This is a genomic window from Arthrobacter sp. ATA002, assembly GCF_026898095.1.
Classification (GTDB): domain Bacteria; phylum Actinomycetota; class Actinomycetes; order Actinomycetales; family Micrococcaceae; genus Arthrobacter_B.
Genome location: NZ_CP114015.1, coordinates 737011 through 1198383 on the forward strand (window position 1 = coordinate 737011; position 461373 = coordinate 1198383).

General features: G+C 65.9%; 399 protein-coding genes, 5 tRNA genes, 66 pseudogenes and 1 riboswitch (2 of these 471 cut by a window edge). Of the genes and pseudogenes, 326 read left to right on the top strand and 144 right to left on the bottom strand.

The genetic code is table 11. The features are described from left to right. The 5 genes from narI to OL239_RS03775 all read left to right on the top strand — a co-directional run. Nucleotides 1-783: the 3' portion of a respiratory nitrate reductase subunit gamma gene (narI, locus tag OL239_RS03755; RefSeq protein WP_268910798.1), read on the top strand. 27 nt of this gene lie to the left of the window's left edge; only the last 783 of its 810 coding nucleotides appear in the window; the start codon falls outside the window, past its left edge; it ends in the stop codon at nucleotides 781-783. A gap of 58 nt (nucleotides 784-841) precedes the next feature. Next, nucleotides 842-2074 carry an MFS transporter gene (locus OL239_RS03760; RefSeq protein ID WP_268910799.1) on the top strand — a complete coding sequence of 411 codons (1233 nt, stop codon included), beginning with the start codon at nucleotides 842-844 and terminating at the stop codon, nucleotides 2072-2074. A gap of 809 nt (nucleotides 2075-2883) precedes the next feature. Further along, complete coding sequence (locus tag OL239_RS03765) at nucleotides 2884-3630, top strand: histidine phosphatase family protein (RefSeq protein ID WP_268910800.1); 747 nt, start codon at nucleotides 2884-2886, stop codon at nucleotides 3628-3630. After that, a complete protein-coding gene (locus OL239_RS03770; protein WP_268910801.1) occupies nucleotides 3614-4489 on the top strand; it encodes an NAD(P)H-hydrate dehydratase in 876 nt (291 codons plus the stop codon). The genes OL239_RS03765 and OL239_RS03770 overlap by 17 nt, the downstream gene beginning before the upstream one ends. After that, entirely contained in the window at nucleotides 4490-5224 is a 735-nt protein-coding gene (locus tag OL239_RS03775) for a CPBP family intramembrane glutamic endopeptidase (RefSeq protein WP_268910802.1), read from the top strand. Here OL239_RS03775 and OL239_RS03780 read toward each other — a convergent pair. Beyond that, nucleotides 5194-5340, bottom strand: coding sequence for a hypothetical protein (locus OL239_RS03780; RefSeq protein ID WP_329609339.1), 147 nt, complete (start codon nucleotides 5338-5340; stop codon nucleotides 5194-5196). The two genes, OL239_RS03775 and OL239_RS03780, sit on opposite strands and share 31 nt — an antisense overlap. Before the next feature lie 58 nt (nucleotides 5341-5398). Further along, nucleotides 5399-5599 (bottom strand): VOC family protein, encoded by a 201-nt coding sequence (locus OL239_RS03785; protein ID WP_268910804.1) that lies wholly within the window; start codon nucleotides 5597-5599, stop codon nucleotides 5399-5401. A 231-nt stretch (nucleotides 5600-5830) separates the two neighbouring features. Between OL239_RS03785 and OL239_RS03790 the strand changes: the two are divergent. From OL239_RS03790 to OL239_RS03810, 5 genes and pseudogenes are all read left to right on the top strand, one after another. Then, a pseudogene (locus tag OL239_RS03790) lies at nucleotides 5831-7037 on the top strand (thiolase family protein); the annotation flags it as partial. After that, nucleotides 7020-7796: an enoyl-CoA hydratase/isomerase family protein gene (locus OL239_RS03795; protein ID WP_268911652.1), complete on the top strand. Its 777-nt coding sequence runs from the start codon at nucleotides 7020-7022 to the stop codon at nucleotides 7794-7796. The pseudogene OL239_RS03790 and the gene OL239_RS03795, both read left to right, overlap by 18 nt. Beyond that, nucleotides 7796-8644 (top strand): 3-hydroxyacyl-CoA dehydrogenase family protein, encoded by an 849-nt coding sequence (locus tag OL239_RS03800; protein WP_268910805.1) that lies wholly within the window; start codon nucleotides 7796-7798, stop codon nucleotides 8642-8644. Before OL239_RS03795 ends, OL239_RS03800 begins: the two co-directional genes overlap by 1 nt. A gap of 23 nt (nucleotides 8645-8667) precedes the next feature. Then, nucleotides 8668-9375, top strand: a complete 708-nt coding sequence (locus OL239_RS03805; protein WP_268910806.1) for a tyrosine-protein phosphatase — start codon at nucleotides 8668-8670, stop codon at nucleotides 9373-9375. Nucleotides 9376-9728: 353 nt separating this feature from the next. Next, nucleotides 9729-9867: riboswitch (SAM riboswitch) on the bottom strand. A gap of 138 nt (nucleotides 9868-10005) precedes the next feature. Then, nucleotides 10006-11052, top strand: a complete 1047-nt coding sequence (locus OL239_RS03810; RefSeq protein ID WP_268910807.1) for an NAD(P)-dependent alcohol dehydrogenase — start codon at nucleotides 10006-10008, stop codon at nucleotides 11050-11052. A 98-nt stretch (nucleotides 11053-11150) separates the two neighbouring features. On the opposite strand, the pseudogene OL239_RS03815 reads toward OL239_RS03810, so the two are convergent. Beyond that, nucleotides 11151-12169 (bottom strand): annotated as a pseudogene (locus OL239_RS03815) (LLM class flavin-dependent oxidoreductase). Nucleotides 12170-12247: 78 nt separating this feature from the next. Here OL239_RS03815 and OL239_RS03820 point away from each other — a divergent pair. Both OL239_RS03820 and OL239_RS03825 read left to right on the top strand, forming a co-directional pair. Beyond that, the gene (locus OL239_RS03820) at nucleotides 12248-12811 is read left to right on the top strand and encodes an RBBP9/YdeN family alpha/beta hydrolase (RefSeq protein WP_268910808.1); all 564 of its coding nucleotides are present in this window, start codon (nucleotides 12248-12250) and stop codon (nucleotides 12809-12811) included. A gap of 10 nt (nucleotides 12812-12821) precedes the next feature. Next, on the top strand, nucleotides 12822-13901 hold the full coding sequence (locus OL239_RS03825) for an ATP-dependent DNA ligase (RefSeq protein WP_268910809.1): 1080 nt from the start codon (nucleotides 12822-12824) through the stop codon (nucleotides 13899-13901). A gap of 81 nt (nucleotides 13902-13982) precedes the next feature. Here OL239_RS03825 and OL239_RS03830 read toward each other — a convergent pair whose 3' ends face one another. Together OL239_RS03830 and OL239_RS03835 are read right to left on the bottom strand one after the other, a co-directional pair. After that, the gene (locus OL239_RS03830) at nucleotides 13983-14312 is read right to left on the bottom strand and encodes a hypothetical protein (RefSeq protein ID WP_268910810.1); all 330 of its coding nucleotides are present in this window, start codon (nucleotides 14310-14312) and stop codon (nucleotides 13983-13985) included. After that, nucleotides 14261-14758 (bottom strand): GDSL-type esterase/lipase family protein, encoded by a 498-nt coding sequence (locus OL239_RS03835; protein WP_268910811.1) that lies wholly within the window; start codon nucleotides 14756-14758, stop codon nucleotides 14261-14263. Before OL239_RS03835 ends, OL239_RS03830 begins: the two co-directional genes overlap by 52 nt. A 563-nt stretch (nucleotides 14759-15321) precedes the next feature. Between OL239_RS03835 and paaZ the strand changes: the two genes are divergently transcribed. Together paaZ and OL239_RS03845 are read left to right on the top strand one after the other, a co-directional pair. Next, the gene (gene paaZ / locus OL239_RS03840; protein WP_268910812.1) at nucleotides 15322-17415 is read left to right on the top strand and encodes a phenylacetic acid degradation bifunctional protein PaaZ; all 2094 of its coding nucleotides are present in this window, start codon (nucleotides 15322-15324) and stop codon (nucleotides 17413-17415) included. A gap of 490 nt (nucleotides 17416-17905) precedes the next feature. Continuing rightward, complete coding sequence (locus OL239_RS03845; protein WP_268910813.1) at nucleotides 17906-19507, top strand: HNH endonuclease signature motif containing protein; 1602 nt, start codon at nucleotides 17906-17908, stop codon at nucleotides 19505-19507. A 116-nt stretch (nucleotides 19508-19623) separates the two neighbouring features. Here OL239_RS03845 and OL239_RS03850 read toward each other — a convergent pair whose 3' ends face one another. The 3 genes and pseudogenes from OL239_RS03850 to OL239_RS03860 all read right to left on the bottom strand — a co-directional run bounded on the left by OL239_RS03850 (nucleotide 19624) and on the right by OL239_RS03860 (nucleotide 22191). After that, nucleotides 19624-20250 (bottom strand): TetR/AcrR family transcriptional regulator, encoded by a 627-nt coding sequence (locus OL239_RS03850; RefSeq protein ID WP_268910814.1) that lies wholly within the window; start codon nucleotides 20248-20250, stop codon nucleotides 19624-19626. Between the two features lie 35 nt (nucleotides 20251-20285). Next, nucleotides 20286-21568, bottom strand: a pseudogene (gene paaK, locus OL239_RS03855) (phenylacetate--CoA ligase PaaK). Nucleotides 21569-21714: 146 nt separating this feature from the next. Further along, nucleotides 21715-22191, bottom strand: coding sequence for a hotdog fold thioesterase (locus OL239_RS03860; RefSeq protein WP_268910815.1), 477 nt, complete (start codon nucleotides 22189-22191; stop codon nucleotides 21715-21717). Between the two features lie 325 nt (nucleotides 22192-22516). On the opposite strand from OL239_RS03860, the gene OL239_RS03865 reads away from it, so the two are divergent. Beyond that, entirely contained in the window at nucleotides 22517-23293 is a 777-nt protein-coding gene (locus OL239_RS03865) for a DedA family protein (RefSeq protein WP_268910816.1), read from the top strand. Nucleotides 23294-23315: 22 nt separating this feature from the next. On the opposite strand, the gene OL239_RS03870 is transcribed toward OL239_RS03865, so the two are convergent. Both OL239_RS03870 and OL239_RS03875 read right to left on the bottom strand, forming a co-directional pair. Continuing rightward, nucleotides 23316-25490: a S9 family peptidase gene (locus OL239_RS03870; protein WP_268910817.1), complete on the bottom strand. Its 2175-nt coding sequence runs from the start codon at nucleotides 25488-25490 to the stop codon at nucleotides 23316-23318. Between the two features lie 174 nt (nucleotides 25491-25664). Next, the gene (locus tag OL239_RS03875) at nucleotides 25665-26054 is read right to left on the bottom strand and encodes a PadR family transcriptional regulator (RefSeq protein WP_268910818.1); all 390 of its coding nucleotides are present in this window, start codon (nucleotides 26052-26054) and stop codon (nucleotides 25665-25667) included. 148 nt (nucleotides 26055-26202) lie between these two features. Between OL239_RS03875 and paaA the strand changes: the two genes are divergently transcribed. The 12 genes and pseudogenes from paaA (at nucleotide 26203) to OL239_RS03935 (ending at nucleotide 36249) form a co-directional block, all read left to right on the top strand. Further along, nucleotides 26203-27216 (top strand): 1,2-phenylacetyl-CoA epoxidase subunit PaaA, encoded by a 1014-nt coding sequence (gene paaA, locus OL239_RS03880; RefSeq protein ID WP_268910819.1) that lies wholly within the window; start codon nucleotides 26203-26205, stop codon nucleotides 27214-27216. A 2-nt stretch (nucleotides 27217-27218) separates the two neighbouring features. Continuing rightward, nucleotides 27219-27596 carry a 1,2-phenylacetyl-CoA epoxidase subunit PaaB gene (gene paaB, locus OL239_RS03885; protein ID WP_268910820.1) on the top strand — a complete coding sequence of 126 codons (378 nt, stop codon included), beginning with the start codon at nucleotides 27219-27221 and terminating at the stop codon, nucleotides 27594-27596. Then, nucleotides 27593-28416: pseudogene (gene paaC / locus OL239_RS03890) on the top strand (1,2-phenylacetyl-CoA epoxidase subunit PaaC). The gene paaB and the pseudogene paaC overlap by 4 nt, the downstream one beginning before the upstream one ends. A gap of 5 nt (nucleotides 28417-28421) precedes the next feature. Beyond that, on the top strand, nucleotides 28422-28946 hold the full coding sequence (gene paaD, locus OL239_RS03895) for a 1,2-phenylacetyl-CoA epoxidase subunit PaaD (RefSeq protein ID WP_268910821.1): 525 nt from the start codon (nucleotides 28422-28424) through the stop codon (nucleotides 28944-28946). A gap of 3 nt (nucleotides 28947-28949) precedes the next feature. After that, entirely contained in the window at nucleotides 28950-30113 is a 1164-nt protein-coding gene (gene paaE / locus OL239_RS03900) for a 1,2-phenylacetyl-CoA epoxidase subunit PaaE (protein WP_268910822.1), read from the top strand. A 22-nt stretch (nucleotides 30114-30135) separates the two neighbouring features. Continuing rightward, nucleotides 30136-30902, top strand: a pseudogene (locus OL239_RS03905) (enoyl-CoA hydratase/isomerase family protein). A 106-nt stretch (nucleotides 30903-31008) separates the two neighbouring features. After that, nucleotides 31009-32457 carry a cryptochrome/photolyase family protein gene (locus OL239_RS03910; protein WP_268910823.1) on the top strand — a complete coding sequence of 483 codons (1449 nt, stop codon included), beginning with the start codon at nucleotides 31009-31011 and terminating at the stop codon, nucleotides 32455-32457. A 163-nt stretch (nucleotides 32458-32620) separates the two neighbouring features. Next, nucleotides 32621-33304 (top strand): hypothetical protein, encoded by a 684-nt coding sequence (locus OL239_RS03915; RefSeq protein ID WP_268910824.1) that lies wholly within the window; start codon nucleotides 32621-32623, stop codon nucleotides 33302-33304. 69 nt (nucleotides 33305-33373) lie between these two features. Further along, nucleotides 33374-33625: a hypothetical protein gene (locus OL239_RS03920; protein WP_268910825.1), complete on the top strand. Its 252-nt coding sequence runs from the start codon at nucleotides 33374-33376 to the stop codon at nucleotides 33623-33625. Next, nucleotides 33604-34047, top strand: coding sequence for a copper resistance CopC family protein (locus OL239_RS19305; RefSeq protein WP_329609394.1), 444 nt, complete (start codon nucleotides 33604-33606; stop codon nucleotides 34045-34047). Before OL239_RS03920 ends, OL239_RS19305 begins: the two co-directional genes overlap by 22 nt. A gap of 295 nt (nucleotides 34048-34342) precedes the next feature. After that, complete coding sequence (locus tag OL239_RS03930; RefSeq protein WP_442864214.1) at nucleotides 34343-34849, top strand: copper chaperone PCu(A)C; 507 nt, start codon at nucleotides 34343-34345, stop codon at nucleotides 34847-34849. Beyond that, a complete protein-coding gene (locus OL239_RS03935; RefSeq protein WP_268910827.1) occupies nucleotides 34846-36249 on the top strand; it encodes a Dyp-type peroxidase in 1404 nt (467 codons plus the stop codon). Before OL239_RS03930 ends, OL239_RS03935 begins: the two co-directional genes overlap by 4 nt. 84 nt (nucleotides 36250-36333) lie before the next feature. Here OL239_RS03935 and OL239_RS20000 read toward each other — a convergent pair whose 3' ends face one another. Continuing rightward, nucleotides 36334-36504 (bottom strand): hypothetical protein, encoded by a 171-nt coding sequence (locus OL239_RS20000; protein ID WP_442864326.1) that lies wholly within the window; start codon nucleotides 36502-36504, stop codon nucleotides 36334-36336. Between OL239_RS20000 and OL239_RS03940 the strand changes: the two are divergent. After that, nucleotides 36442-36625: pseudogene (locus OL239_RS03940) on the top strand (DUF6480 family protein). The gene OL239_RS20000 and the pseudogene OL239_RS03940 sit on opposite strands and share 63 nt — an antisense overlap. 90 nt (nucleotides 36626-36715) lie before the next feature. Here OL239_RS03940 and OL239_RS03945 read toward each other — a convergent pair. Continuing rightward, on the bottom strand, nucleotides 36716-37183 hold the full coding sequence (locus tag OL239_RS03945) for an Lrp/AsnC family transcriptional regulator (RefSeq protein WP_268910828.1): 468 nt from the start codon (nucleotides 37181-37183) through the stop codon (nucleotides 36716-36718). Nucleotides 37184-37366: 183 nt separating this feature from the next. On the opposite strand from OL239_RS03945, the gene pdhA reads away from it, so the two are divergent. The 5 genes and pseudogenes from pdhA to OL239_RS03970 form a co-directional block, all read left to right on the top strand. Beyond that, nucleotides 37367-38527, top strand: coding sequence for a pyruvate dehydrogenase (acetyl-transferring) E1 component subunit alpha (gene pdhA, locus OL239_RS03950; RefSeq protein ID WP_442864215.1), 1161 nt, complete (start codon nucleotides 37367-37369; stop codon nucleotides 38525-38527). Nucleotides 38528-38617: 90 nt separating this feature from the next. Beyond that, a complete protein-coding gene (locus tag OL239_RS03955; RefSeq protein WP_268911654.1) occupies nucleotides 38618-39658 on the top strand; it encodes an alpha-ketoacid dehydrogenase subunit beta in 1041 nt (346 codons plus the stop codon). Further along, nucleotides 39655-41089 (top strand): annotated as a pseudogene (locus OL239_RS03960) (dihydrolipoamide acetyltransferase family protein). The gene OL239_RS03955 and the pseudogene OL239_RS03960 overlap by 4 nt, the downstream one beginning before the upstream one ends. A 118-nt stretch (nucleotides 41090-41207) precedes the next feature. Continuing rightward, nucleotides 41208-42059 (top strand): MBL fold metallo-hydrolase, encoded by an 852-nt coding sequence (locus OL239_RS03965; RefSeq protein ID WP_268910829.1) that lies wholly within the window; start codon nucleotides 41208-41210, stop codon nucleotides 42057-42059. A gap of 18 nt (nucleotides 42060-42077) precedes the next feature. Further along, nucleotides 42078-43301 (top strand): annotated as a pseudogene (locus OL239_RS03970) (MFS transporter); the annotation flags it as partial. 51 nt (nucleotides 43302-43352) lie between these two features. On the opposite strand, the gene OL239_RS03975 reads toward OL239_RS03970, so the two are convergent. After that, on the bottom strand, nucleotides 43353-44261 hold the full coding sequence (locus OL239_RS03975) for a phosphatase PAP2 family protein (RefSeq protein ID WP_268910830.1): 909 nt from the start codon (nucleotides 44259-44261) through the stop codon (nucleotides 43353-43355). Between the two features lie 184 nt (nucleotides 44262-44445). Here OL239_RS03975 and OL239_RS03980 point away from each other — a divergent pair. The 12 genes and pseudogenes from OL239_RS03980 (at nucleotide 44446) to OL239_RS04030 (ending at nucleotide 52837) form a co-directional block, all read left to right on the top strand. Further along, nucleotides 44446-45389: pseudogene (locus OL239_RS03980) on the top strand (o-succinylbenzoate synthase). Between the two features lie 75 nt (nucleotides 45390-45464). Beyond that, nucleotides 45465-45806, top strand: coding sequence for a hypothetical protein (locus tag OL239_RS03985; protein WP_268910831.1), 342 nt, complete (start codon nucleotides 45465-45467; stop codon nucleotides 45804-45806). Nucleotides 45807-45851: 45 nt separating this feature from the next. Further along, nucleotides 45852-46099: pseudogene (locus tag OL239_RS03990) on the top strand (helix-turn-helix domain-containing protein). Next, a complete protein-coding gene (locus OL239_RS03995; protein WP_268910832.1) occupies nucleotides 46096-46707 on the top strand; it encodes a Clp protease N-terminal domain-containing protein in 612 nt (203 codons plus the stop codon). The pseudogene OL239_RS03990 and the gene OL239_RS03995 overlap by 4 nt, the downstream one beginning before the upstream one ends. Further along, nucleotides 46652-46930: a hypothetical protein gene (locus OL239_RS20005; RefSeq protein ID WP_442864216.1), complete on the top strand. Its 279-nt coding sequence runs from the start codon at nucleotides 46652-46654 to the stop codon at nucleotides 46928-46930. The genes OL239_RS03995 and OL239_RS20005 overlap by 56 nt, the downstream gene beginning before the upstream one ends. Next, entirely contained in the window at nucleotides 46840-47058 is a 219-nt protein-coding gene (locus tag OL239_RS04000) for a hypothetical protein (RefSeq protein ID WP_268910833.1), read from the top strand. Before OL239_RS20005 ends, OL239_RS04000 begins: the two co-directional genes overlap by 91 nt. Nucleotides 47059-47283: 225 nt before the next feature. Beyond that, nucleotides 47284-49349: pseudogene (locus OL239_RS04005) on the top strand (PhoX family protein). Between the two features lie 472 nt (nucleotides 49350-49821). Continuing rightward, nucleotides 49822-50034 carry a hypothetical protein gene (locus OL239_RS04010; RefSeq protein ID WP_268910834.1) on the top strand — a complete coding sequence of 71 codons (213 nt, stop codon included), beginning with the start codon at nucleotides 49822-49824 and terminating at the stop codon, nucleotides 50032-50034. A gap of 54 nt (nucleotides 50035-50088) precedes the next feature. Beyond that, nucleotides 50089-50349, top strand: coding sequence for a hypothetical protein (locus OL239_RS04015; RefSeq protein ID WP_268910835.1), 261 nt, complete (start codon nucleotides 50089-50091; stop codon nucleotides 50347-50349). 82 nt (nucleotides 50350-50431) lie between these two features. Further along, a complete protein-coding gene (locus tag OL239_RS04020) occupies nucleotides 50432-51100 on the top strand; it encodes an HAD family hydrolase (RefSeq protein ID WP_268910836.1) in 669 nt (222 codons plus the stop codon). A gap of 2 nt (nucleotides 51101-51102) precedes the next feature. Beyond that, nucleotides 51103-51708 (top strand): class I SAM-dependent methyltransferase, encoded by a 606-nt coding sequence (locus OL239_RS04025; RefSeq protein WP_268910837.1) that lies wholly within the window; start codon nucleotides 51103-51105, stop codon nucleotides 51706-51708. Between the two features lie 208 nt (nucleotides 51709-51916). Then, nucleotides 51917-52837, top strand: a complete 921-nt coding sequence (locus OL239_RS04030) for an LLM class flavin-dependent oxidoreductase (protein ID WP_268910838.1) — start codon at nucleotides 51917-51919, stop codon at nucleotides 52835-52837. 36 nt (nucleotides 52838-52873) lie between these two features. Here OL239_RS04030 and OL239_RS04035 read toward each other — a convergent pair whose 3' ends face one another. The 4 genes and pseudogenes from OL239_RS04035 to OL239_RS04050 form a co-directional block, all read right to left on the bottom strand. Beyond that, nucleotides 52874-53776 carry a sulfite exporter TauE/SafE family protein gene (locus OL239_RS04035; protein ID WP_268910839.1) on the bottom strand — a complete coding sequence of 301 codons (903 nt, stop codon included), beginning with the start codon at nucleotides 53774-53776 and terminating at the stop codon, nucleotides 52874-52876. A gap of 3 nt (nucleotides 53777-53779) precedes the next feature. Further along, nucleotides 53780-54363: pseudogene (locus OL239_RS04040) on the bottom strand (rhodanese-like domain-containing protein). Between the two features lie 98 nt (nucleotides 54364-54461). Beyond that, nucleotides 54462-55857, bottom strand: a pseudogene (locus OL239_RS04045) (MBL fold metallo-hydrolase). Nucleotides 55858-55945: 88 nt separating this feature from the next. Continuing rightward, entirely contained in the window at nucleotides 55946-56083 is a 138-nt protein-coding gene (locus tag OL239_RS04050) for a hypothetical protein (protein ID WP_268911831.1), read from the bottom strand. Nucleotides 56084-56292: 209 nt separating this feature from the next. On the opposite strand from OL239_RS04050, the gene OL239_RS04055 reads away from it, so the two are divergent. The 4 genes from OL239_RS04055 to OL239_RS04070 all read left to right on the top strand — a co-directional run bounded on the left by OL239_RS04055 (nucleotide 56293) and on the right by OL239_RS04070 (nucleotide 59882). Then, nucleotides 56293-56529, top strand: coding sequence for a metal-sensitive transcriptional regulator (locus OL239_RS04055; protein WP_442864279.1), 237 nt, complete (start codon nucleotides 56293-56295; stop codon nucleotides 56527-56529). A gap of 279 nt (nucleotides 56530-56808) precedes the next feature. Continuing rightward, nucleotides 56809-58272 (top strand): MAB_1171c family putative transporter, encoded by a 1464-nt coding sequence (locus OL239_RS04060; RefSeq protein ID WP_268910841.1) that lies wholly within the window; start codon nucleotides 56809-56811, stop codon nucleotides 58270-58272. A 204-nt stretch (nucleotides 58273-58476) separates the two neighbouring features. Next, nucleotides 58477-59448 (top strand): alpha/beta hydrolase, encoded by a 972-nt coding sequence (locus tag OL239_RS04065; protein ID WP_268910842.1) that lies wholly within the window; start codon nucleotides 58477-58479, stop codon nucleotides 59446-59448. Nucleotides 59449-59450: 2 nt separating this feature from the next. Next, nucleotides 59451-59882: a hypothetical protein gene (locus tag OL239_RS04070; RefSeq protein ID WP_268910843.1), complete on the top strand. Its 432-nt coding sequence runs from the start codon at nucleotides 59451-59453 to the stop codon at nucleotides 59880-59882. Nucleotides 59883-59895: 13 nt separating this feature from the next. On the opposite strand, the gene map (OL239_RS04075) is transcribed toward OL239_RS04070, so the two are convergent. Beyond that, nucleotides 59896-60663 (bottom strand): type I methionyl aminopeptidase, encoded by a 768-nt coding sequence (map, locus tag OL239_RS04075; protein ID WP_268910844.1) that lies wholly within the window; start codon nucleotides 60661-60663, stop codon nucleotides 59896-59898. Between the two features lie 65 nt (nucleotides 60664-60728). On the opposite strand from map (OL239_RS04075), the gene OL239_RS04080 reads away from it, so the two are divergent. After that, nucleotides 60729-61031 carry a helix-turn-helix domain-containing protein gene (locus tag OL239_RS04080; RefSeq protein ID WP_268910845.1) on the top strand — a complete coding sequence of 101 codons (303 nt, stop codon included), beginning with the start codon at nucleotides 60729-60731 and terminating at the stop codon, nucleotides 61029-61031. Between the two features lie 12 nt (nucleotides 61032-61043). On the opposite strand, the gene OL239_RS04085 is transcribed toward OL239_RS04080, so the two are convergent. Further along, a complete protein-coding gene (locus OL239_RS04085) occupies nucleotides 61044-62219 on the bottom strand; it encodes an MFS transporter (RefSeq protein WP_268910846.1) in 1176 nt (391 codons plus the stop codon). A 26-nt stretch (nucleotides 62220-62245) separates the two neighbouring features. On the opposite strand from OL239_RS04085, the gene OL239_RS04090 reads away from it, so the two are divergent. The 4 genes and pseudogenes from OL239_RS04090 (at nucleotide 62246) to OL239_RS04105 (ending at nucleotide 67416) form a co-directional block, all read left to right on the top strand. Then, on the top strand, nucleotides 62246-62842 hold the full coding sequence (locus OL239_RS04090) for a TetR/AcrR family transcriptional regulator (RefSeq protein ID WP_268910847.1): 597 nt from the start codon (nucleotides 62246-62248) through the stop codon (nucleotides 62840-62842). A gap of 55 nt (nucleotides 62843-62897) precedes the next feature. Continuing rightward, on the top strand, nucleotides 62898-65756 hold the full coding sequence (locus OL239_RS04095) for an FAD-binding and (Fe-S)-binding domain-containing protein (protein ID WP_268910848.1): 2859 nt from the start codon (nucleotides 62898-62900) through the stop codon (nucleotides 65754-65756). 102 nt (nucleotides 65757-65858) lie between these two features. Further along, nucleotides 65859-67156: pseudogene (locus OL239_RS04100) on the top strand (TRAP transporter large permease subunit). Nucleotides 67157-67167: 11 nt separating this feature from the next. Then, on the top strand, nucleotides 67168-67416 hold the full coding sequence (locus OL239_RS04105) for a hypothetical protein (RefSeq protein WP_268910849.1): 249 nt from the start codon (nucleotides 67168-67170) through the stop codon (nucleotides 67414-67416). Nucleotides 67417-67423: 7 nt separating this feature from the next. Here OL239_RS04105 and OL239_RS04110 read toward each other — a convergent pair whose 3' ends face one another. Continuing rightward, a complete protein-coding gene (locus OL239_RS04110; RefSeq protein ID WP_268910850.1) occupies nucleotides 67424-68167 on the bottom strand; it encodes a GntR family transcriptional regulator in 744 nt (247 codons plus the stop codon). A 462-nt stretch (nucleotides 68168-68629) separates the two neighbouring features. On the opposite strand from OL239_RS04110, the gene OL239_RS04115 reads away from it, so the two are divergent. Together OL239_RS04115 and OL239_RS04120 are read left to right on the top strand one after the other, a co-directional pair. Next, a complete protein-coding gene (locus tag OL239_RS04115) occupies nucleotides 68630-70339 on the top strand; it encodes a BCCT family transporter (protein WP_268910851.1) in 1710 nt (569 codons plus the stop codon). Between the two features lie 175 nt (nucleotides 70340-70514). Then, nucleotides 70515-71312, top strand: a complete 798-nt coding sequence (locus tag OL239_RS04120) for an SDR family NAD(P)-dependent oxidoreductase (RefSeq protein WP_268910852.1) — start codon at nucleotides 70515-70517, stop codon at nucleotides 71310-71312. 42 nt (nucleotides 71313-71354) lie between these two features. Here the strand turns inward: OL239_RS04120 and OL239_RS04125 are convergent, their stop codons facing one another. Beyond that, the gene (locus tag OL239_RS04125) at nucleotides 71355-72239 is read right to left on the bottom strand and encodes an NAD-dependent epimerase/dehydratase family protein (RefSeq protein WP_268910853.1); all 885 of its coding nucleotides are present in this window, start codon (nucleotides 72237-72239) and stop codon (nucleotides 71355-71357) included. A 252-nt stretch (nucleotides 72240-72491) separates the two neighbouring features. On the opposite strand from OL239_RS04125, the gene OL239_RS04130 reads away from it, so the two are divergent. From OL239_RS04130 to menD, 6 genes and pseudogenes are all read left to right on the top strand, one after another. Continuing rightward, on the top strand, nucleotides 72492-72752 hold the full coding sequence (locus OL239_RS04130; protein WP_268910854.1) for a hypothetical protein: 261 nt from the start codon (nucleotides 72492-72494) through the stop codon (nucleotides 72750-72752). Next, nucleotides 72695-74035 carry a sulfatase-like hydrolase/transferase gene (locus OL239_RS04135; RefSeq protein WP_268910855.1) on the top strand — a complete coding sequence of 447 codons (1341 nt, stop codon included), beginning with the start codon at nucleotides 72695-72697 and terminating at the stop codon, nucleotides 74033-74035. Before OL239_RS04130 ends, OL239_RS04135 begins: the two co-directional genes overlap by 58 nt. A 578-nt stretch (nucleotides 74036-74613) precedes the next feature. Next, nucleotides 74614-75471, top strand: coding sequence for a histidinol-phosphate transaminase (locus tag OL239_RS04140; RefSeq protein WP_268910856.1), 858 nt, complete (start codon nucleotides 74614-74616; stop codon nucleotides 75469-75471). Between the two features lie 18 nt (nucleotides 75472-75489). Then, the gene (locus OL239_RS04145; protein ID WP_268910857.1) at nucleotides 75490-77163 is read left to right on the top strand and encodes a thiamine pyrophosphate-binding protein; all 1674 of its coding nucleotides are present in this window, start codon (nucleotides 75490-75492) and stop codon (nucleotides 77161-77163) included. A gap of 148 nt (nucleotides 77164-77311) precedes the next feature. Further along, nucleotides 77312-79023, top strand: a pseudogene (locus OL239_RS04150) (thiamine pyrophosphate-dependent enzyme). Nucleotides 79024-79140: 117 nt separating this feature from the next. Then, complete coding sequence (gene menD, locus OL239_RS04155; RefSeq protein ID WP_329609340.1) at nucleotides 79141-80772, top strand: 2-succinyl-5-enolpyruvyl-6-hydroxy-3-cyclohexene-1-carboxylic-acid synthase; 1632 nt, start codon at nucleotides 79141-79143, stop codon at nucleotides 80770-80772. 360 nt (nucleotides 80773-81132) lie between these two features. Here menD and OL239_RS04160 read toward each other — a convergent pair whose 3' ends face one another. The 5 genes from OL239_RS04160 to OL239_RS04180 all read right to left on the bottom strand — a co-directional run bounded on the left by OL239_RS04160 (nucleotide 81133) and on the right by OL239_RS04180 (nucleotide 85991). Continuing rightward, the gene (locus tag OL239_RS04160) at nucleotides 81133-81903 is read right to left on the bottom strand and encodes an amino acid ABC transporter ATP-binding protein (RefSeq protein WP_268910858.1); all 771 of its coding nucleotides are present in this window, start codon (nucleotides 81901-81903) and stop codon (nucleotides 81133-81135) included. Between the two features lie 5 nt (nucleotides 81904-81908). Next, the gene (locus OL239_RS04165) at nucleotides 81909-82694 is read right to left on the bottom strand and encodes an amino acid ABC transporter permease (RefSeq protein WP_268910859.1); all 786 of its coding nucleotides are present in this window, start codon (nucleotides 82692-82694) and stop codon (nucleotides 81909-81911) included. A gap of 99 nt (nucleotides 82695-82793) precedes the next feature. Continuing rightward, nucleotides 82794-83582 carry a transporter substrate-binding domain-containing protein gene (locus tag OL239_RS04170; protein ID WP_268910860.1) on the bottom strand — a complete coding sequence of 263 codons (789 nt, stop codon included), beginning with the start codon at nucleotides 83580-83582 and terminating at the stop codon, nucleotides 82794-82796. Between the two features lie 143 nt (nucleotides 83583-83725). Further along, nucleotides 83726-84514: a basic amino acid ABC transporter substrate-binding protein gene (locus OL239_RS04175; RefSeq protein WP_268910861.1), complete on the bottom strand. Its 789-nt coding sequence runs from the start codon at nucleotides 84512-84514 to the stop codon at nucleotides 83726-83728. Between the two features lie 157 nt (nucleotides 84515-84671). Further along, nucleotides 84672-85991: an isochorismate synthase gene (locus OL239_RS04180; protein WP_442864217.1), complete on the bottom strand. Its 1320-nt coding sequence runs from the start codon at nucleotides 85989-85991 to the stop codon at nucleotides 84672-84674. A 164-nt stretch (nucleotides 85992-86155) separates the two neighbouring features. On the opposite strand from OL239_RS04180, the gene OL239_RS04185 reads away from it, so the two are divergent. The 4 genes and pseudogenes from OL239_RS04185 to OL239_RS04195 all read left to right on the top strand — a co-directional run bounded on the left by OL239_RS04185 (nucleotide 86156) and on the right by OL239_RS04195 (nucleotide 89266). Beyond that, nucleotides 86156-86863, top strand: a complete 708-nt coding sequence (locus OL239_RS04185) for a demethylmenaquinone methyltransferase (protein WP_268910862.1) — start codon at nucleotides 86156-86158, stop codon at nucleotides 86861-86863. After that, nucleotides 86864-86929, top strand: a pseudogene (locus tag OL239_RS20010) (NAD(P)-binding protein); the annotation flags it as partial. Further along, nucleotides 86919-88208, top strand: a complete 1290-nt coding sequence (locus OL239_RS04190; RefSeq protein ID WP_442864218.1) for a geranylgeranyl reductase family protein — start codon at nucleotides 86919-86921, stop codon at nucleotides 88206-88208. The pseudogene OL239_RS20010 and the gene OL239_RS04190, both read left to right, overlap by 11 nt. Further along, a complete protein-coding gene (locus tag OL239_RS04195; RefSeq protein WP_268910863.1) occupies nucleotides 88205-89266 on the top strand; it encodes a polyprenyl synthetase family protein in 1062 nt (353 codons plus the stop codon). The genes OL239_RS04190 and OL239_RS04195 overlap by 4 nt, the downstream gene beginning before the upstream one ends. Nucleotides 89267-89299: 33 nt before the next feature. On the opposite strand, the gene OL239_RS04200 is transcribed toward OL239_RS04195, so the two are convergent. The 4 genes from OL239_RS04200 to OL239_RS04215 all read right to left on the bottom strand — a co-directional run bounded on the left by OL239_RS04200 (nucleotide 89300) and on the right by OL239_RS04215 (nucleotide 92686). Next, on the bottom strand, nucleotides 89300-89827 hold the full coding sequence (locus OL239_RS04200) for an HIT family protein (RefSeq protein ID WP_268910864.1): 528 nt from the start codon (nucleotides 89825-89827) through the stop codon (nucleotides 89300-89302). A 9-nt stretch (nucleotides 89828-89836) separates the two neighbouring features. Next, nucleotides 89837-90262, bottom strand: a complete 426-nt coding sequence (locus tag OL239_RS04205) for a hypothetical protein (protein ID WP_268910865.1) — start codon at nucleotides 90260-90262, stop codon at nucleotides 89837-89839. Between the two features lie 57 nt (nucleotides 90263-90319). Further along, nucleotides 90320-90952 (bottom strand): putative glycolipid-binding domain-containing protein, encoded by a 633-nt coding sequence (locus OL239_RS04210; protein ID WP_268910866.1) that lies wholly within the window; start codon nucleotides 90950-90952, stop codon nucleotides 90320-90322. A 327-nt stretch (nucleotides 90953-91279) separates the two neighbouring features. Then, nucleotides 91280-92686, bottom strand: coding sequence for a PucR family transcriptional regulator (locus tag OL239_RS04215; protein WP_329609341.1), 1407 nt, complete (start codon nucleotides 92684-92686; stop codon nucleotides 91280-91282). A 254-nt stretch (nucleotides 92687-92940) separates the two neighbouring features. Here OL239_RS04215 and OL239_RS04220 point away from each other — a divergent pair, with 254 nt between their 5' ends. Together OL239_RS04220 and gabT are read left to right on the top strand one after the other, a co-directional pair. Then, nucleotides 92941-94371 (top strand): gamma-aminobutyraldehyde dehydrogenase, encoded by a 1431-nt coding sequence (locus tag OL239_RS04220; RefSeq protein WP_268910867.1) that lies wholly within the window; start codon nucleotides 92941-92943, stop codon nucleotides 94369-94371. A 68-nt stretch (nucleotides 94372-94439) separates the two neighbouring features. Then, nucleotides 94440-95795: a 4-aminobutyrate--2-oxoglutarate transaminase gene (gene gabT, locus OL239_RS04225; protein WP_268910868.1), complete on the top strand. Its 1356-nt coding sequence runs from the start codon at nucleotides 94440-94442 to the stop codon at nucleotides 95793-95795. Between the two features lie 7 nt (nucleotides 95796-95802). On the opposite strand, the gene OL239_RS04230 is transcribed toward gabT, so the two are convergent. Continuing rightward, entirely contained in the window at nucleotides 95803-96432 is a 630-nt protein-coding gene (locus OL239_RS04230; protein WP_268910869.1) for a TetR/AcrR family transcriptional regulator, read from the bottom strand. 217 nt (nucleotides 96433-96649) lie between these two features. On the opposite strand from OL239_RS04230, the pseudogene OL239_RS04235 reads away from it, so the two are divergent. The 4 genes and pseudogenes from OL239_RS04235 to OL239_RS04250 all read left to right on the top strand — a co-directional run bounded on the left by OL239_RS04235 (nucleotide 96650) and on the right by OL239_RS04250 (nucleotide 102392). Beyond that, nucleotides 96650-98073, top strand: a pseudogene (locus OL239_RS04235) (flavin monoamine oxidase family protein). A gap of 12 nt (nucleotides 98074-98085) precedes the next feature. Then, a complete protein-coding gene (locus OL239_RS04240; protein ID WP_268910870.1) occupies nucleotides 98086-98982 on the top strand; it encodes a universal stress protein in 897 nt (298 codons plus the stop codon). After that, nucleotides 98979-100513: pseudogene (locus OL239_RS04245) on the top strand (APC family permease). Before OL239_RS04240 ends, OL239_RS04245 begins: the two are co-directional and overlap by 4 nt. 214 nt (nucleotides 100514-100727) lie before the next feature. Next, a complete protein-coding gene (locus OL239_RS04250; protein ID WP_268910871.1) occupies nucleotides 100728-102392 on the top strand; it encodes a CAP domain-containing protein in 1665 nt (554 codons plus the stop codon). A gap of 113 nt (nucleotides 102393-102505) precedes the next feature. On the opposite strand, the gene rarD is transcribed toward OL239_RS04250, so the two are convergent. Further along, nucleotides 102506-103579 carry an EamA family transporter RarD gene (gene rarD, locus OL239_RS04255; protein WP_268910872.1) on the bottom strand — a complete coding sequence of 358 codons (1074 nt, stop codon included), beginning with the start codon at nucleotides 103577-103579 and terminating at the stop codon, nucleotides 102506-102508. Between the two features lie 174 nt (nucleotides 103580-103753). Here rarD and OL239_RS04260 point away from each other — a divergent pair, with 174 nt between their 5' ends. Continuing rightward, nucleotides 103754-105175, top strand: a complete 1422-nt coding sequence (locus OL239_RS04260) for an FAD-dependent oxidoreductase (RefSeq protein ID WP_268910873.1) — start codon at nucleotides 103754-103756, stop codon at nucleotides 105173-105175. Between the two features lie 157 nt (nucleotides 105176-105332). Here OL239_RS04260 and OL239_RS19310 read toward each other — a convergent pair whose 3' ends face one another. After that, complete coding sequence (locus OL239_RS19310) at nucleotides 105333-105812, bottom strand: hypothetical protein (protein ID WP_329609430.1); 480 nt, start codon at nucleotides 105810-105812, stop codon at nucleotides 105333-105335. On the opposite strand from OL239_RS19310, the gene OL239_RS04265 reads away from it, so the two are divergent. The 7 genes and pseudogenes from OL239_RS04265 (at nucleotide 105726) to OL239_RS04295 (ending at nucleotide 112493) form a co-directional block, all read left to right on the top strand. Then, the gene (locus OL239_RS04265) at nucleotides 105726-106850 is read left to right on the top strand and encodes a GAF domain-containing protein (protein WP_329609395.1); all 1125 of its coding nucleotides are present in this window, start codon (nucleotides 105726-105728) and stop codon (nucleotides 106848-106850) included. The two genes, OL239_RS19310 and OL239_RS04265, sit on opposite strands and share 87 nt — an antisense overlap. Next, nucleotides 106847-108370: an acetaldehyde dehydrogenase ExaC gene (gene exaC, locus OL239_RS04270; protein WP_268910874.1), complete on the top strand. Its 1524-nt coding sequence runs from the start codon at nucleotides 106847-106849 to the stop codon at nucleotides 108368-108370. The genes OL239_RS04265 and exaC overlap by 4 nt, the downstream gene beginning before the upstream one ends. 61 nt (nucleotides 108371-108431) lie before the next feature. Continuing rightward, nucleotides 108432-109451, top strand: coding sequence for an alcohol dehydrogenase AdhP (gene adhP, locus OL239_RS04275; RefSeq protein ID WP_268910875.1), 1020 nt, complete (start codon nucleotides 108432-108434; stop codon nucleotides 109449-109451). Next, entirely contained in the window at nucleotides 109451-109870 is a 420-nt protein-coding gene (locus OL239_RS04280; protein ID WP_268910876.1) for a DUF779 domain-containing protein, read from the top strand. The genes adhP and OL239_RS04280 overlap by 1 nt, the downstream gene beginning before the upstream one ends. 169 nt (nucleotides 109871-110039) lie before the next feature. Next, the gene (locus OL239_RS04285; protein WP_268910877.1) at nucleotides 110040-110414 is read left to right on the top strand and encodes a YtxH domain-containing protein; all 375 of its coding nucleotides are present in this window, start codon (nucleotides 110040-110042) and stop codon (nucleotides 110412-110414) included. Between the two features lie 303 nt (nucleotides 110415-110717). Continuing rightward, on the top strand, nucleotides 110718-111023 hold the full coding sequence (locus OL239_RS04290; RefSeq protein ID WP_268910878.1) for a DUF4193 domain-containing protein: 306 nt from the start codon (nucleotides 110718-110720) through the stop codon (nucleotides 111021-111023). 256 nt (nucleotides 111024-111279) lie between these two features. After that, nucleotides 111280-112493 (top strand): annotated as a pseudogene (locus OL239_RS04295) (TerC family protein). Between the two features lie 97 nt (nucleotides 112494-112590). Here the strand turns inward: OL239_RS04295 and OL239_RS04300 are convergent. After that, nucleotides 112591-113268: a hypothetical protein gene (locus OL239_RS04300; protein ID WP_268910879.1), complete on the bottom strand. Its 678-nt coding sequence runs from the start codon at nucleotides 113266-113268 to the stop codon at nucleotides 112591-112593. A 78-nt stretch (nucleotides 113269-113346) separates the two neighbouring features. Here OL239_RS04300 and OL239_RS04305 point away from each other — a divergent pair, with 78 nt between their 5' ends. Then, nucleotides 113347-114105, top strand: a complete 759-nt coding sequence (locus OL239_RS04305; protein WP_268910880.1) for a glycosyltransferase family A protein — start codon at nucleotides 113347-113349, stop codon at nucleotides 114103-114105. Here the strand turns inward: OL239_RS04305 and idi are convergent. Continuing rightward, nucleotides 114102-114671: an isopentenyl-diphosphate Delta-isomerase gene (gene idi / locus OL239_RS04310; protein ID WP_268910881.1), complete on the bottom strand. Its 570-nt coding sequence runs from the start codon at nucleotides 114669-114671 to the stop codon at nucleotides 114102-114104. The genes OL239_RS04305 and idi overlap by 4 nt on opposite strands. Before the next feature lie 214 nt (nucleotides 114672-114885). Between idi and OL239_RS04315 the strand changes: the two genes are divergently transcribed. From OL239_RS04315 to OL239_RS04340, 6 genes and pseudogenes are all read left to right on the top strand, one after another. Then, complete coding sequence (locus OL239_RS04315; RefSeq protein WP_268910882.1) at nucleotides 114886-115773, top strand: polyprenyl synthetase family protein; 888 nt, start codon at nucleotides 114886-114888, stop codon at nucleotides 115771-115773. A 3-nt stretch (nucleotides 115774-115776) separates the two neighbouring features. After that, the gene (locus OL239_RS04320) at nucleotides 115777-116685 is read left to right on the top strand and encodes a phytoene/squalene synthase family protein (RefSeq protein ID WP_268910883.1); all 909 of its coding nucleotides are present in this window, start codon (nucleotides 115777-115779) and stop codon (nucleotides 116683-116685) included. Then, nucleotides 116682-118301 (top strand): annotated as a pseudogene (crtI, locus tag OL239_RS04325) (phytoene desaturase family protein); the annotation flags it as partial. The gene OL239_RS04320 and the pseudogene crtI, both read left to right, overlap by 4 nt. A gap of 76 nt (nucleotides 118302-118377) precedes the next feature. Beyond that, nucleotides 118378-118683 (top strand): lycopene cyclase domain-containing protein, encoded by a 306-nt coding sequence (locus tag OL239_RS04330; protein ID WP_329609396.1) that lies wholly within the window; start codon nucleotides 118378-118380, stop codon nucleotides 118681-118683. After that, entirely contained in the window at nucleotides 118680-119057 is a 378-nt protein-coding gene (locus OL239_RS04335; RefSeq protein ID WP_268911657.1) for a lycopene cyclase domain-containing protein, read from the top strand. The genes OL239_RS04330 and OL239_RS04335 overlap by 4 nt, the downstream gene beginning before the upstream one ends. Nucleotides 119058-119092: 35 nt before the next feature. Next, a pseudogene (locus OL239_RS04340) lies at nucleotides 119093-119940 on the top strand (prenyltransferase). A 208-nt stretch (nucleotides 119941-120148) separates the two neighbouring features. Here OL239_RS04340 and OL239_RS04345 read toward each other — a convergent pair. Then, a complete protein-coding gene (locus OL239_RS04345) occupies nucleotides 120149-121639 on the bottom strand; it encodes a catalase (protein ID WP_268910884.1) in 1491 nt (496 codons plus the stop codon). A 34-nt stretch (nucleotides 121640-121673) separates the two neighbouring features. Further along, complete coding sequence (locus tag OL239_RS04350) at nucleotides 121674-122123, bottom strand: Fur family transcriptional regulator (protein WP_268910885.1); 450 nt, start codon at nucleotides 122121-122123, stop codon at nucleotides 121674-121676. A 90-nt stretch (nucleotides 122124-122213) separates the two neighbouring features. On the opposite strand from OL239_RS04350, the gene OL239_RS04355 reads away from it, so the two are divergent. After that, nucleotides 122214-122972 carry an alpha/beta fold hydrolase gene (locus tag OL239_RS04355; protein ID WP_268910886.1) on the top strand — a complete coding sequence of 253 codons (759 nt, stop codon included), beginning with the start codon at nucleotides 122214-122216 and terminating at the stop codon, nucleotides 122970-122972. Further along, nucleotides 122969-123703: an esterase/lipase family protein gene (locus OL239_RS04360; RefSeq protein ID WP_268910887.1), complete on the top strand. Its 735-nt coding sequence runs from the start codon at nucleotides 122969-122971 to the stop codon at nucleotides 123701-123703. The genes OL239_RS04355 and OL239_RS04360 overlap by 4 nt, the downstream gene beginning before the upstream one ends. On the opposite strand, the gene OL239_RS04365 is transcribed toward OL239_RS04360, so the two are convergent. Next, nucleotides 123700-124443: an MBL fold metallo-hydrolase gene (locus OL239_RS04365; RefSeq protein ID WP_268910888.1), complete on the bottom strand. Its 744-nt coding sequence runs from the start codon at nucleotides 124441-124443 to the stop codon at nucleotides 123700-123702. The genes OL239_RS04360 and OL239_RS04365 overlap by 4 nt on opposite strands. 121 nt (nucleotides 124444-124564) lie before the next feature. On the opposite strand from OL239_RS04365, the pseudogene OL239_RS04370 reads away from it, so the two are divergent. The 3 genes and pseudogenes from OL239_RS04370 (at nucleotide 124565) to OL239_RS04380 (ending at nucleotide 127645) form a co-directional block, all read left to right on the top strand. Further along, a pseudogene (locus OL239_RS04370) lies at nucleotides 124565-125834 on the top strand (MFS transporter). 192 nt (nucleotides 125835-126026) lie between these two features. Continuing rightward, the gene (gene htpX / locus OL239_RS04375) at nucleotides 126027-126899 is read left to right on the top strand and encodes a zinc metalloprotease HtpX (protein WP_268910889.1); all 873 of its coding nucleotides are present in this window, start codon (nucleotides 126027-126029) and stop codon (nucleotides 126897-126899) included. A 65-nt stretch (nucleotides 126900-126964) separates the two neighbouring features. Continuing rightward, on the top strand, nucleotides 126965-127645 hold the full coding sequence (locus OL239_RS04380) for a histidine phosphatase family protein (protein WP_268910890.1): 681 nt from the start codon (nucleotides 126965-126967) through the stop codon (nucleotides 127643-127645). A 17-nt stretch (nucleotides 127646-127662) separates the two neighbouring features. Here OL239_RS04380 and OL239_RS04385 read toward each other — a convergent pair whose 3' ends face one another. Beyond that, on the bottom strand, nucleotides 127663-128067 hold the full coding sequence (locus tag OL239_RS04385; protein ID WP_268910891.1) for a hypothetical protein: 405 nt from the start codon (nucleotides 128065-128067) through the stop codon (nucleotides 127663-127665). A gap of 353 nt (nucleotides 128068-128420) precedes the next feature. Next, the gene (locus OL239_RS04390) at nucleotides 128421-128912 is read right to left on the bottom strand and encodes a YajQ family cyclic di-GMP-binding protein (RefSeq protein WP_268910892.1); all 492 of its coding nucleotides are present in this window, start codon (nucleotides 128910-128912) and stop codon (nucleotides 128421-128423) included. Nucleotides 128913-129060: 148 nt separating this feature from the next. Between OL239_RS04390 and OL239_RS04395 the strand changes: the two genes are divergently transcribed. The 5 genes and pseudogenes from OL239_RS04395 to OL239_RS04415 all read left to right on the top strand — a co-directional run bounded on the left by OL239_RS04395 (nucleotide 129061) and on the right by OL239_RS04415 (nucleotide 133492). Further along, a complete protein-coding gene (locus tag OL239_RS04395) occupies nucleotides 129061-129333 on the top strand; it encodes a hypothetical protein (RefSeq protein WP_268910893.1) in 273 nt (90 codons plus the stop codon). Between the two features lie 186 nt (nucleotides 129334-129519). Beyond that, nucleotides 129520-129601 (top strand) — tRNA-Tyr (locus OL239_RS04400). Between the two features lie 136 nt (nucleotides 129602-129737). Continuing rightward, nucleotides 129738-130136 carry a thioredoxin gene (gene trxA, locus OL239_RS04405; RefSeq protein WP_152219900.1) on the top strand — a complete coding sequence of 133 codons (399 nt, stop codon included), beginning with the start codon at nucleotides 129738-129740 and terminating at the stop codon, nucleotides 130134-130136. Nucleotides 130137-130368: 232 nt separating this feature from the next. Continuing rightward, nucleotides 130369-131585, top strand: a pseudogene (fdhA, locus tag OL239_RS04410) (formaldehyde dehydrogenase, glutathione-independent). 305 nt (nucleotides 131586-131890) lie between these two features. Beyond that, nucleotides 131891-133492 carry an ammonium transporter gene (locus OL239_RS04415; protein WP_268910894.1) on the top strand — a complete coding sequence of 534 codons (1602 nt, stop codon included), beginning with the start codon at nucleotides 131891-131893 and terminating at the stop codon, nucleotides 133490-133492. Between the two features lie 18 nt (nucleotides 133493-133510). Here the strand turns inward: OL239_RS04415 and OL239_RS04420 are convergent, their stop codons facing one another. The 3 genes from OL239_RS04420 to OL239_RS04430 all read right to left on the bottom strand — a co-directional run bounded on the left by OL239_RS04420 (nucleotide 133511) and on the right by OL239_RS04430 (nucleotide 136479). Beyond that, on the bottom strand, nucleotides 133511-134260 hold the full coding sequence (locus tag OL239_RS04420) for a ThuA domain-containing protein (protein WP_268910895.1): 750 nt from the start codon (nucleotides 134258-134260) through the stop codon (nucleotides 133511-133513). Further along, the gene (locus OL239_RS04425) at nucleotides 134260-135360 is read right to left on the bottom strand and encodes a Gfo/Idh/MocA family protein (protein WP_268910896.1); all 1101 of its coding nucleotides are present in this window, start codon (nucleotides 135358-135360) and stop codon (nucleotides 134260-134262) included. The genes OL239_RS04420 and OL239_RS04425 overlap by 1 nt, the downstream gene beginning before the upstream one ends. A 90-nt stretch (nucleotides 135361-135450) precedes the next feature. Beyond that, nucleotides 135451-136479, bottom strand: coding sequence for a DNA-3-methyladenine glycosylase family protein (locus OL239_RS04430; RefSeq protein ID WP_268910897.1), 1029 nt, complete (start codon nucleotides 136477-136479; stop codon nucleotides 135451-135453). 122 nt (nucleotides 136480-136601) lie between these two features. On the opposite strand from OL239_RS04430, the gene OL239_RS04435 reads away from it, so the two are divergent. Continuing rightward, nucleotides 136602-137981, top strand: coding sequence for a cystathionine beta-synthase (locus tag OL239_RS04435; protein WP_268910898.1), 1380 nt, complete (start codon nucleotides 136602-136604; stop codon nucleotides 137979-137981). A 26-nt stretch (nucleotides 137982-138007) separates the two neighbouring features. Then, nucleotides 138008-139156, top strand: coding sequence for a cystathionine gamma-synthase (locus OL239_RS04440; protein ID WP_268910899.1), 1149 nt, complete (start codon nucleotides 138008-138010; stop codon nucleotides 139154-139156). Between the two features lie 450 nt (nucleotides 139157-139606). On the opposite strand, the gene OL239_RS04445 is transcribed toward OL239_RS04440, so the two are convergent. Then, nucleotides 139607-140788 (bottom strand): amidohydrolase, encoded by a 1182-nt coding sequence (locus tag OL239_RS04445; protein ID WP_268910900.1) that lies wholly within the window; start codon nucleotides 140786-140788, stop codon nucleotides 139607-139609. A gap of 128 nt (nucleotides 140789-140916) precedes the next feature. Between OL239_RS04445 and OL239_RS04450 the strand changes: the two genes are divergently transcribed. Together OL239_RS04450 and OL239_RS04455 are read left to right on the top strand one after the other, a co-directional pair. Then, entirely contained in the window at nucleotides 140917-141048 is a 132-nt protein-coding gene (locus OL239_RS04450; protein WP_268910901.1) for a hypothetical protein, read from the top strand. A gap of 14 nt (nucleotides 141049-141062) precedes the next feature. Continuing rightward, nucleotides 141063-142214 (top strand): glycosyltransferase 87 family protein, encoded by a 1152-nt coding sequence (locus OL239_RS04455; RefSeq protein ID WP_268910902.1) that lies wholly within the window; start codon nucleotides 141063-141065, stop codon nucleotides 142212-142214. Nucleotides 142215-142374: 160 nt separating this feature from the next. Here OL239_RS04455 and OL239_RS04460 read toward each other — a convergent pair whose 3' ends face one another. Then, nucleotides 142375-143229 carry a hypothetical protein gene (locus tag OL239_RS04460; protein ID WP_268910903.1) on the bottom strand — a complete coding sequence of 285 codons (855 nt, stop codon included), beginning with the start codon at nucleotides 143227-143229 and terminating at the stop codon, nucleotides 142375-142377. 620 nt (nucleotides 143230-143849) lie between these two features. Between OL239_RS04460 and OL239_RS04465 the strand changes: the two genes are divergently transcribed. Beyond that, nucleotides 143850-144512: an MOSC domain-containing protein gene (locus tag OL239_RS04465; protein ID WP_268910904.1), complete on the top strand. Its 663-nt coding sequence runs from the start codon at nucleotides 143850-143852 to the stop codon at nucleotides 144510-144512. Nucleotides 144513-144903: 391 nt separating this feature from the next. Then, a pseudogene (locus tag OL239_RS04470) lies at nucleotides 144904-146766 on the top strand (DEAD/DEAH box helicase); the annotation flags it as partial. A gap of 135 nt (nucleotides 146767-146901) precedes the next feature. Here OL239_RS04470 and OL239_RS04475 read toward each other — a convergent pair. Both OL239_RS04475 and OL239_RS04480 read right to left on the bottom strand, forming a co-directional pair. Beyond that, on the bottom strand, nucleotides 146902-147285 hold the full coding sequence (locus OL239_RS04475) for a GAF domain-containing protein (RefSeq protein WP_268910906.1): 384 nt from the start codon (nucleotides 147283-147285) through the stop codon (nucleotides 146902-146904). After that, nucleotides 147267-148298: a serine/threonine-protein kinase gene (locus OL239_RS04480; protein ID WP_268910907.1), complete on the bottom strand. Its 1032-nt coding sequence runs from the start codon at nucleotides 148296-148298 to the stop codon at nucleotides 147267-147269. The genes OL239_RS04475 and OL239_RS04480 overlap by 19 nt, the downstream gene beginning before the upstream one ends. A 198-nt stretch (nucleotides 148299-148496) precedes the next feature. Between OL239_RS04480 and OL239_RS04485 the strand changes: the two genes are divergently transcribed. The 9 genes from OL239_RS04485 (at nucleotide 148497) to OL239_RS04525 (ending at nucleotide 154493) form a co-directional block, all read left to right on the top strand. Beyond that, nucleotides 148497-148568: transfer RNA gene (locus OL239_RS04485), tRNA-Thr, on the top strand. A 79-nt stretch (nucleotides 148569-148647) separates the two neighbouring features. Then, nucleotides 148648-148721, top strand: a tRNA-Met gene (locus OL239_RS04490). A 231-nt stretch (nucleotides 148722-148952) separates the two neighbouring features. After that, entirely contained in the window at nucleotides 148953-150494 is a 1542-nt protein-coding gene (locus OL239_RS04495; protein ID WP_268910908.1) for a MinD/ParA family ATP-binding protein, read from the top strand. 112 nt (nucleotides 150495-150606) lie between these two features. Next, a complete protein-coding gene (locus OL239_RS04500; protein WP_268910909.1) occupies nucleotides 150607-151173 on the top strand; it encodes a type 1 glutamine amidotransferase domain-containing protein in 567 nt (188 codons plus the stop codon). A gap of 117 nt (nucleotides 151174-151290) precedes the next feature. Next, nucleotides 151291-152214 carry a DUF2797 domain-containing protein gene (locus OL239_RS04505; protein WP_268910910.1) on the top strand — a complete coding sequence of 308 codons (924 nt, stop codon included), beginning with the start codon at nucleotides 151291-151293 and terminating at the stop codon, nucleotides 152212-152214. Nucleotides 152215-152298: 84 nt separating this feature from the next. Beyond that, the gene (locus OL239_RS04510) at nucleotides 152299-152529 is read left to right on the top strand and encodes a hypothetical protein (protein ID WP_268910911.1); all 231 of its coding nucleotides are present in this window, start codon (nucleotides 152299-152301) and stop codon (nucleotides 152527-152529) included. Then, on the top strand, nucleotides 152526-152975 hold the full coding sequence (locus OL239_RS04515; protein ID WP_268910912.1) for an FAS1-like dehydratase domain-containing protein: 450 nt from the start codon (nucleotides 152526-152528) through the stop codon (nucleotides 152973-152975). The genes OL239_RS04510 and OL239_RS04515 overlap by 4 nt, the downstream gene beginning before the upstream one ends. A gap of 4 nt (nucleotides 152976-152979) precedes the next feature. After that, nucleotides 152980-153411: a MaoC family dehydratase gene (locus OL239_RS04520; RefSeq protein WP_268910913.1), complete on the top strand. Its 432-nt coding sequence runs from the start codon at nucleotides 152980-152982 to the stop codon at nucleotides 153409-153411. Nucleotides 153412-153416: 5 nt separating this feature from the next. Beyond that, nucleotides 153417-154493 carry a UDP-N-acetylmuramate dehydrogenase gene (locus OL239_RS04525; RefSeq protein WP_268911658.1) on the top strand — a complete coding sequence of 359 codons (1077 nt, stop codon included), beginning with the start codon at nucleotides 153417-153419 and terminating at the stop codon, nucleotides 154491-154493. A gap of 82 nt (nucleotides 154494-154575) precedes the next feature. On the opposite strand, the gene OL239_RS04530 is transcribed toward OL239_RS04525, so the two are convergent. Beyond that, entirely contained in the window at nucleotides 154576-155046 is a 471-nt protein-coding gene (locus OL239_RS04530) for a hypothetical protein (RefSeq protein WP_268910914.1), read from the bottom strand. Between the two features lie 96 nt (nucleotides 155047-155142). Between OL239_RS04530 and OL239_RS04535 the strand changes: the two genes are divergently transcribed. Then, nucleotides 155143-155337: a hypothetical protein gene (locus OL239_RS04535; protein ID WP_268910915.1), complete on the top strand. Its 195-nt coding sequence runs from the start codon at nucleotides 155143-155145 to the stop codon at nucleotides 155335-155337. A gap of 28 nt (nucleotides 155338-155365) precedes the next feature. On the opposite strand, the gene asd is transcribed toward OL239_RS04535, so the two are convergent. The 4 genes from asd to OL239_RS04555 form a co-directional block, all read right to left on the bottom strand. After that, complete coding sequence (asd, locus tag OL239_RS04540) at nucleotides 155366-156505, bottom strand: aspartate-semialdehyde dehydrogenase (RefSeq protein WP_268910916.1); 1140 nt, start codon at nucleotides 156503-156505, stop codon at nucleotides 155366-155368. A 92-nt stretch (nucleotides 156506-156597) separates the two neighbouring features. Then, on the bottom strand, nucleotides 156598-157071 hold the full coding sequence (locus tag OL239_RS04545) for a dihydrofolate reductase (RefSeq protein WP_329609342.1): 474 nt from the start codon (nucleotides 157069-157071) through the stop codon (nucleotides 156598-156600). A gap of 143 nt (nucleotides 157072-157214) precedes the next feature. Next, entirely contained in the window at nucleotides 157215-158018 is an 804-nt protein-coding gene (locus tag OL239_RS04550; protein ID WP_268910917.1) for a thymidylate synthase, read from the bottom strand. 49 nt (nucleotides 158019-158067) lie between these two features. Then, the gene (locus OL239_RS04555; protein WP_268910918.1) at nucleotides 158068-158595 is read right to left on the bottom strand and encodes a ferritin; all 528 of its coding nucleotides are present in this window, start codon (nucleotides 158593-158595) and stop codon (nucleotides 158068-158070) included. A gap of 203 nt (nucleotides 158596-158798) precedes the next feature. On the opposite strand from OL239_RS04555, the gene OL239_RS04560 reads away from it, so the two are divergent. After that, complete coding sequence (locus tag OL239_RS04560) at nucleotides 158799-160010, top strand: IS30 family transposase (RefSeq protein ID WP_268910919.1); 1212 nt, start codon at nucleotides 158799-158801, stop codon at nucleotides 160008-160010. A 246-nt stretch (nucleotides 160011-160256) separates the two neighbouring features. Here OL239_RS04560 and OL239_RS04565 read toward each other — a convergent pair whose 3' ends face one another. The 5 genes and pseudogenes from OL239_RS04565 to OL239_RS20020 form a co-directional block, all read right to left on the bottom strand. Further along, nucleotides 160257-161261 carry an NUDIX hydrolase gene (locus OL239_RS04565; RefSeq protein WP_268910920.1) on the bottom strand — a complete coding sequence of 335 codons (1005 nt, stop codon included), beginning with the start codon at nucleotides 161259-161261 and terminating at the stop codon, nucleotides 160257-160259. 11 nt (nucleotides 161262-161272) lie between these two features. After that, the gene (locus tag OL239_RS04570; protein ID WP_442864280.1) at nucleotides 161273-163492 is read right to left on the bottom strand and encodes an RNA degradosome polyphosphate kinase; all 2220 of its coding nucleotides are present in this window, start codon (nucleotides 163490-163492) and stop codon (nucleotides 161273-161275) included. 99 nt (nucleotides 163493-163591) lie between these two features. Further along, nucleotides 163592-164566 carry a mycothiol synthase gene (mshD, locus tag OL239_RS04575; RefSeq protein ID WP_268910922.1) on the bottom strand — a complete coding sequence of 325 codons (975 nt, stop codon included), beginning with the start codon at nucleotides 164564-164566 and terminating at the stop codon, nucleotides 163592-163594. Nucleotides 164567-164646: 80 nt separating this feature from the next. Continuing rightward, nucleotides 164647-165024, bottom strand: a complete 378-nt coding sequence (locus OL239_RS20015) for a winged helix-turn-helix domain-containing protein (protein WP_442864281.1) — start codon at nucleotides 165022-165024, stop codon at nucleotides 164647-164649. 9 nt (nucleotides 165025-165033) lie between these two features. Next, nucleotides 165034-165354, bottom strand: a pseudogene (locus OL239_RS20020) (DNA-binding response regulator); the annotation flags it as partial. 143 nt (nucleotides 165355-165497) lie between these two features. Here OL239_RS20020 and OL239_RS04590 point away from each other — a divergent pair. From OL239_RS04590 to OL239_RS04605, 4 genes and pseudogenes are all read left to right on the top strand, one after another. Further along, the gene (locus OL239_RS04590; protein ID WP_268910924.1) at nucleotides 165498-166244 is read left to right on the top strand and encodes a hypothetical protein; all 747 of its coding nucleotides are present in this window, start codon (nucleotides 165498-165500) and stop codon (nucleotides 166242-166244) included. Between the two features lie 208 nt (nucleotides 166245-166452). Beyond that, nucleotides 166453-167052 (top strand): FABP family protein, encoded by a 600-nt coding sequence (locus OL239_RS04595; RefSeq protein ID WP_268910925.1) that lies wholly within the window; start codon nucleotides 166453-166455, stop codon nucleotides 167050-167052. A gap of 61 nt (nucleotides 167053-167113) precedes the next feature. After that, nucleotides 167114-168204: pseudogene (ygfZ, locus tag OL239_RS04600) on the top strand (CAF17-like 4Fe-4S cluster assembly/insertion protein YgfZ). Nucleotides 168205-168252: 48 nt separating this feature from the next. Then, nucleotides 168253-168654: an ankyrin repeat domain-containing protein gene (locus OL239_RS04605; RefSeq protein ID WP_268910926.1), complete on the top strand. Its 402-nt coding sequence runs from the start codon at nucleotides 168253-168255 to the stop codon at nucleotides 168652-168654. A 39-nt stretch (nucleotides 168655-168693) separates the two neighbouring features. Here OL239_RS04605 and OL239_RS04610 read toward each other — a convergent pair whose 3' ends face one another. The 5 genes from OL239_RS04610 to OL239_RS04630 all read right to left on the bottom strand — a co-directional run bounded on the left by OL239_RS04610 (nucleotide 168694) and on the right by OL239_RS04630 (nucleotide 172694). Beyond that, nucleotides 168694-169404 carry a GNAT family N-acetyltransferase gene (locus OL239_RS04610; protein WP_268910927.1) on the bottom strand — a complete coding sequence of 237 codons (711 nt, stop codon included), beginning with the start codon at nucleotides 169402-169404 and terminating at the stop codon, nucleotides 168694-168696. A gap of 62 nt (nucleotides 169405-169466) precedes the next feature. After that, entirely contained in the window at nucleotides 169467-170495 is a 1029-nt protein-coding gene (locus OL239_RS04615) for a 6-phosphofructokinase (RefSeq protein WP_268910928.1), read from the bottom strand. 156 nt (nucleotides 170496-170651) lie between these two features. Beyond that, nucleotides 170652-170891: a PspC domain-containing protein gene (locus OL239_RS04620; RefSeq protein ID WP_268910929.1), complete on the bottom strand. Its 240-nt coding sequence runs from the start codon at nucleotides 170889-170891 to the stop codon at nucleotides 170652-170654. A gap of 82 nt (nucleotides 170892-170973) precedes the next feature. After that, nucleotides 170974-171225, bottom strand: a complete 252-nt coding sequence (locus tag OL239_RS04625; RefSeq protein WP_268910930.1) for a hypothetical protein — start codon at nucleotides 171223-171225, stop codon at nucleotides 170974-170976. Then, complete coding sequence (locus OL239_RS04630) at nucleotides 171222-172694, bottom strand: PspC domain-containing protein (RefSeq protein ID WP_268910931.1); 1473 nt, start codon at nucleotides 172692-172694, stop codon at nucleotides 171222-171224. Before OL239_RS04630 ends, OL239_RS04625 begins: the two co-directional genes overlap by 4 nt. Before the next feature lie 133 nt (nucleotides 172695-172827). Here OL239_RS04630 and OL239_RS04635 point away from each other — a divergent pair, with 133 nt between their 5' ends. The 3 genes and pseudogenes from OL239_RS04635 to OL239_RS04640 all read left to right on the top strand — a co-directional run bounded on the left by OL239_RS04635 (nucleotide 172828) and on the right by OL239_RS04640 (nucleotide 174819). Next, nucleotides 172828-173850, top strand: a complete 1023-nt coding sequence (locus OL239_RS04635; RefSeq protein ID WP_329609343.1) for a PspC domain-containing protein — start codon at nucleotides 172828-172830, stop codon at nucleotides 173848-173850. Next, a complete protein-coding gene (locus OL239_RS19320) occupies nucleotides 173847-174134 on the top strand; it encodes a sensor histidine kinase (protein ID WP_329609344.1) in 288 nt (95 codons plus the stop codon). The genes OL239_RS04635 and OL239_RS19320 overlap by 4 nt, the downstream gene beginning before the upstream one ends. Then, nucleotides 174131-174819: pseudogene (locus tag OL239_RS04640) on the top strand (LuxR C-terminal-related transcriptional regulator). The gene OL239_RS19320 and the pseudogene OL239_RS04640 overlap by 4 nt, the downstream one beginning before the upstream one ends. A gap of 21 nt (nucleotides 174820-174840) precedes the next feature. Here the strand turns inward: OL239_RS04640 and OL239_RS04645 are convergent. Continuing rightward, a complete protein-coding gene (locus tag OL239_RS04645; protein ID WP_268910932.1) occupies nucleotides 174841-176061 on the bottom strand; it encodes a pyridoxal phosphate-dependent aminotransferase in 1221 nt (406 codons plus the stop codon). A gap of 312 nt (nucleotides 176062-176373) precedes the next feature. Between OL239_RS04645 and OL239_RS04650 the strand changes: the two genes are divergently transcribed. The 16 genes and pseudogenes from OL239_RS04650 to rplL all read left to right on the top strand — a co-directional run bounded on the left by OL239_RS04650 (nucleotide 176374) and on the right by rplL (nucleotide 187288). Beyond that, nucleotides 176374-176446: transfer RNA gene (locus tag OL239_RS04650), tRNA-Trp, on the top strand. An 81-nt stretch (nucleotides 176447-176527) separates the two neighbouring features. After that, nucleotides 176528-176808, top strand: a pseudogene (gene secE, locus OL239_RS04655) (preprotein translocase subunit SecE). Nucleotides 176809-176910: 102 nt separating this feature from the next. After that, the gene (gene nusG / locus OL239_RS04660) at nucleotides 176911-177702 is read left to right on the top strand and encodes a transcription termination/antitermination protein NusG (RefSeq protein ID WP_268910933.1); all 792 of its coding nucleotides are present in this window, start codon (nucleotides 176911-176913) and stop codon (nucleotides 177700-177702) included. Nucleotides 177703-177832: 130 nt separating this feature from the next. Further along, a complete protein-coding gene (gene rplK, locus OL239_RS04665) occupies nucleotides 177833-178264 on the top strand; it encodes a 50S ribosomal protein L11 (protein WP_268910934.1) in 432 nt (143 codons plus the stop codon). A 141-nt stretch (nucleotides 178265-178405) separates the two neighbouring features. Continuing rightward, nucleotides 178406-179113 (top strand): 50S ribosomal protein L1, encoded by a 708-nt coding sequence (gene rplA, locus OL239_RS04670; protein ID WP_268910935.1) that lies wholly within the window; start codon nucleotides 178406-178408, stop codon nucleotides 179111-179113. A 124-nt stretch (nucleotides 179114-179237) separates the two neighbouring features. Beyond that, nucleotides 179238-180329 carry a GNAT family N-acetyltransferase gene (locus OL239_RS04675; protein ID WP_268910936.1) on the top strand — a complete coding sequence of 364 codons (1092 nt, stop codon included), beginning with the start codon at nucleotides 179238-179240 and terminating at the stop codon, nucleotides 180327-180329. Between the two features lie 100 nt (nucleotides 180330-180429). Then, the gene (locus OL239_RS19325; protein WP_329609345.1) at nucleotides 180430-180741 is read left to right on the top strand and encodes a FadR/GntR family transcriptional regulator; all 312 of its coding nucleotides are present in this window, start codon (nucleotides 180430-180432) and stop codon (nucleotides 180739-180741) included. Further along, on the top strand, nucleotides 180738-181133 hold the full coding sequence (locus OL239_RS19330) for a FadR/GntR family transcriptional regulator (RefSeq protein ID WP_329609346.1): 396 nt from the start codon (nucleotides 180738-180740) through the stop codon (nucleotides 181131-181133). Before OL239_RS19325 ends, OL239_RS19330 begins: the two co-directional genes overlap by 4 nt. 122 nt (nucleotides 181134-181255) lie before the next feature. After that, complete coding sequence (locus OL239_RS19335) at nucleotides 181256-182152, top strand: four-carbon acid sugar kinase family protein (RefSeq protein ID WP_329609347.1); 897 nt, start codon at nucleotides 181256-181258, stop codon at nucleotides 182150-182152. Nucleotides 182153-182154: 2 nt separating this feature from the next. After that, nucleotides 182155-182676: a nucleotide-binding domain containing protein gene (locus OL239_RS19340; RefSeq protein WP_329609348.1), complete on the top strand. Its 522-nt coding sequence runs from the start codon at nucleotides 182155-182157 to the stop codon at nucleotides 182674-182676. An 8-nt stretch (nucleotides 182677-182684) separates the two neighbouring features. After that, the gene (locus OL239_RS04690; RefSeq protein ID WP_268910937.1) at nucleotides 182685-183599 is read left to right on the top strand and encodes an NAD(P)-dependent oxidoreductase; all 915 of its coding nucleotides are present in this window, start codon (nucleotides 182685-182687) and stop codon (nucleotides 183597-183599) included. Nucleotides 183600-183654: 55 nt separating this feature from the next. After that, nucleotides 183655-185067 (top strand): GntP family transporter, encoded by a 1413-nt coding sequence (locus OL239_RS04695; RefSeq protein ID WP_268910938.1) that lies wholly within the window; start codon nucleotides 183655-183657, stop codon nucleotides 185065-185067. A 1-nt stretch (nucleotide 185068) separates the two neighbouring features. Continuing rightward, nucleotides 185069-185173: pseudogene (locus tag OL239_RS19345) on the top strand (class II fructose-bisphosphate aldolase); the annotation flags it as partial. Nucleotides 185174-185292: 119 nt separating this feature from the next. Beyond that, a complete protein-coding gene (locus OL239_RS04700) occupies nucleotides 185293-185952 on the top strand; it encodes a class II fructose-bisphosphate aldolase (protein WP_329609349.1) in 660 nt (219 codons plus the stop codon). Between the two features lie 319 nt (nucleotides 185953-186271). After that, on the top strand, nucleotides 186272-186835 hold the full coding sequence (gene rplJ, locus OL239_RS04705) for a 50S ribosomal protein L10 (RefSeq protein WP_268910939.1): 564 nt from the start codon (nucleotides 186272-186274) through the stop codon (nucleotides 186833-186835). A gap of 78 nt (nucleotides 186836-186913) precedes the next feature. Continuing rightward, nucleotides 186914-187288: a 50S ribosomal protein L7/L12 gene (gene rplL / locus OL239_RS04710; RefSeq protein ID WP_104052754.1), complete on the top strand. Its 375-nt coding sequence runs from the start codon at nucleotides 186914-186916 to the stop codon at nucleotides 187286-187288. Nucleotides 187289-187379: 91 nt separating this feature from the next. On the opposite strand, the gene OL239_RS04715 is transcribed toward rplL, so the two are convergent. Then, on the bottom strand, nucleotides 187380-188558 hold the full coding sequence (locus OL239_RS04715; RefSeq protein ID WP_268910940.1) for an acetyl-CoA C-acetyltransferase: 1179 nt from the start codon (nucleotides 188556-188558) through the stop codon (nucleotides 187380-187382). A 588-nt stretch (nucleotides 188559-189146) separates the two neighbouring features. Between OL239_RS04715 and rpoB the strand changes: the two genes are divergently transcribed. From rpoB to glmM, 50 genes and pseudogenes are all read left to right on the top strand, one after another. Next, complete coding sequence (gene rpoB / locus OL239_RS04720; protein ID WP_268910941.1) at nucleotides 189147-192647, top strand: DNA-directed RNA polymerase subunit beta; 3501 nt, start codon at nucleotides 189147-189149, stop codon at nucleotides 192645-192647. 190 nt (nucleotides 192648-192837) lie between these two features. Then, nucleotides 192838-196728, top strand: coding sequence for a DNA-directed RNA polymerase subunit beta' (locus OL239_RS04725; RefSeq protein WP_268910942.1), 3891 nt, complete (start codon nucleotides 192838-192840; stop codon nucleotides 196726-196728). Between the two features lie 232 nt (nucleotides 196729-196960). Further along, entirely contained in the window at nucleotides 196961-197785 is an 825-nt protein-coding gene (gene pcaH, locus OL239_RS04730; RefSeq protein WP_268910943.1) for a protocatechuate 3,4-dioxygenase subunit beta, read from the top strand. Then, complete coding sequence (gene pcaG / locus OL239_RS04735; protein WP_268910944.1) at nucleotides 197785-198351, top strand: protocatechuate 3,4-dioxygenase subunit alpha; 567 nt, start codon at nucleotides 197785-197787, stop codon at nucleotides 198349-198351. Before pcaH ends, pcaG begins: the two co-directional genes overlap by 1 nt. Nucleotides 198352-198353: 2 nt before the next feature. Further along, entirely contained in the window at nucleotides 198354-199760 is a 1407-nt protein-coding gene (locus tag OL239_RS04740) for a lyase family protein (RefSeq protein WP_268910945.1), read from the top strand. Further along, nucleotides 199757-200569 (top strand): alpha/beta fold hydrolase, encoded by an 813-nt coding sequence (locus tag OL239_RS04745; RefSeq protein WP_268910946.1) that lies wholly within the window; start codon nucleotides 199757-199759, stop codon nucleotides 200567-200569. Before OL239_RS04740 ends, OL239_RS04745 begins: the two co-directional genes overlap by 4 nt. A gap of 4 nt (nucleotides 200570-200573) precedes the next feature. Beyond that, nucleotides 200574-200978, top strand: coding sequence for a 4-carboxymuconolactone decarboxylase (gene pcaC / locus OL239_RS04750; protein ID WP_268910947.1), 405 nt, complete (start codon nucleotides 200574-200576; stop codon nucleotides 200976-200978). A 57-nt stretch (nucleotides 200979-201035) separates the two neighbouring features. Then, on the top strand, nucleotides 201036-202235 hold the full coding sequence (locus OL239_RS04755; protein ID WP_268910948.1) for a thiolase family protein: 1200 nt from the start codon (nucleotides 201036-201038) through the stop codon (nucleotides 202233-202235). Between the two features lie 31 nt (nucleotides 202236-202266). After that, nucleotides 202267-202950, top strand: a complete 684-nt coding sequence (locus tag OL239_RS04760) for a 3-oxoacid CoA-transferase subunit A (protein WP_268910949.1) — start codon at nucleotides 202267-202269, stop codon at nucleotides 202948-202950. Then, nucleotides 202947-203615 carry a 3-oxoacid CoA-transferase subunit B gene (locus tag OL239_RS04765; protein WP_268910950.1) on the top strand — a complete coding sequence of 223 codons (669 nt, stop codon included), beginning with the start codon at nucleotides 202947-202949 and terminating at the stop codon, nucleotides 203613-203615. Before OL239_RS04760 ends, OL239_RS04765 begins: the two co-directional genes overlap by 4 nt. Nucleotides 203616-203625: 10 nt before the next feature. Continuing rightward, complete coding sequence (locus OL239_RS04770) at nucleotides 203626-204417, top strand: IclR family transcriptional regulator domain-containing protein (RefSeq protein ID WP_268910951.1); 792 nt, start codon at nucleotides 203626-203628, stop codon at nucleotides 204415-204417. A gap of 339 nt (nucleotides 204418-204756) precedes the next feature. Next, nucleotides 204757-205131: a 30S ribosomal protein S12 gene (gene rpsL / locus OL239_RS04775; protein WP_104052742.1), complete on the top strand. Its 375-nt coding sequence runs from the start codon at nucleotides 204757-204759 to the stop codon at nucleotides 205129-205131. Between the two features lies 1 nt (nucleotide 205132). Beyond that, the gene (gene rpsG, locus OL239_RS04780; protein ID WP_104052741.1) at nucleotides 205133-205603 is read left to right on the top strand and encodes a 30S ribosomal protein S7; all 471 of its coding nucleotides are present in this window, start codon (nucleotides 205133-205135) and stop codon (nucleotides 205601-205603) included. Nucleotides 205604-205717: 114 nt separating this feature from the next. Continuing rightward, a complete protein-coding gene (fusA, locus tag OL239_RS04785) occupies nucleotides 205718-207832 on the top strand; it encodes an elongation factor G (RefSeq protein ID WP_268910952.1) in 2115 nt (704 codons plus the stop codon). Nucleotides 207833-208058: 226 nt separating this feature from the next. Next, nucleotides 208059-209249 carry an elongation factor Tu gene (tuf, locus tag OL239_RS04790; RefSeq protein WP_268910953.1) on the top strand — a complete coding sequence of 397 codons (1191 nt, stop codon included), beginning with the start codon at nucleotides 208059-208061 and terminating at the stop codon, nucleotides 209247-209249. Between the two features lie 211 nt (nucleotides 209250-209460). Further along, nucleotides 209461-213906, top strand: a complete 4446-nt coding sequence (locus OL239_RS04795) for a hypothetical protein (RefSeq protein WP_268910954.1) — start codon at nucleotides 209461-209463, stop codon at nucleotides 213904-213906. Between the two features lie 32 nt (nucleotides 213907-213938). Further along, nucleotides 213939-214070 carry a hypothetical protein gene (locus OL239_RS04800; RefSeq protein WP_268910955.1) on the top strand — a complete coding sequence of 44 codons (132 nt, stop codon included), beginning with the start codon at nucleotides 213939-213941 and terminating at the stop codon, nucleotides 214068-214070. Nucleotides 214071-214577: 507 nt separating this feature from the next. After that, on the top strand, nucleotides 214578-214886 hold the full coding sequence (gene rpsJ, locus OL239_RS04805; protein ID WP_003803825.1) for a 30S ribosomal protein S10: 309 nt from the start codon (nucleotides 214578-214580) through the stop codon (nucleotides 214884-214886). A gap of 15 nt (nucleotides 214887-214901) precedes the next feature. Then, nucleotides 214902-215549 (top strand): annotated as a pseudogene (gene rplC / locus OL239_RS04810) (50S ribosomal protein L3); the annotation flags it as partial. Nucleotides 215550-215561: 12 nt separating this feature from the next. After that, nucleotides 215562-216176, top strand: coding sequence for a 50S ribosomal protein L4 (rplD, locus tag OL239_RS04815; RefSeq protein WP_268911659.1), 615 nt, complete (start codon nucleotides 215562-215564; stop codon nucleotides 216174-216176). Beyond that, the gene (gene rplW / locus OL239_RS04820) at nucleotides 216154-216477 is read left to right on the top strand and encodes a 50S ribosomal protein L23 (protein ID WP_268911660.1); all 324 of its coding nucleotides are present in this window, start codon (nucleotides 216154-216156) and stop codon (nucleotides 216475-216477) included. The genes rplD and rplW overlap by 23 nt, the downstream gene beginning before the upstream one ends. Before the next feature lie 30 nt (nucleotides 216478-216507). After that, entirely contained in the window at nucleotides 216508-217347 is an 840-nt protein-coding gene (gene rplB, locus OL239_RS04825) for a 50S ribosomal protein L2 (RefSeq protein ID WP_268910956.1), read from the top strand. A 12-nt stretch (nucleotides 217348-217359) separates the two neighbouring features. Further along, nucleotides 217360-217641 carry a 30S ribosomal protein S19 gene (rpsS, locus tag OL239_RS04830; RefSeq protein WP_104052734.1) on the top strand — a complete coding sequence of 94 codons (282 nt, stop codon included), beginning with the start codon at nucleotides 217360-217362 and terminating at the stop codon, nucleotides 217639-217641. Between the two features lie 38 nt (nucleotides 217642-217679). Next, nucleotides 217680-218045, top strand: coding sequence for a 50S ribosomal protein L22 (gene rplV, locus OL239_RS04835; RefSeq protein ID WP_268910957.1), 366 nt, complete (start codon nucleotides 217680-217682; stop codon nucleotides 218043-218045). Next, on the top strand, nucleotides 218046-218876 hold the full coding sequence (gene rpsC / locus OL239_RS04840) for a 30S ribosomal protein S3 (protein WP_268910958.1): 831 nt from the start codon (nucleotides 218046-218048) through the stop codon (nucleotides 218874-218876). Continuing rightward, nucleotides 218877-219293: a 50S ribosomal protein L16 gene (gene rplP, locus OL239_RS04845; protein ID WP_104052731.1), complete on the top strand. Its 417-nt coding sequence runs from the start codon at nucleotides 218877-218879 to the stop codon at nucleotides 219291-219293. It abuts the gene before it with no gap. A gap of 2 nt (nucleotides 219294-219295) precedes the next feature. Continuing rightward, entirely contained in the window at nucleotides 219296-219628 is a 333-nt protein-coding gene (gene rpmC, locus OL239_RS04850; RefSeq protein WP_268910959.1) for a 50S ribosomal protein L29, read from the top strand. Next, entirely contained in the window at nucleotides 219625-219930 is a 306-nt protein-coding gene (gene rpsQ / locus OL239_RS04855; RefSeq protein ID WP_152219775.1) for a 30S ribosomal protein S17, read from the top strand. Before rpmC ends, rpsQ begins: the two co-directional genes overlap by 4 nt. Nucleotides 219931-220287: 357 nt before the next feature. Then, complete coding sequence (gene rplN, locus OL239_RS04860) at nucleotides 220288-220656, top strand: 50S ribosomal protein L14 (protein ID WP_055239356.1); 369 nt, start codon at nucleotides 220288-220290, stop codon at nucleotides 220654-220656. Between the two features lie 3 nt (nucleotides 220657-220659). Continuing rightward, a pseudogene (gene rplX, locus OL239_RS04865) lies at nucleotides 220660-221018 on the top strand (50S ribosomal protein L24). Further along, nucleotides 221018-221587, top strand: a complete 570-nt coding sequence (gene rplE, locus OL239_RS04870) for a 50S ribosomal protein L5 (RefSeq protein WP_268910960.1) — start codon at nucleotides 221018-221020, stop codon at nucleotides 221585-221587. The pseudogene rplX and the gene rplE overlap by 1 nt, the downstream one beginning before the upstream one ends. Nucleotides 221588-221677: 90 nt before the next feature. After that, nucleotides 221678-222076 (top strand): 30S ribosomal protein S8, encoded by a 399-nt coding sequence (rpsH, locus tag OL239_RS04875; RefSeq protein ID WP_152219769.1) that lies wholly within the window; start codon nucleotides 221678-221680, stop codon nucleotides 222074-222076. 18 nt (nucleotides 222077-222094) lie between these two features. Next, nucleotides 222095-222631, top strand: coding sequence for a 50S ribosomal protein L6 (rplF, locus tag OL239_RS04880; RefSeq protein WP_268910961.1), 537 nt, complete (start codon nucleotides 222095-222097; stop codon nucleotides 222629-222631). Nucleotides 222632-222633: 2 nt separating this feature from the next. Continuing rightward, a complete protein-coding gene (gene rplR / locus OL239_RS04885; RefSeq protein ID WP_104101589.1) occupies nucleotides 222634-223017 on the top strand; it encodes a 50S ribosomal protein L18 in 384 nt (127 codons plus the stop codon). Nucleotides 223018-223046: 29 nt separating this feature from the next. Then, on the top strand, nucleotides 223047-223724 hold the full coding sequence (rpsE, locus tag OL239_RS04890) for a 30S ribosomal protein S5 (protein WP_268910962.1): 678 nt from the start codon (nucleotides 223047-223049) through the stop codon (nucleotides 223722-223724). After that, nucleotides 223724-223936 (top strand): 50S ribosomal protein L30, encoded by a 213-nt coding sequence (gene rpmD / locus OL239_RS04895; RefSeq protein WP_104052721.1) that lies wholly within the window; start codon nucleotides 223724-223726, stop codon nucleotides 223934-223936. The genes rpsE and rpmD overlap by 1 nt, the downstream gene beginning before the upstream one ends. Before the next feature lies 1 nt (nucleotide 223937). Continuing rightward, nucleotides 223938-224402: a 50S ribosomal protein L15 gene (rplO, locus tag OL239_RS04900; RefSeq protein WP_268910963.1), complete on the top strand. Its 465-nt coding sequence runs from the start codon at nucleotides 223938-223940 to the stop codon at nucleotides 224400-224402. A gap of 251 nt (nucleotides 224403-224653) precedes the next feature. Further along, on the top strand, nucleotides 224654-225964 hold the full coding sequence (gene secY / locus OL239_RS04905; protein ID WP_268910964.1) for a preprotein translocase subunit SecY: 1311 nt from the start codon (nucleotides 224654-224656) through the stop codon (nucleotides 225962-225964). Further along, a complete protein-coding gene (locus OL239_RS04910; protein ID WP_268910965.1) occupies nucleotides 225961-226533 on the top strand; it encodes an adenylate kinase in 573 nt (190 codons plus the stop codon). Before secY ends, OL239_RS04910 begins: the two co-directional genes overlap by 4 nt. Nucleotides 226534-226548: 15 nt before the next feature. Continuing rightward, entirely contained in the window at nucleotides 226549-227379 is an 831-nt protein-coding gene (gene map, locus OL239_RS04915; RefSeq protein WP_268910966.1) for a type I methionyl aminopeptidase, read from the top strand. 254 nt (nucleotides 227380-227633) lie between these two features. Continuing rightward, nucleotides 227634-227855 (top strand): translation initiation factor IF-1, encoded by a 222-nt coding sequence (infA, locus tag OL239_RS04920; RefSeq protein WP_055239372.1) that lies wholly within the window; start codon nucleotides 227634-227636, stop codon nucleotides 227853-227855. An 86-nt stretch (nucleotides 227856-227941) separates the two neighbouring features. Next, nucleotides 227942-228055 (top strand): 50S ribosomal protein L36, encoded by a 114-nt coding sequence (gene rpmJ / locus OL239_RS04925; protein WP_012397712.1) that lies wholly within the window; start codon nucleotides 227942-227944, stop codon nucleotides 228053-228055. Nucleotides 228056-228215: 160 nt separating this feature from the next. Continuing rightward, the gene (gene rpsM / locus OL239_RS04930; protein ID WP_104052716.1) at nucleotides 228216-228593 is read left to right on the top strand and encodes a 30S ribosomal protein S13; all 378 of its coding nucleotides are present in this window, start codon (nucleotides 228216-228218) and stop codon (nucleotides 228591-228593) included. 65 nt (nucleotides 228594-228658) lie between these two features. Then, complete coding sequence (gene rpsK / locus OL239_RS04935; protein WP_104052715.1) at nucleotides 228659-229060, top strand: 30S ribosomal protein S11; 402 nt, start codon at nucleotides 228659-228661, stop codon at nucleotides 229058-229060. A 187-nt stretch (nucleotides 229061-229247) separates the two neighbouring features. Beyond that, nucleotides 229248-230257, top strand: a pseudogene (locus OL239_RS04940) (DNA-directed RNA polymerase subunit alpha). A gap of 65 nt (nucleotides 230258-230322) precedes the next feature. Continuing rightward, a complete protein-coding gene (gene rplQ, locus OL239_RS04945) occupies nucleotides 230323-230865 on the top strand; it encodes a 50S ribosomal protein L17 (RefSeq protein ID WP_268910967.1) in 543 nt (180 codons plus the stop codon). A gap of 38 nt (nucleotides 230866-230903) precedes the next feature. Further along, nucleotides 230904-231845, top strand: coding sequence for a tRNA pseudouridine synthase A (locus tag OL239_RS04950; RefSeq protein ID WP_268910968.1), 942 nt, complete (start codon nucleotides 230904-230906; stop codon nucleotides 231843-231845). A 242-nt stretch (nucleotides 231846-232087) separates the two neighbouring features. Continuing rightward, nucleotides 232088-232531, top strand: a complete 444-nt coding sequence (gene rplM / locus OL239_RS04955) for a 50S ribosomal protein L13 (protein ID WP_104052711.1) — start codon at nucleotides 232088-232090, stop codon at nucleotides 232529-232531. A gap of 39 nt (nucleotides 232532-232570) precedes the next feature. After that, on the top strand, nucleotides 232571-233068 hold the full coding sequence (rpsI, locus tag OL239_RS04960) for a 30S ribosomal protein S9 (RefSeq protein ID WP_152219749.1): 498 nt from the start codon (nucleotides 232571-232573) through the stop codon (nucleotides 233066-233068). Between the two features lie 383 nt (nucleotides 233069-233451). Next, nucleotides 233452-234813: a phosphoglucosamine mutase gene (glmM, locus tag OL239_RS04965; protein ID WP_268910969.1), complete on the top strand. Its 1362-nt coding sequence runs from the start codon at nucleotides 233452-233454 to the stop codon at nucleotides 234811-234813. A 48-nt stretch (nucleotides 234814-234861) separates the two neighbouring features. On the opposite strand, the gene coaA is transcribed toward glmM, so the two are convergent. Then, a complete protein-coding gene (gene coaA, locus OL239_RS04970) occupies nucleotides 234862-235779 on the bottom strand; it encodes a type I pantothenate kinase (protein WP_268911661.1) in 918 nt (305 codons plus the stop codon). A gap of 208 nt (nucleotides 235780-235987) precedes the next feature. Between coaA and glmS the strand changes: the two genes are divergently transcribed. The 12 genes and pseudogenes from glmS to tsaD all read left to right on the top strand — a co-directional run bounded on the left by glmS (nucleotide 235988) and on the right by tsaD (nucleotide 251364). Then, nucleotides 235988-237883 carry a glutamine--fructose-6-phosphate transaminase (isomerizing) gene (gene glmS / locus OL239_RS04975; RefSeq protein WP_268910970.1) on the top strand — a complete coding sequence of 632 codons (1896 nt, stop codon included), beginning with the start codon at nucleotides 235988-235990 and terminating at the stop codon, nucleotides 237881-237883. Nucleotides 237884-237886: 3 nt separating this feature from the next. Continuing rightward, a pseudogene (locus OL239_RS04980) lies at nucleotides 237887-238234 on the top strand (holo-ACP synthase); the annotation flags it as partial. A gap of 90 nt (nucleotides 238235-238324) precedes the next feature. Further along, nucleotides 238325-239797, top strand: a complete 1473-nt coding sequence (locus tag OL239_RS04985) for an NAD(P)H-hydrate epimerase (RefSeq protein ID WP_268911662.1) — start codon at nucleotides 238325-238327, stop codon at nucleotides 239795-239797. Nucleotides 239798-239889: 92 nt separating this feature from the next. Continuing rightward, nucleotides 239890-242078, top strand: a pseudogene (gene glgX / locus OL239_RS04990) (glycogen debranching protein GlgX). Continuing rightward, a pseudogene (treY, locus tag OL239_RS04995) lies at nucleotides 242075-244408 on the top strand (malto-oligosyltrehalose synthase). Before glgX ends, treY begins: the two co-directional pseudogenes overlap by 4 nt. Next, nucleotides 244405-246152, top strand: a pseudogene (treZ, locus tag OL239_RS05000) (malto-oligosyltrehalose trehalohydrolase). Before treY ends, treZ begins: the two co-directional pseudogenes overlap by 4 nt. A gap of 37 nt (nucleotides 246153-246189) precedes the next feature. Beyond that, entirely contained in the window at nucleotides 246190-247236 is a 1047-nt protein-coding gene (gene mgrA, locus OL239_RS05005) for an L-glyceraldehyde 3-phosphate reductase (RefSeq protein WP_268910971.1), read from the top strand. A gap of 81 nt (nucleotides 247237-247317) precedes the next feature. Beyond that, complete coding sequence (alr, locus tag OL239_RS05010; RefSeq protein WP_442864220.1) at nucleotides 247318-248520, top strand: alanine racemase; 1203 nt, start codon at nucleotides 247318-247320, stop codon at nucleotides 248518-248520. Next, a pseudogene (tsaE, locus tag OL239_RS05015) lies at nucleotides 248517-249109 on the top strand (tRNA (adenosine(37)-N6)-threonylcarbamoyltransferase complex ATPase subunit type 1 TsaE). The gene alr and the pseudogene tsaE overlap by 4 nt, the downstream one beginning before the upstream one ends. Nucleotides 249110-249119: 10 nt before the next feature. Further along, nucleotides 249120-249788, top strand: a complete 669-nt coding sequence (tsaB, locus tag OL239_RS05020; RefSeq protein ID WP_268911663.1) for a tRNA (adenosine(37)-N6)-threonylcarbamoyltransferase complex dimerization subunit type 1 TsaB — start codon at nucleotides 249120-249122, stop codon at nucleotides 249786-249788. Between the two features lie 41 nt (nucleotides 249789-249829). Continuing rightward, nucleotides 249830-250300, top strand: a complete 471-nt coding sequence (rimI, locus tag OL239_RS05025) for a ribosomal protein S18-alanine N-acetyltransferase (RefSeq protein ID WP_268911664.1) — start codon at nucleotides 249830-249832, stop codon at nucleotides 250298-250300. Beyond that, nucleotides 250297-251364, top strand: coding sequence for a tRNA (adenosine(37)-N6)-threonylcarbamoyltransferase complex transferase subunit TsaD (gene tsaD / locus OL239_RS05030; protein WP_268910973.1), 1068 nt, complete (start codon nucleotides 250297-250299; stop codon nucleotides 251362-251364). Before rimI ends, tsaD begins: the two co-directional genes overlap by 4 nt. Here the strand turns inward: tsaD and OL239_RS05035 are convergent. From OL239_RS05035 to OL239_RS05075, 7 genes and pseudogenes are all read right to left on the bottom strand, one after another. Next, a complete protein-coding gene (locus tag OL239_RS05035) occupies nucleotides 251345-253096 on the bottom strand; it encodes an HNH endonuclease (RefSeq protein ID WP_268910974.1) in 1752 nt (583 codons plus the stop codon). The two genes, tsaD and OL239_RS05035, sit on opposite strands and share 20 nt — an antisense overlap. A gap of 123 nt (nucleotides 253097-253219) precedes the next feature. Beyond that, on the bottom strand, nucleotides 253220-254368 hold the full coding sequence (locus OL239_RS05040; RefSeq protein WP_268910975.1) for a glutamate--cysteine ligase: 1149 nt from the start codon (nucleotides 254366-254368) through the stop codon (nucleotides 253220-253222). Nucleotides 254369-254445: 77 nt separating this feature from the next. Further along, nucleotides 254446-254973 carry a M20/M25/M40 family metallo-hydrolase gene (locus tag OL239_RS05045; protein WP_268911665.1) on the bottom strand — a complete coding sequence of 176 codons (528 nt, stop codon included), beginning with the start codon at nucleotides 254971-254973 and terminating at the stop codon, nucleotides 254446-254448. Beyond that, nucleotides 254949-255617, bottom strand: coding sequence for a M20/M25/M40 family metallo-hydrolase (locus tag OL239_RS05050; RefSeq protein WP_268910976.1), 669 nt, complete (start codon nucleotides 255615-255617; stop codon nucleotides 254949-254951). The genes OL239_RS05045 and OL239_RS05050 overlap by 25 nt, the downstream gene beginning before the upstream one ends. A 76-nt stretch (nucleotides 255618-255693) precedes the next feature. After that, nucleotides 255694-256289, bottom strand: a pseudogene (locus tag OL239_RS20025) (AbgT family transporter). Nucleotides 256290-256309: 20 nt separating this feature from the next. Continuing rightward, nucleotides 256310-257016 (bottom strand): annotated as a pseudogene (locus OL239_RS20030) (AbgT family transporter). After that, nucleotides 257001-257219, bottom strand: coding sequence for an AbgT family transporter (locus OL239_RS05075; RefSeq protein WP_268910979.1), 219 nt, complete (start codon nucleotides 257217-257219; stop codon nucleotides 257001-257003). Before OL239_RS05075 ends, OL239_RS20030 begins: the two are co-directional and overlap by 16 nt. A gap of 208 nt (nucleotides 257220-257427) precedes the next feature. On the opposite strand from OL239_RS05075, the gene OL239_RS05080 reads away from it, so the two are divergent. Next, entirely contained in the window at nucleotides 257428-258240 is an 813-nt protein-coding gene (locus OL239_RS05080; RefSeq protein WP_268910980.1) for a shikimate 5-dehydrogenase, read from the top strand. Nucleotides 258241-258246: 6 nt separating this feature from the next. Here OL239_RS05080 and OL239_RS05085 read toward each other — a convergent pair. Further along, a pseudogene (locus OL239_RS05085) lies at nucleotides 258247-259466 on the bottom strand (class I SAM-dependent methyltransferase). A gap of 54 nt (nucleotides 259467-259520) precedes the next feature. On the opposite strand from OL239_RS05085, the gene OL239_RS05090 reads away from it, so the two are divergent. After that, nucleotides 259521-260669, top strand: coding sequence for a MalY/PatB family protein (locus OL239_RS05090; RefSeq protein ID WP_268910981.1), 1149 nt, complete (start codon nucleotides 259521-259523; stop codon nucleotides 260667-260669). 375 nt (nucleotides 260670-261044) lie between these two features. Beyond that, nucleotides 261045-261641 carry a hypothetical protein gene (locus tag OL239_RS05095; protein WP_268910982.1) on the top strand — a complete coding sequence of 199 codons (597 nt, stop codon included), beginning with the start codon at nucleotides 261045-261047 and terminating at the stop codon, nucleotides 261639-261641. A 71-nt stretch (nucleotides 261642-261712) separates the two neighbouring features. Here the strand turns inward: OL239_RS05095 and OL239_RS05100 are convergent, their stop codons facing one another. The 5 genes and pseudogenes from OL239_RS05100 to OL239_RS05115 all read right to left on the bottom strand — a co-directional run bounded on the left by OL239_RS05100 (nucleotide 261713) and on the right by OL239_RS05115 (nucleotide 265609). Then, nucleotides 261713-262471, bottom strand: coding sequence for an iron ABC transporter ATP-binding protein (locus tag OL239_RS05100; RefSeq protein WP_268910983.1), 759 nt, complete (start codon nucleotides 262469-262471; stop codon nucleotides 261713-261715). Then, a complete protein-coding gene (locus OL239_RS19350; protein WP_329609350.1) occupies nucleotides 262468-262899 on the bottom strand; it encodes an iron chelate uptake ABC transporter family permease subunit in 432 nt (143 codons plus the stop codon). The genes OL239_RS05100 and OL239_RS19350 overlap by 4 nt, the downstream gene beginning before the upstream one ends. Nucleotides 262900-263003: 104 nt before the next feature. Next, nucleotides 263004-263351 (bottom strand): annotated as a pseudogene (locus OL239_RS19355) (iron chelate uptake ABC transporter family permease subunit); the annotation flags it as partial. A gap of 178 nt (nucleotides 263352-263529) precedes the next feature. Next, on the bottom strand, nucleotides 263530-264594 hold the full coding sequence (locus OL239_RS05110; protein ID WP_268910984.1) for an ABC transporter permease: 1065 nt from the start codon (nucleotides 264592-264594) through the stop codon (nucleotides 263530-263532). Nucleotides 264595-264658: 64 nt separating this feature from the next. Next, nucleotides 264659-265609 carry a siderophore ABC transporter substrate-binding protein gene (locus OL239_RS05115; RefSeq protein ID WP_268910985.1) on the bottom strand — a complete coding sequence of 317 codons (951 nt, stop codon included), beginning with the start codon at nucleotides 265607-265609 and terminating at the stop codon, nucleotides 264659-264661. Between the two features lie 357 nt (nucleotides 265610-265966). Between OL239_RS05115 and groES the strand changes: the two are divergent. From groES to OL239_RS05165, 10 genes and pseudogenes are all read left to right on the top strand, one after another. Next, nucleotides 265967-266262 (top strand): annotated as a pseudogene (groES, locus tag OL239_RS05120) (co-chaperone GroES). An 80-nt stretch (nucleotides 266263-266342) separates the two neighbouring features. Next, nucleotides 266343-267953, top strand: a complete 1611-nt coding sequence (gene groL, locus OL239_RS05125; RefSeq protein ID WP_268910986.1) for a chaperonin GroEL — start codon at nucleotides 266343-266345, stop codon at nucleotides 267951-267953. 193 nt (nucleotides 267954-268146) lie between these two features. Beyond that, nucleotides 268147-269664, top strand: coding sequence for an IMP dehydrogenase (guaB, locus tag OL239_RS05130; protein WP_268910987.1), 1518 nt, complete (start codon nucleotides 268147-268149; stop codon nucleotides 269662-269664). Between the two features lie 101 nt (nucleotides 269665-269765). Next, a pseudogene (locus tag OL239_RS05135) lies at nucleotides 269766-270904 on the top strand (GuaB3 family IMP dehydrogenase-related protein). A 70-nt stretch (nucleotides 270905-270974) separates the two neighbouring features. After that, nucleotides 270975-272699 carry a glycerol-3-phosphate dehydrogenase/oxidase gene (locus OL239_RS05140; protein ID WP_442864221.1) on the top strand — a complete coding sequence of 575 codons (1725 nt, stop codon included), beginning with the start codon at nucleotides 270975-270977 and terminating at the stop codon, nucleotides 272697-272699. A 55-nt stretch (nucleotides 272700-272754) separates the two neighbouring features. Beyond that, entirely contained in the window at nucleotides 272755-273195 is a 441-nt protein-coding gene (locus OL239_RS05145; protein ID WP_268911669.1) for a PTS sugar transporter subunit IIA, read from the top strand. A 69-nt stretch (nucleotides 273196-273264) separates the two neighbouring features. Continuing rightward, complete coding sequence (locus OL239_RS05150) at nucleotides 273265-274113, top strand: SURF1 family protein (protein ID WP_268910989.1); 849 nt, start codon at nucleotides 273265-273267, stop codon at nucleotides 274111-274113. Continuing rightward, nucleotides 274110-274547, top strand: coding sequence for a DUF3817 domain-containing protein (locus tag OL239_RS05155; protein WP_268910990.1), 438 nt, complete (start codon nucleotides 274110-274112; stop codon nucleotides 274545-274547). The genes OL239_RS05150 and OL239_RS05155 overlap by 4 nt, the downstream gene beginning before the upstream one ends. A 124-nt stretch (nucleotides 274548-274671) precedes the next feature. Further along, complete coding sequence (gene guaA, locus OL239_RS05160; protein WP_268910991.1) at nucleotides 274672-276261, top strand: glutamine-hydrolyzing GMP synthase; 1590 nt, start codon at nucleotides 274672-274674, stop codon at nucleotides 276259-276261. A 135-nt stretch (nucleotides 276262-276396) separates the two neighbouring features. Then, nucleotides 276397-280302: a DUF4011 domain-containing protein gene (locus OL239_RS05165; protein WP_329609351.1), complete on the top strand. Its 3906-nt coding sequence runs from the start codon at nucleotides 276397-276399 to the stop codon at nucleotides 280300-280302. Between the two features lie 211 nt (nucleotides 280303-280513). Here OL239_RS05165 and OL239_RS05170 read toward each other — a convergent pair whose 3' ends face one another. From OL239_RS05170 to OL239_RS05185, 4 genes are all read right to left on the bottom strand, one after another. Then, nucleotides 280514-280795: an RcpC/CpaB family pilus assembly protein gene (locus OL239_RS05170; protein WP_268910993.1), complete on the bottom strand. Its 282-nt coding sequence runs from the start codon at nucleotides 280793-280795 to the stop codon at nucleotides 280514-280516. After that, nucleotides 280762-281028, bottom strand: a complete 267-nt coding sequence (locus tag OL239_RS05175) for an SAF domain-containing protein (RefSeq protein WP_268910994.1) — start codon at nucleotides 281026-281028, stop codon at nucleotides 280762-280764. The genes OL239_RS05170 and OL239_RS05175 overlap by 34 nt, the downstream gene beginning before the upstream one ends. Nucleotides 281029-281289: 261 nt before the next feature. After that, the gene (locus OL239_RS05180; protein ID WP_268910995.1) at nucleotides 281290-281640 is read right to left on the bottom strand and encodes an FmdB family zinc ribbon protein; all 351 of its coding nucleotides are present in this window, start codon (nucleotides 281638-281640) and stop codon (nucleotides 281290-281292) included. Between the two features lie 92 nt (nucleotides 281641-281732). After that, nucleotides 281733-282362: a 5-formyltetrahydrofolate cyclo-ligase gene (locus OL239_RS05185; RefSeq protein WP_268910996.1), complete on the bottom strand. Its 630-nt coding sequence runs from the start codon at nucleotides 282360-282362 to the stop codon at nucleotides 281733-281735. A 103-nt stretch (nucleotides 282363-282465) separates the two neighbouring features. Between OL239_RS05185 and galU the strand changes: the two genes are divergently transcribed. The 4 genes from galU to OL239_RS05205 all read left to right on the top strand — a co-directional run bounded on the left by galU (nucleotide 282466) and on the right by OL239_RS05205 (nucleotide 286370). Next, nucleotides 282466-283371, top strand: coding sequence for a UTP--glucose-1-phosphate uridylyltransferase GalU (gene galU / locus OL239_RS05190; protein WP_268910997.1), 906 nt, complete (start codon nucleotides 282466-282468; stop codon nucleotides 283369-283371). A 4-nt stretch (nucleotides 283372-283375) separates the two neighbouring features. Beyond that, on the top strand, nucleotides 283376-283993 hold the full coding sequence (locus tag OL239_RS05195) for a GNAT family N-acetyltransferase (protein ID WP_268910998.1): 618 nt from the start codon (nucleotides 283376-283378) through the stop codon (nucleotides 283991-283993). An 89-nt stretch (nucleotides 283994-284082) separates the two neighbouring features. Continuing rightward, nucleotides 284083-285093, top strand: coding sequence for a hypothetical protein (locus tag OL239_RS05200; RefSeq protein WP_268910999.1), 1011 nt, complete (start codon nucleotides 284083-284085; stop codon nucleotides 285091-285093). 257 nt (nucleotides 285094-285350) lie between these two features. Continuing rightward, nucleotides 285351-286370, top strand: a complete 1020-nt coding sequence (locus tag OL239_RS05205) for an aminoglycoside phosphotransferase family protein (RefSeq protein ID WP_268911000.1) — start codon at nucleotides 285351-285353, stop codon at nucleotides 286368-286370. Between the two features lie 8 nt (nucleotides 286371-286378). Here OL239_RS05205 and OL239_RS05210 read toward each other — a convergent pair whose 3' ends face one another. Next, nucleotides 286379-286852 carry an Lrp/AsnC family transcriptional regulator gene (locus tag OL239_RS05210; protein ID WP_268911001.1) on the bottom strand — a complete coding sequence of 158 codons (474 nt, stop codon included), beginning with the start codon at nucleotides 286850-286852 and terminating at the stop codon, nucleotides 286379-286381. A gap of 223 nt (nucleotides 286853-287075) precedes the next feature. Between OL239_RS05210 and OL239_RS05215 the strand changes: the two genes are divergently transcribed. The 9 genes from OL239_RS05215 (at nucleotide 287076) to OL239_RS05255 (ending at nucleotide 294850) form a co-directional block, all read left to right on the top strand. Further along, nucleotides 287076-288320 carry an MFS transporter gene (locus tag OL239_RS05215; protein ID WP_268911002.1) on the top strand — a complete coding sequence of 415 codons (1245 nt, stop codon included), beginning with the start codon at nucleotides 287076-287078 and terminating at the stop codon, nucleotides 288318-288320. 91 nt (nucleotides 288321-288411) lie between these two features. Then, a complete protein-coding gene (locus OL239_RS05220) occupies nucleotides 288412-288870 on the top strand; it encodes a hypothetical protein (RefSeq protein WP_268911003.1) in 459 nt (152 codons plus the stop codon). Then, a complete protein-coding gene (locus tag OL239_RS05225) occupies nucleotides 288779-289336 on the top strand; it encodes an N-acetylglucosamine kinase (protein ID WP_268911004.1) in 558 nt (185 codons plus the stop codon). The genes OL239_RS05220 and OL239_RS05225 overlap by 92 nt, the downstream gene beginning before the upstream one ends. Further along, nucleotides 289329-289742 carry an NUDIX domain-containing protein gene (locus tag OL239_RS05230; protein ID WP_268911005.1) on the top strand — a complete coding sequence of 138 codons (414 nt, stop codon included), beginning with the start codon at nucleotides 289329-289331 and terminating at the stop codon, nucleotides 289740-289742. The genes OL239_RS05225 and OL239_RS05230 overlap by 8 nt, the downstream gene beginning before the upstream one ends. A gap of 170 nt (nucleotides 289743-289912) precedes the next feature. Beyond that, a complete protein-coding gene (locus OL239_RS05235) occupies nucleotides 289913-291016 on the top strand; it encodes an ABC transporter ATP-binding protein (RefSeq protein ID WP_268911670.1) in 1104 nt (367 codons plus the stop codon). Nucleotide 291017: 1 nt separating this feature from the next. Beyond that, nucleotides 291018-291791 carry an ABC transporter permease gene (locus tag OL239_RS05240; protein ID WP_268911006.1) on the top strand — a complete coding sequence of 258 codons (774 nt, stop codon included), beginning with the start codon at nucleotides 291018-291020 and terminating at the stop codon, nucleotides 291789-291791. A gap of 3 nt (nucleotides 291792-291794) precedes the next feature. Then, nucleotides 291795-292586 carry an ABC transporter permease gene (locus OL239_RS05245; RefSeq protein ID WP_268911007.1) on the top strand — a complete coding sequence of 264 codons (792 nt, stop codon included), beginning with the start codon at nucleotides 291795-291797 and terminating at the stop codon, nucleotides 292584-292586. Further along, nucleotides 292583-293557, top strand: a complete 975-nt coding sequence (locus OL239_RS05250) for an ABC transporter substrate-binding protein (RefSeq protein WP_442864222.1) — start codon at nucleotides 292583-292585, stop codon at nucleotides 293555-293557. Before OL239_RS05245 ends, OL239_RS05250 begins: the two co-directional genes overlap by 4 nt. A 75-nt stretch (nucleotides 293558-293632) precedes the next feature. After that, nucleotides 293633-294850 carry a pyridoxal phosphate-dependent aminotransferase gene (locus OL239_RS05255; RefSeq protein WP_268911008.1) on the top strand — a complete coding sequence of 406 codons (1218 nt, stop codon included), beginning with the start codon at nucleotides 293633-293635 and terminating at the stop codon, nucleotides 294848-294850. A gap of 10 nt (nucleotides 294851-294860) precedes the next feature. Here OL239_RS05255 and OL239_RS05260 read toward each other — a convergent pair whose 3' ends face one another. Together OL239_RS05260 and xseA are read right to left on the bottom strand one after the other, a co-directional pair. Then, a complete protein-coding gene (locus OL239_RS05260) occupies nucleotides 294861-295100 on the bottom strand; it encodes an exodeoxyribonuclease VII small subunit (RefSeq protein ID WP_268911009.1) in 240 nt (79 codons plus the stop codon). Nucleotides 295101-295176: 76 nt separating this feature from the next. Beyond that, nucleotides 295177-296463, bottom strand: coding sequence for an exodeoxyribonuclease VII large subunit (gene xseA, locus OL239_RS05265; RefSeq protein ID WP_268911010.1), 1287 nt, complete (start codon nucleotides 296461-296463; stop codon nucleotides 295177-295179). Nucleotides 296464-296579: 116 nt separating this feature from the next. Here xseA and OL239_RS05270 point away from each other — a divergent pair, with 116 nt between their 5' ends. The 4 genes from OL239_RS05270 to OL239_RS05285 all read left to right on the top strand — a co-directional run bounded on the left by OL239_RS05270 (nucleotide 296580) and on the right by OL239_RS05285 (nucleotide 300876). Continuing rightward, nucleotides 296580-297404: a hypothetical protein gene (locus OL239_RS05270; protein ID WP_268911011.1), complete on the top strand. Its 825-nt coding sequence runs from the start codon at nucleotides 296580-296582 to the stop codon at nucleotides 297402-297404. A 120-nt stretch (nucleotides 297405-297524) separates the two neighbouring features. After that, nucleotides 297525-298604 (top strand): 4-hydroxy-3-methylbut-2-enyl diphosphate reductase, encoded by a 1080-nt coding sequence (locus tag OL239_RS05275; RefSeq protein WP_268911012.1) that lies wholly within the window; start codon nucleotides 297525-297527, stop codon nucleotides 298602-298604. Between the two features lie 24 nt (nucleotides 298605-298628). Next, nucleotides 298629-299714 carry a redox-regulated ATPase YchF gene (gene ychF, locus OL239_RS05280; RefSeq protein WP_268911013.1) on the top strand — a complete coding sequence of 362 codons (1086 nt, stop codon included), beginning with the start codon at nucleotides 298629-298631 and terminating at the stop codon, nucleotides 299712-299714. 310 nt (nucleotides 299715-300024) lie between these two features. Continuing rightward, nucleotides 300025-300876: a hypothetical protein gene (locus OL239_RS05285; RefSeq protein ID WP_268911014.1), complete on the top strand. Its 852-nt coding sequence runs from the start codon at nucleotides 300025-300027 to the stop codon at nucleotides 300874-300876. A 462-nt stretch (nucleotides 300877-301338) separates the two neighbouring features. Here the strand turns inward: OL239_RS05285 and OL239_RS05290 are convergent, their stop codons facing one another. Continuing rightward, entirely contained in the window at nucleotides 301339-302991 is a 1653-nt protein-coding gene (locus tag OL239_RS05290; RefSeq protein WP_268911015.1) for a hypothetical protein, read from the bottom strand. Between the two features lie 791 nt (nucleotides 302992-303782). Here OL239_RS05290 and OL239_RS05295 point away from each other — a divergent pair. The 3 genes from OL239_RS05295 to OL239_RS05305 all read left to right on the top strand — a co-directional run bounded on the left by OL239_RS05295 (nucleotide 303783) and on the right by OL239_RS05305 (nucleotide 304816). Next, complete coding sequence (locus OL239_RS05295; protein WP_268911016.1) at nucleotides 303783-304067, top strand: hypothetical protein; 285 nt, start codon at nucleotides 303783-303785, stop codon at nucleotides 304065-304067. A 279-nt stretch (nucleotides 304068-304346) separates the two neighbouring features. After that, a complete protein-coding gene (locus tag OL239_RS05300) occupies nucleotides 304347-304532 on the top strand; it encodes a hypothetical protein (protein WP_268911017.1) in 186 nt (61 codons plus the stop codon). A 152-nt stretch (nucleotides 304533-304684) separates the two neighbouring features. Beyond that, the gene (locus tag OL239_RS05305) at nucleotides 304685-304816 is read left to right on the top strand and encodes a GNAT family N-acetyltransferase (protein ID WP_268911018.1); all 132 of its coding nucleotides are present in this window, start codon (nucleotides 304685-304687) and stop codon (nucleotides 304814-304816) included. A gap of 52 nt (nucleotides 304817-304868) precedes the next feature. Here OL239_RS05305 and OL239_RS05310 read toward each other — a convergent pair whose 3' ends face one another. Both OL239_RS05310 and OL239_RS05315 read right to left on the bottom strand, forming a co-directional pair. Then, entirely contained in the window at nucleotides 304869-305156 is a 288-nt protein-coding gene (locus OL239_RS05310) for a transcriptional regulator (RefSeq protein WP_268911019.1), read from the bottom strand. Between the two features lie 7 nt (nucleotides 305157-305163). Continuing rightward, on the bottom strand, nucleotides 305164-305604 hold the full coding sequence (locus OL239_RS05315) for a hypothetical protein (protein ID WP_268911020.1): 441 nt from the start codon (nucleotides 305602-305604) through the stop codon (nucleotides 305164-305166). Between the two features lie 240 nt (nucleotides 305605-305844). On the opposite strand from OL239_RS05315, the gene OL239_RS05320 reads away from it, so the two are divergent. Further along, nucleotides 305845-306708 carry an SDR family NAD(P)-dependent oxidoreductase gene (locus OL239_RS05320; protein WP_268911672.1) on the top strand — a complete coding sequence of 288 codons (864 nt, stop codon included), beginning with the start codon at nucleotides 305845-305847 and terminating at the stop codon, nucleotides 306706-306708. 246 nt (nucleotides 306709-306954) lie between these two features. Here OL239_RS05320 and OL239_RS19360 read toward each other — a convergent pair whose 3' ends face one another. After that, nucleotides 306955-307410: a GIY-YIG nuclease family protein gene (locus OL239_RS19360; protein ID WP_442864223.1), complete on the bottom strand. Its 456-nt coding sequence runs from the start codon at nucleotides 307408-307410 to the stop codon at nucleotides 306955-306957. A gap of 258 nt (nucleotides 307411-307668) precedes the next feature. Here OL239_RS19360 and OL239_RS05330 point away from each other — a divergent pair, with 258 nt between their 5' ends. After that, the gene (locus OL239_RS05330) at nucleotides 307669-308568 is read left to right on the top strand and encodes a macrolide 2'-phosphotransferase (protein ID WP_268911022.1); all 900 of its coding nucleotides are present in this window, start codon (nucleotides 307669-307671) and stop codon (nucleotides 308566-308568) included. 110 nt (nucleotides 308569-308678) lie between these two features. Continuing rightward, nucleotides 308679-308843: a hypothetical protein gene (locus tag OL239_RS05335; protein ID WP_442864224.1), complete on the top strand. Its 165-nt coding sequence runs from the start codon at nucleotides 308679-308681 to the stop codon at nucleotides 308841-308843. A 558-nt stretch (nucleotides 308844-309401) separates the two neighbouring features. Here OL239_RS05335 and OL239_RS05340 read toward each other — a convergent pair. Beyond that, nucleotides 309402-311285, bottom strand: a complete 1884-nt coding sequence (locus OL239_RS05340; protein WP_268911023.1) for an MFS transporter — start codon at nucleotides 311283-311285, stop codon at nucleotides 309402-309404. 297 nt (nucleotides 311286-311582) lie between these two features. Between OL239_RS05340 and OL239_RS05345 the strand changes: the two genes are divergently transcribed. The 5 genes and pseudogenes from OL239_RS05345 to OL239_RS05365 all read left to right on the top strand — a co-directional run. Then, nucleotides 311583-312149: a GNAT family N-acetyltransferase gene (locus tag OL239_RS05345; protein ID WP_268911024.1), complete on the top strand. Its 567-nt coding sequence runs from the start codon at nucleotides 311583-311585 to the stop codon at nucleotides 312147-312149. Between the two features lie 24 nt (nucleotides 312150-312173). Then, nucleotides 312174-312731, top strand: a complete 558-nt coding sequence (locus tag OL239_RS05350) for a dihydrofolate reductase family protein (protein ID WP_268911025.1) — start codon at nucleotides 312174-312176, stop codon at nucleotides 312729-312731. 440 nt (nucleotides 312732-313171) lie between these two features. Further along, nucleotides 313172-313525 (top strand): DUF1801 domain-containing protein, encoded by a 354-nt coding sequence (locus OL239_RS05355; RefSeq protein ID WP_268911026.1) that lies wholly within the window; start codon nucleotides 313172-313174, stop codon nucleotides 313523-313525. Nucleotides 313526-313693: 168 nt separating this feature from the next. Further along, on the top strand, nucleotides 313694-314218 hold the full coding sequence (locus OL239_RS05360) for a hypothetical protein (protein WP_268911027.1): 525 nt from the start codon (nucleotides 313694-313696) through the stop codon (nucleotides 314216-314218). A gap of 27 nt (nucleotides 314219-314245) precedes the next feature. Next, nucleotides 314246-314401, top strand: a pseudogene (locus OL239_RS05365) (type II toxin-antitoxin system YoeB family toxin); the annotation flags it as partial. 87 nt (nucleotides 314402-314488) lie between these two features. Here the strand turns inward: OL239_RS05365 and OL239_RS05370 are convergent. Both OL239_RS05370 and OL239_RS05375 read right to left on the bottom strand, forming a co-directional pair. Continuing rightward, on the bottom strand, nucleotides 314489-315100 hold the full coding sequence (locus OL239_RS05370) for an NAD(P)-dependent oxidoreductase (RefSeq protein ID WP_268911028.1): 612 nt from the start codon (nucleotides 315098-315100) through the stop codon (nucleotides 314489-314491). Nucleotides 315101-315184: 84 nt separating this feature from the next. Then, the gene (locus OL239_RS05375) at nucleotides 315185-315892 is read right to left on the bottom strand and encodes a TetR/AcrR family transcriptional regulator (RefSeq protein WP_329609399.1); all 708 of its coding nucleotides are present in this window, start codon (nucleotides 315890-315892) and stop codon (nucleotides 315185-315187) included. Nucleotides 315893-315991: 99 nt separating this feature from the next. Here OL239_RS05375 and OL239_RS05380 point away from each other — a divergent pair, with 99 nt between their 5' ends. The 13 genes and pseudogenes from OL239_RS05380 to OL239_RS05440 all read left to right on the top strand — a co-directional run bounded on the left by OL239_RS05380 (nucleotide 315992) and on the right by OL239_RS05440 (nucleotide 334058). After that, nucleotides 315992-317647 carry an ABC transporter substrate-binding protein gene (locus OL239_RS05380; protein WP_268911029.1) on the top strand — a complete coding sequence of 552 codons (1656 nt, stop codon included), beginning with the start codon at nucleotides 315992-315994 and terminating at the stop codon, nucleotides 317645-317647. A 72-nt stretch (nucleotides 317648-317719) separates the two neighbouring features. Next, a complete protein-coding gene (locus tag OL239_RS05385; RefSeq protein ID WP_268911030.1) occupies nucleotides 317720-318544 on the top strand; it encodes an ABC transporter ATP-binding protein in 825 nt (274 codons plus the stop codon). Further along, on the top strand, nucleotides 318541-319353 hold the full coding sequence (locus OL239_RS05390) for an ABC transporter ATP-binding protein (protein WP_268911031.1): 813 nt from the start codon (nucleotides 318541-318543) through the stop codon (nucleotides 319351-319353). The genes OL239_RS05385 and OL239_RS05390 overlap by 4 nt, the downstream gene beginning before the upstream one ends. A gap of 119 nt (nucleotides 319354-319472) precedes the next feature. Then, nucleotides 319473-320261: pseudogene (locus OL239_RS05395) on the top strand (ABC transporter permease); the annotation flags it as partial. Between the two features lie 84 nt (nucleotides 320262-320345). After that, nucleotides 320346-321398, top strand: a complete 1053-nt coding sequence (locus tag OL239_RS05400) for an ABC transporter permease (protein WP_442864282.1) — start codon at nucleotides 320346-320348, stop codon at nucleotides 321396-321398. Further along, nucleotides 321395-323653, top strand: coding sequence for a glycoside hydrolase family 3 N-terminal domain-containing protein (locus OL239_RS05405; protein ID WP_268911032.1), 2259 nt, complete (start codon nucleotides 321395-321397; stop codon nucleotides 323651-323653). Before OL239_RS05400 ends, OL239_RS05405 begins: the two co-directional genes overlap by 4 nt. 134 nt (nucleotides 323654-323787) lie before the next feature. Beyond that, complete coding sequence (locus tag OL239_RS05410) at nucleotides 323788-325596, top strand: ABC transporter family substrate-binding protein (protein ID WP_268911033.1); 1809 nt, start codon at nucleotides 323788-323790, stop codon at nucleotides 325594-325596. A 317-nt stretch (nucleotides 325597-325913) separates the two neighbouring features. Beyond that, nucleotides 325914-327557: a peptide ABC transporter substrate-binding protein gene (locus tag OL239_RS05415; RefSeq protein WP_268911034.1), complete on the top strand. Its 1644-nt coding sequence runs from the start codon at nucleotides 325914-325916 to the stop codon at nucleotides 327555-327557. Between the two features lie 128 nt (nucleotides 327558-327685). After that, complete coding sequence (locus tag OL239_RS05420; protein WP_268911035.1) at nucleotides 327686-328612, top strand: ABC transporter permease; 927 nt, start codon at nucleotides 327686-327688, stop codon at nucleotides 328610-328612. Then, the gene (locus OL239_RS05425; protein WP_268911036.1) at nucleotides 328605-329597 is read left to right on the top strand and encodes an ABC transporter permease; all 993 of its coding nucleotides are present in this window, start codon (nucleotides 328605-328607) and stop codon (nucleotides 329595-329597) included. Before OL239_RS05420 ends, OL239_RS05425 begins: the two co-directional genes overlap by 8 nt. Before the next feature lie 82 nt (nucleotides 329598-329679). Next, nucleotides 329680-331335: an ABC transporter ATP-binding protein gene (locus OL239_RS05430; RefSeq protein WP_268911675.1), complete on the top strand. Its 1656-nt coding sequence runs from the start codon at nucleotides 329680-329682 to the stop codon at nucleotides 331333-331335. Nucleotides 331336-331652: 317 nt separating this feature from the next. Beyond that, entirely contained in the window at nucleotides 331653-333575 is a 1923-nt protein-coding gene (gene typA, locus OL239_RS05435; RefSeq protein ID WP_268911037.1) for a translational GTPase TypA, read from the top strand. Nucleotides 333576-333638: 63 nt separating this feature from the next. Then, a complete protein-coding gene (locus OL239_RS05440; RefSeq protein ID WP_268911038.1) occupies nucleotides 333639-334058 on the top strand; it encodes a hypothetical protein in 420 nt (139 codons plus the stop codon). A gap of 9 nt (nucleotides 334059-334067) precedes the next feature. On the opposite strand, the gene OL239_RS05445 is transcribed toward OL239_RS05440, so the two are convergent. Beyond that, nucleotides 334068-334301: a putative acetyltransferase gene (locus OL239_RS05445; RefSeq protein ID WP_268911039.1), complete on the bottom strand. Its 234-nt coding sequence runs from the start codon at nucleotides 334299-334301 to the stop codon at nucleotides 334068-334070. Nucleotides 334302-334421: 120 nt separating this feature from the next. On the opposite strand from OL239_RS05445, the pseudogene fdxA reads away from it, so the two are divergent. From fdxA to OL239_RS05460, 3 genes and pseudogenes are all read left to right on the top strand, one after another. Then, a pseudogene (fdxA, locus tag OL239_RS05450) lies at nucleotides 334422-334747 on the top strand (ferredoxin). Next, nucleotides 334744-335898, top strand: coding sequence for a succinyldiaminopimelate transaminase (gene dapC / locus OL239_RS05455; RefSeq protein ID WP_268911040.1), 1155 nt, complete (start codon nucleotides 334744-334746; stop codon nucleotides 335896-335898). The pseudogene fdxA and the gene dapC overlap by 4 nt, the downstream one beginning before the upstream one ends. Nucleotides 335899-336243: 345 nt before the next feature. After that, a pseudogene (locus OL239_RS05460) lies at nucleotides 336244-337382 on the top strand (citrate synthase). 79 nt (nucleotides 337383-337461) lie between these two features. Here OL239_RS05460 and galE read toward each other — a convergent pair. From galE to dapD, 3 genes are all read right to left on the bottom strand, one after another. Continuing rightward, the gene (gene galE / locus OL239_RS05465; RefSeq protein WP_268911041.1) at nucleotides 337462-338478 is read right to left on the bottom strand and encodes a UDP-glucose 4-epimerase GalE; all 1017 of its coding nucleotides are present in this window, start codon (nucleotides 338476-338478) and stop codon (nucleotides 337462-337464) included. A 35-nt stretch (nucleotides 338479-338513) separates the two neighbouring features. Next, nucleotides 338514-339152 (bottom strand): hypothetical protein, encoded by a 639-nt coding sequence (locus OL239_RS05470; RefSeq protein WP_268911042.1) that lies wholly within the window; start codon nucleotides 339150-339152, stop codon nucleotides 338514-338516. 252 nt (nucleotides 339153-339404) lie between these two features. Further along, on the bottom strand, nucleotides 339405-340385 hold the full coding sequence (gene dapD, locus OL239_RS05475) for a 2,3,4,5-tetrahydropyridine-2,6-dicarboxylate N-succinyltransferase (RefSeq protein ID WP_268911043.1): 981 nt from the start codon (nucleotides 340383-340385) through the stop codon (nucleotides 339405-339407). 85 nt (nucleotides 340386-340470) lie between these two features. Between dapD and dapE the strand changes: the two genes are divergently transcribed. Continuing rightward, a complete protein-coding gene (dapE, locus tag OL239_RS05480; protein WP_268911044.1) occupies nucleotides 340471-341562 on the top strand; it encodes a succinyl-diaminopimelate desuccinylase in 1092 nt (363 codons plus the stop codon). Between the two features lie 98 nt (nucleotides 341563-341660). Here dapE and OL239_RS05485 read toward each other — a convergent pair whose 3' ends face one another. From OL239_RS05485 to OL239_RS05500, 4 genes are all read right to left on the bottom strand, one after another. Beyond that, a complete protein-coding gene (locus OL239_RS05485; RefSeq protein WP_268911045.1) occupies nucleotides 341661-342536 on the bottom strand; it encodes an amino acid ABC transporter permease in 876 nt (291 codons plus the stop codon). Further along, on the bottom strand, nucleotides 342533-343207 hold the full coding sequence (locus OL239_RS05490; RefSeq protein WP_268911046.1) for an amino acid ABC transporter permease: 675 nt from the start codon (nucleotides 343205-343207) through the stop codon (nucleotides 342533-342535). Before OL239_RS05490 ends, OL239_RS05485 begins: the two co-directional genes overlap by 4 nt. A gap of 105 nt (nucleotides 343208-343312) precedes the next feature. Continuing rightward, nucleotides 343313-344155, bottom strand: a complete 843-nt coding sequence (locus tag OL239_RS05495) for a glutamate ABC transporter substrate-binding protein (protein ID WP_268911047.1) — start codon at nucleotides 344153-344155, stop codon at nucleotides 343313-343315. Between the two features lie 115 nt (nucleotides 344156-344270). Continuing rightward, the gene (locus tag OL239_RS05500) at nucleotides 344271-345020 is read right to left on the bottom strand and encodes an amino acid ABC transporter ATP-binding protein (protein ID WP_268911048.1); all 750 of its coding nucleotides are present in this window, start codon (nucleotides 345018-345020) and stop codon (nucleotides 344271-344273) included. Between the two features lie 163 nt (nucleotides 345021-345183). Between OL239_RS05500 and OL239_RS05505 the strand changes: the two genes are divergently transcribed. From OL239_RS05505 to OL239_RS05535, 7 genes and pseudogenes are all read left to right on the top strand, one after another. Beyond that, entirely contained in the window at nucleotides 345184-345954 is a 771-nt protein-coding gene (locus tag OL239_RS05505) for a TIGR00730 family Rossman fold protein (RefSeq protein ID WP_268911049.1), read from the top strand. A gap of 36 nt (nucleotides 345955-345990) precedes the next feature. Next, nucleotides 345991-346398 carry a DivIVA domain-containing protein gene (locus OL239_RS05510; protein WP_268911050.1) on the top strand — a complete coding sequence of 136 codons (408 nt, stop codon included), beginning with the start codon at nucleotides 345991-345993 and terminating at the stop codon, nucleotides 346396-346398. Further along, nucleotides 346395-346972 (top strand): annotated as a pseudogene (locus OL239_RS05515) (DNA-3-methyladenine glycosylase I). Before OL239_RS05510 ends, OL239_RS05515 begins: the two are co-directional and overlap by 4 nt. Beyond that, nucleotides 346962-348218: a hypothetical protein gene (locus tag OL239_RS05520; RefSeq protein ID WP_268911051.1), complete on the top strand. Its 1257-nt coding sequence runs from the start codon at nucleotides 346962-346964 to the stop codon at nucleotides 348216-348218. Before OL239_RS05515 ends, OL239_RS05520 begins: the two are co-directional and overlap by 11 nt. Before the next feature lie 155 nt (nucleotides 348219-348373). Next, nucleotides 348374-348541 carry a DUF3117 domain-containing protein gene (locus OL239_RS05525; protein ID WP_152219550.1) on the top strand — a complete coding sequence of 56 codons (168 nt, stop codon included), beginning with the start codon at nucleotides 348374-348376 and terminating at the stop codon, nucleotides 348539-348541. 304 nt (nucleotides 348542-348845) lie between these two features. Then, nucleotides 348846-349523 (top strand): M17 family peptidase N-terminal domain-containing protein, encoded by a 678-nt coding sequence (locus OL239_RS05530; protein ID WP_268911052.1) that lies wholly within the window; start codon nucleotides 348846-348848, stop codon nucleotides 349521-349523. Between the two features lie 4 nt (nucleotides 349524-349527). After that, the gene (locus tag OL239_RS05535) at nucleotides 349528-350199 is read left to right on the top strand and encodes a leucyl aminopeptidase family protein (protein WP_268911053.1); all 672 of its coding nucleotides are present in this window, start codon (nucleotides 349528-349530) and stop codon (nucleotides 350197-350199) included. A gap of 4 nt (nucleotides 350200-350203) precedes the next feature. Here OL239_RS05535 and OL239_RS05540 read toward each other — a convergent pair whose 3' ends face one another. Beyond that, nucleotides 350204-350842 (bottom strand): O-methyltransferase, encoded by a 639-nt coding sequence (locus OL239_RS05540; protein ID WP_268911054.1) that lies wholly within the window; start codon nucleotides 350840-350842, stop codon nucleotides 350204-350206. 244 nt (nucleotides 350843-351086) lie between these two features. Here OL239_RS05540 and sigE point away from each other — a divergent pair, with 244 nt between their 5' ends. From sigE to OL239_RS05555, 3 genes are all read left to right on the top strand, one after another. Continuing rightward, complete coding sequence (gene sigE / locus OL239_RS05545) at nucleotides 351087-351698, top strand: RNA polymerase sigma factor SigE (protein ID WP_268911055.1); 612 nt, start codon at nucleotides 351087-351089, stop codon at nucleotides 351696-351698. A 4-nt stretch (nucleotides 351699-351702) separates the two neighbouring features. Next, nucleotides 351703-352635 carry a zf-HC2 domain-containing protein gene (locus OL239_RS05550; protein WP_268911056.1) on the top strand — a complete coding sequence of 311 codons (933 nt, stop codon included), beginning with the start codon at nucleotides 351703-351705 and terminating at the stop codon, nucleotides 352633-352635. A gap of 73 nt (nucleotides 352636-352708) precedes the next feature. Then, nucleotides 352709-353134 (top strand): sec-independent translocase, encoded by a 426-nt coding sequence (locus tag OL239_RS05555; protein ID WP_268911057.1) that lies wholly within the window; start codon nucleotides 352709-352711, stop codon nucleotides 353132-353134. Nucleotides 353135-353145: 11 nt separating this feature from the next. On the opposite strand, the gene OL239_RS05560 is transcribed toward OL239_RS05555, so the two are convergent. From OL239_RS05560 to OL239_RS05570, 3 genes are read right to left on the bottom strand one after another with little or no spacing between them, the layout of a single operon-like run. Continuing rightward, a complete protein-coding gene (locus OL239_RS05560; protein WP_268911058.1) occupies nucleotides 353146-354285 on the bottom strand; it encodes an Mrp/NBP35 family ATP-binding protein in 1140 nt (379 codons plus the stop codon). A gap of 2 nt (nucleotides 354286-354287) precedes the next feature. Next, on the bottom strand, nucleotides 354288-354890 hold the full coding sequence (locus tag OL239_RS05565; protein WP_268911059.1) for a DUF1003 domain-containing protein: 603 nt from the start codon (nucleotides 354888-354890) through the stop codon (nucleotides 354288-354290). Next, on the bottom strand, nucleotides 354883-356166 hold the full coding sequence (locus OL239_RS05570) for a magnesium transporter (protein WP_268911060.1): 1284 nt from the start codon (nucleotides 356164-356166) through the stop codon (nucleotides 354883-354885). Before OL239_RS05570 ends, OL239_RS05565 begins: the two co-directional genes overlap by 8 nt. Before the next feature lie 153 nt (nucleotides 356167-356319). Between OL239_RS05570 and OL239_RS05575 the strand changes: the two genes are divergently transcribed. Next, complete coding sequence (locus OL239_RS05575; protein WP_268911061.1) at nucleotides 356320-357246, top strand: general stress protein; 927 nt, start codon at nucleotides 356320-356322, stop codon at nucleotides 357244-357246. Between the two features lie 81 nt (nucleotides 357247-357327). Here OL239_RS05575 and OL239_RS05580 read toward each other — a convergent pair. After that, nucleotides 357328-358904, bottom strand: a pseudogene (locus OL239_RS05580) (aminopeptidase P family protein). Between the two features lie 128 nt (nucleotides 358905-359032). On the opposite strand from OL239_RS05580, the gene OL239_RS05585 reads away from it, so the two are divergent. The 3 genes and pseudogenes from OL239_RS05585 to OL239_RS05595 all read left to right on the top strand — a co-directional run bounded on the left by OL239_RS05585 (nucleotide 359033) and on the right by OL239_RS05595 (nucleotide 362064). Next, entirely contained in the window at nucleotides 359033-359881 is an 849-nt protein-coding gene (locus OL239_RS05585) for a PHP domain-containing protein (RefSeq protein WP_268911062.1), read from the top strand. A 359-nt stretch (nucleotides 359882-360240) separates the two neighbouring features. Next, nucleotides 360241-361901 (top strand): annotated as a pseudogene (locus OL239_RS05590) (sodium:solute symporter family protein). Nucleotides 361902-361932: 31 nt separating this feature from the next. Further along, entirely contained in the window at nucleotides 361933-362064 is a 132-nt protein-coding gene (locus tag OL239_RS05595) for a putative transporter small subunit (protein WP_268911063.1), read from the top strand. A 149-nt stretch (nucleotides 362065-362213) separates the two neighbouring features. On the opposite strand, the pseudogene OL239_RS19365 reads toward OL239_RS05595, so the two are convergent. The 3 genes and pseudogenes from OL239_RS19365 to OL239_RS20040 form a co-directional block, all read right to left on the bottom strand. Beyond that, a pseudogene (locus OL239_RS19365) lies at nucleotides 362214-363141 on the bottom strand (DNA-methyltransferase). 19 nt (nucleotides 363142-363160) lie between these two features. After that, nucleotides 363161-364186, bottom strand: a complete 1026-nt coding sequence (locus OL239_RS20035; RefSeq protein WP_442864283.1) for a helicase-related protein — start codon at nucleotides 364184-364186, stop codon at nucleotides 363161-363163. Further along, nucleotides 364184-364629: pseudogene (locus OL239_RS20040) on the bottom strand (DEAD/DEAH box helicase); the annotation flags it as partial. The gene OL239_RS20035 and the pseudogene OL239_RS20040, both read right to left, overlap by 3 nt. A 648-nt stretch (nucleotides 364630-365277) precedes the next feature. Between OL239_RS20040 and OL239_RS05615 the strand changes: the two are divergent. Beyond that, nucleotides 365278-365889 (top strand): ferritin-like fold-containing protein, encoded by a 612-nt coding sequence (locus tag OL239_RS05615; protein ID WP_442864225.1) that lies wholly within the window; start codon nucleotides 365278-365280, stop codon nucleotides 365887-365889. Nucleotides 365890-365929: 40 nt separating this feature from the next. Here the strand turns inward: OL239_RS05615 and OL239_RS05620 are convergent, their stop codons facing one another. From OL239_RS05620 to OL239_RS05630, 3 genes are read right to left on the bottom strand one after another with little or no spacing between them, the layout of a single operon-like run. Next, a complete protein-coding gene (locus OL239_RS05620) occupies nucleotides 365930-366232 on the bottom strand; it encodes a hypothetical protein (protein ID WP_268911065.1) in 303 nt (100 codons plus the stop codon). A 25-nt stretch (nucleotides 366233-366257) separates the two neighbouring features. Continuing rightward, entirely contained in the window at nucleotides 366258-366482 is a 225-nt protein-coding gene (locus OL239_RS05625; protein ID WP_268911066.1) for a DUF3107 domain-containing protein, read from the bottom strand. 46 nt (nucleotides 366483-366528) lie between these two features. Next, the gene (locus OL239_RS05630; protein ID WP_268911677.1) at nucleotides 366529-367083 is read right to left on the bottom strand and encodes a TetR/AcrR family transcriptional regulator; all 555 of its coding nucleotides are present in this window, start codon (nucleotides 367081-367083) and stop codon (nucleotides 366529-366531) included. Between the two features lie 176 nt (nucleotides 367084-367259). Between OL239_RS05630 and moeB the strand changes: the two genes are divergently transcribed. Then, a complete protein-coding gene (gene moeB / locus OL239_RS05635; protein WP_268911067.1) occupies nucleotides 367260-368444 on the top strand; it encodes a molybdopterin-synthase adenylyltransferase MoeB in 1185 nt (394 codons plus the stop codon). Between the two features lie 44 nt (nucleotides 368445-368488). Here the strand turns inward: moeB and OL239_RS05640 are convergent, their stop codons facing one another. Then, nucleotides 368489-369832 carry a glutamyl-tRNA reductase gene (locus OL239_RS05640; RefSeq protein WP_268911068.1) on the bottom strand — a complete coding sequence of 448 codons (1344 nt, stop codon included), beginning with the start codon at nucleotides 369830-369832 and terminating at the stop codon, nucleotides 368489-368491. A gap of 157 nt (nucleotides 369833-369989) precedes the next feature. On the opposite strand from OL239_RS05640, the pseudogene hemE reads away from it, so the two are divergent. The 9 genes and pseudogenes from hemE (at nucleotide 369990) to hemL (ending at nucleotide 378768) form a co-directional block, all read left to right on the top strand. After that, nucleotides 369990-371048 (top strand): annotated as a pseudogene (gene hemE, locus OL239_RS05645) (uroporphyrinogen decarboxylase). A gap of 103 nt (nucleotides 371049-371151) precedes the next feature. Further along, a pseudogene (locus OL239_RS19370) lies at nucleotides 371152-371427 on the top strand (FAD-dependent oxidoreductase); the annotation flags it as partial. A 214-nt stretch (nucleotides 371428-371641) separates the two neighbouring features. Further along, nucleotides 371642-372574, top strand: a complete 933-nt coding sequence (locus OL239_RS19375; RefSeq protein WP_329609431.1) for a protoporphyrinogen/coproporphyrinogen oxidase — start codon at nucleotides 371642-371644, stop codon at nucleotides 372572-372574. 74 nt (nucleotides 372575-372648) lie between these two features. Then, on the top strand, nucleotides 372649-373368 hold the full coding sequence (gene hemQ, locus OL239_RS05655) for a hydrogen peroxide-dependent heme synthase (protein ID WP_268911069.1): 720 nt from the start codon (nucleotides 372649-372651) through the stop codon (nucleotides 373366-373368). Further along, nucleotides 373365-374561 carry a ferrochelatase gene (locus OL239_RS05660; RefSeq protein ID WP_268911070.1) on the top strand — a complete coding sequence of 399 codons (1197 nt, stop codon included), beginning with the start codon at nucleotides 373365-373367 and terminating at the stop codon, nucleotides 374559-374561. Before hemQ ends, OL239_RS05660 begins: the two co-directional genes overlap by 4 nt. Further along, a complete protein-coding gene (gene hemC, locus OL239_RS05665; protein ID WP_268911071.1) occupies nucleotides 374561-375517 on the top strand; it encodes a hydroxymethylbilane synthase in 957 nt (318 codons plus the stop codon). Before OL239_RS05660 ends, hemC begins: the two co-directional genes overlap by 1 nt. 24 nt (nucleotides 375518-375541) lie before the next feature. After that, nucleotides 375542-376420 carry a uroporphyrinogen-III synthase gene (locus tag OL239_RS05670; RefSeq protein WP_268911072.1) on the top strand — a complete coding sequence of 293 codons (879 nt, stop codon included), beginning with the start codon at nucleotides 375542-375544 and terminating at the stop codon, nucleotides 376418-376420. A 29-nt stretch (nucleotides 376421-376449) separates the two neighbouring features. Further along, nucleotides 376450-377433 (top strand): porphobilinogen synthase, encoded by a 984-nt coding sequence (gene hemB, locus OL239_RS05675; RefSeq protein WP_268911073.1) that lies wholly within the window; start codon nucleotides 376450-376452, stop codon nucleotides 377431-377433. Next, nucleotides 377433-378768, top strand: a pseudogene (hemL, locus tag OL239_RS05680) (glutamate-1-semialdehyde 2,1-aminomutase). The gene hemB and the pseudogene hemL overlap by 1 nt, the downstream one beginning before the upstream one ends. A 91-nt stretch (nucleotides 378769-378859) precedes the next feature. Here the strand turns inward: hemL and OL239_RS05685 are convergent. The 5 genes and pseudogenes from OL239_RS05685 to OL239_RS05700 form a co-directional block, all read right to left on the bottom strand. After that, entirely contained in the window at nucleotides 378860-379699 is an 840-nt protein-coding gene (locus OL239_RS05685; RefSeq protein WP_268911074.1) for a MetQ/NlpA family ABC transporter substrate-binding protein, read from the bottom strand. Nucleotides 379700-379984: 285 nt separating this feature from the next. Further along, nucleotides 379985-380662: pseudogene (locus tag OL239_RS05690) on the bottom strand (methionine ABC transporter permease); the annotation flags it as partial. Next, complete coding sequence (locus OL239_RS19380; protein ID WP_329609355.1) at nucleotides 380659-381204, bottom strand: NIL domain-containing protein; 546 nt, start codon at nucleotides 381202-381204, stop codon at nucleotides 380659-380661. The gene OL239_RS19380 and the pseudogene OL239_RS05690, both read right to left, overlap by 4 nt. After that, entirely contained in the window at nucleotides 381102-381647 is a 546-nt protein-coding gene (locus OL239_RS19385; RefSeq protein WP_329609356.1) for an ATP-binding cassette domain-containing protein, read from the bottom strand. Before OL239_RS19385 ends, OL239_RS19380 begins: the two co-directional genes overlap by 103 nt. 325 nt (nucleotides 381648-381972) lie before the next feature. Then, nucleotides 381973-382656: a 3'-5' exonuclease gene (locus OL239_RS05700; protein WP_268911075.1), complete on the bottom strand. Its 684-nt coding sequence runs from the start codon at nucleotides 382654-382656 to the stop codon at nucleotides 381973-381975. 94 nt (nucleotides 382657-382750) lie between these two features. On the opposite strand from OL239_RS05700, the gene OL239_RS05705 reads away from it, so the two are divergent. The 5 genes and pseudogenes from OL239_RS05705 (at nucleotide 382751) to OL239_RS05725 (ending at nucleotide 390000) form a co-directional block, all read left to right on the top strand. Next, nucleotides 382751-383146 (top strand): MGMT family protein, encoded by a 396-nt coding sequence (locus tag OL239_RS05705; RefSeq protein WP_268911076.1) that lies wholly within the window; start codon nucleotides 382751-382753, stop codon nucleotides 383144-383146. A 4-nt stretch (nucleotides 383147-383150) separates the two neighbouring features. After that, nucleotides 383151-386467: pseudogene (locus tag OL239_RS05710) on the top strand (ATP-dependent helicase). After that, nucleotides 386464-388374 (top strand): ATP-dependent helicase, encoded by a 1911-nt coding sequence (locus tag OL239_RS05715; RefSeq protein WP_268911077.1) that lies wholly within the window; start codon nucleotides 386464-386466, stop codon nucleotides 388372-388374. Before OL239_RS05710 ends, OL239_RS05715 begins: the two are co-directional and overlap by 4 nt. Then, the gene (locus OL239_RS05720) at nucleotides 388323-389204 is read left to right on the top strand and encodes a 3'-5' exonuclease (protein ID WP_268911078.1); all 882 of its coding nucleotides are present in this window, start codon (nucleotides 388323-388325) and stop codon (nucleotides 389202-389204) included. Before OL239_RS05715 ends, OL239_RS05720 begins: the two co-directional genes overlap by 52 nt. A gap of 289 nt (nucleotides 389205-389493) precedes the next feature. Further along, nucleotides 389494-390000: a RecB family exonuclease gene (locus OL239_RS05725; RefSeq protein ID WP_268911079.1), complete on the top strand. Its 507-nt coding sequence runs from the start codon at nucleotides 389494-389496 to the stop codon at nucleotides 389998-390000. A 76-nt stretch (nucleotides 390001-390076) separates the two neighbouring features. On the opposite strand, the gene OL239_RS05730 is transcribed toward OL239_RS05725, so the two are convergent. From OL239_RS05730 to OL239_RS05745, 4 genes and pseudogenes are all read right to left on the bottom strand, one after another. After that, the gene (locus OL239_RS05730) at nucleotides 390077-390766 is read right to left on the bottom strand and encodes a hypothetical protein (protein ID WP_268911080.1); all 690 of its coding nucleotides are present in this window, start codon (nucleotides 390764-390766) and stop codon (nucleotides 390077-390079) included. Next, nucleotides 390763-391691, bottom strand: a pseudogene (locus OL239_RS05735) (ABC transporter ATP-binding protein). Before OL239_RS05735 ends, OL239_RS05730 begins: the two are co-directional and overlap by 4 nt. Further along, nucleotides 391688-392074: a GntR family transcriptional regulator gene (locus OL239_RS05740; RefSeq protein WP_268911081.1), complete on the bottom strand. Its 387-nt coding sequence runs from the start codon at nucleotides 392072-392074 to the stop codon at nucleotides 391688-391690. The pseudogene OL239_RS05735 and the gene OL239_RS05740 overlap by 4 nt, the downstream one beginning before the upstream one ends. Nucleotides 392075-392847: 773 nt before the next feature. Beyond that, nucleotides 392848-393846 carry a macrolide 2'-phosphotransferase gene (locus OL239_RS05745; protein WP_329609357.1) on the bottom strand — a complete coding sequence of 333 codons (999 nt, stop codon included), beginning with the start codon at nucleotides 393844-393846 and terminating at the stop codon, nucleotides 392848-392850. Between the two features lie 230 nt (nucleotides 393847-394076). Between OL239_RS05745 and nudC the strand changes: the two genes are divergently transcribed. Next, nucleotides 394077-394895, top strand: a complete 819-nt coding sequence (gene nudC / locus OL239_RS05750) for an NAD(+) diphosphatase (RefSeq protein ID WP_329609358.1) — start codon at nucleotides 394077-394079, stop codon at nucleotides 394893-394895. A 52-nt stretch (nucleotides 394896-394947) separates the two neighbouring features. Continuing rightward, entirely contained in the window at nucleotides 394948-397065 is a 2118-nt protein-coding gene (locus tag OL239_RS05755) for an ATP-dependent DNA helicase UvrD2 (RefSeq protein WP_268911082.1), read from the top strand. A gap of 9 nt (nucleotides 397066-397074) precedes the next feature. Here OL239_RS05755 and OL239_RS05760 read toward each other — a convergent pair whose 3' ends face one another. After that, nucleotides 397075-397818, bottom strand: a complete 744-nt coding sequence (locus OL239_RS05760; RefSeq protein WP_268911083.1) for a ThiF family adenylyltransferase — start codon at nucleotides 397816-397818, stop codon at nucleotides 397075-397077. Continuing rightward, nucleotides 397815-398147 carry a hypothetical protein gene (locus OL239_RS05765; RefSeq protein WP_268911084.1) on the bottom strand — a complete coding sequence of 111 codons (333 nt, stop codon included), beginning with the start codon at nucleotides 398145-398147 and terminating at the stop codon, nucleotides 397815-397817. Before OL239_RS05765 ends, OL239_RS05760 begins: the two co-directional genes overlap by 4 nt. A gap of 117 nt (nucleotides 398148-398264) precedes the next feature. Here OL239_RS05765 and OL239_RS05770 point away from each other — a divergent pair, with 117 nt between their 5' ends. After that, nucleotides 398265-398960, top strand: coding sequence for a M48 metallopeptidase family protein (locus OL239_RS05770; RefSeq protein ID WP_268911085.1), 696 nt, complete (start codon nucleotides 398265-398267; stop codon nucleotides 398958-398960). Nucleotides 398961-399027: 67 nt separating this feature from the next. On the opposite strand, the gene OL239_RS05775 is transcribed toward OL239_RS05770, so the two are convergent. Then, nucleotides 399028-400518, bottom strand: coding sequence for a zinc-dependent metalloprotease (locus OL239_RS05775; protein ID WP_268911086.1), 1491 nt, complete (start codon nucleotides 400516-400518; stop codon nucleotides 399028-399030). Between the two features lie 294 nt (nucleotides 400519-400812). On the opposite strand from OL239_RS05775, the gene OL239_RS05780 reads away from it, so the two are divergent. From OL239_RS05780 to OL239_RS05795, 4 genes and pseudogenes are all read left to right on the top strand, one after another. Further along, a complete protein-coding gene (locus tag OL239_RS05780; protein ID WP_268911087.1) occupies nucleotides 400813-401997 on the top strand; it encodes a YlbL family protein in 1185 nt (394 codons plus the stop codon). 325 nt (nucleotides 401998-402322) lie between these two features. Beyond that, nucleotides 402323-405251 (top strand): annotated as a pseudogene (locus OL239_RS05785) (UPF0182 family membrane protein). A gap of 64 nt (nucleotides 405252-405315) precedes the next feature. After that, a tRNA-Met gene (locus OL239_RS05790) sits at nucleotides 405316-405392 on the top strand. Between the two features lie 224 nt (nucleotides 405393-405616). After that, nucleotides 405617-406183 (top strand): DUF6328 family protein, encoded by a 567-nt coding sequence (locus OL239_RS05795; protein ID WP_268911678.1) that lies wholly within the window; start codon nucleotides 405617-405619, stop codon nucleotides 406181-406183. Nucleotides 406184-406260: 77 nt separating this feature from the next. Here OL239_RS05795 and OL239_RS05800 read toward each other — a convergent pair whose 3' ends face one another. From OL239_RS05800 to OL239_RS05805, 3 genes are all read right to left on the bottom strand, one after another. Then, nucleotides 406261-407001 carry a PspA/IM30 family protein gene (locus tag OL239_RS05800; protein WP_268911088.1) on the bottom strand — a complete coding sequence of 247 codons (741 nt, stop codon included), beginning with the start codon at nucleotides 406999-407001 and terminating at the stop codon, nucleotides 406261-406263. A gap of 69 nt (nucleotides 407002-407070) precedes the next feature. Continuing rightward, on the bottom strand, nucleotides 407071-407508 hold the full coding sequence (locus OL239_RS19390; RefSeq protein ID WP_329609359.1) for a hypothetical protein: 438 nt from the start codon (nucleotides 407506-407508) through the stop codon (nucleotides 407071-407073). Between the two features lie 104 nt (nucleotides 407509-407612). Next, nucleotides 407613-409109 (bottom strand): TPM domain-containing protein, encoded by a 1497-nt coding sequence (locus OL239_RS05805; protein ID WP_329609360.1) that lies wholly within the window; start codon nucleotides 409107-409109, stop codon nucleotides 407613-407615. A gap of 407 nt (nucleotides 409110-409516) precedes the next feature. Between OL239_RS05805 and OL239_RS05810 the strand changes: the two genes are divergently transcribed. From OL239_RS05810 to OL239_RS05825, 4 genes and pseudogenes are all read left to right on the top strand, one after another. After that, nucleotides 409517-410977 (top strand): S1C family serine protease, encoded by a 1461-nt coding sequence (locus OL239_RS05810; RefSeq protein WP_268911089.1) that lies wholly within the window; start codon nucleotides 409517-409519, stop codon nucleotides 410975-410977. Between the two features lie 189 nt (nucleotides 410978-411166). Continuing rightward, complete coding sequence (locus OL239_RS05815) at nucleotides 411167-412009, top strand: electron transfer flavoprotein subunit beta/FixA family protein (protein WP_268911090.1); 843 nt, start codon at nucleotides 411167-411169, stop codon at nucleotides 412007-412009. Between the two features lie 57 nt (nucleotides 412010-412066). Then, nucleotides 412067-413010, top strand: a pseudogene (locus OL239_RS05820) (electron transfer flavoprotein subunit alpha/FixB family protein). A 4-nt stretch (nucleotides 413011-413014) separates the two neighbouring features. Then, a complete protein-coding gene (locus OL239_RS05825; RefSeq protein ID WP_268911091.1) occupies nucleotides 413015-413761 on the top strand; it encodes a PIG-L deacetylase family protein in 747 nt (248 codons plus the stop codon). Nucleotides 413762-414127: 366 nt separating this feature from the next. On the opposite strand, the gene OL239_RS05830 is transcribed toward OL239_RS05825, so the two are convergent. From OL239_RS05830 to OL239_RS05860, 7 genes and pseudogenes are all read right to left on the bottom strand, one after another. After that, the gene (locus tag OL239_RS05830) at nucleotides 414128-414958 is read right to left on the bottom strand and encodes an anti-sigma factor (RefSeq protein ID WP_268911092.1); all 831 of its coding nucleotides are present in this window, start codon (nucleotides 414956-414958) and stop codon (nucleotides 414128-414130) included. Beyond that, on the bottom strand, nucleotides 414948-415601 hold the full coding sequence (gene sigK, locus OL239_RS05835; protein ID WP_268911093.1) for an ECF RNA polymerase sigma factor SigK: 654 nt from the start codon (nucleotides 415599-415601) through the stop codon (nucleotides 414948-414950). Before sigK ends, OL239_RS05830 begins: the two co-directional genes overlap by 11 nt. 149 nt (nucleotides 415602-415750) lie before the next feature. Then, nucleotides 415751-416596: a class I SAM-dependent methyltransferase gene (locus OL239_RS05840; protein WP_268911094.1), complete on the bottom strand. Its 846-nt coding sequence runs from the start codon at nucleotides 416594-416596 to the stop codon at nucleotides 415751-415753. A 10-nt stretch (nucleotides 416597-416606) separates the two neighbouring features. Then, a pseudogene (locus tag OL239_RS05845) lies at nucleotides 416607-417073 on the bottom strand (tRNA (cytidine(34)-2'-O)-methyltransferase). Between the two features lie 22 nt (nucleotides 417074-417095). Then, entirely contained in the window at nucleotides 417096-417734 is a 639-nt protein-coding gene (locus tag OL239_RS05850; protein ID WP_268911095.1) for a hypothetical protein, read from the bottom strand. Beyond that, complete coding sequence (locus tag OL239_RS05855) at nucleotides 417692-418057, bottom strand: J domain-containing protein (RefSeq protein WP_268911096.1); 366 nt, start codon at nucleotides 418055-418057, stop codon at nucleotides 417692-417694. Before OL239_RS05855 ends, OL239_RS05850 begins: the two co-directional genes overlap by 43 nt. A 152-nt stretch (nucleotides 418058-418209) precedes the next feature. Next, nucleotides 418210-418848, bottom strand: a complete 639-nt coding sequence (locus OL239_RS05860; RefSeq protein ID WP_268911097.1) for a uridine kinase — start codon at nucleotides 418846-418848, stop codon at nucleotides 418210-418212. A 169-nt stretch (nucleotides 418849-419017) separates the two neighbouring features. Here OL239_RS05860 and OL239_RS05865 point away from each other — a divergent pair, with 169 nt between their 5' ends. Genes OL239_RS05865 through OL239_RS05880 form a run of 4 tightly spaced genes read left to right on the top strand, consistent with a single transcriptional unit; the run spans nucleotide 419018 to nucleotide 422955 of the window. Further along, nucleotides 419018-420265 (top strand): cysteine desulfurase family protein, encoded by a 1248-nt coding sequence (locus OL239_RS05865; RefSeq protein ID WP_268911098.1) that lies wholly within the window; start codon nucleotides 419018-419020, stop codon nucleotides 420263-420265. Continuing rightward, nucleotides 420262-421413, top strand: a complete 1152-nt coding sequence (gene mnmA / locus OL239_RS05870) for a tRNA 2-thiouridine(34) synthase MnmA (RefSeq protein ID WP_268911099.1) — start codon at nucleotides 420262-420264, stop codon at nucleotides 421411-421413. Before OL239_RS05865 ends, mnmA begins: the two co-directional genes overlap by 4 nt. Nucleotides 421414-421473: 60 nt before the next feature. Continuing rightward, nucleotides 421474-421854 carry a chorismate mutase gene (locus OL239_RS05875; RefSeq protein WP_268911100.1) on the top strand — a complete coding sequence of 127 codons (381 nt, stop codon included), beginning with the start codon at nucleotides 421474-421476 and terminating at the stop codon, nucleotides 421852-421854. 57 nt (nucleotides 421855-421911) lie between these two features. Next, nucleotides 421912-422955, top strand: coding sequence for a hypothetical protein (locus OL239_RS05880; RefSeq protein WP_329609361.1), 1044 nt, complete (start codon nucleotides 421912-421914; stop codon nucleotides 422953-422955). 14 nt (nucleotides 422956-422969) lie between these two features. Here the strand turns inward: OL239_RS05880 and OL239_RS20045 are convergent. The 6 genes and pseudogenes from OL239_RS20045 to OL239_RS05910 form a co-directional block, all read right to left on the bottom strand. Next, a pseudogene (locus OL239_RS20045) lies at nucleotides 422970-423682 on the bottom strand (DUF4166 domain-containing protein). 6 nt (nucleotides 423683-423688) lie between these two features. Then, a complete protein-coding gene (locus OL239_RS05890; protein ID WP_329609363.1) occupies nucleotides 423689-424981 on the bottom strand; it encodes a DUF58 domain-containing protein in 1293 nt (430 codons plus the stop codon). A gap of 19 nt (nucleotides 424982-425000) precedes the next feature. After that, nucleotides 425001-426086, bottom strand: a pseudogene (locus OL239_RS05895) (AAA family ATPase); the annotation flags it as partial. After that, nucleotides 426083-427267 (bottom strand): DUF4350 domain-containing protein, encoded by a 1185-nt coding sequence (locus OL239_RS05900; RefSeq protein WP_268911103.1) that lies wholly within the window; start codon nucleotides 427265-427267, stop codon nucleotides 426083-426085. The pseudogene OL239_RS05895 and the gene OL239_RS05900, both read right to left, overlap by 4 nt. Continuing rightward, complete coding sequence (locus OL239_RS05905; protein WP_268911104.1) at nucleotides 427264-427944, bottom strand: DUF4129 domain-containing protein; 681 nt, start codon at nucleotides 427942-427944, stop codon at nucleotides 427264-427266. Before OL239_RS05905 ends, OL239_RS05900 begins: the two co-directional genes overlap by 4 nt. After that, nucleotides 427941-429182: a proline-rich domain-containing protein gene (locus tag OL239_RS05910; protein ID WP_268911105.1), complete on the bottom strand. Its 1242-nt coding sequence runs from the start codon at nucleotides 429180-429182 to the stop codon at nucleotides 427941-427943. The genes OL239_RS05905 and OL239_RS05910 overlap by 4 nt, the downstream gene beginning before the upstream one ends. Nucleotides 429183-429439: 257 nt before the next feature. On the opposite strand from OL239_RS05910, the gene mtrA reads away from it, so the two are divergent. From mtrA to secA, 9 genes and pseudogenes are all read left to right on the top strand, one after another. After that, nucleotides 429440-430117 carry an MtrAB system response regulator MtrA gene (mtrA, locus tag OL239_RS05915; protein ID WP_268911106.1) on the top strand — a complete coding sequence of 226 codons (678 nt, stop codon included), beginning with the start codon at nucleotides 429440-429442 and terminating at the stop codon, nucleotides 430115-430117. 46 nt (nucleotides 430118-430163) lie between these two features. Continuing rightward, the gene (gene mtrB / locus OL239_RS05920; RefSeq protein WP_268911107.1) at nucleotides 430164-431825 is read left to right on the top strand and encodes an MtrAB system histidine kinase MtrB; all 1662 of its coding nucleotides are present in this window, start codon (nucleotides 430164-430166) and stop codon (nucleotides 431823-431825) included. Beyond that, nucleotides 431815-431949: a hypothetical protein gene (locus OL239_RS05925; RefSeq protein ID WP_268911108.1), complete on the top strand. Its 135-nt coding sequence runs from the start codon at nucleotides 431815-431817 to the stop codon at nucleotides 431947-431949. Before mtrB ends, OL239_RS05925 begins: the two co-directional genes overlap by 11 nt. Beyond that, nucleotides 431924-433573, top strand: a complete 1650-nt coding sequence (locus OL239_RS05930) for an LpqB family beta-propeller domain-containing protein (protein WP_268911109.1) — start codon at nucleotides 431924-431926, stop codon at nucleotides 433571-433573. The genes OL239_RS05925 and OL239_RS05930 overlap by 26 nt, the downstream gene beginning before the upstream one ends. 119 nt (nucleotides 433574-433692) lie before the next feature. Then, a complete protein-coding gene (locus OL239_RS05935; protein WP_268911110.1) occupies nucleotides 433693-434397 on the top strand; it encodes a ComF family protein in 705 nt (234 codons plus the stop codon). Then, on the top strand, nucleotides 434394-434594 hold the full coding sequence (locus OL239_RS05940) for a phosphoribosyltransferase family protein (protein WP_268911111.1): 201 nt from the start codon (nucleotides 434394-434396) through the stop codon (nucleotides 434592-434594). The genes OL239_RS05935 and OL239_RS05940 overlap by 4 nt, the downstream gene beginning before the upstream one ends. A 163-nt stretch (nucleotides 434595-434757) precedes the next feature. After that, nucleotides 434758-435486 carry a ribosome hibernation-promoting factor, HPF/YfiA family gene (gene hpf, locus OL239_RS05945; RefSeq protein WP_268911112.1) on the top strand — a complete coding sequence of 243 codons (729 nt, stop codon included), beginning with the start codon at nucleotides 434758-434760 and terminating at the stop codon, nucleotides 435484-435486. 163 nt (nucleotides 435487-435649) lie between these two features. After that, nucleotides 435650-436858 carry a winged helix-turn-helix domain-containing protein gene (locus tag OL239_RS05950; RefSeq protein ID WP_268911113.1) on the top strand — a complete coding sequence of 403 codons (1209 nt, stop codon included), beginning with the start codon at nucleotides 435650-435652 and terminating at the stop codon, nucleotides 436856-436858. A 91-nt stretch (nucleotides 436859-436949) separates the two neighbouring features. Continuing rightward, nucleotides 436950-439734: pseudogene (secA, locus tag OL239_RS05955) on the top strand (preprotein translocase subunit SecA). Nucleotides 439735-439758: 24 nt separating this feature from the next. Here secA and OL239_RS05960 read toward each other — a convergent pair. Then, nucleotides 439759-440337, bottom strand: coding sequence for an Rv3235 family protein (locus OL239_RS05960; RefSeq protein WP_268911114.1), 579 nt, complete (start codon nucleotides 440335-440337; stop codon nucleotides 439759-439761). A 227-nt stretch (nucleotides 440338-440564) separates the two neighbouring features. Next, the gene (locus OL239_RS05965) at nucleotides 440565-441218 is read right to left on the bottom strand and encodes a hypothetical protein (protein WP_268911115.1); all 654 of its coding nucleotides are present in this window, start codon (nucleotides 441216-441218) and stop codon (nucleotides 440565-440567) included. 250 nt (nucleotides 441219-441468) lie between these two features. Here OL239_RS05965 and OL239_RS05970 point away from each other — a divergent pair, with 250 nt between their 5' ends. Beyond that, the gene (locus OL239_RS05970) at nucleotides 441469-441978 is read left to right on the top strand and encodes a hypothetical protein (RefSeq protein WP_268911116.1); all 510 of its coding nucleotides are present in this window, start codon (nucleotides 441469-441471) and stop codon (nucleotides 441976-441978) included. Between the two features lie 18 nt (nucleotides 441979-441996). On the opposite strand, the gene OL239_RS05975 is transcribed toward OL239_RS05970, so the two are convergent. Beyond that, nucleotides 441997-442230, bottom strand: coding sequence for a helix-turn-helix domain-containing protein (locus OL239_RS05975; RefSeq protein WP_268911680.1), 234 nt, complete (start codon nucleotides 442228-442230; stop codon nucleotides 441997-441999). A gap of 204 nt (nucleotides 442231-442434) precedes the next feature. Here OL239_RS05975 and OL239_RS05980 point away from each other — a divergent pair, with 204 nt between their 5' ends. From OL239_RS05980 to OL239_RS05995, 5 genes and pseudogenes are all read left to right on the top strand, one after another. After that, nucleotides 442435-443082, top strand: a complete 648-nt coding sequence (locus tag OL239_RS05980; protein WP_268911117.1) for an SAF domain-containing protein — start codon at nucleotides 442435-442437, stop codon at nucleotides 443080-443082. Then, entirely contained in the window at nucleotides 443079-443699 is a 621-nt protein-coding gene (locus OL239_RS19405) for a hypothetical protein (RefSeq protein ID WP_329609364.1), read from the top strand. The genes OL239_RS05980 and OL239_RS19405 overlap by 4 nt, the downstream gene beginning before the upstream one ends. Further along, on the top strand, nucleotides 443612-444433 hold the full coding sequence (locus tag OL239_RS19410) for an AAA family ATPase (protein ID WP_329609365.1): 822 nt from the start codon (nucleotides 443612-443614) through the stop codon (nucleotides 444431-444433). Before OL239_RS19405 ends, OL239_RS19410 begins: the two co-directional genes overlap by 88 nt. 84 nt (nucleotides 444434-444517) lie before the next feature. Further along, a pseudogene (locus OL239_RS05990) lies at nucleotides 444518-449360 on the top strand (NAD-glutamate dehydrogenase). A 22-nt stretch (nucleotides 449361-449382) separates the two neighbouring features. Continuing rightward, nucleotides 449383-450864 (top strand): sensor histidine kinase, encoded by a 1482-nt coding sequence (locus OL239_RS05995; protein ID WP_268911118.1) that lies wholly within the window; start codon nucleotides 449383-449385, stop codon nucleotides 450862-450864. A 109-nt stretch (nucleotides 450865-450973) separates the two neighbouring features. On the opposite strand, the gene OL239_RS06000 is transcribed toward OL239_RS05995, so the two are convergent. Continuing rightward, a complete protein-coding gene (locus OL239_RS06000) occupies nucleotides 450974-451222 on the bottom strand; it encodes a WhiB family transcriptional regulator (protein WP_104052537.1) in 249 nt (82 codons plus the stop codon). Between the two features lie 247 nt (nucleotides 451223-451469). Between OL239_RS06000 and OL239_RS06005 the strand changes: the two genes are divergently transcribed. The 9 genes and pseudogenes from OL239_RS06005 to OL239_RS06045 all read left to right on the top strand — a co-directional run. Next, nucleotides 451470-451907, top strand: coding sequence for a hypothetical protein (locus OL239_RS06005; RefSeq protein WP_268911119.1), 438 nt, complete (start codon nucleotides 451470-451472; stop codon nucleotides 451905-451907). A gap of 298 nt (nucleotides 451908-452205) precedes the next feature. Beyond that, nucleotides 452206-454263, top strand: a complete 2058-nt coding sequence (locus OL239_RS06010; RefSeq protein WP_268911120.1) for an acyltransferase family protein — start codon at nucleotides 452206-452208, stop codon at nucleotides 454261-454263. 98 nt (nucleotides 454264-454361) lie between these two features. Continuing rightward, entirely contained in the window at nucleotides 454362-455549 is a 1188-nt protein-coding gene (glf, locus tag OL239_RS06015) for a UDP-galactopyranose mutase (RefSeq protein WP_268911121.1), read from the top strand. A 167-nt stretch (nucleotides 455550-455716) separates the two neighbouring features. Next, nucleotides 455717-457557: pseudogene (locus OL239_RS06020) on the top strand (glycosyltransferase). A gap of 2 nt (nucleotides 457558-457559) precedes the next feature. Continuing rightward, nucleotides 457560-458429 (top strand): ABC transporter permease, encoded by an 870-nt coding sequence (locus tag OL239_RS06025; RefSeq protein ID WP_268911122.1) that lies wholly within the window; start codon nucleotides 457560-457562, stop codon nucleotides 458427-458429. Nucleotides 458430-458431: 2 nt separating this feature from the next. Then, complete coding sequence (locus OL239_RS06030; RefSeq protein WP_268911123.1) at nucleotides 458432-459157, top strand: ABC transporter ATP-binding protein; 726 nt, start codon at nucleotides 458432-458434, stop codon at nucleotides 459155-459157. A gap of 127 nt (nucleotides 459158-459284) precedes the next feature. Then, nucleotides 459285-459884 (top strand): acyltransferase, encoded by a 600-nt coding sequence (locus tag OL239_RS06035; RefSeq protein WP_268911124.1) that lies wholly within the window; start codon nucleotides 459285-459287, stop codon nucleotides 459882-459884. Further along, nucleotides 459881-460972 (top strand): DegT/DnrJ/EryC1/StrS family aminotransferase, encoded by a 1092-nt coding sequence (locus OL239_RS06040; RefSeq protein ID WP_268911125.1) that lies wholly within the window; start codon nucleotides 459881-459883, stop codon nucleotides 460970-460972. The genes OL239_RS06035 and OL239_RS06040 overlap by 4 nt, the downstream gene beginning before the upstream one ends. Next, a protein-coding gene (locus tag OL239_RS06045; protein WP_268911126.1) for a Gfo/Idh/MocA family protein crosses the window boundary here: on the top strand, nucleotides 460972-461373 show its beginning. 585 nt of this gene lie beyond the right edge of the window; only the first 402 of its 987 coding nucleotides appear in the window; the start codon lies at nucleotides 460972-460974; its stop codon lies off the right edge, out of view. Before OL239_RS06040 ends, OL239_RS06045 begins: the two co-directional genes overlap by 1 nt.

Below are 461373 nucleotides of genomic sequence, written 5' to 3' on the forward strand. Positions count from 1 at the left end.
GCCAACGTGCAGGTGGGACTGGATGACGTGATGCTCTGGGGTGTGCTGCCCTACGTGGTGCTGGCGGTGCTGATCCTCGGCTCCGTGTGGCGGTACCGTTACGACCAGTTCGGCTGGACCACCCGTTCCTCGCAGCTGTACGAGTCGCGGCTGCTGCGCATTGCGTCCCCGCTGTTCCACTTCGGGATTTTGGCGGTGATCGTGGGCCACTTTGTGGGCCTGGTGATCCCGAAAACCTGGATGGACGACGTTGGGATCAATGAGGACCGGTACCATTTCTTCGCCCTGTCGGTGGGATCCATCGCCGGATTCGCCACGCTCGTGGGCATCGTGCTCCTGATCTACCGGCGGCGGACCACCGGGCCGGTGTTCATGGCCACCACCCGCAATGACAAAGTGATGTACCTTTTCCTGCTCGCCGCCATCCTCGCGGGCCTGGCCACCACCGTCTTTTCGGTCTTCGACGCAGGGATCGTGAACTACCGCGACACGGTGTCCCCGTGGTTCCGGTCCATCTTCATCTTTCAGCCGGACATTACCGCGATGACCGCCGCCTCCCTGTCTTTCAAGATCCACACCCTGTGGGGGCTGGCGCTCTTTGCCCTGTGGCCTTTTACCCGGCTGGTCCACGCCTTTACCGCACCGCTGCAGTACCTCTTCCGGCCGTACATCGTGTACCGGTCACGGGGAAAACGCCCAGCCCCGGGGTCAGCAACGCCGCGCGGCAGCTGGGCGCCGGTGGGTACACCGGACCGCGACCGCAAAGGAACACCCCGCACCTGACCCGGCACCTGTGCCGGTACCCGTCCGGGGAGCCAGCCCGCGAGTAAGGATCGACGCCATGCCAGCATCAGCGCAAACCCCGGCATCCGCTGTGAACCTGGAATCCGGCCAGCTGCGGAACCTCATTGTCGCAACCATCGCGTCCACCGTGGGGTTCTGGGCCTGGACCATCATCGGCCCGCTCTCCAGCCGGTATGCGGCGGGCATGGACCTGGGGGCAGGCCAAACCTCGATCCTGGTGGCCATGCCCATCCTGGTGGGTTCGGTGGCCCGCATCCCGGTGGGAGCACTGACGGACCGGTACGGCGGCCGCATCATGTTCACCATCATCCTGGGTGTCACCGCGCCGCTGGTGCTGCTGACCGGCATCGTGGGACAACTGGAGAACTTTCCCTTCCTGGTGGTGATCGCGTTCTTCCTCGGTATTGCCGGCACCGTGTTCGCGATCGGCATTCCGTTCTGCTCGGCCTGGTACGACCGGACCCGCAAGGGCTTCGCCACCGGAGTTTTCGGGGCCGGCATGGTGGGCACCGCGGTGTCGGCGTTCTTCACGCCGCGGCTGGTCGAAGCGGCCGGGTACATGGGCGCCCACATCATCATCGCCGCCGTCGTGGCGGTAATGGCGCTGCTGAGCTGGCTGATCCTGCGCGAGTCCCCGGCGTGGAGCGCCCCCACAGAGCCGGTGCTGCCCAAGATCACGCATGCCTTCACGCTGCGGGCCACCTGGCAGCTGTGCTTCCTCTACGGGGTGGTGTTCGGAGCGTTCGTGGCGTTCTCCAACTACCTGCCCACGTATCTGGGCAACGTCTACGACTACGACGCCACAGCGGCCGGCACCCGGACCGCAGGATTCGCCGTCGCCGCCGTCATCGCCCGGCCGATCGGCGGAACCATCGCGGATAAGGTGGGGCCGAAGCTGGTCACCCTGGCCTCCCTCGCCGGCACAGTGGTGCTGGCCGTGATCGTGGCGCTCCGCCCGGAGGAGGAACGGGTGTACGGCACCGCGTTTATCCTGATGGCGCTCTTCCTGGGGCTGGGCACCGGCGGTGTCTTTGCCTGGGTGGGACGCGCCGCGCAGGCCCAGGACGTGGGAACAATCGGCGGGATTATTGCCGCTGCGGGCGGGCTTGGCGGGTACTTTCCACCGCTTGTCATGGGTGCCACCTACGATCCGGCCAACCGCAGCTATTTTGTGGGGCTGATGCTGCTGGCCGCCTTTGCCGCCGTCGCCTTCCTGCTGACTTTTACCGTACGCAACGGCGGCAAAGTGGATGAGCGCACCCACACGTGATTCTCTGCAATGAGGTTCTACTGCTGCGCGTCGTGCACCCATGCCGCGAGCCAGTAGGGGAGCCGTTGGCTGTTCTTACACTGACTTTCACGTCTGCCACGGCCTCGCTGGCCGGAGCATTGAAAGAATATGAACTGGCGGGGCTGGAACAGGGAACGGTATAACTTCCCATGCCCTGACTGATGGACACCGAATCTCCGGGGGTGCAGGACGCAGAGAAGCTAAGGACCTGCCCCGCTTCCAACACTCCGTTGAATTCATGGGCGCCGGTGCCTGTGCCTCGCTCGGAAAGAACCCTCTCGCCGGACGGAGACACACTGTCCAATTCAATGTGCGGCGCAAGGGGTTCCAGCAAATCGGAAACCTGAACATTAACCGAAGCGGAAGGGCTTGCGGCCTGTGGCGTGGTTTCCGGTGTTCCTGCCCTCTCTGCATCCTCTGCCGAGCAGGAGGAGAGCACGGCGGCTGCGGCGCAGGCCGCGGCAGCAACGCCGAGACGGGACCCCCACTTGCTGCGCCGGGGCAGCTGGGAAAAACGCGCGGTTACATTCTTTCGTGAATTCGCCCCAGCAGAAGTTTCCATAGTCGACCCTAATCACGGCAGGTACGCGCAAATCAAGTCTTTGAAAAACCCGGTTGTACGGTGCGCGGCTGAAAGTACGGAAGCATTTCCGTATTTTCAGCCGTTTCGGCCCGGTTTTGGTGGCATAGGCTCCCCGGGGTGCACTGCACCGGAGGACGCCGCCACCGAACCCGGTGTTCCGGACCGGATCCCTGCAACGGAATATACCGCGGAGTAGAGTCGGGGAATGGGTGCAATCGAACTGATCCTCATTCGGCACGGTGAAAGCGCGGGCAATGTTGCCGCCACGGAAGCCCAGCGCTCGGGCGCCGAAGTAATAGACATTGGCCTGCGGGACCCCGATGTTCCGCTCAGCGACGCGGGCATGGAACAGGCCCGGGCGCTGGGCCGTTGGCTTTCCGGCCTCCCGCAGGAAGAACGCCCGGACTCCGTGTGGTGTTCGCCCTACCTGAGGGCGCGCCAGACCGCCGAACTGGCGACCACGCAGGATTCCGGCACGCTGCAGGAGGCGCGCATTGATGAGCGGCTGCGCGACCGCGAGCTGGGCATCCTGGATTTGCTGACTTCGGCCGGAGTAGATGCCCGATACCCGGACGAGGCCCGGCGCCGCAACTGGCTGGGAAAATTCTCCTACCGGCCGCCGGGAGGGGAGTCGTGGGCCGACGTCGCCCTGCGGCTGCGCTCAGTCCTCCGGGACCTCGACGACGAGAATGACGGCAAGCGTGTCGCCGTGGTGTGCCACGATGCCGTGATCATGCTGATCCGCTACATTTGCGAACGCCTGAGCGAACAGGAACTGCTGGACATCGCCTCGAGTACGAGCGTCCGCAATGCCTCGGTGACGCGGCTGGTGCGGCCCTCCGGGCAGGGCCGCTGGACGCTGGAGAGTTTCAATGCCGTGAACCATCTGGAGTCCGGCGGTGCGCCGGTTACCGAACATGCAGGAGATGAAAACCATGTCCACCCCCGCTGAAATCGTCACCCCCTCCCTGCTGAAGGGCTGGCAGGTCAACCGGGAGGCCTCGGACAAGTCGGACCGCGGCACTGTCCTGGTGGTGGGCGGGGCGCGGCGTTCGCCCGGAGCCGCGCTCCTTGCCGGGCGTGCTGCGCTGCGGGTGGGTGCGGGACGGCTGACTCTGGCCGTCTCGGAATCGGCTGCGGTCGCGGTATCGGTGGCAGTGCCGGAATCCGGCTCCGTTCCCCTGCCGGAGGACGACGGCGTGATCTCCGGCCGGCGTGCCGCGAAGGTGTTGGCCGGCGAGCTGGAAACCGCCGATGTGCTGCTGCTCGGACCGGGCCTGGACGACGCCGGGCAAACCGGGGAAATGCTGCGCGCCATCGGTCCGCTGCTAAACGACTCCGCCGCCGTCGTTTTGGATGCCTACGCGCTGGGGGTGCTGTCCGGGCTGCCGGACATTTATCAGCGCTGGGCCGGGCGCATGGTCCTGACGCCGAACCGAAAAGAAGCCGCCCGCCTGCTGGATGCGGACCCGGAAGCGGACCTGGATTCGGAACAGGCCGCGGCCGCCATTGCCGCCAAGTACCGGGCAGTGGTGGCGCTGCACGGGGTGATTGCTGCTCCCGACGGCCGCCGCTGGGAAATTCCGGCCGGCAACGCCGGGCTGGGCACCTCCGGCTCCGGCGACGTGCTGGCGGGAGCCATCAGCGGTTTCCTCGCCCGCAGGGCGGCGCCGGAGCAGGCCGCATGCTGGGGCACCTACCTGCACTCCACTGCCGGTGACCGGCTCTCGGCCGCCCAGGGGCCGCTCAGTTTCCTGGCCGGGGAACTGCTGGAGGCCATGCCCCGGGTCATGGCGGAACTGACGGTCTAGATGGTTAACCAGCACCGGCCGGCCATTGCGCCGCTGCCCTACAGCCTCACGCCCCGGGACGGCATTGCCGCCGGATTCTACGTCCTGTTCGTCCTGATTTTCAGTTATGCCCCCGGTCTGGTCCTCCCCGGACTGACCCGGCTGATTCCCGATCCCGTGCTGGCGGGCTACCTGGTGAACCTGACGTTCTACCTGTCCGCCGGCGCGTTGGCGGCCTGGGCGTCCTGGCGGTACGCCGTCCGTGAAACCAGAATCCTGGCCACCCGCCCGTGGCTGACCCTGGCGGTCATTCCCGGCGGGGTGTTCGCGATGCTGCTGCTCACCGCCGTCGCCGTGCTAATCACCGGACCGCCGGAAACCGCGGTTAACCAGGAAGCCGTCGAGGGGCTGGTCGTTTCCCTGCCGCCGCTGCTGATCATCCCCCTGCTGGTGGTCATTGCCCCGTTTGTCGAGGAGTACATCTTCCGCCACCTGCTGATCGGGAAGCTCAGCAAACACCTCAACATCTGGATCTGCTGCCTCATCTCCATTGTGCTGTTCGCCGGCATCCATCTGGCGGGCAAGGAAGCCCTGGCGCTGCCCGTGCTGCTGCCGTACCTGGTGATGGGGGCAGTGCTGGTGGGCATTTACGTGTGGGCCGGCAATAACTTCATCCTGGCCTATGCGGTTCACGCGGCGAAGAACTTGTTGGCGGTCCTGTTGACCTACGCGATTCCGGCCGAGCTGCTGCAATGACACTGCTGGAACAGCTCCCCTGCCAGGGCGGCACCGCCCCTGGCCTCCAGGGCCGGGCGGGCCTCGTCCTTGTCCCGGCCGTCCAGCCGAACGTCCACGTGAATGCGGTCCTTCACCGTCTTCGGCTCGGGTACCGGCTGGAACAGGATCCGCAGGCGGTCCGGCAGCCCTTCCTCACCCGGACGGCAGATGGCTGCCCCGTCCTTTCAGACCGTGCTCCATCAGCTGTTCCGGCGTGGCGTAGCCCTGCTGCAGCAGGGAATCAATGAAGTCCTGGTCGGTGGGCTCCAGTACCCAGCCCAGGGTTTCCGCCCACCAGTCGGCCTGATCGTGGGCGTTTGCGCAGTCAATACATACCTGAATAGTCGATGTCATGCCGCGAGCCTAGCCAGCCGCCCATCGGCTTCCCTCCGGCATGCGGACGCTTCTGTCCGCAGAGGCCGTCCGTCCTGCAGGCCCTCCCGCATTGACCGCACCCGGCCGTCGTGCAATTCTTTACAGAACGAATGGTCAGTAAATGGCGCTGGAGCCGTTCCGGCTCAACGCACACGATGTCCGGAAGCATGGCGGGCGGACCAAACAGGCAAGACAATTCTGGGAGCAGACATGGCTGAGGCTTTTCTCGTTGGCGGAGTGCGGACTCCGGTGGGCCGCTACGGGGGTGCGCTCTCCGGCGTCCGTCCCGATGACCTGGCAGCGTTGACGCTGCGCGAACTGGTGGCCCGTGAAGGCTTGGATCCCGCCGTCGTTGACGAGGTCATCCTCGGCAACGCCAACGGTGCCGGCGAGGAGAACCGGAACGTTGCCCGCATGGCCGCGCTGCTGGCCGGGTTCCCGCCGGACATCCCGGGCATCACCGTCAACCGGCTGTGCGCCTCGGGCCTGTCCGCCATCATCATGGCCTCGCACATGATCAAAGCCGGGGCGGCGGACATCGTGATCGCCGGCGGCACCGAATCCATGAGCCGGGCCCCCTGGGTCACTGAAAAGCCGACGAAGGCCTTCGCCAAGCCGGGTGACACCTTCGACACCTCGATCGGGTGGCGCTTCGTCAACGAGCGCTTCACCTCGGGCGACCTTTCCCGCGGCGGCAAAATGACGTATTCCATGCCGGAAACCGCGGAGGAACTGGCCGCCGTCGACAACATCTCCCGGGAAGACGCAGATGCGTTTGCGGTGCGTTCGCATGAAAACGCACTTGCCGCCGTCGCCGCCGGGCGGTTCAAGGATGAAATCGTTCCGGTGACGATCCGCGGCCGCAGGAGACACGGTGGTGGATGCCGATGAGGGGCCGCGCGAGGGCACCACTGCCGAGGTCCTGGCCAAGCTGCGCCCGGTCGTGAAGGCGGACGGCATTGTCACCGCGGGGAATTCCAGTTCCCTGAACGACGGCGCTTCCGCCATCATCATCGCCTCCGAACGCGCCCTCAGCGAATACGGGCTCACCGCCCGCGCCCGGATCGTCGACGGCGCCTCGGCCGGGGTTCCGCCGGAAATCATGGGCATCGGCCCGGTCCCGGCCACGCAGAAAGTGCTCGCCCGCAGCGGCGTGAAGCTCGCCGACGTCGGGGCCTTCGAGCTGAACGAAGCCTTCGCCACCCAGTCCCTGGCCTGCATCCGCCGCCTGGGCGTGAACGAGGACATCGTGAACAACGACGGCGGCGCCATCGCCCTGGGCCATCCGCTGGGTTCCTCGGGGTCGCGGATCGCCATCACGCTGCTGAACCGGATGGAGCGCGAGGGCGCAGCCCACGGCATCGCCACCATGTGCGTTGGCGTCGGTCAGGGTACGGCCATGCTGATCGAGGCTGTCCAAGTGGGCGCCGATTACAGTTCGTTCACCACGCTGCAGGTTGCCGGAGGCGGGGACCGGGTCACCGTCGTCCTGAACCGGCCCGAGGTCCGCAACGCCATCGACGCGGCCATGGCCGAGGAACTGCACCAGCTGTGCGCCGAGCTGGAGGAGAACCCGCGGATCCTGATCCTGGCCGGCAGCGGCGGAGTCTTTGCTTCCGGCGCGGACATTGCCCAGCTGCGCGAACGCCGCCGTGACGACGCCCTGCGCGGCATCAACTCCAGTGTCTTTGCCCGGATCGCCAAACTGCCGATGCCCGTCATTGCCGCCCTGGACGGGTATGCGCTGGGCGGGGGAGCGGAGCTGGCTTTCGCCGCCGACTTCCGGATCGGCACGCCACGGCTGAAGCTCGGCAACCCGGAAACCTCGCTGGGCATCCTGGCTGCGGCCGGTGCCGCCTGGCGGTTGAAGGAACTGGTGGGCGAGCCGCTGGCCAAGGAAATCCTGCTTGCCGGGCGCGTGCTGACGGGGAATGAGGCACTGGCGGCGCGGCTGGTCACTGAACTGGCCGAGCCTGAGGAGCTGCTGGACGCCGCGCACGCTCTGGCTGACCGCATAGCCCGCCAGGACCCCCTGGCCGTCCGGCTCACTAAAACAGTGTTCGCTGCCCCGGCGGAGGCCCACCCCGCCATCGACACGCTGGCCCAGGGGATTCTGTTCGAGTCGCAGGCCAAGTTCGACCGCATGTCGGCGTTTCTTGAGAGGAAGAAAAAGTAATGGCAGTTCCCTCCACAGTAGGAGTGCTCGGCGGCGGCCGGATGGGCGCGGGGATTGCCCACGCGTTCTGCACCGCGGGAGCATCGGTGGTGGTGGTGGAGCGCGACGGCGACGCCGCCTCCGCTGCCCGTGACCGCGTCGCCTCGGCGCTGGCCAAGAGCGTTGAGCGCGGCACCGTCACCGAGCCGCTGGAAGACCTGACCGCGCGGCTGTCCGTGTCCACCGACTATGCGGCTTTCTCCGGAGCCGGTCTGGTGGTGGAAGCGGTGCCTGAAGATTTTGGCCTGAAGGCAGCGGCCCTGGTTGCGGTCGAGGAACAGCTGGGATCCGAGGCATGGCTGGCCTCGAACACCTCCTCATTGTCCGTGTCCGAGCTGGCGGAAAAACTGCAGCGGCCCGAACGGTTCTGCGGCCTGCACTTCTTCAACCCGGTGCCCGCCTCCACCCTGATCGAAGTGGTGCTTGGGGCTAAGACCTCCGGCGAGCTGGCCGAAACCGCCGCTGCCTGGGCGCAGGATTTGGGCAAGACTCCGGTCGTCGTGAATAATGCTCCCGGCTTCGCCAGTTCGCGGCTGGGTGTGGCCATTGCCCTGGAAGCCATGCGCATGGTGGAAGAGGGTGTGGCCTCGGCGGAGGATATCGACGCCGCCATGGTGCTCGGTTACAAGCACCCCACCGGTCCGCTGCGGACCACCGACATTGTGGGCTTGGATGTTCGGCTGGGCATCGCCGAGTATTTGGCGTCCACGCTCGGCCCGCGGTTCGACCCGCCGCAGATCCTGCGGGACAAGGTGGCGCGCGGGGAGCTCGGCCGCAAATCCGGCAAGGGCTTCTTCGACTGGTCCTGACGCGTGAGCAGCCGTGGCGTGCAGTGGGAGGGTGCCGCCAATGCCCGGGACCTCGGCGGCATTGCGGTCGGCGGCGGGGTACCGTCGTACCGGGCCGGATTTTCCGGATGGGGCGCTCGGAGTGGCTGACGGAGGACGGCTGGCGGCAGGCGTACGACGACGGCGTCCGCACCGTCGTCGACCTGCGCAACGACACGGAAATCGGCCGCCGGGACACGGACCCGGACGTGCCGCCGTCGGCTGTTCGGGAGATAGCGTTCCTGAACCGGCCCACCCAGGAAGCGAAGGACCCGGAGTTCAGCGCGCTGACCGGTCCCTACATGGATTCGCCGCGCTTCTACCGGGAGAACCTGCGGCGCTGGCCGGAGAAGATTGCCGCCGCGGTGACGGCAGTTGCACAGGCCCGTGACGGCGCCGTCGTCATTCACTGCTCCGCCGGGAGGGACCGCACCGGCCTGATCGCGATGCTGCTGCTGCAGCTGGCCGGGGCACCGCCGGAGGCCATTGCCGCTGACTATGAAGAAGCGGTCCGCGGGATTAACGCCTTCCATGCCACGCAGGTCCAGCCGCGGGAAAAACCTCTGGCCGTGGAACAGCTCGACGCGCGGGTGGTGAACGGGCGGCGTGAGCTGCTCCGCGCTCTGGACAGCCTGGACGCGGAGCAGTATCTGCGCGGCGCGGGGGTCAGCCCTGCTGTGATTGAGCGGCTTCGGCGCCGGATGCTGCGCTGACCGGGCTACACGGCCGGAGCTTTTCCGGCGCCGCCAAGTAGAAAAAGACCGCCGGGCCGGACTGTTGAAGCCGCCGGGAACCAGGAGCGAGGAATATCGGGCGCACCACTGCGCCGCTCCGCCGGAGGCTTCCAGCGCCAGGGCCAGGGTGGGAAGGTCATGGAACCACATCAGCTGCTGCCGGCCGTCCACCACCAGCTGGATGACGCCGAGCTCGGCATCGATGTAGGCCCGGGCATCCACCCAGTCATCGAAGCCGACGAGCTGCTTGGCGTGAATCTGGTGGATGTTGTGGCCGGGGAAGAAGCTGACGCATCGCGTGTCACTGGAAGTGCCCACAGTGTTTCCTTTATCTGTTGTCCTTGCCTGAGCCGGGCGGCGTCAGGCCACTTCGTCATCCGAACCACCCGCCGAACAATGGGGTTGGTGTGGGGCCAGTCGGAGCTTTTACGGCCCGGAGTCCTCCGGGTACGTTGGCCGCCTCTCGTGAAGCTGACACAACATTAGCGCACGCCGGTGACACTGGGAACCGTCCGCTGCGCCCATCGGTGAGTGACCCCTGCCACTACATGCAAACACATAGACTTGAAGCGGGGGGCCCAACCGCAGATTAAAAGAGGATTGAACAGAATGCGTGCTGTTGTTTTTGAGAAGTGGCAGACTTTCCCCGAGATCAAGGACGTGCCGCGGCCGACGCCGGGCCCGGGGGAAGTGTTGCTGAAGGTGGCCGGCGCCGGAGCCTGCCACTCCGACGTCGCGCTGTACAAGGACTTCGCCGAAGGCGCTCCGGGCTCCATCCCGCCGGCATTCATTCTGGGACACGAGAATTCGGGCTGGGTGGAGGAGCTGGGCGAAGGTGTCTCCGGCGTCGACGTCGGGGCCGCCTACCTGGTCTACGGCCCCGTCGGCTGTGGCCGCTGCAAGGCCTGCTCCCGCGGTCAGGACACCTACTGCGAGAATGCAGCCGAGATGCCGTACCTGGGCATGGGTCTGGGCCGCGACGGCGGCATGGCGGAATACATGGTGGTTCCGGTCCGCAACCTGGTGCCGCTGGGTGACGCCGATCCGGTGGCCGCAGCTCCGCTGTCCGACGCCGCACTGACGCCGTACCACGCCATCAAGAACGCCCTGCCGCACCTGAACGGCGGCGGCAAGTTTGCCCTCGTAATCGGCCTCGGCGGGCTGGGGCAGATGGCGGTGCAGATCCTCAAGGCGCTGACCGGCGCCACTGTGATTGCCACCGATATGAAGGAAGAGGCCATGGCGAAGGCCGAAGCCAACGGCGCCATCGTGGTGCCCGGCGGCGAAGGCCAGCTGGAGCGGATCCGGGAAATCACCGGTGGGCGCGGCGTGGACGCGGCCTTCGACTTTGTGGGCATTGCCCCGACCGTAGCCACTGCGGCCGGTTCGATGGCCGTGCAGTCCAAGCTGACCGTGGTCGGCATTGCCGGCGGTGGATACGAGTGGAACTTCTTCAAAACCCCGTACGAGTCCACCCTGACCAACACCTACTGGGGCACCATCGAGGACCTCCACGAAGTGGTGGACATGTACCGCGCCGGGCAGATCACGCCCGATGTTGAGCTCTACACCATGGATGAGGCGCTGGATGCCTACCGGAAGCTCGAGGCGGGGCAGCTTTCCGGCCGTGCCGTTGTGGTTCCGCACGCCAAGTAAGTAACTGATAGGGCCGACGGCGGTGCCCCCACGCGGGAAGGGGACACCGCCGTCGTCGGTTGCCGACTGAACCAGATCCGTCACCGCAGTCACTGCAGTCAGCGCCAGCCGGCTGCCGGAGCCACATGCTTCACGATGTTCTCCAGCAGCTGGGCGTTGTAGTCCACGCCCAGCTGGTTGGGCACGGTGATCAGGACTGTGTCGGCGTCCTGGACCGCGGCGTCGGCGGCCAACTGCTCGGCGATTACGTCCGGTTCGCCGATGTAGCTCTTGCCGAAGCGGGCCAGACCGCCGTCCAGCGTGCCCACCTGGTCCCGGGTGTCAGCCAGCGCGCGCAGCCCAAAGTACCGCCGGTCGTCCTCGGTCACCAGCGGAATGACGCTGCGGCTGACGGAAACGCGGGGCGTGCCTTCGTGTCCGGACTCCGCCCAAGCGGAGCGGAACACTGCGATTTGCTCCGCCTGCAGCTGGTCGAACGGTACGCCGGTGTCTTCGGTCAGCAGCGTTGAACTCATGAGGTTCATGCCCTGCTGCCCGGTCCATTTGGCCGTGGCCCGGGTGCCGGACCCCACCAGATCCGGTCGCCCAGCCCGGGGGACTGCGGTTCCACCGAAAGCGCTCCGGAGCTTCCGGTCATGACCGGATCGGCGGCCGCCAGCCCGGCTCCGGCGATCGCGGCCCGGAACACGAGGGTGTGCTTGCGCGCCTCGTCGGCGTCCGTGCTGCCGTCGGCGGGGACGTAGCCAAAGGCTTCGTAGCCGCGCAGGGCAGGCTCGGGTGATCCCCGGCTCAGGCCCAGCTGCAGCCGTCCGCCGCTGATCAGGTCCGCGGCGGCCGCCTCTTCGGCCATGTAGAGGGGATTTTCGTATCTCATGTCAATCACTGCGGTGCCCAGTTCCAGCCGGTGGGTCCGTGCGGCCATGGCGGAGAGCAGTGGAAACGGCGCCGCGAACTGCGGCGCGAAATGGTGCACCCGGAGATAGGCTCCATCGACACCGATTTCTTCCGCAGCCACGGCCAGGTCAACGGTCTGGAGCAGGGCGTCGCGGGCGGTGCGGACGAAGGATCCCTGCACATCCCGGTAATGTCCAAAGGACAGGAAACCGATGTTCTTCATGTTGAGGCACAGCGCCGGTCTCCGGGGAGATATTCCCTGGTCCGGAAGACCCGGCGCGTTGAGTGAAAGGCGGCAAACATGCATCTGACCCTGGTTCCCGGTATTGGCGGTTCCAATGACGAGCACTGGCAGAGCCGGTGGCAGGACGGTGCGCCGGACGTGTCCCGCATAGCGCCGTCGTCGTGGGATGACCCCAACCTGGAAAACTGGATGGACGCACTCGACGCCGCCGCCGGCAGCCGCGGCGGCGACACCATCCTGGTGGCCCACAGCCTGGGCTGCCTGGCGTCCGCCGAATGGCTGCTGCGCAACCCCGGGGGTGCCCGCGGAGTGTTCCTCGTGGCACCGCCGGATCCGGCCGAACCCGCGTTTCCCGACACTGCCGGTTCATTCCGGGACCCGCGGCTGCAGCCGCTGCCGGTGCCCGGGCTGCTGGTCGCCAGTGAAAACGATCCGTACTGCACCCTGCCCGGAGCACGGCTGCTGGCCGGCGCGTGGGGCGTTCCGCTGATTGACGCCGGCGCGCTGACGCACATCAACGATGAAAGCGGCATTGGGAACTGGCAGCAGGGCCGGGACCTGCTGACCGCCTTCGCGGCCGGGCTCGGCGTGCACGTTCCCTCCGGGCCGGCACTCGGGTAAGAATGGGCCCATGAAACTTCCGGTAATGCCGCCCGTGGCCCCCATGCTGGCCAAAGCCGTTTCCGTCCTGCCCGAAGGCGGGTACTCCTACGAGCCCAAGTGGGACGGCTTCCGCTCCATCATCTTCCGTGACGGGGACGACCTGGAGATCGGCAGCCGCAATGAAAAGCCGATGACCCGGTACTTTCCGGAACTGGTGCAGGCGCTCAAGGACAACCTGCCGGAGCGCTGTGTCGTCGACGGCGAAATCATCCTGATCAGCGGATCCGGGGAGCGGCTGGACTTCGAAGTGCTGCAGCAGCGCATCCATCCGGCGGCCAGCCGGGTGAAGCTTCTCGCGGAGCAGACCCCGGCGGCCTTCGCCGCCTTCGACCTCCTGGCCCTGGGGGACACCGATTATCTGGACCGGCCGTACGCCGAGCGCCGCGCGGCGCTGGAAGAGGCGCTGGCGGACGCACAGGCGCCGGTGTATTTGACGGCAACCACCACCGATCCGGAAACGGCGCAGCGCTGGTTCGGCGAGTTCGAGGGTGCCGGACTCGACGGCATCGTGGCCAAGCCGCTGGACGGTCCCTACCAGCCCGGCAAGCGGACCATGGCCAAGTTCAAGCACGAACGGACCGCGGACTGCGTGCTGGCCGGCTACCGGGTGCACAAAAGCGGGCCGGATGCGGTGGGATCGCTGCTGCTGGGCCTTTATAACGACGACGGCGAACTCACCAACGTGGGCGTTGCCGGGGCCTTCACCATGGCCCGGCGGCGGGAGCTGTTCCGGGAACTGCAGCCGCTGGTCTCGGACTCCGCCGACCATCCCTGGACCACGGACAAGCAGGACGCCGGAACCCGCACTCCGCGGAACTCGGAGGGAAGCCGCTGGAGCGGAGGCAAGGACCTGTCCTTCGTGCCGCTGCGTCCCGAGCGGGTGCTGGAGGTCAAGTACGACCATATGGAGGGCGAGCGCTTCCGGCATACCGCCCAGTTCCTGCGCTGGCGGACGGACCGGTCACCGGAGTCCTGCACCTACGGCCAGCTGGAGGAGCCGGTGAAGTTCGACCTCGCCGAAGTCCTGACGGTTCCCGCCGAAAGCTAGGCTGCCCGTTCTCCGCCGCCGGTACCTGGCTGTACAGCCTTGGCCCTCCATCCCAGGCTGGCCGGCGGGTGCCTAACCTGCTTAACCGCGGCCGCCGCGGCACCCTCCCCGGCCGTGCCGGTCCGGATCCAGCAGCTCCACGGCGTCCGTAATCGCCGCGAAGTAACCCTCGCTGTAGCCGGCGGCCGTGGGATGCAGAGCGGCAGGGCCTGCGGCAAGAATCCAGGGGTCCGGCGAGCCAATTCCGTGTCCGGCAAAGGCTTCGGTGACATCCACGAACGTGCCGTCGCCCACCTGCTCTGCCACGAGTGCGTTGAGCGCATCGGTGCCGGCGTTGAACAGGCTTTGTGCTTCGACGCTCAGGATGCCGGGGGCGGTGCCCTCGAACAGATGCGGATAACCGGCAACCACGAGTTCGGCCCGGGCGCCGCCTGCCGGACAGCCGCGAAGCTGTCCTGCAGCTGGGGCACGACGGCGGTTGCCGCGAAGGCCTGCGCCGCGGCTAGCGCGGGAGCGCAGGTATCCGGCAGCACTGTGCCCGCGCACGCAGCCACGATGGACCCGAACTGCACATCATTGCCGCTGATCGTGACGGTCACCAGATCGGTCTGCCGGTTCAGCTGACCGGCGGTGACCGCCGCGTTGATCTGCTCCGGCAGGTCCACTGGTCCCGCGGGCGGAGCCGGATCGGTCGTCAGTGCCGTAGCTCCGGAGCAGGCCTGGAAACCGTCCAACTCCACCCGCGGAAGTGCGTCCAGCAGGGCCGGGTATCCCTCCGCCGTGCGGCCGCAGGCGTCCAGGACAGGTCCGCCGCCGATACCCGAGGCATAGGAATCGCCGAAGGCAACGTAGTCCACCGTCCTGCCGTGGCCCTTCCCGTGGCCGTGACCATTCCCCTGGCCCTCGCCGTGGCCTCCACCCTTCCCTGCCCGCCGCTGCCGTAGCCGCCGTCGGGCTGGGCGGCGTAACTGCCGTCGGGCCGGATTTCCTGGGCGGACGCGGAGCCGGTGTCGGCTGCTGCGGCCGGGCCGGTAGCCGCTGTTCCGGACAGCGCCGTCAGGCCCAGGACCACGGCAGCGACAGCCCCCACGCGCCGCACGTGAAACGGAACGGGGCGGCCCGTTCCGGGGGTGGAGCCGGTAGGCGGGGCAATAAGTTCGCGCATGGTCGCTCCTTTGCGGTGGGGTGCCACCAAACTAGTCCCGCTCCCGGCCCGCAGACAGCGGCAGCGGCTTTCGGGGCTACGGAAACGGGTACTTTTCCCGTGATCCGCTGTGTTCCACGGCACAACATCCTGTACGCTGATCTGTATTACCGACCGTCCGGTCAGTTTATCGAGCAGGCCTTCCGCCGCTTGGTGCTGCGGCGACGGAGCCGCCCGCCGCGGGCCGGGATCAATGTTTGAAAGGGCCAGTCGAAGATGACCTCCACAGCCATAGACGTCCGGATCGTTCCCAGTTACGTCCGCGATTCCTGGTGGACTCCGGACCGCTCCGAGCTGGCCGCTGCCGGGCCTGCGGAAGTTCGCGACGCCAGCACCGGGGAGCCGCTGGCGCTGGTCAGCACGGCTGGACTGGACCTGGCCGCCGCCGTCGAGCACGGACGCACCGTCGGCCAGCGCAGCCTGCAGCAGCTCACGTTCCATCAGCGCGCCCTGAAGCTCAAGGAACTCGCAACCTACCTCAACGCACACCGCGATGAGCTGTACGAGGTCTCCGCCCGCAGCGGTGCCACCCGCAAAGATTCCCTCGTCGATATTGACGGCGGCATCGGCGTCCTGTTCACGTTCGGCTCGAAGGGCCGCCGGGAACTGCCCAATTCCACCGTGCTGGTCGACGGACCCCCCGAGGTTCTCTCCAAGGACGGATCATTCCTGGGCGAACACATTTTCACGTCGCTGCCCGGTGTCGCGGTGCAGATCAACGCCTTCAATTTCCCGGTCTGGGGCATGCTGGAAAAGCTCGCACCGGCCTTCATTGCCGGCGTGCCCAGCATCGTCAAGCCGGCCACCCCCACCGGGTACCTGACCGCCGAGGCGGTAAAACTGATCGTGGATTCCGGCATCCTGCCCGCCGGATCCCTCCAGCTGATCTCCGGTTCCGCCCGCGACCTGCTTGATCACCTGGATTACCGCGACTACGTGTCCTTCACCGGCTCCGCTTCCACCTCGAAGCTGTTGAAAGCGCACCCTAACGTGGCCGAAGGCGGCGTCCGGTTCACCTGCGAAACCGACTCCCTGAATGCCGCCATCCTGGGACCGGATGCCGTCCCCGGCACGCCGGAGTTTGATGCCTTCGTGAAATCCCTGGTCACCGAAATCACCGTCAAGGCGGGCCAAAAATGCACCAGCATCCGGCGGGCCATCGTGCCCGCGGCGCTGGTAACCGACGTCGTGGAAGCGGCGGGGCAGCGCATCGGCGAGCGCGTGGTCCTGGGCGATCCCCGGGCTGAAGGCGTCACCATGGGCGCCCTGGCCTCCACTGAGCAGCTCGAGGGCGTGCGTTCCTCCGTGCGGACCCTGCTCGACGCCGGGGCGGACATTGCGTATGGATCGCTGGAGGTTCCGGAAGTTGTGTTCGCGGACGGAAGCCGCGGCGTTGCCGGTGACGGCGCGTTTCTGGCTCCGCTGCTGCTGACCTGGGCGGATAACAGTGCCGAAGCGCTGCACTCGGTGGAGGCCTTTGGTCCGGTGGCGTCGGTGATCGGATACGACGACGCCGCCGACGCAGTGCGGCTGGCCGCCCTGGGCAGCGGATCGCTGGTGGCCACCGTGTGCACCAACGATCCGGCCACGGCACGGGAGTTGACCCTGGGCATTGCTGCCCACCACGGCCGCGTGCTCATCCTGAACCGGGAAGACGCCCGGACTTCCACCGGCCATGGTTCTCCCGTTCCGCACCTGGTCCACGGCGGGCCCGGCCGTGCCGGCGGCGGCGAGGAGCTTGGCGGCATGCGCTCCGTGCTGCATCACATGCAGCGCACCGCGGTTCAGGGCTCTCCGAATATGCTCACCGCGCTGACCGGGATCTGGCACGCCGGTGCGGACCGGAACTTCGACGGCACACACCCGTTCCGCAAGGACCTCTCAACCCTGCGGATTGGCGACGCCGTCCGGTCGGATCTGCGCGAGGTGACGCTGGAGGACATCGCGGCCTTCGCCAACAGCACCGGCGACACCTTCTACGCCCACACCAACCAGGAAGCCGCCCAAGCAAACCCGTTCTTCCCCGGCATTGTGGCGCACGGATACCTGCTGCTGTCCTGGGCGGCCGGACTGTTTGTGGAGCCGGCGCCGGGACCGGTGCTGGCCAACTACGGCCTGGAAAACCTGCGCTTCATCACGCCGGTGGCGGCAGGGGATTCAATCCGCGTGACACTCACCGCCAAGAAGATCACTCCCCGCGAGACGGACGAGTACGGTGAGGTGGCCTGGGATGCGCTGCTCACCAACCAGAACGACGACGTCGTCGCCACCTACGACGTGCTGACCCTGGTGGAGAAGAACCGGAGCTAGCGCAGCCTGTTCCTGTCGGGCCACGTTTCCGCACGGCCAAGTTGCCGCACGGTCAAGGGTCTCCACAGCCGAGTGTCCGTTTCGTCAGGCGTCCTTCGGATTTCAGCTCACAATTCATGCAGGTAGTCGGCCAGAAAAGACGGGTATCTGCGGGGCCGAAAAAGGGCCCATTGTGGGCTGATTGAGGCTCTTTTCGGGGCGGAAATGTCAGAGGCAGGTGAAAGCCTGAAGACATGGATCAGCACAGGACTTTTCCGGGATTCGATCGGGTCGGTGAGCAGGTTACCGAGGACGATGTCGCCTCTTCTTCCGGGGAGCGTGCTGCCGGGATTGACGTGGTGGGCTGGCCGCCGGGGGTGCCCCCTGCGGGCCGGGCGTTGAGACTGGCTCCGGCGGGCCGGCGGTTGAGACTGGGCCCGGGCGGCCGGGCGTTGAGACTGGCTCCGGCGGGCCGGATGCCGGGACCCTCGGCCGCTCGGTCTACCAAGCAGTGCCATCTACTGGTGATCCCTCCTTTGCCGCTGTTTCTGTCCATTCCAGTCCGGCTTCCGGCCCCGGTAACCCAGCCGGGACCTTCCGCCCCGACGGGTTCGCAGGTGCCCTGGTCCTCCAGGGTGCAGACGCCCTGGACGAAGCGACCGCCGGTGCCGTGCTTTCCCGGCTGGATCATTTGATCCGGTGGGCGCAGGCACAACAAGCTAAGGTTCTGCACCGGATGGAGGTCATTTACCGGAATGAGCTGCACTTCCCATCCGGAAAACCTGATCCGGGACTGGCGTTCAGCCTCGCGGCATCGGAAGCAGCAGCGATCCTTTCCGTTCCCCAAACAACCGGGCAGCGGTTGATGGTTGAAGCAGAGGGCCTCTGCCGGGACCATGCCGCGACTCTGGGCCGGCTGGAACAGGGCGGAATCAGCTACCACCACGCTCAAACAGTGCTGGATCAATCCCAGGACATCGAGCCGGAGGAGCTCCCAGCCTTCGAAGCGAAGCTGCTGGACGCCGCAGCCGGCCAGACCCAGTCGCAGTTCCGGGTACGGGCACGGCGGCTGCGGGAAAACCAGTATCCACAGACCATCGTCAAGCGCCAGCTGACCGCCTTTGAAAAGCGCAAGGTTTGCCTGGAACAGGCGGAGGACGGAATGTCATGGCTGTCGGCCCTCCTGCCGGCGGAGAATGCGCAGGCGATTTTCACGCAGCTGAGCAAAGCCGCGCGGGGAGAGCAGGCCGCCGGGGATCCGCGGACCGTGGACGGGCTGAGGGCTGACATACTCCAGGAGCTGCTCATCCGGCCTGCCGACGGTGAGGAATTGGGTGGCGACGGTGCATCCCCCGCTGGAACCTCGGGTAGCAACGGCGCCAATTCCCGGAGCAATTTACGGGGCAGGTCCAGGGGCAGCACGTCCAGGAGCAATGCCGGGGCTAAGGCCCGGGCCGAGATCCTGGTGCTGATCAGCGCCGAAACCCTTTTTGGCGCGGACGACCAGCCCGCCGAGCTCCACGGATACGGACCGATCAGCCCTCAAACCGCCCGCCGAATGGCCCGCGATGCTGCGAAGTGGACACCGGTGGAGCGGGATCCTGACACTGAGGAAATTCTGCGGATCGGCCGCCGACGGAAAATTCCAGCGGGACTGCAACGCTGGCTCAGAGCACGGGACGGGACCTGCAGATTTCCGGGGTGCCGGTACAACGCGGTCATTTCCGAGATCGATCACACCAAGCCCTGGGCACAGGGTGGCGTTACGGATCATGACAACCTTGAGCACCTCTGCCGGAGGCATCACATGTTCAAGACGCAGGGATTCTGGAAGGCCTGCCAGCCGGCAGCCGGGATCATCGAGTGGACCTCGCCGGGAGGACGGACTTACCGCACCGAACCGCATCTTGCCCTTGCTCCGGTCATGCAGAGGAAGGGCCCGGACCTGAGTGGAGCTGCTCCGGTTGTGGATGCACCCGATCCGGACCTGAGTGGCACTCGTCCGGACCGCGTCACAAGCCGGCTCAGTACCGACGTCCCCACCGAAACCTCCATCGATACTCTGCCGGACAGCAGTGAGGCTGATTATGGTGCACATCCGCCACCGTTCTAGTACATCCGCCGCAGTTCCGGAGCAGTGGGATCCGGTGGGGGAGGTGGCAACCGCGGCCGCAGCGGCAGCCGGGGCAGGTGTCCGTGACGCAGCTACCAGGATTCGGGCGGGTGCAGTTAGCTGCGGTGCAGACCATGGAAGACCATGGAGATGATGTCATCGGCCAGCTGGTCCGGCGAAATTGGCCCGCCGGGTTTGTACCACTCGACAATCGAGTTGATGGTGCCGAACAGCAGTCTGGTGGTGGTGCGCGGATCGATGTCGCTGCGCAGTGATCCCTCGCTGCGGGCGGCGTCCACCAGTTTCGCGACACGGTGGTCAAACTCCCGGCGGCGGGCGAGAGCATCGCGCTCAATCTCCGTATTGCCCCGCAGGCGCAGCAACAGAGTCACAAACGGCAGCCGCTCGGTAAGGACCTGTATGGTGCCGCGCAGCACGAATTCCAGCTGCTCGTCCGCGGGACCGCTGGAGGCGCGGGCATCATCGAGCACGGCCTCCAGCCCTCCCAGCGCATTGTCCAGGGCCAGCCGCAGCAGATCGCCCTTGGACGGAACGTGGTGGTAAATCGCGGATTTCGTAATACCCAGGTTCTCCGCGAGGATCCCCATGGAGGTGGCCTCGTAACCGTGCTTGTTGAACACGTTGACGGCAATGGTGAGGACCGACTGCTGATCGTATCCGGGACGGCCGCGGCGGGTTCCGGCGGAAGCCGGGCCGGAAGCGGCGGCTGGAGTGGAAGACATGGGTCCTATTTTCCCACGAACGTTCGGAAGGGCCGTCAGCCCGTGACCAGGCCCGCATCCTTGCCGCGCAGGTCGTAAATCCGGCGCAGCTTTCCGCTGGACCGCGCCAGCGTGCCGGGCTCGGCCACCTGAATGGTGCAGGAGGAGCCAATGTGGATTTTGATCTGGGACTTGAGTTCGGCGGCGGCGCTGCGGCAGTCGTCGGAGCTGGAGTCTTCGCGGCGTTCTATCTTTACCGTTAATTCATCCATGCGGTTGGGCCGGGTGATCTCCAGCTGGAAGTGCGGGCTCAGAGCCGGAATGCGCAGGGCAATCTCTTCGATCTGGCTGGGAAAGAGGTTCACGCCGCGCAGGATGATCATGTCGTCGCTGCGTCCGGTGATCCGGCCCATGCGGCGCATGCCGGGGCGGGCACTGCCGGGCAGCAGCCGGGTCAGGTCATGCGTGCGGTAGCGGATGATGGGGAGGGCTTCCTTGGTCAGGGAGGTGAAGACAAGTTCGCCGGGTTCACCGTCGTCGAGCACCCGCGTCTCATCGAACGGGTCGATAATTTCGGGCCGGAAATGGTCCTCCCAAATGTGCGTGCCGTCCTTGGTTTCCACGCATTCCCCGCAACGCCCGGACCCATCACCTCGGACAATCCGTAAATGTCGCAGGCGTCGAGGTCCAGGGCCGTCTCGAGTTCGTGACGCATTTCCTCGGTCCAGGGTTCGGCCCCCAGCACGGCGTTTCTCAGGGACGTGGAACGCGGATCGATCCCGGCGGTGCGCATGGCATCGGCAATTGTCAGCAGATAGGTGGGGGTGCACAGGATGGTGTCCGGCTCAAAGTCGCGGATCAACTGGATCTGGCGCTCGGTTTGTCCGCCGGACATCGGAATGACCGTGCAGCCCAGCTTCTCCGCACCGGCGTGGGCCCCCAGGCCTCCGGTGAATAAGCCGTAACCGTAGGCGTTGTGCACTTTATAGCCGGGTTTGACGCCGGAGGCACGCAGGGAACGCGCGACCAGGGAAGCCCAGCGGTCCAGGTCGCCCGCGGTATAGCCGACAACGGTGGGCCGCCCCGTGGTGCCGGACGAGGCATGGATTCTGGCCACTTGGTGCTGGGGAACCGCGAACATGCCAAACGGATAGGTTTGGCGCAGGTCTTCCTTGGTGGTGTACGGAAACTTGGCCAGGTCCGCCAGGTCCTTTAGATCCGCAGGGTGCACCCCGGCGTCGTCGAACTTTTGCGTGTAGAGCGGCACGCGCTCATAGGCGTAACTCAGGGTGTGCTGCAGGCGGGTGAGCTGAAGGGCCTCGACCTCGTCGCGGCTCATCCGCTCTTCCGGGTCGAGTGCTGCCGGGTCCGCGGGGATGGATTTGACGGGTGCGGCGGTGGATTTCAAGGCGTGCCTTTGGGGTAACGGACCGGATCAGCGGACCGGATCTGACGGGAGATGACGGCAAGCGGACCTGGGGAAACTCAGGTCCGGGAGTGGTGGCGGGGATTGGGGATGGAGCGGGAGCGGCCGCGGAATTCGGCAACCACACGGCTGCCGTCTTCGGTTCCGGACGCGGTGATTTCGATATCGTAAAGTCCGCTGCGGCCGGCGGAGGTCCGGTGTGCCGCGACAGCCCGAAGGGTTTCGCCAGGCAGGGCCGTGGAAATGAAATTTATGTCGGCGCCGGAAGCCACGGTAATCAGGTCCATGTCAGCCAGGCTGGCAGCATTGGCAGGGTTGCAGGCCAGCGCGAAGGCAGTGTCGGCAAAGGCAAAGATCATCCCGCCGTGGGCGATACTGAAGCCGTTGAGCATGTCAGCGCGGAGTTCCATGCTGATGGTTGCCTTCCCCGGGGCCAAGTGTTCTACGACGAGTCCGAGCCAGCGGGCCACGGCGTCGTCTTCCAAGATGGGGTGGAGCATCGCGCCCTGCACCGCGGTGACATCGATGTCAGCCATGGGACCCTCTCGTTTATTTACCGAATGTTCATTAGGTAATCCTGTGAGCGCAGTCACTGTCAAGCCGGGCGGTGAGGAATCCGGCAGGCAGCGGTGGATCCATTGCAGCTGCGGCCGGGCCGGGACCGCGCGGCGGCGGAGCGCCCCTTGTCCCGGAGAGCAGGGCACGGCCCGGCGCGGCGCGGCACCCCTTGTGGAAGGTGCGGCCGGCACCCGCTTTTTCCGGAGGCCGGGACACGGCACAGTGCGGTGCCTTAGGTTGAGAAAGTGATAGTTTTCGACGCCGCAGCGGCGGGCAGAGCGCCCTGCCGGGCCGCGGCGGGCTGTGCTCCCTGAGTGGCTGGATCCGCAGGTCTTCCTGGCGGATCCGGCGTTGGGGCCCTGGGTGGTGCTGGTGGTCTGCGGCATTGTTTTTGCCGAAACGGGACTACTGGTGGGGTTCTTCCTGCCCGGGGACACACTGCTTTTTACCGCGGGCCTTCTGGTTGCCACCGGAACGGTGCACGTCAATGTTTGGCTGCTGGGACTGCTGATTTCCCTGTCGGCATTTATCGGGGACCAGCTGGGGTACTGGATCGGGCGGCGGGCCGGGCCCGCCGTGTTCTCCCGTCCCGAATCACGGATTTTCCGGCGCGAGAACGTGGACCGCGCCGAAGAGTTTTTTGCCCGGCACGGCGGAAAAGCGATCACCCTGGCCCGGTTCGTGGGCATCGTGCGCACCTTTACCCCGGTGGTGGCCGGAGTGGCAAGGATGCGTTATTCGGCTTACGTTGCGTTCGACGCTGCCGGCGCTCTGCTCTGGGGGATGGGACTGACGCTGCTCGGATACGTCCTGGGAAACAGGTTCCCCTTTATCCGCGACCATCTCGACCTGATCGTCGTGAGCGTTGTCCTGCTGACCGCGGCGACTATTTCACTCACGCTGCTGCGGCAGAAGAAGCGCGCACCCAAACCTCGTCAGCCAAACAATCCGGGTCAGCCAAACAAACAGTCTCCGCTGACTAAACCGCGTCAGCCAACCGAGCAGCGTCCGCTAACCAAGCCGGCACCGCTAAACAGACAGCCACCGCTCAACAAGCCGGCGCCGGAGCCGGGCGAGTGAACGCCCGGGCTCCGGCCGGCATTCACTTGCCGGCAGTGTCCGCAGTAATTGGCTCCTGCGCGCCGAGCGCGTCCAGCACGAACGCGTAGTCCCAGGCCCGGTCCTTCCACGCCTCATAGCGTCCGGAAGCGCCGCCGTGTCCGCCGTCCATCTCGATCTTCATGACGATGGGCTCGGACCCGGTGGTGACCTCGCGCAGCTTGGCCACCCACTTGGCGGGCTCCACATACAGCACGCGGGTGTCATTGAAGGAGGTCACCGCGGCAATGCGCGGGTAGTCCACGGGACGGACGTTTTCGTACGGGCTGTATTCCTTCATGTACCGGTAGACGTCCGGGTCGGTAATCGGGTTGCCCCATTCCTCCCACTCCAGCGCGGAGAGCGGCAGTTCCGGATCCAGGATGGTGGTCAGCGCGTCCACGAAGGGAACCTGGGCCACGATCGCCTTGTACTTCTCCGGGGCCAGGTTGGCCACGGCGCCCATCAGCAGTCCGCCGGCCGATCCGCCCATGGCTGCGATCCGGGCCGGGTCCACCCAGCCGGAGGACGCCATGTAATCGGTGGCGTCCACGAAGTCGGTGAAAGTGTTTTTCTTGTTCAGCTTCTTGCCCTGGTCGTACCAGGTCCGGCCCATTTCGCCGCCACCGCGGATGTGCGCGACGACGAAGATGACGCCGCGGTCCAGCAGGGACAGCCGGGCCACGCTGAAAGCAGGGTCCATGCTGATTTCGTAGCTGCCGTAGGCATAGACCAGCGCCGGGTTGGTGCCGTCCTGCTGAACCTCGGCGCGGCGCAGCACCGACAGCGGAATCTGTGCGCCGTCCGCGGCGGGAGCCCAGGCCCGCTCGGCAACGTACTCGGCCGGGTTGTAGCCGCCCTTGACCGGGGTTTCCTTGCGCAGTTCCAGCTCTCCGGTAGCCAGCACGTAATCGTAGACACGGGGCGGGGTCAGGTAGGAGGTATAGCTGAGACGGATGATTGGGGAATCGAACTCGGCATTGGCCAAGTTGGCCGTGTACAGCTCCTCGTCGAAGGCCGGCTCCACCGGATCGCCCTGCACCTCGGTGCCGAGTCCTTCCAGCGGCAGGACCTGCACGCGCTCGGTGGTGTCCTTGCGGACCGACACAATGACGTGCGTTTTGGTGACGGCCGCCCCGTTGACCCGGACGGCGTCGTCATGCGCCACCACTGTGTTCCAGTGCTGCTCGGCCAGCGGCAGTGCGAAATCCGTCTCCGCCACCAGGGAGAGCATGGAGTTCAGCGCATCCTTGTTGTGCGTAATCAGGTAGTGGCGCTCGCCGGCCAGGGTGACGGGTTCAGCTTCGTAGAGGATGCGCTCGCTGCGCGGGATCAGGGTGCGGACCTCGCCGGCGGGATCCTCGAAATCCAGCACCCGGTACTCGGAGTATTCGGAGTTGCTGATGCCGATCAGCAGCTGCTTCCGGTCAGCGGAAAGATCGAAGCCGGTCCACATGGCCACGTCGTCCTCCTGGTAGATGACGACGTCGTCCTCCACCGGGGTGCCGAGGGTGTGGGCCTTGATCTGGTACGGACGCCAGGAATCATCCACGACAGTGTAGAAGACCCGGGCGCCGTCGGGGGAGAAGGCGAGCGAGTAAAAGACGTTGGTGACGGTGTCCGGGAGCAGGCCGCCGGTGCGCAGGTCCTTGATGCGCAGGGTGAAGCGCTCATCCCCGGCGTTGTCCTCGGAGTAGGCCAGCAGGTTGCCGTCCTCGGTCACGGCCAGCCCGCCGAGGGCGAAGAACGGCTTGCCCTCGGCCTCGGCGTTGCCGTCAATCAGAATCTGTTCACCGGGCACCGGAAATCCGGGCTCGACGACGGGCGGTGTCCAGTCGGCGTCCAGGTCCCCGGTGTCCTGCGCGGCGGTGCGGCAGTGGATGGAGTACTGCTTGCCCTCTTCGGTGCGGGAGTAGTACCACCAGCCCTTCTTGCGGGCAGGCACCGACAGGTCGGTTTCCTCCGTGCGGTTTTTGATCTCATCAAAGATCTCCTGCCGCAGCTTTTCCTGGTGCGCCGTGACCTCTTCCATGTAGGCGTTTTCCGCCTTCAGGTGCGCCACGACGTCGGGATTGTCCTTCTCCCGCAGCCACTCGTAGCTGTCAACGAACGTGTCTCCGTGGTGGACGCGCTCGGTGGGAACCTTTGGAGCAACGGGAGGGATGGGAGAAGTAGTCATGTCCCGAATATATCGAGACCGCCCGGGCGGGCGAAGAAGCCCGCGGTGTTTATGCTGGCGGCTTACCGGTCAGGAGCGCAGCAGGTACCAGACTCCAGCGTGAAGTCGTCGAACCATCGATCGCAGGCCTTGCCTTTTTGGGCGGCCTTTGCCGGCTCCGGTGTGTTCTGGCTGTCACGGGTTTCCATGGGTGTCCCCTCCGAAGGTTTCTTCATCGCTGTCATCAGCAGGTTCCGGTTGACCGAGGAATGTGTTTACCGTGCCGGCAAACCGGGCCCACAGCACGCTCTGCTCGGCTAGCTCCCGGCGTCCTGCGGCGGTGAGGGAGAAGTACTTCCGGCCGGGTCCGCCGTCGCCGGCGCGCCACTCGGCTGCGACTAAGCCGGCGGTTTCGAAGCGGGTCAGCAGCGGATACAGCGTTCCGCCTTTGATAGCACCGGAGCCCTGGTCCTTCAACCGGGCGGCGATGGCATACCCGTAGGCGGCGCCGTCGTCGAGCGCCTTCAGGACGCATAGGCCGAGCGATGCCCGTATCCAGTCGCTGGGCCAGGAAGTCGTCTGCACAGCTGGATACTCACACAAACTAGTATGTCTGTCTACCTAGCGGGCACCTTGACGTGCGCTCACTCACACGCATATCCTGAACGAACGGTCGGTAAATACCAAGGCGCATTCGCATCCGGCTTCATCCCGCACAGTGAGGTGACATCCAATGTCGTTGCAGACCGATCCTTCCCCCAGCCTGCAGGCAGCGCCGTCCGAAGCTTCCGGCTCCGCGGCGGACAGTCCCGAGGCGCACTTTGAGCAGCTGCTGGCCGATGACTCCCGTATTGAGCCGCGGGACTGGATGCCTGAGGCCTACCGCAAAACCCTGGTCCGCCAGATCTCCCAGCACGCACACTCCGAAATCATCGGCATGCAGCCGGAGGCCAACTGGATCACGCGAGCTCCATCGCTCAAGCGCAAATCCATCCTCATGGCGAAAGTGCAGGACGAGGCCGGCCACGGGCTCTACCTCTACTCGGCCGCCGAGACGCTGGGAACTCCGCGCGGCAAGATGACCGAGGACCTGATCGCCGGCAAGGCCCGCTACTCGTCGATTTTCAATTACCCCACGCTCAGCTGGGCGGACATGGGCGCCATCGGCTGGCTGGTCGACGGCGCCGCCATCTGCAACCAGGTGCCGCTCTGCCGCGCATCGTACGGTCCATACGGCCGGGCCATGGTGCGGGTCTGCAAGGAAGAATCCTTTCACCAGCGGCAGGGGTTCGAAATCCTGCTGGAGCTGGCCAACGGCACCGAGGCGCAGCGGGACATGGCTCAGGATGCCATCAACCGCTGGTACGCGCCGTCGCTGATGATGTTCGGCCCGCCCGACGACGACTCACCCAACTCCAAGCAGTCCATGGCCTGGAACATCAAACGCTTCTCCAACGACGAACTGCGCTCCCGCTTTGTCGGCATGATCGTGGAGCAGGTCAAGGTCCTCGGGCTGACCCTGCCGGATGATTCCATCCGCTACAACGAGGACACCAAGCAGTGGGAACACGGCCCGCTGGACTGGGACGAGTTCAAGGAAGTCCTCGCCGGCCGCGGCCCCTGCAACGCACAGCGCCTGGCACGCCGCCGCGAGGCACATGAAAACGGCGCCTGGGTGCGCGAAGCAGCAACCGCCTATGCCGCAAAGCAGGCAGCGGCGCAGGCACGAAAGACCGAGGTGGCATAGGCATGGTTTCCGGTTCAACAACGGGCGACGACGGCGCCAAGCCGGTGGGCACGCAGACTTCCGCCAAGCCGGGTACGGCGGCCGGTGCGGCAGCGGCCAGCACGGCCTGGCCGCTGTGGGAGGTTTTCGTCCGCTCCTCACGAGGGCTTTCCCACGTCCACGCCGGTTCGCTGCACGCCCCGGACGCGGACATGGCGGTCCGCAACGCCCGCGACCTGTACACCCGCCGCAACGAGGGCGTCTCGCTCTGGGTGGTGCCGGCGTCGGCCGTTATCGCCTCGGACCCCGACTCCAAGGGCCAGTTCTTCGAATCTCCGCAGGGCAAGGACTACCGGCACGCCACCTACTACACCAAGTCCGAAGGGGTGAAGCACCTGTGAGTTCGGACAGCGCCACCCGCATCACGCCGGGCAACGCCCTGCGCCCGGAGGACATTGCCGCGGCGGGCACCAGGGCTCCCGCGGACGTCGCCGAGTACGCGCTGCGGCTCGGTGACGACTCGCTGATCCTGGCCCAGCGCCTGGGCTGGTGGATTTCCCGTGCCCCTGAGCTCGAGGAGGACGTGGCCCTGGGCAACATCGCCCTGGACCTGCTCGGCCATGCCCGCTCCTTCCTCACCTACGCCGGCTCGGCGACCGGGCGGACCGAAGACGACCTGGCCTACTGGCGCCGGGAACATGAGTTCCGCTCGGCGCACCTGTTTGAGCAGCCCAACGGCGACTTCGGGCTGACCATCGCGCGCCAGCTGGTGGTCTCTTTTATTCCTTCGAGCTTTACACAGCGCTGTTGTCCTCCACCGACGCCACCCTGGCGGCCATCAGCGCCAAGGCGGTCAAGGAAGTCGACTACCACCGCGACCACAGTGCCCAGTGGATCCTGCGCCTCGCCGGCGGCACTGAGGAATCACGCCGCCGCATCACCCGCGCGCTGGAACTGACCTGGCCTTATGTCGGCGAACTGTTTGAGGACGACGACGACGTCCGGGCCCTCGCCGGAAGCGGTGCAGCGGTGCTGCCGTCCTCGCTCCGCGGAAACTTCGATGCCGGCATCGGAGCCGTCCTGCGGGAAGCGGAGCTGGAGGCGCCGCAGGTTCCGGCTGCTCCCGGCGGCGGACGCCGCGGACAGCACAGCGAGCACCTGGGCTACCTGCTGGCCGAGATGCAGGTGCTGGCCCGCGAACATCCCGGCGCCAGCTGGTAACAGCCATGACGGATCGAAACAGCTCTGTCACGGATCTTCGCCCCGCCGATCCCGCCGCCGGCCGGGTATGGGACATTGCGGCCACGGTCTGCGATCCCGAGATTCCGGTGCTGACCATCGAGGATCTCGGCGTTCTCCGCGGCGTCGAGCTGACCGGGCCGGATGCCGTCACGGTGGCGGTCACGCCCACCTATTCCGGCTGTCCGGCCATGGATGCCATCCGGCAGGATGTCACCGCGGCGCTGAACACCGCCGGCTACGGCCGGGTCCGGGTGGATCTGGTCCTGGCTCCGGCATGGACGACCGACTGGATGAGCGAAGCGGGAAAGGCCAAGCTGAACGCCTACGGCATCGCCCCGCCGACCGGCCGGGCAGCCGCCGGTCCGGTGCGGCTGGGCCTAAGCGTAAAGTGCCCGCAGTGCTCCTCCCTGAATACCCGCGAACTCACCCGCTTCGGCTCCACGTCCTGCAAGGCCCTGTATGTCTGCAGTGACTGCAGCGAACCCTTCGACTACTTCAAGGTGCTCTAACCCATGACAACCCCCGTTCCAGCCGCGGTCCCGGCTCCGGCGCCGCCGCGCCGCACCGCGTTCCATCCCCTGACGGTCTCCGAAGTCAGGCGTCTCACCGACGACGCCGTCGAGGTCACCTTTGCCGTGCCCGAGGAGCTCGAGGGTTCCTATGACTACCTGCCGGGGCAGTACGTTGCGCTGCGCACCACCCTCGACGGCACAGAAATCCGGCGCAGCTACTCGATCTGCGCCGAGCCGCGGCCGGGCGAAATCCGGGTAGCGGTCAAGCGTGATTTGGGCGGCAGGTTCTCCACGTGGGCGAACGACTTCCTCAAGGCCGGCGACGTGCTGGATGTCATGAGCCCCTCCGGCGGCTTCATTTCCAAGCACCCCATGAACGAACTGAACCATCCCGGGGACCTGGACCTCAGCGGCGAGGACGTGTTTGTGGCTGTGGCTGCGGGATCGGGCATCACGCCGGTGATCTCCATTGCCCGCACGGTGCTGGCCGCCTCCGAGACCGTCCGCTTTGACCTGGTCTATGCGAACAAGGCCGCCATGGACGTGATGTTCCTTGAAGAGCTGGCGGACCTGAAGGACAGGTATCCGTCCCGGTTTGCCCTGCACCACGTTCTGTCCCGTGAGCAGCGCATTTCGCCCCTGTTGTCCGGTCGGATCGACGCCGAGAAGCTGGCGACGCTGATCGATTCCGTGCTGCCCACCCGCAACGTGGATGAGTGGTTCCTGTGCGGTCCCTTCGAGCTGGTGCAGATGTGCCGCGACACCCTGGCCAGCCGCGGGGTCGCGGCCGAGAAAATCCGGTTCGAGTTGTTCACCACCGGCCAGCCCAACCGGCCCGAGGGCCAGGCCGGACGGCCCGTCGCCGCCGACCCGGACGCCGACAACTACAGCATCACGTTCCGGCTGGATGGGCTGCAGGGCAAGGTTGCCAGCCCCACCCACGCCTGTGAAACCCTCCTCAACGCGGCGCTGCGGGTCCGCCCCGACGTGCCGTTTGCCTGCGCCGGCGGCGTATGCGGCACCTGCCGGGCCAGGGTGGTCACCGGCACGGTCGAGATGGAGGAGAACTACGCACTGGAACCGGATGAAGTGGAAAAGGGCTACATCCTGACCTGCCAGAGCCGTCCCACCAGCCCCGCCGTCACCGTCGATTACGACGCCTAGTCGCTGAAGGAACGGAGCGACCATGATTGACCTGAGCATCGACAGCGGCATCGCCGAGATCGTCCTGAACGCGCCGCGGAAGCTGAACGCCCTGAACGAGGATGAGCTGGCGGAGCTGTCGCAGGCGTATGACGACGCCGCCGTCCCCGGGGTGCGTGCCCTCCTGCTGCGCGGGGAAGGGCGGGCTTTCTGCGCCGGACGCGACATATCCGCCGTCGACCCCGCCAACGATGATGCATATGCGTATCTGGGCGAACTGGTGGCGCCGCTGCTGCAGAAGATGGCAGCGTTTCCGGCGCCGACGTTCGCTGCCGTCCAGGGTGCCTGCCTCGGTGTGGGGCTCGGGCTGCTGGTGGCCACCGACGTCGTCTACGTAGCCGAGGATGCTCGGATCGGCTCTCCGTTCGCAGCCCTGGGTGCTGCCCTTGACTCCGGCGGACACTGGCTTTTACCGAACGCCTCGGCACCCACCGGGCCCTGGACCTGATCTACACCGGTGACCTCATGAGCGGAACCGAAGCCGTCGCCGCCGGCCTGTTCAGCCGTACCTTCCCGGCCGGCCAGCTCCTGGAAAACACCCGCGAAATCGTGGCGCGTGTGGCCGCAGGTTCTGGTGGAGCCTACCGGATTTCGAAGGCGCTGGTAGCCGAAATTCGGGATTCGCGGGTTGGATTGTGGACCGCGATGGAGGCAGAAAATAAGGCCCAGGGCGTCCTCAGCGGCACCAGGGACTATGCCGAAGGTTTCTCCGCCTTCATTGAAAAGCGGAAACCGGTCTTCCGGGACTAGCCCGAAGCTGTACGGAGAGCCGCCGCAGATTCCGCCGTCCGTGCCGGGTCAGCTCGCCGCAGCACTGGCACAGGTAGGGTCGTGGTACCCAAGGAAAGGACCAGCCGTGGTCTCCATCGCCTGGCTCCGCGACGACCTGCGCACAGCGGACAATCCGGCCCTCCTGGCCGCGGCCTCCGACGGCGGCGCGGTAGCCCTGTATGTCCTGGACGGGGAATCACCGGGCATCCGGCCGCTGGGCGCCGCCGCGAAGTGGTGGCTGCACCATGCACTGAAGACCCTGCGCGAAGACCTTATGGCCCTGGGCATTCCGCTGGTGCTGCTGCGGGGCCCGGCGGGCGACGTCGTCCCTGCGTTCGCGCAGGAAGCGGGCGCGGAGCGGATCTTCTGGAATCGGCGCTACGGCGGGCCGGAGCGGGAGGTGGACACCGCGGTCAAGGCATGGGCCGCTGGCGCGGACGTGCAGGCGGAGAGCTTCCAGGCTTCCCTGCTGCACGAACCCTGGACGGTACGTACGGGCGGCGGCGGACCGTACCGCGCCTTCACTCCTTTCTGGCGCACGGTGTCCGCACTGGATTTCCGGGCGCCCCTGCCGGCTCCGGACAAGATGTCGAAGGCGCACAGGGCCGCCTCCCCGCCGGACGGCATCCCCGGCGGGGAGGACCTGGCGGACTGGAACCTGCTGCCGCGGCATCCGGACTGGTCCGCAGGGTTGGCGGAAGCCTGGACCCCGGGCGAGGAAGCCGGGCTGGCCGCCCTCGACGATTTCCTGGCCGGACCGGTGCAGAATTACGACGACGGCCGCGACCGCCCGGCGAAGCCTGGAACCAGCCGGCTCTCCCCGTACCTGCGGTGGGGGCACGTGAGTCCGTTCCAGGTGTGGCACGCACTGTGCCGCGTCCGCGGGAACGGGCCCGGGCCGGACGTGTTCGGCACCGAAATCGGGTGGCGCGAGTTCTGCTGGCACCAGCTCTTTCACAACCCGGACCTGGCCACCAGGAATCTGCGGCCTGCCTTCGATGCGTTCCCCTGGGACTATCCGGAGGGGTCCGGACCACAGACCCCGGCGGTCCTGCGCGGGAAGGGTGCGCACGCACCGGATCAGCTGGCGTCGGCATCACGGCCGGATGACCTGGACGCCCTCGATGCGTGGAAGGCCGGAAGGACAGGGATTCCACTGGTCGACGCCGGCCAGCGGCAGCTTTGGAGCATGGGCTGGATGCACAACCGGGTGCGGATGGTCACCGCCAGCTTCCTGATCAAGAACCTGGGCATCCACTGGCGGGTGGGCGAGGAATGGTTCTGGGAGACCCTGGTGGACGCAGATCCCGCGAGCAATCCCGCGAACTGGCAGTGGGTCGCCGGCTCCGGCGCGGACGCAGCACCGTTCTTCCGAATCTTCAATCCACAGACGCAGGCGAAACGGTTTGATCCCGACGGCGCATACATCGCCCGCTGGGTGCCGGACGCCCTGACCCCCGCCTATCCCGAACCGCTCGTGGACCTCAAGGAGTCCCGCCGGCACGCGCTTGAGGCGTACGAGAGCATTCGCTGAACTGGCGGCGTACCGAAGGTACACGCGGGCGTCGTCTTCCGCCCGCGCCATCCCCATCGGCGCCCCGCAACGTATTCGACAACCTGTAGAAATCCGGAGACAATAACAGCAGCCGGACGGAGCAACCCGCCCACCCGGTCCGAGCCGTCCCGGGGAGGGGAACATGAGCACGCGCGCCGCACGCCTGGTGCGCGGCTGGGCCGCAGCTTTGTCGGCCACGGCCGTTGCCGCAGCCTCCCACGTTCTTGCCGGCGGCGTCATTCCCCATCCGTCCATCCTGCTGTTCTGCCTTGCGCTGTCCGCCATGGTCTCCTGTGCGCTGGCCGGCCGGGCCATGTCCCTTCCGGGAACCGCCGGAGCAGTGCTGGCGAGCCAGGGAATTTTCCATCTGCTTTTCACCGTCGGCGGTGCTGGAATTCCGTCCGCGGCTTCCGGTGCAGCTGCCGCCGGCGCCGGTTCCGCCGCCCATGCGGGCCATGCGGGCCATGCCGCCAACGCTGACCCCGCAGCTTTCGCCCAGATTGCCGGCGCACAGCTGGCCGGCGGCCAGGGCGGTGAGGGGATGGGCGCGGCGGAGCACGCCTCGCCGCTGATGTGGCTTGGGCACCTTCTGGCTGCCGCGGCCACCGTGGCGCTGATCAGGAACGGTGAGGCCGCCCTGCTGCGCCTCCTGCGGGCCATGCGGCTGCGCATCACCGCGGTCCTGCCGCTGATTCTCCCGCTGCCGCTCGGTCCGCGGGTCCCGAAGCTCTCGGCGCTGGTGCCGGTTGCACCGCTTCGGAACATTGGCGTACCGCTGCTGGCCATGAGGCACCGGGGCCCGCCGGCCGCTGCTGTGTCCTTCTAGGCCCGCCCCGTCCGGGCGAAGCCTTTCTTCCAGCAGCCGCCGGTACTGAGCCGGCGCAGAAAGCAGCCCATGCCTCCGCTCTCCTCCTCCATCGTTCCCCGCCGGGTTCCCTCCGGTCTTCCCTCCCGCACTCCTGCACGCCGGCCGCTGGCCGTGCGCATCCTCCTGCTCGGCGCCCTGCTGCTTGCAGCGCTTGCTGCCGCACTGTCCACCGCCCCGGCGGCACTCGCCCATGACGAGCTGGTGGGCAGCACCCCGGCAGCCGGCGACCGCTACGAAACCTCACCCCCGAGCTGGAACTGGTCTTCAGCAACGCCCTGATGGACCTGGGCAACCAGATCCTGGTGCTGGACGCCGACGGCCGGAACTGGGCCGAAGCTGCCCCCGTGCTGACCCGCGAAACCCTGGTACAGCCGTTGCCCGCGGATATGCCGGAAGGGGAATACTCCGTGCGCTGGCGCGCCGTTTCCTCCGACGGACACCCGATCACGGGCCAGTTCGAATTCCTGGTGGGCGCGGACGCCGTTGCCGGTTCCGCTGCCACCGCCGCGCCGGCCGAGAACGGCGCCGGGGACGCCGCTGCGGAAAGCACCGACGGTGCAGAGAATCCGAAGAGCAGCAACGACTCCAACGACGGCGGGAACACTCCGTGGCTGTCCATGGCCATCGGCGGCGCAGTGGGCCTGGCCGTCTACGCGGTGTACGCATTCCTGGCCCGCCGCAAGCGCAACCGGACCTCATAAAGCGCAGGCAACTACATAAAGCGCAGGCGGCCACGGCCAACCGCCCGGTTCCGCCCGCACTTCCCACCCAAACGTTTCCCATACTTTAGGGCGCGCTGCCCTGCCCGGCGCCACGCTGACCGGCCGGCTCCGCGCTGAGCCGGCGCCACGCTGAGCCGGCGCGCGCCCAAGCCCTGAGGAGCTTTAGCATGCCCATTTTCCTGTCCCACTCTGCCTTCGCACGGTCATCCGCCCGGCCCGCAAAGACCCTTTCCCTGATCTCCGCAGCTGCCCTGAGCGCGCTGCTGCTGGGCGGGTGTGCCGGGAAACCCCGGGTGCATCCGCGGAGCAAACCACAACACCGTCGTCACCGCCGTCCGCCTCCGCGCCTTCTGCCGCTGCCGCCTCCCCGCATAACCAATCCGGGCTGAGCGTTTCCGGACCCTGGGTGAAGGCTGCTGAGACGGGCATGACCGGCGCCTTTGGGGTGCTGGCCAACAACGGCACGGAGGACATCCGGGTGACCGGAGCATCCTCACCAGCAGCAGCCTCCGTTGAGCTGCACGAGACCGCAGCCGGCCCGGACGGAACCTTCGCCATGGCGGAAACCGCGGACGGCTTCACAGTTCCGGCCGGCGGGGAATTCGTCCTGGAACCGGGTGCCAACCACCTGATGCTCATGGGGCTCAGCGGCCCGGTCCTGCCCGGTGATGAGATCTCCTTCAGCCTGGAGCTTGGGGACGGAACGGTCGTTGACTTCACTGCCACCGCCAAGGACTTCTCCGGCGCCAACGAGAGCTACCACGGAGAACACGGACAATGAGTGCTGACCGGGCTCCGGATGCCGGGGAAGGTCGCCGGGGAGAGCACGCCGCCGGCAACGCCGCAGGAAGTCCCGCCACCGGTGGTTCCCCGGCCGGCTCCGGCCCAGGCAATCCCGGCGCAGAGACATCCGGCCCGGACAGCGCCCGCCGCGGCGTGAAACGCCGGCACCTGCTGTTCGGCGGGGCAGCAGCCGGGCTGGGTGCCCTGGCGGCGGCAGGGGCTGCCCTGTCGGGCGGTTCCGCTCCGGCCCCGGACACCGGGGCGGAGACTGCAGGAGCCAGCGCGGCCGGAACGGCGGACCGGGCCGGAATTACCGGAGCCGCCGTCGTGCCCTTTTACGGACCGCGGCAGGCCGGAATCGAAACTCCGGCACAGGCCCACGCGGTGTTCCTGGCACTGGACCTGAAGCCGGGCCTGACCCGGCAGCGGCTGGCCGCGCTGCTTCGCCTGCTGTCCGACGACGCCGCCGCCCTGACCCGGGGACGGCCAGCGCTGGCGGACACCGAACCGGAGCTGGCGGTGCATCCTGCCCGGCTCACGGTCACCTTCGGTTTCGGGCCTGAACTGCTGGCTCTGGCCGCGCCGGGCCTTGCACCGGCCTGGCTGCGGCCGCTGCCCGCATTCGGTATCGACCGGCTCTCACCGGATTACACCGGCGGAGACCTGCTGCTGCAGCTGTGTGCCGATGATCCGCTCACCCTGGCGCATGCGCGGCGGATGCTGCTGAAGGACAGCCGCGCCTTCACGACGCTGCGCTGGGCCCAGTCCGGTTTCCTGAACGCCGCCGGTTCGGGTCCGGCCGGCGCCACACCGCGCAACCTGTTCGGCCAGCTGGACGGCACCGGCAACCCCCGGAAGGCGGAAGAGCTGGACCGGGTCGTGTGGGGCGGGCCGGACATCAGGCCGTGGCTGGAAAACGGCACCTCCGTGGTGATCCGCCGCATCGCCATGAACCTTGACACCTGGGATGAGCTGGACCGGCGGGGCCGCGAAGAGAGCGTGGGCCGTACGCTGGACACGGGCGCTCCGCTCACCGGCACCGCCGAGCATGACGAACCGGACTTCGGAGCGCGGAACAGCCTCGGGTTCCCGGTGATCGCCGAATCCTCGCATCTGCGGCGGGCACGTTCCGACGATGAACAACAGCGCATTTTCCGGCGGTCGTACAACTATGACGACGCTCCCGGTGCTGCGGGAAGCAGTGGCGGGATCTCGAACTCAGGCCAGATCTTCGTGTCCTACCAGGCGGATGTCGACCGGCAGTTCGTGCCGATTCAGCAGCGCCTCGACCAGCTGGACATCCTCAATGAGTGGACGGTCCCGGTGGGATCCGCGGTGTTCGCCGTGCCGCCCGGTGCTCCTGAGGGAGGGTTTGTCGGCGAACAGCTGTTCTCCTGAGGAAGGCTTCCGGGTTGATTCACCGTCCGGTGGCGGCTAGGTTGGAGATAATAGTCAGCATGCTGATGATCAGCCGCTAAAAGTTCACGTGCGGCGGTCGTCGTCGAAGAGATGGAGGCACTGATGGCGGGCAGCTACGATCCGAATAATGACCCGGCGAACCCCGATAAGCCCAAGGATGCCGGCAAGGACCTGCAGGATGGTGCCCGGGAAGGCGGCGGCAACGCGGCCCCCAGCACCGAGAAGGGCGAGCATGCCAATCCGGACCCGGCTGAGGGTAATGTCACCGGCCTGGAACCCGGCGGTGGAGTTCCCCGGGGAAACCCCTCCGGCCGAGGATCAGATGAGCATGGACCAGGGGCACGACGAAGACTGAGTTACCGGCTCCTGCGCCGCGGCCCCGCATCCGGCATGTCCGGGTGCGGGGCTGCCGCTGTGTCCGCCCGTAGAATTTTGAGTCAGGGTTCTACCGCGCGTCCAGGTCCTCGAAGACCAGGAACGTCTGCGTGTCCAGAACTCCCGGCATGGACTGAAGTTGGTCGAAGATGACCTGCCGCAGATGAACGTTGTCCTCCGCCCGCACCAGCAGGATGACGTCGAAGGACCCGCCCACCAGCGCAATGTGATGGATTTCCGGAACGGCCCGCAGTTGCTCCTTCAGTTCCCGCCAGGAATGCTGGCGGACCTTCAGGGTCACGTACGCCGAGGACCGCAGGCCGGCCCTGACCGGATCGACGACGGCGGTGAACCGGCTGAGCACGCCGGTCTCGGTTAGGCGTGCAATCCGTGAATAGGCATGGGCCCGGGAGATGTGCACGGCCTCGGCCACTGCGGTCACGGAGGCCCGGCCGTTTCCGGTGAGTTCAGCCAGGATGTTCCGGTCAATTTCATCCAGGCGGGGAGTGGTGGACTGTTCGGTGGTGTCCCGCGGCATAATGTCTACACACCCTCCTGTAATCCAGTTCACATTTACAATCTGTCCACCACTGTAACGGGATCGGTGGGAAACATCTGCCATTTCGGCATCCTGTGGATACGAATACGGGCCCGTCAGCATACTGGGATAACAGAACATCCACGGCAAAGAAGCCCGGGGATGGCCGCTGACGGAGGCACAATGACTATTTCCACGGGCAATCCATCCCCTCAGGCCATGGCAGATTCCCGCCGGGACGCAGCGCATTCCGATGCCGGGGCCACCGCGTCGCACCTGCTGCCCTCGAATGTTCCGGTACAGCTGGTGGACCCGGACGGCCACCACCGGCACGACGACCGGTATCCTCTGCCCGACGGCGGGGCCCTCCTGGATGCCTACGCCCGGCTGGTCACCGGAAGGCGCATCAATGACCAGGCCAACGCGCTCGTGCGCCAGGGCCGCCTCGCCGTCTATCCGTCCTCCCATGGCCAGGAGGCCTGCCAGGTGGCTGCCGCCGTGGTCCTGGAGACGACCGACTGGCTTTTTCCCACCTACCGCGACACCGTGGCCGTGATTGCCCGCGGCGTGGAGCCGCTGGAGGTCCTGACGCTGCTGCGCGGCGACTGGCATTCGGGCTATGACCCCTGCGAACACCACACTGCCCCGCAGGCCACCCCGCTGGCGACACAGCTGCTCCACGCCGTCGGGGTGGCACACGCGTCCAAGCTCCGCGGCGAAGAGACCGTGGTCCTGGCGATGTGCGGCGACGGCGCCACCAGCGAGGGGGACTTCCACGAGGCCCTGAACTTCGCCGCCGTGTTCCACGTCCCGGTGGTGTTCTTCGTGCAGAACAACGAATACGCCATCTCCGTTCCGCTGAAAAACCAGTCGGTTGCGCCGTCGCTGGCGCACAAGGCCATCGGATACGGCATGCCCGGGGAACGCGTGGACGGCAATGACCTGGCCGCGCTGCTCGCCGTGCTCGGCGCCGCCGTGGAGCGGGCACGCGAAGGTGCCGGTCCATCCCTCGTCGAGGCGCACACCTACCGGATGCAGGCCCACACCAACGCCGACGACGCCACCCGCTACCGCACGCAGGAGGACGTGGAGAAGTGGGTTCCCCGGGATCCGCTGACCCGGATGCGTACGTACTTGCACGGACTGAACCTGCTGGATGACGACGCCGAAGCCCGCTTTGCCGCCGACGCAGAAGTTATCGCTGCGTACATGCGCGACGGATTGAATGCAGAGGTTCAGCCGGACCCCCAGGAGCTGTTTGCCCATGTCTACGCCCGTCGCACCCCGCAGCTTGAGGAACAGGCCGCCCAGCTGCGCGACGAACTCTCGCGCCAGGACGGCTGAAAGGTGAGCACAGTGAGTACTGCCGAAGCAGAGATTACCGATGTGACTGCGTCCGACACAGCTGCGGCAACGGCGGCCGCAGCCGCCGGAATGCCCCAGTCCCTGACCTTTGCCAAGGCCCTGAACACGGCACTGGCCGACGAAATGGCCGCCGACCCCGCCGTCCTGATGTTCGGTGAGGACGTAGGCCCGCTGGGCGGCGTTTTCCGCATCACCGACGGGCTGACCGCCCGTTTCGGCGAGGAGCGGTGCTTTGATACTCCGCTGGCCGAGTCCGGCATCATGGGCATGGCTGTGGGCATGGCGATGAACGGCATGCGCCCGGTGGTCGAGATGCAGTTTGACGCCTTTGCCTATCCGGCCTTCGAGCAGGTGGTCAGCCATGCCGCAAAGATGGCCAACCGTACCCGCGGGAAGGTCCGGCTGCCGCTGGTTATCCGGATCCCCTATGCCGGCGGGATCGGGGGAGTGGAGCACCACTGCGACTCCTCCGAGTCCTATTACGCGCACACCCCGGGCCTGACCGTCGTCGCGCCGGCCACGGTTGCCGACGCGTACACGCTGCTGCGGGAAGCGATCCGGCTGAACGATCCGGTGGTGTTCCTGGAGCCCAAGAAGCTGTACTGGACGAAGGAAGACGTGGATCTGGCCGCCCTGCGCAGCCGCTTCGATGCTGTCGATTCGGATGGTGCACCCCGCGGCGGCAGCCCGCGGCCCGGGGCCATCGGGACCGCTGCGGTGGCACGGCCGGGCACCGACGCAACACTGATCGCCTACGGCCCGTCCGTCTCGACCGCCCTCGCGGCAGCTGATGCCGCTGCCGCCGAAGGCAGGTCGCTGGAAGTGGTCGATCTGCGGTCCATCGTGCCCTTCGACGACGAAACCGTTACTGCTTCGGTGCGCCGGACCGGGCGTGCGGTAGTTATTTCCGAAGCTCCCGGCTTTGCCTCCGTCGCCTCCGAAATCGTGGCCCGGGTGCAGGAACGCTGCTTCCATTCGCTGGCCGCACCGGTGCTGCGCGTGACCGGATTCGACATTCCGTACCCGTCGCCCAAGCTGGAGCACTGGTTCCTGCCGAGCGTGGACCGCATCCTGGACGCCGTGGATGAGCTTCAGTGGGAGGACCAATGAGCGTGCGCACCTTCCTGCTGCCCGATTTGGGCGAAGGCCTGACGGAAGCCGAGCTGGTCACCTGGCTGGTGGCCGTGGGCGACGAGATCCTCGTGGACCAGCCGGTCGCCGAGGTCGAGACCGCGAAATCGCTGGTCGAGGTGCCCTCGCCCTTTGCCGGCACCGTTGCGCAGCTGCACGGGAAGCGGGGCAGACGCTCGACGTCGGGCGCCCCCTCATTTCAGTGTCACCGTCGGCGGCCGCCGCCGGGGAGGAACCTGCTCCCGGGCACAGCGATCCCGACGGCGAAGCGTACCGGCAGGAGGAAAAAGCAGGTTCGGGCAATGTGCTGATCGGCTACGGAACTCCGGGCGGACACACCGTGGCACGCCGGACCCGGCGGTCACGGACAGCGGCGGCGGCACCGGCGGTAACGGCGGCGTCCACGGCCCGGACAGCTGCTGCGCCGGCCGCTGCCTCCACCCCCATGCGGCCCGCAGCGGCACCGCGGTGCATCTCCCCGCTGGTGCGGAAGCTGGCCCGTGACGGAGGCCTGCGGCTGGCCGACGTGACCGGATCGGGTCCGGATCAGTTGATCCTGCGCAGCGATGTGGAAGCAGCCCTGGCCGCTGCGGCCGGCAGGGTGCCGGGTTCCGCCGACGCTGCACTGTCGTCCGCGGGGCCAGCGCTGTCTACCGAGGGCGCCGCCGGCCCCGAACCGCAGTCGACCCGCGCACCGGCCTGAACACCGCACGCACTCCGGTCACCGGGCTGCGAAAGACCGTCGCGGCGAACCTGACTGCCAGCCGCAGCCGCATTCCCGAAGCCACGGTATGGGTGGACGTGGACGCGACCGCACTGCTTGAGTTGCGCGCGGACCTCAAGCGGCGCAACCCCGGCACCACCCCGGGCCTGTTGGCCTTCTTCGCCCGGTTCGTGGTGGCCGGTTTGGCGAAGTTCCCCGCGCTCAACACCCGGTTCGATCCGGCGGCGACCTCTTTGGACACTGCGCAGCTCACCTCCTACGACGGCGTAAACCTGGGTTTCGCGGCGCAGACCGACCGCGGACTCGTGGTGCCCTCGGTCCGGCGCGCGGACACGATGAACGCCAGGCAGCTGGACGCCGAGATCCGCCGCCTCACGGCCACGGCGCGGGAGGGCCGGGCCACACCGGCGGAACTCACTTCGGGCACCTTCACACTGAACAATTACGGCGTGTTCGGGGTGGACGGCAGCGCCGCAATTATCAACTATCCGGAGTCGGCGATCCTGGGCATAGGACGCATCATCGACAAGCCGTGGGTGGTGGACGGCGCACTGGCAGTGCGCAAACTGACCGAACTGACCCTGGTGTTCGACCACCGGGTCTGCGACGGCGGCACCGCCGGCGGTTTCCTGCGCTACGTCGCGGACGCCATCGAGAACCCGGGCAGCGTACTCGCGGACCTGTGACCCGGGCTGTGTGACGGGACGGGGCGGGCACGCAACATTCGGCACCCCGCACGGCCCCGGAGCACCGCCGCGGTAGGTTGGAGGCGACACCCAGCTCACGGACCAAAAGGACGGACCCATGACCGACGCAGCCGGACAGGACACCGCAATGTGGCGGGAGGTGGCTCCGCGGGTGCTGGTGCGCACCAACCCCGGATTCGGCATGAACACGGGCCTGGTGATCGGCGACGAGCGGGTGCTGATCATCGACACCGGCGCCGGACCCCGGCAGGGTGCGGCCATCCTGGCGGCCGTTCGGGAGCTCACCGACCTGCCGCTGACCGCCGTCAACACACACGCCCACTATGACCACTACTTCGGCAATGCCGTTATGGCGGCCCACGGGGTGGCGGACATCTGGGCCACCAGCAGGTGTGCTGCGGCCATCACCGAACGCGGCGACTCCCAGCGTCCCGCCGTCGCGGCGCTGGAAGCGGAAATGGCCGCGGGGACCGGCGGCCACACGGAGATCCTGGCGCCCACCCGGCTGGTCGACGGCGCTCCGGTGGACTTGGATCTGGGCGGCATCTCGGTCACCCTGTTCCATCTGGGCCGTGGGCACACTGACCACGACCTGCTGGTTGGCGCCGGGGACGTGTTGTTCACCGGGGACCTGGTCGAGCAGGGAGCCGATCCGTCGTTTGAGGACTCGTTCCCGAAGGAATGGATCCGCACTCTGGGCAAAATGACGGCCCTTGAAGACCTTTACAGCGTGTTCGTGCCCGGCCACGGGGAGCCGGTTTCCATGGATTTCGTGGCCACGCAGATGAACAAAATGCGCACCGCCGTCGCCGTCACGCGCAGTGCCATGGATCAGGCCTCCGTGGACATGACCAAGGCCATTCCCATCCTGCCGTATGGACCGGAACAGTCGCGCGCCCTGCTGATGCGGCTGCGCACCCTGGCCCGGTGGAAATGGCTCAAGCAGTAGGGGCGGTACCCTAAACCGGTGCCTGCCGATTCCTTCAGCCTCAAAACGATAGCCGTTCCGGCCTTCGGACCAACACTGCTCTACGGGCTCGCCACCGGGGCCATTCTGCCGGTGATCGCGCTGACGGCGCGGGACCTTGGGGCCACCGTGGCGCTGGCAGCGCTGGTCATCACGCTGACCGGGGTCGGCTCGCTGCTGACCAACGTTCCGGCTACGGTGCTCACCACCCGCTACGGCGAAAAATGGGCGCTGGTCATCGCCTCCCTGTGGTGTGCGGCTGCCATGGTAACCGCAGCCCTGGCCCCGGTGCTGTGGCTCTTTGCCCTGGCCGTGTTCATGGTGGGTATGGCCGGATCGGTGTTTGGGCTGGCGCGGCAAAGCTACCTGACCGAAGCGGTGCCGGTCCATTTCCGGGCCCGGGCCCTATCCACGCTGGGCGGAGTGAACCGCATCGGAGTGTTCGCCGGTCCGTTTGCCGCTGCCGGTGCCATTCACTTTGCCGGCACACCCGGTGCCTACTGGGTGGGTGCCGGCGGTGCTTTGCTGGCGGGCATCATCAGCCTTAAGGTCCCTGAACTTCGCGCGCCGGGGGACAGGGTCCGCCGCTCCTCGGCAGGGTCTGGTGGCAAGGGCACCGGCGGCCCCGGAGCAGAGCCGGCGGTTCCGGCTCCCACCGTCCGCTCGGTCCTGCGCAGCCACGGCCGCGTGTTCCGGACCCTGGGTTTGGGTATCCTGCTGATCGCCGCGGTGCGGGCCTCCCGGCAGGCGGTCATTCCGCTCTGGGCCCAGAACATTGGCCTGGACCCCACCCGGACCGCACTGATCTACGGGATTTCCGGGGCCATCGACATGCTGATCTTCTATCCCGCGGGCAGGGTCATGGACCTGAAAGGCCGGCGCTGGGTCGCTGTGCCGTGCATGCTCACCATGGCTGCCGGTTTAGCGTTGATTCCGCTGACCGCCGGCAGCACCGGCCTGCTGCTGGCGTCCCTGGTCCTGGGATTCGGCAACGGCATTGGATCCGGAATTGTCATGACGCTGGGCGCTGATTTCTCGCCTTCGCCGGGACGTCCGCAGTTTCTGGGAATCTGGCGGCTGCTTGCTGACAGCGGCACCATGGCCGGGCCGGCGCTGCTGTCGGCGGTCACCGCGCTGGCGTCCCTGTCGGCCGGGATAGGTGCCACTGCTGTGCTGGGCCTGCTGGGAGCTGCGGCCATGTGGCGGTGGGTACCCAAGGGAAAGCCCGGCTACGGGCAGCCCGCGGGCAACCTTCGGGACCACCGGCCGGGCCCGTCAGCGGGCCGGGTCGCCCGCCTGCATAGAGAACAACCAGCAGGCCATACCGCTGAGGACGTACCCCACTCCGACGATCAGGCTCAGCCCGGACCAGAAGTACAGCAGCATGGAGTCGCTGTTGCCCAGCAGCGTGGCCCCGCTGGCGGCGTACAGGTAAGCGCCGACGGCGAACAGCAGTGCGAGCCCGCCCGGAATGGTGCACAGGGCGGTGAACACCGCTGAGCCGCCGCGGCTTCGTCCGCCGGGCGGCCAGTAATTCCAGTCCGGTGTTGTCCGCATCATCACCAGCCCGCCGATCAGCGTCCAGGTGGCCACCACCAGAAAGGAGGCAACGACGTCGGCCGGGCGGTGCCACAGATTAATGAAGGTGGCAGCCCCGGCGAGCACCGCATAGCTGCCGCCGGCCGCAGCCACCACCGGCGCCAGCGGGGACGCGAGCAGGAAAACCACGGCGGCGGCGGAGGCAGCCAGCGTGGTGTGGCCCGAGGGCAGGGAATTAAAATCCAGGGTAATGACCCCGCGGTCCGGCCGGTCGAAAAAGAGCCGCTTCAGCAGTTGACTGCTGATGTTGGCCGCAGCGAAGGTGCTCAGCGCAATCACTGCCGGGGCCAGGCGCCGCCGTCGCACCGTTACCGCGAGCATCACCGCACCGGCGATAAACACCGACAGCAGCGGCAGGTTGTCCAGGAATTCCAGGACCGGCAGCGGTGAAGCGGGCATGGCCACCTCGGCTTCGCGCCAGGCGGTTTCGTCTGCCAGCTGGCCGGTGGTGGTACGGACGAACGCCCAATATGTCACAGCCACCGCGGCCGCGCACAGCAGCGCCCCGAAGAGGAACACGGCGGCGTTGTGGGCTGGCCGGCGCCGGATCGGAGTGCGGCTGTTGAGGAGATTGCGGGTATTCATTGCCTCCTAGTCTGCCATTGGAACGTGGCACTTGGCTGAACGCCGGCCGTGACCGCGGTTATGCGGTCCCGGACCGGCGCCGGGGCTAGGCTGGCTGGGTGGCTACCCCTGATCTTCCCCGGTGACCGGCTTCCGCCCGGAACTCTCCGCGCTGCTCGCCGACGCCCGCGTTGTGTCGGTGCCGATGCGGGTTCGATTCCGCGGAATCCTGCACCGCGAAGCGCTGCTGCTGCCCGGGCCGGCCGGGTGGGGTGAGTTTTCCCCGTTCCCGGAGTACGACGACGCGGAGGCCGCGCCGTGGCTCGCCGCCGCCCTGGAAGCGGCGGGCGAGGGTACCCCGAACCGGTCCGGACCGCCGTGCCGGTCAACGGCACCGTGCCCGCCGTCGGCGTAGACCAGGTTGAAACGGTCCTCGCCCGGTTCGGGGCTGTGCCGGCCGTCAAGGTGAAGGTGGCCGAACGGGGCCAAACCGTTGCCGAGGACCTGGCCCGGGTGGCCGAGGTCCGCCGGCTGCTGCCCGGCGCCGGCATCCGTGTGGACGCCAACGGCGGCTGGGACGTCCCCACCGCCGTCGCCGCCCTGGAGGCTCTGGCCGGGGCAGGGCTGGAATACGCCGAGCAGCCCGTCCCGGACATCGCCGGACTGCGGGCGGTGCGGGAGGAACTGGCCCGCCGCGGGATTCCGGTGCTGATCGCCGCCGATGAAAGCGTGCGCAAGGAAACTGATCCGCTGCGGGTGGCCCGGGAAGACGCTGCGGATTTGATTGTGGTCAAGGTGGCTCCGCTGGGCGGGGTGCGCCGGGCCCTGTCCATCGTAGCTGCGGCCGGGCTGCCCGCCGTCGTCAGTTCTGCCTTGGATACCTCTGTGGGGATCCGCGCCGGCGTCGCACTGGCGGCTTCGCTGCCGGAGCTGCCGTACGCCTGCGGGCTGGGGACGCTGTCGCTGATGGACGGCGATGTGACGGATGAGCCGCTGCTGCCCGACGGCGGGGCGCTGGCGGTGCGTGGCGTCCCCGTGTCGGAGGAGCTGCTGGAGCGCTATGCCGCGGATCCGGACGTGGCCCGGTGGTGGCTGGACCGGCTGGCCCGGGTGTATGCGCAGCTTCCGGTTCCGGACACCGGACACTAACGGGGGTTTGGTAGTCTCGCACCTACGAACACGGGTTCACGGGAAGCTCCAGCCGATCCGGATGGAGACGGAACCATGCAGGTGTGGCAGTTGATCGTCATTGTCCTTATCGGGTTGAGCCTGGGGGTCGTGGGCGGCCTGGCCCGCGTGCCAACCGTGAAGTGGCTTCCATTCCTGAGCTCAGTGGTTCTGGTGGGCATGGGCTACACGGCGTTTCTGGTCGTGTGGGAGCTGTCCCTTGTTGACGCGCTGCTTTTTGTTCTCGCGGTGTCGGCGGGCAACGTGCTCTACGGAGCGAGGCTGTGGCAGCAGCTTGCCCTGGAACCGGGGCTCTCGTACTGGACATGGGTGCAGCGGGACTTCCTTCACACCGCATACCTGCGCCGCCTCTACCGCAGTTCCTCGCCCATCCGTTAGCAATGATGATTGACAGTGCAGCGTTAGCAACATAGGTTGCTATTCATGCAGTTCGAAAATCCGGCTCTGGCCGCCGGTGACACCACCCACCCCCGGAAGGGCTCCAGGCCGTGGCGTCACTGCGTCTGCTCGCGGAAACACTGGAATTCCGGCAGGTGGAGGCCGCTCTGCGGGCAGGGATGTCCTGGAGCGACATTGCGGAGGCACTGGGTGTGTCGAGACAGGCAGTGCACAAGAAGTACGCGAAACGGATCGACCCGTCGATCCAGGTCCCCAGGAGAAAACAGGCATGAGCACCTTCAGCACGCTGTGGCGGCGTTCCCAAGCTATTTCGGTTGCCGCCAAGGAAGAACAGGAACGCCTGGGCCATCCGGAGATCGACGTCGCGCACCTCTTTCTGGCATTGCTCGTCGTTGGCGGCGCCGGAGGCCGGGCGCTGAGCTCCCTGGGCGTGACCCTGGGCAGTGCCCGGGAGGCCAGCAACCAGGTTCATGCGGCACAGATTGCCCTGTTGGGAGTAACCCCTCCCCGGCCCGAAGCTGCGGCCTCGATTCCCGATCCCTCCATCGGCGGATTCCGCTGGTCAGCCCGCGGGGCGGACATCATGCGCACGGTGGACCTGCAGCACGGCGACGTCGATCTGCTTGTTGCCCTGCTCAAGGAGCCCTCCGGCCACATCGCGCAGGTTCTGCGGCAGCTCGGCCTGACCGAAGGCATGGTTCGCAGCGCCGCGGCGGGCGGCCGGGGAACCGATGCCGCCGGGGGAACCTCCGCGAAGCGGTGGGACACACGCTGTCAGTTTTACCGGATATGTGGCGGCGCCGCCGTCGTCAGTCTGGGACCTGGTGTCCGATCCGCGCCGGCGGCTGGAATGGGACGGCTACTTCCATGGCTCCATTGAGGAGCGCAGCGACGGCGTACTGGTTGCTAAGGCCCGGAAGGTCCGTCCGGACGGCAAACCGGTGAAGGTCCGCCCGCAGTTCCGCGTCACTGAATTTGTTGTTTCCCGATACCTGCCCGGACAGTGCATTGAATGGGAAAGCAGCTGGCCAGCAAAACCGGGGGCCGTTACCGCCAGCGGCTTGCGGTCCACCTTCGGCCCGACGGCGCCGGCACGCAGGTAACACTCACACAGTCCCGCCTCGCGTCTCCGGGCCTCCGCGCCCGCCTGCTCGCACCGCTGCTGCGCTTCTCCATCCGGCAGGGACACTTCGCCCGCATTGACGCCATGTCACGGGCACTGCGGCAGTAACGCGGAAGGACCCCTGGACGAGGCGGCCGGCATGCCCCAGCGGACCGCCGCGTCGGCCTTTCTCGGGCTTTGTTCACCCGGCGTTAAGCCGGCATCCTCCAACGCGTCGCTTCGCGCTGTCAGCGTGGGCTGCGACATGCACCCCCGAGGAAGGTCCCATCCGTGACGAACCAGCTAAATGAAACTGTGCCGACGCACCCCGCCCCGCGAAAAAAGCTGCTGCCGATGCTCGGACACACTCGGGGCAAGCGCAGCGCCGTCACCTGCGCCCTCAAATGCGACAATGCCTGCAGCAAAGCGGTGTGCAACACGTCCGCCAACAGTTACTTCAGGGACATTGTCTCCGCGGAGTTCTCCCGTCGGACAGCGCTCGGCGCCGGAGCTGCCGGAGTGCTGGGCGCCGCAGTGCTGGCACTGGGCGGCCCGGTGCCGGCGGCGGCGGCACCTCCCGGCCCTGGGCCCAAGGGTGCACGCCTGGCGTTCACGCCCATTGCGCCGGTGGACGCCGCGGTGGACAGTTTCGATGTTCCCGCCGGTTACGACTGGGAGCCGCTGCTGCGCTGGGGAGACCCGCTGTTTGCCGACTCTCCCGACTTCTCGTTCGCGGAGCAGAACGCGGCCGCGCAGGCCCGCCAGTTCGGGTACAACAATGACTACTTGGAAATCCTCCGCCAGCCGAACGGCAAAAAGGGCCTGCTCGTCTGCAACCACGAGTATGTGAACCCGGAGATCATGTTTCCGGCGGCCCCGGCCTCCGCCGCAGAGGAACGGGAGCGGCGCAACATCTTCCGCAACGCCGTCGGCATGTCAGTGGTGGAACTGGAACGCAGCTCCCGCGGGAAGCCGTGGTCCTACGTCCGCGGCGCCCGGCTGAACCGGCGCATCACCCTGGACACCGTTTTCGAGCTCACCGGTCCCGCAGCCGGCTCCGACCTGCTGAAAACCGCGGCCGACCCGCAGGGCCGATACGTATCCGGGACGCTGGGCAACTGTGCCGGCGGCAGCACCCCGTGGGGGACCGTGCTCTCCGGGGAAGAGAATTTCAACGGGTTCTTCCGCGCCGGCGGCACCAGCCCCGAGGACAAGCGGTACGGGCTGGACAGCGAAGCCACGGCGATGGGCTGGGAACAGGAGGATCCGCGGTTCGACGCCCGCACTCCCGGAACCCGGAACGAGCCGAACCGCTTCGGCTACATCGTGGAGCTGGACCCCGAGGACCCGGATTCAATGCCGCTCAAACACACCAGCCTGGGCCGGTTCAAGCACGAAGGCGCCAACGTCATCATTTCCCGCAGCGGCAAGGCCGTGGCGTACTCCGGCGACGACGAGCGGTTCGACTACCTGTACAAGTTCGTCTCGAAGAACAAGTACCGGAAGAACGACAAACGGCACAACATGACCCTGCTCGGCGAGGGGGACCTGTACGTGGCGCGGTTCGCGGGTAATTCCCCCGAGTCCGAAATCGACGGCACCGGGGCCGTTCCCGCTGACGGCGGATTCGATGGGCGGGGCACCTGGCTTCCGCTGGTGGTGCGCGGCAAATCAGCGGTTGCCGGGATGAGCGTGGCGGAGGTGCTGGTCTACACCCGGATAGCGGCGGACAAGGCCGGCGCCACCAAGATGGACCGCTGCGAGGACGTGGAGCCCAACCCCGCCACCGGCCGCGTCTACGTGGCATGCACCAACAACTCCAACCGCGGCGTCGACGGCAAGGCGCCCGCAGACGAGGCGAACCCGCGGCGCGAAAACCGCGATGGCCACATTGTCGAAATCATTGAGGCCCGCGACGACGCCACGGCAACCGACTTCCGCTGGAACCTGCTGATGCTGTGCGGTGATCCGGCCCAAGGCGACGTCACCTATTTCAGCGGCTACCCCCGGGAGAAGGTCAGCCCGATTTCCTGCCCCGACAACCTGGCCTTCGATTCGGCCGGCAACCTGTGGATTTCCACCGACGGGGCGCCGTCGGGCATCGGCTACAACGACGGACTGTTCAAGGTCGGGCTCGCCGGGACGGAGCGCGGCAGCGTGGAACAGTTCCTGTCCGTGCCGCGCGACGGCGAAACCTGCGGACCGGTGATCCACGACGAGGAATCAATGGTGTTCGTGGCAGTGCAGCACCCGGGGAGGACGGTACCTACGGCGCTCACACCTCCTACTTTCCGGACTACGTGGCCGACGGCGAAACGCCGGGCAGCGGTGAAGTCCGGGCTCCTCGTCCCTCGGTGGTGCAGGTCTTCCGCCGGGACACCAATCCCGGCCGGCCGGGCACAAGGAACGGCACTGAATAAAAGATGCATTTACATTTACCATTCCGTGATAGTGCGCCCTCTCCTCATTCCTGTTTGACATCCGTATGTGAGGCCGCAAGTATGGAAATGTAATAAGCAATAGCAAGTTGCTAATTCATGCACAATGGGGATAGTGAAAAGTTGAATAACAACAAGCTTAAAACAACACTGTTGAGTGCTGCGGTTACGGTTGGTCTCGTGATGGGCGGGGCCTCGGCGGCAGCGGCACAGCCAGCCGCGCCGGAGAAATCCGGCTCACCTGCGGCCGGATCAGTGAATGCCGCCACCGCTAATGTCTCCACTGCCGATTTGGAGGACGGGCTGAACGTCCTCATGTCCATTCCGGATGCCGTGCTGATGCAGGGTGACGCGGCCACTCAGCAGTGGCTGCAGCAGAACCCGGCAGTTTCCGGTTCCAGCAACGGCGTCGCAACAATGGCCGCCGACTTCTGGGGGATGCTCAGGTTCCATCTTGCTGGCGCTGGGCGGAGTGGCCCTTCCCGCCGCGAAAATCCTCAAAATCAAGAAACTCATGAACGAGCTCGGCGGCGTGACCGAAGCGGTCAAGACAATGTGGGGCGCCAGCTTCAGCTACGAGAAGATGCAGGCGGCAGGTGGTGCCCTGGGTGCTCTGGGTGCGGAGCTGCTGGGAATCGCGGGAATTAAAGAAAAGTGCTTCAACTAGCTTCGGCTGATTTTATGCAATAGGTTTGACTATTTTCCTCAGGAGGAAATTGTCGTGAAGTATATTATTCCGTCTCTCATTCTCGTCCTGGCCGTTGCCGGCATATCCGTCTGGCTGTTCGCGGACAACCTGATGCTGGGTCTTGGCATGACGGCTGCGGCTCTTGTCCTGTGGGCAATCTCCCCCAGCACTCTGGGCCAGCCCGGAGGTTCCAGCGGAGCATCCGGCAAGGTCGACCCGCAGCGGGTCAAGGATTACCGTGCCCAGAACCCTGGTGCCACGATTTCTGACGGGATCCGCGCCACGCGGCCCTAGACACATGAATCACACAACTGCAGGGTGCCCATGAGGAAGACGGGCACCCTGCAGTTGTGTGGTCTTCGGATAGGTTGTCCCCATGACCGCCTTCGCCGCAGTGATCTTCGACTGGAGCGGCACCCTGGTGCACGATCCACCGCTCCGCGACCGGGTGGCCGCCGCCGCAGCAAGGCTGGGGCGGCCGGATTCCCCGGAAACGGAGCGGATCTGCACTGTGCTGAGGCGGCATGAAAACGATCCGGATATTGCAGCTGCCCAGCGTGATGCCGACACCGGCGCCGCGAAGTATTACGCCGCCGAGACCCTGCACTTTCGCCGTGCGGGCCTTGACGGCGAGCTCGCCGAAAGCCTGCTCCACGTGGATGAGGACCCGGCATTCCGCCCGCTGTATCCGGATACGCTCCCAACATTGCGGCGGCTGAAGGAGCTCGGGTGCCGCACCGCGGTACTGAGCGACATCCACTTCGATATCCGCCCGCTGCTGAAGGCGCAGGGCGCCGGTGACCTCATTGACGACTACATGCTCTCCTTCGAGCACGGTGTCCAGAAACCGGATCGCCGGATCTTCGAACTGGCACTGGAACGTCTGGAGCTTCCGCCGCACCGGGTGCTCATGGTGGGAGACCGCTCAACGCACGACGGCGCCGCCGCTGAGTGCGGCATGGTGACCCTGTTGCTGCCCCGGCTTGCGGCGTTTGGCCGGCGCGGACTGTTCCAGGTCCAGAACCTGGTCCGGGGACAGGGATAGGAATGGAACCGGAGAACTATTACGCCACTCCCGAACTCGCGGCTGCCTACGACACCGACAGCGAGGGCCGCCGGGATCTGGATTTCTACCTGAGCCTGGCCGCACGGCTGAACACCGTCCGGGTGGCCGACATCGGCGCCGGAACCGGTTTGCTGTGCAGTCTGCTGGCCGGAGCCGGGCATGAAGTGACCGGTGTTGAACCCCAACACACGATGCTGGACATCGCCCGGCGGCAGGAACACGCCGCCTCCGTTTGGTGGCTGCACGGAACGGCCGAAAAGCTTCCGGCAGGGTGGGCTGACCTGGTTCTGATGACGGGGCACGTTGCCCAGTACTTCCTGGATGATGCAGCGTGGGCAGAAGCGGTTGGGCACGCCAAGCGGTCCCTGAGGTCCGGCGGCCGGCTGGCCTTTGAAGTGCGCAATCCGGCGGCGGCAGCCTGGCGGAGCTGGACAACGCAGGGAAGGCAATGGGCGACAGACCGGGGAGCAGGGACCGTCAGCATTGAGGTGAGCCGCGACGGGGACCTCGTAACGCACGTTGATACCTGGACCCGGGAGAACATCTCCCGGACCACCTCGGAAACCCTGGAGATTCCCCTCGCGTGAAGCGATCCTGAAAGGGCTGAACGCGGCCGGCTTGAGGGTGGACCGGATCTGGGGGGATTGGGACCGCAGCCCCGTAACCCCGGAGTCGCCGGAATGGATCTTCCTCACCCACCCGGTCTAAGGACGGGCATCAGCGCCTACACTGGGCTGTTCCTGCCCCCCCTCGCCACCTGCACCGCCGCCACCGCTGACTGCCCAGGAGGATCCCATGCCCGACTACGGCCGTAATCTGCTGTTCGGCTCCTTCATTACGCCCGCAGCCTCGCCGCCGCAGCACGCCGTGGAGCTGACCGTCGCCGCAGAGTCTTTGGGGCTGGATCTGGCCACCTTCCAGGATCATCCGTATCAACCGCGCTTCCTGGACACCTGGACCCTGCTCTCCTACGCAGCGGCGCGCACGGAGCGGATCACCCTGGCCACCAACGTGCTGAACCTGCCACTGCGCCAGCCCGTGATCGTGGCCCGCAGTGCCGCCAGCCTGGACCTGCTCAGCGGCGGCCGCTTCGAGCTCGGACTTGGTGCCGGAGCGTTCTGGGACGCAATCGTGGCTGTCGGGGGAGAGCGGCTGGAACCGGGAGACGCCGTCACCGGGCTGGCCGAGGCGATTGACATCATCCGGGGCGTCTGGGCCGCCGACGAGCGCACCCCGCTGCGGGTGGACGGAAAGATTCACCGGGTGAACGGGGCTAAGCGCGGTCCGGCTCCGGCGCACGACGCCGGTATCTGGCTGGGCGCCTACAAGCCCCGCATGCTCCGGCTCACCGGTGCAACGGCGGACGGCTGGGTGCCCACGCTGGGCTACCTGCCGGGCGGCCCGGCCGAGTTGGCGGCAATGAACGGGATGATCGACGAGGCCGCGTCAGCGGCCGGCCGGGATCCCGCCGTCGTGCGCCGGATGTTGAACATCAGCGGCACCTTCTCGGCCACGGGCAGCGGACTGCTGAATGGACCGCCGGACCAATGGGCGCGGGAACTGGCCGAGATGACTCTGGAATACGGCATTTCCGGGTTCCTCCTGGCCACCGACAGCGGAGAGGACCTTGCCCGTTTCGGCCGGGACGTGGCGCCGCAGGTGCGTGAGCTGGTGGCCGCTGCCCGGGCAGGAACACCGGAGGCCGGCCCTGCATAGCAGAACCGGCCTCCGGGGCTGCGGCTGGAACGGGCGTTAGGAAGTGACGCTGCCTTCGGCAGGGTCGGCCTGCGGCTTTGCTGCCAACACCCTGCGCAGCGGGCAGGACGGGACAAAGAACCAGCACAGCACTGCGGCAGCGGCGGTCACTGCGGCACCGATGCCAACCACTGCGTTTGCGGGGGAGGGCAGTTCCTGGACCAGGACAAACACGCCCATGAGCAGCACAAAGATGCCGAAGCCCTTGCGCAGGGCTGCCTCGGGGATGCGCCCGGCAAGGCGTGCTCCAAGGAACGAACCGAGGACTGCCGCAACGGTGACGCCGCCAACCAGGGCCCAGTCGAGGCTGACGCTGGTGAGGTAACCGCCGAGTCCGGCGAAGGACTTCATGGCGATGACCACCAGCGAGGTGCCCACTGCAACGGGCATGGACAGGCCGCCGAGCAGCGCCAGGGCGGGGACCACGAGGAAGCCGCCGCCGGCGCCGACCAGCCCGGTAACGAGGCCGACGACGAGGCCTTCGATGATGACCTTGCCCACCGGAAGATCATTGTTGTGGGCTGCCGCTGAAACGTCCCTGCGGCCGCGGATCATGGCCATGGAGGTGGCCACCATCATGAGGGCGAAGGCGATCATCAGGATGGTTCCGGGAATCCGTCCGCCCAGGAGGCCGCCGCCAAACGCCCCGGCCATGCCGGCGGCACCGAAGATGAGCCCGGTGCGCCACTTCACGCGGCCCTTGCGGGCGTGGGTGACGGCACTGACCGCTGAGGTGACCCCGACGACGAAGAGTGAGGCGGCAATGGCCTCCTTGGGATTCATCCCCGCGACGTAGGTCAGGATCGGAACGGTGAGGATGGACCCGCCGCCGCCGAGCAGACCGAGCGAGAGGCCGATCAGCACCGACAGCAGGAGGGTCGCAACGAGGGTGACGGTCATGGGCTAGCTCTTCGCTCCGGGCAGCGAGGCGATAACCGACTCACGCGTCGGCTCATTGGAGGTCTTATTCCACGGCATAACAGCCAGCGCCTTACCCATGGCGCAGGTGTTGCTGGCCGCGGAAAACGTCAGTCCGGCAGCGACAAATCCGGCTACCGTGCGCATCTTGGGGGACAGGAATTTTCCGCCGGCCAGGCCTGCGATCACCAAGGAGCCGGCCGCCATGCGGACCTGGCGCTCCATGTCCCAGCGTTTGGTTCCTTCAACGGTGTCGCCGCCGGCCAACTGGTAAGCGGGTACGCCGCCCACCAGGACATGGGCGTCATTGAAGCCGACGCCGGCGAGGTTTTCTTTGCCTCGGAGGCGCGGACACCTGACTGGCATACCAGCACAACTTTGGTGTCCAGCTTGGCAGCGAACTCATTGGTGTGTTCGGACAGCAGAGGGAGCGGCACGTTGTACGAGCCCTTGATATGCAAGGTTTCGAATTCGGCTGCCGAACGCACGTCCAGCACCACAACCTCGTTGCCGGAGGAAATCCAGCCCTTGAGGTCTTCGGGGCTGACGGTCTGCGGGGTGTTGCTCATGGGGCTTGTGCCCTTTCTGCCCGGCGTGTGCCGGGCCGCTCCGCATGCCGCCGGCGGCGGCATGCGGGATGGATCGAACGAAAGTGGGAGTTGTGTGGTTAGGCGTTCCGGCCCTGGGTCCATGCATTCCAGCCCGCGTAGCTGCCTTCGAGTTCGACGACGTCGAACCCGGCCCGGCGCAGGGCGGAAGCTGCCACTGAATTCCTGACACCGGACTGGCAGTAGGTGACGATGGTTCCGTCCGCCGGAAGCTGGTCGGTGTTCCACAGCACGCGCCCGGCGCTGAGCTGTGCGGAACCGGGCACATGGCCGGCGGAGTGCTCGGTCTTGTTGCGGACGTCCAGCACCAGTGCGGCGTCGAAGCTCTCCAACTCCGCGGGGAAACGGTGCGGGGCTTGGTGGCAGGCAGGCCCTCGAAGGTGGTCAGGTATCCCGCAACCGCATCGATGCCCACACGGACCAGGTGGTCCCACATATCCATTGCGGTTTCCTGGTCCTCAGCCAGCAGGACGAGCGGACGGCTGTCCTTTTCGGGGTCTACAGCCCAGGCACCGAAGCTGGCGAACTTGGTTCCGGCCGGGATATTCAGTGCCCCCTGTGCTGTGCCCTGATGGACCACGCTGTGGGAGCGGGTGTCCACCACTGAGATTTCGTCGGCAGCCAGGCGGGCGGCAACCGTCTCCACTGGGATTTCGGCGAGCGGTGCACGTTCTCCCATTACTGCCGGGCCCTGGCGGTTCTGGCGCTTCATGCGGGCGAAGTACGCATGGGCGTCGGGCTGTCCATCGAGCAGTGCGTCGATGAATCCGGCCTCGTCGTCGGCTTCAAGGAACGGTCCCCACCAAGCGAAGCTGCGTTCGTAGCCCACGGTGGAGGAGGGAGGGCGCCCAGTGCCTTGCCGCAGGCGCTGCCCGAGCCGTGGCCCGGGAAGACCTGAACGTAGTCAGGCAGGGTAAGGAACTTCTCCTTCAGGGAGACAAACAGGTCATGTGCTCCGGCGAAGCGGGTGTCGACACCGCCTGCGGCCTCGTCCAGCAGATCGGGGCGGCCCAGATCGCCGGAGAACACAAAGTCTCCGGAGAGGAGGTAGCCGGGGCTGTTGCTGAAGGCGCCGTCGGTGATCAGGAAAGAGAGGTGCTCCGGGGTGTGCCCCGGGGTGTGCAGCGCCTTGACGGTGATGTTGCCCAGCGAAATGGTGGACTGGTCGAAGAGGCGCCCGCCGTCGAACCCGTACTGCCAGTCTTCGCCGCCCTCGCCCGAAACATAGATCTGTGCGCCGGTGGCGGCGGCAAGCTCGCGGGTTCCGGAGAGGTAATCGGCGTGGATATGCGTTTCGGTGACCGCAACAATCTTCATGCCGTTGGCGGCAGCCAGCCGGCGGTATACCTCGATGTCACGGCGGGCGTCCACCACCAGGGCTTCGCCCTTGGCCTGGCAGCCGATGAGGTAGCTGGCCTGGGCGAGATCCTCGTCATAGATGCGTTCGAGAAGCATTTGTCTCCTTGGAATTCGAGAGTTTATACCCGGAGGGGTATGGGAATGCCTTCACCGCCGCGCCTCCGGGGCATGGCGGCTACTTCGGCTAGCGGCCGAGAAGGCGCGTCAGCCAACCCTTGGACGGGGAGGCCTTGGGGGCGCTCTTGTCGCAGGCGCAGCGCTCGGTGCGGGGAATGTGGGCCATGACCTGCTGGACATGCTGTCCGCATCCAGCCCACGTCATCTTCTGGCACTTGCGGCAGGTAACTGCGCGGCACATGTGTTTCTCCTCTGGTGCAGGCGGTTGGCGGGTTCTTCCGCCGTTTCGAGTCTGGCACATACCCCCGGGGGTATCCAAATCTACCTCTGGGTGCGTTTCGAGAAACCCCCAGGGGTATAGGATGAGGGGACATTAAACCGAGGAGGGGTACCGTGCAACTGGAGTCAGATGACATGAAACCAGCCATCAACAGGCTCAAGCGCGCCAGCGGACAGCTCAATGCCGTCGTCCGCATGCTGGAAGAAGGCGCCGACTGCAAGGATGTGGTGACGCAGCTCGCGGCAGCCTCCAAGGCCATTGACCGCGCGGGGTTCTCCATCATTGCCACCGGGCTTGAAAAGTGCCTTGCAGGCGAGGACCCCACGGCCGACCGCGCGGATATGGAGAAACTCTTCCTGACCCTGGCTTAGTTTCGACCGGGCGGTTGGGTGGCCGGGTGGGACTTTGGCAGCCAGAGTTCGCGCGGAATTGCCGTCAATGGTGGCCACCAATGGCCCGGAAGGCATTTCCGCGGGTCATTAATCACCGCGGAGAAATAAAACCGGCCCGCGCCGGGCATGGCTGCGAAAACTCTCGCAAGTCCCCCAACTTTCGCAATGCCCGGGTGCGGGCCGGTATTTCCATAATACATGATCGGAACATGTTCCGATCATGAACGCCGCGGAACATCAGGTACATTGATGGTTCCCATGGATGAACAGCTGCGCCAAACCGCCAGAGACGCCTTTTACCGTCTCCGATTGCCGGAGCGCATAACCCTGGAATCCCTGATCCGGCATCTGGAGGACCTTCGCGGCCGCAGGATCGTGATTGTCGAAACCGAAAAGCTCACCGGAAAGAAAATCTGCGGTCTCTGGATTCCGCGGGAGCACGTGGATGTGGTGTACCACTCGGCCACCAAGGGAACACTGCACCGCCAGCAACTGATTCTCCATGAGCTCTCCCATATGATCCTTCGGCACGATGAAGCTGAAGGGGCCACCTGGCAGGGCATCGCCATCTTCGGGGAACTCTCCGGGGAAACGGTCACCAAGGCGCTGGCCCGGGGGATTTCCGCTCCGATCTGGAAGCAACCGCCGAATATCTGGCTGACCTTCTCGCGGCGGCGCTGCGGGAGTCCACTCAGGAGATCTTCAGATATGAGGCGTATTTCGAATGATGAATCTGCTCGTCTCGGCGTTTATGTGGCTGCTGGTACTCACCTTGTCCCTGCGCGCCCGCGCCGCCCGGACAACTCAATGCTGAAGGCGGCAGTGGTCATCGCAGCGTCCCTGACCACCAACATCAATGAGGTTTACCTGTGGGCCGGAGCGCTTCTGCCAGGGGCCAACGCACTGGACCTGGTTTCCAACATCCTGCTGATTATCGGCGTCTTTTATCTTTCCCGGGCCATAACCCGCGGTGCGGCCGCGGGGAACGTACGGGGCAGGGGAGCGGTGTGGGGACGGGCCGGCGCCGTGGTCACCATTGTGGTGATGATTGTCAGCTTCGCGGGAATTGATAATCCGGCGCCATCCACAAGATTCATGCTCGACTACGGTGACCAGCCGGCAGCGGCCCTGTACTCAGCGATTCAGTATGTTTATATCTTCGCCGTGATGGCGGCCACGCTCGGAACCTGTGTACGGAATGTTCCTCAGATGCGGCGCCGCCGGTTCCGGGCCGGATTCAGCATTATTGGTGCGGGATGCGGTGCCGCCCTGCTGTTGTGCGTGTCAGTCATCGTCATGGACGTCACGCACGTGACCGGGGAGGAAGACCTGATGAGGTCCGTTGGTGGGGTGTACGACGTGCTGTATCCCCTGGCGGTTGTCCTGCTGGCCGTGGGCCTGGCTGTTCCGCCGCTGGGAAAGATCATCAACGACATCAGGATCAAGCGCAGGATCGTGCAGCTCGAACCGCAGCTCACAGCACTATGGGCCAAAACGGTCGCGCAGACCCCCGACGTCAGCCTGACCGGGAGCGCCGCCGGCGCCGGCTCCGCGCGCCGGAAGACCCCGCGGGATGCCACCGATGCGATTCACCGGCTGGTGATAGAAATCCACGACTGGCTCGCGGTGAGGGGAAACCCTGATCCTGAGCTGTCCGTGGCGGACACTGCTGCCCTGCGCGAAGCCGAGGCACTGTGCCTTCAGCAGGGACGCATGCTTTGATGCGCCGGGCCACAGTGCCGGCGAGGCGCCGCCGCGGTGCTGGGAGCCCTTGCCGCACTATGCGGAAGGCTCGTGCGGACCAGAGTCACGGATGCGCGCAGGAGCCAACGGCTGGTGCCGGTTCTCGGAAGCGGTCAATCGGGGGACCATGAGTATCTGGAATTCGCGCCTGGAGGTTTTGCCGCCCACCCCGGGCGGCTAAGCATGCATGCGCCATCCGGGGGCGACCTCGTGGTGCTCGCTCCTCCCCGCATATCCGGGAACCTGCTGCGGCGGACCGTGGAACGGGGCAGCGCCGCCGGCATTGTGCGCGACGGCGGGGGACAGCTAAGCGGCTATCTGGGCGAAAGTCCGGCGGACTTCGGCCACCCCGGCGAGGACGTCTGGATTAAAGGCCTGCCGGCATGGGTGATTCCACCGGCCGCGCCGGCCGAAGCCGATGCGGCCAAAGCCAGCGGCGTGTGGGTCATCCATGTTCATGGTTTGGGCAGCTCGCGCAGCCGGTGCCTGCGGGGAGTCGAAGCGTTTGCAGGCCTCGGTTTCACCTCCTTAATTCCGTCGTACCGGACGTCGCTGGACGTCGCTCCGGAACCGGAGCCCAGCCACCTGGGGGCCAGCGAATGGAGGGACATCGAAGCCGCGAGGCACTACGCCATGGACCGGGGCGCGCGGCGCATTCTCTTTGTTGGCTGGTCCCTTGGCGCCTCCATCGCGCTCCGCACCATCGCCCAGGCAGGGGACAGCAGCACGGCGGGAGCCGTCCTGGTGTCTCCGGCATTGGACTGGCCGGCCATCATTTCGGCACAGCTCCGGGGCATGGGCTTCCCGCGGATCATCGCCCAGGGACTGCCGCACACGCTCAACCTGATGCGGTTCAGGGGTGAGCCGGTAATCCGCTGGAAGGAGATGCCCGGCACATACATGCAAAAACATTTAACATTGCCCACTATGATTTTGCATGGGTCGGACGATCAATCCGTGCCGGTGGAGCTCTCCAGATCATTCGCGGCCAGTCAAAAGCAGCCTGTCGAATTCGTCGAGTTTGCAGGCGCCCACCACACCTTGGAGTGGAATTCCGCTCCGCAGTTGTGGAATCAATCTGTTCAGGCCTGGTGCCGTTCCCTGGGCCTGAACACCGGAGAAGACTCTATCGATCACCTGTCGGAGGCAAAATAATCATGGCCGCTGAAAGCGTTGCCCAGCGCAACCTGAGGGAATCGCAGATCCTCGCACGCAAAATCGACCTGCTGCTCGACGTGATGGTGTCAGCCGACGGAAAGCCCTACGAGTTTCAGGATATTCAGACCGCGCTGGCGGAAAAGGGCGTAAAACTCTCCCGCACCCGCTGGCATCACATAAAGACCGGTGATGCCACGGTCCGGCAACCGCCTGAGGTGATTGGTGCATTGGCCGAATTCTTCCAGGTCAACCCGGAATATCTGCTGGATGCCGACGGTGCGGTGCCGGAGCGCATCCAGCACGAACTGGAACTGCTCGCCGCCATGCGCCGGGCCAGGGTCAAGGAATTTGCCACCCGTACGCTGGCTGACGTGGACAATGAAACCCTCGATGCCATAGCGGCGCTTCTGGATGATTCACAGAAGTACTAGGAAAACCCTTCCGTCAGCGGGGCAGCGTCATGATGTCGGCGCCTTCGTCGGTGATGGCAATCGTGTGTTCGCTGTGGGCCGTCCGGCACCCGGTGGCGCTGCGGAGCGTCCACCCGTCCGCGTCCGTTGTGAGTTCGGCCGTGTCAGCCATGATCCACGGCTCCAACGCCAGCAGCAGTCCGGGGCGCAGTTTGTAGCCGCGGCCGGGGCGGCCGGTGTTGGTGATGTGCGGGTCCTGGTGCATCGTCGATCCGACGCCGTGGCCGCCGAACTCGGTGTTGACCGGGTAGCCCGCCGCGCTGAGCACGGTGCCGATGGCATGGGAGATGTCACCGATCCTGGCGCCGGGCCTGGCTGCGGCAATCCCTGCCTTCAAGGCACGTTCCGTCACGGCGATCATGGCGGCGTCCTGCTCCGACTGCGAGCCCACCGTGAAGCTGATGGCCGAGTCCGCCACGACTCCGCCCAGGGACACAGCCAGGTCAAGCGACACCAGATCGCCGTCCGCCAGCGCGTAGTCGTGCGGCAGTCCGTGCAGGACGGCGTCGTTCACCGAGGTGCAGATGTAATGGCCAAACGGACCGCGTCCAAAGGACGGGGCATAGTCGACGTAGCAGGATACGGCTCCCGCCTCGAGAATCATGGCCTTCGCCCACTGGTCGATGTCCAGCAGGTTGGTCCCCACCGTGGCGCGGCTCTTGAGTGTCTGCAGGATGTTCGCAACCAGCGCGCCGGTTTCCCGGGCCCGGACGAGCTCGGCGGGACTCATGATCTCGATCATGCGGGACCTTTCTGTTTTCCAATAACTATCCCGGCAATAGTATCCCCGGTATTAGTATTGGAGCCATGGTTAGACTGCCGCACACTCCCGCCGAGGTGGAACGGGGACAACGCCTCGGCGTTTTGCTGCGCCGGGCCAGGGGGGAACGGCCTCTGATGACGACGGCGCTCGATGCCTGCGTCTCGCCGGAGACGCTTCGCAAGATCGAGTCCGGCCGGGTGGCCACGCCGGCGTTTTCGACCATCGCCGCGATCGCCGGCGTGCTGGGGTTGTCCCTCGACCAGGTGTGGGCGGAAATCAACCGGGCCGATCCGTCGGCGGCGTCCACTGCATCCGTTTCCGCTCCGGGGGAGCGCCTGGCCTCCTAGCGCGGCTTTTCCCTAGCGCGGCTCTCCGCGGCGGGGCGCGAAACCCAGCGCGCCGGCGGTGCAGACGACGGCGGCGGTCAGGAACGCCGGCCCGAAACCTGCCGCATCGATCAGGACACCGGTCAGGGCTGAACCGGCGGACTGTCCCAGAACGAGGCTGATGAACAGCACTGACGTTCCGGCGGCGCTGCTGGCCGAGACCTGCGCCGCCCAGATGATGAGCACGGAGGTTGCGCTGGTATAGGCCAGCCCAAAGAGTGCGGAGGCGGCGAAGCCGAGGACGGCGGCGTGCGGCGCCGCGGCAAAGGCGCCGGTGGCGGCGGCAACGGCCAGTACGGTGATCCGCCACGTTGTTCCCGCCGGGCGGCGGGCGAGCCAGGGTGCCGTCAGGACCGCGGCGGCGCCGCCCAACCCCAGTGCAATCCATGCTGCGGCAGTGGCCGCAGCCGGCATGCCGCCCTCTTCTTCGAGGAGAAGCCGGCCATGCACCCACACTGCTGCGGATCCAGCACCGAAAATGAAAGCTGCCGCGATGGGACGCCGAAGCCTCCGCATGCTCACTGTGCCGACCGGTCGGTCCGTGATGCCGGAGCCCCCGCCGTCCCCGGCCGAAGCGGGGGAGGCGTCCGCCCGCAGCACCCCGATCATGGCCGCGAGCGCGATCACGGCTATCAGCCCCCAGGCCAGCCGCCAGGAAGTTCCAAAAGCCAGGGCCAGTGATCCGGCCGCAACCACCCCAAATCCGGTGCCGGAGTTCACCACCGACTGGAACTTCTTCTGCTGCCCGGGGGCGATGTTGCGTTGGACCAGTTCCACCAGGGCCGGCGATGCGAAGCCCGCCCCCAGTCCGGCGAGCAGGACGGCACCGGTAAAAAACGGCGTGCTGGGAGCGGCGGCAATCCCTGCGCTGCCAAGAGCCGCCGTCGTTCCTGCCAGCCAAGTCATCAGCCGCGGCCGGATGGGGGCATAGCGGAAGCCAGCCAGCGCTGCGGCGCAGTACAGCACCGATGTTCCCGACGCCAGCAACCCGCCCACCGTTGGGCTGAGCGTGAAGGCGGCTGAAAAGGCAGGCAGGAAAAGGCCGTAACCGAGCCGTGCCAAGCCGTAGGTGGCGGCGATCAGGGCGACGGCGCCCACCGCGAACAGGGGGCCGGCCGGTGCGTCAATGGACTGTAACGTGCGTTTCATTGAAACGGACGTTATAGCCTTGGGGCATGACTGTGCAACCCAGTGCCCGCGAACGCCTGCTGGACGCCGCCGATGACCTTGCCTTTACGCAGGGGGTGGCGGCAACGCCGGTGGATGAAATCCTTCGCCGGGCCAACGTCGCTCCGGCCACCCTCTATGCGCACTTTGGCAACAAGGAAGGGCTCATCGTTTCCGCGCTGCAGCGCCGGCTCGCGCGCTGGGACGAGGTGTGGCAGCGGGAGATTGAAGCCGCGCCGACGCCGGAGGGCAAGCTGCTGGCGGTACTGCCGGCCATCGGGCGCTTCCGGGAGGGTGCCAGTGCGGCGCGGTGGTGCGCGTTCCTCGGCGTCGCGGCAGAGTCGCCGCACCCGGGGCAACCCCTCCAAGAGGCGCTGGCCAGTGACACGCACCTTTTGACCACTCGTCTGCGGTCGCTTGCAGTCCCGGTTGCCGGGTCCGAACCCGCCGGGTTCCTGGCCTCACAACTGTCGTTGATCTTTACCGGGGTGCTGGGCATGATTCTTCGCGGAATGGACACGGATGAGGCCGTAACCCTGGGGGTCCGCACGGCGGAGGCGGCAGTCGATGCGGCCCGCAGGCAGACTTTCCGCCACGATGCCTAGGCAAGGAGGCAGGTGCGAGTAACATGTTACCGAGATCACCGACGAGGGAGACCCCATGCAGTTGAGCACCGACGTCAGAAGCCGCCTGCGCACGGACGGGGCAACCCTTGGCGCCTACGTGTCCGACGCGTCCATTTTCCGGCGGGTTCCCAAGGCCGTCTTCGAACCCCGGACGGTGGCGGACATCCGCAGTGCCCTGCAGGTGGCACGGGAGGAAAAATGGCCGGTCACCGTCCGCGGCGGCGGCACCTCGGTTGCAGGCAACGCCATCGGTGAAGGTCTGGTCATTGACACCTCGCGCCACTTCAACCGCATCCTGGAAATTGATCCGGCGGCCCGCACCGCACGGGTGGAGCCGGGCGTGATCTGCGACCAGCTGCGCGACGCGGCAGCGGAGCATGGGCTGACGTACGGGCCCGATCCCTCCACCCATAACCGGTGCACCATCGGCGGCATGCTCGGCAACAACGCCTGCGGATCCCACTCGCTGCAGTGGGGAACGGCGGCGGACAACGTGGTGGAACTGACCGTCATGCGGCCCGACGGCGAATTGGTTCAGCTCTCCCGTGGGGGAACGGATGACGCCGCGCTGAACGAGGCACTCACCGCGCTCCGGGACGCCGAACTGGCGCTGCTGCGGACCGAACTCGGCCGCTTTCCCCGCCAGGTTTCCGGGTACGGGCTGCACTACCTCAGTCCGGAAAAGGGTTTCGACGTCGCCAAGGCCTTCGTGGGAACCGAAGGCACCTGCGGCATCATCGTCGAAGCCGTGGTCAAACTGGTCGAAAAACCGGCGGCAACAGCACTGGCCGTGCTGGCCTTCGCCACCGTGTTCGACGCAGCGGCGGCAGCCCCGCAGGTCCGCCGGGAGGGGGTTTCCACCGCCGAGGGAATGGGCGGAGACCTGCTCGATGCCCTCCATATCAGCCAAGGGGATACGGGTGCGGAAGCCCTTCTGCCCGGCGCCGTCGGCATCCCCCGCCCGGCCGGCGGATGGCTGTTCTGCGAAACCACCGGCGCCACTCCCGAGCAGGCCCGGCAGCGGGCCGCGGCACTGGCCGCGGAATTTGCGGCACATCCCACCCGGCCCACCATTGATTCCCTCGTGGTCAACGAGCCGGCCGAAATGCGGCAGCTGTGGCGCATCAGGGAATCCGCCGCCGGACTCGTGACCAGGCTCCCGGACGGCCGGGAAGCCTGGCCGTCCTGGGAGGACTCGGCAGTCCCGCCGGAGAACCTGGCGGCGTACCTCCGCGACCTTTACGCACTGCTCGAGCGGCACGGCCTGGAGGGGATACCGTTTGGCCATTTCGGTGAGGGATGCGTTCATCTGCGCATCTCCTTCACGCTGGGCACGGAGGAAGGGGCGGCCGTTTTCCGCGCCTTCATGCTGGACGCCGCCGCCACAGTGGCCAGTCACGGCGGCTCCCTCTCCGGGGAGCACGGCGACGGCCGGGCCCGCTCCGAACTGTTGCCGCTGATGTACACGCCCGCGGCGCTGGCCGCCTTCGAGAAGTTCAAGGACATCTTTGATCCGGAGCACGTCCTCAACCCCGGAGTCCTGGTCCGCCCGGAACCCCTCGACCAGGGCCTGCGTCCCGGGCCCGGACAGCGGACCCGGGAATTCATTCCGCTGCACGCCCTCACCCGCGACAGCGGTTCGATGGTCAACGCCGTGAACCGGTGCGTGGGAGTGGGGCTGTGCCGGTCCGAATCGGAAGCCATGTGCCCCTCGTTCCAAATCACCGGAGACGAGGTGCACAGCACCAGGGGCCGGGCCCGCGTGCTGTCCGAAATGTTCCGCGGCGAAACCTACCCGGAGGGAACGGATTCCGAGGACGTCAAGGATGCGCTTGACCTGTGCCTGAGCTGTCATGCCTGTGCCTCCGAATGTCCGGTCAACGTGGACATGTCCACTTACAAGTCCGAGTTCCTCAACCAGCACTACACCTCCCGCCGCCGCCCCATGGCGCACTACTCCATGGGATGGCTGCCCCTCTCGGCCCACCTGCTGCACCGGATTCCGGGCGCCGCCCGGATTGCGGACCGTTTGCTGCGCCTGCGGCCGGTCGAAAAGCTCGTGATGCGCCTGGGCGGCATCGACTCCAGCCGCGGCATGATCCGCTTCGCGCCGCGCAGTTTCCAGGCGCTGGCCCGGCGCCGCAAGCCGATCACCCGGGGCAGCGCCGGCAAGGTGGTGCTCTGGCCCGACAGCTTCTCCAACCACCTGGACACCGAGGTTCCGGTTGCGGCGGCGGAAGTCCTCGAAACCCTGGGCTATGAGGTGATTGTGCCCCAGGGATTCCTGTGCTGCGGACTGACCTGGCACTCCACCGGTCAGTTGGAGACCGCAAAGGTCATCAGGGGCACCCTGGACCGGATCGAGGAACACCTGGACGGTTCAACCCCCGTCATCTGCCTGGAGCCGTCCTGCACCTCCATGCTCATGGAGGAGGCACCCCAGCTGCTTCATGACGATCCCCGGGTTCATTCCCTGGCCAAGCAGGTGGTGTCGCTCGGTGAGTTCGTCGCCGCCAGGTCCACGGCAACAGCGGGGCAGCCCTGGCCCTTCGGAGAAGTGCGCGCCGAGGCGCTCAGCCAGGTCCACTGCCACGAGCGGTCCCGCAAAGGCCACGGCGGAACGTCCGAGGTGCTGGAGCAGCTCGGCGTCAATGAATCGACGATCGAAACCGGGTGCTGCGGGCTGGCGGGCAACTGGGGGTTCGAGCCCGGGCACGGCCAGATGTCGCGCGATCTGGGGGAGCGGGAGTTGTTCCCGCGCATCCGCGGACTCGAGGAGGACGCCCTGGTCCTCGCCGACGGATTCTCCTGCCGGACTCAAATCCGGGAAGGCACCGGGGCGGAGGGCAAGCATCTGGCACAGGTTCTGAGGGATGCAATAAAAGGGGAGTAGAACAAGTAACATGTTACTGTGATCCAGGTCGCAATAACATCTACCTGGAGCCGCCTCATGGGCATCGTCGCCCTCCTCATCTTCATCGTCGTCACGGTGGTCATGAACGTCATCGTGAAGCGCCCGATTTCGGAATCACTGCTGGTGGCCCTGGTGGGAGCATCACTCGCCGGTGGCACCCAGGCCCTGCCCCTGCTGTGGCGGAGCGCAACGGGCGCGGTGGCCAATGACGTCACTTTCGCCGGCATGGCCTTCGTCTTTATGGGCGTTGTCGTCGCTGCAACGGGCCTCATCGAGAGGCTGATCGAGATTTTCAACTCGGTCTTCGGGCGGCTCCGCGGCGGGGCGGCCTACGTTTCCACTGTCGGATCCGCCGCCGTCGGCCTGGTGGCAGGTTCCACCGCCGGAAACGCAGCCACCGTTGGATCGGTAACCATCCCGTGGATGAAATCCACCGGATGGTCCGGCCCCGGGCGGCCACCCTGGTGGCCGGCAACTCGGGTCTGGGCGTATCCCTGCCGCCCAACTCGACCATGTTCATCCTGCTGGCCACCCCCGCAGCCGTTGGCGTTTCCTCCGGCGACGTCTACGTGGCCCTCGCTGTGGCCGGCACGTACTGCGTGCTGTACCGCCTGGCCCTGGTCTGGTTCTGGACGCGCAAGGACGGAGTTCCCGCCACCCCGTCCGAACTGGTGGTCCGGTTCGGCGTCGCCCTGCGCCGGGGCTGGTCCTCCACGCTCATCTTCATCGGCATTCTGATTCCGGTGCTGCTGACCTTCGGGCCGCTGTCCCAGTTCCTCTCGAGCCCGGACCGCGTGGGCGAAGACGCCGTCGCATCCATCTCCATCATCGTGTGGGTTCCCATCCTGATTTCCGTCATTGCCCTGATCGAGGGCCGCAAGCGGCTCCGGGCAAGGTGGCCGGAATTCGTGAAGTCGATGCGCAGGGAAATCCCGCAGTTTTCCACCGTCGGCGTTTCACTCTTTGCCGCACTGGCAGCATCCGGGGTCATGGAAGAACTCGGGGTTGGACCGCAGCTGAGCGGGATGCTCGATGGACTTGCCCTCCCCAAGGCCCTGATGGTCGCCGTGGTGTGCGTGCTCTGCGTCATCGTCGCTACGCCGCTGTCGTCCACTGCCACAGCCGCCGCCATCGGGGCGCCCGCCGTACTCGGGCTGATCAGCGTCGGCGTTCCGCCGGTAGTGGCCATCTGCACGGTGCTGGTCTGCACCTCCACGGAAGGCGCATCGCCGCCCGTCGGTGCCCCGATCTATCTCGCCTCCGGCCTGGCGGAAGTCAATCCATCAACAACGTTCCTGCCGCTGGTGACCTACTTCGTTATCCCCATCATCTTCATTGGCTGGTTGCTCGGAATGGGCTTCCTCCCGATTCCCGGTTAGGACCCGTAACCATGAAACGCCTTCTCGAGATCCTCTTCTGGATAACGCTCGCCGCATTCCTGGTCTCCGGTGCCATTGTTGTCTTTGGGCAGATGGCAGGGGTCCTGCTGCTCAACGGGAACATTGTCGCCGGAGTGGACGCTGCCTTCGCGGACCTGACGTTCTCCCTCGCCACGGCATGTGCCCTGATCGCCTTCATCCTCCAGTACTTCAAGCGGACGGCAGACGACGACGCCGGCGAAGGCCGGGACGAAGGCTAGCAGACAGCTACGTGAGGTAACCGGCAGTCAGCCGGTCCCACAATTCGTCAGCGTCCTCGGAGCCACCCGTGCGCTGCAGCGCCTGGTCCACCAGGAGGCGGCCGGTGGACATCAAATGCTCCCGCATCGCCAAACCGGCTGCCTCCGCGTCTCCGCGTCCAATGGCCTCAAGAATCGGATCATGCTCCCGGGTAATGTCCTCATACCCGCGGTGGGATACAGCAGTGGAGGCACCCAGCAGCCGGGTGGCTGAACGGAGCCGGTCAATGACGTCCCGCGCCCGCCTGGCTCCGCCGGCCACGAGGATCGCGTCGTGCAGGTCACGGTCCAGCTGAAAAAACAGCTCCCCGTCATCGTCCGCGGCGGCCACGTCCATGGCTGCACGCAACTCCGACAGGCAGTCCGCGCCGCCTGCCCGGGCCGCGCGGCGTGCCGCCGGAACCTCCAGGGCAATCCGGATGGAGAAGATTTCAGCGACATCGGCCGGCGTCGTCGGGATAACGCGGAATCCGCGGTTCTTGACGAACTGGATGAGCCCGGCTTCCTCCAGCCGAAGCAGGCCGTCCCGGACCGGCGACCGGGAAAAACTGAGCTGTTCGGCCAGCTGATACACGCTGTACCACTCGCCGGGAACCATGGCCCCGGAGATCACTGAGGACCGCACATGCTCCATGACCTGTTCGGTGAGGCTCAGTTTCCGCTGTTCGGCGCGGGCGGCGGGATTGGACTGCATCATTTCATTCTGCCCCACAGCCCCTGCTGCAGCCCTCCGGCAACGCGGACGGCTGGCGGGCCGGTCCGGCGCGCCGGGACCGGGTATTACCCGGAGTTTATGAATTATCCGCCGCGAACCATCTCATGATAAGGGCGACTTTTGATGGAATATGACGCAAGTTTACGAATAGGAATGCCCCGGAATTCTGCTACAGGGCGGTTTTCCGCTTTCCCATAAATCGGAGTTGTCATAACTCCTGCGATAGTGTCGTTGGTTATGAATTCCGACTCTCCACCCCCAGAGAACGTCTCAAACAGTACTGAGCGCTCAGGCGCGCCCGGTTTAGCGGAGCGCAAATCAGCCGGTTCACGGCCGGTCGACCGCGTTAGAAAGGCACTGCGGCACGCTGCCTCAGAACCGAGTTTCGGCATTCACCCCGGCCTTGTGCCGGGTATCAGTGTCGAGGACACGGGGGCCAGCTTTCCGACCCGGCGCAGCGTGTTCGTTGTCGCACTGGCCGTTTCACTCGCGGTCCTGGCCTGGGCTACTTTTGCCCCGGGAAACCTCAACCTGGTGGGCACCACCATGCAGGGATGGGTTGTCACGCACTTCGGATGGCTGTTCAACGCCACCGTGGTTGCAACCGTGGCGTTCATGCTGTTCGTGGGGTTCGGTCCCACCGGCAAGATCCGTCTCGGCGCCGATGACAGCACGCCGGAGTACTCCACCCTTTCGTGGATCTCGATGCTGTTTGCCGCCGGCCTGGGCATCGGGCTGATCTTCTACGGGCCGATGGAACCGCTGAGCCATTTTCTGAGTCCGCCGCCGTCCACGGATGCCGAAGCCGGCAGCTCCGATGCCATTCTGCCGGCGATGACGGACGCCTTCCTGCACCAGGCGACCATCGCCTGGTGCATCTATGCGCTGGTCGGCGGCGCTCTTGCCTACGCGTCATACCGGCGCGGGCGCCTGCCGCTGATTTCCTCGCTGTTTGAACCTGTCTTCCCGGACGGCAACAACCGTGTCCTCGGCAAAGCCATCGACGTGTTTGCCGTGCTGGTCACCCTCTTTGGCACTGCGACATCGCTGGGCATCGGCGCGCTTCAAATCCGCACCGGAGTTTCGATCATCACCGGGCAGGAACTGGGCAACGGTTTTGTTGTCGCGGCCATCAGCCTCCTGACGGTTGTCTTCACCATTTCCGCCGTGGCGGGCATCAAAAAGGGTATCCGGCTCCTGTCCAATGCCAACATGGGCCTGGTCATCCTGCTGGCCGCGTTCGCCCTGCTGGCGGGGCCAACATTCTTCGTACTCGATCTGCTGCCGGTCTCCCTTATTGCGTTCTTCGGGAACCTGCCGGACATGCTCACCGTTTTCGCCGGCGAAGGCGCCGGGGAAGAGGCGTATCTCACGGCCTGGACCACGCTCTACTGGGCCTGGTGGATTTCCTGGTCCCCGTTCGTCGGCATGTTCATTGCCAAGATTTCCAAGGGCCGGACCCTGCGCCAGTTCGTTACCGTCGTTGTGTTCGTACCCTCGGCGATCTCCGTCGTTTGGTTCACCGTCTTCGGCGGAAACGCCATCTGGATGAACCGCAACGGCATGGACATGACAGTCGAGGGTGCAGGAGAGAACGTCATGTTCGATCTGCTGGGCAACCTTCCCTTCAGCGCCGTGACGTCGGTCATCTGTCTGATTGCCATCCTGGTCTTCTTCGTCACCGCCGCGGACTCGGCAGCGAACGTCATGGGTTCCATGTCCCAGTCGGGGCGGCCGGTGCCGTCGAAACCGGTGACCATTGTGTGGGCGGCGGCACTGGGGCTGATCTCCATGGCCCTGCTGCTGGCCGGTGGCCGAAACGCTCTTTCCGGCCTCCAATCAATCATGGTGACGTGTGCCCTGCCGTTCACCATTGTCTTGATTGGCGTGATGGTCTCGTGGGGCAAGGACCTCCGCAATGATCCCTACATGATTCGGCGCCGGTATGCCCTGGAAGCCATCAGCGGAGGCGTCCGCCGCGGAATCGACGAGCACGGCGACGATTTCGTCTTCGGCGCCGCTCACGTGCCGGAGTCCGAGGGCGCCGGCGCCGACTTCGCGAGCGACGATCCGGCCCTCACCGAGTGGTACACCGAGAACGCGGTGCAGGGTTCGGAGGCAGACCCCGGCGCGGAGCCGGACAAGGCCAAGGCAGCCGCCGTCGACTAGCGGAGACAGCCGCTGAGGGGAGCGGGAACCGGAAGGGTTCCCGCTCCCCGGCGGTTAGAGGCCGGTTGGGGGCCTGCTCTGCACGCCATCCGGGCGGGTGGTGGTCTTGGCCCGGAGCCGCTACCCTCTGGACGAACACCGCACTTCCAGCATTCGGCCAACGAGGGGACTGAACGTGCAGCTGGCAGGAAACACAGCCATCATTACCGGCGGATCGAAAGGCATCGGCTATGCCGTGGCCGGGTACCTCATGTCCCACGGTGCCGACGTCGTCATCACTTCGCGCACTGTAGCCGAGGTGCAGGAAGCCGCGGCGAAGCTCAGCGCGGCTCATCCCGGACGCAGGGCCCTTCCGGTGGTTGCCGACACGGCTGTCGCCGCGGACGTGGAGCGGATGTACGCCACGGCGGAGGAGAAGCTCGGGCCGGTTGCCGTCGCCGCCAATGTTGCCGGGAACTACAGCCTGGGTGAGATCGCCGACCTGTCCGAAGCCGACTGGAACGCCGTCCTGGCCACGCACCTGACCGGCACGTTCCTGAGTACCCGCGAGGCCATCCGGCGCATGCGGACCAGCGGCACCGCCGGGGCAATCGTTAACATTGGCGCCGTGGACGTGTACGGCACCACCCGGGGCAATGCGCACTACGCCGCCGCCAAGGCCGGCATCCTGAAGTTCACTGAAGCGGCGGCCCTGGAGGCCGGGCGTTACGGCATCCGGGTCAACTCCGTCTCGCCCGGCGTGGTGCCCCCGGCCCCGGGTGACGGCGTCCTCCCGGACACGCTCACGAAAGCGTTTCACCGCACCTTCGCGGTGGACCGGATGGGGGAGCCGTCCGACATTGGCAAGGCGGTGGTCTTCCTCGCCTCCGACTACGCCAGTTGGATCACCGGCGTCGACCTGCTGGTCGACGGGGGCACCCACCTGCGGGGGCTGCCGGACTACGCCGACCACCTCCTCGGCGGGAGCAGCTAAGCGCAGCCACGCCGCCGGAGCCTGTTCCGGCCGGCGGGGCCGTTATTTCCGGAGCGCCGTGCCTTCGGTGTCCAGATAGTCGCGCCAGGAACGCTTCGGCTGCCAGCCCAGCATCTTGTGGGCCTTGGCACTGGAAATCCCGGAGGCATCGGTCCGGTCCAGGGCGCGCAGCTCAATGCGGTCGCCGTAGTGCCTGGACAGGACCTCGGCAAAGTCGTGGCCGCCGACGTTGTCCGGGGACGCAATATAGAACACCTCGTGGCCGGGCAGGTCCGACTGGGTGGCGAGGACGATGGCGTCCGCCAGATCGTACACGTCGACGTAGCTCCACAGATTGGCGCTCAGCTCGGAGCTGTCCCGGATCTGGGGTCCGAGGTTCAGCTCGTAGTTGCCTTCGAACTGCACCCAGCTGGGCCGGATGGAGATGCACCGGATGTCGGATCGGTCCACCGCCGCGTCCATTAACTGTTCGCCGAAATACTTGGAGAGTGCGTAGGGGTCCTGCGGATGCACCGGATGGGATTCGTCCACGGGCGCGTAGCCGGGGAGGAAACCGCGCTCGGGAAAGAAGAATCCGGGCACGGTTTCGCTGGAGATGTTGACGAAGCGCTTCACTCCGAACCGGACGGCTGCCTCCAGGATATTGAAGGTGGACATGAGGTTGTTTTGGAACACCACGTGGGGAGGGTTGCCGGTGGGTTCCGGAATCGCAGCCACATGCACCACGGCCTCGGCTCCGCGGATGACGGCGTAGGCGGAGCCCGCGTCGGTGAGGTCGGCCTTCATGTAGGCGGGGGTTCCCGGCAGCTTGCGCTCGAACCCCGGCTGGGAAAGGTCAGTGGTCATGACCTCGTGTCCGGCATCCATCATGGCCTGGGTTACGGCGCGCCCGACTTTTCCGTGGGCGCCGGTGATGAGGACTTTCATGGTTCTCCTTGGATTGATGGATGCACAACGGGGGCAGGGGAAGCATAGTGGCGGTATGCTGCCGTGGCCAGTACCGCCTTGCCATACCGCTTCAGTGGGGCTTTTCACCACCCCGTACCACGCGTGACCGGCGGGTGAACTCTGGTTGAACAGGTAGCATGACGGGTACTAGTCTTCTGTCCCGCCCAAGAAACAGGGCTGGATGTCAAGGGTGTTCGGCGAAAAAGCGGCATCCGGAACGTGAGGTATGCCATGTCAGGCCGGATTCTGCACGTGACCCGACGGGTCGGCGGCATCATGGGACGTCTCCTTTTGTATGTCCTGATCTGGGCCGGGCTGGCGCTGCTGATCGCCGCCGTCGGCATCCGTTTCTACTGGGGCGAGATCTCCGTTAACCAGATGCTCCTCAACCTCGTCTCCGTGGAGACCGACGGCGGGGAGGATCCATTGTGTGGATGGGCATTCTGGGGATCGGTGTCGTGCCCCTGGTCATCACCGTTGCGCTGGCCATAGGACACTACTTCCTCCGCAGGCGCCGCAGCAGCGGCGGCAGCCGGCCGCGCCGTTCGCCGTGGATCATGCGGACCGTCTCAACCCTCCTGGTTGGCGCGCTGGTTATCGGCGGCACCACGGCCTTTGCCACCACGGTGGGCGTGGGCGACTACATCAAGGCAGCGAACTCTCCGTACAACATCGGCGAATACCATGTGGAGCCGGCTGTCACCGGTGACGGGGAGAAGCGCAACTTGGTGCTGATCTACCTTGAATCCGGCGAAGAAACCCTCGCGAATGACGAGCTTTTCGAGAAGGACGCCTTCCTTCCCCTGAAAGAGGCCACCCCTGCCGCCGAGGGCTGGCAGAGTGTGCAGGACTTTCAGCAGTACGACGGCGGCGGCTGGACCATGGCCGGCTTCGTTTCGACACAGTGTGGGGTGCCGCTGAAAGGTGTGGGGTCCAGCAGCAGCAGCAATTCGCGGGAACTCGACGACGACGGCGAAACATACCTGGGAGGGACAACCTGCCTGGGCGATGTGCTGGAGGAACACGGCTATCAGAACGTTTTCCTGGGCGGCGCCAATTCCTCCTTCGCCGCGAAGGACACCTTCCTGCGCACCCACGGGTACACGGAGCAGATGGGCCTGTCCGACTGGCGTGCCGCCGGTGAACCGGAGTCGGGTTTCCGCAGCGACTGGGGGCTGAGCGATGAACGCCTGATGGCCAACGCCAGGGACAAGATCGACGAACTGCACGCGGAGGCGGAGCAGACCGGCCAGCCCTTCAACCTTTCGCTGCTGACGCTGGACACCCATGAGCCCGTCCACGTCTATGACTACTGTGACGTGGACACGGAGAACAACGTGACGTCCGTGTTTTCCTGTTCCATGACCGAGGTGGCGGGCTTCGTGGAGTACATGAAGGAAAGGGGATACCTCGAGGACACCGCAGTGGTGATCATGGGGGACCATCTCAAGCACATGAGTGCCGGTGACGCCTTCCACGAGCAGCTGGACCACCACGGCAACCGCACCATCTTCAACCGGATCTGGATTCCGGGGCAGGGGCCGGACACCACGCTGCGCCACGGCATGGACCAGCTGAGCATGTACCCGACGATCCTGGAAGCGGCGGGTTTCACCCTGGAGAACAGCGAAGCCGGGCTGGGAGTGTCCGCCTTCGCATCGGAGGTCCCCGGAGATTCAGCGCAGGCCCTGGAACCCGAAGCCTACAACGAGCTGCTGGGCTCGCTTTCTCCGCGGTTCTACGGCGAAGCCTGGATCGGTTCCCGCGGGGAATAGCGGGGACTGGCAGGGAACAGCGGAGAGGGAAAGGCCGGGGCTGCGTCCGTTCATGGACGCAGCCCCGGCCTTTCTGACGTTCCGGTCCCAGGGTGCCGGCCGCACAGCCCGTCCGTGGACAGGACCAGTACCGGGCACCTCGCCGTGACGCTGGCCGCAAGTATCCGGCGGGCGAATTGAGCGACAAGAACTAGGCATCCTGTATAGGGCGGACCCCGGAATCTCGCAGAGAGTGCGCAATATGTTACCTGTTTGCTGTGCAGCTTGTTTATATGAGACATCTTACTTAGCGTCATTCCGAAGCGTGCCGACGTTGTAACTTTCCTTCAGTTTCCGGCCCCCGGGAGAACCCATGACCATTCCGCACCGTGCCGGACTCGAAAATTTTCCGCCTTACCGCCAGGAAAGAGCCCGGCAGGCATCGATGGCCTTGAAGCCTTCAAACTCTCATCGAATGAGAATCCCTACCCGCCGCTGCCCTCCGTCACGGCGGCCGTGACCGGCGCTGTGTCCAGCATCAACCGCTATCCGGACATGGCCGCGGGGAGCTCGCCCGGGCTGTCGCCGACCGCTGGCAGGTGGCACCGGAGAACATTGTGTTCGGCGCAGGATCCGTGGAGGTCGCCAGCCGGATCATTCTTGCCGTGACCAACCCGGGCGATCGGGTGATGTTTGCCTGGCGCTCCTTTGAGGCCTACCCGCTCCTGGTCACCACGGCAGGGGCGGTGCCGCAGCCCGTCCCGCTCGCCGCCGACGGCGGCCACGACCTGCCCGCGATGGCTGCTGCCGTCGGTTCGAACACCCGGGTGGTGTTCCTCTGCAATCCGAACAATCCCACCGGCGCCGTCCTCAGCTCCGCAGCGGTGGACAGCTTTATCCGGTCCGTCCCGGCGGACGTCCTTATTGTGCTGGACGAGGCGTACGTGCACTTCAACCGGGACGCGGACACCGCGGTCGGGATCGACATGTTCCGCAGGTATCCCAACGTTGCCGTTCTGCACACGTTCTCCAAGGCCTACGGACTGGCCGGACTGCGCCTTGGTTATGCCATCGCTGCGCCGGAGCTGGCCACCGCGCTCCGGAAGGTGGCAGTGCCGTTTGGTGTGACCTCGCTGGCCCAGCAGGCCGGGCTGGCCTCCCTGCGGGCCGAAGACGAGCTGCAGGAGCGGATCCACGTCCTCGTCGCGGAGCGGCGGCGCGTCCACACCGCCATGCTGGAGGCCGGCCTGCCGGTGCTGCCCTCCGAAGCGAACTTCCTGTGGCTGGACAGCGGGGAGCGAACCGCAGCCCTCGCTGAACTGTTTGAGAAAAATGCCCTCTCCGTGCGCGTTTTCCCCGGTGAAGGCATCCGCGTCACCATCGGGAGTCCTGAGGCGAACAACAGGATCCTGGCCGTAGCCCGGCATGCCGCAGCACTGCTGGCACCCCAGCACTAGAATCCAAGGAACACAGACATGACAGAACACCTGAACGTTTCCGACGTCGTCGCGGACGTGTGTGCCCGGCACGCCGAGGCCGTGTTCGGCCTGATGGGCAACGGCAACGCTTTTTTCACTGCCAACCTCACCGCCCGCGGCCTGCCCTATGTCAGTGCCCGGCACGAGGCCGGGACCGTGGCCATGGCCGACGCCTACTACCGGGCGTCGGGGAAGGCTGCCGTCGCCACCGTGACGTACGGCGCAGGTTTCACCAACTCGCTGACGGCCCTGACCGAGGCTGCCAAAGCCCGGATCCCGATGGTGCTGGTCGTTGGCGAGGCTCCGTCCACCGGCCCCCGGCCGTGGGACATCGACCAGCTGACGGTGGCCCGGGGCCTGGGAGTTGCCACCCTCACGGTTGCCGCCGGCAACGCCGAACGCCTCACCGAAGAGGCTTGGTCAACGGCCCGGAGCGAACGCCGCCCCGTCATCGTCTCCATTCCCTACGACCTCTCCAACGAGGCTGCCGGACCGCAGGAACCTGCGGTCCTGCAGCAGCCGGTGAAGCGGATGGAACCGGAGCCCGCCGCCGTCGGCCGCGTGGCGGACCTGCTGAACCGGGCCAAACGGCCCCTGATCCTGGCCGGCAACGGCGCCGTCATCTCGGGTGCGGCGCCGGCACTGGTGGAACTGGGCGATAAAATCGGTGCCCTGTTTGCCACCTCCGTCATGGCCCGCAAGTCCCTCGATACGCCCTGGGACCTGGGCATCGCCGGCGGCTTTGCGCGGACGGCGCCGCTGCACCTGATGCGGTCCGCGGACCTCGTCCTCGTTGCGGGCGCCAGCCTCAATGCCTTCCAGACCCGGTACGGTTCGCTCTTCGCGGACGACGCCGAAGTCATCCAGATCGACGAGCTCGACGACGCCACCAACCCCCGGGTTTCGTGCTTCGTCCGGGCGGACGCCAGGGAAACGGCACTGCGCCTCACCGCGGCTGTCGCCGCCGTCGACGGCGGATGGCGTTCCCTGCAGCCGGAAATCACCGCCCCCTCGTTTGGCGCTGACCGGCCCGGCAACGAATTTGCGGCTGACGGGCGGCTGAACCCGCGCGCCGTCGCGCAGCAGCTCGACGAAATCCTGCCGGCGGAGCGAACCATCGTCCAGGACGGCGGGCACTTCTGCGGCTGGATTCCGATGTACTGCCAGGCGCCGGATCCGCAGGGCCTGATGATGGTGGGCACGGCCTTCCAGTCGATCGGCCTGGGCATCCCGGCGGCGGTCGGTGCTGCCGTGGGGCGGCCGGACCGGATGACCGTGCTCATTGCCGGGGACGGCGGTGCCCTGATGGCGCTGGCCGACCTCGAATCCGCCGTGCGCACCATCCGCAGCGGCGTGATGGTGGTGTTCAACGACGCCGCCTACGGTGCCGAAATCCACCAGTACGCGGCACGGGGACTCGACGACACGGCCATGCAAATTCCTGAAGTCGACTTCAGTGCCGTGGGCATGGCACTGGGTGCGCAGGGTGTGAAGGCGCGCTGCCTCAACGACCTGCAGGCACTGAAGGACTGGGTTGCTGCCGGCGCCGACGGACTCTTCGTGCTGGATGTGGCTGTCACCCAGAGCGAGGTCGCCGACTACATGCGCGAAAGCATGGCGCCCATCCTCGCGGCGGATGCCTCGGCCGCCGCCCGCATGGAGAGGGGCTAGGTGCCGCCGTCACACTTCGCCGCATAACAGTCCGGTGCGGTTACTATAATCCCACCTCAGAGACCAAGCAGATGCTTCGCTGAGGATATCGAACGGTCGTTGACAGTCTGACGGCGCATTGATGTATCCGAGCAACGAAAGTGAATTGATGACAACGACGTCAGGGCTGCCTCAGGCATCCTCCATTTCCCCCGTGCCAGCTCCCTCCCGTGCAGCATCAGGCACCCCCGCAACCAAGTCGGCAGGCCACGTGATTGTTGATTCGCTGGCTGCTCACGGGGTGGAACGCACCTACGTGGTCCCGGGCGAGAGCTTTTGGATGTGCTGGACGGGTTGCACCAGTCAACAATCGAGACCGTTGTATGCCGGCACGAGGGCGGGGCAGCCTACATGGCTGAAGCTGCAGGCAAGATGCAGCAGCTGCCGGGCATTGCCATGGTCACCCGCGGGCCGGGCGCGGCCAACGCACACGTTGGCCTGCACACCGCCTGGCAGGACTCCACGCCCATGGTGCTCTTTGTGGGTCTGATCCCGTTCGAGCACCGGGACCGTGAGGCGTTTCAGGAATTCGACATCAAAGCCTGGTTCGATACCGGGGCCAAACGCGTGATGGTTCTGGACCACCCGGAGCGGGCTTCGGAAATTGTGGCCGAAGCGATCTTTGCCGCCATGAGCGGCCGGCCGGGCCCTGTTGTGGTCGGCCTTCCCGAGGACATCATCCGCCAGGAAATCAGCGCCGCCCTGCATCCGCCGATTCCCGTTGCCCCGGGCGGCATGACCGTGACGGACTGGAAGGCGTTAAAGGCTGCGTTGAAGGAAGCTGAGAAACCGCTCTTCGTCACCGGCGGCAATGACTGGACCCAGGAAGGCGCAGATACCCTGACGAGGTGGCTGGAGGAGCATCACCTTCCCGCCGCCGCGGAGTGGCGCTGCGAGGGCACCGTTCCCTTCGACTCGCCCTCTTATGTAGGGCCGATCGGGTACGGACGGCCGAAGCCGACCTATGACCTGCTCGAAGAGACCGACCTGCTGGTCTTTGTCGGCACCGTGCCCGGCGACGTGATCACCGACGGGTTCCTGGTCCGTCAGGACTGGACCAATAAGAACTTCCTTGTCACGATCGACCCGTCGATGCGCGGCCGCTCCGGACCTGTTTCCTATCAAATTGTTGCCAAGCCGGACGTGTTTGTCCGTGACCTGGTCTTGATGGATCTTCCGGTCAAGGACGAATGGAGAGCCTGGACCTCTCGCATGCGCCGCGAACAGGAGATTTTCTCCACCCTGCCGCCGGCCGCTCCGGGGGACGGGCAGGCGCGGATGGACACGCTGATGGCGCACCTGGTGCCGACCCTGCCGGACGACGCCATGATTACCCTGGGCGCAGGTGAGCATACCAACTGGGCCCACCGCTATTTCCCCACCAAGCGGTACGCCTCCATGGTCAGTGCCCGCAACGGTTCGATGGGTTACTCCGTTCCGTCTGCGGTAGCTGCGTCGCTGACCTACCCGGGCCGGCGCGTAGTGACCATTGCCGGTGACGGCGAGTTCCTGATGAACGGCCAGGAGCTGGCCACCGCGGCCCAATACGGGGCCACCCCGCTGGTGATTGTGATGGACAACCAGGAGTACGGAACCATCCGCACCCATCAGGAACGCCACTATCCGGACCGGGTCTCCGGTACCCAGCTGAAGAACCCCGAGTTTGCGCTCATGGCCCACGCCTTTGGCGGCTTCGGCGTCAAAGTGGAGCACGACGCCGACGTCCCGGCCGCCGTCGAGGCTGCGCTCCGGGCCATCGACGAGGACAAGACGTTCGCGCTCATCCACCTGGTTGTGGAGCAGCGGGTGAAGGCGTACTAAGCGGTTTGGATAAACGGCGGGCCCGGTACCCTGGACCGCCCCCGTGAAGTGCCCACGGGTCAGAAGAATGCCGCTTCGGTACGAAACACTCCTGAACCTGAACCATAGGATGGAGGGGTGACCGGATCCCAGCATGACTCCAGCCTGTCCTCGTCCGCCCACTCTGCCCACTCTGCCGGCTCTCCGGAGCCGGAAGCAGGAAACAACCTCAGCTCCCTGCAGGCCGCACGCTCCGCCGTCTCTGCGCTGACCGCGGCAGGGGTGACCGACGTCGTGATCTCCCCGGGATCGCGCAGCGCCCCGCTGGCCTACGCACTGGCGGAAGCCGAAGCGCAGGGCCGGGTGACGGTGCACGTGCGGATCGATGAACGGGTTGCCGGCTTCACCGCCCTGGGCCTGGCCCGCGGCGGACACCGCCCGGCCGCCGTCGTCACCACCTCCGGCACCGCCGTCGGCGAGCTGATGCCGGCGGTAATGGAAGCCCACCACGCCGGCGTGCCGCTGGTGGTGCTCTCCGCCGACCGGCCCGCGGAACTGCACGGCACCGGCGCGAACCAGGCCACCGTGCAGCCCGGCATCTTCGCCGGATTTCCGGCTGCCACCGCCGACGTCCGTGCCGGGGACGATCCCGCCGGAGCCATCAGCGCCGCCTTCGACGAGGTCAGCACCGGCAACCCGGTGGGACCGATCCACATCAACCTGCAGTTCCGCGACCCGCTGATCCCGCAGGACACCGATGAGGCGGAACTGCCCGCATCGGAGCCGGCCGCCGTGGATAGTACGGAGCTGCCGGCTGAACCCGTTGCTGCCGGCGACGAAGCCGCAGTGCTCGCCAAGCACTCCGGCACCCGCCGTGCCGTCGTCATTGCGGGCGACGGGGCCGGTGAGATTGCCGCACTGTTTGCCCGCCGCGCGGGACTGCCGCTGCTGGCCGAACCGTCCTCGAACGCCCGCTTCGGCCCGAATGCGATCGGCGCCTACCGGCTGCTGCTGGAGGAACTGGGTTCCGAGATCGAGCGCGTTGTGGTTTTCGGCCGGCCCACCCTGTCCCGGCCGGTCGCCGGACTGCTCGCCCGCGGGGACGTGGAAAAGGCAATCTATGTGCCGCGCCCGGTCAACTGGTTCACCGCCGGACGCCGCCCCGAAACCATCATCACCGACCTGGCCGGGTTGTTTGACTTTGCCGGCGAAGGCACCCCGGGCTGGCTCGAGCGCTGGCAAACCGCCTCCGCCGCGGCACTGGCAGCAGTGTCCTCCCTGATCGACGGCCAGAGCGAACTGAACGGGCTGCACGTCGCGGAGCTGGTCTGGGACCACACCGACGGAAACCTGGTGCTCGGCTCCTCCAACCCGATCCGCGACCTGGACCTGGTGGCCGCCCCGGACTGGCATCCGCTGGACGTTTACGCCAACCGCGGACTGGCCGGCATTGACGGAACCATTGCCACCGCCGCCGGCATAGCCCTGGCCAACGGCATCCCCACCCGCGTGCTGCTGGGCGACCTCACCTTCCTGCACGACGCCGGCGCCCTCCTTGGGCCCCGGCGAACCGGAGCCCGACCTGCAGCTTGTGGTGCTGAACGACGGCGGCGGCGGCATCTTCTCCACCCTCGAGCACGGAGCGCTGGGGGAGCGGACGGAATACACCGCCGTCGTCGAGCGCTTTTTCGGCACCCCGCACACGGTGGACGTGTCGGCGCTGGCCGCAGCCTACGGAGTGCCGCACCGGCTGGTCCGCACGGCGGATGAGCTCGACGCCGCACTGGACGCCCCGGTGGCCGGCCGTTCCATTATTGAGGCTCGGGTGCACAGGGCATCGTTGCGGGAACTGCACGCCCGGGTGCGGGACGCGGTGCGGGGCGTGTTGTCCGCTCGTTGAGTGATCGAGTGGCGTCGAGTGGGCGAACGGAATGGTGGGCGGACTTCGAGTGTCGGGATCATCCCCGAACGCCACGTCGATTGTCGGAGTCGTGTTGTTTCGGGGCGAAGATTGCCGCAGGAGCTCCACACTCGATGCGCTGAAAGACACCACGCCGGACCAAAACAGAAGCAGCCCTTCCGCACGGCACGTGCGGAAGGGCTGCTTCTATGCTGTGAAGGTAAAACCGCCTAGAGCACCTTGGACAGGAACTCGCGGGTGCGCGGGTGCTGCGGATTGTCCAGCACATCCCTCGGCCGGCCCTGCTCGACGACGACGCCGCCGTCCATGAACACCACGCGGTCACCCACTTCACGGGCAAAGCCGATTTCGTGGGTCACCACCATCATGGTCATGCCTTCTTCGGCCAGGTTGCGCATGACGGCGAGGACATCGCCCACCAGCTCGGGGTCCAGGGCCGACGTGGGCTCGTCGAAGAGCATCATGTCCGGATCCATGGACAGCGCCCGGGCAATGGCCACGCGCTGCTGCTGGCCGCCGGAAAGCTGGGCGGGGAACGCGCCGCCGCGGTCGGCCAGGCCAACCTTGGCCAGGTTCTTCTTGGCAATTTCCTCGGCCTCCGCCTTGCCTCGCTTCTTGGCGCGGCGCTGGGCCAGGGTGAGGTTCTTCAACACGTTCAGGTGCGGGAAGAGGTTGAACTGCTGGAACACGATGCCAATCCGGGTGCGGACCTTGTCCAGATCCGTCTCGGGATCGGTGATGTCCACGCCCTCCACCAGGATGGTGCCGCTGGTGGGCTCCTCCAGGCGGTTGACGCAGCGCAGCAGGGTGGACTTTCCGGAACCGGACGGGCCGATGACGCAGACCACTTCACCCTGGTCCACATGGAAGTCGATGCCCTTGAGGACCTCGTTGGACCCGAAACTCTTATGCAGGTTCCGCACCTGGATGGCGGGTACGGCGGTGTTGGCGGCGGCGGAGCTGGATGCTGCAGTGCTCATGGCAGTCACCGGCCTCTCTGGTTGTGGCGTTCAAGCTTGGCCACCAGCTGCGTCAGCGGCAGCGTGATGATGAGGTACATCAGAGCCGCCAGCACCAGCGGGGTGGAATTGGCGTTTTGGGACACGGCGTCGCGGGCGAACGTGGTGAGTTCGCGGTCTGCCAGCGCCATGCCGGCGATGAAAAGCAGCGAGGTGTCCTTGATCAGAATCACCAGTTCGTTGGTCAGCGGCGGGGTGATGATGCGGAAGGCCTGGGGCAGCGTTACGGACACCAAGGTCCAGGCCGGACCCATGCCCAGGGAACGGGCCGCTTCGATCTGGCCAGCGGGTACCGCTTGGATGCCGGCGCGGATGGTCTCGGCAATGTAGGCGGCCGACACCACGATCAAGGCGATGAGGCCACCCCCGGCGTTCCCTCCGGGCCATTGCCAGGAGAAAGCGATCGGCACGGCGAAGGCGAAGGCGAAGATCACCAGCAGGGCCGGGAGCCCGCGGAAGGTCTCAATGTAGGCGGTGGCGGCCCAGCGGTACGGGGCCACCGGGGAAAGCTTCATCAGGGCCAGGATGAGGCCCAGCGCCAGGCCGCCGGCAAAGGCAATGGCGGTGTAGATGATCGTATTCTTCGCGGCCACCGTAATGATGGTGGGGAAGGCTTCCCTCGCCACTTCCGGATCGAAGAAGTTCACCCCGATGGCTTTCCAGTCCGCGAGAAGGACTATGGCCACGACGGCCAGGATGAAGATGGCATACAGGGCGCCCCGGAAGAGGCGTCTGCGGGTGGAGGGTTTCAAGGTGGAGCCTTCCGCGGAAGATATGTGTGGCGCCGTCCCGGATTGGGTCACAACCCGGGACGGCGGAACGTTCAGTGCTTTGTCGGTGCTGCTCAGTGCCTATTCGGCAAAGTACTTGTCGTAAATCTCGGTGTATTTGCCGTTGTCCCGAAGTTCGGACAACTGGGTGTTGACCTCTTCGATCAGGGCAGTGTTTTCCTTCTTGGTGACGAAGCCGTAGGACTCGTCAGTCTGGTATTCCTCGACAATGTCGAAGGCGCCGTCCTTGGTGTGGTTCGTGTTCACGGCGATGTCCTGCAGGATGGCGTCGATGTTGCCGGCCTGGATGGACTGGAACAGCTCACCGTCGCCGGGGTATTCAATGATCTCGGCGCCCTCGACGTTCTCCTGCGCATAGGCGGCACCGGTGGTGGACTGCTGCACGCCAAGCCGCTTGCCAGCCAGATCATCAATGTTTTGGATATCCGATCCCTCAGGAACCATCAGGGTCTGCAGGGAGTCGTAGTACGGGTCGCTGAAGAGCAGCCGTTCGGAGCGTTCCGGGGTGATGGTGACGGCGCTGGCGCTGAGGTCGCACATATTCGCGCCTACGGCTGTGCCGCCCTGGATGGCTTCAAAGCCCTGCTGCTGGATTTCCGTTTCCAGGCCCATCCCGGTGGCGATTTCCCGGATCAGATCGATGTCGAAACCGGTATATTCTCCATCTTCCACATACTCGAACGGTACGTAAGGGATTTCGGAGCAAACCGTCAAGGTTCCTTCCGAGACCAGGCCGAGGCCGGAATCGGCAGCGCCGTCGGCGGATGAATCGTCGCCGCCGCAGGCGGTCAGCGCCAGGGCGCCCAGGGTCACCGCGGCCAGGGCGGTTCTGCGTGCTTTGTTCAGCATGGATTTACAACCTTTTCGTGGACGGAGCCAGTGGCGATTGCCCCTTCATAAACAGATGAAAGCACTCTAGATTCTACGCATGCCGCATTTTCATCGGGGTATCGGCAACGAGGGGCCGTCCACGGATTGGCTCAGTGGACGTGCTATTCGGTGAAATACCGGTCATAGATCTCCTGGTACTTGCCGTTGCTGCGCATCTCGGCAAGCCGGGTGTTGATCTCCTTAACCAGTTCCTCGCTGCCGTCCTTCTTCATGGCCAGTCCGTACGACTCGCCGGTGGGGAAAGTAGCAGCGATCGTGAAGGAACCGCCGTCGGTGTGGGCCAGGTTCACGGGCAGGTCCTGCATGACGCCGTCAATGTTGCCTGCGTTCAGTGCCTGGAAAAGTTCGGCGTCGGTCTGGTAGGCGATGACCTCCGTGTCGGACGGCGCGTTGTCGCGGGCGTAGGTTTCACCCGTGGTGCCCTGCTGGATGCCGATTCTCTTGCCGGCCATGTCCTCCAGGGACTTAGCTGCGGAATCGGCCGGGACCAGCAGCGACTGCAGGGAATCGTAGTACGGGTCGGAGAACGCCAGGTTCTTTTCTCGTTCCGGGGTGATGGTCATGGCTGCGGCGATCACGTCACAATGGTTGGCGGCCAGGACCGTTCCGCTCTGCAGGCCGTCAAAGCTGGCGTTCTGTACTTCCAGCTCCAAGCCCATGCCTGAGGCAATCTCACGGCTGAGGTCCATGTCGAACCCGGTGTATTCGCCGTCGTCACCCACGTATTCAAACGGCATGAAGGGAACATTGGAGCAAACGGTCAGGGCGCCCTCGTTGACCAGGGGGATTCCGGACTCCGTTTCCGCAGTTTCGCCGCCGCTGCAGGCAGTGGCGGTCAGGGCGCCGACGGCCAGGACGGCTGCAAGTGCGGTGCGTGCTTTATTCAGCATGGAAAACAACCTCAGATCGAAAAAGACGGGACCGGTTCCGGCGAACCGGAGCACATCAGGCCTGCATAATTATGCATGCTCTCTCAATTATACGCGCTTTCCGGGAGGTGCTCTTACACGGTTTGGGTCACACCGTCAAGAGTTTGCAGGAGAGTTTTCAGGATCCCTGGACCGCGACTGCCGCCCGGTCAAGTTCCAGTGCCTCGAGCATGGGGCGGAACTTGCTCCACGTCTCCGCCAGCTCAGCTGCGGGATTGGAACCGGCAACAATGCCGCAGCCGGCAAACAGCCGGACGGTGCGGGGATCCTCGACGACGGCGCCGCGCAGCGCGATGCCCCATTCCCCGTTGCCGTCGGCGTCCATCCAGCCGACCGGGCCGGCATACGGCCCGCGGTCCATGTGTTCAAGCTCGCTGATGAGTTCGCCGGCCACGCTGGTGGGGAAACCGCACACCGCGGCGGTGGGATGCAGTGCCTCCACCAGCGCCAGGGAGGTGGGGATCCCGCCGTCGTCCCCGGGTGCCAGATCGGCGGCAACATCGGAGGCCAGATGCCACACGTTGGGCAGCTCCAGCACGAAAGGCTCAGTGTGCGAAGTCATCGAGGAGGTGAACGGCTCCAGCTGACGGGTGAGGGAGTCGATCGCTATCTGGTGCTCGTGGCGCTGTTTGTCGGAACCGGCGAGCACCCGCTGCGCATAGTCCGGGTCATCCGCCGGTGCGCTGGCGCGGTCCAGGGTTCCGGCCAGCACACGGGCGCGGGCTACGCCGTGTTCCACCTTGATCAGCATTTCCGGCGTGGATCCGATCAGTCCGTCCACCGAATAGGTCCAGCAGCTGCGGTAGCGCAGGGCCAGCTCCCGCAGCACCTGCGCTGCGGAGACCGGCGATCCGAGCGACGCGACAATATCGCGGGCCAGCACGATCTTGCTCAGGTCCCCGGCATTGATGTGCGCCACGGACCGGGCGACGGCGTTCTTCCATTCCGCCTCGCTGAGGTTGCCCGGAAGGATGCGGTCTTCGGGATCCGGCTCCCGGGCGACGGGAACCTCGTCGAGATAGTGGGCCAGGGCCGTCTGCGCCGCGGCCAGGCTCAGCTCGGCGTTGGGGTCCGCGGTGGTCTGCGTGATCCAGGCGACACCGCCGCGGCAGCCCACAACAATCTCCGGAACGATCAGCCGGGATTCAAAGGGTGAGCGCTTGGAGAAGCCGAAGGAGCCGAACGCGGCCAGCCCGCTGCCGGGAACCGCCAGGGGATTCTCAATCTCGGCGCCGGCGGCAAGCTTCAGCCACCACTGCTGTGCATCGGCAAACCGTTCCGGCCCGGTCGCGGTGAACCGTGCACTTTCGCCAAAGCCCACCAAGCCCTCACCGCTGCGGATCCAGGCAAGCTGATCGTTGAGAACCAGGTACTCGAGCAGACCGATTGTGGCGGACAGCTCACCAATGGGCACGGTCAGGGAACGCAGGGTGGTCATAATGACTCCAGCCTACTCCCAGTGCTGATGTGCCGGAGGCTACCTGCACCGCACCTGCCCCGTACCTGCGCTCCGGTGCGGCCCTGCCCGGTCCGGGCAGGTGAGGGACTAGACACAGGCGGCGCGGGTTCGGTCCCCTGCACATTCTTTGAGACAATGATCGAGTGAATCGCGCATCGTTGGATAAACGCCCGGATGAAGTCGCTGCCATGTTTGACGACGTGGCACCGAAATACGACGTCGTGAACGACGTGCTGTCCCTCGGGCAGACACGCCGCTGGCGCCGGATCGTGGTGGACGCCGTCGGCGCCTCGCCCGGCCAGCGGGTCCTGGACCTGGCTGCCGGCACCGGAACCTCCAGCGAGCCCTACGCTGACGCCGGCATCAACGTGGTGGCCTGCGATTTCTCCCTGGGCATGCTCAAGGTGGGCAAGCGCCGCCGCCCCGACATCGACTTCGTGGCCGGTGACGCCACCAACCTGCCGTTCGAGGACAACTCCTTTGACGCGTCCACCATCTCCTTCGGGCTGCGCAACGTGAATGAGCCGAAAAAGGCCCTCGCCGAAATGCTGCGCGTGACCAAGCCCGGCGGCCGCCTGGTCATCGCCGAGTTCTCCGCGCCGACCGTGCCGGTGTGGCGCACTATGTACACCGAGTACCTGATGCGTGCCCTGCCGCCGATCGCCCGCAGGGTCGCGTCCAACCCCGACGCCTACGTTTACCTGGCCGAGTCCATCCGCGCCTGGCCCAACCAGGACGAACTGGCTGCCTGGGTCGCCGAATCCGGCTGGGACAACGTGGCCTACCGTAACCTCACCGGCGGCATCGTGGCTGTCCACCGAGCTGTGAAGCCGGGGAGGACAGCCATCTAAGTGAGTGTCCTCATTGTCGGAGCCGGCCCCGCCGGTTCCACCGCGGCCTACCACCTTGCCCGGGCCGGAGTGGAAGTCACCGTCCTGGAAAACCTCGTTTCCGCGGGAAAAGGTCTGCGGCGACGGGCTCACTCCGCGTGCCGTCCGTGAAGTCCAGCTTCTGGACCTGCCCCATGACGAAGCCGACGGCTGGCGCCGGAACAAGGGCCTGCGCCTGATTGCCGCCGGGCGCACCCTGGAGCTGCCCTGGCCGGTGCTTTCCGACTTCCCCGGCTACGGCCTGATCCGCACCCGGCTGGGCTTCGATGAAGCCCTGGCCCGCCATGCGCAGGCCGCAGGCGCGCGGATCCTGGAACGCCACGCGGTTACTTCCGCGGTGCGCGACGACACCGGCCGGGTCACCGGTGTGGTGGCCAACGTGCTCGACGACGCCGGCAAACGCACCGGCGAAACGCGGGAGTTCTCCGCCGACGTCGTCCTGGCCGCCGACGGCAACTCCAGCCGCACCGCGCTGAGCCTGGGCATCGAAAAGCGCGACGACCGGCCGCTGGGCGTGGCGGTTCGCACCTACTTCGAGAGCCCGCGCACCAACGATGACTGGATGGAAGGCTGGCTGGAACTTCCCGACGCGTCCGGAAACCCGCTGCCCGGCTACGGCTGGGTCTTCGGCGTGGGGGACGGCACCTCCAACGTGGGCCTGGGCATCCTGAACTCCTCGAAGGAATTCGGCAAGCTGGACTACCGGAAGGTGCTGCGCGAGTGGACCGCGGGCATGCCCGCGGAATGGGGCTTCAGCCCGGAGAACCAAGTGGGTGAAATCCGCGGTGCCGCGCTGCCGATGGGCTTCAACCGCACCCCGCACTACTCCCCGGGACTGCTGCTGCTCGGCGACGCCGGCGGGATGGTGTCCCCGTTCAACGGTGAGGGCATTTCCTACGCCATGGAGTCCGCCCGGTATGCCGCGGACTTCATCGTGGCCGCGCAAAGCGAAGCCCGCACACCGGGACTGCTGTCCGCAGCGGCGGCCTTTGACCGGCGTCTCGCCGGCTACTCCGACCACATCCGCGGCGAATGGGGCAGCCACTTCACCCTCGGCAGGATTTTCGCCGGGCTGATCGGCAAGCCCACCATCATGAAGCTCGCGCTGCGCACCGGCATGCCGATTCCGGTGCTGATGCGTTTCGTCGTGCGGATGCTGGCCAACCTCACGGACCACAGCAGCCGTGGTCTGGAGGATAGAGTTATTGCCGTGCTGGAAGCCCTGGTTCCGGCCGCCTCGAACCAAGATGCAGGACCCAGCCAGCCGTCCAACCCGCTCCGACGAAAAGTTAGTCTAAAACCGTGACTGAATCCTCGAACACCAGCCCGGATAGTGCCGCTGACGAGGCCGCGCCTGTGCTGCCGGCCGGGTTCGCGCTGATCGCCGAGGACCCGCAGCTGGGTCCGTCGATTGCTGCCTCCCTGGAGCAGGTTGAAGCCGAACTCCTGGACGCGATTTCCAACTCCGACCCCTTTGCCAACGCCACCTCGCGCCATTTGGCCGAGGCCGGCGGCAAGCGGATCCGTCCGCTGCTGACGCTGCTGGCCTCGCACCTGGGCCCGGAGGCGACCAATGCCAAGGTGATCCAGTCCGCCGTCGTCGTCGAGCTGACCCACCTGGCCACCCTGTACCACGACGACGTCATGGACTCCGCGCCGCTGCGCCGCGGCGCCCCGACTGCGCATGAGGTCTGGGGAAACTCGGTGGCAGTGCTGACCGGGGATCTGATTTTCGCCCGTGCCTCCTCCCTGGTGTCCGAACTGGGCGGGGAAGCCCTGGGCATCCAGGCACGCACCTTCGAACGGCTCTGCATGGGCCAGCTGCATGAGACGGTCGGCCCCAACGACGGCCAGGACCCGCTGGAACACTACCTCTCGGTGATCTCCGGCAAGACGGCGTCCCTCATCGCGGCCTCGGGCCAGCTGGGGGCGCTTTTCTCCGGAGCTCCCCGGCAGGCCATCGACATCATGGTGGAGTACGGCGAGAAGGTTGGCACCGCCTTCCAGCTGGCCGACGACGTCATTGACGTCACCGGCTTCGAAGCGAAGTCCGGCAAGACGCCGGGCACCGACCTGCGGGAAGGCGTTCCCACCCTGCCGGTGCTGCTGCTGCGGCGCAATGCCGCTGCCGGTGACGACGACGCCGCCGCCGTGCTGGAGCTGGTGGACGGAGACCTGAGTTCCGACGCCGCACTGGCGGCCGCCGTCGAAGCGCTGCGGGAAAACCGGGCCACGGCCGAAGCATGGGCTGTGGCCCGGCAGTGGGCGGACGAGGCCGTTGCGGTGCTGGAGCCGCTGCCCGACTCCGTGGTGAAGCAGGCCCTGGCCAGCTTCGCCCGCGCCGTGGTGGAGCGGGAAGTCTAGGAACTTTCCCCGCAGCCCGCCGGCCGGGACAGTTTACAAACCGAAGCTGGAAACGCTGAGCACGGCCCGCAGCTCCCCGGCTTTCCGCGCCCGGACAGCCGGATCCACGATCGGGCGCTTGGGCGTGAAGTAGAGTCCGTCGTCGTTCCAGCGGGGAAGGACATGCTGGTGGTAATGCCAGACATGCTGGCTGCCGGCCGGCTCGTTGTGCTGGCGCGTGGTGACGCCGTCGGGCCGCCAGGCCTTCTTGATGGCCACCGCTATGTCGCGGGTGACAATCATAAGGCGGGCGGCGACGTCGTCGGGCAGCTCATAGAGCAGCTCGAAATGCCCGCGCGGAGTCACCAGCACGTGGCCGGGCTCCGGATCGAAACCGTGCGATGCGATGAACGCCAGGACCAGCTCATCCGAGTAGACCAGGTCCGTCGGCTCACACAGGTTGCCCGGAGCCTTGAACTCCCCGGAGGCCATGTCGCAAAACGGGCACTGGTAATTCTCCGGTGCATGGCTGGGCCAGGCATCCTTCCGCGGCGCACCGCCAAGCGTGCCGGGCTGCTGCATGGGGGCTCCTTAGTTCGGGTCTTCCTCGAAGACCCACTCAAACATGTCGAAGACGTACTCGCTGAAAGTTCCCTCTTCGCTCTGCCAGCCGCCGCGGACGTTGTTGCGCCGCCATACGATCGGATCGGGAACGTCGAGCTGATCCACCCGGAAACCCCAGGCGTATTTCTCGTCCTCGTCTTCGAGGAAGAGCAGGTAGCCGTCTTCAACTTCGAGCTCGTCCGGGTCCCAGAAGAAGTGGAAGGCCTCCATCAGGTCTTCGCAGTTACCCAGGGCCAGGTAGAACTCCCGCAGCACCAGGGGAATGGTGAAGTCGTGGGCATCCAGCATTTCATTCAGGACGTCCGCCGGGATGCCGTCTTCCTCTTCGCGCCATTCATCCTCAAGATACTTGGGGACCAGGGCTTTGAATTTGTCCAGGAACATTTGACTCAATGGGGTCTCCAAAATTGCGGGTGGTGTACTTCAATCCTAGCGGGGTACGAAGGGCGCTCAGCGCACGCGCACGGCCAGCCGGGGATAGTTAAGCACCGCGCCGTCAGCATCCACGGTCAGTTCCGCGGTGAAGTCGCGGGTAGCCGAACTGTAGAGCACCACAGCGTAGCCGCGGTCGTCGTCGTACGCCGATACCTGTGAGTAGACCTGGTGGCTGGGGATCACCCGCAGACTGGGCATCTCCACCCAGGCCATGGTCAGCGGTGTATCGTCAACCGGCGCCGCGGAGTTCAGCAGGTCCAGCCTCAGGACGGGCATCGTGTTGGTCAGCGGGCACAGGGCCAGATCCACATCCTGCGCATTGTCCAGGAGGCGGGGGTCGCTCAGCCCGGGGTTGGGCAACCCGGCATCGCCGGTCACTTCGGTTTCCGCACTCCACTTTCCGTCGTCGGAGCGGGTGAGGTCGAGGGACCGCGACCAACCCGAAGCCTCGACCTGGATGCTGAACCGGCGGGTGACCCAGCCGGGGGACGTGGAGAGGGTCCAGGTGGCCGTGTAATCTTCCGTGGCGGAGGTGCCGCCGGCGGCAAGTTCGCGTTCCCGGAAGGACACAGCCGCAGTATCGCGGCGCGCGGGGTTGTCCACACCCTGCCAGCGGAATATCCGGGCGGGCCGCACGCTGTTGTCCATCCCTACACCCTATGGTTCACGGGCTGCGGGCGGCAACGAGGAGTTTGCCCGGCCGGGTGTCGGGATAATGCGGTTCCGGCCGCCCGAGCGTCGAGATGGCCCGGCTTCGGCTGATCGAGTGTCGGGGTAATGCGGCTCCGGCTGATCGAGTGTCGAGATGGCCCGGCTTCGGCTGATCGAGTGTCGGAGAAATGACTCTCTCAGAGACAGAGAACGCCATTGTCCCGACAGTCGACGGAGGGAAGGGGCATTTATCCGACATTGGGTATTGGGTGCTGGGAGCTGGGTGCCGGGGGGCTGAAGGATCCGGCCGGCCGGGCCACCGGATCAGGCTTGCCCGAGACCCAGCCGGCGGACGTGCAGCGCCAGGAACAGGTGCACACGGTCGGCGGTGACGGCCGGATCGTATCCGGTCAGATCAGCAATTTGCCCCAGCCGGTACCGGACGGTGTTCCGGTGCAGACCAAGGGCATCGGCCACGGCCGCCACCGATCCGTTCAGGGCCAGGTACTGCTCCAGCGTGTCCAGCAGGCGGGCATCGTGGAGGGCGTCGAAATCAGTCAGCGGGTCGAGCGCCTCCGCCGCCAAGTCCGCCAGCGGAACATCGGCGCCGGACATCAGCAGCGAGGTCAGGCTGAGCCGTTCGGGTGCGTTGATGCCCTGACCCCGCTGCAGCGATTCCTTGGCCTCGAAATAGCTCCAGCGCAGTCCCGCGGGTTCGGCGTAGGAACCGCCGAACCCGATCCTCGCGGTCAGGCCGGCGCCGTAGAGGTAGTCGCCGAGAATCCGGGCGAGCCCGGCGCCCTCGCCATCGGCCACCACCACGGCGAGCCGGCCGTCGACGACGGCGGTTGCGGCGCCGTCGAACGCCGCCGGAAGCGGCAGGGTGGGCAGCGCGCGGACCTGCCCGGAGGCAACCTCCACCAGGAACGTCAGCTGCCGCCGGGCAGTGGAAATCCCCGCACCCTGCAGCCGCAGAGCCGCTTCATTGCCGGTAAGTTGTCCGGCCACCACATCGGACAGCAGCTGTCCGGTGACTGCCCGGTCGCGGGCCCGCCGCCGGGCCTGGTTGCTCAGTTCCACACTGATGAGACTTTGCGCGTAAGCGACAATATCGGGGCGCCGGTACGGCTCGGTGATGGCCAGCGTGCAGCGGTCCCTCAGCCCGGTCGCGATCGGAATGCGGTGCCGGGAAACTGCCGCGCAACCGCCGGACTCCGAACCGCCGGAGTCCGAACCGCCGGAGGCCGGACGGTCAGCCTCCGAACCGCCGGAACCCTCCTCCGCAGCTGTCGTCAGGACGCATGCCCCGTACTGGTACAGCGCCACGTTGCTGCCCAGCAGTCCGGCAAGTTCCTCCAGCAATCCGGGCAGGCCGCTGCCGCCCAGCAGTGCGCCGGCCAAAGACTGGTGGGCAGCCAGCAGCTCCCGGAGCTGGGTGACGTGGTCAGCGGCCAGGGCGTCGGCAACCATCTTGCCCAGGGCGACGAACGGAGTGTCGTACGGCACCTCGAACACCGGCAGGCCGTGCAGGTCGGCGGCTTCAACCAGCGCCGCCGGGACCCTGGTGTGGCTTAGCCCGGTGCCGAAGCCGACGGCCACCGCGCCGGCGCGGTGCACGCTGCCCACAAAGCTGCGCTGCACGGCGCCCGTGCGCTGCCGCAGCCCGGTGGTCAGGACCACCTCACCGCCGCCCAGGAATGGAAACGGGTCCTCGAGCTCGGTAACCGCCACCCACTGCAGCGGTGCGGGGGAGCCGGAGCGGTTCCGTGCCGGCGCAGGTCCAGCTGCGGGGCAGCCAGCAGATCGGAAAGGTAAATCGGCATGGAGCAACTATAGGGGGACCGGGATTGTTCGCCTGCACAATTACGGACCGTGACTCTTGTTTGGTCGCCCCTTTGGATCAGGGGTCTTACAGCCTAAGTTGAGAGAAAGTCCCGGTCGACGGCGTCGGGCCTACACATCCTGAATCCTGAAAGGACACTGCGATGGCACAGACACTGCAGAACTTTATTAACGGAGAGTTTGTCCCGGCCCGGGGAACGGAACAGCTGGAGATCGTCAACCCGGTCAACGGCGAAGTGGTTGCCTCCTCCCCGGTGTCCGTTCAGGCCGACGTCGACGCCGCCATGGACGCTGCCCACACCGCGTTCAGGACCTGGAAACGCACGACACCGTCCGAGCGCCAGCGCATGCTGCTGCGCCTTGCCGACGCCTTGGAAGCCAACTCCGATGAGCTGGTTCAAGCCCAGCACCGCAACACCGGACAGGTGCCCTCGGTCATTGCCGCCGAAGAAGTGGCAGTGGGCGCGGACCAGCTGCGCTTCTTCGCCGGCGCGGCCCGCCTGCTCGAAGGGAAGGCCGCCGGGGAGTACATGGAAGGCCACACCTCCTTCGTCCGCCGCGAGCCGATCGGCGTCGTCGCGCAGGTGGCTCCGTGGAACTATCCGCTGCTGATGGCCGTCTGGAAAATCGGCCCCGCGCTCGCCGCCGGCAACACCGTGGTACTCAAGCCCTCCGACACCACGCCCGAATCCACCCTCGTGCTGGCGCGCCTGGCCGGGGAGATCTTTCCGGCCGGCGTCCTGAACGTCGTCCTGGGCACCGGTGAAACCGGATCCGCCATGGTGGACCATCCGACCCCGGGCCTGGTGTCCATTACCGGCTCCGTCCGGGCCGGCATCGCCGTGGCGTCCGGTGCAGCCAAGACGCTCAAGCGCGCGCACCTGGAACTGGGCGGCAAGGCACCTGCCGTAGTCTTCGCCGATGCAGACCTGCAGAAAACGGCCCAGGCCATCGCCGAGTTCTCCTTCTTTAACGCCGGGCAGGACTGCACCGCCATCACCCGCGTCCTGGTCGAGGAAGCCGCGCAGGAGGACTTCGTGGCCGCCCTGGTGGAACACACCAGGACCCTGCAGACCGGGCACGAGGATTCCGAGGAGAACTACTTTGGCCCGCTGAACAACATCAACCACTTCAACGCGGTCAATGCCGTCATCGACTCCCTGCCGGAGCACTGCCGCATCGCCACCGGCGGCAAGCGCGCCGGTTCCAAAGGCTTCTTCTTCGAGCCCACGGTGATCACCGGTGCCCGCCAGAATGATGACGTTGTGCAGAAGGAAACCTTTGGCCCGGTCATCACGGTGCAGTCCTTCAGCACCGAGGAGGAAGCCGTGGACATGGCCAACGATGTCGAATACGCCCTGGCCTCCAGCGTATGGACCACCAACCACGGCCGGGCCATGCGCCTGGCCCGCGACCTGGACTTCGGCGCCGTATGGATCAACACGCACATCCTGCTCACGGCCGAAATGCCGCACGGCGGGTTCAAGAGCTCCGGCTACGGCAAGGACCTCTCGATGTACGGCGTGGAGGACTACACCCGGATCAAGCACGTCATGACCGCCCTCGACGCCTGACCGGCACCGCAGCACTCACCACCGAGCAGCACTTACCACCATGCAGCACCGCTTGAAAGGCACACCCCATGAGCACCCACGCCGTCCAGCCCGCATACCGGCTCGAGCAGAAGCGCAGCATCAACGGATCCTTCCCGGGGCCCAAATCAGCCGAGCTCAATGCCCGCCGGGCGGCTGTGGTGGCCAGGGGAGTGGCCTCCTCCGTGCCGGTGTACGCCGCTGACGCCGACGGCGGAATCCTCCGGGACGTCGACGGCAACTCCTTCATTGACCTGGGCTCCGGCATTGCCGTGACCAGTGTCGGTGCCTCGGATCCCGCCGTCGCCGGCGCCGTGAAGGACCAAGTGGAGCACTTCACGCACACCTGCTTCATGGTGACCCCTTACGAGGGGTACATCGCGCTGGCCGAAAAGCTGCACGAGGTGACACCCGGGGACCATGACAAGCGCACGGTGTTGTTCAACTCCGGCGCCGAAGCCGTGGAAAACGCAATCAAGATCGCCCGCTCCGCCACCGGCCGCGACGCCGTCGTTGCCTTTGACCACGCCTACCACGGCCGCACCAACCTCACCATGGGCCTGACCGCCAAGGCCATGCCGTACAAGACCGGATTCGGGCCGTTTGCCTCCGAGATCTACCGGATGCCCATGAGCTATCCGTTCCGCGAGGAAAATCCGGAGATCACCGGCCCTGAGGCGGCCGACCGGGTGATTCTGGCCATTGAAAAACAAATTGGCGCCGACCGGACAGCCGCCATCCTGATTGAGCCGATCCAGGGCGAGGGCGGCTTCATCGTTCCGGCCGAGGGTTTCCTGCCGCGCCTGGCCGAGTGGGCCAAAGCCAACGGCATCGTCTTCATCGCGGACGAGGTGCAGTCGGGTTTCTGCCGCACCGGCGAGTGGTTCGCCGTGCAGCACGAAGGGGTTGTTCCGGACCTCATCACCATGGCCAAGGGTATTGCCGGCGGCATGCCGCTCTCAGCGGTCACCGGGCGCGCGGAACTGCTCGACGCCGTCCACGCGGGCGGTCTGGGCGGCACCTACGGCGGCAACCCCGTGGCGTGCGCTGCGGCACTGGCTGCGATCGAGACGATGGAAACGCAGGACCTGGCCGGCCGTGCCCGCCGCATCGAAGAGATCTGCGTACCGCGCCTGCAGAAGCTGGCCGACGACACCGGCGTGATCGGCGAGGTCCGGGGACGCGGAGCAATGCTGGCACTGGAGTTTGTGGTGCCCGGCACCAAGACGCCCGACGCCGCCGTCACCAAGGCTGTCGCGGCGGCCTGCCTGGCGGAGGGCGTCATCATCCTGACCTGCGGAACCTACGGCAACGTGGTGCGCCTGCTGCCGCCGCTGGTGATCGGTGACGATCTGCTGTCCGATGCCCTGGATGTGCTCGAAGCCGCCGTCCGCGCCCAGGCCTGAGCCGGGCCTAAGCGGGTCCGGACTCCAGCCTGAGTCCGGCCCGCCGGGCCAATCCGGTGATCAGGGCATCCAGTCCGGCCTCGAAGGCAATTTCCGCCGCCCGGCCCTCGGCCCGTCCGGACTGTTCCTGGACCGCCGCGGTGAAATGCGGGCTCTGCCCCGCCAAGGCGCCCGTGTCGAAGATGTCGTGCGGCGCCACGGCGTCGTACGCCGATCCGTAGATGAAGGATTCCAGTGCCACGATCGCCGGCACAATCTCCGCCGGCGGCCAGCCCGCGCGCACCAGCCCCTCCGTGACCGCCTCGTACATGGCCAGCGTGCGGGGCGCCCCGCTGACCTGAAGCACGGCAATGACTGGAATCAGCGGCGTGTGCCGCGCAAAAACACTCCGGTACGAACGTGCCCAGCCGCGCACTGCCTGATCCCACGGCAGCTCCGGGAAACCGGACGTGTCCACCGATGACATGACATGGTCCTGCAGCCAGCGGAGCACTTCCTGCTTGGAATCAACGTGGTTGTACAGCGCCGACGGAGCCACCCCCAGCCGCTTGGCCAGGGCCGACATGGTCAGGGCGCCGTAACCGCCCGCCCGGATGACCGCCAGTGCCGCCGCGGTGATCCGTTCCTGCGAAAGCACTTCCTTTACCGGCCGCCCGGCGCTCCTGCGGTGTGGTTCGTCCCTTGTCATGTGCCCAGTTCCCTCCCACGGGTCGGTCTTCATGGTTTCACAGCGCCGTCATTTCCCGTTCCTCGCTTCCCATGGGACGTGACCCACGCTACAGTCTTCTTCTAATAAATGAATAGCATTCATTTATTTACTGCTGGCGGCTCTTCCGGCCGCAGGAAAGGACGCTGTGAACACGCTGGAACGCGACGTTGTCATCATTGGAGGCGGCCCCTCGGGCCTGAGCGCGGCCCGCAGGCTGAAGGCCGCGGGGCTGTCGGTCGCCGTGCTGGAGGCCCGGGACCGGGTGGGCGGCCGCACCTGGACCGACACCATCGACGGAGCCCTGCTGGAGATTGGGGGCCAGTGGATTTCCCCGGACCAGACGGTGCTGGCCGCCCTTGTGGCGGAACTGGGCCTGGAAACCTTCGAACGGTACCGCGCCGGTGAGTCCGTCTACATCTCGCCGGACGGCACCCGGCGCACCTACACCGGCGACATGTTCCCGGCGGGGGAGCGGACCGAGAAGGAAATGCTCCGGCTGATCGGCCTCCTGGATGAGCTGGCCGCGGAAACCGACCCGGCCGCCCCCTGGAAGCATCCGCGCGCCCGGGAACTGGACACTATTTCCTTCTCCAGCTGGCTGCGTGGGCAGTCCGGCGACGAAGAGGCCTGCAACAACATCGGCCTGTTCGTGGCCGGCGGCATGCTGACCAAGCCCGCCCATGCCTTCTCGGTGCTCCAAGCGGTGCTGATGGCGGCGTCGGCCGGGTCCTTCTCCAATCTGGTGAACGAGGACTTCATCCTGGACCGGCGCGTTGCCGGCGGCATGCAGCAGGTCTCCGAGCGCATGGCCGCGGACCTGGGTGACGACGTCGTGCTTTCCAACCCCGTGCGCTTCCTGCGCTGGCCGGGGAGGACGGCACAGCGCACGACGGCGTGACCGCCGTTGCTGACAATGTCACCGTCCACGCCCGCTATGCCGTCATGGCCGTGCCGCCAAACCTCTATTCGCGGGTGTCCTTCGTTCCTCCGCTGCCGCGCCGCCAGCACCAGATGCACCAGCACCAGTCGCTCGGTCTGGTCATCAAGGTCCATGCCGTGTACGCCACACCGTTCTGGCGGGACAAGGGCCTCTCCGGCACCTGCTTTGGCGCCGGGGAACTGGTCCAGGAGGTCTACGACAACACCAACCACCAAGACCCCCGCGGCACACTGGTGGGGTTTGTCTCGGATGAAAAGGCCGACGCCATGTTCGAGCTTTCCGCTGAGGACCGCCGCCGGGCCATCCTGTCCTCCATTGCCGCCTTCCTCGGCGAAGAAGCGCTGACCCCGGAGGTCTACTACGAGTCCGACTGGGGCTCCGAGGAATGGACCCGCGGTGCCTATGCCGCCAGCTACGACCTCGGCGGCCTGCACCGCTTCGGCCCGGACCAGTTGGCGCCGGTGGGCCCGATCCACTGGTCCTGCTCCGACCTTGCCGCCGAGGGCTACCAGCATGTGGACGGTGCGGTCCGGATGGGCCTGCTCACCGCCGACCGGATCCTCGCCGCTGAGACAGCCGAAAAAACCACCGCAAATCCCGGAGCCGCCACAGCACCCGGACAGGGCTGACAAGGAGTCCGCATGCGCTATGTCGTCGGATACACCGCTAATGAGAGGGGCCGGGACGCCCTGAACCTGGCCGCCGTCCTGGCCCGAAGCCAGGACGCGGAGCTGGACCTGGTCATGATCGACCCGGTGCATTCTCCCTACACCGCCGTCTATCCGCCCGAAAGCGGCTACCGGGACCTGCTTGAGGAACAGCTCCAGATATGGCTGTCCGATGCCCTGGCCGCGGTTCCCGCCGACGTGCGGGCCGCCGGACACATCCGCAACGCCGACTCCGACGCCACCGGGCTGATAGCGGCAGCCGATGAACTGCACGCGGCGCTGATTGTGGTGGGCGCCGCCAGCAACGGACTGTTTAAGAGGTTCACCGTCGGCAGCGTCGCCAATGCGCTGCTGCACGCCGCCCAGGTGCCGGTGGCACTGGCGCCGCGGGGCTACAGCAGGACCGGGACGCTGACCCGGATCACCTGCGCGGTGGGCAACCGGCGGGGTTCCGAGGACGTGCTGGAAACAGCGGTGGCGACGGCGGCCCGCAGCGGACTTCCGCTGCGGCTGGTGTCGCTGGTCGCCCTGGATGCCTCCAGCCGGGACGCAAACGCCGTGCTGGAGGCGGACCTGCATGCTGCCGGCCGGCTGACCCGGGCACAGGAACTGGCGGCCGGCCGCTGTCCGGTAACCGCCGTCGTCGCGCAGGGCAGGACGATTGAAAACGCTATTGACGACCTCGAGTTCGATGACGGCGAAATCATGCTCATCGGGTCCAGCCGCCTGGCGGACAACAACCGCCTTTTCCTGGGGCCCACAGCCAGCAAGGTGCTGCGCAGCCTCCCCGTACCCATGGTCGTGGTGCCCCGGGATTTCCGGTCCCGTCCCGCCGGCGGCACGTCCCGTCCGACAGAGGTGACCGAATGAGCTCAAGCAGAATTGTCCCGCCCACGCAGGACCAGCCCGGCGGACTCAGCCGAAAGGGCCTGAAATCCGGAACCGTCGGGCTTCTCGGGGCCGTGGTGATTGGGGTGTCCTGCATTGCGCCGGCCTACACCCTGACCGCGGGCCTGGGCCCCACCGTCTCCGAGGTGGGGGTGCAGCTGCCGGCAATCTTCCTGGTGGGCTTCATTCCCATGATCCTGGTGGCACTGGGTTACCGGGAGCTAAACAACGCCATGCCGGATTCCGGCACGTCGTTCACCTGGGCCACGCGGGCCTTTGGACCGTGGGTGGGGTGGATGGGCGGCTGGGGCCTGATTGCGGCCACCATTATTGTGCTGTCCAACCTCGCGGCGGTGGCCGTCGATTTTTTCTATCTGATGCTCGCGCAGGTGACCGGCAACGACTCGCTGGCGGAGCTGACCACCAACCTGCCGCTGAACATCCTGACCACTGGCGTCTTCATTGCCGTGGCCTGCTGGATCTCCTACCGCGGGCTGGAAACCACCAAGGTGTTCCAGTACGTCCTGGTGGGCTTCCAGCTGCTGGTCCTGGGCTGGTTCTCAGTGGCGGCCTTTGTCCATGTTGGGGCGGGAACGGCCTTTGACGCCACCCCGGTCACCGCGGAATGGTTCAATCCCTTTGCGGTGGACTCCTTTTCGAGCTTCGCCGCCGGCGTCTCGCTCTCCATCTTTGTGTACTGGGGCTGGGACGTGACGCTGACCATGAACGAGGAAACGAAGGATCCCGGAAGACACCGGGGCGTGCCGCAACAGCGACGGTATTCGTGATCGTCGTGATCTACATGATGGTCTCCCTTGCAGTGCTGTCCTACGCCGGTGTGGGCGAAGGGGAACTGGGCGCCGGGAACCCCGAGAACCAGGAGAGCATCTTCGCGGTCCTGGCCGGTCCGGTCATGGGACCGTTTGCCATCCTGATGTCCCTGTCCATCCTCAGCAGTTCGGCCGCCTCGCTGCAGTCGACCTTCGTGTCGCCGGCACGCACACTGCTGGCCATGGGACATTACCGGGCCCTGCCCCGGCGCTTCGGCGGCATCAGCCCGGTGCACAAGTCGCCGGGGTACGCCACGATCGCCTCCGCGGTGGCCGCGGCCGGTTTCTACGCCGTCACCCGACTGCTCTCGGAAAACGCCCTGTGGGACACCATCACAGCCCTGGGCCTGATGATCTGCTTTTACTACGGGATCACCGCTCTGGCCTGCGTCTGGTATTTCCGGGCCGAGGCGTTCAGCGGGCTGCGCGATTTCCTGCTCAAGTTCCTGGCACCGCTGCTGGGCGCCGTCATTCTGTTCGTGATGTTCCTGAAGACCGCGGTCGACTCCATGGACCCGGACTACGGCTCCGGCTCCTCAGTAGGGGGAGTGGGGCTGGTCTTTGTGCTGGGCACCGGCGTCATAGCCCTGGGAGCCGTGCTGATGCTGCTGATGTATTACCGGAATCCCGGCTACTTCCGCGGGGAAACCCTGCGGCGGGGAACCTCCGCACATCAGGAGTAGTCCGCCGGCACAGTCTCCTGCGTGTCCCATTTGTTATGGGTGTTACTGGTGATAATGGAGGGGTTGTTGTCTATTGCAGAGGCCTACGGTATGTTCACATCGTTGCCCCGTGACGTTTTTACCGGGCACCGCAGCTCTCTGGGGAGGCTGTGCACGGTCTGGCTTTGATGTTTCGCTTCGGTGGTCATCGGGTCTCGAGGCATAAGGAAAGCCATTGCGCGTTAAGAAACTTGTGGGCGTTTTCACGGCGCTCGCCATAGCACTTTTGACGGCGGTGATCTCGATTCCGTCCGCCGCTGCCAGTTCCGCGGACGCGCAATTCGCCAACCGCCTGCATGTACTGATCAATGATTACCGGGCCCAGCACGCGCTGGCGCCGCTGGCCCTGGACGCACGGATGACCGCCGACTCCCAGTGGTGGACGCAGCAGTCCGCCGACCAGGCCAACATCCACGGCGCCGGCGTCTTCCAGCACAGCCCCGGGTCCTACGCCTTCCACGAAAACATCGTCTGGAACATGAGCGCCGAGCAGGCCTTCTCCTGGTGGGTAAACTCGCCAGCGCACCGCGCCAACATGCTTCGGGCCGCCGACACCCACATTGGAATCGGCGCCGTCCAGCTGACCGCAGGTCCCAACAAGGGGGTCTTCCTCGCCACAGCCCAGTTTGGCCGGTCTGCTGTGACGCCTCAGGATGAAGCAGCAGCCAGGGAAGCCGCTGAGCGCGCAGCAGCCGAAGCTGCGGCGGCGAAGGCTGCAGAAGAAGCAGCGGCGAAGGCTGCGGAAGAAGCAGCGGCGAAGGCTGCGGCAGACGCGGCAGCGGCGGAATCCGCAGCAAAGGCCGCCGCTGAAAAAGCGGCCGCCGACGCCGCGGCCAAGGCTGCCGCTGATAAGGCAGCAGCGGACGCCGCGGCCAAGGCAGCCGCTGAGAAGGCCGCCGAGGAGGCTGCAGCGCAGACACCGGCGCCTGGCGCCCCCGTGCCCGCACCGGACAACACCGAGCCTGCCAAGGACACAGCGGCAGAAGACAAGGCAGCCGAGGAGGCCGCGGCAGCTAAGGCAGCCGAGGAGGCCGCGGCAGCTAAGGCAGCCGAGGAGAAGGCAGCCGAGACCGCCGCAGCCAAGGCCGCAGAAGAGGCAGCAGCCCGGAAGACGGCCGAAGAGGCCGCGGCAGCCGCAGCGGCGGAAGCCGCGCAGCAGGCAGCCGATGAATTGGCAGCAGCCCGTGAAGCGGAAATCGCCGCGGAGCAGAACGCTGCAGCGTCCGAAGCGGCGCAGGCCGCCGAAGCTGACGCTGCGGAGCAGGCAGCCGCTGAAGAAGCGGCGGCCGCACAGGCAGCGGCGGAGAATGCAGCTGCCGAAGCAGCAGCGGTCCAGGCAGCTGAGAAGAAGGCCCGGGCGGCCGCCGCGGCCGCCATGGACCAGGTGGCGCTCGGAAACGACGCCATCCTGACCGACTCGGCACGCGGAACAGCCACGGCTACTGCTTCGGGCAGCCAGCTGCGCATTTCCGGCCTGGAAGCGGCAGCCTCCTATGAAGTGGTGCTTCCGTCCGCCGGCGTCAATCTGGGAATGACTGCTGCTGATGCCACCGGCTCCCTGGCCGTGGCCGTACCGGCCGTACTGGCGGCCGGCGAGCACAAGGTGGCACTGTTCCGCAACGGCGTCCTGTCCGGCTGGACCACGTTCACCGTGGAGCAGGCCGTCACGGTCCTGTCAGCCCAGCCGGCTCCGGCCGCTGCCGACGGCACGACCGAGCTGGCCGCGACCGGACTGAACGCCGCACAGCTGTCCATCGGCGGAATCGGCGCTCTGATGGCACTGACCGGGGGCGCGGCCCTGGTTGCCCTGCAGCGCCAGCGCAGCGCCTCGGCGCGGTAGCCGCAAACCGCACGGACCCCGGCACCGGGATTCGCGAAAGCCCCGCCCGCCGTCGCCGGCAGGCGGGGCTTTTCGTCGCCGCAGACAGCGCCGGCCTCAGGGCAGCGCCGGCCTCAGGCGGCAGCGCGGAGAATACGGTTCCGGCGGGGTCCGCCCATCATGTCGACGGTTAGGATGACCAGCGCCAGCCAGACCAGGCCGAATCCGGCCCAGCGTTCGGGCGGCATGACTTCCTTGAACACCGCCAGGGCGATGATGAACTGCAGGGTCGGCGCCAGATACTGCAGCATTCCCACCGTTGACAGGGGAAGGCGCCGGGCAGCGGCGCCAAAGAAGATCAGCGGAACAGCGGTCAGGACGCCGCTCGCCGCCAACAGCCAGAAATGTGCGGATCCGTTGGACAGAATGGTGGCGGTGCCGTTGACGGACATCCACACCAGGACAGCCGCCGCGACAGGGGTCAGGACGGCGGTTTCAATGGTCAGGCTCGAGATGGCGTCCACCTTGCCGCCCACTCCCTTCTTGACCAGCCCATAGGAGCCGAAGCTGAACGCCAGTATCAGGGCGATCCATGGGACAGCGCCGTATGCCAGTGCCAGGACCAGGACGGCAACAAAACCCACTCCCATGGCCACCCACTGCAGCGGCCGCAGCTTCTCGCGGAACACAAGGACACCCAGGAGCACCGAGACCAGCGGATTGATGAAGTAGCCCAGCGCTGCTTCCACGGCATGTTCATTCAGCACGGCCCAAGCGTAGGTCAGCCAGTTAACGGCGATGAGGGCGGCGGCTCCGCCCAGGGTGCCGACCAGGCGCAGGTTCCGCGCGGCGGCAGCCAACGTCTTCCACGACCGCATGAAAGTCAGCAGCGCGGCGCAGAACACCAGGGAGAAAACGATGCGCGATGCGACGATTTCCACGGCCCCGGCCGGAACCAGCACCATGAAGTACAGGGGGAGCAGGCCCCACAGCACGTATGCTCCGACGCCGAACAGGAGCCCCTGTTTGTTCTCGCCCGGCCCGGGACCCCGCGTGGCTGCCGGCGTACCGCCCGCGGTGCCGGCCGTCGTCGGGCCGGAAGCACCGGAAGCACCGGCGGATCCGCCGGTTGCCGCTGGTGTTGGTAAGCGGATGGACTCAGGTGAGGGTGCGGAGCGCCGGGCGCCTATTCCGTCGGATGCAGACACGTGATTCTCAACCCATTACGCGTGGAGAGTATTCCCGGGCACGCACTCCCAGTGTTGACGCCCATCCGTGGCGGCTGCGGCACCGAACCGTTTAGACGCCGCGGTGCCTGCGCATTTAGAATAGGAAACTGTGCGCTATTCCGCACAAGGTTTCCCCGAGACGAAGGACTATCAGTGTCTAATTCAGCCGCGGACCGGTCGCAGCGCCCCATGCGAGTCGCCATCATCGGCGCTGGCCCCGCCGGTGTTTACGCCGCAGATATCCTCACCAAAGCTGAACGGGACTTCGAGGTCAGCATCGACCTGTTCGACAAGTACCCGGCGCCCTACGGCCTCATCCGCTACGGCGTGGCGCCGGACCACCCGCGGATCAAGGGCATCGTTAATGCCCTGCACAAGGTCATGGACCGCGGCGACATCCGCTTCCTGGGAAATGTGCACTACGGCAAGGACCTGACCCTCACGGACTTCCGGCACTTCTACGACGCCATCATCTTTGCCACCGGCGCCATCAGGGACGCGGATATGAGCATCCCCGGCGTGGAGCTGGAAGGGTCCTTCGGCGGCGCCGACTTCGTCTCGTGGTACGACGGCCATCCCGATGTGTCCCGCGACTGGCCGCTGGACGCCAAGGAAGTTGCCGTGATCGGCAACGGCAACGTGGCCCTCGACGTCGCACGCATTCTCTCCAAGCACGCCGACGACCTGCTGACCACCGAGATTCCGGACAACGTCTACGAGGGCCTGAAAAAATCGCCCGTCACCGACGTGCACATCTTCGGCCGCCGCGGTCCGGCCCAGGTGAAGTTCACCCCGCTGGAGCTGCGTGAACTGTCCCATTCCCGCGACGTCGACATTGTGCTCTACCCGGAGGACTTCGAATTCGACGAAGGCTCCGACCAGCAGATCCGCACGAACAACCAGACCAAGACCATGGTCAACACGCTGACCAACTGGCTGGTCGAGGAGCAGGATACGGGGGCCTCCCGCCGCCTCCACCTGCACTTCCTGCACAGCCCGGTGGAGATTTACGAGGATCCCGCCAACCCGGGCAAGGTGGGCGGCATGAAGTTCGAGCGCAACGAACTCGACGGCACCGGCAACGCCCGCGGCACGGGGGAGATTGTCGACTACCCCGTGCAGGCCGTGTACCGGGCCATTGGATACTTCGGCTCGGAACTGCCGGAAGTCGGCTTCGACACCCGGCGGGGCGTCATTCCCAACGAGGGTGGCCGCGTGATCGACGAATCCGGCGCACCGGTGCCGGGGATCTACACCACCGGCTGGATTAAGCGCGGACCGGTGGGCCTGATCGGCCACACCAAGGGCGATGCCCTGGAGACTATTGGTTTTCTGCTCGAGGACCGGCTGAACCTGCCGGCGGCGCAGGAGCCGGAGGAAGATTCCATCATCAAGCTGCTCGAAGAGCGCGGCGTCGAGTACGTCACCTGGGAAGGCTGGCTGAAGCTGGACGCCTACGAACGGAGCCTGGGTGCCTCCTACGTCCACCCCGATCCGGCCACCGGCGAACTGATCCGTGAACGGGTGAAGGTTGTGGACCGCGAGGAAATGATCCGGGTCGCGCGGGGAGAATAACCCCGTTTCCCCGCCTGCCGCCCGGGCCCCCGCTTCCCCGTGGAAGCGGGGGCGGGGCATGGGTAGACTGTCACGCACACCACGGATTGGAATGCGGTGACGGCGGTCTCCTTATCAGCGCGGATAGGTCGGGGCAGTGCACAATTCGGAACATCTTCTACCTCCGCAGTGTTCCGCGGACGGACTCCAGCGCGCCGCCCGCCGGGCGCATGAAGGCCTGGGCACCGCTGATGGGTTCCAGCGCTGGCTGAGGGCTCCGGTCCGGGATTCCTGGCAGCGGTCGCTGCGCCACCACACGGATCCGGACAAGGCGGTGCCGAAACTCGTCTTCACTGGTTCGGAGCTCGAGGACTACCGGCGGGCACATCCCCTTTCGGCCGTCATGCCCGTCATTCGGCAGCTGCTGGTGCGCCCGGTTGCGGACAGCGGCCTGCTGGTGGCCGTGGGCGATGAGCTGGGCAGGCTGCTCTGGGTGGAGGGCGACGGCGAACTCAGCCGCCGGGCCGAGGGCATGCTCTTTATCCCCGGAACGGACTGGTCCGAGCAATCCATCGGCACGAGCGCCCCCGGCACGGCGCTGGCCTCCGGGAACAGCATCCAGATCGCCGGGGCGGAACATTTCAGCAGGCAGGTCCATTCCTGGAGCTGCACCGCGGTTCCGCTGCGCGATCCGGAGACCGGGTCAGTCCTGGGCGTGGTCGATATCACCGGCCGGGACCACGCGGTGGCTGAACACGCGCTGGCGCTGGTCGAGGCCACGGTCGCGGCCGCGCAAGCGCAGCTGCGGGTGGAACGGCTTCAGCAAGCGGACAGCGCCGGGCGGCGGCCGGCCGGAATACCACCCCTGCGTCCTGCGCGCCGCCGGCGCGCCCTGCCCGCAGAAACACCGGACAGCCTGCAGATCCTGGGCCGGGATTCAGCCGTGGTGACGGTGGGCGGCCGGTCCGCTGCCCTGAGCATCCGGCATTCCGAGTTGCTCACCCTCCTCGCACTGCAGAGTTGCTCACCCTCCTCGCACTGCACCCTGAAGGGCTCACCGCCGACGAACTCTCCGTCATGGTGTATCCCGAAAGCGCGTCGGTCAGCACCGTCCGCGCCGAGATGCTCCGGCTGCGGAACATGCTCGCCAAGCACAGCGAGGGCAGGCCGGAGCCGGCCCTGGTGCCGCAGTCCCGCCCCTACCGGCTGCCGCACGGACTGGCCGTCGATGCCCGGCAGGTGCTCGGCTACCTGGAGTGCGGGGCATACCGGCCGGCCCTGGACCTGTACCGCGGAGCCGTGCTGCCCCGCTCCGAAGCCCCGGCCATCGCCGCCCTGCGCAACGAAGTCAGCACCGTGCTGCGGGAAGCGGTGCTGTCGGACGCCGGCTCCGCCGTCCTGCTGGCGTACCTGTCCCTGGCGGAGGCCCGGAACGACGTCGAGGCCTGGTCCCTGGCCCTGCGGCTGCTGCCGCTGCGCTCACCCCGGCGGGCGGCCGTGGTGGCCCGGCTGGAGCGGTTGGAGAAGGAGCTGGGCTAGGCTCCGTCCGGGATGCGGCCGGCCGGTGGATGGACCCGGTGCCGGGGGTCTGCGTCGGGCCGGAGCACGGGAGCCAATGCAACCTTGGTGCAACGTGCGGTTCCGTAACCTCGGTACGTCAGACACCGACGTCGTCACCGCCAAGGAGCAGATATGACCGTATATGCGCAGCCCGGCACCGAGGGATCCAAGCTGTCCTTCAAGCCCCGTTACGAAAACTGGATCGGCGGGGAATGGGTGCCGCCGGTCAAGGGCGGCTACTTCGAAAACGTATCCCCGGTGACCGGAAAGGTATTCTGTGAGGTAGCCCGCGGCACCTCCGAGGACATCGATCTGGCGCTGGACGCAGCCCACAAGGCAGCGCCGGCCTGGGGCAAGACCTCCGTGGCGGAGCGGGCGCAGGTCCTGAACCGGATTGCCGACCGGATCGAGGAAAACCTGGAGCTGCTGGCCGTCGCCGAAACCTGGGACAACGGCAAGCCGGTCCGCGAGTCCCTGGCCGCCGACATGCCACTGGCCGTGGACCACTTCCGGTACTTCGCCGGGGCCGTCCGTGCCCAGGAAGGCTCCCTGTCCCAGATCGACGACGACACCACCGCCTATCACTTCCACGAGCCACTGGGCGTTGTGGGCCAGATCATTCCCTGGAACTTTCCCATCCTCATGGCCGTATGGAAGCTCGCCCCGGCGCTTGCGGCCGGCAACGCCATTGTCCTGAAGCCGGCCGAGCAGACCCCGGCCTCGATCATGGTGCTGATGGAACTCATCGCCGACATCCTGCCCGCCGGGGTGCTGAACGTGGTCAACGGATTCGGCGTGGAAGCCGGAAAGCCGCTGGCCTCATCCCCGCGGATCCGCAAGATCGCCTTCACCGGTGAAACCACCACCGGGCGGCTGATTATGCAGTACGCCTCCCAGAACCTGATCCCGGTCACCCTGGAGCTGGGCGGCAAGAGCCCGAACATCTTCTTCGCCGACGTCGCGCAGGAAAACGACGCGTTCTACGACAAGGCGCTGGAAGGCTTCAATATGTTCGCCCTGAACCAGGGCGAAGTGTGCACCTGCCCCTCGCGTGCGCTCATCCAGGACTCCTTCTACGACAGCTTCATGGCGGACGCGCTGGCCCGCACCGCGCAGATGGTCCAGGGCAACCCGCTGGACACCAACACCATGGTGGGTGCCCAGGCCTCCAACGACCAGCTGGAAAAGATCCTGTCCTACATGGACATTGCCCACCAGGAAGGCGCCAAGGTGCTCACCGGCGGCGAGCGGCTGATGCTCGACGGCGACCTCGCCGGCGGCTTCTATGTGAAGCCCACCGTCTTTGAAGGCACCAACAACATGCGCATCTTCCAGGAGGAGATCTTCGGCCCGGTGGTTTCCGTGACCCGCTTCTCGGACTACGGTGAAGCCCTGGCCATCGCCAACGACACCCTCTACGGACTCGGTGCCGGGGTATGGTCCCGCAACGGCAACACCGCCTACCGTGCCGGCAGGGACATCCAAGCCGGCCGGGTCTGGGTGAACAATTACCACGCCTACCCCGCGCATGCAGCGTTCGGCGGCTACAAGTCCTCCGGGATCGGCCGGGAAAACCACGCCATGATGCTGGACCACTACCAGCAGACCAAGAACCTGCTGGTCAGCTACGCCGAAAACAAGCAGGGCTTCTTCTAACCCCGGCGGGCCAAACCTACGCTGGACACCACCCCCGTGTGTACCAACGAAAGAGGATGCAATGGCGAGCATGCAAGCAGCAGTAGTGAACCACCTCGGTGAAGGCCTCTCCGTAGAGGACGTGGCGGTGCTGGAACCCGGGCCGGGGCAGGTGCTCGTCAAACTGGTCGCCACCGGCGTGTGCCATACGGACCTGCATGCCGCGGACGGCGACTGGCCGGTCAAGCCGACTCCGCCGTTCATCCCCGGCCACGAGGGGGTTGGCGAGGTAGTGCAGGCCGGTGACGGCGTCACCGACCTGCAACCCGGCGACATGGTGGGCAATGCCTGGCTCGCCTACGCGTGCGGCGTCTGCGAGTACTGCCGGACCGGTTGGGAAACCCTGTGCGAGGACCAGAAGAACAGCGGCTACTCGGTGGACGGATCCTTCGGCCAGTACATGCTGGTGGATGCCCGCTTCGCGGCCCGCATCCCCGAAGGCGCCGATCCGCAGGAGATCGCCCCGGTCCTTTGCGCCGGTGTCACGGTCTACAAGGGGCTGAAGGTGAGCGGGGCCCGTCCCGGGCAGTGGGTGGTCATCTCCGGTATCGGCGGACTGGGGCACGTGGCCGTGCAGTACGCCAAGGCCATGGGTCTGCGGGTGGCGGCAGTGGACATCGCTGACGACAAGCTGGAACTGGCGAAGAAGTACGGGGCCGAACTGCTGGTCAACGCCCGCAGCGAGGACCCGGCCCAAGCGATCCAGGACAAGGTGGGCGGCGCACATGCGGTTCTGGTAACCGCCGTCCACCCGGAGGCCTTCGGCCAGGCGATCGGGATGGCCCGGCGCGGCGGAACCATCGTCTTCGTCGGATTGCCGCCGGGTGATTTCCCAGCACCGATTTTCGATATCGTCCTGAAGGGCCTCACCATCAGGGGTTCGATTGTGGGGACCCGGCAGGATCTGGCGGAAGCGATCGATTTCTATGACCGCGGACTGATACATCCCAACATCACGACCCGAAACCTGGAGGAGATCAACGACATCATGAACGAGCTCAGGGAGGGCCGCGTGGACGGCCGGGTGGTGATCGGATACTGATGGGTACGCCGCCTGAGTTAAGTGCCGCCGGGGCATCAGGACTGGATGCCGCTGTCACGCTGCCAGGGGAGAACTACTCCCGGGTGGCGCTGACGCCCGCAGCGCAGGAACTGCTTCTGCAGCTGCGCGAACAGCACGGTCCGCTGATGTTCCACCAGTCGGGGGGATGCTGTGACGGTTCTTCGCCCATGTGCTATCCGGCCGGCGATTTCATCACCTCCGACGCCGACGTGCTGCTGGGAACCTTCGAGCTGGCGCCGGGGGAGGCCCTGGACTTCTGGATGTCCGCGGAACAGTTCGAATACTGGAAGCACACGCATTTGACGGTGGATGTGGTCCCGGGGCGGGGCAGCGGATTCTCGGTGGAGGCGCCGGAAGGCAAACGCTTCCTGATCCGTTCCCGGCTGATGGCCGGCTGACGCTGCCGGATGCGGGCGGTTCGCCGGCGAGAAGCGGAGGAAAGGCGCAACGGCCTCCGGGCATAGTAAGGTTGCTGTTTATTCTTCCGCTTCCCGCGGTAGTGTGCTTATGGACAGTATCTGACGGTATTCGCGATGCCCCTGCAAAGGGGTGGAAAAGAGGACAACCATGGTTAAGAAGTTCGTGTTTCTCGCCGGAATGGGCGTTGGCTACCTGGTCGGCTCGAAGGGCGGCCGTGAAAAGCTGATGGAACTCTGGAAGGACCCCAAGGTCCAGGAAACCGTGTCCCACGGCACCGAGTGGGCTAAAGAGAAGGCTCCTGGCCTGCAGGAAAAGGTGACGGAAGTTGCCTCTACGGCCAAGGACAAGGTCTCGCACTCGTCCACATCGGGCAAGCCGGCCTCCGGATCGGGGTCATCGGATTCCACGCCGGCCGAGGCAAGCGGCACCGGCTCGACCGGATCCACCGCCAACGGCAGCTTCACCTCCGGCGGCCAGCACACCATGACGCCGGCCGAAGTGCAGCCTGAACCGAAGCAGTAACCCCGGCGCACAAAGAACAGCAGTCCCGAAGGGAGCGTTCCACGGAACGCTCCCTTCGGCGCGTCCGAAGCGGGTTCTAAGCCGTGGGCGAAGAACCTGCGGCAGGGAAATTCTTTTGACCCTCCGTTCGTTCTCCCGGGCAGGGACGTTAGGCGGAGTAAGTACCGATCAAGTACCGGCGATTCGGCCCGCGGCGAATATGTCCCGAATGTTGCTGCGGGAAGCGGGGGGCGTGCAGTCCATCCGTTACGATCGAGGCCGGATCCCAAGAACTAGCTGAAAATGGAGTGTGAGTTAAGGCAGATGGCAACAGACTACGACGCACCGCGCAAGACCGAGGACGACGGAGCATCGACCGCCTCGCTGGAGGAACTGCAGGCACAGCGCAGTGTGACCCCGTCGGCGACGGCGGTGGATGTCGATGAAACCGATGCCGCCGAGAACTTTGAGCTTCCCGGTGCCGACCTCTCGGGCGAGGAACTGCTGGTCCGGGTAGTGCCTGCGCAGGACGACGAATTCACCTGCGCCTCCTGTTTCCTGGTCCGCCACCGTTCCCAGGTGGCCCTGGAAAAGAACGGCCAGAAGTACTGCGTGGACTGCGAAGGCTAAGGGCCGGGGTCTCCCCGGCTGCCGCCGTCGTGCGGCACCGGCTGCCGCCGTCGTGCGGCACCGGCGGGGCGCCGGCCCGCACGACGGCGGCGCCCGGGTACCCCCGGGTGGCAGCCCGGGTTTAAATGCCGTTAGACTGGTGCATTCGTAGGGGAGTATCCACCACACTGTTATCCGTCAACACGTTCGGCACCGAAGCCGCAGCCGGAAACAGCGGGCACCCGTTCACAGGGCCGCCGGAGAGACCTATGGTTCTTTGACGTACCCTACGAAAGCGGAGTTCCATGACTGTTTCCCCTTAATTTGGGGAGTGACGATTGTCGTCATTCTGGGCCTACTGGCCTTTGATTACTTCTTCCACATCCGCAAGGCACACATTCCCACGCTGAAGGAAGCTGCCATCTGGTCCAGCATCTACGTGGGGCTGGCCGTCATTTTCGGCGTCCTGGTGCTGGTCTTCGGCGGTGCCACCGCCGGTGCGGAGTATTTTGCCGGCTACATCACGGAAAAGGCCCTTTCCGTTGACAACCTGTTTGTCTTCCTGATCATCATGGCGAGCTTCCGGGTTCCCCGCGAGGACCAGCAGAAGGTGCTGCTCTTCGGCATCGTGTTTGCCCTGATCGCCCGCACCGGGTTCATTTTCCTGGGTGCGGCACTGATCAACTCCTTCTCCTGGATCTTCTACCTCTTCGGCCTGATCCTGCTGATCACTGCCGGCAACCTGCTGAAGCCCGAGAACAGCGAGAAGGACGAAGCGAACAACTTCATCATCCGCTTCGCCAAGCGCGTGCTGCCCACCACCGACCACTACGACGGCGACAAGCTGATCACGGTGGAGAACGGCAAAAAGTCCTCACGCCCATGCTGCTGGTCATGGTGGCCATTGGCGGAACCGACATCCTCTTTGCCCTGGACTCCATCCCGGCCATCTTCGGCCTGACCCAGAGCACCTTTATTGTCTTCACCGCCACGGCGTTCTCCCTGATGGGCCTGCGCCAGCTCTACTTCCTGATCGATGGGCTGCTGGACCGCCTGATCTACCTCTCGTACGGCCTGGCCACCATTCTCGCCTTCATCGGCGTGAAACTGGTGCTGCACGCCCTGCATGAAAACACACTGCCGTTCATCAACAACGGTGAGCACGTGCTGGTCGTCGAAATCGGTACCGGCCTGTCCCTGAGCGTGATCATCGGCATCCTGGCGGTCACCATCATCGCTTCGCTGGTCAGCCCCGCAGGCAAGGCGCAGACGGCCGTCAACAATGCCCGCCGCCACGCCAACGCCTATCTCGACCTGACCTACACCTCGGACGAGGGCGAGCGCGAGCGCATCTACACGGCTCTGTGCGAGGAAGAGCAGCAGATCGGCACCATGGACAAGAAGTACCGTGACAAGGTCAAGGACATCGAGGACATCCGCGCCGAGGTGGCCCGCGCCCACGAAGCACACGCGAAGTACATCAGGTCCTAGCAGCGGCGTACGCGCCCGGCAGTCCCCGGACGGCCGGGCGCGTGCCTACCGGTACTACGGGCGCGCGCACCTACCGGTACTACGGGTACCGCGGTCCTTACGAGGCACCGCCGGCAGAAGCAGTACGGCCGGCGGTGCCTTTTTGCATGCCCGGGCGGTCCGCGGTTTGGCTCGGCCGGACCGGCGCGCGGCTTGCCAGCCCCAGCCCCAGACCGGCCAGCAGCGCACCCAGGCCGCCGGCGGCCAGATCGCCCATGGTGTCCTGGTATCCCACGTTGATGCTCTCATCCACGAACGCGTTGCCCCACCACTCGCCCAGCTCCCAGAGCACGCTGACGGCCAGCCCCAGGGCAAGGACCAGGATGGGCACGGTGATCCGCTGGACGGCACCCGGCACGGAAACCGGCGACGGAACGGCGTTGAGCCGGGCCAGCAGGAGATAAGCCATGACGGCAATGACACCGGTGGCAGCGAAATGCACGGGGAGGTCCCACCAGCCCACGCGTGCATACAGATCCAGGACGCTGCTCCAGGCAGCCGTCAGCAGGGTGAGGCCGTAGATACCGTCAAACCGCCGGGAAATTTCCAGGCTTCGGGAGATCAGTGTGCCCATCAGGACCAGCAGGAAAAGGGCAACGTCCACCGGGCCGTACCAAAGAAAAGCTGCCGCAAGGCTGAACAGGCAAAGAAGCCTCACTGCATCTGCGAAGAACTCTCCGGCACCGGCCGGGCGGCGGAGGAGGGCGTCGATCATGGATTCACGGTAGCGCAGCACTCCATCCTGTGGGAGGGCGGCGGTTCCTGCGGCACCGGCCGGGAGAGCGGGCCGCGGCCGTGCGGCTAGACTTCCTCCATGTCCGCCGCCCTGCCCACAGTCAGCGTTGTCATCCCCTGCCTGAACGACGCAGCGGCCCTCGAAGCGTGCCTGTCCTCCCTGACCCGGCAGTCGTTGCAGCCCGCGGAAATCGTGGTGGTGGATAACAACAGCACCGATTCCAGTGCTGCCGTTGCCCGCCGGTTCGGTGCCCGTGTCATCACCGAGCCGGTGCCCGGCATTCCGGCCGCAGCGGCCGCGGGGTACGACGCCGCGGGAGGGGACATCATCGCCCGGTGCGACGCCGACTGTATTCTGCCGGCGGAATGGATTCAGCGCATAGCGGAAAGCTTCGCCGCGGATCCCGCACTCGGAGCCCTCTCCGGGCCGGGGTCATTTTACGGGTTCCCCCGGCCATGGGGTGCCGTGCTCAGCGTGTTCTACCTCGGGTCCTACTATCTTGCGATGGGGCTGGCACTGGGGCACCTGCCGCTGTTCGGCTCAAACCTGGCGATGCGGGCCCCGGTGTGGCGCGAGATCCGCCCCCAGGTGCACCGGGCGGATAAGGAAATGCACGACGACGTGTGCCTGAGCCTGCATCTGGGCCAGCAGTACGTGTGCCGGTTCGAGCGCACGCTCGTAGTGGGCATGGCTCCGCGGGCCGTCATCGGCGCGGCCAACCTTGCCCGCCGTTTCCGCCGCGCTTTCCATACGCTGCTGGCACACTGGCCGGCCGAGGCCCCCTGGGTCCGCTGGCCGCGCCGGTACGCTCCGGCAGCTAAAGCCGGCCGCGGCTAGGCGGACTCCCCGGCGGCGGGAGCGCCTGCCGTGAAAATTTCCGGGTACAGCAGCGGCAGCTGCAGCACCAGCCAGGGGCTGAAGGCCCACGGGGACAGGCGAACGGATTCGGCCAGGGCCAGCGGATCCACCCACTGCCAGTCCATCACTTCGTCGGCTGCCGGCACCGGGTCGGTATCAGTGACTGCGGTGTAGACCGGGCATATTTCATGCTCCACGATTCCCGAGGCATCCACTGCCCGGTAGCGAAAATCGGGCAGCTTCAGGGTCAGCTGGTCCGGCCGCAGGGTAAGCCCCAGCTCCCGGTCCGCGCGGCGGAGCACCGCGTTTTCGGTGGCTTCCCCGGGACCGGGATGCCCGCAGAACGAGTTGGTCCAAACGCCGGGCCAGGTCAGTTTTTCCAGGGCCCGCCGCGTCACCAGCAGTTCGCCGGACCGGTTATAGACGTGAGTGGAGAACGCCAAATGCAGAGGCGTGTCAACCGTATGGACAGTGGCTTTTTCCTGCGTTCCGACGGGGGCGCCGTCCGGATCCACGAGAACGACCAGTTCCGGGCGTTGCGTCATTTCTCCTCCGTATCTTCTCCGTGTTTACTTTACCTATGGAGACTGAACCCCTGCTCGACCCAGCCATCGGCCAAGAGCAGGTGGAGGGTGTCCTGACGAGCTTTTTGAGCGGGGCAAGTTTCGTGCCGCCAAGCTCAGCCCCAGCTACCTTAGCCTTTGGGAGACGCTCGAATCGTCCACGGCCGGAGGTAAGCGGGTCCGTCCGGGTATTTTGATGACGGCCTACCAGCACCTGGGCGGCACCAATATTGCCGCAGCGGCGCGGGTCGGCGCCGCCTTTGAGCTGCTGCACACAGCCCTGATCATCCACGACGATGTCATTGACCTGGATTTTGTCCGGCGCGGCCATGACAACGTGTCCGGAACCTACCGCTCCCTGGCGGAGAGGGCGGGGCAGACGGCAGAAGCGGCACGCCACCGCGGCATGTCGGCCGGGATCATCGCCGGTGACCTGGCGCTGACGGGCGCCTTCCGCATGCTGGACACGGTGGATACCGATTCCGCTACCCGGCAGCGCCTGGCCGCGATCCTCGACGACGCGGTGTTTGCCTCCGCCGCCGGCGAGCTGATCGACGTCGACTTCTCCTTCTCGCCCGGAGCCCCGCCGGTGCCGGAAATCCTGGAGATGGAACGGTTGAAAACCGCCGTGTACTCCTTCGAAGCCCCGCTGCAGGCAGGGGCCGTCCTCGCCGGGGCGAACGACGACGTCGTCGCCGCCCTGGGCGACTTTGGCCGGGACACGGGCATCGCCTACCAGCTGGTGGACGACCTCCTGGGAGTTTTCGGCAAGGAAAGCGCCACCGGCAAATCGAACCTCAGCGACCTCCGCGAGGGCAAGCGGACCGTGCTGATCTCGCACGCAGCACAGAAGCCGTGCTGGGCAGAGCTCTCGCACCTGATCGGCTGCCCGGACCTCACCCCGGAGGAAGCGGACCGGGCCCGGGAGCTGCTGATCCGCTGCGGCGCCCGCGATTATGCCCGGGCCCTCGCCGAGGACCATGCCGCACGGGCCCGCACCCGGCTGGACTGCCCGGCCGTCCCGCCGTCGCTGCGCCTGGTGCTGGAACGCATCGTGGCCGGCGCCGTGAACCGGGGCCGGTAGGGAATGGCCCGCGAAACAGGGTTGGAACTCTATAACAGGGTGGCGGTGGAAACGGCGTCGGGAGTCATCCGTTCCTACTCCACTTCCTTTGGACTCGCATCCCGGCTGCTGCCGCCCCGCACGCGGCTGCAAATCGGCACCATTTATGCGCTGGTGCGGCTCGCCGACGAAATCGTCGACGGAGTAGCCGCGGCCGCAGGCCTCCCGCCGGCCGACATCGGCGGAATGCTGGATGCGCTGGAAACCGACACCCGGCAGGCCCTGCGCACCGGCTACAGCGTGAACCTGGTGGTCCATGCCTTCGCCCTGACCGCCCGGGCCACGGGCATCACCGAGGACCTGACGACGCCGTTTTTCCGTTCCATGCGCGCCGACCTGAAGCGCACGGAACACACCCAGACTACTTTTGACGACTACGTCTACGGGTCCGCCGAGGTCATTGGACTCATGTGCCTGCTGTGTTTCCTGGACGGGGTGTCCGTCAGCACGGACCGGGCGAAGCGGCTTCGGGAAGGCGCCCAGCGGCTCGGGGCCGCGTTTCAAAAGGTCAATTTCCTGCGGGATCTGGCCGACGACTTCGACACCCTGGGCCGCAGCTACTTTCCCGGCGTGACCGTGGGCGCGTTTTCCGAGGCGGACAAACACCGGCTGCTCGATGACGTCGACGCCGACCTGCTGGTGTCCGGCTCCGCCATCGCCGAACTTCCGCCCGCAGCCCGCCCCGCCGTCGCACTGGCCCAGGAGCTGTTCGCCGAGCTGTCCCGCCGCCTGCGGGCCACTCCGGCGGTGGAGCTGCGCAGTACCCGGGTCCGGGTGCCCAATCCCATCAAGCTGCGCATCGCCGGGCAGATCCTTGCCACCCGGGGCCTTCGCCGGGCGCCGCACAGTACCTACGCCGGAAGGCAGCCATGACCCGCAGGATAGAACCGGCCCCGCGCACCGCCGTCGTCATCGGCGGCGGAATCACCGGCCTGGCCACCGCAGCCCTGCTGGCCCGGGAAGGCCTGGAAGTCACCGTGCTGGAGAAGCAGCCGGTCACCGGGGGCCGCGCCGGGACCTGGCAAAGCGCCGGCTTCAGTTTCGACACCGGACCCTCCTGGTACCTGATGCCCGAAGTCTTTGACCATTTCTTCCGGCTGCTGGGCACCTCCGCCGCCGAACAGCTGGACCTGGTCCGGCTGGATCCGGGCTACCGGGTCATTTTCGAAGGAAACGCCGGGCCGGTGGATATCGCCGCCACCCGTGACGGGAACGTGAAACTCTTTGAAAGCCTCGAGGCCGGCGCCGGAGCGAAGCTGGAGAAGTACCTGGATTCCGCCGTCGAGGTCTACGACATGGCCAAGAAGCGCTTCCTCTACTCCACCTTCGCGTCCTTCCTGCCCCTGCTGCGGCCCGATGTGCTGCGGCGCGGACCCCGGCTGGCCCAGCTGCTGCTGCAGCCGCTGAGCTCATTCGTGGCGCAGCGGTTCACTGATCCCCGCATCCGGCAGATCCTGGGTTATCCGGCGGTCTTCCTCGGCTCCTCGCCGTTCACCACCCCGAGCATGTACCACCTGATGAGCCGGCTGGATCTGGCCGACGGCGTGCTCTATCCCATGGGCGGCTTCACCAGGCTGATTTCCGTCATTGCTGACCTGGCCGCCGCGGAGGGCGTCACGATCCGCACCGGCGCCACCGTCACCCGGATCCGCACCACGGAACCGGATCCGGGGCAGCGCCGCCGGAAACTGCCCCGCGGCAGGCGCCGGGTGCGCGCCACCGGCGTCGAGTACACCGATGCCGCCGGCCAGCTGCTGAGCCTGGACGCCGACCTGGTCGTTTCCGCGGCCGACCTGCACCACACCGAAACCACGCTGCTCCCGCGGGAGCTGCAGACATATCCGGACAGCTACTGGAAGCACCGCGTTCCCGGCCCCGGCGGACTGCTGCTGCATCTGGGTGTTCGGGGTGAACTGCCGTCCCTGGCGCATCACACACTGCTTTTCACCTCGGATTGGAAAGAGAACTTCAGCAAAATCTTCGGCCGGGAAACATCGGTTCCGGATCCGGCGTCGCTGTACGTGTGCCGTCCCAGCGCGACCGACCCCGGGGCTGCCCCCGAGGGCTGCGAGAACCTGTTTGTCCTGGTGCCGGTGCCCTCGGACCCGTCGCTGGGTTCCGGCGGCATGGACGGCGCCGGGGATCCCGGGATCGAGGCGATGGCTGACGCCGTGATAGCGCAGATTTCGGCCTGGGCCGGGATCCCCGACCTCGCCGACCGGATCACCGTCCGCAAAACCGTCGGCCCGCAGGATTTCGTGCAGGACCTGAACTCCTGGCGCGGTACGCTGCTCGGCCCCGCGCACGTCCTGAAACAGAGTGCCTTTTTCCGCGGTACCAACGCCAGCCGCCGGGTGGACGGCCTGCTCTATGCCGGCGGCTCCACCCTGCCCGGCATTGGGCTGCCCATGTGCCTGATCAGCGCCGAACTGGTACTCAAAAGGCTCCGCGGAGACACGAGCACCGAGGAGCTTCCGGTACCGGGTCCGAAGGCCGGGCACCCCGTGGGGGCCGGGCCTGATGGGCGCTGTCTATCTGCTGCTGCTGCTGGCGTCGATCGGATGCATGGCGCTGCTGGATCACCGGTTCAAGCTGTTCTTTTTCGCCGACGCCCGGCGGGCGGCGCTGGTCACGGGGATCGGCCTGGTGTTTTTCCTGCTCTGGGATCTGGGCGGCATCGGCCTGGACATCTTTTACCGCGGGGAAACCCCGATCATGCTCGGCATTGTCCTGGCCCCGCACCTGCCCCTCGAAGAGGTCTTTTTCCTGGCCTTCCTGTGCTACCTGACCATGGTGCTGTTCGGCCTGGTATCAATGGTGCTGCGCCGGTCCGCGCGGCGCCGTCCCGGACGGCAGCAGGTGAAGCGGTGACGTACTGGGCGCTGAACGCCGTGTTCCTGCTTCCGGCCGCGGCTGTGCTGGTCTTTGCGCTGCTGCGCGGACGCCGCGCGGACGGAGGATCCGGATCGGCGGGTACCGGAAAAGGTGTCCCGGCCGCACTGGGAATCACCGCCGTCGTCCTGCTGCTCCTCACCGCCGTTTTTGACAACCTGATGATCGCTGCCGGGTTGTTCGGCTACAACCCGGAGCGGATCTCCGGGGCCTTCATCGGCCGGGCCCCGCTCGAGGACTTTGCCTATGCCCTGGCCGCAGTGCTGCTGCTGCCGGCGCTCTGGATGCTGCTGGGAAAGAAACCGGACACTCCAGCGGCGCCGTCCGCCGCCGACCCTGGGGAGAACCAGTGAGCACATCCACCCGGACTCCGGGCTCCACGCTGCGGATGCTGCTGGTCTCGTCCCGGCCGCTGTCCTGGGTCAACACCGCCTATCCGTTTGCAGCGGCTTACCTGATCACCACCGGCGGGATCGACCTGGCCTGGGTGCTGGGAACGCTGTACTTCCTGATTCCCTACAACCTGGCGATGTACGGCATCAACGACGTTTTCGACTATGAGTCGGATCTGCACAATCCCCGCAAGGGAGGCGTGGAGGGCGCCGTCCTGGACCGCGGGTTCCACCGCATCACGCTCTGGGCGGCACTGGCCACCAACGTACCGTTCCTGATCGCGCTGGTGTTTTTGGGCAGCCCGCTGTCCTGGCTGGTACTCGCGGTCAGCGTGTTCGCCGTGGTGGCCTACAGTGCTCCGGGGCTCCGCTTAAGGAACGCCCGTTCCTGGACTCCCTGACCTCCAGCACGCACTTTGTATCCCCGGCCGTTTACGGACTGGTCCTGGCCGGGGCAGTCTTCACCCCGGGGCTGTGGGCAGTCCTGGGGGCGTTCTTCCTCTGGGGCGTGGCCAGCCAGGCCTTCGGCGCCGTGCAGGATGTGGTGCCGGACCGGGAGGGCGGCATTTCCTCGATTGCCACCGTGCTGGGGGCCCGGGCCGTGGTCCGGTTCGCCGCCGGAGCGTACCTTGCGGGCGGGCTGCTGATGCTGCTGACGCCGTGGCCGGCCGTGCTGGGCGGGCTGCTGGCCGTGCCGTACATTCTCAACCTGCTGCCGTTTTGGTGGATTACCGATGCTGACTCGGACCAGGCCAACGCCGGCTGGAAACGGTTCCTGAAGCTGAACTTCCTCACCGGATTCCTCGTGACCATGCTCATCATTTGGTACTGGCCCAACCGCTAGCGGAGCACCGGCCCTGACGGCCGAACGCCGTCGTCCTTGGAGCCGGCGCGGCTGACCGCCCTCATTTCCCTCCGCAGAATGTAGGATCCAACGCGGCAGAACCTCCCATTGAAGACACAAAAGCGGCCGGCCCCCGAAGGGACCGGCCGCTGCTGCTTTTACCGGTTAGCCGAACTGCCGGAGACCGGTGTCGGCTGAGGCGCCGAAGTTACTCGGCAACGCCTACGAACTCAGCCTTTTCGATCGGCGTGGTGTCGCCGGCCGCAAGGTTCAGGCGCAGCTTCTCGCCCAGGGTCGCGTCGACGTTGGTCCAGTACTGGATCGCGGCTTCGCGGATGTGCGGGCGCTGCACGCCGGAGACGGCGCCGGTGATCGTTTCGAGGAAACGCTCCTTGGCTGCGTCGTCAAACACCTCGCGGTACAGCGTTCCGGCCTGGCCGAAGTCGCTGTCCTCGGAGTGCAGGGTGGCGGCGGCGCGCACCAGCATGCCGTCGCTCTCCCAGGAACCCTCGCCCGCACGTGCGGCGTCGGCTACGGGGCCGCCCAGGGTGTTGGGCGCGTAGACCGGGGTCTCGGGGGAGTTGAAGAAGTGACGCTGCGCGCCGTCCTGCGAGTAGTTGTTGACCGGAGCCTTCGGTGCGTTCACCGGCAGCTGGTTGTAGTTGGCGCCGATGCGGTACCGCTGTGCATCCGGGTAGGAGAAGATGCGGGCCATCAGCATCTTGTCCGGGCTGGCGTCAATGCCGGGGACCAGGTTCGCGGGGGACAGGGCCACCTGCTCGATCTGGGCGAAGAAGTTCTCCGGGTTGCGGTTCAGGGTGTGGGTGCCCACCTTGATCAGCGGGTAGTCCGCGTGCGGCCAGACCTTGGTCAGGTCGAACGGGTTGAACCGGTAGGTCTTGGCGTCTTCGTACGGCATGACCTGCACGTGCAGGTCCCAGGACGGGAAGTTGCCTTCGGCGATGGCCTCGTACAGGTCGCGGCGGTAGTAGTCGGCGTCAGCGCCGGCAATCTTCTCGGCCTCGGCACCGTTGATCTCGGAGTTGCCCTGGTTGGACGTGAAGTGGTACTTCACCCAGAAACGCTCGCCGGCGGCGTTGATCCACTGGTAGGTGTGCGAGCCGAAGCCGGGCATTTCACGCCACGACGTCGGGATGCCGCGGTCACCCATCAGGTACGTGACCTGGTGTGCGGACTCGGGGGAGTTGGTCCAGAAATCCCACTGCATGTCGGCGTCGCGCAGGCCGGAGCCCGGGAGGCGCTTCTGCGAGTGGATGAAGTCCGGGAACTTGATGCCGTCGCGGATGAAGAACACCGGGGTGTTGTTGCCGACGATGTCGTAGTTGCCCTCGGAGGTGTAGAAACGCAGCGCGAAGCCGCGAACGTCGCGCCAGGTGTCGGGAGAGCCCTGCTCGCCGGCCACCGAGGAGAAGCGCTGGACGGTTTCCGTCACGGTGCCCGGCTGGAAGACAGCGGCGCGCGTGTACTTGGAAACGTCTTCCGTGACGACGAACTCACCGAATGCTCCGCCGCCCTTGGCGTGCACGATGCGCTCCGGGATGCGCTCCCGGTTGAACTGGGCCAGCTTCTCGACCAGGTAACGGTCGTGCAGGGCAATTGCCCCGTTGGCGCCGGCGCTCAGTGACTGGTCGTCACTGCCGACCGGGGTGCCGGTCTGGGTGGTGGTGAAGTTCGACATGCTCTCTCTTTCAATAAGGGGTGGTGCGGTGACGTCAGGAAGCTTGTGCGGCGCAGTCGGCGCAGAGCCCGCGGTACAGCACATCCGCGATTTGGATGGTCATACCGTGGGTGTTCTCCGGCGTCAGACAGGGCGCATGCCCCACGGCGCAGTCAACGTCCTCGATCCGTCCGCATCCGGTGCAGATCGCGTGGTGATGGTTGTCATCCACGCGCGTCTCGTATCTGGCCGGGGAATGCGGCGGCTCGATCTTCCGCAGCAGGCCAATGTCGGTCAGGTCTGTGAGGACCACATAGACCGACTGCAGGCTGATGCCGGGAAGCTCGCTGCGTACTGCGGCGGCGACGTCGTCGGCCACAGCATGCGGCAGGTGCTCGACGGCCGTGAGGACCGCCAGCCGCTGCTTCGTGACCCGACGGCCGTTGGCACGCAGCGCTCCGGTCCACCTTTCGGTGGCCGCGGTGGGGGCTGCTGTCGATGTCATGCACACCAGCTAACCACTAATTATGAATAATTCATAATAAGACCCGGATGGCACACTGGAGGGAGACGGACAACATGACGGGGAGATCCAGTGGCAGGCATCAAGACCCAGGCGCACCAGCAGCGCGTGAGGGTTCGCGAATACGACGTCGATATCCGCACCTACGGCTCCGGGGCCGCCCGGGTGGTGCTGGTGCACGGCATCGGGGCGTCGGGACGCTACTACTCCCGCCTGGTGGAGGAGCTGGCAAAGACGTCCACCGTGCATACGGTGGAAATGCCGGGTTTCGGGTCGACCCCAACGCCGGACAGCGGCCTGGATATGGCCGACTTTGCAGCTGTCACCTGTGATGCCCTGCGTGCTGCAGGCATCGGTCCCGCCCAGTGGGTGGGGCACTCGATGGGCTGCCAGGTGGTGACGGAAATGGCGCTGATGGCTCCGGAACTGGTCACCTCCGTGGTGCTGCTGGGGCCCACCATCAACCGCGGCGAGCGCAATGCCGTGCTGCAGGGCTTCCGGCTGGCGCAGGACTGCCTGCGCGAGCCCCCGGCGATCAACTGGATCCTGCTCACCGACTACCTGCGGGCCGGTCCGCGCTGGTACCTGCGCACCATGCCCAAGATGGTGCGGCACCGGCTCGAGGAGCGCATCGGCAAGGTTCAGGCTCCGGTGACTCTGGTCCGCGGCGAACGGGATCCGATTGTGCCCGCCGGCTGGCTGCAGGAGCTGGCAGCCGCGCGGCCCGGTTCCGCCGCGGTGGAGCTTCCCGGGCAGCCGCATGTGTGCATGTTCACCGAGCCCGCGCAGACCGCTGCGCTGCTGCGGGAAGCGGCGACTTCCCGGCCGTGACATTCGCGCATTTGACATTCGCGCATCTGCGCCGCCGGCTGACCCAGGCCCGTGCCTGGGCGGCCGACTACGCCTACGTGGGCTACTGGCAGGTGCACGGGTTCCTCTTCCGCAGGGATCCCTCCGCCTATTTGGCGCCCTCCAACGCTCCGGACGCTCCGGACGTCCCGCGCCGGCCTGTTGTGCTGGTGCCCGGTGTCTATGAGACCTGGCAGTTCCTGCGGCCGCTGGCAGAGGCGCTTTCCGCCCGGGGGTATCCGGTGCACACGGTGGCGCCGCTGGGCTACAACCGCGGCCGGGTCGACCGCATGGCACTGCTGGTCCAGCAGTATCTGGTGGAAAAGGACCTCAGCGGAGCCGTGGTGGTGGCGCACAGCAAGGGCGGGCTGATCGGCAAGCAGCTGATGCTGCTGCCCGAAGGCGGCCGGCGCGTGGAGCACATGATTGCCGTCAATACTCCGTTTTCCGGCTCCGTTTACGCGAACTTCTTCATCCTGCCGTCCGTCCGGGCCTTCGCGCCCCGCAACAAGTTCCTGCGCCGGCTGCAGGAAAGCCGGGACGTGAATGCGCGCATCACCTCGGTGTACAGCAGCTTCGATCCGCACATCCCCGGCGGTAGTAATCTGCCCGGTGCCCGCAATATCCAGCTCGAGACGATGGGGCATTTCCGTCCCATCGGTGATCCGCGGCTGCTGGCCGTGCTGGAGCAGGAACTCGAGCGGGAGCCTTAGGAAGCCCCGCGGGCCAGCGCCTGTTCGACGGCGGCCTCCGCTCCGCCGGTCCACGGCTCCCCGTGGCCGGTCAGCAGGACGGGCGCGTTGGTCTTTGCGAGCAGGTCCAGGGACTGCAGGGCCTCCGGGCTGTCCGCGGTGGCGGCGCCGGAGACGATCTGCGGTCCCTTGGTCCCGGTATAGGGATTGAGCGTTACCAGCGAATCGCCGCAGATCAGCACGTCCCGGTCCGGATAATGCAGGGCCACGTGGCCCGCGGTGTGCCCCGGCGTGTGGATAATCTGCGGGCTGCCGGGAAGGGCTGCGCCGGACTCGCGGCCGAGGCTGTGCACATCGGTCACGCCGCGGACATTCAGCGCGCCGGCCAGGGTCATCGCGCCCAGATAGGGGATCGCTTTGGGGTAGCGGACCGGATACAGGAACCGGTTGTTTTCATGTTCATACCGGTAGGGATGGGCGGCGATGTAGCGGTCGTCGTCGTGCACCAGGATCGGGGTGCGGAACTCCTGCCGGATTCGGGCGGCACTGCCCACATGGTCAAAGTGGGCATGCGTCAGGACCAGTGCGGTGACCGAACCGGGGCCGTAGCCCAGCTCCCGGACGGCCCGGGACAGCTCCGGCCACATACCGGGCAGGCCGGCATCGATGATAGCCAGGCCGTTGTCATCCTCCACCAGATAAGTATTGACGTAGGCATGTTCAATGCGGTGGATTCCGTCTGCGACGTTCCGGATAAACACGGTGACCTCCTCGGCAGCTGGGACAGTACTGCCTCCATCCTAAGCATGCTGTCTATCTGCGTGCCGGGCGCGGGCCGGGCCGGCGGACGGAAGCTCCGCCGCTCCGGCTTAGACTTCTCGGGTGCCCAGACTCCTCGCCGACCTCACACCCTGCGCGAAAGCCCGGAATTCCGCCGGCTGTGGACCGGAACCGCGCTCTCCGCCGTCGGGACCCAGCTGACGCTGCTGGCCGTGAGCCTGGAGGTGTATTCGCTGACCGAATCCACCTTCTACGTGGGCCTGCTGGGATTGGTGGGGCTGGTGCCGCTGGTGGTGGCGGGCCTCTACGGCGGCTCCATCGTGGACGCCTATGACCGCCGCAAGGTGGCCCTTTCTCGTCGATCCTCCTGTGGCTGTCCACGATCGGCATTGCCGCCCAGGCGTGGGCTGGCCTGGGCAACATTTGGGTGCTCTACGCTCTGGTTGCGGTGAACGCCGGTGCCAGCGGCCTGAACCACCCGGCCCGCAGCGCCATTATTCCGCGCCTGGTCCGTCCCGAGCTGCTGCCGGCGGCTAACGCCCTGAGCATGATCACCTTTGGGCTGGCCATGACCGCCGGTCCATTGCTGGCCGGTGTCCTGGTGGCTCAGGTGGGCTACGGATGGACGTATACGATCGACGTCGTCACCTTCACCGCTGCGATGTGGGCGGTGTACCGGCTGCCTCCGATGCCGCCCGAGGGGGAGGTGCAGAAGGCCGGCCTGAAATCCGTTCTCGAAGGATTCCGTTTCCTCGCCACCCGTCCGAACATCCGCATGACCTTCCTCGTGGACCTCGCGGCGATGGTGATGGCCCAGCCGCGGGCCCTGCTTCCCGCCGTCGGCGCCCTGCTGCTGGGCGGGGGAGCCACCACTGTGGGAGTACTGCTGGCAGCCACCGCCGTGGGCGCCTTTCTCGCCGGACTCTTTTCCGGACCACTGGGCACCGTGCGCCGGCAGGGGCTGGCCGTGTTGTGGTCAGTGACTGCCTGGGGCCTCTCGGTGTCCGCCTTCGGTGTGGTGGTGGTGATGGCCGGGCAGAACGACGGCGCTGAGCCCACGGTCTGGCTGATCCCGGCCGCCGTCGCCATGGCATGTGCGGGCATTGCCGATTCGGTCAGCGGAGTCTTTCGCTCCACTATCCTGCAGTCCGCGACGCCGGACGCCATGCGCGGGCGGCTGCAGGGCGTGTTCGTGGTGGTGGTCGCCGGCGGGCCGCGCCTCGGGGACCTGGTGGCCGGCGTCGACGCCTCCTTCCTCGGCGAAGGCTGGGCCGCGGTTATCGGCGGCGTGGTATGCATTGCGCTGGTGGGAGTCCTGGCCCGCCGGCAGCCGCAGTTCGCCCGCTATGACGCCCGCCATCCCGAGCCGTAGGATCTGGTTGCAGGGGCGTCCACCGCCGCGGTTTCCGGCGCCGGAGACCGCTTTCAGGCCCCGAACCGTGCGGAACAAGCCGGTCGGGTAAAGCGTTGAAATCGGTGGATAGACTGACGTTTCGCGGATCCGGTCATCTCCGGGATGCCACTTCCGGGCTCCGGTGCAGATCCGCTCAGGAAGGAACCCCACGTGCATCAACACTTCAACGGTTTGAAGACCGCCGCGCTGTTCGGAGTCCTCTTCGCCGTACTGCTGGGCATCGGCGCCCTGCTCTCCAGCGGAACCGGAAGCTCCGCCTTCATCTGGATCTTCCTGTTCATCGGACTGGCCACCACGGCGTACAGCTACTGGAACAGCGACAAGCTGGCGATCCGCGCCATGCGCGCGGTACCGGTCACCGAACAGCAGGCTCCGGAGATGTACCGCATCGTCCGGGAGCTCTCCGCCCGTGCCAATCAGCCCATGCCGCGGCTTTACATTTCGCCCACCATGGCTCCCAATGCCTTCGCCACCGGCCGCAACCCGCAGAACGCTGCCGTGTGCTGCACGCAGGGAATCCTGGCCCTGTTGAATGAGCGAGAACTGCGCGGGGTTCTCGGGCACGAACTCATGCACGTCTACAACCGGGACATCCTCACTTCTTCGGTGGCGGCCGCCATCGCCGGCGTGATTACCTCGCTGGGCCAGTTCCTGCTCTTCTTCGGCGGCGGCGACCGCCGCAACGCCAACCCGCTGGCCACGATCGCCATGGCCATCCTGGCGCCGTTTGCCGCATCGCTGATCCAGATGGCGATTGGCCGGACCCGGGAATACGACGCTGACGAAGACGGCGCCAAGCTCACCGACGATCCGCTGGCGCTCGCCTCCGCCTTGCGGAAGCTGGAGACCGGTACCCAGCGCGCACCGCTGCCCGACACCGACCAGAAGCTGGCGAACGCAGCGCACCTGATGATCGCGAACCCGTTCCGCAACGGCGTCCGCGGCCTGCTGGCGACCCATCCGCCGATGGCCGACCGCATCCGCCGGCTGGAAAACATGGCCGGGCGTCCGCTCGGATCCTGACACCGGTGCTTCCGTCCCCGGCCGGTACCGCCGCCGGCTGGCGGACGGAAGGTAGGCTCGGAGCCATGCGCCTCATCCTCATCCGCCACGGACAGACTCCCTCCAACGAGCACCATTTCCTCGACACCGATGTCCCCGGCCCGGGGTTGACGGAGCTGGGCCTTGCCCAGGCCGCTGCCCTGCCGGACGCCCTGGGGCATGAGCCCATTGACGGCATCTTTGCCTCCAACCTGGTCCGCACCCAGCTCACCGCCGCACCCTTGGCCGCTGCGCTGGAGCTCCCGGTCAGCATCCGCGACGGGCTGCGGGAAATCTCCGCGGGCGAGCTGGAAATGCGCAACGACCGCGACGCCGTCACCGCCTACCTCAAGACCGTCTACAGCTGGGTCAAGGGAGACCTGGGCGTGTACATGCCCGGTGGGCCGGACGGCCACGAAACGTTTGCGCGGTTTGATGCCGTTATCGATGAATTACACGCAGCCGGGTTGAAAAGCCCGGTGGTGGTCAGCCACGGTGCGATGATCCGCGCGTGGTGCACGGCACGGGCCGAAAACGTGGAACCGGACTTCATTGTGGAGAATGCGCTGAGCAACACCGGTATGGCGGTCATGGAATCAGTGCCCGCGGGCGACGGCGGCACACCCGGCTCCTGGAACCTTCTCACCTGGATGGGCGAGGCGGTGGGCGGCCGGGCGCTGCGTGACTATGGCGAGGACGGCCCCGCCGGCGAGGACGTGAAGCTCTGAAGGTCCCGCGTCCTGTCCTACCGGGGATTTGCCCGCTGGTAGCTGGTGCAGGTCTGAGAGAATTCGCGGAGTGTCGACGAGTCTCCGAGCTTGGCCGGCTGAATGACCGAAGCCACGACAACTTCGGGGGACTGGTGGTGGGCGATTATGGCAGGAAGGGTCGGATATTTCTCCAGTTCGGTGACCGCGTCGGCGGTCCGCTGCCGGTCTCCGGTGTCCTCGGCGTTAATGAACTCGCCCATCCAGGCGCACAGCCAGTATTCCGAGACTGCAACGTCATGGACCCCCTCCTCAATCATGGCGTCCCGGGGAAGGGAATCGGTGGCGAAGTTTTCATCGGACCAGACAACGCCGTCCGGCAATTCTTCCGGGAACCGTTCCCGGGCCGCCAGGACCGCTGCCGGGATTTCGTCCACCCCCATGAAAGAAGACGTTGGTACCGGTAGGGAGCCTGTGGCCGGCACCCCGGCGGTTTCGGTGCCCTCGATGACGGCGAAATCCGTTGCCCCAGCACCCGGTTCTGCCCGCCCCTGCTGAGCCGGCGGTGCGGCGCACCCCGCCGCGGCAGCTGCGGCGGCGGTAAGGAGGCCTACCGCTGAAACACGGCTGCGAGCTTTCATGGTTCTCCATTCCCGGTGCAGGCCCGGTGGCCGCCCTTAGCTGAAGTGTAACCACGGGCACAACATCGCAACGACGACGGCGCCGCACCCCGCCAGGGGGAGCGGCGCCGTCGTCGTTCTGCTGCTGCCCGAAGGCAGCTCAAGTCGCAGAAACCCTAGCGGTAGTTGATGAACTGCAGGTCCACGTCCAGGTCGGCGCCCTTGAGCAGGGCCATGGTGGCCTGCAGGTCGTCGCGGGATTTGGAGGTTACGCGCAGCTCGTCGCCCTGGATCCGGGAGTTCACGCCCTTGGGGCCTTCGTCGCGGATGATCTTGTTGATCTTCTTCGCCTGGTCCTGGGCGATGCCTTCCTTCATGGAGGCCTCGATCCGGTATTCCTTGCCGGAGGCGAACGGCTCGCCGGCGTCGAGGGACTTCAGCGAAATGCCGCGCTTGACCAGCTTGGACTGCAGGACGTCGAGGACAGCCTTGACGCGTTCCTCGGAGTTGGCCTTCATGAGGATGTTCTCTCCGCTGAAGTCCACTTCGGCGCCGACACCCTTGAAGTCGTAGCGCTGGGCCAGCTCCTTCTGCGCCTGGTTCAGGGCGTTGGCGACTTCCTGTTTGTCGATCTTGCTCACAACATCAAATGATGACTCGCTGGCCATGTGTGCTCCTTGCAGTAGTTTTTTCTCCTGCGTCCAGCCTAGTAGCTCTGGGCATCCGTGGCAGCCTTCACAGGCTGCACTCAGGGTATGCCGGGACTTGTCCCATTTTTCCGGCCACAGTAGCGGGGTGAGCAACACAGAAAAGCCCTTGGCAGTATCCCGCCACCGGCGCACCCATCTCGGCAAACTGCGCATAGCTGCGGCAGGATCGGTCCTGGCCGCGGTCTCCATCACGGGAGTGGGGGCCGCGGCAGCTCCGGCCTCCGCCGCGGACCTGCGGTCCTTTCTGGCACCGCTGGACCGGCCGGGCGAAGCTGCCGGCAGCCTCGCGGGCACGGGGAGGACACCGAAGCCTCCGGCGAAGGACGGCTGCTGGGAATCCGTGAAGATTTGGCGAACGCCGTCGCCTGGGGATCCGTGACCCAGCAGCAGGCCGACCGGTTCTACGCCCAGATGCAGTCCCGGATTGCCCGCGGACTGTAGCCCGGGCCGGCATCGGCGGCCCGGGAACGCCGGTTCCCGCAGCCGATTCGTATCTTGGGCAAAAGTTCTGTAAAGTTGTTTAGGCCGCAGTCGCTTGCGGCAGTCTTCCTCACCGAAGATGTTCGGCAGATTACCCGAGCGGCCAAAGGGGGCTGACTGTAAATCAGCTGGCAACGCCTTCACTGGTTCGAATCCAGTATCTGCCACCGAACGGGGAAAACCCGCTCCGCCAGAAAATTGGCCGGGGCGGGTTTTTTCTTGCCCGCGGACGTCTTGACCGGGGCCTTCACCGCTGAGCGAACATATAGAGACATCTCCACCGGCGCCGGATAGCGTGGAGGGATGGCAACTATCGACATCACCGAGGCAACGTTCCCCGAGACCATTGAGGAAAACGACATTGTGTTCGTGGACTTCTGGGCGGACTGGTGCGGCCCGTGCAAGCAGTTCGCGCCGGTGTACGACGCCGTTTCCCAGCAGCACGAGGACATCACCTTCGCGAAGGTGGACACCGAAGCAGAGCAGGGACTGGCAGCTGCCGCGGGCATCACCTCCATCCCCACGCTGATGGCTTTCCGCGAGAAGGTCCTGGTCTTTTCCCAGCCCGGCGCGCTCAACGCCTCCCAGTTCAGCGAACTGGTGGAAGCGGTCAAGGGCTTGGACATGAAGGGCGTCCACGAGCAGATCGCCGCCCAGGAAAACGGACAGGCCGCTGCCGGTTCAGACGGACAGGCAAGCTAAGTCAACCTTCCGCCCATGGATGTTCGTCCGCTCCTGCGGACGTGAAAGCCGTGCAGAGCCCCACCGGGCCTGCACGGCTTTTTTATGTTCTCCTGCACCCTGTTCCCGGCTCCCCCGGCAGCGGTAGTGTCGTACCCACCTTGGACGGAGCCGGTGCCCGCCGGCCATACCGGCGGGCACCGGCCGCCCGTGAGGCTCACAGTCAAAGACGATTAGAGCGAGGCGAAAACCCATGAGCGGAAACCGCGGAGTTGCCTACATCGAGCCCGGTGTGGTGGAAGTGCAGGACATCGACTATCCCACGTTTGAACTGCGGGACGGGCCCGGGGTCAATCCGGCCAACATAGGCCGCAAAGTACCCCACGGCGCCATCCTGAAAGTTGTCACCACCAACATCTGCGGGTCGGACCAGCACATGGTCCGAGGCCGCACCACGGCCCGCCCAACCTGATCCTCGGACACGAGATCACCGGGGAAATCGTGGAAACTGGTCCGGACGTCGAGTTCCTCTCGGTTGGAGACCTGGTTTCGGTGCCCTTCAATATTTCCTGCGGGCGCTGCCGGAACTGCAAGGAGCGGAAAACCGGAATCTGTTTGAACGTCAACCCGGACCGTCCCGGAAGCGCATACGGGTACGTTGACATGGGTGGCTGGGTAGGCGGGCAGGCCGAGTACGTCCTGGTTCCGTATGCGGACTGGAACCTGCTGCGGTTCCCGGATAAAGACCAGGCGATGGAGAAAATCCTGGACCTGACGATGCTCTCGGATATCTTCCCCACCGGCTACCACGGCGCCGTCACGGCAGGAACACGCGTGGGGTCCACGGTCTACATTGCCGGTGCCGGCCCGGTAGGGCTGGCCGCCGCCGCCAGCGCCCAGCTGCTGGGCGCCGCCGTCGTTATCGTGGGTGACCTCAACGGGGAGCGGCTGGCCCAGGCGCGCAGCTTTGGCTGCGAAACGGTGGACGTGTCCAAGGGGGATCCCAGGGATCAGATCGAACAGCTCCTGGGCGTGCCCGAGGTGGACTGCGCAGTGGACGCCGTCGGCTTCGAAGCGCGGGGACACGGGGACGGATCTGCGACGGAAGCACCCGCGACAGTGCTCAACTCCCTCATGGACATTACCGCGGCCGGCGGTGCGCTCGGCATCCCGGGCCTGTACGTCACCGGTGATCCCGGCGGCATTGACGAGGCAGCCAAGGTGGGCTCGCTGTCCCTGAACCTCGGGGCGGGCTGGGCGAAGTCGCTCGCCTTCACCACCGGACAGTGTCCGGTCATGAAGTACAACCGGGACCTGATGATGGCCATCCTGCATGACAGGGTGCAGATCGCCAAGGCCGTGAACGCGACGACCATCAGCCTGGACCAGGCACCGGAGTCCTACCGCGAGTTCGATTCCGGGGTGGCCCGGAAGTACGTCATTGACCCGCACGGGATGGTGCGCGCGTAGGGGAGGGCCGGCACGGCTGGACCGGGCCGGTTAATCAACTGAAGCACACGCTGGCCAACTGCAGCACAGCCCAAGGGCCGGAACCGTACGGTTTCGGCCCTTGGCGTGCGCCCCGCGACGTGGTGTCTTCCGCTGCTTCCGGGCCGGGACGTACAGTCGAATGGCCGGGATTTCCCGCCGTATCCGGGCCCCGGCGGCCGTCCATCCACTCACCACTGCAGCGTTGGAAACGGGGATGTCATGTCCGCTCGCGTGCCTGCCGATTACCTTTCTCCCAAACAGTCCGCAACCTGCGGGGTTCGGCCATGAACGGGGCGGATACCGCCTGGGTTCTGGTCTGCGCCGGCCTGGTCCTGTTCATGACTCCGGGGCTGGCGCTCTTTTACGGCGGGATGGTTCCGGTCCGGAATGTCCTGACCATGATGATGCAGAACATCATTCCGCTGGGAATCATCACCGTCACGTGGGTGCTCGTGGGGTACACGCTGGCTTTCAGCAACAGGGGAAATTCACTGGTTGGCGAGTTTGATGCTTTTGCCCTGATTGGTGTCGACACCCCCCAGTTCCACACGGTGGCGGCGGGAGTGACCATTCCCGCGCTCGCCTTTGTCGCCTATCAGATGATGTTTGCCATCATTACCCCGGCGCTGCTGACCGGAGCCACCGCCGGCCGGCTCAAGTTCGCCGGCTGGACGGTGTTCCTTGCGGCCTGGTCCATCCTGGTTTATCCGCAGGTGGCCCGCTGGCTGTGGCATCCGAAGGGGTGGCTCGCGGAGCTGGGCGCGCAGGACTGGGCCGGTGGAATGGTGGTGCACGCCTCCGCGGGAGGTGCAGCCATCGCGGTCCTGCTGGTGGTGGGGCGGCGCCACGGCTGGCCAAACCTGAAAACCTCGCCGAACAACCTGCCGCTCATGCTGGTGGGCACCGGCATCCTGTGGTTCGGCTGGTTCGGGTTCAACGCCGGAGACGGCCTGCAGGCCAATGACATTGCCGCACAGGCCCTGATCAACACGCATATTGCCGGCGGCGCGGCGATGCTGACCTGGCTGCTGGTGGAACGGCTCAGCAGCGGACACTCCACGCTGGTGGGCGCCGCCTCGGGCGCCATCGCCGGGCTGGCGACCATTACCCCGTGCGCCGGGTTCGTCAGCACCGGAGCGGCCCTGCTGATTGGGTTGATCGCCGGCTGCGTATGCTGCTTCGCCGTGCGGCTCAAACATGTCTTCAAGTACGACGACGCCCTGGACGTCATTGCCGTCCACTTTGTCGGCGGGGTGCTCGGGTCGCTGCTGCTGGGGTTCTTCGCGGACAGCACCGTCAACGCGGTGGGCGAGGACGGCCTATTCACCGGCGGCGGGGGAGTGCTTCTCTGGCACCAGATCGTCGCAGTGGTCTGCGTGGTCCTGTTCTCCTTTGTCCTGAGCTGGATTATCGCGGTGGTGATCAGCCGCACCATGGGGCTGCGGGAGCCCGGCCCGGAGCAGGAGGACCTGGACCATGTCCAGCAGGGTGCCTCCGGCTACGCGCTCAGCGGCATCATTGCGCACCCGACGGCCAGCGGGCGGGCTGCGGAAGACGGTTTGTACTCCGACCGGAACACCGACAACCGCGTTGGCCCGCCGCAGCTCCTGCTCAGCGCCGTGGTCAACACCAGCCGCGTTGACGGCCTGCGCGACGCGCTGCTGATGGCCGGGGCCCGGTCCCTGGAACTGGCCGACACCGCGGTCTACACCGGGACAGTCCGGACTGAGAACTTCCGCGGAGGGAAACGGAAGCTGGACTTCGATGACCGGCTCCGCGTGTTCGCCTCCGTTGACGCCGACCATGAGGAAGCCGTGACGGCGGTGCTTAAGCGCTTCGGCGCGGAGCCGGAATCCATTTACCGGCTGCCGGTCGCCTCGTCCTGAGCAAATCCGTCCGCCGCCTTATTTCAGGAACCAGTCCCGCTCCGGGTTGCCGACGGCCGGCACCGTCCGCACGGTGTCCGGCCGGGCCGCCCACCGGACGCCGTTGGCGAGAACGCGCTGAATCTGCGGATGGTGGTACACCGGATACTCCTGGTCGCCGGGGCTGAAGTAGAAAATCCTGCCCAAACCGCGCGAGAAGGTCACTCCGGAACGGAAGACTTCGCCGCCCTCGAAGGAGCTGATGAAGATCAGGTCATCCGGTTCCGGGATGTCGAACAGCTCACCGTACATTTCCTGCTGCGGAATGACGATGGGACTTTCGACCCCCGCGGCGATTGGATGGGACGGCTTGACCGTCCACACCAGTTCCCGTTCGCCGTCGTTGCGCCACTGCAGGGAGCAGCTGGTGCCCAGCAGCTTGGTGAAGATCTTGGCGAAGTGCCCCGAATGCAGGACGAGCAGTCCCATGCCGCCCAGGACATGCCGGTGCACACGTTCCACCACGGCATCGCTGACGTCGGCGTGGGCCCGGTGCCCCCACCACAGCAGGACGTCGGTCTCGGCCAGCCGCTCCTCCGAGAGCCCGTGCTCGGCGTCGGCGAGGACAGCCGTGCCAATCTCCGCCGCCGGAAAAAACCCGGCGAGCCCGTCCCGGATTGCCCCGTGGATCCCGTGCGGATACATCTGCGCCATGGCCGGCGGCTCATTCTGTTCCTCGTGGACGCCCTCGTTCCACACGAGAATCCGGAGCTTGTCATCGAACGTCATTACAGCACCACCTCGCGGTATTCGGCGGCTGACCGGTAACAGGCATCAATTACCCGGGCCCGGGTCAGCGCAAGTGAACCATCGTGTTGCCCCCATACTGCCGCACCGGCACGGATCGTGCCGACAAAGCTGTCGACGACGCCCTGATGGGCCAGGCCCGGTGACGCCGCCGGGACATAGTCGGCGTTCACGCCGTCCTTGTCGGTGAAGACCCTGAGATCGCCCACCGGGGTGTTCGATGCTCCGACGGAACGCAGCTCCGCGCCGCCGTCGGTACCGTAAACGGTGAAGTCCATCAGATCTTCGGTTTCGCGGTAACTTGCCCAGCCGGCCTCGAGCACCAGCGTGCCTCCTCCTTCAAGGCGGATGAACGCGGAGGCGAAGTCCTCGACGTCGAAGGCCAAACTGGTGTCCATGGCGGTGTACCGGGCGTTTCCGCCCCGGCCCCGCGGACCCAGTTCGGAATGGACGGAGGCCGAGACTGACAGGACCTTCGGCTCTCCCAGCAGGTGGAGGGCGTAGTCCAGCACGTGTACGCCGATATCAGCCAGCGGCCCGCCGCCGGCCAGGTCCCTGCTGGTGAACCAGCTGCCCAGCATGGGAATCCCCTCCCGGCGCAGCCAGGAGGCCTTCGCATAGTAGGGCCGGCCCAGGTCCCCCGCTTCGATAACCCGCTTCAGCGTCTGGATGTCGCCGCGCAGCCGGTGGTTGAAAGCCACGTCAAGGACCCGGCCCGCCCGGCGGGCGGCATCGACCATCTGCTGGCCTTCGGTGCCGTTGCGGGCAATCGGTTTTTCGCTGAGCACGTGCAGGCCGCGGTTGAGGGCGGCGACGGCGATCGGGGCATGGAGGAAAGTGGGAACCGCCACGCTGACGGCGTCGAGGTCTTCCAGCTCAAGCAGCTCTTCCCAGCCGGCGAAGCAATCCCGGATTCCATACCGGCCCTGCAGCTCGGCCAGGAGGCCGGCTTCCATGCCGGCCAGGGCCACGACCTCCACCCCGTCAATGTTCCGGTACGCCTCAATGTGCTGTTGTCCGGCCCAGCCGATTCCGATAACTCCAACCCGGAGGACCTGCCGGTCAGTGTGCTGCTCATTCACAGTAAAAGTTTCCTTTGCCGCTTGCCTCGATGTGCTGCCGAGACTAACGGAAACGTGAGGGGAACACTACGACGCCGCCCCCGGCGGCCCTTAGCGGCGCCGGTGGTCCTCGGGGGACAGGCGCGGCCCGTAGGACTGCTTGCGGAAACCGCTCATGACCAGCAGACGGACCACGCGCTGGCGGTGGCCGAGCCACGGTTGCAGCAGGGCCAGCATGCCGGCGTCGTCGGTCCGGCGTCCGGTGAGCGCCTCGCCAACGAACGCGGCCAAATGGTAGTCGCCCACGGACACCGAGTCCGGGGCGCCGTGAGTGCGCTGGGTAATCTCGGCGGCACTCCACGGGCCGATCCCGGGGACTGAGCACAGCCGGGCGGTCAGGTCAGCGCCCAACGGAACCGCGGCGAGCCGCTCCAGCCCCGTGGCGACGGCGCAGGCCCGCAGGATGGTGCCGGAACGGTGCGCGTCCACGCCTGCGCGGTGCCACTCCCAGCTCGGGATCCGCCGCCACTGGGCTGCGGTGGGCGGAACCTTCAGTCCGGCGGGAGCAGGGCCGGGCGCATCCGTCCCGTACTTGGTGACCAGGTAGCGCCAGGAGTAATACGCCTCCATGGCCGTCACCTTCTGCTCCAGAACGACAGGGACAATGCTGTCCAGCATCCTGCCGGTGCTGGGCAGGCGCAGCCCGGGGTTGCGGCGGCGCACTTCAGCCAAAGCCGGGGGCAGGGTGGCGGTGAAACCGGGATCGTCGAATCCGGTCCAGTCATCGCCCTCACCAAGCAGGGCGGGGACCCGGGCCAGGGCACAGTCAGCGCCCGGGCCCCAGGCCCGGGCCAGGATCCGGGCGCCCGGGACTGGCGCGGGCTGCTCGGAAAGGGCGAGGGAGGCGTTGCCCTCCGGTGTGGAGAAAGCGAGCCATACGACGCCGGGGCCGCGGCGCACGGACGGGTCCTTGGCACCGTGGGCCAGAATTCCCAGCGAACCGGCCAGTGAAAACGGGCGCCCGGATTCCCAGAGCAGGGACCGGAAACCTGACGCGGCGGACACCCCAGCGGCGGTGTTTCCGGAGGTACCAGTGTTTCCTGAGATACCCGGGGAGGAGACCGGCACGGACATCGACATGCTTCCATCGTCGCACGCACCGCCGACGCTCCCGGGAAGGGGGAAACCGGCTGCGCGGCTTTTGCTACGCCGGGTTCCGGGGAAAGCTGGACGGCGCGGGCCGAACAAGTAACGTGTTGCACATGAAGTTTGCAGAGACTGTCCTGGACCTGATCGGCAAGACCCCGCTGGTGAAGCTGAACAACGTCACCGACGGCCTCGCGGCCACCGTGCTGGTGAAGCTGGAGTACCTGAATCCGGGGGGATCGATCAAGGACCGGATTGCGGTTCGGATGGTCGAGGCGGCCGAACGCGAGGGCAAATTGAAGCCCGGCGGCACCATCATCGAACCCACCAGCGGCAACACCGGCGTCGGCCTCGCCCTCGTAGCCCAGCAAAAGGGCTACCGGTGCATCTTCGTCACCCCGGACAAGGTGGGCGTGGAGAAGCGCGACGTGCTGCGCGCCTACGGGGCGGAAGTAGTGGTCACGCCCACCGCCGTCGCGCCCGAATCTCCGGACTCCTACTACGGGGTCTCCGACCGCCTGGTCCGTGAAATTCCGGGCGCCTACAAGCCGGACCAGTTCTCCAACCCCGCCGCCCCGGCCAGCCACTACGAAACCACGGGACCGGAGGTCTGGCAGGACACCGACGGCCGCGTGACCCACTTCGTGGCCTGCGCCGGCACCGGCGGCACGATCACCGGAGCGGGCCGGTACCTGAAGGAAGTCTCGGCCGGCCGCCAGCCGGGACCGGTCCGCATCATTGCCGCCGATCCGGAGGGATCGGTCTACTCCGGCGGCACCGGACGCCCCTACTTCGTGGAGGGCGTCGGCGAGGACATGTGGCCGGACAACTACGACCCCTCCGTTCCGGACGAGGTCATTGCCGTCGACGACGCCGAATCGTTCGCGATGACGCGCCGGCTGGCCCGCGAGGAGGGCCTGCTGGTCGGCGGCTCCTCCGGCATGGCCGTGGTGGCAGCGCTCCGGGCGGCCCGCGACCTGGGGCCCGACGACGTCGTCGTGGTCCTGCTCCCGGACAGCGGACGCGGGTACATGGGCAAGATCTTCAACGACGAGTGGATGCGTTCCTACGGCTTCCTGCAGGGGCCGGAACAGGAAGCCGCCGTGCGCGACGTCCTGGCCACCAAGGACGGCTCGCTGCCGGCCCTGGTGCACACCCATCCCAACGAGACAGTCCTGGACGCCATCGGCATCCTCAACGAATACGGCGTCTCCTGCATCCCCGTGCTGTCCCAGGAACCGCCGGTGCGGATCGGCGAGGTCCTCGGCTCCGTGGACGAGCGCTCGCTGACGGAGAAGCTGTTCCGCGGGGAAGCCAAGCCCACTGACAGCATCAGCAAGCACATGGGGCCCCAGCCGGCCATGGTCGGTGCCGGGGACTCGGTGGCGGCGGCGAAGGAGAAACTGCAGGAGAACGACGCCGTCATGGTCACCTCCGGAGGAGCTCCCGTGGGAATACTTACCCGCCATGACCTGCTGTCCTACATGAGCATCTAGCCGCCACCTGAAGCTAAGGAGCAACCATGACTGAAGGTTTTAACACCAGTGCCATCCACGCCGGCCAGGCCCCGGATCCGTCCACTGGCGCGGTCATTCCGCCGCTGTACCAAAGCACCACCTATGCACAGGACGGCATCGGAAACCTGCGCAACGGCTATGAGTACGGCCGCGGCACCAATCCCACCCGGGATGCGCTGCAGGTCCAGCTGGGTGCGCTTGAAGGCGGCGCCCACGCGTACTCCTTCAGCTCAGGGCTCGCCGCCGAGGACGCGCTGATCCGCGCCCTGCTGGCCCCCGGCGACCACATCGTGCTGGGCAATGACGCGTACGGCGGCACCTACCGGCTCATCAACAAGGTGCTTTCCGGCTGGGGCATCACCAACGCCGCGGTGGACATGTCCGACGTCGGCGCCCTCACCCGCGCGATTGCGGCCGGCAATACCAAAATGGTGTGGCTGGAAACGCCGTCCAACCCGATGATGAAAATTTCCGACATTGCCGCCGTGGCGCAGGCCGCGCACGACGCGGGGGCCTGGCTGGTGGTGGACAACACCTTCGCCTCGCCGTATCTGCAGCAGCCGCTGGCCCTGGGCGCGGACATCGTGGTGCACTCCACCACCAAGTACATCGGCGGGCACTCCGACGCGGTGGGCGGCGCGGTGATCCTGAACGACGACGCCGCGGCCGAGAAGATCGGCTTCATCCAGTTCGCCGTCGGCGCGGTTTCGGCGCCGATGGAAGCCTGGCTGACCACCCGCGGGCTCAAGACCCTGGGGGTGCGGATGGACCGGCATTCCTCCAACGCCATGGCCGTGGCCCGATGGCTGCAGGACCAGCCGGCCGTGGAAAACGTGCTGTATCCGGGTCTGGAAGATCACCCCGGGCATGACCTGGCCAAGGCGCAGATGAAGGACTTCGGCGGGATGGTCTCCGTGTCCTTCAGGGGCGGGGAGACCGCGGCCCGGACGGTGGCGGAATCCACCCGCGTGTTCACCCTGGCCGAGTCCCTGGGCGGAGTGGAGTCCCTGATGAACTACCCGTCCGAGATGACGCACGCCTCCGTCAAGGGCACCGAACTGGCGGTGCCGGAGAACCTGCTGCGGCTCTCCGTAGGCATCGAGGATCTCGAGGACCTGATCGCGGACCTGGACCAGGCACTGGCCCGGCTGTAAGCGGGAACCGGATCCGGGGACTACCGCCGGCGCAGGAAGCGCCGGCGGGCCCTCGATCCCGCTCCTGGAAGAAGCGGCTGCTCTGCGGAAGCCACAGCAGCAGGACACAGACCAGCAGCACAGCGCCGACCGCAATCAGGGCCGGGCCGCGGAAGAGCAACGGTATCCCCACGATCATTCCCACCGTGGTGAGGGACTCCCGTGCGCTGCGTTTCCCGGCCCGCAGCCGGAGCACGCAAAATCCGATCACTGCCGCCACGCCCAGGACCAGGACCCCCAGGGCCGTCAGGGCGGCACCGTCACGGTGCTGGGTGCCGGCCGAAACGATGAACGAGGCCCCGGCCACCGCCACCATGGCGGCTGCGGCGAGCCAGGCGGCCGCGGCGCCGCGGATAATTCCGGGCAGCGGTGCGCGCGGCTGCGGCCCGGGCCCGCGGGATGCCGGCCGGATCACCGGTGCCCGGCCACGACGGGGGTGCGGGTTTCGGTGTCGTAGCGGTACACCTCCCGGCCCCCGATCCATACCGTCAATGCCCGCTGCATAACATCCAGCGGATCGCCGCTCCACAGCACGACGTCGGCATCCTTGCCGGCCTCCAGGGACCCGATGCGGTCGGCCAGTCCCAGGACCCTGGCCGGATTGATGGTGACGGACCGAAGCGCCGTATCCCGGTCCAGCCCCTCCTTCATGGCCAGCGCCGCCTGGTAGATCAGGAAGTTGATCGGCACCACGGGGTGGTCGGTGATGATGGAAATTTCCACTCCCGCGGCGGCCAGCCTGCCGGGGTTTTCCATGCTGCGCTGACGCAGTTCCACTTTGGAGCGGGTGGTGAACAGCGGCCCGATCAGCACCGGCACGCCGCGCTCGGCCAGCACGTCCGCCAGCAGATGGGCTTCGGTGCCGTGGTCCAGGACCAGGTCATAACCGAACTCGTCGGCGAGGCGCAGGGCGGTGCCGATGTCGTCGGCGCGGTGGGCATGCTGGCGCCACGGGATTTCCCGGCGCAGCACCATGGCCAGGGCTTCGAGCTGGGGGTCGCGGTCGTCGTCGCCGTTTTTTCCCATGTAGTTCAGGGCGTCCATGAACGCCTTGCGGATCACCAGCGCCGTCCCCAGCCGGGTGGAGGGGGTCTGCTTCTTTTCGCTGTACACCCGCTTGGGGTTCTCTCCGAGGGCGGACTTCAGGCCGCTCGGGGAGCGCAGGACCATTTCCTCCACGTACCGTCCGTGCGTGTGCAGGGCCACGGCGAGCCCGCCAATGGGATTGCCGGAGCCGGGGTTGATGTTTACGGCGGTGACCCCGCCGGCCAGCGCGTCGTCGAAGCCGACGTCGTGCGGGTTCACGCCGTCGATGGCCCGGACGCCGGCCATAACCGGATCCGTCATCTCGTTGGTGTCGTTCCCGGCCCAGCCTTCGCCCTCTTCATGCACGCCAAGGTGGGTGTGCGCATCCACCAGGCCCGGCAGCAGCCACCGGCCGCCGGCATCAATCACCTGGGCATCTCCGGGCACGCGGACCTCCGGACCCAGCTCACGGATCTTCCCGTCCTCCAGCAGCACGGTGCCGTGGAACTCCGGGGCCGTGACGGGAACAACGCGGGCGTTGGTGATGGCCAAAACAGGTGCGGGCATGAGCAACCTTCCAGGAGCGGATCAACTTTCGCCCAGCCTATCCTGCGCCCCTGACGGTCCGTGGAAGGACGGCCCGCCGGTAGACTTGCGTCTGTTGATGTTGGGCAGTGTGTAGTGCAGGGAGAATCATGGGCCTGAAAACCCGATCCGGGATGGCCCGGCTGGGACTGACTCTGGCGGGACTCCTGGCAGCGGCCGCCATGATCGTTGCAGCCTTTGTGATTTCCCCCGGCACGGCCTCGATTTCAGTGTCTACCTGAGCGGCGGTCAGAGCGTGCTCGACGCCGCGGGGGAGCTGTACACGAAGGAACTGCAGTACCGCGAGGGCAGCAGCCTGCTCTTCACCTATCCGCCGTTTTCGGCGCTGGTGTTTGCCGTCCTGGCCCCCTTCGGCCAGAGCCTGGGTCTGAACATCTTTACCGGCATTTCACTGCTCATTGCCGCGGCCACCGCTGTTGTGGGCGTCGCTTACGCCTTCCGGCAGCCGGGCGTCCGCGCGGTGCTGAAACACCCCTGGTTGCGCCCGTTAGCCCTGGCGGCCATCGGATTCGTCATCCTCCTGGGACCGTGGCGGGAAACAACCGCTTTCGGGCAGATCAACATCCTGCTGTTCGGGCTGATCATGGCGGATTTCCTGATCAAGCGCGACACCTGGCCAACCGGCCTGCTGACCGGCGTCGCCGCCGGTCTGAAACTGACGCCGCTGGTCTTTGGCCTGTACTTCCTGGCCCGCGGCGACTGGCGCGGTCTGCGCAACATGACCTTCGGCTTCCTGGCCACCTTTGGGCTGGGCTTCCTGATCCTCCCGCGGGAGTCGCGCACCTACTGGGCGGAACTGCTGCCGGACACCTCCCGAATCGGCGGCGCCGGCTATGTCGACAACCTGGGCATCAAGGGCGCCATCCTGCATTTCACCGGTCCGGAGTTCCCGGTGGACCCGCCCTGGCTGCTGCTTTCGCTGTTGGCAGTGGCTGCTGCCACCATCATCATCCGGCTCGCCGGCAACCGCGGAGACCGGTTCACCGCGCTGTCCGCCACAGCGCTGCTGATGCTGCTCATCTCACCGGTGTCCTGGTCCCACCACTGGGTCTGGGTTGCCCTCTTCATCCCCGTGCTGGCACGGAACATCGCGGACTTCACCCGGAAGGGCAGCGGGGTGCGCCGCTGGGGCGTGGCCCTGCTGGCCTCGGCTTTCGTGGTTTTCCTGCTTTCCCCCAAGTCCATCGGGTGGCTCATGGGTGCTGCCAACCTCGACTCCCAGGTGCCAAGTGCATGGCTGATGGCCTCCAGCGTCGGCGTGTTCTGGGGCCTGGGCCTCATGGTTTGGTGGCTGGTGGCGCTGTGGAAGGCGCGGCCCCGGCACTGGTGGAAGCAGCCCGTTTCGGCGCAGCTTCCGGCAGCGCCGGTGAAGAACATCCAGCCGTAGCGGCCTCTTCGCTCCGCCTTTCTGAGGGGTGGCCGGCGGGGTAACGCTCACGGGCTGGCCCCGGCGGGATAACGCTCACGGGCTGGCCCCGAGTCCTCCGTCCCGTCCGTCGAGTGTCGGGGTGGTGCTGCTTCCGCCGTGGCATTCGGTCATCAGTCCGTCACTGGATGTGCCTAACCAGCAGAAGCCCTGCACTCGAGGCGAAGAATCCCGATATCGGCGAGCTGCGAGAGTTGCGAGGGCTAAGCCCATCCGCGGCCCAAGTCGCCCGGTTCGAAGGTCCCCTACCTTCGCCAGCCGTTATCCACCAGTGCCCTGCGGATAGGCGCAAGCACGGACTCCCGGGCTGGCGCAGCTGCAGCCGGTTTATCTTGATTTGGCGCCATCCTGCTAAAGCAGTGAGTGCATCGCGTTCATTGTCCAGTGCCTGCTGCTCGGGGGTGAGATGGTGCAGCCCGTCATATTCGACGCAGACACGGTATTTCCGGGCACCCAGGTCGGCCCAGACCGCCCGGTGGATTCGAGGCGAATCAATGCGGCAGTTGACTGCAAACTCCGGGAGCTGCCCACGGAGCATCATTAGCCGGAGACGTGTTTCAGGCGGCGAGTCCACCCCAACCCTCGTGAGTTCCAGGGCCTCTTCGGCTCGACGCAGGAAGCGGTTGCCGCGAAGAGCCGCCACATAGGAGTGGAGTTCAGCAAGAGGAACTTTGGGCACCCGCCGCTCACCGAAGTCACGTTGATATTCGCTCACCATCCAGTCCGCAGCGGCGACCAGATCGTCGAGATCCATGCGGCCGGCCATGTCCATCCACGCACGGACGACGCTGGTGAGACGTATGCTGCCGACCTGCACAATTTCCGACGGCAGCAGCCGGCGGCGGTGGCCACAGACTCCCTTTCGGTCTATTGCTGCACTTCCGGCGGGCCTGGTGAGGTGCAGGACATCATCGGTCTCCATGTGCGGAGGCAACGGTATTCCGTGCAGCCGTGCTGCCGTTTCATCGCTGACCACTGCGTCCGGGAGCAGAACAAGATGCGGGCGAATCCGTTGAACGAGGGATTGCTCCACGCCCGCGGGAACGCGGACTGCCCGGCTGACCGTTTTGAGGTCCCGGGCCCGGGTTCTGCTGCGGGGCACGCCATACGCGTCTGACTCCGGGAGCGCGAACGAGCGCCGGCCCAAAGAGGGAGGAAGGTCAGGGGCGTTGCGCATGCGGTCATGGTTCAACACCGACGCTGCCCGTCAGACGGTATGCGCTAAGTCTGTGGACGCGACACTCCGGGCGGAGCGAATCCTTGAGCTGTGCAGGAGCAGGAGCAGGTGAGACCTACCTGGTGGGGCAACCGGAAAGAGCCGCAGGCACCGAACCGAGTGTCGACGTCGTGTCGCTTTGGCGGATCGAGAGTAGGGCACATGCCGCGTCCACTCGTTGGGAAAGGCATTATTCCGACACTCGGCGGTTGGGTGGGCATTATTCCGACACTCGGCGGTGGTGAAGGGATGACGGCGCCGGCGTCCCGGCGGCGCGGCATAAGAGCCCGGGCGCCGCGGCACAAGAGAGGACCCGGCGCCGCGCCCAGCGGAAACCGGAAGCCGTGCCAAAGGGAAAGCGGCCTCGTAGGATGATCGGCATGAGCTCCGGAACCCTGCTCGCGGTATGCCGCGTCCACCAGCTGCTGCCCACCTCTGACTCCACCGGGGTTACCGCGATAGACAAGCGCCCGGTCGAGGGTCCCGTCAAGGTGCACGGGCTTGGCCTGAGCGGAGACCTCCAGGCCAGCCGCAAACACCACGGCGGGGAGTCCAAGGCCGTCTATGCATATTCGCAGGAGGACGCCGACTACTGGGCCGCGGAACTGGGAACGGAAATCCCGCCCGGTCTCTTTGGTGAAAATCTGCGCATCGCGGGCATGCCGGTCTCGGAAGCGGTGATCGGGGAACGCTGGCGGATCGGCGGGAACACCGTGCTGGAAGTGACCTGCCCGCGGACGCCCTGCCGGAACTTCGCCGTTCGGATGGACCAGCCGCGCTGGGTTAAGCGGTTTACCGAAGCCGGCCGGGTCGGGACCTATCTGCGGGTGCTCCGCAACGGAGTGATTTCCGCCGGCGACACCGTGTCCGTCATTCACCGCCCGGAACATGGTGTGACGTCCGGTGACGTTTTCCGCGGGCTGTCCGCGGATCAGGTGCACCTGCTGGCGCAGGCCGGGGCGGCGGGGCACATCAAACTATCCCCGGAAATGCTGAAGGTCCTGCGGACGCTGCAGTCCCGCGAACCTGCCGTCGGCGGCTGAAGCGAAAACACTCATTTTGCCCGCTGTGCCCAAGCTCACCGCCGGCTATGGGCGGGCAGGTCCCGGCATGCCGTACACTTGAAACATCCCCCACTCCGGTATTCCCTTATTTTCCTGCGGTTTCCAATCGCCAGGTACGTTGTGTTGGGGCCCGCATTTTCGAATGCGGGCAGATTCATCTTTTGGGAGCGCCGGCAAAGAAATCGTCACACCGGCCCACGTCACAATCCAGTGAAATCGGTCTACAGCTGTGACGGAAAGTCCTGCCATGGGATTGCAACAGCGCCGGACTTACGTCCTGCGGCCGTCCCTGGCCGCGCGGTCCCAATGAATGAGGATTATTTCTTTTGCTTGACTCTGTAGAAAACACCGAAACCGCCGCTCCGCAGCAGCTGAAGAGAACCAGGTTCTCTTCAGTGACTTGGGTCTGGACCCGCGCGTTCTGCAGGCCCTGGTGGACGTAGGCTACGAAAAGCCGTCCCCCATCCAGGCAGCCACCATCCCCCTCCTGCTTGAAGGCCGCGACGTCGTCGGCCTGGCGCAGACCGGAACCGGTAAGACCGCCGCCTTCGCGGTCCCCGCCCTGTCCCTGATGGCCGGCCTGCCCGCCACCAAGGACACCCAGATCCTCGTGCTGGCCCCGACCCGCGAACTGGCCCTCCAGTCCGCTGAAGCCTTCGCTTCCTACGCCAAGCACATGGACAACTTCACCGTCCTGCCCGTCTACGGCGGATCCGCCTACGGCCCCCAGCTCGCCGGCCTGCGCCGCGGCGCCCAGGTTGTCGTCGGTACCCCGGGCCGCGTCATCGACCACATCTCCAAGGGTTCCCTGGACCTGTCCAACCTCCAGTACCTGGTGCTGGACGAAGCCGACGAAATGCTCCGCATGGGCTTCGCCGAAGACGTTGAGCAGATTCTGGCGACCACGCCCGCCGACAAGCAGGTGGCTTTGTTTTCCGCCACCATGCCCGGCGCAATCCGCAAGATCGCCAAGAAGTACCTGAATAACCCGGCCGAAATTACGGTCAAGTCCAAGACGACCACCGGTGCGAACACCCGCCAGCGCTACGTGCAGGTCATGGGCCCGCACAAGCTGGACGCGATGACCCGCATCCTGGAAAGCGAAGACTACGACGGCGTTATCGCCTTCGTCCGCACCAAGATGGCAACCGAGGACCTGGCTGACAAGCTCAAGGCCCGCGGCTACCAGGCCGCCGCAATCAACGGTGACATCCCGCAGCAGCAGCGCGAGCGCACCGTCGAGGCCCTGCGCAGCGGCAAGATCGACATCCTGGTTGCCACCGACGTCGCCGCCCGCGGCCTCGACGTTGAGCGCATCAGCCACGTCATCAACTACGACATCCCGCACGACACCGAGTCCTACGTCCACCGCATCGGCCGTACGGGCCGCGCAGGACGCACCGGCGACGCCATCCTCTTCATGACCCCGCGTGAGAAGTACCTGCTGCGGGCCATCGAAAAGGCCACCCGCCAGCCGGTTGAGCACATGCAGCTTCCGAGCATCGACATCGTGAACAACAAGCGCCTCGCGAAGTTCTCCGAGCAGATCACCGAAACCCTGGCGTCCGAGGACGTCTCGGTCTTCCGCGACCTGGTCACGAACTACCTCGCCGAGCACGACGTCACCGCCGAGGAAGTTGCCGCAGCCCTGGCCGTCATGGCCCAGGGCGGCCGCCCGCTGCTGATGGAAGAAATTCCGCAGGCTCCGGCCCGCCAGCGCGAGCGCTCCGAAGGCCGCAGCGACGGCAACGGCTCCCGCGGCCCGACACGCCCGCTGACCGAAGGCAATGCGACGTACCGCATCGCCGTCGGCCGCCGCCAGCGCGTCATGCCCGGCTCCATTGTCGGCGCCATTGCCAACGAAGGCGGACTCTCCTCGGCACAGATCGGCGGCATCGACATCCGCGCCGACCACACGCTCGTCGAGCTCCCGGCTGACCTCAGCCAGGACCAGCTGCGCGCCCTGTCCCGCACCCGGATCGGCGGCGAGCTGATCCATCTCGAGCTGGACAACGGCCGCAGGCCGAACCGCGAACGCGAAAGCGGCGGCTTCAATGACCGCGGTGACCGCGGCGGTTTCAAGAAGGATTTCAAGAGGCGCGACAGCGAGCGTTCCTTCGGTGACCGCAGCGCGAGCGACCGCGGCAGCGACCGCGGCGGCTTCAAGAAGCGCGACGGCGACCGCGGCGGCTTCAAGCCGGCCGGTACCCGGGCACCGCGTTTCCGCGACTAAGCACCGGGTTTCGGAAGGCGGCGCCGCATGGCGCGGCCGCTCTGACCTAGGAACCTGACAGGAAAGGCACCTCCGATTTTTTTCGGAGGTGCCTTTCTTGTGCAAGTGTCCGGCGTCCGGCTCCCTGGCAGCGGGTCAGGAAGCGAGGGCGCGCTGGCCCTCCAGCCTCAGCTCCAGATCATTCATGACGATGGCGGCCAAATCCTCCAGGGTTCGGAGGTCACTGTCGGTAAAGTCGCGGGGCTCCCGGTCCAGGATGCACAGTGTGCCCAGGTTGAAGCCGTCGCGGGTCTGCAACGGCACACCGGCGTAAAACTGCAGACCGAACTCACCGGCGACCAGGGGGTTGGCCAGCGTCCGCGGGTCTGCCCGTGCATCGGAGACCACCCAGGCGTCGTCCTGCAGGATGGCGGAAGCACAGAGGCCGGGGTCCCTGCCGATCTGCTGCACGTCGGTTCCATGATGGGACTTGAACCAGATCCGGTCCGTGTCCACCACGCTCACAATCGCCACGGGCACGGAGAACAGCCGCGCCGCCAGGGCCGTGATGCGGTCAAAGGCGCCGTCCGGGGTGTGTCCAGCAGATCGTAGCGGCGTACGGCGGCCAGCCGCTCGGCCTCGTCGGCCGGAATCAGGGGCAGGGCCATGCGGTGGCGGGCGCGGGGAGCCACTGCCAGTTCGTACAGGGCCAGGGACACCTCGTGGGCGGACGGCCGGTCCCGGGGCTCGAGCGCCGTCATGGCCTGAAGGAGGACCCGGAACCCCTCTTCCACGTCGTCGGGGATCGCGGGGGGCCGCAGGAGGCGCGCCACGGCACTCTCCAGGGCGGGCCCTGGGTACGCAGGTACGCCGGTAAGGCACTGCAGCAGCACCAGACCCAGCGAATAAATGTCGCATTCCGGCCCCACGGAGTCGCCGCGCGCCTGTTCCGGGCTCATGTAGGCAGCGGTCCCGGTGAAGGTTCCGCTGTGGGGCTGCGGATCCCGGGCGATCAGCGCCACCCCAAAGTCTGTAAGCTTGGCACGCAGCCGGGCATCGTCGCCGCGGTAGTCGAAGAGCATGATGTTCGCCGGTTTGACGTCCCGGTGCACGACGCCGGCGTCGTGCATGTAATCCAGGCCCACCGCAAGGTCGTAACCCAGATGGGCCACCTGCCGCGGATGCAGCGGGCCGTCCTTCAGCCGGCGGCGCAGGTCGGCGCCCTCCACCAGTTCCATGACCAGGTACAGCTGCTGCCCGCTGCCGCCGGCGGCTGAAGCTGACCCTTCCGGCAGCTGCGTTCCCGCATCCAGCAGGGTGACCAGGCTGTGATGGTTCAGCCGGGCAAGGATTTTGGCCTCGGCATCCGCATGGCGCTGTTCCTCGGCGGTTGAAGCACTTGTGCCTACGACTTTGACCGCGACGTCCCGGCCCAGAAATTCGTCGCGGGCGCGGTAGACGGTCCCCATGGATCCGGCCCCGATGATGTCCGCCAGGCGGTATCGCCCACCCAGCAGGGGGCCGCCGTCGGTGTGTTGCGGTGAATCTGTCACCTATGCCTGCTTTCTCGTATCCTAAGCATACTGACAATCGGGGCCTTCGCTTACCGCCACGACCCGCGCCGGGCCCACCGGAGATGGCTGCGGGGCGGCCGGTCAACACCACGTTCCACGTGGCCTGGATCACTTTAGTGGCGCGGTTTTTGGGCGATTTCATGTTCTCCAAAAGTGCTGGTAGAGTATTTACTCGTTGCCCCGATAGCTCAGTGGTAGAGCGCCATCTTGGTAAGATGGAGGTCCCGGGATCGATTCCCGGTCGGGGCTCTCAATGGGAGGGCCCGTGTTGCTAAGGCTGTTTGTTATGCAGAGGCCAATTTAGGGACGCGGGCTTCACTCATTTTTTGGCGGTGTAGCTCAGTTGGTTAGAGCGCACGACTCATAATCGTGAGGTCGGGAGATCGAGCCTCCCCACCGCTACAGCCGGACCCCCGGAATCGCTAAGATTCCGGGGGTTTTTCTGTATCAGGACGGTGGCGGCACGCACGCCGCGCGCCGTCCGGCGGGACCAGTGTGTGAAATGCGTGAAACCGGCGGGGGCCGGCGAGCAGTGACGATCGCTACGCGGGTGCCCGAAGCAGCCGGCGAAGTACCATCCATGAACAAACGTCCAGATCAATCGCCCCTTCCGGAACGAAAGACGCAGACCCCATGACTGAGAACACGCCTGATCCCGATTACCCTGAAAATTGGCCTACCCGGCGGGGGCTGCGCGCCACCACTGCGCACCGCAGCGCGGAACACGGCGGGACGGTGACGGAACCGTCTACGTTTGCCGACCGGATTTTCAGTGCACCGGACGACGGAGGCAGTTTCGCGGGAGATCTTTCTCCGGACGGCGGGTTCGCCCCGTATCGGGCGGACGCCGGTCTTGGCCAGGAGTACCGGACCTCCGGTTCCGTTCCTCCGCTGCCGCCCGTTCCGGTGTTCGAGCCAGCCCCATCCGAGTTTGCCGATGCCCCGGCAGCGGAGGATGGCCTGCCGGCTGAAACCTCAGCTGATTATTCCGGTTCACGGTCCGCACCGCTGCCGGCGCCCGACCGCGCACCCGCCGTCGCCCCCGACCGCGCACCCGCCGTCGCCCCCGGCCCCGCACCCGAACCCGGGCCCACGCCCGAGTCTGCCACTGCTCCGGGGCCATCCCGCGGTTACCCAGCGGAGCCGGTTCAGCACCCGTCCGGCCAGGCTCCGGCCAACGGAACTGCTGCCGGGGCTGCCTCCTCCCGCGCCGACTTGCGCGAGCGGGCCCCTGCCCGCCGCCGCGCCTCGTTCCCGGACACCCAGACCGCCCGCATTCCCGCCACCCGCGGCTTCCGCGGCGTGCTGGCGGGACTGGGCCTTCGGATGTCCCCGTCCGAGTCCGAGCTGGCGGAACGCCGCGACATCCGTGCCGTCAGCCAGCACTGGCCCGGCCCCCGGACCATCTCGGTGGTCAACGGCAAGGGCGGCGCCAATAAGACGCCCACTACGGTGATGCTGGCAGCCGTCTTCGCCCGCAACGGCGGCGGTCCCGTCCTGGCCTGGGACAACAATGAAACCCGGGGAACGCTCGGCTGGCGCACCGAACAGGGCCCGCATGACGCCACGGTCATGGACCTATTGCCCAATACCGGAAACCTGCTGTCGCCGTCGGCCCAGTCAGCGCTGCTGGCCCGTTTCGTGCACCACCAGACCGAGGATAAATTCGATGTCCTGCGGTCCAAACCGGATGTGCTGGCCTCCGAGCAGAAGATCACCATGGCGGACTTTGATGCGCTGCACGAAGTGGCCTCGAAGTATTTCCGGCTGAACCTCGTGGATTCCGGTAACGATGAAAGTGCCGAACGCTGGCTGCGGATGATCCATCACACGGATCAGCTGGTTATTGCCACCACCACGGTCGAAGAGCATGCCGAGGCCGGTGCGCTGCTGCTTGAGGCGCTGCAGGAGCGCGGCGGGGCCTTTGCCCAGCTTGCTGCCAACGCCGTCGTGATCGTCAGCCAGTCCGACCGGAACGGCACCGACGCCCAGGTCCGGTCGGTGGCGCAGGGGTTTGAACCGCTGGCCCGCGCCACTGTCACCATTCCCTACGACGCCGCCCTGCGCAAGGGGCAGATTCGGTTTGGGTCGCTGCGTCCGGCCACGCAGCGGGCCTGGCTGGCAGCCGCGGCAGCGGTGGCGGAAGGGCTTTCGGAGCCCGCTCCGGTCCTTTGATCAGCTTGCTTATTGTCTTGGAGATTTCCTAGGGTAGGGAGCAGAGGAACCGACAGGTTCCGGGACGGTTTCTATCCAGCCGCCCAAGCATCGAGCGAATATCGGAGGCACCATGGCTGAACATGACATTTCCGGCAAGAAGGTCGCTTTTCTCCTGACCGACGGCGTGGAACAGGTGGAGCTCACCAGCCCCTGGGAGACGGTAAAGGATGCCGGCGGCGAGCCCTCGCTGGTCTCGCTGTCCACGGGCACTGTTCAGGGTTTTGACGGTGTCGACAAGGGTGAAACCTTCACCGTGGACGTAGCCGTTGCCGATGCCAATGCCGGGGACTTTGACGCCCTCGTGCTGCCCGGGGGAGTGGTCAACGCTGATTTCCTGCGGGTCGACAAAGATGCCCAGAACTTTGCCCGCGCCTTCTTCGAGGCCCACAAGCCGGTGGCCTCCATCTGCCACGCGCCGTGGCTGCTGATCGAGGCGGGAGTGGTGAAGGGGCGGGACATGACGTCCTATCCGTCACTGGCTACGGACCTGGTGAACGCAGGCGCCAACTGGAGTGACGAGGAAGTGGTGGTGGACCAGGGTCTGGTCACCAGCCGCAACCCCGGCGATCTCCCGGCTTTCAACGCCAAGCTGGTGGAAGAAATCGCCGAAGGCGAGCACGAGGGCCAACACGCCTGAATCAGCGCCGTATCCGGCTGACGCCGCCGGATAATGGGGTGGGGGAGAAATTCCCCGCCCCATTTTTCTGCCCGCCCTGGCCGGCCCGCCCATCCATTACCGCTAGGAGATCCGCACATGACTGAGGGCCGGTATCTGTGCGCCGGAGTCTCGTGGGACGACGCCGGACCGCGGCTGTCACTGAGCGGGCCCGGCGGAGATCAGCAGCACCTGAGGCTGGATCCCGGCACCCTCCTGTCCTACCGGGTGCTCCCCGGGGACAGCGGGGCATTGAAGTTCTGCCTGGGGCCGGTGAAAGTGCTGGACCGCCGTACCCGGACCCATGAGCCGTGCCCGGGCCACTCGGCAGCGGAGCGCGGCTATCAGTGCGGACCGTGTTTCGCCCGCGACGACTGGCGGATGGTGCATAACAGCCACCGGTCCGGGATAGCGTCGCCCGGTTTGAAGCTGTATCTGGCCCAGCCGCACTGGCTCTACGTGGCCACCTTTGCCGACGGAACCACCAAAGTGGGCACGGCCGCGGACGGTCACAAGCGCCTGCGCCTGACGGAACAGGGCGCCGTGGCGGCGCAGTACATTGCCCGGGCCGCGAACGGCATAGCCGTCAGGGTCCTGGAAGACCTGGTGAGCGCCGACGCGGGGCTGGTCCAAACCGTGCGTTCCGAAGCGAAGGCCGCCGCCCTGGTCCACCCGCTGGATACGAAAGCGGTGGACCGCATCAATGCAGGCCACGCCGCGAACGCACGGCTGCTGCTGGAGAGGTCGGGCGAGGAAGGCTTCAGCGTGGTGGAGGAGACCTGGCGGCGGCCTGGCCAGGCGCAAACCGTGCTGGGGGCCGCTGGAGCAGTACCGTATCCGCTGGACCCCGGAAGCGGCGAGCACGGCATGGCTATCGAGGCGGTGCTGGGCGGTGCGGCGCTGGTGCGGGTGGCTGGAGCCGAGATTCCGTTCATAGCCAACCTGGCCCGGCTCAAGGGCAGGCGCCTGCACACCGGCTCCTACCAGACCCGGCTGCCCGCCCTGCAGACGGCGCTCTTCTAGCCGAAGACCGGACACGCTTCCGCCGCACGCTTCCGTCCGGCCGCCGTTTCGCGGCCGGCGGCGCACCGCCTGTATTCTGGGACCATGCTAAACACTCCCTGGGAGACCGGTTCCGCCCTCTACCGCAAACTGGTTGTCTCCGCGCTGGTGATCTCGGGGGCCGGGGTGCTGATGGTCGTCATCGGCGCCGTCAGCGAATCTCCGCTGCTGATGTACATTGCCGCCCCGGTGATTGCTGTGGGCATGTGCCTGCACCTCACCGGTATGGTGGTTCGAGCCCGGGACGCCCGGCGCCGGATGAAGGGAACCAAATGAGCATCAACCCCGACCTGCAGGGCCGCAGCTACCCCGCCAGCGAGCCATACCAGGTGGGCCGCGAGAAAATCCGCGAGTTCTCCCGCGCCGTCAAGGCCACCCACGCGGCGCACTATGACGTTGCCGAAGCCGAACGCCTCGGCTATTCGGACCTGCTGGCTCCGCCCACGTTCGCCGTCATCGTTGCCCAGCGCGCCGACGCGCAGCTCATCGGCGATCCGGAGGCCGGAATCGACTTCACCCGGGTGGTCCACGCTGACCAGCGCTTCACGCACCACCGGCCCATAGTGGCCGGCGACGAACTCATCGCGGAACTTTCGGTGGACACGGTCCGGGCCATGGGCGACGGCGCCCTGCTCACCACCCGCTCCGAGATCTCCACCACGGAGGGCGAAAAGGTCGCCACCGCCGTGTCATCCATCCTCGTTCGGGGAGAAGGGCAGTAACGCTGTGTCGATTGCATTGAGCGAACTCGCCGCCGGACAGGAAATCGGTTCGGCAACGCTGGAAATATCCCGCGCCGACCTCGTCCGCTATGCCGGAGCGTCCGGAGACTTCAACCCCATCCACTGGAACGAGCGCTTTGCCCGAAGCGTGGACCTGCCCGGCGTCATAGCCCACGGGATGTTCACCATGGGTGCCGCCGTGCAGCTGGTGACGGATTGGATCGGCGATCCCGGCGCTGTGATCGACTACCAGACGCGTTTTACCCGCCCGGTCCCGGTGGCGGACCTGGATGATGCGCCCGGCGCCGTCGTCGAGGTTACCGGCGTTATCGGCGCCCTCGACACCGACAATTCCACCGCCCGCGTGGACCTCACGGTAACCTTCAACGGCCAGAAGGTCCTGGTCAAGGCACAGGCGGTTGTACGGATCTGGTGAGCGCACTGACTTCCGTATCCCTGTCAGCACTGACCACCTCGCGTGTTGGCGGCCCGGCGCGCCGCTACCTGAACGCGGAAACCGAAGATGAACTGATCAGTGCGGTGCGCGCCGCAGACGAGGCGAAGGAACCGCTGCTCATCGTGGGCGGCGGCTCCAACCTGCTGATTGCGGACGCGGGTTTCGACGGCGCTGTGGTCCATGTCGCCACGCTCGGCCTGGAGATGAGCGACAATGCCGGCGGAACGGTGACGGTCCGCGCGCAGGCCGGACACCCCTGGGACGACGTCGTCGCGCAGACCCTGCGCGGCGGCTGCTCCGGGTTGGAGGCCCTTTCCGGTATTCCGGGTCTGGCCGGCGCTACACCGGTGCAGAACGTGGGTGCCTACGGAGCGGATGTCTCGCACAGCATCACCGCAGTGCGTGCCTGGGACCGGCAGGACCGGACCATAGTGACCTTTTCCAACGGGGACCTTGAATTCGGTTACCGCGACTCGGTGCTCAAGCGGACCACCGTCAACGGCTCGCCCCGCTACGTTGTCCTCACCGTGGACTTTGGCCTGACCCGCGGCATGGACAGTGCCCCGGTCCGCTACGCCGAGCTCGCGCGGGCGCTGGGCGTGGAGGCGGGGGAGCGGGCCGCCGCCGGCGACGTGCGCCGGGAGGTGCTGCGCCTGCGCGCCGGCAAGGGCATGGTGCTCGATCCGGCGGACCCCGATACCTACAGCACCGGGTCCTTCTTCACCAACCCCGTGGTTTCCGAAACAGCGGCCGCGCATCTGCCGCCGGAAGCTCCGCGCTATCCCGTGGCAGAGCCGGGGATGGTCAAGCTCAGCGCTGCCTGGCTCATCGACCGCTCCGGCTTCCCCAAGGGCTTCGGCCTGCCGTCCACCGGCCAGGGGGCCGAACTGGCGGGCGGACGCGCCTCGCTGTCCACCAAGCACACACTGGCCGTAACGAACCGCGGCAACGCCACTGCAGCCGACCTGCTGGCCGTGGCGCGGGCCGTGGCCGACGGCGTGGAGGACACGTTCGGCATTCGGCTGCACCCCGAGCCGCTGCTGATCAACTGCAGCCTCTGACGCCCCGGCCGGCCCCTAAAGGCTGACTGCCGCGTCCCTGGCACCTCCGGCTCTGACCTGCTGGCCGGAGGGGGGCGCAGTCTCAGGCTCCGTCGCGGCGGCCACGGGCCGGTCCGCGCCGTGCCCAGGCTGCCGCCGCCCGGGTGCCGTGGATGGCAGCGCGGTCCCGGCGCGGGTCCAGCAGGTGGTTGTTGCACAGCCACTGAATCAGGCGCGGCGTCAGGCTTACCTGGGTCCTTCGGTCCTGCAGGTCCGGCAGCAGCCACTCCGGTTCCAGGAAGCCGCGGAGAGTGTAGGCCAGCACTTCGGCGCCGAACAGCCGTGCAAAGGCCAAATCCGGATCCAGGGAGCGCTCCAGGTCCAGCAGCGCGGCGTCGTCCGGGCAAAGGATCCGGTGGCCTTCCGTTTCCAGGTACGCCCGAAGCTGCGCGGCCACCCGCAGGTACCGCACGCATGTCGGTATCTGTTTGCCGATGCAGCTGGACGCGAAAAAGCTGTCAAGGATGGAATCGATGGATTCCAGGGGTTGCTGGCCTGCCGGTGTCTGCTCCATGGGAACACCCTCCCACCTGCCACTGACACTCCGCCGGAGGGTATCCTCGGACCGGGCGTCCGGCTAGAGCCGGCGGAACCGGCGGAGAGGAATTCCATGGAACGGCGGCTGTGGTCCCTGGCCGGGACCCTGGGGGGAATGCTCCTGGCACTGGGAGCCTTCCGGATGTTCGACGGCGGAGCCCCGTGGCCGCTGGCAGCGCTGGCTGCGGGAGCCGGCCTTATTGTCCTGGTGCTGGGTTTCCGGCAGCGGTGGAACCGGAAAGAGCGCCGGCCGGAGCACAAACGATGACCCGGGACAAGCCGAAGGCCGCGCTTCCCTAGAGGTTGCCGGTGGCGATCTTCAGCATGCGGCGCAGCGGCTCGGCGGCGCCCCACAGCAGCTGATCGCCGATGGTGAAGGCGCTGATGTACTCCGGTCCCATTTCGAGCTTGCGGATCCGGCCCACCGGGATGTCCAGGGTTCCGCTGACGGCCACCGGGGTCAGTTCAGCCATCGACGCTTCCTTGGTGTTCGGAACCACCTTGGCCCATTCGTTGTCAGCGTCGACGATGCGCTCAATCTCGGCAACGGAAAGGTCCTCGGTCAGCTTGAGGGTCAGGGCCTGCGAATGGGAGCGCATGGCACCAATGCGGACGCACAGGCCGTCAAACGGTATCCGTCCGGCTGCGTCGCGGCCGAGGATCTTGTTGGTCTCGGCACCGGCCTTCCACTCTTCCTTGGACTGGCCGTTGCCCAGGTCCGCATCGATCCAGGGGATCACGGAACCGGCCAGCGGCACGCCGAACTGGGAGGAATCCATGGCCGGGTTCTTTTGCTGGGCCAGGACGGCGCGGTCGATGTCCAGGATGGCGGAGGAAGGATCGGCAAGGTTGCCGGCAACGGCTGCGTTCAGCGATCCGAACTGGTTCAGCAGCTCCCGCATGTGGCGGGCGCCGCCGCCGGATGCCGCCTGGTAGGTCATGGAGGTGCCCCATTCGACCAGTCCGTTGCGGAACAGCCCGCCCAGGCCCATGAGCATGCAGGACACGGTGCAGTTGCCGCCCACAAAGTCCTTCACTCCGCGCGCCAGTCCGGCGTCGATGACGTCGCGGTTTACCGGGTCCAGGACGATGATCGAGTCCTGTTCCATCCGCAGCGTCGAAGCCGCGTCAATCCACAGGCCGTCCCAGCCGGCGTCGCGCAGTTTGGGATAGACCTCGGAGGTGTAGCCGCCGCCCTGTGCGGTGACAATGATCGGCAGCTTGGCCAGCGTCTCGATGTCGTAGGCGTTCTCGAGTGCACCGGCTCCGTCGGCAAACGACGGCGCTGCGCCCCCCGCGTTGGAGGTGGAGAAGAACACGGGGTTGATGCGGGCAAAGTCGCCCTCGTCCTGCATGCGCTGCATGAGGACGGAACCGACCATGCCCCGCCAGCCGATGAAGCCCGCGGTGGGTACAGAGGTAGCTGCGAAAGTCATGCTTTCCAGTTTAGGGCAGTTCCGGCTGCCCGTCCTGATTGGTGACGCCGTGCTGTGCAGTCTGTGTGCGGACCCACAGCGCGATCCGGTATTCAGTTCCGTTGGCCGCAGTGAGCCAGTCCCGGGAGGGGCTGACGGCGGTGAACGTCCAGTCGGAGCTGCTGCGGGGCGTAGGTATCGCCCTCGATGGTGGAGTTGATAACGGTCACTACGGCCGCGTCGGCCAGCGGCACGGCCGTTTCCCAGAGCCGCGCACCTCCAATGAACCAGATCTGGTCCCCGCCCGGGCTGTGCCGGGCCGTGTCCAGCGCATGCTCCAGGGAAGGGACAACGACGGCGCCGGACGGCGAAAGCTCGTCGGCAAGCGTTTCGCTCGAGCTCACCACGATGTTGGTGCGGCCGGGCAGCGGACGGTAGGCGGGCGGGAAAGACTCCCAGGTCCTCCGTCCCATGATCACCGGATGGCCCGCGGTGGTGGCCTTGAAATGCGCCAGGTCTTCAGGCAGGTGCCACGGCATCCCGCCGTCACGCCCGATCACTCCGTCAAGCGTTTGAGCCCAGATCATCCCGACCAGCGGGTCGGCAGACCCCAATGGGCGGGCCGAAGCCAGCGCGGAGGATAGATCCAGGCCTTCGGGGAGCGGGAGCCTTCCCCGGCGACGGGAAAATAGCGGTTGCGTTCCACGGGTGAACTCAAGGGTTGCGCCTCTCACACTGCAATCGGAGCTTTGATGCCCGGATGGTGGCGGTACTCGAGGACCTCGAAGTCCTCCAGGACGTAATCGAAAATCGAGTCCGGCTTCCGGGCCAGGCGCAGCTGCGGGTAGGGGTAGGGGTCGCGGCTCAGCTGCTCGCGGACCTGGTCCACGTGATTGTCATACACGTGCACATCCCCGCCGGTCCAGACAAACTCACCCGGTTCCAGGCCGGTTTGCTGCGCCACCATCAGGGTCAGCAGCGCGTAGGAGGCGATGTTGAACGGAGCTCCCAGGAACAGGTCCGCGGAACGCTGGTAGAGCTGGCAGGACAACTTGCCGTCGGCCACATAGAACTGGAACATGGCGTGGCACGGCGGCAGGGCCATATTGTCCACCTCGGCCGGGTTCCAGGCCGTGACGATGTGGCGGCGGGAATCCGGGTTGGTTCGGATGCTCTCGACCACCTTCGCGATCTGGTCGATGGAACCGCCGTCCGGAGCCGGCCAGGAGCGCCACTGGACGCCGTAGACCGGGCCGAGCTCGCCGTCGTCGTCCGCCCATTCGTTCCATATGCGCACGCCGCGCTCCTGCAGCCAGCGCACGTTGGAATCGCCGCGCAGGAACCAGAGCAGTTCCAGGGCCACCGATTTGAAGTGCACCCGCTTGGTGGTGATCAGCGGAAACGAGTCGCGCAGGTCAAAACGCATTTGGCGGCCGAACACGCTGCGCGTTCCGGTGCCGGTGCGGTCGGATTTGTGCGTCCCGTGGGCCATGACGTCGCGGAGCAGGTCTTCATACGGGGTAGGAATAGTCACTGCTCCAGTCTAGTAGCCCAGCTCTGCAGGCATTTTTCAGCGGACCGCATCAGAGAGCGCCGCCGGCTGCCTCGGGGGCGCCGGCGTCGTGTTCCCCGCCGTCGCCGACGCGTTCGCGGGCCATGAAATTCTCCAGGTCGAAGAGGTTCTCCGCGCGCTTGGCTACGGTGAGCAGCGTGGACATGGAGGCCACTTCCTCGACCTGTTCCTTCAGGAACCAGAGCATGAACTGCTCGCCGAGCGCATCACCCTCGGTGCGGGCCGCCGCGAAGAGGGCCTCGATCTGCCGGGTGACCTGCTGCTCCTGCTCCAGGGCCAGCGCGATCGGCTCCACGACGGAGGTGAAGTCGTTCCGTACGGCGGCCACACCTGGGATGCGTACGGGAAGATCACGGTCCAGCATGTACTGCACGAGCATCATGGCGTGGTTGCGCTCTTCGACGGACTGCGCGTAGAAGTGCCGGGCCAGCTGCGGAAGGTCTTCGCCGTCGAAGAAGACGGCCATCGCGGCATACTGCTGCGAGGCGTTGAATTCGTGGCCGATTTGGGCTTCAAGGAGTTCTGTGAAAGTGGTCATGCGCCTACCCTAGGCTCCTGGCGGGGCCGGAAAAAGCACGGATAGGCTTAGCTGTCCTGTCACCGGCGAGGGACCGGGCAGGGCCGACGGCGAAACCAAGGGCGGGGCCACAGGTTTCCGGCCCGGGTGTCGGGATAGTGCGGTTTCGCCGGCGGCAGAGTCATATGGTCAGTGCAACGCTCTGAAAATACAGGAGCGATGCGATGCCCAGCGGTTACCCCTTCAGCCAAGATTTCAAGGACCGGTTTTACGACCTGATCTGTTCCGGCGTCTCCCTGACCAGAGCGTGCGAGCTCATGGGCGTGTCAGCGATGGGAGCAAGGAACTGGTGGCGTGATGCTGGTGCAATGAAACTAGTTCAAAGACCCGGTGGTGGCGGACTGGCAAGACCTGGCCCGTCGAATAGACCCGGCGGCCCGGGACGCCGGCTAAACCTGGACGAACGGATCGAGATCATGTGCGGACTGCGGGCCGGTAAAAGCCAAGCCGAGATCGGGCGCATGATTGGCCGGGACAAATCCGTGATCTGCCGGGAAATCAGACGCAACCTCAACGCCAACGGGATCTACCACGCAGGGATGGCGCACTCCCGCGCCCATATCCGCGCCGACCGGCCCAAACCGTTCAAACTCATAGACAACCCGGGACTCTGCACCCAGATCACGCAATGGATGGATCAGGGCTGGAGCCCAAAACTCATTTCGTTGGTCCTGGCCAAGGACTTCCCCGATGATAAGAGCATGCAGGTCAGCCACGAAACGATCTACCAGTGCCTTTACGTTCAAACCCGGGGCCAGCTCCGCAAGGACCTTTACCGCACCCTGAGCCTAAAGCGGGCCCGCCGCAAACCGTTGACCACCGATCACACCACCGGGCGCGGCAAGCTCTTCTCTGACGCGTTCACGATCAGCCAGCGCCCGGCCGAGGCCGAAGACCGGGCAGTGCCGGGGCATTGGGAAGGGGACCTGATCGTCGGAACCGGCTCCCGCTCAGCGATCGGCACGCTGGTGGAACGCTCGACCAGATTCACGATCCTGCTGCACCTTCCCGAACGGCATACCTCCGAAGCGGTCGCGGAGGCCATGATCGCGGCGATGAAGCACCTGCCGGCGGACCTGCTGCGCACGGTGACCTGGGACCGGGGCTCGGAAATGGTCAAGCACAGGCAGATCACTGCAGAGCTCGGGGCGCCGGTCTATTTCTGTGATCCGCATTCGCCTTGGCAACGCGGAACGAACGAGAACACGAACCGATTACTGCGGCACTGGTTCGAGAAGGGTACGGATTTGAGCGTGTATACCAAAGCCGATCTGCGCAAGGTCCAGGACTCCTTGAACCGGCGGCCCTGCCCGACCCTCGGGCTGGCGACACCGGCTCAGAAACTTGCTGAGCTGCTGCAACCTGCAGCAGCCTAAACCCGCGTTGCACTAACCGGTTGACTTAGCCGGCCCGAGTGTCGGGATGATGCCACTCTGAGGGACGCTTTGCCGCATCATTGCGGCAATGGATGAGCATAGCCGGCACTCGGCGGGCAGGTTCGCCCGGGCAGGTTCGACACTCGGCACCCGGCACCCGGCACGCCAGTTCGTCCGGCCGGGGCGCTGGAAGCAAGGCTTCTTCGAGCCTGACCCAGTCGCCCAGTCGCCCAGTCGCCTAGTCGTCTAGTCGTCGAAGGCCCGGAACCGTTCCAGCGACACGATTCTCCCCTCATCCGCCGCGCTGACCTGGCAAATGACGGCTTCGCCGGGCGCGAGGTAGGGGTCCTTGGACGGCAGCCCGATCGCGAGGCCCGCCGGCATATGCCGGGCCAGGACTTCAAAGACCACCGGGAGCACCGGCCGGTGGGTGCACAGCACCGCCGGCCTGCCCTTGTCGAACTGCGCCTCCACCGCACTGCGCGCCTTGCCCGGTTTGCGCTTGGCGCTGCGTTCGGTGATGGCATCGACGGTCTTGAACTTCACCGGCCGGGACTTTACATAGGGACGCACCGTCTGCACGCACCGCACCCAGGGACTGGACACGACGCGGTCCGGCTGCCACGCCGACAGCAGCCGTGACACGGCCTGCGCCTGGCGCAGGCCGGTCGCGGCCAGCGGCCGGTCACCCTCTGCGCGGGTCCAGGAAGACCGGGGTTTGGCTTTGGCATGGCGGACTATGATCAGCGGCCAGGTCCGGAGCCTGCCCTCAGTGTGGGCCTCTTCGAGTGCCCGCAGAGGCAGCCGGTCGGAGGGGTTGGTAAGCTCCGCGTGGGCTTCGGCGGGACTGCACCAGCGGACTCCGTCCACTTCCTTGCCGTCCGGCACCGGCTTGCCCTCCTGAATCCGTGCGGCCCAGTAGTGGACGATCTTCATGCCCGAGGACACCGGGTACACAGTTGCCGGCAACGGTATTCCCAGGCGGATGCCTACGCCGGCTTCCTCCAGAACCTCCCGGACGGCGCATTCCGGCGTGGTTTCCCCGTCGTCGAGCTTGCCTTTGGGCCAGGACCAGTCCTTATACCGGGGCCGGTGAATCATGAGCACCTCAAGCTGGCCGTTGCGGGTACGCCAGCACAGCGCGCCGGCGGCAACCACCTTGATGGCCTCCGGGGGATGCTCTCCGGCCTCCGCCGGTTCCGCGGGAAGGCGGGTCCGCCCGTCCGTCGAAGTATCGGGTGTGGAAGGCATGGACATGGCTGTCAACGGCGGGTGACGGCACGCTGGCGGGACCGGGAAGCCAGCAGCCAGGACTGGACGTCCTGGAGCGGTTCGCCCTCCTCGTTTTTGTGGTGCCGGGTCCAGATACCGTCTTTTTCAAGGTGCCAGCTCGCCGTCCCGGGATCCAAGTAGCGGTCCATGAGGGAGATGAGGTCGGCGACGTCGTCCCGCGACGCCAGCTGTACCAGGGCTTCCACCCGGCGGTCCAAGTTGCGGTGCATCATGTCGGCCGAACCGATGAACACCACCGGGTCGCCCGCATTGGCAAAGGCAAAGACCCGCGAATGTTCCAGGAAGCGCCCCAGGACGGAGCGTACCGTGATGTTCTCGCTCAGGCCGGGAACGCCCGGCCGCACGGAGCAGATGCCCCGCACGATCACGTCCACCCGAACTCCGGCCTGGGAAGCACGGTAGAGCGAATCGATGATCGCCTCGTCCACCATGGAGTTGACCTTGATGATGACGCGTGCGTTCAGTCCGGCCTTTTTATTGGCAATTTCCCGCTCAATCCGGTCGATCAACCCGGAGCGGACCGACCGGGGAGCCACGAGCAGGCGTTTGAAGGTGGACTTCGGGGCATAGCCGGAGAGCTGGTTGAACAGCTTCGTCAGGTCCTCACCCACCTGCTCATTGGACGTGAGCAGGCCAAGATCCTCGTAGTACCGGGCGGTGCGCGGATGGTAGTTTCCGGTACCGATGTGGCAGTAGCGCCGCAGGCCGTCCACTTCCTGGCGGACCACCAGGGACAGCTTGCAGTGGGTTTTCAACCCCACAATGCCGTAGACCACATGGACGCCGGCCTGCTCGAGCTTGCGGGCCCAGGAGATGTTGGCCTGCTCGTCAAAGCGGGCCTTGATCTCCACCAGGGCCAGCACCTGCTTGCCGGATTCGGCGGCGTCAATCAGTGCATCAACGATGGGGGAGTCGCCGGAGGTGCGGTACAGGGTCTGTTTGATCGCCTGCACGCGCGGGTCGGCCGCGGCCTGCTCGAGGAAGGCCTGGACGGACGTGGAGAAGGAATCGTAGGGGTGGTGCAGCAGAATGTCACGCCGGCGCATCGCCGCAAACACGTCGGCGGGCTTGGACGTTTCGGATTCCTTCAGGTGCAGGCTGGTGTGCGGCACCTGCTTGGGATAGTGGAGGTCAGCGCGGTCGATGCGGCTGATGGGCGCCAGCCCGCGCAGGTCCAGGGGCGCGGGCAGCGCGTACACCTCGTCCTCTTCGACGCCCAGTTCGCGCACCAGCAGCTCGCGGATGCTCGGATTGATGTCGGTCGTGACCTCAAGCCGGACGGGCGGGCCGAACCGGCGGCGCAGGAGCTCCTTTTCCAGCGCCTGCAGGAGGTTCTCGGCGTCGTCTTCCTCCACTTCCAGGTCCTCGTTGCGGGTGACCCGGAAGGTGTGGTGCTCCATAACGTCCATCCCCGGAAACAGCTGGTCCAGGTGCTCGGCAATGACGTCTTCCAGCGGAATGAAACGGGCTACCCGGCCCGCTACGTTCCCGGCCCGGGGACCGTCCACCGAGATCAGCCGGGGCAGCTGGTCCGGCACCTTGACGCGGGCGAAGAACTCCTTGCCGCTGACGGGGTTGCGCACCACTACCGCCAGGTTCAGGGACAGGCCGGAGATATAAGGGAACGGGTGCGCCGGGTCCACGGCCAGCGGGGTGAGGATCGGAAAGACCTTGGACGCGAACTGGCGGTGGAGATAGGCCTTGGCGGCGTCGTCGAGCTCGTTCCAGCGGAGGAGGTGGATCTGTTCCCCGGCCAGGGCAGGCCGGATCTGCCGCGCGAAGACCTCGGCGTGGCGCTGCTGGAGGCGGTAGCCGGCCTCCACGATCTGTTCCAGCTGTTCGATCGGGCTCAGCCCGGCAGCGGAGGGCACCGCCAGTCCGGTTGCGATCCGGCGCTTGAGGCCGGCGACCCGCACCATAAAGAACTCGTCGAGATTGGAGGCAAAGATGGACAGGAAGCTGACCCGTTCCAGCAGGTAAAGGTCAGGATCCTCGGCCAGCTCCAGGACCCGGGCGTTGAAGTGCAGCCAGCTGATTTCCCGGTCCAGGAACCGTTCCGGGCTGATTTCCCCTTCAGGCACCAGTGCAGGGCCGAAGTCCGGAATATCAATCCGGTCCTCGGTGGCCCGGGCGCCGACATGGACTCCGCCGACCCGAAGGTGTAATGCGGTTCGGCGGCGGTATCGGATCCCATGGTCTCTCCCTGCAGTGCTGGCGGTGGTCCGGGCTGCGTCCCGGGGGAGCCCCCGTGGTGCAGCCGTCGAATCAACATTACAAGCTGTTGGGGCTCAGCCGGCCGCGTACATCACATCCGTATCCCAGCGGACGAAACCCAGCCTCTTATAGAGCGCCATGGCGGCCTCATTGTCGGCATCAACGTAGAGCATGATGGCTTGGAGCCCGGCCGCCTGCAGGTGACGGATCCCGGCAACGGTCAGTGTCTTGCCCAGTCCCATCCCCTGCGCTTCCGGAACGACGCCGACGACGTACACCTCGCCGATCGGCGGATGTCCGCCGGCACCGGGATGGACCTTGGTCCAGTGGAAGCCGAGGATCGCGCCGTCCCCGTCGCGGACGGCCAGCAGGAAGCCCTCCGGATCGAACCAGTCCTCGGCCATGCGGGCGTCCAGGTCGGCCCGCGTCATGCCGCCCTGTTCCGGATGGTGCGCAAATGCGGCTGCGTTTGCGGCAAGCCAGGCGTCCTCGTCCGCTCCGGGCCGGAAGGACCGCAGCGACACGCCCTCCGGCAGCGCGGCAGCCGGCAGCTCCCCGGCGTCGCCGCTGCGGGTCAGGCGCAGGCGCAGGAGTTCGCGCACGGGACGGTAGCCAAACCGCTGCGCCAGGTGGACGGCGGCCTCATGATTCCCGTGCGACCAGGCCTGCGGCGGCGCAGTGGAACCGCCCCCGGCCTGATCACTAACGGCGGACGCCAGGGCGGTGCCGACACCTTTGCCGCGGTACGCCGGATGGACCACCAGCTCCAGCACGCCCGGCTCACCGGTGTGGCCGCGGGTCAGCACTCCAACGCCGGCCAGGGCATCGGGAGTGGAAGAATCCTCTGCGGCGCAGGTGGTGAACACCAGCAGCGAGTCCGGATCCGCACCGGCGGACCGGAGGTCCACAAGCGTCTGTTCCGAGAGCGGGGGATTGCCGTCGGCTTCACCGGCCGCCGCTGCCAGCTGGCGGATTTGGACCAGCAGCTCCGGTTCCGGCGTTCCTTTGGTGAGGCTCACGGGCCATGGGTTTACGCGTTCGTCTCTCATTGAAGAAGCCTAACCCCCGGAGGCCAGGAGCAGCCCGGACCGGGCACGGCGGGACGGTAGAATGCAGGCGGTTCGCTGCGTCAGGCATCCCGGGCCGCGGCGGACGCCGGTTCATCGGCCAGCCGGGAGCGGGTAAACCGGTAGCCCACGTTACGAACCGTGCCAATGAGGTTTTCATGGTCCGCACCCAGTTTGGCGCGCAGCCGCCGGACGTGGACGTCAACCGTCCGGGTGCCGCCGTAATAGTCATATCCCCAGACTTCATGGAGCAGCTGGTCGCGGGTGAAGACCCGGCCCGGATGCTGCGCCAGGTATTTCAGGAGTTCAAATTCCTTGAACGTCAGGTTCAGTGCCGTGCCGTTTACGCGCGCCGTGTAGCTGGCCTCATCAATGACGACGCCGGACGCGCGGATTTCGGTGGTGGCCGCCTCGGAAGCGGAGTTGACGCGCGCCGACATCAGGCGCAGCCGGGCCTCGAGCTCCGCAGGACCGGCCGAATCGAGGATGACATCGTCGGCCAGCCAGTTTGCGGCGACGGCGGCCATGCCCCTCGGTCAGAACGAGGATCAGGGCGTGTCCAGTCCGGTGGCCTTCAGCAGCTGGGTCAGGGAGCGGGCGCCCACCAGGTCCTTGCGGGCGTCGACGAGGACGACGTCGCTGGGCTCTGTCTCCAGGAGGGCCGTAGGCTCGGCTGGCACCACCTGAACCTTGTGGTTCAGCAGGCCGAGGGCAGGCAGGATGTCCACCGACAGTCCCGGACTGTTAGTCAGGAGCAGAATGTGCGACATGGTTCCTCCGAAAGTTGGGCGCACATCATTGGGCACAAGCTAGACCGCATCCGCAGGAGGCGAGGGTGTTGAAAGTATAACCATTGGGCCCTGCCCGGCCTGTAGCTTTCATCTGCACTGCGTAATAAGGCAGGATGGATCGGGTGAAACTTTGGAGCGTAGCGGTGCTTGCGGCAGCAGCCCTTCTTGGCATCGTTGGTGCTTCGTATGTCTCAGTGGCAGCGGTTGCCGTTTACACCGCACTGTTAACGGTGGCGGTGGGCATCGGCTGGCCGCACCTGCTGGATGTCCCGGCCAAGAAAACCCAGGGCGCGATCCTCGCCGGAGCCGGCGCAGGTGCCTGTGCCGCGGCTTGGTTCGCCCCCGCGTCAGCACTGCTGACCTGGCTGCCCGGCATCGCCGCGGCCGGAGTCGGCGCGATCTTCCTGGTTCAGCTGCTGCGTGGAACCGGTCAGGCACACCGGCTCGAATCCACCATCGGCAACATCGCCGGGGTTCTGCTGGCAGTGATGGGGTCCGGATGGGTGGCGGCGGACCGGCTGGCCAACGCCGACGGCAGCCCCGCCGGCATCACCATCGGTGCGGCGGGCATCCTCGTTGCCCTGGGCGTGGCCCTCATTCCCCTGCCCGACCGGATCGTTGCGCCGCTGGGCGTCGCGGCCGGTGCCCTGGCGGGCGCTTTGGCCGGACTTCTGCAGCCCGCGGCGGATGTTTCGGCGGCCTCCGCAGCCCTGATGGGTGCCGTGGGAGCGGCAGTGATCATGGCGGTGCGCCGGCTGGTGCTCTCCCGCGACATCACCACCCGCCGCGGCCGTGCCGCACTCGCAGCGGCGCCAATCGCTGCGCTGGGCTCGGTCGTTTACTTCATGGCGCAGCTGCTTGTTCCCTGAGGAGTCCCGCGATGTCATGTGAGGAAACGCGCCTGGGTGCGGGTTAGGATGTAGCTATGGATTCGCTCTTAGCCCTTGAAATCTTCTTTATCGTTCTGCTCGGCATCACCGGTGTGGGCATAGCAGCCTTCGCCGGCCTGGTCATTAGCCGCCTGTATAAAGGGCAGAAGTAACTCACCTCAGCAACCCGAAGGAACAGGTCAGCGCCATGCCCATGGAGATCCCCACCGATCTGACCCCCGAACTCGTACCGCTGTCCTGGCTGCTTGGCACCTGGGAAGGCTCCGGCCGGCTCGGGGAGGGCGAAGCCGACTCCGAGTACTTCTCACAGCGGGTGACCTTCACCCAGAACGGCCTGCCGTACCTTAAGTATGAGGCCGAAAGCTGGCTCACCGACGAGGAAGGCGCTGTGCTGCGGCCGCTCGCCGTCGAGACCGGCTTTTGGGCGCTTGACCGCCCGCTGAACGACGCCGACGGCGGCCCCGGCCTGACGCCCGCGGACATTGTTCCCGCTCTGCGCAGCGCCGACGAGGTGGAAAAGCTCCGCAACGACAGCGGCGGCTTTGACATAACGGCCACCATTGTCCATCCCGGGGGCATAGCAGAGCTGTACTACGGACAAATCAAGGGACCGCAGATCTCGCTGACGACTGATTTGGTCATGCGCGGCGTCAATTCCAAGGAATACACCGCGGCTACGCGAATCTTCGGCCTGGTCAACGGCGACCTTTACTGGCGCTGGGACGTGGCCGAAGGCGGCAACGCCCTGAAAGCCCACGCCTCCGCGATCCTCAAGAAAAACGCCTAGCCTGCTCCCCGGTGCGGGAGCACAGCGGAATACCCGCCCCCGCAAGGATGTTGCACTGATTATGACTTACCTGAGCCCCCTCCTGTCCCGGCACGGCGCGGTCGAAGCCGGCGGCCCCGATACCGGCGTCGCCGCACACTACGGTGATCCGCTGCGTGAACAGCGCGAACTGGCACGCGGCAACGCCGTCGTGGATCTCTCGCACCGCGGCGTCGTCACCGTCAGCGGCCCGGACCGGCTGAGCTGGCTGAACACTCTTTCCTCTCAAAGTGTCAGCGATCTGCAGCCCGGAATGAGCTCGGAACTGCTGCTGCTCAGCGTCCAGGGACGCATTGAACATGACGCACGGATCATTGACGACGGCGCTGCCGCCTGGCTGATCGTGGAAGCGGCGGAAGCCCCGCCCTCGCCCAGTGGCTCGATCGGATGAAGTTCATGCTCCGGGTGGAAGTGGCCGATGTCAGCGCAGACTGGGCCGTCGCCGCAGCGGCCGCGCCGGTTCCGGCCTGGGAACAGTACCGGTCCTGGACGGATCCGTGGCCGAATATCGGCCCCGGAGGCTATGCCTACACCGGCGTGCCGGAAGACTCCCACCCCGGCCGTGACCGGCCGTGGCACGAGTATCTGATTCCGGCACCCGAGCTCGAGCAGGCCGTTGAGGCCTCCGGCCGCACCCTCGCCGGCACGATGGCGTCCGAGGCCCTGCGGATCGCCGCGTGGCGCCCGCGGCTCGGGGCGGAGACCGACGACAAGACCCTTCCGCACGAGCTGGACCTGATTCGCACTGCGGTGCACCTGGCCAAGGGATGCTACAAGGGCCAGGAAACTGTGGCACGGGTGCATAACCTCGGCCATCCGCCGCGCCGGCTCGTTTTCCTGCAGCTGGATGGATCCCAGCACACGCTTCCCGCTCCGGGCAGTGCCGTCATGCTCGGGGACCGAAAAGTCGGCACGGTGACGTCGGTGGCCCAGCACTACGAAATGGGTGCCGTTGCCCTGGCCGTCATCAAACGCTCCGCCGACCCTGCCGCACAGCTGGTGGTGGACGACGACGGCGAGCCATACGCGGCTGCCCAGGAGATTATCGTCGCACCCGACGCCGGCCAGGTTGTTGGACGGGCCGGAGGCTTCCTGCGCCCGCCGCGGACCTAGCCGCACCAAGCGGGACCCTAACCCCACATCCACCTGTAAAGGAGAACCATGACTGCCCCCGAACCCCGTCCCGAGATTGACGAAGGCATCATTGAACTGGCCGGTTTGGTGTTTGACGCAGCACGGGCCGGCGACACGGAGGGGATCCGGAGCTTTCTGGATGCCGGCGTGCCGGTGAACCTGACCAACGGCTCCGGCGACACGCTGGTGATGCTGGCGTCCTACCACGGACACGAGGACCTGACCGCCCTGCTGGTGGGGCGCGGTGCGGATGTAAATACGCAGAATGACCGGGGCCAGACGCCGCTGGCCGGCGCCGTTTTCAAGGGCTACACCGGCATATTCCGCATCCTGGTTGAAGGGGGAGCGGACCCCGACGCGGGCTCACCGAGTGCACGGGATACGGCAGGATTCTTCCAGCGGCAGGAAATGCTGGAGCTGCTGCAATAACTGCAGTACTAACTCCCGCCGGGGCCGGCGTCCGGAAAGCTAGGCCGACAGCTGGACTTCGGAACGGACACCGACGGCGACGAACCCCGCACCGGCCGCGGTGCGGGCCGCTCCGAGGTTGTCCAGCGGGGTCCGGAACTGGGGAATGAGCCCCGCGGCCATGGCTTCTTCGACCGCAACCGACGTGATGTAGCGTCCGAGTCCGCGGCGGCGGGCAACGGGCGCCGTGAGGGTGCTGATGTCTGCAAGGATTCCGTCCCGGATGGAGTAACCGGCCCCGGCCAGCGCCACCGGATCTTCACCGCTGTCATCCACTGCGATAAAAAGCTGCTCCTTCTCCGCCAGACCGGCTTCAGCGACGTCGTCGGGAGGGCAGCGGCGCTCCAGCTTCACCGCGAACTCCTGCTCTTCGGCAACCGCCACTTCGTCTGCGGGCTCCACCGGGCCCGGAAACGAATCGGCAAAGCAGAGCCGCTCGGATCCCACCGTCCGGCCGCCGTACTCCACGGAAAGACTGGCCAGGGCCGTGCTGCGGGTCAGCTCGTCGGCGCTCCTGCCGCGGACGCGGTCCGCAGCCCACCCGGGCCCGCTGAACACCTCCCGGCCAAACAGGCGCACGAACGAAACCCGGGACTGGTCCCGGACGTTGTAGATGCGGCTCCCGTCCGCCGTTCCGGCGAGGGCATCATCGGCCAGCCCCAGGCGTCGGGACCAGGCGAGCTGGATGATCGCAATTGTTCCCGGATCCAATTTCATAGTCCTCAAACTACACCGTGGCCCCAGCCGGAGCGGGAATTAGACCCCGCCTGTGGCTATCCGAACAGGATCGAGGCTTCGTCGTAACGGCGCTGCGGGACAGTCTTCAGGTTGTCCAGCGCCTTCTCAAAACCGACATGGACAATCTCGGTGCCGTGCAGGGCAACCATGGTGCCCCACAGGCCGTCGATCACGGAATCGATCGCCGCCATGCCCAGCCGGGTGGCCAGCACCCGGTCGTAGGCCGTGGGAACGCCGCCGCGCTGAATGTGCCCCAGCACCGTGGCACGGGTTTCGATTCCGGTTCGGGCTTCAATTTCGGGAGCAAGAAGTTCGCCGATTCCTCCCAGCCGCGGCCGGCCAAAGGCGTCGAGTCCGCGTTCGGAGTGGGGGGACTCCATATCCGTGGTGACAAACCCTTCAGCGACGACCACAAGCGGGGCGCGGCCGCGGTCCCGGGCCTGGGTGACCCATTCGGCAATTTGGTCCAGGCTCTGCGGGTTCTCCGGAATCAGGATGGCGTGGGCGCCGGCGGCCATGCCCGAGTGCAGCGCGATCCAGCCAACGTGGCGCCCCATGACCTCGGCCACCATGCAGCGGTGATGGGATTCGCCGGTGGTCCGCAGCCGGTCGATCGCTTCGGTGGCAATCTGGACGGCGGTATCGAACCCGAAAGTGTAGTCGGTGGCATCGAGATCGTTGTCCACGGTCTTGGGCACTCCGACAATATTCAGGCCGGCATCAGTAAGCCGCTGGGCCGCTGCCAGGGTGCCCTCGCCGCCGATGGCGATAACCGCGTCGACGCCGAGCCGGTCCATCGTGGCCTTGATTTTTTCGGGGCCGCCGTTGGGGCCCTCGAAGGGATTGGTCCGGGACGTTCCCAGGATGGTTCCGCCCTGCTTCGAAATACCGCGGACGCTAGTTCGGGGCAGGTCGATGATGTCACCGTCAACGACTCCGCGCCAGCCGTCCAGGAACCCGACAAACTCCTGATCATGAACCTTGATCCCCTTCAGGACAGCGCCGCGGATCACTGCGTTGAGTCCGGGGCAGTCGCCCCCGCTGGTTAGGATGCCGATCTTCATGATTGAAACCTCTGGTTCTTTTGCCGGGGTGGTGGATCCTCAGCCTCGATTCTAGCCACCGCTGTGCTCCGGGCCACTGCCGCAGGCGCGCCGCAGGGCTGCGGGACCGGGATTGGCGGCAGGCGTGTCTTTGCAGGGACGGAGGGCGGGATGCCGCTAGCGGTTGCCGATCCACCGTTCCAGGACAATGCTTCCGTCCGTTTTGGGAAGCAGCAGCCAGGCCGCGAGGTAGGTCCACACGCCCACGAACGGCAGGAGGAAACTCAGCAGGACGGCGATCCGGACCACTGAAACGTCCCAGCCGAACCGCTGCGCGACGCCGGCACATACGCCTCCAGCCCAGCCCTTGGTCCTGCGGATGGGGGAGGAACGCAACGTGCTGAAAAATCGATTCATGGTTTTAGCTTGCCTCTTTGGGTTGGAGTTGGAGGGCGGTTCCGCCCGGGGTGAAAATATCGTCAGCTGCTGCCGTGCGGGCTCAGCTGTGTTTGCGGTCCCGCCCGCCCAGGGCGGCAACCGCACCTCCGACAAGCAGGGCGGCACCGGCACCGAGCGTCAGGCCCAGGAGGACCACCAGCGGGTCGAAGGCAATGTCAGTCAGCAGCCAGGCGAGGAGCAGGACCCCGGCGGCGACGAGGAGCAGGCCCCACACGATGGTTCCGGTCCGGGCCGGCCTCCGTCCGCCGGCGGCGTCTGCGGGGCGGTCAGTGGATGAGGGTGAGGTGTTCATCGTTCGAGGTCGCTTTCATTCACGGTCACCAGCACGTTGCTGGCAAATCCCTTCACATGGACGATCAGGGGGTCCCCGCCGGTGCCGTTCAGTTTCCGGTCCGACGAACGCCAGATACTGCCGGTTTCAGTGACGGTGTCTCCGTCGTCTACCACCACGTTGCCGGCCAGCATGTCGGTGCGGACCAGGACCGGGATGTCGTCGGGCACCAGAATGGTGAGGTCACTGGCCGCCACGCTCACCGGTACCTCCGCAAAAGGTCGGTCTGCATCCGAGAAGTAGCGGAGGTCAAGCTCGCCGTCGGCGGCAGCGAGTGCGTAGCCGCCGGTCGCGGCCGGGGAGCTGTTCGGGGCCCAGTCCGCCTGGTTGGCGACGGTGACGTTGGTGTAGGCACCAATGCCGGTGCCCGTTGCTGCGGCCGACACGAGAAAGGCTGCAGCGGTCAGCCCCAGGATGCCCGAAGATCGGCCAAGGGCGCCAAGCACCACGATGGCCAGCCCATTGACCACTCCCGCTGCGGCCAGCGCCACGGCTGCCGGGGCTTCCAGGGTGATCAGGGAGAGGTAGTCAAGCGCCAAAACCGTTCCCAGGGTCATGAGGACGGCACCGAGGACGAGGGCAGCCTCGGGGCCGGCGGGGCTTGTCCGCCGGGGTTCCGGAACCGCAGGCCTGACCGGTCTGGAAGGCGTTCCGTAAGCAGGCGGAACAGAATCTGCAGCAGGCGGAACATACGCGTAGGGGGCAGCCTGCGCCGGCCGGGTCTGGGGCGGCCGGGCGGAGGGGGAACGGGGAGCGTCCGGCGGGGCGGGAGCTCCGGAGGGGCGCCCGGACCCGCCCGCAGTGCCCGCATCATTCCTTCCATCCGTGCCGCCCGCGGTGCCCGCGGATCCGGAACGGGCGGTCAGCCAGTAAACGAGCAGGCCCGCGCCCACAACCCAGAAGAGGGTCCAGAACAACCTGCCGAGCGCGCCGTCGCCGGCCCAGAAGATACTCGGGCTGCCCGCACCCAGGAAGCAGGCCACCAGGGCGCCCGTGGTGCCCGAGGACCACTGCCCGTGCACGGCTTCCTCCGCATGGATGCGGCCGTCCGGCTCCGGCAGGAGGGCCCAGGCCAGCCCGTAGAGAAACAGCCCGACGCCGAAGAGGCCCAGCACCACAAATAGGCCGCGGGCCAGGACGGGGTCAAGACCCAGGCGAGCAGCAACGCCGGACGCAACACCTCCCACCCAGCGGTCATCACCGCGGACAACACGCAGCGACCGGAGCCAGGTAAAGAAGCCGCCGGTGCCGGGTTCCGGCTCCTGCCCGGCAGGCGGTATCCGGTGGGAGCCGGCGGCCCCAGCAGGCGGGGGCAGCGGACGGGTAGGGGCAGCATTTTCCGGCAGCGGTGCCGTCTCTGCGCCGGCGGAGCCGGCCGAGGGCGTCCGGCTTTCCGGAGCCGGGCCGGAATCTGATGGGTGCGGGGTCATGAATCCATTCTGTCGGCGAAACCGCGGAAAAGGATCGGGGACCACCCTGAGGCAACCCTGAGTGAGCCCTGAAAGGAAGCCGGGAAGCCGCTCCTGGCCGCCGGATGCCGCCGCAGCATGCTTGGATTAGGGCATGAAGGCACCACTGCTCCGGCCTGACGACCATCTCGTTGCGGGCGTCTGTTCCGGCCTGGCCGGGCACCTGGGCTGGTCCGTCAACCTTATCCGCGCCGCGATGGTGCTGCTGGCCCTGTCCGGCGGTGCCGGCCTGGTGCTCTATGCCTGGCTGTGGGTCCTGGTGCCGACGGCAGCCGAGGCCGCGAACGGCGCCGACGCCGGCCGCAGCCCCCGCAGCGCAGCGCGGAGCTTTGCCGGCCAGTTCTCCGCCACTCCCGCCGGTTCCGGGCGCGGCGGATCAGCACCGGCCTGGACCAAAGCCGCTGCGGGCCGGGACATTCTGGCGGGACTGGCGCTGCTCGCCGTCGCCGCCGTGGTCATCGCCCAGCGGTTCGGGGCTGACGTGAACTGGCGGGTCCTGTTCCCGCTGGGGGCGATTGTTGCCGGCGCCGTCCTGGCCTGGTCGCAGCTGGACGAGGCGCGGCGGGCGGGTCTCATCACCCGTGCGGGTGCGGACCGCCGGACCGGGGTCCTGCGGCTCGCGGCAGGATTGCTGCTGGTCATTGTCGGAGTGCTGCTCATGGTCTCCGGGGCCTTCAGCGGAGAAGTCCTCATCGCGGGACTGCTGGCTGCAGCGGCCGTGCTGGGCGGGGTTGCACTGGTCTTTGCACCCTGGGCCGTCAAGTACTGGCGGGAGCTGGAAACGGAGCGGGCCGGACGGATCCGGGAACGGGAGCGCGCCGAAATTGCCGCCCATCTGCACGACTCAGTCCTGCAGACCCTGGCCCTGATCCAGAACCGCGCAGGTTCCGAGCAGGACGTCGTCCGCCTGGCCCGGGCCCAGGAACGTGAACTGCGCCGCTGGCTGTACGCCGACGCCGACCCCAGGATGCCGGGGCGGCTCTCCGATTCCATCACCGCCGTGGCCGCGCAGGTGGAGGACGAATACGGGTATCCCGTGGAGGTGGTGACCGTGGGGAACGCGCCCTCGATGCGGCCACCGAAGCCCTGGTCCAGGCCGCGCGCGCCGCGCTCGTGAACGCTGCCCGGCACGCCGGCGGGCCGGTGGCGGTCTACGTCGAGTGCACTGCCGGCTCCGCCGAGATCTTTATCCGCGACCGCGGCACGGGGTTCGACCCGCAGGCGGTACCGCCGGACCGGCTCGGAGTCCGGGAGTCCATCGTCGGCCGCATGCGGCGCAACGGCGGCAGCGCCGTCATCCGCAGCGGACCGGACGGAACCGAAGTGCGGCTGGCCCTGCCGCTGTCCCGGCCGGAAACGGAAACGCCCGCCGCCACCAACCATGTACCGGAGATCCAATGACCAGCAGCACCATCACCAGCAGCAATTCCGCCAACAGCAGCAGCGCCATCAACGTCGTGGTGGTTGACGACCACGCGATCTTCCGGTCCGGGCTGAAAGCGGACCTCGACGGCAGGCTGCGGGTGGTCGCCGAGGCCGACACCGTGGAATCGGCCGTCACCGCCATCCGTGCCCACCGCCCCGCCGTCGTGCTCCTGGACGTACACCTGCCCGGCGGGGTGGGCGGCGGCGGAGCCGAGGTCATTGCCGGCTGCCGGGACCTGCTGGGCGGCACCCGCTTCCTGGCCCTCAGCGTTTCGGACTCGGCGGAAGACGTGGTGACCGTGATCCGGGCCGGTGCCCGCGGATATGTCACCAAGACCATTTCCGAGCAGAAATTTCCGACGCCGTGGTGCGGGTTGCCGGCGGAGACGCTGTATTCTCCCCGCGGCTGGCGGGGTTTGTGCTCGATGCCTTCGGCACGGGCGCCGTGGCCGCCGTTGACGACGAGCTGGACAGGCTGTCGGCCCGCGAACTCGAAGTCATGCGGCTGATCGCCCGCGGCTACAGCTACAAGGAAGTGGCCGGGGAGCTCTTCATCTCCGTCAAAACGGTGGAAACCCACGTCTCCGCCGTCCTGCGCAAATTGCAGCTGTCCAGCCGGCACGAGCTCACCCGGTGGGCCGCTGCCCGCCGGCTGCTCTAGCTGCGGAACCGGGGCACGGGACTACTGCGCGCGGCCGAGGAAGCCGGTCAGGCGGGCCATGCCCGCGGCAAGGTCGTCGTCACCCAGTGCATAGGAGAGCCGGAGGTAGCCGGACGGGCCAAAAGCTTCACCGGGAACCACGGCAACCTCAACGGTCTCCAGGATCACGGCGGCAAGCTCGGCCGACGTCTGCGGACGGACCGGCCCGTTGGCACCGGGAAATTCCCGGCCGAGCAGCCCGCGCACGTCGGCATAGGCGTAAAAGGCACCCTCGGGCGTGGGGCACTCGACGCCGTCGATGGAGTTCAGGGCTGCGACCATGGCCCTGCGGCGGCGGTCAAAGGCCGTCTTCATGTCCTCGACGGCGGTCAGCGGCCCGGAAACGGCGGCAAGGGCAGCCATCTGGGAAACGTTGGCAACGTTGGAGGACAGGTGTGACTGCAGGTTGGTGGCGGCCTTGATGACGTCGGGGGCGGCAATCATCCATCCCACCCGCCAGCCGGTCATCGCGTAGGTCTTGGCCACACCGTTGAGCACAACCACCTTGTCGCCGAGCTCCGGTGCGGCCGTGGCAATGGAAGTGAACTCCACGCCGTCGTACGTCAGGTGCTCATAGATTTCGTCAGTGACCACCCACAACCCCCGGTCTGCAGCCCAGCGGCCAATTTCGGCGACCTGCGCAGCCGGATAGACGGCCCCGGTGGGATTGGAGGGGGAGCAGAAGAGCAGCAGCTTGGTCTTGTCGGTGCTGGCGGCTTCAAGCTGCTCCACGGTCACCATGTAGCCCTGTTCGGGGCCGGCGAAGACCTCCACGGGGACGCCGCCGGCCAGGCGGATGGCCTCCGGATACGTGGTCCAGTAGGGGGCGGGCAGCAGGACCTCGTCGCCCGGATTAAGGAGCGTGGCAAAAGCTTCGTAGACGGCCTGCTTGCCGCCGTTGGTGACCAGGACCTGCGCCGGATCCACGGTGTAACCGGAGTCGCGCAGGGTCTTTTCAGCGATGGCCTTCTTCAGCTCCGGCAGGCCGCCGGCGGGGGAGTAGCGGTGGAAGCGCGGATCGCGCGCGGCCTGAACGGCTGCGTCAACAATGTAGCCGGGGGTGGGGAAGTCCGGTTCTCCCGCGCCGAAACCGATGACCGGCCGGCCGGCGGCCTTGAGTGCCTTCGCCTTGGCATCTACTGCAAGGGTCGCGGATTCTGCGATGGCTGCGATGCGCGCTGAGATTCGGCCGGTGGAAGGCATGGCGTTCCCGTCTGTGGTTGCTGTTTGATTCCCGAAAGGGGCAGGTGGCTTGCGCGGCCGCCGGCGTCCCGGCAGCCGTTCCCAGTTTAGGTGCAGGTGGCCCCCTGCGCCGTTTCTTACGCCGGCGGGGGCGGCGGCGCAGGAAGCGGCGGATGCTCCCGAAGGATGCCGTTCATCCCGCCGCCCGGCGCCGGTTCGACGGAATCGGAAACATTGAGTAGACTGGATCTTCGTGTTGAAGTCCCAACACTGGTCTGTGCCTTTCGCCGGTTCGCTGACGAGGGGTATTGCCGGTAGAGTGGTTTCCTCCATAGGGTAGTGGCGCAATTGGTAGCGCAGCGGTCTCCAAAACCGCAGGTTGCAGGTTCGAGTCCTGTCTGCCCTGCGCACGGCTGTCATCACGGCAGCTCAGCAGTCCTTCATGAAGCAGCAGTCCCAGCACCTGCTGCGGCTGTGAACCGAACAGATGAGTGAGGCGATGGTGACCGAGACAGCTGCCGGCAGCTCCAAGGGACACCCTCCAGCGGGCCCAAGAAGCGCGGCTTCTTCGCGGCCATTGCGCTCTTCCTGCGTCAGGTTATTGCGGAACTGAAAAAGGTGGTCACCCCCACCCGCAAGGAACTGCTGAGATACACCCTCGTGGTTCTGGCCTTCGTGGTCGTGATGATAATTATCGTGACAGTTCTGGATTTTGTCTTTGGTGCGGGAGCACTGTGGATCTTCGGTGAGGGCGGCGGCGAGAGCTAGCGCCTTCCTTGAGTTTCCGCCCCAAGGGCAGGAACCTCAGGCCTTTGAGCTGGAGCTAGTGACAAACCCTATAGAGCTCTGAAGAAGAAAGCAGGAATCTACGTGTCCGAGCAAGAACTCGAATCACAGATCAATGACAAAGCCGCTGATCTGGATGCCGAGGATGAAGCGACCGCAGCAGACGCCGCCGAGGCGCCCGCCGGGGCCGACGTTCCGGCGGAGGACGCCGACGCCGCCGACGAGGCCGTGAACTCTGATTCCGAAGAATCCGAAGACTCCGAAGAAGAGCCCGAGGAAGATCCCGCCGAAGCCTTCAAGGCAAAGCTGCGCCGCCAGGAAGGTGACTGGTACGTCATCCACTCCTACGCAGGTTACGAAAACCGCGTGAAGGCCAACCTCGAGACCCGCATCCAGACCCTGGACATGGAAGAGAACATCTTCGAAATCCAGGTTCCGATGGAGGAAGTCGTCGAGATCAAGAACACCACGCGCAAGATCGTCAACCGGGTCCGCATCCCCGGTTACGTCCTGGTCCGCATGGAACTGACCGACGCGTCCTGGGGTGTGGTTCGGCATACTCCCGGCGTCACGGGCTTCGTGGGCAACGCCCACAACCCGGTGCCGCTGAGCCTCAAAGAGGTTTACTCCATGCTCGAGCACACCGTGGTTTCCCCGAAGGTCGAAACCGGCAAGCCTGCGCAGGAGTCCCCGAACTACGCCGTGGACTTCGAAGTGGGCGAGCCCGTCACGGTGAACGAAGGACCGTTCGAAACGCTCCAGGCCACGATCTCCGAGATCAAGCCCGAGTCCCAGCAGCTGGTGGTCCTCGTGACGATCTTCGAGCGCGAGACTCCGGTCACCCTTGGCTTCGGCCAGGTCACCAAGCTGGCGTAGCACAAAAGACTTCGTTGTCTGCAGGTCCGCTTTACCCTGCCGGCAGCGTCCGGCCGCCACGCCATGGCGGCCACCAACCCGGACGGACGCTCCTGTTCCCCGGGAACATAATTTAGAGAAGGACCCTTTCATGGCCCCCAAGAAAAAGGTCACCGGCCTCATCAAGCTGCAGATCAACGCAGGTGCCGCCAACCCGGCTCCTCCGATCGGTCCGGCACTTGGCCAGCACGGTGTCAACATCATGGAATTCTGCAAGGCGTACAACGCTGCAACGGAATCCCAGCGCGGCAACGTCATCCCCGTGGAGATCACGGTCTACGAAGACCGTTCCTTCACCTTCATCACCAAGACTCCTCCGGCTGCCCAGCTGATCAAGAAGGCTGCCGGCGTCGCCAAGGGTTCCGCAACCCCGCACACCTCAAAGGTTGCCAACCTGACGCAGGCCCAGGTCGAAGAGATCGCCACCATGAAGATGGAAGACCTCAACGCCAACGATGTCCAGGCTGCCGCCAAGATCATCGCCGGCACTGCCCGTTCCATGGGTATCACCGTAGAAGGCTAATTAGCCTCCTCACCGGGAAGCGGGTTCGCCCGCCGAACAAACACTTACACTCATAAAAGCCGTTCGTGCCGTGGTGCACGACGGCGTGTGGCAGGCCGAGCGCGGTCCGACAGACCACAACTGCACAAGGAGAAAAAGCAGATGGCAAAGCGCAGCAAAGCATATGAAGCAGCTGTAGCCAAGATCGATGCGGACAAGCTGTACGCACCGGTTGAGGCTGTAGGGCTGGCTAAGGAAACCAACCCGTCCAAGTTCGATGCAACCGTAGAGGTCGCATTCCGCCTGGGCGTCGATCCCCGCAAGGCCGACCAGATGGTCCGCGGCACGGTCAACCTGCCCCACGGTACGGGTAAGACCGCCCGCGTCCTGGTTTTCGCAACGGGCGAGAAGGCGGAGCAGGCTATTGCAGCCGGCGCTGACTTCGTTGGTTCCGATGACATGATCGAAAAGGTTGCAGCAGGCTGGACCGACTTCGACGCCGCCGTCGCCACCCCCGACATGATGGGCAAGGTCGGCCGCCTGGGCCGCGTCCTGGGCCCGCGTAACCTCATGCCGAACCCGAAGACCGGCACGGTTACCCCGAACGTGGCCAAGGCCGTCACGGATATCAAGGGTGGAAAGATCGACTTCCGCGTCGACAAGCACTCCAACCTGCACTTCATCATCGGCAAGGTGTCCTTCGATCAGCAGAAGCTGGCCGAGAACTACGCTGCAGCCCTGGAGGAAGTCCTGCGCCTGAAGCCGTCCGCTTCGAAGGGCCGCTACATCCAGAAGGCAACGGTCACCACCACCTTCGGCCCGGGCATCTCCGTTGACCCGGCCGTTACCAAGGTTCTCACCGAGGCGTAATTGGCTATAGGGTCCGACCAGGCCCCCGGGAGCGCATGCCGTTCCTGATCCGGCTCAAGGCGGCCGCAGCTCTTGCTGCGGCCGCCTTTTGCTGTCTCCGGCCGCTTCGGGCAGGATGTGATCCATGACCCAGACATCTGCCGTGATCGCTCCGCTGGCCATCCCGGCAAGCCTGGACGCCTCGGACCCCGCCGCTGCTGACTTTATCGCCGCCGTCGAGCTCATGAATGCGAGCCTTCGGGAGACATGGGGCAATGACGATTTCAGGGATGCGCCGCATACGCAGCTGGCGGGTTTCCACCCTTCACCGACGCGGCGGCGGATCCTGCTCGGTGCCCGGATCGGTGATGAGCTCGTGGGCGTGGCCACGCTGAAGCTGCCGTTGATGGACAACACGCACTCGGCACTGGTGCATGTGGCAGTGGCGCCGGAGGTCCGGCGCAGCGGCTTGGGCAACCGACTGTACGCGGCGGCTGAACAGGCGGCGGCAGCGGACGGGCGCCGCACCCTCCTGGGCGAAACCGACCATCCGGTGCGCCCCGAAACCGCGCCAGGTCCCGTGCTGGCACCAAGAAGCGGGATCGGCGCCATTCCCGCGGACAGCGCCGCACGCTTTGCTGCTGACCGGAAGTTCGACTTGGAACAGGTGGAGCGTGTCAGCCTCCTGAACCTGGCGGACGCCGCCGTCGGGCCGGACGCGCTCAAGGACGCTGCTGCCGCTGCCGGCGGCGACTACGCCCTGGAGTACTGGCGGGGCGCATGCCCGGAGGAACTCGTGGATGCCTATGCGGCGCTCCGGCGGAAAATGAGCACCGACGCGCCCATGGCCGGGCTGGACCTCGAAGAGGAACACTGGGACGCGGCCCGGGTCCGGGAAACCGAGCGGAAGGCCCGGGACATGGACGCCGAGGTCCTCGTCAGCGCGGTACGGCACCTTCCCACCGGGGAGCTGGCCGGTCACACGGTGCTGATGGTCTTCAACAGCAACCCCGCCGTCGCGTTCCAGGATGACACGCTGGTGCTCAGGGAGCACCGCGGCCACCGGCTGGGCATGCTGCTCAAGACGGCAAACCTGGTCCGGCTGCGGGAGGAACTGCCCCGGGCCGCCCGTGTCTGGACGTGGAACGCCGCCGAGAACGGCTACATGCTGTCCATCAATGACACGCTGGGCTTTGCGCCCGCCGGATATTCCGGGGAATGGCAAAAGACGCTGTAACCAAGAGACGCTGTGACGCCGGGCGTCCGGCGGCCGCGGCGGCCACCGGGTAAAGTTGCTGGTCTGACATCCGGACGGATGGCTGCACATCAGGGGGAGCATGGAACGCAAGACACTGGTTGATACGGTGGCGGACCAGCTTCTGGACCGGATTATTGCCGGCGTGATCGAGGTGGGGTCCGTGCTGCCCTCGGAAGCGGACATCGCTGCGGATGCCAACGTCAGCCGGCTCACTGTCCGGGAAGCCCTCAAAGCCCTGCGGGCCAAGAACGTGGTTAATGTCCAGCGCGGCCGGGGCACCTACATCAATCCGCCCGAGGTATGGACGTCGCTAGACGCCATGATGCGGGCCACGGCGAGGGGAGTCGGGGAGGGCAGTGCCTCCTGCAGCTGCTGGAAGTGCGGCGCATGATCGAAACCGGCGCCGCCTTCCTCGCGGCAGGACGCCGCACCGCCGCCGATGTCGAGCTTCTGGCCAAACACCTGGCAGGCATGGAAGCCGCCTCCGCGGCGGCTGATGTGGATGCCTTCGTCCGGGAGGACATTGCCTTCCACGATGTGGTGCTCCGGGCCTCGGGCAACGTCCTGGTGCCGGCGATGTATGAACCCCTGAACCGGCTCCTGGCGAACGGCCGCCGGGAGACTTCCGCCGTACCGGTGATCCAGGAGCATGCCATTGCCATGCACCGGCAGGTTCTGGACGCCATAGCGGCCGGAAGCGGCGAGGAAGCCCGCCTGGCCATGGACCGCCACATGGACCAGACCCAGGACGACCTCGTCCGGCACGTCCTGGCGCGGCCGTAAGCCCCAGCCCGGCCCGGTGCCGTCCGCTGCCGGCGGCTCCGGCTCATCGGATTCACCACCCGTGTTCCACGTCTCCTTTTCGCCATGTAAGATATCTGACATCTGACTACAAAGGAGTGTTCATGGAAGACCTTCCCGGCCTGCTGGCCGGATATCCCGCGCCGGTTCCCACCGCCGCCGCAGACGTGGCAGCCGGTGCCGGCAGCGCCGTCTTCGTGGTCCTCGACGACGATCCGACGGGCACCCAGTCCGTTGCCGGCCTTCCCGTCCTCACCTCCTGGACGGAAGACGACTTTGACTGGGCGTTCGGGACCGGCAGCCCGGCCGTCTACGTGCTGACCAATTCGCGCAGCCTGGCCGGACAGGACGCAGCCCGGATCAACCGGGAAGTAGTTGCGGGGGCCCACGCGGCCGCGGTCCGCCGGGGAGTGCAGCTGGCCTTCGTATCGCGCAGCGACTCCACCCTGCGCGGCCACTATCCGCTGGAGACAGACGTCCTGGCTGAAGCCATGGCGGAGGCGGGAATGCCGTCGCCGGATGCCGTCGTCATGGTCCCCGCCTTTCCGGACGCGAACCGCGTGACCATCGGCTCGGTGCATTACCTGCGCAGCGGCGACAGCCTGCAGCCCATCGCCGAAACGGAGTTCGCCCGGGATGCCACCTTCGGATACTCCAGCTCCAGCCTGCCCGGTTACGTCGAGGAAAAGACCGCCGGCCGGATCAGTGCCGGCGAGGTGCTTTCCCTGACGCTGGACATCATTCGCGGCGGGCCCGAAAAGACCGCGGCCGCGCTTTCCAGTGCCCGGAACTCACAGCCGGTCGCCGTCGACGCCGTATCCGAAGACGACCTTCGCCTGTTGGCGCTGGGCCTGCAACGGGCTGAGGCCGCCGGCAAGACCTTCCTCTACCGGGTTGGACCGCCCTTCGTCCGCGCCGCCATTGGCCAGGAACAGCACGCGCCGCTCACGGCCCGCGAGGTCTACGGCGCCGGGCACCGGACCGCAGCCGCGGCGGCCTGATCGTGGTTGGCTCGCATGTTGGTGTCACCACCCGCCAGCTGAACCATCTGCAGGAGGTCCGGCCGCCCTCCCTCACGGTGGAGATCGAAGTCGACTCCGTTATTGATCCGGCAGCCCGCGCCGGACACCTCGAAGCGATCGTGGACCGCACCGTCCGGGGCCTTGCCTCCGGCGACGTGGTGCTGCACACCAGCCGCACACTGGTGACCGCAGCAACGGGGGATGAATCCCTGGACATTTCCCGGCGGGTCTCAGCCGCCGTCGTTGAGGTGGTCCAGCGCGTCCTGGCTGCAGCTCCGCCGCGCTTCGTGATCGCCAAGGGCGGTATCACGTCCTCGGACGTCGCGTCCAAGGGCCTGCACATTGGACGTGCCATGGTGCGCGGGCCCATGCTGCCCGGCATCGTCTCGCTGTGGGAGCCGATCGACGGCCCTGCCGCAGGCATCCCGTACATCGTCTTCGCCGGCAACGTGGGGGACGACACGTCTCTGGCCGCCGTCGTCGACACTCTTTCGGAAAACTAAGGAACGCCATGAATCCCACTGCAGAAAACCGCGCCTACACCGTTGCCGTCCTGGGCCTGGGAGCCATGGGGCTGCCGATGGCAACCCGGCTCGCGTCCGGCCTCACGGTTCACGGCTTCGACATTGCCGCGGCGCGGCTGGAACTGGCCGAAGCCGCCGGAATCCGGACGTTCGGTTCCGGAGCGGAAGCCGCCGCCGGTGCCGATGCCGTGCTGCTGGCAGTACGCAACGGTGCCCAGCTGAACGAGGTCCTTTTCGGCGAATCCGGCATTGCCTCCGCGCTCAAGCCTGGCGCAGTCGTGATCATGACCAGCACTGTGGGCGTCGCGGCCGTCACCGAGGTTGCCGCCGCACTGGCGCAGCTGCAGGTTGACCTGGTGGATGCACCGCTGTCCGGCGGACCGGTCCGCGCCGGCGCCGGCGACCTCCTGATTGTCGTGGGTGCCACGGAAACAGCGCGGGCAGCTGCCGCCCCCGTGCTTGGACTGCTCGCGTCCACGCTGACCGTCGTCGGAGACAACCCCGGCGACGGGCAGGCCCTCAAGACAGTCAACCAGCTGCTCTGCGGCGTGCACATCGCTGCCGCTGCCGAAGCCATGGCGCTGGCGGATGCACTGGGGCTGGACCGGGAAAAGACCCTCGAAGCGCTGCAGTCGGGCGCCGCCGCGTCCTTCATGCTGGGCAACCGCGGCCCGCGGATGCTCCAGGCCTATGAGGAGGACGGCGCGGAGGTGCTTTCCCGCCTGGACATCTTCGTCAAGGACATGGGAATCGTTACCAAGGCCGCACGCGAGGTTGCGCTGCCCACCCCGGTCGCCACGGCGGCCGAACAACTTTACCTGCTGGGGCAGGCAGCGGGCCTCGGTGCCGCAGATGATTCCGCCGTCGTCAAGGTCGTTGCTCCCCGCCGTCCCGGCGCCTAGCCACCGCACCACCCCCTGTAAAAGACACACCCCACCCCTGTCAAAGGAGACAACCATGAGCGCACTGTCGCTCCTGATCATTGCGGTGGCCGGCGTCGCCGTCCTGCTGCTGGCCGTGATCAAATTCAAGATTCCGGCCTTCCTGGCCCTGCTGACCGTCAGCGTCCTGGTCGCGGTTGCAGCGGGCATCCCGCTCAACGAAGTCGTCACAACCGTCCAGGCGGGCATGGGAGGCACCCTGGGATCCGTCGCCATCCTCGTGGGCCTGGGCGCCATGCTGGGCAAGATGATTGAACTCTCCGGCGGTGCCGAGGCCCTGGCCGGAAAATTCACCAAAATCCTGGGACCCAAGCGGGTCACCGCCGCATTGACCGCCGCAGCGTTCCTGCTGGCCATTCCGGTGTTCTTCGACGTCGGATTCATCATCCTGGTGCCGATCGTCTACGGCTTCGCCAAAGCGGCCGGTGTAAACCCGCTCAAGGTGGGACTCCCGGTGGCAGCCATTATGCTGGCGATCCACGTGGTGGTTCCGCCGCATCCGGGCATTGTCGGCGGCGCCGGCGTGACCGGTGCGGACATCGGCTGGATCACCATCCTGGCCCTGGGCATCTGCGCCGTCCTCGGTTTTGCCGCGTACTTCCTGGCGAAGCGGATCAACCGCCGCGACTACCCGATGCTCCCGGCCACCGCCGAGCAGTTCCGGCTCTTCGGCTCCGGCAAATCCGAGGTAGAGCAGGAATCCGGCGCAGGCGGCACGGCCATCAAGACCGCCGTGCAGGCACCGCCCAGCCCCGCCATGATCATTGCCCTGATCGTGCTGCCGATCCTGATGATCATGCTCGGCACCGTCAGCGCAGTGGTTCTGCCCGAGGAGTCGCCTGCGCTCCCCGCCCTGACCCTGATCGGCTCGCCGGTCATCGCCCTGCTGGTCACCGTCTTCCTGGCCTTCTTCTTCCTCGGCATCCGCCGCGGCTGGAGCTCGGCCACCACCGGAGAGGTCATGGACGCCGCCCTGGCCCCGACCGCCATCGTGATCCTGGTGACGGGTGCCGGCGGCGCCTTCGGCAAGGTCCTGACCGAATCCGGGATCGGGACCGCGCTGGCCGATTCGTTGTCCTCGGCAGGACTGCCGATCCTGCTGATGGGCTTTGTGCTGGCCGCGGTCCTGCGCGCCGCCCAGGGCTCCGCCACCGTCGCGATCGTGACCACCGCAGGCCTGCTCGCGGGCTCCATCACCGCGGGCGACTTCTCGGCCCTGCAGGTCGCGCTGATCACCATCGCCATCGGTTTTGGCGCCTTCGGCCTGTCGCACGTCAACGATTCCGGCTTCTGGATTGTCACGCGCTATCTCGGCCTGTCCGTGGCGGACGGCCTCCGGACCTGGACCGTGCTCACCACGGCCCTGGGCGTTCTCGGCTTCCTCCTGACGAGCCTGCTCTGGGTCGTCCTGAGCCCGCTGGGAGGCTGACGTGCGGGCGAACCTGAGGGAGACTGTCGCGCATCAACTGGCACGGGGCGCCGCCGTACCGGCGTTCACCTGCTACGACTTCACCACCGCCATGGCCGTGACGGCGGTGGCGGAGGCGGCCGGCCGGCCCGTGATCCTCCTCGTCGCGCCAAAGACCGCGGGGGAGCGGAAGGGCCGAGGTTCATCACGGCCCTCCGCGGCCTGGCCGATGCGGCGGAGGTGCCGGTGCTCGTGCAGCTGGACCACGCCGCCGACGGCGGGCTCATCCTGGCTGCCGTCGCCGCAGGTGCCGATTCGGTCCTGGCCGACGGTTCCGCGCTGGAACCGAACGCCAACGCGGACTTTGTGGCCGGCGTCGTACGCTCGCTGGCCGGCACCGGCGTCACCGTGGAAGCGGAACTGGGTGCGCTGCCCGGAGACGAGGACGACGCCGGGGCGGCGGCAGGGGCCGACGCGGCTGCGGGCATGACGGATCCGCTGCGCGTGCCGGAGTTCTTGGCCGCATCCGGTGCGGATCTGCTGGCTGTGGCCGTGGGCAACGTTCACGGCAATTACCGGGGCGAACCGAAGCTGGACTGGAAACGCGTAGCTGACGTGCGGGCCGGCGCCGCCGGTGTGCCCCTGGTGCTGCACGGGGCGTCCGGCCTGCCGGAGACGGACCTGCGCGCCGCCGCGGCCGCCGGCATCGGCAAGGTGAACATCAACACTGAGCTGCGCACCTCCACCCTGGCCGCTGTCGAGCGCGCGCTGCCGGGGCTGCGGGCTGCCGGGGAGAACATGCTTGGACTGCAGCAGGCGTGGACCTCATCAGCGGGCGCCACGGCAGGGTGGGCGCTGAGCCTGTTGGACGCCGCGCCGGCCGGCACTGGAAGCAGCTCCTCCTAACCCCGCCGCCGGAGAATCCCGGGCAGGCCGGCCGATCCGATTTGGCCTGCCCGGGATTCTCCCGTACGCTTGTAGATACCAAAGACCGTCGGTCGATGTGCTTTCAATCCCACTCTCATCCTGGATCTCCGGGACCGCGGGTGGACTCCGGTTGATCGGACATCCGAAAGTCCCTTCAGAGGGCGGCCTGCGCAGGTGAACGAACTCAGCCCCACGGCGCGCCTCAGTGCGTGCCTGCTGCTCAGCCCCGTGCATCTGCCCGGGGCGTTTTTTATGTTCGGGACCCGATCCACCGGCACTATTCCCCGGAAGGAGGGTTATGGCAACGCCAACAAAGGTAACGGCAGTTGAAGAAATCACCACCGATTTCAAGGAATCAACCGCTGCTGTCCTAACCGAATACCGCGGGCTCACCGTTGCACAGCTCAAGGAGCTGCGTCGTTCGCTCGGCCAGGACACCAAGTACTCGGTCGTCAAGAACACCCTGACTGGCATTGCAGCCAAGGAAGCCGGCATCGACGCGTTCGACGGCCAGCTTGCCGGCCCCACTGCAATCGCCTTCATCAAGGGTGACGCAGTTGCAGCTGCAAAGAGCCTGACGGATTTTGCCAAGACCAACCCGCAGCTGATCATCAAGACCGGTGTTTTCGAGGGCAATGCCCTGGATGCATCCGGTGTTGCAGCCCTGGCTGCCCTTGAATCCCGTGAGCTCCAGCTTGCACGTGTGGCCGGTGTCCTCAAGGCACCGATGTCCATGCTGGCACGCTCGGTCGACGCCCTGCGCGTAAAGCTTGAAGAGGGAAGCGATTCTGCTCCCGCCGCGGAAGAGGCTCCGGCCGCCGCAGAAGAAGCTCCGGCCGCAGAAGCAGCCACCGAAGAGTAATCGCTCTTCCAATCCACACTCCGGTGCCGACGCACCACTAAGGTGCCCGCGCACCACTTATAGGAAGGACGCCACCCCATGGCGAAGCTGACCAACGAAGAGCTCATTGAAGCCTTCAAGGAACTGTCCATCATCGAGCTCTCCGACTTCGTGAAGCTCTTCGAAGAGACCTTCGACGTTACCGCTGCTGCTGTTGCAGTTGCCGGTCCCGCTGCAGGTGCCGCTGAAGCTGAAGACGAGAAGACTGAATTCGACGTCATCCTCGAAGCTGCCGGCGACAAGAAGATCGCAGTCATCAAGGAAGTTCGTGCCCTGACTTCCCTGGGCCTGAAGGAAGCCAAGGACGTTGTGGACAGCGCCCCGAAGGCTGTCCTGGAAGGCGCTACGAAGGAAGCCGCAGAGAAGGCAAAGGAAGCCCTCGAGGCTGCCGGCGCCACGGTTACCGTCAAGTAGTAGTTTTTCCTTCGCGGCTCCGGCCGCGGATTCGGAAAGACCCCGTCCGTTATGGACGGGGTCTTTCTGTATCCGGAGGTGTTCCGGGGATTTAGGACGCCTCGCGCCAGAGCAGCAGGGCCTCACCCTGGCCCCCGCCACCGCAGAGGGCGACGGCTGCCCGGCCGGATCCGCGGCGCATCAGTTCGTGGGCAGCCGTCAGGGCCAGCCTGGCACCGGAAGCACCGATCGGGTGGCCAAGCGCGATGGCGCCGCCGTTCAGGTTGCACTGGTCAAGATCCATGCCCAGCTCGTTCAGTGACTGGACGGCAACGGCCCCGAATGCCTCGTTGATTTCAATAAAGTCCAGGTCCGAGGCACTCCAGCCGGCACGGTCCAGGGCGGCGAAGACGGCATTGGACGGCTGGGAATGCAGCGTGTTGTCCGGTCCTGCCACCTGGCCTGGAACACCGACTACGGCGAGCACGTCGAGGGCATTCTCCTCGGCGTAGGCGCGGGTGGTGAGGATCAGGGCAGCGGCGCCGTCGGACAGCGGAGACGAATTCCCTGCCGTGATGGTGCCTTCGGGATCGAAGGCCGGGCGCAGGCCGGACAGCGTCTCGGGGGTGGTGTTCGGTCGAACACCCTCGTCTGTGGTGAGGATGAGCGGTTCGCCGCGGCGCTGGGGAACGGTGACCGGGACAATCTCCGCATCGAAGGTTCCGGCCGCCATCGCAGCTGCGGCCCTGCGGTGCGAGGCGGCGGCCACTTCATCCTGCTCGAGGCGCTTGATGGCCAGCTTGGTGTTGCCCCGCTCGGTGGAGATGCCCATGGAATCGTTGTCGAAGGCGTCCGTGAGCCCGTCGTGGGCCACCGAATCGAGCGCCGAGATGTTCCCGTAGTTCCAGCCATGGCGCGAACCCGGCAGCAGGTGCGGCCCGCGGGTCATGGACTCCTGGCCGCCGGCCACCACCACGGTGGCTTCGCCGCCGCGGATCAGGCGGGCCGCGTCAATGACGGCCGCAAGGCCCGACAGGCACACCTTGTTGATGGTGACGGCCGGAACGTTCCAGCCGATCCCGGCCTTGATGGAGGCCTGGCGGGCCGGGTTCTGGCCGCACCCGGCCTGGACCACGTGCCCCATGATGACGGCATTCACGTCCGCTGCACGAACGCGCGATTTTTCCAGGGCTCCGGCAATCGCGAAGGCACCGAGCTCCACCGCGGCAAGGGGGGCAAGCTGGCCGTTCAGCCGGCCCTGCGGAGTGCGGGCACCTCCAACGATGACCACATCGGTCGCGGCGGCTTGGCCTGTTGCGGCTTGGTCTGGGGGTTGCTCATGGCCGAAATTCCACTTTCGTCGTTGGCTGCCGGGTCAGGGCCGGCGGCATTCGGTGCGTGCCCGGCGGTGAGCACGGTTGCGGCGCTGGAACAAGGGTACGCCAACGTGCCGGGCCCGGGGAGAGCCGCGTCACGCCGCCTGGAGTCCTGTGCACCTCCGGCACCTCCAAACCGGGGATCGTACGGTACGATGTTTGTATCCGATGCGTCAGCGGTGCGCCGGTGTTGCCTGCAGCTCCCCGTTCCACGGTGGTCCGGTGGTCGAATTCGAAGCGAATTCCAGCCCACTCCGACCGGAACCGGCGGGTCGAGCTCTGTAGGGGTTGCCGGACCGGGTAGACTTGTATGCCCACAATGCCCTATAGTTAATATTTGCTTCCCTCTCTTAACCTTCAGCCTTCATATAGCGGTGGGCTTTGTCCTGTGCCTGGCAGCGTTTCGCGCGCCCGGCGGGATGCAAGGACGCACGCGGACCAGGTCCGTTCTGTGCAGAGAAGGAGGCGCGAAACACGCCTGAAGGTCTGTGGAAGGATCCCTCTTGGTCGCCTCGAGCACCTCTAATAATGCAACCGCTAACATCCCGGAGAACATCGCTCCCCGGATTTCATTCGCAAAGATTCACGAACCGCTTGACGTTCCCAATCTTCTTGCCCTGCAGACCGACAGCTTTGACTGGCTGGTCGGCAACGAGCGCTGGAAGGCGCGCGTGGAACAGGCCAAGCAGACCGGGGAACAGGGCATTGCCACCACCTCCGGACTGGCTGACATCTTCGAGGAAATCTCCCCGATTGAAGACTTCCAGGGCACCATGTCCCTGAGCTTCACCGAGCCGGAATTTGCCGACCCGAAGTACACCATGGCCGAGTGCAAGGACCGGGACGCAACGTACTCGGCTCCGCTGTACGTTAAAGCCGAATTCATGAACAACAACACGGGCGAAATCAAGCAGCAGACCGTGTTCATGGGCGACTTCCCGCTGATGACAGACAAGGGAACGTTCGTCATCAACGGCACCGAGCGTGTCGTTGTTTCCCAGCTGGTCCGTTCGCCGGGTGCCTACTTCGAGCGCACCGCGGACAAGACCAGCGACAAGGACATCTACACCGCGAAGATCATTCCTTCCCGCGGTGCCTGGTTCGAACTCGAAATTGACAAGCGCGACCAGGTCGGCGTCCGCCTCGACCGCAAGCGCAAGCAGTCCGTCACCGTCCTGCTCAAGGCCCTGGGCTGGACCGAAGGCCAGATCCTCGAGACCTTCGGCGAATACGACTCCATCCGCGCCACGCTGGAGAAGGACCCCACGGAAACCCGTGAGGATGCCCTGCTGGACATCTACCGCAAGCTCCGTCCGGGCGAGCCGCCCACGGTCGAGGCTGCCCAGACCCTGCTGGACAACCTGTACTTCAACCCGAAGCGCTACGACCTGGCCAAGGTTGGCCGCTACAAGATCAACCGCAAGCTCGGCATCGACAAGCCGCTGACGGACTCCGACGCTTCGGTCCTGAACAACGATGACATCGTTGCCATGATCAAGTTCCTGGTTGCCCTGCACGCCGGCGAGAAGACCGTCCCTGGCAAGCGCAACGGCGAGGACGTCGACATCCGCGTCGAGGTTGACGACATCGACCACTTCGGCAACCGCCGCATCCGCGCCGTCGGCGAACTCATCGAGAACCAGATCCGCACGGGCCTGTCCCGTATGGAGCGCGTTGTCCGTGAGCGCATGACCACCCAGGACGTCGAAGCGATCACGCCGCAGACGCTGATCAACATCCGTCCGGTCGTGGCCGCGATCAAGGAGTTCTTCGGAACCTCCCAGCTTTCGCAGTTCATGGACCAGAACAACCCGCTCGCCGGACTGACGCACAAGCGCCGCCTGTCCGCGCTGGGCCCGGGTGGTCTGTCCCGTGACCGCGCAGGCATGGAAGTCCGGGACGTCCACCCCTCGCACTACGGCCGCATGTGCCCCATCGAAACCCCTGAAGGCCCGAACATTGGCCTGATCGGTTCGCTGGCCTCCTACGCCCGGATCAACGCCTTCGGTTTCATTGAAACCCCGTACCGCAAGGTCATCAACGGTGTCGTCACCGACCAGGTTGACTACCTGACGGCCGATGACGAAGTGGAGCGGACCATTGCCCAGGCAAACGCCCCGCTGCGCGAAGACCAGCACTTCGCCGAGGACCTCGTCCTCGTCCGTGCCCGCGGCGGTTCCGGCGAGCCCGTCCTCGTTGAGCCCGAAGGCGTCGAGTACATGGACGTCTCCCCGCGCCAGATGGTGTCGGTGGCCACGGCCCTGATTCCGTTCCTGGAACACGATGACGCCAACCGCGCCCTGATGGGTGCGAACATGCAGCGCCAGGCCGTGCCGCTGCTCCGTTCCGAGCGCCCTGTGGTGGGTACCGGCATGGAGAAGTACGCCGCCGTCGACGCCGGGGACTCCGTCACCGCCGTCAAGCCCGGTGTCGTCACCGAGGTCTCCGCCGAGCTCGTTACCGTCATGAACGACGACGGCACCGAGTCCAACTACCCGATCATGAAGTTCGCGCGCTCCAACCAGGGCAACGCGTACAACCAGCGGGTACTGGTCGCCGAAGGCGCACGCGTCGAGGTAAACAGCATCATCGCCGACGGCCCCTCCACGGACCAGGGCGAACTGGCACTGGGTAAGAACCTGCTCGTGGCATTCATGTCATGGGAAGGCCACAACTACGAGGATGCGATCATCCTCTCCCAGCGCATGGTCTCGGACGACGTCCTGACCTCCATCCACATCGAGGAGCACGAAGTCGATGCCCGCGACACCAAGCTTGGTGCCGAGGAAATCACCCGCGACATCCCCAATGTGTCGGAGGAAGTGCTCTCCCAGCTGGACGAGCGCGGCATCATCCACATCGGTGCCGAGGTGGAAGCCGGCGACATCCTGGTTGGCCGCGTCACCCCCAAGGGCGAAACGGAACTGACCCCGGAAGAGCGGCTGCTGCGCGCCATCTTCGGCGAGAAGAGCCGCGAAGTCCGCGACACGTCCCTGAAGGTACCCCACGGGGAGTCCGGCACGGTCATCGGTGTCCGCATCTTCGACCGTGACAACGACGACGAGCTGCCCCCGGGCGTGAACCAGCTGGTGCGCGTCTACGTGGCGCACAAGCGCAAGATCACGGACGGCGACAAGCTGGCCGGCCGCCACGGCAACAAGGGTGTTATCTCCAAGATCCTTCCGGTCGAGGACATGCCCTTCATGGAAGACGGAACCCCCGTCGACATCGTCCTGAACCCGCTGGGTGTTCCGGGTCGAATGAACGTCGGCCAGGTCCTGGAAATCCACCTGGGCTGGGCTGCCAAGCAGGGCTGGAAGATCGACGGCAATCCGGAGTGGGTCCAGAACCTGCCGGAACTGCCGCGTGAAACCGGTCCGACGACGGTTGCCACCCCGGTGTTCGACGGTGCCAGTGAAGATGAAATCACCGGTCTGCTCGATTCCACCAACGTGACCCGCGACGGCAACCGCCTGATCGGCGCTTCCGGCAAGGCACGGATGTTCGACGGCCGCTCCGGCCAGCCGTTCCCGGAGCCCATTTCCGTGGGCTACATGTACATCCTGAAGCTGCACCACCTTGTGGACGACAAGATCCACGCACGCTCCACCGGTCCGTACTCCATGATCACGCAGCAGCCGCTGGGTGGTAAGGCGCAGTTCGGTGGCCAGCGCTTCGGTGAAATGGAAGTCTGGGCCCTGGAAGCGTACGGCGCCGCCTACACGCTGCAGGAACTGCTCACGATCAAGTCCGATGACATCCACGGCCGTGTGAAGGTCTACGAAGCCATCGTCAAGGGCGAGAACATCCCGGAGCCGGGTGTTCCGGAGTCCTTCAAGGTGCTCATCAAGGAAATGCAGTCGCTCTGCCTGAATGTGGAAGTACTCTCCACCGAGGGCAACACGATTGAAATGCGTGACTCGGATGAAGAAGTCTTCCGGGCCGCGGAGGAACTGGGTATCGATCTGTCCCGCGCAGAGCCCAGCTCCGTCGAAGAGGTTTAGCCATATCACCGTCCCGGCCGGCGCCGGGACGGTCCGGAACGGCGGCAACGAAATTCCGCGGCTCGCAAGCTCGCAACGGAATATTAAAGCCGCCTAACCCGGACCGCCTGGCGCCGGTGGGATGGTCACCTAGAGCTCTTTCCGTACCCCGAGACATTCAGATTTAGAGAACAAGAGAGAACAGGGACCCATGTCCAACGATTCCACGTTCGGCCTCATGCGTATCGGCCTTGCCACTGCGGATGAAATCCGCGGCTGGTCTTACGGCGAAGTCAAGAAGCCGGAAACCATCAACTACCGAACCCTGAAGCCGGAGAAGGACGGTCTTTTCTGCGAAAAGATCTTCGGTCCGTCCCGTGACTGGGAGTGCTACTGCGGTAAGTACAAGCGCGTGCGCTTCAAGGGCATCATCTGTGAGCGCTGCGGCGTCGAGGTTACCCGCGCCAAGGTTCGCCGCGAGCGCATGGGCCACATTGAGCTCGCCGCCCCCGTAACCCACATCTGGTACTTCAAGGGTGTTCCGTCCCGCCTGGGCTACCTGCTGGACCTGGCGCCGAAGGACCTGGAGAAGGTCATTTACTTCGCCGCTTACATGATCACCTCGGTTGACGAAGAAAACCGCCACGCGGAACTTCCGAACCTGCAGGCTGAACACGACCTGGAGCGCAAGCACCTCGTCGACCAGCGCGACTCCGATATTGCTGCCATTGCCAAGGACCTCGAAGGCGAGATTGCCCGCCTCGAGGGCGAAGGCGCCAAGGCTGCCGACAAGAAGAAGGCCCGCGACTCCGCCGACCGCCAGATGGCCAAGGTCCGCCGCGACGCCGACAACAACATCGAGCGCCTCGAGCAGGTTTGGGAACGCTTCAAGAACCTCAAGGTCGGCGACCTCGAGGGCGATGAGGGCCTGTACCGCGAACTGCGTGACCGCTACGGCCTGTACTTCGAAGGCTCCATGGGTGCCGAAGCCATCAAGCAGCGCCTTGAGGACTTCGACATGCAGGCTGAGTCCGAGCTGCTGCGCGACATCATCCAGAACGGCAAGGGCCAGCGCAAGACGCGTGCCCTGAAGCGCCTGAAGGTTGTCAACGCCTTCCTGACCACGACCAACAGCCCGCTCGGCATGGTCCTGGACGCAGTTCCGGTGATCCCGCCGGAACTGCGCCCGATGGTTCAGCTCGACGGCGGACGTTTCGCGACGTCCGACCTCAACGACCTGTACCGCCGCGTGATCAACCGCAACAACCGCCTGAAGCGCCTGCTGGACCTCGGTGCCCCCGAGATCATCGTGAACAACGAAAAGCGCATGCTCCAGGAAGCTGTTGACTCCCTGTTCGACAACGGCCGCCGCGGCCGTCCGGTCACCGGTCCGGGCAACCGTCCGCTGAAGTCGCTCTCCGACATGCTCAAGGGCAAGCAGGGACGTTTCCGCCAGAACCTGCTGGGTAAGCGTGTTGACTACTCCGGCCGTTCCGTCATCGTTGTTGGCCCGCAGCTGAAGCTGCACCAGTGCGGTCTGCCCAAGCAGATGGCCCTGGAGCTCTTCAAGCCGTTCGTGATGAAGCGCCTGGTTGACCTCAACCACGCACAGAACATCAAGAGCGCCAAGCGCATGGTCGAGCGTTTCCGCCCGCAGGTCTGGGACGTGCTGGAAGAGATCATCACCGAACACCCGGTGCTGCTCAACCGTGCACCCACCCTGCACCGCCTCGGTATCCAGGCCTTCGAGCCGCAGCTCGTTGAGGGCAAGGCCCTTCAGCTGCACCCGCTGGTCTGCGGCGCGTTCAATGCTGACTTCGACGGTGACCAGATGGCAGTGCACCTGCCGCTGAGCCCCGAAGCCCAGGCTGAAGCACGCATCCTGATGCTGTCCTCGAACAACATCCTGAAGCCGTCCGACGGCCGCCCGGTGACCCTGCCGTCGCAGGATATGATCATCGGCCTGCACCACCTCACCACCAAGAAGGAAGGCGCAGCAGGCGAGGGCCGGTTCTTCACGACGCCGTCCGAAGCCCTGATGGCGTACGACCTTGGTGAGCTGGACCTGAACGCCCAGATCAGCATGCGCCTGGAAGGCTTCGTGCCCTCCGCCGACCGTCCGGCCCCGGAAGGCTGGGAAGAAGGCACTCCCGCCCTCATCCAGACCTCCCTCGGCCAGGTCATCTTCAACCAGGCACTGCCCTCGGATTACCCGTGGGTCGAGAAGGTTGCCGATAAGGGCCAGCTGTCAGCGATCGTGAACGACCTGGCTGAGCGCTACCCGAAGGTCATTACGGCGGCAACGCTGGATAACCTGAAGGACGCCGGTTTCTACTGGGCCACCCGCTCGGGCGTTACCGTTGCCATCTCGGACATCTCCGCGCCGATCGACAAGCCTGCCATCATGGAGGTTTACGAAACGCAGGCTGCCAAGGTTGAAAGCCAGTACGGCAAGGGCCTGATCGCCGAAGACGAGCGCCGCCAGGAACTCATCGACATCTGGAACAAGGCTACGAACGAAGTTGCCGCGGCCATGCGTTCGAACATGCCCAAGGAAAACAACATCAACCGCATGGTGTCTTCCGGTGCCCGTGGTAACTGGCTGCAGGTTCGCCAGATTGCCGGTATCCGCGGCCTGGTGGCAAACCCCAAGGGTGAGATCATCCCGCGCCCGATCAAGTCGTCGTACCGTGAGGGCCTGTCGGTGCTGGAGTACTTCATCGCCACCCACGGTGCCCGAAAGGGTCTTGCCGACACCGCTCTGCGTACCGCCAACTCGGGTTACCTGACCCGCCGTCTGGTGGACGTTTCCCAGGACGTCATTGTCCGCGAGGAAGACTGCGGCACCGAGCGCGGCCTGAACGTGACCATTGCGGTTCCGGACTCCAACGGTGAACTGCAGCTGCACGAAGAGGTCGAGAACTCGGCGTACGCCCGTACGCTGGCCACCGACGTCGCCGACGCCCAGGGCAACGTCCTGGCCAAGGGCGGCGACGATGTTGGCGACGTCCTCATCGCCAAGCTGTTCGAAGCCGGCGTCACCGATATCAAGGTCCGCTCCGTACTCACCTGTGAGTCCGCCGTCGGCACCTGTGCCCTGTGCTACGGACGCTCCCTGGCCACGGGTAAGACCGTGGACATCGGCGAGGCTGTCGGCATTATCGCTGCTCAGTCCATTGGCGAGCCGGGCACTCAGCTGACCATGCGTACCTTCCACACCGGTGGTGTTGCTTCCGCGGAAGATATCACCCAGGGTCTGCCCCGTATCCAGGAGCTCTTCGAAGCACGCACCCCCAAGGGCGTTGCTCCGATCTCCGAGACTGCGGGCCGGGTCACCATCGAAGAGTCCGACCGCCAGATGCGTCTGGTTGTCACTCCCGATGACGGCTCCGAGGAAATCGCGTACCCGGTCCTGCGCCGTGCCCGCCTGCTGGTTGCCGACGGCGACCACGTCGAGGTTGGCCAGCAGCTGGTCTTCGGTGCGGTGGATCCCAAGCAGATCCTCCGTATCCTCGGCCCGCGCAAGGCACAGGAATTCCTGGTGGACGAAGTCCAGCGCGTGTACCGCAGCCAGGGCGTAGGCATCCACGACAAGCACGTGGAAGTCATCGTCCGGCAGATGCTGCGCCGCGTGACCGTGATTGAGTCCGGCGACTCCGAGCTGCTTCCGGGCGAGCTCGCCGAGCGCCGCCGCTTCGAAAGCGAGAACCGCCGCGTTGTCTCCGAGGGCAAGAAGCCGGCTTCAGGCCGTCCCGAGCTCATGGGTATCACCAAGGCGTCGCTGGCAACCGAGTCCTGGCTGTCCGCTGCTTCCTTCCAGGAAACCACCCGCGTCCTGACGCAGGCGGCCATGGAAGGCAAGAGCGATCCGCTGCTCGGCCTCAAGGAGAACGTCATCATCGGTAAGCTGATCCCGGCCGGAACGGGCCTGCCCCGTTACACCGAGGTCACTGTCGAGCCGACCGAAGAAGCAAAGGCCAATCTGTTCACCGGCCCGAGCGCCTTCAGCGACTTCGACTACGCCGGAGTAGACGGCGGCCTGAGCCCCGAGTTCCACGCCATCCCGCTGGATGACTACGACATGGGCAGCGACTTCCGCTAAGGAGGCCGCCCGCAGCGGCAGGTCCCGCACCCTTTGGGTGCGGGACCTGCCGCATCTAACCGGCCATCCGCTCTCTGCGGGACGGGAAGGGCCGGCCGGTGGAGCCTTCTCCTGTTCGTATAGTGAACCACTGTGCACTAAATGAACACGCCGTGTAGTGTGGTCTTGACCACGCTAATGCTTGTTGGAGAGCCGGAGCGCGAAGATGCGCTCGAAGCCGAAAGGAAGAACCATGGGATTGGAAAAGGATCTTTTCTCGAACAGCCATGTCATCGAGAAGCTGGATGCGGCGCAGGCGCCGCAGGACCAGATCTCGGCGGAGATTGCCTCGGTCCACGCGGCGTATGACAAGTCCGTACACGACGGCGCCGAACCGGAAAGCCAGCCCCGGATCGACTTCTCTCCCTACCGCAGCTCCATCCTGCGCCACCCCACCAAGGATCCGCACCACGTGGACCCCGAGACGATCGAGCTGTGGTCACCGGCGTTCGGACACCAGGACGTGCACGCCCTGGAGAGCGATCTGACCATCCAGCACAACGGCGAGCCGCTGGGGGAGCGCATCATTGTCCGCGGCCGGATCCTCGACGGCGGCGGACGGCCCGTGCGCAACCAGCTGGTGGAAATCTGGCAGGCCAACTCCGCCGGCCGCTACATCCACAAGCGCGATCAGCATCCGGCTCCGCTGGACCCGAACTTCACCGGCGTCGGCCGCTGCATCACCACCGATGACGGCTTCTACGAGTTCACCACCATCAAGCCCGGACCCTACCCCTGGAAGAACCACTTCAACGCCTGGCGTCCGGCCCACATCCACTTCTCCCTGTTCGGCACCGACTTCACCCAGCGCATGATCACCCAGATGTACTTCCCCGGTGATCCGCTTTTTGCGCTGGACCCGATTTACCAGTCGATTACCGATCAGAAGGCGCGTGACCGCCTCGTGGCCACGTATGACCACAACCTGACATCGCACGAGTGGGCCACCGGCTACAACTGGGACATTGTGCTCACCGGCAGCAACCGCACGTGGATGGAAGACGAGGACGCAGAGTAATGAGCGAGCAGAAGCTAACCGCCACGCCCGGCCAGACCATCGGCCCGTTCTACGGCTACGCCCTTCCCTTCGAGAAGGACAACCAGCTCCTTGCACCGGGGCTGCCCGGCAGCATCCGGCTGCAGGGAACGGTCACGGACGGAGCCGGAGACACCATTCCGGACGCCCTGCTGGAAATCTGGCAGGCTGATGCCGAAGGCAACGTCCCGCAGCAGACAGGCTCCCTGGTCCGGGACGGCTACACCTTCACGGGCTGGGGCCGCACGGCCGTGGACAATACCGGAAACTACACGTTCACCACGGTGAACCCCGGGCCCACCGAAGCAGGCTCGGCGCCCTTCATCTCCTTCGTGATCTTCGCCCGCGGCCTGTTGAACAAGCTGCATACCCGCATGTACCTGCCCGATGACGAGGAAGCGCTGGCACGCGACGCCCTGCTCTCCTCACTCCCCGAGGACCGGCGGCGCACGCTCATTGCCACGCGCGAGGCCGACGGCGGACTGCGCTGGGACATCTCGCTGCAGGGGGAGAACGAAACCGCTTTCCTCACCTACCCGGGAGCCTAGGCATGGGTGCAGCGGAGAGTGCCGACTACGGCCTGCTCGCACCGGCGTGGGCCGGCACACGGGTGGCCGCACTGACGGGGGACACGGCCCTGCTGCAGGCCCTCTTGGACGTGGAACTGGCCTGGGTGCGGGTGCTGGACGACGCCGGGCTGGCCGACCCCGAAGCGGCTGCTGCCGTGGCGGCCGTCAGCGACGCCTCCCTATATGACGCCGCATCCCTGGCCGAGCGGGCACAGGGCGGCGGCAACCCGGTGATCCCCCTCCTCGCGGACCTGAGGAAGCTGGCACAGGCGGAATCCCCGGCTGCCGCCGCCGCAATCCACCGCGGCGCCACCAGCCAGGACATCATGGACACCGCTCTGATGCTTCTGGCCCGCCGGGCACTGGAGGCCATCCTGGCCGACGCAGACCGGGCCGTCACGGCACTGGGAGACCTTGCCGGCCGCCATGCCCGAACCCTGTGTGTTGCCCGGACCCTGGCCCGGCACTCCCTGCCTTCCACTTTCGGACTCCGCGCCGCGCAGTGGCTGAACGGCGTCGGACAGGCTGTTGACGGGCTGCGCACTGCCGCCTCCCGGTTGCCCCTGCAGTGGGGCGGGGCATCCGGAACCATGGCCGCCCTGACCACCGCGACTTCGGCGGACGGTGGCCCTGACGGGCCCTTTGACCTGACCTCACGCCTTGCCGGTGCCCTGGGGCTCGCGGACCCGGTAGCGCCGTGGCAGACCAACCGGCTGCCCGTCACCGGCCTTGGAGCAGCACTGCAGGATTTCACTGCAGCGGCAGGCAAAATGGCCAACGACGTGCTGCTGCTGAGCCGGCCGGAGATCGGCGAGGTCTCCGAACCCCGCGCCGCCGGCCGCGGCGGCTCCTCCGCCATGCCGCAGAAGCAGAACCCGGTGCTGTCCGTGCTGATCCGCAGCGCGGCGCTTGCCGCCCCCGGGCACGGCGTGCAGTTGCAGGCTGCCGCCGCCGCGGCGGATGACGAGCGTCCCAGCGGTTCCTGGCACGTTGAGTGGCAGGCCCTGCGCTCCCTGCTCCGCCTCGCCGGGGGAGCAGCCGCCAAACTCGCGGAGCTGGCCGGGGGCCTGCAGGTCCACACCGAGGCACTGGAACGGAATCTGGCAGCCGCCGGCCCGCTGGTGGTCAGCGAGAAGATTATGGCCGTCGTCGCTCCGCTGCTCGACAACGGCGTGGCCGGCCGTGGAAAGAAGCTGGTGTCCGAGGCCGTTGCCCGGTCACTCTCCACCGGTGAGCCGTTCGCAGCGGTGCTGCGCAGCACCGTTCCGGAAGAAATCCTCTCCGACGCACAGCTCGCGGACATCCTCGACCCCGCCAACTACGTAGGGGAGGCCGCCTTGCTCGTAGAGCGCATCACGGTTGCCTACTCCGGAAAGCCCTCAGCATGAGCGTTCCCGCCATTAAAGCCACCCGCCTCTCCGACGCCGGCCCCGCGGCGCCTGTCCTGATTGCCGGCCCGTCGCTGGGAACAGCCGTCACACCGCTGTGGAGCCGGGCGGCAGCTGCCCTGGACACCTTCACCGTCATCGGCTGGGACCTGCCCGGCCACGGTGCCAGCCCCGCCGCAACCGGGGGCTTCAGCGTGGCAGACCTGGCCGCCGGCGTCGCCAACCTGGTCAGCGGGGCCCGGACCGCCGGTGATATTGCCCCCGAAGCACCGGTCTTCTACGCCGGTGTTTCGCTGGGCGGTGCCGTGGGACTGCAGCTGGCGCTGGACCACGGCGAACTCTTCCAGGCCCTGGCCGTGCTGTGTTCCGGCGCAAAAATCGGCGAAGCCGACGGCTGGGAAGAGCGCGCCGAAACCGTCAGGGTCCAGGGCACCCCCACCCAGGTGGCCGGTTCCGGACAGCGCTGGTTCGCCCCCGGATTCATGGAACGCGAACCCTCTGCGGCGTCCTCACTGCTGCACTCCCTGCAGAACGCCGACCGATTCTCCTACGCCTTCTGCTGTTCCGCGCTGGCCGGCTTCGATGTCCGCGGCCGGCTCGCCGGCATCACCGTCCCCGTGCTTGCCGTGGCCGGCGCCGAAGACGTGGTCACCCCGCCGTCGTTCGCGGAACTCATCGCGGACCGGGTGGCCAACGGAACAGCCGCCGTCGTTGAGGACGCCGCCCACCTGGTCCCGGTCGAGCAGCCGGGACGGACCGCCGACCTGCTGAAGGAATTCTTCGGCACCCAGTATCCGGAAGGGAAATAACACCGTGATCGCAGACGGACACAAGAACCGGCAGGACGTGTACAACGAGGGCATGGCCGTTCGCCGGGAAGTCCTGGGCTCGGAGCATGTGGACCGTGCCAACGCAGCCAAGGACGAGTTCACCACCGACTTCCAGGATCTAATCACCCAGTACGCCTGGGGAACCATCTGGACCCGCCCCGGCCTGCCCCGCACCATGCGGAGCGCCGTGACGCTCACCGCGCTGATTGCGCACGGGCATCTGGAGGAATTCGCCATGCATGTGCGGGCGGCGCTGCGCAACGGCCTGAGCCGGGACGAGATCAAGGAAATTGTCCTGCAGTCGGCCATCTATTGCGGGGTTCCGGCCGCGAACTCCGCCTTCAAGGTGGCGCAGGGCGTCTTCGCCGAGATCGACGCCGCGGCCTAGCGGCCGCAAACCTTCCCAGCCATTCGAGTTTCAGTTTCTGAGTTTCAAGGAGCACCGGTGAACCAGGCCTATATCTACGACGCAGTCCGTACGCCCTTCGGCAGGTTCGGCGGAGCCCTCGCCGGCGTTCGCCCGGATGACCTCGCCGCCCAGGTCATCAAGGCCTCCGTCTCCCGTGCACCGGGCCTGGACCCGGCACGCATCGACGAAGTGATCTTCGGCAACGCCAACGGCGCCGGCGAGGAAAACCGCAACGTGGCCAGGATGGCCACCCTGCTGGCCGGCCTGCCCACCTCCATCCCGGGCACCACGGTGAACCGCCTCTGCGGGTCCTCACTGGACGCGGCCCTCATCGCCTCCCGGCAGATCAACACCGGGGAAGCGGACCTGATGCTCATCGGCGGCGCCGAGTCCATGAGCCGCGCCCCCTGGGTACTGCCGAAAAACGAAAAGCCCTACCCGGCCGGAGACCAGACCCTGGCCTCCACCACCCTGGGCTGGCGCCTGGTCAACCCGGCCATGCCTCAGGAATGGACCGTCTCCCTGGGTGAAGCCACCGAGCAGCTGCGCGAGAAGTACGGCATCAGCCGTGAACGCCAGGACGAGTTCGCCGCCGCCTCCCACGCCCTGGCCGCCAAGGCCTGGGACGAGGGCAAGTATGCGGATCACACCGTCGCCGTGGACGGCGTGGAGCTGGACCGCGACGAGAGCATCCGGGCAGGTTCCACCGTGGAAAAGCTGGCCACCCTTCGCACCGTCTTCCGCCCCGCCTCGGATGATGCCTCCGGCGGCACCGTGACCGCAGGCAACGCCTCACCGCTGAACGACGGCGCTTCGGCAGCCTGGCTGGGCAGCGAAAACGCCGCCGGCATCCTGGGCCTGGCACCGCTGGCCCGGATTGCCGGACGCGGCGCCGCCGCCAACGATCCGCAGTTCTTCGGCTACGCGCCCGTGGAGGCGGCCAACCTCGCCCTGAAGCGTGCCGGCATCAGCTGGAGCGACGTCGGAGCGGTGGAACTAAACGAGGCCTTTGCCGCCCAGTCACTGGCGTGCCTGGACGCCTGGGACGTGGACCCGGCCATCGTCAACGCATGGGGCGGGGCGGTAGCCATCGGCCACCCGCTGGGTGCCTCCGGTACCCGCATCCTGGGCACGCTGGCCCGCCGCCTGCAGGATTCGGGAGAGCGCTGGGGCGTGGCAGCCATCTGCATCGGCGTCGGCCAGGGCCTCGCCGTCGTCCTCGAAAACGCCAACTGATACCCAGACACCGCACACGTTAGGAAAAACCGTGCTCAACATAGTGCAGGACGTGGATGAGGCCGTAGCACCCATCCACGACGGGTCCACCGTCATGATCGGCGGATTCGGCCGCGCCGGCCAGCCCGTGGAACTGATCGAGGCGCTGCTGCGCCGGGGCGCCACGGACCTGACCGTGGTCAACAACAACGCAGGCAACGGGGAACAGGGCCTGGCGGCCCTGATCGGTGCCGGCCGGGTGAAGAAAATCATCTGCTCCTTCCCGCGGCAGTCCGATTCGCAGATCTTCGACGCCCGCTACCGGGCCGGGGAAATCGAACTGGAACTGGTGCCCCAGGGCAACCTCGCCGAACGCATCCGTGCCGCCGGTGCCGGCATCGGCGGCTTCTTCACGCCCACCGCCTACGGAACCCCGCTGGCCGAGGGAAAGGAAACCCGGGTCATTGACGGCCGCGGCTACGTCTTCGAAACACCCCTGCACGCGGACTTTGCCCTGGTGAAGGCGCTGCGGGCTGACACGGCCGGCAACCTGGTCTACCGCAGGACGGCCCGGAACTTCGGACCCATCATGGCCGCCGCCGCCGGGCACGCCATCGTGCAGGTACGCGAGATCGTGGACGTTGGGGGACTGGACCCCGAAAACATTGTCACCCCCGGGATCTACGTCAACAGCCTGGTCCGCGTGGACCGGGAGAAAGCACCGGCCGCAGCATGAGCACCGACAAGAAGCTGGATAAGAACGAACTCGCGGCTTTGGTCGCCTCCGACATTGCCCCCGGGTCCTTCGTGAACCTGGGCATCGGGCAGCCCACCCTGGTCTCGAACTATCTGGTGCCCGAGCAGAAAGTCACCCTGCACACCGAGAACGGCATGCTCGGCATGGGTCCGGAAGCGCACGGCGACGAGGTGGATCCGGACCTGATCAACGCCGGAAAGATCCCGGTAACGGAGCTGCCGGGCGCAGCCTACTTCCACCATGCCGACTCCTTTGCCATCATGCGGGGCGGACACCTGGATGTCTGCGTGCTGGGCGCCTTCCAGGTCTCCGCCACCGGCGACCTGGCCAACTGGCACACCGGCGCCCCCGACGCCATCCCCGCCGTTGGCGGTGCGATGGACCTGGCCACCGGAGCCAAGGACGTCTACGTGATGATGTCCCTGTTCACGCGCGACGGCGTGAGCAAGCTGGTTCAGGAGTGCAGCTATCCCCTGACCGGGCTGGGATGCGTGACCCGCGTCTACACTGGTGAAGCAGTCTTTTTGCTGAAGGACGACGGCGTACACGTACGCGAGACCTTCGGCATTACCTTCGATGAGCTGGCGGCGAAGATGGACATTGACCTGATCCGCGCCGCGGACGGAAGCCAGCACGACAGATGATGGGTGACAGATGAGCGGGACGATGCCGGCCAGCGGCCAATATGTGCAGTCGCTGGCCCGCGGCCTGCTGGTGATCCGTGCTTTCGACGCCGACCACGTGCAGATGACGCTCAGTGAGGTCTCCCGGCGCACCGGCCTGACCCGGGCCACCGCCCGGCGTTTTCTGCTCACTCTGGTGGAACTGGGCTACATCCGCACGGACGGGCGGACCTTCGAGCTCACCGCACTGGTGCTGCAGCTGGGGTATTCGTACCTGTCCGGGCAGACCCTGCCCCAGCTGGCCCAGCCGGTGCTGGAAGACCTGTCCCGGGAAATGTCCGAATCAACGTCCGCGTCCGTGCTGGACGGAAACGACATTGTCTACATTGCCCGCATCCACACCCGCCGGCTGATGACCGTCGGAATCGCCGTGGGCACGCGCTTCCCGGCCTACGCAACCTCCATGGGCCGCGTACTGCTTGCCGGGCTGCCGGAAGAGCGGTTCGAGGAATATCTTTCCACCGTCCGGCTGCTACCCCTGACGGACCGGACCGTGACGGACCCCGTGCGGCTGCGCGAGGTGGTCACCGGCGTACGGGAGCAGGGCTGGGCCGTCGTGGACCAGGAACTGGAACAGGGGCTGCGCTCCGTCGCCGTCCCCGTGTACGACCCGCAGGGCCGGGTCGCCGCGGCCCTGAACACGTCCATGCAGGCCACCATGGGGCTGGCCGGGCCTACACTGGAAGATGCGGCGGCCCGCGTGCTGCCGCACCTCCGGCAGGCTTCAGCCACCATCACCGCCGCCCTGGCCGCCCGCAGCTAGTGATCCTGCACTCATATCGGCGCGGCAGGCGTTAAGTCTGCTAGACTGAAAACCAATTGTTTGTGTGGCAGTGGATGAAGGCCGCTCGCGTGCCCTCCGTGGTGAGATACTCGGGGGAATGCATTCCGAAAGGAATGGGCGGGCCTGTTTCCGGGTTGCGGGCTTCTTGCGCAACGAATGCCACACTTTTGCACGCCTACGGTCGCTTTCGGCGAGAATACGGAACTTCTCGGGGCATTGCGGCAACGACTTTAAGCGCGTCGCCCCTGAGCCGGTCCCAAGCCGGCGGCGGGGCGGGGCAACCAGAGAATTATCTCGAGAAAAACGGAGAACACGAAAGTGCCTACGATTCAGCAGCTGGTCCGCAAGGGCCGCTCACCCAAGGTCTCCAAGACCAAGGCTCCTGCCCTTCAGGGCAGCCCGATGCGCCGTGGTGTTTGCACCCGCGTTTACACGACCACCCCGAAGAAGCCGAACTCGGCTCTGCGCAAGGTTGCGCGTGTCCGCCTCAACGGCGGCATCGAAGTAACCGCCTACATCCCCGGTGTGGGTCACAACCTTCAGGAACACTCCATCGTGCTCGTGCGCGGCGGCCGTGTGAAGGACCTTCCCGGTGTCCGCTACAAGATTGTCCGCGGTGCCCTCGATACCCAGGGTGTCAAGAACCGCAAGCAGGCTCGCAGCCGCTACGGCGCGAAGATGGAGAAGAAGTAATATGCCCCGCAAGGGTCCGGCCCCCAAGCGGCCGCTAGTACTGGATCCCGTCTACGGCTCCCCGCTGGTCACGCAGCTGATCAACAAGGTTCTCGTGGACGGCAAGAAGTCCACCGCCGAGCGCATCGTGTACGGTGCGCTGGCAGGCGCTCAGGAAAAGACCGGGGGAGACCCCGTTGCAGCCCTGAAGAAGGCCATGGACAACATCAAGCCCAGCCTTGAGGTCAAGTCCCGCCGTGTTGGTGGCGCGACCTACCAGGTTCCCGTTGAGGTCAAGCCGGGCCGTGCAACCGCACTGGCCCTGCGCTGGCTGGTTGGCTACTCCAAGGCCCGCCGCGAGAAGACCATGACCGAGCGTCTGCGCAACGAGATCCTGGATGCTTCCAACGGTCTCGGTGCTGCAGTGAAGCGCCGCGAAGACACCCATAAGATGGCCGAATCCAACAAGGCCTTCGCCCACTACCGCTGGTAAAAAGCCTGGCCGACGGCGGCCGCTTCGAAGGCCCTGCATCCCGCCTTGGCGGGGTGCAGGGCCCGAAGCAGATAAACGCAGTCGAACCGGCGAACACCAAATAAGGGAGAAACCGTGGCACTTGACGTGCTTACCGACCTGAATAAGGTCCGCAACATCGGCATCATGGCCCACATTGATGCCGGCAAGACCACCACCACCGAGCGCATCCTGTTCTACACGGGCGTCAACCACAAGATCGGCGAGACCCACGACGGTGCGTCCACGATGGACTGGATGGCGCAGGAGCAGGAGCGGGGTATCACCATCACCTCCGCAGCTACCACGTGCTACTGGGACAACAACCAGATCAACATCATCGACACGCCGGGTCACGTTGACTTCACTGTCGAGGTTGAGCGGTCGCTGCGCGTGCTCGACGGCGCCGTAGCCGTTTTCGACGGCAAGGAAGGCGTGGAGCCGCAGTCCGAGACTGTGTGGCGCCAGGCTGACAAGTACAACGTGCCGCGCATCTGCTTCGTCAACAAGATGGACAAGCTCGGCGCCGACTTCTACTTCACCGTAGACACGATCATCAACCGCCTTGGCGCCAAGCCGCTGGTTATTCAGCTGCCCATCGGTGCCGAGAGCGAGTTCGAAGGCGTTGTCGACCTCGTTGAAATGCGTGCCCTGACCTGGCGCGGCGATTCCAAGGGTGATGTCACCATGGGCGCCAAGTACGAGATCGAGCCCATCCCGGCCGATCTTCAGGAAAAGGCAGAGGAATACCGCGCTGCGCTGCTTGAGGCTGTTGCCGAAGCCAGCGACGAGCTGATGGACAAGTACCTCGAAGGCGAAGAATTCACCACCGAGGAAATCAAGGCCGGCATCCGCCACCTGACCATCAACTCGCTGGTGTACCCGGTGCTCTGCGGCTCGGCGTTCAAGAACCGCGGCGTACAGCCGATGCTGGACGCCGTCGTTGCCTACCTTCCGAACCCGCTGGACGTGCCCAACATCAAGGGCCACGACATCCGCGACGAAGAGATCGTCCTCGAGCGTGCCGCTGACGCCAATGCACCGTTCTCGGCGCTGGCGTTCAAGGTTGTGACGCACCCGTTCTTCGGCCGTCTGACCTATATCCGCGTGTACTCCGGTTCCGCTGCTTCCGGCGCCCAGGTCATGAATGCGACCAAGCAGAAGAAGGAGCGCATCGGAAAGCTCTTCCAGATGCACGCCAACAAGGAAAACCCGGTCGAGGAAATCACGACGGGCCACATCTACGCTGCAATCGGACTGAAGGACACCACCACGGGCGACACCCTGTGCGACCTTCAGAACCCGATCGTGCTGGAATCCATGAGCTTCCCGGAGCCCGTGATTTCCGTGGCCATCGAACCGAAGACCAAGGGTGACCAGGAGAAGCTCTCCACGGCCATCCAGAAGCTCTCCGAAGAGGATCCGACCTTCCAGGTCTCCCTCGACGAGGACACGGGCCAGACCATCATCGCCGGTATGGGCGAGCTGCACCTGGACATCCTGGTTGACCGTATGCGCCGTGAATTCCGCGTCGAGGCAAACGTGGGCAAGCCCCAGGTTGCCTACCGCGAAACCATCAAGCGCGCTGTGGCCAAGCACGACTACACGCACAAGAAGCAGACCGGTGGTTCGGGCCAGTTCGCAAAGGTCCAGATCGCAATCGAGCCGCTGGATACTTCCGACGGCACGTTCTACGAGTTCGACAATAAGGTCACCGGTGGCCGTATTCCGCGCGAATACATCCCCAGCGTTGACCAGGGTATCCAGAGCGCCCTCACTGACGGTGTGCTCGCCGGGTACCCCGTGGTTGGCATCAAGGCGATCCTGCTTGACGGCGCCTACCACGACGTCGACTCCTCGGAAATGGCGTTCAAGATCGCCGGACGGCAGGCTTTCAAGGAAGCCGCCCGTATGGCGAACCCTGTGCTGCTCGAACCGCTGATGGATGTTGAAGTCCGCACCCCTGAGGAATACATGGGTGAAGTTATCGGTGACATCAACTCCCGCCGCGGCCAGATGCAGTCCATGGAAGACGCCGCAGGCGTGAAGGTCATCCGTGCTCACGTACCGCTGTCCGGCATGTTCGGCTACATCGGTGACCTGCGTTCCAAGACGCAGGGACGCGCTGTGTACTCCATGTCGTTCAACAGCTACGCGGAGGTCCCGAAGGCAGTTGCCGACGAGATCATCCAGAAGACGCGCGGCGAATAAAAACCCTGGTCGGTGTTCCGGGGGAAACCGCGGAACACCGCACCGGTGCAGCGGGCCAAGGGCCCCGGCCTGAGGTCCGCTGCATAGCCAGACTGGGCGGCCTCGCCAGGCTGCTGCGGAAATACGGCAATTTCATCAAATAATCAGCCCCCAGTAGACTTACATCAGTTTCATCAGCGAGAAGCGCTGGTGAAGATTGAGTCTTCTAACTCTCTAGGAGGAACCCGTGGCGAAGGCAAAGTTCGAGCGGACTAAGCCGCACGTCAACATCGGCACCATTGGTCACGTTGACCATGGCAAGACCACGTTGACCGCTGCCATTTCGAAGGTGCTTGCTGACAAGTACCCTGATCTGAACGAAAAGCGCGATTTCGCTGCTATCGACTCTGCACCTGAAGAGCGCCAGCGCGGTATCACCATCAACATCTCGCACATCGAGTACCAGACCGAGAAGCGCCACTACGCACACGTAGACGCCCCCGGTCACGCTGACTACATCAAGAACATGATCACCGGTGCAGCTCAGATGGACGGCGCAATCCTCGTGGTTGCCGCTACTGACGGTCCGATGGCCCAGACCCGCGAGCACGTTCTGCTCGCCCGCCAGGTTGGCGTTCCCTACCTGCTGGTCGCACTGAACAAGTCCGACATGGTTGAGGACGAGGAACTGCTGGACCTCGTTGAAATGGAAGTTCGCGAACTGCTGAGCTCCCAGGAATTCGACGGCGACAACGCTCCCGTCGTGCGCGTCTCCGGCCTCAAGGCTCTGGAAGGCGACCCCAAGTGGGTTGCATCCGTCGAAGAGCTGATGGAAGCCGTTGACAACAACGTGCCGGACCCGATCCGCGACAAGGACAAGCCGTTCCTGATGCCGATCGAGGACGTCTTCACGATCACCGGTCGTGGAACCGTTGTCACGGGCCGCGCCGAGCGCGGTACCCTCGCCATCAACTCCGAGGTCGAGATCGTCGGCATCCGTCCGGTCCAGAAGACCACGGTTACCGGTATCGAGATGTTCCACAAGCAGCTTGACGAAGCATGGGCCGGCGAGAACTGTGGCCTCCTGCTCCGCGGCATCAAGCGCGAAGACGTAGAGCGCGGCCAGGTCATCGTGAAGCCGGGTTCCATCACCCCGCACACCGACTTCGAGGCTAACGTCTACATCCTGTCCAAGGATGAAGGCGGACGCCACAACCCGTTCTACTCGAACTACCGCCCGCAGTTCTACTTCCGCACCACGGACGTAACCGGTGTCATCACCCTCCCCGAGGGCACTGAAATGGTTATGCCCGGCGACAACACTGAGATGACCGTTGAGCTCATCCAGCCGATCGCCATGGAAGAGGGCCTCGGCTTCGCTATCCGCGAAGGCGGCCGCACCGTTGGTTCAGGCCGTGTCACCAAGATCATCAAGTAATTTCCTTACTTGCTGAATCTCCGGTGAGTTGCCGGCCCTAACAGGCCGGTCACGAACTGACAAGGAAGTCCCCGCTGCCCCAGGCAGCGGGGACTTCCTGCGTTTCACCCTCCCCGGAACTTGTCCACAGCGTGGGGCCCCGGCCGGAAAATTCTCCGGCCGCGCCTAGGATGTGGAACAGGCCAAAGTTACAACCGGGGGGTTTCACGCTATGGGCACACTGCTAACGGTGCTGGTGCTGATCTTGACGGGGATCGGTTTTGCCCTCGGCTGGACCTCCCATCGGGCCGCTTCATCCCGGCGGGCCGCGGCCGCTGAAGACACGCTTGCCGCATCCGCTTCCGGGGTTGTGTCCCGGGCATACAACGACGGGTTCCGGGCCGGCTACCGCAGTGCCCTGGCGGCGGCAGGCGCGTCAGTTTCCGGGGAACAAGCCCCGGCGCGGCAGGCCGGTTCCGCGCAGGCAACGGCGGAGCGCAGCCCTGGCCCGCCGTCCCCATCTCCGGCACCTGCGGCGTTCAGCCCTCCGGTGGCGTTCGGCGTTTCGGCTCCGTCTAGTTCTCCTTCCGCTTTTGGCACGCCTGCAGCGGCGGCGCGCCCGGTGCCGCCGCCGTCCACGCCGCTGCTCCCGGGTCCCCCGCCCGGGCCTCCGGCACCGGATGAGGACCGGTTCCGGGGTAGCCCGGAAGCAGCGCCGCCCAAGCCCCTGCCCTGGGTCCAGCCTGATACTGACCCGGTTCCGTCCCCCGAGCAGCTGGCCGGCCAGGCGGCAGCGCAGGAGGCCCGCAAGCTGAGCCGGGACCTGCGCAACATCAACATCACGCTGTATGCCGCATGCCTGCTCCTTGTCGCCGCGGCATCCCTGTTCATCGGCCTGGCGATACCGGAGGGCGCCAGATTTGCGGGTGTCACGCTGGTAGCCGGCCTGTTCTACGCCGGCGGGCTGGTCATCCACGCCCGCAGCGGGCGGTTGCGTCCGGCCGCAGTGGCCTTCACCGGAACCGGACTTGCCCTCATTCCCGTAGTTGGGCTGGCACTGCACAATCTCGTACTGCACGACGCGCCCCTGGCGTGGCTGGGGACGTCGGCCACGGGGACTGCGGCTTTTGCTTATGCGGCTGCCCGGTTGGACAGCCGGGTGGTGGCGTATCTGTCGATGACGTTTCTGCTGTCCACCGCGCTTGCCTCGGGAGCATCGATGCGGTCCGGGATCATCTGGTATTTCCTGTTCACGGTCCTCCTGGCTACTGCCGTGTCGCTTGTGGCGATGCGCCGCCCCGCGTGGCTGGGAAACATCTACCTGGACGCCTTCGTGCGGGCGCACCGCTATCTGGTCCCGGCGGCGGCAGCGGTGGCCCTGCTGACAGCGGGAGAACTGGGAGGATGGCAGTTTTCCTTCCTGTTCCTGGGCTTCTCCTGCTATTACGCGGTCGTTTATTTACAGTCCGCGCTCCGGGAACGGCTGTACAGCAGCTACGGTTGCAGGGCGGCAGCCACAGTCGGCCTGACTGCGCTGACCTACATGATCACCGAGGACACAGCCGCGGCGGTGCTGGCGCTGGCGCTGCTGCTGCTCGTGCAGGCCGCCGGCCTGCTGGCCCTCCGGCGCCGGTATTCCGAACTGGCCGGCGAACAGTACTTTGATTCCGACTACGTATTCCTGATCGTGCTGCAGATCCTGGCCGGACTGGCCGCCGGGCAGTCCGCGGCGGGGTGGCTGCCCGGAGGCAGCACGGGCCAGGTCCTGTTCACCGCCACGGCTGCAGCTGTACTGCTCACGTGCATGGCAGGTGCGTGGGCAGTCGCCGGCGTCCCCGAGGCACTTCCGGCCGGTGCGGCGCTTCTCGGTTTCCTTGGGCGGCTGAACGGGGAAACGGGAACGTTCTGGCCGGCGGTTGTCCTGGGCGCTCTGCTCACCGGTTATTACAGCGTGCGGGCTGTGCGCAGTTCCGAACCGGCGCAGCAGCGCCTGTGGCTGTGGGCGCGGGGAGCGGCCGCCGTACTGGCTGCGGTGGTGCCGCTGGCAGTGCTGGAGGGGGCAGGGGCGGATGACCGCGAAACCTGGACCTGGGCCCTGGCCGCCGGCGGAGCTGCCCTGATTTTGAACCAGCTGGGCTCGGTGCTCTTTCTGGCCCGTGGTCGGTCCGGTAAGCGGGTGAGGGCGGGCCTGGAGACGGTGCGCCGGGAGACCCCGGTCCTTGCCGCCACGGCCGGAGGAGCGGCACTGTTGGCGCTCTGGCTGCGGTATACCGAGCATCCGGAGGCGGCCGTAACGCTGTGGGTGATGTTCTCGGCGTTGTCGGTCAACGTGCTGACTTCCCTGGTGCTGCGCCCGTTCTTCCGGCGATGGACCTGGTTCGAATGGATCGGTCCTGCCGGTTTTGCCGGTGCTGCTCTCCTGGGCGCCGACCTGCTGGGGATGCGCGGATATGAAGTCCTCGCCGCCGGTGCGCTGGCCTACAGCATGTTCATGGCGGTGCGCGGCGCCAGGGTTGGCTGCCGCGGCGGTTACCTGCTGGCCGGGCAGGGACTGCTGTCGGTGCTGGTGGGCCTGACGGCGGCCGACCTGGATTACTCCGTGCATGAACAGTTCATGGCCGTAGCGCTCTCCGTGGTTCTACAACAGGTGCTGCGCGCCCTGCTGCAGGACCGGATTGCCGGAGCCGGCATGGACCAGTTTGGTACTACGGCCCAGTGGGGGAGTGTCGGCATACTCGTGCTCCTGGCGGTGGCCTACGGGGCATTCGCGGCAGATCCCCTGACATGGGTGCAGCCCGTGCTCCTGCTCATGGCAGCCGGCAGTGCAATGTTTATCCAGCTGGCGGTGGCCGGACGGAGGGCCGGCGGCAGGCCCGTGCCGTTCGCCGGCGTCTCGCTGGCGGCCGCCGCGGCGCTGGTCACGGTGCTGACGGCTGGGCTGCGGCTGGCGGAGGATCCGCAGACCATTTTGACGCTGTGGGTCCTGTTCGCGGCCCTGGCCGTCAATGTGCTGGTTTCGCTGGTGCTGTTCCAGCTTTTCGCCGAGCGGTACTGGCTGGAGCGGGTTACCCCGGCAGCGTTTGCGGCAGCGGGAGTGCTTGGCGCCGGCCTGCTCGGGATCCGGGGCTATGAGACGCTCACCGTGGCCGCGCTGGGGTACTGCGCGTTCATGGTGGTGCGCGGAGCCCGGCCCGGCCTCCGCGGCGGCTACCTGCTGGCGGGTCAGGTGCTGCTGGCAGTGCTGACCGCCCTGGTGGCGGCGGATCTGGACCTGACCGTACACGGCACATTCATTGCGGTGGCACTCGTGGTGGCCGGACAGCAGGCAGCGCGGACCCTGTTGCAGGGGCGGTATGGCGCTGCGGGGCTGGGCTGGCTGGGAGCGGTGGCGCTCTGGGGAAGCGCCGGTGTGCTGATCCTCCTGCCCCTGGTTTACGCAGTTGTCTCCTACGACGATACCCAGCGCCACGTGGTCGTGATCTGCCTGTCCCTGCTCCTTGCCATGGCGGCAGCAGTTAGCGTCCTGGACCGGAACGCCGAAGTCCTGTACCCCGCGGTGTATGCGGTGGGAATGCTGCCGCTGGTACTCACCGACGTGTTTGCCTTCGGCGGCGCGGCACCGCTGAGCCTTGCCTCCGCAGGCGTCGTCCTGCTGGTTCTCGCTGCGGCTGCCCTGGCAGGGGAAACCCGCAGTAACGTCAGCGCCGCCGTGCGGAACCCGGCGCTTGCCGGTCTCGCGCTGTTCTGCGCGCTGGCATTTACCCTGGGCGAACTGGACGGGCAGGGACTGCTCACCGGGATGGCCGTCCTGCTGCCGGCTGCGGCCTTCCTGGCGGTTTCCTTTACCCGCGGCCTTCCACTGCTGACCGCCGCGACCGTGGCCCTGGTCCCGGCCGCGGCCTTCCTCATCCAGTCGTGGTTCGTCCGGGACGTGCTGATGATCATTCCGCACCCCGCCGCGGCCCGGCTGGGCTCCGGCTTCACGGCCGCACTGCTGCTGTACGCGGCGGGCTACGTGCTGTCGATCCTGGCGCCGACCGCAGGCACGGTGCTGCGCCGGCGCATCCTTGCTTCCGGAGCCGCAGTCATTGCTGCCGGCGCGGGCGTCTCTGCCATGCCGTACGACCACATTTCAGCCGTGTACGGATCCGTGGTGCTTGCCGCTGCCGTGGCAGCTGCCGTGCTTGAATTCCCGCCGGCCCGGCGGGAACTTGCCGGAGAAGCCGCCGCACTGGTTGCCGCCCTGGCTGTCCAGCGGATCATCTGGTACGTGATTGACGGAGCAGACTGGTTCTGGTTCCTGCAGTACTGGGTGGTCATCCTGGCGGCACTTGCCGCCTATGAATACAGCCGGGGCCGGGCACCGCGCGGCACGGCTGTGCTGTCGGCATCGGCGGCGCTGCTTTCCTGCACGGGGCTAACCAGTATCCTCAGTGCAGACACCGGTGAGCAGGTGTGGGCGCTGCTGGCACACGCCGGACTCCTGGCATTCGGCGTGACAACAGACAGGCGCCTCTTCACTGTGTGGGGAGCGGCGGGCGTTGCCCTGGCCGTTCTTTGGTACCTGCGCGGGTACACTTTCCTGCTCCTGGCTCTGCTCGCTGCCGCATTGATTGCACTGGCAGTGTGGCGCCTAACCCGCGTGCGTTCCAACGCTGCGGCTGACGGCGGGAACTAGGGTGCGGCGCCGGGCTGGTCTATCATCGACAGATGGAATTACTGATTATTCTCGCCGTGGTGCTGGCAGTGGCAGGCTCCGTGGCCTGGGGCAGGCGGAAATTCCGGCGTGAGATCGACCGGGCCAAGCGCATCCGGCGGGCCAACCGGGACCCCCGGTCCTAGGGGACGGTAACCGGACAGACCCGCGCGCCGCCGGCGGCCCGGTTTTCGGACGAGCGTCGGCTGCGTTAGACTGGCACCTGTCGACTTGCCGGTGACCGCTGCTTCCCCTGGAACCACGCACCGGAGAAGATACAGTCGGATTGGCGGAATCTCCGCGAATCTGGCAGACTAGAGAAGTTGTTCAAGCGCTTTGGTGCCCGCATGTGCTCGGCCGGCCGGTTTCTGCCGGCAACCGGTGCATGGTGAGATATCGTCCCGGTCAGGATAATGCCTGACGCAGGGTCGGATCCTTCAGGGTAAAAGCCCATATATAACCCGCCCCCAATCTTGCCCGGGTATCGCAGATCCAGAATCCGCGACACGCCCGAGCGCGGGGGTCGGAGCCTCGGCAGGGTGAGGAACCCGGATTTATCCGGATTCAGTCTGTTGGAGGAGTGCCAGGCCGTAAAGGCAGCTAGGTGCAAAAACTGTACAGAGAGCAATACTCGAAGAAAGAGGCACGACGCCATGGCGGGACAAAAAATCCGCATCCGGCTGAAGTCGTATGACCACGAGGTCATCGACGTATCAGCGCGGAAGATCGTTGAGACGGTCACGCGTGCAGGCGCAACGGTAGTAGGCCCCGTGCCGCTGCCCACGGAAAAGAACGTGTACTGCGTTATCCGTTCGCCGCACAAGTACAAGGACAGCCGCGAGCACTTTGAAATGCGCACGCACAAGCGTCTGATCGACATCATTGACCCCACGCCTAAGGCCGTTGACTCGCTGATGCGTCTCGACCTGCCTGCAGACGTGAACATCGAAATCAAGCTGTAGGGGGAGCGGATACTTATGTCTACTTCACTTACACGCCAGGTCAAGGGCCTTCTGGGCACCAAGCTGGGCATGACCCAGGTCTGGGACGAGAACAACAAGCTCATCCCCGTCACCGTCGTTCAGGCTGACTCAAACGTTGTTACGCAGCTGCGCAACGCGGAGAAGGACGGCTACACCGCCGTGCAGATCGGCTACGGCCAGATCGACCCGCGCAAGGTGACCAAGCCGCTGGCCGGCCACTTTGAAAAGGCAGGCGTCACGCCTCGCCGCCACGTTGTTGAACTGCGCACCGCAGATGCCGACACCTACGAACTGGGCCAGGAACTCTCCGTTGAGATTTTCGAAGCCGGCCAGAAGGTCGACATCACCGGAACCTCCAAGGGCAAGGGCTTTGCCGGTGTCATGAAGCGTCACGGCTTCCACGGCGTCGGTGCCTCCCACGGTGCACACAAGAACCACCGTAAGCCCGGTTCCATCGGTGGCGCATCCACCCCGGGCCGCGTCTTCAAGGGCGTTCGGATGGCTGGCCGTATGGGCGCCGTCCGCCACACCACCATGAACCTCACGGTTCACGGTGTGGATGCCGAGAAGTCGCTCCTGCTGATCAAGGGTGCCGTTCCCGGCGCCCGCGGCCAGGTCGTCCTCGTACGCACCGCCGTGAAGGAGCTTAGTCTCATGGCTAACGAAACCACTGTTGAATTCCCCGCAGCGCTCTTCGACGTTCAGACGAACGTTCCGCTTCTGCACCAGGTAGTAGTTGCTCAGCTTGCAGCTGCCCGCCAGGGTACGCACAAGACGAAGACCCGCGCAGAGGTCTCCGGTGCCGGCCGCAAGCCGTTCAAGCAGAAGGGTACCGGCCGCGCCCGTCAGGGTTCCATCCGTGCTCCTCACATGACCGGTGGTGGCGTCGTCCACGGGCCGACGCCCCGCGACTACAGCCAGCGCACCCCCAAGAAGATGATTGCCGCCGCGCTTCGCGGTGCACTCTCCGACCGGGCACGCAACGGCCGCATTCACGTGCTGGAAACCCTGGTAGCCGGCGATACGCCGTCGACCAAGGCCGCACGCGAGTCCCTGCGTTCACTGACCGACCGCAAGAACATGCTCGTTGTCATCGAGCGCGCCAACGATGTTGCTGCACTGTCCGTGCGCAACCTCACCGCTGTTCACGTGATCTACGTAGATCAGCTGAACACGTACGACGTGCTGGTTGCTGACGACGTGGTCTTCACCAAGGCTGCCTACGACGAGTTCGTCGGCAAGAACACTGTCAAGGAGGACGCCAAGTGAGCGCGACCACCGCAAGGACCCCCGCGACGTGGTGCTGGCACCCGTCGTTTCGGAAAAGAGCTACGGCCTGATCGACGAAGGTAAGTACACCTTCCTGGTCGACCCCCGCTCCAACAAGACCGAGATCAAGCTGGCCGTGGAGAAAATCTTCTCCGTCAAGGTCGACTCGATCAACACCATCAACCGTGCCGGTAAGCGCAAGCGGACCAAGTTCGGATGGGGACAGCGCAAGAACACCAAGCGCGCCATTGTCACCCTGAAGGACGGCACAATCGACATCTTCGGCGGTCCGCTCAGCTAGGGCGGAGACCACTTTAACGAGGAATAAATAATGGGAATCCGTAAATACAAGCCGACTACACCGGGCCGCCGCGGCTCGAGCGTAGCCGACTTCACCGAAATCACGCGGTCGACGCCGGAAAAGTCGTTGGTACGCCCGCTGCCCAAAAAGGGCGGCCGTAACAACACCGGTAAGATCACGACCAGGCACAAGGGTGGTGGGCACAAGCGTCAGTACCGTCTGATCGACTTCCGCCGCCACGACAAGGACGGCGTCGACGCTCGCGTTGCCGAGATCGAATACGATCCGAACCGTACCGCCCGCATTGCGCTGCTGCACTACGTTGATGGCACCAAGCGTTACATCATTGCCCCGAACAAGCTCAAGCAGGGCGACCACGTAGAGGCCGGAGCCGGGGCTGACATCAAGCCCGGCAACAACCTGCCGCTGCGCAACATCCCCGTGGGTACCACCATCCACGCAGTTGAGCTGCGTCCGGGCGGCGGTGCCAAGATGGCCCGCTCCGCCGGCGCCTCCGTTCAGCTTGTTGCCCGTGAAGGCCGCTTCGCCCAGCTGCGTCTGCCTTCCGGCGAAATCCGCAACGTCGACGCACGCTGCCGCGCCACCATCGGCGAGGTCGGCAACGCCGAGCAGTCGAACATCAACTGGGGCAAGGCCGGCCGTATGCGCTGGAAGGGTGTACGCCCGACCGTCCGCGGTGTCGCCATGAACCCGGTCGACCACCCGCACGGTGGTGGTGAAGGTAAGACCTCCGGTGGACGCCACCCGGTCAACCCGAACGGTAAGCGCGAAGGCCGCACACGCCGCCCCAATAAAGAGAGCGACAACCTCATTGTGCGTCGCCGTCGTTCCGGCAAGAACAAGCGATAGGAGCCTGGAAACATGCCACGCAGCCTGAAGAAAGGCCCCTTCGTCGACCAGCACCTGTTCCTTAAGGTAGCGGCCGAAAACGAAAAGGGCACCAAGAACGTCATCAAGACGTGGTCCCGCCGTTCGATGATCATCCCCGACATGCTCGGGCACACGATCGCCGTACACGATGGACGTAAGCACATTCCGGTGTTTGTCACGGAGTCGATGGTCGGGCACAAGCTCGGCGAATTCGCCCTGACGCGGACATTCCGCGGCCATGTGAAGGACGACCGCAAGGGCAAGCGCCGCTAGGCGCTGCTCTTTCGGCAGAAGACGAGAGAAGGAAAGCAATGGAAGCCAAGGCAATTGCGCGTCATATCCGCGTAACGCCTATGAAGGCCCGGCGCGTCGTCAACCTTGTTCGTGGCAAGCAAGCGAATGAGGCAATGGCAATTCTGAAGTTTGCCCCCCAGGCAGCATCGGAGCCGGTACTTAAGGTAGTTCAGTCGGCCATGGCCAACGCACGTGTCCTCGCGGACCGTGACGGCCTGGCCTTCAACGAGGGTGACCTCTTCATCAGCGAAGCATTCGTTGATGAAGGGCCCACCATGAAGCGGTTCCAGCCCCGTGCCCAGGGCCGCGCGTACCGCATCAACAAGCGGACCAGCCACGTCACCGTGGTTGTCGCAACCCCCAAAATCGAGGAGGAACGCTAAGTGGGACAGAAGGTTAACCCGCACGGGTTCCGACTCGGCATCACCACTGACCATGTGTCGCACTGGTTTGCTGACAGCAACAAGCCGGGCCAGCGCTACAAGGACTTCGTCCGCGAGGACATCAAGATCCGTCAGCTGATGTCCACCGGCATGGACCGTGCCGGCATCGCCAAGGTTGAGATCGAGCGCACCCGTGACCGTGTCCGCGTGGATATCCACACGGCCCGCCCGGGTATCGTCATCGGACGCCGCGGCGCAGAGGCAGACCGCATCCGCGGCGAGCTGGAGAAGCTCACCGGCAAGCAGGTTCAGCTGAACATCCTCGAGGTCAAGAATCCCGAGATGGAAGCCCAGCTTGTTGCCCAGGGCGTTGCTGAGCAGCTCTCTTCCCGCGTGGCTTTCCGCCGTGCGATGAAGAAGGCCATCCAGTCCGCACAGCGTGCCGGCGCCAAGGGTATCCGTATCCAGTGCTCCGGCCGTCTGGGCGGCGCTGAAATGAGCCGTTCGGAGTTCTACCGCGAAGGCCGTGTGCCCCTGCACACCCTCCGCGCGCAGATCGACTACGGCTTCTTTGAAGCCAAGACCACCTTCGGCCGCATCGGCGTGAAGGTTTGGATCTACAAGGGTGACGTTACCGCCAAGGAACTGGCTGCACAGCAGGCTGCTGCACCGTCCCGCGGACGTTCCAGCGACCGTCCGGGCCGTGGCCCGGCCGACCGCGGAGACCGCCGTCGTCGTCCCGAGCGTGCCGACAAGGCCGCCGCGCCTGCTGCTGCAGAGGCTCCGGCCGCTGAGGCAGCCGCTCCCGCAGCAGAAGGAGGACAGGCTTAAATGCTTATCCCACGTCGAGTCAAGTTCCGCAAGCAGCACCACCCGGGTCGTTCCGGCGCTGCTACCGGCGGCACCGCAGTCAGCTTTGGCGAGTGGGGTATTCAGGCTCTGACGCCTGCATACGTCACCAACCGCCAGATCGAAGCTGCACGTATTGCCATGACGCGCCACATCAAGCGCGGCGGTAAGGTCTGGATCAACATCTACCCTGACCGTCCGTTGACGAAGAAGCCGGCCGAAACCCGCATGGGTTCCGGTAAGGGTTCCCCGGAGTGGTGGGTTGCAAACGTCAAGCCGGGCCGCGTTCTCTTTGAGATCTCCGGTGTTAATGAAGAGGTAGCTCGTGAGGCCCTGCGCCTGGCGATCCATAAGCTGCCGTTGAAGGCACGCATTGTGCGTCGCGAGGGTGGTGAATAGAAATGGCAATTGGTTCAAAGGAACTGGCACCGAAGCAGCTGGACGGCTTCGATAAGGACCGTCTCGTCGAGGAACTTCGCAAGGCCAAGGAAGAGCTGTTCAACCTCCGCTTCCAGTCCGCAACCGGCCAGCTGGAAAGCCACGGCCGCCTGCGCGTCGTAAAGCGCGACATCGCTCGCATTTACACCGTGCTGCGTGAGCGCGAGCTGGGGATTCGTCCCGAGGTTGTTGCTCCCGTTGAGGAAGCAGCTCCCGAAAAGGCAGCGAAGAAGTCCAAGAAGAAGGCTACTGAGTCTGAAGCTGAAGCCAAGGTCGCTGAGGATGATGCCAAATGAGTGAAAACAAGAATGAGGCAGCAGTGACAACTGACGCAAACGGAGCCGATGCCCGCGGGTACCGGAAGACCGCACGCGGCTACGTGGTTTCGGACAAGATGGACAAGACCGTTGTTGTCCAGGTTGAAGACCGCGTCAAGCACGCCCTGTACGGCAAGGTGCTTCGCCGCACCTCGAAGCTCAAGGCCCACGACGAGCAGAATGCTGCCGGCGTTGGAGACCTCGTGCTGATCGCCGAAACCCGGCCGCTTTCCGCTACCAAGCGGTGGCGCCTGGTCGAGATCCTCGAGAAGGCCAAGTAACTAAAGCAGTACATCCGGCCGGCCGCCGGCGGGCCGCTCCCTGAGGGAGGAGCCCGCCGGTAACCGCCAACCGGCGACAGGGCCCCGGCCGCGTTATCATCCGATTTCGCATCCGGGGCCCTTTCGCGGTAAACTTGAAATCTTGTCTGTGCGGTGCGGAAGTGTGTCCAGTTTTGGACCAGGCATCCTCACCGCCGTATGAGACAAAAGCCCGATAATCTTGTTCGGCACTGCACCGCGGCCACGCTGCGGCGCCGCCCCTGCGGGGGAGTGCTGAGTACCAGTATTACGGGGTCCACCCATATCCGTTCCGCAAGGCTCAATAGATGAGAACCGGCGCGACGACAGGAGTTATAAGTGATTCAGCAGGAGTCGCGGCTTAAGGTCGCCGACAACACTGGTGCCAAGGAAATCTTGACCATCCGTGTTCTCGGTGGATCCGGACGCCGCTACGCAGGCATTGGCGACACCATCGTTGCCACCGTCAAGGATGCAATTCCCGGCGGCAACGTCAAGAAGGGCGATGTGGTCAAGGCCGTCATCGTTCGCACCAAGAAGGAACGCCGTCGCCAGGACGGTTCCTACATCAAGTTCGATGAGAACGCTGCAGTGATCTTGAAGAATGACGGAGACCCCCGCGGTACCCGCATCTTCGGCCCGGTCGGCCGCGAGCTTCGCGACAAGAAGTTCATGAAGATCATTTCGCTGGCTCCGGAGGTGCTGTAGTCCATGGCAAAAATCAAGAAGGGTGACCTGGTACAGGTCATCAGCGGAGCAACTGCTGCCCGCGGCGGAGACCGCGGCAAGCAGGGCAAGGTCCTGAAGGTTTACACCGACACGAACCGCGTCCTGGTTGAAGGCATCAACACGGTTAAGAAGCACACCAAGGTTGGACAGTCCTCCAAGGGCTCCAAGACCGGTGGCATTGAAACCGTCGAAGCCCCCTCCACGTTTCCAACGTCGCAATCGTTGACCCGGAAACGAAGAAGCCGACCCGTGTTGGCTACCGCCAGGAAATCGTCGAAAAAGACGGCCGTGAGCGCACTGTGCGTATCCGCGTCGCCAAGGGCTCTGGGAAGGACCTCTAATGACTGAGACTGTCACCAAGACCGTCCCCCGTCTGAAGACCCGCTACGCAGCGGAGATCAAGCAGACCCTGCAGGACGAATTCAACTACGCGAACGTCAACCAGGTTCCCCGCCTTGTCAAGGTTGTTGTGAACATGGGTGTTGGAGACGCCGCCAAGGACTCCAAGCTCATTGACGGCGCCGTCAAGGACCTGACCCAGATCACGGGCCAGAAGCCGCAGGTCACGAAGGCCCGCAAGTCGATCGCTCAGTTCAAGCTGCGCGAAGGCATGCCCATCGGCTGCCACGCAACTCTGCGCGGAGACCGCATGTGGGAATTCGTCGACCGCCTGGTCACTCTGGCGCTGCCGCGTATCCGCGACTTCCGCGGCCTCAACGGCAAGCAGTTCGACGGCAACGGCAACTACACGTTCGGTCTGACCGAGCAGTCGATGTTCCACGAAATCGATCAGGACAAGATCGACCGCGTTCGCGGCATGGACATCACCGTGGTTACCACCGCAAAGACCGATGACGAGGGACGCGCGCTGCTGAAGGCGCTCGGCTTCCCGTTTACATCCGAAGATTAATTACTACGTAACAGGTCCGACGGACTTCCGTTCAGGTGCGCCCGGACGCGGACTCCGCAGGAAACCGTTACGAGGGAGGGCAAGAGCCCAATGACAATGACAGATCCTGTCGCAGACATGCTTACGCGTCTGCGCAATGCAAACTCGGCATATCACGACACCGTGTCCATGCCTTACAGCAAGCTCAAGGCACGTGTTGCTGACATCCTGAAGGCCGAGGGCTACATTGCCGGCTGGAAGGAAGAAGAGGCCGTCGTCGGCAAGAAGCTGACCCTTGATCTCAAATTCGGTCCGAACCGCGAGCGTTCCATCGCCGGCGTGCGTCGTATCTCCAAGCCCGGTCTGCGCGTTTACGCAAAGTCCACGAACCTGCCGCGTGTTCTCGGCGGTTTGGGCATCGCAATCCTGTCGACGTCGTCAGGTCTCCTGACCGACCGCCAGGCCGCCAAGAAGGGTGTAGGTGGGGAAGTCCTCGCCTACGTCTGGTAGCAGGGAAGGGAAAGAAAAATGTCACGTATTGGACGTCTGCCCATCCCGGTTCCTGCCGGAGTAGATATCACCGTCAACGGTGACCTCGTATCCGTCAAGGGTGCCAAGGGCGAGCTGAGCCACACTGTGCCCAGCCCGATCACTGTCACGCTTGAGGACGGCACCATCACGGTCGCCCGCCCGAATGACGAGCGCGAATCCCGTTCCCTCCACGGCCTGACCCGCACCCTGATCAGCAACATGATCACCGGTGTGACCGAAGGCTACAAGAAGGACCTGGAAATCGTCGGCACCGGTTACCGCGTGCAGGCCAAGGGCGCGGACCTCGAGTTCGCCCTGGGCTACAGCCACCCGGTTCCGGTCACGGCACCCGAAGGCATCACGCTTACCGTCGTGGGTCCCACGAAGGTCACAGTGTCCGGCATCGACAAGCAGCAGGTGGGCGAGGTTTCGGCCAACATCCGCAAGCTGCGCAAGCCCGATCCTTACAAGGGCAAGGGTATTCGTTATGCCGGCGAGATTGTCCGCCGCAAGGTCGGAAAGGCTGGTAAGTAACCATGGCCATCAGCATTAATAAGAAGCGCAATTCCAAGAGCAAGTCGGCTGCCCGCAGCCGCCGCCAGCTTCGCATCCGCAAGCGGATCTCCGGTACCGCGGCTCGTCCGCGCCTGGTGGTCAACCGCTCGGCCCGCCACGTATTCGTCCAGGTTGTCGATGACACCCGCGGCGTTACCGTTGCCTCGGCTTCCACCATGGAAGCAGACCTGCGCGCACTGGAAGGCGACAAAACCGCCAAGTCCAAGCGTGTAGGCGAGCTCGTTGCAGAACGTGCCAAGGCTGCCGGCGTCGAAGCCGTTGTCTTTGACCGAGGCGGCAACCGTTACCACGGCCGCATCGCGGCCGTTGCCGACGGCGCACGTGAAGGTGGGCTGTCACTGTGACCGAGGTTAACAAGGAAAAGGAAAACCAGGTGACTGAAGCTACAGCTGCGCAGGCAACTGAGACCAAGGACGCCGCAGCTCCCGCCACTGACGACCGCCGCGGCGGCCGCAAGGGCGAGCAGCGCTCCGACCGTGGAGGCCGCGGCGAACGCGGCGGCCGCGGTGGCCGCGACGGCGGACGCAACGATGAGAAGGACAAGTTCATTGAACGCGTCGTGACCATCAACCGCGTTGCCAAGGTAGTCAAGGGTGGTCGTCGCTTCAGCTTCACCGCCCTGGTGGTTGTCGGAGACGGCAACGGCATGGTTGGTGTCGGTTACGGCAAGGCCAAGGAAGTTCCCTCCGCTATCGCCAAGGCCGTTGAAGAAGCCAAGAAGACTTTCTTCCGCGTCCCGCGCATCGGTGGAACCGTTCCCCACCTGGTCCAGGGCGAAGCTGCTGCAGGCGTTGTCCTGCTGCGTCCGGCTTCCCCGGGTACCGGTGTTATCGCTGGTGGTCCGGTCCGCGCCATTCTCGAATGCGCCGGAATCCACGACGTGCTGTCCAAGTCGCTCGGGTCCTCCAACGCCATCAACATCGTGCACGCCACGGTTGATGCGCTGAAGCGCCTCGAAGAGCCGCAGGCAGTGGCTGCACGCCGCGGCCTGCCGCTGGACGAGGTTGTGCCTGCCGCGATGCTCCGCAACATGCAGAAGGCAGGTGCCTGATGACTACTCCGAAGAACGTTGCCGTCAGCACGGCAACACTGAAGATCACCCAGATTAAGTCCACCATCGGTGGTAAGCAGAATCAGAAGGACACGCTGCGCTCACTGGGCCTGCGGCACATCGGTGCTACCACCGTTCGTACCGCCGACGCCGTGACTGTTGGCATGATCAACACGGTTCCGCACCTCGTGAAGGTTGAGGAGGCGAATTAACATGGCCGAAGATAACAACAACGAACACGCGCTGAAGGTTCACCACCTGCGTCCGGCACCCGGTGCCAAGACGGCCAAGACCCGTGTTGGCCGTGGTGAAGGTTCCAAGGGTAAGACGGCCGGCCGCGGTATGAAGGGCACCAAGGCCCGCTACCAGGTCAAGGCCGGATTCGCAGGCGGGCAGCTGCCGCTGCACATGCGCCTGCCGAAGCTTCGCGGCTTCAAGAACCCGTTCCGCGTCGAGTTCCAGGTAGTAAACCTGGACCGCATCTCGGAGCTGTTCCCCGAAGGCGGCGACATCACTGTTGCCGACCTGGTGGCCAAGGGTGCTGTTCGCAAGAACCAGCCCGTCAAGGTCCTGGGCACCGGCGACATCACCGTCAAGGTGAACGTCACGGCCGATGCCTTCTCCGCCAGTGCGGCAGAGAAGATTGCCGCAGCAGGCGGAACGACCACGGCGCTCTAAGCACCGTGTCCGTTTTGTGCAACGACGGCGGGCGGCCGGGAAACCGGCCCCCGGCGGTCGTCTGCGCAGCGATCAGGACAGGCACTAAACTCCAGGCGGGCCGCACTGCGGTCCGCCCGGAGTTTAGTTTTGTTTAAGGCACTACAACGCCGCGGGCTTCGTTAACGTTCTACGGGGCTTGAGCGGATAGACTCTGTTTTTGTTACCAGTCCAATCGGACCACCTACTTCAGATCTCATTCAGGAGGACGCTTGCTTAGCGCTATTGGCCGGGCTTTCCGGACGCCAGACCTGCGACGCAAGCTGTTGTTTACGCTGGGAATCATCACTATCTTCCGCATGGGTGCTTTTATCCCGGCCCCGGGTGTTGACTACGGCAATGTGCAGCAGTGCTTGGCTCTGGGTGCCACTTCGGGTGGCCTCTACGAATTCGTTAACCTTTTTAGCGGCGGCGCCCTGCTGCAGGTCTCCATCTTTGCCCTGGGCATCATGCCGTACATCACTGCCAGCATCATCGTTCAGCTGCTGCGCGTCGTGATTCCCCACTTCCAGGCACTCTACGAGGAAGGCGCACAGGGCCAGTCCAAGCTGACGCAGTACACGCGGTACCTGACGATCGCGCTCGGCCTCCTCAATGCCACCACCGTCGTGTCCCTGGCCCGCACCGGAGCCCTCTTCAACAACACCTGCTCCGTGCCGATCATCCCCGACGACAACATCATCACCGTCCTGCTGCTGATCATCACGCTGACCGCCGGTACCGGCCTCATTATGTGGATGGGCGAACTGGTCACTGAAAAGGGTGTCGGCAACGGTATGTCCCTGCTGATCTTTACCTCCATCGCCGCAGGATTCCCCAGCTCGCTCGGGGCCATCCTCAGCGCCCAGGGCTGGACGGTTTTCCTCGCCGTCATCGGCGTCGGCGTCCTGGTGGTCGCCCTCGTGATCTTCGTCGAGCAGTCGCAGCGGCGCATCCCGGTGCAGTACGCCAAGCGCATGGTCGGGCGGCGGACCGTCGGCGGCACCAACACCTACATCCCGATCAAGGTGAACATGGCCGGGGTTATCCCCGTCATCTTCGCGTCGTCGATGCTGTACCTGCCGTCGCTGGTTGCCCAGTTCAACACCCCCGCCACCGGAACTCCGCCGGAATGGGTGGTCTGGATCAACAACTACCTCACCAGCGGAGACCATCCCTTCTACATGGCGGTCTACTTCCTGCTGATCGTGTTCTTTACGTACTTCTACGTGTCGATCACGTTCAACCCGGAGGAAGTCTCCGAGAACATGAAGAAATACGGCGGCTTCATCCCCGGCATCCGGGCCGGCCGCCCCACCGCCGAGTACCTGCAGTACGTGCTCTCGCGCATTACCCTGCCCGGCGCCCTCTACCTGGGCTTTGTAGCCCTGATTCCGTTGATTGCTCTGGTGCTGGTCGGAGCGAACGCGAACTTCCCGTTCGGCGGAACCTCGATCCTCATCATGGTTGGTGTGGGACTCGAAACAGTCAAACAGATCGACGCGCAACTGCAGCAACGTCACTACGAAGGGTTATTGCGATGACAAGAATGCTCATTATCGGGCCGCCCGGCGCCGGTAAAGGTACCCAGGCCGCCCGAATCTCGGACCGGCTTGGAGTCACTGCAATCTCCACGGGGGACATCTTCCGCGCCAACGTCAAGAACGAGACCCCGCTGGGCCTTGAGGCCAAGAAGTACATCGACGCCGGTAACTTCGTTCCCGACAGCGTCACCAATGACATGGTGCGCGCCCGCCTGATGGAAGAGGACGCGGCCGACGGCTTCCTCCTGGACGGTTATCCGCGCACAGCAGCACAGGTGCGGGAACTGGATGACATCCTGGCCAGCAAGGGCCAGAAGCTCGACGTCGTACTCCAGCTGACCGCTGACGACGAAGAACTCGTCGAACGCCTGCTCAAGCGCTCCGAAATCGAAGGCCGTGCCGATGACAACGAGGACGTTATCCGGCACCGTCTGGACCTCTATAAGGCCCAGACCGCCGACGTCGTCGCGAGCTATGACAACCGCGGGATCGTCGCGCGGGTGGACGGGCTGGGCGGCATCGACGATGTCACCGAACGCGTCATGGAAGTCCTCAAGGATATTAGCTAAAGAGTTAGAAGAGATATGTTCGGCCAGCCTCGAATCCAGTACAAAACCAACGCGCAGATGCGCACCATGCGTGAAGCCGGCCTTGTGCTGATTCGTGCGCTGGACGCGGCCGCAGCGTCCGCGGTGGCGGGCGCAACCACCGCGGACCTTGACGCGGCCTTCGCGGGCGTGCTCAAGGAAGCCGGGGCCACCTCGAACTTCCTCGGCTATCACGGCTACCCGGCCACGGTCTGCGTGTCCGTGAATGAGGAAGTCGTCCACGGCATCCCGGGGGAGAGGGTCCTCAAAGACGGGGACATCCTCTCCATCGACGGTGGCGCGGTAGTTGACGGATGGCACTCGGACTCAGCTCGCACCGTGATTGTCGGAACCGCGGATCCGGCGGACCAGCGGCTCTCCGACGTGACGGAACAGGCCATGTGGCACGGCATCGCTGCCGCAGCCAAAGGACGTTTCGTTGGTGACATCGGTGCTGCCATCGATGACTACGTCTCCGGCGTGCCGGGCAAACCGCTGGGAATCCTGGAGGACTACGTGGGTCACGGCATCGGCACCGAAATGCACCAGGCACCGGACGTGCTGAACTACCGGACCTCGCATAACGGACCCAAGCTCCGGCCGGGGCTGTGCCTGGCCATCGAGCCGATGCTGGTGCGCGGCGGGATCGATACGGTCACCCTGGAGGACGATTGGACGGTCATTACCACCGACGGTTCCCGGGCGTCCCAGTGGGAACATTCGGTCGCGATCCACGACAAGGGCGTTTGGGTCCTCACCTCGCCCGACGGCGGAGCGTCACGGCTTGCGCCGCTGGGCGTTACCCCGGCCCCCATTCCCGGGGACTAGCCTTCGGAAAGGCAGGCATGCCGCGCTGCGCCCCTCCGGCTCAGAGGATTTAACTTATTGGGCACTGTCGAGTACAGTTATCTGTTGGTTGTCTCTACATTCGTGCCCTTTTCCAAGGACGCCGGCCGTCTCAAAACGGCCTGCCGCGCGGTTGCCGCGCAGAAACACTGCGGAAACCCACAGGGCGTGCCGGGAGAGCCAAAGACATAAACCGTCCTTCGTGCATACGGAGGACACAGACGTTAGCGGAGGATATGGCCAAGAAAGACGGCGTCATTGAGATTGAGGGCTCGGTCAACGAAGCCCTGCCCAACGCGATGTTCCGCGTTGAGCTGGCCAACGGCCACATTGTGCTCGCACACATCTCGGGAAAGATGCGTCAACACTACATTCGCATCCTCCCCGGAGACCGCGTTGTGGTGGAACTTAGCCCGTACGACCTCACCCGGGGCCGTATCGTCTACCGCTACAAGTAAGAACCGCTGCACCTGCAGGCAGCGTCCCGAACAAAGGGGGCGCCGGCTGCGTGCGGCCCAACCCTGCAACCACGCAAAGGATAACCATGAAGGTCCAGCCGAGCGTCAAGCAGATCTGCGATAAGTGCAAGGTGATTCGCCGTAACGGTCGAGTCATGGTGATCTGCGAGAACCCGCGCCACAAGCAGCGCCAGGGCTAATTTCCTGCTTTCAGGGACAGCCCACGCGTAGTAGTAGTAAATGAATATGGCAGTGCAGCGTTGATACGCGTAGCGCATACCCCCGGCCCGGAGGCCGGGGACCTGGCAACAGGGATGCACTGCTTCAGACCTCCGGTGACACAAAAGGAGAACCGCCGATATGGCACGTCTCGCTGGCGTTGACATTCCCCGCGAAAAGCGGGTTGTGATTGCGCTTACTTATATCTACGGCGTGGGTAAGACCCGTGCAGACCAGACCCTGGCAGAGACCGGCATCAGCCCGGACACTCGCGTCAAGGACCTCACGGATGCTGAGCTCGTTCAGCTGCGTGACTACATCGAGGGCAACTTCAAGGTTGAGGGTGACCTCCGCCGCGAGGTAGCCGCCGACATTCGCCGCAAGGTTGAAATCGGCAGCTACCAGGGTATCCGCCACCGTCGCGGCATGCCCGTTCACGGCCAGCGCACGAAGACCAACGCTCGTACCCGCAAGGGCCCGAAGCGTACGGTTGCCGGTAAGAAGAAGGCCGCCCGCTAAACACAGCGGTGTGAGGCCACGGCCCTAAACGGGCCACCTAAACCAAACTCTTTGTAGGAGAAGTAATGCCCCCCAAGACTCGTGGAGCGGTCCGCAAACCGCGTCGCAAGGATAAGAAGAATATTGCGCTTGGCCAGGCGCATATCAAGAGCACCTTTAACAACACCATCGTGTCCATCACGGACCCCTCCGGTGCTGTTATCTCATGGGCTTCCGCCGGTGAGGTTGGCTTCAAGGGCTCGCGTAAGTCCACCCCGTTCGCCGCGCAGATGGCTGCTGAAGCCGCTGCAAAGCGCGCCCAGGAGCACGGCGTCCGCAAGGTCGACGTCTTCGTGAAGGGCCCGGGTTCCGGCCGCGAAACCGCGATCCGTTCGCTTCAGGCCACCGGCCTGGAGGTTGGCTCCATTTCGGACGTCACCCCGAGCGCGCACAACGGCTGCCGTCCCCCGAAGCGCCGCCGCGTCTAAGCAGCACTTGCGGTTCCGGTAATATCCGGCGGGCGGTCCACCCTTTGGGGCGGGCCGCCCATCGGACGCCTCCGGCTCCGGGCACGTGGCTGTTAAGCCGTCCAAGACGCCCGCGGAAGACCCGTCGTCGTCGTTTCCACCATTTGTGTTGCGTCATATAGCGGACGCTCGCTGAAAGGAAATGCAAGTGCTCATTGCACAGCGCCCCACCCTCACTGAAGAAGTCGTAGCCGACAACCGTTCACGGTTCATCATCGAGCCGCTGGAACCCGGTTTCGGCTACACCCTGGGTAACTCCCTCCGCCGTACGCTCCTGTCCTCGATCCCCGGTGCTGCAGTAACCAGCATTCGGATCGACGGCGTGCTGCACGAGTTCACCACGGTTCCGGGCGTGAAGGAAGATGTCACCGAGATCATCCTGAACGTGAAGAACCTGTCGGTCTCCTCCGAGCACGACGAACCCGTTGTCGCCTACCTGCGCAAGCAGGGTCCCGGCGTCGTGACGGCTGCGGACATTGCTCCGCCGGCCGGCGTGGAGTTCCACAACCCGGATCTGCACATTGCCACGCTCAATTCGAAGGGCAAGTTCGAGCTCGAACTGACCATCGAACGCGGCCGCGGCTACGTTTCCGCTAGCCAGAACAAGTCCGGTGACCAGGAGATCGGCCGTATTCCGGTTGACTCCATCTACTCGCCGGTCCTGAAGGTCACCTTCCGCGTGGAGGCTACCCGTGTTGAACAGCGCACCGACTTCGATCGCCTGATCGTTGACGTTGAAACCAAGGATGCCATTGCACCGCGCGACGCCGTCGCCTCTGCCGGCACCACCCTGGTTGAGCTGTTTGGCCTGGCCCGTGAACTGAACAGCGCCGCTGAAGGTATCGAAATCGGTCCGAGCCCCACGGATGCCGCACTGGCAGCCGACATGGCCCTGCCGATCGAAGACCTCGAGCTGACTGTGCGTTCCTACAACTGCCTCAAGCGTGAAGGCATCCACACTGTGGGTGAACTCGTTGCCCGCTCCGAGGCTGACCTGATGGACATTCGCAACTTCGGTGCAAAGTCCATTGATGAGGTAAAGGCAAAGCTGGTCGAGCTCGGTCTGTCCCTGAAGGATTCCCCTCCGGGTTTGATCTGGCCGCCCGTGCCGCAGCTATTGAAGAGGACGAGTCCGAATACTCGGACGACGAGCTCTAACACACGCAAAATTTTGCTGTCCGGACCTGTTGGCTCCGTACGGCACCGTTTGAGGAGAAAATGTAATGCCTACACCCACCAAGGGTAAGCGCCTCGGAGGCAGCCCGGCCCACCAGCGCCTGATGCTGGCGAACCTGGCCGCCCAGCTGTTCGAGCACAAGCAGATCACCACCACGGTGACGAAGGCCAAGCGTCTGCGTCCCTACGCCGAGCGCCTGATCACGTTCGCAAAGCGCGGAGACCTGTCTTCCCGCCGCCGCGTCCTGGGTCTGATCTCGGACAAGGGTATTGTCCACGAGCTCTTCACTGACATTGCTCCGGCAGTCGAGAAGCGCGACGGCGGCTACACCCGCATCACCAAGATCGGCAACCGCAAGGGCGACAACGCTCCCATGGCTGTCATCGAACTGGTTCTCGAGCCCGTCTCTGCCAAGCAGGCTGTCGTGGCCGAGGCCGAAACCGCAGCAGCCGTGGCTGCTCCGGCACCGGTCGAGGAATCCGCTGAGTCCGCCGACTCGGCTGAATCCGCCGATTCTGCTGAGTCCGCCGATTCCGCTGAGTCTGCTGATTCCGCTGACGAAGCAGTGGAGGCCGAAGAGAAGAAGTAATTCTTCGCTTCGCTCCCGTGTCCCTTAATATTGAGGACATGAGTATCGAAAGGCCCGCCGCACCCTCACGGGACGGCGGGCTTTTTCGTATCCGGATGGACCTGTCCTACGACGGCGCCGCTTTTTACGGCTGGGCTGCGCAGGACGGCCTTCCCACAATCCAGGGCAGTCTTGAGGCGGCCCTGGAGGTGCTGATCCGCCGTCCTGTGCGTTTGACCGTCGCCGGCCGGACTGATTCGGGAGTGCACGCCCGGGGCCAGGTTGTGCACTTCGACCTCACCGAATCCGAGTGGGCGGGGCTTTCGCGAGGCGCGGCACTTACCCCCGCAGAAGCCCTGGTCCGCCGTATGCGCGGAATCCTGAACAAGGACCTCACCATGGCTCTGCGCAGGGCGAAGGCACCCAAGCGGGCTATTCATGCCATGGAAGGGGCGATCACGGTCCGGTCGGCCTCTGTGGCACCCGAGGGCTTCGATGCGAGGTTTTCAGCCCTGTGGCGCCGCTACAGCTACCGGATCGCCGACCGGGATGCCAGCCGTGATCCCCTGACCCGCAATACAACGCTGTGGCATGACTTTGCACTGGACGTGGTCCGGATGAACGCAGCGGCCGAAGCCGTCCTTGGGGTGCGGGACTTCCTCTCGTACTGCAAGCCCCGCACCGGTGCCACCACCGTTCGGGAACTGCAGGAGTTCTCCTTCCTGCGGCGCCCCGACGGCGTCATCGAGGCCCATGTGCAGGCTGACGCCTTCTGTCACAACATGGTCCGGTCCCTCGTCGGAGGGGCCATACTCGTGGGGGCGGGGGAGCGGACTCCTGAGTGGCTGGAGCGCAGACTGCTGGCACGGATCCGTGATTCGAAGTCCCTCCTGGCCGCACCACATCCGCTGATCCTCGAAGAGGTAAGGTATCCGGCTGATGCGGAACTGCACCGGCGGGCAGAGAGCACTCGGGCCAAACGTCCGGTGTCCGGCTTTTGACCTCCACCCGCAAGCAGGCTATTGTTTATAGTCGTTGTGCGTGTCCTACCTCGATAGGTCTATGCCCACGGGAGCGGCTCGGTTGCAGAGCCACCTGGCCCCGGGGAAATAGCCGAGTACATCAGGACCACTGGTTACATCAGTCCTCACCTGACCATCCGGTAAACGCATAGAGAAGCTGCGGACCATGTGGCATCCATATGAGCCGCGCCACCTAAGAAGAAGAAACGAAGGCAAAAACCGTGCGTACGTACACCCCGAAGCCCGGCGACATCAACCGCCAGTGGCACGTCATTGACGCCACCGACGTTGTCCTAGGCCGTCTTGCCAGCCAGACCGCAACACTGCTGCGCGGAAAGCACAAGCCGACCTTCGCTCCCCACATGGACATGGGCGATTTCGTCATCATCATCAACGCTGAGAAGGTTGCCCTCACCGGCGCCAAGCTCGAACAGAAGCGTGCCTACCGCCACTCGGGTTACCCGGGCGGTCTGTCCTCCGTCAACTACGCAGAGCTGCTGGAGTCGAATCCGGTACGTGCAGTTGAGAAGGCCATCCGCGGCATGCTGCCCAAGAACTCCCTGGCTGCACAGCAGATCAGCAAGCTCAAGGTCTACCGCGGTGCAGAGCACCCGCATGGTGCCCAGCAGCCCAAGACCTTCGAAATCACCCAGGTCGCCCAGTAGTTCTGGCCCGCCAACTAAAGAATTAATTCAAGGAGAATCGTGGCTCAGAACACTGAAGAGCTCAATGAAACGACCGAGGAGCTTTCGAGCTACACCTCGGAAACCCCTGACGCAGCCGAGGCTGCCGTCAAGGAACGCCCGGCACTGACCGTTTCCGGTTCGGCTGTTGGCCGCCGCAAGCAGGCTATCGCCCGCGTGCGCGTTGTTCCCGGCACCGGCAAGTGGCTGGTCAACGGCCGCGATCTGGCTGCCTACTTCCCGAACAAGCTGCACCAGCAGGACGTCAACGAGCCGTTCAAGGTCCTTGATCTCGACGGCGCCTACGACGTCATTGCCCGCATCCACGGCGGTGGCCCCTCCGGCCAGGCCGGTGCGCTGCGCCTGGGTGTTGCCCGCTCGCTGAACGAAATCGACCGCGAGAACAACCGCCCGACCCTGAAGAAGGCCGGCTACCTGACCCGTGACGCCCGCGTCATCGAGCGCAAGAAGGCCGGTCTCAAGAAGGCCCGCAAGGCTCCGCAGTACTCCAAGCGCTAAAGCGCCTACCCTGGCTGCTGCCGCTGCGCGTCAGCAGCCAGGGCCCTCGGCGCTTTTCGGCGCTTGGCTCCACAAACGCTAATTCAGGCGCTTGGCTCCACAAGCGCTAATTCAGCGACTGGCTCCCCAAGCGCTGGTTCGGGGCTTGGCTCCGTAAGCGCTACAGCAAAAGGTGCGTCTTCCAGTATTTGGAAGGCGCACTTTCTGCGTTTGGAGGGATAACAATCTCCCCAAGCGGCCACCCCAATGTGTGTTCTTCATCACTGAAACTACCTGCCGCCCGGTCCGCACTTAGTCGGCCGCGGCATGGGAGTGGCACAATAGCCCAGTGGGTTGCCAATGAGCGCCTGCAGCCCTGCCCCCCTGTTTGAGGATTATGTGCGATGACGAGACTGTTTGGAACCGATGGCGTCCGAGGATTGGCCAACGGCCTGATCACTGCCGAAGTGGCAATGGGCCTGGCGCAGGCGGCCGCCGTCGTTCTGGGCCATCGGCGCGTCGAGGGCGGGCGCCGGCCCGTCGCCGTCGTGGCACGCGATCCCCGCATCAGCGGGCACTTCATTTCCGCGGCAGTGGAAGCAGGGCTCGCGAGCTCCGGCGTTGACGTTTTCGACGCCGGTGTCCTGCCGACCCCCGCGGCAGCGTTCCTGGTTGCGGACCTCGACGCCGACTTCGGCGTGATGATTTCCGCCTCGCACAACGCGGCACCTGACAACGGCATCAAGTTCCTGGCCCGCGGCGGTCAGAAGCTCGACGACGCCGCCGAGGACGACATCGAACGCGAAATGCTCAAGCCCAGCCTGCGTCCCACCGGTGCCAACGTTGGTCGTATCCACCGGTTCGCGGACGCCGAAGACCGCTATGTCATCCACCTGCTCCAAACCCTGCCCAACCGGCTCGACGGGCTGAAGGTTGTCCTGGACTGCGCCCACGGTGCTGCCAGCGGCTGCTCACCCCAGGTCTTCGCCGACGCGGGCGCTGAGGTGGTGGTGATCGGAGCGGATCCCGACGGCGTCAACATCAACGACGGATACGGATCCACGCATCTGGAGAAGCTGCAGGCCGCTGTGATCGAGCACGGAGCGGACCTCGGTGTGGCGCACGACGGCGACGCCGACCGCTGCCTGGCCGTGGACCATGAGGGAACCGTCGTGGACGGCGACCAGATCATGGCGATCATGGCCGTGGCACTGAAGTCCGCCGGCAAACTCAAGGATGACACCCTTGTGGCCACCGTCATGAGCAATCTGGGGCTGAAGCTCGCACTGCGCGAGGCCGGCATCAGCCTCCGCGAGACCGGGGTGGGGGACCGTTACGTGCTCGAAGGAATGCGCGAAGGCGGCTACAGCCTGGGCGGTGAGCAGTCCGGGCACGTCATTTTCTCCGAATACGCGACGACCGGTGACGGCGTCCTGACCGGTCTCCAGCTTGCCGCACAGGTGAAGCGCACCGGTCGGACGCTCAAGGAACTGGCCCAGGTCATGAACAAGCTTCCCCAGGTCCTGATTAACGTCAAGGGCGTCGACAAGGGGGCAGTCGGCAGCAACGAAGCCGTCCTCCGGTCCGTGACGGACGCCCGGATGCTTCTCGGCGAAACAGGCCGGGTGCTGCTGCGTCCCTCGGGCACGGAAGCCCTCGTCCGGGTCATGGTCGAAGCAGAGGACATGGAAACAGCTGCCTCGGTGGCCGCGGATCTGGCGGCAACAGTGGAGAACAACCTGGCGCTGGAGCCCACTGAGGCCTGAGGCCCGGGCCTGCGTCGTGCGGCCCCGGGTGCCCGGGGCCAGGCGCGGCTACGTTTTGCGCAGCAGCATCCGGGTCACCGAGTGGCCGGCATCCTTGCTGAGGACCAGCTGGGCGCGCCCGCGCGTCGGCAGGACGTTGGTCACCAGATTCGGTTCATTGATGCGCTTCCAAATATCCAGGGCCGTGGCGCGCGCCTCGCTGTCGGTGAGGCCCGCGTAGCGGTGAAAGTAGGATTCCGGATCGGCGAACGCTCCGCCGCGCAGTGACATGAAACGCTGGACGTACCATTCCTCAATGTAGGAGGTCCGGGCGTCCACATAAATGGAGAAGTCGAAGAAATCGCTCAGTGCGAGGCCCGCCCGGCCGTCGGCCCGGGTGCGGGCAGGTGCGAGGACGTTGAGGCCTTCAACGATCAGCACGTCGGGGCGGCGGACGACAATCTCCTCGTTTGGCACGATGTCGTAGGTCAGATGCGAGTAGCGCGGAGCCCGCACTTCTTCGGCGCCGCTCTTGACGGCGCTGACAAAGCGCAGCAGGGCACGGCGGTCGTAGGACTCCGGGAACCCCTTGCGATCCATCAGCCCCCGCCGCTTAAGTTCAGCGTTCGGATAAAGGAACCCGTCCGTGGTCACCAGCTCGACATTCGGCGTTTCCGGCCAGCGGCGCAGCATCTCCCGCAGCACGCGTGCCGTCGTCGACTTGCCGACCGCCACCGATCCGGCCACACCGATCACGAACGGTGTCCGCGTGGTCTTCTCGCCCAGGAATGTGGTGGTGGCGCTGTGCAGCCGCCCGGCCGCGGCGACGTAGAGATTCAGCAGGCGGGAGAGCGGCAGGTAGACCTCCCGGACCTCATCCAGGTTCAGTTTCTCGCCCAGGCCGCGAAGCCTCAGGATGTCGTCCTGGTTCAGCGGCGACCGAATTTCATTGGAAAGACGGGACCAGGTCTGCCGGTCCAGTTCCACGAACGGCGAAAAACCGCTGTCGGCTGCATTCCCGGCGGAGGCCTTGGCCGGATGGGGGACTGCCTTGGATGTATGGTCTGTCACTTTACGATTCTGCCCTGCCTTGCAGCCATTCCAAAACGGCCGTGCCGCGGCGCGGAGACCGTGTGTTTGGCGGCCGATACGGTCCTTTCGCGATGTAGCTGCTCCTGCCGGTAGTCTTAGCCCTATGTGTGGAATCGTAGGATATGCCGGTCGCCGCCCCAGTGCCGCCGCCGCAGGGGAGCTTAAGAGTCACGCGCATGGCGCGCTCGACGTCGTCATGGAAGGCCTGCGCAGGCTGGAGTACCGGGGGTACGATTCGGCGGGCGTAGCGGTGCTGACCGAAGCCGGAATTGACTCACGTAAGAAATCGGGCAAGCTGGCCAACCTGACTGCCGAGCTGGCTGCGGCCCCGCTGCCGGAGGCAACCACAGGCATCGGGCATACCCGCTGGGCGACCCACGGCGGACCCACCGACGAAAACGCCCACCCACACCTGGCTGATGGCGGGCGCCTGGCCCTGATCCACAACGGGATCATCGAGAACTTTGCCGAGCTCAAAGCGGAGCTGCTGGCCGCCGGCGCCGAGTTTATTTCCGAGACGGACACCGAGGTGGCCGCCGCCCTGCTGGCTTCGGTCTACCGCGGTGAGGGCGGGGGAGACCTGGCCCTGTCCATGCAGCTGGCCTGCCGCCGGCTCGAAGGTGCCTTCACCCTGCTGGCCATCCACGCCGATTCACCCGACGTCGTTGTCGCCGCCCGCCGCAATTCCCCGCTTGTCGTGGGGCTGGGCGACGGCGAGAACTTCCTGGGGTCGGATGTCTCGGGGTTTATCGACTTCACCCGCCGGGCCGTTGAACTGGGCCAGGACCAGATTGTCACCATCACTCCCGAATCGGTGGAAATCACCGACTTCTACGGCAATCCTGCCTCCGGCACCGAGTTCGAGGTGAATTGGGACGCCGCCGCTGCGGAAAAGGGCGGATACCCCTCCTTCATGGAGAAGGAAATCAATGACCAGCCCCAGGCCGTGGGCGACACCCTGCTGGGGCGGTCCGATCTGGAGGGCCGCCTGACCCTGGACGAGCTGCGCGTTGACCCCGAGGACCTGAAGGCCGTCAACAAGATCATGGTCCTGGCCTGCGGAACCTCCGCCTACGCCGGCCAGGTCGCCAAGTACGCCATTGAGCACTGGTGCCGGATTCCGGTGGAGGTCGAGCTCAGCCACGAGTTCCGGTACCGCGATCCAATCGTGGACGGCAACACGCTGATCGTCGCCATTTCCCAGTCCGGCGAGACCATGGACACGCTTATGGCGGTCCGCTACGCCAAGGAACAGGGCGCCAAGGTGCTGGCGATCTGCAACACCAACGGCTCCACTATTCCGCGTGAATCCGACGCCGTGCTCTACACCCACGCCGGCCCTGAAATCGCCGTCGCCTCCACGAAGGCCTTCCTGGCCCAGATCACGGCCGCCTACCTGCTCGGCCTCTACCTGGCCCAGCTGCGCGGCGACAAGTTCCAGGGCGAGATTAAGGACATGTTGACGGACCTCGCCAAGGTTCCCGCCAAGATCCAGCAGGTGCTGGACAACTCCGGGCAGATCAAGGAACTGGCCGGGCTGATGGCGGACGCCAAGTCCGTCCTCTTCCTCGGCCGCCACGTCGGATTCCCGGTGGCGATGGAAGGTGCCCTGAAGCTGAAGGAACTGGCCTACATCCACGCCGAGGGTTTCGCTGCGGGCGAGCTCAAGCACGGCCCGATAGCACTCATCGAAGAGGGGCAGCCCGTCTTCGTTGTGGTCCCCTCTCCGCGCGGCCGCGATTCGCTGCACGCCAAGGTGGTTTCCAACATCCAGGAGATCCGGGCCCGCGGTGCCAAGACCATTGTCATTGCCGAAGAAGGCGACGACGCCGTGAAGGCCTATGCCGAGCACGTCTTCTACGTGCCGGAAACACCCACCCTGCTGGCGCCGCTGCTGACCACCGTTCCGCTGCAGATTTTCGCCTGTGCCCTGGCCACGGCCAAGGGATATGACGTGGACCAGCCGCGCAACCTGGCCAAGTCCGTCACGGTCGAGTAGCCGGTGATTATCGGCATCGGGGTGGACGTGGTCGACGTGCCGCGGTTCGGGCGCCAGCTGGAACGGACGCCCGGCCTGCGCGCCCGGCTGTTCGTTCCGGCCGAACGTGAGCTGAACCTGCGGTCCCTTGCCGCGCGCTTCGCCGCGAAGGAAGCGGTTGCCAAGGCGCTGGGCGCACCGGCGGGGATGAACTGGCAGGACTGCCAAGTGGACCTCGACGCCGCCGGCGCTCCCAGCGTCAGCGTGCAGGGCACAGTTGCAGCGGCTGCCGACGCCAAGGGCGTGCGCACCTGGCACCTCTCGCTCAGCCATGACGGCGGCGTCGCCACTGCCATGGTGGTGGCCGAGGGCTGGTCTGGACCCATGATCAGTGCGTACTCCGGCACCGCTGTGCGGGCCGCGGAAAAGCCGTTGCTCGACGCCGGAGACGGTCCTGCACTGATGCAGCGGGCGGCGTACGGACTCTATGCCGCATGCGTGCGTGAACTGCTCGCCGTCCGGGGTTCGGTGTACGGGGCCCGGGTGGCGGTACTGGCCGGGGCCGGCAACAACGGCGGCGACGCCCTGTACGCTGCCGCCCGGCTGGCGCGGCGCGGGGCCGGCACCACGGCGGTCCTGACGTCCGGTAGAGCGCACCCGGAAGCCCTCGCCGAATTCCGCCGGCAGGGCGGCCGGGTGGTGCGGCTCTCTGCCGGCTCGGCCTCCGCGGCAGCCCTCTGCGCGGACGCCGACCTGCTTCTTGACGGAATCCTCGGGACCGGAGGCAGGGGCGGCCTGCGCGGGGAGGCAGCAGCACTGGCACGGCAGCTGCCCGCGGACGCCGGGCCGCTGATTATTGCCTGCGACCTGCCCAGCGGTGTGGACGCCGACACCGGGGAAACCGGCGGCGTCCATCTGGCCGCCGATCTCACCGTCACTTTCGGGGCCGTGAAGACCGGACTGCTGGCCGGCCCGGGAGCAGTCGCGGCGGGACGCATTGAGGCCGTGGACATCGGACTGCCGCTGCCGGCGTCTCCGGACGTGCGCCGGCTCGAGCCGGCGGATCTGGCCGGGCTGCTGTCCGTTCCCGCCAAGACAGACCATAAATACACCCGTGGAGTGCTCGGCATAGCCGCCGGGTCCGCCGCCTACCCCGGTGCCGCCGTTCTGGCCACCGGCGCGGCGCTGGCCGCCGGCGTCGGCATGGTCCGCTACCTGGGGCCCGAAGCAGTATGCCGCCTGGTCAACGCCGCACACCCCGAAGCCGTCTGCGCCACCGCAGCGGTTCCGCACACGCATGTCCAGGCGTGGCTTGCCGGTCCGGGAGCCGGTGCGGACGAAGACCAGCGCCGGCGCGCCCTGGACGCCATGGCGTCAGGGCTTCCCGCCGTCGTCGACGCCGATGCCGTGGGCTACGCACAGCCCGGCCTCGGGCAGCAGGTAGTTCTTACCCCGCATGCCGGTGAGCTGACGGCTCTCCTGACCAGGCTCGGCGAGACCGTCACCCGGGACCGCGTCGAAGCGGATCCGCTTCGGTACGCCCGCCTGGCGGCAGGCCTGACGGGAGCAACAGTCCTGCTCAAGGGGTGGGCCACCGTTACCGCTGCACCCACCGGCGAAACCTTCAGCCAGGCGGACGCAACGCCGTGGCTGGCCGCAGCCGGCAGCGGCGATACGCTGTCCGGCATCCTCGGATCCCTGCTCGCTACGGACCGGCACGGCCGGGACGGGTATCCCGAGCCCCCGCCCGGACACTATGCGGCCCTGGCCGCTGCTGCGGCCGCCATCCACGGCCGGGCCGGCGCCCTTGCCGCAGCCTCCGGCCCGGTGGAGCCGTCCGGGCTGCCGGCCGCCGTACGCGCCGTCGTCGGGGATCTCGCCTCCGATCCGTCCCGCGCGGCCGCCGGCGGGGCAGATGCCGGGCGGGGCTGGTAATGTCCGCCGTTTAATGCTGGGCCGAGTCTGCGGTAGAAAGTAAGTCGACATACTATTTAATTGTTGTCATCTGGACTAGTCAGGAGCTCTAAATGGAAGTTTGGCCGGGAGATGCCTATCCGCTGGGCGCGACCTATGACGGAAACGGCACCAACTTTGCCCTGTACAGCGAGGTGGCTGATTCGGTCACGCTGTGCCTGTTCGACGATGACGGCGGCGAAGAATGCGTTCGCCTTACCGAGGTGGACGGCTACGTATGGCACTGCTATCTGCCCCATGTCCAGCCCGGGCAGAAGTACGGTTACCGGGTGGACGGCCCGAACGACCCGGAAAACGGCAACCGGTGCAATCCGAACAAACTTCTCCTGGACCCCTACGCCAAGGCCGTCACCGGCGAAATCGACTGGGACCAGGCTCTGTTTGGCTACAACTTCGGCGACGAAAACTCGCGCAATGACGAAGACTCCGCGCCGCACATGATGATGGGCGTTGTCATCAACCCGTTCTTTGACTGGGACGGCGACCGCAAGCCCAGGATTCCGTACCACCAGTCGGTGATTTATGAAGCCCACGTCAAGGGACTGACCGAACGGCATCCGGACGTCCCCGAGGAGCAGCGCGGCACCTACGCCGGAGTGGCCCATCCCTCGGTCATCGCGCACCTGCAGAAGCTGGGCATCACCGCAATCGAGCTGATGCCGGTACATCAGTTCGTGAACGATTCCACGCTGCAGGACAAAGGCCTGTCCAACTACTGGGGCTACAACACCATCGGGTTCTTCGCGCCGCAGAACACCTACAGCGCCACCGGCGACAGGGGCCAGCAGGTACAGGAGTTCAAAGCCATGGTGCGCGCGCTGCATCTGGCCGGCATTGAAGTGATCCTTGACGTGGTGTACAACCACACAGCCGAGGGCAACCACCTGGGCCCCACGCTTTCCTTCCGCGGTATCGACAACCAGGCGTACTACCGGCTGATGGATGACGACAAGCGGTACTACATGGACTACACCGGCACGGGCAACTCGCTGAACGTGGGCAACCCGCACTCGCTGCAGCTGCTCATGGACTCGCTGCGTTACTGGGTGACGGAGATGCATGTGGACGGCTTCCGGTTTGACCTCGCGTCCACCCTGGCCCGCGAGTTCTACGACGTCGACAAGCTCTCCACCTTCTTCGAACTGGTGCAGCAGGACCCCGTGGTTTCCCAGGTGAAGCTGATCGCCGAGCCCTGGGACATCGGTCCGGGCGGTTACCAGGTGGGCAACTTCCCGCCGCAGTGGACGGAATGGAACGGCAAGTACCGCGACACCGTCCGTGACTTCTGGCGCGGTGAACCGTCGACGCTGGGCGAGTTCGCTTCGCGGATCACCGGTTCCGCCGATCTCTACGAGTCCTCGGCCCGCCGCCCGGTGGCCTCGATCAACTTCGTGACCGCCCACGACGGCTTTACACTGCATGACTTGGTCTCGTACAACGAGAAACACAACGAAGCCAACGGCGAAGACAACAACGACGGCGAATCCCACAACCGCTCCTGGAACTGCGGCGTGGAGGGGCCCACCGACGACCCCGCGGTGCTCTCGCTCCGTGCCCGGCAGCAGCGGAACTTCCTGGCGACCCTGCTGCTCTCGCAGGGTGTGCCGATGATCGCGCACGGCGACGAACTCGGACGCACCCAGCAGGGCAACAACAACACCTACGCGCAGGACTCCGAACTCAGCTGGATCAACTGGGACGCCATGGACGCACCGCTGATGGAATTCACGGCGGCGGTGAACACCCTGCGGGCCGAGCACCCGACATTCCGGCGCCGCCGGTTCTTCGACGGCGCCCGGTGCGCCGCGGCGAGGGCGAGGCGCTGCCGGACATCGTATGGCTGACGGAGGACGGCACGCCGATGACCCAGGATGACTGGGACACCCCGGTCAGCCGCTCGCTCGGCGTGTTCCTCAACGGCCAGGGAATCTCCGGCAAGGACGCCCGCGGGCAGCGCATCACCGACCTGAACTTCCTGCTGTACTTCAACGCCCACGACGAGGCCGTCAAGGTCACCATTCCGTCGCAGGAATACGCCCCCATGTGGGACCAGGTCATTGACACTGCGGGGGAGTACGCGGACTCGGCACCCATTCCCGCCGACGGCCAGATCACCGTCGCGGCCAAATCCATGGTGGTGCTGCGCGCCCACGAGGAGGAAGAGGAACACGACCACTCAGTGGCGGCATCCCTCGCCGTGCTGGCCGGCTCCAAGGCACAGAACCCGGCGGCCGCGGTATGAGGACCCCGCTGTCCACCTACCGTCTCCAGATCCGCCCCTCCTTCACGCTCCACGATGCCGCCGAACTCGTGCCGTACCTCTCGGACCTGGGCGTGGACTGGGTATATCTCTCGCCCATCCTCACGGCCGAGGAGGGATCGGACCACGGGTACGACGTCGTCGACCCCTCCGCCGTGGACCCGGCGCGCGGCGGGCCGGAGGGGCTGAAGGCCCTTTCCGGCGCCGCCCACGCCGCGGGTATGGGAGTGCTGGTGGATATCGTGCCCAACCACATGGGCATCGCGACGCCGCCCACCAATCCGTGGTGGTGGTCGGTGCTGGCGCAGGGCCGGCAATCACGGTATGCGGAAGCGTTCGACATCGACTGGGACGCCGGCAACGGGAAGCTTCGCCTGCCCGTGCTGGGGGACGGAGACAACGAGCTGGCCGAGCTGAAGCTGGCCGGCGGTGAACTGCACTACTACGGACACCGCTTCCCGGTAGCCGAAGGCACCGCCGGAGACAGCGACTCCGCGCAGGACGTCCATGCCCGCCAGCACTATGAACTGGTGAACTGGCGCCGCGCGGACAGCGAGCTGAACTATCGGCGTTTCTTCGGCGTCAACACCCTCGCCGGTATCCGGGTGGAGGAACCCTGGGTCTTTGAGGAGTCCCATGCCGAAATCAAGCGCTGGTTTGATGAAGGGCTTGTGGACGGACTGCGGATCGACCACCCGGACGGCCTGGCAGACCCCAAGGGCTACCTGGCCCGGCTCCGTGAACTGACCGGCGGGGCATACATCCTGGTCGAGAAAATTCTGGAGCCGGGGGAGGCCCTGCCCGGGACTGGGAAACCGAAGGCACCACCGGATATGACGCGCTCGCCGACATCGACCGGCTCTTTGTCGATCCGGAGGGCATGAAGCCGCTCACCGATCTCGTGCCCACGGAAGCCTTTGGCCACATGATCCACGGCACCAAACGGACCATCGCCGACCAGCTGCTGAACTCGGAAGTGCAGCGGCTGGTCCGCCTGCTGCCCGGCGACAGCGGACTGGATGCCGGGACAGCTGCGGACGCAGTGGCTGAGCTGCTCGCGTGCTTCCCCGTGTACCGCAGTTACCTGCCCGAGGGAGCGCAGTATCTTGCCGACGCGGTAACCGCTGCCAAGGTCCAGCGCCCCGACCTGGCCGGTGCGCTGGACAAGCTGCATCCGCTCCTCAACCCGCTGTCCGCCGCCGGGGCTGATGTGCCCGGCGGAGCAGACCTGGGTGAGCTGGCCACAAGGTTCCAGCAAACGTCGGGCATGGTGATGGCCAAAGGCGTGGAAGATACCGCGTTCTACCGGTATGCCCGGCTGACGTCGCTCAATGAAGTCGGGGCCGACCCGGCGCACTTTGCCGTGGAACCCTACGAGCTGCACAACCGGCTTCTCCGCCGGCAGCAGGAGCAGCCTGCCGCAATGACCGCCCTGAGCACTCACGACACGAAGCGCAGCGAAGACACACGGGCCCGGATTTCTGTGCTGGCCGAAATTCCGGACGAGTGGCGGGAAGCCTTCACGGCGTTGTCCTCGCTGGCGCCGATGGGCGATCCAGCCATGGAAAACCTGCTGTGGCAGGCGATTGTCGGGGCCTGGCCGCTGAGCCGGGAACGGGCTCATGCCTACGCTGAGAAAGCATCACGGGAGGCCTCCGCCAGCACCACCTGGACAGCGCCGAACCCCGAGTTCGAAGACCGGATGCACGCGGCGGTCGACGCGGCATTCGATAACGCGGAGGTGAACGCCGTCGTCGAGTCCCTGGTCGAACGCACACGTTCCGCGGGCTATTCCAACTCGCTCTCCGCGAAGCTGCTTCAGCTGACCATGCCCGGCGTACCCGACGTTTATCAGGGAACGGAGTTTTGGGACCGTTCCCTCGTGGATCCGGACAACCGCAGGGAAGTTGACTTCAACCTCCGGCGCGGGGTGCTGGCGTCCCTCACGGACACGGCCGAAGCCCCCGTCATCGACGAGGAAGCCGCCGCCAAGCTGCTGCTGGTGTCGCGCGCCCTGGGGCTCAAGCGCTCCCGTCCCGACCTGTTCACGGACTACCTGCCGGTTTCGGCAACGGGACCCGCAGCGGAACATGTGTTCGCTTTGACCGGGGCGGTGCCGTGGGCCTGGTGACCCGGCTGCCGCTGGGACTGGAACGCTCCGGCGGCTGGCGGGACACCGCCGTCGTCCTGCCGGCGGGGACCTACTCGGACGTCCTGACCGGCAGGGCCCACGAAGCAGCGGCGCCGTGCGGGCTGCGGATTTGTTTGGCATTTATCCGGTGGTGCTGCTGGTACGGAAGGACAGCGAATGAAGACCGATTTCGATGTGTGGGCGCCCAAAGCCAACACCGTGACGCTCGTAGCGGACGACCGGAAGCTGTCGATGAGCCGGGGGAGAACGGCTGGTGGCATGTCCAGCACGCGGAGCTTCCCGGAGACATCGACTACGGCTACCTTATCGACGACGCCGAAACGCCGGTGCCGGATCCCCGGTCCCGCCGGCAGCCGGAAGGGGTCCATGCGCTCTCGCGCACCTTCGACCCCGACCGGTATGAATGGCACGACGGGGACTGGTCCTCGCCGGGCCTCGACGGCGGTGCGGTCTACGAGCTGCACATCGGCACGTTTACGCCCGAGGGAACATTCGATGCTGCTGCCGGCAAGCTGGACTACCTCGTGGACCTCGGCGTGCGGTACGTGGAACTGCTTCCGGTGAACGCATTCAACGGAACACACAACTGGGGATACGACGGCGTGCTCTGGTATGCCGTACAGGAAACCTACGGGGGACCGGAAGGCTATCAGCGGTTCGTGGACGCCGCCCACGAAGCCGGACTGGGCGTCATTCAGGACGTGGTCTACAACCATCTCGGACCCAGCGGAAATTACCTTCCCATGTTCGGCCCCTACCTTTCCGACGGAAAGGGCAACACCTGGGGTGACTCGGTAAACCTCGACGGGCCGCTGTCCGACGTGGTCCGCCGCTACATCCTGGACAACATTCAGATGTGGTTCCGGGACTTTCACGTGGACGGGCTGCGGCTGGACGCGGTCCATGCCCTGCACGACGAACGGGCCGTGCACATCCTGGAGGAAATGGCCGCTGAAACCGAGAACTGTGCCCGGGAACTGGGCAAGCCGCTGTTCCTCATAGCGGAGTCCGACCTCAACGACCCGCGCCTTATCACTCCCCGGGAGCTGAACGGCTACGGCCTCACCGGACAGTGGTCGGATGACTTCCACCATGCTGCCCATACCAACCTCACAGGGGAGAACGGCGGCTACTACGAAGACTTCGATTCGCTGGCGGCCCTGGCGAAGGTGCTGCAGGACGGCTTCTTCCATGACGGTTCCTTCTCATCCTTCCGGGGCCGCACCCACGGCCGTCCGCTGAACAAGGAGGTCGTGGGCGCCCGTCAAATGGTGACCTGCATCCAAAACCACGACCAGATCGGCAACCGTGCCGCCGGGGACCGGCTCAGCGGTTCGCTGGACTACTCCCGGCTGGCCCTGGGAGCGGTGCTGAACCTGACGTCCCCGTTCACACCCATGATCTTCATGGGCGAAGAATTTGGTGCCTCCACACCGTGGCAGTTCTTCACCTCCCATCCTGAGCCCGAGCTGGGTAAAGCCACGGCGGAAGGCCGGCTGCGGGAGTTTGAGCGCATGGGTTGGGACCCCGCCACGGTACCCAACCCCCAGGATCCGGCGACGTTCGCCAACTCCAAGCTGGATTGGTCGGAGGTGGACCGGGACGGGCACGCCAGGCTGCATGACCTGTACCGCCGCCTCCTGCAGCTGCGGGCCGACCGCCCGGATTTGACGGACCCCGACCTGCGCAGCGTGCACGTGGAGTTTGACGAGGTGGGGCGCTGGCTGCTCATGCGGCGCGGAGAGACTGCCGTGGCGCTCAATTTCGCCGACGCTCCCCGGGAAATACCGGTTCCGTTCGGGAGCAGGACGAAGGTGCTGCTTGAGACGGGCGCGCCGGCCGAAGTGTACGGGGATGCCCTCCAGCTGCCGCCCTACGGGGCCGCGGTCCTGGCCGCCGGATAAGCACCGCGTTGTCCGCGGCAGTGGCAAGATGTAACCCATGACATACACTGCCGCGGACAACCGCTACGATTCCATGCCCTACCGCCGTGTCGGCCGCAGCGGGCTGCACCTGCCTGCAGTCTCGCTCGGCCTGTGGCACAACTTCGGCGACGACAAGAGCTTCGAGACCCAGCGCGCCATCCTCCGCCGGGCTTTCGACCTGGGCGTCACCCACTTCGACCTCGCCAACAATTACGGTCCGCCGTACGGATCGGCTGAAACGAACTTTGGCCGCCATTTCAAGGACGATTTCCGCCCGTACCGGGACGAACTGGTCATCTCGTCCAAAGCCGGCTACGACATGTGGCCCGGACCGTACGGCAACTGGGGATCACGCAAGTACCTGCTCGCCAGCCTGGACCAGTCGCTGGAGCGCATGGGCCTGGACTACGTGGATATTTTCTACAGCCACCGTCCCGATCCCGAGACGCCGCTGGAGGAAACGATGGGCGCCCTGGACACCGCGGTGCGGTCCGGCCGGGCCCTTTACGCCGGCATTTCCTCCTACTCACCGGATAAGACGCTCGAAGCCGCCCGTATCCTGCGTGAAATGGGCACTCCGCTGCTGATTCACCAGCCCTCCTATTCCATGCTGAACCGCTGGGTCGAGCAGGGGGACCCAAACCTGTTTGCGGCGCTGGACGAGGCCGGAGCCGGATCCATTGCCTTCTCACCGCTGGCCCAGGGCCTGCTCACAAACAAGTACCTCAACGGAATTCCGGAAGATTCACGCGCCGCAGCGGGCAAGTCCCTGGAACAGTCGCAGTTGTCGGAGGACAACCTCCGGCGCGTGCGTGGCCTGAATGACCTGGCCCAGTCCCGGGGGCAGAGCCTGGCGCAGATGGCGATTGCCTGGGTCCTGCGCCCGCAGTCCGGCGGCCCAGCCATCACCTCGGCACTCGTTGGCGCCTCGAGTGTAAAGCAGCTCGAGGACAGCCTGGCGGCGGTGACCAACCTGGACTTCACCGCCGAGGAACTGTCCGCCATCGACGCCTATGCCGTCGACTCCGACATCAACCTGTGGGCCTCGGCGCTCAAAGCCTGACCGGCACGGCCGCAGCCGGTTCACCCCGGCTGCGGCCGCCCTGTGCGCCCGAATCACGGGGCCGCTGCCGTGAGTGAAAGAATGGTTCATGTGAATGACCAACAAGCTCCTCCCGCCGCCGAACGCCAAGCCCTCATCGATTTGGCCGCCGTGCGGCACAATGTCCGCCACCTTGTTCGGCTGGCGAGCCCGGCGCGCGTAATGGCAGTCGTGAAGGCCGACGCCTACGGCCACGGTGCCGAAACGATTGCGCGCACCGCCCTGGAGGCAGGTGCATCGTGGCTCGGCGTTGCCCACATTTCGGAAGCGCTGGCCCTGCGAGACGCCGGTATTTCCGCTCCGCTCCTGGCCTGGCTGCACACCGTGGACAGTTCTTTCACTGCTGCGGTCGCAGCCGATATTGATCTTGGCCTGTCCGGCTGGGAACTGGAAAACGTAGTGGCGGCCGCCCGGGAACTCCAAATCCCGGCCCGGGTGCACCTGAAGATCGACACCGGCCTTGGCCGCAACGGTTGTCCGCCGGATCAATGGGAAGCCTTTGTCGGCCGTGCGCTGGCTTATCAGGAAGAGGGACTTCTGCGCGTCGTCGGAATCTTCTCCCATTTCTCCGTCGCCGACGAACCCGAGCGTCCCGAGACCGACGAGCAGCTCGACAGGTTCCGTACAGCCGTTGCCGTAGCTGAGGACGCCGGCGTGGACCACGAGGTGCGGCACATCGCCAACACCCCGGCGGCACTCTCGCGCCCGGACACCCACTTCGACATGGTGCGCGTGGGCCTGGGCTTGTACGGGCTTTCGCCCTTCCCCGGGCAGTCTCCGGCCGAACTGGGGCTGCGTCCGGCCATGACCCTCAAGACCACCATCGCCAACTGCAAGGAGGTCCGTGCCGGCCAGGGGGTGTCCTACGGCCTGCAGTACTCCACATCCGAGCCCACGACTCTGGCTCTGGTGCCCCTGGGCTACGCCGACGGCGTTCCCCGCGCGGGCACCGGCGGTCCCGTGTGGGTCGACGGCACCGTGTACCCCGTGGTTGGCCGCATCGCCATGGACCAGATGGTCATCGACCTCAAAGCCTCCGGCATTGCGGGCACCGGCAAGGATCTCGTGGGACGGGAAGCCGTGCTGTTTGGTGGTGTCGGGATGCCCTCGGTCGATGAATGGGCCGATGCCTGCGGCAGTATCAACTACGAGCTCATCACCCGCATCGGCTCCAGGGTGGAGCGCAAATACACGGACTCGGAAGCTGCCGAGGCCACCGGCCTGAACGGGACGGCAGAGGCATGAGCGGGCAGAACGGCGGCAACGGCGTGCCCGTGTGGGAAGAAGAGATCCGCACTGCCAATCCGGACGAAACCCAGGCGGCAGCAGAGCGGATCGGCCGCAGGCTGGAGGCCGGTGACCTGATCCTGCTGACCGGCGAGCTTGGGGCCGGAAAAACGACCTTCACCCAGGGCCTGGGCCGGGGGCTGGGGGTGCGGCCGGGCATCATTTCCCCCACCTTCGTGCTGGTGCGCATCCATCCCAGCCTCGGAGACGGGCCGAACCTGGTGCACGTGGATGCCTACCGGCTCGGCTCCAGCGGAGAGATTGACGACATCGACCTGGAGAACACCATGGACAGCTCCGTCACCGTGGTGGAGTGGGGCCGCGGATTGGTGGAGCACCTTCGGACAGCCGGCTCGAGATCACCCTGGTGCGGCCGACCGGGGCTGACACCGCCCCCAACCGGGATACCGACGGGTGGAGCTTCGACTTCGACGATGATCCTGATGAAGAGCGGAGAATTCGAATCGCCGCCTACGGTCCCCGATGGCAGGAAACTCCCCTGCGGCCCGCCGGGCCCGCGGATGGTGCCGCGCCGGCGGAGACGTAAAATGGACACCGTGCTTATTCTCTCCATTGACACCTCCGCCATCGCCAGTGCGGCACTGTTGACCGGGGAAGGGGAGATCCTGGCCGCCTTTGCCACGGAAGACACCCGTTCCCACGCCGAAGTGCTGGCTCCCGGTATCTCCAGCCTGATGGTCACCGCGGGCGTCACCTCCGCTGACCTCAACGCCGTCGTGGTGGGAACAGGGCCGGGCCCCTTCACGGGCCTGCGCTCCGGCATTGCCACCGCCCGCACCCTCGGATTCGCCTGGAACAAGCCGGTGCACGGGGTCATGAGTCTGGACGCCATCGCCGTCGATGCCGCACTGGACGCCTGGCGGCTCGGTATCGACGAGTTTGCCGTGGCTACCGATGCCAGGCGCAAGGAAGTGTACTGGGCCCATTACCGCAGTACCGGAGGCACAGCAGAACTCCTGGCCGGCCCGTTTGTCAGCGCTCCTGCCGACGTTCCGGCACTGCCTGTCTACGGCGCTGGGGCAGGCCTCTATCCGGAAATCCTGCACGGCGTTAACGGGTTCACGGATCTGCAGCCCACGGCATCCGCACTGGGACGCACCGCCGCCGTGCGTCTGGTCCGCGGGCTGCCGCTGCTGGATACCACTCCGCTCTACCTGCGTGAATCCGATGCCAAGATTCCCGGCCCCCGAAAGCGCGCGCTGTGACTGGCCCGTCCCGTCCGGACAGCTTCACCGCCATCCGGCCGATGACCTTTGACGACATTGCCGCCGTCAACGGGCTCGAGCAGGCACTGTTCCCGGTGGATGCCTGGCCGCTGCAAATGTTCTACGACGAGCTGAACCAGGCGGACACCCGTTCCTATTACGTTGCCGAGGATCCCGACGGAGATGTTGTTGGCTACGCGGGGCTGATGTGCGTGCTGCCCATTGCCGACGTGCAGACGATCGCCGTCGCGCCGGGGGCCGAGGGCGCCGGCATCGGTTCGGCGCTGCTGGAAACCCTCATTAACGAGGCGAAGCAGCGGGGAGCCGACGACGTGCTGTTGGAAGTTCGCGCCGATAATCCCCGGGCGCAGCGGCTCTACCGCTGGTTCGGGTTCGAGCAGATCCACGTCCGGCCGCGCTATTACCGCGACGGCGCTGACGCACTCATTATGCGGCTGCCCCTTTCCGCCTGGAACGGGTCTCCGCGAGCCACAACGAAGGACACTGAATGAACCGCACCGACCCCCTGGTGCTTGGCATCGAATCATCCTGTGACGAAACCGGCGTCGGCATTGTCCGCGGCGCCAAGCTGCTGACCAATACGGTGTCCTCCTCCATGGAGGAGCACGTTCGCTTTGGCGGAGTCATTCCGGAAATTGCCTCCCGCGCCCATCTGGATGCGTTTGTGCCGACGCTCAGGCAGGCCCTGGACGACGCCGGAGTGACGCTTGAAGAGGTTGACGCGATCGCAGTGACGTCCGGGCCGGGGCTGGCCGGCGCCCTGATGGTCGGTGTCTGCGCCGCGAAGGCGCTCGCCGCCGCCACCGGAAAGCCGTTGTATGCCATCAACCACCTGGTGGCGCACGTGGGGGTGGGCGTGCTCGACGGCGGTGACCTGCCGGAGAACCTTGGAGCCCTGCTGGTTTCCGGAGGCCACACCGAGATCCTCCGGGTGAAGTCGCTGACGGGGGATGTTCAGTTGCTGGGGTCGACGATCGACGACGCCGCCGGCGAGGCCTATGACAAGGTGGCCCGGATTCTCGGGCTGGGGTATCCCGGCGGTCCCGCCATCGACAAGCTCGCCCGGAGCGGCAACCCGAAGGCGGTCCGCTTTCCCCGCGGCCTGACCCAGCCCAAATACATGGGCACCGCCGAGGAACCCGGGCCCCACCGCTACGACTGGTCCTTCTCCGGGCTCAAGACGGCCGTGGCCCGGTGCGTGGAACAGTATGAGGCCGCCGGGGAAGAGCTTCCCGTGGCCGACATCGCAGCGTCCTTCCAGGAAGCCGTGGTGGACGTCATCACGACCAAGGCGGTTCTGGCCTGCACTGAACACGGCATCACAAACCTGCTGCTCGGCGGGGGAGTAGCCGCCAACTCCCGGCTCCGGGAGCTGACGGCGCAGCGCTGTGCGGCCAAAGGCATCACGCTGCGCGTGCCGCCAATATCCCTGTGCACGGACAACGGTGCCATGGTTGCAGCGTTGGGTGCACAGGTGGTGATGGCGGGCGCCGAGCCTTCGGGTCTTGGCTTTGCTCCGGACCCGTCCATGCCGGTCACCAGCATCCATCTTTAGCGGTTCTCCGAGGGTCTGGTGGCTCTTGGGCCCGGCTGGCCCTGAAGGCCCTGCTGGTTAGGGAGGCCTTGGAACCGGGAGGCCCCGGTGCCGCAGAGGTGTAGCAGTGTCCGGTGGGAGTCACCGTTTCGACGGTGTGCCTGCTGCTGGCCGGTGTCGCTGCCGAATCTGTGCCGGCGGCGGTGGCGGAAAGGGCGTGCGTCGTCCAGCCGGGTGCTTCCTTGGCCTGGTTACAGGCCTGGCAGAGTCCCTGGATGTTCACCACGGTGGTAGGTCCGCCTTCGCGGGCGGGCTGGATGTGGTCGTAGTGGCGGATCGGGGCACCGCACCACGGGGTCCGGCAGATTTGGTCCCGGGCCGCGATCAGCCGGGCCAGCCCGTGGGGCACCAGCCGGGCACGGGAATCCATCGCCGTGAGCGCCCCCGTATCCGGGGCCACGTAGAGCCGGCGGAGCCAGGTCTCAGTCTGCGGGTCCGGCCGGCGCGGCGGGGCTGCACCCCAGGCTGGCCCGACACGTCCGGTTCCGGCCCAGCCGGAAGGACCTTGTGAATGGTCGGGACGTCCTGCCTGATCACCGGACCTGCCCTGAGCATCGAACCGGTCGTCGGGGTGAGAATCCGGGTAAGTGCCGCTTGAAGGAGGATCATCTGGTTGTGGGTCATCCGGTTCCGAGTTTGGTTCTAGGTCCGATTCCGGGTTAGGTCCGCGGATCAGGTCCCGAGCCCACTGCGCGGGAACCATTCCATAACCAGCCAGAACCGCCGGCTCCGCCCCGTCAGGCACGAAGGACTCGGCTACGTCTGTTGGGATCCGGTCCTGCCCCTGCTCCTGGCTCTTATCTGTGTCTCTAACCTTGTCCTGGCCCTGGCCCTGGCCCTGGCCCTGGCCCTGGCCGTGGCCGTGGCCGTGGCCCTGTCGCTGGGGCAGGATGCCGTGGAGTAGGGCCTGGTCCGTCATGATCAGTTGCACCTCGATCCGGGCGTCTTCGGCCCGGGCCTGACCGGTAGCCCGCTCCACGAACGTGTCCGCCATGATCTGGCCCTTCGTCCGGGGATCCCCGGCAGCCCGCAACCGGTCCGCTTCCCGGGTCAACGCCGCATACACGCCCACCCCCTGCGCCACCGGCAGCAGAGCCGTCAGATACGTCATGGTGTCCGGAGCCGGACGGCAGGACACAAACCGCTCCGACACCGCATGCGCGGCCCGCTTGACCACCGCATGCGGATCCAACCCGTACGACAACGACTTGATCCTCGCGATGAGTTTCCGGTCCCCGAGCTGCTCCAGCTCGGCCAGGTTCCCCGCGACCACCTCGTCGACTTTTTGCCGGTCCGCCAGGGTCAGGCACGCTGTTTCCCGGACCAGGAGCATCGCCCGCCACTCACTAATCACCCCCAGGGTCAGGGCGTGCAGGGTGTGGGGCATTTCCGTGGTCAGGATCCGCGCCAACCCCAGCAACCGGGTCCCGTGATGCGGGGATTCCCGGCGGGCCAGCGCGATCTGCGCCGCGACGCCGCGGCCCAGCTGTTCCTTCTTCACCCCGGCAGCGGCCTGCGCGCGGCGGGTCGCGGCGTCGAAGATGGCGGCGGCCTGGGCCTGGGCCGCGGACGCGGCGGCTTTCAGCTCCTCCAGAGCACGGATTTGGTCAATCAACCCGGCGAGAAGTTCGGCTTCTGCTGGGACAGGCGCAGTAGGGCTGACGGCTCGGTGACTCTGCAGCGATTCGTACATGTGTTCTATGTTAGTAACGCATGTCACAGAATGGACGGTTTGTCGCTACGGGACAAATACTCGACTGCCGCGAACTGCCACCGGTCCGCACGGCAGAAACCCGCCGCCGTCGTCCCCGCGGTCTTAGCCTTCGCCGCGCAGCTGGCGGATGCCGTCCTGGACCACTGCGCGCAGGTCGCCGCCGTTTTCAGCAGCTATGCGGCGCTGCCGCTGGTAGCCCGCTCCACGTTCGATGATGGTGCGCACATCGGCCAGCTCGGCGGTGCAGCCGAGCTTCTCGGCTACCGGTGCCAGGCGCGGCAGGACGTCTTCGAGGAGGTGGTCGGTCACCAGCTTCTCGTTGCCCGCAGCGTCGAGGATGATGATGGCGTCCAGTCCATACCGGGCCGCGCGCCATTTGTTTTCCTGTACGTGCCACGGAGGCATGGTGGGAATGGTGCCGCCGTTGTCGAGGATGGTCGAGAACTCGTCCACCAGACACTGGGTCAGGGCGGCAAGGGCGCCAACGTCCTGAATAGTGGCCATTCCGTCACAGATGCGCATTTCAATAGTTCCCAGACCGGGAACCGGACGTACGTCCCAGCGGATCTCGCTGATCGAGTCGATGACTCCGGTGGTGAACATGTCCTGCACGTAGGACTCATACTCTGCCCAGGAACCGAACTGGAAAGGCAGCCCCGCCGTCGGCAGCTGCTGGAACATCAGCGCACGCTGCGACGCGTAACCGGTGTCCTCGCCCGACCAGTACGGGGAGGAAGCGGACAGAGCCTGGAAATGCGGGAAGTAATTGACCAGCCCGTCAAGGACCGGCAGCGCCTTGTCCCTGGAATCCAGGCCTACGTGCACATGTACGCCGTAAATGAGCATCTGCTGGCCCCACCACTGCGTACGGTCGATCAGCTTGGCGTAGCGTTCCTTGTCCGTGACCGGCTGTGACCGCGGGGCGCTGAACGGATGCGAACCGGAACAGAACAGTTCCACGCCCATGGGGTCGGTGACCCGGCGCAGGGCGTCGAGGGAGCGGGTCAGGTCTGCCTTGGCCTCGGCGACGGTGTTGCACACGCCGGTAACCAGCTCGACAGTATTCTCGAGGAGCTCCTGCTTAATGTGCGGATGCTCGTCATCTTCGCTGATGCCCGGATGCGCTGCGCTGACGCCGCGCAGGACTTCGTCCGCCACGGACACCAGATCTCCCGTGGTCCGGTCGACAAGTGCCAGCTCCCATTCAACGCCGAGCGTGGACTGAGCTGATTGGGCGAAACCGATTTCCAAACTGTCTCCTGCTGTAATGCATATTCTTCGGAGGAACCCCGACCCGCATCATCGCGCTTGAGAACCCGGGTTCAATCCTAGCCGTGCAGGGGAGGCAAACCGTCCACCAGCCGGGACAGGGCATCTGCGGTGAGCGCCGTGTACAGCGGGACGGCATCCGGATAGATGAATTCGCCGCGGGCATGCGCTCCGCCGCCGACGGCGCCCATGCCGCACAGCACCGGCACGCCCAGCGCGGCAACAAAGTTGGCGTCGCTGGCGCCGCCCACGGACGTATCCTGCAAGTCGAGGCCCATTGAATGGGCGGCTTCGCGGACAAGTGCCAGCAGCGGGTCGCCGGGCTGCGCCGTCATCGGCGGGCGGTTCCAGTAATGGTCGATTTCCAGGCGCACCCGGGGGTCACTGACCCCGACGGCGTCCAGCTCCCGGTCCACGCGCTCCATTTCGGCTGCCGTTTCCACCCGGATATCGATCGTGGCGCTGGCCCGCCCTGCGGAAACGTTGCTTCCTGAACCGCCCTCAATGAGCCCCACGTTGACTGAGGTACCGCGGCTGAGATCGGCGACGCCGACGGCGGCCGTCACGAATTCCGCCAGCGCATGGATGGCGCTGGCGCCGCTGCCGGATCCAGCCCGGCATGGGCCTCCACCCCGGTGGAGGTTACGGTGAAGATGCCCACGCCCTTGCGGCCCGTCTTGACCGCTCCGCCGGCGGTGGCCTCCAGCACCAGGACGGCGTCGGCGTCGTGGGCGGCCTTTTCGATCGCTGCACGAGAGCCGTCTGAGCCGATTTCCTCATCGCCGTTGAAGAGGAAAGTTATCGTCGGACGAGGCTTTCCACTGTCCTGCAGGAGCTTCAACGCCCAGATTCCCTGGACCAGCCCGGTTTTCATGTCGAAGATGCCCGGGCCGGATAATGTCGTCCGGGCAGTGTCGTCGGTTCCTTCGGTGAGCGGCCATCCGGCCAGAGTGCCCGCCGGCCACACTGTGTCGTAGTGGGCCAGGATGAGCACGTGACCCGGCCCGGAACCCGGATAGGTGACTTTCAGCGTGGCGCCGAGAACACCGTCGTCCTCCAGCTGTTCAGCCGCCGGTGCGCCCAGCCGCAGCTGGATCAGGGAGCGCACCTGATTCAATCCGGCATCGAGCCCGGCGCGGTCCCTGCTGTAGGTTTCAATCTCCACCAGGGAAGCGATGTCGGCGATGATCTCGGGAAGGCTGGAGCGGGCGGTGTCGAGCAGGTTGTTCATGGTTCTCCTGGTAGGGCAGTAACAGCACCGGGTGCAACGGAAACGGCGTGGAATGGGAACGACGTGGAACGGGAACTTAGATCCCGAACGGAATGCCGAGCGCGTACCACAGCATGAAGAAGGCCATCCATACCACCCAGATGACCATGGCCAGCGGGATAGTGAAGGAAGCCAGGGTGCCGATACCTGCGGACTGGCGGTACTTTTGGACGAATCCCAGGGCCATCACGAAATAGGGGCTCATCGGAGTGACGCAGTTGGTGACGGAATCCGCGATCCGGTACATCGCCTGCGTCGTCGCCGGCTCTATGTCCAGGAGCATGAGCATTGGCACGAAAATCGGAGCGGCCAGCGACCACATGGCGGATCCAGACGTGATGATGAAGTTCATGACCGAAATCAGGACGGCGATTCCGAGGAGGATGGCCCAGCCGGGTGCATTGATGCTGTCCAGGGTCCGTGCCCGCTGATGGCGAGGACTTCACCCATGCCCGTCCATTTGAAGTAGGCCAGGAACTGTGAAATGGCGAAAAACAGGACCAGGATCGGTGCCATCGACTTGATGCCCTCGATCATGGCCCCCGTGACGTCGGAGCCACTCGTGAACGTTCCGGCCGAGCGCCCGTAGACGACGCCGATCACGGCGAAAAAGAGCCCGATGACAAAGGCCATGCCGCCGATGACCGGCGAGTTCAGCACTCCGCCCGCTTCTCCGCGGAAGGGGAGCCGGCGGGAATCAGCGATGCGGCCATTGCGGCCAGGAACAGCAGCGCGGTGATGCCGGCGAGGCGCAGTGCGCGGCGTTCGCGGGTGGAGATGCGCAGGTCGGCCACCGAGCCGGCTGGCTCGTCGCTGGCATCGGCTTCCAGATCCGGGCGTTTGGAAAGGACTTTCTCAACGACCACCGTGATGGTCAGGGAGATCAGGACGGAGGACGCCAGGCTGAAAAAGTAGTTGGCCAGCGGCGTGACGACGACGGAGGAATCGATGGTGCCCGCAGCGGCCGTGGTGATGGAGGAAAGCAGGACGTCGGTGGTGGTGAGCGAGGGGGACGCGTCGTATCCGGCGGAAATGGAGACGAAGGCGACAATGGCGCCTAGGACCGGGCTCTTGCCGACGGCCCGGAAAACCAGGGCTCCGAGGGGATCAGCGTTACGTAGGCAGCGTCTCCGGCCACATGGCCCAGCATGGCTGCCATGGCCAGGGCGAAGGTCACGTACTTGGCCGGGACCTTCGTGACGGTGTTCCGCAGCAGCGTGTCGATCAGGCCGCTCTTCTCCGCAATCGCGATGCCGAGCATGGTGGTCAGGATGGTTGCCAGCGGAGGAAACGACGCGAAGTTTGCGACGGCGTCACCGATCATGGTCTGGATGCCGGCGGCGCTCAGGAGACTGCGCACTTCGACGGCGTCGCCCGTGCTGGGGCTGACCGCGGAAACCCTGCTGCTTCCAGGGCCGCGCTGAGGACGATAACGACTCCGGACAGGATGCAGAACAGCCAGAACGGATGCGGCAGAAGGTTGCCGATCCGCTCAATCGCTGAAAAGACGCGGAACGCTGCACGCATTCCCCGTGACTGCTCGACGGCGGCGGTTTGTGCCACTGTTCCCCCTGCTGCGTGGTGATGGATTCGCTGCCGGTTTGGCACCGAAAGCAGGCACCGGCCCGCGGGAACGGGTATGCCCACAGGAGAACCTAGTGCAGGAAGTGTCCTGAGAAAAGGATGACTATTTGTTACTCTCCGGCTTGGGCAGGGGCCGGGGGAACATACTTTCCTCGCCGCCGGGGAAGCGGACCGACATAATGGGACTGTGCCCATCCTGAATAAAGACATGACCCTGTGCATATCCCTGGCGGCGCGGCCGTCCAATATTGGAACACGCTTCCATAATTACCTGTATGACCTGCTGGACCTGAACTTCGTCTACAAGGCCTTCGCTCCGACGGACCTTGCCCAGGCAGTGGCCGGTGTGCGGGGCCTGCCGGTCCGCGGCTGCGCCGTGTCCATGCCGTACAAGGAAGACGTTATTGCCCTGGTGGACAAGATGGATGTGTCGGCCCGGGCCATCAACTCGGTCAACACGATAGTGAACGACGACGGCGTCCTCACCGCCTACAACACTGACTACCTCGCGGTCGCCCGGCTGCTGGCCGACCACCACGTCCCGGCCGCCTCGTCCGTGCTGCTGCAGGGCTCCGGCGGGATGGCCAAAGCCGTTGCTGCTGCGCTGCACGATGCCGGGTTCTCGGATGTCACCATCGTGGCCCGGAACGAGGGCACGGGACGGGCGCTGGCCGATTCCTACGACTTCAATTGGCTGTCCGCGGCGGCAGGGGCCACCGCGGACCTGCTCATCAACGCCACCCCGCTCGGTATGGCGGGCGGACACGAAGCGGTCCAGTCCTTCGATGACGCGGCGGTCGCCGGCGCCCGCACCGTGTTCGACGTCGTCGCCCTGCCCGCGGAAACGCCGCTGGTCAGCGCCGCCCGCGCCGCCGGCAAGAGCGTGATCACGGGTGCCGAGGTCATCGCGATCCAGGCGGAAGAGCAGTTCGTGCTCTATACCGGGGTCCGGCCCACACCGGAGCAGGTCCGGGCGGCCAGCGAATTCTCCCGCGCCTGAACGGCCCTACGCCGCGGAACCCACCGGTTCCACGACGATCGCGACCCGGTCCTCCCCGAGCCGGGTCAGGACGAGCGTGGCCTTGTTCGGCCCTTTGCCGGAGCCGGTCAGCAGCTGCCTGCGCAGCTCCTCGGGCGTCACCGACATGCCGCGCTTCTTGATGTCCAGCACGCCGATCCCGCTGGCCTTCACCCAGGCCTTGAGCGCCCTGACGTTGTACGGACGCACTTCCAGCACCCGGTACGCCCGGGCAAACGGCGTTTCCATCAGTTCCGGTGCCCCGATGTAAGCAATGTGCTCATCCAGCAGATGCCCGCCCAGGGAGCGTGCGACGTCGGCCACGAGGCCCGCGCGGATGACCGCGCCGTCGGGCTCGTAAAGGTAGGCGTCCACGGGGCCGACGGCGACGTCCTCGCTTCCGGGGGCATAGTCCAGCGGCGAGGTGAGTTCCGCGGCGCCGTTGGGCCCGATCACCAGGGCCGCGCGGCGGACACCGCCACGGCGCAGGGCGTTGAACCACAGCGTCGCCTCCGTGACGTCACCGTCCACGGAAACCCACTGGGCTTCGCAGTTTTCCGGCAGCGCTTCGTGCGGGATGCCGGGACCCATCTTCACGCCCACGGGCAGTCCTGCGTCAGCCAGGGACTCCACGAACGAGAGCGGCGGGGAAAAGGCCTCCGGGTCGAAAATGCGGGTGGTGCCTGAGGTCGAGGTGGTCCGGCGGGCCGGATCCAGCCACACGCCGTCGAACCCGGTCAGGTCGAACTCCTCGGCAGCGCCCTGGACGACCGTGGCATTGGGCCAGGGCATGAGGTTGATGGTGGCAGCAGCCGCGGTGATCTCATCGAGCTCGACGGCGGTCACCTGCCGGTCCAGGGTGGCCAGGGCCAGGGAATCGGCGCCGATTCCGCAGCCCAGATCCGCAATTTTCTCCAGCCCGGCCTGGACATACCGCTGGGCGTGCAGCGCTGCGACGTTCAGGCGCGTAGCCTGCTCCAGCCCCGGCGCGGTGAAGAGCATGTGTTCGGCGAAGGGCCCGAATTTGCCCCGGGCCTTCATCCGCAGCTTTGCCTGGGTCAGGACGGCGGCCACCACCTCGGGGAGTGGCCCGCTTTGCGCAGGTCGGTGTTCAGTTTGAAGGACTCCGACTCCAGATACGGGCCCAGGGAGTTCAGCAGCTCCCAGCCTTCGGACGTCAGGACATGGGCAAGGGAGGTATCCGGCATGCCTACCAGCCTAGTTCTTCTGCCCCCGGGCACGTTAGCTGTAGGTTGGGCGGCATGACGAAGATCGCGGCCGAGCCGCTGTCCGCGCTGCGTGCGCGCACCAGCTACAAATGGCAGACCTACCCGGCTGATGTCCTGCCGTTGTTCGTGGCGGAAATGGACTATCCGCTGGCCGAACCGGTGCAGCAGGCCATCATCGGCAGGGTGCTTGCCTCGGACACCGGATACATCGCCGGTCCGGAGCCGGTGGCAGCCGCGTTTTCCGGGTATGCCGGCCGGGCCTGGGGCTGGGATGTAGCCGCGGGGGACGTGCGGACCACCACGGACGTCAGCGTCGCCATTGTTGAATGCCTGCGCCAGGCCGTTCCCGTGGACGGCAGTGTGGTGATCACCCCGCCGGTGTATCCGCCCTTCTTCGAACTTCCGCCCGAGGCCGACGCCTCGGTGGTGGAAGTGCCGCTGCTGCTCACCGGCACGGGCTGGAAACTGGACCTGCCCCAGCTTGAACGCGCCTTCGCCCGCGGCGCCGAAGCCCTGCTGCTGTGCAGTCCGCACAACCCGCTGGGACTGGTCCACTCGGCTGAGTCCCTGCGGGCGGTGGCGGACCTCTCCGTGAAATACGGCGTAGCCGTGATCAGTGATGAGATCCACGCCCCGCTGACCTATGAGGCAGGTGCCTTTACGCCGTACCTTTCCGTGTCCGAAAATGCCCGGGAATTCGGCATCTGCGTCACTGCCGCCAGCAAGGCCTGGAACATTGCCGGCACCAAATGTGCCCTGATGGTGGCGCAAAGCGACCGCATGCGGCTGCAGCTGGATTCCATGCCGGCGGAAGTGCCGGCCCGCACCTCCATCCTGGGCCTGCACGGAACTGCGGCCGCCTACAACGACGGCGGGCCCTGGCTCGGGGACGTCCTTGAAGCGCTGGCAGCGAACCGCAGCCTGCTGGGGGAACTGCTTGCGGCGGAGCTGCCCGGAGTCATCTACCGTCCGCCGTCGGCCGGGTATCTGGCCTGGCTGGATTTTCGCGGCCTCGGCTGGGCAGACCCTGCAGCGGTGGCGATGGAGCGCGCCAGGGTGGCGCTGGAACCGGGGCAGCGGTTCGGCAGGCAGGGCACCGGCTTCGCCCGGCTTAACTTCGCCTGCTCACCGGAGGTCCTGGCGGAGGCAGTCGCCCGGCTGGCAGCTGCGGCGGTCCTGTAACGGTCCGGTGTTTCTCCCGGGCCCGCCTGCCCGTCCGCACTTCCTGGTCCCGCCCGGAAAAATGGTCAGGCAACTGACTATTAAATGGTGTTGTGCGGGTGTCAAAACTACCCACAGATCACCCGCAATTATGGTGTATGGTTACCCTCGACTGGTTCTGTCGTAGACATTATTTCTCAATTGCTTTTTGCGCAGCCGGTGACGTCGTAGTCACCTGATTCTTCTCAATAAAGCTATGAAGTATGACGTCCGCTATGTTCCTGCCAGCGCCTCTCGTGCTGACGGCAGCCCTGAAAAATCCTTGAATTATCCGAAGCTGGGGGGCTTTGGCGCGATAGGCCCTGCCCTCCCAGCTGTTAGAGAGGTTGGAACGTAATGAGTGGTATTGTCTTCGCACCCGGAGAAACGGGAGTCAGCAGCTCCAAGTTTAGTCCGTCAGTAATTCTGTTTTGGTTGAAAACGGAGATTGCCGTCACCAATATGAGAGTGGTGGCGAAAAGCCCGAACACGCTCTTCGGTGTAATTCCGCTGGGATACAAGGACGAGGCCTACCCTCTGAGCGGGACCGCCAGTGTGGGCGTAGAGGTCAAGTTCTCCTTCGCACGTGCTCTCTTCGGCCTCATTTTCCTGATCATTGGGCTGAACCTGCTCGACAACTTCTTCGGCTACATATTGCTTCTTTTGGCAATCTCGATGATCCTCAACGCGATGAGCGCCGCACTGCAAATCAAAAACCACGGCGGCGGATCAAGCACAATCCGCGTCTCGATTCTGGAAAAGTCGAAGCTGGAAAGCATGCGCGATGAGATCAATGCGCGGCTTTTTGCCGACCATGCACGGGTCCGTCACGAGGAGTCCATGGGTATGCAGACGCAAAGCCTGCTCAACCAGCAGGCCCAAATTAATTTGCAGCAGCAAATGCACCAGCAGACGCCCCAGGGCACCGGTTACGGAATGCCTCCGGCTCCCTAACGCTTTTTGCACCGATGAATCAAAGGTCTGCCCCGCCACGGAAATGTGCCGGGGCGGGCCTCTCAATTAGGCTAGGCGAAGTAGACGCCGATCCGGTTGCCGTCGATCTCTTCGATGCGGATGTCGATGTCGTAGATGTCGCGGAGCACTTCGGGCTGCATGATCTTCGCCGGGGGGCCCTGATGGATCAGCCGCCCGTCGCGCATGGCAATGATGTCGTCCGAGTAGCAGGAGGCAAAGTTGATGTCGTGGATGACCAGCACCACCGTCTTGCCGAAATCATCGGTGAGCCGGCGCAGCAGCCGCATCATCTCCACCGAGTGCTTCATGTCCAGGTTGTTCAGCGGCTCGTCCAGCAGCAGGTAATCGGTGCCCTGCGCCAGGACCATCGCGATGAAGGCGCGCTGGCGCTGCCCGCCCGACAGCTCGTCCACGAAGCGGTCCGCCAGTGCCGTCAGGTCCAGATAGGCCATGGCCTCGTTGATGTGCGCCTTGTCCTCGATAGTTGGGCGGCCGCCGTTGTGCGGATAGCGCCCAAAACCGACCAGGTCGCGGACGGTAAGGCGCACCGTTAGCTGGTTGTCCTGGCGGAGGATGGCCATTTTGCGGGCCAGCTCCTTGCCGGGAGTGGCGTGGACGTCCAGCCCGTCCAAGCTGACGCTGCCGGCGTCCATGCGCAGCAGCCGCGAAATGATGGAAAGCAGGGTGGACTTGCCAGCGCCGTTGGGCCCAATGATCGAGGTGATGCCGCCCTCTTTGATGTCGGCGCTGACGCCGTCGACGACGAGCTGGTTGGTGTAGGACTTGGATACGCCGGTTATGGAGATCATTTGACGTTGCCTCTCAGCAGCAGGATAAGGAAGACGATGCCGCCGACGAATTCGATGACGATGCTCAGCGCGGTGTCGAACGCGAAGATTCGTTCCAGGACCAGCTGGCCGCCCACCAGGGCAATAATGCCGAGCAGGACGGCAATGGGCAGCACTGCGGTGTGCCGGAAATGCGAGCACAGCTGGTAGGCCAGCGAGGCGACCAGCAGGCCGAAGAACGTCACGGGTCCCACAAGCGCCGTGGATACGGCAACCAGGACGGAGCAGATGATCAGGGTGGCCGTCACCGCCCTGCGGTGGTCAACGCCCAGGTTGACAGCCGTGTCCCGGCCCAGGGCCAGGACATCGAAGGAACGGCGCATCCGCCAGGCCAGGACGCTGACGGCGGCGACGGCGGCGGCGGAGTAGCCGAGCAGTGCGCCGTCCACGTTGTTGAACGAGGCAAAAAGAGGTCCTGCAGGATGATGAACTCGCTGGGATCGATCAGGCGCTGGAGCAGGGACGAGAATCCCCGGAACATGGTGCCGAAAACGATTCCCACCAGCAGCATCAGGTGAAGGGACTTGCCGCCGCCGGTAAACAGCCAGCGGTAGAGGAGGAACGAGAAGCCCACCATAAGCACGAGTTCGGTGATGAACAGCACCGGTTCGGACATCGTGAGGACGGCCTGCCCGCCGATCGCGAAGACCAGTGCCGTCTGCAGCAGCACGTAGAGGGCGTCAAAACCCATAATTGACGGGGTGAGGATGCGGTTGCCGGTTACGGTCTGGAACAGCACGGTGGAGACGCCGACGGCGTAAGCCACCAGGATCATCGACGTGACCTTGATGGCGCGGCGGGGGAGGATGTAGCCGATGTTGCCCCGCAGCTCAATGGTCATGAAGACGGCGACAAGGGCGGTGGCCACGATGCCCAGCGTGATGATCCAGAATTTCGGCGGCAGGGAACGGACCGGATGCCGGCGGTGGGACACGAGCGCTTTGGGCAGCGGATTGGCTGGCGCTTCGAGCCCCTGGGCGGGGCCGGAGGAAGCGGGGCCGGTCTTAGCGAGGCCGGATTCAGGCACGGGCAGCACGCTTTCGCAGGAGCAGATACAGGAACAGGACGCTTCCGATGGCGGAGACGATGACGCCCACCGGAATTTCGTACGGATAACGGATGGTGCGGCCGATGATGTCGCAGGCCAGAACGAAGCCGGCGCCGAAGACGGCGACCCAGGGAACGGCCCGCCGGACGTTGTCTCCAATCATCAGGGACACCAGGTTCGGCACGATGAGGCCCAGGAAGGGAATGGACCCCACGCTGACGACAACTACCGCGCTGATCAGCGAGACAATGATCAGGCCCAGGGTCATGACGCGGTTGTAGTTCAGGCCCAGGTTGGTGGTGAAGTCGGAGCCCATGCCCGCCACCGTGAAGCGGTCGGCGGCCAGATAGCCGATAACGGTGAGGATGCCGACGATCCACAGGAGCTCGTACCGGCCCCGCAGTACGCCGGAGAAATCACCGACCATCCAGCTGTTCAGGGTCTGCAGGAGGTCCGTGCGGTAGGCGAAGAAAGTGGTGACGGCGGATATGACGCCGCCGAGCATAATTCCCACCAGGGGAACGAGCAGCGTGTTCCGCAGCGGCAGGCGGCGCAGGATCAGCAGGAACAGGGCGGTTCCGGCAGCCGCGAAGACGGTGGCCGTGGACATTTTCATCATCATGGACGCCCCCGGAAGCAGGACGGTGATCACCAGGATGCCCAGCGACGCCGACTCCACGGTGCCGATGGTGCCCGGCTCCACGAACTTGTTGCGCGCCATCAACTGCATGATCAGGCCGGCCACGCTGACGGCCATGCCGGCGAGGATGATGCTCAGGGTGCGGGGCACCCGGCTGACCCAGAAGACCTGCCATGCCGCGGGGTCTCCGGCCAGCAGCAGGGGCAGCGAAACGTCGCTGACGCCGATGAACATGCTCGCCGCGGCCAGCGCGAGGACCAGCGCGGCACCCAGGGCAAGGCTGATCCCGGTACGCGGAAACCGCCGCCGCCGGGCAGAAGCGGCAGCGGCGGAGGGCGGCGGGGGCGCTCCGGGCGGGGAAGCGTGGCCCGGTGCACGGGCAGCGGTGGTGCTCATAGAGGAAATCGGTCTCGCCCTGGGTTCCGGCGCACGTGCCGGAACCCAGGGCGGTGAGGGGTGGTTAGGAGATGCCGTTCTGGACTTCGGTCACCATGCTGTCCACGTTGCTCAGGCCGTAGCCCACGAGGTACCAGCTGGAGGCGTCAAGGGCGGTGACGCGGTCGTTCTGAGCCGCATTGGTGCCGTTGACCAGTTCGTTGTCCATGACCGTCAGGGCCGCCTCGCCGCTCTCGCCGACGGCGGTGTCGCGGTCGATCACGAACAGATTGTCGGGGTTCTTGTCAGCGATGTACTCGGCGGTGATGGATTCGCCGTGCTTGCCGTCAGCCTTGATGTCGGCGACCGGTGACACTCCGAGGACGTCGTGGATGATGCCGAAGCGGGAGCCGGCACCATACGCGGTCATCTCGCCGCCGCTGGTCATGACGATCAGCCCGGTGCCGGCGTCGGCGGCAGCGGTCTTGGTCTCTTCGATCCGCTTGTCGATGGCGGCAAGCTTATCTTCGACGGCCTCTTCCTTGTCGAAGATGCGGCCCAGGGTGCCGGTCACTTCCTTGAAGGAATCCATGGAATCCGCGGCATCAACACTGAGGTCGATGGTGGGGGCAATCTTGCTCAGTTCCTCGTAGGAGGCGGCAACGCGGCCGGAAATGATGATCAGGTCCGGGGCGCCCTCGCTGATGGCTTCGAAGTCGGGTTCCTTCATGGAGCCGATTTTCGCGTAGTCATCGCCGCCGTACTGGGACAGGCTCTCCGGGAAGTTGGCCGCAGGAACGCCGTCGACGTCGATGTCGAGGGCATCCATGGTGTCGAGGGCGCCAAGGTCAAAGGTGTAAACCGTTTCGGGGTTAACCGGAACCTCGGTGCTGCCCTGGGCGTGCTCCACCGTGATGTTGGTCTGGTCGGGTGCTGAATCGGCAGAGGCGGACGTCTCTGTGCCGCATGCGCTCAGCGCGAGAAGGGAAGCCAGGGCGGTGCCGGCGGCGAAACGGGACTTCACGATATTTTTCACTATGGGGAGCTCCAGTTGCTTGGATCCGGTCCGGCGGATAATCCGCCATTCGGACGCAGAAAAACCAATAGGTCACAGAAATGTTTGCTAATTGAACGCTTCTGAAAACTATCGGTTAGGTAAGCCTAAGGCAAGTTTGTAGCCAGGGTTACGCACGATGAAGGACTCCCTCCGGGCTCCGGGACGGGCAATATTGGCACTCGCCTTGACCGAGTGCTAACCGTTGCATAAAGTCGGAGCTAGCACTCTCCCAGTGAGGGTGCTAATTCCTGAGGGAAGCGCCAACCGGCACCGCGACGACGGCCAGCGCCCACCGACGGTCCACATCCGTTAGTAACTACGCAAAGGAGAGCCCGAGTGTCGGTCTCGATTAAGCCCTTGAGGATCGTATTGTTGTCCGCCCGCTGGAAGCCGAGCAGACCACTGCTTCCGGCCTCGTTATCCCGGACACCGCCAAGGAAAAGCCCCAGGAGGGCGAAGTTGTCGCAGTAGGCCCCGGCCGCGTTGACGACAACGGCAACCGCGTTCCCGTGGACGTGTCCGAGGGTGACGTTGTCATCTACTCCAAGTACGGCGGAACCGAAGTCAAGCACGGCGGCCAGGAGTACCTGGTGCTGTCCGCCCGCGACGTACTGGCCATCGTCGTTAAGTAGTTGAAAAAGGAAGACCCCGGCCAATCTGGCCGGGGTTTTCTGATGCAGGTGCAGATGTAGCTGTCGGAAAGGACACACACATGGCAAAGCAATTGGAGTTCAACGACTCCGCCCGCCGCTCGCTGGAGGCCGGCGTCGACAAGCTGGCCAACGCCGTCAAGGTGACGCTCGGCCCGCGCGGCCGCAACGTAGTGCTCGCCAAGACCTGGGGCGCTCCCACCATCACGAACGACGGCGTGACGATCGCCCGTGAGGTTGAGCTGGACGACCCGTACGAAAACCTTGGCGCACAGCTGGCCAAGGAAGTCGCCACCAAGACCAACGATGTTGCCGGCGACGGCACCACCACGGCAACGGTCCTGGCGCAGGCGCTGGTTAAGGAAGGCCTGCGCAACGTTGCTGCCGGCGCAGCTCCGGGTCAGCTCAAGCGCGGCATGGAAACTGCCGTGGAGGCAGTGGCTGCACGGCTGCTGGAAAACGCCAAGGAAGTTGAGGGCAACCAGGTTGCGCATGTCGCTGCCATCTCCGCGCAGAGCATGGAGATCGGCGAACTGCTGGCCAAGGCCTTCGACACCGTCGGCAAGGACGGCGTCATCACCATCGAGGAATCCTCCTCCACGCAGACCGAACTGGTCATCACCGAGGGCATGCAGTTCGACAAGGGCTACCTGTCCCCGTACTTCGTGACCGACCCGGAACGCCAGGAAGCCGTCCTCGAAGACGCACTGATCCTGATCAACTCCGGCAAGATCTCCTCCGTTGCCGAGTTCCTGCCGCTGCTGGAAAAGGCGCTGCAGGCTTCCAAGCCGCTGTTCATCATCGCCGAAGACATCGAAGGCGAAGCGCTCTCCACCCTGGTGGTCAACAAGATCCGCGGCACCCTGAACGTGGTTGCCGTCAAGGCTCCCGGGTTCGGCGACCGCCGCAAGGCCATGATGCAGGACATCGCCACCCTCACGGGTGCGCAGGTTGTCTCTCCGGACCTGGGCCTGAAGCTGGACCAGGTGGGCCTTGAGGTGCTGGGCTCCGCCCGCCGCATCACGGTCACCAAGGACAGCACCACCATTGTTGACGGTTCGGGCTCCGAGGCCGACGTTGCAGACCGTGTGGCCCAGATCCGTGCAGAGATCGAACGCACGGACTCCGACTGGGACCGCGAGAAGCTGCAGGAACGCCTGGCCAAGCTCTCCGGCGGCATCGGTGTCATCAAGGTTGGCGCCGCCACCGAGGTGGAGCTCAAGGAAAAGAAGCACCGCATCGAAGACGCAGTGTCCTCAACGCGCGCGGCCCTGGAAGAGGGCATCGTGGCCGGCGGCGGTTCCGCCCTGGTCCACGCTGCCAAGGCTCTGGATACCGATCCCGAGGTTCTCAAGCTTGAAGGCGACGCCGCCACTGCCGTGGGCCTGGTCCGCCGCGCCCTGGCGCAGCCGCTGCGCTGGATCGCTGAGAACGCCGGTGCCGAAGGCATGGTTGTCGTCGCCAAGGTCACCGACCTCGAGGTTAACAACGGCTTCAACGCCGCAACCGGCGAGTACGAAAACCTGATCGAGGCGGGCATCATCGATCCCGTCAAGGTCACGCGTTCTGCTCTGCGCAACGCTGCGTCGATCGCCGCGCTGGTCCTCACCACTGAAGCTCTTGTGGTTGAGAAGCCGGCCGACGACGAGGAAGACCACGGTCACCAGCACTAAGTACGGCTCAAGCCCCGGTGCGCCAGCGGATTTCCGCCGGCGCACCGGGGCTTTTCCGATGTTGTGACCGGTACCACCCGCCGGGTTTCGGAATAGGGCCCGGGAGGCTTTCGTTTTAGAATGTAAGGAAGTCCGCCGGTCCTGTCCCGGCTTTTCCTTCATCCCTCCGGTCCCCCGCGAAAGAGGCGCAGTTTTGAGCCAGCAGTCCCCAGAGCATGACCCGTTCGGCTTCTTTGGCCTGACGTACGACGACGTCCTGCTGCTGCCCGGCCCCACGGACGTCATTCCCTCCGAGGCGGATACGTCTTCCCGCCTGTCCAAACGGATCACCGTTCACACGCCGCTGCTCTCCGCAGCCATGGACACGGTCACCGAGTCCCGCATGGCGATCGCCATGGCCCGTCAGGGCGGCCTGGGCGTCATTCACCGCAACCTCTCGATTCCCGACCAGGCCGAGCACGTGGACCGGGTCAAGCGCAGCGAATCCGGCATGATCACCAACCCGGTGACCATTTCCCCGGACGCCACCCTGCAGGAACTCGATGACCTGTGCGCCCACTTCCGCGTCTCCGGCCTGCCGGTGGTGGATGCGGACAACAAACTGCTGGGCATTGTCACCAACCGCGACACCCGATTCATCCCACGGGCCGACTACCCCCGCCGCAAGGTCAATGAAGTGATGACCCGCATGCCGCTGATTACCGGCCGGGTGGGCATCAGTGCCGAAGAAACCGTTGAGCTGCTGGGCAGGCACCGCATCGAGAAGCTTCCCCTGGTTGACGCGGACGGCCGCCTGCAGGGCCTGATCACGGTCAAGGACTTCGACAAGGCAGAGCAGTACCCCCTGGCTACGAAGGACGACGAGGGCCGGCTGCGCGTCGGTGCCGCCATCGGTTTCTTTGGCGACGGCTACGAGCGCGCCATGACCCTGGTCGAGGCCGGCGTCGACATCCTGGTCGTGGACACCGCCAACGGCCACAGCGCCGGGGTGCTGGACATGATCGCCCGCCTGAAAAATGACCCGGCCGCCGCGCACGTGGATATCGGCGGCCAGGCCGCCACCCGTGAAGGTGCCCAGGCCCTGATCGACGCCGGCGCTGACGCGATCAAGGTGGGTGTGGGTCCCGGCTCCATCTGCACCACGCGCGTAGTGGCAGGCGTCGGAGTGCCCCAGGTGACCGCTATCTATGAGGCCGCCAAGGCTGCGATACCGGCCGGTGTGCCGCTGATCGCCGACGGCGGACTGCAGTACTCCGGCGACATCGGCAAGGCCATCGTGGCCGGCGCCGACACTGTGATGCTCGGCAGCCTGCTGGCGGGTTCCGCCGAAAGCCCCGGGGACCTGGTCTTCGTGAACGGCAAACAGTTCAAGTCCTACCGCGGCATGGGATCTCTTGGCGCAATGCAGAGCCGCGGCAAGAACACGTCCTATTCCAAGGACCGCTACTTCCAGGCCGACGTTCCCTCCGACGAAAAGCTGATTCCGGAAGGCATCGAGGGACAGGTGCCCTACCGCGGTCCGCTGTCCGCCGTCGCCCACCAGCTCGTGGGCGGGCTGCGGCAGACCATGTTCTACACCGGCGCCCGCACCATCGCCGAGCTGAAAGCCAAGGGAAAGTTTGTCCGGATCACTCCGGCCGGGCTGAAGGAATCCCATCCGCACGACATCATGATGACGGCCGAGGCACCGAATTACGGTACCCGCCGCTAATCAGCAGCAAAAGCAGCAGCAGCCGCAGTCTTCCGTCCAGCCGCGCGGAAGACCGGGGCTGCTGCTGCTGCCGCGGGCACGTGGCTGGGATAACCTAGGGAGTGAGTAACGAGATTGAAATTGGCCGTGGCAAGCGTGGGCGCAGAGCCTACTCCCTCGATGATGTGGCGATCGTGCCGTCCCGGCGTACCCGGGACCCGCAGGACGTTTCGATCAACTGGCAGATAGACGCCTACCAGTTCGAAATGCCGGTGATGGCCGCTCCGATGGACTCGGTGATGTCTCCTGCCACCGCTATCGCCATGGGCCGCCTGGGCGGCCTCGGCGTACTGGACCTGGAAGGGCTGTGGACGCGCTACGAGGATCCGCAGCCGCTGCTGGATGAAATCGCCGTCCTCAGCGAAGATAACTTCAACCCGGCGGCCACCCGCCGGCTGCAGGAAATCTATCAGGCTCCGATCCAGGCGGAACTGATCACCTCGCGCCTGGCCGAGGTCCGTGAAGCCGGTGTAACCGTCGCCGGCTCGCTCACCCCCCAGCGCACGCAGGAGTTCTATAAAACAGTGCTCGCCGCCGGGGTCGACATTTTCGTTATCCGCGGCACCACGGTCTCGGCCGAGCACGTCTCCAAGACGGTCGAGCCGCTGAACCTGAAGCAGTTCATTTATGAACTGGACGTTCCCGTCATCGTCGGCGGCGCCGCCGGCTACACCCCGGCGCTGCACCTGATGCGCACCGGCGCGGCAGGCGTCCTGGTGGGCTTCGGCGGGGAGCGACCACCACCACGCGGCGTGCGCTGGGTATCCACGCTCCGATGGCCACCGCCATCGCCGACATTGCCGAGGCCCGCCGCGACTACATGGATGAATCCGGTGGCCGGTACGTCCACGTCATTGCCGACGGCGGCATGGGCACCAGCGGCGACATCATCAAGGCGATTGCGATGGGAGCCGATGCCGTGATGCTCGGGTCCGCGCTGGCCCGTGCCGAGGAATCCCCGGGCCAGGGCTGGCACTGGGGCCAGGAAGCCCACCACAGTGAACTTCCCCGCGGCGACCGGGTCCGGCTGGATACCGTGGGACCGCTGCAGGAGGTCCTCTGGGGCCCCTCGCACCACACCAACGGAACCTCTAACCTGATGGGTGCCCTGCGCCGTGCGATGGCCACCACGGGATACTCGGACGTGAAGGCGTTCCAGCGCATCGAGGTGCTGGTATCGCCCTACCTATCCACCATGTAGTTCCCTAGAGTTACAGGGAGCGGCTGCAGGGACCGCAGCACCGGCAGGATCGCAGAGAGGAATGTCGACGATGAGCAAAGACGCACTCAGTCCGCAATACCGGGAGGATGCCCTGGCCGCTTTGCGTTCCACGGCCGAACCGGGCGAAGAGCTGGACATCCTGATCGTAGGCGGCGGTGTGGTGGGGGCCGGTGCTGCGCTCGACGCCGTCACCCGCGGACTGAAGGTGGGCATGGTGGAGGCCCGGGACTGGGCCTCGGGCACATCCTCGCGGTCCTCGAAACTCATCCACGGCGGGCTGCGTTACCTGGAAATGCTGGACTTCGCCCTCGTGGCCGAAGCGCTCAAGGAACGCGGCCTGCTGATCCAGCGCATCGCACCGCATCTGGTGAAGCCCGTTCCGTTCCTGTACCCGCTGACGCACCGCTTTTACGAACGTCCCTACGTGGGCGCCGGAATCATGCTCTATGACACCATGGGGCTGACCTCCGGTAATTCCCGCGGCGTTCCCATGCACAAGCACCTGAGCCGGAAGGCCACCCTGCGGGCCGCGCCCAGCCTCAAGGATGACGCCATGATCGGCTCCATCCGCTATTACGACGCGCAGGTGGACGACGCCAGGTACGTGGCCACCATGGCCCGCACGGCCGCCCACTACGGCGCGGCCGTGGCCAACCGGGTGTCAGTGGTGGACTTCCTCCGCGAGGGGGAGCGGGTGGTGGGCGCCCGGGTGCGTGACTCCGAAACCGGCAACGAATTCGACATCGCCGCCAGCCAGGTGGTCAACGCCACCGGTGTCTGGACCGATGAAACCCAGGCCATGGTCACCGACCGCGGCCAGCTGAAGGTCCGGGCCTCCAAGGGCGTGCACCTGGTGGTCCCGAAGGACAGGATCCAGTCCACCGTGGGTATGATCCTGCGGACCGAAAAGTCGGTGCTGTTCGTCATCCCGTGGGGCAGGCACTGGATCATCGGCACCACGGACACCGACTGGAACCTGGACAAGGCGCATCCGGCGGCCACCTCCGCCGACATCGACTACATCCTGGAGCACGTAAACCTGGTGCTGAAGACACCATTGACCCGGGAAGACGTTGAAGGCGTCTATGCCGGCCTGCGGCCGCTCCTCGCCGGGGAAAACGACTCCACGGCCAAGCTGTCCCGCGAACACGTGGTGGCCCACCCGGTGCCGGGACTGGTGGTCGTTGCCGGCGGCAAATGGACCACCTACCGCGTGATGGCCAAGGATGCAGTGGACGAAGCGGCCCGGGCCCTGGACGAAAAGGTACCGGAAAGCTGCACTTCCACCATCCCGCTGCTGGGCGCCGTGGGCTATAAGGCCGACTGGAACCGCCGGCACCGCACCGCCGAAGAGTACGGGGTGCATGTTGCCCGGGTCGAGCACCTGCTGAACCGCTACGGTTCACTGGCCGGCGAGGTGCTGGAGCTGATCCGCGCCAATCCGGCGCTGGGGGAGCCGCTGCCCGGAGCGGACGACTACCTGCGCGCCGAAGTCGTTTACGCAACCACCGCCGAAGGCGCCCGCCACGTGGAGGACGTGCTGGCCCGGCGCACGCGCATCTCCATTGAATCCTGGGACCGCGGGGTGTCCGCGGCTCCGGCGGCGGCGGAATTGATGGCACCCATCCTGAACTGGGATCTGGACCGGGTGGAAAAGGAAGTCGCCCACTACCTGGCGCGGGTGGAGGCCGAGCGCCTCAGCCAGGAACAGCCCGACGACGTCTCGGCGGACGCGGCCCGGCTGAAGGCGCACGACATTGCGCCCCTTGGCTGACGTGGCACCAGAACTCTCGCTGAATGAGAAGGGCGCCGTGCTGACGGAGCCCGGCATGGTCATTCTCGAGATGGAAGCCGCTGACCGCACCGATGCCGCTGCCCAGCTCGCGGAGCGGATGTACCGGCACGGACGGCTCAGCAACCTTGAGGCATTTCTGGAGCAGGTCAACGCCCGGGAACACCAGATGGCCACCGGCCTGCCCGGCGGAATCGGGATGCCCCATGCCCGCAGCGAGTACGTTGCCCAAACCTCGATCGCAGTGGGCGTCACACGCTATGGACACAGCATCGATTTTGGCGCCTCCGACGGTCCGGCCACAGTGATTCTTCTCATTGCCACGCCCGCCGGAGCGTTCTCGGAGCATCTGGAGGTCCTGGCCACCCTGGCGCGGTCCCTGTTCCGTCCGGCCTTCCGGGAGTCGCTCCGCCGGGCCAACGATACGGAAGTAATTGCCGAGCTGATCAATTCCTCGCTGGTATTCTTTGACCACTGACCGGGCCTGTTTCCTGCCCGGCCGGGCAGACATTGGGTTTTCTACACGGGTACGAAGTACGGTTAAGGCGTGCTGAAAACTGCCCTGCAACCCCGCTGGATCGCCGCGCTGCTCCTTGCCCTCGCGATCTCCACGGTCTTTGTCGTCCTGAGCCAGTGGCAGTTTTCCACTGCGGAAAGCGATCTTCCGCCGTCGACGGACCGCACCGAAACCGTGCGGCCGCTCACCGAGGTCTTTACCCCCGGCATCGAACTGCTTGGAACAACCGCAGACCAGATGGTCTCGATGACCGGGTCCTTCCGCACCGAGGACACTGTGCTGGTCGAAAACCGGCTCTACGACGGTGAGCAGGGTTACTGGGTCGTCACTGCCTTCGCCGTCGACGGAGCCCCCGACGACGCCGTGATGCCCGTCGTCCGCGGCTGGGTCGCCGAGACCGAAGACGCGGTTCCCGCGCCCGCGGGAGAGTCCGCCGTCGTCGGCCGCCTGCTGCCTCCGGAAGCGCCCATTGCGCAGCCGGTCGAGGACGGCATCCTGCCCAGCCTGGCCAGTTCGGAGCTGATTAATGTCTGGGACACCCCGGGCTATTCCGCCTTCGTTACCGCCGATGAGATCACCGTGAACGGTGAAGCCGCCGACACCGGGAACATGCGGGTCGTGGACATCCAGGCCCAGCCGCAGGAAACGTCGGTGAACTGGATGAACGTTTTCTACGCCATCGAGTGGGTTGTTTTCGCCGGGTTCTCCGTGTTCCTGTGGTGGCGTCTGGTCGCCGACGCACACGCCCGTTCCCTCGAAGACGAGGACGACGACGAGTACTACTACGACGACGATTACGACGACGACGATGACACCAACAACGGCAGCGACGGCCCGCAGGCCGGCCGGCCGGTCCCCAACAGTGAGGTACAGCAGTGAGCGATAGAGCACAGGCTCCAACCGAGGCCCCCGCAGCAACAAAGAAGCCCCGCCGGAAGAAGCGGCGGTTCGGCGGTACCCACGCCCAGATCCGTTCGGCACTGAAGTTCTACAAGGTCCTGTCCTACTTCACCGGTACGCTCCTGCTCGCCCTCGTGGTGCAGATGATCGTGAAGTACGGTTTCGGGACTGAAATCTACATCGGGGACTTCAACGTGTCGGTCATGGTGCTGATTGTGCATGGATGGGTCTACGTGGCGTACCTGTTGTCGGACTTCCAGCTGTGGCGGCTGATGCGCTGGCCGTTCTCGAAATTTCTCCTGATCGCGCTTGGCGGCTGTGTGCCCTTCCTCTCGTTCATTGTCGAAGGCCGGACGCACAAGCAGGTCGTGGCTGAACTCGCCGCCCATCCGGAGGCGGTTAAGCGGTACTAGGCGTACTGCCGCCGCTGCCCCGGGGTTCAGGAGCGGCCCTGAACCCGGGGCGGAACCGTGCCGGGGCTGGCCGTTCCGAAATACCGATGTGCGGCACGGATGCTCCGGCGACTATCCTTGAACCGTGACTAATTCCGCGACCCCTCCCATTGAAGAGCGCCCTGTCCTCGTTGTGGACTTCGGCGCCCAATACGCCCAGCTCATTGCCCGCCGGGTGCGCGATGCAGATGTTTATTCCGAGGTGGTTCCCCACACCTACAGCACGGAACAGATCATGGCGAAGAACCCGGCAGCCATCATTCTTTCCGGCGGACCCTCCAGTGTGTACGCGGAAGGCGCCCCCGCCGTCAGCGAGGGCCTGTTCGAAGCAGGCGTTCCGGTCCTGGGCATCTGCTACGGATTCCAGGCAATGGCCAACGCCCTGGGCGGCACGGTCGCCAAGACCGGCCTGCGTGAATACGGGTCGACCGACGCCACCGTTGTGGGCGGCGCCCGCTCCATCCTCGAAGGCACCCCGGAACAGCAGAACACCTGGATGAGCCACGGCGACAGTGTCCAGGAGGCGCCTCCCGGATTCGATGTCCTGGCCACGACCGCAGGCGCTCCCGTTGCCGCGTTCGCGAATGAAGAAAAGCGTCTGTACGGCGTCCAGTGGCACCCTGAGGTCAAGCACTCGGCCCACGGCCAGTCGGTGCTGGAGAACTTCCTCTTCAAGGGCGCGCGGCTTGACCGCAGCTGGACCACCGGCAACATTGTCGAGGAACAGGTGGAGCGCATCCGCGCCCAGGTCGGCAAATCCCGCGTGATCTGCGGCCTGTCCGGCGGCGTCGATTCCGCCGTCGCCGCTGCCCTGGTGCAGCGCGCCGTCGGCGACCAGCTGACCTGCGTTTTCGTGGACCACGGACTGCTGCGCGAGGGCGAAGCAGAACAGGTGGAGCGCGACTTCGTGGCGTCCACCGGCGTCAACCTTTACGTTGCGAACGAGCAGAAGCGCTTCCTTGACGCCCTGGCCGGGGTTACCGACCCCGAAACGAAACGCAAGATCATCGGCCGCGAATTCATCCGCGCCTTCGAAGAGGCCGAGCGCGCCATCATGGCGGAAGCTGCCGCAGCCGGCGAGCCCATCCGCTTCCTGGTCCAGGGCACCCTGTACCCGGACGTCGTCGAGTCCGGCGGCGGCGAAGGGGCAGCCAACATCAAAAGCCACCACAACGTGGGCGGGCTCCCCGAGGACCTGAAGTTTGAGCTCGTCGAACCGCTGCGGGCCCTGTTCAAGGACGAAGTCCGTGCCGTGGGCGCCGAGCTGGGTCTCCCGGCCGAAATCGTCGGACGCCAGCCGTTCCCCGGCCCCGGCCTGGGCATCCGCATCATCGGTGAAGTCACCCAGGAACGCCTGGACCTGCTGCGCCGGGCCGACGCCATCGCCCGCGCCGAGCTGACCGCAGCCGGCCTGGACAACGACGTGTGGCAGATGCCGGTGGTCCTGCTGGCCGATGTCCGCAGTGTTGGTGTCCAGGGTGACGGCCGGACCTACGGGCATCCGATCGTGCTGCGTCCGGTTTCAAGCGAGGACGCCATGACCGCTGACTGGTCACGCCTGCCGTATGACCTGCTGGCGCGCATTTCCAACCGCATCACCAACGAAGTCGACGGAATCAACCGAGTGGTCCTGGACGTTACGTCCAAGCCGCCGGGAACCATCGAGTGGGAGTAGATTAACCGCGGGGGACAGCCTAACCAGGCTGTCCCCCGCGTTGCTTGCCGGGCAAACCCGGCAGGAAGCGATAGTTTGGAAGGTATGCCAATTTGGTCAAGAACGCCGCGCGGAAGTGCAGAAAAGAGGGCATCAGTGTCTGAGCAGAATCCCGGGGACAACGCCTCGGACTTCCTGCTGCCCTGGCTGGGACAACTGGGACAGCATGCCGGATCGGACACGCTGCTGCATTTCACCGCGTCCGCCTCCAACAGCATCGATTTGACCCATGCGCATCCCTCCGGCCTCGCCCAGCTGCTCGCCGGCCGCCGAACCCGGCTGTCCACGCTGCTGCGCGACTCGGAGCAGTACGGGGCAGCCATGAAGGCCGGACGCCTCCTTCGCGCCAAGATCTATGAACTGGGCACCGACCGCGGGATCGACGTCGGCTATCTCGCCGCCGGGACCGCCGCATGGCGCTACGCGGACGACGACGCCGTCCGCCCGGAATCGCTGACTGCGCCGGTCCTGCTGACGCCGGTGTCGCTGACCGTCCATCCTTCCCAGGATGACTACGAACTCCAGCTGACCGACAAGGCCGCCCTCAACCCGGCCTTCGTGCGGCACCTGCAGCACGAACAGGGGCTGGACCTCGATGTGGAGTCCCTGGCCCGGCTGGCATACGGGACTGCACGCTTTGACCCCCATCCGGTGCTGGAAAAACTGCGGGCCATCACTGAAGGGGTCCGCGGGATCAACATCGAGCACCGGCTCCTGGTCTCCACCTTCGCCGACCTGTCCGATCTTTCCGAAGACAGTGCCCTGGATCCGGCGCATCCGATCCTGCAGGGACTGATGGACGCGGCACGGGGCAAGGGCACCGCCGCTCCCGCCGCCAAGGATCCGGGCCTTCCGGCGCTTGACGACCGCGCACCGGCCGACGAGCTCCTGGTGCTGGACGCCGACCGTGAGCAGCAGGACGTCCTGGACCTGATCCTGGACGGGCAGTCACTGGTGGTTTCTTCGCCGCCCGGCACGGGACAAACGCAAACCGCGCTCAACGCCGCCGCCGCACTGGTCCACGCCGGGAAATCGGTCCTCGTGGTTGCCGAGCGCCGCGGCACCCTCAACCAGTTTGTTTCCGAGCTGGACGCGCTGCACCTGGGTTCCGCCGTGCTCCAGCTCAATGCCGGGATCACGGAACAGCAGTTAAAGGACCAGCTGGTCCGGGCCATCGTCCGGAATGAGAAGGCTGCCGCACCGGATCTCGAGAGCCTGCATAAGGTCCTCGTCGCCAACCGGCACCAGCTGCGGGACCATGTTAAGTCGCTGCACAACGTTCGCCGCCGCTGGGGTTGCTCGCCGTACCAGGCCATGCAGTCCCTTGCCGAGCTCACGTCCATGACGCCTGCACCGGCGACAACCGTCCGGCTCAAGCGCAGCGTCCTTGACAGCATTACAGACCGCACCGAACTGACCGGCCGGCTGCGCCGCGCCGCGGAGCTGGGCAGCTTCAGCCGGGCGGCCACCACCAGCCCCTGGTTCGGGGCCAAACTGCTCAACCGCAAGGAAACCGAAGAGGCCTACGAGCTGACCCAAAGCCTGGCCCGGGACCTGCCGGAGCTGCGGGCCAAGGTCCAGGCCGTTGCCGAGCACTCCCAAATCCGTTTGGGGGAGACCTTTGCGCAGTGGGGCGAGCAGCTGGAACTGCTGGTCGCCGTGCGCGAAAGCCTCGATAAGTTCACTCCGGACATCTTTGACCGCCCGGTCAGCGACCTGATTTCCGCTACGGCGTCCTCCTCCTGGCGCCGGGAGCGTGCCGTGGACATGAGTTCGATGACCCGTTCCCGGCTCCGCCGCGTAGCCAAGGAGTACATCCGGCCCGGCGTGCATATTTCGGACCTGCATTCCTCGCTCGTCGAGGTGCAGCGGCAGCGCGCCACCTGGGCCCGCTACGCCACCACTCAGCGTCACCCGTCGGTGGCCACGGGCCTGGCGGACATCAACCGGTCCTACATCACCGTCAAGGAGCAGCTGGATACCCTCACCTCGATCCTTGACGGCACGCCCGCCAAGCCGAACCTCGCGGAACTGACGCTCGATGAGCTGGAAAAACAGCTCGATGCACTCGCAGGGGACCGGGAAACCCTGGAGACCCTGCCCGAGCGCACCCTGCTGCTCGACGAAATGCGCGGCCAGGGACTGGGTGAGCTGCTGGATGACCTGGAAGCCAGGGAAGTCCAGCCCCGGCAGGTGGGGTATGAGCTGGAGCTGGCCTGGTGGCAGTCCGCCCTCGAAGCGATGATCAGCGGCGACGACTACCTGGCGATGAGCGACGGCGACAGCCTGCGCCGGCTGGAGGCCGAATACCGGCTGGCTGATAACGCCCACATTGCCTCCGGCAGCTCGCGGGTGCGGTTTGCCCTGGCGGACCGCTGGCGGCGGGGAGTGAAGGCTTCGGCCCCGGACGCCGCGACGCTGCGGGACGCCATCAAGAATGGGCCGCTGACCCTGCACAGTTTGTGCAGCCAGCCGAAGGAACTGGTTTCCGCGCTGCTGCCGGTGTGGACCGCGAGCCCCCTGGTCCTGCCCATGGTGCTGCCCGGAGACCGGAGTTTTGACACCGTCATTGTGCTGGACGCCGAGTCGACCTCCCTGCAGTCCGCGGTACCGGCGCTGGCCCGGGCCGCGCAGGTGGTTGCCTTCGGCGACGGCCAGCTGGGTGGACCCCGGCCCTTCACCATTGGGGTCGAGCCCGCGCGGCCGGCGGGGGAGCAGCATGACCTCGTCAGCGCATTCGAGGCCCTTTCCCAGGTCCTGCCGACACGCACCCTCTCCACGGTCTACCGCGGAACCGACCGCGGCCTGCTGCAGCAACTGAGCCGGAGCTTCTACGAGGACCGGCTCACGTCGGTGCCGCGCGGCACCGACGTGTCGTCGGAGGAGCGGCCGCTGGTCGTTGAGTACCTCGCGGACGGAACGGGTATGCCCAGCGCCGATCATGAGGGCGTGGAAAGCGTGGCAGCCGAGGTCAACCGGGTGGTGGACCTGGTCTTCGAACACATCCGCCGCCGGCCGCATCAGTCGCTGGCAGTTCTCACCGCCAGCCCGCGGCACGCCGTCCGCGTCGCTGAAGCCATCCGGGTGCAGATGGCCAACTTCCCCTGGGCATCGGACTTCTTCACGCCGGGCAAGGAGTCCTTCCGCGTGGTGCCGGTGGACCGGGCCGCCGGACTGGTGCGGGACTGCGTGATTTTCTCGCTCGGCTTTGGCCGAACCCCGCACGGACGGGCCCTGCATACCTTCGGCTCCCTCTCCGCCCCGGACGGCCGGGGCAAGTTCCTGACCGCCATGACCCGCGCCCGCAGCAGGCTGCATGTCCTGACCTGCTTCCGGCCGGAGGACCTGGACAAGTCGCGGCTCGGTTACGGTGCCCTCGACTTCTACGACCTCATAAGCCGGGAACTGGCTCCGACAGCCGCCGGCGCCGTCCGGCGCATCGATGAGGGGATTACCTTCAGCAGTTCCGCAGGTACCGACGGCACCGCCGGCGGAATCATGGACGAGGATCCGCTGGTCGCTGACCTGGTGAACCGGCTGCGGGCCCGCGGAGCGAAGGTCTGGGACCACTACCAGGGCGCAATCGACATTGTGGCCACGGTGGAGCGCAGCAGCACCGAGAGTGAGCCGGCGGTGCCCATGGCGATCGAATCCGACGGCACGGAGCGGTACCGCACCATGAGCGTCCGGGAGCGCAGCCGGCTGCGGCCGCAGCTTCTGGAGCGGCTGGGCTGGCGGTACATGCCGCTGTGGACCATCGAAGTGTTCAGCGACCCCTCCGCCTGTGCTGATCTGGTGGGACGTTACCTGAACCTGCCGGCGGCGAAGGACGGCGAGGAGCAGGCCGCCCGCTCCGCCGCTGCAGTCCGGGGTTCGATGGCCCGAAGGGGCAGCCGGAGCGTCGTTCCCCATGGCAGCAGCCGAATTCGGGAACGCGGAACCGTAACTGCCGACCGGGAAGCCGGACCGCAGGCCCCCGACGCTGAGACGCGCCGCCCGTGAGCGTCCGTCAACCGCACCGCAGGGCCAGCGGCGGGAGCGCCACCCCGGTCCCGGCGAAGAATTCGCCGGCCGGGACGCCCGCGGAGCCCCCGGTGTTGAAGGTTAGGGCTCCGGAGGACGATCCACGGGTGTGGGGTGGCGGGCCCGACGAGGAGGACCGCGATTCCTGGCTGCTCGAACAGCGTCCGCCGCACTGGGACTGAAAGCGGTCCTAGCCTCCGGTGAGGACGAGATGAATTCGTCCGGACCCGGAGGCTTCGGCCAGCGCAGCCGCTTCCCCGGCAGCGGCTGCCAGCACCACCACAGCGCTGTTTTCGTCGGCGCCGGGCCAGGAATCGCCGCCGTCGCCGGCGGTCCACAGGATCGGCGCATCAGAAGCGAGTACTGCGGCGGGGCCGCCGGTTCCCTGGTCTGCCCCGGCGCTACCCAGGAAGACGTCCACGAGCTGGCCGGGTGACATCAGCGCGACGATGGCAGGATCAGCAGGCCGCACGGAAACGGCAACGGAACCCGGCGGAGCTCGGTGAGAAGCCCGGTCCCAACCAGCGAGGTCTGCATCAGCGGGCTGCCCTCCCGCAGCGGAGTAGCCAACCGCCGCCCCGGGAGCTGGGCAGGATGAGAAAATGAGCCGGGCGGAACGGCGGCCGCAGCCAGCGCAACGGTGCGCAGGTCTCCGGCACTGAGCAGTGCACCCGCCGGCAGATCACCTGCCGCGACTACCAGCATGACCGTGCCCGGGTCCGGTGGAAGCAGCGCCTGGACGGCGGTTCCGGCGGCGGCGCAGCACAGCAGGGCTGCGATCAGGCGCCGCCGGCGCAGGATGAAACGCCGCAGCCGCGTACCCGGAGCACCGCCGCGGCCGTTGCGCGGGGTTGAAAGAAAAGCATGCTCCCGAGGCTAGGTGCCCGGGAACACCGGCGCCGCCTCCATCCGCAGCCGGTGGATAGGCGCCGGTTCGGAGCGGTACGGTCCGCCGCTGGGGAGGAACTATCCGGCTGAAGAGCCTGACCCCGCCGTCGACCCGCCGGATGCCGAGCCGGCGGACGCAGAGGTGCCGGAGGACTGCGCCCCGCTGGCGGCAGCGGCGGGGGACTTGGCTGCTGCAGCAGCGCCGGATGAGGTCTCGGACTTGGCCGGCGCCGCGGGCACGGTGCTCTTGGCCTCGCGGGAATCGGTGCGGTAGAACCCGGATCCCTTGAACACCACGCCTACGCTGTTGAACTTCTTGCGCAGGTTTCCACTGCACGACGGGCATACGGTGAGGGTGTCATCGGTGAAGGACTGCTGGATGTCGAAAGCGGAACCGCAGTCTTTGCAGGCATAGGCATACGTAGGCACTGTTACTTACTCCTCCTGAAAACCAAGATGTCAGGTCCCTGGCCCCGCTGGCCCGTCGAAAAACGGCAGCTGGCACTCGGTGGCCTTGAGTGCTAACTATACACCGGGTGCTGCGGCAGTCCGGTCCAGGCGGAAGGGGTCAGGACTGCGTCCATCGGCTGGTCGAAGACGTCGGCCTGCCACCGGCCGGCAGGGGCGAATTCGTGGTCGTAAACGACGCCCACGGCGGGAGCAGCATTTCCCGACGCCCGGAGTTCGGAGAGGAACCGGTCATAGTAGCCACCGCCCTTGCCCATCCGCACCCCGGCCCGGTCCACGGCCAGCGCCGGCACCAGGACGAGGCTGAGCCCGGGAAGGTCCGCGGCCGTTACCCGCGGGCCGGCGGGCTCGGGCACCGACGGGAACATCCCGGGCACCAGCGGGATGCCGGGACTCCACCGGCACCACAGAAGGGTCCGGTCCGGTTGGCAGACTGGAACAACGACGTCGTATCGCCGCAGGTGCAGGCCCGCCAGCAGCGGGGCAGTGCCGGGTTCGGCGCCGGCGGACAAATACGCTGCCACGGTGCTGCCGGGCGGAACCAGATCTGGCATGGCGGCCAGCGCGTGTGCGGCCAGGGATACGCCGGCGGCCAGCGGGGCACCGGGCGGCAGCTCCCGGCGCAGCCGGCGGTACTGCTTCCGGAGCAGTTCCTTCGATGCGGGGCCCGCTGAGTCCGTCATATATCCATTGTCGCAAAGAGTGTGCCGGCAATTGATCCAAATGCCGTGTGGCAATAGGCGGATATTTGGTGCAAACGGGCTGCGCCTATGTACTCTTACGGACATGACTTCACGCGCCACCGTAACCAAAGCCGTTATTCCCGCCGCCGGACTGGGGACGCGTTTCCTGCCGGCCACCAAGGCCATGCCCAAGGAAATGCTGCCTGTGGTGGATAAGCCCGCCATCCAATATGTGGTGGAAGAAGCCGTTAACTCCGGTATGTCCGACATTTTGATGATTACGGGCCGCAACAAGCGTTCGCTCGAAGACCACTTCGACCGCGTGCCGTTTATTGAAAAGACACTGGAAGACAAGGGCGACCTGGAACGGCTCGCCATGGTGCGGGCCGCCTCAGAGCTGGGTGAAATCCACTACCTGCGCCAGGGCGACCCCAAGGGGCTTGGGCATGCGGTGCTGCGCGCCAAGCTCCACGTGGGGGACGAGCCCTTCGCCGTCCTGCTGGGCGATGACCTGATCGATGCCCGGGATGAACTGCTCAAGCAAATGGTCGAGGTCCAGGCCAAGACCGGCGGTTCGGTGATCGCCCTGATCGAGGTGGAGCCCGGGCAGATTAGCTCCTACGGCTGCGCCGACATCTCCGTTATCGAGGGCGAGGACTACGTCCGCGTCAACAAGCTGGTGGAAAAGCCGTCAGTGGACGAGGCACCGTCCAACCTGGCCGTGATCGGCCGCTACGTGCTGCACCCGGCAGTGTTCGGCGTGCTGGAGGAAACCGGTCCCGGCCGCGGCGGCGAAATCCAGCTCACCGATGCGCTGCAGACACTGGCCGCGCAGGAGGAGGGCGAAGGTGCCGGCGTGTACGGTGTCGTCTTCCGCGGCCGCCGCTACGACACCGGTGACAAGCTCAGCTACCTGAAGGCCGTGGTGACCCTGGCGTCCGAGCGCGAGGACCTGGGCCCGGACCTGCGCGAATGGCTCAAGGACTTCACCGGAACCCTCGAGAGCTAGTGCCGTGTGGGGGTCGGCCATTTGGCCGGTAACGCTGGAATGCGGCGACCTGGGCCTGCGGCCCATCCGTCACGGCGACCGGCGCGAATGGACCGCCCTCCGCATGCGCAATGCCAACTGGATGGCCCCGTGGGAAGCTAGCAACCCCCTGCCCGGCGCCGAACTGCCGTCGTTCGCCGCCATGGTGCGCAGCCTCAACCAGCAGGCGCGGCAGGACACGGCGCTGCCGTTCGTCATCACCGAACGCCGCGGCGGGCTGCGCACTCCGCCGGCTCTTACCGGACAGCTGACCGTCTCCACGATTGTGTGGGGGTCCGCCCGCATGGCGACGCTCGGATACTGGGTGGATGAGGCGCGGGCCGGCCGCGGGATAGCGCCGACGGCGGTGGCTCTGGCCACCGACCACTGCTTCCGTGTCCTGGGGCTGCACCGGATGGAAATCAACATCCGGCCGGAGAATGCTGCGAGCCTGCGGGTGGTCGAGAAGCTGGGGTTCCGCGATGAGGGCCTCCGGGAGCGCTACCTGCACATTGGCGGCCGGTGGACGGACCACCGGAGCTTTGCCCTGACCACGGAGGACGTTCCCGAAGGCCTGCTGAACCGCTGGCTGTCACGGCAGTAACGCGCCGTGCCAGGAATTTTTGGCCCGGATGCCGACACGCCCTGCGGTAATGCGCGCCGCCGTGTGTATTAGCTCATAACGTCGTAGATGTGGACTTCCCTCTCAACAGCTCCCTGATCCTGGCCGTCACTGTCGGTCTGTGGCTGCTGTGGGTTGCTCCTTACGTCTTCCGCCGTTCAGGCCTGTCTCCGGCGACGGCCGCCGGTGTGCCAGCTTCCCCGTCAACAGTCATCCGTTCATCCATCTCCGCCGATGGTCTGTCCTCACAGGGAAACACTATGTACACCACCTCCGCTTCCTCCAACGGCTCCACGGGAACTTCGGCACCGGACACCGGTGCAGCGGGACCGGTCCGGGGCCGCCGGCCGGAGTTCCGGATTCACTATGGCCGCACCGCGCTGGCCCTCGCGGGAGCGCTGGCTCTTGCCGCCGCCGTCATCGGTTTGCCGCTGGCAGTCTTCGGTGCTGCGTCCTGGTGGGTCCCGGCAGGGTCGCTCGCAGCAGTGGCCGCTGCAACAGCGTCGCTGCGCGCCCTCGCCGTCCGGGACCGCCGGCGCCGGGTGGATGCAGCCTTCCGGGCAGCCATGGGCGCTCCCCGGTCAGCTGAGTTCCGGGCTGCTGAGCTCCGGCCTGCCGGGCTGGCCCTGCAGGCGCCCGCCCCGGAACCCGCGCGGGCCGTCCGGGAAACCGTCCTGTTTGACGCCCAGAGTACTGCCGATTCCGGAAGCTCCGCAGTGCCGGCGGCAGCTGAGACCGTTCCCGCCACCGTCACCACGGCACCCGGAGCGGCCGACCGCAGGCTCACGGCAGCGGAGCTGCGCACCGCCGCCCTGGAAGTTGCCGCCAAGGCAGTGCCGGCCGGGCCGCCGAAAACCTCCACCACTCCGTGGGAGCCGGTGGAGGTTCCGAAACCTGTGTACGTTGAGGCCCCGGTGGCCCAGCGGCCCGCACCGGAGCCGCTGGTGCTTCCGGAGCCGCCCAAACCGGCGGCACGGACCCCGCTGCGTGCGCCGGCCGCCGACAGCGCCGAGGCCGGTGCCGCTGCTCCGCGGACGGGCAAGATTAATCTGGACGACGTCCTGCAGCGCCGCCGCGCCTAGCGGCCCGCCGGGATGGAGCACGTCAGTCCGCCCGGTGTGCGCGGCACCGCTGAAGCAGCGGCCAGGGCGCAGCTTGAGGGGCCCGGCATGGCGGAGCCGCTGGCAGCCGCAGTCCGGCCCTGGGCCTCACCCCGCTCTCCTGGATCCATGTGCGGTCCCACCACCGGCCCGGTGCCGGAATTAGCGCCCTGTACCGGGTGGAAGCAGTTCCCCGGGCAGACACCTCACGGTCCGCGCCGCGGACCATACGCCTTCACGTGGGTGCCACAACCGCGCGGCTGCCCGGCGCCGGGAGCGGGACGGTCAAGTCCGAAGTGGGCGGCATTCCCGTCAGGCTCTGGGTGCATCCGCGCGACCCGGTCCTGACCGGCCTTCCCTGGGCGACGGACCCCGGGGCCGTAGCCCGCGGAGTATTCGGCGCAGGATCCGCCGATGCCCGCGCGGCATTGACACTGGTGGCTTACCGGCCCCTGCGGCGCGCCGTCGTCCGCGCCACTTATCAGGGCGAATCCGCCTACCTCAAGGTGCCGCAGCCCCGGCTGGCCGCCGGACTGCGGAGGCGGCTGCAGCTGGCGGGCGGCGCCGGACTGCCGGTTCCGCCGCTGCTGGAAACGGTGTCCGCTGCAGGGCCAGCGGCAGACGGGGTGCTGGTTCTGGGTTCCCTGCCGGGGCAGTCCCTGCACCGCGGGCTGCTGCAGGCCGGTACGGACTGGGACCCCGGTGCTCTGACTGCGCTCCTGGACCGGCTGCCGCCCGCGGCTCTGGCGCTGCCGCGCAAAGCCGCCTGGTCCGAACGCATTCTCGACTACGGCGCCGGCGCAGCAGTCGCCCTGCCGGCCGGTGCGGAACGCATTCTCCACTGTGCGCAGGGCGTTGCCGGCATGGTCCGCTCCACCGACCCGGGACCGCTGGTGCCCGCGCACGGTGACTTCCACGGCGGCAACCTGCTGGCCGGCAACAGCCCTGAACTGCGGCTCACCGGACTGCTGGACGTGGACGCGCTGGGGCCGGGACACCGGGTGGATGATCTGGCCTGCTTCCTGGGGCATCTGAGCGTTCTTGCGGCGCAGGCACCCGGGAACGGGGCACTGCAGGCCGCTGCCATCCGCTGCGCCCGTGTCTTCACCCGCAGTACCGGCGCGGCGGCGCTGTACTGCCGTGCCGCCGGGGTAGCCCTCACCCTGGTGGCCGGAACTTCGGGCCGCGGCCCGGACGCTGCGCTGCGGACGCTGAGCGTTGCGGAGGAACTCCTGGCTGCGGCCCGCGGCCGCAGCTGAACGGGCGGCTACGCGGGCGGCACCAGTTTCTCCAGCAGCGGCTCGCTGCGGTAAGGAATGTGCTCATGCAGGGCCAGCACCGTTTCGGTGCGGATTACGCCCTTGATGCGGAGCACCGAGCGCAGGGCATGCTGCAGCTGCTGCGTGTCGGTGGCAGCCAGCCGGCACCAGACATCTCCATGTCCGGAGATTTCATGAACCTCCAGGATCTGGGCGATCGTGCGCAGGCCGGCAATAACCGTGTCCAATTCGCGGTGCGACACCTCGATGGTGACGAACGCCAGGACGTCATACCCCAAGCGCGCCAAATCCACGTCCCTCCCGCCCGGACGCATGAGGCCGGCCCGGTCCAGATGCTTTAAGTGGCTCTGGGTGGTGTTTCGGGCGATGCCCAGCTTCTCGCTCAGGTCGCCGATCTGTGCCCGCGGGTCCCGTACCAGTTCCAGCAGCAGCTTCAGATCGAGGGCATCCAGATTGCCCATTGCGCGCAGCTCCTCTCAGGGAAAACGGAGAATATTGATCGAAACCGTCAATTTCCGGAGATTTTGTGCTCGATAAAACCCGGCAGGCCCCATTCTATAGGGGATATAGCGAAGAATCTCGATACTGCCGCCCTGCCGACGCCCCAGCTCTGAGCGGGTCCGGCAGCGGGGTCCCGCAGACAGGGATGACCTGAGGTGAACCGAGAAGGGTAATAGACACGCAGTGACAGTCCTGAACGAACTGCGGATGCGGCCGGCGCCGGCCGGACGCCGCGAATGGGACGCTGCCCGCCGGCCGCGCCTGCTGTTGACCCTGGCGGTCATGACCACTCTGCTGGTCGGCGCAAACCTTGCCACTCCGCTCTATCCGCTGCTCGGGGTGCGGCTGGAACTGACCCACTTCGGTGTCACCGTAGCCTTTGCCGCGTATGTCATGGTTCTGGTCGCGGGACTGCTGCTGGTGGGGCACTGGTCCGACTTCATTGGCCGCCGCGCTGCCCTGGTGCTGGCCGGCGTCGTCAGTCTCCTTGGCGGCGTGCTGTTCGGGACCGCCACCAGCATGGGTGCGCTCATCGCGGGCCGTGCGCTGCAGGGGGCGTCGGTGGCCCTGGCCACCGGTGCCAGTTCAGCGGCGCTGCGCGAACTGCTGCCGCACCGGCCGGAATGGGCCACCCGCTTCACCCTGATGGTCTCCGCCGGCGGCGTTGCCGCCGGTCCGGTTATCGGCGGTTTGCTGTCCCTCCTGCCGGCCCCCACCCTGACGCCGTTCCTCATCCACTCCGTGGTGCTTGCCGGGCTGCTGGTGCCGCTGTGCATGCTTAAGGCACGTCCGGCCATCGCGGTGCCGCCCCTGGGCAGGGCCTTCGCCGCACTGCGGCCGCGCCGTCTGGCTGTCTCGCACCAGGCCCGGTCACAGTTCTGGATGGCCTCGGTTACCGGCTTCCTCAGCTTCGCCGTCTTCGGCTTCTACTTGTCGCTGGCCCCCACCTACTTTGCCGGCATTGCCGGCACGGCATCCCGCCCGGTCGTCGGCCTGCTTGCGGCGCTGGCGCTCGCGGCGTCGGCCGTCAGCCAGCTCACCGGAATCCGCGGCCGGCTGGTCGTCCCAGCGGGGCTGGCCCTGATGGGCGCCGGCGTCGCCCTAATTCCGGCCGCGGGCGCCCAGGAGAGCGTTCCCCTCCTGGTGGCCGCTTCGCTGGCAGCCGGTTTCGGCCAGGGAATGGCCTTCCGTGCCGTCTTCAACGACGTGGCCGCGAAGGTGGAAGCGGCGCAGCACGCCCAAATCATCAGCACGGTGTACGTGATCACCTACCTGGGCAGCGCCATTCCGGTGCTGGGGCTGGACGCCGCGGGCGCTGCCTGGGGCCTGCCCACGGCGGTGGCGTGGTTCTCCGCGGCCATTGCCTGCTGCTGTGCCGCGCTGTGTATCTATGCACTGGTGCGGGCCCTCCGCGCCGGGCGCGCCTGACGGCACGGACGCGCCTGACGGCACGGACGCGCCTGACGGCACGGGGACGCCGGGCGTACCCAGCGGCCGCCGCGGAAAGTAGGCTGGTGCAATGGACATTCCCCGCGAAGCGACTTCCGCCGGCTCCGGCAGCAGCGTCATCGGGCTCGACATCGGCGGCACCAAGACCCACGGGCTGCTCCTGCGCGGCGGTGTTCCCGCCGGCGAAGCGGTGTCCGGCAGCGCCAACGTCCAAAATGTTGCCGTCGAGACGGCCGCGGCAAACCTCGCCGAGATCTTCACGGCATTGAACGCCGGCCCGGTGGACCGCGTGATTGCCGGATCCGGCGGCATCGACACCGCCGAAGACGCCGCCGCCCTCCGCGCGCTGATCGCCCCCTGTACCGGGCGCGGCAGTGGACGTCATCCACGACACCCGCCTGATCCTGGCCGCGGGAGAAAGCCCGCACGGAATTGCCGTGATTGCCGGCACCGGATCGGTGGCCTGGGGGCTGGGCCCGGACGGCCGGGAAGCCCGCTGCGGGGGATGGGGGCACCTGCTGGGCGATGAGGGCAGCGGCTACTGGATGGCGCGGGAAGGGGTCCGCCACACCCTGCGGAACTTCAACCTGGGCAGGGACCCGGATGCCCTGGCCGAGTCCCTAATGCGGGCGTGTTCCGTAACCGGACCGGTCCAGTTCATCTCCCTCTTCCATTCCCCCGAAGCCGGACGGCGCTACTGGGCGTCCAAAGCCGGCGTCGTGTTCGATGCCGCCCTGCAGGGGAGCAGTGCCGCCGCCGAAATTATCGCAGCGGCCTCACGCCACCTGGCCGGCCTCGCCGCCGACACTGCCCGCCTCCTCGGCATCCCGGGCCCCGTGGTGGTCGGCGGGGGCCTCGCCATGCACCAGCCGCTGCTGCAGGACCGGCTGAAACAGGACCTGGAGCGGGCCGGGTTGACGGATATCCGTTTCCTGCGCCGGGACCCGGTCCACGGTGCCGGCTACCTGGCGGCGGGAGACGGACTGCGTGGCTGAAGACTTCGACGTCCGAGTGGGTGCCTATGCGGTGATCATCCGGGACGGCAGCATCCTGCTCGCGCACTGGAACGACCACGGCTACTCCAGCTGGACCCTGCCCGGGGGAGGCCTGGAAGCGCGCGAAGATGCTCCGGCCGCCGTCGTGCGCGAAGTGCGGGAGGAAACCGGCTTTACCGTCGAAGCCGGGGAACTGCTGGGCGTGGACAGCATCTTCATTCCGCCCGAACACCGGTTTCCCGGCGGGGAACGCCGGCTCCTGCACGCACTGCGGATCATTTACCGTGCCCGGGTCACCTCGGGGTGCTGGCCCATGAACTCGGCGGCAGCACTGACCGCGCGGAGTGGGTGGCCCTGGACCGGATCGCCGAACTCGGCCCCGCACCGCTGGTGCAGGTGGGGCTGAAGCTGGCCATCCGGAACGCCGCCGTTCCGAATGAACAACTGGACTAGCACCAGCCGGTGTCCTACCGTTTGAACTCACGGCAGGACACCAGCTCCGCAGGACCCCCCATGACTCCAACGGAAGGCATCTCCATGACCCCGCCGGAACCCGCCCAGCCGACCGCCGAGCCGATGATCAGTTTCCGCGGCGTCACCAAGTCCTTCGCCGGGTCCGCGGCTCCGGCCGTGGACGGACTGAGCATGGATATCGCCCGCGGTGAAGTCACCGTTTTTGTGGGCCCGTCCGGCTGCGGAAAGACCACGTCGCTGCGCATGATCAACCGCATGGTCGAGCCCACCTCCGGATCCATCACCGTCGACGGCACGGATGTGGGCAAGGTCCGGGCGCCGGAGCTGCGGCGGTCCATGGGATACGTGATGCAGTCCTCGGGCCTCATGCCGCACCGCACGGTGCTGGACAACGTGGCCACTGTTCCCCGGCTGCTTGGCCAGTCCAGGGCCAGGGCACGGGCCCGGGCGGCGGAACTGCTCGACGTCGTCGGCCTGGCTTCCGCGCTGGGCGGTCGTTACCCGGCCCAGCTGTCCGGCGGCCAGCAGCAGCGTGTGGGCGTGGCCCGCGCGCTCGCCGCCGATCCGCCGGTGCTGCTCATGGACGAACCTTTCAGCGCGGTTGACCCGGTGGTCCGCACCGAGCTGCAGGACGAGCTGCTGCGCCTGCAGCGGGACCTGGCCAAGACCATCGTCTTCGTGACCCACGACATTGACGAAGCGACGGTCCTGGGTGACAAAGTCGCAGTATTCGCCGTGGGCGGACGGCTGGCGCAGTATGCCGCCCCCGAGGAAATCCTGCGCGCTCCCGTCGATGACTTCGTTGCCGGCTTCGTGGGCCGGGACCGGGGTTTCCGGCACCTGTCCTTCCAGGCGGGCCAAGACGTTCCGGTGCATCCGGTCCAGCTGCTGGATCCGGAGCGGCTGGCGGATCCCTCGGTCGCCGTGGCCGGGAACTGGGCCCTGGCAGTGGACGACGGCGGCCGGCCGCTGGGATGGGTGCCGGCAGGGGACAGGGCAGCCATTACGTCCGCGGACCGGCTGGTGCCCGGCGGATCGCTGTACCGCGAGGGCGGGAACCTGCGCAAGGCGCTCGATGCCGCCCTGTCCTCTCCGGCGGGGCTCGGGGTGGTGGTCGACGCCGATCTGCGGGTGATCGGTGCAGTGCGCCCCGATGAGGTGCTGGCGCTGATCGAGCAGGCTAGGCTGCAGCGGAGCCGGGGCTGACATGGAATGGTTCCTTTCCCACACCGACCAGGTGTTCCGGCTGACCGGACTTCACCTGTTCCAGTCGATCGTGCCGCTGGTGCTCGGCGTCGTCATCGCTGTTCCGCTGGCGGCCGTGATCCGCGGCAACCGGCGGCTGCGCGGCGCGGTGCTGGCCACCGGTTCGCTGCTGTACACCATCCCGTCCCTTGCGCTCTTCGTGACCCTGCCCGCCATCCTGGGAACGCGGATCCTCGACATCAGCAACATCATCATTGCCCTGACAATCTATGCCGTTGCCCTGATGCTGCGCGTGGCCGTTGACGCCTTCGACTCCGTGGACGACGGCGTCCGGCAGGCCGCCGTCGCCATGGGGTACCAACCGCTGCGCCGGTTCCTGACCGTGGACCTGCCGCTGTCGGTTCCGGTCCTGATTGCCGGGCTGCGGGTGGTGTCCGTCAGTAACATCTCCATGGTCAGCGTGGGAGCACTGATCGGGGTGGAAAACCTGGGTTTCTTCTTCCGGGACGGGCTGCGCCGCTACTTCGTCACCGAGATCGTCGTCGGCATCGTCGCCACGCTGGTCCTGGCCTTCCTGATGGACCTGGTGTTCGTGCTGCTGCAGCGGGCCCTGACGCCGTGGCTGCGCGCGGGACGCGCCGGCCGTGTCCCGGGCGGGACCGGACAGGGTAAACCGGCCGGCCGCAGCGGTGCCGGCACCGGCTCCGGGCGCGGCGGACCGGCACCGGCAGGAACTGCGGCTGTGGCACCGGATGCCGCTTTGAAGGGTGCCTAGGCCATGACCGTGACTATTCCCCGGACCGAATACACGAGCACCAACGCCCTGGGCCAGGGCTGGGAATGGCTCACCGACCCGGCCAACTGGACCGGGGCGGCCGGCATCCCGATGCGCAGCCTGGAACACCTGCAGTACACCGGGCTGACCCTGCTGATCGCCGTCGCGCTCGCCGTTCCGCTGGGCCTGTTCATTGGCCACACCGGCCGCGGGCAGGTGGCCGTCGTCGCCGTGACGGGCCTGCTGCGCGCACTGCCCACCCTGGGCATGCTGACCCTCTTCGTCCTGCTGGCGGGGCTGGGCCTGATGCCGCCCATCTGGTCGCTGGTCCTGCTGGCCGTTCCGCCGCTGCTGGCCGGCACGTATTCCGGAATTGCCGCGGTGGACCGCAGCATCGTGGATTCGGCCCGCAGCATGGGCATGACCGAGCTGCAGATCCTTTTCCGGGTGGAGGTGCCCAACGGGCTGAAAGTCATGTTCGGCGGTCTGCGCGGCGCCACCCTGCAGGTGATTGCCACTGCTGCCGTGGTGGCCGTCATCAACCTCGGCGGGCTGGGACGCTACCTCATCGACGGGCTGGCCCTGGGCGACTACGGCCGGGTCTTTGGCGGTGCGGTCATCATCGCCGTGCTGGCGCTCGCCGTCGACGGCGTGCTGGCGCTGGCGGCACGCCTGCTCATATCACCCGGCCTTCAGGGCCGGTACACGTCCCCGGCGGCTGCCGCTGCCGGCAACGCACCCATACCGACCGGCGGCGGAACTGCCGCCGCCGGATCACAAGGAGGAAAACAATGATGCAGCACACGCGCCGGAACTTCCGGCGGAAGGGCCTGCCGGCCCTGGCCGGCGGCTTCACCCTTGCCCTGGCGCTGGCCGGCTGCAGCGGCGGCGGAGGCGGCGACCCGCTGGCTTCGGAGGAACCCTCGGAATCGGCCGCCGCCGGTGCCGCGGAAACCATCGTGGTCGGTTCGGCCGACTTCCCCGAATCCAGCACCCTCGCCGAAATCTATGCCGGAGCGCTCAACGGTGCCGGCATTGAGGCGGAAACCAAGCTGAACATCGGCTCACGGGAGGTCTATCTTCCCGCGCTGGAGGACGGCTCCATCAACCTCATTCCGGAGTACACGGGGGCGCTGCTCGTGGGCGTGGACCCGGACACCGAACTGGTGGACGCCGGCGAAATCGTCGAGGCCCTGCCCGAGGCCCTGCCCGAGGGCCTGGTCGTCCTGGAACCGTCCGACGCCGAGAACAAGGACGCCATGGTGGTCACCCAGGCCACGGCCGAGAAGTACCAGCTGGAGAGCATCGAGGACCTCGCGGAGGTCTGCGACCAGCTCACGCTGGCCGCCCCGGCGGAGTTCGCCGAACGGGCCCAGGGCCTGCCCGGGCTCGAGGAAAAGTACGGCTGTGTCTTCAAGGAATTCACTCCCATCGGCGACAGCGGAGGCCCGCTGACGGTCGACGCCCTGCTGAAGGACGAGGTGCAGGTGGCGGACATCTACACCACCACTCCCGCCATCGAGGAAAACGACCTGGTGGTCCTGGAAGATCCGCAGCAGAACTGGCCCGCCCAGCAGGTGGTTCCGCTGGCATCCGGTGAAGCTCTGACCGATGAAGCCACGGACGTACTGAACCAGGTGTCGGCGCAGCTGACCACCGAGGACCTGATCGAGCTGAACCAGGCCGTCAGCGGGGACCAGAAACTGGACCCCAGTGAGGCAGCCCGGATGTGGCTGGAAGAGAAGGGCTTCGTCGAGGCCGGATAACCCTGCCGGTACCGCCGGGGACCCCTTTCCGCTTCATATGGGAAAGGGGTCCCCGGTCTGTGGCACCATGTTGGAATGGCAGAATTCAAGCAGTCGCACAAGCTCCACAACGTTCTCTACGACATCCGCGGGCCGCTGCTGGAGCACGCCCAGCGCATGGAAGCGGCCGGCCAGCGGATCCTGAAGCTGAACATCGGCAACCCCGCGCCCTTCGGCTTCGAGGCGCCGGAAGCCATTCTCGTGGACATGATGCGGCATCTGCCCAAAGCCCAGGGATACAGTGACTCGCGCGGCATTTTCTCCGCCCGCACCGCCGTCGTCCAGTACTACCAGGGCCGCGGAATCCAGAACATCGACGTCGACGACGTGTACCTGGGCAACGGCGTCAGCGAGCTGATCACGCTCTCGCTGCAGGCGCTGCTGAACAACGGCGACGAAATTCTCGTGCCGGCGCCGGACTATCCGCTGTGGACCGCTTCGGTGTCACTGGCCGGCGGCACGGCGGTGCATTACCTGTGCGACGAAAACGAGCACTGGTGGCCCGACGTTGAGGACCTTGAGTCCAAGATCACCGACCGGACCAAGGGCATCGTGCTGATCAACCCGAACAACCCCACCGGTGCGGTGTATCCGGAACACATTGTGCGGGCCATTGTGGACCTCGCCCGGAAGCACGGCCTGATCATTTTCTCGGATGAGATCTACGAAAAGATCCTGTACGACGACGCCGTCCACGTGAACTCCGCGACCATCGCCGGCGAGGATGTCCTCTGCCTGACGTTCAGCGGACTGTCCAAGGCCTACCGGATTGCCGGCTACCGCAGCGGATGGATGGCGATTTCCGGACCCAAGCACGAGGCCGCGGACTACATCGAGGGCATCAACCTGCTCGCCAACATGCGGCTGTGCGCCAACGTTCCGGCGCAGCACGCCATCCAGACCGCGCTGGGCGGCTACCAGAGCATCAACGACCTGATTCTGCCCGGCGGCCGGCTCAAGGCCCAGCGCGACCTGGCCCACAAGATGCTCAACGACATTCCCGGGGTCAGCTGCGAGCTGTCCATGGGCGCCCTGTACCTGTTTCCGAAGCTGGATCCGGAGGTCTATCCGATTGCCAGTGACGAACAGTTCGCCCTGGACCTGCTCAAGCAGCAGAAGATCCTGATCTCGGTCGGAACGGCCTTCAACTGGGTGCGCCCCGACCACTTCCGGATGGTCACCCTGCCCAACGTGGAGGACATTGAAGACGCCATGATCCGGCTGGCCGAGTTCCTGAGCACCTACAAGCAGTAACCGGGGCGGACTACTCGGTGCTTGCCTGTTCCCGGGCCGCATCGAGGCGCCGGCGCGCGCCCTCGAGCCACGACTCGCAGCGGGTGGCGAGCTGTTCGCCGCGCTCCCACAGGGCGAGGGACTCCTCCAGGGACGCGCCGCCGGTTTCCAGCCGGCCGACCACCGACACGAGTTCGTCGCGGGCCTGTTCGTAGCTCATGGCCTCAATGTCGGACGGAACTGCTGATGCTTCGTTTGCTGCGGGATTCATTGCTGGTGCTTCCTTCGGTTCGGGGGAGGAGTGCGCAGGGGCTGGGGACAGCCCAGTAGTCGGTGCGGGCGGAAACTCAGGCATGTGCTGGCGGCTCCTGCGTGCCGGCTGCTGTGGCGGCGAGTTCACCCGCGGCAACGCGGATGCGCAGCCGGGCGGCTTCGGGAACCGCCGCCGCATCGCGCACCACGGCTCCGTCCGCCAGCTGCACGACGGCGTAGCCGCGGTCCAGTGTGTTCTGCGGCGACAGGGCACGCACCTGGGCCCGGAGGTGGGAAATGCGGTCGGTGTCGCGCCGAACCTCCGACACCATGCAGGACAGGGCGCGTTCCCGCAGCCGCGCGACGTCCTGCGCCCGGCCGTCGATCAGGGTCTGCGGCGCCGCGAGCACCGGGCGGGAACGAATGTGGTGCAGCCGCTCCGCTTCCCGGCCCACGGTCAGCTCCACGATGCGGCGAAGCTGTGCCCGGGCGGCGGCGATGCGTTGCAGTTCCTCGCCCACGTCCGGAACGATCCGCTTGGCGGCGTCGGTGGGGGTGGAGGCGCGCAGGTCAGCCACCTCATCGAGCAGCGGCCGGTCCGCCTCATGGCCGATGGCGCTGACCACAGGAGTGGACGCAGCGGCGACGGCCCGGACCAGGTCCTCATGGCTGAACGGCAGCAGGTCCTCCAGGGAACCGCCGCCGCGGGCAATCACGATCACGTCGACCTCGGGCATCGCGTCAAGCTGGGCCAGGGCCCGGGACACCTCGGCGACAGCGTTGACGCCCTGCACTGCCACTTCCCGCACCTCGAACGCTACGGCCGGCCAGCGCAGCGCGGCGTTGCGCATTACATCCTTCATGGCGTCGGAGTTGCGGCCGGTGATCAGCCCAATCCGACCCGGCAGCAGCGGCAGGGGAAGCTTCCGGTCCTCCCGGAACAGTCCTTCGGCCGCCAGGGACTGCCGCAGGCGTTCAATCCGGGCCAGCAGGTCACCGATGCCGACCGGGCGGATGTCGCGGGTCTGCATGGACAGCCGTCCGGTCTTGACCCAGAAGTCGGGCTTCACCTGGGCCACGACCCGGGCGCCGCGCTCCAGGGGCAGCTCCAGCCGGTTCATTACCGTGCTCCATACGGTCAGGGAGAGCGAGATCTCCGCATCGACGTCGCGCAGCGTGATGTAGGAGGCGTTGGCGCGCTTGTTCAGCTCAATAACCTGCCCCTCAACCCAGGTGGCCGGGGCGCGGTCGATGTAGGTCTTGAGGTTCTTCGACAACAGCTGCAGGGGCCACGGATTCTCGGGCGTGGTTTCCGCGGCAGTCTTCGGAAGGCTCGTGGGAGCGGATTCGTCGGGGCCGGAAGGGTCTAGGGGGTCTTGCATAGTTAATGTCTATCAGGTGCCGCCCACAACGCGCGTTCCGAACCGGGACCGCCTGCTTTCGGAAACCGGGCGTCAGGCCAGCTGAGCCATTCGGCGGAGGAACGGGGAAACAATCCATGCGAGCATTCGGTTCTGCGATTCTGGGCCTGGTGGCCATCCTGCTGGCGGCTGCCGCCTTCTGCTCCGCGTGGCTGGAGGAAAACGTGGTCTCCGACAGCGGGTTCACCGCGCTGGGACAGCCGCTGGGAACCGACGCAGCCTTCCAGCAGACCCTTTCTGAAGCAATTGGCAGACAGGCCTCGGACAGCCTGCAGGTTCCTTCCGCCATCGCTCCGTTCGTGGAGCCGGTAATTACCGGTGCCGTACAGGGCGTGCAGTCACTGCCCGAGTATCCGCAGGCCTGGGAGGAAACGCTGAGCCGGTCCCACGCGCTGACGTTCGACGGCGGCGGCGGAGTCACGCTGGACGTGGCGCCCTTGGTGGGGCTGGTGACCAACGCCGTCGGCAGTGAAACCGGAATTGAGGTGGCGGCGCCTGAATCCTCGCCCGTTCCGCTGACGGGAGCGGACCGGCGCGACGCCGTGGACCTGTTGGTGCGGGCGGGCGGCGCCTGGCCGTATCTGGCACTGGGTGCGGCTGCCGCGGCCGTGCTGTCACTCCTGGTGGCCCGGAGCCGGACTGCCGCCCTGGCCTGGCTGGGCCTCGGCGCACTGCTCGCCGGCGGGCTGCTGTGGATCGGCGCCGGGAGCCTTCCCGCGCTCGCCGAACGGCCGGCGTACGGCAGCGCCGTGGCCGAAACCTTCGCCGCCGCTTTTTCCGTCGAAGCCGCAGCCAGCCTGCAGGCCTGGACTGTTCCTTTCCTCCTGGGCGCAGCGGTGCTCCTGGTCCTGGGGCTGGTGGCGCGGTCACTGCGCGGTTTGCTGCGCGGACGGGCAAGATAACTGCAATGCCTGCGGTGCCGCGGGCGGGGAGAGCTGCCGGACACGCGCCGGCAGTGCGCCCATAGCGGACGCCCGGCCCAGCCGCCGGTCCGGTGTCCGGGCACCCGATAGCATGGAGGCATGACCAGCACTGCCGTATCCGTGCCTATGCCCACCGTGCCCCGCCGGCGCCGCAGCCCCCAGGAGGTATCCGCCGCCGCACCCGTCTCCGGCGCGCGCCGCGTCCTGCTCGCCGCACCCCGCGGCTACTGCGCCGGTGTGGACCGTGCCGTGATCGCCGTCGAGAAGGCGCTGGAAGCTTACGGCCCGCCGATCTACGTCCGCAAACAGATCGTCCACAACCTGCACGTGGTCCACACGCTGGAGGAAAAGGGCGCCATTTTCGTGGACGAAACCGACGAAGTCCCGGAAGGCGCCCGGCTGATCTTTTCCGCGCACGGCGTCTCTCCCGCCGTCGTGCAGTCCGCGAAGGACCGGAACCTGCAGACCATCGACGCCACCTGCCCCCTGGTGACCAAGGTCCACAAGGAAGCCGTGCGGTTTGCCCGCGACGATTTTGACATCCTGCTGATCGGACACGAGGGCCACGAGGAAGTTGAAGGCACCTACGGCGAGGCCCCCGAGCACACGCAGATCGTCAACGGTCCCGAAGATGTGGACAAGGTGGTTGTTCGGGACCCGGACAAGGTCATTTGGCTGTCCCAGACCACGCTGAGCGTCGATGAAGCCATGCACACGGTGAACCTGCTGCGCAAGCGGTTCCCCACCCTGCAGGATCCGCCCAGCGACGACATTTGCTATGCCACCTCCAACCGGCAGGCCGCCATTAAGAAGATCGCCCCCGAGGCGGACCTGGTGCTGGTGGTCGGTTCCGCGAACTCCTCGAACTCCGTTCGCCTGGTGGAAGTGGCGCTTGAGTACGGTGCGAAGGCCTCCTACCGGGTGGACTTCGCCAACGAGATTGACGAGAGCTGGTTCGAGGGCGTTGCCACCGTGGGTGTGACGTCCGGAGCTTCCGTGCCGGAAAACCTGGTCCAGGAGGTCCTGCACCTGCTGGCCGATTACGGCTACGGCGACGTCGAAGAAGTGGTCACCGCGCAGGAGGACATCATCTTCTCCCTGCCCAAGGAAATCCGCGCCACGCTCAAGGCCATGGGGGACACCTCCCGCGGTCTGGGCGGGCGGCGTGCCGGAGCCTGAGCGGCACCGGTATGATTGCTTAACGTGGCTCTTACTATTGGCATCGTCGGCCTGCCCAACGTCGGCAAATCAACCCTGTTCAATGCGCTGACCCGCAACAACGTGCTGGCGGCGAACTATCCGTTCGCCACCATCGAACCGAACGTCGGCGTCGTGTCGCTTCCGGATCCGCGTCTGGCCAAGCTGGCGGAGATTCACGGTTCCGCGCGCATCCTGCCGGCAACGGTGTCCTTTGTGGACATTGCCGGCATTGTGAAGGGTGCGTCGGAAGGCGAAGGACTGGGCAACCAGTTCCTCGCCAACATCCGCGAGGCCGAGGCGATTGCCCAGGTCATCCGCGTGTTCGATGATCCCGATGTCATCCATGTGGACGGCAAGGTGGATCCGCGCTCGGACATGGAGACCATCAACACCGAACTGATCCTGGCCGACCTGCAGACGCTGGAAAAGGCGATCCCGCGGGTGGAAAAGGAAGTGAAGATCAAGAAGCGCGAGGCCGCGCAGCTGTCCGCCATGCAGGCCGCGCAGGCCGTGCTGGAGCGCGGCGACACCATCTTCTCCTCCGTGGAGAAGGACAAGCTGGAGATGGAGCACCTGCGCGAGCTGAGCCTGCTCACCGCCAAGCCCTTCATCTACGTGTTCAACGTGGACGACGCCGTGCTGGGCAACCCGGAGCGCCAGGAGGAACTGCGCGCCCTGGTGGCCCTCGCTGATGCCATCTTCCTCGACGCCAAGCTCGAAGCCGACCTGGTAGAGCTGGACGAGGAAGAAGCCCGCGAGATGCTGGAGATGAGCGGCCAGGAGGAGTCCGGCCTGGACAAGCTGGCCCGCGTTGGCTTCCACACCCTGGGCCTGCAGACCTACCTGACGGCCGGTCCCAAGGAAACCCGTGCGTGGACCATCCGCAAGGGCGACACCGCCCCGCAGGCCGCCGGCGTGATCCACTCCGACTTCCAGCGCGGCTTCATCAAGGCCGAAGTTGTCTCCTTCGACGACCTCGCCGAGGCCGGTTCCATGGCCGAGGCCAAGTCCCGCGGCAAGGTCCGCATTGAAGGCAAGGACTACGTCATGGTCGACGGCGACGTGGTCGAATTTAGATTCAATGTATAAAGTCGCGTAATTTCGTTCATTTTTGAGGGCGGCTTGACATGCAATAAGCGCGTCAAGCCGCCTTCTTCTTGTCTGTCCTAATTGGTGCATGGAACGTCGTTCACGTTTGGAGTCGTTTGTCGTGTAACCACCAAGCGAGTGTTGTCCGCCGTTTGTTGCGATTCGCCTGCATGGGCTCGGACTGAAAATCGTCTCGGTAGTTCGACGACTTCAGATTCCTTGCTGGGTCCTGGCTGAGTTGGTGTTCTCTTCATCTTCGTGGGTAGGCGCATATTTTCGACCTGTCGGTCCTCCCGGGTAGCCTTCCCCTATGAAGGAAGATGATTTTTACACTGAGACGGATTCTTCGCTCGGGGGCTGGGGGCAGCAGACGACAACTCGCGAGTTCAATAGAGAACTCCTTGAAGCGATTGTGCAGGGGCCGATCTCTGATCATCCTGACGTTGAAGTAGCCGTCGCTCTTGCTCATCTTGCCCACGATGAATATGAGCTTTATGGTACTTGCGGCTCGAAATTGAGCAACGAAGATTCTCTCCTTTTCACGCGTGCGCTCCACCGGGTGCTGAAGCGTCTCGGCATAGAAACATTTGAGGTTCCGTTCCGTGACTTTGACTCATTCCGCAAGTATTGGAGACGAAATGATGGTCATGGGAGTTGGCAGGCCCGACGCGACATGGTTGAGGGATTCTTTGAACCGCTACATGAACTCTTGGATCAGCGAGAAGCTGCCAGCATGGCCTGGACCCTGGCGACGCCTATCTCTCCACGCCCCGTTACGGGTTGGTCACGCGTTGACCTGGAGATTGCTGAGATGCGTCGTCATTTCAATGCTGCGACGTCGCAACAAGACTATTCGAACGTTGGAAACGACTGCGTGGCGATTCTTGAAGCGCTGTCTGCGGCTGTTTATGTCCATGAGAAGCACGGTGAAGCGGAAAGTCCTGAGCCTTCTGTTGCAAGCACAAAAACGCGCTTCGATCGCTTCGTTGAAGTTGAAGTCCGGGGCTCTGAGAACTCCTACATTCGAAAGCTTGCCCGTGCATCCATCGAGTTGTCCCAAGCTGTCAAGCACCGCCGGGAAACTGCTACCAGGACTGACGCTGGGATTGCTGCTGATTCGGTTATTCTTCTCGCTAACATCTTCCGTCGCCTTCACTCCTAGGGCGTGGAAGGCGACTGGTTATCCCAAGTGCCAACTGAGTAGGTGCGCAATGCTCGCTATGCCTCCTGGTAGTTATTTGTTCCCGTAGGACACAGAGCGTACATAGTCGTCGCTCTGGAGTGACTGAAGAATGTCGATGGTTGCCCTTATAGGCTACTGAACGTCTGATAGGCCTGTGGAGTAATCAGTCGATCCTGAAGTCCGTAGGAGACACAACGGTGCCATGGTGGGGTTAGTCGGCTATGGAACGTGGTGGTGGAGTTTAGACTTAGTGGCTGAATGGGCGCGTTTATGGAGGCTCGAAGACGCGCAAGTCCTTTTAGTCCTTGTTGTAAACGATCAACGAGGTGCTGATCGGAACTCTACGGCAAGACGAAGGCTACGATCGGCGGACTTACCCCTCGACCATAATTGCAAAGGAAACGCCCGTAATAACGCATTGAAGCCATTGCCAAGGCAAGCTCAGGCAGGCCCCTTCTTCTTCATATCAAGAAGCCAGAACTCGTCGTTGATCTTGATCAGCAGCGCAATCATCAATCGAAGAGCGAAGTAGTAGGTTTGTTGATGCTGTGCCTCGCCGCCGGCCTTGGGTTGGGTGCCGTGTTGATACTTATTGCGCAACTTCGGCCCGTTGCTGAATTGGTTTGAGTTGAGGTTGTAGTTGAAGTAGGACGCTTCGGCGTCGGTGAGCAGTGACGAACGTGTCACGAGCCAACCAGCATCGAGCATCCTATCGACGTGTACGCGGGACCTCTCGCTGAGATGGTGGTAGGCAACCGCTTGGTAGTCATTGAGTGACTTCAGGACGCGAAACAATCCGGGGTCCTTGAGCCGGACGCGCTTGCCGGTGTTCTCGGCGGCTCCGAGTTCGATCAGTTTGTCGATGAGGGGGCGTTGGTACTCGTGAAGCGATTCATACGACACCTGGTTTCGCTGAAGCAGGTCGACTAGGTTGTGGCCTTTCAAATCCTCGTTAATGTAAGCCAGATGCGACTGATCAGAGAACAACGTGTGCAGGACCGTTCGGATCTCAACATGGTCCGTCGCATATGCATACTTTCCTTCCAACGCACTGGGAATCGTTCGGTATCGGACCTGATCCGCTCCCGCTGCCGCTAAGTCATGGTCGATTTCGCCGTCCTCTATGAACAGGTTGAACTGCGTTGCCACGGACTCCATTTCGGCGAACAGATTCCGACACCGCTCTAGAGAATTTGCTGTCGGACTTGACATGTTGAACACGAAACTCGTGACGCCATATTCCGCAGTAAGGTGCTCTTCGAAGTACCAGCGGATCACCGTTTCTAGGTCGATATCCTTTGTCGCCAAGTACCGCTGGTACATCTCCGTTTGGAGTAGTGTCGCACGGTCCTTGGTACTAAATGCATGCCCGGTGCGGTAGTGTGCGGTGCCGCTCAAACCCATGGCGACTTCAAGCCCGCGGCGTTCGCTATCGAATGCGGGGAGAGTTAGGAGCCCGTCATGGGGTGCGAACTCGAGGAGGAACTGGAAGTTGTTCAGAATGGACGGAAAGTCCAACGTGCTTTCCAGCCAGGCCTCGCTGAAGCTGTATTCGATGACCATGTCGTTCAACGTTGCAGTCATCGGCTCAACCTGGGTCGGTGATATGGCAACGGCGCAACCAGTCTTGATGCCGGGGGTCGTATTGAAGAAATCTTTGATAATCGAGTCGTACCGACGCCTCGCCTTAACAATCAGCTTGGCATCTATTCCGGCGCTGCTGTCGATCGCAGCGTGTGCGATTAGGTCAAGATAATTCGGGTTCGGCTCCGAGCTGTCGATGTAGGCATCCATCAGGGCCCGCGAGTCTATTGCACTGAAACTCGCGGGAAGAAAGCTGTCCACTTTCTTCTTGTCCTCAAGGTGAAAACTGACCACAAGTTCAGCTTGGCTCGGCTCGGCTAGAAGCCGTTCTCGCACGGCCGTGTCATAGTAGTCCACCAGCCGCTTGCTCGTGAGCATGTCGCCGAGGCGAACTCTAGCGTGTTCGAGCGCAGTCAGCATTGCACCGGCCGAGCAGCGTCCGAAGACTCCGAGGCCAGCCAAGAGATCGAGAAGGTGTTCATGATACTGCCAGTCGACTTTCGGTAACATCTCGTTGAGATTGTCGTCCTTCAGGGTGTTAAACCACTGCGCGACTGTCCGTCGAGTGTGTGCGGCGCCTGCGAGGATGGCCTTTCGGTCGTCTTCACGGATATTAGGGGGAAAAACCTGCCTCTATGAATAGCCGTGCGTTGTGCAGTTCCAGGATGCTGTTGACATCCTCCGGGGGAGAAGCTGGGTCGAACCCCCTAATTACTTCAGCAGCTTGCTCGATTTGCCAATAGGTTGCATAGTCGCTGGGGCCGTAGTAGCGGAGACGACGGGAGAACGGGTCAGGTGCAGTATCTGTGTCCATGTGGATCCTTGCGAGGGTTCAGCGTCGGCGGTCGAATGGGCGAGTCGGGTAGCTTCCGCCAATGTTATCGTCGCCGCGGTCCTGGGATATCAGATCGGGAGGTGGCCGCCTGCAGGTTCTGCTCATGGTTTCCAACTCCGCTTCTACACTCGCCCTCGACGACATTCTTCTCGATCCGAATAACTTTCGATTCCAGGCCTGGCTCCACCACATAGGTGGTTGAGAAGCGTTTTTGTTGAAGGCAAGGTGCAGGCTCTGGCGCTTGCACGAATCTAGGACGTGAGGAGCAGAGGTTGCCCGGCTACGGAACGCGGTCGAATTTAGATTTAATGTGTAGGTTTATCGTCTAACTCATTGGCAATGCCGCCCTCACCGGAAACGCTGAGGGCGGCATTTTCGTATGTATAGAGGGAAAGGGCGCAGGGCTGTCACGCCTACGATCCCGAGGGTTCGTGGGCGGCGGACAAAGGAATGACAGAATGGCCCGATGACGGAGCCGACGAAACTGACCAGACCTGAGTGTCTCTACAACCGGACGGAATGGATATTCGCGGGCTTCATTGTCCTTGAAGTCCTGGCTTTCGCTGTCTTCCCGGGGTTGCCCCTCGTGGTGGCCGGAATGGCGATGGCTACCCGGCTTCGGGAATCCAGGAACCGGACACTGGTGCTGTGGATCATTGCCGGGGTGTTGACGATCGTCGCGTTGGCACCGTTTATCCTCGGGATGCTCGGGTTGTCATCGTTTGCCGAAGTGGATACAACCTACGGCTAGGATCGCTTGCAGGAAGGGAAGTCTCGTCTTCCGCGGAGGTTCCCTTTTGCCGGTGAAGAACCGTATGAAACAAGGGCCCTTGAGCAGGTCACGACGCCGACACCATAATCCAGATGTGACGTTGGTCTGTTACGGAACGTGGTGGAGTCCCGCTCCAATGGTTAGCTCTCCACGGATTGTTTGAGGAAGGCCCGGGGTGCCTAGTGCGTTCCGTTCCTTTCTGTCTTCGCCCTCGACCGGGATAACAGGCGGTTTCGTGGTCGCTCCCGTTTAAAGTACGTGTTCGGCAGCATCGAGGGTCCCATGATCCCCGTGGCGTCAAGCGTCTCCCTCGGCATCGCAGCATTGGCCCTGCCCCTGGCCGGCCTCATTGTGTGCTTCGGCACCAAAGGCTTCACCATCGCGGCCATGTCCATGATATTTGTGGGCAACAACCCCTTCGCAGGCATCGCCACCAGCGCCTAGTGGCTCCCTTTCCGCAGTGCCTCTCTGGGGTACTGCCTCACCCAGGAATCTTAGGGCCGCGGCTACGCGACGGAGGCGGCACGCTCCCTGCTGGTCTGGGCCTTCAACAGTCTTGACCTCAGCCGGGTTCAGCCCGAGGCAGAACACGCAACATGGCCTCAGCCTGTGTGCTGGAGAAACTCGGATTCGTGCTTGAGGGGACGTTGCGCGAGGACTGCATCGTCAACGGCGACGTATCCGACTCCTGGGTGTACGGTCTGCTCAGGCGCGACTGGACGGGCTGAATTTTCCCTTGATGGTTGGTGGACCTCGTTTGCCGGGGTGCTGAGGGGGCGCTCACTGACCTGCGATTCGATTGATCGTGGAGAGAAGAGCTCTAAATGTCTTCTGTCCCTCCGGAGTGAGCCTGACTCTGGTAGTACCGTAGCGGGAACGACGCTCTTTGCTCACTTCGACCAGCCCTCGTTCCTCGAGGTCGCGGATGATTTTTGAGAGGTCAGGTGTCGACAGTCCGGTTGTTTCTTGCAGCGAAGGGTAGTCTGCTTGCTCTACTTGCGAAAGGTGCGCCATGGTCACGAATCGCTTGGGGGCGACTAGATGCGCGTCGAGTTCGGTGTGGGCCATGCGTGCCTCAGCGGCGGATCAACAGAATGATATAGAACGTTAGCCAGGCTGCCGGTGCGAGACCGGCGAAGAGGAAGGCCTCAGGGAAGGGGATCGTCTCCCCGTGGGAGATGCCTCTCCAGACTGGAATGAGTAACCATACGGTGAAGGCCGCGCTAACGGCGGTCACCTTGAGGCGAGGCTCGTTGGGACGTGCCAGGCGGCTGGCGATCCAGTAATGCGACGTGATCAGCGTGCAGAGGGTGGGAATGATTGCCCACCAAGGATGACCGATCAGGGCAACCAGTCCTGAAAAAAACGAGCCGGCGACTGTCACTGCGGTGCTTGCGTGGTCAGCGATTGTGAATTCTCGCCGCGGTCTTTCCGGAATGGCGGTGAGGAGCCGCCGGGCCTGATCGGGTGTGGTGATTTCCCGATCCTGAGGATTAATAGGGGACTCAGCGTTCATCCGGCAATACTTGCAACTACTTGCAGTATTTGCAAGTAGGGATTTCGGGGAGGGGCTTCTAGCCTGCTCGCATCGCTCAGGGGTTGCTACATGAGGTGACATGGTGGAGTTCCGCTTCAATGTCTAGTTCTCAACGGATTGTTGAAGGAAGGCCCGGGGTGCGTAGTGCATGCATTCCGGGCCTTTCTGTCTCCGCCCCCGACCGGGACAACATTGGTAGGCAGTGCCTACATTGTGTACATGACAGTTCGGGAACGGTGCAGTGTTAGGACCACGTCGACGGGGGAGCTGATCGTCGTCTCCGGTGCCTCGACAGGGATCGGGGCGGCCACCGCGCGCGAGCTCGCTTCTCGCGGTTACCACGTCCTTGCCGGCGTCAGACGAGACGCGGACGCTGATGCGATCCGCGCTAAGTGCATCGAACCGGTGATGCTGGACATCACCATTGGTGAACATATCGAGGCGCTCGCCGCCCGAATCGCCGATGATCCTCAGGAGCGAGCGCTGCGAGCGGTGATCAACAACGCCGGGATCGAGATCAACGCACCTATCGAGGTCCTCCCGCTCGACACATGGCGGCAGCAGTTCGAGGTCAACCTCTTCGGACACATCCGGGTCATCCAGGCGTTACTGCCCGCGCTGCGGAAAAGCCGGGGCCGCGTGGTCAACATCAGCTCCGTAGGGGCAGTGGCCACTCTGCCCATCTACGGAGCGTATCCCGGGTCCAAGGCCGCGTTCGAGTCGGCCAGCGATGCCCTGCGCCGGGAAGTGGCTCCTCAGGGCATCCAAGTCGTGATCATCCAGTCCGGCGGAGTGAAGACTCCTATGGCCGCCAAGAGCGGGCCGCTCTCGCTCAAACTCTCGCAGGGCATGAGCAAGGAGCACACCCGCCTCTATGGTGCCTTGATCTCTTCGACGGTGAGCTTCCAATCCTCGTTCCTGCGGCGGGCGATGACGGCAGACCAGGCCGCGAAAAAGATCACGAAGATCGTCACCACCAAGCGTCCTCGAACCAGATACAGCCTTGGCACGGACGCTGCCTTCACCCTGCCAATGGCGCGGTTCCTGCCTGCCCGCCTCATGGATCGCGTCGTCCCCCGATAGCTCAGGACGCCGCAGGAGCATGCCTCAGAAACAGAGGTTATTCCGCTACGGAACGTGGTGGAGTTTAGGTTCTAACGTGTAGTCGCCTTCCGAAAAGCGCTTCCCGGACTATCCGGGAAGCGCTTTTTGTTTGCCTGCAGCCTTACGAAGCGCGACTCCAACTGCAGCGAGCGGCTCGACCTTAGCCAACGCGCGGTTCTGGAAACCTTGGCAGCGTAGAGAAACAGAGAAGGAGGGTGGTGGCTGCTAGGCGCCCACCCGAGCAAGCAGCTGGTCCCTGTGTACCTGAAGTGGCTCTGCGTAGGGACCCTTGGTGGCGTAGTCGTAGTTGAGCGGCGGAGTGAGCCTCTTGATGATGTCTTCCTCGAAACTCTCGGGCACTGGATGGAGTATCCAGGTCACCTGCAAGTGTGTCGTCATCCAGTTGGTCAGACGTTGCTCTGCTGCTGGCGCAAGGCTGAATTTGGTGCGGCGTCGCGGGTCCACGGCAATTCCCGGCAGCAAGCGCAGCTCATCGACCAACAATGCCGCAAGAGAGCGGCGAATTGCAGATACCCTTGTTGTCGCTAGATGCATGTCAGCAAAACGTTTCGCGGAGACGATTTTGCGACGCCAATGTACAACGGCTCGGTCGGGTCTACCTGCGGAAAGCCAGCGGGCGAGAAACGGGCAAGGGCACCAGCCGGATCCCGCCAGGCACACACGCCAGGCAGATCGATTTCGTAGAGTGACACCATAATAATCCCCTATGTAGTGGCGGGGTGTCGCTCTGCGAGAAGTAGGTAATGCAGAGGTCAAGCAAGGCCGGGTGAGTGCAAGGTTCGATTGGTTAGGTCGGGTGGAAGGAGCGGCGGTTGCTTCTCCAGAGCAGATCCAACTTAGCGGCCTGATCGGTGAGTGCGGGGGGAGCCATGGGAACTCGTTTGGATGGTACGTGCCGACAGGTGAAAGGATGGTCCCGTGAACACGCTTGATGACGCCATCGCCCTGGCCGTCTCCTACGGCCTGTCGGTGACCGCTGAGGGTGCGACCGTGAATGAGGCGGGCTTGGACTACCGCGTAGTCATGGCCTCTGACGAGGCCGGGCGCCGCTGGGTGCTGCGGATTCCACGCCGTGTAGACGTGTCCGAGGGCATGGCCGCCGAGGTCCGTATCCTCGACCTCGTGGCTCCAGTCCTCGCGGCCGAAGGGGTGGCGGTTCCGGATTGGCAGGTTCGCGCCCCGGACCTGATCGCCTACCCGGCTTTGCCCGGTGCCCCGGGCCTGACACTTTCTGAGACCGGGGAAGTCCTCTGGCACATGGATCCGGCTAGTCCGGACTACGCCGGCCGACTGGGACGCTTGCTGGCCTGCCTGCACTCTCTGGGCGCGACGGAGGCCGAGGCAGCGGGCGTAGAGGTTCGATCCCCCGAGCAAGTCCGCCAGGCATGGCATGACGACGTCGCTCGGGTTAGTGCGGAGTTCACCGTCGCCCCGGCTTTGGCCGAGGCATGGCAGAACTGGCTCGAGGACGACATCTGCTGGCCGGAGGAGACCGTGATGACCCACGGGGAGATCTACCCTGCCCACATCCTGTTCGACAAGCACGGCACAATCACCGGGGTCCTGGACTGGACGACGGCCCGCGTTGACGACCCTGCCCGAGACCTGGCGGCCCAGTACGGTGCCGGCGGGGAGGAGATGCTGCAGATCACTCTCGCCTCGTACGAACAGGCCGGCGGGCACGTGCACCCCGGCATGGCTGCCCAGGCCCGGCACCTGTGGGAGGCCTCCCCACTCGGTTATGCGCTGTATGCGCTGACCACCGGCGCTAAGGCAGACCGGGCCACGGCCGCCGCGATGCTCGGCCCGGAAGCCTAACCCCGGGCACCGGGGGACATCGCTCTCAGTGTGAACTCATCTCTGAACGCACCCTGGCCGGGCTCGCCTCCGCCCGGGCCCACGGCCGTAACGGCGGACGCCCCTACAAGATGACCCCGGCGAAACTCGGGCTCGCCCTGGCGTCCATGGGCAAACCCGGAACCAAGGTCAGCGACCTCTGCGCCGAATCCGGCGTCACCCGCCAAACCCTCTACCGCCGTGTCGCGCCCACCGGGGAACTGTGCCGCGACGGTGAAAAGCTCCTCTCACGGTAGTGAGTCCGTTTGTCGCACGCGCACCGGGCAGGTTCTCAGGGTATTCAGGTCGTGATCATCCAGTCCGGTGGAGTGAAGACTCCTATGGCCGCCAAGAGCGGGCCGCTCTCGCTCGAACTTTCGCAGGGCATGAGCAAGGAGCACACCCGCCTCTAGGGTGCCTTGATCTCTTCGACGGTGAGCTTCCAATCCTCGTTCCTGCAGCGGGCGATGACGGCAGACCAGGCCGCGAGAAAGATCACGAAGATCGTCACCACCAAGCGTCCTCGAACCAGATACAGCCTTGGAACGGATGCTGCCTTCACCCTGCCAATGGCGCGGTTCCTGCCTGCCCGCCTCATGGATCGTGTCGTCCCCCCGATAGCTCAGGAGGCCGCAGGAGCATGCCTCAGAAGCAGACGTTATTCCGTTAGGGAACGACGCGGCGGTGGAGTTTAGGTTTAGCGTCTAGTTCTCGACCTGCATCAAGAGAATGCCGCCCTCGGTGATGAGCGAGGGCGGCATTCCTGTAACCAAACCCGGGTCCGGCCTGTTTCTACGAACTACGCGGGCTACGGTTTATGCCGTCTTGCCGCCTTCAGACTGCATACTTCCGCTGCGTGAGCGCAGGTAAGCGGCGACCGCCAGGCGGTTGACCGCGGACCGGCTCACGATCCCAACGGGGCGGGAATCATCCCCGCTGACCACTGGTACTTTCTTGAGCCGCGCGTCCGACAACGCAGCCACGGCGTCACTGATCGCCGCATTGGCGTCGATGGTGACGACGTCGTGCGTGGCAAGCCGCAGAACATTCAGGGTCGCCAGATCGGACATCGCCCGGTCCAGATCGTCGTCGGCACCGATCGCGTAGGAGTAGATCGACGTCGACGAGGGATGGGTTGCGGACAGATACCGCAGGACGTCGCCGTCGGAAAGGAAGCCTGCCAGCCTGCCCTCCGCGTCGAGGACCGGCGCTCCGGAGATGCCGCGTTCGGTGAAGGTCTGCAGAGCGTCAAGCACCGTGGAGTCCGAGGACAGGGCGTACACATCGGACTTCATGATCGACTGGACGGTGTTTGCCGGACTCTGAACGCTTTCCGCCGCGCGGCGTGACCGCACCGAACGGTACGCCAGGAAAGCGAGGACAATGCCGAGGAACGAGGTGGCAACCACCAGGCCGACGGAGCCGTGGAAGCCGGTGAGCAGCGCGTCGCTTTCGCTGCGCCCTGCGCCCATGTTCGCCGCAATCAGGGCGCCGTAGATACCGGTGGCGAGCGAGGTACCCACGCAGCCGGCGATCTGGAAGCTGGTGGAAACAACCGTGACGCCGTGTGCACTGGTTTCACGGTCCAGGTGGGACAGCGCGAAAGTCTGTGCCGGTCCGATGACGAATGCCGTAGCCAGCACCGCCGGGACGTAGAGGAGCCCGAAGATCCAAACAGATGAATGGCCGGCAGCGACTCCGACGAGCGTGACGAAGACCGCCATGACGAGGTACCCGAGCGGGATGGACCAACGGCCGCCGTGCCGGTCGAAGAGGCGCCCGGCAATGGGCCCCATCCCCACCGTAAGGAGGATGCCCGGGGCGAGGGTGAGTGAAGCACCCAGCGGCGGCATGTCGAGTGCACCCTGGAGGAACAGCGGAATGGTGACGTTCATGGCGAACACGAAGACCAGGCCAAGCATCGTCATCAGCACGCCGAACACGAAGGGGGCGTTGGAGAACGGGCGCAGGTCGAGCAGGGGATGTTCAATGCGGCGCTGCCGGATGACGAACAGCCACATCGCGAGCAGCCCAACGACGCCGGAGGCACCCGCGTACAGGGCGGATCCCTCGAAGGCGCTGGACACGCCGTAAAGGATGCCTGCCAGGCCGACGGCAACCAGGATGAACGACAGGATGTCCAGAACCGGCCGGCCCAGTTCGGCAACGTTCCGCAGGACGACCGCGCCGGCAAGCAGTACCGCGAGGGTGAGTGCGCCGAAGACCCACATCAACGTGGTCCAGGGAGCGACGGTGAGAATGACGCCGGACAGGACGATCGCCAGTGACGGGCCGAGCGTCGTCATTGCCGCCATGATGCCCATGTTCAGGCCAAGCTTTTCCCGCGGGGACACGGCAAGGGTGATGTTCATGCCGATAGGGGTGAGCAGGCCGGTGCCGATGGCCTGCAGCAACCGCGCGACAAGGAGTATTTCGAAGCTCGGGGCGAGGGCTCCCACCACCGAACCGACCGTCATGAGTGCGACGACGACGACGAACAGGGGGCGTGTGGGGAACCGGTGGTACAGCACGTTCGCGACAGGCACGAAGACCGCTGCCACCAGCAGATAGCCGGTGGTGAGCCACTGCACGGTGGCCACGTTCACGCCGAAGTCCTGCATGATCGGCGTGAAAGCTACGTTGAGGAACGTTTCGTTGAATGTGGCAAGGAAGGCGGCGGCTGCTGCGACCGCGATCATTCCACCTGCACGTCCCTTGACGTTTGGGCGGGATGTTTGAGGGGGCGCCATGGAATCTCCTGACAGTTGGCGGTGTGGAGGCGATCGACCGTGCCGTGTCAGAAGGTTCTTGTGGACTTCGCGTGTCGTGTCATCGATGCCGTGGCCCGGAGGCCATCGAAAATTCTAGCAGATTCGGGATCTCGGCCCGGGTGTTCAGCAGCGCTGTCTGCATCCGGCAGGGCTGGTCCAGCGGCATTCAAGGGACCCTGGATGAGGTCCACGGCGGAGGGCGGTTCATATGGCAGGGTGGCATGCATGACTCTGCCGACGCCCATTTTGCACACCGAGAGGCTACTGTTGCGGCCCTTCGCCGATGCCGACGCCGACGACCTCTTCGCGCTGCAGAGCAACGCCGAAGTGCTGCGCTACTGGGACAGTCCGCCGTGGACGGAGCGGGCGCAGGCCGCACGCTTCCTGGACGGATGCCAGCGGATGGCGGACGAAGAAACCGGTGCCAGGGTAGCTCTCGCCCGCAAATCTGACGGTGAGTTCTTGGGCTGGTGCACTTTCAATGGGTGGAACCCCGACTTCCGCAGTGCCTCGCTGGGGTACTGCCTCGCCCAGTCGGCTTGGGGCAGCGGCTACGCGACGGAGGCAGCCCGCGTTCTTCTGGATTGGGCTTTTGACAATCTCAATCTCAACCGGGTGCAGTCCGAAACAGATACACGCAACATGGCCTCGGCCCGCGTGCTGGAGAAACTCGGTTTCGTTCGTGAGGGGACATTGCGCGAGGACTGCATCGTCAACGGCGACGTGTCCGACTCCTGGATATACGGCCTGCTTCGGCGCGACTGGATTCAATCCGCAGGCCGTTGCACCTGAAAACCCCAGCCCTAGAATCTTCGTATGGGCCGGCTCACTTTCAGTATCAACGTCACCCTGGATGGTTGCATCAACCACCGGGAGGGGATTGCCGACGGCGAAACACATGCCCACTTCACCCGCCTCCTGGACGAGAGCGGCGCCATGCTCTGGGGCCGCACGACCTACGAGATGATGGAGAGCTACTGGCCGGCGGTAGCGAGCGGCGACGTCGAAGCGCCGGAAGCGATGCGCGAGTGGGCTCTCAAGCTGGACGCCATACCAAAATACGTTGTGTCCACGACCCGCAGCGATTACCCGTGGACCAACAGCCACCATGTGGCCGGTGACGTGCGCAGTGCTGTGCAGGAGCTCAAGGAACGGACCCCCGACGGGGTGCTCGTCGGCAGCGGAAACCTTGCGACGGCGCTGGACCGGTGGGACCTGATTGACGAGTATCGATTCCTCGTTCACCCGATGATCGCCGGCCATGGCCCGACCCTGTATCAGGGGCTGCTGCGCGGCACGCGCCGCCTCGATCTGATCTCGTCGGAACCACTCAGCAACGGCACAATTTCCGTGCACTATCGACGCGCTGATTAATGAAATGACCGGAATGCCTGGGGTCGAAGACCGTTCGGACGGGGTTGCGCGCATACTGCATGACAGTGTTCCCCGACGCAGCCGGATGCCGGGTATGCATTGACCCGGGCCTTCTATGAAAAGCCGGGATTCCTGCCCTTGGTAGAGGCGGAGCTCTGGGGAGAAGGCACACCATGTCTAATCATGGTGAAACCGATGGGGACCGAGCCCGGGTAGCGCGTTTCGAAAGCGGATCTTTCGGACGGACGGTTGCATCCGTCCGCAGGACAGGTACCCTGATTTTGGTGGCACACGCCACCTACTGCGCTTCCACGTGAGGACCACGTGAATCATCGCGGAGAGGCCTGAGTAGTTCAGGACATGTCCGGATGGAGTGCGGCGTACGCATACGCCAACTTCATTTCGCCGATGCCCGGCACCGGCTGACGAAAGGACATGACATGTCATCGAAGGACGAGAAAAACCTGGCTCAGGTAATCGAGAAAATCTCAAAGATGGAAGAGCCGCAACGAGAGGCTATGCACCGTGTGCATGACATCATCCTCACTGCGGCCCCTACCCTGAAACCGCGGATCTGGTACGGAATGCCCGCTTACGCGAAGACGGCCAGCGATCCCGCGCTCGTGACCCTGCGCAATGACGAACGCTTGAACCTCGCGATCACGGAGAAGGCCGCCTTCCGACCTGCCGGTGGGGCGGACGGCAGCCTGATGCCGGCCGCATGGTATTTCGAGACCATCGACGACGACACCGAAAAGCGCATTACCGAGATTGTGCGGTCCGTGGTCGAGTAACGTCGTTCTCACCTTGTTGCCTGTGGGTGGCATCGCTTCACGTTGGCCGGCGTCGAATTGCGGTGGAGGACGCTGACGTGCAGTGAAGGATCAGCTTCGTGGCCGCGAGTTATCCACAGGCAGCAGGAGGTTCGCCCGCTCAGGGAAGCGCTGCCTCAAAATCGGCATATGGGAATCAGGTACTACGCCTACGCGTTCGACGGCGATCAAACCAGGGAAGTCCTGGCTGACCCTTCCCTGGTGCTCGGCTCCGACCCCTACGCGGATGCCTGCGGTCTCGAACCGGGTTTCACCCTGGGCGTCACAGAGTTCAAGCAGTCCCGGCCGGAGCGCGACTTTCTGTATCTCGATAAGGCATGGCGGTATTTGCAGTGGCTCACTGCTCCGTGCTCGGCTGATGCCAAGGCCAGACCGGCCCACCGGATGTTCGAAGGACAGGTTGCCTTCATCGCCGACGGTTATTCCTGGCACCCGTGGGTGCGTGCCCTCGCACCTGACGAGGTCTCACTGATCGCCCAGGATTTGAAAACGATCCGCGACCATGACGTCGAAGCGTGCCTGAGCGGTGGAGGCTCGACTGATCAGCTGGTGACGTCCGAGCTCACCTATGTAGTCCCCTACCTGCATCGTGCAAGGTCCTTTGCTGACACGTTGTCCTCGGAGGGGCGCGGGTGCGTGTACTTGATCGGTTGAGCGGGCAGCAGCTCAGCTCATCCCACATGCCTGCGTGATCCATTCGGCGGTATCGGGAAACCTGGGCAACCCAAGGATGGCGCCCAGGGCTCATGACCGCCGCGTATCACCGACGAGCACCGGCTGGTCTACCTCATCGACGGTGACGATCTCGTGATCCTCCAGGCGCGGTACCACTACTGAGCGGCTGGTTCGACTCATCCCGGCATGCGTTTGAAACCCGGCAAGAGCTTCCAGCGCGCAACCGGGGAGCCTTCGGAGCCGGCCGGTTTAGCTGCTCACTCCGAGGGCTTTGCCAACAGTGGAATTATCGCTGAGAACCTGCAGCATGCAGGCGGCCAGATCCCGGCGGGGGATTGAACCCCCAAGGCGGCCGTCGTCGTCCGTCGTCAGCGCCTTCCAGGTCCCGGTGGGTTCCTTGTCCGTAAGGCCGGTGGGCCGGAGAACGGTCCAGTCCAGGCCGGAATTCCGGACCAGCGCCTCCTGCTCGTTGTGATCGGCCAGTGCTTTGGCGAGCACCACCCGCATGAGAAGCCGCAGCGGTGCGGGCATTTGCGCCGCCGAATCTCCCGCGCCCAGGGACGACTGCACAACGAGCCTGCGCACTCCAGCGTCCCGCATCGCGCGGGTGACGGTCTCCGTCACGGCGGCACGCTGACGGGACACGCCCTTGGCGCCGCCCACGGTGACCACGACGGCGTCGGCCCCCGCCACGGCCTCTGCGGCAGCCGTGGAATCAGAAGCATCGCCGGCGACAGCGCGGACACCGGCAGGACCGCGGCCGCTGCGGGACAACACGGTGACCTCGTGGCCTGCTTCTTGCGCCAGCGATGCCAGCTGGGCGCCGGTGCCCTGGGATCCGCCGATAATGGTGATTCTCATGAAAGTCCTTCGGTTCGTAGCGCGCTGGTGCTGCATACGATCATCTCATCCGCTGCGGGGGACAGGCCGGGCGCGTCATCGTCATCAATCGGTGCCGGACCGGACATAGTCGGACAGCTCCGGCCCGGGACGCAGCACCGCGTTGACAATCGCACGGATTGCAAACTCGCTGGTCTCCGCGAGGTCGATTTCCTCCGGGTGCAGGAGCCACTGCAACTGCAGCCCGTCCATCACCGCCAAGATGCTGGCAGACGCTGCGCCGACCGTAGCCGGCTCCGTGACGCCCTCCTGTGCGCACAGGACACCGAAGGCATCACCGACCTCGCGCCGAAGGGTAGCGTACCGGTTGTCGAAGAACGGGCGTGCCGGGTGGTCATCCGTAACCGCCTCAGCTGAGAGCACGGTATAGACCTGCACGACGCCTGCACGCCGTGAGTTGGCGAGGGCCGTCCGCACTAGATGCAGGAACAGTTCTGGCCCGTCCGGGATGTGCCGCTCGTCGAGATCCGCAACGTCTGTCTCATCCCGGTACGTGAGCATCTCGAGCAGGAGATTCTGTTTGGAACCGAAGTGATGGAGCACGCCGGAGTGGGTGATGTCCACCTGTTCCGCGATGTCGGCAAGGGTTCCGTTGGCATAACCCTTGTTGCCGAAGATGTCGATTGCGGCCTCGAGGATCTCTGACCGCTTGCGCTGGGTGGCGGGCCGGGTGCGGGAAACATTGCTGTTGGTTTCGTGTGTCAGGGTGTCCTCTTCGGCGGTGACGGCGGCTTGTGAATTATCTCTTGTGATCTTACTAACATGTGGTAGCGTCCAATGTTACTTACTGGTCAGCAAGTAAGCCAACCGGAATGCGCACCATGGCGGTGCTGCATCACATGAGGAGAAGCAATGAGGCTTAAAACATCCTTCATCGCCGTCGGACTCGTCTCGGCTCTGGCGCTCAGCGCCTGTGGCGGCGGCGCCGAGTCCGACTCGCAGCCCGAGGCAGGTGCAGCGCTCACCATCGCGAAGCCGGACGGTGCCATCACCACGGAGTCGAACAATCCCTGGGTTGGTGATTCGTCGGCGAACAAGCTGGGCTACAAGAACGTCATCTTTGAGCCGCTCGCCATGGTTAACACCGTTGGCGAGAATGAGACCACGCCATGGCTGGCGGAAAAGGTCGAATGGAACGACGACTACACCCAGCTCACGATCACCCCGCGGACTGACGTGACCTGGAACGACGGCGAGGAGTTCACAGCCGACGACATCATGTTCTCCTTCGACCTGATCCGGAACACCCCGGCCCTGGACACCGGAAACCTGCAATTGACCGACATGGTTAAGGACGGCGAAAGCGTCGTCCTGACCTTCGACGAGTCCAAGTTCGTTAAGCAGGGCCAGGTCCTGCACACCGCGATGGTGCCGGAGCACATCTGGGCCGACATCGCGGATCCGACCACGGAGGCGAACCCCGATCCGGTGGGAACCGGCCCCTACACGCTGGACAACTTCAGCAGCCAGTCGGTCACCCTCCAAGCCCGGGATGACTACTGGGGCGGAGACCTGGCCGTCCCGACCCTGTACTACGTCTCCTACAACGACAACACTGCCCTGACCACGGCTCTTGCAAACGGAGAGGCCGATTGGGCGCAGGCATTCATTCCCGACGTGCAAAGTGCCTTTGTCGACAAGGACCCCGAGCACAATGTCTTCTGGCCGGCAAACGTCATGGCCCCGGACGTCCTTTTCCTGAACCATCAGGAAAAGCCCTTCAACAACCTCGCCTTCCGCCAGGCAGTGAACATGGTCATTGACCGTGCGGCGCACACCGAAATCGCCAGGGAAAAGGCCGGACCGGAACTGACCTCGGTGACCGGACTGCCGACTCCAATCGGGGACCAGTACATCGCTGACGAATTCAAGGATGCAGAACTTTCCCTCGACGTTGACGGCGCCCGGAAAATCCTCGAGGAGGCAGGCTATGCGTGGGCTGACGAAGCCCTCATTGATCCTGACGGCGAGCCCGTTTCCTTCACGCTTGAGGTGCCCCAGGGATGGAATGACTACGTCACCGGCATCAGCCTCATCGCAGACCAGGTCAAGGAAACCCTTGGCGCCGATGCAAAGGTCAACACGCCCGATGCCGACACATGGTGGGAGAACAAGCGCTCCGGCAACTTTGACGCCATCATGCACTGGACGGACAGCGGCACAACGCCGTATGACCTCTACTCCGACACGATGGACGGCCGCTGGCTGCTGGCGGGCGACGCAGTGGACTACAACTTCGGCCGCTACGAGAACGACCGCGCCACGGAGCTGCTGAACACATATGCGACGTCGGGAAGCGACGAGGAACGCACCAAGGCCCTTGAAGAGGTCCAGAAGATCTTCGTCGAGGATGTTCCGGTGATCCCGGTGGGAACCCACCCCGCATTGGGCGAGTACAACACGCGCAACTACGTGGGATGGCCCAGCGAGGAAGACCAGTACGCGACCGCTGACCCCGTGCAGGTCACCGTTCCGCTGATCCTCACGAAACTGACACCCGCCGAGTAGCAACACCCGGAGGAAGGGAGGATGCCGCGGCATCCTCCCTTCATCCGACGACTCCCTGAAAGGGATCAACTCATGCCAGAACCCCTTCTCAGCGTGCGCGATTTTTCCGTCGTGTACGACGTCGATCCGCCCGTGGAGGCGGTGAAAAACGTAACCCTCGAACTGCAGCGCGGCGAGATTCTCGGGCTTGCAGGGGAGAGCGGGTGCGGTAAGACGACGCTCGCGTACGGAGTCCAGCGTCTGCTTCGAGTCCCCGCTGTCATCACCAGCGGCAGCGTGACGTTCCATGATTCATCCGGGACCGCTATCGACGTCAACTCGCTCGGGGCCGAGGAAATGCGCCGCTTCCGGTGGAACAAAGTATCGATGGTGTTCCAGGGCGCCATGAACGCCCTTAACCCGGTCACGACAATCGGTGCCCAGCTCGACGACGTGTTCCTCGTGCACCGCCCTGAACTGTCCAGGCGCGAGCGCCGGTCCGCTTGCGAGGAGCTGCTGGAGATCGTCGCCGTGGGACGCGACCGTACCCGCTCCTATCCGCATGAGTTGTCCGGAGGCATGCGCCAGCGCGTGATGATTGCGATGGCGCTTGCCCTGCGTCCCCAGCTGATGGTCATGGATGAACCTACAACTGCGCTGGATGTACTGGTACAGCGCGAAATCCTGCGGAAAATCTCACAACTTCGCCACGAGTTTGGCTTTTCAGTCATCTTCATCACCCACGACCTCCCGCTGCTGCTGGAGATCAGCGACCGGATCGCTGTTATGCGCGATGGCACGATCATCGAACTCGCGTCGGCACGCGAGATCTGGGAGCGCCCGCAGCATGAGTACACCAAGACGCTGCTGGCGTCGTTCCCGCGCCTCACCGGCGAGAGGGGAGTCCTGGTCCGATGACCACACTCGAGTTCCAAAACGTATCCAAGCGCTACCGGGTGCGCGGTGCAGCGCCGATGCTTGCCCTGGAGGGGGTCAGCTTCACTCTGCACGACCGCGAAACCATTGCGCTGGTAGGCCAGTCCGGCAGCGGCAAGTCCACCATTGCGAAGATCCTGACCCAACTGGAGATCCCTACCAGCGGCAGCGTACTGCTGGACGGTAAACCGATCCCACGCCGGGGCAAGGGGCTCCGCAGCTACCGCCAAACACTGCGGATGGTGTTCCAGGATCCCTTCGCCTCACTGAACCCGTACCACTCCATCAGATACAACATTGAGCGTCCGCTTCGCTTGGACAACGTCGTTCCCAAAGCCGAAACAGAGGAGGAGGTCAGGCGGCTCCTCGACAGGGTGCAGCTGGACGTGAACGCCGTTATCGACCGCCGCCCGCACGAACTGTCCGGAGGTCAGCGCCAGCGCGTAGCGATCGCACGGGCACTCGCGTCCCGGCCGGCACTGCTGGTCGCGGACGAGCCGGTGTCGATGCTGGACGTTTCTATTCGTCTCGGCGTCCTGAACCTGCTCTCGGACCTGCAGCGCGAGGAAGGGCTGGGGCTGCTCTACATCACCCATGACCTCGCAACAGCCCGCCACTTCAGCGACGAAATCATGGTCCTGCACCATGGCCGCGTGGTCGAACACGGGCCGGCCGATGAGGTCATCCTGAATCCCCAGCATGAATACACCAGGGAACTTCGGGCGGCGTCGCCCGATCCCGAAAAGCACTTCGCTTCGGTGCCGGGTACAAATGAAGGCGGTGCCGCGTGAGAATCCCCGTACGCTTTATTGCCAGCCGCACTGCGTTTTACCTGTTCACGGCCTGGGCAGCGATTACCATCAACTTCTTCCTGCCGCGGCTCATGTCAGGTGATCCCGTCACCGCATACATGCAGCGCAACGCCGGGGAGATCACTCCGGAAGCTGCCCGGTCCCTGCGCATTCTCTTTGGCCTGGACGAGGACACCTCGGTGTGGCAGCAGTACCTCGACTACTGGGCGCTGCTGTTCAGCGGTGATCTCGGGCGTTCCTTCTCGAACGGCCTGGCACCGGTGGGCGACGTGATCGCCTCGGCACTGCCGTGGACCCTGGGACTTGTCGGGATCGCCACCGTCGTTTCCTTCGTCCTCGGGACGGCAACAGGCGCCCTGATCGGATGGCGCCGCGGAAGCAAAGCCGACATCATTGTCCCGATCTCTACGTTCTTCAGCACCGTGCCGTACTTCTGGCTCGGCCTGATCGCGATCGCGGTCTTCTCGACGGTCCTGGGCTGGTTCCCGGCCTCACACGCCTACGACAAGGGCTCGTCCCCCGAATTCACCCTGGACTTTATCGGTCAGGTGGTATCCCACGGCGCCCTGCCGGCGATCACCATTGTGATCGCATCCCTGGGCGGCTGGATTCTCGGCATGCGGAACATGATGCTCACAGTGCTCGACGAGGACTACATCACCGTCGCCCAGGCAAAAGGCATGCCGAACCGCCGCGTGCTCTGGAACTACGCAGCACGCAATGCCATGTTGCCGCAGCTCTCCAGCTTTGCCCTGTCCCTGGGCTTTATCGTCGGCGGCACCATTGTGATGGAGATGGTGTTCTCCTACCCCGGAGTCGGCAAGCTGCTGCTCGATGCAACCACCGCAAAGGACTTTCCACTGATGCAGGGGCTGTTCCTCATCATCACCCTGGCCGTGCTGTGTGCAAACATCCTCGCTGACATTGCCTACGCGGTCCTTGACCCCGAACACGCCAAACGGAGGCCTGATATGTCGACGCCGGAAAACCTGACGCAGACCACCGCCGCCGTGACGGAGACAGAGCGAACCCGCCTGCCGGACCTGCCATCCGGGGAGAAGACGTTCCGGTCACAGCTGACCTCGTCTTTCGCGATGTTCCGCAACCCGAAGTCGCTGACCGGGATCATCATCCTCGGGGTGTTCGTCCTGGTCGCCGTTTTCGGCGACATTATTGCCCCGTACGGCCCACTGGAGAAAGACTTCACTGCACTCCGGCAGGGACCGTCAGGAGCACACCTGCTAGGAACGACCCACATGGGGGAGGACGTCTTCAGTCAAATCATCTACGGCACCCGCGGCGTCCTCGTGGTGGGTTTCCTGGCAGGAATTATGGGAACAGCCGTGGCCGTGTTCATGGGCGTTATCGCCGGATACACCCGCGGCTGGAGAAGCGAATCGCTTTCCGCCGTGACCAATGTGTTCCTCGTTATCCCCGGGCTGCCGCTGATCATCATTGTCGCGTCGCAGTTCGAGAACCCGCCGCTCGTACTCATTGCGGCAGTGCTGGCGCTGACCGGCTGGGCGTGGGGTGCCAGGGTCCTCCGGGCACAGACCATGTCGCTGCGCAACCGCGACTTTATCCAGGCTGCCCGTGCAAACGGTGAACCGCTGCGCCGCATCATCCTTGTGGAAATGCTGCCGAACCTCATGGCCATCATCGCCTCGAGCTTCGTCGGCACCGTCACTGCGGCAGTGCTGGGGCTTACCACCCTGGCCTTCATCGGGGTGATCCCGATCAGCAACCTTAACTGGGGAACCATCCTGTTCTGGGCGCAGCAGAACGGCGCCTTCCCGAACTTCTGGTGGTGGTACGTCCCCGCCGGACTCTGTATCGCGGTCCTCGGCGTCGCGCTGTCGCTGATCAACTTCGGCATCGACGAATACGTGAACCCCCGCCTGCGTTCGGCAGGGGAGCGGGCGCGGGCAATGAAGAAGAAGGGCCTGGACGTCAATGACGCCGTAACCGCAGTCCGCACCACTCCTGACACTCCTACTGACGGCAAGGCACAGAACACCAAATGACGACCCCGGAAATCCGTACCGACACTCTGCCGTACCAAGACCCCTCGCTTCCCATTCCAGAGCGCGTTGCCGACCTCCTTGGCCGTATGACGCTGGAGGAGAAGGTGGGCCAGATGCTTCAGCTGGACGCGAGGGACTGCCTTGAGGACCATGTGCTCCGGAAGCATGTCGGCTCGATCCTGCACACGTCGCCGGAACGGATTGTGCGTGCCAACGAGCTGACCGGCCAGACCCGGCTCCGCATTCCGCTGCTGGTGGCCGAGGACTGCATCCACGGGCATTCGTTCTGTGAGGGCGCCACGATCTACCCGACGCAACTGGGGATGGCCGCGTCGTGGGACGCGGGCCTGCTGGAACGTGTTGCCCGGGCGACTGCTGTCGAGGTGGCGGCCACCGGCGTGCACTGGACCTTCTCTCCCGTGCTGTGCATCTCCCGGGACCTGCGCTGGGGGCGCGTCAACGAGACCTTCGGCGAAGACCCGTTTCTCATCGGTGAACTCGCCTCTGCCATGGTTCGGGGTTACCAGGGCGACGGCCTGACCGATCCGACCGCGATTCTGGCAACGGCCAAGCACTTCGCCGGGTACTCGGAGACACAAGGAGGACGTGACGCCAGCGAGGCCGATATCTCCCGCCGCAAGCTCCGCTCGTGGTTCCTGCCGCCGTTCGAACGGGTCGCGCGGGAGGGATGCCGCTCCTTCATGCTCGGGTACCAAAGCATGGACGGGGTGCCGATCACGATCAATGACTGGCTCCTCAGCGACGTCCTGCGCGGCGAGTGGGGATATACCGGCACACTCATCACCGATTGGGACAACGTTGGCCGGATGGTCTGGGAACAGCAGGTGCAGCCTGACTACACGCACGCAGCCGCTGCCGCAGTGCGCGCCGGCAACGACATGATCATGACAACCCCCAAGTTCTTCGAGGGAGCATTGGACGCCGTGGGCCGCGGACTGCTTCGTCCAGAGGCTTTCGATGCGGCAGCAGTACGCATCCTGACCCTGAAGTTCGAGCTTGGACTGTTCGAGGACCCGCGGCTTCCCTCCGCCGAAGCAGCCAGCATCGTTGGGCGCCCCGAGCACACCGCACTGAATCTCGAAGCAGCCCGCCGGTCGATCGTCCTGCTGGAAAATGACGGACTGCTGCCGCTGTCAGCTGACCGGCCGACACGGATCGCCGTGGTAGGCCCGCTGGCCGACGCCGCCCAGACCCAGCTGGGTGACTGGGCCGGAGGGTCGGGCCAGGCGGGGTGGCTCGACGGGCAGCCCCGGGACATGATTACGACCGTGCTCGACGGCCTCCGGGGAGTTGCTCCGGACGCGTGGACGGTGAACTTCGCGCAGGGCGCGGAGATCCTCACCCTTGAGCAGGACCCCGCCGGGGCAGCCTTCCCCGACGGCCAGCCCCGTCCTCCGCACGTTGTGCCGTCCGCGCCGAATCCGGCGCTGATTGCAGAAGCGGTTGGCCTGGCCGATGAGGCTGACGTGGTGGTTGCCGTCGTAGGCGACCGGATCGAGCTTGTCGGGGAGGGCCGCTCGACGGCCACCCTGGAGCTGGTCGGCGGTCAAAATGCCATGCTGAACGCGCTAATTGCCTCGGGGAAACCTGTGGTGGTGGTGCTGCTTGCTTCCAAGCCGCTCGTCCTGCCGGTCTCGGTGCAGCAGGCAGCGGCTGTCATCTGGGCATCCAATCCGGGAATGGAAGGCGGAAGGGCGCTCGCCGAAATCCTTGCCGGCGAGGTGGAGCCCTCAGGGCGCCTGCCGATCTCCTTTGCGCGGCACGTCGGTCAGCAGCCGACGTACTACAACCAGATCCGCGGCCAGCACGGCGACCGTTACGCCGACCTCACCCAGTCTCCAGCCTGGGCCTTTGGCGAGGGACTCAGCTACACCACGATCGAGTACCGGGACCTGGTTTTGGATGAGGCAGTGCTGACATCGTCCGGCATGATCGCCGGACACGTCACGGTGGCGAACACCGGCGCGCGCCCGGCGCTGGAAACCGTGCAGATCTATGTGAGGGACATGGTGACATCGGTCAGCTGGACCGACAGGGAACTCAAGGGCTTCCGGCAGGTTGATGTGGCCCCCGGCGAATCAGTGCGCGTGCCGCTGGAGCTGCCCGTCGCTGAATGCACAATCGTTGATGCGGCCGGAGGGCGTGTCGTGGAACCGGGGGACTTTGAACTTCTTGTCGGTCCCTCGTCGCGGGCAGAGGTGCTGCTCAAAGCTGCGTTCACCGTCACGGCGTAACGGTAGGCAGGCAGGTCCGGCTCCAGATGGCCGGACCCGCCCGCTTTCCGGGATTCGTTGCGTCCCAAATTCGCGCGGTGTGCAATTATCACAGGGTGCGCGACCGGCGCCACATCGTCCCGGGGAGCAAGAACATGCGTTTGAACCGCCTGACCAAGCTGGCTGCCGCCTGCGCCGCAGCTGCCCTGGCCCTGGGTGCCTGTACCGCGGACGAAGGAGATGCCGAGGAACTGCCCGGTGCGCTGCCTACGCCCGGCGGCGAAATCTCCGTGGCCGAGGCCGGCGTCGTCGATTCCTTCAACCCGCAGTCGGCAGCCGGGAACACCGACATCAACCGGAAACTGGCCTATGCCACACACTCGGGTTTCAACTACGTGGACAACAACCTTGAGATCATCCCGCTGGAGCAGTTCGGTACGTACGAGCAGGTCTCCGAGGATCCGCTGACGGTCAAGTACACGGTCAACGAGGGCGTGGCCTGGTCCGACGGCGCCCCGGTGGGCGCCGATGACCTGATGCTCGCGTGGGCGGCGGCGTCCGGATGGTTCGACGACGAGCTCCTGTCCGCCGACGGCACCCCGCTGTCCGGGACCCGCTACTTCGACTACGCCGGTTCCACCCAGGCACTGGCGCTGACCGGGCTGCCCGAAATCGGTGACGACAACCGGTCCATCACGCTCACCTATTCACGGCCCTACGCCGACTGGGAGACGGCCTTCGGATCCCTGTCGGACAGCAGCGGAATCAGTGTCCCGGCGCATATCGTGGCGCAGGGAGCCGGGCTGGCCGATGAAAAGGCACTAACGGAGCTGATTCGCGATACACCCGGCGGGGACCCGCTGAACCCCGCGCCGGTGAACCCGGAACTCCGTGCCGTGGCCGAGTACTGGAACACCGCCTTCGATGCGCGGACCCTGCCCGAGGATCCCGCCCTGTACCTCTCCAACGGGCCCTTCATCGTCTCCGACATCAACCCCGGGGTCTCCCTGACCCTGGTCCGCAATGAAGACTATGCGTGGGGCACCGGGCCGGACCTGGATGAAATCACCATCCGCTTTCTCCCGGACCCGGCGGCCCAGACAGCGGCTTTGAAGGACGGGACGGTGGACATCGTGTCCCCGCAGCCCGACGGCAGCACCCTCCCCGACCTGGAGGAACTCGAAGCACTTGGGAACGTTCACCTGCACCGCGGCAACCAGCTGGCCTACGACCACCTGGACCTGACCTTCGACGGCGTGTTCGCCTCCGCCGGCGTGCGTGAAGCCTTCCTGAAGACGGTTCCGCGCCAAGCCATCGTGGATGCGACGGTGCAGGGCCTGCAGCCCGGTGAGGAACCCCTGGATTCCCAGGTCTTCCTCATCGACCAGGCCGGGTACGGGGAGTCCGCCGCCGGCAACGGATCCAGTGAATTCGCCGAGGTGGACGTGGCCGGAGCCCGGGAACTGCTCGACGGCGAGACGCCTGTAATCCGCGTCCTGTACGACCGCGACAACGCCTACCGTGCCGAAGCCTTCCGCCTGATCCGGGAATCCGCCGCGGAGGCCGGGTTCGACGTCGTCGACGGCGGCCTTCCTGCGGGGGAGTGGGCAGCAGGGCTGGGAAGCGGCAGCTATGACGCCGCGATCTTCGGCTGGACCGCCAGCGGCGTGGGGGTGGCCGGCGTGCCGCAGATTTTTGCCACCGGCGCGGCGTCGAACTACAACGGTTTCTCCAGCCCTGAGGCGGATGAGCTGATGGCAAGGCTTGTGGTGGAGACCGACACCGGGCGGCGGGAAGAACTCTCCGCCGAGATCGACCGGCTGATTTGGGAAGCAAACTACGGGCTGCCGCTGTACCAGCTGCCCGGGCTGCACGCCTCGGCCGACACCCTTGAGGGTGTGGAGTACATGCCGAATTCCACCGGTCTGTGGTGGAACGCCTGGGAATGGAAGATCCTCCGGTAACCGCTGTTCCGGCCGGTCAACCCAACTGCCGCCGAAGTATGACACAGATCACCCCCGGGTCATAGAATTGCGTCGTAATGTGATCCGCGTATATCGAATCGTTACAGTTGCATGTCTTTCTATGTATTTCCTGCAATGCGGGGCCGTTTTTCCTCCTTGGCGGCTTCCGAAGGCGCCGAAGCGGTCATTCGCCGCTCTCTGAAGTGAGTACGGTATGGGCCGAAAGCAATTGCTTTTGAACCTGTGAGTCGGCTCACTGCTAGAGGGCCGCACTGCCGGTCGCTATGCGTCCGGAGTTAGAAAACTAAGGAGGCGGAATGCGCTCCCCACGCACTCCCAAACTACTCAGCGTTGCAGCCGTTGCCCTGTTGGCACTCACCGCCTGCGGCGGTGGCGACAACTCAGCAGATGCCGGCGCAGAGGGTGACACCGGCCGCGTCATCATTGCCGACGGTTCCGAGCCGGCACAGCCGCTGATCCCCACGAACACCAACGAGGTGGGCGGCGGAGCCGTCCTGGACCTGCTGTTCGCGGGCCTCATCAGCTACGACGCAGACGGCACGCCGCAGAACGAAATGGCCGACTCGATCGACACCGAAGATGCGCAGAACTACACCATCAAGCTGAAGGAAGGCAAGACCTTCAGCAACGGCGACCCGGTAACGGCGTCGTCGTTCGTCGACGCGTGGAACTTCGGTGCCGCTGCCAAGAACGCCCAGCTCGGCAACACCTTCTTCGAGAGCATCGAAGGCTACGAGGAAGCCAGCGCCGAGGGCTCCACAGTGGAGACCATGTCCGGCCTCAAGGTAGTGGATGACACCACCTTCACGGTGACCCTGAGCCAGCCGGAATCCGACTGGCCGCTGCGCCTGGGCTACAGCGCCTTCTACCCGATGACCGCCGCGGCTCTGGCCGACCCGGCCACCTATGGGGAAAACCCCGTGGGTAACGGTCCGTACAAGTTCGCCGGCGAGGGCGCCTGGCAGCACAACCAGCAGATCGAACTGGTTCCCAACGAGTCCTACGACGGACCGCAGAAGGCCCAGAACGCCGGCGTGACGTTCAAGATTTACCAGAACGACACCACCGCCTACCAGGACCTGATTTCCGACAACCTGGACATCCTGAAGACCATCCCGACGTCCGACGTCAAGAACTTCAAGAACGACCTGGGCGAGGAACGCTCCATCGAGTCGCCGTATGCGGGCAACCAGACCATCGCGATTCCGTACTACCTCGAGAACTGGAGCGGCGAAGCCGGCAAGCTGCGCCGCCAGGCCCTGTCCATGAGCATTGACCGGGAAGAAATCACCCGGGTGATCTTCAGCAACGGCCGCACCCCGGCCCAGGACTTCACCGCACCGGTGCTGGAGGGCTTCGACGAGGACCTGCCCGGCAGCGAAAACCTGGAGTTCAACCCGGACGAGGCCAAGAAGCTGTGGGCCGAGGCGGAGGAGATCTCGCCGTACAACGAGGCCGAGCCGCTCACCATCGCCTACAACGCGGATAAAGGAGACCACAAGACCTGGGTCGAAGCCGTCATCAACGGCCTGAAGAACAACCTCGGTATTGAGGCCACCGGAAAGCCGTACGCCACGTTCAAGGAAGCCCGCACGGAAGCAACCGGAGGCGCTCTGACCGGCGCCATCCGGTCCGGCTGGCAGGCCGACTATCCGTCGCTCTACAACTTCCTGGGCCCGATTTACACCGAGGGTGCAGGATCCAACGACGCGCGCTATGACAACCCGGAGTTCGACGAGCTGCTGAGCACCGGCCTCGCGGCGTCCAGCGTCGAAGAAGGCAGCGAAATCATGAACCAGGCGCAGGAAATGCTCCTGGAAGATCTGCCGGCCATTCCCCTGTGGTACCAGGTTGCCCAGGGCGGCTGGAGCACCAACGTGACCAACGTTGAGTTCGGCTGGAACGGTGTGCCGCTGTACCACGCCATCACCGGCAAGTAATCCCACAGCCCAGGGCCCGGCTGCACCGCAGCCGGGCCGCTGGGCCGCTCCAATGTAAAGGTGCTCTTTAGAATGAGTTTCACCATCCCCCCTCACTGCGCGTTTTCCGTGCCGCGGGGAGACGTCTGATGGCCGGATATGTCCTCAGGCGCTTCCTGCAGCTCATCCCCGTTTTCCTGGGCGCAACGTTGCTCCTGTATTTCCTGGTGTTCAGCCTTCCCGGGGACGCAACCGCGGCCATCTGCGGCGAAAAGGGCTGCACCCCCGCCGTTGAAGCCTCCCTGCGGGCCCAGTACAACTTGGACGAGCCCTTCTGGGTGCAGTACTTCCTGTACCTGAAGGGTGTGCTGACCTTCGACCTCGGGGTGAACTTCGCCGGCCGCGAAATCGCAACCATCATCGCCGAGGTCTTCCCGACCACCGCCAAGCTGGCCGTCATGGCCCTGGTCTTCGAGGCCGTCTTCGGTATCGTCTTCGGCCTCTTCGCAGGCCTGCGCAAGGGCAAGTTCTTCGACTCCACGGTCCTCGTGGTGTCCCTGGTGGTTATTTCCGTGCCGATCTTCGTGCTCGGTTTCCTTATGCAGTTCGTTTTCGGCGTGAAGCTTGCCTGGACCAATCCCACGGTCAGCGGCGACGCCGGCTTCACCGAGCTGCTGCTGCCGGCCATCGTCCTGGGCCTGGTGTCCTTCGCCTATGTGCTGAGGCTGACCCGGACCAGTGTCATTGAAAATGCCAACGCCGACTACGTCCGCACCGCAACGGCCAAGGGCCTGAGCCGTCCCCGCGTGGTCTCCGTGCATATCCTCCGCAACTCCATGATTCCCGTGGCCACCTTCCTGGGCGCCGATTTGGGTGCGCTCATGGGCGGGGCGATCGTGACCGAAGGAATCTTTAACGTCAACGGCGTCGGCAACACCCTGTACCGCGCCGTGCAAAACGGTGAAGCTCCCGTGGTGGTTTCGATCGTCACCGTGCTGATCTTGATTTTTTGCCTCGCCAACCTGTTGGTAGACCTGCTGTACGCGTGGCTGGACCCGAGGATTCGATATGCCTGAGAATGACAAAGCACTGACCCCCGTTCCGCGCGGCAAGGTCTCTTCCTACCCGATCGAGCACTTCGTGGCGGATGTGGAGGAAACCCCGGTTCTGCCTGTCGATGCTTCGACGGCGGACGGCGCGCCCCGCAGCATCTGGAGCGAGGCCTGGCGCAGCCTGCGCCGGCAGCCGCTCTTTATCATCAGCGCCCTGCTGCTGCTGATGGTGATTATCGTGGCCCTGTTCCCCGGGCTCTTTACCAGCCAGCAGCCCAATGACAACTGCCTGCTGGCCAACTCGGACGGCGGCCCCGCTCCCGGGCATCCGCTCGGCTTTACCCAGCAGGGCTGCGACGTCCTGGCCCGGGTAGTTTACGGAACGCGCTCCTCACTGATGGTGGGCCTGTTCGCCACCCTCGGCGTGGTGGTTGTCGGCGGCATCGTGGGTGCCCTCGCCGGTTTCTTCGGCGGCTGGGTCGATGCCATCCTGGCCCGGGTCAGCGACATTTTCTTTGCCCTGCCGATGATCCTGGGTGCCATTGTCGTGGTCCAGCTTCCGTTCTTCCGTGAAAACCGCAACGTGTGGACCATCGTCCTGATCCTGGCCACCTTTGGGTGGCCGCAGGTGGCCCGCATTACCCGCGGCGCGGTCCTGGAAATCCGCAACGCGGACTTCGTCACGGCCGCGCGGTCGCTCGGCGTTTCACGCATGGCCGCGCTGATCAAGCACGTCCTGCCGAACGCCATGGCGCCGGTCATCGTCATTGCGACCATTTCGCTGGGTACCTTCATCGTGGCCGAATCCACGCTGTCCTTCCTGGGCATTGGCCTGCCGCCGGACGTCATGTCCTGGGGCAACGACATTTTCTCCGCGAAGTCCTCGCTGCGCAGCAACCCGATGGCCCTGTTCTGGCCGGCACTTGCCCTGTCGCTGACCGTGCTGTCCTTCATCATGCTCGGTGATGCCCTGCGGGACGCGCTCGACCCCAAGTCGCGCAAGCGATGACTAAGGATGTAACGATGTCCGCGAACACCACGTCTATGAACACCGCGGCCCGGGCGCAGTCCCGGGACGGGCGGCCCAGCCGCTGCTCGAGCTGCGGGATCTCGCCATTACCTTCAAGACAAACAACGGCGACGTGCCGGCCGTGCGCAACGCCCACCTGACGATCATGCCGGGCGAAACCGTCGCGATCGTGGGGGAGTCCGGCTCCGGCAAATCGACGACGGCGCTGGCCGCCATCGGCCTGCTGCCCGGCAACGGTGCCGTTTCCGGCGGAAGCATCATCTTCGACGGCGAAGACATCACCCACGCCAGCGAAAAGCGCATCGTCGAGCTGCGTGGCTCCTCCATCGGCATGGTTCCCCAGGACCCCATGTCCAACCTGAACCCGGTGTGGAAAATTGGGTTCCAGGTCAAGGAAACGCTGAAGGCCAACGGGTTGCCGTGCAGCCCCAAGGATGTTGCCCAGGTCCTCAGCGAAGCCGGCCTGCCGGACGCCGAGGCCCGGGCCAACCAGTATCCACACGAGTTCTCCGGGGGCATGCGCCAGCGTGCGCTGATCGCCATCGGGCTTTCCTGCCGGCCGCGTCTGCTCATTGCCGATGAGCCGACGTCGGCGCTGGATGTCACCGTCCAGCGCCAGATCCTGGACCATCTGGACCGCATGACCGACGAACTCGGCACCGCGGTCCTGCTCATCACCCACGACCTGGGCCTCGCAGCCGAGCGCGCGCACAAGGTCGTGGTGATGTACAAGGGCCAGGTGGTGGAATCAGGGCCCGCGCTGGAGATCCTCACCAATCCGCAGCACCCGTACACACGCAAGCTCGTGGAATCCGCTCCTTCGCTCGCCTCACGGCGGATCGAGACCGCGAAGTCCCTGGGCCTGGACGGCACCACGGAGCTTCTTGCCGCGAATCCCGACGGCGGCAGGACGGAGAGCATCATCGAGGTGAAGCACCTGTCCAAGGTTTTCAACCTGCGTGGTGCCCTGGGCAAATCCACGGACTTCACCGCCGTCGACGACGTGTCCTTCTCGATTCCGCGCGGCACCACCACCGCCGTCGTCGGTGAATCCGGCTCCGGAAAATCGACGGTGGCCCGCATGGTCCTCGGACTGGAAAAAGCCACCAAGGGCGACATCCTGTTCAACGGCACGGACATCACCAAGCTAAACCGCAGGGAAATGTTCGATTTCCGGCGCCGGGTACAGCCGATTTTCCAGGACCCGTACGGATCCCTGGACCCGATGTACAACATTTACCGGACCATTGAGGAGCCGCTGCGGGTCCATGGCATCGGCAACGCCAAGAGCCGCGAGCAGAAAGTCCGGGAACTGCTGGACCAGGTGTCGCTGCCTGCGTCAATGATGCGGCGCTACCCGAACGAGCTCTCGGGCGGGCAGCGCCAGCGCGTGGCGATTGCCCGGGCACTGGCGCTGGATCCGGAGGTGGTGATCTGCGACGAAGCCGTTTCGGCGCTGGACGTCCTGGTCCAGGCGCAGATTCTGAGCCTGCTGGCGGATCTGCAGTCGGAACTGGGACTGAGCTACCTGTTCATCACCCACGACCTTGCCGTGGTGCGGCAGATCGCGGATGAGGTGTGCGTGATGCAAAAGGGCCGGATCGTTGAAACGGGGTCCACGGACGACGTTTTCGATAATCCGCAGATGGAGTACACCAGGGCCCTGCTGGCGGCCATTCCCGGTGCGGGGCTCATGCTTCCGCCGGAAGTTGCCTAGCAAACGGTCCCGGCAATAACGGTCCCGGGATCAACGGAACCAACGGAAGGCAGGCAGCCCGCGCGGCTGCCTGCCTTCCGTACTTTTCCGCCCGTATTCCGCCCGGTACCGCCGGGTGGAAAAGACGTCCATTAGGGAACTTATGGTCTTCGGACTAGAATATTAGCGTGCCCGCTGACGGCGGCGCCTTCGGTACATTCTTACGGAGCATACGTGCAGAGCGGGATTCGTACAGAACGGCCGGATCAACCCGGACACATGACCGGGCTACTGTGCACCACCTTCGAACTTATCTCCTATGAATTGAGTCCTCACGCATGTCAGAAACCAACACGGCTGTAAACACCGCAGTACGAAGCGATCTCCGCAACGTTGCGATTGTGGCCCACGTTGACCACGGTAAGACGACCCTCGTCGACGCCATGCTGAAGCAGACGAACTCGTTTGCCGCCCACGGCGACGTGGAAGACCGCGTGATGGACTCCGGTGACCTGGAGCGCGAAAAGGGCATTACCATCCTGGCCAAGAACACCACCGTGTTCTATAACGGCCCGGCCGCCAATGGTGAAACCATCACCATCAACGTCATCGACACCCCGGGCCACGCCGACTTCGGCGGCGAGGTCGAGCGCGGACTGTCCATGGTTGACGGCGTGGTGCTCCTCGTCGACGCTTCCGAGGGCCCTCTGCCCCAGACCCGTTTCGTCCTGCGCAAGGCCCTGGCCGCGAAGCTCCCCGTCATTCTCCTGGTCAACAAGACCGACCGTCCCGATGCCCGCATCGACGAGGTTGTCAGCGAATCCATGGACCTGCTCCTGGGCCTGGCCTCTGACCTGGCGGACGAAGTTCCGGACCTGGATCTGGACCTGGTGCTGAACGTTCCCGTTGTCTACGCCGCAGCCCGCGTGGGCGCGGCGTCCCTGGAGCAGCCGGCCGACGGCGACGCTCCCGCGAACGACAACCTGGAACCGCTGTTCCAGACGATCATCGAGCACATCCCGGCACCGACCTACGACCCCGAGGGTGTCCTCCAGGCACACGTTACCAACCTGGACGCCTCCCCGTTCCTGGGCCGCCTGGCACTGCTGCGCATCTTCAACGGCACCCTGCGCAAGGGCCAGCAGGTAGCCTGGGCCCGCGCCGACGGCACCATGAAGACCGTGAAGATCACCGAGCTGCTGGCCACCAAGGCCCTGGACCGTGTTCCCACCGAGTCCGCCGGCCCCGGCGAGATCGTGGCCGTCGCCGGCATCGAGGACATCACCATTGGTGAAACCCTGACCGACGTCGACAACCCCAAGCCGCTGCCGCTGATCACCGTGGACGATCCCGCGATCTCCATGACCATCGGTATCAACACCTCGCCGCTGGCCGGCAAGGTCAAGGGCGCCAAAGTCACCGCCCGCCAGGTCAAGGACCGCCTCGACAAGGAACTCATCGGTAACGTGTCCCTGCGGGTCCTGCCGACCGAGCGTCCGGACGCCTGGGAAGTCCAGGGCCGCGGCGAGCTCGCCCTGGCCATCCTCGTGGAGCAGATGCGCCGCGAAGGCTTCGAGCTGACCGTGGGCAAGCCCCAGGTTGTCACCAAGATGGTTGACGGCAAGGTCCACGAGCCGATGGAACACATGACCATCGACGTGCCCGAGGAATACCTCGGCGCCGTAACGCAGTTGATGGCAGCCCGCAAGGGCCGCATGGTCAACATGGCCAACCACGGCACCGGCTGGGTCCGCATGGAATTCATCGTTCCCGCCCGCGGCCTGATCGGCTTCCGCACCCGCTTCCTGACGGAAACCCGCGGCGCCGGCATCTCCGCCTCCATCGCCGAAGGCTACGAGCCGTGGGCCGGCCCCATCGAGTACCGCACCAACGGCTCGATGATCGCCGACCGCTCCGGCGTCGTGACCCCGTTCGCGATGATCAAGCTGCAGGAACGCGGCTCCTTCTTCGTGGAGCCCACGTCCGAGGTTTACGAGGGCATGATCGTCGGCGAGAACTCCCGCGCCGATGACATGGACGTGAACATCACCAAGGAAAAGCAGCTCACCAACATGCGCGCCGCTTCCTCGGATACCTTCGAGAACCTGACCCCGCCGCGCAAGCTGACGCTGGAAGAGTCCCTCGAATTCGCCCGTGAAGACGAGTGCGTAGAGGTAACCCCGGAAGCGATCCGGATCCGCAAGCTGATCCTGAACGCTTCCGAGCGTGCCAAGGTGACCCGCGCACGGTCCAAGGCATAACAGCATTACCGCAGCAATGAGCCCCGTCCGCCGGGCCCCGCTTGGCGGGGCCCGGCGGCGGCCGTGCCGGGCGGCATCCTGGCCGCCGTGCTGGGGACCGGGCTGCACGCCCAGGTCCTCTATTCCGGGGATACCGCGGTGCCGCTGGGCGCCGTTGCCGCATTGGTCCTCAGCGGTGCGTCAGCCGTTTTCGCCGGCGTCTGGGCGCGGAGCGCCCTGTGGACGGCCGCGGCCGGCCTCGTGACGTACGTGATCCTGGGCCTGTTTACGCTTGACCTCTGGGACACGCCGCTGATTATCACCGGCACCGTGCTTGAGGTGCAGCCGGGCATCGTTGTGGCCGGCCGCATCTGGCTGTTTGGACAGGCACTGGTAACCATCCTTGCGCTGTTCCTGACTTCACGGGTGCTGGCCAAAGCCCGCCGCGCGGAAGCGGAAGACGCGGCCTCGCGGCCGCTTCCACCGATCCCGCCGGCCGGCTGAGGAACCGCCTTACCGGCGGGGCGCGCGCCTGGGCGGCGGAGGCGGCACTTCCTTTGCGGCCGTTATGAGGCGGTAGGGAACCGTGACGTCGCCGCGGCTGCCCGAAACCGTAACGTCCTCATCTCCGGCCTCGACCAGGTAACCCAGCACGTCGGTGAAACCCTTTTCCAGCCGGTAGCGGACAACCACCCGGGCACCGGAGGGAAGGGCGCGGAGGACTGCTGCGGGAGGGGGAACGTTCACCGTTACATGGTACGCGGAGCATCCCGACTGGGAGATAATGGTTCGGGCTACTACCGTGGAACCAACACTTCGTGGATTTTCCCGTTCCGGGGCGGTCCGTAGATCAGGAAGGCAAGGGACGTGACGTACGTAATTGCGCAGCCATGCGTAGATGTAAAAGACAAGGCATGCATTGAGGAATGCCCGGTGGATTGCATCTATGAAGGTGAACGCTCCTCTACATCCACCCGGACGAGTGCGTCGACTGCGGTGCCTGCGAGCCGGTCTGCCCCGTCGAAGCAATTTACTACGAGGATGACACGCCGGAGGAATGGGCCGAGTACTACAAGGCCAACGTCGAATTCTTCGATGACCTGGGGTCCCCGGGCGGTGCGGCAAAGATCGGCAACACCCACAAGGACCATCCGATCATCGCCGTCCTGCCCCCGCAGAACCAAGAGGCATGAGTTCCGCCGCTTCCCGCACCTTCGGGCTCGACCTGCCGGAATACCCCTGGGAAGCCATGGCGCCCTACGCCAAACTGGCAGCCGGGCATCCGGACGGGGCAGTGAACCTGTCCATCGGAACCCCGGTGGATCCGACGCCTGCGGTTGTCCGGGAAGCACTGGCCGCGGCCGCTGACGCACCCGGTTACCCGACGACGCACGGCACTGCCGAGCTCCGACAGGCGGTCAGCGACTGGTACGCCCGGCGCCGGAACGTCCCGGCGCTGGATCCGCGGGACATCATGCCGACCGTGGGTTCCAAGGAACTGGTGGCCTGGCTTCCGCTGCTGCTGGGACTGGGGGAGGGCGACGTCGTCGTCCGCCCCACCGTTGCCTACCCCACCTATGACATGGGCGCCATCCTGGCCGGCGCCACCCCCGTGGCCGCGGATCACCTGGATGAGCTCGACGAGGACGTGCGCGCCCGGGTGCGCCTGGTCTGGGTCAACTCTCCGGGCAACCCCACCGGAATCGTGCGTTCGGCGTCGTCCCTGCGCGCCCTGGTGGATTCGGCCCGGAAAGTCGGCGCCGTTGTCGCTTCCGACGAATGCTACGCCGAGCTGGGCTGGGGCGAGTGGGATCCCGACCGGGGAGGCCGGCCGGTGCCGGGCATCCTGGACCCTGCGGTCAGCGGCGGCAGCAATGACCTGCTGCTGTCGGTCTACTCGCTGAGCAAGCAGTCCAACATGGCCGGCTACCGTGCCGCCTTCGTCGCCGGCGACGGGGCGATCATCGCCAATTTGGTCAACAGCCGCAAGCACGCCGGAATGATCGTTCCGGCGCCCGTGCAGGCCGCCATGATCGCCGCGCTCTCCGACGACGCCCACGTGGCCGCCCAGAAGGACGCGTACCGGGCACGCCGTGAGCTTCTGGTTCCGGCGCTGGAAGCCTTTGGGCTTTCCATCCGCCACTCCGAAGCCGGGCTCTACCTTTGGGCAACCGCGGGAGAGGACACCTGGACAACCGTGGAACGGCTGGCGAAGCTGGGCATTGTTTCCGGCCCCGGCGTCATTTACGGACATGAAGGTGCCGGCTTTGTGCGCATTGCGCTGACCGGCTCCGACGAGCGGGTGGCGGCCGCTGCCCGCCGGCTTTCCGCAGCCGCCGAATAGCCGCTTATAGCGCCGGAAGCGTCCGGGCGACATGTTTCGCTTCCACAACAACCCGCCCGCCGATTAGTCGTAGAGGGCGCCCAAAGGGTAGCGTTTTGCGTAAATAGATTGAGCGGAATTGACACTATGGGCGCTCCCCGAGACCACGCGACGCCCGTAGCTCTGGTTTCTTCAAACTCCTGAAGGAGACTTAATGACTGAGCGTCCCAGTGCACAGCTGCACTATGGGGAAAACACTGAAGACCGGCTGGAGCTCCCCGCGTTGCCGCGGCGGAGGGCAACGACGGCTTTGACGTCTCCAAGCTGCTGAAGCAGACCGGAACCGTCACGTTTGACCCCGGCTTCATGAACACCGCGGCCACCAAGTCCGCGATTACCTACATCGACGGCGATGCCGGGATCCTGCGTTACCGCGGCTATCCCATCGAGCAGCTTGCCAAGCACTCCAGCTTCCTCGAGACGTCCTATCTGCTGATCTACGGCAACCTTCCCACCCCCGCGGAGCTGGAAGCCTTCGACCAGCGGATCCGCCGGCACACGTTGCTGCACGAAGACCTCAAGGGCTTCTTCGGCGGCTTCCCCGCGACGCGCACCCCATGCCGGTACTGTCCTCGGCTGTGAGCGCACTCTCGACGTTCTACCAGGATTCCCTGGATCCGTTCGACGAAGAGCAGGTGGAGCTCTCCACCGTCCGCCTGATGGCAAAGCTCCCGGTGATTGCCGCTTACGCGCACAAGAAGTCCATTGGCCAGCCGATGCTGTACCCGGACAATTCCATGAACCTCGTGGAGAACTTCATGCGCCTGAGCTTCGGCCTGCCGGCCGAGCCCTACGAAATCGATCCCGACCTGGTCAAGGCGCTGGACCTGCTGCTGATCCTGCACGCAGACCACGAGCAGAACTGCTCCACGTCGACCGTCCGCCTTGTGGGCTCCTCGAACGCCAACATGTTCGCTTCCGTGTCCGCCGGCATCAGTGCCCTCTTCGGGCCGCTGCACGGCGGCGCCAACGAGGCCGTCCTGAACATGCTCCGGGACATCAAGTCCACGGGCATGGCACCGGAAACCTTCATGGAGAAGGTCAAGAACAAGGAAGACGGCGTGAAGCTCATGGGCTTCGGGCACCGCGTCTACAAGAACTACGATCCGCGCGCCAAGATCGTCAAGGCCACCGCGCACGACATCCTGGCCAAGCTCGGCGGCAACGACGAGCTGCTGGACATCGCCATGCGCCTGGAAGAGAAGGCCCTGGCCGATGATTACTTCATCGAGCGCAAGCTGTACCCGAACGTGGACTTCTACACCGGCCTGATCTACAAGGCCATGGGTTTCCCGGAAAAGATGTTCACGGTCCTGTTCGCCATTGGCCGCCTGCCGGGCTGGATCGCCCAGTGGCGCGAAATGATGCAGGATCCGCAGACGAAGATCGGGCGTCCGCGCCAGCTCTACACGGGTTCCCCGGAACGCAACTACCCGGCCCGCTAGCCCGCACCGGGCCCGGCAGCACCGCAAAAGGCCCCTGGAGTCCGTCATGGATTCCAGGGGCCTTTGGTGCCGCCGGCCGTTAGGAGCCGGCGTAGCCCTGCGGGTTGTTCTTCTGCCAGCGCCAGTGGTCCCCGCACATATCGTCCAGGGAGCGCCGGGCGGACCAGCCCAGGTCCGCCAGGGCGGCGGACGGGTCGGCGTAGCTGACGGCGGCGTCGCCGGGCCGGCGGGCAGTGACTTCGTAGGGCACCTCTTTGCCGGCGGCGCGGGAAAACGCGGCCAGCACCTCGAGCACGGAGGATCCGTGGCCGGTACCGAGGTTCCAGCGGTGTACGCCGGACTTTGCGGTGATGTACTCCAGGGCCGCGAGGTGGCCGGCAGCGAGGTCCACCACATGGATGTAGTCGCGCACGCCCGTGCCGTCGGGGGTGGGGTAGTCGTCGCCGAAGACCATGACTTTCTCACGGCGGCCCACGGCGACCTGGGCTACAAACGGCAGCAGGTTGTTCGGAACACCGGTGGGGTCTTCGCCGATCCGGCCGGACTCATGCGCGCCGGCGGGGTTGAAGTAGCGCAGCAGGGCAATGTTCCATCGGCCGTCGGCCGCGCCCAGATCTGCCAGGATGTCTTCGATCTGTTCCTTGGTGCGGCCGTAGGGATTCACCGCGTCCATCGGCGACTTTTCCGTGAGCGGGACTTCCTCGGAGGCGCCGTACACGGTGGCCGAGGAGCTGAAGACCAGGGTCCGGACGTCGTGCTTGTCCATCATGCGCAGCAGGTTCAGGGTGCCGCCGACGTTGTTGTGGTAGTAGTACAGGGGTTTGGCCACGGACTCTCCAACGGCCTTCAGTCCGGCAAAGTGGATGACGGCGTCCACGGCATAGTCGGTAAAGACGGCATCCACGGCGGCCTCGTCGAGCAGGTCCGCGCGGACGAACTCGGCGCTCCGCCCGGTCAGCTCACGGACCCGGTTCAGGGATTCTTCGCTTGAGTTGGCCAGATTGTCCAGCACGACGACGTCGTGGCCGGCTTCCAGCAGGGCCAGCGTGGTGTGGGAACCGATGTATCCCGTGCCTCCGGTAACAAGTATTCGCATGACTTCAGACTAGTGGATTCCGCACCGGCGCCCGGTCAGGACTGCTCAGCGGCATGAAACACCGTCAGGACCACGGCGCCGCCGGAGGCGGGAGCCGGATCCCAGGTTCCCGTTGCCCGCGTCCACCGGCGTTCGTCAAAGGCCACCGAGTCCAGGGACAGCGTCTGGGCGTTGGCCACGGCCCATTCCGCCAGCGACCAGCCGTAGCTGCCGGTGCCCGCCACGGTAATGCGGTAGCCCTCGACAGTGGCGTCCACCGGGCCGTAGACCGCGGTCATCGCGGCCAGGACGGCGCCGGGGCTGCCGGAGGCCGACGGCGGATCCAGGGTGCAGGCCATGGCGGCGGGGGAGTGCCCGGTCAGGGCGGAAGCGAAGGCCTTGGCCTCGTCCTCATGGTCGGCGTAGGCGTCGGGAAAAGCGCTGCGCTGGACCGTCTGGGCGGCTACGGTCACGGGAAGATCCGCGTAATTGGGCACCTTTTCCAGGGCGTCATAAAACGCGTTGGCTGCATACACCGGGTCCATGACCTGCTCTTGGCTGCCCCAACCCTGGGACGGTCGCTGCTGGAACAGGCCCCGGGAGTCCGGGCCGGCGTCGTCCCCGTAGTCGAGGTTGCGCAGCCCGGACTCCTGGATGGCGGTGGCCACGGCGATGGAGGCGGCCCGCGCGGGCATGCCCCGGCGGACCGAAATCCCGGCGATGAGGGCCGCTGTCTCCGCCCGCGCCGGCGTTAGGTGATATTCCGCGCCGCCGGCGGTTGCGGTGCACGACGGCGGGGCAGCCGGCCCGTCCCCGGCTCACGGAGCGCTGACACCGCGTAGACGGTGACGGCAACCAGAAAGAGCACTGCCAGCAGCAGCACCGGAAGGGATCCGCTGCTGCGCCGGGGTGCGGAGCCGGAGGCCGGCATGGGCGGCTGCCGCTGCCTAGTTGGCGTGCAGGGCGGCGTTGAGCTCCACGCTCGCTCCGCTGCGGGCCAGGGCTTCCACGCTGCCGGTGACCGAATTGCGGCGGAACAGCAGGTTGGGAACGCCGCTCAGCTCCACCGCCTTGACGGTTTGCGCTTCCTCGCCGGGGACCAGCACCGACACCCGGGTGCCGGCGGTGAGGTACAGGCCGGCTTCCACGACGGATTCGTTTCCGATGCTGATGCCCACGCCGGAGTTGGCACCCAGCAGGACGCGTTCGCCGAGGGTGATCTTTTCCCGTCCGCCGCCGGACAGGGTGCCCATGATGGAGGCGCCGCCGCCCACATCGGTGCCGTTGCCCACCACCACGCCCGCGGAAATGCGGCCCTCGACCATGGACACGCCGAGAGTTCCGGCGTTGAAGTTGACGAAGCCCTCGTGCATCACGGTGGTGCCTTCGGCGAGGTGTGCGCCCAGGCGCACCCGCCCGGCGTCGGCGATCCGCACGCCGGAGGGCACCACGTAGTCCGTCATGCGCGGGAACTTGTCCACGCCGTACACCGTCACCGGACCGCGGGCGCGCAGGCGCAGACGGACAGCCTCGAAGTTTTCGACGGCGCAGGGGCCGAAGTTGGTCCAGACCACGTTGGGGAGCTTGGCGAAGATGCCGTCCAGGTTCAGCGTGTTCGGCGCGGCGAGGCGGGTGGAGAGCAGGTGCAGGCGAAGGTACGCGTCGGCGGTGTCCGACGGTGCGGCGTCAAGGTCGATTTCGGTGCGCAGGACCTCGCCGCGGGTGCCGCGGCCGGCGTCCGTCAGGGAAGCAGCTGCGGCTTCCAACTCGGGGACGAGGGCGTTGGCGGCGGACGAATCAGCTGCGCTGTGGGCGCCCAGCACAGGTTGCGGATACCAAACATCCAAGACGGTGCCGTCTTCGGTAATGGTGGCCAGGCCCAGGCCGGAGGCGGTGCGGGCGGTCGGGGAGGAGGTGCTTGAAGTCATGCACTCCAGTCTACCGATGGCCTGGGATGGAGCCTGTGTGAAGAGCGCTTGAGGGGCACGGGCAGGTGGTCGGTAGGGTGGAGGCATGACTGAAACGCCATCCCGGACCCTGGATCCCACCCGTGACGTTGCCCTGCTGACCGCCGACCTCATCGACATGGAAAGTGTGTCGGGCAACGAGAAGGAAGTGGCCGACGCCGTGGAGGCGGCGCTGCGTGCCCTGCCGCATCTGGAGGTGGTGCGCGACGGCGATTCGGTCATGGCGAGGACGTCCCTGGGCCGCGCCGAGCGGGTCATCCTTGCCGGGCACCTGGACACCGTCCCGCTGCCCGCCGTTCCCGGCTCCCGCGGCACCGTGCCCTCCACCTGGGACGGGAACGTCCTGTACGGCCGGGGCGCCACAGACATGAAGGGCGGGGTGGCCGTGCAGCTGGCCCTGGCCGCCGGGCTGGCGGAACCGTCCCGGGATATCACCTTTGTGTTTTATGACCATGAGGAAGTCGAGGCGTCGCTCTCCGGGCTGGGCCGGCTCCAGGAGAGCTATCCGCAGTGGCTGGAAGCGGACTTCGCGGTGCTGCTGGAACCCACCAACGGGACAGTGGAGGGCGGCTGCAACGGCACCATGCGCTTTCACGCCACCACCGCCGGCCGGGCCGCGCACTCCGCCCGGGCCTGGATGGGCGAGAACGCGATCCACGCCGCGGCGGAAATCCTGGCCCGGCTGCGCGACCATGTGCCTGCCACCGTGTCGGTGGAGGGCCTGGACTACCGCGAATCGCTGAACGCCGTGAAGATCTGGGGCGGCACTGCCGGCAACGTCATTCCGGACGCGGCCACAGTGGAAATCAACTACCGCTTCGCCCCCGACAAGTCGATCGAGGAAGCCGAAGCCTACGTCAGGAACCTGCTCGCCGGGTTCGACCTGGTCCGCACCGACGCCGCCGCCGGTGCACGGCCGGGACTGGACCGGCCTGCCGCTGCGAGCTTCGTGGAAGTTGTCGGGCAGGAGCCCAAGCCCAAGTACGGCTGGACCGATGTGGCCCGCTTCAGCGCCCTGGGCATTCCGGCCGTGAACTTCGGCCCGGGGGATGCCCTCCTGGCACATACGGACAACGAGCACGTTGAGGCGGACGCAGTGCGGGCCTGCCTGGCCGCGCTGCGGACCTGGCTCAGCTAGCGCAGGCCGGCAACAGCCAACGAGCAGCCAAAAGAGCAGACAAAAGAAGGGGAGGACCGGCAGCACCGGTCCTCCCCTTCTTTGCGTGGCGCCTGTTTCTACTTGACTGGAGCTTCAACACCTTCCGGATCGATGGCGTCTTCGCGCTGCAGCAGCTTCCCGGCCCGCGCGCCGAGCAGACGGGAGAGACGCTGTGCGGTGAAGGTCAGCAGCATATTGATCAGGATGAAGATCGCTGCCGCCACCAGCAGGGATGGAAGCATGTTCCCGGCTCCGGCGCCGAAGCGCTGGGCGTTTGCCAGCAGATCGGTGTAGCCGATGATGTAGCCCAGTGCCGAATCCTTGAGGATCACGACAAACTGGCCCAGCAGGGCGGGCAGCATGGCCACCAGGGCCTGCGGGATTTCAATGCTGCGCAGCGACTGTGCCGGGGTCAGGCCGATGGCCAGCCCTGCTTCGCGCTGGCCCTTGGGCAGCCCGAAGACGCCCGAGCGGACAAGTTCCGCGATGACCGAACCGTTGTAGAGGGTCAGCGCCACCACAACCGCCGCGAACGGGGCGTTGGACGCTTCCATCGGCGTGGACTTGGCGAAGAACTGGTACAGGAAGATCATCATCAGCAGCACCGGAACGGCGCGGAAGAACTCCACGACGACGTCGCACACCCAGCGCAGCGGAGCCACCCCCGACAGCCGGCCAAAGCCGAAGAGCAGGCCGAAGGCAATGGAAGTGAGCACCGCTACGCCGGCGGCCTGAAGGGTTGCCAGTAACCCGGGGAGCAGCGTGAACTGCCACGTTGACCATTCCAGGAAGGGCGTCCACTTGGCTGCCTCGAACTGGTCTTTTTCCGCCAAGCCGTTGACGGCCACCGCGAGGATGCCCAGGACGAAGAGCCCGCCGAGGACGTTGAAGACCAGGATCCGGCGCTTGGCCTTGGGACCGGGAACGTCGAACAGGACTGCTTGGTTGCTCATCGTGCCACCGCCAGCTTCTTTGAGGCCCACGTGGTGAGAAGGCCGATGGGGATCACGATGACCACAAAGCCAATGGCGAAGGTCAGGAAGATCTGGGTCATGACATCGGGGCGGAACTCGATCATGGTCTTCATCAGGCCGGACGCTTCCGCCACGCTCGCGGCGGCGGCGACCGTGGTGTTCTTGACCAGGGCAATGAGTACATTGCCCAGCGGCGCAATTGCACCGCGGAAGGCCTGCGGCAGGATGATCAGCCACGCTGCGGGCAGGAAGGACAGCCCAATGGAACGGGCGGCCTCGGCCTGGCCCAGCGGTACGGTGTTAACGCCGCTGCGGATCGCTTCGCAGACGAACGCTGCGTGGTACAGGCTCAGGGACAGGATGGCCAACATGAAGAAGTTCAGGTCAAAATCGTTGACGAAGTTGACCTGGAGCTGGCCCCACAGTCCCAGCACTGAGAACACCATGATGATGGTCAGCGGGGTGTTGCGGAAGATATTGACGTAGGCCGTACCGAACCAGCGCAGGCTCGCGATGGGCGAAATCCGCATGACGGCAAGGACGGTGCCCAGGACCAGTGACCCGATGGCCGCCCAGAACGCCAGCTGGATGTTCATCCAGAACGCCGCGACGACGTCGTAACCCTCGAAGAGGGCGAAAAAACCACCCATGATGTACCTCTTCTGTAAGAGAAAGAAACCGGTGCATGCGAAGGAATCGACATCCTTCGCATGCACCGGAGGTTTACGCCGGCGGACGGCCGCCGGTTGACGTGCTTAGGCGCAGGCTGCGGGTTCCGGCGGGTTCAGCTCATCGTTGTAGGAGTAGTCCGCGCCTTCGGTGTTGGCCATGATGGCCTCTTCCCAGGAACCGTCTTCCACCATGGTGCGGATGGCCGTGTTGATGGCTTCACACTGGTCGCTGTCCTGGGAGATGCCCACACCGTACTGCTCTTCGGTGAACGTGTTCCCGACGACCTTGAACTTGCCGGAGTTGGCGTCGGTGGAGGCCAGGCCGGCCAGGATGATGTCGTCGGTGGTGACGGCGTCCACCTGTCCGCCCTGCATGGCGGTGACGCAGTTGGCGTAGCCGCCCTGCTCCAGCAGGTTCACATCGGGCTGGGTGTCGGCGATCTTTTGGGCCGAGGTGGAGCCGGTCACCGAGCACAGTACCTTGCCGTTGAGGTCCTCGGGGCCGTTGATGTCATTGTTGTCGGCGTTGACCAGCAGGTCCTGGCCGGCAATGAAGTACGGTCCGGCGAAGGCCACGCGCTGCTTGCGTTCGTCAGTGATGGAGTAGCTTGCAAAGATCATGTCCACCTCGCCGTTTTCCAGCACGTTCTCGCGCTGCGCGGACGGGGTTTCCTTCCATTCGATCTGGTCTTCGGAGTAGCCCAGTTCATTTGCCACATACTTGGCAACGTCAACATCGAAGCCGCTCGGCTCGTTGTTTTCCATAAAACCAACGCCGGGCTGATCAAACTTGATGCCGATGGTGATGGTGTCTGATGAACCCGTGTCCTCGCCGCCGGCATCAGTGCCGGAGTCGCCTCCGCAGGCGGACATGGTCAGTGCTGCGGCAGCGGCGAATGCCACTGCGGCGTAGCGGGTCTTGCGCATGATTTCTCCTTGTTTAGCGGCCGTGCCGGACGGGCTGGCCTTACTTCAGGGGTTGCCCCCAACGTGTGAATCCGGGTGTATCTGTGTTAGTGATCGGTGAATCTGTCAGAACGCCCTAGTGGGCGAGGATCTTGCCCAGGAAGTCCTTGGCTCGGCTGCTCCTGGGGTTCGTGAAGAACTCCTCAGGCGTGGCCTCTTCGACGATCTGTCCGTCGGCCATGAAGACCACACGGTCGGCGGCCCTGCGGGCGAAGCCCATTTCGTGGGTCACCACGATCATGGTCATGCCTTCCTTGGCCAGGCCGACCATGGTGTCCAGGACTTCATTGATCATTTCGGGGTCCAGCGCCGAGGTCGGTTCGTCGAACAGCATGACCTTGGGCTTCATGGCCAGTGCGCGGGCAATCGCCACACGCTGCTGCTGGCCGCCGGAAAGCTGGGCGGGAAGTTTGTTCGCCTGATTGGCGACCCCCACCCGTTCCAGCAGTTCCATTGACAGCTTCTTCGCGTCGGCCGATTTCATGCCTTTGACCTTGACCGGGCCCAGCGACACGTTGTCGAGGATGGTCTTATGGGCAAAGAGGTTGAACGACTGGAAAACCATGCCGACGTCGGCGCGCAGCTTCGCGAGGGCCTTGCCCTCGGCGGGCAGGACCTTGCCGTCGACGGCGATTTCACCGTCGTCGATGGTTTCCAGGCGGTTGATGGCACGGCAGAGCGTTGACTTGCCGGAACCGGACGGGCCAATGACGACCACCACTTCGCCCCGGGCCACGTCGAGGTTGATGTTTTGCAGGACGTGCAGGTCGCCAAAGTGCTTGTTGACGTTCCTCAGTGAGACAAGAGGGGCGGCAGAGTCAGGCATGGCGCCTTCGGATGTGTCACGGGTCATAAGAAGAAGATAACCAATGATTGTGTCCGCAATGTGTCTCAGTCCACTTTTTCTGCGCAATCGTGACGCAAGAGCAACCAAACACGACCGGAGGACGGCGTGAGACCGGTCCCACACATGTGCTTACCCTTGAAGCATGGAATTCAGCGAGAACACGTCCCGTCCCCGTATCGGCAGTCCCCGGAAGCGCGGACCCGTGGAGCTGCGCCGGGCGCAGGCCGCGGCACCGCAGTCAGACCGCTACCTGCTTGACGGCCAGGACCAAACGCATTTCACCCACACCGATCCCTGGCGGGTACTGCGTATCCAGAGCGAGTTCGTCGAGGGCTTCGGCACCTTGTCCGAGCTGGGTCCTGCGGTCAGCGTCTTCGGTTCCGCCCGCAGCCTTCCCGGTTCCCCCTACTACAAGCTTGGCGAGGAAGTGGGGCGCCTGCTCGCGGAGGAAGGGCTGGCCGTGATCACCGGCGGCGGGCCGGGTTCCATGGAGGCCGCGAACAGGGGCGCGGTGGAAGCCGACGGGCTGTCTGTGGGACTGGGCATTGAGCTTCCCTTCGAAACGGGCCTGAATGACTGGGTCGATTTGGGGATCAACTTCCGTTACTTCTTTGTGCGCAAGACCATGTTCGTCAAATACGCCCAGGGCTTCATCGTCCTGCCGGGCGGGTTCGGGACCATGGATGAACTCTTTGAAGCCATGACCCTGGTCCAGACCCAAAAGGTGACGTCCTTCCCGATCGTGCTTATCGGCACCGAGTTCTGGACCCCGCTCCTGGACTGGGTCAGGGGCACCCTGCTGGGTGAGGGGATGATCTCGGCCAAGGACCTGGACCTGATCCATGTGGTGGACGACCCGGCGGAAGCCGTGCAGTTGATGATCATCGACAGCGCCGGGCACGTCTCCCCGTAGGGCAGGTTCGGGGGCCTCATCTGGCACGATGGTTCTGTGACAACACTCTTGGTCTTCCTGGCAATTGTTGCCGCAGGCGCGGTTGCCCTGCTGGCTTCGGGGCTTCCGCGGCAGCGCAAATCCGCAGCGGGCCCCGGGACGGACGGCGGGGGAGCGCCGCTCACTGGGCCCGGCGGTGACCCGGGCCTGGCCGAACCGGATCCCAGGCTGCCGCCGGTCCTGCTGCCGGACCGGGTCCGGCCCTCGGATATCGGACGGCTGCGGTTTTCCGTTGCCCTGAGGGGGTACCGCATGGACCAGGTGGACGAGGTCCTGGCCAAGCTGGCGGCGGCGCTGGCCGAACGGGACGCAGCACTGACCGCTGTGATGAGCCCTTCGCCCGGCATCAGCCCGGAGCGGCCGGACGGCCCGGAACATCCAGAGGACCCGGAGGTGCGGCAGTGAGCACGGTCGCCGGCTCCGACGGCCTGCTGCGCTGCCCCTGGGCAGTGGCCAGCCCCGATTACCAGCGGTACCACGACGAGGAATGGGGCCGACCGGTTGCCGGGGAAGCGGCCCTGTTTGAACGGCTAAGTCTTGAGGCCTTCCAGGCGGGCCTGAGCTGGATCACGATCCTGCGTAAACGCCCTGCCTTCCGGGCCGCCTTTGCGGGGTTTGACCCCGCGGCCGTTGCCCGTTTCACCGATGCTGACCGGGACCGGCTGATGGCCGACGCCGGAATCGTGCGGAACCGCGCGAAGATCGACGCCGTCATCGCCAATGCCCGGGCACTGCTGCAGCTGCCCGCAGGCGAGAGCCTGGAAGAACTGCTTCAGCAGCACCGGGCGGACCCGCAGCGTCCGGCGCCAAAACCACCGCGGACGTACCCGCTGCCACTGCCGAATCCACCGCCCTGGCCAAGGCCTTGAAGCAGCGCGGTTTCCGTTTCGTCGGTCCCACCACCGCCTATGCCATGCTGCAGGCCACCGGCTGCGCCAACGACCATCTGGAAAGCTGCTGGGTGCGTAATGGAGGGTAGGACCATCGCGGAGAACAGGCAGCTGCCGCCCTCTGGCCCCAACCGGATCCTGGCCGATGCGGCAGCCTCGGCGGCAAGGGTCTTTGGCCGCTGGCCCTGGTACGCGCAGGTCCTGGTGGTGTGGGCCCTGGCCCGGCTGTTCTCCTTCGCCCTGTTTCTGGCCGTGGCCGCCCAGCAGGGACTGAACCCCTGGGGATGGGAGGGTACGCCGTCGTACCTGCAGTTCATTGGTGCGTGGGACAGCGAGTGGTACGGAAAGATCTTCAGCGGCGGTTATCCCGCGGAAATCCCGCGTGATGCAAACGGCCGGGCGCTGGAAAACGAGTGGGCGTTCTACGCCCTCTTCCCCGGGCTGGTGCGGGCGCTCGCCGCCGTCACGGGGCTGGGCTGGGAAGTGCTCGCGCCGATTGTCGCCACGGCGGCAGGGTTTGGGGCAGCCCTGATGGTGTACCGGCTCTTCGCACTGCGGGCCGCCGCCGGAACGGCGCTCTGGGGTGTGGTGTTCGTGGCAGTCTCTCCGGTGTCGCCGGTGCTGCAGGTGCCCTACGCCGAATCGCTGAACCTGCTTCTGCTCGCTGCGGCGCTGTACCTGCTGCTGACCCGCCGGTACCTGGCTGCGGTGCCGGTTGTGCTCCTCATGTGCCTGTCCCGCCCGGTGGGCGTGGCCTTTGCCCTGATGATGGGCATCCTGTTTGTCCGCCGCTGGGTCCGGCGCCGAACGGAGCCCTTCCCCGCGCCGGAAGTGCGGCGGATGGTGGTGCTCGGTATTGCCTCCGGCGCCGGGGCGCTGGCCTGGCCGGTGGCTGCCTGGGCTGCCACCGGTGACCTGCGGGCGTACACGGACACGGAGACTGCCTGGCGGGGCGACAGCCTGCTGCTGTTCAAGCCCTGGTTCGACGAGGCGGAGCGGCTGTTTGGTCCGGTCCTGGGCCCGGCGGCGCTGGCAGGGCTGGTGCTCCTCACGGTCCTGTGCCTCAATTCCGGACCCGTGCGCCGGCTGGGCGTTGAACTGCAGGTGTGGTGCGCGGCGTACCTGATGTACCTCTTTGCCTTCCTGAACCCGCTGACCAGCACGTTCCGGCTGCTGCTGCCGCTGTTCCCGCTGGGCCTGGCGCTGGCGTACCTGAGCACTTCGCGCGCGTACCGCTGGACCGCGGCCGCCGCGTTCCTCATCCTCCAAATTGTCTGGGTTGCGTGGCTCTGGCGATGGACGCCGCTTCCCGGCGGAGGCGATTATCCTCCCTAAGGCTGTGGCGGGGAACACACGAAATTTCGTTTGCGTCACGTTTGTGCGGAATAATGAACCTTAATTGCCGCCGGAGCTGGTTTAAGGCCGTGCGACAGAGGGTTACATGTGACTGGGGGATTGCCCGCAGCGCACTGTGAAAGGGGAACTGGAACATGGCTGCAATGAAACCGCGCACAGGGGACGGACCAATGGAGGTCACCAAGGAGGGGCGAAGCCTCATCCTGCGGGTGCCGATCGACGGCGGCGGCCGTCTGGTAGTGGAACTGAACGCAGAGGAAGCCGGCAAGCTGAAAGACTGTTTGCTGGGTGCCACGAGCTAGGAACTGAACTAATGCAGCGACTACCCAGAGGGTCCTCCCGGGCAACCCCGGCCGCAGGCGTCCCTGCCGGACCCGAGGTCCAGGCCCCGCCGATGACCGCTGTTTCCGCAGTGGAGCAGCTGCAGCCACGGGCCGGTGCCCCCACCGGCCCCGGGCTGCTGCCGGGACATGAGACAGGAATCGACGTCCTGGTTGTTGCCATTGCGGCTGCTCCGCAGGCCACGGTCCGGGAGGACACTGAGGAAGCGCTGCATCCGACCCTCAGCCGCGGCGGGGCGCTGTCGAAACGGCGCTGGAGTACGAGGTGGATGTGGCTGCCCGGGCAGCCACTGCGGGGGTTACCGGCAAAGCCGGCGAGTCCCTGCTGGTGGAGCCGCCCGCCGGAAAGGACGGCCGGCTGCCGGCCAAGCTGATTTTCCTTGGCGTCGGTGATGAATCGGTGTCCGGCATGCGCCGTGCCGGTGCCGCCCTGGCCCGGGCCACACGGGGCGCGCAGCACATCCGCACCGCCGCGGTTGACGGTCTGGACCCTGCGGCCCAGCAGGCCTTCGTGGAGGGCTTCCTCCTGGGCGGGTACCGGGCGCCCCGGCAGGGCAAAACTCCTGCCGGCCCGCCAATGGCACGCGCAATGGAAGTGACGGGCCTGGACCCGGAGGCTCTGAAGGCCGCCGAAATTACTGCCCGTGCCGTGTGGCTGGCCCGGGACCTGACGAACCTGCCGCCGGACACGGCAACCCCGGAATGGATGGCAGCCCAAAGTCGTGCCGTCGCGGCCCGCGCCGGCCTGGAAATATCCGTGCTGGACGGGGACGAGCTTCGGCGGCAGGGCTTCGGAGGCCTGCTGGCTGTGGGTTCCGGCTCCGCCCATCCGCCGCGGCTGGTGCAGGTGTCCTACCGGCCCGCGGCAGGGACGGCAGACATATCGTCCTGGCCGGGAAGGGCATTACCTTCGATTCCGGGGAATTTCCCTGAAGCCCCGTGAAGCCATGATGGCCATGAAAATGGACATGGCCGGAGCCGCCGTCGTGCTGGCCGCTGTGGAGGCCGCCGCCGCGCTTCAGCTTCCCCACCGGGTCACCGCCGTGCTGGCGCTGGCGGAAAACGCCATAAGCGGATCCGCGTACCGCCCCGGAGACGTGGTGCGGACCTACAACGGCAGCACCGTGGAGATCGGCAATACGGATGCCGAGGGACGCGTGGCCCTGGCCGACGCCCTTGGCTACGCCGTGGCCGGGCTGGCGCCGGATGTCCTGGTGGATGTGGCTACCCTCACCGGAGCGGCCGCGCTGGGCCTGGGCCAGCAGTACGGAGCGCTGTTCGCGAATTCGCCGCACTTACTCACCGCCCTGGAAAAGGCGGGAAGCGACTCCGGAGACCGCGTCTGGCAGCTGCCGCTCGTGCAGGAGTACGGGTACGCACTCGAGTCGGACACCGCGGACCTGGCGCATGTGGCGCCGCCCGCGCTCAAGTTCGGTGCCGGGGCCATCGTGGCCGCACTGTTCCTCGAGAAGTTCGTGGACGGCACGGCATGGGCCCACATCGACATTGCCGGGCCCATGCGTGCCGCATCCGATGCCCATGAGATCTCCAAGGGTGCCACCGGATTCGGAACCCGCCTGCTGATCTCCTACCTGAGGAACATCCCGGCGGGCAGCTGACGGCCTAGCTGCCGGTCTTGACGGCCAGCAGCAGGCCGTCGCCGGTGGGCAGCAGCGAGGACACGAGGGCTTCGTTCTCCCGGATGGCCTTACCCACCTTGCGCATGGTGTTGGTGGTTGCCTCCCGGACGGCGGGATCAGCTACCTTGCCGCGGTCCAGAGCGTCATTGACCACCAGCAGCCCGCCGCGCTTCAAAAGGCGCACGGCCTGCGCCACGTACAGCGGAAAGGACGGCTTGTCCGCGTCAATAAAAACCATGTCGTAAGCGGCGTCGGTGAGCCGGGGGAGGACCTCGGCGGCCCGCCCCGAGATGGTCCGGGTACGGTTGCCCGGCACTCCGGCTTCCCGGTAGGCCTCCCGCGCTGCCCGCAGATGGTCGACGTCGGAATCAATGGTCGTCAGCACCGACTGCGGTCCCAGCCCGCGCAGCAGGCAAACCCCGGAAACACCGGCTCCGGTCCCCACTTCCACTACCGTCTGGGCCTTCGATGCGGCCGCCAGGACCGTCAGGGCCGCACCGACCCCGGCGGAGACCGGGGATACGCCCAGTTCGTAGGAGCGCTCCCGGGCGCGCAGCAGCACGTCGTCCTCGAAGGGCAGCCCCTCCGTGTAGGACCAGCTGGTCTGCTTGTCGGCGCTCATTCGTGTCACTTTCATTGGAAGGGGAGGCATGCTCAGTCAAGCTTAAGGCCCCGCGGCTGTGCGCCCGTCTTTCCCGGGCACGAGCCGCCGCAAACGGGGCTGCAATCGCCCTTGTGCGCCCGCGCCATGCGTGCTAACAGACAATTCCCAGATTGATGCGTCACCATAATTATGCAGGAAAACAGCACTCGGGATTCGTCCGCCTTCGGGCCGACGGCGGGAATCAGGGGAAGGAGGGAAGACCATGACGACGACGCCTCCAGCGGCAGCTGCCGGAGCGGCTGACTCCGAGTGGGTACGGCCCACCTGGGAGGAAGTGGTGACTGCGCATTCGGCGAAAGTCTACCGTCTCGCCTACCGGCTCACCGGCAACCGGCATGACGCCGAGGACCTCACCCAGGAAGTTTTTGTCCGTGTCTTTCGTTCCCTGGAGAAATTCCAGCCCGGCACCCTTGACGGCTGGCTGCACCGCATCACCACCAACCTGTTCCTTGACCAGGCCCGCCGCAGGAGCCGGATCCGTTTTGACGGCATGAGCGAAGAGGCCGAGGGCCGCCTGCCCAGCAACGGGCCCGGGCCGGAACGCAGCTTTGAATTCAACAATTTGGATGTCGACATTACCCGCGCCCTGGACGAACTGCCGCCGGACTTCCGAGCTGCAGTTGTCCTTTGTGACCTGGAGGGACTTTCCTACGACGAAGTAGCGAGGGCCCTCGGCGTCAAGCTCGGCACCGTGCGTTCCCGGATTCACCGGGGCCGGACCATGCTGAAGGAGAAACTGGCGCACCGGGACCCGCAGCAGCGCCGCGGACCCGGCTCCCGGCTGGCCCTTCCACGCGTGGCAGGCGCCAGCTGATTCCATGCGACATCCCAAACGCCGTCTGCAGGAGTTCCTGGACAATGAAGCCAGCCCCGCCCGGGCCGCCGCAGTGCAGGCACATCTGTCCCGGTGCGCCGCGTGCCGTGCCGAGGCAGCACGGGAGCGCCGGCTCCGCAGCCGCCTGAAGTCGGCCCAAATTCCGGTTCCCGAACCCGGCCTGCGGGAACAGCTGGAACGCTCGGCCATGCCTGGAGGCGCCGGAAGCCGGGGCTACACGGAGCTGCCGGCACCGAAGGCCCCGAACCGCCGGCGCCGGGGCCTTCGATTCGCCGCCGGCGCGGCAGCCGCCGTCGGCCTGGTCCTGTCCACCGCCTACTTGCTGGGCGGATGGTCCCAGCAGGCCATGCCCGCTGCCTCAACGCCAACCCTGGCCGCCGCCTGGAGCGAGGTTACGGGCGGGGAAGGGCACCAGCTGACCGCCGGGCAAATAGAGGCCCTGCGGACGCACGGGTGGACCTGCCCGGAGCTGCGGGCGGTGGGCATGTCCCTGGTGGCTGCACATTCCGGCCGGGTCGGCGGACAACCGGCCGTGGTCATGACCCTGGAGGGGAACGGCAGCACGGTTACGGTCTACGAGACCCGGTCCGACAGTGGCGGCCGGGAGCCGGCCGTGGACGGCATCAGCGGGCACACCGTCACCGAGGAGGGGTTTGTCCTCCGGGACGAGGGATCGCGCCCGGGCCGTCCGAAGGTATGGCTGCATCCGCAGCGGCCCCACCACGCGGTGGTGTCCTCCGAACGCGTCACCTATTCCGTTGCCGCCGCTCCGGAGGACAAGACGCTGGAGGACGCCGTCACGGAGATTTCCCTCATCGAATCCTCGCGGCTCGTACGGCACCAGCCGGACACCGCGCAGGACCTCTGGGACCGGATCCAGCACGGACTGTCCGTCATGACCGGAGCAGGCTCATGAACGGTCCCGCGTGCCGGAAAAGCCCCGGGCGGGCGAGTGGCCTGCAGCAGTGCATGAAAGGTAGTCTTCACTGGTGATGGGAATCAACGGCTATGAGCTGCTCGTGCTGGCACTGCTCGCTGTGGTGGTGCTTGGACCCGAACGCCTGCCTGAATACGCGTCCCAGCTGGCCCGGCTTATTCGGGAACTGCGGCGGATGGCCACCGGAGCCCGGGAGCAGCTCCGCGAAGAGGTTGGCCCCGAGATCGACGAGGTGGACTGGCGGAAGCTGGACCCGCGGCAATATGATCCGCGCCGGATCATCAAGGAAGCACTGCTTGATGATGTCGAGGACGCCGTCAAACCCGTCAGTGCCCGTCCCGCACCGGCAGCTCCGCGCGGAAGCACCCGGGCGCCGGGTGCGGAAACCGCTGCGGCGCCAACCGCGCCGCCGGCCGTCAAGCCGCTGATGCGGCTCCAGACCGGCGACCGGGCGCCCTTCGACTCTGAAGCCACGTAGGCCCCTGAGGGCTAACGCGGGCTGACGCCCAGCTTCAGGCCCGACAATCCGCGCGGCCTCCGGGCCAGGGCCCCTGCAATGCGGCGGAGTTCGGCGCCCGCCGACCCCTCCACGGAGGCTGATTCTGAAAGCACCACCGGTGTCCCGGCATCCCCGCCCGTTCGCAGGCCCACATCCAGGGGGATGCTGCCCAGCAGTGGAATGTCCTTGCCCAGGGCATCACTGAGCCGCTTCGCCACGATCCCGCCGCCGCCGGCACCGAACACCTCCATTCGTTCCCCGGTGGGCAGCTGCAGCCAGGACATGTTCTCGATGACTCCGGCGACGCTTTGTCCCGTCTGCGAAGCGACGGAGCCGGCACGTTCGGCGACGTCTGCCGCTGCCGCCTGGGGGGTGGTGATGACGAGGATTTCCGACTGCGGCAGCAGCTGCGCCACGGAAATGGCGATGTCTCCGGTGCCGGGAGGCAGGTCAAGGAAGAGCACGTCGAGGTCGCCGAAGTACACGTCCGTCAGGAACTGTTCCAGGGCCCGGTGCAGCATGGGTCCGCGCCATGCGACCGGCGCGTTGCCGGCCACGAACATGCCGATGGAAATGGTCTTGATGCCGTAGGCGACCGGCGGAAGGATCATTTCGTCCACGCGGGTGGGCGGCTGCGTGATGCCCAGCAGGCCCGGAATGGAGAACCCGTGCACATCGGCGTCGACAATGCCCACGCGCAGCCCCGAGGCGGCCATCGCCGCGGCGAGGTTCACCGTGACGCTGGACTTGCCCACGCCGCCCTTGCCGCTGGCCACCGCGTACACGCGCGTCAGCGATCCCGGCCGGTTGAAGGGAATGTCCTTGGTGCCGCCGGGGCCGCGCAGCTTTTCCTTCAGCGCCGCACGCTGCCCGGCGTTCATGACGCCCAGATCCACCTGCACGGCGCTGACTCCCTCGACCGCGGACAGGGCACGCTCGACGTCGGCGGTGATGGTCTCGCGGAGCGGGCACCCGGCGATAGTCAGCAGGACACCCACGGAGGCCACGCCGCCGTCGTCCACGGATACCCCGGTGACCATTCCCAGCTCCGTGATCGGGCGGCGAAGCTCGGGGTCCAGGACGGAATCCAGTGCTGCGAGGGCCCGGTCAGCTGTATGCTGTGCTTCCACCCTTAGCTTTCCCTCCCGCCCGGATTGAGTTTGGGCATACTGTCCGTGGCGCCGGACTCGGAGTGGCGGCGGCGCGCGGTGCGCCGTCCGGCTCCTTCGTCGGGTGCCTCGTTGGCCTCCAGCAGTTCTTCGAGCAGGCTCCGCAGCTCGGAGCGCACGTAGTCGCGGGTGGCCACCTCGCGCAGGGCAATCCGCAGCTCGGCGATTTCCCGGGTCAGGTACTCGGTGTCCATCAGGTTGCGCTCTGCGCGTTCCCGGTCCTGGCGCACCGACACGCGGTCCCGGTCGTCCTGCCGGTTCTGGGCGAGCAGCAGCAGCGGTGCGGCGTAGGAAGCCTGCAGGGAGAGCATGAGGGTCAGCAGCGTGAACCCCAGGGCGACGTTGTCGAAGCGCAGCGGTTCCGGACCCCAGGTGTTCCAAATCAGCCATACGGCACAGAACACCGTCATATACACCAGGAACGTTGGCGTCCCCATGAACCGTGCGAAGTTCTCCGTGGCATGACCGAAGGCGTCCGGGTTGGGAGAGAGCCGGGGCAGCCAGCGCGTGCGGGCGGTCCGGGGGGTGTCCAGCCCTTTGGTCTGGGACTTAACTCTTTCAGCCATGTGTCCTTCCCTGCTTTACAGTCGGCGCATCGTCGGAGGCGCGCCAGTCGTCGGGAAGCAGATGGTCCAGGACGTCATCCACTGTCACCGCGCCTACCAGGCGGCCGCCGTCGTTCACGACCGGCAGCGAATTGAGGTTGTAGGTAGCCAGCATCCGGGACACTTCGCTGATGCTCGCGTAGTCCCGGACCGGCTCCAAATCTGTATCAAGGATATTCCCCAGCGCTTCCGGCGGAGCCGACCGCAGCAGCTGCTGGATGTGCACGACGCCGAGGTACCGCCCGGTGGGCGTCTCCAGCGGCGGGCGGCACACGTAAATCGAGGAGGCCAGGGCGGGAGTCAGTTCCTCCCGGCGGACATGCGCCAGGGCTTCAGCGACGGTTGCCTCGGGCGGCAGGATCACCGGCACCGGAGTCATCAGCGATCCGGCGGTGTCCTCCTCGTACTGCATCAGACGCCGCACGTCACGGGCGTCTTCGGGTTCCATGAGCTGCAGCAGCTCTTCCTTCTGCTCCTCGGGAAGCTCATTGAGCAGGTCCGCTGCATCGTCGGGATCCATTTCCTCGAGAACGTCAGCGGCACGCTCCACGTCCAGCGCCTGCAGGATTTGCACCTGGTCGTCGTCGGGAAGTTCCTGCAGCACATCGGCAAGCCGCTCATCCTGCAGTTCGCTGGCCACTTCGATCCGGCGCTTGCCGCTCATCTCATGCAGGGCCTCGGCGAAGTCGGCGGCCTTCAGGTCATCGTTCTGAGCGACGAACTGAGTGGCAGCCTGCGGCCCGCTGATGTCCCAGTGGAAAATATCGGACCAGTCAATGATGATCGGTTCCCCGCGCCGGCGGAGGGAGCGCAGCCGGGACGTGGAACCGCCGCGGCGGACAAACAGGCTGGACACGTGCCAGTCCCCGGCGCGGTTCTGTTCAATGGCGATGTCCTCGATGGTGGCTTCGCCGCTCCCGTCGCGGAGCAGCACCCTGCGGTCGAAAAGTTCGGCCACCACGAGCATCTCCGCCCCGCGCTGTTCAAACCGGCGCAGGTTCACCAGCCCGGTGCAAATGATCTGTCCCGGGTCCATGGAAGTGATGCGCGTAATGGGCACAAAGACCCGTTTCTTACCCGGGACCTCCACCACGATGCCCACGGCCTGCGGCGGGCGGCCGGGACCGCGGTCCAGCACGACGGCGTCGCGGAGCCGGCCCAGCCGGTCGCCCAGGGGGTCAAAGACATCGAGGCCGAGCAGGCGCGCAATGAAGACACGGGTAGGATTTTTGGTCACATTCTTAGGCTACGTGCTGCCCGGCGCTTCCGCCGTATTATGGTCCGGCTCCGGATGCGGGACGGGGAGCTGCAGGGAGCCGGCACACGGGGACACCGTTCACTTCAAGCGATACGGCCACCGCCGGGCCGGAAAGTGGGGGAGAATGGAGAAATGTCTAACCTCTTCGGTTCAAAGCCGCCACGCGATGAAGGCCGCAGCCTGCCCCAGGGAGAAACGGTGGGCCGCTACACCGCCTACCTTGACGCCCAGAAGGCGGTGGACTATCTGGCGGACAGCAAGTTCCCGGTGCAGATGGTCTCGATCATTGGCAATGAGCTGAAATCGGTGGAACGGGTGACCGGCCGGCTGTCGTACCCGAAGGTGGCCCTTTCCTCGGCCGCGACCGGCGCGTGGTTTGGACTGTTCGTCGGTCTGGCCCTGATGCTGTTTGCCGGCGGGGAGTCCTACGTCTCACTGATTCCCTCCATGGCGCTGGGCGCCGTGTTCTGGCTGCTGTTCGGGGTGCTGGCGTACGCCCTGCAGCGTGGCCGCCGGGATTTCACGTCCATCAGCCAGGTGGTGGCAACGAGCTACGACGTCATTGTTGCGCCGCAGGCCGCCAACGACGCGCGCCGGCTGCTCCAGCAGCTGCCGATGGTCGGGCAGCACGGCCACCCCCAGCCTCCGCAGAACCGCCCTCCGTACCAGTCCGGCCCCAACAACCACGGCCCGCAGGGACCCTACCGGGGTCAGAATCCGCAGCAGGGCCCGGACCAGGGCGCGGCTCCGGACCGCCCGGCGGGCTGGGCCAACCCCTACGGGGCGGCCACCGGCCCGCAGCAGCCTGCTCCCGCGGGACCGGAAGCGGCCGGCCAGCACGGCGCCCAGGACCCCGCTGCGGCGCGCGAACAGGCCGGAACGGTACCCCGGGGCCAGTTCCCGGACCTCCCGGACGGGCGGCCGCAGTACGGTGTGCGGCTTCCCCCGGCGCCGGCACCGGAAAACCCGGAATCCGCCGATGCTCCGGCTGCGGCTCCTAACACGCCGTCAGAGCCGGACAACAGCGGCTCCACGGGCGGAACCGCCGAAAACCGCTAGCACTGCACCACGCACCAGCAGGACATACAAGAGGCTCCGCACCCTGGGTGCGGAGCCTCTTGTATGCGCAGTTTGGCCTGTTTACTCGGCTGCGTACACGCCGGCCATCCAGTCTTCGACGTCCTCCGGGTTGCGCGGCAGGGCCGCGCTGAGATTGACGGGGCCGTCGGCCGTGATCAGGATGTCGTCTTCAATCCGGACACCGATGCCCCGGTACTCCTCGGGAACGGTCAGGTCCTCGTCCTTGAAGTACAGGCCCGGTTCGATGGTGAAGACCATGCCCTCGGTGATGACCCCGTCCAGGTACAGCTCCTGCGGGCCTGCGCACAGTCGTGGACATCCATGCCCAAGTGGTGGCTGGTGCCGTGCGGCATCCAGCGCCGGTGCTGCTGGCCCTCGCTGGAGAGTGCTTCTTCGAGCGGAACGGGAAGCAGGCCCCAGCTGTCCAGCCGTTCGGCCAGCACCCGGACCGCCGCGGCATGGACGTCACGGAACTTGGCGCCCGGCGTGGCGGCGGCGAATCCGGCGTCGGCGGCGTCGAGCACTGCCTGGTAGATCTTGCGCTGCACCGGGGAATAGCTGCCGTTGACCGGCACCGTGCGGGTGATGTCGGCGGTGTAGAGACTGTCTGCCTCCACGCCGGCGTCCAGGAGCAGCAGCTCACCGGCGTTGACGGTGCCGTTGTTGCGGATCCAGTGCAGGACGGTGGCATTGTTGCCAGCCGCGGCAATCGTGTCATAGCCGAGATCGTTGCCCTCTTCCCGGGCACGGGCAAAGAACGCGCCTTCAACGACGCGTTCGCCGCGGGGATGGGAGATCGCCCGGGGCAGGGCCTTGATGACCTCGGTAAAACCGTTGACCGTGGCAGCCACGGCGGCTTCCATCTGCTTGATTTCCCAGGCGTCCTTGATCAGGCGCAGCTCGGACAGCGCCTCGGTCAGTTCCCCGTCCAGGGCGTCGAGTGCGCTGAGGTCGGCGTTTTCCGGATCCATGGCGGTGTTGTAGCGCACGGTGTCCACCAGCGCGTCGACCATTTCATCGACCTTGCGCAGCAGGCGAACGGAGACGCCGCCGAACGTGGGATCGCCGACGTTGGAAGTGATCGCTGTTTCGGCCTCGTCCAGGTGGCGGGCCGGAAGGTCCAACAGGGCGCTGACCTGCTCCAGGCCCAGCCGGGATCCGATCCAGAACGCGCCGTACCGGGCGTTGGAGTAGAACTCCTCGCTGTCGGTGCCGGCCAGCGGACGGAAGTACAGGACGGCTGTATGGTTGCCGCCGTCGTCGCCCGTTCCGGGCTCCACCGGCTCCATCACCAGGATGGCATCGGGCTCCTGGTCCAGGCCGAGCCCGGTCATGTGCGCGAATCCGGAATGCGGGCGGAAACGGTAATCAGTGTCGTTGGAGCGCACCTTCAACGGTCCTGCCGGGATCACCAGCCGCTCACCCGGGAAGCGTTCGGACAGCGCGCGGCGGCGCCGGGCGGCGTAGGGGGCAACCTCGGCGCGTGCCGGAAGCTCCACATCGCCGTCGGCCCAGCCGGTGGCCATGAACGCTTTGTAGGCCTCGTTGGAAGGTTTCTGGGAGCGGTTGTTCACGCGGTCATCCAGGGGCTGCCCTTCGGAGAGTTCTCCGAGTCCGGATGTATCGGCGGTGGTCAGTGGATTCGCATCAGTAGTCACTCCTCCATGGTCTCACTGCGCGTGCGGAGCGGCCAAACATCCGCAGTTGTTTTTGGTCCCGCGGTGCGCACGGCCCGGCGCCGTGCGGAACCAAGTAGATTGAGGGCGTGAGAATTGACCTGCACACCCACTCAACCGTGTCCGACGGAACCCAGCCGCCGGCGGAGGTGATGCGCTCCGCCGCGAAGGCGGGGCTGGACGCCGTGGCCCTGACAGACCACGATTCAACGGCGGGGTGGGAAGAAGCGGGGGATGCCGCCCGCGCGCTGGGGCTGACCCTGGTGCCGGGCATGGAGGTGTCCTGCCGCAGCAGCGAAGGCATCAGTGTCCATGTCCTGTCCTATCTGCATGATCCACGGCATCCCGGGCTGCTGGCAGAGATTGCCCGGTCGCGGACGGCCCGTGTATCGCGGGCCGAGCTGATGGTGCAGCGCCTTGCGGAGGACTTTCCGATTAACTGGGAACTCGTCCAGGAACATGTTGCCCCGGGAGCGACCATCGGGAGGCCGCACATCGCCGATGCCCTGGTTGCGGCGGGCGTGGTTCCCAACCGTTCGGCGGCGTTTTCCGGCATCCTTACCGCCCGTTCCCGCTACTTCGTTGCCCACTACGCCCCGGACCCGGCCCGTGCCGTGGAACTGATCCGGCAGGCCGGAGGGGTACCGGTGTTCGCGCATCCGGTGGCCTCTTCACGGGGGCGCGTGGTGGGCGAGGAAACCTTCCACGAGATGATCGACGCCGGACTGCTGGGCGTGGAGATAGACCACCGGGACAATCCGCCTGAGGGCCGGGCCTGGCTGCAGCAGCTGGCGGCGGAAAACTCCCTGCTGGTGACCGGTTCCAGCGATTACCACGGAACGGGCAAGCCGAACCTGCTCGGTGAATTCACCACCGCGCCGGAGGTCCTGGAGAAAATCACGGCGCTGGGCACCGGTTCACCCGCCGTCCGTCCCTGAAAATGCCGGATATTTAGCGGAAACTTCTTGCAATTCCAAGTGCCGCAATAACTCTGCTAGCTTTGAAAAGTCCAATGACGTCTTGGGGGACGGCATCGGATGGGGATGCATCGAGCATTCTTCGGGCAGCACAAACGCCGCCCGCCGCGGTTTGAGCCGATGCTCACCGCTTTTCGTCAGCAACGCTGTATGCGCTGCTGCCCCGTGGACAGGCTGCCCTCCAGCGGAATTCCGATTCCGGACTCCGCTCGGGCGCGCGTGCCGTCCGGGCCCGCCGGAATGCGGTTGACGGCCTTAGTGCAGCAATTACCCGCGCCGTTTTTTTGCGCGGGGGAGAGGGAACTGTGCCGAACGAAGGATTGGATCTTTATCAACTGGGGGGATGGACAGTAATAGCGCTGTTTGTCCTGTTTTACGGTGGAACATTTCTCATGTCCACACTAATCGGGAAAAGAACGAGAATGCCGACGGGTATATGACCGCCGGCAATAAGGTCGGTTTCGGTGTCTCGGCCGCCAGCATGACGGCCACGTGGATCTGGGCATCTTCCATGTACGCATCGGCAACATCGGGTTACACCTACGGCATTTCCGGTCCGATCCATTACGGGCTGTGGGGAGCCCTGATGATCCTGTTTATCTACCCCTTTGGCAGGCGGATCCGCAAGGTGGCACCCAAGGCCCACACGCTGGCCGAAGTCATGCGTGCCCGGCACGGGAAATCCAGCCAGTTGATGCTCGCCGGCTCAAACGTGGTGGGCAGCGTCATCTCGCTGACGTCGAACTTTATTGCCGGCGGCGCACTGGTGGCGCTTCTTTCTCCGTTCAGCTTCCAGCAGGGTATTGTCGCTGTCGCCGCGGGTGTCCTGCTGTATACCCTCTGGTCCGGGTTCCGCGCATCGGTGCTGACCGACTTCGCCCAGGTTGTTGCCATGCTCGGCGCCGTCGTCGTCATTATCCCGGTGGTGTTCTTCGCCGCCGGCGGCCCCTCCATGTTTGAAGCCGGTGCCGCCAACCTCACCGCCGAGCAATCAAACTTCTTCTCCTCCGAGGCCTTCCTCAACCAGGGCGCACCGTACATTGCGGCGGTCCTGGCCTACGCCATCGGCAATCAGACCATCGCCCAGCGCCTGTTCGCCGTGCGCGAGGACCTGATCAAGAAAACGTTCGTCACCGCCACGGTGGGCTACGGCGCCACCGTTATCGGCATCGGCATGCTTGGCGTCATGGCGCTGTACCTGGGAGTGAACCCGGTCGACAACGACGTGAATAACCTGATTCCGCAGATGGCCACCACTTACCTCACCCCGATCCTGCTGGGTGTCTTCTTCATCATGATCCTCGGCTCGCTTTCCTCCACCGCCGACTCGGATCTTTCCGCGCTGTCCTCCATCATGATGGCCGACGTCTACGGCCAGAACATCGCCAAGCGCGGCAAAGCCAAGCCCAAGACCATGCTCCTGATCGGCCGGCTGTCCATGGTGGTGGCCACCGGTGCCGGGCTCTACTTCGCCAGCGGCCAGCTCAACATCCTGGACCTGCTGGTCTTCGTGGGCGCGTTGTGGGGCGCCCTGGTCTTCCCGGTGCTGGCCAGCTTCTACTGGAACAAAGTCACCAACAAGGCCTTCACCGTGTCGGTCCTGGCCGCCCTTGCCGCGTTTATCCCGGTGCGCTTTGCCTGGTTCTCCATGGACGGGGCCACGGGCTACATCTTCGATGCCGTGTCAGTGGTTGGCATCGGCGTGGTCCTGGGGCTGATGGCTTTCGGCTTCTTTGGACTGAAACCGGCGCTCTTCATCGGTGCCGCGGGCGCCGTTGCCGCGGCGCCGTTTGTGATGGGGTTCCTGCACGACTACGAAGTGCTCACCGGTTCGCTGGTGGCCTACGCCGTCAGCACCGTTGTCTGCTACTTGATGTCGGTCCGCAGCACCACGGAGTTTGACTTCGACACGATCCAGCAGCGCATCGGTGACTTTGACACCCGCACCCCCGCCGAGACCATCGCCGCCGCGAAGTCCTGATCCTCTTCCCACCGACTTAAGGAGAACCCTGATGGCCACCTTCTGGCTCACTGTCTACGTCCTGGTCTGGCCCGTTATCGTTGCCGGCGTCCTGCTGCAGATTGTCCGCGCATTCTTCCGTGACTGGATCCAGTCACGGAAGGAGGGACGAAGCATCATCTAGGCACTTCATCACGGGCTGTGCCGCACAGCGCCGCCGGAGCAGGACCGGACCTGCACCGGCGGCGCGGTTTTCGCTCCGCCGGCCAGCCAACAAGGACTTTGGCGGGGGCAGGCGTGGACGTTTCCCCGCCCTCACCGGCTGCGGCAGCGCTAACCGGCGGCGTCGGCTGCCACTGCCGCAGTTCCGGCGTCGGCAGCCGCAGCCGCAGCGACAGCCTCTGCCGGAACCAGCTCCGCAGCGTGGCCGAGCCGCCTGGACATCACCTCGATGGCCTGGGGATTTGCGTCCACGCAGACAAACCTGCGGTTCAGTTTCGCGGCAACGGCGCCCAGGGTGCCGGAGCCGGCAAAGAAATCCAGGACCCAGTCGCCCTCGCGGCTGCTGGCGGCCACGGTGCGGCGGAGCAGCCCCTCAGGTTTCTGGGTGGGGTACCCGGTTTTTCCTGCCCGTGGGCGACACGATGGTGTGCCACCAGACATCCGTGGGGAGCTTCCCGAGGGCCACCTTCTCGGGGGTGACCAGGCCCGGGGCCATATACGGCTCCCGGTCCACCTCCGCATTGTCGAAGTGGTAGGCCGCCGGATTCTTGACGTAGACCAGGATGTTGTCGTGCTTGGCGGGCCAGCGGTTCTTGGCCCGTCCGCCGTAGTCATAGGCCCAAATGATCTCATTGAGGAAGCAGTCACGGCCGAACAGGGCATCCAGCATGACCTTGGCGTAGTGCACCTCACGGTAATCCAGGTGCACGTACAGCGTGCCGTCATCGGCCAGGAGCCGCCATGCTTCAGCCAGCCGGGGTTCCAGGAACGCCCAGTAGTCCTCAAAGGCGTCGTCGTAACTGGAAAGCAGCCCCTTGACCGTGCTGTAGCTGCGGCCTTTGAAGCCCACGCGGTCCCCGGTGCCGTCGGCGCTGCGGACCATCGTGGTTTGCTGGCGCCGCTGCGACCGTCCGGTGTTGAACGGGGGATCCACGTAGATCATGGTGAAGGCGCCGTCCGGCAGGGTTGGGAGGAACACCGCGTTGTCCGCGTGCACCACCAGCGAGCTGCCGTCCGGCGTCCAAAGGGGGATGCTCATGTGCTGTGGAGCCGCCGTGCTAGTCGGCTGCGCGGGCAGAGTCGCCCACAACTTCGCCGTTACGGCGGCGGGTGCGTGTGCGGCTGCGGCGGGGCCGGTCGGCGGAAGCATCTGCTGCCGCAGGTCCTCCCGCGGCGGGCTCAGCCGAGCGCGCCGGCGCGGCCTGCTGGTCGCTGGAGCGGCGCGGACCTTCACGCTTCCCGGACCGGTCACCGCTGCGGGGATTCTCGCCGCGGGCTGCGCCGGAACGGGTCCGGTCACGGCCGCGGCCGCTGTCGCGGGCAGGAGCGGCTGCGTTCCTCTTGCCGGTCTCGCCCAGATCCTCGATCTTCTCGGCATCGATACCGGCGTGGGTGCGCTTGTTGCGCGGCAGCCGGCCCTTGGTGCCCGCGGGGATGTCCAGATCAGTGTAGAGGTGCGGAGACGAGGAATACGTCTCCACCGGCTCCGCCTGGTCCAGGCCCAGGGCCCGGTTGATCAGGCCCCAGCGGGGAACATCGTCCCAGTCCACGAACGTGACGGCCGTACCCTTGTTGCCGGCGCGGCCGGTGCGGCCCACTCGGTGCAGGTAGGTCTTTTCGTCTTCGGGGCACTGGTAGTTGATGACGTGGGTGACGTCGTCGACGTCGATGCCGCGCGCGGCGACGTCGGTCGCGACGAGGACATCGACTTTCTCGTTGCGGAAGGCGCGCATCGCCTGTTCGCGGGCGCCCTGGCCCAGGTCGCCGTGCATCGCGGCGACGGCGAAACCGCGGTCCGTCAGTTCCTCGGAAAGCTTGGCGGCCGTGCGCTTGGTCTTGGTGAAAATGATCGTGCGGCCCCGGCCCTCGGCCTGCAGGATGCGCGAGACCACTTCGCTCTTGTCCAGGTTGTGGGCGCGGTAGACCACCTGGCGGATGTCCTTCTTCGTCAGGCCTTCGTCGTCGGGATCCGCTGCCCGGATGTGCGTGGGCTTGGTCATGTAGCGCCGGGCCATGGCAACGACGGCGCCGGGCATGGTGGCCGAGAACAGGAGCGTCTGGCGGACGGCGGGCGTGGCTGCCATCAGGGTTTCGACGTCGGGCAGGAAGCCGAGGTCCAGCATTTCGTCGGCCTCGTCGAGGACGACAATGCGGACGTTTTTCAGCGAGAGGTGCTTCTTGTTGTACAGGTCAATGAGGCGCCCGGGGTGCCAACCACGATTTCCACGCCTGCGGTGAGGGCTTCGATCTGCGGCTCGTAGGCGCGGCCGCCGTAGATGGTGACGATGCGGGCACCGCGGCGCTTGGCCGCGGTGGAGAGGTCCCCGGCCACCTGGACGGCGAGTTCACGGGTGGGGACCACGATCAGGGCCTGCGGGGCGCCGGGAACCGCCAGGGAGGCGTAGGCCTCGTCGTCGGGGGCGATGACGCGCTGGATGGCGGGGATGCCGAAGCCCAGCGTCTTGCCGGTGCCGGTCTTGGCCTGGCCGATGATGTCGTGGCCGCCCAGGGCGACGGGCAGCGTCATGGACTGAATCGGGAAGGGATGGGTGATCCCGGCCTCGGTCAGTGACTGCACGATGTCGGAGCGGACGCCGAAATCAGCGAACGTCAGATGTGGAATTTCCGCCGCTGCCTGTGAGGTGGCGAGGGTCTCGGCCACGTTCAAAGCTTCATTGCTGTCATCAGCGGTGAGGTGACGGTTCTCGTCTACCTGGGAGAGTTCAGTGTTCAATTAAATACCGTTCAGTTAGGCATCGCGGCGTCACGCTCGACGAGTGGCTGTACTAGCCCATACCGGAGCGGATGGCGCACGCATGATGCGTCCAGCGGAAGCCGATCGCGGGCTAACAACTGCAGGTCCGCCGCGGTGCATCGGGCACGGGCGGCGGCCGAAAATATCAAGATCGCGTAGGTATTGCGGGTCTGGCTAAGGTCTATCAAAGGTGTGTGAGACGACCGGGCATCCTTTTACTACCCAACAAGTCTAACCGGTGGTCGTGCGTGAGGGCGCATTGGGGCGGGTGCGCCGCCCGGGCGGCCGCTGGCGGTACGCTGAACTTCATGACGAACCGGACCCGTCCCGATCCCCTGCCCCTCAGGCGCCGGAGCTGCAGGAGCCTTCCCTGACGCCGCCGAGCTGTACCGCCGCTTCCTGGCGGATCTTTTCGGAGTGATGGCCTACGGCGAACTCTCGGCTTTTGAACGGATGTCGTCCGACGCGCGGTTTTCGCCGACCCTGCATGACCGCACGGTCCTGGGCCGGCTCGCCGTACGGGAATACGAACATTTTGAGCGGGTGAGCGGGCACCTGGAAACGCTTGGCCTTGATCCTGAAACCGCTATGCAGCCGTTCCAGGCCTCCGTTGATGCCTTCCATGACCGGACCCGGCCTGCGGACTGGTTTGAGTCACTGATGAAGTTCTATGTCACGGACGGTATTTCCGACGATTTTTACCAGGCCGTGGCATCGCGCCTTGATCCCGTGACAGCGGAGCTGGTACTGGGGCTGCAGGAGGCTGAGCCGACTGGCGCGGTCCTTGAGACGCGGCTGCGGCAGGCGCTGGCCGATGATCCCCGGCTGTCCTCGCGGCTTGCGCTGTGGGGCCGCCGGCTGGTCGGTGAAGCCCTGACGCAGGCCCAGCGTGTCGTCCTGGAACGCGCCGTCCTGGGCGGACTGCTGCAGGACACGGACCAGGGCCTCTATGGGGATGAACTCAAAAACGTCTTCGCTTCGCTGACGCGCAACCACTCGCGCCGCATGAGCAGGCTGGGCCTCACCGCCTAAGCGCACCGGCCGGCTGGCTCCGGCGCGGAGATTCCGCCGGCTAAAGGCGCAGCAGCCGTTCCAGTTCCGCGGTGTCCCGCGCCTCGCGGGCCGGACCCGTGACGAGCGCACCGGTGACGGCGGTGACAGCGGCGGCTGCGGGGGGAAGTGCCCACACGAGCCAGTGCAGGTCCGGATCCGAACCGGCGCCGGCCAGCTGCAATGCGATCCAGAGCAGCAGGCCGGCGGCCAGGGCCAGGCCCGGGAGCAGGAAGATGCCGTAGCGGGACCGCCGCCGGTCAGCACCCCACACAATGAAGCCGGCTGCCGCGGAGGCAGCAGCGGCAACAAGCAGGCTGGCCATCTTTCCCTACCGCCCGTTCCGGGGCCTAGAGGGCGCCGAAGCCGACGCGCCGTACCTCTTCAGCTCCGATTTCGACGTAGCCGATCACACCGGCGGGAACCATGATGAGCCTGCCCTTGTCGTCCTTCAGGCGCAGTTCCTTCGGTGCGTTGAGGGCCTCGGCCACCAGATCGGCAACGGCGTCGGCGTTCTGGCTCGACTCAAAGACAATTTCGCGGCCAACATTCTGAATACCGATTTTTACTTCCACCGTGGTGCCTCCTGTATTAATGAACGTATCCGGTTCGAAATCTACTCTAGATCTCCTTGGGGAACCGGCTGATTCCGCGCCAAGCTAAACGGTAAATGAGTTCCGAGGCCGCGTCGATGTCCAGGTCTCCCTCGGTTTCCAGCCAATAGCGGGCGCTGACCTGCGCCATTCCGGCCAGGCCGCGGCCCAGCAGCGTGGCTTCCACGGGCGAAAGCTTGGTGTCCTCGGCGATCACCCCGGCGATACTGCTGGCGAACCGGGCATTGAACTCCTCAATCCGGGCACTGACTTCCACATCGTTCGTCAGATCTGACTCAAAGACGAGGCGGTGGCCCTGGCTGTCCTGCGCCACGAACCGGAAGTAGGCGCGCATCGTCTCCCGGACCCGCAGCTTGTTGTCCGTGGTGGAGTTCAGCGCCGATGTGAGGAACTCCGTGAGTGTGCTCAAGTGGTTCTCCAGCAGGGCCAGGTACAGCTCGCGCTTACCAGGAAAATGCTGGTACAGCACCGGTTTGCTGACGCGGGCGGCTTCGGCGATGTCGTCCATTGCCGCCCCGTGAAAACCGTTGCTGACGAAGACCTCCTGCGCGGCGCTCAGCAGTTGGCGGCGGCGCTCCTCCGGGGCAGCCTGATCGGTTTGCCGGTTTGCTGGTTGCTCACGTAGTTCGACCTCTCCAAGGCACCCGGGCCAGGGCGCCCGGACAACGGACTTCAGTTTACCCGCGGGTAATAAGTGCAACAGGTCCGGCTGCGTGAATGGGTACTACATTGGAACCCATGACTGAGCAGCACGTAGCCCTTCCGCCCCTGGTAGAGCCTGCAGCAGGGCTGACAGGCGGGGAGATCCTCCGCTATTCCAGGCACCTCCTGCTGCCCGGGTTCGGGATGCAGGCACAGCAGCGCCTCAAAAACGCGCGGGTGTTGGTGATCGGCGCCGGGGGCCTGGGGTCGCCTGCCCTGCTGTACCTCGCAGCGGCCGGGGTTGGGACACTGGGAATTGTCGATGATGACACGGTGGAGGAATCCAACCTGCAGCGCCAGGTCATCCACGGTGTCTCCGACGTCGGCAGTTCGAAGGCCGAGTCGGCACGCCGCGGCGTCCTTGAGCTGAACCCCCTCGTTACGGTGCAGCTGCATCCGGTCCGGCTGGACGTCTCCAATGCACTCGAAATATTTGCCGGCTATGACCTGATCCTGGACGGCACCGATAATTTCGCCACCCGGTACCTGGTCAACGACGCCGCCGAAATCCTGGGCAAACCGTATGTGTGGGGTTCCATCCTCCGCTTCGACGGCCAGGTCAGTGTGTTCTGGGGAAGGTACGGTCCGACGTACCGTGACCTCTATCCGGAGGCCCCGCCGCCGGGCTCCGTGCCGTCCTGCGCCGAGGGCGGGGTGCTGGGGGTGCTGTGCGCGCAGATCGGCTCTGTCATGGTGAATGAAGCGGTGAAGCTGATTACCGGCACCGGAACCACCCTGCTGGGCCGGGTCCTGGTGCTCAACGCCCTGGACATGGCCTGGCGGGAAATTCGGGTGCGGAAGGACCCGGCGGCGGTGCCGGTCACCGGGCTGGGCGACTACGAAGCCTTCTGCGGCCTGCGGGCGGACCAAACCGGAGGCTCCGCCGCCGGAGTTCCCGCTGTGGACGTACGGAGGCTGCAGCAGCTGCTCGCCGAGCGGGCGGCCGGGGACCGCGACTTCGAGCTGCTGGATGTGCGGGAGCCGGGCGAGCACGCCATTGTGAGCATCGAGGGCGCGGTGCTGATGCCAAGGGCCGTCATTCTGTCCGGTGAGCAGCTGCCCGAGCGGGGGCGGGAGCTCTACATTCACTGCAAATCCGGGGTTCGGTCAGCTGAGGTGGCTGCCTTCCTCCTGGACCGCGGATACCCGGATGTGTTCACGGTGTCCGGGGGGATCCTGGAATGGGTGCGCGACATCGAACCGGCGAAGCAAATGTACTGAGACGCGGTGTACTGAGACGCGGCTTCCCGGGGGACGCAGCCGGGCTAGGCGGATTCCGCGGTGCCTTCGGCGATGCCGTCATGGCCGGGGATGGTGCTGCCATGGGGGTGAGCTGCGGGCCGGCGGGTGACCGGCTTATCCGGGGTAATCCCGAAGAGGGCTTCAAGGCCCTTGATGTAATCGTCCTGCTGGCCGCTGGCAGCGAGCTCGCGGGCACGGACCGTAGGCACGTGCAGCAGCTGCTTGACCATGCGCCGCATGGCAAATTCCACTTCCTCGGCAGCGCCGGTGCAGCCGTGTTGGGCGCGCACCTTCTCCAGCTCCGAGTCAAGGACATTGAGCGTGTGCCGGCGCAGCGCCACAATCGCCGAGTCCATCTGCCGGCTCAGCTGCTGCTCGGAGAAGGCCTTGGCGGCGTCAGCCACGATGCCACTGGCCTGCTTGAGGGACTCGGCCTGCTCTGCGGGAGCAGCCAGGCGCACCGACTCGAGGGTAATCAGGTCCACTCCGTCCACTTCCCGCACCGCGGGCTCGAAATCGTGGGTCAGTGCCAGGTCGATGATGATCAGCGGCTTGTTGCTGTTCGCCCGGACGCGGCTGATGTCCCTGGCGCTGACCTGGCTGTCGCTGCCGCTGCAGCCGATCACGACGTCGGCGGCGGCAAGTGCCTCAGGCAGGGAATCGCGGGTCAGCGGTACGCCGCCGCGGGAGGCCGTGAAGGACTCGGCCCGGCCGGAGGACGAATACACGCTGATGTCGGTGCACCCGCGCTCCTTGAGCAGGGCCATGGTGGCGCCGGCGTAGGCTCCCGTGCCGAACACGACCACCGTTTTGTTCCGCCAGTCCACGTCCACCGACAGATCGGTGGCCAGTTCCAGGGCCACGGACACAATGGAAAGCCCCCGCTTACCGAGGGCTGTCAGTGCTCCAACATCTTTGGCTGTGCGCGAGGCGGTTTGGAAAAGCCGGGTCAGGCCGCCGCTGGCGGTGCCTTTTTCCTGGGCCTCGATGAGGGCGCGCCGAACCTGGCCCGCAATTTCACGTTCGCCGACCACGGCGGAATCCAGGCCCGCGCCGACGGCGAACAGGTGCTTGGCCACGGATTCGCCGGTATTGGTCGTGAAAGAGCGTGAAACGAGGTCTTTGTTCAGGCCGGAATGCCGGCTGATTTCCGCGACGACGGCGGAGCGGGCTGCTTCGATGTCCGCCTCCGACTTTGCCTCGCAGTAAACCTCGAACCGGTTGCAGGTGGCCAGGACCACGGATCCGGACACCGCCGATCCGGTTTCGAGCAGGGAGGAGGGGACCTGGGATGCGCCGGCGCTGAGGCGGGCAACAGTTTCCAGATCAACATCGGAATGCGTCGCAATAAGGGAAAGTAGAACCACAGTGCTCCAATACTAGCCACCGTTGCCGTGTTCACCCCAATAGGGCGCCCTAACTATCACCCTTTTCCGGGGTGTTTCCCGTCACCCCGGACCGTGCGCCGTCCACGCCGAACTGCCCTGGTTATCCATCGGCGGGGATTTTGGAGAGAATCAGGGTATGACTCTTAGCGCCTCTCATCCGCTCATGGATGGCCGCACGGCCGATTCCCCCTGATTACCGCCTACCGGGGCGGCACTCCGTCCCGCCGGCCGGTCTGGTTTATGCGTCAGGCCGGCAGGTCGCTTCCGGAATACCGCAAGCTGCGGGAGGGGACGGCCATGCTGGACTCCTGCCTGGACCCGGCCATGGCGTCGGAAATCACCCTGCAGCCGGTTCGCCGGCACGACGTTGACGCCGGAATTTTCTTCTCCGACATCGTCATTCCGCTTAAGCTTGCCGGCGTCGACGTGGACATTGTTCCCGGCGTCGGTCCCGTTCTGGGAACGCCGGTGCGGACCGCGGCCGATGTCGCTGCGCTGCCCGTCCTGACCACGGAGGCCCTGGAGCCGATCCGCGAAGCGGTCCGCCTCACCGTGGCGGAACTGGGCTCCACGCCCTGATCGGTTTCGCCGGTGCCCCGTTCACCCTGGCGGCCTACATGGTGGAAGGCAAACCCTCCCGCGACCATCTGGGCCCGCGCACCATGATGCACGCAGACCCCGAGACCTGGCGGGCCCTGACGCAGTGGGCAGCCGACGCATCGGGCATCTTCCTGCGTGCGCAGCTGGAAGCCGGAGCCAGTGCCGGACAGCTTTTCGATTCCTGGGCCGGATCCCTGGGTTTAGCCGACTACACCCGCCATGTGGCTCCTGCCTCGTCCCGGGCCCTGGACCATGTCCGGGACCTGGGGGCGCCGCTGGTGCACTTCGGCACCGGCACCTCCGAACTCCTCGGTGCGATGCGCGATGTCGGCGTCGATGTGGTGGGCGTGGACTACCGGCTGCCGCTGGACGAGGCCAACCGCCGGCTCGGCGGAACCACGCCGCTGCAGGGAAACATCGACCCGGCACTGCTGGAAGCCCCGTGGCCGGTCCTGGAGGCCCACGTCCGTGAAGTCCTCGCCGCCGGCGCCGGAGCTCCGGGGCACGTGGTCAACCTGGGCCACGGGGTTCCCCGGACACCAACCCGGATGTCCTGACCCGCGTGGTGGAGCTGATCCACTCGGTGGAGCCGTAACCATGCCGCACCGCCCGGTTCTTCCCCATTTCCCGGTGTCCCGCAAACCCGGCCCCGGCACGGATCCTGCTGCTCCCCCACTGTGCCGGTGCGCAGCGCGGTCGTGGTCGGCGGCGGCATCTCGGGCCTCATCGCCGCCCGCGATTTGGCGCGCGGGGGGCTGGCAGTGACGCTGCTCGAAGCCGGCCCCGCCGTCGGCGGCTGTGTGGGCACGCATTCGGTGGCGGGCCTGACCCTGGACAGCGGCGCCGAATCCTTCGCCACCCGGTCCCGTGCCGTGCCGGACCTGATCGGGGAGCTGGGGCTGGACGGCGCCGTCGTCACTCCCAACCGGGCCGGTGCATGGCTGCAGCTGTCCGGAGAGGACCCGGCCGCTGCCGCCCAGCCCATGCCGCAGAGCGGTCTGCTCGGTATTCCGGCCGATCCCCGGGCCCCGGAAATCGTCCGGGCCGTCGGGCGGGCCGGCGCCGCCCGCGCGGCGATGGACAGGATCCTGCCGGTTGGCGCCCTGGCGCGGAAGGAAAGCGCCAGCCTCGGCGAGGTTGTCCGGGCGCGCATGGGGGACGCGGTGCTGCGCCGGCTGGTCGCTCCGGTTGTCGGGGGGCGTGTACTCCTCGGATCCGGACGTTCTGGACGTGGATTCGGTGGCCCCGGGGCTGCGGGCGGCACTGGCAAAGCACGGTTCCCTGGCGGCGGCGGTCGGATCCATGCGCGCCTCGGCTCCGGCGGGTTCCGCCGTCGCCGGCCTGGCCGGCGGCATGGGCACGCTCACCCGTGCCCTGGAGGAGGACCTGGCAGCACGCGGCGTGAAGGTGGACACGGGCGTCACTGTTGAAGCGGTGGAGCGTGACGGCGACGGGTGGGTGGTCTCCGCGGCCGGCCGCACGCTGTCAGCGGACGCGCTGGTGATGGCCACTGACGGTCCCGCCGCCGTTAACCTGCTTGCCGCAGCGGTGCCGGAACTTGCCGCAGCGCGCCCGGGCCCCGGACCCGGCGTCGCCCTGGTGACCCTGGTCGTGGACCAGCCGGACCTTGATGCCCACCCCCGCGGCACCGGCGTCCTGGTGGCTGAAGATGTCGAAGCCGTGGACGCCAAGGCGCTGACGCACGCCACTGCCAAGTGGCAGTGGCTGGCCGACTCCACCGGACCGGGGACGCATGTCCTGCGGCTGTCCTACGGGCGGGCGCTGAGCGCAGCCGCTGCCGCCGGACAGGCCCCGGCCAGCCCGGTGGACCGCGGTGACGCCGACCTGTTCGCGCAGGCCCTGGCCGACGCATCGGTGCTGCTGCAGGTTCCGCTGGGCGTCGACGACGTGGTCGGCTGGGACGTGGTCCGGTGGGTCGGCGCCCTGCCGTCCGCCGCCGTCGGGCACCGGGACCGGGTGGCCGCGGTCCGCACGGCCGTTGACGCCGTTTCCGGGCTGGAAGTGGTGGGCGCGTGGCTTGCCGGCACCGGACTGGCGGCAGTGACTGCCGATACCCGGACCCGGATAGCCGGGTTGACGGAGCAGCTGGAGGAGTCGTGACATTAACCACTTTCTACAAGAAGTAGAAGAAGGATATTTCGTCTAAGCCTGCCCAAAAGGGCAGACTGTTAATCATGAGTGAGCCCATGGGTCAGAGCACCGAAGAAACAGCCGTCACCGAAGAACAGTTCTTTACCCTCTGGACCGTCTTCAAGCGGTCCGGCGCGGGTCAGCCAGCCTCCGGGGCTGCCGGTCCCGAGGACAACGTCAAGGCCTTCGAAGCCCTTGCCGGGCAGCTGGCCGACCGCCACGTCACCCTCCGCGGACTGTACGACGTTTCCGCCATGCGCGCCGATGCGGACGTCATGGTGTGGCTGCACGGCGGCCGCGCCGAAGACCTGCAGTCGGCTATTCGGGACATCCGCCGCTCGGGCCTGTTCGCGGGCACCGAGATCGCATGGTCCGCCATGGGCGTGCACCGCGATGCGGAGTTCTCCAAGAACCACTGGCCCTCCTACGCCCGGGGCATCGACCCCGAGGCCTGGATCTGCGTCTATCCGTTTGTCCGCTCCTACGAGTGGTACCTGCTGCCCGCCGAGGAACGCGGCAAGATGCTGCGCGACCACGGCATGCTGGGCCGGGAATTCCCGCAGGTCCTGGCCAACACAGTGGCGTCCTTTGCGCTGGGCGACTGGGAGTGGATCCTGGGCCTGGAAGCTCCCAACCTGGTTGACCTGGTGGACATGATGCGCCACCTGCGCTCCACCGAGGCACGCAACCACGTACGCGAAGAAATCCCCTTCTACACAGGACGGCGCATCGCCGCCGCAGAAGTTGCCGAGGTATTGAAATGACGACTGCCGCTACAAACCAGCCTGCACCCCTGGACCCGTTCGAGGGCGTGGACGAGAACGGCCGGATGGCTCCCAAGCACTACGACGCCATCCTGCTGGCCTCCTTCGGCGGTCCGGAAGGACAGGAAGACGTCATTCCGTTCCTGCGCAACGTCACGCGCGGCCGCGGCATCCCCGACGAGCGCCTTGAGGAAGTGGCCACCCACTACCGCGCCAACGGAGGCATCAGCCCCATCAACGCGCAGAACCGCGCACTGAAGGCGGCCCTCGAAGCTGAGCTGAAGCGCCGCGGAATCGACACCCCGGTGCTGTGGGGCAACCGCAACTGGGCGCCGTACATCAAGGACGTGCTGCAGGAAGCCCACGACACCGGCTACCGCCGGCTGCTGATGGTCACCACCAGCGTGTACTCCTCCTACTCCAGCTGCCGCCAGTACCGCGAAGACCTGGGCATGAACCTGCTCGCCACCGGCCTGGACAAAAAGCTGCAGGTGGACAAGGTCCGGCAGTACTTCGACCACCCCGGCTTCGTGGAGCCGTTCGTGGAGGGCGTCCGCGACTCCATCGCCAATGTCCGCGCACAGCTGGCCGAACGCGGCGAGGAAGGCGGGAAGATCGAAATCCTGTTCTCCACCCACTCCATTCCCACTGCCGACGCCGAAGCCTCCGGCCCGCGTGACCGTGAGTTCGAGGAAGGCAGCGCCTACGTGGCGCAGCACCTCGCGAATGCCCGTGCGATCATCGACCGGATCCCCGAAGCTGAAGGACTGGACTGGCAGCTGGTCTACCAGTCCCGTTCCGGGTCCCCGCACACCCCGTGGCTGGAACCGGACATCAACGACGCCATCGCTGAGTTGCCGGCCAAGGACGTGCGCGGCGTCGTCATTGTTCCGCTGGGCTTCGTCAGCGACCACATGGAGGTTCTCTGGGACCTGGACACCGAGGCCATGGACACGTGCAGGGAACTGGGCCTGGCCGCGGACCGCACTCCGACTCCCGGCATCCACGAGACTTTCGTCTCCGGGCTGGTTGACCTCCTGCAGGAACGTACGGTGGAGAACACCATCACCGACCGGCCGGCGCTGACGAAGCTGGGCCCCTGGTATGACGTCTGCCGCCCCGGCTGCTGCGCCAACCTCCGCGGCGAGAAGCCGACCATCGCGGGTGCTGACTCCACAGTGGGTGTGCAGTAGTGGCGCATTCGCCCGTGCGGGTCGGCACCCGGGGCAGTGCCCTGGCCGTCACCCAGACCACCACCGTGGCCAACGCGCTCTCCGAACTCGGCGGCTTCGACGCCGAACTGGTGCGCGTCCGCACGGAAGGCGATATTAACCGCGCGGCGCTGTCCCAGATTGGCGGTACGGGCGTTTTTGTTGCGGCGCTGCGTGATTCCCTGCTGGCCGGGGACTGCGACGTCGCGGTGCACTCATTGAAGGACCTGCCCACCGGCGCGGCAGAGGGCCTGGCTGTCGGCGCCATCCCGGCCCGGGTGGACGTCCGCGACGCTCTCTGCGCCCGGGACGGTCTGACCCTCGCGCAGCTCCCGGAGGGTTCCAAAGTGGGAACCGGTTCGCCGCGCCGCGCTGCGCAGCTCCGAGCCCTGCGGCCGGATGTTGATGTGGTGGACATCCGCGGCAATGTCGATACCCGGCTGGGCCGGGTTGCAGGCCTGGTCGAGGGCGCCCCCGGCGACCTCGACGCCGTCGTTCTGGCCGCTGCCGGGCTGGCGCGCCTGGGCCGGCTGGAGATGGTGTCGGAATTCCTGGACCCGTCCGTGATGCTGCCGGCACCGGGCCAGGGCGCGCTGGCCGTCGAATGCCGAACCCCCGATGCCGCCGAGGGCCCGCTGAGCCGTGCTTTAGCCGCGTATGACAACAACGCCGCACGGTTGACGGTCACTGCCGAGCGGGCCCTGCTGAACCGCTTGGAAGCCGGCTGCACCGCGCCCATCGGCGCGCTTGCATCGCTGACCGAAACCCGGCTCCAGCTCGAAGCCGTGGTGTGCAGCGACGACGGGTCCCGCGTGATGCGCCGGTCCGCGGCAACCGCGGTGCTCGACGAAGACGGCGCCCGAACCCTGGGCGTGCGCCTCGCCGAAGACCTGCTCGCAGCCGGCGCAGCGTCACTGACGGACCTAGCGGTCAGCTGATGCGCCGTTCCCGGACCTGCTGACGTGGCAGCGAGGAAACCCCAGCCTGAGCTGGCCGGGCTGACCGTCGTGCTTCCGCGCACTCCGGACCGGGCCGCCGCGATGGCCGCCGAGCTGGCGGACCGCGGGGCCCGGGTGGAGTTGATGCCGCTGATCGATTTCCAGTTCCCCGCCGACACCACTGACCTGGACCGGGCGCTCAAGTCACTGCGGTCCGGACGGTTTGCGTGGGTGGTCTTCACCAGCGTGACGACCGTGCGCGCCATGGTCCGGCGCTGTGCCGCCCTCGGCGTCCCGGCAGCCACCGCTGTTCCATCCGGAACATACATTGCGGCGGTGGGAGCGGGCACCCGGCAGGCACTGGAGGAAATCGGCCTGGACGTGGACCTGATGCCGGACAGCGACCAGTCAGCACGCGGGCTGGCTGAATCCTGGCCCCACCCCGCCGTTTCCGACCCGGAGGGCGGTGCCCTGCGAATCCTGCTTCCGCAGGCAGATCTGGCCGACCCGGCCCTGGCCGGAGCCCTGGCCGGGCTGGGCTGGGATGTGCGTCCCGTGACGGCCTACTGCACCGTGGACTACCCGGCCACGGGGGTCCGCTTCACACCCGCTCCCGACGCCGGCCCGGCCGGCGGTCCGCAGCTGCTCACACCGCAGGACTTCCTGGCCCGGACACCCCGGGGACCCCGCGCCGTCGTCCTGACCTCGCCCAGCATTGCCCGGCGCTTCCTGCGGCAGTGCTCTCCGGTTCCGCGGGAAACCCTCCTGGTCGCCATCGGCGACAGCACCGCGGCGCAAATGGGACAACTGCGCCTTTCCCCGGACGCCGTGGCCGAACAGCCAACGCCGGCGGGAATAGCGCAGGCCTTGGCCGTTGCTGTGTCTAAGGGCCCCTCAACCTAACTACACCCAGATCCGGAAGGCAGAACTCCATGAGCTTCCCCCAGCACCGCCCCCGCCGGCTGCGCACCACACCCGCCATTCGGAGGTTGACCGCCGAATACCGGCTGGATCCGGCCGAGCTGATCCTCCCCGCCTTTGTCCGCGAGGGCATCACGGAACCGAACCCACTCACCTCGATGCCCGGCGTCGTCCAGCACACCATGGATTCGCTGAAGAAAGCCGCGTCCGAGGCCGTGGATCTGGGCGTGGGGGGAATCATGCTCTTCGGTATTCCCGCTGAACGCGACGCGGCGGGCAGTGCCGGCACCGATCCGAACGGCATCCTAAACCGCGGCATCGCGGCGGTGCGCGAAGAGGTCGGCGACGAGCTGGTGATCATGAGTGATGTCTGCCTGGATGAATTCACCGACCACGGACACTGCGGCGTGCTGGACAAGAACGGCGTGGTGGATAACGACACCACCCTGGAAATCTACGGCAGGATGGCTGTGGAGCAGGCCCGCGCCGGCGCCCACGTGCTGGGCCCGTCCGGCATGATGGACGGACAGATCGCCGTGATCCGGCAGGCCCTGGATGAGGCCGGCCACCAGGATGTGTCGCTCTTCGCCTATGCAGCGAAGTACGCGTCCGCCTTCTACGGCCCGTTCAGGGAAGCCGTGGACTCGCAGCTGAAGGGCGACCGCCGGACCTACCAGATGGAGGCAGCGAACCGCCGCGAGGCGATCCTCGAGGTGGAGCTGGACCTCGGGGAAGGCGCCGACATGGTGATGGTCAAGCCGGCCATGAGCTACCTGGACGTGCTGGCCGACGTGGCCGCCATGTCCCCCGTCCCGGTGGGCGCGTACCAGATTTCCGGCGAGTACGCGATGATTGAAGCTGCCGCCGCCAATGGCTGGATTGACCGCCGCCGGGCCATCGAAGAGTCGGTGCTGGGCATCAAGCGGGCCGGCGCGAACATGATTCTCACCTACTGGGCCGCCGAGCTGGCAGCCTGGCTGAAGGAAAGTAAATAATGTCCTCACCTGTAACTGCGTCCTCCAATGACGAGCTCTTCGACCGTGCCCGGGCTCTGATGCCCGGCGGCGTGAACTCCCGGTCCGGGCCTTCGGCTCCGTGGGAGGCACGCCGAAGTTCATGGTCTCCGCCAAGGGGCCGTACATCACCGATTCCGAGGGCCGCGAATACGTGGACCTCGTCTGCTCCTGGGGCCCGGCGCTGGTGGGCCACTCCCACCCGGACGTCCTGGCTGCGGTGCACGCCGCCGTCGACAACGGACTGTCCTTCGGTGCTTCCACCCCGGCCGAAGCCGAGCTGGCCCAGCTGGTGATGGACCGTGTGCCGGGCGTGAAGCGCCTGCGCATGGTCTCCACCGGCACCGAAGCCACCATGACCGCCATCCGGCTGGCCCGCGGCTACACCGGCCGGAACCTGGTCATCAAGTTCGCCGGCTGCTACCACGGCCACCTTGACGGGCTTCTGGCCTCCGCCGGCTCCGGTCTGGCCACCCTGGCCCTGCCCGGCTCCGCCGGCGTCACGGCTGCCACCGCTGCCGAAACGCTGGTCCTGCCCTACAACGACGTTGCTGCGGTTGAAGAGGCCTTTGCTGAGCACGGCGCCAACATTGCCGCCGTCATTACCGAAGCGGCTCCGGCGAACATGGGCGTGGTGACCCCGGAGCCGGGCTTCAATGCTGCACTGTCCCGCATCACCGCCTCGCACGGTGCCCTGCTGATCCTTGACGAGGTCCTCACCGGCTTCCGCACCGGCCCGGCCGGCTACTGGGGGCTCACGGGCGGCGCAGCCGACACAAGGAGCGCTGGACGCCGGACCTGTTCACCTTCGGCAAGGTGATCGGCGGCGGCATGCCCGTGGCCGCCCTGGGCGGACGCGCCGACGTGATGGACCACCTGGCCCCGCTGGGCCCGGTCTACCAGGCCGGAACCCTCTCCGGTAACCCGATCGCCATGGCCGCCGGCGTCGCCACGCTGAAGGCAGCCACCGCGGAGGTCTACGCCACGGTGGACTCCCGCAGTGCGGAGCTCTCCGCCGCGGTGACCGCCGAACTGGATAAGGCCGGCGTGGACCACAGCATCCAGCGCGCAGGCAGCCTGTTCAGCGTCGCCTTCGGCACCTCGGCCACCGGGGTGCACAACTACGAGCAGGCCCAGGCGCAGGAATCCTTCCGCTACCGGCCGTTCTTCCACTCGATGCTGGAGAGCGGCGTGTACCTGCCGCCGTCGGTCTTTGAGGCCTGGTTCCTGTCCGGGGCGCACGACGACGCCGCGATGGAACGCATCTACGCCGCCCTTCCGGCGGCCGCCAAGGCTGCCGCCGGCACCCGGCCCTAGCTTCCAACGCTCCCGTAGGACCAGCACAAAAGAAACCCCGCACCTTCCTTTCGGGAGGTGCGGGGTTTCTTGTTCGGTCAGGAGCTGACGGCTAGAAGGCAGCCGTTACGTCACCGTTGGGCCAGGTCTCCTCGATAAAGGAAGAAACCTCGGGGGAGTGGAGCAGCTCTTCGAGCTTGTCGATGCGCGCATCCTTGTTGCCGGTCTTCCAGGCCAGGAAGTTGGCGTACGGGTTGTCCTCGACGGATTCCACCAGCAGGGCGTCGTCGGTGCTCAGCCCGGCGGCCAGGATGTAGTTGCCGTTCAGGATGGACAGGTCCACGGTGGGGTCGCTGAGGTCGTTGACGAGCAGCTCGGGCTGGTTTTCCACGAAGTCCAGGCCCTTGGGGTTCTGCTCGTCCGTCAGGGCAAGCACCGAAGCGTCGTCCTCCACGTCCTTCAGCAGGCCGGCTTCCTCCAGCAGCGTCAGCGCGCGGGCCTGGTTGGAGGGGTCGTTGGTAATGGCTACCCGGGCGCCGTCACCGACGGCGGCGATGTCCTCATGCTTTTCGGAGAACACGGCGTACGGCTCCACATGGACGCCGGCACCGTGCTCAAAGTCGTAGCCCTGGGATTCCACCTGGGACTCGAAGTACGGCAGGTGCTGGTAGTAGTTCGCGTCCAGTGAGCCGTCATCCAGGGCGATGTTCGGCGTGACGTAGTCGTCGAATTCCTTGATTTCCAGCTCCAGTCCGGCGTCGGACGCCAGGTTGTCCGCGACATACTGAAGGATCTGTGCGTGCGGCAGCGGACTGGCGCCCACCGTCAGGGTCACCGGGTTTGCCGGATCCAGGGTGTCAACGGATTCGCTGGAGGCATCGGAGCCTCCGCAGGCGGACAACGCCAGGGCAGCAGCCACACCGGTGGCAGCGAGAGTCAGTGATTTACGCATTGGATGCGTTCCTTTCAAGTGACCCGGGTTGGGAGACATCCAACCCGGACAGTGGGCAGCTAGCGGCTACTGGCTGCAGATTCCGGTCCGGTCCGCGGCCGGGAAAGCAGCGGACGACCGGAAAACTTCTGGTCAGCGCCGGATGTCCGCGGTGTCCGGGACGCCGCGGCCGGGAGCGGAATCCCGGCCGGCCGGCGGCGCGACGACGCTGACGTCGAGGGCGGGGGCACCGGGGGCGCCGGCGGAACCGGAGCGGCGGCGGCGCCTGGCCCCGCCGTCGGCCGAGCGGTGGTCCACGCGGCGGGCCACGATGTCCCCGGTGATCTGGATGACCTGGACAATGGCCACGATCACGATGATGGTGACCACCATGACCCCGCTGTCGAAGCGCTGGACACCGTAGTTGTAGGCCAGCCGGCCCAGCCCGCCGCCCCCCACGATCCCGGCCATGGCGGAGTAGCCCACCAGGGTGACCATGGTGGTGGTCAGGGCGGAAACCAGTCCCGGCATCGCTTCCGGAAGCAGGACCTTGGAGACGATCTGCATCTTCGTTGACCCCATCACCAGGGCCGCGTCGATCTTGCCGCCGGAGACATCGCGCAGCGCGGTTTCCACGAGCCGGGCGAAGAACGGGATGGTGCCGATGCTCAGGGCCACGCAGGCGGCAATCGGGCCGATTGAGGTGCCGGTGATGATGCGGGCCAGCGGAATCAGCGTCACCATCAGGATGGCGAACGGGATGGAGCGGGTGATATTGACGATCACGCCGCTGACGATCCGGTTAATGAAGGGCAGGGGACTCAGCCCGCCGGGCGCGCTGGTATGCAGGAAAATGCCCAGCGGCAGGCCGATCAGCAGGGTGACCAGTCCGGAGATGCCGACCATCTGCAGGGTTTCCAGGATGGATTCCGGCAGGGCCTTGGTAATCCCCGGGTTGTCGAGTAGTTCGGTGAGGAAATTCATGCGGCCACCTCCACGGCAACGTGCTGGCTGGCGAGATAGTCGGTCACGGCGGTGACGTCCGTGTGCAGGTCAAGCTGGATCCGCAGCCGGCCAAAGCGCCGGCCGGCGAGGGTTTCGACGCTGCCGGCCAGAACGTTGACGTCCGTGTCGAAGCGGCGGGTCAGTGCGGAAAGCACCGGTTCCGTGGCGCTGCCGCCGGTGAGCAGCAGTTCCAGGACCGGTCCGGTGGGATCTCCGGGCATCAGCGGCGTGGCCGGAAGCGGAATCAGCTGCTTGGCCAGCCGGCCGCCGAGGTTGGAGGCAACCTCGTTCAGCGGACCGTGTTCGGCGACCCGTCCCGCCTCCAGCAGGGAAACGGAATCACAGATGCGCTTCACCACGTTCATTTCGTGGGTGATGATGACCACCGTCAGCCCCAGCCGGTGCGACAGGTCCGAGATCAAATCCAGGATGTCGTCGGTGGTGGACGGATCCAGGGCCGAGGTCGGCTCGTCGCACAGCAGGATGTCCGGGTCCGAGGCCAGGGCCCGGGCAATGCCCACACGCTGTTTCTGTCCGCCGGACAGCTGCGCGGGTAGGCCCCCGCGAAGCTTTCGAGCCCGACCAGGCGCAGGAGGGCGGAGACCTTGTCCTGAATAGCCTGTTTCTTGGCCCCTGCTAGCTCCAGGGGATGCGCGATGTTTGCGGCGGCAGTGCGGGAATCCATCAGGTTGGCGTGCTGGAAGACCATGCCGATGCGGCGCCGGGCGCTGCGGATTTCGGAATCCCGAACCGCAGTCAGCTCCCGCCCGTCGATGGTGACCGAGCCCGACGTCGGCCGGTCCAGCAGCGTGAGGCATCTCACCAGCGTGGACTTGCCGGCACCGGAATGTCCGATGATCCCGTGGATGGACCCCTTCGGCACGCTCAGGCTGACGCCGTCGAGCGCAGTGACGTCTCGGTCGCCCTGGCGGTAGACCTTGCGCAGGTCGGTTACTGTGATCATTAATCCTCGTGGTCTAAGTATTGGTGCTGGTCAGCGGGCGGTTGCCGGGCGCGGGAAGTACCGGGCACATCGGGGTGCCGGGCCAACGAAGGTGGTGTCTGCCAATCGCGTGGCACGAGACGCCGGGTCCGCCGGAGAGTCCTGAAGCTGGTTCTCCGGGGCCGCGCCTGGGGCGCCATCAGCGCCTTACACAGGTGCAAGTATCTCATGCAGAGGGCTCAGGGCATGATTCGCCGGGACTTGTGAAGCAGGCTTCCTTTTATGTTGCGTCCCGTGACGCGGTGTTGCTTCCGGGCCGGGGGTGACCGTCAGGAAGGCTCCGCGCTTAGCTGCGGGCCGGCCAGGTCCCGTCCACGACGGCGGCCGGGTCCCTGCGGCGCAGATAGTCCTGGAAACTGGCTGCCTGCTCACGTGCCCAGTCAACCTGTGCCTGATGCAGGAGCGCCGCGTCCCGGTGCAGCACGGGGAACTTGCCGGCCATGGCCCGGGCAACGCCGATGGTGGCCATGACATCGGCGGCTGAAGTGTGCGCGTTTTGGAAGCTGACGCCGTAGTGTTCCGTCAGCGCCGTCAAAGTGCGCTTTCCGCGGCGGTAGCGGTCCACCTGTTTGTCCAGGATGTAGGGATCGATGACGGGGGCGGGGGTCGGCGGCGTCAGTCCGAACCGTCCGCACTCCCGGTTCAGGACGGTGAAGTCATAGGAGGCGTTGAAAGCCAGGACCGGGATGCCGGCAGCGAACAGGCTTCCGAGAACACCGGCGATTTCCGCGGCCACCCGGGCGGCCGGCCGGCCCTCGGTGCGTGCCCGTTCCGTGGTGACGCCGTGGACGGCCGCGGCTTCCGCCGGGATCTCATCCTCCACGGCGGCAAGCCACTCGTGGTGCTTCAGGACGTCCCCCTGACCGTCGACCAAGATGATGGAAGCGGTGACGATGCGTGCGGTCTGCGGGTCGCGGCCCGTGGTCTCAAGATCGAAGGCCGCGTGGGGGAGTTCATGCCAGCTGTTCATGAAATAAACGTACCTTTGGGCACTGACAATCAAAGATTCCCGGCCCGGGGCCCGCGGTTCCCGGGCTCCGGGCCGCGCGGACTAGGCTGGAAGCATGCGCGATGAGTATGTCGACGCCGTCCGTTCAGTGGTTGCCCTGATACCGGCCGGCAGGGTCCTCTCCTATGGGGACATCGCTGAGATCCTGCACGAGGGCGGCCCGCGGCAGGTGGGTGCGGTCCTGTCCCGCAGCGGCAGCGGCCTGCCCTGGTGGCGGGTGATCCGTGCCGGGGGAGAGCCGCCCCGGTTCCATGAACGGAGTGCCCTGGAGCATTACCGCAGCGAGGGGACGCCGCTTTCCGGAACGCCCGACGACGACGGCGGGGGCTACCGGGTGCGGATCGGTCCGGCCCGCTGGTTCCCCTCGGCGGGGGACTGGACGGTGATTGAAGGGGTCCGGGGGAGCTGGCGGCGGATAAAACGGGAATGTCGGCGGGACATGATGAAGTAGGGGCATGAGCGTAAAACTGCAACTGGTTGGACCGTCGGCCGGAACTGCCCCGGCTCCACAGCTAAGTCCGGACCAGCAGGCCGTCGCAGACCTGCCTGCGGGCAGCGGCCCGGTCCTCGTCCTGGGCGCTCCCGGCACCGGGAAGTCGACAGTGCTGGTGGAAGCTGCCGTCGCCCGGATCAGAGCGGGAATGGACCCGGCCGGGCTCCTGTTGCTTGCCCCCACCCGCCTGGCCGCAGCCGCGCTGCGCGACTCCCTCTCCGCCAGGCTGCAGGGAACACTGAGCACGTCCCCCGCACGCACCTGGGCCTCCTACGCCTTCGACCTGATCCGGCGGGCCAAGGCGGAGGGGAGGCTGCCGTACATTACCCGGCCGCCCAAGCTGCTGTCGGGCGCCGAGCAGGACGTCATTATCAAGGAACTGCTGGAAGGACACGGTCAGCAGGGCGTCCCCGCCCTGCCCTGGCCCGATTCCCTGGGCCTTGCCCTGCCGACCCGCGGTTTCCGGCAGGAGATCCGGCAGCTCTTTGACCGCATCATTGAATACGGGATTTCTGCTGAGCAGGTGGCAGGCCTGGGCCGGCGGCACGGCCGTGAAGACTGGGTGGCGGCAGCGGCCCTGTACGCGGAATACCGGGATGTCCTGGACATCCGCATGCCCGAGGCTTTTGATCCCGCAGGGATCATCACCTCCGCACTGCACATCCTGGAGTCGGATCCGGAGTTCCTCGAAGCGGAACGGGCACGGCTGCAGTTCATCCTCGTGGACGACCTGCAGGAGGCGAATCCCGCCATCCACGCCCTGCTGGGACTGCTCGCCGGAGGACGCGACACCCTTGTGACGGGGTGTCCGGACACGGTGGTGCAGGGCTTCCGCGGTGCCCGCCCGGATTTGCTGGGCAAACTCGCCGACACTTTGGGGGAGGAGCTGCAAACCTTCGTTCTGTCCGAACCGCACCGGCTCAGCGGCTCCGTTGCCGGTGCCTGGCTTCGGACCGCATCCCGGATTTCCGTGGTCGGGCAGCTTCCCCGGTACCGGGCGGCGGTGCTGCCGGCCCCGCCGCAGGAAACCTCCGGAGGGGAGCCGGGGCCGCCGTCCTCCTCCACCGGGCCCGACGCGGCACACGCCGCTGCCCGTGCCGAAGCGCACGTGGTGGATTCGCCCATGCATGAACTGCGCTACATCGCCCAGCGCATCCTCGAAGCCCAGCTGCTGGACGGGCGGAGCCTGGAAGACATTGCCGTGATCGTGCGGACGGGCGGGCAGCTGGCCCGCATCCAGCGCTACCTCAGCGGGCAGGGCATTGCCGTGAAAGTGCCCGTGGCGGAAAAGGCGGTGCGGGATGAAGCTGCCGTGAGGCCGCTGCTGGAGGCGTTCGCCGTGGTCCTGGATCCGGAACTGCTCACCCCCGAAGCTGCGGTCTCGCTGCTGACCTCGCGGATCGGCGGAGCCAGCTCCATTGAGCTGCGCAGGCTCCGCCAGTCGCTGCGCCGAGAGGAAATCCGCGGCGGGGGAGGCCGCACCAGCGACGCCCTGCTGGTGGAGGCCCTGCTTGATCCGCTCTCGCCCAGCGGCCTGACGCTCGCAGGACTGACCTGGGAAGCGCGCTCCGCCCAGCGCACCGCGGCCATGCTGCGGGCCGGACGGGCTGCGGCGGAACAGCCCGGAGCCACCGCCGAAACCGTTCTCTGGGCCCTGTGGTCGGTTTCCGGGTGGTCCAAGAAGTGGGCCGAAACCGCGCTCTCCGGAGGCCCGGCCGGGGCACGGGCGGACCGCGACCTCGACGCGATCATGGCTCTCTTCCAGACGGCTGAACGCTATGTGGACCAGCTGCCCGGTTCCACGCCCGCGCAGTTCCTGGACTACCTGACCAGCTCCGAGCTGCCGATGGATACTCTTGCCGCCCGGGCCCAGCGGCGTGACGCAGTGGAACTGCTCACGCCCGCCAGCGCCGCTGGCCGGGAGTGGCCCATGGTGATCGTTGCCGGCGTGCAGGACGGCGTATGGCCCAACCTGCGCCTGCGCGGCGAACTGCTCGGCAGCGGTGACCTGGTGGCGGCCATCGAGTACGGAGACGGATTCGCCAAACACCGCAGTCCGCAGTCCCTGATGCACGCGATCCGGCATGATGAACTGCGCAGCTTTTCCACCGCCGTCTCCCGTGCCCGCGAGCGGCTGGTGTGCACCGCCGTCTCCTCGGACGACGAGCAGCCTTCGGCGTTCCTGGATCTGGTGGATCCGCTGCCGCCGCAGGCCGTGAAGCGCGAACGCACCGAGGTGCTGCGCCCCCTGACCCTGCGTTCCCTGGTGGCAGAGCTGCGCGCCTATACGCAGCAGGCACAGGAGAAGCCGGAACTGGCCCGCGAAGCGGTGCACCATCTGGGAACGATGCTCAACCATCCCGTGCGGGTCCCCGGCGCCGCGCCGGCGGAGTGGTGGGGGCTTGCGGAGCTGTCCACCGCGGATCCGGTCATTCCCGGGGAAACGCCCATCCCGGTGTCACCGTCCAAGGTCGACGCCGTGCTGAAGTCGCCGCTGAGCTGGTTCGTGTCCGCGGCCGGCGGCGAGCAGGCCACCGACTTCGCCCGTTCCCTGGGGACCCTGGTCCACCAGATTGCACAGGACATGCCCGATGCCTCGGGCGGGGAATACGTCCGTGAACTGGAGCGCCGCTGGCCCGCGCTGGGCATGAAGGACAACTGGGAAGGCAAGCTGGACTTCCGGCGCGCCGAGACCATGGTGCGCAAGCTTGCCGCCTACGTCATCACCATGCGCCAGGAAGGGCGGTCACTGGTGGACGTGGAACGGGACTTTGCCGCCGAAGTGCCGGTGGAAATCCGCGGGCGGGAACGCACGGCTCTGCTCCGGGGCCAGATCGACCGGCTGGAAATCGACGCCGAGGGGCGCCTGTTCATTGTCGATCTCAAAACCGGAAAATCGGCGCCCAAAAAGACGACCTCGAAAAGCACCCCCAGCTGGCGGCTTACCAGGAGGCGGTCCGGGAAGGCGCGGTGAACCGTGACGTCCCGCAGGAGGCAGTTCCGGAAGACGGAGCTGCAGCCATCCGTCCGTCCCGCCCCGGCGGCGCCGCCCTGGTCCAGCTGGGAACCACCAGCAAGTCGGTGGCCGTTCAGCAGCAGCCGCCACTGGATCCTGCGGACACCAGCGCGCGGGACATGGTCCGTGAAGCGGCCGCGCTAATGTCCGACGCGCATTTTGATACCGTCCATGACCCCACCCGCAGCGGGTTTGGCGGCCACGGCTGCCGGCTCCCCGAAATCTGCCCGCTGTGCCCCGAAGGAAAGCAGGTCACCGAATGAGTGCCTCCCTGACCGAAACGCTTGCCCCCGGGACTCCTCCGGCTCCGCGCTACTCCGCCCGGGAACTTGCAGAGATGCTGCACACGGATCCGGCAAATCCCGTCCAGTACCCCACGCCGGACCAGATCGGGATCATCGAGGCACCTCTGGAGCCGCTGCTGGTCATTGCCGGCGCAGGCTCAGGGAAAACGAAGACCATGGCTGACCGGGTGGTCTGGCTGGTGGCCAACCAGCTGGTGCGCCCGGAACAAATCCTGGGTGTGACCTTCACCCGCAAGGCGGCCGGCGAACTGGACAGCCGCATCCGCCAGCGGCTGGACCTGCTGTACCGGGTCCAGGCTGCGGGCACCGCTGATCCGGGCCTGATTCCGCCCGGCAGCGGGCCCGATGTATCGGAGGACGCCAGACTGGATCCGGCGGTCTCCACCTACCATTCCTACGCCAACGGCATCGTCAACGATTACGGCCTGCGCCTGGGCGTGGAACGTGATTCGGTCATGCTCGGCGGCGCCCAGTCCTGGCAGCTCGCCACCGAGGTTGTCGAGGCCTACGCCGGCGACTTTGAACATTTCACCGCCGCGAAATCCACCCTGGTCAACGGCGTCCTGCAGATGGCCGGTGAATGCGCTGAACACCTCACCAGCCCGGCGGAGGTGCGGGCACACCTGGCCGAACACCTGGAGGCCGTCACCCGGCTGCCGTACCTGGCGGGCAAGCCCAAGGCAGCCACTGCGGCCGTGCAGAAACTGATGGACCGGCTCCGCACCCGCATTTCCGTCACCGAGCTCGTCGAAGCGTACCGGCGTGCAAAGTTCGAGCGCCGGCAGCTGGACTTCGGCGACCTGGTGGAAATGGCCGCCACGATCGCCGCCACCATCCCCGAGGCCGTGGAGATGGAACGGGCCAAGTACAAAGTGGTGCTGCTGGATGAATTCCAGGACACCTCCCACGCCCAGATGGTGCTCTTCTCCCAGCTTTTCGGTGACGGCCGCGCCGTCACCGCGGTCGGCGACCCGCACCAGTCCATTTACGGCTTCCGCGGCGCCTCTGCCGGCCAGCTGGGCACGTTCCGCGACCAGTTTCCGCTGTTCCTTCCGGACGGCACGCGTGCGCTGGCGCCCGTCGCCAACCTTTCCGTCGCCTGGCGCAACTCCACGTCCATCCTGGCCGCCGCCAATACCGTGTCCGCGCCCCTGAACAGCACTGCGCCGTGGCTGACCCGGCAGCGGCTCCCGCATGTTCCCGAACTGCAGGCCAAGCCCAAGGCACCGGTGGGGGAGGTCCTGCTGGGCCGCTACCTGACGGATGTGTCAGTTGCGGGAGAAGACGGGACCGACGGCATCCTGGGAGAAGCCGACGCGGTGGCCGACCAGGTGCAGTGGTACCGGACCCCGCGGCCCGGCTGGGCCGGATTTGAAACCGACGACGCCGGCAAGCCGCTGCAGCCCACCGTGGCCGTGCTGTGCCGCGGACGCAAGCAGTTCGGCCCAATCCGGGAGGCGCTGGAAGCGCGCGGCATACCGGTGCAGATTGTTGGACTCGGCGGATTGCTGTCAACCCCTGAAGTGGTGGACGTACTGGCAGTGCTTCGGGTGCTCGGGGACCCCGGCCGCTCGGATTCCATGCTGCGGATCCTGGCCGGGGCGCGCTGGCGGATCGGGCCGGCGGATCTGATGGCGCTGGCGGACTGGTCCCGGCACTTGGTCCGGGTCCGCGAACGGGCGGTGTCCGTTGCCGATGCCGCCGATGTCCACCGGCCGGACGAGGAGCAGGACGGTGCCGGGTCCGTGGTGGAGGCGGATATGGCCGAAGCCGGGTCACTGGTGGAAGCCGTTGACTCCCTGCCGCGTCCGGAGTGGGTCTCCAGCTCCGGACGATCGCCTCGCCGGAAGGGCTGCGCCGGCTGAAACTGCTGCGCGACGAGCTGCGGGACCTGCGGAGCTTTGTCGGAGAAGACCTGACCACGCTGATCGGCGAAGTCGAGCGCCGCATCCTGCTGGACATCGAAGCAGCCGCGAAGCCCGGTGTCTCCATCCATGAGTCGCGCCGGAACCTCGACGCCTTTATCGACGCTGCGGCAACCTTCAGCTCTTCCAGTGAACGGGTGGACCTCACGGCCTTCCTGGCCTGGCTGGAAGCCGCCAACGACGAGGAAAACGGACTGCCCGTCACCCAGCTGGAGGCCAGCCGCGAGGCCGTGCAGCTGCTGACCGTCCACGCGTCCAAGGGACTGGAATGGGACGTTGTGGTGGTGCCTGGCCTGAATGAGGGCCAGTTCCCCAACGACCGTGACTCCCGCTGGAGCAGCGGCGAGGGATCCATTCCCTGGCCCCTGCGCGGCGATGCGCCCGACCTCCCGCAGTGGGACTGGGAGCAGGAGGACCAAAAGGGCTGGGTGGACAGCGAGAAACTCTTCAGCGAGGACGCGCGCGGTCATGCCGAGCGCGAGGAACGCCGCCTCGCCTACGTGGCCTTCACCCGCGCAAAGTACGTCCTGATCTGCACCTCCAGCGTGTGGGGCGGCGGACGGTCCAAGCCGACTGCGGTTTCCCGCTACCTGCAGGACCTCTACGACCTGGGGCAGCAGGCGCCGCAGGCTTTACGCTCCTGTCCTGGGTGCAGTCCGGTGACGAAGGCGACAGCAACCCGGCTAATGCCGATGTGCGCCGGGCCAGCTGGCCGATCGATCCCCTGGGCGGCCGGCGCGCGGCTGTGGAGGCCGCCGCTGCCGCAGTGATGGAAGCGGCGGCCCGTCAGGCGGGCCGGGTCGGGCAGGCTGAAATCGATATCCTGACCGGTGCCGAGGGACTGGAAGCGGAAGGCCCCCACGAGTCCTCTCCGGGGGTGTTTGAGCCCACGCGCTGGGCCCGGGAAGTGGAGCTGGTCCTGGCCCGGCACCATCCGCCGAACCAGGTGGTGGAGGTTGAACTGCCCGCCCATATCTCCGCCTCCCTGCTGGTTGACCTGAAAGATGATCCGGAGGAGGTCACCCGGCAGCTGCGGCGCCCGTTCCGCGGGAGCCGGGCATGGCCGCACGCAAGGGCACGGCCTTCCATGCCTGGGTCGAGGAGTTCTTCGGGACCAGCGGGATGCTGGACATCGATGAACACCCCGGAGCAGCCGACGCCTACGTGGACGAGGCTTACCAGCTGGAGGAAATGATCGCCACCTTCGAGGCATCCCCCTGGGCGCAGCGGACTCCGGCCTTCATCGAAGTGCCCGTCGAGACCCGCGTGGACGCCGTCGTGGTGCGCGGCCGCATCGACGCCGTCTTCCAGGACGCCGACGGTACGTGGGACCTGATCGACTGGAAAACAGGAGCTCCGCCCTCCAAAGACAAGCTGGACGTCAGGGCAGTGCAACTGGCGGTGTACCGGCTGGCGTGGGCACGGTTGAAGCAAGTGCCGCTGGAGAAGGTCAACGCGGCTTTCTACTACGTGGCGGCGGACAAGCTGATCCGTCCCTTCAACCTGCTGGGGGAAAAGGAACTCGAGGACATCATCCGCGCGGCCAACTCCCCGGTCCGGGACTGATCCCTGACCACAGAAGTGCCGCCGGCCCGAAGAGGACGGCGGCATTTTTGCTCTGCCTGCAGGAGAACGGATCTGCTCAGGGAGTGGCCCGGCGAAGGGTCCCGTAAGAACCCGCCGCCAGCACTGCGCCGCCCAGCAGGAGCCAGCCTGTCAGTGTGAGAGGTGTCAGCTGGACAAACCAGGCTCCCACGGCTGCCCAGGAGTCCGTCCAGGTTGCAGATGCCACGGCCCCCAAAAGAATCACTGCGAACCCTATAAGGGCAACTATCAGGCCGGTGGTGCGCCACCGCTTGTAGACCGTGGCAAACCAGAAGCCGAACATAAACAGCAGGGTCGACAGTGCGAAGTAGAGCAGGATCTGCGCATACCAGGCAGACTCCGCGATCCAGGGAATCGCGAAGATGGCGCCGTTCACGCCCCACCCGTTGGTGGCCTCCTCCACCAAGCCGAGGAGCCAGTAGAGCACACCGAGTCCCAGGGCCATTACTGCGAACAGGCCCAGGGTTCCAATGTAGAAAGAGCGCCGGCTGACGCTCATGGCCTGTGAGAACGGAAAGGTCAGGGTCAGCGCCTGCACCCCGATGCCGAGAAAATACCACATGACGGCCTGACCCGAGAGCGCCATCCGGATGCCGCCGGTGTCAGGTATAACCGCCAGAATCGCCACTGCGATGAGCGTGGAGGAGACGAGGATGATCGCTGGAATTCCGAGGAAAATCCATTTGTTGAGCAGCTGCATGCGAGCCACTGCCAGCGGCCGGTTCATCGCAGCACCTCCAGATTCTGGTTGTCGGCATCGTCCCGGAAACCGGGGCCTTCATTTGCTTTGAGGGTTCTCCGGACAATCAGCTGCTGCAGCGAGACCGGCGCAAGCTCCAGCCCCAGAGTCCGCGCGAGCGCACGGTCCTCCGCGGTTAGTGTGCTGTCCACTGTTACCGAGGCAAGTGCTCCCAGCGAATCCCGGTGCAGCACGGGCCGTTCACCACAAAATTTCTCCACTGCGGCGGAGGAGCCGGCAACGGCGAAAGCGGATCCTGTGATGGCTTCCACCTCGTCGTCCATAATGATGCGGCCATGGTCGATGACGATCACATGTTCCAGCAGGTTTGCCACTTCGTCGATCAGATGGGAGGAAAGGACGATGGTCCGGGGATGGTCGGCGAAGTCGGTCAGCAGCCGGTCGTAGAAGAGCTGACGCGCCACGGCATCCAGACCGAGGTAGGGCTCGTCAAAAAATGTCAGTTCGGCGCGGGACGCCAGACCGATGATGACTCCGACGGCCGAGAGCTGGCCGCGTGAGAGTTTCTTGATCCGGTGCTTTTCGGAGCGGGGAGCTGGAAGTCGGATAACAGAACATCCGCCAGGTCCCTGTCCCAGTTCGGAAAGAAGAGCGCCGCTGCATCCAGGGCGTTGCGGATGGTGAAATCATCAGGATATTTCTGCGACTCGCGGACAAAGCAGATCCGGGAGAGGACCTGCTCATTCTCGAAGGGATGTGCACCAAAGATCCGGACGTCCCCGGAGCTGGCGAACTCCTGTGCGGTGAGGATGGACATCAGAGTGGTTTTTCCGGCTCCGTTGCGGCCCAGCAGGCCGTAAATGCGGTTGGCCGCCAAAGAGAGGGTGACATTGTCCAGCGCCAGCTGATCTCGGTAGCGGCGTGTGAGGTTGCGGGTTTCTACGACGGTCATGGTGCCGGGGTCCCTTCGTGTTCGACGGCACTGCGGTGAATGAGCTCGGATAATTCCTCGACGCCGATGCCCAGCTTTCGCGCTTCATCGGCGACGGGTTGTACGTACTGGCGGTAGAACTGTTCACGCCGCTTGGTCAGCACGACGGCGCGGGCTCCGGGCGCAACGAACATTCCGATGCCGCGCCGTTTATACAGAAGCCCCTCGTCGACCAGCAGGTTGACACCTTTGGCTGCAGTCGCCGGATTGATCCGGTAAAAGGCAGCGAATTCATTGGTGGAGGGAACCTGGGTTTCCTCCGGGAGGACACCAGCCAAAATGTCCCCTTCGATGCGCTCGGCTATCTGCACAAAGATGGGGCGGGTGTCATCGAAAACGTTCACGGGAGCCTGCGGATCATGAGCTGCCTCGGTTCACTCAGAGCGGACCGGCGAAGCGCCTTATCCGGTTGGTTGGTTGGTTGGTGGTGTAACTAACCATAGAACCGGGCCGGCCAAATGGCAAGCAGACAAGAGTCAGCGAGGCAGCGAGGAAGGGGGCCGGGAGGCAGGGAGGAAGGGGGCCGGGAGGCAGGGAGGAAGGGGGGCCGGGAGGCAGAGAGGAAGGGGGCCGGGAGGAAGGAGGGGCCGGGAAGAAGGAGGGGCCGGGAGGCGAGAGGCGCTGGGCAGGGAAGCAGGAGGAATGGGCGCGGAGGGAGGGCAGGCGGGGTCAGCCTGCAAACCCGTGTCTTCACCGAAGCGGGGCTTGGCCGGAACAGATAAGAGGCAGGTGCCGGGCGGGAGGGGCGACTGCCCTCTCATGCGTCCGTTACGGCTGCTGCTTGGACTGCTTCTTGTCCAGCGGTCCGGGCTTCTTCTTTTCGGGTCCGGGCGTCTGCGGCTTTCCCGGGGCTGATTCTCCCTTTGCCGGACGCTCCGTTGAGCTTTTCCGTGCCCGGGGCCCTCTGTCAGGACCGTAACCGCCGCGATGGCGCCGGTCTCATCGGTGACTGGCGGTTTCGCTCCCGCGGGAGCGACCGGGTCAGCTGCAATGGGGGTGACAGTGACACGTGAGGATCCGGCGCTCACCGTACCGCTGACCGTGGGGCTCTTGGCCGGAGCCGGATGAGAAGCCGGCAGCACCAAGGCCGGGGCGGCGGTGGAGGCGGTGTCGGCGTTTACTGCCGCGGTTTTTCTGCCGCGGCGACAGCAGCCCTCTCGGCGGCAGCTGCGGCTGCTGCTGCCTCGGCCTTTGCTGCGGCGTCCTGCTCCAGGATGTCTGCTTCCAAAGTGGCCAGCATTTCCTCGGCTTCGGCGATCATCACCGGGTTCTCGGCGGCAACGCCGCGCACGAGCCACTGCGCCAGGGCGAACTCGGCGGAGAGCGCTGCCCGGCGGATCAGGTGCGGATCAGGCGTTTCGGTGCGGGCAGCGTTGTATGCCGCCTGCACAGCCTCGGTAAAGGCGGGGTCGTTGGCGGCGACCAGCCAGGCGAAGTCATCCGCCGGGTCGCCGATGCGAAGATCCGTCCAGCCGGTGACCGCGCTGATCCGTCCGTTGGAAACCAGGAGGTTGTCTTCGTGCAGATCCCCGTGCACCACCGAGGGATTGAAACGCCACAGCGTAACGTCCTCGAGGGCATGCTCCCAGCGGCGCAGCAGCACCGGCGGAATTTTGCCGGTGGTGGCGGCCTGGTCCAGTTCGTTGAGCTTGCGCTGCCGGAATTCGTTGGCCGAGTAGCTGGGCAAATCGGCGTCGTTCACCAGGTCCTGCGGCAGGCCGTGGATGGCGGCCATGGCCCGGCCGACTTCTCCGGGCAGCGCTCCGCCTTCAGCGACCAGGGAATCAATATCCCGCGTGGAGCCGGGCAGATGGGAGTAGACAAAGGTGCACAGGTCACCCTGGCGGACGGTTCCGGCCACGTGCGGAAGAGCGAACGGAAGCTCTGCCCGTACTGCCGGCACGAAAGCCCGCAGTACCAGGAGTTCCGTTTCCAGCCTCATGCTGGCGTCAACATGCCTGGGGGAGCGTACCCGCCACTGTTTTCCTGCTTCGTCAACCAGCACGGCGGCGTCGAAGTCCGCGGCGTCGTCGGGGGAGCCGGCGACGCCGGTGGGGGCCAGCCCGGGGACGGCGGCGCTGGCCATTGCGGCCAATTCCATGGGGGTGCGTTTCACATCTTCAACCGTAGAGGTAGATGTGTTCCTAATAACCATAGGCTGGCGGCGAGTCGCCGGATGCGTGAGCAATAACTCAGCCCGGGCACGCGGTCCTGTTCCAACTACAGGTTGGGGGTGCGAGTCAGTACGGTAGAGGCATGAGCAGCCCAGTACCGGTAGCAGTTGTACCCCCTCTTGGAATTTTGCCGCTGGCCCGTACCGCAGTTGACCGCGGATCGGACCGGCGCATGGCGGCGGACCTGTTCGAGCAGATCCGCGCCAACCCGGGTACCCGCGTGATGTATATGGCCGGAGGCAAGGCCCTCATCAACGACACCGAGGTTGTGCTGGCATCCGGTGCCGAGACAGGATTCGGTGACGCCCCCGTGTACCTGGGCCGCACCCTGGCACCGGCACAGGAACCGGAAGGCACCGACGTCGTGCTGGTCACCCTCGGGGAGGAAGACCCGCTGCTGGAAACCGGCGGAGCCCGCTGGGCATCGCTGCGGGAGGTCGCAGTCCTGCTCGGCGAGCTCGACGCCGCCCTGTTCGTGCAGGCTGCGGCCGTCTCCAACTGGCATGCCGTGCATACGCACTGCCCGCGCTGCGGTGCCCCCACAGTGCCGGAGCAGGGCGGCTGGGTCCGCCGCTGCACCGAGGACGGAAGCCAGCACTTTCCGCGTACGGATCCGGCCATCATCGTTGCCGTGACCGACCCCGAGGACCGCATCCTGCTTGGCTCGGCCGCAGCCTGGAAGGGCAACCGTTACTCCACGCTCGCCGGGTTCGTGGAGCCCGGAGAGTCGCTTGAGGGGGCCGTCATCCGCGAGGTCGCCGAGGAATCCGGGCTGGTGGTCCACTCGCCGCAGTATCTGGGGTCTCAGCCCTGGCCGTTCCCGTGTTCGCTGATGCTGGGCTTCACCGCCCGAACCGAGAACCCCTCAGCGGCGGTGCACGACGGCGTCGAAATTTCCGACGTCCGCTGGTTTACCCGGACGAGCTGCGCGATGCCGTTGCCGGCGGCGAAATCACCATCGCCAGCGGCATCTCCATCGCCCGGAACCTGATCGAACGCTGGTACGGAGGGCCGATCGCCGAACCGGAGCCCGAGGACCGGGCATGAGCGGTAACTCCGCGGAGGCACGGATTCTTGCCGGACTGGACGATGAACAGCGCGAAGTCGCGACGTCCCTGACCGGGCCGCTCTGCGTACTCGCCGGAGCGGGCACCGGCAAGACCCGGGCCATTACGCACCGCATGGCCTACGGCGTACACACCGGCGTCTACAAGCCGCAGCGCGTGCTCGCTGTGACCTTCACCGCCCGGGCAGCGGCGGAAATGCGCACCAGGCTGCGGGATCTCGGTGCCGGCGGGGTGCAGGCGAAGACCTTCCACGCTGCAGCGCTCAAGCAGCTGCAGTACTTCTGGCCGCAGACAGTCGGCGGACAGCTCCCGGATCTGCTCAGCCACAAGGCGCAGTTCATTGCCGAAGCCGCCCGCCGCCTGCGCCTGTCCACCGACCGCGCCGCAATCCGCGACGTTGCCGCCGAAATCGAGTGGGCCAAGGTCTCCATGCTCACTCCGGAAAGCTATGTTTCCGCGGCCAAGGGCCGTGACGCCCCGGCCGGTTTCGACCTCATCACCATCTCGCGCATCTTCCAGGCCTACGAAGACGTCAAGGTGGACCGCAACGTCATCGACTTCGAAGATGTCCTGCTGATTACCGTGGGCATCCTGCAGGAGGACGCCCGGGTGGCGGCAACCGTGCGGGACCAGTACCGGCACTTCGTCGTGGACGAGTACCAGGACGTCTCTCCGCTGCAGCAGCGGCTGCTGGATTTGTGGCTGGGCGGCCGGGATGAGCTGTGCGTGGTGGGCGATTCGAGCCAGACCATCTACTCCTTCACCGGTGCCACGTCCAAGCACCTGCTGGGGTTCCCCTCGCGTTTTCCCGAGGCACCGATCGTCAAGCTGGTGCGGGACTACCGTTCCACGCCGCAGGTGGTGGGGCTGGCCAACCGGATCCTCGCCGCCCGAACCGCCGAAGGCGAGCGCTCGCGGTTTGCCCCGCCCTGGCCCAAGCCGCTGGAACTCATTGCCCAGCGCCCCGCCGGCCCCGAGCCCACCTTCACCGAATGCGCGGACGACGACGCCGAGGCAGCCTCTGTGGCCGAACGCATCAAGGCACTGATTGGCGACGGCGTGCAGCCGGCCGAAATTGCGATCCTGTTCCGTACCAACGGACAGTCCCAGGCCTATGAACAGGCGCTAACCTCCGCCGGGATCGGATACCAGCTGCGCGGCGGGGAGCGGTTCTTTGCCCGGCGCGAAGTCCGTGACGCCATCGCCCAGCTCCGGGCGGCATCCAGGGCGGTCGGCAACGATCCGGTGCCGCAGCTGGTCCGTGACATCCTGGTGTCCCTGGGCTACAGCCCCGAGGCGCCGGCCGGCGGCGGCGCCGTCCGGGAAAAGTGGGAGTCGCTGGCGGCGCTGGTGGCACTGGCCGATGAGCTGCACACCGCGCGAACGCAGGATCCCGATTCCATCTTTACCCTGATAGATTTTGTTGCCGAGCTTGACGAGCGGGCCGCGTCCCAGCACGCTCCCACCGTCCAGGGTGTCACCCTGGCGTCACTGCACTCGGCCAAGGGCCTGGAATGGGACGCAGTGTTCCTCGTCGGGCTCAGCGAGGGATTGATGCCGATTTCCTTCGCGGACACCCCCGAGGCCGTGGATGAAGAGCGGCGGCTCCTGTATGTGGGGATCACGCGCGCCCGGGAGCATTTACATCTGTCCTGGTCCACGGCCCGGACCCCCGGCGGCCGGGCGAACCGCAAGCCGTCCCGCTTCCTGGACGGGCTGCGCCCGCAGACGGCCCGCGACGCACAGCGCCCAACGGCGCCGAAGGCGGCATCACGCCGCAAGGCCGCCGGCCCGGCCAAGTGCCGGGTTTGCGGCACGCTGCTGACCACCGGATCCGAACGCAAGGTGGGACGCTGTGCCGAGTGCCCGGTGACCTATGAGGAAAGCACCTTCGACGCCCTGCGGGAATGGCGCCGTGCAGCGGCGTCCGAAGCCGGCGTCCCGGCCTTCGTCGTCTTCACCGATTCCACCCTGGTGGCCATCGCCGAGGACCGCCCGCCGTCATTGAACCGGCTGGCCACCCTCCCCGGCGTTGGTCCCTCGAAGCTGGAACGCTATGGTGAGGCCGTTTTGCGGGTGCTGGCGGATAACTAGGGCAATTTCTCAGGACGCCTGGGCCGGAGAACCCTGCTGCTGCAGCCGGCAGCCGCAGTCCGGATGGAAGGATAGCTGTTTAGGTCCGACGTACCCGTCCGCAGCCCGCAGCACCAGCACAGCCGACCAGGTGGCCGGCTGGACTACGCCGTCCAAAAACGCGAGCACCTGCCCCGCGGCAACTCCGGCGGCGACAACCGCGCCGGAGGTTTCCTCTCCCGCCGGCGCGGCATCGAAGTGCTGCCGTCCCAGCGCTTCCGCCGCGGTATACCAGGTGCTGTCGCCGTCGGCCAGCTGCCGGTCCAGGCATTCTAGGCATGGTGTCAGGCCGGGAACAACCAGCGGACCGACGTCGACGCCGGCTTCCTGGACAGTGACCGCGAGATGGGGTTGTTCACTTGCCTGGGTTCCCGCCGTGCGTCCCGCAATAGGCGGTGTACCCACCCATACTGCCAAATCCACGTGTGACCGCCGCGGGCCGGAACCTTCGACACCGCCGGACAGGAGGACCTGAACGGTGGGATCCAGCCGGAAAATGTGCCGCTTGACCGCCTGTGCACGGTGCATCCCCTGATCCGTCAGGGGATAGCCCGGCCCCACATCGGACGGGAGGACCACTCCCGGATCCGACAGCACCAGGGTTCCCACCCCGGCGCCGGCCAGGGTTTGGGCGAGCACCGACCCGATGCGGCCGAGTCCGTTAATTTCAACTGCGGAGCGGGAGCGGCGCCGAAGGATGACGGAGCCGTTCAAGCCGTACGCAGCCGAGAGCCGGTCACTGTCCCGGCGCAGGCGTTCCAGGCGCAGTGCCGGAACCGCGGGCTCGGCCTGGCCGGCCGTGTCCGGAAAGGGAGGAGTACCGGGGACAGTGCCTGGGTGAGGGCCCGCGCCCGCTGCGGCGGAACATCATGGCGGCGTCCTTCGGACGCTTCCAAGCCGTCGGGGAGGCCGTCGCGAAGGGCGGAGAGAAAGGCAAGGTCGCTTTCCCGCAGTCCCCGCAGGACCAGGGCATCCGGGCCCAGCCCGAACTGCCGGGCCGAAGCCGAGAGCGCCAGGACATGGAGTCCGGGATTGATCCGCATCGGAAACCTCCTGCGTATAGGGACGGCCTGCGAAGCCATCTTGGCACGTACCGTTCGGCGGGGCCGGGGTTATCCACAGGGGCAGGCCAGGCACCTCGGTTCCCCTAGGCTTAATGCATGCCTTCTGGAGAAATGCACCGCTCGAAACCCCTCCCGCGGCGGGCCGCGCCGGCGGACACCGCGGTTGTTCCTGCCGCCGCGGCCGGTGTTCCCTCGGTGACCAGCGCCGGGATTCCCATCGAAGTGCGCCGCTCCGCCAAACGCCGCCGTACCGTCAACGCCGCCTTCCGGGACGGGAAAGCCGTCATCTCGATTCCCGGCCATTTCACGAAGGCCCAGGAAGCGGACTGGGTCCGGCGCATGGTCGCCCGGCTGGAGCAGCGCACCGCCGCTCCGCAGGCGGATCCGCAGGACGCAGCGGGTGAACTCGCCGGCCGGGCCGCGGAACTGTCGCGGCGGTACCTGCACGGCGCCGCAGCGCCCCGGTCGGTGCGCTGGGTGACCAACCAGAATTCCCGCTGGGGGTCGGCAACCCCGGCACGCGGCACCATCCGGCTGTCCGACAAGCTGCAGGGCATGCCCGGCTGGGTCATCGACTATGTCCTGCTGCATGAGTTGGCCCATCTGATCGAGGCATCCCATTCACCGGCCTTCTGGCGGTTGCTGGAGTCCTATCCGCACACTGAAACCGCCAAGGCGTACTTGCAGGGAGCGGCCTTTGCCAGCTCGCGCGGGCTGCAGGGCCCGATGCAGGAGGATGAGGGCGCCGAAGAGGGCCGTCCGGCCGGCGGCCCGGCTGAAGACGGCGCCTAACCGCAGATAACGCTGCGGCCCCGGCAGCGAAAATGCTGCCGGGGCCGTAGTTGCCATAGCCCTGCGGCTAGGACCGGGGCGGTCCGCCCTTGCCGCCGCTGGAACCGTCGCCGTCCGCGTCTCCGGAACCGCCGCCCTCGCCGGAACCGTTGCCGCTGTCCGGGTTCCCTGCCGGACCGCCGCTGTCGTCGTTCCCCTCCGGCTCGCCGGCGTCGGACTCCGGTGTATCGAACCCGCCGTTCAGCAGCCGCTCGAGGGCAGCATCGACGTCGGAATCGGAAGCATCCAGCAGCTCACGCCGCTTGCTGAAGCCCTGCGGATCATCCAGGTCCTTGGAGGTGGGCATGAGGTCCGGATGTTCCCAAACGGCGTCCCTGCCTTCGATGCCTCGCTCCTCGCGCAGCTGCGACCACAGGGCGGCAGCATCGCGGAGCCGGCGGGGGCGAAGCTCCAGCCCCACCAGCGAGGAGAAGGTGTGCTCGGCCGGGCCGCCGCTTGCGCGCCGGCGGCGGATCATTTCCCGCAGTGCGCCGGCTGATGGAAGGTTCGCCGTTGCCGCTGCAGTGACCTCGTCAACCCATCCCTCTACGAGTGCCAGGGCCGTTTCGAGGCGTTCCAGCGCTGCATCCTGCGCCGCTGTGCGCTCGGGCTGGAACACACCGCCGGACAGAGCCTCCTGGATGGATTCGGGATTGGACGGGTCCAGGTCCCGCGCCACTTCCTCGATCTTGGACATGTCGATGTGGATGCCGCGGGCGTAGCTCTCGATGGCACCGAAAAGGTGGCTTGCCAGCCACGGGGCGTGGGTGAAAAGCCGGGCATGTGCGGCTTCGCGGACGGCGAGGTACAGCCGTATTTCCGTCTCCGGGACGTCCAGGCCTTCGCCGAACTTTGCCACGTTGGCCGGCAGCAGGGCCATGGTCCCGCCCGCCAGGGGGAGCCCGATGTCGGTGGAACTGACAACTTCCTTGGACAGGGCGCCCACGGCCTGGCCTAGCTGGATCCCGAACATGGCGCCGCCCATATTCGCGAGCATGGACGAAGCTCCGCCCATCATGGATTTCATTTCTTCGGGCATCTGCGTGCTGATGGCGTTCGAGAGGGCCTGGGAAATGCTGACCGCAACCGGTTCGGTGAGCCGTTTCCACGAATCCATCGTGGCTTCGACCCATTCCGCCCGGCTCCAGGCCCGGCCCAGCGCCGAGGTGGACGCGAAATCTGTGACGGGGTCCAGCCAGAGCTGGGCGACGTGCAGCGCCTCGTCCACTTCACGGCTCTGTGCCGGCAGCACCGATGGGTCGCTGTCCGTGGCAGCCACCCGGCGGGCATTGTCCCTGGCGAGCTGCCAGTTCACCGGACCGTCCGAGGGGGCACTAAACATGGCTTGGACCTGCTGGAAGATCATGGCCATGGCGTTGGGGTCGGACGGCAGTCCTGCCGCCTTCGCCAGTTCCTGCGGATCCATGCCGCCGGCGCCTGCTCCGCCGAACAGCCGGGCAAGCATCTCGGAGAGCGGATCCTGGGGCGTCTCGCCCGGGTCGGAAGGGTTGGAGCTCATGGATACCACCGGTCCTGTGGAAGATTGACGTGCATTACGCGGAGCAGTCAGCCGCATGGCGGTCCCGGCTGCTCCGGACCACGTGCCGCCGAAAACGGTCCGTGGCTTCCTTACGTTACCGGCAGCCGGTGACGTAAGTCCCGCGTTGACCGTCTCGTTCGCTGACGGCAAAGCGCCCCGGCCCGGCAAACACCCGCGGCAAAGGCACTGCACGCTAAGCTGGGTGCCAGTATTCGCCGTTTCAGCCTCAAGTGAGCTGCCTCGGGTTCCCACCTTTAGAAAAGGGTTGGCCACTTGCGCCCCTCAGACCATCAGCACGACCCTTCCGTTCCCGGCAACGGGCCGGCGGTTCCGCCTCCGGGACAGGATGCATCTCCGGCGCCGGCTTCAGGAACCGGCCCCTTTTCCGCTCCCCGCCGCGACCCCCGTTCCCGGGCGCTGGCGGTGTCCGGTGCGCTGACCGTGGTGCTGGGAGCCGCTGCCGTGTTCCTGCCGACCCCGTACGTGGTGGAGTCACCGGGTCCCACATTCAACACGGTGGGCACCGTGGCCGCCGGCGGCGAAGACACGCCGCTGATAGAGATCGAGGGCGCGCCCACCTATCCCACCGACGGCGAGCTGGACCTGACCACCGTTTACGTGGCCGGCGGACCCGGCTCGACCATGAGTTTCCTGGAAGCCGTTGGGGCATGGCTGAACCCGGAAGACGCCGTTGTTCCGGAGGAATTTGTGTACCCCCGCGGAACGACCGGAGAAGACATCGACGAACAAAACGCCGCCGCCATGACGTCGTCCCAGGAAGCAGCAGTGGCAGCGGCGCTGCGGGAACTGGACATTCCCTTCACCGAGGACCTGGCCGTGGCCGAACTCGTGGACGGCTCACCGGCCGAGGGGGTGCTTGAAGCGGGGGATACCCTGATCAGCGTGGATGGGACGGCCATCGACGGCATCGAAACGCTGCGCCGCGAGCTGGAGGCGGGCGGCGGTGCCCCGGTGGAGGTCGAGTTCCGCCGGGACGGGCAGGAACAAACCGGAACCGTGACTCCGGCCGCCGCGGATTCGGGGAGTTATCAGCTCGGAATTTTCCTGGCCACCAGTTTTGAATTTCCCTTCGAGGTCAGCATTGCCCTGGACGACGTCGGCGGGCCGTCCGCCGGCATGATGTTCGCGCTCGGGATTGTTGACCGGCTGACACCCGGCGGCATGACCGGCGGCCGGCACTTCGCCGGTACCGGAACCATCGATTCAGCCGGAAATGTGGGCCCGATCGGCGGTATAGCACAGAAAATGACGGGAGCCTCCGACGCCGGCGCCGAGTTCTTCCTGGCGCCCGCGGAAAACTGCGGGGAAGTGGTCGGAAACATACCGGAGGGGCTCGGCGTTGTGCGCGTTGCCACTCTGGACGAGGCACGGACCGCCGTCGATGCCCTGGCCGCCGGTACCAGTCCGGAGGAGCTTGCACAGTGTTCCGCGGAGTAGCCGCGCGCCGGGACGGCAGCCGCCCGCCGGACAGCGCCGGCCGGGTCCGCGGGACGCCGGAACAGCCCGGCCGCCCATCACGATCGTGAAAAGGTTCTTCAGCAAAGGCGGGGCAGGTGGCCCTTGCAAGGAAGACAAGGCAGAATGAGAAATGCACGGCAACTTGCAAAGGGGACAAGAAAATGTCCTGTAGTACCGGTTGCAGGCGCCGTGGACCGACGTACCGAACGATGAGGTAACAGTGACTTCCGGACCAAACGGCCCATTTTCCCGACCAAGCCCCAGCACGGGCACCCGTCCCGGCAACCGGCGCAGACCAAGCCCCTTGATCGCCACGCTGATCGTGGTGGCAGTCCTTGTGATTGGTTTCGTGTACTTTTCGCAGGTCTATGCGGACGTCCTCTGGTACAACCAGCTGGGATACCTTGAAGTCTTTGTCAAGGAAAACCTGACGCGGATCGCCATGTTCCTCAGCGCGTTCATCGTGATGGCCGCATGCGTCTTCCTGAGCATTAGGGTCGCATACTCCTCACGTCCCGTGTACGCCCCTGACAGTGCACTGCAGGACAACCTGAACCGCTACCAGGCCCAGCTGGAACCGGTCCGCAAGCTCCTGATGATCGGCATCCCCGTCGTCGTCGGCGGGTTTGCCGGTACGGCAGCCATGTCCATGTGGCAGCAGGCCCTCCTGTTCTTCAACAGCCGCAACTTCGGCGAGCAGGATCCCGAGTTCGGACTGGACTTCAGTTTCTACCTCACCCAGCTGCCGTTCCTGGGCTTCATCATCGGCTTCCTCATCAGCGTGGTGGTCATCTCCGGGATCGCCGGCCTGCTGACGCATTACCTTTACGGCGGCATCCGCCTCGAGGAAAAGGGCATCTTCACGTCCCGTCAGGCGCGCATCCACATTGCCGTCATAGCTGCAACTTTCCTGCTGCTTCAAGCCGCAAATTTCTGGCTGGACCGCTACGACACGTTGCTGAGTACCTCCGGAACCTGGACCGGCGCCCTCTATACGGACGTTGAAGCTGTCATTCCGACCAAGACCATCCTCACCGTGGCCTCCGTTATCGTGGCCATCCTGTTCATCGTGTCAGCGGTCATCGGCCGGTGGCGCCTGCCCATCATCGGCACGGCCATGCTTATCATCACGGCCATCGTGGCCGGCGGCGTCTACCCCTGGATCGTGCAGCAGTACCAGGTGCGCCCCTCCGAACTGAGCAGGGAAGCTCCGTACATCCAGCGCAACATTGAGCTGACGCGGGAGGCCTACGGCTTGGACGAAACCGAGCTGATTGATTACGAAGCCACGGTTGAGGCCAATGCCGGCGCCCTGGCCGCTGACTCCGGCACCACCTCCAACATCCGCCTGCTGGACCCGAACGTCGTTTCGCCGGCCTTCTCCCAGCTGCAGCAGTTCCGGCAGTATTATCAGTTCCCGGAAACGCTCAACGTTGACCGGTACGACATTGACGGCGAAGTCCAGGACACCGTCATCGCCGTGCGCGAACTGAACACCGACGGCGTGCCCGACGGGTGGGTCAACGAGCACATTCTCTACACCCACGGTTACGGAGTGGTTGCCGCCCGCGGCTCCACCGTCCAGGCCGACGGCAAGCCCAGCTTCATGGAGTCCGGCATTCCGTCCAGCGGCGTCCTGGGGGACTATGAACCCCGGATCTACTTCGGCGAATCCTCGCCGGAATACTCAGTGGTGGGTGCCCCGGAGGGCGCCGCCGCAGGAAATCGACCGCCCGCAGACCGGCGATTCCGACACCGAGTCCCAGACAACGTTCGACGGCGACGGCGGACCCAGCGTGGGCAATCTGTTCAACCAGCTGGTCTACGCCATCAAGTTCCAGTCCACCGAAATCCTGCTCGCGGATGCGGTCAACGAAGAATCCCAGATCCTCTATGACCGCGATCCGCGCGAGCGTGTGGAAAAGGTTGCCCCGTACCTCACGGTGGACGGCAACGCCTACCCCGCAGTTGTTGACGGCCGGGTGCAGTGGATCGTTGACGGCTACACCACGAGCCAGTACTTCCCATACTCCACCCAGCAGGAGCTGCAGGCCGCAACTACTGATTCCCTGACCACGGGAGCGGCGGCACTGCCGGCGGACCAGGTGAACTACATCCGCAATGCGGTCAAGGCCACCGTTGACGCCTACGACGGTTCGGTGACCCTCTACGCCTGGGATGACGAGGACCCGCTGCTGCAGTCCTGGCAGAGCGTTTTCCCGTCCACGCTCAAGCCCTACAGCGAGATGTCAGCGGATCTCATGGCGCACGTTCGCTACCCGGAGGACCAGTTCAAGGTTCAGCGTGAGCTCCTGGGCAAGTACCACGTCACCAATGCTGATTCGTTCTTCCGGAACGACGACGCGTGGAGCGTCCCGAACGACCCGACGGTCGCCAACTCCGAGGTCAAGCAGCCGCCGTACTACCTGTCCCTGCAGATGCCGGGCCAGGACGACACGGCGTTCTCCCTGACCACCCCGTTTATTCCGTTTGTGGCCCCCAACAACGAAGCCCGCAACGTGCTGTACGGCTTCCTCTCGGCTGACGCGGATGCCGGGACCGGCGAAGACGGCGTCAAGAGCGAGGACTACGGCAAGCTCCGGCTGCTCTCGCTTCCCACCGACACCGTGGTGCCGGGTCCGGGCCAGGCACAAAACCGGTTCAACTCGGATCCGACGGTGTCGAACGCCTTGAACCTGCTGCGGCAGGGGGCCTCCGAGGTCATCAACGGCAACCTGCTCTCGCTGCCTGTCGGAGGCGGCATGCTCTACGTGCAGCCGGTCTACGTACAGTCCTCCGGTGATGCGTCGTATCCGACGCTGCAGCGCGTACTGGTGAACTTCGGTGAGAGGGTCGGCTTCGCGCCGACGCTGGATGAGGCCCTCAACCAGGTCTTCGGCGGCGACTCCGGTGCCATCACCGGTGACTCTGAAAACGTCGGGCAGACCCCCGATCCCGGAACCGGGGAAGTGCCGGGCGACACCACTGCCGAGGCCGACCTCGCCGCAGCGCTGGACGATGCCGGGGCCGCCATCCAGGAGGGGCAGTCAGCGCTGGCAGCCAACGACTTCGCCGCCTACGGTGCGGCGCAGGACAAGCTCAACGCCGCCATCGAGCGGGCCATCGCCGCGCAGGAAGCCATGGACGAGGCGGCCGGGGGGACCGAGGAGGGGACCACCGGTGCCACCGAAGGTGCAACTCCCGCCCCCACGGAGGATGCCCAGGGCGACTAGCAGCTGACGCAGCCGCAACCGATTTGCGGCTGCTCCCCGCGGCGGGTAGAGTTAACTATCACGCCGCGGGGTGGAGCAGTTCGGTAGCTCGCTGGGCTCATAACCCAGAGGTCGCAAGTTCAAATCTTGCCCCCGCAACCATGCAACACGGATGTACCGGAAGATCCCGGTTGACAGAAATGTCAACCGGGATCTTCTGCGTTCGGGGCTTCCCCCCTGCTCCCCGGCGCTGCGGCTAATAGACTCGCGGCATGGGCAATCGGGCAGGGCCGGCTCGCAGAGGTGACCATCAGAGGCCTGCCGGCGATCCCGCAGCCGGACATCGGGGGCCCAAGAGGAACCGGGCCGAGGCGGACCGCGCCAAGGTGGAGCGCGCCAGGGACGAGCGGACCAGAGCGGAGCGGGCCAGAGCGCGCCGGGATTCTGAATCCTCACCGGATCGAATCGACCACAACTGGACGGATCTCCTGAACGAACTGCGCGTGCTGCAGAACGGTGTGCAGATTCTGGCGGGGTTCCTGCTCACCCTTCCGTTCCAACAGCGGTTCGCTGCGCTGTCCCGCGCGCAGGTCATCGTGTACCTGTCCCTGGTGGTGGTGTCGGCGCTGACCACCGCCGTGCTGATGTCCACGGTTGTCATGCACCGGAGCTTCTTCCACCGCCGGATTAAGCCTGATCTGATTCGCTACAGCGACATTCTTCTTCGCATCATTCTTATCCTCGTGGGCCTGACCACCATCGGCACCCTTGGCCTCGTCTTCGACCTGGTAGTCGGCAGCGTCAGCGGAACCGCCGTGGGTGTCGGCCTGGGCCTGGTGCTCCTCGTTCTGTGGGTCCTGCAGCCGCTGACGCTCCGGCGGTGCGCCCTTCGCCGCCGGGGGATCAGCTCAGCGCCTGCTCCGGGACGGGCGAACGCCGAGAAGAGCCGCTGAAAAAGACTACGGGCGGCACTTCCGCAGGGGAATGCCGCCCGTCAGTGGTCAGCGCCGGCAAACGGCGCTGATGGTGCTTAGTTCTGGCCGATGGCGGACTGTCCCGAGCCGGAGCTCTTCAGGGCGGCCAGGCGGGCTTCAACCTCAGTCTGCTCGCCCAGATCCTCAAGGCTCTCGAACTGGGCGTCCAAGCTGGAAGCAGCCAGTTCGTTTGCACCACGCACGCGCGCTTCTTCGCGGCGGATCTTCTCTTCGAAGCGGCCGACTTCCGAGGTGGAGTCCATGACGTCGATGCTCTTCATGGCCTCGTGCATCTGCGTCTGCGCATGTGCGTTGCGGGAACGCGCAATCAGTTCATCGCGCTTGCTCTGCAGCTGGTTAAGCTTGCCCTTCATCTGGTCCAGGCCGGTCTTCAGCCGCTCCACGATCTCTTCCTGTGAAGCGATCGTGGGCTCGGCACCCTTGGCTTCGTTTTCCGCTGCGATCTGCCGCTGGATGGCCACCTTCGCCAGGTTGTCGAACTTCTGCGCGTCGGCGGTATTGCCGGCATCACGGAACTCGTCTGCCTTCCGTGATGCAGCCAGCGCCTTGTTGCCCCAGTTGCGGGAATTCTGGATGTCCTCGTTGTAATCATCCTGGAGCATGCGCAGGTTGCCGATGGTCTGGGCAACTGCACTCTCCGCCTCGGCAATGTTGTTGCTGTAGTCCCGGACCATCTGGTCCAGCATCTTCTGCGGATCTTCGGCCTGGTCCAGGATGGCGTTGATGTTGGCCTTGGCCAGCTGGGTGATACGTCCAAAGATTGACTGCTTTACCACGGTGTCTGCCTTTCGGTTTTTGGATGTGAACCTGTTGAAGAATTTGGAAGCCATAACTCGAGCCTGTGCCTAGAAGCTGCCGCCGCCGCCGTCGAACCCGCCGAAGTCGCCGCCACCGCCGCCGAAACCGCCGAAGCCGCCGCCGCCCCAGCCGCCGCCGCCACCCCCGCCGCGCAGGATGGAGTCGATAAGGATGCCGCCGAGGATGGCACCGCCGAGGCCGGAGCCGCCGCCGCGGCCGCCGTACATGCCGCCCCCGCCCCCGCCGCCGAATCCGCCGCCGAAGCCGTCGACGTCCTGCTGGGCCATATCGGCTGCCTGGGCTGCCAGGGCGTTGGCCTGCTGTGCGTAGGCGAGGGCGCTGACGGGATCCGATGACTGCAGGGCGATGGCCTGCTGAAGGTTGCGCTCTGCCTCTGCGAGACGGGTCCGGGCCTCGCTGCCGACACCGCCGCGCCGGGCGCGGATGTAGTCGGCCGTTCCGGAAATCTGCGCCTGGGCGGACATCACGGCGTGCTGCAGGGAGTCCCTGGCACGGCGTTCCTGCTCCTGCCGGTCGCGGATTCCTTCGAGGGCGCCGTCAAGCTGGGCGTTGGCCTTCTCCAGACGCCTCAGCAGGTCAACGGGGTTGTTCCTGACAGCCGCTTCGCTGTCAATGGCGGAGAGTGCCGCCTCGACGCCGGCGACCGGCCCGGCCAGGCCTTGGTTGCCTCGGAGGCGGCCAGGGCCCGTGCCTGGGCCAGATCCTGCCGGGCATCGGCCACCGCGCGCTGCAGTTCATCGCGGGCGGAGTCGAGTTCACGGCCGGTTTTTTCGATGGCGTCCAGCAGCACGTTGGTTTGGTGCACGCTTTCTTCGGCGGCACGGACAGCGACCACTGCCGAAGCCGTGTCGCCTTCCTCGAGTTTTGCGGAGGCAGCTTCTGCGGCGTTGTCGACAAACTCCAGCCGTTGGCTGGCCTGCTCGACGTTGTCGGCAACCTGGGCGAGGGCCGCGTCCGAGTACCGCTGTCGAAGCTCGGCCAGGGAACTGCGGGCTGCGTCCAGGCGGCCTGCAGCTGCCTGTGCGTTCCGGCGCGCTTCGGCCAGGGCAGCGGGCGCATTCTTTTCGAGCTCACGCAGTTTGTCGAAGTCCTCCTTGTGCGCCTGCAGCGAAGAGTTCACCGCCTCGCACCGCCGAATGATGTCCTTCAGCCAGGTCCGCTGCTGGGCTTCGGTATCAGGGATATGGTCATCGAGCTGCTGCTGCATCTTGAAAGACTCGCTCATGTGGTTCTTTGCCGCCGCGAGGTCCTCGGTGAAAGTCTTCACGGCATCGTCCCCGTAGGATGCCATCGCGAAGGACAGCTCCTGCTCGCTGGACTTTATGGCGTCGTCGGCTGCCACCAGCAGGCTGCCGGCACGCTTGCGCAGATCCGCCACGCTCAGTTCGTCGAGGGGATCGGTGGGGGGTGCCTCCTGCTCCCGGCCCCGGCCCGCAGTGACGGCGCCCTTGCTGCGGCTGCGGACAAACAGGAACGCAGCCCCGCCGCCGAGCAGGATGATTCCTCCAAAGAGGAACAGCGGTGCGAGGCTCACGCCACCCGAAGATGAGGTACTGCCGTCGGAACTTCCGCTGCGTCCGGATTCGAGGGCATCGGCGGCGCTGACCGCTGCAGCCGCCCAGTCTTCCGAAGTGATGGTTTCCTTGCCGAAGAGTGCGTCCGTCGCTGCTTCCACCATTGCCGTCTCATGCTGTTCAGTGAGAACGGTATCCGCGGGTGCCGAAGCCTGGATCAGCCGGCTTTCCGTGGCAATGCTGAGCAGGGCTTCGCGCTCACCCAGGTTGCGCTGCGCGACCACCTGGTTGCCCCATTCCGTGGGGTCCGAAGGATCCGTGAACTCGTCCACGTACACCACGAAGAGGGTGTAACCGGACTCCTGCCGGGTTTCGGTGATGGCGCTGCGGACCTCCTCGCTGTCCGGTCCCAGGACACCGGCGTCGTCAACCACGAACTGTCCCGGCGGGATGGTCACCGGAGGCACGGCGGAGGCAGCCGTAGCCGATCCCAGCAGTGCTGTGACACTCAAACCCACCACGGCACCTAGCCGCTTGGTCTTCAACCGCATAAAATTTGTCCTCAGGTTCGTCGTGGCATCTAAGATGATCCGCTGCGCTCGTCCCGTCCCGTCAGATCCCTTTCGGGCGGGCAGACACTTGCATCGATTCTATGGTTCACCTGATACCCAGTCCACCACGGTTCCCGGCGCGCGGTTATCGGTGAACTCTCAGGAAGTGTCCAGTTTTCTTCGAAGCAGGTCCCAGAAAGTGCTGTCATAGTTGAGTGAGCACTGATCAAGGGCATACCGATGTGGAAAGGACCGCACATGTCTGAGCAAAACGGAGGCGCCGAGGGCCCGCAGCGTCCGCTGCCTCCCCGTCCGCCGGCACCGCCGGCATCGTCCGGGGAGAAGCCGCGGGCCGGGACGAGGGCCAGACGCAGCAGTTCCCGGACCAGCCGGCCGCGCAGGAACCCGTGCAGGCCCAGGCATCCCACTCTTCGCCGCCCGCGGACGGCACGGCGGCACAGCCGCCGGAGGCCGCCGGGGCGCACCCGTCGGCACCTTCGCCGGAGCCCGGCGCCCGGCATGCCCAGACGCCGCCGGCCGGTGATCCGTTCTACGGCCGGACGCAGGACGCAAACCCGGGCGTGGGTGCACCGCCGTCCTACGGGCCCGCTTCCGGCGGCCATTCCGGCTCCGGTTACGGCCAGGACCCCTACGGGCCGGGCCACCAGCCCGCAGCTGTGCCGCCCCGGCGCAGGTTCGGGGCCGGCACCCTGGTCACCGGAATGGTGCTCGCCGGGCTGCTCGGCGGCGGGACCGCCGTAGCCGCCGACTCCTGGCTGGACAACGACGCCGCTCCGCAAAGCACGGGACAGGCGCAAACCGTTGTGGTGAACAACGACGACAGTGTCAATGCCGTGACGGCGGCAGCTGTCAAAGCTTCCCCCAGCGTCGTGACCATAGACGTCACCGCCGGCGGCAGCTCCGGAACCGGATCAGGCATCATCCTGGATGATGACGGGCACATTCTGACCAACACCCACGTGGTCACGCTGGGCGGGACGGCTGCTTCACCGTCAGTGGAGGTCCAGTTGAACGACGGCCGGGTGTTCTCGGCCACCGTCGTCGGGACCGATCCGCTCTCCGATCTGGCCGTCATCAAGATTGACGCCAACGACATCACGCCGGCTGCTTTGGGGAATTCGAACGACCTCAATGTCGGGGACTCCGTCATCGCCATCGGTGCACCGCTTGGCCTCGCCGGTACCGTCACCGACGGCATTGTCTCCACCCTGAACCGCACCATCAGTGTCCAGTCCTCCGCAGCTCCGGAAACGGAGTCGGACGGATCAGGCGAGGATGACGGCAACGGCTTCCGCTTCGCACCGCCGGACGGGTCCAGCCAGGAGCAGAGTGCCGCGGGGAGCTCCATCTACCTGGACGTCATCCAGACCGATGCGGCCATCAACCATGGCAACTCCGGCGGAGCGCTGGTGAACACGGACGGGGACGTCATCGGCGTCAACGTGGCAATTGCGTCAGCCAGCGAGGAAAGCGGCAGCATCGGCGTCGGCTTCGCCGTGCCGATCAGCTATGCCGAGCGGGTCGCCAACGAGATCATTGACAACGGTTCGGCCACCCACGGCTTCCTGGGCGTGTCAGTCACCCCCGCCTCCGCGTCCAGTGCCTCGTCGTTCACCGTAGGTGCGGAAGTCGCGGAAAACCCGGCCTCCGGAACGCCGGCAGCGGATGCCGGCCTGAGGCAGGGCGATGTCATCACCGCGGTGAACGGCATTCCGGTGACCGATGCGCAGTCGCTGACCGCGGCCATCCGGATGCAGGCAGCCGGCAGCGAGGTTACCGTCGACTACAACCGCGGAGGAGACACGGACAGCGTTCAGGTGACGCTGGGCGACTCCGCCAACCAGTAGCGGCAGCCGCCCGTTGTTGTATGCAGGGACTGGGCCTCCTTTGGAGGTGCGGTCCCTGCTCCGTTTGGTGCCCGGGACAGGCACGGGGCACCCGCACAATGTGATTAGCTTGATGGGTCGCCCTGCGCGGGTGGTCCCGGAGCCGGTGCGTCCGCGCCGGGAAGATCTTCAACGCCAGAAAGGCCCCGCATGCAGGAATCGAAGAGGCCGCTGAACATCGTCGTTTTGGTCAAACACGTTCCCGATACCCAGTTTGACCGGCATCTCTCCGGGCCCGGACACACTCTGGACCGGTCCGAGTCCATTCTGTCCGAGCTCGACGAGTACGCCCTGGAAGCTGCGCTGGTAATCGCTGAGGCCCGTGGAGGGCAGGCGGCGGGAAACATGGTCACGGCCTTGACGATGGGACCGGATGCAGCGGTCAACGCAGTGAAAAAAGCTCTGCAAATGGGCGCCTACCAGGGAATCCACGTCAACGACGCCGCGCTGGCAGGCTCGGACGCGGCCGCGACCTCCGCGGTGCTGGCGGCCGCTGTCCGGAAGGCGTCCGGTGACGGCGCCGGGCTTCCGGATCTCGTGCTGACCGGCATGGCGTCCACTGATGGGGAAACGTCGCTGGTTCCGGCCCAGCTGGCAGAACGGTTGCAGCTGGCCCAAATTACCTTCGCCTCGGAGTTGGAGGTGGCTGACGACGAAAGCGGCGCCGCCGTCGTCCGTGCCCGGCGCGACGGGGATTCCTACTCCGAAACGCTGGAAGCGCCCATGCCGGCGCTGGTGTCGGTTACCGATCAGGCCAATGACCCGCGGTATCCGAACTTCAAGGGCATCATGGCCGCCAAGAAGAAGACGGTCACGGTGCTGTCGCTGCAGGATCTGGGCCTCGACCAGGACCAGGTGGGGCTGGACGGCGCTTGGACAACAGTGGCCGCATCCGCTCCCCGCCCGCCGCGCTCCGCCGGAACCATCATTACCGACGACGGCACGGCCGGAGTCGCGCTGGTGGATTACCTGGCCGCCCGGAAACTCCTATAACAAACCTCCCACCGGCGCCGCTTTTGGCTGCGCCCGAAGCACTAAGGAGAGCCACCCATGGCCTCTGTCCTGGTCTTTATCGATGTTCCGGGTCTGCCCCTGCCGCGGGCAAGCCGCGAGCTGCTGACCATCGCCCGCAGCCTGGGGGAGCCCGCCGTAGCCAGCCCGCGCGCCCTTGACAGGAACGCACTGCAGGCGCTTGGGGAATACGGAGTCAACACGGTGTACCAACCTGCCGATATGCTGCCCGATGTCCTGGTCGCGGCCAAGGCCGCATTCCTGGCCGACGCTGTCCGGGCCGCGAATCCGGCGTCCGTGCTGCTTGGCAATTCCTTTGAGGACCGGGAAGCCGCTGCCCGCACGGGCGTGAAACTCGGCTCCGGCGTGATTACCGACGCCGTCGCCGTGGCGCCGGACATGTCAGTCACCAAGTCCGTCCTGGCCGGGTCCTACACCTCCACCTGCCGCGTGCAGACGGGAGTGCCGGTGATCACGGTGAAGGCCAACAGTGTTGAGCCGGCCCCCGCCGAAACGCCCTCCGTTCCCGAGAGCAGGGATATCACCGTGTCCGACGCCGGCCCGGCGGCACGCGTCACCGGCCGCACCGAAAAAGGGTCAGCGGCCGTCCGGAGCTCTCCGAGGCCCGGGTCATTGTTGCCGGTGGCCGGGGGATGGACGGTGACTTCGGTCCGGTCGAAGAACTGGCGGACGTGCTGGGGGGTGCGGTGGGTGCATCGCGCGCCGCCACCGACGCCGGCTGGATCGAGCACTCGGCCCAGGTGGGGCAGACCGGCAAGACGGTCTCGCCGCAGCTGTACATTTCCGCCGGTATTTCCGGGGCGATCCAGCAAAAGGCCGGAATGCAGACGGCCAAAGTCATCGTGGCGGTCAACAAGGACGCCGATGCGCCGGTGTTCGAGATTGCGGACTTCGGCATCGTGGGGGACGTGTTCTCGGTCCTGCCGCAGGCCACCGAGGAAATCCGGAAGCGCAGGTCCTAGCCCGATGGAACCGTCTGTCCCCGGCGTGAAGCGGGTGCTGGCTTTCGCTGCCCATCCGGATGACATTGACTTCGGCGCGGCTGGAACCGTGGCGGCCTGGACGGCTGCCGGTGTCGAAGTCTCCTACTGTGTCATGACCTCCGGTGATGCCGGCGGCTTCGAGGCCGGCGACCGGGACGGGATCTCCGGACTGCGCCGCAGCGAGCAGCGGGCAGCCGCCGAACTGGTGGGCGTGCGGGACCTCCACTTTCTGGGGGAGCGGGACGGCTTCCTTGCGGTGACGCCGGAAGTGGTGGAAAAAGTGGTGGCGCTGATCCGCCGCGTCCGCCCCGACGTTGTGCTCTCGATGCATCCGGAACGGAACTGGGAACGGATTCAGGCCAGTCACCCGGACCATCTGGCCTGCGGTGAAATCGTGACGCGGGCGGTCTACCCGGCGGCGGAGAATCCGTTTGCCTTCCCGCAGCTGGCCGAACAGGGCCTGCAGGCGTACAAGGTTCCCTGGCTCTGGTTTTACGGAGCCCCGCGCGAGCGGGAAAACCATGCGGTGGATATCAGCGCCACGGTCGAGCAGAAGCTTGCGGCCATCCGGATCCATGCCAGCCAGCATCCGGACCTGGCCGGGATGGAAACGGCAGTGCGCAGCATGCTGCGGGACAATGCCCGCCGCTTTGGCCTTCCGAACGGTGCCAGCGCCGAAGTCTTCCATGTGGTCGGGGTCAACACCGAGCAGACCATCGCCGGGTTCTGACCCACGGTTAGTCCGTGCGGCCGGATTGGCAGGCCAACCGGGAGGCTCGTCCCGGCCCAGATATCGATGGCTTTTGCGAGATAGCCCGCCAGCCCTGGCCGCCATGTCCTGCAGCCTCCGCAGCTCGGGCATGCCGTAAAACGGCAGCCGTTGGCTCCGGTGGGGGCCTCAGCGGGCAGGCCGTGATCCGGAGCAATGGCGCAGGGTCCGGGATGAAACTCCGGCCATACGCGCGGCGGCGGAATGGGCCATGTGTCCCGGATCTGCAGTGCCACTGTCCTGCTCCTCCCTGCCCGGCAGCCGGGACCTCCAACTGCCCACCGACAACGCTGCGGGTTGACGCAGCGTCACCGTCAAGCGGAGACCTTAAGCGCTGAAAGGAATGACCAGAAGGATGGGCAGGGTGGGGGTGGGGGAACCGCCGTCGGGCTCCAGTGTCAGTGCAACTGCGCTGTACGGGTCGATGCCGGTGAGTTCGGTGGCCTTGGCACCTGACACGTCTTCACCGGTCATGGTGCCCACCGATACTGGATCGGAACCGTCGGCCGGAACACGCCACATTTGGTAGACGGAGCCCTCCGGCGGGGCCGGAACTCCGCTGAGCGTCACCACGGCAGCGTCTTCTCCCGCGGAAGTGGCAACCTCTGCGGTTCCACCGGTGGGCAGCTCCATCGTGCGCTGCTGCACGTCCGAGGCCTGCAGCACTTCCTCCCGCACCGAGTCGGGTCCGAGGCTGCCGCCCAGCGCAACACCGCCCACCACAATGGCTGCGGCGGCGGCGCCGGCAAGGATCCAGCGGCCGGGAGCTGACCGCAGCACGGAGCGGCGGCTGCGGCGGGCAGCGACCTCATCGACCTCTTCGGCCGGGGAAGGGCTTGGGGAATCCGGAACCCGGGGAATACCCGGCCCGCCGGCGTCCTGCCCGGGCAGCCGGGACAGGATCTTATCGAACAGGTCCGCAGGCGGCTGCTCCTCGGCCCGGTAACCGCCGGCAAGGGTTTCGCGCGCAGTCCAGACCCGCTCCAGGAAAGCCCGGCGGACGGCAGGGTCCGCTTCCTCCAAAGCTGTGTCCACGTCCTGCCGCTCATCCCGGGGCAGAGCATTCAGGGCATACAGTTCGGCCCACTCCAGCAGCCTGCCCTCGGACAGGTCCCGGCCCGGGGCGTCCGGTGCGGCGTCAGAGCTGTTATCCGTCAACTGAATTCACCCCCAGGCAGTTCTTGAGCCGGATCAGTCCGTCGCGGATCCGGGACTTGATGGTCGGCACCGCGGCGTTTAGTTTTTCTGCAACTTCGCGGTAGGTCAGTCCGCCGTAGTAGGCCAGCCGGACTGATTCCCGCTGGGTATCGGTCAGGGTTTCCAGGCACTGGACAACGGAATCTGCTTCGAGCTGCCGGGTCACCGTGTCCACGACGCTGTCGTAATCCGGTTCCTGCATGGCCGCGCCGAAGCGCGCCTCCCGGTTCGCGGAACTCTGCTCGGAGCGGACCCGGTCCACGGCGCGGCGGTGGGCGAGCGTCAGCAGCCACGTCAGCGGTGAGCCGACGGCGGGATCGAAGCGGGCGGCACTGGTCCAGACCTGCAGGTAGACCTCCTGCGTGGTGTCCTCACTGAGCTCGGCGTCAATCAGTACCCGGCGGGCCAAGCCGTAGACACGGCGGGAGGTCAATGCGTAGAAGGCGGCAAAGTCATCCCGGCTGCCGCCGGCAATTCCGGCCAGGAGTGCCTCCAGCGGAGCATGGGGCCGGGTCTGCTGGCTGGCGTTCTCTGCGGCATCGGCGGCGCGGCCCGGTGGAGAGGCCTGCGCAGCGGAGGGCCGTCCCGTGTTGGACGTGTCCATAGGCCTCCAGCATAAACGGATTAAGGCGTCCACCGCTGCAGGACCCGAAACGGCGTCCCCACGGACCGCAGCGCCGGGGCACGGAGCAGTACTCGTGCGGGGACCGGCGGGTCCCGCGGCCGCCGGGCGTCCAGTGACTTCCATGCCCCTTATTCGGCGCGGGCAGCGTGGCGGATGGGCCGGCACGGCAGGAACTCAGGGCGCCGGGCCGTGGCAATCAGGGTATCGGCATTCAGAGTGTGCTCCTCGCCCAGCTGCGCCAGGAAGGCTGTCTTGACCCGCTCCGCGGCTTCCGGATCACCGGGCAGGAGGAAACGCAGTCCGCTGCCCATGACCAGCGACCAGGCCAGGGACTGGCTGAGCTGGACCTGCGCCGGGGTGGAGAGGACCTTGATGTCCTGGAGTCCGAGGCCCTCGAGCCAGGCGGTGAGTTTCTCCGGTGTGTTCAGGCGTTCGCTGTTGTCCCTTGCCCCGGAAAGGGGACCGGCCAGCTCGGGCCGCTCACGCCGGCACTCCTGCACCAGCAGATCAGTAAACGGGTTCAGCGCACCCTGCGCCCACGTGCTCAGGGCCAGGCGCCCGCCCGGGCTCAGGTTCGAGACCAAGTGCGCTGCTCCGGCGTCCATGTCCGGAAGGAAGAAGATCGAGTAGGCGGACAGGACGACGTCGTACGGCTCGCCGCCGCTCCACGCGGCGGCGTCACCGACATGCAGGGTGACGTTTTCCAGGGCAAGGGTGCTGGCTTTCGCCTGGGCCAGGGCCAGCATTTCCGCCGAAAGATCGACGCCGTCCACCCGGGCCTCCGGGCCCGCGTACTGGGCGGCGGGGATGGTGGTGGCACCGGTCCCGCAGCCGGCGTCGAGGACGCTCTCGCCCATGGTGATCTCCGCTGCCGCCACCAGGGCGTTGCCCATCGGATTCCACAGCGAAGGCGCCAGGCGCTCAAAGTCGGCGGCGCCGTCGTCGAACACGGTTCCAATGTTGGTGTCGGGCATGAGGAAGTCCTTAGAGCTGGGCACCTGCGAAGCCGTGCTGGCGCCAGGCTTCGTAGACGGCTATGGAGGCGGAGTTGGCAAGGTTCAGGGAACGCAGGGACGGCAGCATGGGCAGTCGGACGCGGGCAGTGACATGCGGATCCTGCAGCACGTCCTCGTCGAGTCCGACGGATTCACGGCCGAACATCAGCACGTCGCCGGGCTGGTATGCGATGTCGGTGTACGACGTTTCGCCGCTCGAAGTGAAGGCATAAACGCGTTCCGGAGCCAGCGCCTTCCACGCCGCTTCGAGCGTGGGATGCACGTGCAGCACGGCGAGGTCGTGATAGTCCAGGCCGGCGCGGCGCAGCTTGGAGTCCTCCAGCTCGAAGCCCAGGGGTTCAACGAGGTGGAGCTCGGCTCCGGTGATCGCGGCGAGGCGGATGGCATTGCCGGTATTGCCGGGGATTTCAGGGAGTGGAAGAGGATGCGGAACACACCCCCATCCTATGCCCGGAGGCTAGCGTGCCAATGCATCGAGCAGCCCGCCCAGAACCGGAAGCTGCACCACATTGGGCTGCGGTCCGTCGTTGAAGAACCGGCGGAGTTCGCGCTGCAGTGTTCCGGCATTGGCAACGTGCACCATGGCCGGAGCACTGCGGCTCAGGGAGGGCGGATAGTCGATCACGGGTTCAAACGGATTACCGTTGGGGCTGTGCAGGACCACCCAGCCGCTGACGTTGCATTCCGGAAAGCGGTCCTGGAGGGTGCGGACGGCGTCGGGCAGCCGGCCGATGTTCACGTCGCGGCCCCGGTAGCGCAGGTGCCTGCCGTCCCAGCTGTAGTTGCCCGGCGACGCAACCTGGGATTCGAGCACGGCCATCCGGTAGCCGCCGAGAAGGACGTGGCCCACCTCAAGGTTGCCGCCGCGGGGCGAACGGTCGGGCACGTGCAGTCCGTTGACCAGCCGGCCGGCCGGATAATCCGCCAGCAGGTTGCGCTGCAGCAGCTGGATGGTGAGGTTCTCGCCGTCGTACCGTGCCGCGGCACCGGAACCCAGCCGGGCCATAAAGCCCGGCCGCCGGGGAGATCCATGGACCTGCTGTCCCGCCAGTGTCAGCGGCAGCACCGGCGGGGAGCCGGGAGAGAAGTCGGGCACGAACCGCGGGGCAGTATCCAGGACATCCTCCGCCGGGACTGTTGCTCCGCGCTGATAACCGGTCCGCGTTCCCGCGCTTCCTGCTCCGTGCTGCCCGGCGCTGCTCCGCGTCCCCGGCGCAGGCTCAGGTCATACGCCGCTTTCTGCCCGGGGTTGGACAGCACCTCGTAGGCCTCGGCGATGACGTGGAACGTTTCGGCGCTGCCGCCGTGGTCGGGGTGGGTGGCCCGTGCGGCTTTCCGGTAGGCAGTCTTGATCTGGTCCGCCGTGGCCGAGGGGGCGAGACCCAAAACCTCATACAGCGTCTTGGGTGACGGGCTCACAGCAGTTCCTCTCATTGGGCCGGAAGGCCCGGCAGGCACAGCGCGCGGATGGCGCCGCAGTTTTACAGCGGTTGCATTCTCTCAGGTTGGCGGCGTCACCCGCCAAACCGGCAGCTATCAGGCTGCACCAGCTATAACGCTGCAACCGCTGACTATGTTTCCCGGGCGGACTGACCGGCTCTCCGGTCATAGCTCGCCGCGGCGGCGGAAATGACTCGCGGGCGGTCCGGATCCGTGTTGTCCACCACCACCGTGGCCCGCCCCGCGGGATCCGTATCGGCAAAGTAGAGCCGCTGGCCGCCGACGTAGCGCTGGAGGGCCGGATCATCCGGATCCGCCGGCGTACCGTCGCGCAGAGCCATCCGGGCTGCCGTTACGGAAAACGGGACATCGAGGAACACCGAGAACTCCCAATCCGCCGCCAGTTCACCGCGGTGCAGGAAAAGCCCGTCCACGAGCACGACGGCGTTGGCGGGGGCGGGCACCTCAGGCGGGGACAGCACAGCGTCGGAGTCGAGGCTGTGCCCGGCGGGCCGGTAACTCCCGCCGCCTCCCGGCTTCAGCGGGTCGAGGACATAGGCCCGAAACTGCTCCACGTTGTAGGAATCATGGCGGAATCCAGCTGCCGACCGCCGGCCGCGCCGGTACCGAACGCTTTGGGGGTGATGAAAGTCATCCAGCGACACCCGGATCACCGGCCGCGGGTCCACGGCACCGGCCAGTTTGGCAGCCAGGGCATCCGCAAAGGTTGTCTTGCCGGAGCCGTCAACGCCGTCCACCGCCGCGAACACCCGGCGGCCGGGGACCTGCCGGACAAGTTGGCCGCCAGTTCCTGCAGGAGCACGGCCCGGTGGACAGGCACAGGATAAACCGGGAGCGCCGGCGGGGAGGCGTAGTGGTCACAGCGGCATTGTGCCAGAACTGATCGGCACAGGTTGCGATCACCGGTAGAATGGGCAGGTGCCCGTGTATCTAGATCACGCGGCGACCACGCCTATCTCGGCCTCGGCCCTCGCCGCACTCACGTCAGAACTTAGCCGCAGCGGTAATCCGTCCTCGCTGCACGGCTCCGGCCGCCGCGCCCGGATGGTGGTGGAGGAATCCCGGGAAGCGCTCGCCGCCGCGGCGGGCTGCCACCCCTCGGAGATCATCTTCACCTCCGGCGGAACCGAGGCGGACAACCTGGCGGTCAAGGGCCTGTACTGGTCCCGCCGCGATGCCGACCCCGCCCGCACCCGCATTCTGTGCTCTCCGATTGAGCACCATGCGGTCCTGGACACCGTTCAGTGGCTGGAAAAGCATGAGGGCGCCACCGTGGTGTGGCTGCCGGTGGACGCCGACGGCGTCGTGTCCCTGGATGCGATCCGCGCCGAGCTGGAAGCCCACGCCGGCACCACCGCGCTGCTGACCGTGATGTGGGCCAACAATGAGGTGGGCACGGTCCAGGACATCCCCGCCATCACGGCGCTCGCCCACGAGTACGGCGTGCCGGTGCACACCGACGCGGTGCAGGCCTTCGGCGCGCTGCCGGTGGACTTCCGCGCCGCCGGCGTGGACACCATGGCGGTCAGCGGCCACAAGATCGGCGGACCGGTGGGTGTTGGCGCACTGGTCGTCGGACGGGCGGTAAAGCTGACTCCGGTGCTGCACGGCGGCGGGCAGGAGCGGGACATCCGCTCCGGCACTTTGGACACGCCGGGCATAGCGGCGTTTGCCGCGGCGGCGCGGGAGGTCACCGATAACCTTCCCGCCGAAGCTGCCCGGCTGCGCGGCCTGCGCGACAAGCTGATCGCCGGTGTCGAGCAGGCAGTCCCCGACGCTGTGCTGCGCGGCGTGCGCGAGGACGACGGCGGGACGGGGGCCGGCAACGGCCTGCCCCGCCGGCTGCCCGGCAACGCGCATTTCACCTTCCCCGGCTGTGAAGGCGATTCGCTGCTGTTCCTGCTGGACCTGGCCGGGGTGGAGTCCTCCACCGGTTCGGCCTGCACCGCGGGAGTTCCGCGCCCCTCCCACGTTTTGCTGGCCATGGGCCTAAGCGAAACGCAGGCCCGCGGCGCGCAGCGTTTCAGCCTCGGGCATACAACGGCCCCCGAAGACGTTGACACTTTGTTGGGAGCACTTCCCGAAGCCTATGAACGCGCAAAAAAGGCCGGCATGGCTTCCCACGTCAGCAGCATCCAAACAGCAGGAACAGGTTTTACTTCATGAAGGTTTTGGCAGCAATGAGCGGCGGAGTGGACTCCGCGGTAGCCGCAGCACGCGCAGTGGAGGCCGGGCACGACGTCGTCGGCGTCCACCTGGCGCTTTCGCGCATGCCCGGAACGCTGCGCACCGGCAGCCGGGGCTGCTGCACCATCGAGGACTCGCGCGACGCCTGGCGCGCCTGCGACATCCTGGGCATCCCGTACTACGTCTGGGACTTTTCCGAGCGGTTCAAGGAAGACGTGGTGGATGACTTCATCGCCGAATACGCCGCCGGCCGCACCCCCAACCCGTGCATGCGCTGCAACGAACGCATCAAGTTCGCCGCGCTGCTGGAGAAGGCGCTGGCCCTGGGGTTCGACGCCGTGTGCACCGGCCACTATGCCAAGGTCCTCACCGACGCCGACGGAAACCCGGAGCTGCACCGCGCCGCCGACTGGGCAAAGGACCAGTCCTACGTGCTGGGCGTGCTCACCCATGAACAGCTCAAGCATTCGATGTTCCCGCTGGCCGACACCCCGTCCAAGGCCGAGGTCCGGGCCGAAGCCGAACGCCGCGGCCTGTCCGTGGCCAACAAGCCCGACAGCCACGACATTTGCTTCATTCCCGACGGCGACACCCGCGGCTGGCTTGAGGAACGGATCGACCTGACCGAGGGCGACATCGTTGACTCGTCCGGCGAAAAGATCGGCACCCATCCCGGCGCCAACGCCTTCACCGTCGGCCAGCGAAAGGGCCTGAAGCTGGGCCGCCCGGCCGACGACGGCAAGCCCCGCTTCGTGCTTGAGATCCGGCCCAAGGAAAACAAGGTGGTGGTCGGTCCGGAAAAGCTGCTGAACATCGACCAGATGCGCGGCATCAAGATCTCCTGGGCCGGACTGCCGATTCCCGAAATTGCCGCCCGCACGGCATTCGACTGCATGGTCCAGGTACGCGCACACGGCGATCCCGTTCCCGCGCGCGGCTGGATGGAAGACGTGGCCTCCGATGAGGCCGGCGGCATCCGCGAGGAGCTGGTGGTCCGCCTCAATGAGCCGATGCGCGGCGTGGCTCCGGGGCAGTCCATGGTTGTTTACCAGGGCACCCGTGTCCTGGGCCAGGCCACGATCGATTCCGCGCGCTCGCTGGAATGGGATCCCGCGGCAGTTTCGTGAGCCGGGCAGGGCGGCGTAATGTGCTCCGTCCTGCCGCACCACGGACCCTAGACTGGAGCTATGACTGATATCCCCGCAGACGAGTTCGACCCCACGGCCAGTTCCCTCTCCGGGACGGTGTCCGACGAGGTCATGCAGGAGCTCCTGGCGGTTCGCAGCAGCATCGACAACATCGATGCCACGCTGGTGTACCTGCTTGCCGAGCGGTTCAAGGCGACTCAACGGGTAGGGCTCCTGAAAGCCGTCCACAGCCTTCCTGCCGGAGACCCGGGCCGGGAGGCGGCACAGATTGCCCGGCTTCGCCGTCTGGCGGAAGACGCCCACCTGGACCCGGCGTTTGCCGAGAAGTTCCTGAATTTCATCATCAGCGAGGTCATCCGGCACCACCAGGCGATCTCCGACAACCACAACGGCGGCAACAGCAATGCAGCAGGACTCTGAACACCGGCACTTTGAACGGCAGGACTCTGCGCACCCTCCGAGATGACGGCCACCGCTGTGACGGCCACCGCCTCCGGCTCGTGGCCCGGCAGCGACCCGGTGGAGGCCACCCGGATCATCCGCGGCGAGCTCGGGGAGCCGCACCTTCCGTTCCTGGTGGAACTGCCGCACCGCGGTCCCGGCGCCGATGCCCTGGGCCGGACGGCCGCGCTGCTGGTGGACCTCGCCGTGGACCTCCAGCCGCACGGCTGGCGCCTGGTGCCACGGCCCGGAAAGGACCACCGGCGCGCTGTTTCCCTGCTGAGCCAGGACCTCAACGCCCTGGCAGACGTCGTCGGAACCGAGGAATCCCCGGGTGCGCAGCTGAAGATTTCGCTGCGCGGCCCGCTGTCCCTGGCCGCTGGCCTCTACCTCCACAACGGCGAACGTGCTCTTGCCGACGCCGGAGCCCGCCGCGAACTGCTGCAGTCCCTCACTGCCGGCGCAGTGGACTTCGTGGCCCGTGCACGCACCGCGGCGCTCGACACCGGCATCGTCGTCCAGCTGGATGAGCCCGACATCGCCGAGATTCTCGGCGGAGCCATTCCCACCGCCAGCGGCTACCGCACGCTGCGCTCGGTTCCGGCCACCGAGGTGTCATCCGCCTGGACCGCGCTCGTTGAAGCGCTCACCGGCGCCGGCGCTGAGCAAATTATCCTGCGGCTGCCGGAGACCGGACGCTCGGCGGCGCTTCGGCCGGGAGCCCAAACGCCGTTTGCCCTGGCCCTCGGTGCCGGCGCGGACGGAGCGGCCCTGCCTGCGGCAGGACTCACGGGCGCGGACTGGGAAGCCATCGCAGAAGCAGTGGAAGGCGGAAAAACACTCTGGCTGGGGATCCTTCCGGAGCCGGCTCCGAACGCCGAACCACGGCAGGTCAAAGTCCTGGTGGAGGACGTGCTGCGGCCATGGACCAAAATCGGCTTGTCCGCCGGCGCCCTGCCGGCGCTTCGCCTGACACCGGCCGCCGAGCTGGCGGACGCATCGCCGTCGTCCGCCCGCAAAGTCCTGAGCCGCCTGACGCAGGCCGCCGAAGCGCTGTCCCAGGTGGCTGCGGAGGGCTAGCGGAGCCCGGGGGCTTAGACGCGCTGCTCCCAGCGGGCAGGGACGGCCTCGGCCGGCAGTGTGCCGTCCCAGGGCTGCTGCCGGTAGCTGAAGCTGCCCTCGTACACGAAGATGGTCCCCACCTGCCGCTGCACCACGCGGGTGCTGATGCGGAAGGTGCCGGCGGCGCCGTCGTACCACTGCTCCACATGGGCGTCCGCCGCGGCAAAGGCCGGAAGCGGAAGCCGCAGGGGACCCAGGAACAGCCGGCTGCGGGGAGAATCCATGAGCAGATGGCCGTCGCCGGTCACCGACAGGACCAAATCGGTGGCGAGGTTCCGGTTCCGGCCCAGGTAGTCCGTGAGCCGGCCGGGACCGGTCAGGGTGGTGGTGTCCTCGAAGATCCGGTCCCCGCCGGGAAACCGGAAAGTCCGCACCGCCGTCAGCGACGTCCGGCCCCACGGATCCCGGTGGGGATAGTTCCGGATGCTAAAGGGATCCCGATACCGTAGTCGGGAAAGAAAGCGTTCGGAACCGGGATCAGTGCCAGCAGCGGGCGCAGCCAGGCACGGGGACAGCCAGCCGCTTCGAAAATCCCGGTGCCTTCGCCCCGGGTCCCTGATTCCGGGGTACCTGAGAAGTAATCCTGCAGCTCCGGCTGCAGCCGTTCAAAGTCCGGACCGAGGGCGCTGCGGTAGAGGGAGACCGGGCTGACGGGGCCGCGCTGCGGCGGTTCGAAGCTGTTCACGGACGCCTACAATCTGCCGGAGGCCTTGAGCCGGATGTAAAGGTCGGCGAGTTTGGGCGGCAGCTCATGCGGAGTCTCGTCGACGACTTCGGCACCCATCGCACGCAGCTGGGCGGTCATGGCCGCCCGGTCCAGCAGTGCCCGTTCAGCGGCAGCGGCGCGGAACGTCTCAGTTGCCGTTTCCCGCTGCCGGCGCAGCTGTTCCAGTTCCGGGTCGCGGACCGAGGCAATCACCACCACGTGCTTTTCCAGCAGCTGCGGCAGCACCGGCAGCAGCCCCTCCTCGACGGCGCCGGAGTCCAGGGCGGTAACAAGCACCACGAGCGAACGGCGGGTGGAAACGGACCGGACGGCGCCGGGCACCAGGGTGAAGTCGGCCTCTATCAGCTCGGCTTCCAGCGGAGCCATGGCCGTGACGAGGTGGTTGAGGAGGTTGCCCTTGGAACCGGACTGCACCCGTGCCCGAATCCGCCGGTCGAAGGCCAGGAAGTCCACCCGGTCCGCCCCGCCGTGCGCCAGCATTGCCAGCAGCAGGACGGCTTCGATTCCGGTGTCGAGGCGCGGCTCGTCCGCGATCCGTGCTGCGGAGGTGCGGGAGGTGTCCAGCAGCAGCACCACCCGCCGGTCACGCTCGGGCCGCCAGGTCCGCACCACGGTGTCGCGCCTGCGCGCCGTGGCCCGCCAGTCAATGGACCGGACGTCGTCGCCCCGGACATAATCGCGGAGCGAATCGAATTCCGTTCCGGCACCGCGGAGCTGGACCGATGCGTTCCCGTCCAGCTCCCGCAGCCGCCGCAGCTTGGACGGCAGATGCCGCTTGGCATGGAACGGGGGCAATACGCGCAGCACCGCCGGGCTCTGCAGAGTGCGCTGCCGGGCAGCAAGTCCCAGCGGGCCGAAGCTGCGTACTGTGACAAAACCGCTGCGCAGCTCGCCCCGGCGCCCGGGCAGCAGCGATACCTCGAACCGCCGCGCCTCACCGGCCGGAATGCGCAGCCGCTGGACGGGATTGCGTGCTCCGGCGGAAGGCTGCCACCCGTCGCGAAAGCTCCCGCGGAGGGAGCGTGAGCCCTCGTTGCGGACAGTCAGCAGCACGGTGGCCGGCTCGGTGAGGCGTACGGCGGCAGGAACGGTCCGTTCCACGGCCAGGGCACGGGGTGACCCGGCCGCGAGCAGATCAGCGGCAGCGGCGGCCAGAAGGAACAGCAGCCACAGCCAGATCGCAGCGGTGCCGGGGAAGAGCAGGACCGCCGCGGTACCCGCTGCGGCAAGAAAGACCAGCCGGCCGGAAATCGCCATTGCTGCCCGGCGCCCTAACGGGGACCGGCACGGTGGCCAGGATGCTGCCCAGCACGTCGTCCACGCTCACGCCGTCCATCTGGGCTTCGGGCCGCAGCGAGACACGGTGCCTCAGCGCCGGCAGCGTCAGTGCCTTGACATCGTCAGGGGTGACGAAGGTCCGGCCCGAGAGCCAGGCCCAGGCCCGGGCGGTGTTCAGCAGCGCGGTCGCGCCGCGCGGCGAAACGCCCAGCTGGAACGACGGCGCGGCCCGGGTGGCCCGGACGAGGTCCACGATGTAACCCAGTACCTCCGGGGAAACCGCCACCCGGGCAACGGCCTCCCGGGCCTTTTCCAGGTCTCCGGCCGTCGCCACGGCGCGGACACCGGCGGCGCCGAGATCGCGCGGATCAAACCCGCCGCTGTGCCGGCGGATAATTTCGATCTCGTCATTGCGGCCGGGCAGGTCCAGAGTCAGTTTCAGCAGGAACCGGTCCAGCTGGGCCTCGGGCAGTGAATACGTTCCTTCGTACTCCACCGGATTGGAGGTGGCCGCCACGATGAACGGGTCGGGCAGCGGACGTGACACGCCGTCCACGGACACCTGGCGTTCCTCCATGGCTTCAAGCAGCGAAGCCTGGGTCTTTGGCGGAGTGCGGTTGATCTCATCGGCCAGCAGGATATTGGTGAAGACCGGCCCCTCCCGGAATGAGAACTCCGAGGTTCGGCCGTCATAGATCAGCGATCCGGTGACGTCGCCCGGCATCAGGTCAGGGGTAAACTGCACCCGCTTGGTGTCCAGGTCCAGGGCCGCGGAAAGGGTCCGCACCAGCAGCGTCTTGGCCACTCCGGGCACCCCCTCAAGCAGGACATGCCCGCGTGCGAGCAGGGCGATGATGAGCCCGGTGACGGCGGCGTCCTGTCCCACCACGGCCTTGGCCACCTCGCGGCGGACATTGAGCAGCGCGTCCCGAACGGGATCGAACTCACCGGAACCGGCCGCCGCCTGCAGCGGGGGGTTCTCCGGGACGGCTTCCGTCCCCGGCCCGCCGGCAGGAGGCGGCGTGTAGGGCTCCGGCGGCGGAACCGGACCGGGGACTGCCTGCGGCTGGAACTGCTGGCTCATGATGCGGTGACCTCTTCCTCTAGGGCTTGCAAATCCTGTGACCAGCGCACGAGCTCCGCATCGCGGGCAGGCGGCCGGCCGTTCAGCAACCGGCCCACGTCATCCAGGGGCCGTCCGGTGGCCTGGGCCGCTGCCCGCACCACCATGTCTGCGGTGCACTGCGGGCCCAGTCGAAGCTTGGCTGCCATTCGGGTCATGGCTGCGGCACGGAGCGTCTCGGCCGCATGGCCGGACGCCTTGGCATCCTGGTACAGCCGGGCGCGGCCTTCGGCAGTCTCTGCGGACCGTACCACCACCGGCAGGGGTTCCGCCGCGAGCGGTCCCAGCCGGCGTCCGCGCCAGAACATCGCCAGCCCGGCCACGACCAGCAGCCACAGCAGCAGCGGATCCACCCATGCGGGCATCAGCGTCCGCGGATCGGCGGGCAGCCCGGCGGCAGGAATGTCCGCAGCGGTCGGGTGATACCAGACCAGCGTTTCCGTTGAGCCGAGCGTGCGCAGTGCGAGGGCGGCATTGCCGCGTCCGGCGAGCGTGCCGTTGGCCAGGAAAGCGGCGTTGCCCAGGACGACGGCGCCGTCATTGTTTGAGGCGTAGGCGCCGGCGGTGCCGTCGCCGCCCGGAACCGGAAAGCACACCGCCGGCCCCCGGTAGGCGAGGCCCCCGGCGTCCACGCTGCCGGCGGCCAGGGCATCGGCCTCGCTGCACGCGGCCTGCAGGGCCCCGCCGCTGTTCTCGGGAATCACGCCTGCCGAGCGGATATCGGGAGCCAGGACCGAGAGCTGCGTAAAGGACGGCTCCACCAGGACGGTTCGGTGTGCCGTTCCGGAGAACTCGGCCAGCTGTTCCTCATTGAGGTAACCGTTGGGGTCCACGAGCAGCAGAGTAGCGCGGGCGTCCTTCTCCGCCAGGAGCTCCAGAGCATCGTCGAAGGATCCCGGGGCGAGGACCTCCACCCCCTGTTCCTCCAGGATGCGTGCGGCGGCCATGGCGCCGTCCGGAGCCGGATTGGCCGGGGAGAGGGCGGGCGCCGGAGTGCCGGAACCCGTCAGGACACCCAGGACAACAACCAGGCACAGGACCAGGGAAAGGACGATCCAGAGCCGCCAGGTCCGCAGCCGCTGGCGAAGGCCGGAGGTCCGCGGGGCGGCGGCACGTGCCGCCGCCGATGATCCGGCGGTCACCGGGGGACCACCGGTGCTGCTGGAACTGGGGGAACTGTGCCCGGGGCGGCGGGAGCGGAAGACTCCAGCAGCGTATCGAGGGCTGCGGCCCGTTCGGCATCGGCTGCGGCAGCCGGAAGGTGCCCGAACCGCACCTCGTCAAAACGCCGGGCCAGCCAGCGGACTTCCGGTGCCGCTGCGGGAAAGGACGCCGAGAGCGCGTGCCCGGCTTCCGCCGCAGTGCGGCCTGCCTGCGGCTCGAGGATAACGCGCTCCTCCGCGGACCGGATCACTGCGCGCAGCCGCTCCGCCAGCGCCGTGTTCCACTCGCCGCGTGCGGCAGCCTCCGCCGCCAGCCGGCGGTGGTCCACTGCCTCCCGGGTTTCCGCAGTGTCAAAAAGCCCTCTGCGCCTGCGGGCGTTCAGGCGGGGGCGCACCAGGAAGACCGCTGCCGCCAGCACCGCTGCGGCGCAGGCGGCCAGCAGCAGTACGCCGAGTGACGGATCAACACCGGAGATGCCATCGAGGAGATCTGCGAAAAACTCTCCCAGCCACTGCCAGAACCGGTCGAGCAGCCCCGGCCGGGCGTCAGCATAGACGGACCGGGACAGCTCCCGCTCCGCCCACTCACGCCCCTGCGATTCATCCGGAACAACCGGGACGCCGGTGCCGGGTAGGGCACCCAACAGGGCGGTCACCGGCCGGTGTCCCGCGCCCGGCCGGGGACGAGGTCCGCATCACCGGATCCGACCAGTTCCTGCTCCTTCATCAGCGTAATGTCGAAGCCCTCGCGGCGGATCCGCAGGTCGACGTACAGCAGCGACGTCACGGCTGCCTGGAAGGCATATCCAATGGCGCTGAAGAAAGCCGTCACGGCCACATTCAGCGCCACCAGCGCCAGCGTTGCGGCTGGGCCGGGTTCACCGCCGCTGCCAAAGGTGCCGACAAGGCTCAGCAGCAGGCCCACCGGGGTGCTGATCACCGAGGAAACAATGGTCACCAGCAGCACCGTCAACGCGAGGATCCCGAAGGACCGCCAGAAGTTGCGGCGCGTCAATTGCCACGACCGGCGAAGGGAAGCGAAAACGCCGGCAGGCTCCAGCACCAGGGCCGCCGGTGCCAGGGCAAGCTTGACACCCAGCCAGGCGGCGACGGCGGCCAGCGCCAGGACGCCGAGGAGGACCACACCGATGCCTGCCACCCCCAGCGTGTCCACGATCAGGACCAGGGCAAAGGCGAAGGCAACTAAGCCGGCGATCAGGATCACCGTCAGCAGCACACCAAGTCCCGCCAGCGGCAGCAGCCGCCTGCCCGAGAGCTTCCACGTTTGTGTGAATCCGGTCTTCAGGTTCAGGATTGACCGTGCGACGGGCACCACGAGCATTCCCTGCAGCAGCAGGACCCCCACGACGGAGACCACGGTCACGAGTGTTCCGGACGTCAGCGCGGGTCCGACTGATGTTCCGGCCGCTCCGAAATCCTCGTCCAAGAGCGCCGGGGAAAGCACGTTGTTGAAAAGGATCAGCGTCAGGACCGCAACGAAGGCCTGGACGAGGAGGGCTGCGCCGAAGGTAGCCGCCGCGTTCCTGCGGCACGCCTGGAACGCACCGTCGAGCAGCTCGCCCAGTCCCAGCGGCCGCAGCGGGATGACTCCCGGCTTGGGCGGGGGCGCCCACTGGCCCCAGGGTCCCCCCTGCGGGGGGATGCCCGGGGTGCCCCAGGGCTGGTTTTGCGGGGGGATGCCGGGGGTGCCCCAGGGCTGGTTTTGCTGCTCCCAGGGATTCGGCGGAGGTGAGGGCTGGCCCCAGGGCTGGGCCTGCGGCTGGCCCCATGGCTGCACAGGCGGCGGGCCGGGGACGTTCCCGGACCGGTCATTGGGCCCGGAAGGCTCGTCCCGCTGTCCCGGGATGCCGCCGTTGTGATTGTCCTGACCCAAGGTGTGCCCCCAAAAGAGTTGTTTGCCCTTATCCGACTATAGTTCCGAACTCCTTTCCGCGTCCCCCGGAGAAAGTGCCGGAAACGATGTCCTCTAGGATGAGAGGGATATTGTCAGCTGCCGCAGTGTCCCCGGCACAGCCCATGCTCCGCATCCCGGACAGCGGGCAGGGGGCCGGCGGGAACGCGCACGGCCGCCTGCAGGGCAGGCACCGCAACGAAGAACCGGTTTGAGCAGTCAGCCGGGGACAGGGAGTTATGAAGGCACGCATATTGGTCGTGGACGACGACGAAGCACTGGCCGAAATGATCGGTATCGTGCTCCGCAACGACGGGTTCGACCCTGTCTTCTGCGCGGACGGCTCCAGAGCGCTGGAAATTTTCCGCAGCTCAAAGCCGGATCTGGTGCTGCTGGACCTGATGCTGCCCGGGATCGACGGCATCGAAGTATGCCGGCAAATCCGCGGCGAGTCCGATGTTCCCATCGTCATGCTGACCGCCAAGTCTGATACGTCCGACGTCGTGCGCGGGCTCGAATCCGGAGCCGATGACTACGTGCCCAAGCCGTTCAAACCCGCAGAGCTGGTGGCCCGCGTACGGGCCCGGCTGCGCCCCGGTGACACCAAGACGCCGGAATCCCTCAGCATCGGGGAAGTCTCCATCGACGTCGCCGGGCATGTGGTCTCGCGCGGTGCCGACACGATTTCCCTGACACCGCTGGAATTCGACCTGCTGGTTGCCCTGGCCCGGAAGCCCTGGCAGGTGTTCACCCGTGAAATGCTGCTGGAGCAGGTGTGGGGTTACCGCCACGCGGCGGATACCCGGCTGGTCAACGTCCATGTGCAGCGGCTTCGTTCCAAGATCGAACGCGACCCCGAAGCACCCGAAATTGTTCTGACGGTGCGCGGTGTCGGTTACAAAGCCGGCCAGAGTTAGGCGCCCGCGGACTTCTGTCCTGAAAACCGAAGTCCTTCCGGCAGCGGTGCGGACGTTCCGGCGGCTGCATGACGCACTTCGCAAAGCGACCTTCCAGCGGCTTGCGCGCCGCTGGCGGCGTTCCCTGCTGTTCAAGACAGTGGTCTCGACCCTGCTGCTGGTCACCTTGGCCTGCGCCGGGGTGGGAGCGTTCCTGTCCCATCAGATTGCAGGCGCCCTCTATGAGGAGCGGCTGAGCCAGTTTCAGTCCGAGGCGGCCGCCGGACTCAATTCGGCGAAAGAGAACTTCCGGACCACGGCGGCGACGGACCGTGAAGGAACCGAACGGCTGGTCTCCAACACCCTCTCGCTGCTGGAAGGGCAGGGAGCCGACGCGCGCCGGCTGTATCTGCTGACCCCCCTGCCGGACCAGGAACAAAATCTGTTTGTCTCCCAGACCCTGGGGGAGGGGATCACCGCCGGCAGTATTCCTACGGAGCTGAGCGCGTCCATCCGCAGCATCGACGTCAACGCCGACCAGGACACGATCCACTGGTCTCCGCTGGCGCTCGCGCACGGCGAGCCGGGGCTTGCTTTCGGTACCAAGGTAACTCTGCCGCCGGACAGCGCCGAGTATGCGCTGTACCTGATTTACGACCTGGACTCGATGCAGCAGACGCTGGACGATATCCACCGCATCCTGTGGATCGCCGGCGGCCTCCTGTTCGCGATCATCGGAACCATCGCCTGGTTCGTGACGAAGGCGGGTGTGGGAGCTGTCAGCGACGCTGCCTCCGTCTCCGAGAAGCTCGCGGCCGGCGAACTCCAGGAACGCATGGTGGTCAAGGGCGAAGACGAAGTCGCCCGGCTCGCCGCGTCCTTCAACCACATGGCCGCGACGCTGCAGGACCAAATCACCCAGCTGGCCCAGCTCTCCCGCATGCAGCAGGTCTTCGTGTCCGATGTCTCGCACGAACTGCGCACTCCACTGACTACCGTGCGGATGGCCGCTGAGGTGCTTTACGATGCCCGCGACGGTTTCGATCCGATCAGCAAACGGTCCACTGAACTGCTCTATCACCAGGTGGAGCGCTTCCAGGCCCTGCTGGCAGACCTGCTGGAAATCTCCCGGTTCGACGCCGGTGCGGCGACACCCGACCTGGAGCCCACCGACATCTTTACCGTGGTCCGCGAGGTCATTGACGCCACGGAGCCGCTGGCCCTGAATATTGGCTCGGAGGTCACCATTGTCTCCAAGGAGACGAGCTGCATGGTTGATGCAGATCCGAGGCGCATCGAGCGTATTCTGCGAAACTTGGTCGTCAATGCCCTCGAACACGGTGAGGGCCAGCCGATAGAGATCGCGGTTGGCTCCAGCATCGACGCCGTCGCCGTCGCTGTGCGCGACCACGGCATCGGCATGACCGACGATGAAGCGTCCCGTGTGTTTGACCGGTTCTGGCGTGCCGACCCTGCCCGCGCACGGACCACCGGGGGAAGCGGGCTTGGGCTCTCCATCGCCGTGGAGGACGCCCTGCTGCACGGCGGCCAGCTCCAGGCCTGGGGGCGGCCCGGGGACGGAGCCTGCTTCCGCCTGACCCTCCCGCGCCGCCATGGGGTACCGTTTTCGGATTCACCCGTACCCCTTTCACCGTACGACGGCAGGCCGGGAACCCGGGCGCTGGCGGCCCCGGCACTGCCAGCGGAGGAGACAACCGATGTCAGCTAATCCCGCGTCCACGCGGCCGTTCGCCCGGTTGGTCCTCATGGCCGCGGCACTGCTCATGGTCCTTTTCCGCCTGCTCGTCGATTCCGACGACCGGGCCGGTGGGGACCGCAACGGCGCACAGTGACGGCAATGCCCTGGTGGATACCTTTGCCGCGGCGCCGCGCGGTCCCAGCGAAGCCGGCGGGGAAACCCCGGAAGAAATCCTGCAGGGGTTCATCACCGCGGGAACCGGAGCCGCCGACGACTACAGCGTGGCGCGCGAGTTCCTGACCGGAGCCGCCGCCGAAACATGGATCCCCACCGACCGGGTCCTGATTTACGGTGCCGACCCCAGCATCGTTCCTGCGGCCGACGGCGACGGCTACTCCATCCGCCTGGAAGTGGTGGGCTCGCTGGATGACCGCGGGATCCGGACCGACCGCCCCTCCGGCACCACCGAAGCCCTGTCGGCCAAGCTGGAACAGGAGGACGGAAACTGGAGAATCAGTGCCGTTCCCAACGGCATCATGGTTTCGGAGGTCAACTTCTCCCTGCTGTTCCTCTCCCACAATCTCTACTTCTATTCGAGCAGCTACGACTTTTGGGTGCCGGATACCCGGTGGTTCGTCCAGAAATCGGGTATTGCGGCCAACGTGGTCAAGGCGATGCTGGAGGGGCCGGCACCGTATCTGCAGGGGGCCGTCAGCAGTGCCTTCCCCGCAGGCACCGCACTGGCGCGCGATGCTGTGCCCGTAGTTTCAGGGGCAGCGACAGTGGACCTGTCCGCCGAGGTCCTGCAGGATTCGAGCGACCTGAGCCGGCAGCAAATGGCCCTGCAGCTGCAGCAGAACCTGGCCAACCTGAACAACGTCAATTCAGTGACGATGACGGTAAACCAGCGTTCCGTGGATCTTGGCAAGGAAAGCGGTGACCTGATCGAGCCGGTGTCCGACCCCGAGGTGGGCGGGACACAGATCGGGGCGTACCGAAACGAACTGGTCTATTTCAAGGACGGACAGCCGCAGCTGATTGACGGCATTCCCAGCGTGGCCGAGCACGCGCCGCGGGATCCGGCGCTGTCCCTGGACCTGGCCACCATTGCGTTCCTGAACGGGGACCGGTCGGGCCTGTTCCTTACCGGACCGAACCAGGATGTCCGCCGGGTCGCAACCGGCGGTTCGCTGACTCCTCCCAGCATCGATCCGGGGAGGTGGACATGGACGGCATCCCAATCGGGCAGCGGCTCCTCGATCCTCGCACTGCCGCCCGGCGGTTCTTCTGAGGACCTGGTTTCCCTGCCCGTGGCCTGGCTGGCGGAAACCAGCGTTTCGGAACTGCGGATTTCCCGCGACGGGGCACGTGCCCTGCTGGTCACCGGGGAGGGCGGGCAGAGCCGGGTACTCGTCGCCGGGATCGTGCGCGGCGCCGACGGCGTCCCCCGCACGCTGACCACGCCGCTGGAACTGGGCGTCACTGCCGACCCGGGCTCAGGTATTCCCGTGGACCTTCCGGTGGACCGCGCCAAATGGGTATCCGAGGATTCCGTCGCAGTGGTGCAAACCTCAGCCGACGGCGAGGTCACCCCGTTCATCCTGGGCCTGGGTGCCGGTCCCGAGCCTCTGGCCGGACTCGCCGGCATTACCGGCCTGAGCGCGGGAAAAGGGGAGCAGGACATCTACGTCCAGACGTCCTCGGCCCTGTATAAGCGGATGGGCAACAGCTGGTATGAGGTAGCCGCGGGTCTCACCGATCCGTCCTTTCCGGGATAGCCGTTCTCCTGCCGCCGCTGCTCCTGCACACGGGAGCCGGCCGGCGCTGCCGCAGGGCCGTTGTCCCCGGCCGCCTGCGGCGGCGAAACACCTGCCGCCGCAAGCGGGATACTGGCCCCATGGATCCGTTTCCGCGTTCGATGTCGCAGGCCGGCAGGACGGCGGACCGGTGCCGGCAGCATCCCTGGCCGGCCGCCGCAGCCGCGGCCTGCGCCGAGCTGGCAGCGGCCCTGCTGCCGACGTCGTGCGTTGTCTGCGGGGCACCGGACGCCACGCTCTGTCCGGGCTGCCGGCGCATCGTCCGCCGCAGCGGAACCCGCCCCTACTATGCCCACGAAGCGGCGGAGCTGCTCCCGCCAGCCGAAGCGGAAACAGGAAGTGCGGCGGACGGAGGCGGGCTGCAGGTGCTGCCCGTGCTCGCTGCCGGACGCTATGCCGGCCCTCTCGCCCGGGTGCTGCTGGCATACAAGAACCACGGACGAACGAATCTCGCCGCCGTGCTGGGCCCGATGCTGGCCGGAGCCCTGCACCAGGCTGCCGATGATGCGGGCCGGCGCGGCCTTGTCCTGGTGCCGGTTCCGGGAACGTGGCGTGCCCGCCGTCGCCGGGGATACAACCCGCTGGATCTGCTGCTCGGGGCGCTCCGCACCAGGGGCTGCTTCCTGCCGGAACTTCCCTGGAACCGCTGCTGCGGCAGTCCCGGCCGGGGCCCGGGCAGCTGCTGCGTCCCGAAGCGTTCCGTACGGCTGTTCTGCGGCGCTCCGGCCGCAGCCAAAAACAACTGGGACGGAAGGGGCGCCGCACCAATGTTTACGGAACTATGACGGCGGGCAGCTCCGGTTCACTGGCCGGCCTCAGGTGTGTGCTGGTCGACGACGTCCTCACCACCGGGTCCACCATCGCTGAAGCCGCACGCGCGCTGAGGGCGGCCGGAGCCCGCGTGGAAGCTGCGGTGGTGATAGCCGCAACAGCAGCCCCCGCACGTGACGCAGATAACACAAAAAGAGGAATCCTAGCCTAAGCCGAACAGCTCAGGTAATCGGAATGTCCGGAGGTGAATAACCTTGTGAGGTGATCTAACGTGTTGGTATGGACAGCTTCAAGAAGAGGAGCTGTCCTGCGGCAGCGGTCGCAGATTTTGGCAGCGGCCGTTGCTGTGTCACCGAAATCTATTGGAGGGCACCATGGAATTCATGATCAGCGGACGCAACGTGGCAGTATCCGACCGGTTCCGGGAATACGCCGAGGAACGCATTGCCAAGGTTGAGAATCTGGCCAACAAGGTCCAGCGCGTGGATGCACGAATCACCAAGCAGCCCAACGTCCGTGAGGCAGACAGCTCTCTCACCGTGGAACTCACCGTTATCGGCAGGGGCCCGGTGGTCCGCGCCGAAGCGACCTCCGGCGACAAGTTCGCCGCCTTCGACCTGGCCTACGCCAAACTTATTGAACGTCTCCGGCGTGCCAGTGACCGCCGGAAGGTCCATCACGGGCGGCATACGCCGGTGGCCGTGCGGGTTGCCACCGCAGATCTGGATACCGTCAGCAGCAGCGAGCCGCTGCATGTGCAGATGGAGAACGCCGCCGCCGGCGCCGGCCCGGTGGAGGAACCGGCGGCCGCCGAAACTGAAGCCGCTGAACCCGCTGACGATTCCCCCGTGCTGATCCGGCGCAAGGTTTTCCCGGGTGCCCCCATGAGCCTTGATGCCGCCGTGGACAACATGGAGCTGGTAGGCCACGATTTCTACCTCTTCGTGGATTCAGCCACCGGCGCCCCGTCGGTCGTATACCGGCGCAGGGGCTGGACCTACGGCGTGATTACCCTGGATTCGCGCTGCGCCGAAGGCACCGAAGACCTGAGGGAGGAAACCCGGGCCTACCGCCCGTCCGAAGGAGCCGCCGGCGTCGCCTAGCGGGCCGGTGAGCTAACCCGGCGGCAGGGGCCTCCGGGCTGATGGAACGGATTCACGGACCATCGGCCCGGGGGCCTTTCCGTCGCCGGCCGGCTGTTTGGCCCGGTGGAGCGCCGGTGCATATGGTCCGGACGGGCCCGGCCGCCAGCCTAGGATGTGGTTCATGGAACCAACCCTCACCGCCCGCCAGGCCCGCCTCGCAGCGATTGGCGCCCAGGGACTGGCGAAGCGGCGGCCCACAAACGTTACCGCCGGCTCGGTGCGCCGGGTCGTTGAGCAGCTTCACCTGCTGCAGATCGACTCCGTCAACGTGCTCTCCCGCAGCCACTACCTGCCGCTGTTCTCGCGGCTGGGCCCGTATGACACCGCCATTCCCGACCGGCTGGCTTCCAGGGCACCGCGCCGGATGGTGGAGTACTGGGCCCATGAAGCCAGCTATGTCCGCCCTGAACTCTTTGCGGATCTTCGCACCGTGCAGCGGCGCGTGTGGATGACCGCGCACTCCATCCCGGCCGACGCCAGGGAAAGGCTCAGCGAACGGATTGTGGCCCTGTTAGCCGTGTCAGGGCCGCTGACGGCCCGGGACGTCGAGGCCCGGATCGGGGAAAACAGCGTGAGGGCGGCCGGGAACTGGGGCTGGAACTGGAACGCCTCGAAGCGGGTGCTCGAGGATCTGTTTGCTGCGGGGCTGCTCAGTTCCGCAGGACGCACAGCGCAGTTTGAACGGCTGTACGCTCCAACCGCCGCCGTCCATCCGGAAGGAGCTGCCGCCCTGGAACCCGCCGACCCGGAAGAGGCTGTCCTGCGCCTCACCGAGCTGGCGGCGCGGGCCCACGGGGTCGCGACGGTCCGTTGCCTGGCCGATTACTTCCGCCTGCGCCGGCGCGAAACTGCAGCTGCGGCGGACACCCTGGTCCGGACGGGAAAGCTGCGGCGGGTACGTGTTGCCGGCTGGAACGCTCCGGCCTACCTCCACAGCGACGCTGTCATTCCGCGCCGATCCTCCGCCCGCGCACTCCTGAGCCCTTTCGATTCCCTGGTCTTTGAGCGGAACAGGCTGGAATCCCTTTTCGGCTTCCACTACCGCCTGGAGATCTACACTCCGCCGGCCGCCCGTCGCTACGGATACTACGTACTGCCGTTCCTGCTCAGGGATGCCTTTGCAGCCAGGGTGGACCTCAAGGCCGACCGGACCAACCGGGTCCTGCTGGTGCAGGCAGCACACCGGGAGGAGGACGCTCCCGGAGATACAGCCGTTGAGCTTGCCGCTGAACTGCGTATGATGGCAGCTTGGCTGGGGCTGGACGACGTTATGGTAAAACCATCAGGTGATCTGGCGGAGGCACTGAAACTGGCAGTACGCCGGGAATAGGCCCGCCGGGGGAACCCCCGCACACCACCAAACGTCTCTCACGTAGACTGGGGACGCCAGAATTAGGCAACACTAGATTGGGAGCAAATCAGTGGCATCACTACTCGAACGGGTTCTTCGCACAGGCGATAAGAAGACGCTGAAGACGCTGCGCAACTACGCCGATGCGATCAACGTGCTCGAGGATGAGTACAAGGGCATGACGGACGCGGAACTTCGGGGCGAGACGGACCGCTTCAAGGAGCGCTATGCTGACGGCGAGAGCCTGGACGACCTGCTCCCCGAGGCCTTCGCGGCCGTCCGCGAAGCGGCCGGCCGCACTCTGGGCATGCGCCATTTCGACGTCCAGATGATGGGCGGCGCTGCCCTGCACCTGGGCAATATTGCGGAAATGAAGACCGGTGAGGGCAAGACCCTCGTCGCCACCGCTCCCGCCTACCTCAACGCGCTCACCGGCCGCGGCGTGCACATCGTGACGGTCAACGACTACCTGGCCGAGTACCAGTCGGAACTGATGGGACGCGTGTTCCGGTTCCTGGGCATGACCAGCGGCTGCATCCTGTCCAACCAGGATCCCGCGGTCCGCCGCGAGCAGTATGCCGCGGACATTACCTACGGAACCAACAACGAGTTCGGTTTCGACTATCTGCGCGACAACATGGCTTGGAGCGCTGCGGAGCTGGTCCAGCGCGGCCACCATTTCGCCATCGTTGACGAAGTGGACTCCATCCTCATCGACGAGGCGCGTACTCCGCTCATCATTTCCGGAGCCGCCAGCGGCGACGTCAACCGCTGGTACACCGAGTTCTCGAAGGTCGTGCAGCGCCTGACCCTGGACACCGACTACGAGGTGGACGAAAAGAAGCGCACCGTGGGTGTGCTGGAAGCCGGTATCGAAAAGGTCGAAGACTACCTCGGCATTTCCAACCTGTACGAGGCGGCCAACACCCCGCTGATCGGTTTCCTGAACAACGCGATCAAGGCCAAGGAACTGTTCAAGCGGGACAAGGACTACGTGGTCCTCAAGGGTGAAGTCATGATCGTCGACGAGCACACCGGCCGCATCCTGGCCGGCCGCCGGTACAACGAGGGCATGCACCAGGCCATCGAGGCCAAGGAAGGCGTGACCATCAAGGCGGAAAACCAGACGCTGGCCACGGTTACGCTGCAGAATTACTTCCGGCTCTACGAGAAGCTTGCCGGCATGACCGGTACAGCCGAAACTGAAGCAGCCGAATTCATGAGCACGTACAAGCTCGGCGTGGTGCCGATTCCCACCAACCGGCCGATGGCACGGATTGACCAGCCCGACCTGATCTACAAGAACGAAATTGCCAAGTTTGACGCCGTGGTCCAGGACATCGCCGAGCGCCATGCGGCGGGACAGCCGGTCCTCGTCGGCACCACCAGCGTGGAAAAGAGCGAATACCTTTCAAAGCAGCTGGCCAAGGCAGGTATCCGTCACGAGGTCCTCAACGCCAAGAACCATGCGCGGGAAGCCGCAATCGTGGCCCAGGCCGGGCGCAGGGTGCGGTCACCGTCGCCACCAATATGGCCGGCCGGGGCACCGACATCATGCTCGGCGGCAACGCCGAATTCAATGCCATCGCGGAGCTGGAGCGCCGCGGACTGGACCCGAGCGAGAACCCGGACGAGTACGAAGCGGCCTGGCCCGACGCCCTTGAGAAAGCCCGCGAAGCTGTCGCCGCCGAGCAGCAGGAAGTCATCGAGCTGGGCGGGCTCTATGTCCTGGGCACGGAGCGGCACGAGTCACGCCGTATCGACAACCAGCTGCGCGGCCGCTCCGGCCGCCAGGGAGACCCGGGGAGTCGCGCTTCTACCTCTCGCTCACTGATGACCTGATGCGGCTGTTCAATTCCGGTGCCGCCGAACGCATCATGAACAGCTCATCGATGCCCGACGACGTCGCACTCGAATCCAAGCTGGTTTCCAAAGCCATCCAGAATGCCCAGGGACAGGTTGAGGGGCGGAACGCCGAGCAGCGGAAGAACGTCCTGAAGTACGACGACGTCCTGAACCGCCAGCGTGAAGCCATTTACGGTGACCGGCGCCGGATCCTCGAGGGCGGTGACCTGCAGGAGAAGGTCGGCTTCTTCCTTGAGGACGTCGTCACGTCCATCGTCAACGAGGCCACCGCCGAGGGCCACGGAGACGACTGGGACTATGACCAGCTCTGGACCAACCTCAAGACCCTGTATCCGGTTGGCCTGACCATCGATGAGGTGGTCGAGGAAGTCGGAGGACGGTCCAAGGTCACCCGTGAGTTCCTGCAGGAAGAAATCCTCTCCGACGCCAAACTGGCCTACCAGGCACGGGAAGACGCCTTGGGTGCGCCGGCCATGCGCGAACTGGAGCGCCGCGTGGTCCTCTCGGTGATCGGACGCAAGTGGCAGGAACACCTGTACGAAATGGACTACCTGAAGGAAGGTATCGGCCTGCGGGCGATGGCGCAGCGCGATCCGCTGGTGGAGTACCAGCGCGAAGGGTACGTGATGTTCCAGACCATGACGGAGGCCATCCGCGAGGAATCCATCGGTTACCTGTTCAACGCCGAGGTAAAGGTGAACCCGCCGGCAGCGGACGTTCCCCCGGCGCTGGCGGGACTCAAGGACGGCCGCAGCGTAGTTGGTCAGCCGACAGTCACGGCCGCCGGCCTTGAAACGCCGCAGCAGCCCGCCAGCCTGCAGTTCTCCGCACCGAACAGTGAGGGCGGCGTTGAGACCCGGGTCGAGCGGACGGCGCCGGCCAGGACGGAAAAAGCCGGTGCTGCCGGTTCCGGCGGCTCTGCCTCCGGAGGCTCCCAGCCGCGGAACACGGCGAAGACTGCTCCGAAGAAGACGAAACGCCGCAGGTAGGCCCGGTATGCCGGCGCGCTTCGGTTAGCCGATCTCCAGGGCCGTGATTTTCCAGAGTCCGCGCCGCAGCTCAATGCGAAGAGCTGCGGCGCGGACTCTGTTTTGTTCCGCTGCCACCACGGAGGCCTCACAAACCCCCTCGGAAACGGGGCAGATCCGGCAGCAGCGGATGACGACCTGCCGGTGCAGGCGCTCCGGCACCGCCGGGGCCCTCCCTCCGGCGCCCGCCCGGACGCCGGAGGGGCCGCGGGCCGCACCCGACTCCCGGCTTCGGACCAGGTTCGCCCGCAGCTGCAGTCGTTCAAAGCTCGCCGGGTCGAGCCAGCGGGCCATTTGCTGAAGGGGGCGGGTTCCGCCCAGGACTTCCAGTGCCGCCTGGGTTACCGAGCGCGCTATCGCGTTGACCCGGGCGTCGTGCTCGGGGTCGCTCTGCCAGCGGGGGGTGCTCCGCCGTGCCGGTACCGGCTGCAGGCTCCGGCCGGGCCTGCTCCGGAACAGGCCGCAGCGGACGGAGCTTGACCGGCGGAGCCCCCGCCGGGGAATAGCCGGTGACCGGGATGCGGCGGACTGTAAGCGGGCGAGGAGCGCCGGATGCTGCGGCAAGTTCGTCTGCTGTTTCGGGGACGGGAAAAGTGATGACGGTGGTCATGGCGGCTGTCCTTTCCTGCGGGACCCGTTGTGAACGGGGCGCCGGGGTGCTGGGATGAAGCGGGTGCCTGGCTACTGACGGGGCAGTTCGGGTGTTTCGAAGACCTGGCCGGGAAGAATCAGGTGCGGGTTGGGGCCGATGACGCCGCGGTTGTGTTCGTACCAGCGCGGCCAGTGGGCCGCTATTTCCGCGTCCGTGGCCTGGGGGCCAAGCTGTCCGGCAGCGAGGCTCCACGGGAGTCACCCGCGCGGACAACCACCGTCCGGTCCGCAGCACCGGAGCGTTCGGGACGGATGAAAACATTGGTTGAAGGGCGCTGCGGGCTCGGTTTCCACTGCGGGCTCACCGGGCTGTCCGCAGCTGCCTGATCCGTACCGCGCCCGGACAGGTCCGGTGCGGTATCCCACCGGGGCTGGGCCGCAGTGTCCAGCGGGTGGTGCAGCAGGGCCACACTCTGTCCCGGAGGTGTTCCAGGCAAGGAATCCGCGGCCTGCGCGGCTCCGGCACCGGCGACAAGGTTGATGCCGACGGCGGCGGCGGCGAGCCGCTTCATGAAAGCCGGTGCGAGGGCACCCGCAGCGGTGGCCGCAGCAGCGTGTCCCGCTTTCCGGAGCGCCGCCGACAATACTGCCAGGACGATCCCGAGGCTCCACCACAGTGCGAGGAGCAGTCCCGCGGCGGCGGCGGCGAAGCCGGCGACATTCTGCAGGGACGATACCGAGCCGGCGAAGAGCGTCGAGGGATCCGGGCGTGTTGCCAGTCCCGAGCACAGCAGGACGGCGGATACGGCACATCCCGCCGTCAGGAGGAGGAGGTCACGCAGATGGTGTTTCATGCCGTGCCGCCCTCCTGGTCCTGAAGTCCTCTGGTCATCCCATTTGATGCAGTTTGGTTTCATTTAGCGCTGTTGAATCGCGTTTGTAGGCTAATGAGTGTGTTTGATGGGCTTTGTCTACACGCCGGTGTGCTCCGTGTCTAGGGTGGTTCCACGATTGTTGGGCATGGACGGCTCTAGCTGGGCAGGCGGGGACCGGTTAGCCTGAGCGAATGCGATGGGATGCCCTTTTGCCGACATGGAGGCCCAAATGGCCTCGGCACATCAGCTCATCCAGGATGCGGAGGTTTCGGACCGGCTTCGAACCGATTTCGCCGCCATGGACCTGGCAGCCCGGCTGCACGGCCAGGTCGGACGGCACCTGAAGGTTGATGTGGGACTGCCCGGGTCCTTTGACGGTCTACTGGGCCACGTCGGCCGCGGGTGGATCGTCCTGCAGGGCCGCCGGCCCACCGTCGTCGCACTCGACCACGCGGTACTGATCGCGGGCATGGACCGCTTCTCTGCGGCGGATGCGCCTGCGGCACGGCTTGGTCTTGCCTCGGCGCTGCGGGGTTTGTCCCGGGACCGGGCGGCCGTGCAGGTGTATTTGGCCGGACAACCACCGGCAGCCGCGCTGGACGGCAGCATTGACCGGGTGGGGAAGGACTATTTCGAGCTGTCCCTGACGCCCAGGGGAGAGCCGCGGCGGCCGGGCAGCGTTCTTGGCGCCGGCATCGTGCCGCTGCGTGCTGTGGCGGCCGTCTCATCGGCGGCGTGAGCGTCCGGCAGGGACGGGTTACTGCTCCGGAACCGCACCCTCCGGCACGCCCTCGCGCTGGGCGGCAGCCGAGCGGCGGTAGGCCTCAGCGATAAACTCCTCCAACACGCGGGCTTCCACCCGCCACTGGCCCCGGCCGCCAATCTGGATGGCCGGCAGCTCGCCAGACCTCACCAGGGCGTACGTTTGCGACGAGGATATGTTCAGGACCTCTCCGACATCCGCCAGTGTCAGGAACCGTTTATCGCCCACGTATCCGCCTCCGCTTCCTTCGGCGCGTGCATGCGCTGCGCCGTCACCCCAGTCTCCCACCCCGCCGCCGGCGCCGGCCAACTTATCCACATTCTGAAATTTTGGGAAAAACACCGTTTCCATCCGCCGGCCCGTGGTTAACAATGGCAGCGATTGCACGTCCGGGGCTGTGCAGCTCGGACTCCGGTGCCACCAGGGGGAAGAATGAGTCTCACCACAACTGTGCCGGCGCCCGCGCCGCGGCTGAAGAAACCGTCATGGAAGGATCCCCGGCTCCTGCTGGGGATCCTGCTGGTGCTTTCCTCCACGGCCGGCGTCGTGGCGCTTGTTGGATCGGCCGACCAAACCACGGAGGTGCTCGTCGCGGACCGGAACATTCCGGTGGGAACACCGGTCAGCGCCGGCGACTTCGCTGCTGTTCCGGTGCGGCTGGGGGAGGTTTCCGGATCGTACCTTCCGGCGGCGGACGGAATCCCCGACGGCTCCGTGGCGTCATCGCTGCTGCGAAAAGGGGAGCTGGTGGCCCGCAGCGACCTCGGCACCGCAGACGGGCTGGACCGTAAGCCGGTGGGGCTGCGGGTTGACGACCTGCTCCCCAGCGGAACACAGGCGGGGTCGCGGGTTGACGTCTGGGTGGCCCTGCCGGACGAGCGGAACGGTTTTAAGGAGCCGCAGAAAATCCTTACGGCCGCGGAAATTTCGGAACTGACAGTCGACGAGTCGGTGCTGGGAGCCAACCGGTCCACGCAAATCCTCGTCCTGGTGGAAGACGGGGACCTGCCCGGCCTGCTCAGCGCGCAGTCGAACGGGGCCAGGATCGCCGTGGTTCCGAATCCGGGATCCGGAACATGAACATCCCGGTGGTCACCGTGGGAAACGGCGTGGGCAACCTGGTGCAGGAACTGGAACGGCTGCACGGGCCCGTCACCGTAGTCCGGCGCTGCACTGAACTGCCGGAACTGCTTGCCGCCTGCCAGAGCGGAATTGCCCGGGCGGCAATCGTGGCCGACGACGCCGGGGAGGTCACCGCGGCGCTCGCCGAACGCCTGGCTGCCTCGGGCGTGGCACTGCTGGTGCTGGCGGATGACGACGGTGCCCGGCAGCGGCTCAGCGCGCTGAGCATCCTCCATGCTCCCCGCGGAGCTGCCGCCGAGGTGCTCTCGGGACTGGTGTCGGACGCTGTGGACCTGTTGGAACGGCGGACAGCCTCCACCCTGCTTGCTGACCCCGCAGCGGCCCTGAGTGCCTGGACGCTCGACTCCATGGGAGGACCGGCCCGCCCGTCAGGCCGGGGCGGGACTCCCGGCGGCGTTCCGGGGGAGGGGCCGGACGGCACGGACACCGGGGACGGGGAACGCGCGGACGGAACCGTTGTCGCGGTGTGGGGTCCGGCCGGGGCACCGGGCCGGACGACGGTCGCCGTGAATTACGCGGCGGAAGCGGCCGCGGACGGGAAACCGTCCTGCTGATCGACGCCGACACCTACGGGTCGTCGGTGGCGGCAAGCCTGGGGCTCCTGGACGAATCCGCCGGCGTCGCACAGGCCTGCCGGCTGGCAGACCAGGGGCTGCTCGACCGGCAGTCGCTGCTGCGCAGCACACTCAGCGTGTCCCTGAAGGGGCGGCGCCTTCTGGTGCTGACGGGCATCACGCGTTCGGACCGCTGGGTGGAGCTGCGGCCCACGGCCCTGGGCCTTGTGGTGGAGCAGGCCCGGAAGGTGGCGGACCTGATCGTCATCGACTGCGGGTTCAGCCTGGAAGCCGATGAGGAGCTGAGCTTTGACACGCTGGCGCCGCGGCGAAACGGTGCCACCCTGCGGGCCCTGGAGCTGGCCGACACTGTACTTGCCGTCGGAGCGGCCGATTCGGTGGGAGTGCCGAGGCTGGTGCGGGCGCTCGCCGAACTGGAAACCGCAGTCCCCGGCGCCACACCCAAGGTCGTCCTCAACAAGGTCCGGGCCGCCGCCGTCGGACGCTCTCCGGAACGCCAGCTGCGGGACGCCTGGGAAAGGTTTGGTCCCGGAATTCCGGTGACAGCTTTCCTGCCGGCCGACTTCTCCACCGTGGACGCAGCCCTGCTGGCCGGCTCGGCGCTGCTGGAAACGGCGCCGTCGTCGGCGCTGCGCCATGCAGTCGCTGCGCTGGCAGATGTCACGGTGTCTTCGCGGCGCCGGCTGAAGCGGACGGCAGCGGTTGCAAAGTGACCTTTTCATCCTCCCGGGATAGGCTCAGGTGAGGCCGTTCGCAAAGAAGCGGAGGGCAAGAAGGCTACAACGGAGGCGTATTACATGTCGTCTGGATCCCGTATTCCGGATCTACCAGGTACCGACGATTCCCTGGACGAATTTATCGGGAACTACTACGAGCATCTGGCAGGGGAAGACGCAGACGGATATCCGCGCTCCTCCCTGCGCGAAAGGGCAGAGCGCCACCGCGGTGTCGGGTCGGTCCGGCCGGACGGCCAGGCGACTGTAGCCGTCTTCGACCAGGGCGACGCCAGCGTCGTGCTCATCGTCACCGACGACATGCCGTTCCTCGTGGACTCCGTGACAGCGGAACTCGTGCGGCAGAACGCCGCCATCCGGCTTGTGGTGCACCCAACCTTCCTGGTCAGCCGCGACCGGGAAAGCGGAGAACTGCAGGCCGTGCACCGCGTGCCGGCGACAGCAGGCGTTTCCAGCGGGGACACCGCGGCGCTGCCGAACCTTTCCGCCCTGCTGGGGCGGCAGGATGAAACCACCCGCATTGAATCCTGGATAGCCGTGGAAATCGGGCGTCTGGCCGACGACTCGCAGCGCAGTGCGCTTGTCGATGGACTGTCCAAGGTCCTGGAAGATGTGCGGCTCGCAGTCACGGACTGGCCGGCAATGCGCGCGAAGGTCCATGAGGTCTCACGTTCCCTCGAGGACGCGGCCGGCGGCGGGCAAATTCCGGACCTGCAGCAGGCCCGCGAGCTGCTGTCCTGGCTGGACAACGGAAACTTCACCTTCCTGGGGTACCGCGAATACGACCTCATTAATGAAGACGGCGAGGACGTCCTGCGCGTCAGCGAAGACCAGGGACTGGGGCTGCTGCGCCGCGCCTCCGGTGCCGGGCGGGTCCAGCACCTGACCGCCGCAGGCCGGGCAAAGGCCCGCGAAAAGCGCGCCCTGGTCATCACCAAGGCAAACTCCCGCTCGACCGTGCACCGCGCTGCCTACCTGGACTACATCGGCATCAAGCGTTTCGACGCGCAGGGCAACGTGAACGGGGAACGCCGCTTCATCGGCCTGTTCTCCACCGGAGCCTACACAGGTTCCGTCCGCAACGTGCCCATTGTGCGGGACAAGGTCCGCGAGGTGATCCAGCGTGCCGGGTTCCCCGCTGACTCACACTCGGGCAAGGACCTGCTCTCCATCCTTGAAACCTATCCGCGCGATGAACTGTTCCAGATCGACGTGGATGCACTGCTGGACACGGCCCGCAGCATCCTCCGGCTGCAGGAGCGGCGCCGCACCCGGCTGTTCCTGAGGCCGGACGTGTACGGCAGATTCATGTCCGCACTGGTGTTCCTGCCCCGGGACCGGTACAACACCTCAGTGCGCCTGCGCATCCAGGACGAGCTGCGCTCGACCTTCGAGGCGGAGTCCATCGACTTTGAAGCCCGGCTGACCGAGTCCGCGCTGGCCCGGATCTTCTTCCGGATTCGGCTGCCCCGGGGCGCCGAGATCGGAGAGCCGGACGCCGCAGCCCTGGAGGAGCGGCTGGTGCAGGCCGCCCGCTCCTGGAGCGAGGGGATCGGCGAGGTGCTCCGCTCGAAGTTCAGCCGCGGTGACGCGAACCGGCTGTCGGCTCTCTGGGCCGAAGCTTTCCCCGCTGACTACCGCGTGAGCTACGAAGTGGAAGACGCCCTGGAGGACATCGCCCGCTTCGAAGCGCGCGCCGCGGAACCGGCCACGGCCCCCGAACTGTTTGTCTACGTCCCCGAGGCAACCCGGCGCAGCGGCGGCGAGGACGCCCGGCTGAAGCTTTACCTGCTGCAGCCGCGCTCCCTGACGCAGATCCTGCCGACCCTGCACAACCTGGGACTGGAGGTGCTCGATGAACGGCCCTTCGAAATCAGCAGGGGAGACGGCGACACCTTCCACCTCTACGACCTGGGCCTGAAGTACCCCGCCGGCATGGATCCGGTAAAGACCGGCTCCCTGCTGGCCGAAGCCTTCGGCGCCGCGACCAGCGGGGCCAGCGAGTCCGACTACTTTGACCGGCTTATCCTGGAGCAGGGACTGTCCTGGCGCCAGGTTGTGGTGCTGCGCAGCTACGCCAAATACATGCGCCAGCTGGGCAACACCAATTCCTACGGCTTCGTCGCCGGTACCCTGCGGCGCAACCCCGACGTGGCACGGGCCCTGGTGCGGCTCTTCGAGGCCCGTTTCGATCCGGATCTGCCGGAGGACCGGCGGGCCGCAGCCGAAGAAACTGCCCGCGATGCCCTCGAAGCCGGCCTGGAGCAGGTACCCACGCTCGACGCCGACCGGGTCCTGCGCACGGTGGCAAACCTGATCAACGCCACGCTGCGCACCAACTTCTACCAGGACAAGCCGTACGTCAGTTTCAAGCTGAACACTGCCGTCATCGAGGGCGCCCCTATCCGCGCCCCAAGTATGAGGTTTGGGTCTACTCCCCGCGGGTGGAAGGTGTACATCTGCGGTTCGGCGAGGTCGCGCGCGGCGGTTTGCGCTGGTCCGACCGGCGCGAGGACTTCCGCACCGAAATCCTCGGCCTGGTGAAGGCCCAGACGGTGAAAAACGCGGTCATCGTGCCCACCGGCGCCAAGGGCGGCTTCTATGCAAAGCAGCTGCCGGATCCCGCGGCTGACCGTGCGGCCTGGATGGAGGAGGGCAAGGAAAGCTACCGGACCTTCATCCGTGCGCTGCTGGATATTACCGACAACCTGGTCATGTCCGACGGCGCGGAACAGGTGGTGCCGCCGCAGCGCGTCGTGCGCCACGACGGCGACGACACCTACCTCGTGGTGGCCGCGGACAAGGGAACGGCATCCTTCTCCGACATCGCCAACGCGCTCTCGGCGGACTACGGTTTCTGGCTTGGTGACGCGTTCGCCTCCGGCGGCTCCGTGGGCTATGACCATAAGGCCATGGGCATCACGGCCAGGGGTGCCTGGGAATCGGTCAAGCGCCACTTCAGCGAGCTGGGCGTGGACACGCAAAACGAGTCCTTCACCGCCGTCGGCGTCGGGGACATGAGCGGGGACGTCTTTGGCAACGGCATGCTGCTTTCCGAGCACACCAAGCTCGTGGCGGCCTTCGACCACCGCCACATCTTCCTGGATCCCAATCCCGACCCCGCAGTCTCGCACGCGGAGCGGCGCCGGCTCTTTGAACTTCCCCGGTCATCCTGGGCCGACTACGACGCGTCGCTGATCAGCGGCGGCGGCGGAGTGTTTCCTCGCCAGTCAAAGAGCATTCCGGTGAGCCCCGAGGTCCGCAAGGTCCTGGGCCTGGAAGATTCGGTGACGAAGATGAGCCCGCCGGACCTGCTGAAGGCCATCCTGAAGGCTCCGGCCGACCTGCTCTACAACGGCGGCATCGGCACCTATGTGAAGGCTTCCACGGAGACGAACACCGAGGTGGGTGACAAGGCCAATGACGCCATCCGCGTGGACGGACGCGACCTGCGGGTTCGGGTTATCGGTGAAGGCGGAAACCTGGGCATGACCCAGCGCGGCCGGATTGAAGCGGCACGTGCCGGCGTCATCCTCAACACCGACGCCATCGACAACTCGGCCGGCGTCGACTGCTCCGACCATGAAGTCAACATCAAGATCTTCGTGGACCGGATGGTAGCTGCCGGCCGCCTGGATCCGGACGAGCGTGCAGAGTTCCTGCATTCCATGACCGACGAGGTCAGCCGCCTGGTCCTGCAGGACAACAAGGACCAGAACATGCTCCTGCTCAATGACCGCAGCCAGGTTATCGAGTGGAGCCCCAGCTTCGAGCGCATGATGGACTGGCTCGAGAAGCACGCGGACCTGAACCGCGAGCTGGAGGCCCTGCCAACCAACGCTGAACTGCGGGCCCGGGTGGCGGCAGGCGAAGGCCTCACCTCTCCGGAATTGTCGGTGCTGGCTGCTTACGCCAAGATCGAACTGACCAAGGCACTGACCAATTCGGACCTGGCCGACGACCCCTACTTCAGCGGCACGCTGCGCCGGTACTTCCCGAAACAGCTGGTGGAGCGCTTTGCCGACCAGCTGGAGACCCATCCGCTGCGCCGCGAGATCATCTCCACGATGGTTGCCAACGACATCATCAACATCGGGGGCATCACTTTCGCCTTCCGCGTGATCGAAGAAACGTCGGCCACTGAATCCATGGTGGCGCGGGCATTCACGGCGCTCCGCGAGATCTACGGCATAGACGGTGTCATCCGCATTCTCAACGGGCTGCCGGCAAGTTTCCCGACGCAGAACTGGACAACTATCCACCTGGATATGCGCCGGCTGCTGGACCGGGCCGTGCGCTGGTTTATCAACCACGTGGGCCGCGGCACCTCGATCGATGAGGACATCGAGGCGTTCAAGCCGGTCATCGGCCCGCTGCGCGCCTCCCTGCTGGACTACCTGCAGGAGGGGACGAGGAGCGGTTCCAGGCAGCCCTGGAACGTTCGGGCGAATGGCAGCTGCCCCGTGACCTGGGCACCTACTGGGCTGAACTGTTCGAGAGCTTCGGCCTGCTGGACATCGCCCTCCTCGCAGCCAAGCGGGTGGACGAGCCCGCAGCGAACATCGCCGGGGTCTACTTTGTCCTGTACGAGCGGTTCGGTGTTGATGACCTGCTGGAGCGCATCACCAGGCTGCCCCGCGGCGACCGCTGGCAGGCACTGGCCCGCGCGGCACTGCGGGATGACCTGTATTCCACGGTGGCTGACATGACGGTGGCTGCGCTGAAGGCCACGGCCGGGCAGGCGGGGGACGATCCGCTGAAACGGGTCAACCTGTGGGAAGAGCAAAACGCCGACAATTTGGAACGCGCCAGGGTTATGTTCGACGATGTCAATAAGCTCGAGCACGACGACATGGCTTCCCTCTCGGTTGCCCTGCGGCTGCTGCGCTCCATTGTTCGACGCTAGAAACAACTAAGAAAAAGAGACCGTGGCCATTTTTACCGATCCCATCAAGGACCATGCCGATTTCGGACCGGGGGACGCGGAATGGCTGCACCTCCTGGTCGGCGACTGGCAGCTGGTCGCCGACCTGGCGTTCGCCGACCTGGCGCTCTGGTTTCCACTGCCGGACGGAAGCTACGTGGCGCTGGCACACGCCCGCCCCTCGACGTCGCACACTGTCTTTCACAGTGACTTCGTCGGGGAGCGGATCCGTGCGGATCTGCAGCCGCTGGTGGACAAGGCCAGGTCCAGCCAGGTCATTGAGCGGTCCAGCGAAACTGACTGGACCTCCGAAGCAGCCATGCGCGTGGAGGCCATCCCCTTCGTCCGCAACGGCCGGACCCTTGCCGTGGTCACCAGCCACATGGACCTGTCCTCCTCACGGATGCCCTCCCGGCTGGAACTGACCTACCGGCAATGCGCCTACGACCTGCTGCGGATGGGAACACTCGGATTGTGGCCCGACTTTGCCACGCCCACCGGATCGCGGCGCGGTGCGCCGCGCGTGGGTGACGGGCTGATCCGGATGGATGCCGACGGCGTTGTTCAGTATGCCTCGCCCAACGGGGTCTCCGCGTTCCGCCGCCTCGGCGACATGGAGGCCCTGGAGGGGCGCTCCCTCGCCGAGATCACGACCGCCCTGCTGAAGGACCGCCGCATGGTGGACGAGACTCTTCCCCTGGTGGTAACCGGCCGCATGCCCTGGCGCACCGAAATCGAATCCCGCGGGGTAAGCCTGTCCCTGCGGGCGATTCCACTGCGCGACGAGAAGGAACGGTTTGGGGCGCTGGTCCTGTGCCGCGACGTCTCCGAGCTTCGCCGCCGTGAAATGGAACTGGTGTCCAAAGACGCAACAATCCGCGAAATTCACCACCGGGTGAAGAACAACCTGCAGACCGTTGCGGCCCTGCTGCGCATGCAATCCCGGCGCATGCAGAGTGAAGAGGGCAAACAGGGCCTGGCGCAGGCCATGCGCCGGGTCTCCACCATTGCCCTGGTCCATGAAACGCTCTCGCAGGGACTGACGCAGAACGTGAACTTTGACGAACTCATCGACCGGCAGTTCCGGTTGGCGGCTGAAGTCGCATCGCCCACCCAGCAGGTCCGTACGGAGAAGGAGGGTTCCTTCGGGGAGCTTCCCAGCGACTGTGCGACGCCGCTGGCACTGGTGATCAATGAACTGGTGACCAACGCCGTCGAGCATGGACTCTCGGACCGCAAAGGAACGGTGCGGCTCAGCGCGGCCCGGCAAATGGGACCGGACGGCGAGGAGATCCTGACGGTTACCATTGCCGACGACGGCGCCGGCCTGCCGCCGGGGCCGCGCCGGGAAGGCCTGGGGCTGCAGATCGTCAGGACTTTGGTGCAGAGCGAGCTGGACGGCACCATCGAATGGTCGTCACGGCCCGGCGGGGGTACCGAAGTGCGCATTGAGATGGGTCTGGACGCCGAATCGCGCCGGAGCTGACCCGGCAATGGGCCCGGGCGGCTTGATGCCGGGCAGCGAATACCGAGGGCCGCTGCACAATGCAGCGGCCCTCCAAAGTCTCCCGGACTACTGTCCGCAGGTGGCGTCCCTAGGACGCGCGACGTGCACGTGCGGCACGGCGCTTCAGCGCGCGGCGCTCGTCTTCACTCATTCCGCCCCATACTCCTGCATCCTGGCCGGTTTCGATAGCCCACTGGAGGCAGGTATCCATGACCGGGCAGCGGCGGCACACACTCTTGGCTTCTTCGATCTGAAGAAGAGCCGGGCCGGTGTTGCCCACAGGAAAGAACAGCTCCGGATCTTTATCCAGACACGCTGCGCGGCTCCGCCAATCCATGCTAATCACAATCTCCTCTAATAGTTGACTCCCACGTGTTTGTGAAAACATTCACGAGCAACTGCAAACGAAAGGGGCCAGATCCGGCCCCTAATTTCCCCTGCATCTAGGATTCCACGATACGGAAACCCAGACAAGGGTTAGTATGCTCTTACTTTGCGCCAAACCATGAGGGATGCATCACAGTGACCCGGGCGGGGGACCGGGGACGTGGGCGTCCTCCGACTATGTCCGGTAGTGTGCCAGTGTGTCAAGACCCCAAGAGCCCCAGCAGGGCGCCGGCCATCCGGCGCCGCGTCCGCCGGCAGTATTCGTCATCTCCGCCGTCCTTGTCCTGGAAGCCCTTGCACTTCTCGGCGTTGCCGGATGGTTTGTGTACAACCTTTTCACGGTGGCTCCGGTCTCGATGGGCGGCGCCGTCTTCACGACGGTCCTGATCGCCGCTGCCGGCATCTGGCTGCTGGCCCTGGGCCACTTCTTCTTCCGCGGATACCGCTGGACCCGCGCCGGCACCCTGGTCTTCCAGCTCTTTGCCGTCGTGATCGCCGTGCCGACCCTCCAGGGCGGAGTGATCCTGACGGGCCTGCTGCTGTTGCTGCCGGCAGCGGCAGTGCTGCTGCTGCTTTTCACCCGTCCCGTGCTTGAGCACACCAGCAAGGTCTCCGGCGACCCCAAGGCCTTCTAGCCGAACAGCTCCCGCGGCTGGCACGGGGGCTGTCTCCTCCGCCACATCCCGGGCGGTGCTGCGCGGTCGTTTCCCGGGCGCACTGCAGGGCCGGGGACCCCTCCCGCACACACCGCCGGCAGCTCCCGGAGCCGCCTCGGCGCCGTGTGCACGCAGGTACGGCCTTTGCCGGGCCGCCCCGGAGCATCACCTAAAATTGAAAGCGGCGGGCCCTCCAGGCGGGCCGGCGGAAACTGAGCGCCCCAAGACTGCAGGGGTAGAGTCTATGGCTGATCGCCTGTTCCAATGAGAGGTCCTTGTGTCGCAGCTACAAGCGGAAGCCCCCAGGGGCGCCGCAGGTGTTACCCCTCCGACTGAGCGCAAATCCCCGTTCCGGCCCGAAGTCCAGGGACTGCGTGCTCTTGCCGTGCTCATGGTCGTCACGTATCACATCTGGTTCGGGCGGGTTTCCGGCGGGGTCGACATATTCCTGCTCATCTCGGCCTTTTTATTGACGCTGTCCTTTGTCCGCAAAGTCGAATCCGGACTGCCGCTGGACCTGGGCCGCTACTGGCTGCGCCAGTTCAAGCGGCTGCTGCCCCCGGTTGCCGTGGTGCTGGCCGGAGTCCTGGCCGCAACGGCGCTGTTCGTTCCCCAGGGCAGATGGGGCGAAATCCTGTCCCAGAGCTGGTCCTCGCTCCTGTATTTCCAAAACTGGGTCCTGGCGGCGGAATCAGTGGATTATTACGCGGCTGACCACAGCACTGCCAGTCCGCTTCAGCATTTCTGGTCACTCTCCGTTCAGGGGCAGGTTTTCATTCTTTGGCCGCTGCTGTTCGCCGGATCCGCGCTGCTGGCCCGTGCCGGACGCATCCCGTTCCGCAGGGTGGTGCTGGCCGTCTTTGGCGCTGTATTCATCGTGTCGCTCAGCTTTTCGGTCGCGGAGACGTACGGGAACCAGGCCCATGCGTACTTTGATACCCGAACCCGGCTGTGGGAATTCGCCCTGGGCACCCTGCTGGCCCTTGCCTTGCCGTACGTGAAGCTGCCGCGTAACCTCCGGGTCATTGCGGGGTGGGTGGGTCTGGCCATCATGTTCAGCGTAGGTTTCCTGCTGGATGTGCAGGGGCAGTTCCCGGGATATGTCGCTCTGTGGCCGTTGGCTGCCGCATCGCTGGTTATCGTTGCTGGCCAGACCAGCAGCCGCTTCGGTGCTGACCGTCTACTGTCCTGGAAGCCGCTGATCCGGCTGGGTGACATGTCCTACGCCCTGTATCTCTGGCACTGGCCCGTGCTGGTGATCTACCTGATCTGGCGGGGGCGTGAAGAAGTGGGCCCGGTGGGCGGAACGGCTATTATTGGTCTTTCGCTTCTGCTGGCATACCTGACCACCCGCCTGGTGGAGCGTCCGCTGCGGTCTTCCGGGTGGGCCAACCGGAACTCGGGCCGCTCCGCCGTCGTGATTGCCCTGTGCCTGGCTGTCGTTGCCGCGCCCGTCGCAGTCTGGGAACAGGGGCTGCGGGCGGAGTCCGAGCGCGCCCAGGCCAGCGCGTACCTCAACAATCCGGGCGCCGCTTCCCTGGCACAGGACTACGTCTACGCCGGTGATCCGCAGGCACCCGTGCTGCCGGCCCCGGAGGCGGGGGCGAAGGATTACGTGAGCCTGGACACCCCGTGCGTCCGGTATGCCAGCGGGGCCGGGGCCCTGGAGGGGGCCGGGTGCTCGGAAGTCGTCAGTCCCGAAAATCCCGACAAGGTCATAGTGGCGGTGGGGAACAGCCACGTCCAGCAGTGGCTGGCCGGCCTGGCGCCGGTGGCTGCGGAGCGGAACTGGGCACTGATTGCCCTCATCCAGGGCGGGTGCCAGTTCCAGACCCACCACGACAACTATCCGGACTCCTGCAACGACCGAAACGAGCAGGCGCTGGAGTACCTGACCCAGGTCGACGCCGATGCCGTGGTCACCACCGCCACCTATTCCACCCTGGCCGAGCCGTACGAAACCATACCGGGCGGCGTGGTGGAAATGGCCCGGCAGGTCATGGACAGGGGGATCACCTATGTCGGCATCCGCGACAACCCGCGGCATGACTTCCACATGGGAGGCTGCTCCGAGGATTATGGAGTGGACGCCCCGGAGTGCAACCTGCCCTACTATTCGGTCCGCAGTCCCTCACCGCCGTTTGATGCCCTGCGCGCCGCCCTTCCCGGCGCCAGGCTCCTCGACGCCGACGACCTCGTCTGCCCCGGCGGCGTGTGCTCCGCTGTCATCGGCAACGTGCGGGTCTACATCGACGACAACCACCTGACCCAGACGTATGTCTCCTCCATGGCACCCGAACTTGGGCGGAGATTCACGGACCTTCTCGGGTGGTAGACACGCCTGCCCCAAATATCCCCAGCTGAAAAACTCGGCTAACCTTGCAACCGGGTGTGCGCCCGGTTCGGCCATACCGTATCTAACAGGAGAAATAAGTGAACGTTGACCTCGTCGTCGTCGGAGCGGGCTTTTTCGGCCTCACCGTGGCTGAGCGCGCCGCCAAGGAACTGGGCCTGAAAGTAGCCGTCCTGGACCGCCGCCACCACATCGGTGGAAACGCCTACAGTGAAAAGGAAGCCCAGACGGGCATCGAGGTGCACCGCTACGGAGCGCACCTCTTCCACACCTCCAACGAACGCGTGTGGGAGTACGTCAACCGGTTCACCGAGTTCACCAACTATGTGCACAAGGTGTACACCAGCCACAAAGGCGAGGTGTATCCGATGCCGATCAACCTCGGTACGATCAACCAGTTCTTCCGTTCCTCGATGGGCCCCGCCGATGCGAAGGCGCTGATCCAGGAGCAGGCGGGCGAACTGGCCGGAACCAACCCCTCGAACCTGAACGACAAGGGAATCCAACTGATTGGCCGTCCCCTCTACGAGGCGTTCATTAAGCACTACACGGGTAAGCAGTGGCAGACCGATCCCAAGGACCTGCCCTCCGAGATCATCTCCCGCCTGCCTGTCCGGTACACGTACGACAACCGGTACTTCAATGACAAGTACGAGGGCCTGCCCGTCGACGGTTACACGGCCTGGATTGAGCGCATGGCGGACCATCCCAACATCCAGGTCCATCTGAAGACCGATTTCTTTGATGACGGCCACGCGTTCTCCCGCAGCGCGGTCAGCGGCCAGGTTCCCGTTGTCTACACCGGAGCCGTGGACCGCTACTTCGACTACGCCGAAGGCGACCTTTCCTGGCGGACCATTGACCTCGAAGAAGAGGTCCTGCCGGTCGAAGACTTCCAGGGAACCTCGGTCATGAACTATCCGGATGAGGACGTTCCGTACACCCGGATCCATGAGTTCCGTCACTTCCACCCGGAACGGGACTACACCAAGGACGCCACGGTCATCATGCGCGAGTTCTCGCGCTTTGCGCAGAAGGGCGACGAGCCGTACTACCCGGTTAACACGGCGGAAGACCGCGCGAAACTGCTCGCCTACCGCGACCTCGCGAAGGGCGAAAAGGAAGTTCTTTTCGGTGGCCGGCTGGGCACCTACAAGTATCTGGACATGCACATGGCAATCGGCTCGGCGTTGTCGATGTACGACAATAAGATCAAGCCCCACTTCACCGGCGGGGCAAAGCTTGAAAGCGGAGGAGTTGACGCGTGAGCCAGCTGAAGACGGAAGAGAAGCAGGGCGCAACCGGGGAATCCTCGCAGTGGCACACCCTGCAGCGGGTAATTTTCCCTGATCAGAGCCAGATGGACACAGCCCTGCTGTACGTCGACAGCGGCTCCGCCATGGGCGCGCAGTTCAACACCATGGACGGCTCCATGATGAAGTCGACCACCACGCAGAGCACCGAGGCGGCCGCGTCGGGCGGCGAGGTACACGTCGAGGACTTCCTGTCCCGTACCGGCACCATCGCCCGCCCCGGACAGCGGCTGTCCTTCGGCACCTACTTCAACGCGTTCCCGGCCAGCTACTGGCGCCGCTGGACCGATGTCGAGACCGTCCGACTGCGCGTCGAAACCAAGGGTGCCGGCGCAGTCAGCGTCTACAAGTCCAACGCCCGCGGTTCCCTCCAGCATGTGGAGACCCGGCGCGTCGAGAACTCAACCGTCTCCACCTTCGACCTGCCGCTGAAGCCCTTCGGCGACGGCGGCTGGTACTGGTTCGACGTTGTTGCCGGAACCGAGCCGATGGCGATTGTCGAGGCCGGGTGGCTTGCACCGGGGGCGGCGAAGAAGCCGGGATCGATCACGCTCGAGATCACCACGCTGAACAAGAACGAGTTCTGCCTCAACAACCTGAAGATCCTGGCGGACAACCCGGAAGCGCTGGAAAACGTTGCCGAAGTCCTCATCGTTGACCAGGGCACCAAGAAGCTTGTGGACGCCGAAGGCTTCGCCGAAGCGGAAGCTGCCCTGGGCGGCAAGCTGCGCATGATCCACCAGGGAAACCTGGGCGGCTCCGGCGGTTTTGCCCGCGGCATGTACGAAGCCGTGGAAAACGGAAGCGACTACGCTCTGCTCCTCGACGACGACATCGTTATGGAGCCGGAGAGCATCAGCAGAATGCTCACGTTTGCCGACCACTGCCGGACTCCCACGATTGTGGGCGCGCACATGTTCGACCTCTATAACCGTTCGGTGCTGCATACGTTCGGCGAGACGGTCAACGTCTTCCGTTTCCAGCCGGACCATCCGCTCAAGGAGCAGGTGCTCGGGCACGACTTCGCGCGGACCAACCTGCGCACCACGTCATGGATGCACCGCCGCGTCGACGTGGACTACAACGGCTGGTGGATGTGCATGATCCCCACCGAGGTCATTCGCAACATTGGACTCTCGCTGCCGGTGTTCATTAAGTGGGACGACGCCGAATACGGGCTGCGGGCCAAGGCTGCCGGCTACAACACGGTGTCCATGCCCGGTGCCGCCGTTTGGCACATCACCTGGGCTGACAAGGACGACGCCGTCGATTGGCAGGCGTACTTCCACAGCCGCAACCGGATCATCACCGCACTGCTGCACAGCCCCTACCCCCGCGGCGGCCGCGTGGTCCGCGAAGGCAGCTTCATCGACATCAAGCACCTGATCTCCATGCAGTACTTCACGGCCCAGGGCCGGGTCATGGCGCTGAAGGACCTGATCGCCGGACCGGATCAGCTGCACGAAATCCTGCCCACCAGGCTTCCCGAGATCCAGGCCATGCGGCAGGAATACTCCGAAGCCCGGTTCGAATCCGACCCGGAAGCGTTCCCGCGCCCGGGCATGGTCAAGCCCCGCGGCACGGCCAGGGGTTCAAGGCGCCTTCCTACGTCACGCTCGTGCCGTGGGCAGCCAAGACAATCGTCCGCCAGCTGACCAAGCCCGTGGCGAAGTCCAGCATGGAACGTCCCCAGGCCCGCGTCGCCCACCTCGACAACCGCTGGTGGCGGATGTCCCAGTACGACAGCGCCGTTGTCACCAACGCCGACGGTACGGCCGCGTCCTGGTACCAGCGTGACCCGCGCAAGCTCCGCGCCCTGCTGGCTGAAGGCGCCCGCCTGAATGCCGAAATCCTGAAGGACTGGCACAAGCTGAGCCAGACGTACCGCAAGGCACTTCCGGAGATCACATCCATGGAGGCTTGGAAAGCGACCTTCGAAAAGCACTCGGAAGAGAGTAAATAGGCTTGTCTACCGGCGAACTTGTCACCCCCGGTGCCGGGGGTGGCCTGCGCGACGTGCTGCGGTCGCGTTATTTATTGAAGCTGCTTGTGGCCAAGGAACTAAAGGTCCGCTACCGCGGCTCGGTGCTGGGACTGTTGTGGTCCTACGTCAAGCCCGGCGTGCAGTTCCTGGTGTTCTGGTTTGCGCTCGGCGTTTTCCTGGGGCTGAACGAGAGCACGCCCAACTTCCCGATTTACCTGTTCTCGGGCATCATCCTGATCAACTTCTTCAGCGAGGCGCTGGGGAACGCCTCCCGGTCCATCGTGGGCAACGGGGGGCTGATCAAGAAGATCTATCTGCCGCGGCAGCTGTTTCCCGTGGCGTCGGTGTGGGTTTCGGCCGTGCATTTCCTGCCGCAGCTGCTTATTCTCCTGGCCGCGGCACTCTTCACCGGCTGGCGGCCGGGGCTCTCGGAAATGGCTGCCGCGATCGTCGGCTTTACGATCGTTGCCCTGCTGGCCACCGGACTGGGCCTGTTCTTCGGGGCGGTAAACGTGTATTTCCGGGATTCCGAGAACTTCGTGGACATGCTGCTCATGATCGCCACGTGGGCGTCGCCGGTGCTTTACCACTGGCAGATGGTCCGAGACTCGCTCGGTTCCACGGCATTGACCATCTACCAGATGAACCCGCTGACCACAGCTGTGGAGCTCTTCCACCACGCATTCTGGATTCCGACCACCGGGTGGGACGAAGCAAGGATCATCGCTGAAACCCCGCCGTCCCTGATCATGCTGTGGACTCCGGTGGCACTGGCCACGTCCGTCCTTGTCCTGGTGTTGGGGCAATTCACCTTCCGGCGGCTCGAAGGCCGTTTCGCTCAGGAGCTCTGACCGTGTCCACAGCAATTGAAGTACACAACGTGTCGAAGGAATTCGTCCTGCGGCACACGCGGTCCATCAAGGAAGCTTTCGTCTGGTTCGTCAAAGGGCGCAAGGGTGATTTGTCCGAGAAGTTCTTCGCGCTCAGGGAGGTGTCGCTGGACGTCAAGCAGGGAGAGTCGGTGGCCCTGCTTGGCCTCAACGGTTCGGGTAAATCCACCCTCCTGAAACAGATATCAGGAGTCATGCTTCCGGACAGCGGCACCGTGGGAACTCGGGGCCGTGTGGCCGGACTCATTGAGGTGGGGGCCGGATTCCACCCCGACCTCAGCGGGCGCGACAATGTGTTCCTGAACGGTGCGATCCTGGGAATGAGCGAGGCGGAGATCCACGAGAAGTTCGACTCCATCGTCGAGTTCTCGGAAATCGGGCAGTTCATCGACACCGAAGTGAAGTTCTATTCCTCGGGCATGTACCTGCGGCTGGCGTTCTCCGTCGCGGTGCACACCGATCCCGAGGTCTTCCTGATCGATGAAATCCTGGCTGTGGGAGACGAACCTTTCCAGAAGAAGTGCATTGCCAAGATCAAGGAACTCGGTGACGAAGGCAAGACCCTGGTAGTGGTCAGCCACGACCTGGACCTGGTGGCAAAAATTTGCCAGCGGGGCATTCTGCTGGAACACGGCCGGGTGGTGATGGATGCTCCGGTGAGCGATGTCGTACGCCGGATGCGCGGATAGCACCGGACGCTCCAGGTACAACATATGCTTCGCAGGTTCCTCCTGCACCCCTGCGGTCCCGCCGGGACAGGCGAAGCCCAACCGAAAAGAATTTAGCGCCACCCGCTTGACGGGTGAGGACGGGGAAATGATGTTGGCAAACAACGTAGCCGACAGCGCGGACGTCGCTGACTCCGCGGTTTTGGGCGAAGGCTCCAAAGTATGGCATCTGGCCCAGGTTCGGGAAGACGCCGTCATCGGGTCCGGGGGCATCATAGGACGCGGTGCCTACATCGGCACCGGCGTTCAGATGGGAAAGAACTGCAAGGTCCAGAACTACGCCCTGGTGTATGAGCCCGCGAAACTCGGTGACGGGGTGTTCATCGGTCCCGGCGTGATCCTGACCAATGACACCTACCCGCGGGCCGTCAACCCGGACGGGTCGCTCAAGAGTGCGGACAACTGGGAAGCCGTTGGCGTCACCATCAGGGACGGCGCATCCATCGGTGCCCGTGCCGTGTGCGTTGCCCCGGTGACCATCGGCCGCTGGGCCACCGTGGCCGCCGGCACCGTGGTGGTTAAGGATGTGCCCGACTTTGCGCTCGTCGCCGGTGTTCCAGCGCGGCGTCTGGGTTGGGTCGGGAAGGCGGGGGTCCCGCTGGTACGGGACGGGGAGCAGTGGACCTGCCCCGAGACCGGCCAGGTATTTATTGAAGAAAACGAAACTCTCCGAGAGGCCAAATCATGAACCAGGATTTCATTCCTCCTGCCAAACCGATTATCGGTTTGGAGGAACGCCAAGCCGTTGACGCCGTGCTCGCTTCGGGCCAGCTGGCGCAGGGGACCGAAGTCGCTGCCTTCGAAAACGAGTTTGCCGAAGTCCTGCTCGACGGCAGGGCCGCCGTTGCAGTCAATTCCGGTACGTCCGGCCTCCACCTTGGCCTGCTGGCGTCGGGAATCGGTCCCGGCGACGAGGTTATCGTTCCGTCCTTCACCTTCGCCGCCACCGCGAATTCCGTAGCGCTCACCGGCGCCACCCCCGTCTTCGCCGATATCGAACCTGATTACTTCGGACTCGACCCCGCATCGGTCGCCGCAAGCATTACGGAGAAGACCAAGGGCATCATGCCGGTGCACCTGTACGGACATCCGTTCAACGTACCCGCCCTCTCCAAAATTGCCGATGAGCGCGGCCTCCTGCTGTTCGAAGACGCTGCCCAGGCACACGGAGCTGCCGTCAATGGCCGCCGCGTGGGCACTTTTGGCACCTTTGGGACCTTCAGCCTGTACCCGACGAAAAACATGACCTCGGGTGAAGGCGGCATGGTCAGCACCGGTGACTCCGAGGTTGAGCGCCGGCTGCGTTTGCTGCGGAACCAGGGAATGGAACGCCAGTACGAGAATGAGCTGGTTGGCTTCAACTGCCGCATGACCAACATCCACGCCGCCATTGGCCGGGTGCAGCTGACGAAGGTCATGGGCTGGACGAAGCAGCGGCAGGAAAACGCGGCCTTCCTCGACGCGAACCTTGAGGGCGTGGCCACTCCCAGGGTTGCCGAAGGATACGAACACGTGTACCACCAGTACACGATCCGGATCACGGAAGACCGCGACGGGTTCGCCCGGGCGCTCCGCGAGGAGTTCAACGTGGGGTCCGGCGTGTACTACCCGGTACCGAACCATGAGCTGGCGCCCTACCAGGTCGACAAGGACCTGCCGCAGACCGCCGCCGCCGCGAAGGAAGTGCTGTCGCTGCCGGTGCACCCGTCCCTCTCGCAGAACGACCTGGAGCGCATCGTCGAAGCGGTCAACAAGGTTGCAGGGGCGGGCGCGTAATGGCTAACCTCCGAGCGGGCCTGATCGGGCTCGGAATGATGGGACGCCACCATGCACGCGTGATCCGCGAGCTGGACGGCGTCGACCTGGTGGGCGTGGCCGATTCGTTCGGCGACCCCCACGGTGTCGCTGACAGCCTGCCGGTCTGCTCCAGCGTCGAGGAACTGATTGAGCAGGGCCTGGACATGGCCGTTGTTGCCGTGCCGACCGTGCTCCACGAAGAGATCGCGCTGAAGCTCGCGGCCGCGGGCGTCCATGCCCTGGTGGAAAAGCCCATTGCCAATGACGCGGCCTCGGGCACCCGGATTGCCCAGGCCTTCGAGGACGCCGGGCTTGTGGGCGCGGTGGGACATATCGAACGGTTCAACCCTGCCCTGCAAAACCTGCGGGAACGCCTCGAA

Bases quoted from the DNA above. Each gene is read 5' to 3' on its own strand.
- OL239_RS04080 (WP_268910845.1), top strand. From the start codon at position 60,729: ATGGTTAGACTGCCGCACACTCCCGCCGAGGTGGAACGGGGACAACGC.
- OL239_RS05385 (WP_268911030.1), top strand. From the start codon at position 317,720: ATGCCAGAACCCCTTCTCAGCGTGCGCGATTTTTCCGTCGTGTACGAC.
- mgrA (WP_268910971.1), top strand. From the start codon at position 246,190: ATGACATACACTGCCGCGGACAACCGCTACGATTCCATGCCCTACCGC.
- OL239_RS05840 (WP_268911094.1), bottom strand. From the start codon at position 416,596: ATGCCCGACACCAACATTGGAACCGTGTTCGACGACGGCGCCGCCGAC.
- gabT (WP_268910868.1), top strand. From the start codon at position 94,440: ATGAGCACCCACGCCGTCCAGCCCGCATACCGGCTCGAGCAGAAGCGC.
- OL239_RS05305 (WP_268911018.1), top strand. From the start codon at position 304,685: ATGGCCTCAGCCTGTGTGCTGGAGAAACTCGGATTCGTGCTTGAGGGG.
- OL239_RS04605 (WP_268910926.1), top strand. From the start codon at position 168,253: ATGACTGCCCCCGAACCCCGTCCCGAGATTGACGAAGGCATCATTGAA.
- rplB (WP_268910956.1), top strand. From the start codon at position 216,508: ATGGGAATCCGTAAATACAAGCCGACTACACCGGGCCGCCGCGGCTCG.
- OL239_RS04090 (WP_268910847.1), top strand. From the start codon at position 62,246: ATGACTGTGCAACCCAGTGCCCGCGAACGCCTGCTGGACGCCGCCGAT.
- OL239_RS04440 (WP_268910899.1), top strand. From the start codon at position 138,008: ATGACTGAAGGTTTTAACACCAGTGCCATCCACGCCGGCCAGGCCCCG.
- OL239_RS19385 (WP_329609356.1), bottom strand. From the start codon at position 381,647: ATGATCACAGTAACCGACCTGCGCAAGGTCTACCGCCAGGGCGACCGA.
- dapD (WP_268911043.1), bottom strand. From the start codon at position 340,385: ATGACTTCAAGCACCTCCTCCCCGACCGCCCGCACCGCCTCCGGCCTG.
- OL239_RS03860 (WP_268910815.1), bottom strand. From the start codon at position 22,191: ATGGCTGACATCGATGTCACCGCGGTGCAGGGCGCGATGCTCCACCCC.
- OL239_RS04495 (WP_268910908.1), top strand. From the start codon at position 148,953: ATGACTGAGAACACGCCTGATCCCGATTACCCTGAAAATTGGCCTACC.
- tsaD (WP_268910973.1), top strand. From the start codon at position 250,297: ATGAACCGCACCGACCCCCTGGTGCTTGGCATCGAATCATCCTGTGAC.
- OL239_RS05520 (WP_268911051.1), top strand. From the start codon at position 346,962: ATGGAGGGTAGGACCATCGCGGAGAACAGGCAGCTGCCGCCCTCTGGC.
- OL239_RS05295 (WP_268911016.1), top strand. From the start codon at position 303,783: ATGACGGAGCCGACGAAACTGACCAGACCTGAGTGTCTCTACAACCGG.
- OL239_RS05220 (WP_268911003.1), top strand. From the start codon at position 288,412: ATGGACATTCCCCGCGAAGCGACTTCCGCCGGCTCCGGCAGCAGCGTC.
- xseA (WP_268911010.1), bottom strand. From the start codon at position 296,463: ATGCAAGACCCCCTAGACCCTTCCGGCCCCGACGAATCCGCTCCCACG.
- OL239_RS05925 (WP_268911108.1), top strand. From the start codon at position 431,815: ATGTCAGCTAATCCCGCGTCCACGCGGCCGTTCGCCCGGTTGGTCCTC.
- OL239_RS04545 (WP_329609342.1), bottom strand. From the start codon at position 157,071: ATGATCTGGGCTCAAACGCTTGACGGAGTGATCGGGCGTGACGGCGGG.
- OL239_RS04000 (WP_268910833.1), top strand. From the start codon at position 46,840: ATGGGAAAGCAGCTGGCCAGCAAAACCGGGGGCCGTTACCGCCAGCGG.
- OL239_RS05890 (WP_329609363.1), bottom strand. From the start codon at position 424,981: ATGGCGATTTCCGGCCGGCTGGTCTTTCTTGCCGCAGCGGGTACCGCG.
- rpmJ (WP_012397712.1), top strand. From the start codon at position 227,942: ATGAAGGTCCAGCCGAGCGTCAAGCAGATCTGCGATAAGTGCAAGGTG.
- OL239_RS05705 (WP_268911076.1), top strand. From the start codon at position 382,751: ATGCGCGATGAGTATGTCGACGCCGTCCGTTCAGTGGTTGCCCTGATA.
- OL239_RS04280 (WP_268910876.1), top strand. From the start codon at position 109,451: ATGGGTACGCCGCCTGAGTTAAGTGCCGCCGGGGCATCAGGACTGGAT.
- rplE (WP_268910960.1), top strand. From the start codon at position 221,018: ATGACTGAGACTGTCACCAAGACCGTCCCCCGTCTGAAGACCCGCTAC.
- OL239_RS04630 (WP_268910931.1), bottom strand. From the start codon at position 172,694: ATGACCCCGCACCCATCAGATTCCGGCCCGGCTCCGGAAAGCCGGACG.
- OL239_RS05725 (WP_268911079.1), top strand. From the start codon at position 389,494: ATGGCCGCACGCAAGGGCACGGCCTTCCATGCCTGGGTCGAGGAGTTC.
- OL239_RS03870 (WP_268910817.1), bottom strand. From the start codon at position 25,490: ATGACTACTTCTCCCATCCCTCCCGTTGCTCCAAAGGTTCCCACCGAG.
- OL239_RS05255 (WP_268911008.1), top strand. From the start codon at position 293,633: ATGGCAGAATTCAAGCAGTCGCACAAGCTCCACAACGTTCTCTACGAC.
- OL239_RS05940 (WP_268911111.1), top strand. From the start codon at position 434,394: ATGACGGCGGGCAGCTCCGGTTCACTGGCCGGCCTCAGGTGTGTGCTG.
- OL239_RS05390 (WP_268911031.1), top strand. From the start codon at position 318,541: ATGACCACACTCGAGTTCCAAAACGTATCCAAGCGCTACCGGGTGCGC.
- OL239_RS04055 (WP_442864279.1), top strand. From the start codon at position 56,293: ATGAAACCAGCCATCAACAGGCTCAAGCGCGCCAGCGGACAGCTCAAT.
- OL239_RS05875 (WP_268911100.1), top strand. From the start codon at position 421,474: ATGACTGATATCCCCGCAGACGAGTTCGACCCCACGGCCAGTTCCCTC.
- asd (WP_268910916.1), bottom strand. From the start codon at position 156,505: ATGACTTTCGCAGCTACCTCTGTACCCACCGCGGGCTTCATCGGCTGG.
- OL239_RS05495 (WP_268911047.1), bottom strand. From the start codon at position 344,155: ATGCGCAAGACCCGCTACGCCGCAGTGGCATTCGCCGCTGCCGCAGCA.
- adhP (WP_268910875.1), top strand. From the start codon at position 108,432: ATGGCGAGCATGCAAGCAGCAGTAGTGAACCACCTCGGTGAAGGCCTC.
- OL239_RS05775 (WP_268911086.1), bottom strand. From the start codon at position 400,518: ATGAGCTCCAACCCTTCCGACCCGGGCGAGACGCCCCAGGATCCGCTC.
- glmM (WP_268910969.1), top strand. From the start codon at position 233,452: ATGACGAGACTGTTTGGAACCGATGGCGTCCGAGGATTGGCCAACGGC.
- OL239_RS05970 (WP_268911116.1), top strand. From the start codon at position 441,469: ATGGCCTCGGCACATCAGCTCATCCAGGATGCGGAGGTTTCGGACCGG.
- OL239_RS05415 (WP_268911034.1), top strand. From the start codon at position 325,914: ATGCGCTCCCCACGCACTCCCAAACTACTCAGCGTTGCAGCCGTTGCC.
- OL239_RS05095 (WP_268910982.1), top strand. From the start codon at position 261,045: ATGAGTGGTATTGTCTTCGCACCCGGAGAAACGGGAGTCAGCAGCTCC.
- OL239_RS04560 (WP_268910919.1), top strand. From the start codon at position 158,799: ATGCCCAGCGGTTACCCCTTCAGCCAAGATTTCAAGGACCGGTTTTAC.
- OL239_RS05290 (WP_268911015.1), bottom strand. From the start codon at position 302,991: ATGTTACCGAAAGTCGACTGGCAGTATCATGAACACCTTCTCGATCTC.
- OL239_RS04565 (WP_268910920.1), bottom strand. From the start codon at position 161,261: ATGCCTTCCACACCCGATACTTCGACGGACGGGCGGACCCGCCTTCCC.
- OL239_RS04595 (WP_268910925.1), top strand. From the start codon at position 166,453: ATGCCCATGGAGATCCCCACCGATCTGACCCCCGAACTCGTACCGCTG.
- OL239_RS04515 (WP_268910912.1), top strand. From the start codon at position 152,526: ATGAGCATCAACCCCGACCTGCAGGGCCGCAGCTACCCCGCCAGCGAG.
- OL239_RS05210 (WP_268911001.1), bottom strand. From the start codon at position 286,852: ATGGGCAATCTGGATGCCCTCGATCTGAAGCTGCTGCTGGAACTGGTA.
- OL239_RS04615 (WP_268910928.1), bottom strand. From the start codon at position 170,495: ATGAAGATCGGCATCCTAACCAGCGGGGGCGACTGCCCCGGACTCAAC.
- OL239_RS20000 (WP_442864326.1), bottom strand. From the start codon at position 36,504: ATGCTCGCCCTTCTCGGTGCTGGGGGCCGCGTTGCCGCCGCCTTCCCG.
- OL239_RS03820 (WP_268910808.1), top strand. From the start codon at position 12,248: ATGCATCTGACCCTGGTTCCCGGTATTGGCGGTTCCAATGACGAGCAC.
- OL239_RS04160 (WP_268910858.1), bottom strand. From the start codon at position 81,903: ATGAGCACTGCAGCATCCAGCTCCGCCGCCGCCAACACCGCCGTACCC.
- OL239_RS04050 (WP_268911831.1), bottom strand. From the start codon at position 56,083: ATGACGTGGGCTGGATGCGGACAGCATGTCCAGCAGGTCATGGCCCAC.
- OL239_RS04035 (WP_268910839.1), bottom strand. From the start codon at position 53,776: ATGACCGTCACCCTCGTTGCGACCCTCCTGCTGTCGGTGCTGATCGGC.
- OL239_RS05980 (WP_268911117.1), top strand. From the start codon at position 442,435: ATGAGTCTCACCACAACTGTGCCGGCGCCCGCGCCGCGGCTGAAGAAA.
- dapE (WP_268911044.1), top strand. From the start codon at position 340,471: ATGACTGAAACGCCATCCCGGACCCTGGATCCCACCCGTGACGTTGCC.
- OL239_RS04285 (WP_268910877.1), top strand. From the start codon at position 110,040: ATGGTTAAGAAGTTCGTGTTTCTCGCCGGAATGGGCGTTGGCTACCTG.
- paaE (WP_268910822.1), top strand. From the start codon at position 28,950: ATGACAACCCCCGTTCCAGCCGCGGTCCCGGCTCCGGCGCCGCCGCGC.
- rpsJ (WP_003803825.1), top strand. From the start codon at position 214,578: ATGGCGGGACAAAAAATCCGCATCCGGCTGAAGTCGTATGACCACGAG.
- rplK (WP_268910934.1), top strand. From the start codon at position 177,833: ATGGCCCCCAAGAAAAAGGTCACCGGCCTCATCAAGCTGCAGATCAAC.
- OL239_RS05575 (WP_268911061.1), top strand. From the start codon at position 356,320: ATGTCTAACCTCTTCGGTTCAAAGCCGCCACGCGATGAAGGCCGCAGC.
- OL239_RS05755 (WP_268911082.1), top strand. From the start codon at position 394,948: ATGAGCGGTAACTCCGCGGAGGCACGGATTCTTGCCGGACTGGACGAT.
- OL239_RS05035 (WP_268910974.1), bottom strand. From the start codon at position 253,096: ATGTACGAATCGCTGCAGAGTCACCGAGCCGTCAGCCCTACTGCGCCT.
- OL239_RS05935 (WP_268911110.1), top strand. From the start codon at position 433,693: ATGGATCCGTTTCCGCGTTCGATGTCGCAGGCCGGCAGGACGGCGGAC.
- OL239_RS04330 (WP_329609396.1), top strand. From the start codon at position 118,378: ATGGCGCTGCTGGATCACCGGTTCAAGCTGTTCTTTTTCGCCGACGCC.
- map (WP_268910844.1), bottom strand. From the start codon at position 60,663: ATGATCGAGATCATGAGTCCCGCCGAGCTCGTCCGGGCCCGGGAAACC.
- OL239_RS03935 (WP_268910827.1), top strand. From the start codon at position 34,846: ATGAGTGCTGACCGGGCTCCGGATGCCGGGGAAGGTCGCCGGGGAGAG.
- OL239_RS19325 (WP_329609345.1), top strand. From the start codon at position 180,430: ATGGAACGCAAGACACTGGTTGATACGGTGGCGGACCAGCTTCTGGAC.
- OL239_RS04675 (WP_268910936.1), top strand. From the start codon at position 179,238: ATGACCCAGACATCTGCCGTGATCGCTCCGCTGGCCATCCCGGCAAGC.
- typA (WP_268911037.1), top strand. From the start codon at position 331,653: ATGTCAGAAACCAACACGGCTGTAAACACCGCAGTACGAAGCGATCTC.
- OL239_RS04085 (WP_268910846.1), bottom strand. From the start codon at position 62,219: ATGAAACGCACGTTACAGTCCATTGACGCACCGGCCGGCCCCCTGTTC.
- OL239_RS05145 (WP_268911669.1), top strand. From the start codon at position 272,755: ATGGTCATTCTCGAGATGGAAGCCGCTGACCGCACCGATGCCGCTGCC.
- OL239_RS04320 (WP_268910883.1), top strand. From the start codon at position 115,777: ATGGCCCGCGAAACAGGGTTGGAACTCTATAACAGGGTGGCGGTGGAA.
- OL239_RS05500 (WP_268911048.1), bottom strand. From the start codon at position 345,020: ATGCCTGACTCTGCCGCCCCTCTTGTCTCACTGAGGAACGTCAACAAG.
- rpmD (WP_104052721.1), top strand. From the start codon at position 223,724: ATGACTACTCCGAAGAACGTTGCCGTCAGCACGGCAACACTGAAGATC.
- OL239_RS05620 (WP_268911065.1), bottom strand. From the start codon at position 366,232: ATGGCCAGCCTGCTTGTTGCCGCTGCTGCCTCCGCGGCAGCCGGCTTC.
- OL239_RS04095 (WP_268910848.1), top strand. From the start codon at position 62,898: ATGCAGTTGAGCACCGACGTCAGAAGCCGCCTGCGCACGGACGGGGCA.
- OL239_RS05425 (WP_268911036.1), top strand. From the start codon at position 328,605: ATGCCTGAGAATGACAAAGCACTGACCCCCGTTCCGCGCGGCAAGGTC.
- paaZ (WP_268910812.1), top strand. From the start codon at position 15,322: ATGACCTCCACAGCCATAGACGTCCGGATCGTTCCCAGTTACGTCCGC.
- sigE (WP_268911055.1), top strand. From the start codon at position 351,087: ATGACGACGACGCCTCCAGCGGCAGCTGCCGGAGCGGCTGACTCCGAG.
- OL239_RS03810 (WP_268910807.1), top strand. From the start codon at position 10,006: ATGCGTGCTGTTGTTTTTGAGAAGTGGCAGACTTTCCCCGAGATCAAG.
- OL239_RS03920 (WP_268910825.1), top strand. From the start codon at position 33,374: ATGCCTCCGCTCTCCTCCTCCATCGTTCCCCGCCGGGTTCCCTCCGGT.
- OL239_RS05360 (WP_268911027.1), top strand. From the start codon at position 313,694: ATGGGAATCAGGTACTACGCCTACGCGTTCGACGGCGATCAAACCAGG.
- OL239_RS03985 (WP_268910831.1), top strand. From the start codon at position 45,465: ATGCAGGTGTGGCAGTTGATCGTCATTGTCCTTATCGGGTTGAGCCTG.
- OL239_RS04795 (WP_268910954.1), top strand. From the start codon at position 209,461: ATGGGCACACTGCTAACGGTGCTGGTGCTGATCTTGACGGGGATCGGT.
- OL239_RS03975 (WP_268910830.1), bottom strand. From the start codon at position 44,261: ATGAATACCCGCAATCTCCTCAACAGCCGCACTCCGATCCGGCGCCGG.
- sigK (WP_268911093.1), bottom strand. From the start codon at position 415,601: ATGGACACGTCCAACACGGGACGGCCCTCCGCTGCGCAGGCCTCTCCA.
- OL239_RS05730 (WP_268911080.1), bottom strand. From the start codon at position 390,766: ATGAACCGGCCGCTGGCAGTGGCTCGCATGCAGCTGCTCAACAAATGG.
- OL239_RS05485 (WP_268911045.1), bottom strand. From the start codon at position 342,536: ATGAGCAACCAAGCAGTCCTGTTCGACGTTCCCGGTCCCAAGGCCAAG.
- OL239_RS03770 (WP_268910801.1), top strand. From the start codon at position 3,614: ATGTCCACCCCCGCTGAAATCGTCACCCCCTCCCTGCTGAAGGGCTGG.
- OL239_RS03955 (WP_268911654.1), top strand. From the start codon at position 38,618: ATGCCCCAGTCCCTGACCTTTGCCAAGGCCCTGAACACGGCACTGGCC.
- OL239_RS05110 (WP_268910984.1), bottom strand. From the start codon at position 264,594: ATGAGCACCACCGCTGCCCGTGCACCGGGCCACGCTTCCCCGCCCGGA.
- OL239_RS05815 (WP_268911090.1), top strand. From the start codon at position 411,167: ATGCAGGAATCGAAGAGGCCGCTGAACATCGTCGTTTTGGTCAAACAC.
- OL239_RS05240 (WP_268911006.1), top strand. From the start codon at position 291,018: ATGGAATGGTTCCTTTCCCACACCGACCAGGTGTTCCGGCTGACCGGA.
- OL239_RS05505 (WP_268911049.1), top strand. From the start codon at position 345,184: ATGGAATTCAGCGAGAACACGTCCCGTCCCCGTATCGGCAGTCCCCGG.
- moeB (WP_268911067.1), top strand. From the start codon at position 367,260: ATGACTGAGCAGCACGTAGCCCTTCCGCCCCTGGTAGAGCCTGCAGCA.
- paaB (WP_268910820.1), top strand. From the start codon at position 27,219: ATGGTTTCCGGTTCAACAACGGGCGACGACGGCGCCAAGCCGGTGGGC.
- OL239_RS04380 (WP_268910890.1), top strand. From the start codon at position 126,965: ATGCGCCTCATCCTCATCCGCCACGGACAGACTCCCTCCAACGAGCAC.
- mshD (WP_268910922.1), bottom strand. From the start codon at position 164,566: ATGAGAGACGAACGCGTAAACCCATGGCCCGTGAGCCTCACCAAAGGA.
- exaC (WP_268910874.1), top strand. From the start codon at position 106,847: ATGACCGTATATGCGCAGCCCGGCACCGAGGGATCCAAGCTGTCCTTC.
- OL239_RS05535 (WP_268911053.1), top strand. From the start codon at position 349,528: ATGATGGCCATGAAAATGGACATGGCCGGAGCCGCCGTCGTGCTGGCC.
- OL239_RS03850 (WP_268910814.1), bottom strand. From the start codon at position 20,250: ATGTCTTCCACTCCAGCCGCCGCTTCCGGCCCGGCTTCCGCCGGAACC.
- OL239_RS05345 (WP_268911024.1), top strand. From the start codon at position 311,583: ATGACTCTGCCGACGCCCATTTTGCACACCGAGAGGCTACTGTTGCGG.
- rplJ (WP_268910939.1), top strand. From the start codon at position 186,272: ATGGCAACGCCAACAAAGGTAACGGCAGTTGAAGAAATCACCACCGAT.
- OL239_RS04020 (WP_268910836.1), top strand. From the start codon at position 50,432: ATGACCGCCTTCGCCGCAGTGATCTTCGACTGGAGCGGCACCCTGGTG.
- rplV (WP_268910957.1), top strand. From the start codon at position 217,680: ATGGAAGCCAAGGCAATTGCGCGTCATATCCGCGTAACGCCTATGAAG.
- hemQ (WP_268911069.1), top strand. From the start codon at position 372,649: ATGAGTGAGCCCATGGGTCAGAGCACCGAAGAAACAGCCGTCACCGAA.
- rplQ (WP_268910967.1), top strand. From the start codon at position 230,323: ATGCCTACACCCACCAAGGGTAAGCGCCTCGGAGGCAGCCCGGCCCAC.
- OL239_RS05470 (WP_268911042.1), bottom strand. From the start codon at position 339,152: ATGCCCGCGCGGGCCGCCTCCATCGCCGTGGCCACCGCCATCCAGGAG.
- OL239_RS19335 (WP_329609347.1), top strand. From the start codon at position 181,256: ATGGAAGACCTTCCCGGCCTGCTGGCCGGATATCCCGCGCCGGTTCCC.
- rplA (WP_268910935.1), top strand. From the start codon at position 178,406: ATGGCAAAGCGCAGCAAAGCATATGAAGCAGCTGTAGCCAAGATCGAT.
- idi (WP_268910881.1), bottom strand. From the start codon at position 114,671: ATGACGCAACGCCCGGAACTGGTCGTTCTCGTGGATCCGGACGGCGCC.
- OL239_RS05950 (WP_268911113.1), top strand. From the start codon at position 435,650: ATGGAACCAACCCTCACCGCCCGCCAGGCCCGCCTCGCAGCGATTGGC.
- OL239_RS05700 (WP_268911075.1), bottom strand. From the start codon at position 382,656: ATGAACAGCTGGCATGAACTCCCCCACGCGGCCTTCGATCTTGAGACC.
- OL239_RS04625 (WP_268910930.1), bottom strand. From the start codon at position 171,225: ATGAACACCTCACCCTCATCCACTGACCGCCCCGCAGACGCCGCCGGC.
- dapC (WP_268911040.1), top strand. From the start codon at position 334,744: ATGAGTTCCGCCGCTTCCCGCACCTTCGGGCTCGACCTGCCGGAATAC.
- OL239_RS04025 (WP_268910837.1), top strand. From the start codon at position 51,103: ATGGAACCGGAGAACTATTACGCCACTCCCGAACTCGCGGCTGCCTAC.
- OL239_RS04765 (WP_268910950.1), top strand. From the start codon at position 202,947: ATGAGCACCGACAAGAAGCTGGATAAGAACGAACTCGCGGCTTTGGTC.
- OL239_RS03760 (WP_268910799.1), top strand. From the start codon at position 842: ATGCCAGCATCAGCGCAAACCCCGGCATCCGCTGTGAACCTGGAATCC.
- OL239_RS05565 (WP_268911059.1), bottom strand. From the start codon at position 354,890: ATGGCTGAAAGAGTTAAGTCCCAGACCAAAGGGCTGGACACCCCCCGG.
- rimI (WP_268911664.1), top strand. From the start codon at position 249,830: ATGACCTTTGACGACATTGCCGCCGTCAACGGGCTCGAGCAGGCACTG.
- OL239_RS05370 (WP_268911028.1), bottom strand. From the start codon at position 315,100: ATGAGAATCACCATTATCGGCGGATCCCAGGGCACCGGCGCCCAGCTG.
- OL239_RS05285 (WP_268911014.1), top strand. From the start codon at position 300,025: ATGAAGGAAGATGATTTTTACACTGAGACGGATTCTTCGCTCGGGGGC.
- OL239_RS05660 (WP_268911070.1), top strand. From the start codon at position 373,365: ATGACGACTGCCGCTACAAACCAGCCTGCACCCCTGGACCCGTTCGAG.
- rpsQ (WP_152219775.1), top strand. From the start codon at position 219,625: ATGAGTGAAAACAAGAATGAGGCAGCAGTGACAACTGACGCAAACGGA.
- OL239_RS05550 (WP_268911056.1), top strand. From the start codon at position 351,703: ATGCGACATCCCAAACGCCGTCTGCAGGAGTTCCTGGACAATGAAGCC.
- groL (WP_268910986.1), top strand. From the start codon at position 266,343: ATGGCAAAGCAATTGGAGTTCAACGACTCCGCCCGCCGCTCGCTGGAG.
- OL239_RS05100 (WP_268910983.1), bottom strand. From the start codon at position 262,471: ATGATCTCCATAACCGGCGTATCCAAGTCCTACACCAACCAGCTCGTC.
- OL239_RS04690 (WP_268910937.1), top strand. From the start codon at position 182,685: ATGAATCCCACTGCAGAAAACCGCGCCTACACCGTTGCCGTCCTGGGC.
- OL239_RS06040 (WP_268911125.1), top strand. From the start codon at position 459,881: ATGAACCAGGATTTCATTCCTCCTGCCAAACCGATTATCGGTTTGGAG.
- OL239_RS05770 (WP_268911085.1), top strand. From the start codon at position 398,265: ATGCCTTCTGGAGAAATGCACCGCTCGAAACCCCTCCCGCGGCGGGCC.
- OL239_RS05965 (WP_268911115.1), bottom strand. From the start codon at position 441,218: ATGAAACACCATCTGCGTGACCTCCTCCTCCTGACGGCGGGATGTGCC.
- OL239_RS04770 (WP_268910951.1), top strand. From the start codon at position 203,626: ATGAGCGGGACGATGCCGGCCAGCGGCCAATATGTGCAGTCGCTGGCC.
- OL239_RS04390 (WP_268910892.1), bottom strand. From the start codon at position 128,912: ATGGCCAGCGAGTCATCATTTGATGTTGTGAGCAAGATCGACAAACAG.
- OL239_RS03825 (WP_268910809.1), top strand. From the start codon at position 12,822: ATGAAACTTCCGGTAATGCCGCCCGTGGCCCCCATGCTGGCCAAAGCC.
- OL239_RS04200 (WP_268910864.1), bottom strand. From the start codon at position 89,827: ATGCAGCAGCCCGGCACGCTTGGCGGTGCGCCGCGGAAGGATGCCTGG.
- rplD (WP_268911659.1), top strand. From the start codon at position 215,562: ATGGCTAACGAAACCACTGTTGAATTCCCCGCAGCGCTCTTCGACGTT.
- OL239_RS04510 (WP_268910911.1), top strand. From the start codon at position 152,299: ATGCTAAACACTCCCTGGGAGACCGGTTCCGCCCTCTACCGCAAACTG.
- OL239_RS20035 (WP_442864283.1), bottom strand. From the start codon at position 364,186: ATGGCAGCCACGCCCGCCGTCCGCCAGACGCTCCTGTTCTCGGCCACC.
- OL239_RS04800 (WP_268910955.1), top strand. From the start codon at position 213,939: ATGGAATTACTGATTATTCTCGCCGTGGTGCTGGCAGTGGCAGGCTCC.
- OL239_RS05380 (WP_268911029.1), top strand. From the start codon at position 315,992: ATGAGGCTTAAAACATCCTTCATCGCCGTCGGACTCGTCTCGGCTCTG.
- galE (WP_268911041.1), bottom strand. From the start codon at position 338,478: ATGCGAATACTTGTTACCGGAGGCACGGGATACATCGGTTCCCACACC.
- hemB (WP_268911073.1), top strand. From the start codon at position 376,450: ATGAGCTTCCCCCAGCACCGCCCCCGCCGGCTGCGCACCACACCCGCC.
- OL239_RS03945 (WP_268910828.1), bottom strand. From the start codon at position 37,183: ATGCCGCGGGACACCACCGAACAGTCCACCACTCCCCGCCTGGATGAA.
- pcaH (WP_268910943.1), top strand. From the start codon at position 196,961: ATGGGATTGGAAAAGGATCTTTTCTCGAACAGCCATGTCATCGAGAAG.
- OL239_RS05525 (WP_152219550.1), top strand. From the start codon at position 348,374: ATGGCTGCAATGAAACCGCGCACAGGGGACGGACCAATGGAGGTCACC.
- OL239_RS20015 (WP_442864281.1), bottom strand. From the start codon at position 165,024: ATGTCGGCGCGCGTCAACTCCGCTTCCGAGGCGGCCACCACCGAAATC.
- OL239_RS04430 (WP_268910897.1), bottom strand. From the start codon at position 136,479: ATGTCGATGTCCGTGCCGGTCTCCTCCCCGGGTATCTCAGGAAACACT.
- rpsS (WP_104052734.1), top strand. From the start codon at position 217,360: ATGCCACGCAGCCTGAAGAAAGGCCCCTTCGTCGACCAGCACCTGTTC.
- OL239_RS03775 (WP_268910802.1), top strand. From the start codon at position 4,490: ATGGTTAACCAGCACCGGCCGGCCATTGCGCCGCTGCCCTACAGCCTC.
- OL239_RS05400 (WP_442864282.1), top strand. From the start codon at position 320,346: ATGTCGACGCCGGAAAACCTGACGCAGACCACCGCCGCCGTGACGGAG.
- OL239_RS05355 (WP_268911026.1), top strand. From the start codon at position 313,172: ATGTCATCGAAGGACGAGAAAAACCTGGCTCAGGTAATCGAGAAAATC.
- OL239_RS06035 (WP_268911124.1), top strand. From the start codon at position 459,285: ATGATGTTGGCAAACAACGTAGCCGACAGCGCGGACGTCGCTGACTCC.
- paaD (WP_268910821.1), top strand. From the start codon at position 28,422: ATGACGGATCGAAACAGCTCTGTCACGGATCTTCGCCCCGCCGATCCC.
- OL239_RS04445 (WP_268910900.1), bottom strand. From the start codon at position 140,788: ATGCCCGCACCTGTTTTGGCCATCACCAACGCCCGCGTTGTTCCCGTC.
- rplP (WP_104052731.1), top strand. From the start codon at position 218,877: ATGCTTATCCCACGTCGAGTCAAGTTCCGCAAGCAGCACCACCCGGGT.
- OL239_RS05805 (WP_329609360.1), bottom strand. From the start codon at position 409,109: ATGCGGTTGAAGACCAAGCGGCTAGGTGCCGTGGTGGGTTTGAGTGTC.
- rpsH (WP_152219769.1), top strand. From the start codon at position 221,678: ATGACAATGACAGATCCTGTCGCAGACATGCTTACGCGTCTGCGCAAT.
- OL239_RS19310 (WP_329609430.1), bottom strand. From the start codon at position 105,812: ATGGACCTGCCTGCTGAAATGTTCCGCCCCGGCGATCTGGATGCTGTT.
- OL239_RS04070 (WP_268910843.1), top strand. From the start codon at position 59,451: ATGGCCGCTGAAAGCGTTGCCCAGCGCAACCTGAGGGAATCGCAGATC.
- OL239_RS04385 (WP_268910891.1), bottom strand. From the start codon at position 128,067: ATGGGGGTGGACGAAATCCCGGCAGCGGTCCTGGCGGCCCGGGAACGG.
- OL239_RS06000 (WP_104052537.1), bottom strand. From the start codon at position 451,222: ATGGATTGGCGGAGCCGCGCAGCGTGTCTGGATAAAGATCCGGAGCTG.
- OL239_RS04145 (WP_268910857.1), top strand. From the start codon at position 75,490: ATGACAGAACACCTGAACGTTTCCGACGTCGTCGCGGACGTGTGTGCC.
- OL239_RS04950 (WP_268910968.1), top strand. From the start codon at position 230,904: ATGAGTATCGAAAGGCCCGCCGCACCCTCACGGGACGGCGGGCTTTTT.
- rplF (WP_268910961.1), top strand. From the start codon at position 222,095: ATGTCACGTATTGGACGTCTGCCCATCCCGGTTCCTGCCGGAGTAGAT.
- OL239_RS05320 (WP_268911672.1), top strand. From the start codon at position 305,845: ATGACAGTTCGGGAACGGTGCAGTGTTAGGACCACGTCGACGGGGGAG.
- OL239_RS05335 (WP_442864224.1), top strand. From the start codon at position 308,679: ATGACCCCGGCGAAACTCGGGCTCGCCCTGGCGTCCATGGGCAAACCC.
- OL239_RS04740 (WP_268910945.1), top strand. From the start codon at position 198,354: ATGGGTGCAGCGGAGAGTGCCGACTACGGCCTGCTCGCACCGGCGTGG.
- OL239_RS05245 (WP_268911007.1), top strand. From the start codon at position 291,795: ATGACCGTGACTATTCCCCGGACCGAATACACGAGCACCAACGCCCTG.
- rpsM (WP_104052716.1), top strand. From the start codon at position 228,216: ATGGCACGTCTCGCTGGCGTTGACATTCCCCGCGAAAAGCGGGTTGTG.
- OL239_RS04535 (WP_268910915.1), top strand. From the start codon at position 155,143: ATGGAACGGCGGCTGTGGTCCCTGGCCGGGACCCTGGGGGGAATGCTC.
- OL239_RS05765 (WP_268911084.1), bottom strand. From the start codon at position 398,147: ATGCGGATCAATCCCGGACTCCATGTCCTGGCGCTCTCGGCTTCGGCC.
- OL239_RS03995 (WP_268910832.1), top strand. From the start codon at position 46,096: ATGAGCACCTTCAGCACGCTGTGGCGGCGTTCCCAAGCTATTTCGGTT.
- OL239_RS04180 (WP_442864217.1), bottom strand. From the start codon at position 85,991: ATGACCACCCTGCGTTCCCTGACCGTGCCCATTGGTGAGCTGTCCGCC.
- pdhA (WP_442864215.1), top strand. From the start codon at position 37,367: ATGACTATTTCCACGGGCAATCCATCCCCTCAGGCCATGGCAGATTCC.
- OL239_RS04505 (WP_268910910.1), top strand. From the start codon at position 151,291: ATGACTGAGGGCCGGTATCTGTGCGCCGGAGTCTCGTGGGACGACGCC.
- OL239_RS04420 (WP_268910895.1), bottom strand. From the start codon at position 134,260: ATGACGTTCGATGACAAGCTCCGGATTCTCGTGTGGAACGAGGGCGTC.
- OL239_RS04220 (WP_268910867.1), top strand. From the start codon at position 92,941: ATGGCACAGACACTGCAGAACTTTATTAACGGAGAGTTTGTCCCGGCC.
- OL239_RS03965 (WP_268910829.1), top strand. From the start codon at position 41,208: ATGACCGACGCAGCCGGACAGGACACCGCAATGTGGCGGGAGGTGGCT.
- OL239_RS04135 (WP_268910855.1), top strand. From the start codon at position 72,695: ATGGGCATTCTGGGGATCGGTGTCGTGCCCCTGGTCATCACCGTTGCG.
- OL239_RS05310 (WP_268911019.1), bottom strand. From the start codon at position 305,156: ATGGCCCACACCGAACTCGACGCGCATCTAGTCGCCCCCAAGCGATTC.
- OL239_RS05340 (WP_268911023.1), bottom strand. From the start codon at position 311,285: ATGATCGCGGTCGCAGCAGCCGCCGCCTTCCTTGCCACATTCAACGAA.
- OL239_RS04125 (WP_268910853.1), bottom strand. From the start codon at position 72,239: ATGAAAGTCCTCATCACCGGCGCCCACGGAAAAGTCGGGCGCGCCGTA.
- OL239_RS04530 (WP_268910914.1), bottom strand. From the start codon at position 155,046: ATGGAGCAGACACCGGCAGGCCAGCAACCCCTGGAATCCATCGATTCC.
- OL239_RS04065 (WP_268910842.1), top strand. From the start codon at position 58,477: ATGCATGCGCCATCCGGGGGCGACCTCGTGGTGCTCGCTCCTCCCCGC.
- OL239_RS04315 (WP_268910882.1), top strand. From the start codon at position 114,886: ATGACGGCCTACCAGCACCTGGGCGGCACCAATATTGCCGCAGCGGCG.
- OL239_RS05315 (WP_268911020.1), bottom strand. From the start codon at position 305,604: ATGAACGCTGAGTCCCCTATTAATCCTCAGGATCGGGAAATCACCACA.
- pcaG (WP_268910944.1), top strand. From the start codon at position 197,785: ATGAGCGAGCAGAAGCTAACCGCCACGCCCGGCCAGACCATCGGCCCG.
- rpsK (WP_104052715.1), top strand. From the start codon at position 228,659: ATGCCCCCCAAGACTCGTGGAGCGGTCCGCAAACCGCGTCGCAAGGAT.
- OL239_RS05185 (WP_268910996.1), bottom strand. From the start codon at position 282,362: ATGACGGACTCAGCGGGCCCCGCATCGAAGGAACTGCTCCGGAAGCAG.
- OL239_RS05140 (WP_442864221.1), top strand. From the start codon at position 270,975: ATGAGCAAAGACGCACTCAGTCCGCAATACCGGGAGGATGCCCTGGCC.
- OL239_RS04450 (WP_268910901.1), top strand. From the start codon at position 140,917: ATGGGCCTGAAAACCCGATCCGGGATGGCCCGGCTGGGACTGACTCTG.
- galU (WP_268910997.1), top strand. From the start codon at position 282,466: ATGACTTCACGCGCCACCGTAACCAAAGCCGTTATTCCCGCCGCCGGA.
- OL239_RS05350 (WP_268911025.1), top strand. From the start codon at position 312,174: ATGGGCCGGCTCACTTTCAGTATCAACGTCACCCTGGATGGTTGCATC.
- OL239_RS05540 (WP_268911054.1), bottom strand. From the start codon at position 350,842: ATGAGCGCCGACAAGCAGACCAGCTGGTCCTACACGGAGGGGCTGCCC.
- mnmA (WP_268911099.1), top strand. From the start codon at position 420,262: ATGAAGGTTTTGGCAGCAATGAGCGGCGGAGTGGACTCCGCGGTAGCC.
- OL239_RS04345 (WP_268910884.1), bottom strand. From the start codon at position 121,639: ATGTCGAACTTCACCACCACCCAGACCGGCACCCCGGTCGGCAGTGAC.
- OL239_RS04500 (WP_268910909.1), top strand. From the start codon at position 150,607: ATGGCTGAACATGACATTTCCGGCAAGAAGGTCGCTTTTCTCCTGACC.
- glmS (WP_268910970.1), top strand. From the start codon at position 235,988: ATGTGTGGAATCGTAGGATATGCCGGTCGCCGCCCCAGTGCCGCCGCC.
- OL239_RS05235 (WP_268911670.1), top strand. From the start codon at position 289,913: ATGATCAGTTTCCGCGGCGTCACCAAGTCCTTCGCCGGGTCCGCGGCT.
- OL239_RS05050 (WP_268910976.1), bottom strand. From the start codon at position 255,617: ATGAACAACCTGCTCGACACCGCCCGCTCCAGCCTTCCCGAGATCATC.
- OL239_RS04170 (WP_268910860.1), bottom strand. From the start codon at position 83,582: ATGCTGAACAAAGCACGCAGAACCGCCCTGGCCGCGGTGACCCTGGGC.
- OL239_RS04415 (WP_268910894.1), top strand. From the start codon at position 131,891: ATGAACGGGGCGGATACCGCCTGGGTTCTGGTCTGCGCCGGCCTGGTC.
- OL239_RS19405 (WP_329609364.1), top strand. From the start codon at position 443,079: ATGAACATCCCGGTGGTCACCGTGGGAAACGGCGTGGGCAACCTGGTG.
- OL239_RS03785 (WP_268910804.1), bottom strand. From the start codon at position 5,599: ATGACATCGACTATTCAGGTATGTATTGACTGCGCAAACGCCCACGAT.
- OL239_RS04240 (WP_268910870.1), top strand. From the start codon at position 98,086: ATGCGCTATGTCGTCGGATACACCGCTAATGAGAGGGGCCGGGACGCC.
- OL239_RS05420 (WP_268911035.1), top strand. From the start codon at position 327,686: ATGGCCGGATATGTCCTCAGGCGCTTCCTGCAGCTCATCCCCGTTTTC.
- OL239_RS05270 (WP_268911011.1), top strand. From the start codon at position 296,580: ATGCGAGCATTCGGTTCTGCGATTCTGGGCCTGGTGGCCATCCTGCTG.
- OL239_RS04985 (WP_268911662.1), top strand. From the start codon at position 238,325: ATGCAGCGGGCGGCGTACGGACTCTATGCCGCATGCGTGCGTGAACTG.
- OL239_RS04635 (WP_329609343.1), top strand. From the start codon at position 172,828: ATGAAGGCACCACTGCTCCGGCCTGACGACCATCTCGTTGCGGGCGTC.
- OL239_RS05490 (WP_268911046.1), bottom strand. From the start codon at position 343,207: ATGGGTGGTTTTTTCGCCCTCTTCGAGGGTTACGACGTCGTCGCGGCG.
- OL239_RS05825 (WP_268911091.1), top strand. From the start codon at position 413,015: ATGGAACCGTCTGTCCCCGGCGTGAAGCGGGTGCTGGCTTTCGCTGCC.
- OL239_RS04210 (WP_268910866.1), bottom strand. From the start codon at position 90,952: ATGGACAACAGCGTGCGGCCCGCCCGGATATTCCGCTGGCAGGGTGTG.
- OL239_RS19330 (WP_329609346.1), top strand. From the start codon at position 180,738: ATGATCGAAACCGGCGCCGCCTTCCTCGCGGCAGGACGCCGCACCGCC.
- infA (WP_055239372.1), top strand. From the start codon at position 227,634: ATGGCCAAGAAAGACGGCGTCATTGAGATTGAGGGCTCGGTCAACGAA.
- rplO (WP_268910963.1), top strand. From the start codon at position 223,938: ATGGCCGAAGATAACAACAACGAACACGCGCTGAAGGTTCACCACCTG.
- OL239_RS04620 (WP_268910929.1), bottom strand. From the start codon at position 170,891: ATGAATCGATTTTTCAGCACGTTGCGTTCCTCCCCCATCCGCAGGACC.
- OL239_RS04555 (WP_268910918.1), bottom strand. From the start codon at position 158,595: ATGACCACTTTCACAGAACTCCTTGAAGCCCAAATCGGCCACGAATTC.
- rpsG (WP_104052741.1), top strand. From the start codon at position 205,133: ATGCCCCGCAAGGGTCCGGCCCCCAAGCGGCCGCTAGTACTGGATCCC.
- paaA (WP_268910819.1), top strand. From the start codon at position 26,203: ATGTCGTTGCAGACCGATCCTTCCCCCAGCCTGCAGGCAGCGCCGTCC.
- OL239_RS04130 (WP_268910854.1), top strand. From the start codon at position 72,492: ATGTCAGGCCGGATTCTGCACGTGACCCGACGGGTCGGCGGCATCATG.
- OL239_RS05260 (WP_268911009.1), bottom strand. From the start codon at position 295,100: ATGAATCCCGCAGCAAACGAAGCATCAGCAGTTCCGTCCGACATTGAG.
- OL239_RS03765 (WP_268910800.1), top strand. From the start codon at position 2,884: ATGGGTGCAATCGAACTGATCCTCATTCGGCACGGTGAAAGCGCGGGC.
- OL239_RS04305 (WP_268910880.1), top strand. From the start codon at position 113,347: ATGTCCGCCGCCCTGCCCACAGTCAGCGTTGTCATCCCCTGCCTGAAC.
- OL239_RS05410 (WP_268911033.1), top strand. From the start codon at position 323,788: ATGCGTTTGAACCGCCTGACCAAGCTGGCTGCCGCCTGCGCCGCAGCT.
- OL239_RS04105 (WP_268910849.1), top strand. From the start codon at position 67,168: ATGAAACGCCTTCTCGAGATCCTCTTCTGGATAACGCTCGCCGCATTC.
- OL239_RS05250 (WP_442864222.1), top strand. From the start codon at position 292,583: ATGATGCAGCACACGCGCCGGAACTTCCGGCGGAAGGGCCTGCCGGCC.
- OL239_RS04435 (WP_268910898.1), top strand. From the start codon at position 136,602: ATGAAGTTTGCAGAGACTGTCCTGGACCTGATCGGCAAGACCCCGCTG.
- OL239_RS05405 (WP_268911032.1), top strand. From the start codon at position 321,395: ATGACGACCCCGGAAATCCGTACCGACACTCTGCCGTACCAAGACCCC.
- OL239_RS03915 (WP_268910824.1), top strand. From the start codon at position 32,621: ATGAGCACGCGCGCCGCACGCCTGGTGCGCGGCTGGGCCGCAGCTTTG.
- OL239_RS04290 (WP_268910878.1), top strand. From the start codon at position 110,718: ATGGCAACAGACTACGACGCACCGCGCAAGACCGAGGACGACGGAGCA.
- OL239_RS05090 (WP_268910981.1), top strand. From the start codon at position 259,521: ATGACGAAGATCGCGGCCGAGCCGCTGTCCGCGCTGCGTGCGCGCACC.
- OL239_RS05595 (WP_268911063.1), top strand. From the start codon at position 361,933: ATGGCCACCTTCTGGCTCACTGTCTACGTCCTGGTCTGGCCCGTTATC.
- alr (WP_442864220.1), top strand. From the start codon at position 247,318: ATGGTTCATGTGAATGACCAACAAGCTCCTCCCGCCGCCGAACGCCAA.
- hpf (WP_268911112.1), top strand. From the start codon at position 434,758: ATGGAATTCATGATCAGCGGACGCAACGTGGCAGTATCCGACCGGTTC.
- OL239_RS04175 (WP_268910861.1), bottom strand. From the start codon at position 84,514: ATGCTGAATAAAGCACGCACCGCACTTGCAGCCGTCCTGGCCGTCGGC.
- map (WP_268910966.1), top strand. From the start codon at position 226,549: ATGTTCGGCCAGCCTCGAATCCAGTACAAAACCAACGCGCAGATGCGC.
- OL239_RS05715 (WP_268911077.1), top strand. From the start codon at position 386,464: ATGAGTGCCTCCCTGACCGAAACGCTTGCCCCCGGGACTCCTCCGGCT.
- OL239_RS04030 (WP_268910838.1), top strand. From the start codon at position 51,917: ATGCCCGACTACGGCCGTAATCTGCTGTTCGGCTCCTTCATTACGCCC.
- OL239_RS04465 (WP_268910904.1), top strand. From the start codon at position 143,850: ATGAGCTCCGGAACCCTGCTCGCGGTATGCCGCGTCCACCAGCTGCTG.
- OL239_RS03800 (WP_268910805.1), top strand. From the start codon at position 7,796: ATGGCAGTTCCCTCCACAGTAGGAGTGCTCGGCGGCGGCCGGATGGGC.
- OL239_RS03795 (WP_268911652.1), top strand. From the start codon at position 7,020: ATGCTGATCGAGGCTGTCCAAGTGGGCGCCGATTACAGTTCGTTCACC.
- mtrA (WP_268911106.1), top strand. From the start codon at position 429,440: ATGAAGGCACGCATATTGGTCGTGGACGACGACGAAGCACTGGCCGAA.
- trxA (WP_152219900.1), top strand. From the start codon at position 129,738: ATGGCAACTATCGACATCACCGAGGCAACGTTCCCCGAGACCATTGAG.
- rplR (WP_104101589.1), top strand. From the start codon at position 222,634: ATGGCCATCAGCATTAATAAGAAGCGCAATTCCAAGAGCAAGTCGGCT.
- OL239_RS04645 (WP_268910932.1), bottom strand. From the start codon at position 176,061: ATGCCTTCCACCGGCCGAATCTCAGCGCGCATCGCAGCCATCGCAGAA.
- OL239_RS04350 (WP_268910885.1), bottom strand. From the start codon at position 122,123: ATGACATCGACAGCAGCCCCCACCGCGGCCACCGAAAGGTGGACCGGA.
- OL239_RS05175 (WP_268910994.1), bottom strand. From the start codon at position 281,028: ATGCTGGTAGTCGCGGCAGGTGATCTGCCGGCGGGTGCACTGCTCAGT.
- OL239_RS04695 (WP_268910938.1), top strand. From the start codon at position 183,655: ATGAGCGCACTGTCGCTCCTGATCATTGCGGTGGCCGGCGTCGCCGTC.
- OL239_RS05615 (WP_442864225.1), top strand. From the start codon at position 365,278: ATGGCCTACGGCGAACTCTCGGCTTTTGAACGGATGTCGTCCGACGCG.
- OL239_RS04725 (WP_268910942.1), top strand. From the start codon at position 192,838: ATGTCCAACGATTCCACGTTCGGCCTCATGCGTATCGGCCTTGCCACT.
- rpmC (WP_268910959.1), top strand. From the start codon at position 219,296: ATGGCAATTGGTTCAAAGGAACTGGCACCGAAGCAGCTGGACGGCTTC.
- OL239_RS05685 (WP_268911074.1), bottom strand. From the start codon at position 379,699: ATGCGTAAATCACTGACTCTCGCTGCCACCGGTGTGGCTGCTGCCCTG.
- rplL (WP_104052754.1), top strand. From the start codon at position 186,914: ATGGCGAAGCTGACCAACGAAGAGCTCATTGAAGCCTTCAAGGAACTG.
- OL239_RS05275 (WP_268911012.1), top strand. From the start codon at position 297,525: ATGACCAGCACTGCCGTATCCGTGCCTATGCCCACCGTGCCCCGCCGG.
- OL239_RS04060 (WP_268910841.1), top strand. From the start codon at position 56,809: ATGGATGAACAGCTGCGCCAAACCGCCAGAGACGCCTTTTACCGTCTC.
- OL239_RS04745 (WP_268910946.1), top strand. From the start codon at position 199,757: ATGAGCGTTCCCGCCATTAAAGCCACCCGCCTCTCCGACGCCGGCCCC.
- OL239_RS04910 (WP_268910965.1), top strand. From the start codon at position 225,961: ATGACAAGAATGCTCATTATCGGGCCGCCCGGCGCCGGTAAAGGTACC.
- nudC (WP_329609358.1), top strand. From the start codon at position 394,077: ATGGCGGCGGACCTGTTCGAGCAGATCCGCGCCAACCCGGGTACCCGC.
- OL239_RS19390 (WP_329609359.1), bottom strand. From the start codon at position 407,508: ATGTCCGCCCAGGCGCAGATTTCCGGAACGGCCGACTACATCCGCGCC.